Annotated in this window: 441 protein-coding genes, 9 tRNA genes, 1 other RNA gene, 5 pseudogenes and 2 riboswitches (2 of these 458 cut by a window edge); of the genes and pseudogenes, 184 read left to right on the top strand and 272 right to left on the bottom strand. The window is 70.5% G+C overall.

From position 1 onward, the window contains the following. Positions 1-268, bottom strand: the start of a protein-coding gene (locus tag F4562_RS18725) for a metallophosphoesterase family protein (RefSeq protein WP_184542967.1). Its footprint begins 1,235 nt before the window's first position; only the first 268 of its 1,503 coding nucleotides appear in the window; the start codon lies at positions 266-268; its stop codon lies beyond the left edge, outside the window. Positions 269-301: 33 nt separating this feature from the next. Between F4562_RS18725 and F4562_RS18720 the strand changes: the two genes are divergently transcribed. Together F4562_RS18720 and F4562_RS18715 are read left to right on the top strand one after the other, a co-directional pair. Further along, positions 302-652, top strand: a complete 351-nt coding sequence (locus F4562_RS18720) for a metallopeptidase family protein (protein WP_221207257.1) — start codon at positions 302-304, stop codon at positions 650-652. A 221-nt stretch (positions 653-873) separates the two neighbouring features. Then, the gene (locus F4562_RS18715) at positions 874-2,175 is read left to right on the top strand and encodes an MFS transporter (protein WP_184542971.1); all 1,302 of its coding nucleotides are present in this window, start codon (positions 874-876) and stop codon (positions 2,173-2,175) included. 1 nt (position 2,176) lies between these two features. On the opposite strand, the gene F4562_RS18710 is transcribed toward F4562_RS18715, so the two are convergent. Next, the gene (locus F4562_RS18710; protein WP_221207258.1) at positions 2,177-2,680 is read right to left on the bottom strand and encodes a PspC domain-containing protein; all 504 of its coding nucleotides are present in this window, start codon (positions 2,678-2,680) and stop codon (positions 2,177-2,179) included. A gap of 119 nt (positions 2,681-2,799) precedes the next feature. Here F4562_RS18710 and F4562_RS18705 point away from each other — a divergent pair, with 119 nt between their 5' ends. Beyond that, the gene (locus F4562_RS18705; protein WP_184542973.1) at positions 2,800-3,957 is read left to right on the top strand and encodes an acyl-CoA dehydrogenase family protein; all 1,158 of its coding nucleotides are present in this window, start codon (positions 2,800-2,802) and stop codon (positions 3,955-3,957) included. Between the two features lie 142 nt (positions 3,958-4,099). Here F4562_RS18705 and F4562_RS18700 read toward each other — a convergent pair whose 3' ends face one another. Next, the gene (locus F4562_RS18700) at positions 4,100-4,768 is read right to left on the bottom strand and encodes a 3'-5' exonuclease (protein ID WP_184542975.1); all 669 of its coding nucleotides are present in this window, start codon (positions 4,766-4,768) and stop codon (positions 4,100-4,102) included. Positions 4,769-4,884: 116 nt separating this feature from the next. Here F4562_RS18700 and F4562_RS18695 point away from each other — a divergent pair. Further along, positions 4,885-4,960: transfer RNA gene (locus tag F4562_RS18695), tRNA-Lys, on the top strand. Positions 4,961-5,182: 222 nt separating this feature from the next. On the opposite strand, the gene F4562_RS18690 is transcribed toward F4562_RS18695, so the two are convergent. Continuing rightward, positions 5,183-5,464, bottom strand: coding sequence for an integrase core domain-containing protein (locus F4562_RS18690; RefSeq protein ID WP_184542977.1), 282 nt, complete (start codon positions 5,462-5,464; stop codon positions 5,183-5,185). 252 nt (positions 5,465-5,716) lie between these two features. Between F4562_RS18690 and F4562_RS18685 the strand changes: the two are divergent. The 3 genes and pseudogenes from F4562_RS18685 to F4562_RS18675 form a co-directional block, all read left to right on the top strand. After that, positions 5,717-6,016, top strand: a pseudogene (locus F4562_RS18685) (type II toxin-antitoxin system RelE/ParE family toxin); the annotation flags it as partial. Continuing rightward, on the top strand, positions 6,016-6,348 hold the full coding sequence (locus tag F4562_RS18680) for a helix-turn-helix domain-containing protein (RefSeq protein ID WP_184542979.1): 333 nt from the start codon (positions 6,016-6,018) through the stop codon (positions 6,346-6,348). The pseudogene F4562_RS18685 and the gene F4562_RS18680, both read left to right, overlap by 1 nt. A 106-nt stretch (positions 6,349-6,454) precedes the next feature. Next, positions 6,455-6,563: transfer RNA gene (locus F4562_RS18675), tRNA-OTHER, on the top strand. A gap of 264 nt (positions 6,564-6,827) precedes the next feature. Here F4562_RS18675 and F4562_RS18670 read toward each other — a convergent pair. Further along, entirely contained in the window at positions 6,828-7,715 is an 888-nt protein-coding gene (locus F4562_RS18670) for an NAD-dependent epimerase/dehydratase family protein (protein WP_184542981.1), read from the bottom strand. A 169-nt stretch (positions 7,716-7,884) separates the two neighbouring features. Between F4562_RS18670 and F4562_RS18665 the strand changes: the two genes are divergently transcribed. Both F4562_RS18665 and F4562_RS18660 read left to right on the top strand, forming a co-directional pair. Continuing rightward, positions 7,885-8,739, top strand: a complete 855-nt coding sequence (locus F4562_RS18665) for a helix-turn-helix transcriptional regulator (RefSeq protein WP_184542983.1) — start codon at positions 7,885-7,887, stop codon at positions 8,737-8,739. A 173-nt stretch (positions 8,740-8,912) separates the two neighbouring features. Continuing rightward, positions 8,913-9,362 carry a helix-turn-helix transcriptional regulator gene (locus tag F4562_RS18660; RefSeq protein WP_184542985.1) on the top strand — a complete coding sequence of 150 codons (450 nt, stop codon included), beginning with the start codon at positions 8,913-8,915 and terminating at the stop codon, positions 9,360-9,362. Here the strand turns inward: F4562_RS18660 and F4562_RS18655 are convergent. Beyond that, positions 9,319-9,606, bottom strand: coding sequence for a hypothetical protein (locus F4562_RS18655; protein ID WP_184542987.1), 288 nt, complete (start codon positions 9,604-9,606; stop codon positions 9,319-9,321). The genes F4562_RS18660 and F4562_RS18655 overlap by 44 nt on opposite strands. Positions 9,607-9,706: 100 nt before the next feature. Here F4562_RS18655 and F4562_RS18650 point away from each other — a divergent pair, with 100 nt between their 5' ends. Next, positions 9,707-12,097 carry an ATP-binding cassette domain-containing protein gene (locus F4562_RS18650; protein WP_184542989.1) on the top strand — a complete coding sequence of 797 codons (2,391 nt, stop codon included), beginning with the start codon at positions 9,707-9,709 and terminating at the stop codon, positions 12,095-12,097. A 312-nt stretch (positions 12,098-12,409) separates the two neighbouring features. On the opposite strand, the gene F4562_RS18645 is transcribed toward F4562_RS18650, so the two are convergent. Beyond that, complete coding sequence (locus F4562_RS18645; RefSeq protein WP_184542991.1) at positions 12,410-13,018, bottom strand: DUF6879 family protein; 609 nt, start codon at positions 13,016-13,018, stop codon at positions 12,410-12,412. Positions 13,019-13,339: 321 nt separating this feature from the next. Continuing rightward, complete coding sequence (locus F4562_RS18640; protein ID WP_184542993.1) at positions 13,340-15,217, bottom strand: serine hydrolase domain-containing protein; 1,878 nt, start codon at positions 15,215-15,217, stop codon at positions 13,340-13,342. Between the two features lie 328 nt (positions 15,218-15,545). Here F4562_RS18640 and F4562_RS18635 point away from each other — a divergent pair, with 328 nt between their 5' ends. The 3 genes from F4562_RS18635 to F4562_RS18625 all read left to right on the top strand — a co-directional run bounded on the left by F4562_RS18635 (position 15,546) and on the right by F4562_RS18625 (position 19,070). Beyond that, the gene (locus F4562_RS18635; protein ID WP_184542995.1) at positions 15,546-16,748 is read left to right on the top strand and encodes a sensor histidine kinase; all 1,203 of its coding nucleotides are present in this window, start codon (positions 15,546-15,548) and stop codon (positions 16,746-16,748) included. Beyond that, positions 16,745-17,395 (top strand): response regulator, encoded by a 651-nt coding sequence (locus F4562_RS18630; protein ID WP_184542997.1) that lies wholly within the window; start codon positions 16,745-16,747, stop codon positions 17,393-17,395. The genes F4562_RS18635 and F4562_RS18630 overlap by 4 nt, the downstream gene beginning before the upstream one ends. 184 nt (positions 17,396-17,579) lie before the next feature. After that, positions 17,580-19,070, top strand: a complete 1,491-nt coding sequence (locus F4562_RS18625; protein ID WP_246473472.1) for a flavin monoamine oxidase family protein — start codon at positions 17,580-17,582, stop codon at positions 19,068-19,070. Positions 19,071-19,303: 233 nt separating this feature from the next. Here F4562_RS18625 and F4562_RS18620 read toward each other — a convergent pair whose 3' ends face one another. The 4 genes from F4562_RS18620 to F4562_RS18605 form a co-directional block, all read right to left on the bottom strand. Further along, positions 19,304-19,555 (bottom strand): hypothetical protein, encoded by a 252-nt coding sequence (locus tag F4562_RS18620; protein ID WP_184542999.1) that lies wholly within the window; start codon positions 19,553-19,555, stop codon positions 19,304-19,306. A gap of 49 nt (positions 19,556-19,604) precedes the next feature. After that, the gene (locus F4562_RS18615) at positions 19,605-21,788 is read right to left on the bottom strand and encodes an alpha/beta hydrolase family protein (RefSeq protein ID WP_184543001.1); all 2,184 of its coding nucleotides are present in this window, start codon (positions 21,786-21,788) and stop codon (positions 19,605-19,607) included. 62 nt (positions 21,789-21,850) lie between these two features. Next, positions 21,851-23,446, bottom strand: a complete 1,596-nt coding sequence (locus tag F4562_RS18610; RefSeq protein ID WP_184543003.1) for a peroxidase family protein — start codon at positions 23,444-23,446, stop codon at positions 21,851-21,853. Between the two features lie 2 nt (positions 23,447-23,448). Beyond that, positions 23,449-24,810, bottom strand: coding sequence for a cytochrome P450 (locus F4562_RS18605; RefSeq protein WP_184543005.1), 1,362 nt, complete (start codon positions 24,808-24,810; stop codon positions 23,449-23,451). 394 nt (positions 24,811-25,204) lie between these two features. On the opposite strand from F4562_RS18605, the gene F4562_RS18600 reads away from it, so the two are divergent. Then, the gene (locus tag F4562_RS18600; RefSeq protein ID WP_184543007.1) at positions 25,205-25,807 is read left to right on the top strand and encodes a hypothetical protein; all 603 of its coding nucleotides are present in this window, start codon (positions 25,205-25,207) and stop codon (positions 25,805-25,807) included. 150 nt (positions 25,808-25,957) lie between these two features. On the opposite strand, the gene F4562_RS18595 is transcribed toward F4562_RS18600, so the two are convergent. From F4562_RS18595 to F4562_RS18575, 5 genes are all read right to left on the bottom strand, one after another. After that, the gene (locus tag F4562_RS18595; protein WP_311734054.1) at positions 25,958-26,437 is read right to left on the bottom strand and encodes a flavin reductase family protein; all 480 of its coding nucleotides are present in this window, start codon (positions 26,435-26,437) and stop codon (positions 25,958-25,960) included. A gap of 188 nt (positions 26,438-26,625) precedes the next feature. Further along, complete coding sequence (locus tag F4562_RS18590; protein ID WP_184543009.1) at positions 26,626-27,150, bottom strand: NADPH-dependent FMN reductase; 525 nt, start codon at positions 27,148-27,150, stop codon at positions 26,626-26,628. Continuing rightward, complete coding sequence (locus F4562_RS18585; RefSeq protein ID WP_221207261.1) at positions 27,147-27,545, bottom strand: type 2 periplasmic-binding domain-containing protein; 399 nt, start codon at positions 27,543-27,545, stop codon at positions 27,147-27,149. Before F4562_RS18585 ends, F4562_RS18590 begins: the two co-directional genes overlap by 4 nt. 517 nt (positions 27,546-28,062) lie before the next feature. Beyond that, entirely contained in the window at positions 28,063-28,380 is a 318-nt protein-coding gene (locus F4562_RS18580) for a DUF3817 domain-containing protein (RefSeq protein WP_184543011.1), read from the bottom strand. Positions 28,381-28,384: 4 nt separating this feature from the next. Next, positions 28,385-29,038, bottom strand: coding sequence for a protease (locus F4562_RS18575; RefSeq protein ID WP_184543013.1), 654 nt, complete (start codon positions 29,036-29,038; stop codon positions 28,385-28,387). Between the two features lie 443 nt (positions 29,039-29,481). Between F4562_RS18575 and F4562_RS18570 the strand changes: the two genes are divergently transcribed. Further along, positions 29,482-30,420, top strand: coding sequence for a GlxA family transcriptional regulator (locus F4562_RS18570; RefSeq protein WP_184543015.1), 939 nt, complete (start codon positions 29,482-29,484; stop codon positions 30,418-30,420). Positions 30,421-30,468: 48 nt separating this feature from the next. Here the strand turns inward: F4562_RS18570 and F4562_RS18565 are convergent, their stop codons facing one another. Beyond that, a complete protein-coding gene (locus F4562_RS18565) occupies positions 30,469-30,714 on the bottom strand; it encodes a cell division protein SepF (RefSeq protein ID WP_184543017.1) in 246 nt (81 codons plus the stop codon). Between the two features lie 166 nt (positions 30,715-30,880). Between F4562_RS18565 and recD2 the strand changes: the two genes are divergently transcribed. After that, positions 30,881-33,046 (top strand): SF1B family DNA helicase RecD2, encoded by a 2,166-nt coding sequence (gene recD2, locus F4562_RS18560; protein WP_184543019.1) that lies wholly within the window; start codon positions 30,881-30,883, stop codon positions 33,044-33,046. A gap of 117 nt (positions 33,047-33,163) precedes the next feature. Here recD2 and F4562_RS18555 read toward each other — a convergent pair whose 3' ends face one another. Continuing rightward, positions 33,164-33,973 carry an SAM-dependent methyltransferase gene (locus F4562_RS18555; protein WP_184543021.1) on the bottom strand — a complete coding sequence of 270 codons (810 nt, stop codon included), beginning with the start codon at positions 33,971-33,973 and terminating at the stop codon, positions 33,164-33,166. 236 nt (positions 33,974-34,209) lie between these two features. On the opposite strand from F4562_RS18555, the gene F4562_RS18550 reads away from it, so the two are divergent. Together F4562_RS18550 and F4562_RS18545 are read left to right on the top strand one after the other, a co-directional pair. After that, positions 34,210-35,529 (top strand): endonuclease Q family protein, encoded by a 1,320-nt coding sequence (locus tag F4562_RS18550; protein ID WP_246473470.1) that lies wholly within the window; start codon positions 34,210-34,212, stop codon positions 35,527-35,529. Positions 35,530-35,624: 95 nt separating this feature from the next. Further along, positions 35,625-35,960 (top strand): ArsR/SmtB family transcription factor, encoded by a 336-nt coding sequence (locus tag F4562_RS18545; protein ID WP_184543023.1) that lies wholly within the window; start codon positions 35,625-35,627, stop codon positions 35,958-35,960. A 45-nt stretch (positions 35,961-36,005) separates the two neighbouring features. On the opposite strand, the gene F4562_RS18540 is transcribed toward F4562_RS18545, so the two are convergent. Together F4562_RS18540 and F4562_RS18535 are read right to left on the bottom strand one after the other, a co-directional pair. Then, positions 36,006-36,341, bottom strand: coding sequence for an ArsR/SmtB family transcription factor (locus F4562_RS18540; RefSeq protein WP_184543025.1), 336 nt, complete (start codon positions 36,339-36,341; stop codon positions 36,006-36,008). Between the two features lie 2 nt (positions 36,342-36,343). Then, on the bottom strand, positions 36,344-36,538 hold the full coding sequence (locus tag F4562_RS18535) for a hypothetical protein (RefSeq protein ID WP_184543027.1): 195 nt from the start codon (positions 36,536-36,538) through the stop codon (positions 36,344-36,346). Between the two features lie 297 nt (positions 36,539-36,835). Between F4562_RS18535 and F4562_RS18530 the strand changes: the two genes are divergently transcribed. Next, positions 36,836-37,003, top strand: a complete 168-nt coding sequence (locus tag F4562_RS18530; protein ID WP_184543029.1) for a DUF3073 domain-containing protein — start codon at positions 36,836-36,838, stop codon at positions 37,001-37,003. Positions 37,004-37,218: 215 nt separating this feature from the next. Here F4562_RS18530 and F4562_RS18525 read toward each other — a convergent pair whose 3' ends face one another. From F4562_RS18525 to F4562_RS18505, 5 genes are all read right to left on the bottom strand, one after another. Beyond that, positions 37,219-37,824, bottom strand: a complete 606-nt coding sequence (locus F4562_RS18525; protein WP_184543031.1) for a hypothetical protein — start codon at positions 37,822-37,824, stop codon at positions 37,219-37,221. 73 nt (positions 37,825-37,897) lie between these two features. After that, positions 37,898-38,503: a DUF5709 domain-containing protein gene (locus tag F4562_RS18520; RefSeq protein ID WP_184543033.1), complete on the bottom strand. Its 606-nt coding sequence runs from the start codon at positions 38,501-38,503 to the stop codon at positions 37,898-37,900. A gap of 97 nt (positions 38,504-38,600) precedes the next feature. Beyond that, entirely contained in the window at positions 38,601-39,416 is an 816-nt protein-coding gene (locus tag F4562_RS18515; protein WP_184543035.1) for an SDR family oxidoreductase, read from the bottom strand. Between the two features lie 214 nt (positions 39,417-39,630). Further along, entirely contained in the window at positions 39,631-41,439 is a 1,809-nt protein-coding gene (locus tag F4562_RS18510) for a thiamine pyrophosphate-requiring protein (protein WP_184543037.1), read from the bottom strand. A gap of 196 nt (positions 41,440-41,635) precedes the next feature. Then, on the bottom strand, positions 41,636-42,838 hold the full coding sequence (locus tag F4562_RS18505) for a carboxylate-amine ligase (RefSeq protein ID WP_184543039.1): 1,203 nt from the start codon (positions 42,836-42,838) through the stop codon (positions 41,636-41,638). 350 nt (positions 42,839-43,188) lie between these two features. Here F4562_RS18505 and F4562_RS18500 point away from each other — a divergent pair, with 350 nt between their 5' ends. Then, positions 43,189-43,464 carry a hypothetical protein gene (locus F4562_RS18500; RefSeq protein ID WP_184543041.1) on the top strand — a complete coding sequence of 92 codons (276 nt, stop codon included), beginning with the start codon at positions 43,189-43,191 and terminating at the stop codon, positions 43,462-43,464. A gap of 67 nt (positions 43,465-43,531) precedes the next feature. On the opposite strand, the gene F4562_RS18495 is transcribed toward F4562_RS18500, so the two are convergent. The 5 genes from F4562_RS18495 to F4562_RS18475 form a co-directional block, all read right to left on the bottom strand. Beyond that, positions 43,532-44,218 carry a nucleoside/nucleotide kinase family protein gene (locus F4562_RS18495; RefSeq protein ID WP_184543043.1) on the bottom strand — a complete coding sequence of 229 codons (687 nt, stop codon included), beginning with the start codon at positions 44,216-44,218 and terminating at the stop codon, positions 43,532-43,534. Beyond that, positions 44,215-45,096: a sugar phosphate isomerase/epimerase family protein gene (locus tag F4562_RS18490; RefSeq protein WP_184543045.1), complete on the bottom strand. Its 882-nt coding sequence runs from the start codon at positions 45,094-45,096 to the stop codon at positions 44,215-44,217. Before F4562_RS18490 ends, F4562_RS18495 begins: the two co-directional genes overlap by 4 nt. Before the next feature lie 187 nt (positions 45,097-45,283). Beyond that, on the bottom strand, positions 45,284-46,072 hold the full coding sequence (locus tag F4562_RS18485) for an ATP-binding cassette domain-containing protein (RefSeq protein WP_184543047.1): 789 nt from the start codon (positions 46,070-46,072) through the stop codon (positions 45,284-45,286). Then, complete coding sequence (locus F4562_RS18480) at positions 46,069-47,043, bottom strand: ABC transporter permease (RefSeq protein ID WP_184543049.1); 975 nt, start codon at positions 47,041-47,043, stop codon at positions 46,069-46,071. The genes F4562_RS18485 and F4562_RS18480 overlap by 4 nt, the downstream gene beginning before the upstream one ends. Positions 47,044-47,133: 90 nt before the next feature. Then, positions 47,134-48,201 (bottom strand): substrate-binding domain-containing protein, encoded by a 1,068-nt coding sequence (locus F4562_RS18475; RefSeq protein ID WP_184543051.1) that lies wholly within the window; start codon positions 48,199-48,201, stop codon positions 47,134-47,136. Between the two features lie 472 nt (positions 48,202-48,673). Between F4562_RS18475 and F4562_RS18470 the strand changes: the two genes are divergently transcribed. From F4562_RS18470 to F4562_RS18450, 5 genes are all read left to right on the top strand, one after another. Next, positions 48,674-49,174 carry a SigE family RNA polymerase sigma factor gene (locus tag F4562_RS18470; RefSeq protein WP_184543053.1) on the top strand — a complete coding sequence of 167 codons (501 nt, stop codon included), beginning with the start codon at positions 48,674-48,676 and terminating at the stop codon, positions 49,172-49,174. Next, positions 49,171-50,400: a TolB family protein gene (locus F4562_RS18465; RefSeq protein WP_184543055.1), complete on the top strand. Its 1,230-nt coding sequence runs from the start codon at positions 49,171-49,173 to the stop codon at positions 50,398-50,400. The genes F4562_RS18470 and F4562_RS18465 overlap by 4 nt, the downstream gene beginning before the upstream one ends. 286 nt (positions 50,401-50,686) lie before the next feature. Continuing rightward, positions 50,687-51,115, top strand: a complete 429-nt coding sequence (locus F4562_RS18460) for an RrF2 family transcriptional regulator (RefSeq protein WP_184543057.1) — start codon at positions 50,687-50,689, stop codon at positions 51,113-51,115. Between the two features lie 64 nt (positions 51,116-51,179). Further along, on the top strand, positions 51,180-52,358 hold the full coding sequence (locus tag F4562_RS18455) for a globin domain-containing protein (protein WP_184543059.1): 1,179 nt from the start codon (positions 51,180-51,182) through the stop codon (positions 52,356-52,358). A 49-nt stretch (positions 52,359-52,407) separates the two neighbouring features. Beyond that, entirely contained in the window at positions 52,408-53,271 is an 864-nt protein-coding gene (locus tag F4562_RS18450) for an alpha/beta fold hydrolase (RefSeq protein ID WP_184543061.1), read from the top strand. A 47-nt stretch (positions 53,272-53,318) separates the two neighbouring features. On the opposite strand, the gene F4562_RS18445 is transcribed toward F4562_RS18450, so the two are convergent. Next, positions 53,319-53,942 carry a TetR/AcrR family transcriptional regulator gene (locus F4562_RS18445; protein WP_184543063.1) on the bottom strand — a complete coding sequence of 208 codons (624 nt, stop codon included), beginning with the start codon at positions 53,940-53,942 and terminating at the stop codon, positions 53,319-53,321. Positions 53,943-54,047: 105 nt separating this feature from the next. Here F4562_RS18445 and F4562_RS18440 point away from each other — a divergent pair, with 105 nt between their 5' ends. Together F4562_RS18440 and F4562_RS18435 are read left to right on the top strand one after the other, a co-directional pair. Next, positions 54,048-55,247 carry a cytochrome P450 gene (locus tag F4562_RS18440; RefSeq protein ID WP_184543065.1) on the top strand — a complete coding sequence of 400 codons (1,200 nt, stop codon included), beginning with the start codon at positions 54,048-54,050 and terminating at the stop codon, positions 55,245-55,247. A gap of 8 nt (positions 55,248-55,255) precedes the next feature. After that, on the top strand, positions 55,256-55,471 hold the full coding sequence (locus F4562_RS18435; RefSeq protein WP_184543067.1) for a ferredoxin: 216 nt from the start codon (positions 55,256-55,258) through the stop codon (positions 55,469-55,471). A 226-nt stretch (positions 55,472-55,697) separates the two neighbouring features. Here the strand turns inward: F4562_RS18435 and F4562_RS18430 are convergent, their stop codons facing one another. Then, positions 55,698-56,570 (bottom strand): SDR family NAD(P)-dependent oxidoreductase, encoded by an 873-nt coding sequence (locus F4562_RS18430; RefSeq protein WP_311734055.1) that lies wholly within the window; start codon positions 56,568-56,570, stop codon positions 55,698-55,700. Continuing rightward, the gene (locus F4562_RS18425) at positions 56,567-57,802 is read right to left on the bottom strand and encodes an acyl-CoA dehydrogenase family protein (protein ID WP_184543069.1); all 1,236 of its coding nucleotides are present in this window, start codon (positions 57,800-57,802) and stop codon (positions 56,567-56,569) included. Before F4562_RS18425 ends, F4562_RS18430 begins: the two co-directional genes overlap by 4 nt. Positions 57,803-57,986: 184 nt before the next feature. Between F4562_RS18425 and F4562_RS18420 the strand changes: the two genes are divergently transcribed. Next, positions 57,987-58,691, top strand: coding sequence for a TetR/AcrR family transcriptional regulator (locus tag F4562_RS18420; protein WP_184543071.1), 705 nt, complete (start codon positions 57,987-57,989; stop codon positions 58,689-58,691). Between the two features lie 284 nt (positions 58,692-58,975). Here F4562_RS18420 and F4562_RS18410 read toward each other — a convergent pair whose 3' ends face one another. The 6 genes from F4562_RS18410 to F4562_RS18385 form a co-directional block, all read right to left on the bottom strand. Beyond that, complete coding sequence (locus F4562_RS18410; protein ID WP_184543073.1) at positions 58,976-59,584, bottom strand: GTP-binding protein; 609 nt, start codon at positions 59,582-59,584, stop codon at positions 58,976-58,978. Continuing rightward, positions 59,565-59,915: a DUF742 domain-containing protein gene (locus F4562_RS18405; protein WP_221207263.1), complete on the bottom strand. Its 351-nt coding sequence runs from the start codon at positions 59,913-59,915 to the stop codon at positions 59,565-59,567. Before F4562_RS18405 ends, F4562_RS18410 begins: the two co-directional genes overlap by 20 nt. Beyond that, positions 59,912-60,337: a roadblock/LC7 domain-containing protein gene (locus F4562_RS18400; protein WP_184543076.1), complete on the bottom strand. Its 426-nt coding sequence runs from the start codon at positions 60,335-60,337 to the stop codon at positions 59,912-59,914. Before F4562_RS18400 ends, F4562_RS18405 begins: the two co-directional genes overlap by 4 nt. Then, complete coding sequence (locus F4562_RS18395; protein ID WP_184543078.1) at positions 60,318-62,783, bottom strand: sensor histidine kinase; 2,466 nt, start codon at positions 62,781-62,783, stop codon at positions 60,318-60,320. The genes F4562_RS18400 and F4562_RS18395 overlap by 20 nt, the downstream gene beginning before the upstream one ends. 171 nt (positions 62,784-62,954) lie before the next feature. After that, the gene (locus F4562_RS18390; protein WP_184543080.1) at positions 62,955-63,851 is read right to left on the bottom strand and encodes a YihY/virulence factor BrkB family protein; all 897 of its coding nucleotides are present in this window, start codon (positions 63,849-63,851) and stop codon (positions 62,955-62,957) included. A 74-nt stretch (positions 63,852-63,925) separates the two neighbouring features. Continuing rightward, positions 63,926-64,732 (bottom strand): class I SAM-dependent methyltransferase, encoded by an 807-nt coding sequence (locus tag F4562_RS18385; RefSeq protein ID WP_184543082.1) that lies wholly within the window; start codon positions 64,730-64,732, stop codon positions 63,926-63,928. Positions 64,733-64,937: 205 nt separating this feature from the next. On the opposite strand from F4562_RS18385, the gene F4562_RS18380 reads away from it, so the two are divergent. Continuing rightward, positions 64,938-65,978 carry a DUF2293 domain-containing protein gene (locus F4562_RS18380; protein ID WP_311734056.1) on the top strand — a complete coding sequence of 347 codons (1,041 nt, stop codon included), beginning with the start codon at positions 64,938-64,940 and terminating at the stop codon, positions 65,976-65,978. Here F4562_RS18380 and F4562_RS18375 read toward each other — a convergent pair whose 3' ends face one another. Further along, positions 65,979-66,758, bottom strand: coding sequence for a hypothetical protein (locus F4562_RS18375; RefSeq protein ID WP_184543086.1), 780 nt, complete (start codon positions 66,756-66,758; stop codon positions 65,979-65,981). Between the two features lie 447 nt (positions 66,759-67,205). Here F4562_RS18375 and F4562_RS18370 point away from each other — a divergent pair, with 447 nt between their 5' ends. After that, positions 67,206-67,943: a hypothetical protein gene (locus F4562_RS18370; RefSeq protein ID WP_184543088.1), complete on the top strand. Its 738-nt coding sequence runs from the start codon at positions 67,206-67,208 to the stop codon at positions 67,941-67,943. 216 nt (positions 67,944-68,159) lie between these two features. Here the strand turns inward: F4562_RS18370 and kynU are convergent, their stop codons facing one another. Further along, positions 68,160-69,392 carry a kynureninase gene (gene kynU, locus F4562_RS18365; protein WP_184543090.1) on the bottom strand — a complete coding sequence of 411 codons (1,233 nt, stop codon included), beginning with the start codon at positions 69,390-69,392 and terminating at the stop codon, positions 68,160-68,162. A 246-nt stretch (positions 69,393-69,638) separates the two neighbouring features. On the opposite strand from kynU, the gene F4562_RS18360 reads away from it, so the two are divergent. The 4 genes from F4562_RS18360 to F4562_RS18345 all read left to right on the top strand — a co-directional run bounded on the left by F4562_RS18360 (position 69,639) and on the right by F4562_RS18345 (position 72,380). Beyond that, positions 69,639-70,349 (top strand): dienelactone hydrolase family protein, encoded by a 711-nt coding sequence (locus F4562_RS18360; RefSeq protein ID WP_311734057.1) that lies wholly within the window; start codon positions 69,639-69,641, stop codon positions 70,347-70,349. 183 nt (positions 70,350-70,532) lie between these two features. Then, positions 70,533-71,075, top strand: a complete 543-nt coding sequence (locus F4562_RS18355; RefSeq protein WP_184543094.1) for a VanZ family protein — start codon at positions 70,533-70,535, stop codon at positions 71,073-71,075. Positions 71,076-71,225: 150 nt separating this feature from the next. After that, entirely contained in the window at positions 71,226-71,978 is a 753-nt protein-coding gene (locus tag F4562_RS18350; RefSeq protein WP_184543096.1) for a GntR family transcriptional regulator, read from the top strand. Positions 71,979-72,101: 123 nt separating this feature from the next. Next, entirely contained in the window at positions 72,102-72,380 is a 279-nt protein-coding gene (locus tag F4562_RS18345; RefSeq protein ID WP_246473469.1) for a hypothetical protein, read from the top strand. Between the two features lie 198 nt (positions 72,381-72,578). On the opposite strand, the gene F4562_RS18340 is transcribed toward F4562_RS18345, so the two are convergent. Beyond that, positions 72,579-73,742: a DivIVA domain-containing protein gene (locus tag F4562_RS18340; protein ID WP_246473468.1), complete on the bottom strand. Its 1,164-nt coding sequence runs from the start codon at positions 73,740-73,742 to the stop codon at positions 72,579-72,581. Between the two features lie 173 nt (positions 73,743-73,915). Here F4562_RS18340 and F4562_RS18335 point away from each other — a divergent pair, with 173 nt between their 5' ends. The 3 genes from F4562_RS18335 (at position 73,916) to F4562_RS18325 (ending at position 76,510) form a co-directional block, all read left to right on the top strand. Beyond that, positions 73,916-74,476, top strand: a complete 561-nt coding sequence (locus F4562_RS18335) for a gamma carbonic anhydrase family protein (protein ID WP_184543100.1) — start codon at positions 73,916-73,918, stop codon at positions 74,474-74,476. Positions 74,477-74,760: 284 nt separating this feature from the next. Further along, positions 74,761-76,113, top strand: a complete 1,353-nt coding sequence (locus F4562_RS18330) for a hypothetical protein (protein WP_184543102.1) — start codon at positions 74,761-74,763, stop codon at positions 76,111-76,113. Between the two features lie 208 nt (positions 76,114-76,321). Then, positions 76,322-76,510 carry a hypothetical protein gene (locus F4562_RS18325; protein ID WP_184543577.1) on the top strand — a complete coding sequence of 63 codons (189 nt, stop codon included), beginning with the start codon at positions 76,322-76,324 and terminating at the stop codon, positions 76,508-76,510. A gap of 87 nt (positions 76,511-76,597) precedes the next feature. Here the strand turns inward: F4562_RS18325 and F4562_RS18320 are convergent, their stop codons facing one another. The 6 genes from F4562_RS18320 to F4562_RS18295 form a co-directional block, all read right to left on the bottom strand. Beyond that, complete coding sequence (locus F4562_RS18320) at positions 76,598-76,879, bottom strand: metal-sensitive transcriptional regulator (RefSeq protein ID WP_184543104.1); 282 nt, start codon at positions 76,877-76,879, stop codon at positions 76,598-76,600. 18 nt (positions 76,880-76,897) lie between these two features. Beyond that, positions 76,898-77,974, bottom strand: coding sequence for a glycosyltransferase (locus F4562_RS18315; protein WP_184543106.1), 1,077 nt, complete (start codon positions 77,972-77,974; stop codon positions 76,898-76,900). Further along, on the bottom strand, positions 77,971-78,762 hold the full coding sequence (locus F4562_RS18310; RefSeq protein ID WP_184543108.1) for a hypothetical protein: 792 nt from the start codon (positions 78,760-78,762) through the stop codon (positions 77,971-77,973). Before F4562_RS18310 ends, F4562_RS18315 begins: the two co-directional genes overlap by 4 nt. A 168-nt stretch (positions 78,763-78,930) precedes the next feature. Continuing rightward, positions 78,931-81,081, bottom strand: a complete 2,151-nt coding sequence (locus F4562_RS18305) for a (Fe-S)-binding protein (protein ID WP_184543110.1) — start codon at positions 81,079-81,081, stop codon at positions 78,931-78,933. A 420-nt stretch (positions 81,082-81,501) separates the two neighbouring features. Next, positions 81,502-82,302, bottom strand: a complete 801-nt coding sequence (locus F4562_RS18300) for a TetR/AcrR family transcriptional regulator (protein WP_221207265.1) — start codon at positions 82,300-82,302, stop codon at positions 81,502-81,504. Next, positions 82,299-83,108: a sugar phosphate isomerase/epimerase family protein gene (locus F4562_RS18295; RefSeq protein WP_184543112.1), complete on the bottom strand. Its 810-nt coding sequence runs from the start codon at positions 83,106-83,108 to the stop codon at positions 82,299-82,301. Before F4562_RS18295 ends, F4562_RS18300 begins: the two co-directional genes overlap by 4 nt. Positions 83,109-83,278: 170 nt before the next feature. Between F4562_RS18295 and F4562_RS18290 the strand changes: the two genes are divergently transcribed. From F4562_RS18290 to disA, 5 genes are all read left to right on the top strand, one after another. After that, positions 83,279-83,977 carry a class I SAM-dependent methyltransferase gene (locus F4562_RS18290; protein WP_184543114.1) on the top strand — a complete coding sequence of 233 codons (699 nt, stop codon included), beginning with the start codon at positions 83,279-83,281 and terminating at the stop codon, positions 83,975-83,977. Positions 83,978-84,142: 165 nt separating this feature from the next. Continuing rightward, positions 84,143-84,523 (top strand): MerR family transcriptional regulator, encoded by a 381-nt coding sequence (locus tag F4562_RS18285; protein WP_184543116.1) that lies wholly within the window; start codon positions 84,143-84,145, stop codon positions 84,521-84,523. After that, positions 84,520-84,834, top strand: a complete 315-nt coding sequence (trxA, locus tag F4562_RS18280) for a thioredoxin (RefSeq protein WP_184543118.1) — start codon at positions 84,520-84,522, stop codon at positions 84,832-84,834. The genes F4562_RS18285 and trxA (F4562_RS18280) overlap by 4 nt, the downstream gene beginning before the upstream one ends. A gap of 130 nt (positions 84,835-84,964) precedes the next feature. Further along, a complete protein-coding gene (gene radA / locus F4562_RS18275) occupies positions 84,965-86,368 on the top strand; it encodes a DNA repair protein RadA (protein WP_184543120.1) in 1,404 nt (467 codons plus the stop codon). Between the two features lie 121 nt (positions 86,369-86,489). Continuing rightward, positions 86,490-87,575, top strand: a complete 1,086-nt coding sequence (gene disA / locus F4562_RS18270) for a DNA integrity scanning diadenylate cyclase DisA (RefSeq protein WP_184543122.1) — start codon at positions 86,490-86,492, stop codon at positions 87,573-87,575. A gap of 63 nt (positions 87,576-87,638) precedes the next feature. On the opposite strand, the gene F4562_RS18265 is transcribed toward disA, so the two are convergent. Beyond that, positions 87,639-88,325: a hypothetical protein gene (locus tag F4562_RS18265; protein ID WP_184543124.1), complete on the bottom strand. Its 687-nt coding sequence runs from the start codon at positions 88,323-88,325 to the stop codon at positions 87,639-87,641. A 132-nt stretch (positions 88,326-88,457) separates the two neighbouring features. On the opposite strand from F4562_RS18265, the gene F4562_RS18260 reads away from it, so the two are divergent. Beyond that, the gene (locus F4562_RS18260; protein ID WP_184543126.1) at positions 88,458-89,333 is read left to right on the top strand and encodes an HhH-GPD family protein; all 876 of its coding nucleotides are present in this window, start codon (positions 88,458-88,460) and stop codon (positions 89,331-89,333) included. A gap of 163 nt (positions 89,334-89,496) precedes the next feature. Here the strand turns inward: F4562_RS18260 and F4562_RS18255 are convergent, their stop codons facing one another. The 5 genes from F4562_RS18255 to F4562_RS18235 all read right to left on the bottom strand — a co-directional run bounded on the left by F4562_RS18255 (position 89,497) and on the right by F4562_RS18235 (position 97,162). Then, on the bottom strand, positions 89,497-90,447 hold the full coding sequence (locus F4562_RS18255; RefSeq protein WP_184543128.1) for a TIM barrel protein: 951 nt from the start codon (positions 90,445-90,447) through the stop codon (positions 89,497-89,499). Between the two features lie 398 nt (positions 90,448-90,845). Beyond that, positions 90,846-93,347, bottom strand: coding sequence for an ATP-dependent Clp protease ATP-binding subunit (locus tag F4562_RS18250; protein ID WP_184543129.1), 2,502 nt, complete (start codon positions 93,345-93,347; stop codon positions 90,846-90,848). Between the two features lie 279 nt (positions 93,348-93,626). Then, positions 93,627-93,959: a histone-like nucleoid-structuring protein Lsr2 gene (locus F4562_RS18245; protein ID WP_184543131.1), complete on the bottom strand. Its 333-nt coding sequence runs from the start codon at positions 93,957-93,959 to the stop codon at positions 93,627-93,629. A gap of 1,266 nt (positions 93,960-95,225) precedes the next feature. Next, positions 95,226-96,410 (bottom strand): RDD family protein, encoded by a 1,185-nt coding sequence (locus F4562_RS36395; protein WP_184543133.1) that lies wholly within the window; start codon positions 96,408-96,410, stop codon positions 95,226-95,228. Positions 96,411-96,496: 86 nt separating this feature from the next. Then, positions 96,497-97,162 (bottom strand): amino-acid N-acetyltransferase, encoded by a 666-nt coding sequence (locus F4562_RS18235; protein WP_246473467.1) that lies wholly within the window; start codon positions 97,160-97,162, stop codon positions 96,497-96,499. A 338-nt stretch (positions 97,163-97,500) separates the two neighbouring features. Then, positions 97,501-97,659: riboswitch (cyclic di-AMP (ydaO/yuaA leader) on the top strand. 8 nt (positions 97,660-97,667) lie between these two features. Here F4562_RS18235 and F4562_RS18230 point away from each other — a divergent pair. Continuing rightward, positions 97,668-98,717 carry a C40 family peptidase gene (locus F4562_RS18230; protein ID WP_311734058.1) on the top strand — a complete coding sequence of 350 codons (1,050 nt, stop codon included), beginning with the start codon at positions 97,668-97,670 and terminating at the stop codon, positions 98,715-98,717. Between the two features lie 303 nt (positions 98,718-99,020). Here F4562_RS18230 and F4562_RS18225 read toward each other — a convergent pair whose 3' ends face one another. The 6 genes from F4562_RS18225 to F4562_RS18200 all read right to left on the bottom strand — a co-directional run bounded on the left by F4562_RS18225 (position 99,021) and on the right by F4562_RS18200 (position 107,236). Then, entirely contained in the window at positions 99,021-99,254 is a 234-nt protein-coding gene (locus F4562_RS18225; RefSeq protein ID WP_311734059.1) for a helix-turn-helix domain-containing protein, read from the bottom strand. A 1,005-nt stretch (positions 99,255-100,259) separates the two neighbouring features. Continuing rightward, positions 100,260-101,762: a bifunctional lysylphosphatidylglycerol synthetase/lysine--tRNA ligase LysX gene (gene lysX, locus F4562_RS18220; RefSeq protein ID WP_184543137.1), complete on the bottom strand. Its 1,503-nt coding sequence runs from the start codon at positions 101,760-101,762 to the stop codon at positions 100,260-100,262. Positions 101,763-101,828: 66 nt separating this feature from the next. Further along, a complete protein-coding gene (locus tag F4562_RS18215) occupies positions 101,829-102,611 on the bottom strand; it encodes a type III pantothenate kinase (RefSeq protein WP_184543140.1) in 783 nt (260 codons plus the stop codon). Then, the gene (locus F4562_RS18210) at positions 102,611-105,166 is read right to left on the bottom strand and encodes an L-aspartate oxidase (protein WP_184543142.1); all 2,556 of its coding nucleotides are present in this window, start codon (positions 105,164-105,166) and stop codon (positions 102,611-102,613) included. Before F4562_RS18210 ends, F4562_RS18215 begins: the two co-directional genes overlap by 1 nt. Positions 105,167-105,509: 343 nt before the next feature. Then, positions 105,510-106,355 carry a pantoate--beta-alanine ligase gene (gene panC / locus F4562_RS18205; protein WP_184543144.1) on the bottom strand — a complete coding sequence of 282 codons (846 nt, stop codon included), beginning with the start codon at positions 106,353-106,355 and terminating at the stop codon, positions 105,510-105,512. Further along, on the bottom strand, positions 106,346-107,236 hold the full coding sequence (locus tag F4562_RS18200; RefSeq protein ID WP_184543146.1) for a Rossmann-like and DUF2520 domain-containing protein: 891 nt from the start codon (positions 107,234-107,236) through the stop codon (positions 106,346-106,348). Before F4562_RS18200 ends, panC begins: the two co-directional genes overlap by 10 nt. Before the next feature lie 229 nt (positions 107,237-107,465). On the opposite strand from F4562_RS18200, the gene F4562_RS18195 reads away from it, so the two are divergent. Further along, positions 107,466-108,437, top strand: coding sequence for an SAM-dependent methyltransferase (locus F4562_RS18195; protein WP_311734060.1), 972 nt, complete (start codon positions 107,466-107,468; stop codon positions 108,435-108,437). A gap of 87 nt (positions 108,438-108,524) precedes the next feature. Here F4562_RS18195 and F4562_RS18190 read toward each other — a convergent pair whose 3' ends face one another. Next, entirely contained in the window at positions 108,525-109,724 is a 1,200-nt protein-coding gene (locus tag F4562_RS18190; protein ID WP_184543150.1) for a cytochrome P450, read from the bottom strand. Positions 109,725-109,917: 193 nt separating this feature from the next. After that, complete coding sequence (locus tag F4562_RS18185) at positions 109,918-110,694, bottom strand: TerC family protein (RefSeq protein WP_184543152.1); 777 nt, start codon at positions 110,692-110,694, stop codon at positions 109,918-109,920. Positions 110,695-110,841: 147 nt separating this feature from the next. Further along, positions 110,842-110,957: riboswitch (SAM riboswitch) on the top strand. Positions 110,958-111,009: 52 nt separating this feature from the next. Here F4562_RS18185 and F4562_RS18180 point away from each other — a divergent pair. Genes F4562_RS18180 through F4562_RS18170 form a run of 3 tightly spaced genes read left to right on the top strand, consistent with a single transcriptional unit; the run spans position 111,010 to position 114,779 of the window. After that, positions 111,010-112,332, top strand: a complete 1,323-nt coding sequence (locus F4562_RS18180) for an aminotransferase class V-fold PLP-dependent enzyme (protein ID WP_184543154.1) — start codon at positions 111,010-111,012, stop codon at positions 112,330-112,332. Between the two features lie 17 nt (positions 112,333-112,349). Next, a complete protein-coding gene (locus F4562_RS18175) occupies positions 112,350-113,546 on the top strand; it encodes an NADH-quinone oxidoreductase subunit D (protein ID WP_184543156.1) in 1,197 nt (398 codons plus the stop codon). A 54-nt stretch (positions 113,547-113,600) separates the two neighbouring features. Beyond that, positions 113,601-114,779 carry an acyltransferase family protein gene (locus tag F4562_RS18170; RefSeq protein ID WP_184543158.1) on the top strand — a complete coding sequence of 393 codons (1,179 nt, stop codon included), beginning with the start codon at positions 113,601-113,603 and terminating at the stop codon, positions 114,777-114,779. A 32-nt stretch (positions 114,780-114,811) separates the two neighbouring features. Here F4562_RS18170 and F4562_RS18165 read toward each other — a convergent pair whose 3' ends face one another. The 11 genes from F4562_RS18165 to dacB all read right to left on the bottom strand — a co-directional run bounded on the left by F4562_RS18165 (position 114,812) and on the right by dacB (position 125,382). Next, entirely contained in the window at positions 114,812-115,273 is a 462-nt protein-coding gene (locus F4562_RS18165; protein WP_184543160.1) for a DUF3180 domain-containing protein, read from the bottom strand. Then, the gene (gene folK / locus F4562_RS18160; protein WP_184543162.1) at positions 115,270-115,767 is read right to left on the bottom strand and encodes a 2-amino-4-hydroxy-6-hydroxymethyldihydropteridine diphosphokinase; all 498 of its coding nucleotides are present in this window, start codon (positions 115,765-115,767) and stop codon (positions 115,270-115,272) included. The genes F4562_RS18165 and folK overlap by 4 nt, the downstream gene beginning before the upstream one ends. After that, positions 115,764-116,126: a dihydroneopterin aldolase gene (gene folB / locus F4562_RS18155; protein WP_184543529.1), complete on the bottom strand. Its 363-nt coding sequence runs from the start codon at positions 116,124-116,126 to the stop codon at positions 115,764-115,766. Before folB ends, folK begins: the two co-directional genes overlap by 4 nt. Before the next feature lie 494 nt (positions 116,127-116,620). Continuing rightward, positions 116,621-117,058, bottom strand: coding sequence for a nuclear transport factor 2 family protein (locus F4562_RS18150; protein ID WP_184543164.1), 438 nt, complete (start codon positions 117,056-117,058; stop codon positions 116,621-116,623). Beyond that, positions 117,055-117,906, bottom strand: coding sequence for a dihydropteroate synthase (gene folP / locus F4562_RS18145; protein WP_184543166.1), 852 nt, complete (start codon positions 117,904-117,906; stop codon positions 117,055-117,057). The genes F4562_RS18150 and folP overlap by 4 nt, the downstream gene beginning before the upstream one ends. Positions 117,907-118,236: 330 nt before the next feature. Then, the gene (gene folE, locus F4562_RS18140; protein ID WP_184543169.1) at positions 118,237-118,818 is read right to left on the bottom strand and encodes a GTP cyclohydrolase I FolE; all 582 of its coding nucleotides are present in this window, start codon (positions 118,816-118,818) and stop codon (positions 118,237-118,239) included. Between the two features lie 2 nt (positions 118,819-118,820). Continuing rightward, positions 118,821-120,818, bottom strand: coding sequence for an ATP-dependent zinc metalloprotease FtsH (ftsH, locus tag F4562_RS18135; protein WP_184543171.1), 1,998 nt, complete (start codon positions 120,816-120,818; stop codon positions 118,821-118,823). Between the two features lie 280 nt (positions 120,819-121,098). Beyond that, complete coding sequence (gene hpt / locus F4562_RS18130; protein WP_311734061.1) at positions 121,099-121,656, bottom strand: hypoxanthine phosphoribosyltransferase; 558 nt, start codon at positions 121,654-121,656, stop codon at positions 121,099-121,101. An 11-nt stretch (positions 121,657-121,667) separates the two neighbouring features. Further along, complete coding sequence (gene tilS / locus F4562_RS18125; RefSeq protein ID WP_446459027.1) at positions 121,668-122,717, bottom strand: tRNA lysidine(34) synthetase TilS; 1,050 nt, start codon at positions 122,715-122,717, stop codon at positions 121,668-121,670. A gap of 154 nt (positions 122,718-122,871) precedes the next feature. Further along, the gene (locus F4562_RS18120; protein WP_184543175.1) at positions 122,872-123,966 is read right to left on the bottom strand and encodes an Rv3626c family coenzyme F420 biosynthesis-associated protein; all 1,095 of its coding nucleotides are present in this window, start codon (positions 123,964-123,966) and stop codon (positions 122,872-122,874) included. Positions 123,967-124,017: 51 nt separating this feature from the next. Then, positions 124,018-125,382 (bottom strand): D-alanyl-D-alanine carboxypeptidase/D-alanyl-D-alanine endopeptidase, encoded by a 1,365-nt coding sequence (dacB, locus tag F4562_RS18115; protein WP_311734087.1) that lies wholly within the window; start codon positions 125,380-125,382, stop codon positions 124,018-124,020. Between the two features lie 120 nt (positions 125,383-125,502). Here dacB and F4562_RS18110 point away from each other — a divergent pair, with 120 nt between their 5' ends. Next, positions 125,503-126,000 (top strand): inorganic diphosphatase, encoded by a 498-nt coding sequence (locus tag F4562_RS18110; RefSeq protein ID WP_184543179.1) that lies wholly within the window; start codon positions 125,503-125,505, stop codon positions 125,998-126,000. 80 nt (positions 126,001-126,080) lie between these two features. On the opposite strand, the gene F4562_RS18105 is transcribed toward F4562_RS18110, so the two are convergent. The 4 genes from F4562_RS18105 to F4562_RS18090 form a co-directional block, all read right to left on the bottom strand. Continuing rightward, complete coding sequence (locus F4562_RS18105) at positions 126,081-127,334, bottom strand: C40 family peptidase (RefSeq protein WP_184543181.1); 1,254 nt, start codon at positions 127,332-127,334, stop codon at positions 126,081-126,083. A 361-nt stretch (positions 127,335-127,695) separates the two neighbouring features. Continuing rightward, a complete protein-coding gene (locus F4562_RS18100) occupies positions 127,696-129,552 on the bottom strand; it encodes a sigma-70 family RNA polymerase sigma factor (protein WP_184543183.1) in 1,857 nt (618 codons plus the stop codon). Positions 129,553-129,800: 248 nt separating this feature from the next. Next, positions 129,801-130,631 carry a hypothetical protein gene (locus tag F4562_RS18095; protein ID WP_311734062.1) on the bottom strand — a complete coding sequence of 277 codons (831 nt, stop codon included), beginning with the start codon at positions 130,629-130,631 and terminating at the stop codon, positions 129,801-129,803. 150 nt (positions 130,632-130,781) lie between these two features. Further along, on the bottom strand, positions 130,782-132,392 hold the full coding sequence (locus F4562_RS18090) for an ABC-F family ATP-binding cassette domain-containing protein (protein ID WP_184543185.1): 1,611 nt from the start codon (positions 132,390-132,392) through the stop codon (positions 130,782-130,784). Between the two features lie 156 nt (positions 132,393-132,548). On the opposite strand from F4562_RS18090, the gene F4562_RS18085 reads away from it, so the two are divergent. Further along, the gene (locus F4562_RS18085; RefSeq protein WP_184543187.1) at positions 132,549-133,676 is read left to right on the top strand and encodes a sensor histidine kinase; all 1,128 of its coding nucleotides are present in this window, start codon (positions 132,549-132,551) and stop codon (positions 133,674-133,676) included. Continuing rightward, positions 133,667-134,299, top strand: a complete 633-nt coding sequence (locus F4562_RS18080; RefSeq protein ID WP_184543189.1) for a response regulator transcription factor — start codon at positions 133,667-133,669, stop codon at positions 134,297-134,299. Before F4562_RS18085 ends, F4562_RS18080 begins: the two co-directional genes overlap by 10 nt. Here the strand turns inward: F4562_RS18080 and F4562_RS18075 are convergent. The 3 genes from F4562_RS18075 to F4562_RS18065 form a co-directional block, all read right to left on the bottom strand. Then, the gene (locus F4562_RS18075) at positions 134,238-135,848 is read right to left on the bottom strand and encodes a serine hydrolase domain-containing protein (protein WP_184543191.1); all 1,611 of its coding nucleotides are present in this window, start codon (positions 135,846-135,848) and stop codon (positions 134,238-134,240) included. The genes F4562_RS18080 and F4562_RS18075 overlap by 62 nt on opposite strands. Before the next feature lie 844 nt (positions 135,849-136,692). Then, complete coding sequence (locus tag F4562_RS18070; protein WP_311734063.1) at positions 136,693-138,333, bottom strand: serine hydrolase; 1,641 nt, start codon at positions 138,331-138,333, stop codon at positions 136,693-136,695. A gap of 268 nt (positions 138,334-138,601) precedes the next feature. Continuing rightward, entirely contained in the window at positions 138,602-138,898 is a 297-nt protein-coding gene (locus F4562_RS18065) for a hypothetical protein (RefSeq protein WP_184543192.1), read from the bottom strand. A gap of 795 nt (positions 138,899-139,693) precedes the next feature. Here F4562_RS18065 and F4562_RS18060 point away from each other — a divergent pair. After that, positions 139,694-140,206: an NUDIX domain-containing protein gene (locus F4562_RS18060; protein WP_221207268.1), complete on the top strand. Its 513-nt coding sequence runs from the start codon at positions 139,694-139,696 to the stop codon at positions 140,204-140,206. On the opposite strand, the gene F4562_RS36675 is transcribed toward F4562_RS18060, so the two are convergent. Together F4562_RS36675 and F4562_RS18050 are read right to left on the bottom strand one after the other, a co-directional pair. Next, the gene (locus F4562_RS36675; RefSeq protein WP_184543194.1) at positions 140,203-140,406 is read right to left on the bottom strand and encodes a DUF2992 family protein; all 204 of its coding nucleotides are present in this window, start codon (positions 140,404-140,406) and stop codon (positions 140,203-140,205) included. The genes F4562_RS18060 and F4562_RS36675 overlap by 4 nt on opposite strands. 253 nt (positions 140,407-140,659) lie before the next feature. After that, positions 140,660-141,424: an SDR family oxidoreductase gene (locus F4562_RS18050; RefSeq protein WP_184543196.1), complete on the bottom strand. Its 765-nt coding sequence runs from the start codon at positions 141,422-141,424 to the stop codon at positions 140,660-140,662. 111 nt (positions 141,425-141,535) lie between these two features. Between F4562_RS18050 and F4562_RS18045 the strand changes: the two genes are divergently transcribed. The 4 genes and pseudogenes from F4562_RS18045 (at position 141,536) to F4562_RS18030 (ending at position 143,465) form a co-directional block, all read left to right on the top strand. Continuing rightward, entirely contained in the window at positions 141,536-142,390 is an 855-nt protein-coding gene (locus F4562_RS18045) for a helix-turn-helix transcriptional regulator (protein ID WP_184543198.1), read from the top strand. A 97-nt stretch (positions 142,391-142,487) separates the two neighbouring features. Then, positions 142,488-142,580: pseudogene (locus F4562_RS18040) on the top strand (IS5/IS1182 family transposase); the annotation flags it as partial. A gap of 62 nt (positions 142,581-142,642) precedes the next feature. Next, on the top strand, positions 142,643-142,855 hold the full coding sequence (locus tag F4562_RS18035; protein WP_184543200.1) for a hypothetical protein: 213 nt from the start codon (positions 142,643-142,645) through the stop codon (positions 142,853-142,855). 31 nt (positions 142,856-142,886) lie between these two features. Continuing rightward, a complete protein-coding gene (locus tag F4562_RS18030) occupies positions 142,887-143,465 on the top strand; it encodes a hypothetical protein (RefSeq protein ID WP_184543202.1) in 579 nt (192 codons plus the stop codon). 337 nt (positions 143,466-143,802) lie between these two features. Here F4562_RS18030 and F4562_RS18025 read toward each other — a convergent pair whose 3' ends face one another. The 3 genes from F4562_RS18025 to F4562_RS18015 form a co-directional block, all read right to left on the bottom strand. After that, complete coding sequence (locus F4562_RS18025; protein WP_184543204.1) at positions 143,803-144,543, bottom strand: hypothetical protein; 741 nt, start codon at positions 144,541-144,543, stop codon at positions 143,803-143,805. 316 nt (positions 144,544-144,859) lie between these two features. After that, positions 144,860-145,360 (bottom strand): hypothetical protein, encoded by a 501-nt coding sequence (locus tag F4562_RS18020; RefSeq protein ID WP_184543205.1) that lies wholly within the window; start codon positions 145,358-145,360, stop codon positions 144,860-144,862. Then, the gene (locus tag F4562_RS18015) at positions 145,360-145,686 is read right to left on the bottom strand and encodes a PadR family transcriptional regulator (protein ID WP_184543207.1); all 327 of its coding nucleotides are present in this window, start codon (positions 145,684-145,686) and stop codon (positions 145,360-145,362) included. Before F4562_RS18015 ends, F4562_RS18020 begins: the two co-directional genes overlap by 1 nt. A 283-nt stretch (positions 145,687-145,969) precedes the next feature. Between F4562_RS18015 and F4562_RS18010 the strand changes: the two genes are divergently transcribed. Together F4562_RS18010 and F4562_RS18005 are read left to right on the top strand one after the other, a co-directional pair. Beyond that, complete coding sequence (locus tag F4562_RS18010; RefSeq protein WP_184543209.1) at positions 145,970-146,416, top strand: hypothetical protein; 447 nt, start codon at positions 145,970-145,972, stop codon at positions 146,414-146,416. Between the two features lie 45 nt (positions 146,417-146,461). Then, positions 146,462-147,034, top strand: coding sequence for a DUF6461 domain-containing protein (locus F4562_RS18005; protein WP_184543211.1), 573 nt, complete (start codon positions 146,462-146,464; stop codon positions 147,032-147,034). 73 nt (positions 147,035-147,107) lie between these two features. Here the strand turns inward: F4562_RS18005 and F4562_RS18000 are convergent, their stop codons facing one another. From F4562_RS18000 to F4562_RS17990, 3 genes are all read right to left on the bottom strand, one after another. Beyond that, a complete protein-coding gene (locus F4562_RS18000) occupies positions 147,108-147,620 on the bottom strand; it encodes a DUF6461 domain-containing protein (protein WP_184543213.1) in 513 nt (170 codons plus the stop codon). Positions 147,621-147,895: 275 nt separating this feature from the next. Continuing rightward, positions 147,896-148,303 carry a hypothetical protein gene (locus F4562_RS17995; RefSeq protein ID WP_184543215.1) on the bottom strand — a complete coding sequence of 136 codons (408 nt, stop codon included), beginning with the start codon at positions 148,301-148,303 and terminating at the stop codon, positions 147,896-147,898. A 29-nt stretch (positions 148,304-148,332) separates the two neighbouring features. Beyond that, positions 148,333-149,001, bottom strand: a complete 669-nt coding sequence (locus F4562_RS17990) for a hypothetical protein (RefSeq protein WP_311734064.1) — start codon at positions 148,999-149,001, stop codon at positions 148,333-148,335. A gap of 418 nt (positions 149,002-149,419) precedes the next feature. Between F4562_RS17990 and F4562_RS17985 the strand changes: the two genes are divergently transcribed. Beyond that, positions 149,420-150,667, top strand: coding sequence for a hypothetical protein (locus tag F4562_RS17985; RefSeq protein ID WP_184543219.1), 1,248 nt, complete (start codon positions 149,420-149,422; stop codon positions 150,665-150,667). Between the two features lie 503 nt (positions 150,668-151,170). Then, a complete protein-coding gene (locus F4562_RS36390) occupies positions 151,171-151,695 on the top strand; it encodes a tyrosine-type recombinase/integrase (protein WP_311734065.1) in 525 nt (174 codons plus the stop codon). 66 nt (positions 151,696-151,761) lie between these two features. Here the strand turns inward: F4562_RS36390 and F4562_RS17975 are convergent. Then, positions 151,762-153,002: pseudogene (locus tag F4562_RS17975) on the bottom strand (IS256 family transposase). A 401-nt stretch (positions 153,003-153,403) separates the two neighbouring features. On the opposite strand from F4562_RS17975, the gene F4562_RS17970 reads away from it, so the two are divergent. Next, positions 153,404-154,003 (top strand): hypothetical protein, encoded by a 600-nt coding sequence (locus tag F4562_RS17970; RefSeq protein ID WP_184543223.1) that lies wholly within the window; start codon positions 153,404-153,406, stop codon positions 154,001-154,003. 138 nt (positions 154,004-154,141) lie between these two features. Here F4562_RS17970 and F4562_RS17965 read toward each other — a convergent pair. The 8 genes from F4562_RS17965 to topA all read right to left on the bottom strand — a co-directional run bounded on the left by F4562_RS17965 (position 154,142) and on the right by topA (position 165,668). Beyond that, a tRNA-Thr gene (locus F4562_RS17965) sits at positions 154,142-154,218 on the bottom strand. 64 nt (positions 154,219-154,282) lie between these two features. Then, positions 154,283-155,797: an alpha/beta hydrolase gene (locus F4562_RS17960; protein ID WP_184543226.1), complete on the bottom strand. Its 1,515-nt coding sequence runs from the start codon at positions 155,795-155,797 to the stop codon at positions 154,283-154,285. 133 nt (positions 155,798-155,930) lie between these two features. Further along, positions 155,931-156,773 (bottom strand): PSP1 domain-containing protein, encoded by an 843-nt coding sequence (locus F4562_RS17955; RefSeq protein WP_375782476.1) that lies wholly within the window; start codon positions 156,771-156,773, stop codon positions 155,931-155,933. 244 nt (positions 156,774-157,017) lie between these two features. Further along, positions 157,018-158,172 (bottom strand): glycosyltransferase family 4 protein, encoded by a 1,155-nt coding sequence (locus tag F4562_RS36385; RefSeq protein WP_184543227.1) that lies wholly within the window; start codon positions 158,170-158,172, stop codon positions 157,018-157,020. Continuing rightward, entirely contained in the window at positions 158,169-158,924 is a 756-nt protein-coding gene (locus F4562_RS17945) for a hypothetical protein (protein ID WP_184543229.1), read from the bottom strand. Before F4562_RS17945 ends, F4562_RS36385 begins: the two co-directional genes overlap by 4 nt. A gap of 483 nt (positions 158,925-159,407) precedes the next feature. Beyond that, the gene (locus F4562_RS17940) at positions 159,408-160,589 is read right to left on the bottom strand and encodes a DNA polymerase III subunit delta' (protein WP_184543231.1); all 1,182 of its coding nucleotides are present in this window, start codon (positions 160,587-160,589) and stop codon (positions 159,408-159,410) included. Positions 160,590-160,611: 22 nt separating this feature from the next. Continuing rightward, positions 160,612-162,678: a dTMP kinase gene (gene tmk / locus F4562_RS17935; RefSeq protein ID WP_184543232.1), complete on the bottom strand. Its 2,067-nt coding sequence runs from the start codon at positions 162,676-162,678 to the stop codon at positions 160,612-160,614. Between the two features lie 335 nt (positions 162,679-163,013). Next, complete coding sequence (gene topA / locus F4562_RS17930) at positions 163,014-165,668, bottom strand: type I DNA topoisomerase (protein ID WP_184543234.1); 2,655 nt, start codon at positions 165,666-165,668, stop codon at positions 163,014-163,016. Between the two features lie 157 nt (positions 165,669-165,825). On the opposite strand from topA, the gene F4562_RS17925 reads away from it, so the two are divergent. Continuing rightward, positions 165,826-166,011 (top strand): DUF5703 family protein, encoded by a 186-nt coding sequence (locus F4562_RS17925; protein ID WP_184543236.1) that lies wholly within the window; start codon positions 165,826-165,828, stop codon positions 166,009-166,011. Between the two features lie 185 nt (positions 166,012-166,196). Here F4562_RS17925 and F4562_RS17920 read toward each other — a convergent pair whose 3' ends face one another. From F4562_RS17920 to F4562_RS17910, 3 genes are all read right to left on the bottom strand, one after another. Next, positions 166,197-168,032, bottom strand: coding sequence for a chaplin family protein (locus F4562_RS17920; RefSeq protein WP_184543238.1), 1,836 nt, complete (start codon positions 168,030-168,032; stop codon positions 166,197-166,199). Positions 168,033-168,356: 324 nt separating this feature from the next. Then, complete coding sequence (locus F4562_RS17915) at positions 168,357-168,923, bottom strand: hypothetical protein (protein WP_311734066.1); 567 nt, start codon at positions 168,921-168,923, stop codon at positions 168,357-168,359. A gap of 165 nt (positions 168,924-169,088) precedes the next feature. After that, positions 169,089-170,396, bottom strand: a complete 1,308-nt coding sequence (locus tag F4562_RS17910) for a M20/M25/M40 family metallo-hydrolase (RefSeq protein WP_184543242.1) — start codon at positions 170,394-170,396, stop codon at positions 169,089-169,091. 165 nt (positions 170,397-170,561) lie between these two features. On the opposite strand from F4562_RS17910, the gene F4562_RS17905 reads away from it, so the two are divergent. After that, positions 170,562-170,647: transfer RNA gene (locus F4562_RS17905), tRNA-Leu, on the top strand. A gap of 233 nt (positions 170,648-170,880) precedes the next feature. Here the strand turns inward: F4562_RS17905 and F4562_RS17900 are convergent. The 3 genes from F4562_RS17900 to F4562_RS17890 all read right to left on the bottom strand — a co-directional run bounded on the left by F4562_RS17900 (position 170,881) and on the right by F4562_RS17890 (position 173,323). After that, positions 170,881-171,639, bottom strand: coding sequence for a class I SAM-dependent DNA methyltransferase (locus F4562_RS17900; RefSeq protein WP_184543244.1), 759 nt, complete (start codon positions 171,637-171,639; stop codon positions 170,881-170,883). Positions 171,640-171,825: 186 nt separating this feature from the next. Continuing rightward, positions 171,826-172,680 carry an MBL fold metallo-hydrolase gene (locus tag F4562_RS17895; protein ID WP_184543246.1) on the bottom strand — a complete coding sequence of 285 codons (855 nt, stop codon included), beginning with the start codon at positions 172,678-172,680 and terminating at the stop codon, positions 171,826-171,828. 367 nt (positions 172,681-173,047) lie between these two features. Further along, complete coding sequence (locus tag F4562_RS17890) at positions 173,048-173,323, bottom strand: hypothetical protein (RefSeq protein WP_184543248.1); 276 nt, start codon at positions 173,321-173,323, stop codon at positions 173,048-173,050. 830 nt (positions 173,324-174,153) lie between these two features. Here F4562_RS17890 and F4562_RS17885 point away from each other — a divergent pair. From F4562_RS17885 to F4562_RS17855, 7 genes are all read left to right on the top strand, one after another. Next, positions 174,154-175,392 (top strand): DUF8094 domain-containing protein, encoded by a 1,239-nt coding sequence (locus F4562_RS17885; protein WP_184543250.1) that lies wholly within the window; start codon positions 174,154-174,156, stop codon positions 175,390-175,392. 64 nt (positions 175,393-175,456) lie between these two features. Continuing rightward, entirely contained in the window at positions 175,457-177,373 is a 1,917-nt protein-coding gene (locus F4562_RS17880) for a hypothetical protein (RefSeq protein ID WP_184543252.1), read from the top strand. Next, positions 177,370-179,850, top strand: a complete 2,481-nt coding sequence (locus tag F4562_RS17875) for a hypothetical protein (RefSeq protein WP_184854780.1) — start codon at positions 177,370-177,372, stop codon at positions 179,848-179,850. Before F4562_RS17880 ends, F4562_RS17875 begins: the two co-directional genes overlap by 4 nt. A 45-nt stretch (positions 179,851-179,895) precedes the next feature. Next, on the top strand, positions 179,896-180,888 hold the full coding sequence (locus F4562_RS17870) for a MinD/ParA family ATP-binding protein (RefSeq protein ID WP_184543258.1): 993 nt from the start codon (positions 179,896-179,898) through the stop codon (positions 180,886-180,888). Next, positions 180,888-181,646: a hypothetical protein gene (locus F4562_RS17865; RefSeq protein WP_184543259.1), complete on the top strand. Its 759-nt coding sequence runs from the start codon at positions 180,888-180,890 to the stop codon at positions 181,644-181,646. Before F4562_RS17870 ends, F4562_RS17865 begins: the two co-directional genes overlap by 1 nt. Before the next feature lie 19 nt (positions 181,647-181,665). After that, on the top strand, positions 181,666-183,267 hold the full coding sequence (locus F4562_RS17860) for a PT domain-containing protein (RefSeq protein ID WP_184543261.1): 1,602 nt from the start codon (positions 181,666-181,668) through the stop codon (positions 183,265-183,267). After that, on the top strand, positions 183,264-184,052 hold the full coding sequence (locus F4562_RS17855; RefSeq protein WP_184543263.1) for a glycoside hydrolase family 16 protein: 789 nt from the start codon (positions 183,264-183,266) through the stop codon (positions 184,050-184,052). Before F4562_RS17860 ends, F4562_RS17855 begins: the two co-directional genes overlap by 4 nt. 276 nt (positions 184,053-184,328) lie before the next feature. On the opposite strand, the gene F4562_RS17850 is transcribed toward F4562_RS17855, so the two are convergent. The 3 genes from F4562_RS17850 to F4562_RS17840 all read right to left on the bottom strand — a co-directional run bounded on the left by F4562_RS17850 (position 184,329) and on the right by F4562_RS17840 (position 187,448). Next, the gene (locus F4562_RS17850) at positions 184,329-186,080 is read right to left on the bottom strand and encodes an ABC transporter ATP-binding protein (protein ID WP_311734067.1); all 1,752 of its coding nucleotides are present in this window, start codon (positions 186,078-186,080) and stop codon (positions 184,329-184,331) included. A gap of 102 nt (positions 186,081-186,182) precedes the next feature. Continuing rightward, positions 186,183-186,878, bottom strand: coding sequence for an NADPH-dependent FMN reductase (locus tag F4562_RS17845; RefSeq protein WP_184543267.1), 696 nt, complete (start codon positions 186,876-186,878; stop codon positions 186,183-186,185). A 42-nt stretch (positions 186,879-186,920) separates the two neighbouring features. Further along, positions 186,921-187,448 carry a GNAT family N-acetyltransferase gene (locus tag F4562_RS17840; RefSeq protein ID WP_184543269.1) on the bottom strand — a complete coding sequence of 176 codons (528 nt, stop codon included), beginning with the start codon at positions 187,446-187,448 and terminating at the stop codon, positions 186,921-186,923. A gap of 192 nt (positions 187,449-187,640) precedes the next feature. Between F4562_RS17840 and F4562_RS17835 the strand changes: the two genes are divergently transcribed. Beyond that, a complete protein-coding gene (locus tag F4562_RS17835) occupies positions 187,641-189,014 on the top strand; it encodes a sensor histidine kinase (RefSeq protein WP_311734068.1) in 1,374 nt (457 codons plus the stop codon). 222 nt (positions 189,015-189,236) lie between these two features. On the opposite strand, the gene F4562_RS17830 is transcribed toward F4562_RS17835, so the two are convergent. The 3 genes from F4562_RS17830 to F4562_RS17820 form a co-directional block, all read right to left on the bottom strand. Continuing rightward, positions 189,237-190,586, bottom strand: coding sequence for an ABC transporter substrate-binding protein (locus F4562_RS17830; protein WP_184543271.1), 1,350 nt, complete (start codon positions 190,584-190,586; stop codon positions 189,237-189,239). 449 nt (positions 190,587-191,035) lie between these two features. Next, positions 191,036-191,416 (bottom strand): ArsR/SmtB family transcription factor, encoded by a 381-nt coding sequence (locus F4562_RS17825; RefSeq protein ID WP_184543273.1) that lies wholly within the window; start codon positions 191,414-191,416, stop codon positions 191,036-191,038. Positions 191,417-191,590: 174 nt separating this feature from the next. Next, on the bottom strand, positions 191,591-192,949 hold the full coding sequence (locus tag F4562_RS17820; protein WP_246473465.1) for an MFS transporter: 1,359 nt from the start codon (positions 192,947-192,949) through the stop codon (positions 191,591-191,593). Positions 192,950-193,360: 411 nt separating this feature from the next. Between F4562_RS17820 and F4562_RS17815 the strand changes: the two genes are divergently transcribed. Genes F4562_RS17815 through F4562_RS17795 form a run of 5 tightly spaced genes read left to right on the top strand, consistent with a single transcriptional unit; the run spans position 193,361 to position 198,785 of the window. Next, positions 193,361-194,320 (top strand): 3-oxoacyl-ACP synthase III family protein, encoded by a 960-nt coding sequence (locus tag F4562_RS17815; protein WP_184543277.1) that lies wholly within the window; start codon positions 193,361-193,363, stop codon positions 194,318-194,320. Then, positions 194,320-195,051, top strand: a complete 732-nt coding sequence (locus tag F4562_RS17810) for a glycosyltransferase family 2 protein (protein ID WP_184543279.1) — start codon at positions 194,320-194,322, stop codon at positions 195,049-195,051. Before F4562_RS17815 ends, F4562_RS17810 begins: the two co-directional genes overlap by 1 nt. Beyond that, a complete protein-coding gene (locus tag F4562_RS17805) occupies positions 195,048-196,178 on the top strand; it encodes a cytochrome P450 (RefSeq protein ID WP_184543281.1) in 1,131 nt (376 codons plus the stop codon). The genes F4562_RS17810 and F4562_RS17805 overlap by 4 nt, the downstream gene beginning before the upstream one ends. Next, a complete protein-coding gene (locus F4562_RS17800; RefSeq protein ID WP_184543284.1) occupies positions 196,175-197,851 on the top strand; it encodes a class I adenylate-forming enzyme family protein in 1,677 nt (558 codons plus the stop codon). The genes F4562_RS17805 and F4562_RS17800 overlap by 4 nt, the downstream gene beginning before the upstream one ends. Beyond that, a complete protein-coding gene (locus F4562_RS17795) occupies positions 197,844-198,785 on the top strand; it encodes an NAD-dependent epimerase/dehydratase family protein (protein ID WP_311734069.1) in 942 nt (313 codons plus the stop codon). The genes F4562_RS17800 and F4562_RS17795 overlap by 8 nt, the downstream gene beginning before the upstream one ends. On the opposite strand, the gene F4562_RS17790 is transcribed toward F4562_RS17795, so the two are convergent. Then, positions 198,715-199,653, bottom strand: a complete 939-nt coding sequence (locus F4562_RS17790; RefSeq protein ID WP_184543286.1) for a hypothetical protein — start codon at positions 199,651-199,653, stop codon at positions 198,715-198,717. The two genes, F4562_RS17795 and F4562_RS17790, sit on opposite strands and share 71 nt — an antisense overlap. 286 nt (positions 199,654-199,939) lie before the next feature. Between F4562_RS17790 and F4562_RS17785 the strand changes: the two genes are divergently transcribed. Then, complete coding sequence (locus F4562_RS17785) at positions 199,940-201,310, top strand: LCP family protein (protein ID WP_246473464.1); 1,371 nt, start codon at positions 199,940-199,942, stop codon at positions 201,308-201,310. Here F4562_RS17785 and F4562_RS17780 read toward each other — a convergent pair. Together F4562_RS17780 and F4562_RS17775 are read right to left on the bottom strand one after the other, a co-directional pair. Next, positions 201,285-202,691: a DUF7927 domain-containing protein gene (locus tag F4562_RS17780; protein ID WP_184543290.1), complete on the bottom strand. Its 1,407-nt coding sequence runs from the start codon at positions 202,689-202,691 to the stop codon at positions 201,285-201,287. The genes F4562_RS17785 and F4562_RS17780 overlap by 26 nt on opposite strands. Before the next feature lie 617 nt (positions 202,692-203,308). Continuing rightward, entirely contained in the window at positions 203,309-203,671 is a 363-nt protein-coding gene (locus F4562_RS17775) for a DUF2867 domain-containing protein (RefSeq protein WP_184543292.1), read from the bottom strand. A 54-nt stretch (positions 203,672-203,725) separates the two neighbouring features. On the opposite strand from F4562_RS17775, the gene F4562_RS17770 reads away from it, so the two are divergent. Together F4562_RS17770 and F4562_RS17765 are read left to right on the top strand one after the other, a co-directional pair. Further along, positions 203,726-204,691 carry an ATP-binding protein gene (locus F4562_RS17770; protein ID WP_184543293.1) on the top strand — a complete coding sequence of 322 codons (966 nt, stop codon included), beginning with the start codon at positions 203,726-203,728 and terminating at the stop codon, positions 204,689-204,691. A 63-nt stretch (positions 204,692-204,754) separates the two neighbouring features. Further along, positions 204,755-205,141: an SCO5389 family protein gene (locus F4562_RS17765; protein ID WP_184543295.1), complete on the top strand. Its 387-nt coding sequence runs from the start codon at positions 204,755-204,757 to the stop codon at positions 205,139-205,141. Positions 205,142-205,213: 72 nt separating this feature from the next. Here the strand turns inward: F4562_RS17765 and F4562_RS17760 are convergent, their stop codons facing one another. Together F4562_RS17760 and rnhB are read right to left on the bottom strand one after the other, a co-directional pair. Then, positions 205,214-206,203: an LLM class flavin-dependent oxidoreductase gene (locus F4562_RS17760; protein ID WP_184543297.1), complete on the bottom strand. Its 990-nt coding sequence runs from the start codon at positions 206,201-206,203 to the stop codon at positions 205,214-205,216. Positions 206,204-206,410: 207 nt separating this feature from the next. Then, positions 206,411-207,079, bottom strand: coding sequence for a ribonuclease HII (gene rnhB / locus F4562_RS17755; RefSeq protein ID WP_184543300.1), 669 nt, complete (start codon positions 207,077-207,079; stop codon positions 206,411-206,413). 314 nt (positions 207,080-207,393) lie between these two features. On the opposite strand from rnhB, the gene F4562_RS17750 reads away from it, so the two are divergent. Both F4562_RS17750 and F4562_RS17745 read left to right on the top strand, forming a co-directional pair. Beyond that, positions 207,394-208,038, top strand: coding sequence for a GNAT family N-acetyltransferase (locus F4562_RS17750; protein WP_184543302.1), 645 nt, complete (start codon positions 207,394-207,396; stop codon positions 208,036-208,038). A gap of 268 nt (positions 208,039-208,306) precedes the next feature. Next, positions 208,307-211,390 (top strand): AfsR/SARP family transcriptional regulator, encoded by a 3,084-nt coding sequence (locus tag F4562_RS17745; RefSeq protein WP_184543304.1) that lies wholly within the window; start codon positions 208,307-208,309, stop codon positions 211,388-211,390. Between the two features lie 330 nt (positions 211,391-211,720). Here F4562_RS17745 and F4562_RS17740 read toward each other — a convergent pair whose 3' ends face one another. The 3 genes from F4562_RS17740 to F4562_RS35875 form a co-directional block, all read right to left on the bottom strand. After that, complete coding sequence (locus F4562_RS17740; protein WP_184543305.1) at positions 211,721-213,172, bottom strand: DUF7059 domain-containing protein; 1,452 nt, start codon at positions 213,170-213,172, stop codon at positions 211,721-211,723. Between the two features lie 127 nt (positions 213,173-213,299). Further along, positions 213,300-213,896: a TetR/AcrR family transcriptional regulator gene (locus F4562_RS17735; protein ID WP_184543307.1), complete on the bottom strand. Its 597-nt coding sequence runs from the start codon at positions 213,894-213,896 to the stop codon at positions 213,300-213,302. 330 nt (positions 213,897-214,226) lie between these two features. After that, complete coding sequence (locus tag F4562_RS35875; protein WP_311734070.1) at positions 214,227-214,718, bottom strand: GNAT family N-acetyltransferase; 492 nt, start codon at positions 214,716-214,718, stop codon at positions 214,227-214,229. A gap of 207 nt (positions 214,719-214,925) precedes the next feature. Here F4562_RS35875 and F4562_RS17725 point away from each other — a divergent pair, with 207 nt between their 5' ends. After that, on the top strand, positions 214,926-215,495 hold the full coding sequence (locus F4562_RS17725; protein WP_246473463.1) for a winged helix-turn-helix transcriptional regulator: 570 nt from the start codon (positions 214,926-214,928) through the stop codon (positions 215,493-215,495). On the opposite strand, the gene F4562_RS17720 is transcribed toward F4562_RS17725, so the two are convergent. After that, positions 215,446-216,096 (bottom strand): VC0807 family protein, encoded by a 651-nt coding sequence (locus F4562_RS17720; protein ID WP_184543311.1) that lies wholly within the window; start codon positions 216,094-216,096, stop codon positions 215,446-215,448. The genes F4562_RS17725 and F4562_RS17720 overlap by 50 nt on opposite strands. A gap of 170 nt (positions 216,097-216,266) precedes the next feature. Between F4562_RS17720 and F4562_RS17715 the strand changes: the two genes are divergently transcribed. After that, complete coding sequence (locus F4562_RS17715) at positions 216,267-217,283, top strand: SURF1 family cytochrome oxidase biogenesis protein (protein WP_311734071.1); 1,017 nt, start codon at positions 216,267-216,269, stop codon at positions 217,281-217,283. An 18-nt stretch (positions 217,284-217,301) separates the two neighbouring features. Here the strand turns inward: F4562_RS17715 and F4562_RS17710 are convergent, their stop codons facing one another. Then, positions 217,302-217,991, bottom strand: coding sequence for a hypothetical protein (locus tag F4562_RS17710; RefSeq protein WP_184543313.1), 690 nt, complete (start codon positions 217,989-217,991; stop codon positions 217,302-217,304). A gap of 50 nt (positions 217,992-218,041) precedes the next feature. On the opposite strand from F4562_RS17710, the gene F4562_RS17705 reads away from it, so the two are divergent. Beyond that, a complete protein-coding gene (locus tag F4562_RS17705) occupies positions 218,042-218,779 on the top strand; it encodes a tyrosine-protein phosphatase (protein ID WP_221207347.1) in 738 nt (245 codons plus the stop codon). Positions 218,780-218,967: 188 nt separating this feature from the next. After that, positions 218,968-220,164 (top strand): amidohydrolase family protein, encoded by a 1,197-nt coding sequence (locus tag F4562_RS17700; RefSeq protein ID WP_184543317.1) that lies wholly within the window; start codon positions 218,968-218,970, stop codon positions 220,162-220,164. Here F4562_RS17700 and F4562_RS17695 read toward each other — a convergent pair. The 3 genes from F4562_RS17695 to F4562_RS17685 form a co-directional block, all read right to left on the bottom strand. Continuing rightward, the gene (locus tag F4562_RS17695) at positions 220,145-220,483 is read right to left on the bottom strand and encodes a YkvA family protein (protein WP_184543319.1); all 339 of its coding nucleotides are present in this window, start codon (positions 220,481-220,483) and stop codon (positions 220,145-220,147) included. The two genes, F4562_RS17700 and F4562_RS17695, sit on opposite strands and share 20 nt — an antisense overlap. Before the next feature lie 349 nt (positions 220,484-220,832). Continuing rightward, positions 220,833-222,257 (bottom strand): amidase, encoded by a 1,425-nt coding sequence (locus F4562_RS17690; protein ID WP_221207273.1) that lies wholly within the window; start codon positions 222,255-222,257, stop codon positions 220,833-220,835. Between the two features lie 6 nt (positions 222,258-222,263). Continuing rightward, the gene (locus F4562_RS17685) at positions 222,264-223,232 is read right to left on the bottom strand and encodes an LLM class F420-dependent oxidoreductase (protein ID WP_184543321.1); all 969 of its coding nucleotides are present in this window, start codon (positions 223,230-223,232) and stop codon (positions 222,264-222,266) included. Positions 223,233-224,294: 1,062 nt separating this feature from the next. On the opposite strand from F4562_RS17685, the gene F4562_RS17680 reads away from it, so the two are divergent. Beyond that, positions 224,295-224,459 carry a hypothetical protein gene (locus tag F4562_RS17680; RefSeq protein WP_184543323.1) on the top strand — a complete coding sequence of 55 codons (165 nt, stop codon included), beginning with the start codon at positions 224,295-224,297 and terminating at the stop codon, positions 224,457-224,459. A 125-nt stretch (positions 224,460-224,584) separates the two neighbouring features. On the opposite strand, the gene F4562_RS17675 is transcribed toward F4562_RS17680, so the two are convergent. Beyond that, positions 224,585-225,343, bottom strand: coding sequence for a bestrophin-like domain (locus tag F4562_RS17675; protein WP_184543325.1), 759 nt, complete (start codon positions 225,341-225,343; stop codon positions 224,585-224,587). 90 nt (positions 225,344-225,433) lie between these two features. After that, positions 225,434-226,108, bottom strand: a complete 675-nt coding sequence (locus F4562_RS36380; RefSeq protein WP_311734072.1) for a TetR family transcriptional regulator — start codon at positions 226,106-226,108, stop codon at positions 225,434-225,436. A gap of 975 nt (positions 226,109-227,083) precedes the next feature. Between F4562_RS36380 and F4562_RS17665 the strand changes: the two genes are divergently transcribed. Beyond that, a complete protein-coding gene (locus F4562_RS17665; protein WP_184543329.1) occupies positions 227,084-227,479 on the top strand; it encodes a hypothetical protein in 396 nt (131 codons plus the stop codon). Between the two features lie 142 nt (positions 227,480-227,621). On the opposite strand, the gene F4562_RS17660 is transcribed toward F4562_RS17665, so the two are convergent. The 5 genes from F4562_RS17660 to F4562_RS17640 all read right to left on the bottom strand — a co-directional run bounded on the left by F4562_RS17660 (position 227,622) and on the right by F4562_RS17640 (position 231,534). Beyond that, positions 227,622-228,689, bottom strand: coding sequence for an aspartate-semialdehyde dehydrogenase (locus F4562_RS17660; protein WP_184543338.1), 1,068 nt, complete (start codon positions 228,687-228,689; stop codon positions 227,622-227,624). Beyond that, positions 228,686-229,960 carry an aspartate kinase gene (locus F4562_RS17655; protein WP_184543340.1) on the bottom strand — a complete coding sequence of 425 codons (1,275 nt, stop codon included), beginning with the start codon at positions 229,958-229,960 and terminating at the stop codon, positions 228,686-228,688. The genes F4562_RS17660 and F4562_RS17655 overlap by 4 nt, the downstream gene beginning before the upstream one ends. A 91-nt stretch (positions 229,961-230,051) precedes the next feature. Continuing rightward, positions 230,052-230,585: a DUF5063 domain-containing protein gene (locus tag F4562_RS17650; protein ID WP_184543342.1), complete on the bottom strand. Its 534-nt coding sequence runs from the start codon at positions 230,583-230,585 to the stop codon at positions 230,052-230,054. Continuing rightward, the gene (gene recR, locus F4562_RS17645; protein WP_184543344.1) at positions 230,578-231,177 is read right to left on the bottom strand and encodes a recombination mediator RecR; all 600 of its coding nucleotides are present in this window, start codon (positions 231,175-231,177) and stop codon (positions 230,578-230,580) included. Before recR ends, F4562_RS17650 begins: the two co-directional genes overlap by 8 nt. A 3-nt stretch (positions 231,178-231,180) precedes the next feature. After that, positions 231,181-231,534: a YbaB/EbfC family nucleoid-associated protein gene (locus F4562_RS17640; protein ID WP_184543346.1), complete on the bottom strand. Its 354-nt coding sequence runs from the start codon at positions 231,532-231,534 to the stop codon at positions 231,181-231,183. 445 nt (positions 231,535-231,979) lie between these two features. Between F4562_RS17640 and F4562_RS17635 the strand changes: the two genes are divergently transcribed. Next, entirely contained in the window at positions 231,980-233,377 is a 1,398-nt protein-coding gene (locus F4562_RS17635) for a helix-turn-helix domain-containing protein (RefSeq protein WP_184543348.1), read from the top strand. Positions 233,378-233,404: 27 nt separating this feature from the next. Here the strand turns inward: F4562_RS17635 and F4562_RS17630 are convergent, their stop codons facing one another. Together F4562_RS17630 and ffs are read right to left on the bottom strand one after the other, a co-directional pair. After that, positions 233,405-235,672, bottom strand: a complete 2,268-nt coding sequence (locus F4562_RS17630; protein ID WP_184543350.1) for a DNA polymerase III subunit gamma and tau — start codon at positions 235,670-235,672, stop codon at positions 233,405-233,407. 31 nt (positions 235,673-235,703) lie between these two features. Then, positions 235,704-235,799: signal recognition particle sRNA small type (gene ffs / locus F4562_RS17625), an RNA gene on the bottom strand. A gap of 83 nt (positions 235,800-235,882) precedes the next feature. Here ffs and F4562_RS17620 point away from each other — a divergent pair. Beyond that, a tRNA-Ser gene (locus F4562_RS17620) sits at positions 235,883-235,968 on the top strand. A gap of 137 nt (positions 235,969-236,105) precedes the next feature. Here F4562_RS17620 and F4562_RS17615 read toward each other — a convergent pair. Beyond that, entirely contained in the window at positions 236,106-236,429 is a 324-nt protein-coding gene (locus tag F4562_RS17615; protein WP_184543352.1) for a hypothetical protein, read from the bottom strand. A gap of 270 nt (positions 236,430-236,699) precedes the next feature. On the opposite strand from F4562_RS17615, the gene ypfJ reads away from it, so the two are divergent. The 7 genes from ypfJ to F4562_RS17585 all read left to right on the top strand — a co-directional run bounded on the left by ypfJ (position 236,700) and on the right by F4562_RS17585 (position 242,797). Further along, positions 236,700-237,557: a KPN_02809 family neutral zinc metallopeptidase gene (ypfJ, locus tag F4562_RS17610; RefSeq protein ID WP_184543354.1), complete on the top strand. Its 858-nt coding sequence runs from the start codon at positions 236,700-236,702 to the stop codon at positions 237,555-237,557. A gap of 70 nt (positions 237,558-237,627) precedes the next feature. Continuing rightward, positions 237,628-237,930 (top strand): type II toxin-antitoxin system VapB family antitoxin, encoded by a 303-nt coding sequence (locus F4562_RS17605; RefSeq protein WP_184543355.1) that lies wholly within the window; start codon positions 237,628-237,630, stop codon positions 237,928-237,930. A 538-nt stretch (positions 237,931-238,468) separates the two neighbouring features. After that, positions 238,469-238,885: a TIGR03668 family PPOX class F420-dependent oxidoreductase gene (locus tag F4562_RS17600; protein WP_184543356.1), complete on the top strand. Its 417-nt coding sequence runs from the start codon at positions 238,469-238,471 to the stop codon at positions 238,883-238,885. A 276-nt stretch (positions 238,886-239,161) separates the two neighbouring features. Continuing rightward, on the top strand, positions 239,162-240,397 hold the full coding sequence (locus F4562_RS17595; RefSeq protein WP_184543357.1) for a glycosyltransferase: 1,236 nt from the start codon (positions 239,162-239,164) through the stop codon (positions 240,395-240,397). Between the two features lie 1,050 nt (positions 240,398-241,447). Continuing rightward, on the top strand, positions 241,448-241,930 hold the full coding sequence (locus tag F4562_RS17590; protein ID WP_184543358.1) for a UTRA domain-containing protein: 483 nt from the start codon (positions 241,448-241,450) through the stop codon (positions 241,928-241,930). Next, positions 241,870-242,046, top strand: a complete 177-nt coding sequence (locus F4562_RS36670; RefSeq protein WP_375782477.1) for a GntR family transcriptional regulator — start codon at positions 241,870-241,872, stop codon at positions 242,044-242,046. The genes F4562_RS17590 and F4562_RS36670 overlap by 61 nt, the downstream gene beginning before the upstream one ends. 337 nt (positions 242,047-242,383) lie before the next feature. Further along, the gene (locus tag F4562_RS17585; protein ID WP_184543359.1) at positions 242,384-242,797 is read left to right on the top strand and encodes a hypothetical protein; all 414 of its coding nucleotides are present in this window, start codon (positions 242,384-242,386) and stop codon (positions 242,795-242,797) included. 177 nt (positions 242,798-242,974) lie between these two features. Here F4562_RS17585 and F4562_RS36375 read toward each other — a convergent pair whose 3' ends face one another. From F4562_RS36375 to F4562_RS17560, 5 genes are all read right to left on the bottom strand, one after another. After that, positions 242,975-243,985, bottom strand: coding sequence for a tyrosine-type recombinase/integrase (locus F4562_RS36375; protein ID WP_184543360.1), 1,011 nt, complete (start codon positions 243,983-243,985; stop codon positions 242,975-242,977). A 412-nt stretch (positions 243,986-244,397) separates the two neighbouring features. Next, positions 244,398-244,487, bottom strand: a tRNA-Ser gene (locus F4562_RS17575). A gap of 24 nt (positions 244,488-244,511) precedes the next feature. Next, entirely contained in the window at positions 244,512-244,955 is a 444-nt protein-coding gene (tadA, locus tag F4562_RS17570) for a tRNA adenosine(34) deaminase TadA (RefSeq protein ID WP_184543551.1), read from the bottom strand. A 17-nt stretch (positions 244,956-244,972) separates the two neighbouring features. Further along, positions 244,973-245,461 carry a tRNA adenosine deaminase-associated protein gene (locus tag F4562_RS17565; protein ID WP_184543361.1) on the bottom strand — a complete coding sequence of 163 codons (489 nt, stop codon included), beginning with the start codon at positions 245,459-245,461 and terminating at the stop codon, positions 244,973-244,975. A gap of 16 nt (positions 245,462-245,477) precedes the next feature. Beyond that, the gene (locus F4562_RS17560) at positions 245,478-245,987 is read right to left on the bottom strand and encodes a tRNA adenosine deaminase-associated protein (RefSeq protein WP_184543362.1); all 510 of its coding nucleotides are present in this window, start codon (positions 245,985-245,987) and stop codon (positions 245,478-245,480) included. Between the two features lie 167 nt (positions 245,988-246,154). Between F4562_RS17560 and upp the strand changes: the two genes are divergently transcribed. The 5 genes from upp (at position 246,155) to F4562_RS17535 (ending at position 250,627) form a co-directional block, all read left to right on the top strand. Then, positions 246,155-246,793, top strand: a complete 639-nt coding sequence (gene upp / locus F4562_RS17555; protein ID WP_184543363.1) for a uracil phosphoribosyltransferase — start codon at positions 246,155-246,157, stop codon at positions 246,791-246,793. A gap of 449 nt (positions 246,794-247,242) precedes the next feature. Further along, positions 247,243-247,473 carry a hypothetical protein gene (locus F4562_RS17550; protein ID WP_184543364.1) on the top strand — a complete coding sequence of 77 codons (231 nt, stop codon included), beginning with the start codon at positions 247,243-247,245 and terminating at the stop codon, positions 247,471-247,473. Positions 247,474-247,800: 327 nt separating this feature from the next. Next, positions 247,801-248,325 carry a PH domain-containing protein gene (locus F4562_RS17545; protein ID WP_184543365.1) on the top strand — a complete coding sequence of 175 codons (525 nt, stop codon included), beginning with the start codon at positions 247,801-247,803 and terminating at the stop codon, positions 248,323-248,325. Positions 248,326-248,455: 130 nt separating this feature from the next. Next, positions 248,456-249,817, top strand: a complete 1,362-nt coding sequence (locus tag F4562_RS17540) for a helix-turn-helix domain-containing protein (protein WP_184543366.1) — start codon at positions 248,456-248,458, stop codon at positions 249,815-249,817. Between the two features lie 108 nt (positions 249,818-249,925). Further along, positions 249,926-250,627, top strand: a complete 702-nt coding sequence (locus tag F4562_RS17535; protein ID WP_184543367.1) for a FadR/GntR family transcriptional regulator — start codon at positions 249,926-249,928, stop codon at positions 250,625-250,627. Between the two features lie 188 nt (positions 250,628-250,815). Here the strand turns inward: F4562_RS17535 and dnaN (F4562_RS17530) are convergent, their stop codons facing one another. The 3 genes from dnaN (F4562_RS17530) to F4562_RS17520 form a co-directional block, all read right to left on the bottom strand. Further along, a complete protein-coding gene (gene dnaN, locus F4562_RS17530; protein WP_184543368.1) occupies positions 250,816-251,913 on the bottom strand; it encodes a DNA polymerase III subunit beta in 1,098 nt (365 codons plus the stop codon). Positions 251,914-252,316: 403 nt separating this feature from the next. Then, the gene (locus F4562_RS17525) at positions 252,317-252,970 is read right to left on the bottom strand and encodes a LuxR C-terminal-related transcriptional regulator (RefSeq protein WP_184543553.1); all 654 of its coding nucleotides are present in this window, start codon (positions 252,968-252,970) and stop codon (positions 252,317-252,319) included. Positions 252,971-252,972: 2 nt separating this feature from the next. Beyond that, positions 252,973-254,481 (bottom strand): sensor histidine kinase, encoded by a 1,509-nt coding sequence (locus F4562_RS17520; RefSeq protein ID WP_311734073.1) that lies wholly within the window; start codon positions 254,479-254,481, stop codon positions 252,973-252,975. A 171-nt stretch (positions 254,482-254,652) separates the two neighbouring features. Between F4562_RS17520 and F4562_RS17515 the strand changes: the two genes are divergently transcribed. Together F4562_RS17515 and F4562_RS17510 are read left to right on the top strand one after the other, a co-directional pair. Next, the gene (locus F4562_RS17515) at positions 254,653-255,552 is read left to right on the top strand and encodes an ABC transporter ATP-binding protein (RefSeq protein ID WP_184543371.1); all 900 of its coding nucleotides are present in this window, start codon (positions 254,653-254,655) and stop codon (positions 255,550-255,552) included. A gap of 49 nt (positions 255,553-255,601) precedes the next feature. Next, positions 255,602-256,336: an ABC transporter permease gene (locus tag F4562_RS17510; RefSeq protein WP_184543373.1), complete on the top strand. Its 735-nt coding sequence runs from the start codon at positions 255,602-255,604 to the stop codon at positions 256,334-256,336. Here F4562_RS17510 and F4562_RS17505 read toward each other — a convergent pair. Next, positions 256,296-257,102, bottom strand: coding sequence for an HAD family hydrolase (locus tag F4562_RS17505; RefSeq protein WP_184543375.1), 807 nt, complete (start codon positions 257,100-257,102; stop codon positions 256,296-256,298). The two genes, F4562_RS17510 and F4562_RS17505, sit on opposite strands and share 41 nt — an antisense overlap. 232 nt (positions 257,103-257,334) lie before the next feature. Next, positions 257,335-258,690 carry a replicative DNA helicase gene (gene dnaB, locus F4562_RS17500; RefSeq protein WP_184543377.1) on the bottom strand — a complete coding sequence of 452 codons (1,356 nt, stop codon included), beginning with the start codon at positions 258,688-258,690 and terminating at the stop codon, positions 257,335-257,337. A 339-nt stretch (positions 258,691-259,029) separates the two neighbouring features. Between dnaB and F4562_RS17495 the strand changes: the two genes are divergently transcribed. Next, on the top strand, positions 259,030-260,340 hold the full coding sequence (locus F4562_RS17495) for an MATE family efflux transporter (RefSeq protein ID WP_311734074.1): 1,311 nt from the start codon (positions 259,030-259,032) through the stop codon (positions 260,338-260,340). A gap of 428 nt (positions 260,341-260,768) precedes the next feature. Further along, the gene (locus F4562_RS17490; RefSeq protein WP_246473461.1) at positions 260,769-262,409 is read left to right on the top strand and encodes an APC family permease; all 1,641 of its coding nucleotides are present in this window, start codon (positions 260,769-260,771) and stop codon (positions 262,407-262,409) included. A gap of 65 nt (positions 262,410-262,474) precedes the next feature. On the opposite strand, the gene F4562_RS17485 is transcribed toward F4562_RS17490, so the two are convergent. From F4562_RS17485 to rpsF, 7 genes are all read right to left on the bottom strand, one after another. Then, positions 262,475-263,218 (bottom strand): amino acid ABC transporter ATP-binding protein, encoded by a 744-nt coding sequence (locus F4562_RS17485; RefSeq protein WP_184543380.1) that lies wholly within the window; start codon positions 263,216-263,218, stop codon positions 262,475-262,477. After that, positions 263,215-264,042 (bottom strand): amino acid ABC transporter permease, encoded by an 828-nt coding sequence (locus tag F4562_RS17480; RefSeq protein ID WP_311734075.1) that lies wholly within the window; start codon positions 264,040-264,042, stop codon positions 263,215-263,217. Before F4562_RS17480 ends, F4562_RS17485 begins: the two co-directional genes overlap by 4 nt. Positions 264,043-264,101: 59 nt before the next feature. After that, entirely contained in the window at positions 264,102-264,980 is an 879-nt protein-coding gene (locus F4562_RS17475; RefSeq protein ID WP_184543382.1) for an ABC transporter substrate-binding protein, read from the bottom strand. 170 nt (positions 264,981-265,150) lie between these two features. Further along, positions 265,151-265,597: a 50S ribosomal protein L9 gene (gene rplI / locus F4562_RS17470; RefSeq protein ID WP_184543384.1), complete on the bottom strand. Its 447-nt coding sequence runs from the start codon at positions 265,595-265,597 to the stop codon at positions 265,151-265,153. 13 nt (positions 265,598-265,610) lie between these two features. Then, positions 265,611-265,847, bottom strand: a complete 237-nt coding sequence (gene rpsR, locus F4562_RS17465; protein ID WP_012895699.1) for a 30S ribosomal protein S18 — start codon at positions 265,845-265,847, stop codon at positions 265,611-265,613. 100 nt (positions 265,848-265,947) lie between these two features. Beyond that, positions 265,948-266,493 carry a single-stranded DNA-binding protein gene (locus F4562_RS17460; protein WP_184543385.1) on the bottom strand — a complete coding sequence of 182 codons (546 nt, stop codon included), beginning with the start codon at positions 266,491-266,493 and terminating at the stop codon, positions 265,948-265,950. Positions 266,494-266,569: 76 nt separating this feature from the next. Next, on the bottom strand, positions 266,570-266,860 hold the full coding sequence (gene rpsF / locus F4562_RS17455; protein WP_184543387.1) for a 30S ribosomal protein S6: 291 nt from the start codon (positions 266,858-266,860) through the stop codon (positions 266,570-266,572). 224 nt (positions 266,861-267,084) lie between these two features. Between rpsF and F4562_RS17450 the strand changes: the two genes are divergently transcribed. Further along, entirely contained in the window at positions 267,085-267,396 is a 312-nt protein-coding gene (locus F4562_RS17450; RefSeq protein ID WP_184543557.1) for a hypothetical protein, read from the top strand. Between the two features lie 84 nt (positions 267,397-267,480). Here the strand turns inward: F4562_RS17450 and F4562_RS17445 are convergent, their stop codons facing one another. Continuing rightward, the gene (locus tag F4562_RS17445; RefSeq protein WP_184543389.1) at positions 267,481-267,663 is read right to left on the bottom strand and encodes a hypothetical protein; all 183 of its coding nucleotides are present in this window, start codon (positions 267,661-267,663) and stop codon (positions 267,481-267,483) included. 158 nt (positions 267,664-267,821) lie between these two features. Here F4562_RS17445 and F4562_RS17440 point away from each other — a divergent pair, with 158 nt between their 5' ends. Further along, positions 267,822-268,586: a deoxyribonuclease IV gene (locus F4562_RS17440; protein WP_184543390.1), complete on the top strand. Its 765-nt coding sequence runs from the start codon at positions 267,822-267,824 to the stop codon at positions 268,584-268,586. Between the two features lie 101 nt (positions 268,587-268,687). Here F4562_RS17440 and F4562_RS17435 read toward each other — a convergent pair whose 3' ends face one another. The 3 genes from F4562_RS17435 to F4562_RS17425 are packed head-to-tail and all read right to left on the bottom strand — an operon-like array spanning position 268,688 to position 273,937. Beyond that, positions 268,688-269,908 carry a mannosyltransferase family protein gene (locus F4562_RS17435; protein ID WP_311734076.1) on the bottom strand — a complete coding sequence of 407 codons (1,221 nt, stop codon included), beginning with the start codon at positions 269,906-269,908 and terminating at the stop codon, positions 268,688-268,690. A gap of 13 nt (positions 269,909-269,921) precedes the next feature. Then, the gene (locus F4562_RS17430; protein WP_184543392.1) at positions 269,922-271,229 is read right to left on the bottom strand and encodes a glycosyltransferase family 87 protein; all 1,308 of its coding nucleotides are present in this window, start codon (positions 271,227-271,229) and stop codon (positions 269,922-269,924) included. Then, positions 271,229-273,937, bottom strand: a complete 2,709-nt coding sequence (locus tag F4562_RS17425; protein ID WP_184543394.1) for a transglycosylase domain-containing protein — start codon at positions 273,935-273,937, stop codon at positions 271,229-271,231. The genes F4562_RS17430 and F4562_RS17425 overlap by 1 nt, the downstream gene beginning before the upstream one ends. Positions 273,938-274,544: 607 nt before the next feature. On the opposite strand from F4562_RS17425, the gene F4562_RS17420 reads away from it, so the two are divergent. Further along, entirely contained in the window at positions 274,545-275,228 is a 684-nt protein-coding gene (locus tag F4562_RS17420) for a PadR family transcriptional regulator (protein WP_184543396.1), read from the top strand. A 31-nt stretch (positions 275,229-275,259) separates the two neighbouring features. After that, positions 275,260-276,339, top strand: a complete 1,080-nt coding sequence (locus F4562_RS17415) for an inositol-3-phosphate synthase (RefSeq protein WP_184543398.1) — start codon at positions 275,260-275,262, stop codon at positions 276,337-276,339. A 210-nt stretch (positions 276,340-276,549) separates the two neighbouring features. Here the strand turns inward: F4562_RS17415 and idi are convergent, their stop codons facing one another. Continuing rightward, positions 276,550-277,131 carry an isopentenyl-diphosphate Delta-isomerase gene (gene idi / locus F4562_RS17410; RefSeq protein WP_311734077.1) on the bottom strand — a complete coding sequence of 194 codons (582 nt, stop codon included), beginning with the start codon at positions 277,129-277,131 and terminating at the stop codon, positions 276,550-276,552. A gap of 134 nt (positions 277,132-277,265) precedes the next feature. On the opposite strand from idi, the gene F4562_RS17405 reads away from it, so the two are divergent. Beyond that, positions 277,266-278,555: an MFS transporter gene (locus tag F4562_RS17405; RefSeq protein WP_184543401.1), complete on the top strand. Its 1,290-nt coding sequence runs from the start codon at positions 277,266-277,268 to the stop codon at positions 278,553-278,555. A 148-nt stretch (positions 278,556-278,703) separates the two neighbouring features. Here F4562_RS17405 and F4562_RS17400 read toward each other — a convergent pair whose 3' ends face one another. Continuing rightward, a complete protein-coding gene (locus F4562_RS17400; protein WP_184543560.1) occupies positions 278,704-280,113 on the bottom strand; it encodes a CCA tRNA nucleotidyltransferase in 1,410 nt (469 codons plus the stop codon). Positions 280,114-280,272: 159 nt separating this feature from the next. Between F4562_RS17400 and F4562_RS17395 the strand changes: the two genes are divergently transcribed. From F4562_RS17395 to trxA (F4562_RS17360), 8 genes are all read left to right on the top strand, one after another. After that, positions 280,273-280,794: an aminoacyl-tRNA deacylase gene (locus F4562_RS17395; RefSeq protein WP_184543403.1), complete on the top strand. Its 522-nt coding sequence runs from the start codon at positions 280,273-280,275 to the stop codon at positions 280,792-280,794. A 46-nt stretch (positions 280,795-280,840) separates the two neighbouring features. After that, entirely contained in the window at positions 280,841-282,982 is a 2,142-nt protein-coding gene (locus F4562_RS17390) for a DUF6049 family protein (RefSeq protein WP_184543404.1), read from the top strand. A gap of 34 nt (positions 282,983-283,016) precedes the next feature. Beyond that, complete coding sequence (murJ, locus tag F4562_RS17385) at positions 283,017-284,621, top strand: murein biosynthesis integral membrane protein MurJ (RefSeq protein ID WP_184543405.1); 1,605 nt, start codon at positions 283,017-283,019, stop codon at positions 284,619-284,621. Between the two features lie 195 nt (positions 284,622-284,816). After that, positions 284,817-286,343 (top strand): protein kinase family protein, encoded by a 1,527-nt coding sequence (locus tag F4562_RS17380; RefSeq protein WP_184543406.1) that lies wholly within the window; start codon positions 284,817-284,819, stop codon positions 286,341-286,343. A gap of 112 nt (positions 286,344-286,455) precedes the next feature. Beyond that, positions 286,456-287,103, top strand: a complete 648-nt coding sequence (sigM, locus tag F4562_RS17375) for an RNA polymerase sigma factor SigM (protein WP_184543407.1) — start codon at positions 286,456-286,458, stop codon at positions 287,101-287,103. Next, positions 287,093-287,995, top strand: a complete 903-nt coding sequence (locus F4562_RS17370; protein ID WP_184543408.1) for a zf-HC2 domain-containing protein — start codon at positions 287,093-287,095, stop codon at positions 287,993-287,995. Before sigM ends, F4562_RS17370 begins: the two co-directional genes overlap by 11 nt. Positions 287,996-288,263: 268 nt before the next feature. Next, positions 288,264-289,199 carry a thioredoxin-disulfide reductase gene (gene trxB / locus F4562_RS17365; RefSeq protein ID WP_184543409.1) on the top strand — a complete coding sequence of 312 codons (936 nt, stop codon included), beginning with the start codon at positions 288,264-288,266 and terminating at the stop codon, positions 289,197-289,199. A 29-nt stretch (positions 289,200-289,228) separates the two neighbouring features. Then, entirely contained in the window at positions 289,229-289,552 is a 324-nt protein-coding gene (gene trxA / locus F4562_RS17360; protein WP_184543410.1) for a thioredoxin, read from the top strand. A gap of 382 nt (positions 289,553-289,934) precedes the next feature. Here trxA (F4562_RS17360) and F4562_RS17355 read toward each other — a convergent pair whose 3' ends face one another. Then, positions 289,935-290,555 carry a GNAT family N-acetyltransferase gene (locus tag F4562_RS17355; protein WP_184543412.1) on the bottom strand — a complete coding sequence of 207 codons (621 nt, stop codon included), beginning with the start codon at positions 290,553-290,555 and terminating at the stop codon, positions 289,935-289,937. A gap of 294 nt (positions 290,556-290,849) precedes the next feature. On the opposite strand from F4562_RS17355, the gene F4562_RS17350 reads away from it, so the two are divergent. From F4562_RS17350 to F4562_RS17340, 3 genes are all read left to right on the top strand, one after another. Next, positions 290,850-292,082: an aminotransferase-like domain-containing protein gene (locus F4562_RS17350; RefSeq protein ID WP_221207277.1), complete on the top strand. Its 1,233-nt coding sequence runs from the start codon at positions 290,850-290,852 to the stop codon at positions 292,080-292,082. Positions 292,083-292,489: 407 nt separating this feature from the next. Further along, positions 292,490-293,443 carry a D-alanine--D-alanine ligase family protein gene (locus tag F4562_RS17345; RefSeq protein WP_184543416.1) on the top strand — a complete coding sequence of 318 codons (954 nt, stop codon included), beginning with the start codon at positions 292,490-292,492 and terminating at the stop codon, positions 293,441-293,443. A 375-nt stretch (positions 293,444-293,818) separates the two neighbouring features. Further along, positions 293,819-294,877: a threonine aldolase family protein gene (locus F4562_RS17340; RefSeq protein WP_184543418.1), complete on the top strand. Its 1,059-nt coding sequence runs from the start codon at positions 293,819-293,821 to the stop codon at positions 294,875-294,877. Positions 294,878-295,121: 244 nt separating this feature from the next. Here the strand turns inward: F4562_RS17340 and F4562_RS17335 are convergent, their stop codons facing one another. The 8 genes from F4562_RS17335 to rpmH form a co-directional block, all read right to left on the bottom strand. Further along, complete coding sequence (locus F4562_RS17335; protein WP_184543420.1) at positions 295,122-296,093, bottom strand: ParB/RepB/Spo0J family partition protein; 972 nt, start codon at positions 296,091-296,093, stop codon at positions 295,122-295,124. 74 nt (positions 296,094-296,167) lie between these two features. After that, positions 296,168-297,034 carry a ParA family protein gene (locus F4562_RS17330; RefSeq protein WP_311734078.1) on the bottom strand — a complete coding sequence of 289 codons (867 nt, stop codon included), beginning with the start codon at positions 297,032-297,034 and terminating at the stop codon, positions 296,168-296,170. Between the two features lie 243 nt (positions 297,035-297,277). Next, the gene (rsmG, locus tag F4562_RS17325) at positions 297,278-297,988 is read right to left on the bottom strand and encodes a 16S rRNA (guanine(527)-N(7))-methyltransferase RsmG (protein ID WP_184543422.1); all 711 of its coding nucleotides are present in this window, start codon (positions 297,986-297,988) and stop codon (positions 297,278-297,280) included. Between the two features lie 319 nt (positions 297,989-298,307). Continuing rightward, complete coding sequence (locus F4562_RS17320) at positions 298,308-298,805, bottom strand: Jag family protein (RefSeq protein ID WP_184543424.1); 498 nt, start codon at positions 298,803-298,805, stop codon at positions 298,308-298,310. A 34-nt stretch (positions 298,806-298,839) separates the two neighbouring features. Continuing rightward, complete coding sequence (gene yidC, locus F4562_RS17315) at positions 298,840-299,808, bottom strand: membrane protein insertase YidC (protein WP_184543426.1); 969 nt, start codon at positions 299,806-299,808, stop codon at positions 298,840-298,842. Positions 299,809-299,812: 4 nt separating this feature from the next. Beyond that, complete coding sequence (gene yidD / locus F4562_RS17310) at positions 299,813-300,091, bottom strand: membrane protein insertion efficiency factor YidD (RefSeq protein WP_184543564.1); 279 nt, start codon at positions 300,089-300,091, stop codon at positions 299,813-299,815. Further along, the gene (rnpA, locus tag F4562_RS17305; RefSeq protein WP_184543428.1) at positions 300,091-300,465 is read right to left on the bottom strand and encodes a ribonuclease P protein component; all 375 of its coding nucleotides are present in this window, start codon (positions 300,463-300,465) and stop codon (positions 300,091-300,093) included. Before rnpA ends, yidD begins: the two co-directional genes overlap by 1 nt. Before the next feature lie 109 nt (positions 300,466-300,574). Next, positions 300,575-300,712 (bottom strand): 50S ribosomal protein L34, encoded by a 138-nt coding sequence (gene rpmH, locus F4562_RS17300; RefSeq protein WP_184543430.1) that lies wholly within the window; start codon positions 300,710-300,712, stop codon positions 300,575-300,577. Between the two features lie 537 nt (positions 300,713-301,249). Between rpmH and dnaA the strand changes: the two genes are divergently transcribed. The 10 genes from dnaA to F4562_RS17250 all read left to right on the top strand — a co-directional run bounded on the left by dnaA (position 301,250) and on the right by F4562_RS17250 (position 314,058). Continuing rightward, positions 301,250-303,004, top strand: a complete 1,755-nt coding sequence (gene dnaA, locus F4562_RS17295) for a chromosomal replication initiator protein DnaA (protein ID WP_184543432.1) — start codon at positions 301,250-301,252, stop codon at positions 303,002-303,004. A 559-nt stretch (positions 303,005-303,563) separates the two neighbouring features. After that, positions 303,564-304,703: a DNA polymerase III subunit beta gene (gene dnaN / locus F4562_RS17290; protein ID WP_184543434.1), complete on the top strand. Its 1,140-nt coding sequence runs from the start codon at positions 303,564-303,566 to the stop codon at positions 304,701-304,703. Further along, positions 304,703-305,536 carry a 3-keto-5-aminohexanoate cleavage protein gene (locus tag F4562_RS17285; protein WP_184543436.1) on the top strand — a complete coding sequence of 278 codons (834 nt, stop codon included), beginning with the start codon at positions 304,703-304,705 and terminating at the stop codon, positions 305,534-305,536. Before dnaN (F4562_RS17290) ends, F4562_RS17285 begins: the two co-directional genes overlap by 1 nt. A 32-nt stretch (positions 305,537-305,568) precedes the next feature. Further along, on the top strand, positions 305,569-306,510 hold the full coding sequence (gene gnd, locus F4562_RS17280) for a phosphogluconate dehydrogenase (NAD(+)-dependent, decarboxylating) (protein ID WP_184543438.1): 942 nt from the start codon (positions 305,569-305,571) through the stop codon (positions 306,508-306,510). A gap of 66 nt (positions 306,511-306,576) precedes the next feature. Further along, the gene (gene recF, locus F4562_RS17275; RefSeq protein ID WP_184543440.1) at positions 306,577-307,752 is read left to right on the top strand and encodes a DNA replication/repair protein RecF; all 1,176 of its coding nucleotides are present in this window, start codon (positions 306,577-306,579) and stop codon (positions 307,750-307,752) included. Then, positions 307,742-308,299 (top strand): DciA family protein, encoded by a 558-nt coding sequence (locus F4562_RS17270; protein WP_311734079.1) that lies wholly within the window; start codon positions 307,742-307,744, stop codon positions 308,297-308,299. The genes recF and F4562_RS17270 overlap by 11 nt, the downstream gene beginning before the upstream one ends. A gap of 318 nt (positions 308,300-308,617) precedes the next feature. Beyond that, positions 308,618-310,561 carry a DNA topoisomerase (ATP-hydrolyzing) subunit B gene (gene gyrB / locus F4562_RS17265; RefSeq protein ID WP_184543442.1) on the top strand — a complete coding sequence of 648 codons (1,944 nt, stop codon included), beginning with the start codon at positions 308,618-308,620 and terminating at the stop codon, positions 310,559-310,561. Between the two features lie 20 nt (positions 310,562-310,581). Further along, positions 310,582-313,068 (top strand): DNA gyrase subunit A, encoded by a 2,487-nt coding sequence (gyrA, locus tag F4562_RS17260; RefSeq protein WP_184543444.1) that lies wholly within the window; start codon positions 310,582-310,584, stop codon positions 313,066-313,068. A gap of 189 nt (positions 313,069-313,257) precedes the next feature. Then, positions 313,258-313,848 carry a DUF3566 domain-containing protein gene (locus F4562_RS17255; protein WP_312872139.1) on the top strand — a complete coding sequence of 197 codons (591 nt, stop codon included), beginning with the start codon at positions 313,258-313,260 and terminating at the stop codon, positions 313,846-313,848. Between the two features lie 136 nt (positions 313,849-313,984). Continuing rightward, positions 313,985-314,058 (top strand) — tRNA-Ile (locus F4562_RS17250). 6 nt (positions 314,059-314,064) lie between these two features. Here the strand turns inward: F4562_RS17250 and F4562_RS34260 are convergent. Next, positions 314,065-314,631 carry a tyrosine-type recombinase/integrase gene (locus F4562_RS34260; protein ID WP_311734081.1) on the bottom strand — a complete coding sequence of 189 codons (567 nt, stop codon included), beginning with the start codon at positions 314,629-314,631 and terminating at the stop codon, positions 314,065-314,067. 569 nt (positions 314,632-315,200) lie between these two features. On the opposite strand from F4562_RS34260, the gene F4562_RS17240 reads away from it, so the two are divergent. Together F4562_RS17240 and F4562_RS17235 are read left to right on the top strand one after the other, a co-directional pair. Further along, positions 315,201-315,656 carry a hypothetical protein gene (locus tag F4562_RS17240; RefSeq protein ID WP_184543448.1) on the top strand — a complete coding sequence of 152 codons (456 nt, stop codon included), beginning with the start codon at positions 315,201-315,203 and terminating at the stop codon, positions 315,654-315,656. Between the two features lie 388 nt (positions 315,657-316,044). Continuing rightward, a complete protein-coding gene (locus F4562_RS17235) occupies positions 316,045-316,479 on the top strand; it encodes an NUDIX hydrolase (RefSeq protein WP_184543568.1) in 435 nt (144 codons plus the stop codon). A gap of 29 nt (positions 316,480-316,508) precedes the next feature. On the opposite strand, the gene F4562_RS17230 is transcribed toward F4562_RS17235, so the two are convergent. The 5 genes from F4562_RS17230 to F4562_RS17210 all read right to left on the bottom strand — a co-directional run bounded on the left by F4562_RS17230 (position 316,509) and on the right by F4562_RS17210 (position 321,588). Further along, a complete protein-coding gene (locus F4562_RS17230; RefSeq protein WP_184543450.1) occupies positions 316,509-317,126 on the bottom strand; it encodes a DUF6461 domain-containing protein in 618 nt (205 codons plus the stop codon). Positions 317,127-318,287: 1,161 nt separating this feature from the next. Beyond that, positions 318,288-318,854: a DJ-1/PfpI family protein gene (locus tag F4562_RS17225; RefSeq protein WP_184543452.1), complete on the bottom strand. Its 567-nt coding sequence runs from the start codon at positions 318,852-318,854 to the stop codon at positions 318,288-318,290. An 86-nt stretch (positions 318,855-318,940) separates the two neighbouring features. Continuing rightward, a complete protein-coding gene (locus tag F4562_RS17220) occupies positions 318,941-319,345 on the bottom strand; it encodes a RidA family protein (protein WP_184543454.1) in 405 nt (134 codons plus the stop codon). 184 nt (positions 319,346-319,529) lie between these two features. Further along, positions 319,530-320,525 carry a PDR/VanB family oxidoreductase gene (locus F4562_RS17215; RefSeq protein ID WP_184543456.1) on the bottom strand — a complete coding sequence of 332 codons (996 nt, stop codon included), beginning with the start codon at positions 320,523-320,525 and terminating at the stop codon, positions 319,530-319,532. A 46-nt stretch (positions 320,526-320,571) separates the two neighbouring features. Next, entirely contained in the window at positions 320,572-321,588 is a 1,017-nt protein-coding gene (locus F4562_RS17210; RefSeq protein WP_184543458.1) for an aromatic ring-hydroxylating oxygenase subunit alpha, read from the bottom strand. 175 nt (positions 321,589-321,763) lie between these two features. Here F4562_RS17210 and F4562_RS17205 point away from each other — a divergent pair, with 175 nt between their 5' ends. Then, complete coding sequence (locus F4562_RS17205; RefSeq protein WP_184543460.1) at positions 321,764-322,417, top strand: TetR/AcrR family transcriptional regulator; 654 nt, start codon at positions 321,764-321,766, stop codon at positions 322,415-322,417. Positions 322,418-322,477: 60 nt separating this feature from the next. Here the strand turns inward: F4562_RS17205 and F4562_RS17200 are convergent, their stop codons facing one another. Together F4562_RS17200 and F4562_RS17195 are read right to left on the bottom strand one after the other, a co-directional pair. Continuing rightward, positions 322,478-323,731 (bottom strand): ArgE/DapE family deacylase, encoded by a 1,254-nt coding sequence (locus tag F4562_RS17200; RefSeq protein ID WP_311734082.1) that lies wholly within the window; start codon positions 323,729-323,731, stop codon positions 322,478-322,480. Positions 323,732-323,733: 2 nt separating this feature from the next. Then, complete coding sequence (locus F4562_RS17195; protein WP_184543462.1) at positions 323,734-324,678, bottom strand: methionyl-tRNA formyltransferase; 945 nt, start codon at positions 324,676-324,678, stop codon at positions 323,734-323,736. A 169-nt stretch (positions 324,679-324,847) separates the two neighbouring features. Between F4562_RS17195 and F4562_RS17190 the strand changes: the two genes are divergently transcribed. Further along, a complete protein-coding gene (locus F4562_RS17190; protein ID WP_184543464.1) occupies positions 324,848-326,161 on the top strand; it encodes a lysine N(6)-hydroxylase/L-ornithine N(5)-oxygenase family protein in 1,314 nt (437 codons plus the stop codon). A gap of 181 nt (positions 326,162-326,342) precedes the next feature. Here the strand turns inward: F4562_RS17190 and F4562_RS17185 are convergent, their stop codons facing one another. After that, positions 326,343-327,410: a FecCD family ABC transporter permease gene (locus tag F4562_RS17185; protein ID WP_184543465.1), complete on the bottom strand. Its 1,068-nt coding sequence runs from the start codon at positions 327,408-327,410 to the stop codon at positions 326,343-326,345. A gap of 2 nt (positions 327,411-327,412) precedes the next feature. Further along, complete coding sequence (locus tag F4562_RS17180) at positions 327,413-328,507, bottom strand: FecCD family ABC transporter permease (RefSeq protein ID WP_311734083.1); 1,095 nt, start codon at positions 328,505-328,507, stop codon at positions 327,413-327,415. A gap of 265 nt (positions 328,508-328,772) precedes the next feature. On the opposite strand from F4562_RS17180, the gene F4562_RS17175 reads away from it, so the two are divergent. Genes F4562_RS17175 through F4562_RS17165 form a run of 3 tightly spaced genes read left to right on the top strand, consistent with a single transcriptional unit; the run spans position 328,773 to position 346,094 of the window. Continuing rightward, positions 328,773-329,786 (top strand): iron-siderophore ABC transporter substrate-binding protein, encoded by a 1,014-nt coding sequence (locus F4562_RS17175; RefSeq protein WP_221207281.1) that lies wholly within the window; start codon positions 328,773-328,775, stop codon positions 329,784-329,786. 43 nt (positions 329,787-329,829) lie between these two features. Then, positions 329,830-345,873, top strand: a complete 16,044-nt coding sequence (locus F4562_RS17170; protein WP_221207282.1) for a non-ribosomal peptide synthetase — start codon at positions 329,830-329,832, stop codon at positions 345,871-345,873. After that, positions 345,870-346,094: an MbtH family protein gene (locus F4562_RS17165; RefSeq protein ID WP_184543469.1), complete on the top strand. Its 225-nt coding sequence runs from the start codon at positions 345,870-345,872 to the stop codon at positions 346,092-346,094. The genes F4562_RS17170 and F4562_RS17165 overlap by 4 nt, the downstream gene beginning before the upstream one ends. Before the next feature lie 52 nt (positions 346,095-346,146). Here F4562_RS17165 and F4562_RS17160 read toward each other — a convergent pair whose 3' ends face one another. From F4562_RS17160 to F4562_RS17145, 4 genes are all read right to left on the bottom strand, one after another. Beyond that, positions 346,147-348,009: an ABC transporter ATP-binding protein gene (locus tag F4562_RS17160; protein WP_184543471.1), complete on the bottom strand. Its 1,863-nt coding sequence runs from the start codon at positions 348,007-348,009 to the stop codon at positions 346,147-346,149. 45 nt (positions 348,010-348,054) lie between these two features. Beyond that, entirely contained in the window at positions 348,055-349,824 is a 1,770-nt protein-coding gene (locus F4562_RS17155; protein ID WP_311734084.1) for an ABC transporter ATP-binding protein, read from the bottom strand. Then, positions 349,764-350,462 carry a hypothetical protein gene (locus F4562_RS17150; RefSeq protein WP_184854779.1) on the bottom strand — a complete coding sequence of 233 codons (699 nt, stop codon included), beginning with the start codon at positions 350,460-350,462 and terminating at the stop codon, positions 349,764-349,766. Before F4562_RS17150 ends, F4562_RS17155 begins: the two co-directional genes overlap by 61 nt. A 410-nt stretch (positions 350,463-350,872) precedes the next feature. Then, the gene (locus tag F4562_RS17145) at positions 350,873-352,120 is read right to left on the bottom strand and encodes a sensor histidine kinase (RefSeq protein ID WP_184854778.1); all 1,248 of its coding nucleotides are present in this window, start codon (positions 352,118-352,120) and stop codon (positions 350,873-350,875) included. Positions 352,121-352,402: 282 nt separating this feature from the next. Between F4562_RS17145 and F4562_RS17140 the strand changes: the two genes are divergently transcribed. The 7 genes from F4562_RS17140 to F4562_RS17110 all read left to right on the top strand — a co-directional run bounded on the left by F4562_RS17140 (position 352,403) and on the right by F4562_RS17110 (position 362,858). After that, positions 352,403-353,581: a LacI family DNA-binding transcriptional regulator gene (locus F4562_RS17140; RefSeq protein ID WP_184547391.1), complete on the top strand. Its 1,179-nt coding sequence runs from the start codon at positions 352,403-352,405 to the stop codon at positions 353,579-353,581. Positions 353,582-353,583: 2 nt separating this feature from the next. After that, on the top strand, positions 353,584-355,617 hold the full coding sequence (locus F4562_RS17135) for a beta-galactosidase (RefSeq protein WP_184547393.1): 2,034 nt from the start codon (positions 353,584-353,586) through the stop codon (positions 355,615-355,617). Between the two features lie 164 nt (positions 355,618-355,781). Further along, positions 355,782-357,107 (top strand): ABC transporter substrate-binding protein, encoded by a 1,326-nt coding sequence (locus F4562_RS17130; protein ID WP_184547395.1) that lies wholly within the window; start codon positions 355,782-355,784, stop codon positions 357,105-357,107. 46 nt (positions 357,108-357,153) lie between these two features. Beyond that, positions 357,154-358,092 carry a carbohydrate ABC transporter permease gene (locus F4562_RS17125; RefSeq protein WP_184547397.1) on the top strand — a complete coding sequence of 313 codons (939 nt, stop codon included), beginning with the start codon at positions 357,154-357,156 and terminating at the stop codon, positions 358,090-358,092. Then, a complete protein-coding gene (locus F4562_RS17120) occupies positions 358,089-359,006 on the top strand; it encodes a carbohydrate ABC transporter permease (protein WP_184547399.1) in 918 nt (305 codons plus the stop codon). The genes F4562_RS17125 and F4562_RS17120 overlap by 4 nt, the downstream gene beginning before the upstream one ends. A 61-nt stretch (positions 359,007-359,067) precedes the next feature. Further along, positions 359,068-361,404 (top strand): alpha-xylosidase, encoded by a 2,337-nt coding sequence (gene yicI / locus F4562_RS17115; RefSeq protein ID WP_184547401.1) that lies wholly within the window; start codon positions 359,068-359,070, stop codon positions 361,402-361,404. A gap of 5 nt (positions 361,405-361,409) precedes the next feature. Then, on the top strand, positions 361,410-362,858 hold the full coding sequence (locus F4562_RS17110; RefSeq protein WP_184547403.1) for a GH1 family beta-glucosidase: 1,449 nt from the start codon (positions 361,410-361,412) through the stop codon (positions 362,856-362,858). Between the two features lie 19 nt (positions 362,859-362,877). Here the strand turns inward: F4562_RS17110 and F4562_RS17105 are convergent, their stop codons facing one another. Then, positions 362,878-363,513: a LysE family translocator gene (locus F4562_RS17105; RefSeq protein WP_184547405.1), complete on the bottom strand. Its 636-nt coding sequence runs from the start codon at positions 363,511-363,513 to the stop codon at positions 362,878-362,880. Between the two features lie 70 nt (positions 363,514-363,583). Next, complete coding sequence (locus F4562_RS17100; protein ID WP_184547407.1) at positions 363,584-364,138, bottom strand: DinB family protein; 555 nt, start codon at positions 364,136-364,138, stop codon at positions 363,584-363,586. Positions 364,139-364,463: 325 nt separating this feature from the next. Here F4562_RS17100 and F4562_RS17095 point away from each other — a divergent pair, with 325 nt between their 5' ends. The 12 genes from F4562_RS17095 (at position 364,464) to F4562_RS17035 (ending at position 378,067) form a co-directional block, all read left to right on the top strand. Next, positions 364,464-365,714, top strand: coding sequence for an ATP-grasp domain-containing protein (locus F4562_RS17095; protein WP_184547409.1), 1,251 nt, complete (start codon positions 364,464-364,466; stop codon positions 365,712-365,714). Continuing rightward, entirely contained in the window at positions 365,711-366,526 is an 816-nt protein-coding gene (locus tag F4562_RS17090; RefSeq protein WP_184547411.1) for a Rossmann-like domain-containing protein, read from the top strand. The genes F4562_RS17095 and F4562_RS17090 overlap by 4 nt, the downstream gene beginning before the upstream one ends. Then, positions 366,523-367,578: a PLP-dependent cysteine synthase family protein gene (locus F4562_RS17085; protein WP_184547413.1), complete on the top strand. Its 1,056-nt coding sequence runs from the start codon at positions 366,523-366,525 to the stop codon at positions 367,576-367,578. The genes F4562_RS17090 and F4562_RS17085 overlap by 4 nt, the downstream gene beginning before the upstream one ends. Beyond that, positions 367,575-368,681: a dipeptide epimerase gene (locus tag F4562_RS17080; protein ID WP_184547415.1), complete on the top strand. Its 1,107-nt coding sequence runs from the start codon at positions 367,575-367,577 to the stop codon at positions 368,679-368,681. Before F4562_RS17085 ends, F4562_RS17080 begins: the two co-directional genes overlap by 4 nt. Further along, positions 368,678-369,844, top strand: coding sequence for an MFS transporter (locus tag F4562_RS17075; protein WP_184547417.1), 1,167 nt, complete (start codon positions 368,678-368,680; stop codon positions 369,842-369,844). Before F4562_RS17080 ends, F4562_RS17075 begins: the two co-directional genes overlap by 4 nt. Next, positions 369,841-370,773 carry a class I SAM-dependent methyltransferase gene (locus F4562_RS17065; RefSeq protein ID WP_221207823.1) on the top strand — a complete coding sequence of 311 codons (933 nt, stop codon included), beginning with the start codon at positions 369,841-369,843 and terminating at the stop codon, positions 370,771-370,773. The genes F4562_RS17075 and F4562_RS17065 overlap by 4 nt, the downstream gene beginning before the upstream one ends. After that, on the top strand, positions 370,761-372,302 hold the full coding sequence (locus F4562_RS17060) for an ABC transporter substrate-binding protein (protein ID WP_184547418.1): 1,542 nt from the start codon (positions 370,761-370,763) through the stop codon (positions 372,300-372,302). The genes F4562_RS17065 and F4562_RS17060 overlap by 13 nt, the downstream gene beginning before the upstream one ends. A gap of 211 nt (positions 372,303-372,513) precedes the next feature. Further along, on the top strand, positions 372,514-373,464 hold the full coding sequence (locus F4562_RS17055; RefSeq protein WP_184547420.1) for an ABC transporter permease: 951 nt from the start codon (positions 372,514-372,516) through the stop codon (positions 373,462-373,464). A 32-nt stretch (positions 373,465-373,496) separates the two neighbouring features. Then, the gene (locus F4562_RS17050) at positions 373,497-374,402 is read left to right on the top strand and encodes an ABC transporter permease (protein ID WP_246473460.1); all 906 of its coding nucleotides are present in this window, start codon (positions 373,497-373,499) and stop codon (positions 374,400-374,402) included. Next, positions 374,399-376,012: an ABC transporter ATP-binding protein gene (locus F4562_RS17045; protein WP_184547422.1), complete on the top strand. Its 1,614-nt coding sequence runs from the start codon at positions 374,399-374,401 to the stop codon at positions 376,010-376,012. The genes F4562_RS17050 and F4562_RS17045 overlap by 4 nt, the downstream gene beginning before the upstream one ends. Then, on the top strand, positions 376,009-376,584 hold the full coding sequence (locus F4562_RS17040; protein WP_184547424.1) for a GNAT family N-acetyltransferase: 576 nt from the start codon (positions 376,009-376,011) through the stop codon (positions 376,582-376,584). Before F4562_RS17045 ends, F4562_RS17040 begins: the two co-directional genes overlap by 4 nt. A gap of 160 nt (positions 376,585-376,744) precedes the next feature. After that, on the top strand, positions 376,745-378,067 hold the full coding sequence (locus F4562_RS17035) for an MFS transporter (protein ID WP_311734263.1): 1,323 nt from the start codon (positions 376,745-376,747) through the stop codon (positions 378,065-378,067). Positions 378,068-378,318: 251 nt separating this feature from the next. On the opposite strand, the pseudogene F4562_RS36665 reads toward F4562_RS17035, so the two are convergent. Then, positions 378,319-378,537: pseudogene (locus F4562_RS36665) on the bottom strand (ATP-binding protein); the annotation flags it as partial. A 359-nt stretch (positions 378,538-378,896) separates the two neighbouring features. Next, positions 378,897-379,259 (bottom strand): STAS domain-containing protein, encoded by a 363-nt coding sequence (locus tag F4562_RS36370; protein ID WP_184547426.1) that lies wholly within the window; start codon positions 379,257-379,259, stop codon positions 378,897-378,899. Between the two features lie 555 nt (positions 379,260-379,814). Between F4562_RS36370 and F4562_RS17020 the strand changes: the two genes are divergently transcribed. The 4 genes from F4562_RS17020 (at position 379,815) to F4562_RS17010 (ending at position 381,682) form a co-directional block, all read left to right on the top strand. Next, the gene (locus tag F4562_RS17020) at positions 379,815-380,099 is read left to right on the top strand and encodes a GNAT family N-acetyltransferase (protein WP_184547430.1); all 285 of its coding nucleotides are present in this window, start codon (positions 379,815-379,817) and stop codon (positions 380,097-380,099) included. Positions 380,100-380,496: 397 nt separating this feature from the next. After that, positions 380,497-380,616 carry a DLW-39 family protein gene (locus F4562_RS35020; RefSeq protein ID WP_208802288.1) on the top strand — a complete coding sequence of 40 codons (120 nt, stop codon included), beginning with the start codon at positions 380,497-380,499 and terminating at the stop codon, positions 380,614-380,616. A 29-nt stretch (positions 380,617-380,645) separates the two neighbouring features. Next, positions 380,646-381,383: an HAD family hydrolase gene (locus F4562_RS17015; protein WP_184547432.1), complete on the top strand. Its 738-nt coding sequence runs from the start codon at positions 380,646-380,648 to the stop codon at positions 381,381-381,383. Positions 381,384-381,606: 223 nt separating this feature from the next. After that, positions 381,607-381,682, top strand: a tRNA-Ala gene (locus F4562_RS17010). A gap of 56 nt (positions 381,683-381,738) precedes the next feature. On the opposite strand, the gene F4562_RS17005 is transcribed toward F4562_RS17010, so the two are convergent. The 10 genes from F4562_RS17005 to F4562_RS16960 form a co-directional block, all read right to left on the bottom strand. Further along, positions 381,739-382,917, bottom strand: a complete 1,179-nt coding sequence (locus tag F4562_RS17005) for a site-specific integrase (RefSeq protein ID WP_184547434.1) — start codon at positions 382,915-382,917, stop codon at positions 381,739-381,741. Continuing rightward, positions 382,917-383,171 carry a helix-turn-helix domain-containing protein gene (locus tag F4562_RS17000; protein ID WP_184547435.1) on the bottom strand — a complete coding sequence of 85 codons (255 nt, stop codon included), beginning with the start codon at positions 383,169-383,171 and terminating at the stop codon, positions 382,917-382,919. Before F4562_RS17000 ends, F4562_RS17005 begins: the two co-directional genes overlap by 1 nt. Next, on the bottom strand, positions 383,168-384,844 hold the full coding sequence (locus F4562_RS16995; protein ID WP_184547437.1) for a replication initiator: 1,677 nt from the start codon (positions 384,842-384,844) through the stop codon (positions 383,168-383,170). The genes F4562_RS17000 and F4562_RS16995 overlap by 4 nt, the downstream gene beginning before the upstream one ends. Beyond that, complete coding sequence (locus tag F4562_RS16990; protein WP_184547440.1) at positions 384,841-385,044, bottom strand: hypothetical protein; 204 nt, start codon at positions 385,042-385,044, stop codon at positions 384,841-384,843. Before F4562_RS16990 ends, F4562_RS16995 begins: the two co-directional genes overlap by 4 nt. Next, the gene (locus F4562_RS16985; protein ID WP_184547442.1) at positions 385,041-386,453 is read right to left on the bottom strand and encodes an FtsK/SpoIIIE domain-containing protein; all 1,413 of its coding nucleotides are present in this window, start codon (positions 386,451-386,453) and stop codon (positions 385,041-385,043) included. The genes F4562_RS16990 and F4562_RS16985 overlap by 4 nt, the downstream gene beginning before the upstream one ends. Before the next feature lie 90 nt (positions 386,454-386,543). Next, positions 386,544-386,861 (bottom strand): hypothetical protein, encoded by a 318-nt coding sequence (locus tag F4562_RS16980; protein WP_184547444.1) that lies wholly within the window; start codon positions 386,859-386,861, stop codon positions 386,544-386,546. After that, positions 386,858-387,292 (bottom strand): plasmid replication, integration and excision activator, encoded by a 435-nt coding sequence (locus F4562_RS16975; protein WP_184547446.1) that lies wholly within the window; start codon positions 387,290-387,292, stop codon positions 386,858-386,860. Before F4562_RS16975 ends, F4562_RS16980 begins: the two co-directional genes overlap by 4 nt. Positions 387,293-387,413: 121 nt before the next feature. Beyond that, positions 387,414-388,130, bottom strand: coding sequence for a GntR family transcriptional regulator (locus F4562_RS16970; protein ID WP_184547448.1), 717 nt, complete (start codon positions 388,128-388,130; stop codon positions 387,414-387,416). A gap of 119 nt (positions 388,131-388,249) precedes the next feature. After that, positions 388,250-388,552, bottom strand: a complete 303-nt coding sequence (locus F4562_RS16965) for a hypothetical protein (RefSeq protein ID WP_184854777.1) — start codon at positions 388,550-388,552, stop codon at positions 388,250-388,252. Next, on the bottom strand, positions 388,549-388,959 hold the full coding sequence (locus F4562_RS16960; protein WP_246473458.1) for a hypothetical protein: 411 nt from the start codon (positions 388,957-388,959) through the stop codon (positions 388,549-388,551). Before F4562_RS16960 ends, F4562_RS16965 begins: the two co-directional genes overlap by 4 nt. A 120-nt stretch (positions 388,960-389,079) precedes the next feature. On the opposite strand from F4562_RS16960, the gene F4562_RS16955 reads away from it, so the two are divergent. Next, positions 389,080-390,294, top strand: coding sequence for a helix-turn-helix domain-containing protein (locus tag F4562_RS16955; RefSeq protein WP_184547452.1), 1,215 nt, complete (start codon positions 389,080-389,082; stop codon positions 390,292-390,294). Here the strand turns inward: F4562_RS16955 and F4562_RS16950 are convergent. Next, positions 390,275-390,835 (bottom strand): NUDIX hydrolase, encoded by a 561-nt coding sequence (locus F4562_RS16950; RefSeq protein WP_184547454.1) that lies wholly within the window; start codon positions 390,833-390,835, stop codon positions 390,275-390,277. The two genes, F4562_RS16955 and F4562_RS16950, sit on opposite strands and share 20 nt — an antisense overlap. Positions 390,836-391,171: 336 nt before the next feature. On the opposite strand from F4562_RS16950, the gene F4562_RS16945 reads away from it, so the two are divergent. Next, positions 391,172-391,999 (top strand): DUF4231 domain-containing protein, encoded by an 828-nt coding sequence (locus tag F4562_RS16945; RefSeq protein WP_221207826.1) that lies wholly within the window; start codon positions 391,172-391,174, stop codon positions 391,997-391,999. Between the two features lie 459 nt (positions 392,000-392,458). Here F4562_RS16945 and F4562_RS16940 read toward each other — a convergent pair whose 3' ends face one another. From F4562_RS16940 to F4562_RS16930, 3 genes are all read right to left on the bottom strand, one after another. After that, positions 392,459-392,845 carry a hypothetical protein gene (locus F4562_RS16940; RefSeq protein ID WP_184547456.1) on the bottom strand — a complete coding sequence of 129 codons (387 nt, stop codon included), beginning with the start codon at positions 392,843-392,845 and terminating at the stop codon, positions 392,459-392,461. A 525-nt stretch (positions 392,846-393,370) separates the two neighbouring features. Beyond that, on the bottom strand, positions 393,371-394,579 hold the full coding sequence (locus F4562_RS16935) for a site-specific integrase (RefSeq protein WP_184547457.1): 1,209 nt from the start codon (positions 394,577-394,579) through the stop codon (positions 393,371-393,373). Further along, positions 394,579-394,833: an excisionase family DNA-binding protein gene (locus F4562_RS16930; RefSeq protein WP_246473457.1), complete on the bottom strand. Its 255-nt coding sequence runs from the start codon at positions 394,831-394,833 to the stop codon at positions 394,579-394,581. The genes F4562_RS16935 and F4562_RS16930 overlap by 1 nt, the downstream gene beginning before the upstream one ends. 94 nt (positions 394,834-394,927) lie before the next feature. Between F4562_RS16930 and F4562_RS16925 the strand changes: the two genes are divergently transcribed. Then, positions 394,928-395,122: a helix-turn-helix domain-containing protein gene (locus F4562_RS16925; RefSeq protein ID WP_184547459.1), complete on the top strand. Its 195-nt coding sequence runs from the start codon at positions 394,928-394,930 to the stop codon at positions 395,120-395,122. Between the two features lie 205 nt (positions 395,123-395,327). Continuing rightward, complete coding sequence (locus tag F4562_RS16920) at positions 395,328-396,329, top strand: tyrosine-type recombinase/integrase (protein ID WP_184547461.1); 1,002 nt, start codon at positions 395,328-395,330, stop codon at positions 396,327-396,329. 61 nt (positions 396,330-396,390) lie between these two features. Here F4562_RS16920 and F4562_RS16915 read toward each other — a convergent pair. Next, positions 396,391-396,463 (bottom strand) — tRNA-Arg (locus F4562_RS16915). Between the two features lie 259 nt (positions 396,464-396,722). Then, a complete protein-coding gene (locus F4562_RS16910; RefSeq protein WP_221207828.1) occupies positions 396,723-397,385 on the bottom strand; it encodes a hypothetical protein in 663 nt (220 codons plus the stop codon). 131 nt (positions 397,386-397,516) lie between these two features. Between F4562_RS16910 and F4562_RS16905 the strand changes: the two genes are divergently transcribed. Both F4562_RS16905 and F4562_RS16900 read left to right on the top strand, forming a co-directional pair. After that, positions 397,517-398,662, top strand: coding sequence for a sensor histidine kinase (locus tag F4562_RS16905; RefSeq protein WP_246473456.1), 1,146 nt, complete (start codon positions 397,517-397,519; stop codon positions 398,660-398,662). Continuing rightward, a complete protein-coding gene (locus tag F4562_RS16900) occupies positions 398,659-399,312 on the top strand; it encodes a response regulator (protein ID WP_184547465.1) in 654 nt (217 codons plus the stop codon). Before F4562_RS16905 ends, F4562_RS16900 begins: the two co-directional genes overlap by 4 nt. A 141-nt stretch (positions 399,313-399,453) precedes the next feature. On the opposite strand, the gene F4562_RS16895 is transcribed toward F4562_RS16900, so the two are convergent. Beyond that, entirely contained in the window at positions 399,454-399,918 is a 465-nt protein-coding gene (locus tag F4562_RS16895; RefSeq protein ID WP_184547467.1) for a MaoC family dehydratase, read from the bottom strand. A 238-nt stretch (positions 399,919-400,156) separates the two neighbouring features. Here F4562_RS16895 and F4562_RS16890 point away from each other — a divergent pair, with 238 nt between their 5' ends. Together F4562_RS16890 and F4562_RS16885 are read left to right on the top strand one after the other, a co-directional pair. Further along, entirely contained in the window at positions 400,157-401,407 is a 1,251-nt protein-coding gene (locus F4562_RS16890; RefSeq protein WP_221207829.1) for an esterase-like activity of phytase family protein, read from the top strand. 546 nt (positions 401,408-401,953) lie between these two features. After that, positions 401,954-402,454 (top strand): hypothetical protein, encoded by a 501-nt coding sequence (locus F4562_RS16885; protein ID WP_184547469.1) that lies wholly within the window; start codon positions 401,954-401,956, stop codon positions 402,452-402,454. A gap of 656 nt (positions 402,455-403,110) precedes the next feature. Here the strand turns inward: F4562_RS16885 and F4562_RS16880 are convergent. Next, positions 403,111-403,521, bottom strand: coding sequence for an NUDIX hydrolase (locus F4562_RS16880; RefSeq protein ID WP_221207830.1), 411 nt, complete (start codon positions 403,519-403,521; stop codon positions 403,111-403,113). 1,005 nt (positions 403,522-404,526) lie between these two features. On the opposite strand from F4562_RS16880, the gene F4562_RS16875 reads away from it, so the two are divergent. The 11 genes from F4562_RS16875 to F4562_RS16825 all read left to right on the top strand — a co-directional run bounded on the left by F4562_RS16875 (position 404,527) and on the right by F4562_RS16825 (position 412,756). Continuing rightward, positions 404,527-404,916: a hypothetical protein gene (locus F4562_RS16875; protein WP_184547473.1), complete on the top strand. Its 390-nt coding sequence runs from the start codon at positions 404,527-404,529 to the stop codon at positions 404,914-404,916. A 411-nt stretch (positions 404,917-405,327) separates the two neighbouring features. Further along, complete coding sequence (locus tag F4562_RS16870) at positions 405,328-405,972, top strand: HAD family hydrolase (RefSeq protein ID WP_311734264.1); 645 nt, start codon at positions 405,328-405,330, stop codon at positions 405,970-405,972. 12 nt (positions 405,973-405,984) lie between these two features. Then, positions 405,985-407,163, top strand: a complete 1,179-nt coding sequence (locus F4562_RS16865; RefSeq protein WP_184547477.1) for a helix-turn-helix domain-containing protein — start codon at positions 405,985-405,987, stop codon at positions 407,161-407,163. Between the two features lie 181 nt (positions 407,164-407,344). Beyond that, positions 407,345-408,277, top strand: a complete 933-nt coding sequence (locus F4562_RS35015) for a hypothetical protein (RefSeq protein WP_246473455.1) — start codon at positions 407,345-407,347, stop codon at positions 408,275-408,277. Next, positions 408,274-408,720 carry a hypothetical protein gene (locus F4562_RS16855; protein ID WP_184547479.1) on the top strand — a complete coding sequence of 149 codons (447 nt, stop codon included), beginning with the start codon at positions 408,274-408,276 and terminating at the stop codon, positions 408,718-408,720. Before F4562_RS35015 ends, F4562_RS16855 begins: the two co-directional genes overlap by 4 nt. Then, entirely contained in the window at positions 408,717-409,379 is a 663-nt protein-coding gene (locus F4562_RS16850; protein WP_184547481.1) for a hypothetical protein, read from the top strand. Before F4562_RS16855 ends, F4562_RS16850 begins: the two co-directional genes overlap by 4 nt. 200 nt (positions 409,380-409,579) lie before the next feature. Beyond that, positions 409,580-409,756 carry a hypothetical protein gene (locus tag F4562_RS16845; RefSeq protein ID WP_184547483.1) on the top strand — a complete coding sequence of 59 codons (177 nt, stop codon included), beginning with the start codon at positions 409,580-409,582 and terminating at the stop codon, positions 409,754-409,756. A 201-nt stretch (positions 409,757-409,957) separates the two neighbouring features. Next, positions 409,958-411,094 (top strand): cyclophane-forming radical SAM peptide maturase AmcB, encoded by a 1,137-nt coding sequence (gene amcB / locus F4562_RS16840; RefSeq protein WP_184547485.1) that lies wholly within the window; start codon positions 409,958-409,960, stop codon positions 411,092-411,094. Further along, the gene (locus F4562_RS16835; protein WP_184547718.1) at positions 411,091-411,285 is read left to right on the top strand and encodes a hypothetical protein; all 195 of its coding nucleotides are present in this window, start codon (positions 411,091-411,093) and stop codon (positions 411,283-411,285) included. The genes amcB and F4562_RS16835 overlap by 4 nt, the downstream gene beginning before the upstream one ends. Positions 411,286-411,351: 66 nt before the next feature. After that, positions 411,352-412,014: a pentapeptide repeat-containing protein gene (locus F4562_RS16830; protein WP_184547487.1), complete on the top strand. Its 663-nt coding sequence runs from the start codon at positions 411,352-411,354 to the stop codon at positions 412,012-412,014. Positions 412,015-412,045: 31 nt separating this feature from the next. Then, positions 412,046-412,756, top strand: a complete 711-nt coding sequence (locus tag F4562_RS16825; protein ID WP_184547489.1) for a hypothetical protein — start codon at positions 412,046-412,048, stop codon at positions 412,754-412,756. 62 nt (positions 412,757-412,818) lie between these two features. Here the strand turns inward: F4562_RS16825 and F4562_RS16820 are convergent, their stop codons facing one another. The 25 genes from F4562_RS16820 to F4562_RS36660 all read right to left on the bottom strand — a co-directional run bounded on the left by F4562_RS16820 (position 412,819) and on the right by F4562_RS36660 (position 430,635). After that, positions 412,819-412,992, bottom strand: coding sequence for a hypothetical protein (locus F4562_RS16820; RefSeq protein WP_221207831.1), 174 nt, complete (start codon positions 412,990-412,992; stop codon positions 412,819-412,821). Positions 412,993-413,058: 66 nt separating this feature from the next. Further along, a complete protein-coding gene (locus F4562_RS16815; RefSeq protein ID WP_184547491.1) occupies positions 413,059-414,051 on the bottom strand; it encodes a peptidoglycan recognition protein family protein in 993 nt (330 codons plus the stop codon). Positions 414,052-414,063: 12 nt separating this feature from the next. Continuing rightward, entirely contained in the window at positions 414,064-414,531 is a 468-nt protein-coding gene (locus tag F4562_RS16810; protein WP_184547493.1) for a hypothetical protein, read from the bottom strand. Between the two features lie 15 nt (positions 414,532-414,546). Beyond that, the gene (locus F4562_RS16805) at positions 414,547-414,870 is read right to left on the bottom strand and encodes a hypothetical protein (RefSeq protein ID WP_184547495.1); all 324 of its coding nucleotides are present in this window, start codon (positions 414,868-414,870) and stop codon (positions 414,547-414,549) included. Next, a complete protein-coding gene (locus F4562_RS16800; RefSeq protein ID WP_184547497.1) occupies positions 414,867-415,295 on the bottom strand; it encodes a hypothetical protein in 429 nt (142 codons plus the stop codon). Before F4562_RS16800 ends, F4562_RS16805 begins: the two co-directional genes overlap by 4 nt. 68 nt (positions 415,296-415,363) lie before the next feature. Continuing rightward, a complete protein-coding gene (locus F4562_RS16795) occupies positions 415,364-415,879 on the bottom strand; it encodes a hypothetical protein (RefSeq protein ID WP_184547499.1) in 516 nt (171 codons plus the stop codon). Between the two features lie 15 nt (positions 415,880-415,894). Then, positions 415,895-417,181: a hypothetical protein gene (locus F4562_RS16790; protein ID WP_184547501.1), complete on the bottom strand. Its 1,287-nt coding sequence runs from the start codon at positions 417,179-417,181 to the stop codon at positions 415,895-415,897. Continuing rightward, positions 417,178-420,093, bottom strand: a complete 2,916-nt coding sequence (locus F4562_RS35010) for an NlpC/P60 family protein (RefSeq protein ID WP_184547503.1) — start codon at positions 420,091-420,093, stop codon at positions 417,178-417,180. Before F4562_RS35010 ends, F4562_RS16790 begins: the two co-directional genes overlap by 4 nt. After that, positions 420,077-420,289 (bottom strand): phage tail assembly protein T, encoded by a 213-nt coding sequence (locus F4562_RS16780; RefSeq protein WP_446697323.1) that lies wholly within the window; start codon positions 420,287-420,289, stop codon positions 420,077-420,079. The genes F4562_RS35010 and F4562_RS16780 overlap by 17 nt, the downstream gene beginning before the upstream one ends. Positions 420,290-420,345: 56 nt before the next feature. Next, positions 420,346-420,825 (bottom strand): hypothetical protein, encoded by a 480-nt coding sequence (locus F4562_RS16775; protein ID WP_311734265.1) that lies wholly within the window; start codon positions 420,823-420,825, stop codon positions 420,346-420,348. Then, the gene (locus F4562_RS16770) at positions 420,826-421,308 is read right to left on the bottom strand and encodes a phage tail tube protein (RefSeq protein WP_184547507.1); all 483 of its coding nucleotides are present in this window, start codon (positions 421,306-421,308) and stop codon (positions 420,826-420,828) included. After that, positions 421,309-421,590 carry a hypothetical protein gene (locus F4562_RS16765; RefSeq protein ID WP_184547509.1) on the bottom strand — a complete coding sequence of 94 codons (282 nt, stop codon included), beginning with the start codon at positions 421,588-421,590 and terminating at the stop codon, positions 421,309-421,311. 9 nt (positions 421,591-421,599) lie between these two features. After that, the gene (locus F4562_RS16760; RefSeq protein WP_184547511.1) at positions 421,600-422,097 is read right to left on the bottom strand and encodes a hypothetical protein; all 498 of its coding nucleotides are present in this window, start codon (positions 422,095-422,097) and stop codon (positions 421,600-421,602) included. A gap of 12 nt (positions 422,098-422,109) precedes the next feature. Then, on the bottom strand, positions 422,110-422,547 hold the full coding sequence (locus F4562_RS16755; protein WP_184547513.1) for an HK97 gp10 family phage protein: 438 nt from the start codon (positions 422,545-422,547) through the stop codon (positions 422,110-422,112). Next, positions 422,547-422,984: a hypothetical protein gene (locus F4562_RS16750; protein ID WP_184547515.1), complete on the bottom strand. Its 438-nt coding sequence runs from the start codon at positions 422,982-422,984 to the stop codon at positions 422,547-422,549. The genes F4562_RS16755 and F4562_RS16750 overlap by 1 nt, the downstream gene beginning before the upstream one ends. 107 nt (positions 422,985-423,091) lie before the next feature. Then, positions 423,092-423,883, bottom strand: coding sequence for a head-tail connector protein (locus tag F4562_RS16745; RefSeq protein WP_184547517.1), 792 nt, complete (start codon positions 423,881-423,883; stop codon positions 423,092-423,094). Positions 423,884-423,886: 3 nt separating this feature from the next. Next, positions 423,887-424,174: a hypothetical protein gene (locus F4562_RS16740; RefSeq protein WP_184547519.1), complete on the bottom strand. Its 288-nt coding sequence runs from the start codon at positions 424,172-424,174 to the stop codon at positions 423,887-423,889. 3 nt (positions 424,175-424,177) lie between these two features. Then, positions 424,178-424,600 (bottom strand): hypothetical protein, encoded by a 423-nt coding sequence (locus F4562_RS16735; RefSeq protein WP_184547521.1) that lies wholly within the window; start codon positions 424,598-424,600, stop codon positions 424,178-424,180. 76 nt (positions 424,601-424,676) lie between these two features. Further along, complete coding sequence (locus F4562_RS16730) at positions 424,677-426,062, bottom strand: phage major capsid protein (protein ID WP_221207832.1); 1,386 nt, start codon at positions 426,060-426,062, stop codon at positions 424,677-424,679. Positions 426,063-426,187: 125 nt separating this feature from the next. Next, a complete protein-coding gene (locus tag F4562_RS16725) occupies positions 426,188-426,880 on the bottom strand; it encodes an HK97 family phage prohead protease (RefSeq protein WP_184547523.1) in 693 nt (230 codons plus the stop codon). Beyond that, positions 426,881-428,077: a phage portal protein gene (locus F4562_RS16720; protein WP_184547525.1), complete on the bottom strand. Its 1,197-nt coding sequence runs from the start codon at positions 428,075-428,077 to the stop codon at positions 426,881-426,883. After that, on the bottom strand, positions 428,074-428,286 hold the full coding sequence (locus F4562_RS16715; RefSeq protein WP_184547527.1) for a hypothetical protein: 213 nt from the start codon (positions 428,284-428,286) through the stop codon (positions 428,074-428,076). Before F4562_RS16715 ends, F4562_RS16720 begins: the two co-directional genes overlap by 4 nt. 8 nt (positions 428,287-428,294) lie before the next feature. Continuing rightward, positions 428,295-429,722: a terminase large subunit domain-containing protein gene (locus F4562_RS16710; RefSeq protein ID WP_184547529.1), complete on the bottom strand. Its 1,428-nt coding sequence runs from the start codon at positions 429,720-429,722 to the stop codon at positions 428,295-428,297. Positions 429,723-429,813: 91 nt separating this feature from the next. Continuing rightward, on the bottom strand, positions 429,814-430,242 hold the full coding sequence (locus F4562_RS16705; RefSeq protein WP_221207833.1) for a terminase small subunit: 429 nt from the start codon (positions 430,240-430,242) through the stop codon (positions 429,814-429,816). 117 nt (positions 430,243-430,359) lie between these two features. Next, a complete protein-coding gene (locus tag F4562_RS36660; RefSeq protein WP_184547530.1) occupies positions 430,360-430,635 on the bottom strand; it encodes an HNH endonuclease in 276 nt (91 codons plus the stop codon). A gap of 214 nt (positions 430,636-430,849) precedes the next feature. On the opposite strand from F4562_RS36660, the gene F4562_RS16695 reads away from it, so the two are divergent. Then, a complete protein-coding gene (locus F4562_RS16695; RefSeq protein ID WP_184547532.1) occupies positions 430,850-431,038 on the top strand; it encodes a hypothetical protein in 189 nt (62 codons plus the stop codon). Positions 431,039-431,329: 291 nt separating this feature from the next. Here F4562_RS16695 and F4562_RS16690 read toward each other — a convergent pair whose 3' ends face one another. From F4562_RS16690 to F4562_RS16650, 9 genes are all read right to left on the bottom strand, one after another. Then, positions 431,330-431,587, bottom strand: a complete 258-nt coding sequence (locus F4562_RS16690; RefSeq protein WP_184547535.1) for a hypothetical protein — start codon at positions 431,585-431,587, stop codon at positions 431,330-431,332. A 21-nt stretch (positions 431,588-431,608) separates the two neighbouring features. Next, positions 431,609-432,433, bottom strand: a complete 825-nt coding sequence (locus F4562_RS16685; RefSeq protein ID WP_184547537.1) for a hypothetical protein — start codon at positions 432,431-432,433, stop codon at positions 431,609-431,611. Positions 432,434-432,765: 332 nt separating this feature from the next. Continuing rightward, complete coding sequence (locus F4562_RS16680) at positions 432,766-433,095, bottom strand: hypothetical protein (protein WP_221207834.1); 330 nt, start codon at positions 433,093-433,095, stop codon at positions 432,766-432,768. Continuing rightward, positions 433,092-433,778, bottom strand: coding sequence for a hypothetical protein (locus F4562_RS16675; RefSeq protein ID WP_184547539.1), 687 nt, complete (start codon positions 433,776-433,778; stop codon positions 433,092-433,094). The genes F4562_RS16680 and F4562_RS16675 overlap by 4 nt, the downstream gene beginning before the upstream one ends. Further along, positions 433,775-434,017: a hypothetical protein gene (locus F4562_RS16670; RefSeq protein ID WP_184547541.1), complete on the bottom strand. Its 243-nt coding sequence runs from the start codon at positions 434,015-434,017 to the stop codon at positions 433,775-433,777. Before F4562_RS16670 ends, F4562_RS16675 begins: the two co-directional genes overlap by 4 nt. A gap of 85 nt (positions 434,018-434,102) precedes the next feature. Beyond that, entirely contained in the window at positions 434,103-434,327 is a 225-nt protein-coding gene (locus F4562_RS16665) for a hypothetical protein (RefSeq protein ID WP_184547543.1), read from the bottom strand. Between the two features lie 11 nt (positions 434,328-434,338). Next, the gene (locus F4562_RS16660) at positions 434,339-434,518 is read right to left on the bottom strand and encodes a hypothetical protein (protein ID WP_184547545.1); all 180 of its coding nucleotides are present in this window, start codon (positions 434,516-434,518) and stop codon (positions 434,339-434,341) included. 67 nt (positions 434,519-434,585) lie between these two features. Beyond that, positions 434,586-435,839, bottom strand: a complete 1,254-nt coding sequence (locus tag F4562_RS16655; protein ID WP_184547547.1) for a TIGR03299 family phage/plasmid-derived protein — start codon at positions 435,837-435,839, stop codon at positions 434,586-434,588. A gap of 58 nt (positions 435,840-435,897) precedes the next feature. Further along, positions 435,898-436,431, bottom strand: coding sequence for a WYL domain-containing protein (locus tag F4562_RS16650; RefSeq protein WP_184547549.1), 534 nt, complete (start codon positions 436,429-436,431; stop codon positions 435,898-435,900). A gap of 159 nt (positions 436,432-436,590) precedes the next feature. On the opposite strand from F4562_RS16650, the gene F4562_RS16645 reads away from it, so the two are divergent. Beyond that, positions 436,591-437,070: a hypothetical protein gene (locus tag F4562_RS16645; RefSeq protein WP_184547551.1), complete on the top strand. Its 480-nt coding sequence runs from the start codon at positions 436,591-436,593 to the stop codon at positions 437,068-437,070. A 260-nt stretch (positions 437,071-437,330) separates the two neighbouring features. Here F4562_RS16645 and F4562_RS16640 read toward each other — a convergent pair whose 3' ends face one another. Beyond that, the gene (locus F4562_RS16640) at positions 437,331-438,689 is read right to left on the bottom strand and encodes a pentapeptide repeat-containing protein (protein ID WP_184547553.1); all 1,359 of its coding nucleotides are present in this window, start codon (positions 438,687-438,689) and stop codon (positions 437,331-437,333) included. Positions 438,690-438,841: 152 nt separating this feature from the next. Then, positions 438,842-439,474 carry a hypothetical protein gene (locus F4562_RS16635; protein ID WP_184547555.1) on the bottom strand — a complete coding sequence of 211 codons (633 nt, stop codon included), beginning with the start codon at positions 439,472-439,474 and terminating at the stop codon, positions 438,842-438,844. Positions 439,475-440,203: 729 nt separating this feature from the next. On the opposite strand from F4562_RS16635, the gene F4562_RS16630 reads away from it, so the two are divergent. Together F4562_RS16630 and F4562_RS16625 are read left to right on the top strand one after the other, a co-directional pair. Then, entirely contained in the window at positions 440,204-440,617 is a 414-nt protein-coding gene (locus F4562_RS16630; RefSeq protein WP_184547557.1) for a hypothetical protein, read from the top strand. Between the two features lie 96 nt (positions 440,618-440,713). Further along, on the top strand, positions 440,714-441,265 hold the full coding sequence (locus F4562_RS16625) for a VanZ family protein (protein WP_184547559.1): 552 nt from the start codon (positions 440,714-440,716) through the stop codon (positions 441,263-441,265). A 364-nt stretch (positions 441,266-441,629) separates the two neighbouring features. On the opposite strand, the gene F4562_RS16620 is transcribed toward F4562_RS16625, so the two are convergent. The 35 genes and pseudogenes from F4562_RS16620 to F4562_RS16450 all read right to left on the bottom strand — a co-directional run. After that, entirely contained in the window at positions 441,630-442,097 is a 468-nt protein-coding gene (locus tag F4562_RS16620) for a lamin tail domain-containing protein (RefSeq protein WP_184547561.1), read from the bottom strand. Positions 442,098-442,144: 47 nt separating this feature from the next. After that, on the bottom strand, positions 442,145-442,696 hold the full coding sequence (locus tag F4562_RS16615) for a hypothetical protein (protein WP_184547563.1): 552 nt from the start codon (positions 442,694-442,696) through the stop codon (positions 442,145-442,147). Further along, positions 442,693-442,857, bottom strand: a complete 165-nt coding sequence (locus F4562_RS16610) for a hypothetical protein (RefSeq protein WP_184547565.1) — start codon at positions 442,855-442,857, stop codon at positions 442,693-442,695. The genes F4562_RS16615 and F4562_RS16610 overlap by 4 nt, the downstream gene beginning before the upstream one ends. Further along, the gene (locus F4562_RS16605; protein WP_184547567.1) at positions 442,850-443,047 is read right to left on the bottom strand and encodes a hypothetical protein; all 198 of its coding nucleotides are present in this window, start codon (positions 443,045-443,047) and stop codon (positions 442,850-442,852) included. The genes F4562_RS16610 and F4562_RS16605 overlap by 8 nt, the downstream gene beginning before the upstream one ends. Next, a complete protein-coding gene (locus tag F4562_RS16600; protein WP_184547569.1) occupies positions 443,044-443,232 on the bottom strand; it encodes a hypothetical protein in 189 nt (62 codons plus the stop codon). Before F4562_RS16600 ends, F4562_RS16605 begins: the two co-directional genes overlap by 4 nt. After that, positions 443,229-443,441: a hypothetical protein gene (locus F4562_RS16595; protein WP_184547571.1), complete on the bottom strand. Its 213-nt coding sequence runs from the start codon at positions 443,439-443,441 to the stop codon at positions 443,229-443,231. The genes F4562_RS16600 and F4562_RS16595 overlap by 4 nt, the downstream gene beginning before the upstream one ends. Further along, a complete protein-coding gene (locus F4562_RS16590; RefSeq protein WP_184547573.1) occupies positions 443,434-443,664 on the bottom strand; it encodes a helix-turn-helix domain-containing protein in 231 nt (76 codons plus the stop codon). Before F4562_RS16590 ends, F4562_RS16595 begins: the two co-directional genes overlap by 8 nt. After that, positions 443,654-443,863 (bottom strand): hypothetical protein, encoded by a 210-nt coding sequence (locus F4562_RS16585; protein WP_184547575.1) that lies wholly within the window; start codon positions 443,861-443,863, stop codon positions 443,654-443,656. The genes F4562_RS16590 and F4562_RS16585 overlap by 11 nt, the downstream gene beginning before the upstream one ends. 160 nt (positions 443,864-444,023) lie before the next feature. Continuing rightward, positions 444,024-444,347: pseudogene (locus F4562_RS36365) on the bottom strand (winged helix-turn-helix domain-containing protein); the annotation flags it as partial. Beyond that, positions 444,304-444,678, bottom strand: coding sequence for a hypothetical protein (locus F4562_RS16575; protein WP_184547577.1), 375 nt, complete (start codon positions 444,676-444,678; stop codon positions 444,304-444,306). The pseudogene F4562_RS36365 and the gene F4562_RS16575, both read right to left, overlap by 44 nt. After that, positions 444,671-444,985: a hypothetical protein gene (locus F4562_RS16570; protein WP_184547579.1), complete on the bottom strand. Its 315-nt coding sequence runs from the start codon at positions 444,983-444,985 to the stop codon at positions 444,671-444,673. Before F4562_RS16570 ends, F4562_RS16575 begins: the two co-directional genes overlap by 8 nt. Further along, complete coding sequence (locus tag F4562_RS16565) at positions 444,982-445,218, bottom strand: hypothetical protein (protein WP_184547581.1); 237 nt, start codon at positions 445,216-445,218, stop codon at positions 444,982-444,984. The genes F4562_RS16570 and F4562_RS16565 overlap by 4 nt, the downstream gene beginning before the upstream one ends. Next, positions 445,215-445,721, bottom strand: coding sequence for a hypothetical protein (locus F4562_RS16560; RefSeq protein ID WP_184547583.1), 507 nt, complete (start codon positions 445,719-445,721; stop codon positions 445,215-445,217). Before F4562_RS16560 ends, F4562_RS16565 begins: the two co-directional genes overlap by 4 nt. Continuing rightward, complete coding sequence (locus F4562_RS35005) at positions 445,718-446,338, bottom strand: WhiB family transcriptional regulator (RefSeq protein ID WP_246473453.1); 621 nt, start codon at positions 446,336-446,338, stop codon at positions 445,718-445,720. Before F4562_RS35005 ends, F4562_RS16560 begins: the two co-directional genes overlap by 4 nt. After that, on the bottom strand, positions 446,335-446,823 hold the full coding sequence (locus F4562_RS16550) for a RusA family crossover junction endodeoxyribonuclease (protein ID WP_184547585.1): 489 nt from the start codon (positions 446,821-446,823) through the stop codon (positions 446,335-446,337). The genes F4562_RS35005 and F4562_RS16550 overlap by 4 nt, the downstream gene beginning before the upstream one ends. Beyond that, positions 446,820-447,329 (bottom strand): hypothetical protein, encoded by a 510-nt coding sequence (locus tag F4562_RS16545; protein ID WP_184547587.1) that lies wholly within the window; start codon positions 447,327-447,329, stop codon positions 446,820-446,822. The genes F4562_RS16550 and F4562_RS16545 overlap by 4 nt, the downstream gene beginning before the upstream one ends. Then, positions 447,326-448,129 carry a hypothetical protein gene (locus F4562_RS16540; RefSeq protein WP_184547589.1) on the bottom strand — a complete coding sequence of 268 codons (804 nt, stop codon included), beginning with the start codon at positions 448,127-448,129 and terminating at the stop codon, positions 447,326-447,328. The genes F4562_RS16545 and F4562_RS16540 overlap by 4 nt, the downstream gene beginning before the upstream one ends. Continuing rightward, positions 448,126-448,341, bottom strand: coding sequence for a hypothetical protein (locus F4562_RS16535; protein ID WP_184547591.1), 216 nt, complete (start codon positions 448,339-448,341; stop codon positions 448,126-448,128). Before F4562_RS16535 ends, F4562_RS16540 begins: the two co-directional genes overlap by 4 nt. Beyond that, a complete protein-coding gene (locus F4562_RS16530) occupies positions 448,341-448,691 on the bottom strand; it encodes a hypothetical protein (protein WP_184547593.1) in 351 nt (116 codons plus the stop codon). Before F4562_RS16530 ends, F4562_RS16535 begins: the two co-directional genes overlap by 1 nt. After that, positions 448,691-449,665: a hypothetical protein gene (locus tag F4562_RS16525; RefSeq protein WP_184547595.1), complete on the bottom strand. Its 975-nt coding sequence runs from the start codon at positions 449,663-449,665 to the stop codon at positions 448,691-448,693. Before F4562_RS16525 ends, F4562_RS16530 begins: the two co-directional genes overlap by 1 nt. Then, positions 449,665-450,207 (bottom strand): hypothetical protein, encoded by a 543-nt coding sequence (locus F4562_RS16520; protein ID WP_184547597.1) that lies wholly within the window; start codon positions 450,205-450,207, stop codon positions 449,665-449,667. The genes F4562_RS16525 and F4562_RS16520 overlap by 1 nt, the downstream gene beginning before the upstream one ends. Continuing rightward, positions 450,204-451,079, bottom strand: a complete 876-nt coding sequence (locus F4562_RS16515) for a ParB N-terminal domain-containing protein (RefSeq protein ID WP_184547599.1) — start codon at positions 451,077-451,079, stop codon at positions 450,204-450,206. The genes F4562_RS16520 and F4562_RS16515 overlap by 4 nt, the downstream gene beginning before the upstream one ends. After that, entirely contained in the window at positions 451,076-451,537 is a 462-nt protein-coding gene (locus F4562_RS16510) for a WhiB family transcriptional regulator (RefSeq protein WP_184547601.1), read from the bottom strand. Before F4562_RS16510 ends, F4562_RS16515 begins: the two co-directional genes overlap by 4 nt. A gap of 316 nt (positions 451,538-451,853) precedes the next feature. Next, complete coding sequence (locus F4562_RS16505; RefSeq protein ID WP_184547603.1) at positions 451,854-452,228, bottom strand: helix-turn-helix domain-containing protein; 375 nt, start codon at positions 452,226-452,228, stop codon at positions 451,854-451,856. Continuing rightward, entirely contained in the window at positions 452,225-452,470 is a 246-nt protein-coding gene (locus F4562_RS16500; protein ID WP_184547605.1) for a hypothetical protein, read from the bottom strand. The genes F4562_RS16505 and F4562_RS16500 overlap by 4 nt, the downstream gene beginning before the upstream one ends. 5 nt (positions 452,471-452,475) lie before the next feature. After that, positions 452,476-453,411 carry a recombinase RecT gene (locus F4562_RS16495; RefSeq protein ID WP_184547607.1) on the bottom strand — a complete coding sequence of 312 codons (936 nt, stop codon included), beginning with the start codon at positions 453,409-453,411 and terminating at the stop codon, positions 452,476-452,478. Further along, positions 453,408-454,517 (bottom strand): YqaJ viral recombinase family nuclease, encoded by a 1,110-nt coding sequence (locus tag F4562_RS16490; protein WP_184547609.1) that lies wholly within the window; start codon positions 454,515-454,517, stop codon positions 453,408-453,410. Before F4562_RS16490 ends, F4562_RS16495 begins: the two co-directional genes overlap by 4 nt. Further along, a complete protein-coding gene (locus F4562_RS16485) occupies positions 454,514-454,816 on the bottom strand; it encodes a hypothetical protein (RefSeq protein ID WP_184547611.1) in 303 nt (100 codons plus the stop codon). Before F4562_RS16485 ends, F4562_RS16490 begins: the two co-directional genes overlap by 4 nt. Beyond that, entirely contained in the window at positions 454,816-455,031 is a 216-nt protein-coding gene (locus F4562_RS16480; protein ID WP_184547613.1) for a hypothetical protein, read from the bottom strand. The genes F4562_RS16485 and F4562_RS16480 overlap by 1 nt, the downstream gene beginning before the upstream one ends. Beyond that, the gene (locus F4562_RS16475) at positions 455,031-455,441 is read right to left on the bottom strand and encodes a hypothetical protein (protein WP_184547615.1); all 411 of its coding nucleotides are present in this window, start codon (positions 455,439-455,441) and stop codon (positions 455,031-455,033) included. Before F4562_RS16475 ends, F4562_RS16480 begins: the two co-directional genes overlap by 1 nt. Then, on the bottom strand, positions 455,441-455,884 hold the full coding sequence (locus F4562_RS16470; protein WP_184547617.1) for a hypothetical protein: 444 nt from the start codon (positions 455,882-455,884) through the stop codon (positions 455,441-455,443). Before F4562_RS16470 ends, F4562_RS16475 begins: the two co-directional genes overlap by 1 nt. Further along, a complete protein-coding gene (locus F4562_RS16465) occupies positions 455,884-456,492 on the bottom strand; it encodes a hypothetical protein (RefSeq protein ID WP_184547618.1) in 609 nt (202 codons plus the stop codon). The genes F4562_RS16470 and F4562_RS16465 overlap by 1 nt, the downstream gene beginning before the upstream one ends. Positions 456,493-456,544: 52 nt before the next feature. Next, entirely contained in the window at positions 456,545-456,808 is a 264-nt protein-coding gene (locus F4562_RS16460; protein WP_184547619.1) for a hypothetical protein, read from the bottom strand. Further along, complete coding sequence (locus tag F4562_RS16455; RefSeq protein ID WP_246473452.1) at positions 456,808-457,053, bottom strand: BldC family transcriptional regulator; 246 nt, start codon at positions 457,051-457,053, stop codon at positions 456,808-456,810. Before F4562_RS16455 ends, F4562_RS16460 begins: the two co-directional genes overlap by 1 nt. Positions 457,054-457,100: 47 nt before the next feature. After that, a protein-coding gene (locus tag F4562_RS16450; protein WP_184547621.1) for a helix-turn-helix domain-containing protein crosses the window boundary here: on the bottom strand, positions 457,101-457,215 show its final stretch. The gene runs 143 nt beyond the window's last position; only the last 115 of its 258 coding nucleotides appear in the window; the start codon falls outside the window, past its right edge — the gene reads right to left on this strand; the stop codon is at positions 457,101-457,103.

Genomic DNA, 457,215 nt, shown 5'->3' with positions numbered 1-457,215 from the left:
TCTCCAGGGTCACCCGCAGGCCGACGGGGGCGTCATGGGTGTCGAACAGAAGCGTGCCGAAAGGGTGAGCGTCGACGACGGTCTCACCCGTCCAGGAGGGCTCGGCCGCCATGCCCAGCTCGACCGGGCCGACCGTGCTGCGGATGGAGCCGCCCAGCACGATGCCGAGCCAGGCCCCGGCGATGGCGACGGCGACGACCGCCACGCCGCGCGCGATCCGCCCCGTGGCGAAGCGCCGGGCCCCCTTGGTCCACCTGCCGATGTTCATGCGCCTCCACTCCTACCCGGAACACGGGGCAGAATGACGGGTGTGATCGAGGTCTCGCGGGAGAAGTTCGAAGAGCTCGTGGCCGAAGCGCTGGACACGATCCCTCCCGAGCTGACGAAAGTCATGGACAACGTGGTCGTGGTGGTCGTCGACGACCCACCCGAGCCAGATCTCCTCGGTCTTTACACGGGCATTCCGCTCACCGAACGGGGTGAGTGGTACGCAGGAGTGTTACCCGACCGGATCGAGATCTACCGCAACCCCATCTGCTCGATCTGCGAGACCGAGGAGGACGTCGTCGAGGAGGTGCAGATAACCGTCGTGCACGAAATCGCCCACCATTTCGGCATAGACGACGATCGTCTGCACGAGCTTGGCTGGTGACCGGCCGCTCCGGCTCCGGCTTGCTCCCGAGCTTGGCTGGTGACCGGTCGCTCGGCTCGGGCTTGCTGCGCCATGACTTTTCCTGGCCGAAATATCGCCACATACCGCTACAGCTTGCAGCCGTTTGATTGCTTCGGGTTGCACGCGGGGCTCCCAGCGGGCACCGTAGGTTACACATCGAACACCTACAGTCAATGTGCCTGCGAACTCAGCGGAGTCCTATGGCGGCCACCAAGTCCGGCCGGCTACCCGGGCGGCACCGCCGCCCTGCCGAACGCCAAGCAACCTACGGCGAGGTCATCGCCCTCGGGGAGTTTCGCGCGCTCTGGCTCGGCCAAGGGCTTTCCCTCCTCGGCGACCAACTCTCCCGGGTGGCGTTGTCCGTCCTGGTATTCGAACGGACGGACTCCCCCCTGGCCACGGCGTCGGTCTACGCGCTGACCTACCTGCCACCGATCATCGGCGGACCGCTGCTGGCCGGTCTCGCCGACCGCTACGCGCGGCGGCGGATCATGATCGCCTGTGATCTGCTCCGCGCTCTCCTGGTCGCGCTCATGGCGATCCCCGGCACGTCGTTCCCCGTGCTGTGCGCGCTGGTCTTCTGCGTGGTGCTGCTCAGCGCGCCGTTCTCGGCGGCCCGGGCCGCCCTGCTTCCGGAGCTCCTGGAAGGAGACCGCTACGTCGCGGGATCCGCCCTGCAGAACATGACCAACCAGGGCGCCCAGATGCTGGGCTTCGCCGCCGGTGGAGCACTGATCATGGCGATGGGCCCGTACCGCGCGTTGGCCCTGGACGCGGTGACCTTCCTGCTCTCGGCCCTCATCATCGTCTTCGGGGTGCGCCGGCGTCCCGCGCCGGCTCAGGCCGACGGCGGACGGCCGTCGATGTGGATGATGACCCGCGCCGGCGCCCGGCTGGTCTTCGGCGACCGGCGGCTGCGGACCCTGGTGCTCATCGCCTGGCTGTGCGGCTTCTACGTGCTTCCCGAGGGGATCGCCACCCCCTACGCCGCCGCGCTGACCGGTGGTGACGACGCGCAGCGGATCTCGCTCGTCACCGGTCTGCTGATGGGGGCGATGCCGACCGGAACCGTTGTCGGCGCCTTCCTGTTCAGCCGTTACGTCAGCCCGTCGGGCCGGCTGCGGATGATGGGCTGGATGGCGATGCTGACCTGTGCGCCGCTGGTGCTGTGCGCGCTGCGGCCACCGCTCACCGTGGTGCTGGTGCTGTGGTTCCTCTCCGGCGTCGGAGGGGCCTACCAGCTCGCGGCCAACGCCGCGTTCGTGCAGTGCGTCCCCGCCGAGCAACGGGGACAGGCCTTCGGTCTCGTGCAGTCGGGCCTGCTCGCCTCCCAGGGGCTCGGGATCCTCGTCGGAGGGGCCGCGGCCGACCACCTCGGCCCCGAGCTCGTGGTGGCGCTGGCCGGCGCGGCCGGGCTCACCGTGGCGGCCGCGCTGGCCGCGCTCTGGAGACGGTGCCGCCGGGAGGTCATCGAGAGGGTCCGCGCGGAGGCGCCCCTCTGACTCACGCCCGGGAGCGGTGGTCGTCGTCGCCCACGGCCGTGTCGTACGGCGCCGCGGGAGCGGGGTGCTGCGAACCCGGAGCGGAGTAGTACGAGCCGGTGGCGGGGTTCTGCGGGAACGGCTCCTGGTGGGTCGGGTAGTTCGGGGCCTGGTTGGCCGGGTGGTTCGGGGCCTGCGGGTGCGAGGCGCGGTACTGGCTGGTGGCCTTGGCCCAGCCCTGCTCCGCCTTGGCCTTGGCGTCCAGCCAGACCGGGTTGTCCTTGTTCTTGTCGATCAGGTCCTGGAGCAGTGACCGGTTCTTGTCCTCCTCGGGCAGGACCAGCCAGCCGATGGCGTAGATCGCCACGCCGAGCCCCCCGAAGAAGGTGGCGATGGCGAGGACCGCCCGGATGACGTTGGGGTCGACGCCGACGTAGCGGCCGAGGCCCGCGGCGACACCCGCGATGACCCGTCCGTCCCTGGTCCTGCGGAGCTGCTTGATGCCGGAGAAGTCGTTTTCGTTCATGTCTTCAGCCTGCCCGAACGGCGCTTTCCATCACATCGGGATTCCCCCTGGCACGACCCTGACATGCACCCCGTGCAGCCCGGCAATACCCTGACAGGGCCGACGAGAGAGGAACACCCATGGACGACCTCCTGCGCATCGACGACACGCTCTCCGAGGAGCAGCGCCTCATCCGTGACACCGTCCGGGGCTTCGTCTCCGACCGGGTCCTCCCCCACGTCGGCGACTGGTTCGAGGAGGCGGTCTTCCCCGCCCGCGAGCTCGGCCCGGCGCTCGGCTCGCTCGGCGTGCTGGGCATGCACCTGGACGGGTACGACTGCGCGGGCCTGGACGCCGTCTCGTACGGCGTCGCCTGCCGGGAACTGGAGGCGGGAGACTCCGGGCTGCGGTCGTTCGTGTCCGTGCAGGGGTCGCTGGCGATGTTCCCCATCTGGAAGTACGGCTCCACCGAGCAGAAGCAGGAGTGGCTGCCCCGGATGGCCGCGGGCGAGGCGATCGGCTGCTTCGGCCTGACCGAACCCGACCACGGCTCCGACCCGGCGGGCATGCGCACCCACGCCAAGCAGGACCCGTCGGGCGACTGGATCCTCAACGGCGCCAAAATGTGGATCACCAACGGCTCGATCGCCGACGTCGCCGTGGTCTGGGCACAGACCGAGGAGGGCATCCGCGGCTTCGTGGTCCCCACCGACACCCCGGGTTTCTCCGCCCCGGAGATCCACAAGAAGATGTCCCTGCGCGCCTCGGTGACCTCCTCCCTGTACTTCGATGACGTCCGCCTGCCCGCCTCGGCCGTGCTGCCCGGGGTGCGTGGCCTGAAGGGCCCCCTGTCGTGCCTCACGGAGGCCCGCTTCGGCATCCTGTGGGGCGTCGTGGGCGCCGCCCGCGCCTGCCTGGAGTCGGCCGTCGACTACGCCAAGACCCGCGTCCAGTTCGGCAGGCCCATCGGCGCGTTCCAGCTGACCCAGGAGAAGCTCGCCTGGATGTACGTCGCCCTGGGGCAGTCCCAGCTCACCGCGCTCCACCTGGGCCGGTTGAAGGACGCCGGCACCCTCACCCCGCGCCAGGTCAGCTTCGGCAAGCTCGCCAACGTCCGCGCTGCCCTCGACATCGCCCGCCAGGCGCGGTCCGTCCTGGGCGGCAACGGCATCACGCTGGAGTACCCGGTGATCCGGCACATGAACAACCTGGAGAGCGTCCTGACGTACGAGGGGACGCAGGAGATCCACACGCTGGTGCTGGGCGAGGCCCTGACCGGCATCGCCGCCTACCGCTGACGACGGGACCGCGGCGGCCCGCTGATTTCTCCCGTGTCGCCGTGGCCCGGCGGTTTCCCCGGCGCTCCCGCGGCCCGGCGGGCTCCCGACCTTCCCCCGGCCCGGCAGGCCTCCCAACGCTCCGGCGGCCCAGCGGGCTCCTCTACCGCCGTCGGTGGGCGGGCCGCTGCGGCAGCCCCGAGGGACGCCACTCGGGGGCCTGGGCCGCCCTGCGGAGCTCGTCGTCCCAACAGGCACCCGCCCTCAGGTAGAAACGGAACAGCTCGGCGGTGGCCCGGGCGTCCTCCAGCGCGGCGTGGGCATCGACGAGCGGGATGCCCGCCCGCTCGCAGCAGGCGGCCAGGGTCACCTTCTCGCCGGGGACGAAGTCCGAGGCGAGCCGCCGGGTGCACAAGGTCTCGGTCACCCAGTGGCTGCCCGGGAGATCACGCAGGAACCGCAGGTCGAAGGGGGCGTTGTGCGCCACCAGGACCCGTCCGGCGACCCGCTGCCACACCTCGTCCAGCACCTCCTCGATCACCGGGGCGTCCCGGACCATCGCGTCGGTGATGCCGTGGACCTCCACCGCTCCGGTACCGCGCCGGGGGTTGACCAACGAGTGCCACTCGTCGACGGTCTCACCGCGGGCGTCCAGCGAGACGAGAGCGATCTCACAGATCCGGTGCCCCCTCGACGGGGAGAAGCCCGTGGTCTCCACGTCGACCACGACGTATCCTCCTCCGGCGGACTCCCCCGGCTCCCGCGCGGGCGGCTGAGAACCGTGGACGGACACCTGGAGAGCATGTGCGGACTCAAGCCCCGAGCTCGTCATGCCTGCCACTCTATGAGCCGTCCGCCCCCTCCATTCGCCGTTCCGCGAACAGATGACCATCGATGGATATGGCGGCGGACGCCGGTGGACACTATCCTCGGTACGCTGTCACCTGCGGGGCGTTAGCTCAATGGTTAGAGCTGCGGACTTTTAATCCGTAGGTTCTGGGTTCGAGTCCCAGGCGCCCTACCACTCATACCCCGTCTGACCTGCGCTTTCTCGGGCCAGGCGGGGTCTTCACGTTGAGCAGGCCGCCGATGTTTGCTCGCGAGCACGGGCCGGGCACACGGAAGATCGTTCAGGGTCGCTTCTTCAGGTCAGGCCCGGAGACGATCACCGGAAGGCCAAGACCGAAGACCTGTACTGCTTCAACACTCATCGCATAGCTCTTGAACTGGGAGTTCTCTGGAGCCGCTATGCGGCTCGGTGGTATTCGTTGATCAGCCCGCTGAGCACCTTCCAGCGTTCGATCCGGCCTTCCAGCGGTATGGCGGCCTGCTCATCGTGATCGGGTGGCCGCTGCGCGCGGGACTGGTGCGGCCGGTGGCCGTTGTAGTGATCGGCGTACTCGGCCAGCACCGAACGCAGGTGCCGTTCGCCGTGGATCAGCATGCGGTCGGTAGGACCGGTGCGGCCGATGACCGGTGCAGCGGTCGGCATACCCGACCAGGCCGAGGGCAGATCTGGCCCGCTCATGACCGAGCACACACGCCGAGCATGGAGCCGGGATGACCTCCTGACATTGGGGAGTCGTCGACGGTCAGACCGTCGCGCTGGCGGGCAGGCCGTCCGGCGGCCACGGACAGGGCCTCGCCTCCATGAAAGTTCCCGCAACAGCACTGAAACTATATAAGGATCCGTTATATTGGCTGTATGGCCTGGGAGATCACACTGCACACCGAAGTGAACGCCTGATTCCTCGACGTCTGCAAGAACGACCCGGCCACCGCGGAGAAGATCGAGGAAGCGCTGGACGAGCTCGCCCTGCAGGGTCCGAAGCTCGGCCGTCCGCTGGTCGACCGGATCCACCACTCCCGCGTCCTGCACAACCTCAAGGAACTGCGGCCCCGGGTGCCGGGCGGCGCGGAGATCCGCCTACTGTTCGTCTTCGATCCCACCCGGGAGGCCATCGTGCTGGTCGCCGGCGACAAAGCAGGGGAATGGAACCGGTGGTACCGCACGGCGATCCCCTTGGCGGAGGAACGCTACGCCGCATACCGCGTCGAGCAGGAGAAGGAGGAGCGCTGATGAGCGAGTTCGTGAAGTGGTCCGACACCAAGTCCAAGATCCGTGAGATCGACCCCGAGTGGGACTCCCCCGAGCGCGTCGCCGCCCGAGAGGCCAGCCGTGAGCAGCTCCGGGCGGAACTGCGCGGCACCCAGCTCGCCGAGATGCGCAAACGCCTGGGCATCTCCCAGAAGCTCCTGGCCGAACGCATGGGCGTCTCCCAGGCGCGCGTGTCCCAGATCGAGCACGGCCAGATCGGCGGCCTGGACGCCCTGCGTTCCTACGTCACCGCTCTGGGCGGCACGCTGGACGTGGTGGCCGACTTCGGCGACCACACCGTCAAGGTCGCCTGAACCATCCCTGCAGGTAGGCGATGGTCAAGGGCCCATGTTTGCTCGGTGGTCGCTCGTCTGTCGCGGTACGGCCCGGCACGCGGTGGCATCATCCGACAGACCGGCGGGGACGCTGGCGGACAGAATGGTACGAGATGACAGGTCACGGCATCGGACGGCAGTGAACCCGTCGGCTTTTAATCCGTAGGTTCTGGGTTCGATTCCCAGGCGCCCTACTAGCGGCCTCCTTGACCAGGGGGTTCTTGCTTTTCCGGGGCTTCTTGGAATCCATAGGGGTCATGTTGATCTTCGGGAAGATCGAAGGGAGACCGCCGGTTCCGGGTTCCTCCCAAGCCGCGGTGCCAGGCCGGCAGGGTGCCAGGCGTCACCAGCCGGTGAGCCCGCAGCCTGGGCGACAGGAACCGTGCCAGGGCGGCCAGGATCGCTCGGCCGGCGGCGAAAACCAGCGTCCCGGCGGCTCGGGCCGGCCCGAGCCCGGTTCAGGTGGAGGCCTGGACGTAGGAACCGGAGGTCAGCTCGTCGAGCAGGTTCGGCGACGTGGGGTTCCAGCCGAACAGCCGCCGTGCCTTGGCGGAGTCCAGCGGCGACGAACGGGTGAGCAGGGCGGCGACCGGTCCCATCGTCTCGGCCGCCTGCTCGGGGGTGACGGACACGGCACGAGCTCCGGCCGCCGCGGCGACGGCCTCGACGATCCCGCGCATGGGGGTCCGCTCGGCCCCGGCGGCGTTCACGACCGTCCTAGGCGAACGACGCGCCAGCACGGCCGTGTACAGCGCGGCGAGGTCGTCGACGTGGACCGACGACCACTCGTTGGTTCCCTCGCCGATGTAGGCGACCATGCCCTGCTGCCGGGCGGAGGCCAGCAGGCCCTGCAACAGCCCCGACCCGGCCCGGCCGTAGACGAGCCCCGCCCGGATCACCGTGCCCGCGACGTGACCGGCGCCCAAGACCTGCCGTTCACCGAGGATCTTGAAGGGCTGCGGACCGTGCGGGTCGACCGGGTGCTCCTCGTCCACCGTGACGCCCTGGGTGTCCGGGTAGACCAGAGCGGTGCTGGTGTAGAGGAACGCAGCCCCCTCCTTCAGCCCGTCCAGCATCGAGTGCAGAGCGTCACGCTCGATGTCCCCCATGCCGGCGTCGAAGTAGTCCACCGCGGTGTGCACGACGGCGTCGACGTCGGCGGCTCCCGCGCGCAGGACGTCCAGGTCCCGCAACCCGCCGGGCACCGCCTTGGCGCCCAGCGCCTCGACCCGTTCGCGGGCCCGGTCCGACCGGGCCAGGGCGACCACCTCGTGGCCGGCCCGGACCAGGTGCTCGGTGACGACGCCACCGACATAGCCGCTCGCTCCGGTGATGAAGATACGCATGCTTCACGCTGCCTTTCCGCAGTGAGTTGTCCGACGGACGGGCGGACGTCTCCGGGACCGGCCCGGGTGCCCACCGTCCGGCGACCTCACTGTCGCCCGGACCGGTCCCGCGCAGCCAGGGACCGGGAGTCCATGGCTGAGGTCCCGCGCGGGACATAGCGTGGGGCATATGGACAGACGAGCCTTGGCGGATTTCCTGCGCAACAAGCGGGCACAGGTCAGTCCGGCGGACGTGGGCCTGCCCCAGGGGCACCGCCGGCGCACCCCGGGCCTGCGGCGCGAGGAGGTCGCCCAGCTCGCCTACATCTCGGTCGACCACTACACGCGACTGGAGCAGGCACGCGGCCGGCACCCGTCACGGCGCGTCCTCGGCGGCATCACCCGCGCGCTGCGCCTCACCGACCAGGAGCGTGCCCGCCTGTTCCAGCTCGCCGGAGAGAGGGAGGAGAACGAGGCGGCCGGACCGGTACGCGAGGTGCAGCCGAGCACGCTGAACCTGATCGACCGGCTGACCGACACCGCCGCGATCGTCGTCGATCCCACCTGCCGCGTCCTGGCCTGGAATCCGCTGGCCGCGGCCCTGCTGGAGGACTTCTCCGCCCTGGCTCCCGGCCAGGAGCGCAACCTCATCCGGCGCTACTTCCTGCACCCGGACCCGGAGTTGCGGCACTACGGCATGGGCGCCTCCGATCGATTCGCCGTCACGGCGGTCAGCTACCTGCGCATGGCGGCCACCCGTTACCCCGACAGCTCGGAACTGAAGAACCTGGTGGCGGAACTGGTGGCCGGCAGCGAGGACTTCGCCCGCCTGTGGGAATCCCACCAGTTCCGCATCGACCGTCACCTGCGGCAGACCGTGCGGCATTCACAGGTCGGAGTGATCGAGCTGGACTTCGACGTCCTCACCGTGCCCGACCAGGAGCAGCAGGTGGTCATCTTCACCGCCGACCCCGAATCCCCCGCCTACCGGTCCCTGCAGTTGCTGAAGGTCATCGGCACCCAGCGCATGACCGTCGAGAGCTGACCGCCCAGCGGGTGCCCGACCGGCGCCTTCGCCCCTTGCCCCTTGCCCCTGCACGGCCGCGTACGTGGTGCACCGCTGTACCGTGTCAAAACCCAGCGTATGGATGCCGATCTTCCGCAGGGTCCGGTACGCCGGCGGCGCCGGGAGCTCCGGCGCGACGTACGATCTGGCATGTGACCAGCAGACCCGCCTCGGCGCAGCACCTGAGCGACCTCGCGCGGCTGCGCCGTGTCCGTGACCGGATCGACCGGGAGTACGCGCAGCCGCTGGACGTCGAGGCGCTCGCCCGCGGCGCGCACATGTCGGCCGGGCACCTCAGCCGCCGGTTCCGGCTGGCCTACGGCGAGTCGCCGTACGCCTATCTGATGACGCGGCGCATCGAGCGCGCGATGGCGCTGCTGCGCCGCGGCGACCTCAGCGTCACCGAGGTCTGCTTCGCGGTCGGCTGCTCGTCGCTGGGCACCTTCAGCACCCGCTTCACCGAGCTGGTCGGCATGTCGCCCAGCGCCTACCGGCGTCAGGCGGCGCGTGCGACGGAGGGGATGCCGTCGTGCGTGGCGAAGCAGGTGACCAGACCGATCAGGAATCGAGAAGCGCCGGTCGCCGAGCCGCACCTAGCCTGATGGCTATGGACCTCGCCATCCCCACACGATCTTCCTCCCGCACGACGACCCGGACGCCTTCCTGGCCTTCCGTGATCCCGCGGGCGACCTGATCCGGATCCAGGAGCTTCGCTGAACCGTCCGGTGACGCGGCCACGAGCCGCACCGGCGGCACCGTGACCGCCGCCATCAACTGCACCGGCGGCACCGTGACCGCAACCACGACCTGCCCGAACGGCACCGTGATCGCCGCCATCAGCCGCACCGGCGGCACCGTGAAGGAACCCGCGTACGACGGACAGCCCGCGCCGGGGTGACACCGGCGGAGACCGCGAAGGCTGCCCCGCCCCACAGATGGAGACCCGATGAGCAAGGCCACGAGGACGGACACGCAGTCCCCCGTGCCGTACGCCGCCGAAAGCCACGACCTGATCCGCGTGCACGGTGCGCGTGTGAACAACCTCAGGGACGTCAGCGTCGAGATCCCGAAACGCCGGCTGACGGTGTTCACCGGCGTCTCCGGCTCGGGCAAGAGCTCGCTGGTGTTCGGCACGATCGCCGCGGAGTCGCAGCGGCTGATCAATGAGACCTACAGCGCCTTCGTGCAGGGCTTCATGCCGACGCCGGCGCGGCCGGAGGTCGACGTCCTCGAAGGGCTGACGACCGCGATCATCGTCGACCAGCAGCGGATGGGTGCCGACCCCCGCTCCACGGTCGGCACCGCCACCGACGCCAACGCGATGCTGCGCATCCTCTTCAGCCGGCTCGGGCAGCCGCACATCGGTTCGCCCCAGGCGTTCTCCTTCAACGTCCCCACGGTCCGGGCGAGCGGTGCGATCACGGTCGAACGCGGTGCCCGCAAGACCGAGAGGGCGACCTTCACCCGCGTCGGCGGCATGTGCACGCGCTGCGAGGGCCGGGGCACGGTCTCCGACATCGACCTCTCCCAGCTCTACGACGACTCCAAGTCGCTCGCCGAGGGTGCGTTCACCATCCCCGGCTGGAAGTCGGACAGCTTCTGGACGGTGCGGGTCTACGCCGAGTCGGGCTTCGTCGACCCGGACAAGCCCATCCGCGACTACACCGAGAAGGAGCTCCGCGACTTCCTCTACGGGGAGCCGGTCAAGGTGAAGGTCGACGGCGTCAACCTCACCTACGAGGGGCTCATCCCGAAGATCCAGAAGTCGTTCCTCTCCAAGGACCGGGAGGCGATGCAGCCGCACATCCGGGCCTTCGTGGACCGGGCGGTCACCTTCACCACCTGCCCCGGATGCGACGGCACCCGGCTCAGTGAGGAGGCCCGTTCCTCACGGATCAAGGGCGTCAACATCGCCGACGCCTGCGCGATGCAGATCAGCGAACTGGCCGGATGGGTCCGCGGTCTCGACGAGCCGTCGGTGGCGCCGCTGCTCGCCACGCTGCTGCGCACCCTCGACTCGTTCGTGGAGATCGGGCTGGGCTACCTCTCACTCGACCGGCCGGCGGGCACGCTGTCGGGCGGCGAGGCGCAGCGCACCAAGATGATCCGTCACCTCGGCTCCCCGCTCACCGACACCACCTACGTCTTCGACGAGCCCACCGTCGGCCTGCACCCCCATGACATCCAGCGGATGAACGAGCTGCTGCTGCGGCTGCGGGACAAGGGGAACACGGTGCTCGTCGTCGAGCACAAGCCGGAGATGATCGCGATCGCCGACCACGTCGTCGACCTCGGTCCCGGCGCCGGTACGGCGGGCGGCACCGTCTGCTACGAGGGGACCGTCGAGGGCCTGCGGGCCTCCGGCACCGTCACCGGCCGCCACCTCGACGACCGGGCCACCCTCAAGGAAACGGTCCGCGTCCCCAAGGGCACTCTGGAGATCCGCGGCGCCACCCGCCACAACCTCCGGAACGTCGACGTCGACATCCCGCTCGGCGTGCTCTGTGTCGTCACGGGCGTCGCCGGCTCCGGGAAGAGCTCTCTCGTGCACGGCTCCATCCCCGCCTCCGCGGGGGTCGTGTCGGTCGACCAGGCGCCCATCCGCGGCTCGCGACGGAGCAACCCGGCGACCTACACCGGGTTGCTCGACCCGATCCGCAAGGCGTTCGCGAAGGCCAACGGCGTGAAGCCGGGGCTGTTCAGCTCCAACTCCGAGGGGGCCTGCCCCGACTGCAACGGCGCCGGCGTCGTCTACACCGACCTGGCGATGATGGCCGGTGTCGCCACCACCTGCGAGGAGTGCGAGGGGAAGCGGTTCCAGGCGTCGGTGCTGGACCATCGCCTCGGCGGTCGTGACATCAGCGAGGTGCTCGCGATGTCGGTGACCGAGGCCGGGGAGTTCTTCGGCGCCGGTGAGGCGCGGATCCCCGCCGCGCACGCGATCCTGACCCGGCTCGCCGACGTCGGGCTCGGCTACCTCAGCCTCGGCCAGCCGCTCACCACGCTGTCCGGCGGCGAGCGGCAGCGGCTCAAGCTGGCCGTCCACATGGCCGGGAAGGGCGGCGTCTACGTCCTCGACGAGCCGACCGCCGGCCTGCACCTCGCCGACGTCGAACAGTTGCTCGGCCTGCTCGACCGGCTCGTCGACTCCGGTACGTCGGTCATCGTCGTCGAGCACCACCAGGCGGTCATGGCGCACGCCGACTGGATCATCGACCTCGGCCCCGGTGCCGGCCACGACGGCGGCCGGATCGTCTTCGAGGGCACGCCCGCCGATCTCGTCGCCGCCCGCTCCACCCTCACCGGTGAGCACTTGGCGGCCTACGTCGGCGCCTGATCGAGGCCCTCGTGGCCCCCTCCGCCACGGGGACCGGGTCGGGCCATACGGCATGGACTCGCGAGGGTGACCCGCTTGGTACTCGACGCTCCACACGTCCACCGAAACGCGCACGTCGCTCTCACTGCGCGTGTCGACGACGGCGAGTCGCAGGACGCGATCCGCCCGGGAGAAGATCATGGACGCGGTGACCGTGGCGGCGCCACCACGCGGTGGCCCACATCATTTCGACCGCGGCCACGAGACCGAGCCGACCGATGATTCACCCGTTCCCGTCCCGGCGAGTTCCGAAAGCGTGGAACCCGACTGCGCTCAAGGCACGAGCCGGGGAGGGGGCAGCGGCGTGACGACGCGATCGAAGTACTCCACGAGATCTTCAGCCCGCTCGTACAGCGACGCGAATACGGGAAGGCAGGGCTCGATCACGTCCGGCTCGGTGATGCGACGCCCGCCGGTATGGACGCCCTCGCGATCGTAGAGCACCTCATACATGAGCGACGGGCCGAACGCCACGAGTTCCGGCACGGGATGACCGGTCTCGAAGTCGGTCACGGCCGACGCCGGAACGACCCTGCCGCGCTCACCCTCCTGCGCGCGGACCCTGAGAACGGCGAGCTCCCAGTGAACATAGGGCGATATCGGTTCCTCGACCACGCGTATCCGGCGGAATTCGATGCGTTCCGGGTGGTCGGCGGCGAATTCCTGACGCATGTCCTCCATCAGGGCGAGGGAACGATCCCAGTCGCCACGGGCGAACGCCTCCCAGCTCGGCAGACCCCTCTCGTCGAAGTGCTGCGCGCGCTCCAGCTTCCAGACGACTCCAGTCTTCGCCTCGAATTCGGTGACGAAATCAGCACGATATTCCTTGGCGGACATGACCACACCCGGAGCTTTCCTGACGCGATCGAACACATTTTTCATCAAAAATCCCTCATACCATGCGAGGATGTCCGGACAGGATGACCGACGTTCCTGGACAGGATTTCAAAGGCTGATTCTTTTCCGCCGCCTCCACTGTGACGTCACGGGCACTTCCCCCTGTCTTGACACGGGGATTCTCCAGGCGACAGGGAGCGTACTCCGGATTTCTCCGGTGGCGTGGAGAGGGGAACGGCGTGGCCTCGGCGGGTCGCGGATGATGATCGTGTGTGACCGTGATGCTCGCCACGCCGGCCCTGACCGGCCCCATCAGGTTCTGCCCGGATCACCCGCCACCCGCGTCACGGGGGCATCTCCCGGTGGTCAGAACCGCCAGCCGATGAGGTTCCACTGCCACAGGAACCAGGTCAGCGCCATCAGGCCGGCGAACACGACCACCTGGTGGACACGCGCGGCCCGGCCGGCGCCCGGGTCCCGCCAGCCCCTGACGGTGCACACCGCCGCCGCGGCCGTCGTCGCGAGCATCACGAGGGGCCCGGCGAGCAGGACCCGCATGCCCGATGGCACACCGTAGAGGAAGTCCCCGGTGTCGCCGAGGAGCAGGGCCGCCAGCAGTACCAGGAAGCCGAGTCCCACCGCGGTGGCCCCGCAGGCCAACGCGCGTGCCGCCCGCCAGGTGGCCGCGGCGGCGGCGGGCCGGCGGAGCACGCGGCGCCGCGCCGCCGCCAGGGGTACGGCGAGCGTGCTGAGCGCGACGACGGCGAAGGCGGCCAGGACCGACAGGTTGAGCAGGGGGCCTTCCGTGACGGTCATCAACCGGTAGGCGGGGCCGTCGGTCGCCGCGTAGTGCTGCCCGTCCCCGCCTTCGAGGAACACCAGGCGGTCCGTGTCACCCGCCCGGGCGTACAGGCCGTCGCCCCGGGGTGCCCAGTCCTCGCCCTTGAACCTGACGGTGCCGTCGCCGCCCACCGTCAGCCGGGCCGGTTCGAGCAGGACCAGGATCTTCTCGATCGTCGACTCGTTGTGCCGTGCCGGGGTGTAGAAGCCCGCCCGGGGGGTGGTCCCGGCCGCCGCGGACGCCGGCGCCGGTACGGGGCCGGGTGCCGCCCGGGGTGGGGCGAACCGGTCGAGGAACGCGCGCGTCAGTTCGCTCGCCGCCCGGATGCCGCCGGTGCCGTTGAGCGACAGGAACATCCCGAGGTCGCACTCGGGCACCATGAGCAGGACGCTCCGGAAGCCCTCCCAGCTGCCGTCGTGCATCAGGACGCGGCGGCCGCCCACGGTGCGGTCCATGAACCCGTGCGCGTACCCGCCCAGGCGGGGGTCGGCGGCGAAGGAGCGGCGGTGCATCCGTGTCACGGTCGCCGGGCTGAGGATGGCGTCGTCGCCGGACCGCCCGCCGTTCAGGTGAGTGATCATGAAGCGGGCCATGTCGCCGGCCGTGGCGCTGATCGACCCGTCGGGGGGCATCGTGTCGAAGGTGAAGGGGACGGCCTGCGGAGGGGCGGTGTCGGAGTCGTAGCTGCGGGCGAGGTCGGCCGCGAGCGGCGCGGGCACCGGCTCGGTGGCGGTGCTGCGTGTCATGCCGAGCGGTGCGAGCAGGTGACGCCGGACGTAGACGTCGTAGGGTTCGCCGGTGACCTGGCTGACGATGTGGCCGGCGAGTGCGGCACCGTGGTTGGAGTAGGCGGAGACCTCCCCCGGTGGTCGTATCCGGGCCGGCATGTGGCGCGCGAGGTGGTCGCCGAGCGGCGGCACGTCCGCGGCGGTACGCGCTCCGATGCCGATCACCCGATCCTCGAAACCTGCGGTGTGGTTCATCAGGTGCCGCAGGGTCACCGGCTCCGGATAGGCGGGCGGGACCTTGAACGTCTTCAGGTAGCGGTTCACGTCGGCGTCCAGGTCCAGGCGGCCGGCTTCGACCTGCTGCATCACGGCCGTCCAGGTGAACAGTTTGGTGATCGAGCCGATCCGGACCAGCGATCGGGCGGGGTCGAACGCGACGCCCCGCCGGGTGTCGGCCAGGCCGTAGCCGCCGGTGAACGCCGTTCTGCCGTCCGCGACCACCGACACCACCGCGCCGGGCACCCGGTCACGGGTGAGCCGGTCCGGCACCGCGCCGTCGAAGAAGCCTGCCAGCGCCTCCGTGGTGGGGGCGGGACAGGCAACGGGGGCGGACCAGGCCGGGTTCGCCGCCGGGTCGATGACGGGCAGGGCGACGCAGGCCGCGAGGACACCCACGACGGCTCCACGGGTCATACGGGTCATACGGGTCACATGGATGGCACCGCTGATGCGGGACAGAGGGCTGGGCACGGACGGCTCCTGTCGGTGCTGCTCGGGCGGGGACACGGTCAGGCCCCCGGTATGGGGACACGGTCAGGCACCGCGGTGCGGAGGCGCGGCCGGGCACCGCGGTGCGGGGACGCCGTCAAGCGTCGCGGTGCGGGGACACGGCCCGCATCGCCCCACGGGCGAGATCGGGCTCGACGAAAGTCGGAGCCGGACGGCCTGTCTCGGCGACGAAAGGCGGATGGGCGCGGCGCCGTCCCGCTTCTAGGCTGCGGGCATGAAGGTGATGAGTCGCCTGCGGGCTCGCCTCGCCGACCAGCGGGTCGCGGACGCGGCCCTGGTGCTGGGGTGCCTGGTCCTCACCGCTCTCGCAGCGAAGGCACACTGGTCGGTGCTGCCCCGGCCGGTGATCGTCATGGCGGGCACGGCGGGCAGCCTGACGCAGATGTGGCGCAGGCGGCTGCCGCAACCGGCGGCCGTGGCCGGAGCGGCGGCGTACGCCTTGTCGGGCAACCCGGGCCCGCTGCTCGTCGGTCTGTACTCGGGCGCCTCGTATGCCCCGCGCCGGCAGGTGTGGGCGCTCGCGGTCGCCGGATGGGCGGGCTTCGCCGGATGGTCGTGGATCGACGTGGGCCGGTTGACGGCGGACGACGCGGTCTCGGCGGCCGTCGCGGCGGCGGCGGTCACGGTCCTGGGGCTGCACACGGCCACCCGGCGGGCGCTGGCCGCGTCCCTGCGCGAGCGGGCCGAGAGCGCCGAGGCCGGGCAACGGCTCCGCGACGAGCGGGCCCGCTCCGCCGAACGCACCCGGATCGCGCGGGAGATGCATGACGTACTGGCCCACAAGGTGTCGCTCATCACCCTGCACGCCGGCGCGTTGGAACTCGCCGCGAGCGGCGGCTCCGCCCGTGTCGAGCAGGGGGCGGCGTTGATCCGCGTCACCGCCCGTGAGGCGCTGCAGGAGCTGCGCTACGTGCTCGGCGTGCTGCGGGCCGAGCCGGGCGTGCCGGACCTCGGCGCGTCTCCGGACGGGGGCGAGCCGTTCACCGATCCGGCGTCGCTGGTCCGGGCCGCGGGCCGAGCCGGGCAGCGCGTCGAGCTGCGCGACCACGCCGGCTCGTTGCCACCGGCCATGGCCCGCGTCGTCTACCGCGTCATCCAGGAAGGGCTGACCAACGCCCGCAAGCACGCGCCGGACGCGCCGGTCACCGTCGCGGTCGACCGCGATGCCGGCGACGCCGTGACCGTCACCGTGGACAACGCGCCGGGGAGCGGCGCACCGGCGGATCTGCCCGGGTCGGGCTCCGGGCTGGTCGGACTGGCCGAACGGGTCCGGCTGGTCGGCGGGGCCCTGAGCAGCGGTCCGCTCTCTCCCTCGGAGGGCGGCGGCTGGCGGTTGCGCGCCGTCGTCCCCTGGCTCGGCCACGGTGCCGGTGAACGGGCCACGGCCGGCGGGACACCGGCGGAGCACACGTCGTGATCTCGGTTCTGCTCGTGGACGACGAGGCCCTCGTGCGCGTCGGATTGCGCATGATCCTCGAAACGGCCGACGACCTGGCCGTCGTCGGCGACGCCGCCGACGGGAGGGCCGCGATCGACGCGGTCGCCCGCGACCGGCCGGACGTGGTGCTCATGGACATCCGCATGCCCGGCCTCGACGGGCTGGCCGCCACCGCGGCGATCCGTGCGCGCCCGCGTCCGCCGGCGGTGATCGTCCTGACCACGTTCGACGCCGACGACGTCGTCTTCCGGGCGTTGGAAGCCGGTGCGACGGGGTTCCTGCTCAAGGACACTCCGCCGCGGGACCTGCTGCATGCCGTACGACTCGCCGCGGCGGGCGACTCGATGCTTTCGCCCGGCGCCACCCGGCAGCTCATCGACCGTCTCACCGCCGAAGACCGCACACGCCGCCGTCACGCCCTCGACCGGCTCCGGGTCCTGACCGAGCGGGAACGCCAGGTGCTGGTCGAGATCGGCCTCGGTCATGCCAACGCCGACATCGCCGCCCGTCTGCACATGAGCGAGGCGACCGTGAAAAGCCACGTCACACGCCTGTTCGACAAGCTGTCCGTCACCAACCGCGTGCAGCTGGCCATCGCCGCGTTCCGGGCGGGCATCGTCGAGTAGTCCGGTCCGTGTCTCTCCGGCCCGCGCGTCCCGAGACATGGTGGCCATGCGGCTCCATGCCGGGCGGCGGCCTCCTACCGGACACCGACCGTCTCCCTCTTGGCAAAACTGCTTACTTAAAGTAAACATACGAATGCTTTAGGTGACGGCGAAGGAGTGTGACGTTCTGAACGAGAGACAGTCGATGCCGGCGACACTCGGTTCGGCCATGCCCGAGGAGCTGGCGGCCACGGGAGCACCCCGGCCGAGCCACGACCTCAGGGTGCCCGCGGACCTGGTCGCGACGGCCGAGCGCGGACTGGGCCACGGCGGCCGGCCGCGCAAGCGCGTGCTGATCATCGGAGGCGGGATGGCCGGCCTGGTCGCCGCCTACGAGCTGATGCGTCAGGGGCACGAGCCCGTCGTCCTGGAGGCCCAGCAGCGGGTCGGCGGACGCGTGCTGACCCTGCGCGACTTCGCGCCGGGCCTGTACGCCGAAGCGGGCGCGATGCGGATTCCGCGCGTGCACGACCTCACGCTGGCCTACTGCGAGCGGTTCGGGCTGACCCTACGCCCGTTCGTCATGGGCAACCCCGACACCCTGGCGTACATCCAGGGCGTCAGGACCACGATGGGCGAGCTGAACGGTGACCCCGGGATCGTCGACTTCGACCTGGCCCGGCACGAGCGCGGCCGCACCTACGAGGACCTGTGGCGCACCGCCACGCAGGAGATCCACGACCTGTACGAGCAGGAGGGCGAGAACGCGCTCGACCGCATCTGCGCCGAGTACGACCGCTACTCCATCCGCAGTTTCCTGCGCGAGCGCGGCTTCTCCGAGGGTGCCATCGAGCTCTACGGTGTCATGAGCTTCCGGGAGGCCAACCTCAACGCGGCGGTCATCGAGCAGTTCCGCGAGATCGTCGGGCGGGCGTTCGAGGACATGCAGGAGATCGAGGGCGGCACCGACCGGTTGCCGACCGCCTTCTACCGGGAGCTCAAGAACCACATCTGGTTCGGCCACGAGGTCACCGCCATCGAGCAGGACGACCACTCGGTCACCCTGCACCTCCGGACGGGCTCGGGCAGGACGACGATCACCGGTGACTACGCCATCTGCACGATCCCGTTCTCGGTGCTGCGCGACATCGAGACCAGGCCCGCCTTCTCCCGGCGCAAGCAGCGCGCCATCCGCGAGCTGAACTACAACGCCTCCACCAAGATCCTCTTCCAGGTGCGACGGGCGTTCTGGGAGCAGACCGACGGCATCGTCGGCGGCACCACGGTCACCGACCTGCCGATCCGGCGCATCTGCTACCCCTCGCACCCCGCCCCCGACGAGGAGCGTTCGATCCTGCTGGCCAGCTACACCTGGGGTCAGGACGCGCTGCGGTGGGGTGCGATGTCCCCGCAGAAGCGGGTCGACCAGGCGCTCGAGGACGTGGCCAAGATCCACCCGCAGATCCACGACCACTTCGAGTTCGGCGTCACGCACGCCTGGTACAACGACCCCTACGCGGCCGGTGCCTTCGCCCTGTTCGAGCCGCACCAGCAGAGCAACCTGCATGACGCGATCGTCGCGCCGGAGGGCCGCGTGCACTTCGCCGGCGAGCACTGCTCACTGTGGCACGCGTGGATCGAGGGTGCGCTGGAGTCGGGGCTCGGCGCGGCGCGTGCCGTGCACGAGGCTGCCTGAGCGGCTCAGGCGTCTCAGGTCCCCGGAGCTTCCCGCGTACGTTTCCTCTTGCAGGTGCATGAGACTCGCAGGTGCACGAGGTGGATTGGGTGTCTCAGGGGTGCGTCCGCCCGGCGTGGTGACTCAGCCGCCTCGGGCGTACGCACCCTCGGGGACGTTCCCTTCCGGTGTGACGGCTCAGGTGTCTCAGGCGTACACACCCCCCGGAGGGCGTACCCGTCCGGTGTGACGGCTCAGATGTCTCGGCGGCACGTGCGTCCGGCGTAGTGGCTCAGGTGCGCGGCGGCCGCGTCGAGATCGGCGGCGGCCGTCACGCAGGCGGTGAGGTGGGTGTTCACCGACTCGCGCAGCCACTGCGGCGCGACGCCGGCGGCCTCCAGGCCGGCCCCGATCTCACGCAGGCGTTCGGCGCATTCGGCGAGCACGCGGGCGTCGGACCGCAGGACCGCGGCGTGGGCGGCGATCGCCGGGAGCTCTGGCGACATCAATCCTCCAGTCAGGGGGGTGGGAGCTCTGGCGGCATCGATCCTCCGGTCAGGTGGGCGGCACCGCGACGGCGGCGCCCTGGAGTGCTCGGCGGGTGACGGCCGACAGGCACAGCAGCGGGCGGGCGCCGTCGAGACCTAGCTCGCGGAGCAGGCGGGCCAGCGGGTGGGCCGACCGCGGCTCGACGGCCAGCCGTACCCGTGGTGCGGGATGCAACCGGCCCAGACCGCGGGTCCGTACGCACGAGCGCAGCATGGTGCCCGCCGGTCCCCGCGCGTAGCCGACCAGGTCGCGGTCGCTCACCGGCAGCCCGGGGCCGAGGAACCCGCGTAGCACGAGGAGCCGGTCGTCCGGAGGGCCGACGGCGACGCGCGCGGCCCCGGCGGTGAGCCCGAACTCCATGGGCGCCGGATACGCCTCACGGCCCCACAGCAGCGGCGCCAGGGCCGAGACGGCGGCGGTGTCGACGACGGACCCGGCCAGGAGAGTGCCCGAGCGCCGCCGGTCGGCGCCGCGCGGCAGGTCGGCCCAGACGCGCGGGGACCGCGGCCGCCACGGGTCGGGCACGACGACGCCGACGTGTATCTCGCGGTAGCCGCCCACACTGGTACGCCGGTTCCAGGAAGCGTGCACGGCGACGAGGGCACGCCCCGCGATCCGCACGGCGGGGCCGGACCCGGTCTCCTCCAGCAGGCCGGCCGCCGCGACCGGATCCGCGGCGAAGTAGGCCGTGATGGCGCTGCCGTCCTGGCACCTGACCGGCAGTTCGATCGTTCCCCCCGGGCCGTCCACCGGGTAGGTGGGCACCGTGAGGAAGGGGAAGCCCTCCGGGCCGGGTGCGCGGTCGAACAGCAGGTACGCCTGCGAGCGCACGACCGGGCCCCGGTACGGTGTGAGCCGCTCGTCGATCCGTTCGCGGGCCTCGACCAGGTCGTCGGCGAGGTTGGCGATGTAGTGCTCGACGCCGTGGCAGAGCGGGAACAGGTGGGTGGGGTCGTGGTAGTCGACCACGTACCAGCCGGGGTGCAGGTCGAAGCAGTTCCCGGCGCCCTGCCCGTCGAGCGTGGGGATGATGTCGTGCTGGTTGGTGACGCCGGCGACCCAGGTGCGTGGGTCGGCGGGTCTCTTGAAGTCGACGGGCGAGCCGACGGCGACGACGTGGGTGACGGTGTGGCGGTCGCAGAACCGCGGGTCCTGCGCCAGGTTCATCACGGCCGCGCCGCCCGCGCTGTGCCCGACGAGAGCCAGCTCGGCGCCCGGCGGCAGGCCGTAGTCGTCGATCGCCCTGGCCAGCGCGCGGCTGTAGGGGCTGCTCGCCAGCACGGCGCTGCTGAAGGCGCCGAGCAGGTCCTGGGGTGAGTCGCCGTCGGGCCGTCCCGCCCGCATGCCGGGCGCCTGGACGACGTGGCGCACCACCCCGTCGGGGCCCTCGACGCTCTGGATGAGGATCCGCCCCGTCGTGCCGACCACGCTGATGTTGCGCAGGAAGCCGAGCAGCGACCCCCGCAGGCTCAGCCGAGCGGACTCGGCGGCGACCAGGTCGACCCGGTGCGCGGCTCCCTCCCCCGTGTCGAGGGCGGCGACGGCCCGGTTGCTGATGCCGGTGACCGGGTCGGCGGTGGCGTAGCCCTTCCCCGTCGCGATCAGCCAGGCCGCGGCGTCGTTGAGCGGGTTCTCGTCCAGCAGGGCCCGCAGGGCGAGGACCTCACCGAAGATCGGGGCGAGCTGGCTGAGCGCGCGCACCGCGCCACGGTCCTTGAGCAGGGCTCGCAGCGCGCGGACGGCCTCCAGGTCACGGTCGGCGGCGGCCGCCGCGATGAGCCGGCCGAGCATGGGGTCGCCGGTCAGCTCGGGGTGGTCGACGGCCACGGCGGCGATCCGCAGCCGCAGCGAGACGGCCAGCACGCGTACGGCCAGACTCTCCGCGCCCGCCATGGCGCCGAGCTTGGCCGCCAGGGTGCCCAACCTGCCGCCGACGAGCGCGTATCCGAGGCCCTCCCGGTTCGTGACCGCGCGGAGGAGCGCGCGGTAGGCCGGGTGACCAGCCACGGGGGCGTGCGGCAGGGCACGGAGCAGGGCGCCGTCGGTGAGCGCGGCCGTGGCGTGGGCCGCCGCCTCCTGGATGGCGACCCCGATGTCGGCCAGCTCACGGGCCGCGGCGCGCAGCGGCCCGGCGGCGGATCCGGCCGTCCCGCTCACGGCTCCGCCCGCCGGGTCGTTCTGCCCGCTCACAGTTCCACCCGCCGGGTCGTTCTGTCCGCTCACGGCTCCGCCCGCCGGGTCGTTCTGCCCGCTCACGGCTCCGCCCGCCGGGTCATGCTGACGAAACGGTGACGCGGATCCTCCGGGGTGTTGCGGTGCAGCACGTCCGAGAGCGTCCGCGTGGTCGCGATGATCCGCATGCCGTGCGGAGAGAAGGTCGCGGCGTTGAACACCCGCGGGGCCAGCAGCGGGTTGGTCAGCGCCTGGGAGAAGGCGTCGATGGCGATGATCTTCGTCAGGAGCGGCGGCAGTATCGCGCCGGGGGCTCCGGGTTCCTCGGCGAACAGGCCGACGTACAGGTCGAGGTCGTCGACGCCGCGGTAGAGCTCGCGCAGCGCGCCGCTGACCCGCTCGTCGCCGGTGACCTGCTCGAAGGCGCGCACCCGGGGAAAACGGCAGTGCTCGCGGTAGTCGTTGTAGGAGGCCAGGCCGAGGGTGCGCGAGTCGGTGATGCCGGCCACGTCGACCTCCCGCAGGAGGGGGTCGGTGTTGAACAGGCCGATGCGGCCGGCGCGCTGGCGGGAGGCGTCCTCGAAGAGCCGGCCGAGGCCGGGGCCGGGGATCAGCACACCGCCGATCAGGGTCTGCGCCATCGGCAGGTCCCGCCCGCCCACCGACAGACGGGAGGGGATCAGGCTGTGCCAGCGGTAGACGAGGTTGAACTCCACCGACGCCCAGTTCTCCCGGTGCCACGGCGCGCGGGCCAGCATCGCCGGCAGCCGCGGGTCGAGGGTGAAGCGGAAGTGGTAGGGGGTGATGTGGTTGATGTACTCCTCGACCACCAGCTTGATCAGCAGCACGATGAGGATGTTGCGCGTCGTCTGGAACAGCCGCTCGTCGTCCCAGCGCGGGTGGTGCCGGGCGAGCAGGCGGGCCACCCTGTTGTGCTCGCGCAGGAACAGCACCGTGAGCATGGTGAAGCCGATCTGGATGTTGCCCCGGTCGCTGCCAGTCGCGAACAGGGTGTCGCGTTGCGCGTCGGTGAGCTCGGCGAAACGGACGACGCTCAGCGGGGCGAACTCCGGTTTGATCTTTCCGTTTTCGCACAGATGGGGTGGGAACTCCCCGCCGTCGATGGACTGGCTCTTGAGCAGCCCACCGTCGAACGCGCGCAGCGCGGCTGTCGCCTCCTCACGGAGGCCGTAGACCTGGTTCAGGTCGATGTGGTGGTTGGAGCTGTTCTTGCGGGGGTCTCGTGGGACACCGGTGTCGCCGCGCAGGAAACCGTCGGTGAACCACTGGGCGAAGTAGGCGAACAGCACCGTGGAACGGGGACAGGGGATCATGCTCTCGCCGCGGGTGAACAGGTCGGCGGCGCGCTCGGGGGTGGGCCGGCTCCCCTCGGCGTACGTGGCCGGGGCGACCGGGGGCATGTGCCTGCCGCTGTAGGTGCGGTCGGTCAGCGAGGCCCATGAGGTGTAGTCGGCCATCGTGCTCAGCGGCTCCGGCCGCGGAGGCATCTCGCGGATCGCGTGGTCGATCAGCGAGGCGTTGAGGCGGCGCCGCACCGGCCGGATGGCCTGCGCGAGGTCCCAGAACGGCCGGCCGCCGGTCAGAGCCAGGAATCTGAGCCGGTTGACGGCACCGTCGGTGGCGATGCTCCGCGCCTTCACTCTGCCCGTCGCCATCGTCATCCTTCCCGGCCCTCGGAGCCGGACCCGGGAACTTCCCGGCCCTCGGAGCCGGCCCCGAGGACTTCCCGGCCCTCGGAGTCGAGCCCGAGGACGAACCGGTCGGGGAAGATCCCGCCGGCGCGGACGACCTGTCCTTCCGGTCGCGGGAGCAGGCGCACGCCGGGACGCAGCAGCAGGCGGCGTACTGCTTCGCAGACGACGACCCTGGCGATGTGCACGCCGAGGCAGGCGTGATGGCCGTGACCGAAGAACAGCCGGTGGTGGTCCGGCCGGTCGAGGCGGAACTCGTCGGGCTCCGCCACCACGTCCGCGTCGAACATGGCCGAGGCGGGTGCGGCGAGCACGAGCGTGCCCGCGGGGATCACCGTGCCGCGCGGGGTTCCCGCGGCGAGGACGTGGTCGCGCTCGCACATCCGGGGAAGCAGCTTGAAGAACGGGTTGAACCGCAGCGCCTCCCAGACGTAACGGTCGAAGCGCTCGGGGTCGGCGGCCGCCTCGACTGCCTGGGCCAGCACCCGGGGACGCAGCAGGAGCTGCTCGACCGCCTCGACCATGGCCCCGGGTGCGCTCTCCACGAACCCCAGGGGCAGACCGGCCATGTTGACCAGGATGCGCTCGTCGTCCACGCCGATCCCGGCGGGCAGGACGGTGCCGGCGAGGCGGCCGAAGACGTCGTCGGGCAGGTCCCGCCCCGCCCGCAGCGCGGTCCGGTACTCGGCGAGCCGGCCGCGGAGGTATCCCATCATCTCCGAACCCGCGCGGACCGACGCGGCCCGAACCTCCGGATCACCCTGGAAGTTGGCGAACCCGTCGGTGACGACGGCCCGCGTCCAGCGCGACAGGGTCTGCGGGTCGGGGCCGGGGAAGCCGAAGTACTCCGCGCACACGCCCAGGGCGACAGGGCGGAACAGCGCGTGGACCGCTTCGACGCGGCCGTGCGGCCGTGCGGCGTCGAGCATCTCGTCGGCGATGCGTCCCGCCGTCTCCCGCACGCCGGCCGCGTCGCGCGGGTCCAGCATGACCTGCATCAGCCCCCTGTCGCGCCAGTTCATCGGGGTGGCGTCCCGGCCCAGCATGAACGGCGCACCCAGTGCGGCGTCGAGGCGCGGACCGAAGGCACGGACCGAGAAGACCTCCTCGCGGGAGAGCACCTCGACGACGTCGGCGAAGCGGGTCACGACCGTGAAGGCGGGCGTGACGAAGACGGGACGCCGCTCGCGGAGCTCGGCGAACAGAGCGCGCCAGTCGGTGCGCATCCACTCCCGGACGAGGCCGAACGCGGACATCGGGTCGCGGGCCAGGGCCTCGTCGTATCTCTCCAGATAACCGCCCGTGGTCGCCTGATCGACAGCACCCATGCCGTGGCCCCTTCCGTCGGGAAGCGTGGTGAACGAAGCGTGGTGAACGGGGATCGCCGCGTGGCACGGCGACGGCCCGGGTGCCGGGCACATTACCTCTTCATGGCTACCGTATGGAGTCTATTGACTGCTTTGAGTGATGGATTCGTCACTTCGACGCCACCGCCGGGGATCGGGGCACGGCCCTTGGATGAGGGGCCGTATGCCCTCGTGGACGAGGAGCCGCATGCCCTCACCGATCGCAGCGGGACCGCTCGCCGAACGTGTGGTGGGTGGCGATGCCGACGCTCGGTGAGGGCCGGCACAACCGGCACCACAGCTGTCCGGTGCCCGCCCAAGTTCGGATCAACCGACCACAAGTGATCTTCAAGTAAGGGCCGGTAGCTTCCGGGACGTGCGAAAACGATCTTTTCTGCCGGCCGTGTTGTCCGCCGCCGTCCTGACCGCTCCCGCCACCGCCTCGGCCGCCGCGGGGGTGCCGGTGGCCGGGATCTCGTCGGACTCGGAGGCCGCGTCCACGACGGGCACCAGGATCCTCTCCTTTCGAGGGATGAACCTGCGGATCCCGCCCACGTGGAAAGCGCACCATTTCGGGGACACGATCCAGGTGGTGACCGGCAGCCCGTGCACCGACCCCTCGTCCGTCGTCGAACCCTGCAGAGGGTTCTGGTTGATCGGTCCCAAGAACATCGCCCAGTGGGATTACGACGGAGAGTTTCCCTACATTCCCGGATACGCCCAGCCGGGATGCCCCTTCAGGAACAGCACTTCCACGAATTTCAGCAGGAAGGCCTCCTTCAGAGGACTGCGGCAGGTCGGGCCCGGCCACAAGGCGCACCACATCACCTGGCCCGCCTTCTGCGAGGCCCAGGGCAGCTTGAAGAAGATCAACTTCACCTGGCGGGAATGGTTCCTGCCCGCCTCGAAGATCCTGGTGGTTGACATGTGGAACACCAAGGCACTGCCCAGCGTGCTCAGTCGCGCCACCTGGAGCTGACCGCGGAAGGCGTGCCGGACCACGCACCCGGCACGCCTGACCCGACCGGTGCTTTCCGTCGTCCCGGCGGCGCCCGCACGGCATGACCACCTGCGGAGCGGTGCGCGCCGGCCGGCCGGAGACCCGCGACCCGGCGGCCGGCACACCCGGTCAGGGGTGGGCGATGAACCGGCCGAAGCGACCCTGGTGGTACAGGAGAGGACGGCCGGCGCTGTGCACGTCCGTCTCGGCGACCAGGCCCACCACGAGGATATGGTCACCCACGTCCACCGTCTGGTGCGGCAGGCAGATCAGATGCGCCGAGACGTCCTGCAGCAGCGGCGCCCCGAGCGGTCCGGGACGCCACCGGGTGGGTTCGGCGAACCGGTCGACGTCCTTGCGGGCGAACCGCGACGCCAGCTCCGCCTGGTCACTGGCCAGGATGTTGACCGCGAAGTGGTCGGCCGAGCGCAGCCGGGGCCAGGTGGTGGAGGAGCGGTCCACGTAGAAGGAGACCAGGGGCGGGTCCAGGCTGACCGAGGAGAACGAGGTGGCGGTCAGCCCGACGGGGACCCCCTCGAGCTGCGCGGTGATCACGACGACGCCCGCGGCGTGCACGGCGAGGGCCCGCCGGAACGCCTCACGGTCCACGGACCGGCCCAGCCGGGCCCCGGGCCGTGTTCCCGACGGAGCTCCGGACGAAGTTCCGGGTCGTGTTCCCGACGGAGCTCCGGACGAAGTTCCGGACAGGATCTCGGCCGTGTTCCCGGCCGGGATCTGCGCCGTGTTCTTCGCCGTACCCTCGGTCAGGGTCTCCGCGCCTTTCGTCAGGGTCTCCGTCATGTCCGTGCTCCTTGTCTGAGTGCCGCGACCACCTGAGGCGCGACCTTGCCGGCCCAGCGTGCGAGGGGCGGATCGAGATCGGCGATCTCGGCTTCCAGCAGCGCCAGGCCGGGTGTGGGCACGAGAGCGCCCAGTTCGACCAGTACGGGCCGCAGGTGGATCTCGACGGCCAGGGCGTGCCGGGGGTCGCCCATGACCAGCAGCGGCAGCGCCACGGTTCCGGCCAGCGCACCGCCGGGGAGCCGGTCGAGGAACGCCTTGAGCAGTCCGGTGTAGGTGGCCTTGTAGGTGGGGCTGGCCACCACGAGCACACTCGCTCCGGCGACCAGTTCCAGCGCCACCTCCACGCTGGAGGAGGGCCGCGACGTGAGCAGATGCGGTCCGAGCGCCGCCAGGTCCACGATCTCGGGCGGCTCGTCGTGACCGATCCGCCGCCCGAGCGCTTCGGCCGCCGCCACGGCAGCGGTCCGCGTCCTGGAGCCCTCGCGCGGGTTGCCGACCAGTGCCACGACGGCGCTCATGACGCCACCGCCGCTTCGAACCGCTCGCCGGCCGCGCACCGCGCGTAACGGGAGGCGGGACGCGCCGGCCCGTGGTAGCCGACCACGTCCTTGATCGGGGCACCGGCCGCGACGAGCTTGGTGATCGCGCCATTGAAAGCGCCGCCGAAGTCGGTCTGGCCGGTCGCGGCCGATTGGATGTCCTGCGGGCCGGAGATGGTGTTGCCGACCCACTTGAGCTTGAGCGGTGCGAGGTAGCCGAGATGCTCGGCCGGTTCGGGGAAGGTGACGGCGCCGGCGCTTCCCTGGTGGCGCAGCTCGGTCACCTCCGCCCCACCTGGCCCGGCCGCGGAACCGCAGCCGACGGGGGACGTCAACAGCGCGGTGGAGATGAGGGCATGTCTGGTTCTGATCACGGAAGTGGTCCTCAGAGAGGAAGGGCATGCTCGCGCGACGCCTTACCGCGGATGAGGCATGCCGGTGGGAACGGTTCACGGGAGGGGGCGTGGACGCCATCGGCCACGCGACGAATGTGAGGGTTCGGAGGCGGCGAGACTCCAGCCGCCCGCCCTCACCGGGTGGGCAGGTGCCCGCGATCCGCGATCAACGACACTGCGCGCTGGCGACGTGACCGAAGTCCACGTGCGGGCGTCGCCTCAGATAAAGCCCTTGGCTCATGCCTCGAACCTACGATCCCCGACGAGAGAAGTCAACATTTCCTACTTGATTTACATGAAATTAGATGCGGCTGCCCCGGTTCCCGAAGCCGGTGCTCACACACTCCGGATGCGTCCTGACGTACGGGATCGCCCAGGAGATCCACACGCCTGGCCCGGAACCGGACCCTCACGCGGAGAGGGGCCCCGAGGATCGCTCGGGGTCCCTCGATGTGCCACCGTCTCCCGGGCGACTCCCCCGGGCACGAGGAGCACGTCAGTCGGCGGGCCTCACACCGGCGGCTGATGCGTTCCCGGCACCGCCGGCGGGCACGGCGGGTGCGTTCCCGGCACCGGCGAGCCTGCGCAGGGCCAGGAGACCGCCCGCACCGGGGACGAGGGCGAGTGCCTTCGCCACGCCGTCCGCCCCCGGCTGACGGAGGACGGCGGCGACGACGAAGATGTAGGCGCAGCCGTGCAGGGGTCCCATCAGGGACGTGATCTGCTGGATGTGGACGGTGGCCACGTTCAGCAGCAGGACGACGAGGGTGACGGCTTCGACGCGCGCGGCGATCCGGAGCGGATGTGGGGGCACGAGGTCAGACTCCCGTGGTGGATCCGGGCCGGACGATCATCAGGACGGTGACGACCGCCCAGAGGAGGTTGAAGACGCCGGTGTACATGGCCAGCCGGGCTCCGGCCCGCTCTCCGGTCTGCTCTCCGGTCTGTTCTCCGGCGGAGAGCGCGGCCGAGGTCCCACCGGCCGGGCCCGCGGCGGTGAGCATGTCCGGGGCGCCGCCGGTCGGATTCGCGGCGGCGGGCGTCTCCGCGTTTCCACCGGCTGAGGTCCCGTCGGCCGCGGTCCCACCGGCCGGGCCCGCGGCGGTGTGTGGGGCCGTGGTGTCGTCCGCCGGGCTCGCGGCGGCGAGCAGCCGTTCCTGGCGCGGCAGGACCGCGAAGGCCAGGACGGCGGCGGCCGCGGCGGTCAGCATGATCGATGTGATCAGCCAGGCGTCGCCCAGCACTCCGAGACTGCTCGCGGTGGCGAGGCCGAAGACCGGGACGGCGATGCCGACCCCGGCGTAGACGCGGCAGACCCGGTGCAGGGTCCGCAGGGAGGCGAGAGCGGCCGGGTCCCCGGGAGCGGCGTGCACGCGGCGCAGGGCGGGCGGGAACATGCTGGCGGCCACCGCGACCGGTCCCACGGCCAGGATGGCCACCAGCACGTGCAGCGAAAGAAGGATCTTCGTCATGGTGTCGCCACGACCTCCGCGCGCACCGTGGGACGTCGCCGCGCATGCCCGGACGAACGCTCTCCGGCGGACCCGGAACGTGGCCGGGTACGGAACTCGGACGGGGTGCGGCCGTTCGGCGGTGGGGACATGGGTGCTTTCCGTTCACGTAGGTCGAGGAATCCGCGGCGCGTTCATGTAGATCGAGGAGTCCATGGCGCGTTCACGGAAGCCGAGGAGTCCATGGCGCGTTCGCGGAGGCCGAGGAGCCCGCGGTGCGCGGTCGTACACGACGACGCTAATGATCAGGGGTCCGTATCGACCAGTGGCGTTAACGCCTGAGTTCCACGGAATATCGCCATCCGCCGGTGAAGCGATGAAGTGCTCCGAGCGGGATGCGGACGGGGCGAGCAGGGCCAGGTCACACTGTTGGCGGCAACCGGCCGATCACATAGGTTGCCGCCATGCACACCGTGGCCGTCCTCGCCCTGGACAACGTCATCCCCTTCGACCTGGCCACCCCGCTGGAGGTCTTCGGTCGCACCCGGTTGCCCGGCGAGCGTCCCGGCTACCGGGTGCGCGTCTGCGCTCCCACGCCGCAGGTCGAGGCCGGGCTCTTCACCGTGCAGGCTCGCCTGGGTTTGGAGGCCCTAGCCGACGCCGACACCGTCATCGTGGCCGGCACCACCACCCCCCTGGAGCCCGTGCCCGATCCGGTGCTGGACGCACTGCGCGTCGCGGGTGCCGCGGGCACGCGGGTGGCCTCCATCTGCACGGGCGCCTTCGTCCTGGCCCAGGCCGGGCTGCTCGACGGGCTCCGCGCCACCACCCACTGGTTCGCCGCCCCCGATCTCGCCCGGATGTACCCCCGCGTCGAGGTCGACGCCGACGTCCTCTACGTCGACAACGGCCGGATCCTCACCTCCGCCGGCGCAGCCGCCGGACTCGACCTGTGCCTGCACATGATCCGCCGTGACTACGGGTCGGTGGTCGCCGCCGACGCCGCGCGCCTGGCCGTCGTGCCTCTGGAGCGGGAAGGCGGGCAGGCCCAGTTCATCGTTCACCGGCAGCCGCCCGTGCCCCGGGGATCCACCCTGGAACCCCTGCTGCACTGGCTGGAGGACAACGCCGACCGCGACCTCACCCTCGACGAGATCGCCCGGCACGCCCGTATGAGCCCCCGGACCCTGCTGCGCCGCTTCCGCGAGCAGACGGGCACCACCCCCCTGCAGTGGCTGCACCGTGTCAGGATCCGTCAGGCCCAGCATCTGCTGGAGACCACCGGGCACTCCGTCGAACGCATCGCCGCCCAGGTCGGGTTCGGCTCCCCCACCGCCTTCCGCGATCGCTTCAAACGGATCACCGGCGTCACCCCCCGGTCCTACCGCCACGCCTTCCAGTAGAGGGTGGCCGGTCGTTCACCGCCCGCAGGAGGGTGAGAGCCGTTCCCGTCACACCTCGCCGGCGGCCGGCGACGGGGCGGCCATGCCGCGAGGCATCAGCAGGAACACCTTGGGCGACAGCCGGTTCATGTCCCCTCCCCTGCCGAACACCAGGCCGGCGGCGAAGTCGACGAACTGCCTGGCCTCGCCGTCGGGCAGCCCGGTGAGGTCCATCACCACCGGCGTGCCGGTACGGAAGAAATGCCCCACGTGGAGTGCCTCGTTGTAATCCCGGGGGCACAGTGTTTTGATCACCGCATCAGTCTCCATCGCCCGTGATGGCCGTCAAGTCCTTTCCCCCGATGGTGCGGCGGCATGTCACCCCGGGCCCCGCGGCGGGTCTCCGGCACGGCGCGAACTGTCGCAACCGCCCGCTAGTGTCCTGCGATGAGGTGCCGCTCATGATGCCGGGGGGCGTACGGTGACCGTGCTCGCGCAGCCGGGTCCGGCGGAGGTGGAGGCCTCCGTCGAGCAGCTGGTGTACGTCCGTGAGGACGAGTACACCGTCGCGCGCATGAGCGCCGAAGGACTGCCCGGCTTCGTCGCCTCGGGCCGGGCGCTGGCCGGGGCACAGCCCGGCGAGACGTTGCGGCTCGTCGGAGAGTGGGACGACCACCCGCGTCACGGCAGCCGCCTGATGGTCGGGAAGTGCGAGCGGGTGGTTCCCTCCACCGTGCGCGCCATCGCGCTGTACCTCGGCTCGGGTCTGATCCGCGGCATCGGACCGCGGCTCGCCCATGCCATCGTCAGCCACTTCGGCGAGCGGACTCTCACGGTCATCGACACCGAACCCGAGCGCCTCACAGAGGTGATCAACATCGGTGCCGTACGGCAGGCGCAGATCGTCGAGGCGTGGGCGGAGCAGAAGGCGGTCGCCGAGCTGATGGTCACCCTGCAGGGCTTCGGGATCAGCCCGCTGCTCGCGTCCAAGATCTATCACGTGTTCGGGAACGACTCCCCCGGCGTCCTCGCCTCCGACCCGTACCGGTTGATCGGCCAGGTCAGGGGCATCGCCTTCCACACCGCCGACCGGATCGCGCTGCGCTCGGGGGTGCCGGAGCACAGCCCGCAGCGGATCAAGGCGGCGGTCCTCGACCGGCTGGAGGTGGCGTCCGCCCGTGACGGGCACTGTTTCCTTCCGCTGCCCGCCCTCGTCGCCGCGGCGGCGGCCCTGGTCGAGCAGGAGGACGACCTGGTCCGCCAGGCGGTCGACGCGCTGACCGCCGAGCGCCGGGTCGTCGTGGAGGCGGCGCCGGCCGATCCGGGCCGGACGGTGGTGTACGCCAAGGAGCAGCACAGCCGCGAGGCCGCGCTGACGGCGAACCTCGACCGGCTGTGGCGGGCCCGCTCGACGCTGCCGCTGCGCGCGTTCGCGGAGGACGAGAGCCTGCACGAAGACCAGCGGATAGCGGTGAACCTGGCGCTGACCAGCACCGTTTCCGTGCTGACCGGCGGCCCCGGCTGCGGCAAGAGCCACACGGTGAAGGTGATCGCGCAGACCGTGCGGGCGATGGGCGGCACGGTGACCCTGACCGCGCCGACGGGCAAGGCGGCCAAACGCCTGTCGGAGCTCACCGGCCTGCCCGCCATGACCGTGCACCGGATGCTCGCCCAGCAGCCCGACCAGGAGGAGGGCACGCTGTTCCAGCGGTCCCCCGCGGCGGCCGACCTGGTCGTGGTGGACGAGGCGTCGATGCTGGACCTGCAGCTGGCCACCCGGCTGACGGCCGCGATCCCGGCGGGCGGTCACCTGCTGCTGGTCGGCGACGGCGACCAGTTGCCCAGCATCGGACCCGGCAACGTGCTGGCCGACCTGTTGCGCGTACGGGAGATCCCGCGCGTCCGGCTGACCCACGTCTTCCGGCAGGCTCAGGACAGCGGGATCGTCCGGGCCGCCCACCGGATCCGGGCCGGCGAGCTGCCCGCGCTGCCCGGCCGGGGCGGCTTCTGGTTCGAGGAGCTCGACGACCCGGACCAGGTGGCCGAACGGGTGGTGCACCTGGCGACGGAGGCCATCCCCCGCAAGCAGAACATCGGCGCCGACCAGGTGCAGGTGCTGTGCCCGATGCGCAGGGGCGCCACGGGAACCGCGGAGCTCGGCCGCAGGTTGCAGGAGCGGCTGAACCCGGCGCGCGAGGGTGTGGCCGAGCACTGGTCGGGCCCGGCCGTCTTCAGGGTGGGCGACCGCGTCATGCCGATCCGCAACAACTACGACAAGGGTGTGTTCAACGGCGAGACCGCCACGGTCACCGCGGTGAGCCCGCCCGATCGGCTGGTCGAGATCCGCACCGACGACGGGGAGGTCGCGCAGTACACCTTCGACGAGCTGGACGAGCTGACCCACGCCTACGCGATCAGCGTGCACCGTTCCCAGGGCAGCGAGTACCCGTTCGTGGTGGCGCCGATCGTGGCCGAGGCCGGGGGCGTGATGCTGCGCCGCGGACTGCTGTACACGCTGGTCACCCGGGCCAGGTCGTGGGTCGTGCTCGTCGGCCGGCGCGAGGCGCTGGAGCTGGCGGTGCACCGCGTCGGCCACCGCAGGAACACCGGCCTGGCCCACCGGCTGGCAGTGAGCCTGGGAGGCTGACGGCGGCCTCGGCCGCCCACCGGCCGACCGCCCACCCCGCCGGCGGGGATCCCGGCGGCCCGGTCGTCCCTCGACCGCCGGGAGCCTGGCGGCGGCCCCGGCCGGAGCGGGGGACGGTCAGCGGCGGCCGACGACGCAGAGGATGGCGGGCTTGGTCAGGTCGACGACGACGTCCTCGTCATGCTCGGGCCGCCACGCCTCGACCGGGACGATCCCCGGCTCCAGGACCTCCATCCCCTCCACCAGCTCGGCGAGCCGTGCCGGGCCGCGCGAGGTGAGCGACCCCGCGGTGGTCGAGCGGTAGACCCGCTGCCCGGCCTCGTGCACCTCGGCGCTGACGTCGCCCTCGTAGGCGTGCGTGATGACCAGGTGGCTGCCCGGCGCGAGCCGTGCGCGGATGGCGGCCGTGATGCGGGAGACCAGGTCCTCGTCCGGGATGAAGTGCAGCATCGAGACCAGCAGCACGGCGACGGGCCGGGTGAAGTCGATGACGCCCTCGACCTCCGGGTGCGCCAGCAGTTCCTCGGGCTCCCGCATGTCGGCCTGGACGACCGAGGTGGCGGGGTTGTCCTCCAGGAGCGCGCGGCCGTGCACCAGGACGATGGGGTCGTTGTCGACGTAGACGACCCGGGTCTCAGGCGCGACGCGCTGGGCGACCTGGTGGACGTTGTCCTGGGTCGGCAGCCCCGACCCGATGTCGAGGAACTGCCGCACGCCCTGACGGGTGAGGAGCTCGACGACCTTGGCCAGGAACTCGCGGTTCGCCCGTGCCATCTCCCGGATGCCGGGAAGCACCTGGATGAACTGTTCCGCCGCGGCGCGGTCGGAGGCGAAGTTGTCCTTGCCGCCCAGGTAGTAGTCGTACATCCGGGCGACACTCGGAGTGTTCGGATCGATGCCTGGCGGAACAGCCTGGTGCTCGGTCATTCCCTCGCCTTCCTCGTCTTCGGGGAATGATACGAGGAACACTCGCAATTGTGGATCTTTATGGATAAATCATGATTATCGGGTGAAAGGCATGACTACGCATGGTCCGCTCAGTTCGGTGGGAGCGGTCACCGCCCACCGACCGACCACGCGACCCCACACGGCGACGAGAGCGGCCCGGGGGAGAATTCCCGCGGCACAGGGCTAACCCCCGCCCGGCCGGGAAGGTTCCGCGGATGCGCTTCCATGCCGATCTGCACATCCACTCCAAGTACGCCAGGGCCTGCAGCAAGGACAGCGACCTGGAACATCTGACCTGGTGGGCACGGCGCAAGGGCGTGACACTGATGGGCACCGGCGACTTCACCCATCCGGCGTGGTTCGCCCATCTGCGGGAGAACCTGGTGCCCGCGGAGCCCGGACTGTTCCGGTTGCGCGAGGAGAAGGACCGGGAGGTCTCCCGCACGCTGCCGCCCGGGATCGCCTCCGCCCCGGTGCGGTTCATGCTGTCCGCGGAGATCGCCACGATCTACCGGCACGACGGGCACACCCGAAAGATCCACCACCTGGTGTACATGCCGGACTTCGACACGGCGGCGGCGTTCAACCGCCGGCTCGGGCGGATCGGCGACCTGAGCACCGACGGCCGGCCCGCCCTCGGCATGGACTCCCGGGACCTGCTGGAGATCACCCTGGGCAGCGGTGACGGCGCCTACCTGGTGCCCGCACACGTCTGGACCCCGTGGTTCGGCGTGTTCGGTTCCAAAGCCGGGTTCGACACGGTCGAGGAGTGCTACGGCGATCTCTCCGGCCACATCTTCGCGCTGGAGACCGGGCTGTCCAGCGACCCCGCGATGAACTGGCGGGTCGCCGGCCTCGACCGTTACCGGATGGTCAGTTACTCCGACGCGCACTCACCGCCCAGGGTCGGCCGCGAGACCACGGTGTTCGACACCGGCCTGGACTACTTCGCGGTCCTGGACTCCCTGCGGACCGGCACGGGATACGAGGGGACGGTCGAGTTCTTCCCCGAGGAGGGCAGGTACCACCTGGACGGGCACCGCAAGTGCGGCGTCCGGATGAGCCCGGAGGAGACGCGCGCGCACGGCGGGATCTGCCCGGTCTGCGGCAGGCGGCTCACGGTCGGTGTGCTGAGCCGGGTGGAGGACCTGGCCGTCCGGCCGGAAGGCGCCCGGCCGGACGGCGCCGCCGGGTTCCTCAACCTGGTCCCGCTGCCGGAGGTCGTCGGCGAGATCCTCGGCGTGGGGCCGGACAGCAAGAAGGTCCGCGGGGAGGTCGACAGGCTCACCACCGCCCTGGGGCCCGAACTGGCGATCCTCACGGACGTGCCGGTCGGTGACATCGCCGCCCACTCACCACCGCTCGCGGAGGCCGTCGACCGGCTCCGCCGCGGCGCGGTGATCCGGGAGGCCGGCTACGACGGCACGTACGGGGTGATCCGTCTTTTCGCCCCCGGCGAAACGGAGAAGACGGATGCGACCGCCGAGCCGACGCCGCCGACGCTTTTCGACCTGGAGGACGAAGCCGCCGGTTGAGACCTCGGAGAGTTGAAGGATTATGCAATTTGTTACATCATATGAGTGATCCGGCCACGTCGCCGACCTCCGCCGGTCCGCCACGGGAGGGGAGAATGCCGGTTCCGCTGTATCAGGCCAAGGCCGAACTCTTCCGTACCCTCGGACATCCCGTGCGCATCCGCGTGCTCGAACTGCTGCAGGACGGACCGCTGCCGGTGCGCGACCTGCTGGCCACGATCGACATCGAGGCGTCCAGCCTGTCGCAGCAGCTGGCGGTGCTGCGCCGGACCGGGATCGTGACCGCCACCCGCGAGGGGTCGACCGTGGTCTACGCGCTGAGCAGCGCGGACGTGGCCGGTTTGTTGCGGGCGGCACGCCGGATACTGACCGACGTGCTCGCCGAGCAGGGAGAATTGCTGGCCGAGCTGCGCGGAGCGGAGGCGAAGTGATCGGCGCAGACGCCCCGGAACAGGCACCCGAATACGCGGCCGCGTTCATCCTCGCGCCTGGGCACGGAGCTCCGCCAGCAGCTCCCCCTGACCCGCCAGCAGCTCGGCCAGGATTCCGCGAGCGGTGGCCATCAGGTCGGCCACGTCGGCGGTGGACAGCGCGTAGACGACCGTGGGACCTTCCCGGGTGGCGGTCACGATCCCGGTCCGGCGCAGCACCGCCAGCTGCTGCGACAGGCTGGACGCCTCGATGTCGATCGTGGCCAGCAGGTCGCGCACCGGCAGCGGTCCGTCCTGCAGCAGTTCGAGCACGCGGATGCGCACGGGATGTCCGAGGGTACGGAAGAGTTCGGCCTTGGCCTGATACAGCGGCACAGACATGATCATGCCGTTCCGGCCGCCGGAGCCTCGACCGCACGCCCCAGGTCGATGCCGTGCCGCTCGGCGATGCGCAGCAGGTTCTCCAGCCGTCCGGACAGAACTTCGACCGCGTGGTCGTCCTCGGCCTGCCGCAGAAGCCGCAGCTGGGAGTCGACCTCGTCCACGCGCATCCGCAGTTCCGTCTCGAACTCGCTCATACCCCTGCTTTCGTGGTCGAATTCCGCCCCCCGCCGCCCTACCGGCGAGCACGCGGCCTTATGATGTGGCAAATTGCATAATTATTCAAATCGTAAGGGTTATCGGTAAGATGGCCGCAGCGGCCCGTCCCCGGGCGTCACCTCAGGCCGGCTCGTGTCCCCTGGATCGAGCCGGGACGGAGCGGGATGCCACCGGGTACGGCTGCCGGCGGGCGCGGAGGAGCAGGTCGCGCCGCGCCGGTCGGCGATGCGAGATCGATAATAGGCCGAACACGGCCTGTATGAGGGAGTACAGAGATGGGGCGGGGTCGGGCCAAGGCGAAGCAGACAAAGGTCGCTCGTCAGCTCAAGTACAGCATCCACGACATCGACCTTGAGCGGTTGCGCGCGGAGCTCCGCGCCACCGGCGAGCGCGTGCCGGAGAGCAGAGTGGAGGTTCCGGCCGACGAGCCGGCCGAGAAGTGACCTCGGCCGCCGGACGCGCTGCCAGGTGCCCACGGCGACCAGGCGCGTCCGGCGGACCGGGACCCTCCGGCGCGGACTCGGGTTGACCGGCGGCCCATGCCCTCGCGGTATGACCCCGGGATGACCGTCGGCCCGGAACTCCCCGGTACGAACCCCGTGTGTCCGACGGCCCGGAACCCTTCGGTACGAACCCCGGGCGACCGGCGGCCCGCTACTCAGATGATCGGGCGGCCCGTGCCCTCGCCGGGCAGGTAACCGCCGTCGTCCTCCTCCGTCCGGCCGGATCCGCCGTCGGGGTCGTCCTCGTCGGAGGAGACCCAGTCCAGGTCCGCGCTCACGTGTCCGCCCGTGGGCGGGGCCGTCCGGCCCGGCCGCGGCCCGTCGTCGTCGGAGCCGTCCTCCACGGGGCCTCTCGCCCGGGCGTCGGCGTCGGGGTTGTCACGGGGGCCCTCGATGTCCTCGGGCACCGCCCGGGGGCTGACTCCCGCCGTCTCGACGCGGTCGTCGACCTCGTCGGTCCGCGCTCCCACCGCCTTCTCGTCCGAGCCCGCCGTCGCCGGCCACTCGTCGTCGCGTCCGGCGACGTACCCCGTGGACGTCGACCAGCCGCTCCTGGGCTCGGCCTCGTCGTCCGGACGGGCTCCGGGACTGCGGTTGGAGCCCCGGATCGACGCCGGGCCGATGTCGCCGCCCATGTCGTGCAGCTCGGGGTCGAAGGTGGTCCCCTTGTACATCTCCCTGGCCTTCTCCCGCTCGGCCTCCCTGTCGCGCTCCTCCTGGTCCATCGCTTCCCCTCCCCCTGGCTTCGCCTGCTCGCTCATCGCTCTCCCCGTCCCACTCCCGGCCGGCGCGTCCCTGTGCCGCACCGGCCGGGGCTCCGCCCGTCCGTCGTCCTCACTCCGGCTCCACCCGCATGGCGGCCTCCTCCGCCGTGTAACCACCCGCGTCCGGCCCGACCTCCTCGGCGACCAGATCGGCCTCGGTGTCCGGACGCGCTCCCTCGTCGGGGTCGACCAGGCGGCCCGCCCGGCGGGGCTCGTCCCACACGGCGCCGGAGGGCTCCTCCGGCTGCGCGGACCAGTCCGCGTCCACGTCGTCGTCCGGCTGGTAGTCCGTGTCGAGGTCGGACCCCACTCCCAGGCCGCTCTCGGCGTCCACCCGCGGGTCGAGCCCGCCCGGGATCTCCGGGTCGAGGTCCCGCTCCTCACCCGCACCGGCGTCGGACCCGGTGGCGGGCCCGGCGGTGCCGTCGGCGTCGGCGCCGAACACCGGCTGTTCCTCGGGAATCTCACGGCTCAGGCGGCCCTCCAGGGACTCCCCCTGGATCTGCTCGTCGACCGTGGTGCCGAAGTCGTCCATCGCGACGGGACGGTCGGCGGGCAGCGGCGCCTCCTGCGGGTCGACCGCCCACTGCTGCTGCGGGGTGCCGTCCTGCAGGTCCGGGATCCCCTCGTCCTCGAACCGCGAGTGCGGGTCGTGCCTCGGCGTGTGCTCTCTCATCGTCGCCCCCTGCTGTCCGGCTCTTCTGCCTCCCGATGCCCGGTGGATTCCCGTTGTAACGGCCGGCCCCCTCCCGGCCGGGCCGCCCGGCGGCCGGTCACCCCTGCCGCCAGTCGCCGGCGGGAAGGGCACCGGCCGCCTGCGGCCCCATGAGCGTCAGGCCGCCGTCCACGAAGAGCGACGCCCCCGTGATGTACGACGCGGAGTGCCCGGCGAGGAAGGCGACGGCGCCGGCCACCTCCCGGGCGTCGCCGGGGCGGTCGATCGGGTATCCGGGCCGGCTGCCGGGCTGGGGACGCTCGTCCTCCTGGCCGGTCATCGGGGTGGCGATCTCCCCCGGCGCGACGGTGTTCACCGTGATCCCGTAGGGCGACAGTTCCAGGGCGAGCACCCGGCTCAGCATCCGCAGGCCGCCCTTGGCCGCGCAGTACGGCCCGGCTCCCACCCGCGGGTACTCCTCGTGGACGCTGGTGACGTTGACGATACGTCCGCCGCGGCCGGCGGCGATCATGTGGCGGGCGGCCCGCTGAGCGCACAGGAACGGGCCGTCGAGGTCGACCGCGAGGACCGACCGCCACCGGTCGAAGCCCATTTCCAGCAGCGGCTCGGAGCTGCCGGTGCCGGCGTTGTTGACCAGGACACCGAGCCCGCCGAGCTCTGCGGCCAGCTCGTCCACCACGGCGGCGGCCTTCTCCGGGTCGGTCAGATCGTGCCGGCGTACGGCCGCCGCACGGCCGTGGCCGCGGACCTCTCGCGCGGTCTCCTCCGCCCCCCGCTGGTCGGAGTGGAAGGTGATCCCCACATTGAAACCGTGCTCGGCCAGGGCCACGGCCGTCGCCCGGCCGATGCCGGAATCCGCTCCGGTGACGATCGCGATCCGGTCGTAGCCGGAGGACGACGGTGCGCTGCTCATGAGTGCTCCTTCCACATGCTCGTGTTCCGGGCCCGCGGACCGCGGACCCGTCTCCCGGGTGCCCGCGAGCCACGGCCCCCGTCTCCCGGACGCCTGCGGACCCGTCCCCCAGGTGCCCGCGGACCGCGGCCCCGCCTCCCCACGGACCGCGGGCCCCCTCCCCGGTGCCCGCGGCCCATCTTCCGGGTGCCCGCGGACGCCTTCGTGGTGCGCGTCAGTCCCTCGGCGGGCCGCCCGCCCCGGTGATCCGCTCCTCGTGCTCCTGTTGGCGGAACAGCATCCGCCGGGCCGCCCGTCCGGCCTCCCCCTCCTGGGCGAGCCCGGCGTAGAAGTTCCTGGCCTGTTCGATCGGCTGGTGCGGGGGCAGGAGCGGCACCGCGGGGTCGGTGCGGACCTGGAGCAGGGCCGGACGGCGGGCGGCCAGGACCTCGTCCCACGCCGCACCCAGCATGTCCGGCTTGTCCACCTCGACCCCGTGGAAGCCCAGCATCCTGGCGTACTCGGCGTACGGCACGTCGGGCAGGTCCTGCGAGGCGGGGAAGCGCGGATCGCCCTCCTTCTCCCGCTGCTCCCAGGTGACCTCGTTGAGGTCGTTGTTGTGCAGGACGAGGATGACGAACCTCGGGTCGGGCCAGTCCCGCCAGTACCTCGCCAAGGTGATCATCTCCGCCATGCCGAGCATCTGCATCGCGCCGTCCCCGGCCAGGGCGATCACGGGCCGGTCCGGGCGGGCGAGCTTCGCGGCGATGCCGTAGGGGACGGCGCAGCCCATGCACGCCAGGGTGCTGGACAACGACGCCTGCATGCCGGGACGCAGGAACAGGTCGCGGGCGTACCAGTAGGTGACCGAGCCGACGTCCACGGCCAGCATGACGTCGTCCGGAAGCCGCCGGTCGAGCTCGGTGAAGACCGCCTGCGGGTTGACCGGGTCGGCCGGTTCGGCGGCCCGGCTCCGCAGCAGTTCCCGCCACTCGGTCCCGTACCGGACCACCCGGTCCCGCCACGAGCGGTCGCGCCGCTCGGTCAGCAGCGGCAGCAGCGCGCGGAGCGTCTCCCCCGCGTCGCCGAGCAGGTTGACCTCCGTGGGGTAACGGGATCCGAGGTTGCGGCCGTCGATGTCGATCTGCACGGCGCGGGCCTGCCCCGGGGCGGGCAGGAACTCGGTCCACGGCTCACCGGTGCCGACCATGAGGAGCGTGTCGCAGCCCGTCATCAGCTCGTAGCTGGCCGTCGAGCCCAGGTGCCCGGTCGGCCCGGTGACGAACGGCAGCGTGTTGTCGATCACCGGCTTGCCGAGCAGCGCGTAGGCGACTCCGGCGCCCAGCAGCTCCGCGGCCCGCACCACCTCGGCCGCGGCGTCGCGCGCTCCCTGGCCGACGAGGATCGCCGGCCGGCTTCCCGCGTTGAGCACGTCGGCGGCGGCCTGGAGATCCTGCCGGGCGGGGGCGACGCGGTCGGCGTGGCGCACCGCGCTGGTGGCGATCACCCCGTGCTCGTGCGGGAGCTCCCCGGCCGCCGGGGCCTGCTGGACGTCGTGCGGGAAGATCAGGCAGGCCGGGCTCCGGGTGGCGAGCGCGTGCCGGACGGCGCGGTCCACCAGCATCGGGACCTGCTCCGGGGTCTCGATCGTCTGGCAGAACTCCGCGGCCACCCCCTGGAAGAGCACCTTCAGGTCGATCTCCTGCTGGTAGGCGCTGCCCAGTACGGACCGGGACTGCTGGCCGACGATGGCGAGCACGGGTGTGTGGTCCAGTTTGGCGTCGTAGAGGCCGTTGAGCAGGTTCACCGCTCCCGGCCCCTGGGTGGACGCGCACACGGCGAGCCCGCCGGTGTACTTGGCGTGGGCCGTCGCCATGAACGCCGCCGCCTGTTCGTGGCGGGCCTGGACGAACCGGGGCTCTCCCCCGGCCCGCCGCAGGGCCGCCAGAAGACCGTTGATCCCGTCTCCCGAGTAGCCGAACACGCGGCGGACATCCCATCGGCGCAGCCGTTCGACGACGACGTCGGCCACAGTCCTGTCCATGTCCCCTCCCTCCGGACTCCGGCGCGTCCGCCGGTGGATCGGGGACCCGCTCCGTCCTGTCACGTCTGGTCGGGTTCGCGTACCCGCCTTTCCCCGTCCTATCCACCCGCCGGACGCCCCGGGCCGGCAGCCGCCCGGGGATCTGCGGGGAGCATCCGGGAGGGTGTGCGGGCGGCCCGGGTTGTCGCGCGGACGGTCACACGGGGTGGGGGGCGGTCTGGAGGCTGAGCGCCAGGCCCACGTCCCGCAGGCTGTGGCGTCTGGCGTACGCCGCCCGCTGACGCGCCGCCCCCGATCCCACCCGGCGCAGCCAGGCGAGCCGGTCGAGGACGGTCTCCAGGTCTCCCGCCTCCGCCAGCGCGGGGCGGATGCGGTCGACGAGCCGGTCGACCAGGTCCCAGGCGGGGAGCAGGGCACCGGAGACGGGCTCCACGCCCTTGCCCTCCAGGCCGTCGCGGGCGGCCCGCCAGTAGGCGGCGTGCAGCAGCGTGTCGGCCGGGCGTGGCGCGGGCACACCGGCCCGGATGTCGCGCAGCGCCGTCATCACCAGCCCGCGGACGACGGCGGCGAGCAGGACGGCCTCGCCGACGGTGGCGCACACGTCCGCCGCGCGGATCTCGACCGTGGGCAGGTGGTGGGACGGACGCACCAGCCAGTAGATCATCCCTTGGTCGAGGATGACCCCGGAGTGGAGCAGGGAGTCGACGACGGCGGCGTAGTCGGCGGCCGACTCGAAGAAGGGCGGCATCCCGGCGCTGGGCCACCGCGAGAACGCCATCGCCCGCCAGCTCCCGTACCCGCTGTCGGTACCGCCGGTGAACGGGGAGTTGGCGGTGAGCGCCTGCAGCACCGGGAGCCAGGGCCGCAGGTGGTTGCAGACCTGGACGGCCTCCTCCCGGTCGGGCACCTCGACGTGGACGTGGCAGCCGCAGCAGTTCTCACCGCGTGCCACCGCCCCGTACTCGTGGGCTATCCGCCGGTAGCGCGGGTCGTCCGTCAGGACCCCCTCGCCCGCGGGCTGTTCCAGCAGGGCGGATCCGGAGGCGACGAGCTCGCAGCCCATGCTCCGCGCCACGTCGGACAGCCCGCCCCGCAGTTCCTCCAGCTCCCGGCACAGCGACCGCAGGTCGACGTGCGGAGACGAGGCGACCTCGACCTGCGAGGTCGAGAACTCCTTCTGGACGAGCCCCGCGAACCGGGACTCGACCTCGGTGAGGACCGCCGCGGCTCGCGGGGCCGCTCTCCCGGTCTCCAGGTCGATCAGGAAGAACTCCTCCTCCACGCCCACCTGCGGAGGCTCGGCGAGCTGGAAGGACCGTTCCACCGGTTTCGACGAGACGCCGGGGTCGTGGATGCCTGCGACCGCTCCGCAGGAGGGGTCGACGCGCGTGGGAACCATTTCACCCCTTCACATATCGGCAGGCGAGTCCGACCGGTCCGTCCGGAATCCGGTGGTTCGCCGGGACGCTCCGCTGCCCTGCCGCAGGTGGCTTACACCTTTGCCAGGAGCTCGCCAATCTCTCCGATATGTACCCCTTAACCCAGATTTTGCCCTTCTCGTCTCCGGGGAGGGACGCGGGCGTGGATCAATCGTTCGCAAAGCGTGCTGAGCAGATCTTCAACAAACCGGGCGGGACCCTCCGGAGTGGCACTCCGGCGACCGGGCAGGCCATCCCGGGGGAGCGACGCCGGAGCGTGACCGTCGCCTCCCGCAACCGGTCCGCCGATCGCCGAGCAGAGGAGAAGCCGATGGCTCCGCAGCCCAGCCAGCCCGTCACCGACGACAGCATCGTGGTGCGCCAGCTCAGCCACTACCAGTTCAGCTGGGTGGCCGGCGAGCCCGGCCGCCCGGGCACCTACACCCTGCAGCTCGTCCTGGACCAGGGCGCCTGGGAGGAGGTGCTGACGCTGGACCCCGACGACGCCGACAACCTTCAGGACCTGCTGTCCACCGCGGGCACCGTCTTCTACGACGTCCGCCGGCGGACTCTCATGTTCGGCACCACCCCCGTCGGCAGGAGCTGAGGGAACAGGCGGGATCCCGGCCGCGGGCCGTGGCCGGGGCGTCCCGGTGCCCGCCCCGGCACGCCCGTCACATACCCGCGCGGAAACGGCCGCCGATGGAGCGCATGACGGCGTCGGGGACGACGAGGTCGGCCCGCGACCGGGTGGTGGCGATGAGGTCGGCGTTGCGCTGGTCGGTGCCCAGCACCCAGGCCACGGCCGCGTCGCGGTCCTTGCCGAAACGCTCGTGGCGGGCGACGAGACGGCGTACCCGCTCGTCGGAGGCGAGTTCGCAGTACCAGACCTCGTGGAGCGCAGCCCGCACGCGGGTCCAGTCGCCCCGGTCGAGCAGCAGGTAGTTGCCCTCGGTGATGACGAGCCGGGCGGCGCGCGGGACCGGGATGCTGCCGGCGATCGGCTGTTCCAGGTCCCGCTCGAACGCGGGCGCGTAGACCACGTCGTCCTCGTCCTCGCGCAGGCGGCGGAGCAGAGCCGCGTAGCCGGCGGCGTCGAAGGTGTCCGGGGCTCCCTTGCGGTCGCGCCGGCCGAGCCGGTCGAGTTCGACGTCGGCGAGGTGGAACCCGTCCATCGGCACGTGCGTCACCCACTCCAGCGGCGGCAGGCCGAAGGGAGGGTCCTGCCCGAGCAGGCGCACCAGCGTCTGGGCGAGCGTGGTCTTGCCCGCACCCGGTCCCCCGGCGATGCCCAGCAGCGCGCGGCGTCCGTCGCGGACGAGATCGCGGGCCCGGCGCGCCAGGTCGTCGAGGGTCGTCATCGGGACCGGTTCGTGTGGAGCCGGTCGCCGATGAAGGCGCGGGCGTGGCGCGCCAGGTCCTCGCCGTCGGACCAGAGGTTGCGCCAGATGGCCAGGTCGTTGGAGAGGCCCTCCATCACGACCGCCGAGGAGAAGGACTCGAAGGTGATCGGTCCCCGATAGCCGATGTCTCCCAGCGCGTGGAAGAACGACGTGAAGTCCAGGTGCCCGGAGCCGAGGTAACCGCGGTGGTTCTCACCTATGTGAACGTAGCCCAGGCGGTCTCCGACCTCGTGGACGGGTCGTACGAGGTCGTCCTCCTCGATGTTCATGTGGTAGGTGTCGAGGTGGATGAGCACGTTGTCCTCGCCGATGTCGTCGGCCAGGACGAGCGCGTCGTGCGCGGTGTTGACGACGTTGGTCTCGTAGCGGTTGCAGATCTCCAGGCCGAGTGTCATGCCGTGCCGCGCGGCCTCCCGGGCGAGCCGGCGCAGCACCGCCACCACGTTGCGGCGCCCGGTCTCGGTGAGCGGGCGGCCGTACTTGCCCAGAGCACTGTAGAGCGCGCCGGTGAAGTGGGTGCCGCCCAGCGCTCGAGTGGCGGCGAGGGAGTCGTTCAGCAGCTTCTCCCCGCGCTCCACCACAGCCGGGTCGTCGCTGGAGACGTCGGCGTCGAAGGCGAGCCCGCGCGAGCAGGCCACGCCCAGCCCGGCCTCACGCAGGGCGTCGCGCGCGGCGGCGACGTCGAGGTTGGCGGAGTCGTGCAGGGAGATCTCAAGCAGGTCGAACCCGGTGGCCTTGGTCTTGGCGACCGCGTACTCGATCGAGGACGGCCTGGTGTCGCCGACCCAGACGAGGGCGTGCACGCCGATCGGGTTGCTCGTGGTGTCAGTGGTCATGAGACGGGTGCTTTCTCGTGGTTCACGGAACGTGCTGCCACCGGCCGGCTGGGCCGGTGCGGGACGGGTCGTCGGCCGGCGGGGCCGGTCGCACGGGTTCGTCGAGCCGGCGGGGCCGGTGCGGGACGGGTCGTCGGCCGGCGACCTCGACGGGCGGAGCCGCCGGCCCGCGCGCCGGTGGGGCGGGTCATCGGTCGGCGGCGCCGGTGACGAGGCTCACGATCTCCTCGCCGGTCGTCCCGGCGGTGCGCCGGCCGCCGACGCAGCGGCCGGCGCGCATCACCCACACCTGGTCGCTGAGCCGTATGACCTGCGCGAAGTTGTGACTGATGAGCAGGACGGAGTGCCCCTCGTCGCGCAGCCGCAGGATGAGCTCCTCCACCCGAGCCGTCTCCTGGACGCCGAGGGCCGCGGTGGGCTCGTCCATGATGACGAGCTTGGAGCTGAAACCCGCCGCGCGGCAGATGGCGACGGCCTGGCGCTGACCGCCGGAGAGCCGCCGGACCCGTGACCGCACCGCGGGCACGTTGACCGCGAGCGTGGAGACCATCTCCTTCGCGCGGGCCTGCATGGCGCGCCGGTCGAGCACGGCGACCGGGCCCATCCGGCGGACGATCTCGCGGTTGAGGAAGAGGTTCTGCCACACGGTGAGGTCCTCGACGAGCGCGAGGTTCTGGTGGACGGTCTCGATGCCGGCCTCGCGAGCGTCCTCGGGCGAGTGGAAGGCGATCTCGTCGCCGTCGAAGAAGATGCGTCCGCTCTGCGGCCGGTGGATCCCGGAGACGCAGCGTACGAGCGTGGACTTGCCGGCGCCGTTGTCGCCGACCAGGGCGGTGATCTCGCCGCGGCGCAGCGTGAGCGAGACGTCGACGAGGGCTCGCACATTGCCGAACGACAGCGACACGTTCTCGCACCTCAGCAGCGTGTCGTCCCCGGCGCCGCCGGGGACGCCGGGCGTGGGCCGGGTGGTGGTCATTTCTGGAACCTCGTCAGGAGCGCGGCCAGCACCACGACGATGCCGACGGCCAGGGGCTGGTAGAACTGCGAGACGCCGAGCAGGGTGAGCCCGTTGACCAGGGCGACCAGCAGCAGGGCACCGATGAACGGGCCGATGATCGTTCCGCGTCCGCCGAAGAGGCTGACCCCGCCCAGCACGACCGCCGCGACGGAGTTGAGCAGGAAGGAGGTGTTGGACGCGGGTTCGGCGGCGCCGATGCGGGCGATCAACAGGATCGCGCTCAGCCCGGCGAGCGTGCCGCTGATCGTGTAGACGGCGATCTTGACGCGCTGGGTGCTGATGCCCATGGCGGTCGCGGACTCCGGGGCCCCGCCGGTGGCCAGCACGTGAGTGCCGAACCGGGTGTGGAAGAGCACCACGTGTGCGATCACCGCGACGGCCACCGCGATGAGGAACGACCAGCCGAAGATTCCGATGCCGCCGGTGGACAGGCTCAGCAGGGCGGGGTCGATGATCGTCACGGGCTTGCCGTCGGCCAGGATCAGCGCCAGGCCGGAGGCGGCCGAGAGGGTGCCGAGTGTGACGATGAAGTCCGTGATCCGCCCCCGGGCGATGATCACCCCGTTGACCACGCCGACCAGCGCCGCGGCGACCACCCCGAGCAGGCAGGACACGAGCAGTCCCCACCCGGCCGCGTACGCCTGACCGAAGGCGGCGGCCCCCAGGGTCATGGTGGAGGCGACCGACAGGTCGATGCCCGCGGTGGCGATGACGAAGGTCTGACCCACCGACAGGATGATGAGGATGGCCGCGGCGACCAGCATCGACGCGATGTTCCCCGGGCTCAGGAACGTCGGGTTCAGCGCCTGGAAGACGACCACGAGGACGACCAGCCCGACCAGGGCCGCCCATTCGGCCCAGAAGCCGACGTCCTTCAGCTTCGTTGACCATGCCTCGCGTTCGGGCGACACGAGCGTTGCGTTTGCCATGAGTTTTCCCCTCGCCACGGTGGGTCCGCACCGCCCGGTGCGGCGTGCGCGCCGGGCGTGTCCCGCGGCTCACCGTGACGGTTCCGGCTGCTACTGGATGAGGGTCTTGAACGGGTCGTCGTAGGTGCCGAACGGCTTGGGCGTGGTGGCCAGCGCCTGGTCGGCGTTCTCCTTGGTGACCATCTCGACCGGGGCCTTGACGTTGGCCGGCAGGGACCTGCCGGCCGCGGCGGCCTGGCACGCCTCGATGCCCATCAGGCCGATCGCGTACGGGTACTGGGCGACGGTGCCGTCCAGGGTGCCGGCCTTGACCGCCTCCAGCGCGTCCTTGATGCCGTCGACGCTGATGACCTTGACCTGGCCCGCCTTGCCGGCGTTGGCGACGGCCCGCGCCACGCCCAGCCCCATGTCGTCGTTGGCCACGAAGAAGCCCGACAGGTTCGGGTTGGCCCGCATGACGTCGGTCGCGGCGGTGAGCGCGGTCTGGCGCTCCCAGTTGGCGGCGACGGTCTGCACGACCTTGAGCTTGGCACCGACGCCCTGCTGGAACCCCTCGACGCGGGCGCCGCTGGTCACGTCCCCGGCGATGCCGCCGACGACCGCGACGTCACCGCCGCCGGGCAGCAACTCGGCCATCCGTTGTCCGGCCATCCGGCCGGCCTCGACGTTGTCGGTGCCGATGTAGGTGGCCAGCTTGACGTTGGCGCTCCTGGCCGCCGCGACGTCGACCGGGCTGTCGATGTTGACGATGGTCTTGTTCATCGCCGAAAGCCTGGCGAGGCCCTGGATGAGGTTGGTGCCGGAGATCGGGTTGACGACGTAGCAGGAGAAGTCCTGCCCGGCCAGGCCGTTGAGCTTGTCCGCCTGGCCGGTGGTGTCGGTGATGGAGTTGGCGGCCTGGACGGTCACCGGAACCCCGGCGGCCTTGGCCTGGTCGTCCATGCCCTGCTTCATCGTCTGGAAGAACGGGTTGTCCAGTCCCTTGATCACGGCCGCGATGTTCGGCTGGACGGCGGCCGTGTCGCCCACGGGGATCGTGTCGGCCGTGGTCGCCGAACCGGTGGACCCGCCGGAGCCGCAGGCTCCCAGCACGAGTGCGCCCGCGGTCACGACCGCGCCGACTGCCGCCGCACGGCGGCCTCTGCTGTTGACGTGCATCGGTTGCCCCTTTCGGCGTTTATGGGACGACCGTAATCACCGCTTACGGAGTAAGAAAAGGCTGGTTTTGCCCTTTTACGACGAAACATTCTTGACTTATGACTAATCCCGCCCATCGATAAAGTGGTCGGACGCCGGCATCGAGTGCCGTAACCACACGAATGGAGTAAGCGAGACCGAGATCCTCGGCCTGTTCCGCCCCGGCCCACCCGCTCCGGACCCGCCTCACCTGACCGGTGCGGCGTCGACCTCCCCGACCGGCTCGCACGCCATCGACCTTCCGGCGAGCCGCGCGCCGGCGGACGATCCGGGAGATCAGGGCCGGGATCATGCGGGCCGCGGCGGCAGATCGCCTCCTCGGAGCACGCCTCGCGCGACGGACGCCATCGCTTCCGGCCCCCTGCTGTCCCGGCGCATGCAACGTTTTCACCCCCTTCGCCGTCTAGGTCGGGACAACCGAGAAGGGCGACAATTGGACGACGAACCGGGGTTCGACGACTTCGTGGCCGAGCAGGCGGACGCCCTGCTCCGCTACGGGTACGTCCTGAGCGGCAACCCCCACGACGCCGCCGACCTGACCCAGGAGGCGCTGGCGCGGCTGCGCGGCGCCTGGTCCCGGGTACGGCGCAAAGCCGACGCTCGCAGTTACGCGCGGACCACCATGGCCCGGCTGCACACCAGCATCTGGCGGCGGCGACGCCGCGAGCATCTCACCGGGGAGCCGCCGGAGCGGGCTTCGGATGCGTTCTTCCCCTCCGACGCCGAGGAAGGGCTCTGGCGGGCACTGGCCGCGCTGCCTCGCAAACAGCGCGCCGTGCTGGTGCTGCGTTACTACGAGCAGCTGAGCGACACCGAGATCGCCGAAGTGCTCGGTATCTCCACCGGGACCGTGCGCAGCCAGGCCTCCCGCGGGCTGGACAAGCTGCGGTCCTCCCTTTCACTGACGAAGGCCGACCACGGGAGCAGGCGATGAACGACATCGAAGACAGGCTGAGCCGCCTCCTGGACGGGGCCGCGGACCGGGCGCCGCAGGTGACGCCCGGGCTGCTCGCCGGGATCACCGAACGCCACCGCCGGCGGCGCGCGCGCAACGCGGCGGTGTCCGCGGCCGTGGCCGTGGTCATGGTGGCCGGCGGCGCGGGCACGGCGGTGCGAGCGCTCGGCGAGCAGGACGCGCGGAAGCCCGCGACGAATGTCACCGGCACGCCGAGCCCCGCAAAGGAACGGGAAGGGGAGGAGAGGCCGCAGCACATCGAGAAGGTGTGGCCGGAGGCCGTGCACAGGATCCCGGCGAAGCTGCCCGACGGCCGCGCACACTATCCGCAACTGCTCCTCGACGACCGCACCCTGCTGGTCATGACGGGGGTGAATGACGGCCCCAGGCAGTTCCTGTGGACCTACGACCTCAAGAGCGGCACTCCTCGGCGGATCGCGGAGATCCCCCCGATGAAGGGGGCGGTGGCCTTCGCCGACGACATCGCCGCAGGAGGCGGGAACATCGTCTGGTGGACGTCGTACAAGGAGCCCGGCAAGCAGCGGGTCGCCCGGATCTGGACGGTGCCCGCCGGCGGCGGCCGGCCACGCACGGTGGCCGACATCCCGCTGGAGAACGTCAAGAAGAAGGGCCACATCGGGGAGATGGCCGTGGCGGGCACGGATGTGGTCTTCTCCCACGAGAGCGGCGGCGTCTACCGGGTCCCGCTGCGCGGGGGCAGACCGGAGGCCGTGCCGGGCACCGAGGGATACCGCCTCCTGCAGTGGCCGTGGGCGAGCCGCCACAGCAGGCAGGCCGTCCACCACGAACTGCTCGACGTCCAGACGGGGCAGCGACGGGACGCCGTGGTCAAGCCTGGCGAGAGCCGGCTCGTGTGCGGCGTCCAGCGGTGCATCGGCGCGGTCATGCGGGCGGACGGGGCCGCGCGGAGCGGTTTCGTCCGCGACCGCGACGGCTCCCGGGAGAGTGAGCTGCCGAGTCGCGCCTACTTCCTGGCGGAGATGTTCCGCCTGGAGCGGTTCGTCATGAGGGTCCTCCCGGAGGGCGTCGTCCTGCATGACGTGAACACCGGCACCTCCGCCGATCTCGGCCTGCGGCCGCGCAAGGGCGGAGGGATGGCGATCCCCGACGGCGGCTTCGACCGGCTGATGACCTACGCGGTCGGGAAGACGATGTACGTCGTGGACCTGGCCGCGATCAAGTAGCGGACGCGGCGGGCGGGTTCCGATCCCCGCCCGTGTCTCCGCGGACCGGACGGTGGACGGCCGCGCGCGAGCGGGCCGTACGGGGGCCGGCCGGTCCGCGGAGAGACAGGCGGGGCCGACGGGCGACCGTGTGCGCGCGGACCGGCCGTGCACGAGCGGGCCCGCAGCACCGGGCCGGCGGGCGAGCCCGGCTCCGGCGCCACCCCGGCTCGGGTCATCCATCCCTTCCAGGTCTTCCGCCGACCCTAAATTGGTAAGGGATATTCATATTTGTTATGGTCTTCCTGTGCGCCTGACAAAGTTCACGGACCTGGCACTCCGGGTGACCATGCGGCTGGCGGTCGCGGAGCCCGGCGCGGTCCTGACGACCAGGGAGGTGGCCGAGGTCATGGCCATCCCCTACACGCACACGGCCAAGGTCATCTCCCGCCTGCAACACCTGGGCGTGGTCGAGGCCCGCCGGGGACGCGGCGGCGGGCTGGAGCTGACCGGCTTCGGCCGGGGCGCCTCGCTGGGATGGCTGGTCCGCGAGCTGGAAGGTGAGGAGGAGGTGGTCAACTGCGAGGGCGACTCCCCCTGTCCACTGCGGGCGGCCTGCCGGCTGCGCAGCGCGCTACGCCGGGCCCAGCAGGCGTTCTACGCGACGCTCGACCCGCTCACCGTCGACGACCTGGTCTCATCCCCGGCCGGGCCGGTGTTGATCAATCTTTCCTGAGTCCCACACCACCCCATACTTCACGCTCTTAAATACGAAGATCATCTACCAATTTGGAGAAGACATGCTCTCCCCCGAGTCCGCGAAGATCGTCCAGGCCACCCTGCCCGCCGTCGGCCAGGCGCTGGACGAGATCACGACGCGCTTCTACGGGACGATGTTCGCCGACAACCCCGACCTGCTGAGGAACCTCTTCAACCGCAGCAACCAGGCCAACGGAGAACAGCGGCAGGCGCTGGCCGGCTCGATCGCCGCCTTCGCCTCGATGCTCATCAACCGGCCGGACGAGCGCCCCGACGCCCTGCTCTCCCGGATCGCGCACAAGCACGCCTCGCTCGGGGTCACCCCGGACCAGTACACCATCGTGCACAAGTACCTCCTCGCCGCGGTCGCCGACGTGCTCGGCGACGCGGTCACCCCCGAGGTCGCGGCGGCCTGGGATGAGGTCTACTGGCTGATGGCCGGCGCGCTGATCGCCATGGAGGCGCGGCTGATGCCGGACGAGGACGACCCGTGGCTGCGGGCGACCGTGGTGGAGCGGCGGTCCGAGACGCCGGACACCATCTCCCTGATCCTCAAGCCGCCGGCCCCGCTGCCCTTCGCCCCCGGGCAGTACATCAGCGTCGGGGTCGAGTTGCCCGACGGAGCGCGGCAGATCCGGCAGTACAGCCTGTCGTCCGCCCCCGGACGCGGCGACTGGCGGATCACCGTCAAGCGGGTCCGTGGCGCGGGGCCCGACGGCGAGGTGTCCGGGTGGCTGCACGCCAACGTCAAGGCCGGGGACGAACTGACGGTGTCGAGGCCGTACGGCGACCTGGCCCTGGCCGAAGGCGACACCCCGCTGCTGCTCGCCTCCGCGGGGATCGGCGGCACCCCGATGCTGTCGATGCTCGACCACCTGGTGGCCACCGGCTCCACCCGCCAGGTGATCGTCGTCCACGCCGACCGGAGTCCCGCCGACCACGCGCACCGCAAGGAGCTCGTGAACCTGGTGGACGCCCTTCCCGGCGCGACCCTGTACCGCTGGTACGAGGAGGCGGGCGACTGCTCGTGCGACCCGGCTCCCCTGCTCGGTCACGCCGACCTGTCCGGGATCGAGCTGCCGCCGGGCCTGGTGGCCTACCTGTGCGGCCCGCTGCCGTTCATGCGGGGCGTGCGCACGGAACTGCTCCGCCGCGGCGTACCCGCCCGCGCCGTGCACTACGAGGTTTTCGGCCCCGACCTCTGGCTGGGCCAGGACTGACCGTTTTAATCAATGGCCTCTTACTCGGGTCCACGCATACCTTCCAGGTATGAAGTACGGAATCACTGAAGCGGATCGGATCGGGCAGACGGAGCTGCCCGACGGGCGAAGGCTCGGGTGGGCCGAGTGGGGTCCCGAGGACGGTGTCCCGGTGCTGTTCCTCTCCGGCGCGGCGATGGGCCGGTCCCTGGGGTTCGGCGGCGACGTGGTCGCCGGACGGGGGATCCGGCTGGTCTCCCTGGAGCGGCCGGGCCTCGGCGCCTCGGACCCCGACCCGGGACGCACCCTGGACGGATGGGCCGCCGACGTCGAGGCGTTCCTCTCGGCCCGGGGCCTGGGCCGGGTGCCGGTGGTGGGCTTCTCCCAGGGGGCTCCGTTCGCCCTGGCCTGCGCGGCGGCCGGAGTCGTCCGGTCGGTGGCGGTGGTCGCCGGGCAGGACGAACTGACCCACCCCGACCTCTCCGGCCTGCTCGACCCGCACCTGGCGGGCATGATGGCGGCGATCGGCGCCGACCCCGAGGGGTTCGCGGCCTCCTTCGCGGAGAAGGCCGACGCCGAGGGGATGTGGCAGCTCATCGTCTCGATGAGCTCCGACCTGGACCGGGCGGTCTACACCGACCCGGCGTTCGAGGGGCACTACCGGCGGGCACTGGCCGAGGGCTTCGCCCAGGGTGCCGCGGGCTACACCCGCGACCTGGTGCTCGCCATGTCCCGGTGGCCCTTCGACGTCGCGGGCATCACCGTCCCGGTCGACCTCTGGTACGGGGGGCACGACACCAGCACCGTCCACTCGCCCGACCACGGGGCCACCCTCGCCCGGCGCATCCCCGGCGCGCGGCGGCACCTGCTGCCTGAGGCGGGGGGATCGGTGCTGTGGACGCACGCCGAGGAGATCCTCACGGCCCTCGTCTGACGACGCGCGCCGGAGGAGATCCGCACGACCCGGACCCGGCGGGGGTGTCAGCGCACCGCCGGGAGGCCGGCCCGCAGGCCCGCGAGAACGAACTCGGTGGCCCGCCGGCCGGCCCGCAGTGTCTCCTCCGCGGAGGCGCCGGCGTTCATGCTGGTGAGGGCGGCGAGCTTGCCCCCGCCGACGACGGCGCCGACGGCCGCCGCCGCCTCGACGAGGTCCAGCTCACCGGGACACGCCCGGTGCAGGGCCTCGGCGAGCTCCCGCTGACTGTCGAACAGCATCAGCAGAGCGCGGGCCCGTAGCGAGGGGACGGTCATGACGAGGTGGTTGATCGGCGTCATCTCGCGCCTGAGGTCCTCGTCGACGGCCAGCAACGCGAAGCCCGCGTCGATGGCGCGCTCCAGCAGGTCGACCGCCCGGTCGCCGGGCCCGTGGCCGGCGATCACCGCCAGCGCGCGGTCGAGGCCGGCCCGCGAGTTGTGGAAGACCACGTCCTCCTTGCTGGCGAAGTAGCTGAAGAAGGTGCGCGTCGAGACGTCGGCCGCCGTGGCGATCTCCGAGATCGTCGTCTCCTCGTACCCCTTCTCGGTGAAGAGCCGCAGCGCCGCCGCGATGAGGGCGTGCCGGGTGCGGAGCTTCTTGCGCTCACGCAGCCCCAGGACCTCACTCATGCGCGTAGCTTAATGCATGACACCATACTTTGCACCTGTTGTAACTTTGCATTTAATGTAGTTTTCTGAGTGGAGACGAAGCGCCTCGATGCATAGGAGCATGAGATGGCAGAGTCCCACCCGGAGGCGATCACCTTCCCTTCCGGCCGTCCCGGGCCCTTCGACCCGCCCGCCTCCCTCGGCGCGCTGCGCGAGGAGTGTCCCGTCACGCCGATGGTCTACCCGGACGGCCGGACGGGCTGGCTGGTGACCGGCTACGCGGCCGTGCGGTCAGTGCTCGCCGACCCCCGCTTCAGCGCCCGGCGCGAGTTGCTGAGCGTCCCGGTCCCCTCCCCCCTGGCGCAGGAGATGCGCCGCCCGGCCGAGCCCGGCATGTTCATCCGGATGGACCCGCCCGACCACACCCGTTACCGCAGGCTGCTCACCGCCCAGTTCACGGTGCGGCGGATGAGGCAGCTCGAACCGAGGGTCCGGGAGATCACCGCAGAGTGCCTGGCCGCGATGGAGAAGGCCGGTCCGCCGCAGGACCTGGTGCGGGAGTTCGCCCTGCCCATCCCCTCCCTGGTGATCTGCGAACTGCTGGGCGTCCCCTACGCAGACCGGGAGGAGTTCCAGCGGGCCACGGCGGTGCTGGTCAACCTGGAGGCCACCGCCGACGACCTCCACGCGGCGATCGCCCGCGTCGGCGTCTTCTTCACCGAGCTCATCGCCCGCAAGCGGGCCGAGCCCGCCGACGACCTGCTCGGCGGGCTGGTCGAGAGCGGCGAGCTGACCGATGAGGAACTGGCGAACATCGGGTTCCTGCTGCTCGCCGCCGGGCACGAGACGACCGCGAACATGCTCGGGCTCGGCACGTTCGCCCTGCTCCAGAACCCCGAACAGCTCGCCGCGCTGCGCGCGGACCCCGCGCTGGCCGACAACGCGGTCGAGGAACTGCTGCGCTACCTGAGCATCATCCACATCGGCCCGGTGCGGGCGGCCCTTGCGGACGTCGAGCTGGAGGGACGGCTCATCAGGGCCGGTGACGTGGTGACGGTCTCCGTCCCGGCCGCCAACCGCGACCCCGCGCGCTTCACCGACCCCGAACGGCTGGACGTCACCAGGGATGCCACCGGGCACGTGACCTTCGGGCACGGGGTGCACCAGTGCCTCGGGCAGCAGCTCGCCCGCGTCGAGATGCGCATCGCCCTCCCGATGCTGTTCGACCGGTTCCCGGGGCTGCGGCTCGCCGTGCCCGCGGCGGAGGTGCCCATGCGTGACACCATGTCCATCTACGGCGTACGGGCGCTGCCGATCAGCTGGTAGGAGGAACGATGAAGGTCACCGTGGACGCCTCGGTGTGCATCGGAGCGGGCATGTGCGCGCTCACCGCACCCGCGGTGTTCGACCAGGACGAGGATGACGGCACCGTCGTCCTCCTCGACGGGACGCCGCCGCCCGGACTGCACGCCGCCGTCCGCCAGGCCGGGCGGCTGTGCCCCTCGGGCGCCATCACGGTGCTGGACACCGGCGACCCGGGCGACCGGTGAGGTAGGGCGGACGGTGGCCCGGCCCGCCGTCCGCCCCGGCCGAAGACCCCGCGGCCCGGCGGCCCGGCGGCGTCCCTGCGGCGGGCCCGCCGCCTGACGTCCGCCCGCCGGGTCCGCCGTCCGACGTCTCGCGCCGTGACACCGCCCACCCGTCCGGGGCGTCCCACCCACCGGCCACCCGCCGGGACTTCTCCCCCGTCCGGGCGTCTGACCCGCGCGGGGCGTCTCACCCGCGCGGCCCCGGGGCCCGCCGGAAGGCGAAGGGCTCGATCTCACGGCCCGGGATCACGAACCAGCACTCGCCGGTGCCGTCGCTGTCGAGCAACCGGAAGAACGCGTCGACGACGGTCCGGACGTCGAGGATCGGGAAGCCGATCTGCTCCAGCAGCTCCTTGCCCTCCCCCAGGATCGCGGTGTCGGCGAACGATGGGCACAGCCCCTGCACCCTGATCCCCCGCGCCTGGAGGTCCTCACCGAGCGAGCGGACCAGCCCGACCACCGCGTGCTTGTTGGCGGCGTAGATGGGGTCGGACGGGATCCCGACGATGCCGGCCATGCTGGCGGTCGCCACGATCGTTCCGCCGCCGGTCGCCAGCAGCGCCGGGATCGCCGCGTGCACGCCGAAGACGACACCGTCGAGGTTGACGCCCATCGCCAGCCGGTAACGGCGCAGGTCGAAGTCCTCGCCCAGGCCGCAGCCGGAGGCGATGCCCGCGTTGAGGAAGGCCAGGTCGAGCCTGCCGTACCGCTCGACCGCGGTGGCCACGGCCGCCTCGTTGTCCTCCAGGCGGGAGACGTCGCAGTGGACGAACGTCGCGTCGAGCTCGTCGGCGAGCGCCTTGCCCGCGTCGTCGTCGATGTCGGCGAGGACGATCCCGGCACCGCGCTCGGCCAGCCGCCGGGCCACTCCGGCTCCGATGCCGTTGCTCCCGCCGGTGACCAGGGCGACCCTGCCCTCCAGCCGGTCGCCGCGGACCACGTTGAACGTCTCCGCCGGGCCCTGTGCCACCATCCCGCCGAGCAGTCCGCCGCCGCCGGCGAACCCCCCGGTCGCAGCGCCCGTCCCGCCCTGCCCCGGGGCACCCGCCTGCGCGCTCACAGCGGCAGCCCGCCCGTGGCCGCGGCGGTGGAGCCGGTGCTCCGGTACGCGGCGATCGTGCGCTCGGCGATGCGCATCTGGTGGATCTCGTCGGCGCCGTCGGCGAAGCGGGCCCAGCGGGCGTGCTGGAGCATCTTGGCCAGCGGGGTGTCGGTGGAGTAGCCGAGCGCCCCGTGCACCTGGACCGCCCGGTCGACGATCCGGTTGAGGCTGTTGGCCACGAAGTGCTTGGCCATCGAGACCTCGGTACGGAAGTCCTCCCCCTTGTCGATCTTCGATGCGGCGTGCAGGACCATGAGCTTGCACTGGTAGAGCTCCATGGCCGAGTCGGCGATCATCCACTGGATCCCCTGTTTCTCGGCCAGCAGGGATCCGTGGCTGTAGCGGTTGAGCGCCCGGTCGACCATCATGTCGAGCGCCGTCTCGGCCTGCGAGATCCAGCGCATGCAGTGCGCCAGCCGGGCCGGGCCCAGGCGGTACTGGCCGAGCCGGTGGCCGTTGCCCCGGCCGCCGAGAATCTGGTCGTCGTGCACCCGCAGGTCGGTGATGACGATCTCACTGTGACCGGTGGAGCCGTGCATCGTCTCGATCTCGCGGACGTCGCGCCACCCCTGCTGGGGAAGGTCGACGATGAACGCGGTGTTGGCCCCGCGCGACCCCTCGGGGACGTCGGGCTCGGTCCTGGCGATGAGGATGGCGAAGCTCGCGCGGCGGGCGTTGGAGATGAACCACTTGTGGCCGTTGACGACCCACTCGTCGCCGTCCCTGACGGCGTGCGTACGGATGAGGGTGGGGTCGGAACCGGCCACCTCCGGCTCCGTCATCGCGAAGCACGACATCATCCGGCCGTCGAGCAGCGGCCGCAGATACTTCTCCTTCTGCTCGGCGGTGCCCCAGTGGAGCAGCGTGTGCATGTTGCCCTCGTCCGGCGCCGCGCAGTTGAGGATCCACGGCCCGAGGCGGGTCTTGGCGGCCTCCGACTGGACCATGGCCAGCTCGACGTGGCCGAGGCCCATGCCGCCCCACTCCTTCGGCATGTGCGGCAGCCAGAGCCCCTCGGCTCGGGCCTTCTCGCGGAGGCCGAAGATGACGCGGAGATACTCGTCGCGGCTGGTGACCTTCTCCTCGTCGTCGAAGTCCTTGACGGCCGGGGTGACGGTCTCCTGGATGAAGGTCCGCACGCGCCGGCGGATCTCCTCGTGCTCGGGGGCGAGGGTGAAGTCGATGGCCATGGGTTCTTCCCTTACCGGTGGTCTGCGGGGGCGGTCTACCAGGTCGAGAGAGCCGTCGGGCGCGGGCGGCTTCTATCCTTTGCCGTGTCCCGCCACCCTTGATGCGAACGCTTGATGATTTCAAGCAACTGCATTATTACCCTAGCGAGTGGTACATCCACCAGCAAGAGCCAGGAGAACGCCCATGCCCCCCAGACCGGAGACCACGGGGAAGCTGCTGGTGGCCGCGGCCGAGCGGCTGTTCGCCGAGCGGGGCATCGACGGCGTGTCGCTGCGCGAGATCAACGCCGCCGCCGGTCAGCGCAACGCGACCGCGTTGCAGTACCACTTCGGTGACCGCGCGGGGCTGCTGTCCGCGGTGCTCGCCAAGCACCACCCCGAGATCGAGGCCCGCCGCCACCAACTGCTCGACGAGTACGAATCACGCGGCGGACTGCCCGAGGCCGAGGCCCGGCGCGCTCTCGCCGCCGCGCTGGTACGGCCGATGGCCGCGAAACTGGCCGATCCCGACGGGGGCCGCCCCTACCTGCGGATCATGGAGCAGCTCGTCCAGCGCGGCGACCCGGTCGCGCTGCGTTCCGGGCAGGACGACCCCGGCCAGAGCATCAACCGGTGGCGCGAACTCGTCGCCCCGCTGCTCCCCGAGGTCGCCGTGCGCCGGCTGCACCAGCGCTTCATGGCCATCCGGGTGACGTACGTGGAGCTCGCCCGGCGCGCCGCCGGGCCGGAGGGCAAGGACGACCGGCTCTTCACCAGCCACCTGATCGACGTCGTGTCCGCCGTCCTCGCCACCGAGGTGTCCGAGGAGACCGCGCGCCTGCTCGGCGAGCGCGACAGGAGGCCCGGCGGTGAGCACGGCGGTCCCGGTGACGACCGCGACCGGCGGTGACCGGACTCTCCCGGCGGTGGACGCGACCGTCTCGCCGGTGACCGCGACCGTCTCGCCGGTGACCGCGACCGGCCCGGCTGTGGTGACCGCGACCGGCCCGGCTGTGGTGACCGCGACCGGCCCGGCTGTGGTGACCGCGACCGGCCCGGCTGTGGTGACCGCGACCGGCCCGGCTGTGGTGACCGCGACCGGCCCGGCTGTGGTGACCGCGACCGGCCCGGCTGTGGTGACCGCAGCCGGCCCGCCGACGGCCCGGACCGCCCGGACGTGGGTGGCCGCGGCCGTCAGGCCCCCGCGTGGGCGTCCTGGAAAGCGTCACCCACCGCGTAGGTGACCAGCGTGGTCAACACCTCCTTGACCGACTCCCGCCTGCGCGCGTCACACAGGACGATCGGGGCGACGCCCTCCAGACCCAGCGCCTTGCGCACCTTCACCGGGTCGTGCCGCCGGGCGCCGTCGAAGCAGTTGACCGCCACCACGAAGGGCAGCTCGCGCTGCTCGAAGTAGTCCACCGCGGGGAAGCAATCCTGCAGGCGCCGGGTGTCGGCCAGCACGACCGCACCCAGCGCGCCGAGCGAGAGCTCGTCCCACATGAACCAGAACCGGTCCTGGCCCGGGGTGCCGAACAGGTAGAGCCAGAGCCCGTCCCGGATGGTGATCCGGCCGAAGTCCAGCGCCACGGTAGTGGTGATCTTGGATTCCACACCCGCCAGGTCGTCCACGCCGACGCTGCGCTCGCTGAGCAGCTCCTCGGTGTGCAGCGGCCTGATCTCGCTGATCGAACCCACCAGGGTGGTCTTGCCCACCCCGAAACCACCGGCGACGAGGATCTTGATGGCCATCGGCGGCGCGGTGACCGCGGTCCGGCCCGGCTCAGAGGCCGCGTATTCCATGCAGCACTTCCCTGTAGATGCGTTCGTCGATCGTCTGCGCCGCGGGCCGGGGCCGGTCGATGGTGACCAGCCCCTCACGCCGCAGGTCGCCAAGGAGCACCCGGGTGATGTTGAGCGGCAGCCTCAGGTGCGACGCCGCGTCCGCCACCGGGGTGGGGCGGCGGCACAGCGACAGCAGTTCGAGATGCTCGGGCATCAGCCCGAGCGGCTCGGACGGTATGTCGACGGTCGTCACGATGGCCACCAGGTCGAAGCTCTCCCCGGGTGGGCGTGCGCGGCCGCCGGTCAGCCCGAAGAGCCTGACCAGCGGCCCGGGATCGTCGCCGATCACGGCCGGGCACCGTTCCAGGCGGGTGCCGGGGCGGCACTCCTCGGCTGCGCGGACAGGTGTTCGCCGACGCGCTTGACCATCAACGCCATCTCGTAGGTGACCATGCCCAGTTCGGCGTCGGCGGCGGCCAGCACGGCCAGCCGGGCACCCTGCCCGGCCGCGGTGACGAACAGGAAGCCGCCCTCCATCTCGATGATGGTCTGCCGCACCCCGCCGAGGCCGAAGTGGCGTCCCGCCCCCAGCGCGAGGCTGTGGCTGCCGGCGGAGATGGCCGACAGGTGCTCGGCGTCCTCCCGGGTCAGCTCGCGGGAGCCGCCCATGGCCAGCCCGTCGGCCGACAGCACGATGGCGTGCCGGACTCCGGGGACGCGCTGCGTCAGGTCGTCGAGCAGCCAGCTCAGTTCAGATCTCGGGTCGGCCATCGGTGTGGCCCTCCTTTCCGTTCCGCACGTCCTGGTCCTGCCCGGCCTGGCCGCGTCCCCGCTGCCAGCCCTGCTGCATGGACGACATGAGGGTGAAGAGCTCCTCCGGGGATCGGACGGAGACGTCTCGCTGTTCCCGGGCGGGCGCCCGGCGTAGCTGGGGGGCGAGGCTGGCCTGGCGTACCCGCACCGGGAGCCCGTCGAGGTCGTCGTCGGCGACCTGTGCGGCGGGGCGGACGGGTCCGGGGGACGGAGGGTCCGCACGCCCGGGGCGGGTCTCGAACCGGCCGCCGTGTTCCGGGCCGGGGACCCGGCCCGGGGCGGCGCCGCGGTCCGGTGACGCGGCGCCGACCGGCGCGGGTCGCTCCCGGGCGGGAAGCTCCGGGATGGAGCGCTCCGAAGTCACGCGCTCCGAGGCGTCCGGGGCGGCGGCCACCAGGCGGTCCCGGGACTCCGGGCCGGACCGGCGCGGCGTCGGCGCCGCGCTCAACGCCCGGACCGGCCTGCGCGGGCGGGGAGTGGTGACCGGGACGTCCCGGGACGGTCCGGCCACCGTCACCGGTGACTCCGGAGCGGCGAGCAGGGCGGGCGGGAGCATGACGATCGCGGTGGTCCCGTCGTAGGGCGACGGCCGCAGCACGACCTTGATCCCGTGCCGGGCGGCGAGCCGGGCCACCACGAACAGACCGAGCCGGTCGCTGTCGGCCAGGTCGAACTCCGGCGGCTCGGCGAGCTTGGCGTTCAGCTCGTCGAGTGTGGCCTCGTTCAGTCCGAGGCCGCGGTCCTCGATCTCCAGCGCGAACCCGTTGGCCGCCGTCATGCCCCGGATGTGCACCCCGGTGTTCGGCGGTGAGAAGACGGTCGCGTTCTCCGCCAGTTCGGCGATCAGGTGGATCACGTCGGTGACCGCGGCACCCACCAGGAGAGGGGCCTGGGGCATGGGAAGCACCGTCAGGCGGGTGTAGTCCTCGACCTCCAGCACGGCGCTGCGCACCACGTCGAAGACGGGCACCGGGTCGCGCCACCGGCGGGCGGGGGCCGCGTCGGAGAGGATGATGAGGTTCTCGGCGTGCCGCCGCATGCGGGTGGTCAGGTGGTCGATCTTGAACAGGTCCTCGAGGATGTCCGGTTCCTCGACCCGGCGTTCCATCGCGTCCAGCAGCGTGAGCTGGCGGTGGAGCAGGGCCTGGTTACGCCGGGCCAGGTTGAGGAAGACCTGGCCGACGCCCCGGCGGAGCGTCGCCTGACCGACCGCGGCCTCCACCGCGGTACGCCGCACGGCGGAGAAGGCGTGCACGACCCGGTCGACCTCGGCGGTGTCGGCGGGGTCCAGCTCGGGGGCCTCGGCCGCGGGATCCACGTCGTCGCCCCTGCGCAGCCGCTGGACCAGCCGCGGCAACCGCTCCTCGGCCAGTTCGGCGGCCGAGGTCTGGAGCCGCCTCAGCTCATTGATCATGGACCGGCCGAACCGGTAGGAGACCGTGATGGAGACGATCACCGCGAGCAGGCCCAGCCCCACGACCAGCGCGACCCGCAGGAACGCGTCGGCCTTGATCTCGTCGCCCCTGGCCCCGGCGCGGAGCAGTTCCTGCCGCACCTGCCGGTCGACGGTGTCCAGGACGCGTTCGGCGTCGGCCTTCCACGCGGCGGCCTCCACCGGTGGCTTCCCGGTGAGGTCCCATGCGAAGATCTTGTCCTCGGCGGCCTGGAACCGCCGGTACGCCTCGTCGCCGAGCAACTCCCGGTAGTGCGCGCGCAGGTCGGGGCCCATGTCCCGCTCGGCGGCGGCCAGGTGGTTGCGCCGGCTGGTCATCGCCGCGACGAAGGCGGCGTGCTCGGCCGGCGTCATCTTGTCCTGCTCCAGCACGACGGTGAGCACGGCGTGCTCCCTGCCGATGTACTCGGCGGTGTTGCTGTAGGACCCCATGCCGCGGACGACCCGGAAGGAGGAGACGTCGACGAGCGCCTCCGAGTCGCCGAACTGCCGGTTGGCGACCGTGATGAACGCGTTGTAGGCGTCGATCACCTGGAGCGGGGTGATCACGCCGCTGTCGGCCGAGGCGCGCAGCCGGATGAGATCGTCCATCGCGGTCTCCAGGGCCCGCACGTCGGTCGGCGCGTTACCGGGCTCGTAGCCCTCGGCGGACGCGATCGCCTGACGCACCAGGTCCACCTTGCCGTTGGTGACCCGCCGCTGGTCGGAGAGCGCCTTGTTCTCGGCCGTACCGCCGGCCGCCTCGGCGGAGAGCTGGCGTTCCCGCTGGATCTCGTCGATCAGTTGCCGGATCGGCTCCCCGATCACCTGCCAGCGGCTCTGGGTCTGGGAGATGCCGGCGACCTGGGAGAGGGACGAGTAGGCGACGAAACCCCACAGGGCGATCAGCGACACCAGGGGGAGGGCGAGAATCCTGAGGATCTTGGAGCGGATCGGCGGGGGAGAACTCATGCATCCTGTCCAATCCGCGGGTTCCTGCTCGTCGCCGGCAGCCGCGGACACGGGTGAGTTCCACGATCCGCACCGCGACTGAGGCGAGGTGATTCGACACACTATGCCCATCGGGCAGATCGCGCTTCAAGCCACCGAAGCGAAAATTGGATATCAATGTTGCACAGATCGTCACATGACGCGAGGACGGGAGGCCGCCAGGTCGACGATGCCGTCCCCGGTGCCCGTGGCGGTGAGGGCGGCGCCGAAGAGGATCAGCTGGTTGAGGATCTTGAGGAAGAGGAGCATCCCGACCGCACCCGCGACCACCTGGTAGGCCGGATTGCCGGTGGTCATCTCCAGGTAGACCTGACCGACGCTCTTGAGGATCTCCAGGCCGACTGTGATGACCAGCGCGGGCCCCAGCACCCGGCGCGGCGGCAGACGCAGCCGCGGCGGCCCGCTCAGCAGCGCGACCGCCAGCAGGGTGTTGACCCCCAGCCCGAGCATGAACGCGGCGGCCGACAGCAGCCACCGCGACACCGCGTCGTCGACGCCCACGGTGTGCAGGAGCAGCCAGTTCAGCACCGTCTCGGCGGCGAAGGCCACCGCCAGCGAGGCGGACAGCAGCAACCCCAGCCCGGCCATCACCCCCAGGTCGATGAGCTGGCGCACCAGGAAACGGCCCGGATACTCCTCGATCCGCCAGATCGCCCTGATCGCCGAGCGCAGGGTGTCCATCCAGAACAGGCCGGTGATCGGCAGACCGACGAACGCGATCGCCCCCGCGGCCCCGCTGGCGTCCTGCAGCGCCTGCACGTCCAACCGGGGGAAGTTCTCGGTCAGGTACGCCTGCACCGTGATCAGCACCTCGGGGACGTGGAGGAACTGCCCGATGATGGCGAAACCCAGCAGACCCAGCGCGAAGACCGCGAAGAACGAGTAGTAGGTGAGCGCGGCCGACAGTCGTCCCGCGTCCACCTCGTCGTAACGTGTGACGGCACGCCCCAGGTGGTTCAGCCAGCCGTGGCGGTGGCACGCCCGCTCCCACGCCCCGGCGATCCGCCCGGTGAAGTCCGTGACCGTCATGCACCGGCCTCTACCCCGGGCACGCCGCCTGCCACCTCGCCCGGGGCACGGAACCGTACCGGTTTCCAGGCCTTTCAGCCCTCCGCCGGCCTGCGGGCGAGGATCGAGTGGATCGCGAAGGAAGGAGCGGTGAAACCGGGGTCCGTCATGACCTCGCGGACCTCGTGGAGCTGGCCGACGGTCATACCCGCCTCCAGCAGGCGGTCCTCCAGGTGGTGGCTGTTGCTGACCAGCAGGCCGATCCCGGCGGAGCCGTGTTCCCACGTCTCGGTCCAGCACACCGGGTCGACGTCGGTGAATCCGGCCTCGGCGATGTCCCCGGCGGCGGCGCCGCCCCAGGTCGGGTCGGCGCCCGCGGCACCCAGCACCCGGGCCATGGCCGCGGTGTAGACGCCGTACACGCTCGTGGAGGGTGAGCCGGGCGGAGCCATCCAGCGGGTGACGTCGATCTCGTCGATCTGGAGCCACCCGCCCGGCCGTAGCGCGGTGCGCAGGCGCTCCAGGACACGGCGCCGGCCGGGCAGGTGGCTCAGCACCAGCCGGGCGTGGACCAGGTCGAACTCCCCCGCCGGCAGCGGGTCGTGCACCACGTCGTGACGGGCCACGGTCAGGCCCGGACGGGACGGGATCAGCCCCGGTTTGATGTCGGTGGCCAGCACCCGCCCGGCCGGCGCCACCTGCCCTGCCAGCCACAGGGCTACGCTGCCGCCGCCCGCCCCGACCTCCAGGCAGCTCCAGCCCGCGGTGACGCCGGTCTGCGCGAGGCGCCCGAACGTCAACGGGTCGAGGAGCTCGGCCAGGTAACGGTGCTGGTCGGCCGAGTGGTCACCGTCGTTGTCGAACACGTAGCCGGACGCGTCCGCGCAGTTCTGCCTGGTCATCTGACGTTTCCCCCAAGAATCACCGATCTCGCTCGCATGCTAGGCGGTTCACCTCGAGGAACGGATGACCTTCGGCGGAGCCGGGGCCGCCACCGGGGGAGTATGTCCTCCGCTCTCTGGAGTGCCCGGGTAAATCACCCGGGCACTCCAGAGAGCGGAGGACGACCCGGGCTTCGGGGCCGGCCGGATGCGGCAAGCTTGTCCGGTGAGCAAACTCGAACGCCGGATCGCCGAGGCCGCCGAGGCCGCGCTCGCGCAGCGCAAGTACGTCACCGCCATCGACGTGCTGACCGGGCTCCGCTGGTTGCACGCGCAGCACGTCGACACCTGGCGGCAGGGCCGGGCGACGACGCTGGAGCAGCTCGCGGCCGTCGACGGGGCCAGGATGACGGAGGCGGTGGCCGCCCTGCGCCGCTGGGCACTGGCGCGGGGGCTCACGCCCAGCCCGACGCCGTACGTCTCCGGTGCCCGCGACCGCGGCGAGCTGCGCTTCGTGGCGGACGGCGACGACAGCGCCTTCCGGGTCCACTGGATCTCACCGGACATGAGCGAGGCCAGGCGGCGGCAGCTCGCCGAGCGGCAGAGCAAGGCCCCCGATCTGACGGTGGTGGAACCGGAGAAACCCTGGGAGTGCGCGGGCTGCGCCGGCACCGGGCCGTACCTGATCATGGAAAGCGCCGGGTCCTACTGCCTGACCTGTGCGGATCTGGACCACCTGGTCCTGCTGCCCGCGGGCGACGCCGCGCTCAGCAGGCGGGCCAAGAAGGAGAGCGGGCTGGCCGCCGTGGTGGTCCGGTTCAACCGCCGGCGTAAGCGCTATGAGCGGCTGGGCATCCTCGTGGAGGAGGCCGCGCTGGCACGGGCCGAGGAGCAGTGCCTGGCCGATGAGGAGGTCCGGCTGCGCCGCAGGGAGCGCGACCGGGTCCGGCGGGCCGGCGAGGACCTGGAGTTTCAGGCCGCCATGGCCGAGGAGATCGTCCGGCTGTTCCCCGGCTGCCCGCCCGAGCGGGCCGCGGAGATCTCCGCGCACGCCGCGCAGCGCGGCAGCGGCCGGGTCGGCCGGACCGCCGCCGCGAAGGTGTTCGACGAGAACGCGATCACGCTGGCCGTGATCGCCTCCGTGCGCCACCTCGACACCGACTACGACCGGCTGCTGATGTCGGGGGTGCCCCGCGCCGAGGCCCGGGACCGGATCCGCCCGGGTGTCGACCGGGTGCTGACCGGCTGGCGCGGCGCGGCCGTCTGATCAGTCGCCCGATCCGCCACCCGAGTCGCTCGACCCGCCGCCCGAGTCGCCCGAGTCGCCCGATCCACCGTCCGAGTCGCTCGACCAGCCGGAATCGTCCGAGTCATCGGAGTAGTCCGAGTCATCGGATCGGCCGGAGCCCCCCGGCCTCTTGGGACGCATTCTCCGGCGCCGCCGCTCGCCCATCACGCTGAGGACGACCGTCATCAGCGCGATCCAGCCCCCGCTGATCCAGGTGGCCGTCTCCATGACGCCCTGACTCGCGGGCGGGCGCGGTTCGACCACTCCGAGGGGGTCCACCAGCATCTCGACCGTCTCTCCGACCTCCAACGGGTCGCCGGAGGTCGTGTGGTCGTCCACCAGCGGCCGTCCGTCCGGGTCGTGCAGGACGTACCGGTAGTGGTCGTCCCTGCGCTTGCGGCCCTCCACCCACTCCCGATCCACCACGGTCGCCGTCACCTGCTCGCCGAACGTGCGCAGGTAGTGGTCACCCGGCAGGGCGATGGCCGTACCCCCCAACGCCACGAGGAACGGCAGCAGCGCCCAGAGTGCCCAGGGGACGTCCTCGGAGATCTTCATCATCGCGAAGACGGGACCGAACATCAGCGTGACGAAGAGGACCCCGCCCACCACGAACTCCACCCACGAGGGGATGTCGACGGCGACCACGACACCGAGGAGCAGCCAGAGGACGGCCACCGCCGCCAGGAACGACGTGCCCCTGACGACGACCAGCCCCCAGCCCGCCCGCAGTTCCGCCTCCTGCAGCGTCTTGTCCATGGCACCGAATTCTGACCAGCCGGACACGGCCTGGCGTCACTCCAGCGGATGACATCGGACGCCGCCGCGGATGACATCCGGCACGGCGGATCCGGGAGAACGGACGCGGGAAGCGGGCCCGGAGAACGCCCCGGAAAGCAGGCGCGGAAGGCTGGAGAAGAGACGCGGAAAGCGGGATCGGCCCCGGCGTCACGGCCTGCCGGAAGCGTGACCGGCGGGCCGACGACCAATCAGCATAGACACGCCTTCACCTGCGCTTTCCTTATTTAGTGGACTCCGTGTCGGCGTGGCGACACAGGTCGATCGGTAGCGACTGTGAGTATTTTCCCCATCACGCTGAGTCGCTCAACGTATATGCATGGGCCGTATCCAGGCCAGCGGATCGACCGCGGCCACAGGCCGCGCCTCGAAAGGAACGGTGTCTCTATGTCCACGTCCAATCCTCCGATGAACGCCGGAGCGGCACGCCACCGGCCCAAGGGACGCGGGCCGATGAAGGGGCTGGCGGCGTTGACCATGGCCGGCTCTCTCTCCCTGGCCCTCGCCACGTCTCCGTCCGCCGCCGTCTCCCTGAACAACACTCCGCCGCCGGACGACGACGGCTCGTCCACGTCGAGCACCTCCATCTCGTCCACGACGTCAAACCACGACGACCACGACGACCACCACGACCGGTCCCTGATCGCCGAGGAGGCCGACAGGAAGTGCCTGCCGAGGGAGTTCTTCCGGTTCCGTGACTTCCACCCGAGGAACTTCTACCTTCCGCGCACCCGCTTCATCGACGGCCCCGGCGGCACGATGACGGCGACGGTCAGGCGGCAGCACCGCGTCTACGCCGAGATCGAGATCGAGCGGATCAAGGGATCCTCGATCGAGCGGCCGAACATCGACCGGGCGACCCTGGTCCGCTCGCTGGCCAACAACGTGAACCCTCTGCTCGCCGAGGAGTTCGTCGTCGAGGCCGGGCACGACTACACCCGGGAGATCAGCAAGGGCATGTACGGCAACCTGTGGTACCGCGTCTTCGGGTACCGGGTGGGCTTCACCGCCTGGCGGCAGGTCCGCAACTGCACCGTACGCCCGGTCGCCACCGGAATCGCCAACATCCCCGCGCGAGTGGAGGGCTGGCGGTACTGGGAGACCAAGCACCCGATGTACAAGGGACGCCGGCTGAGCCCGCGCTGACGCCCTCGGGCAGGTGTCCCACCTGACGACACCCGCATCGGTGACCGCCATGTGATCCGGCGCGTGACGGTCTTTCGCCCGTGTGCTCCTTCGGCGGCGCCTTGCCGCCGAAGGAGCACGGCGCGCACCGGAGACGGAATCTCCGGTGCGTCCCCGGCCGGGCTGCCCGAACGCCCCGGGCCGCGGACGCACCGGTTCCGAGGCGGAACGCCGGGGTCAGGTGACGGCCAGGCGCCGCCGGTAACGCTCGTCGCGCCAGTGTTCCTCACGCAGCACCTCGGCGAGGGCCACGGCCGCGTCGTAGACGTCCACGTGGCGGATGTAGAGCGGCGCGAAACCGAACCTGAGCACGTCGGGTGCGCGGAAGTCACCGTGGACGCCGCGGTCGATCAGAGCACGCATGACGGGGTAACCGTCGGGATGGCGGAAGCTGACCTGGCTGCCCCGGCGCTCCGGGTCGCGGGGCGACAGGAGCGCGAGGTCGTACGGCGCGCAGAACTCCTCGACCAGCTCGATGAAGAGCGAGGTCAACGCCACGCTCTTGGCCCGCAGCTCGGCCAGGTCGACCCGCTCCCAGATGTCGAGCGAGGCGTTGAGCGGGGCGTAGGAGAGCACGTGCGGAGTGCTCACGGTGAAACGCCGGATCCCCTCGGCCGGGCGGAAACCCGGCTCGAACGCGAACGGCTCCGCGTGGCCGTGCCAGCCGGTCAGCATGTGCTCCGCCCCGGCCTGGTGACGCGGGTGCACGTAGATGTAGGCCGGAGACCCCGGCCCGGCGTTGAGGTACTTGTAGGTGCAGCCGATCGCGAAGTCGGCGACCGACATGTCGACCTGGAAGGCCCCGGCGCTGTGGCACAGGTCCCAGATCATCAACGCTCCCGCGGCCTGGACCGCCGCGGTCACCTCGGCCGTGTCGTGACGCGCGCCGGTGCGGTAGTCCACCTCCGACATCAGCACGCACGCGACGTCGTCCGCGAGCACGCCCGCGAGGTCGCCGAGCCCGGCGATATCACGAATCTCGTAGCCGTCCAGCGCCTTGACCAGCCCCTGGACCATGTAGTGGTCGGTCGGGAAGTTGGCCCGGTCGGAAACGATCACACGTCGTCCCGGACGCAGGCTCAGCGCGGCGGTGACGGCCTTGACGATCGCGATCGAGGTGCTCTCGCCCACCGCCACCTGGCCGGGACCCACGCCGATGAGCGGGGCGATCCGGTCGCCGGTGGTCAGGGGCAGGTCGTACCAGCCGGAGGCGTTCCACCCGCCGACCAGCCGGCCGCCCCACTCCTCCTCCACCGTCCGGGTGACCGCCGCCACGGCGGCTTTCGGCGGGGCGCCGAGGGAATTGCCGACCAGATAGATCGTCCCGTCGGGCAGGCTGAACTCGTCCCTGAGGTGTTTGAGGGGGTCACTGGCGTCGAGAGCGACGCACTCGGCACGGGTGATGGTCACGAATCATCTCCGAGTTGGTGGCTGGCAACCCTCCCAATCATGCGTCACCGGTGCGGGCGACCACACACCGGGGGAGAATCAGCCCGCGGTCCGAAGACGCGTCGCCTCACACCGGCCCGTCTCCCGGGGAGACGTCGCCTCACACCGGCCCGCGGTCCGGAGACGGGACACGCCGCCGCATCCACCCGCGATCGGCGGGTATGCGTTCCACCGATCGCCGCCCCGTCAGTTTCACCGGAGGAGCACGTGGAAGCCCGCACCGAGAAGATCACCGTCGCCGACGGCACGTTCGACCTGCATCTGTGGCTGCCGGAGAGCGGCCGGGGCCCGGCGGTGCTGCTGGTCCAGGAGATCTTCGGGGTCGGGCCGTACATCAGGAAGGTCGCCGAGGACCTGGCCGCGCTCGGGTACGTCGTCGGGGCACCGGACCTCTTCTGGCGGCTGCGGCCCAACTGGGTGGCGGACCACGACGAGGCCGGTGTGACGGCCTCGCTGGAGCTCTCCTCCAGGTTCGACGTCCCGCAGGGGGTGGCCGACGCCGCGGTCGCCCTGGCGTACCTCGGCGGGCTGCCCGAGGCCCACGGCGGGTCGGCGGCGGTCGGTTTCTGCCTGGGCGGCTCGATCGCCTATCTCCTGGCCGCCACGGTCGAGGTGGACGCGGTCGTCTCGTTCTATGGTTCCGCCGTCCCGGACGCCACGGGCATGCTGGAGAAGATCACCTGCCCGCTGCTGCTCGTCTTCGGCGGTTCGGACCCGTACATCCCGCGTGAGCGGGTCGCCGGGGTGGAGGCCGCCGCGGCGCGGTGGCCGAACGTCGAGACGCACGTCGCCGAGGAGGCCGGGCACGCCTTCCTCAACGAGGCCCCGCGATTCCACCACCCCGAGGCCGCGCGGGTCGCCTGGGAACGCGCGGTGGAGTTCCTCGGCCGTCATGTCCCGGCGGTCCCGCGAACCTGACGCCGTGGCCCGCGGCGTCCTCCGGCCCCGCGCCGCCCCCGACCCGACCCGGCAGCCCGCCGTGTCCTCCCACCACGCTCCTGGACCCGGCGCGGGGCATCCGGGCGACGCCCTTGCCCGAAAGGCACCTTCCCGTACCGCTGCGGTGGCCGTGAAGGCTCTTGCTCCCTGCATCATTGCCTGATGAGTCAGACGTGGCACTTATGGGGTGACATCGTGGTGGCGGCCTTCCTGGGAGTCCCGCCGGCGGCTCTCGCGGTATGGTTGCTGGCCGCCCGGCGCACCCGGGCGGGCCACCCCCTCCCCGTCCGGACGGCCCTGGCCGACGTGGTCGCCGTGGCCGGGACCGTCCCCTGGATCTGGATGATCCTCACCCCCGGGGTGGGCGTCTCAGGGGTGAGCCTCGTTCCCTTCACCGACCTGACGGCCGTTCTGGAGGCAGGCGTCCCGACGGCGTTCGTACAGGTGGGGGGTAATCTGCTGGTTTTCGCCGCGGCCGGCGCGGCCCTGCCGGTACGGTCGGCGCGGTTCGCCTCGCCCGCCGCCATGGCAGGCGCGGCGGCGACCGCCTCCTGCGCGGTGGAGCTCCTGCAGTACGTCCTGGATCTGGGCCGGGTGAGCTCCGTCGACGATGTGATCGTCAACACGGCCGGTGCCGTCCTGGCCTCGACCGTCACGCGCCGATGGTGGGCCTCCCGGATAGCGGGCGAAACCATTTCTCGGTAACGGACCGGAAAAACATCTTAAGATCGCCACACGGGCACGGTTCTCCCAAAAGAAGCACGATACCCACCCCTGTATCCGTGCGAGCGGGGACAAGGCGGGGCAAGTTCTCTGTAGACGCCAAACCCGGTTGGTGACAGAGGGTGATCGAACGTGCAGCAGTCCCCGGTACCTCCCGAATCCCCGATCTATCGGCGCATCGCCGACAGGCTTCGCGCAGCGATCCTGTCCGGTGATCTCCAAGACGGGGACCGGCTCCCGGGCGAGAACGCCCTGATGGCACAGCACGGCATAGCGCGTGCGACCGCCAGGCAGGCCTTGTCGGTGCTCATCAACGAAGGACTGGCCGTACCAAAGCGCGGGTCGGGGGTGTACGTCCGGCTGTTCCGGCCCATCAGGCGGCACGGTGCCGGCCGGCTCTCCCGGGAGCGGTGGGGAGGCGGCCAGGCGATCTGGGACTCCGACACCGGAGACCGCCGCTACACGGTCGACGAGATCGAGATCGATCGGGAGACCGCCGACGACGTCGTCGCCCGGGTGCTGGGCGGCTCCGACGTGTGGGTCCGCAGACGCCGCTACTCGGTGGACGGGCGATCGGTGCAGCTGTCCGTCTCCCACTTCCCGGCCCACCTGGTGGAGGACACCGCGGTCACGCGGCGGGACACCGGGCCCGGGGGCGTCTACGCGCGCCTGGCAGAGCTGGGCCACGCTCCGGCGCACTTCACGGAGGAGATCCGCGCTCGCATGCCCCATCCCCACGAGACCGTCCAGCTCGACCTGCCGGCGGGCACCCCGGTCATCGTGATCGCCAGGACCGCGTACACCTCCGCCGGTGTCCCCGTCGAGGTCAACGAGATGATCCTCGACGCCGCCTCCTACGTACTCCAGTACGACTTCGATGCATAGATCAAGGCACCCTGTCAACCGGTAGGTTGACCTGTCCCCCGCGATCATTGATTTCTCTAGAGAAGTGCTTCACCGTCAGAGGTGGAACGTCACGGCAGGCCTGGGCGCGGGGAAGGTGCACAGATGTCTCTCGACCGACATCTCGCAGAGATCGCCCGGGAGTTTCCCGCCTGGACGATCTGGCGGAGCGACGCGGGCAGGTGGTGGGCCACCCGCCACCACCCGCTGACCTCCGCCCAGCGGGACCTCGGCTGCGCGATGACCGTCGACGCGGACGATCCCGAAGGGCTGCGTGAGCAGCTACGTGACCAGCAGGACCGCTCCGCCGTCCCGCCTCCCGCGGGCACGGGCCGCACGGGCACCCCTCGGGGCGGCCCGTGCGGCGGCGGCGCGGCGACCTGACAGGACCGCCCGGTACCGGGGTCGGCAGATCGCATGCGGCCCCGGCGCCGGGCCCCCAATCGCGGAAGCCCCCGACCCTATCGGGGGGCGGGGGCTTCCGCCTCGCCCGCGCATCGGCCTGAGCTCCCCCACGCCTCCGATCGGAGGGAGCCTCGCCGCGTCCCCGGCATGCTCACCGTGCTGCCCGGTGTTCCGCCCTCACCTGCGGCGGGCGGTGTACTTCCCGTCCTCGCGCCTGGCCGCCGACGGACGGCCCCCGGCGTCGCGCGTCTCGCCACGCTCACCGGCCGCGGAGTCGGCGTCGTCGTCCACGATCACGCGGACGGAGTCGATGTCCGGCGAGGCGTCGTCGGAGTCGGCGTCCCGTCCTGCCTCGGCGGGCCGGTCGGGGTCCGGTTCGACGGTGACGAGCTCGACGGAACCGTCCACGTCCGGGGAGGCGTCCCGCACGGACGCGTGGGCCGGAACGGCGGGGGGCTCACCCGGACCCGGCGCGGGGGCGGCCAGGGCGGGCTGGACCCGGGCCGGAGGCAGCACCGCGGTCTCGTCGACCAGCGGCCCCGCGACGCTCTCGCGGTGCAGCAGGTCGCCGAGCACGGCACCCATCTCCTGCAGGCGGCGCATGACCTCGTGGTGGGTGTCGGTGAGGTACGCGACCCGGCGGCCCGTCGTCTCGTCCAGGACCGCGGCGCGCTGCTGGGCGGCGGACAGCGTGGCGCGCGCCTCGGCGTTGGCCGCGGTGACGGTGGCCTGCGCCTCGGTGTGGGCGCCGTTCAGCGTCGCGTCGGCCTCGGCGCGGGCGTCCGCGACCGTCCGCTCGGCTTCGCTCCTCGCGGAGGTGACCATGCGGTCGGCTTCGGTGCGGGCGCCGCGCAACGTCTCGTCGGCCTCGGCACGCGCCGCGTTGAGCGTCTCCTCGGCGTCGTTGCCGGCCTGGGAGAGCAGCTGCTCGGCGGCGGAGGTCGCCTCGGTGATCCGGCGCTCGGCCTCCTGCTGCGCGGCGTTCAGGATGCTCTCGGCACGCTCCCGCGCGGAGGTGACCAGGCGCTCGGCCTCCTGGGCGGCGTCGTCGCGGAGCTTGGTGGCCTCGGCCTCGGCGACCTGCCGCTTGGCGGCGGCCTCCTCCTCGCCCAGCTTCAGGATCTGGCTGAGCCGCTGGCCGAGCTCGTCGTAGTCTTGCGGGGCGTCGGAGAGCCTCCGGCGCGCCTCGGCCAACTCCATGCGGCTCTGCTCGATCTGGTCGATCGCGCGGGCGAGCCTCTCCTCCAGATCACGGATCTGGTGGCGGGTGCGGTCCATGTAGTCGTGAACCTGACGACGGCTGTAGCCACGCATGACGACCTCGAAGGAGTCGTCGTGCATCAGGTTGGGAAAGCTATCGTACTGGTTTGTCATTGCACTGCCTGTGGAGGTCGGGTGGCGGGAAAGGAGACGTCAGGAGACGACTTTCCTGCCTACTGCCCGACAGTGCAACCGGAACGCCCGACCTACTTGCCGAAATACCGGACAAGCTCACTCCCCGTAACATCGTTCCCATGAACGCCACGCCGTACGTCGCCTCCCTGGACGGTGACGCGATCCCTCGCATCCACCCGGACGCCTACGTCGCCCCCGGCGCGGTGGTCGTCGGCAGGGTACGACTGGGCCGTGCCGCGAGCGTCTGGTACGGCTCGGTGCTCCGCGGCGACGACGAGATCATCGAGGTCGGTGAGGAGTGCAACGTCCAGGACCTGTGCTGCCTGCACGCCGACCCCGGCCAGCCCGCGATCCTGGAGCCCAGGGCGAGTCTGGGGCACAAGGCCATGGTGCACGGGGCCCACGTGGAGACCGGCGCGCTCGTCGGCATCGGCGCGATCGTGCTCGGCGGGGCCCGGATCGGCGCCGGTTCCCTGGTCGCGGCGGGAGCCCTGGTACCGCCCGGCAAGAGGATCCCGGCCGGGGTGCTCGTCGCCGGGGTCCCCGGCAGGATCGTGCGCGAGCTCACGGACGACGACCGCGCCTCCTTCGCCCGGACCCCGGACAACTACGTCGCCAAGGCCGCCCGCCACCGCGCCGCCACCGCCGCCGCCTTCCCGGACTCCGGCTCCCCGGCCTGAACGGGTCTCCCCGGCTCGGCCGCCCCGCCCCCTGACCCCTGCCCCCTGACCGCCCCGCCTCCTGAGCGCCGCGTCCCGGCCCCGGCCGCCCGGCCTGGACCCGGCCTCCCCCCCGGAGGCGGTCTCCTCTCGAACGCGACCTCCCCCTCGGAGGCGGCGGGTGGAGCCTTACCATCGGTGCAAGGCCCGCCCGGGGGTCCCGGAACCGGGCACGAGCTGACCGAAGGGAGGCAGGGGCCCGCCGCCCCTGGCTGACGTCAGGGTCGCGCACCCCCGGAATGCCGATGACCGGCGTGTGGCAGTGGGACGGGTTCGACAGCATCGAGAACGACGTGCGCACCATGGTCACCGACCCCCGGTGGGCGACCACCCCGCCGCTCGCGCGGGCCCAGGCCATCGCGCTGCGCACCCTGGTCACCCCCGACGGCGGGCGCTGGCTGTTCGGCGCCCACGCCCGCTGGTACCGCCAGGATCCCGCGGACGGTCGCTGGTACCTGACCGCGCCGCCCGCCGACCGGAACTTCCGCGCGGCGGCGTACACCGTGCCGGCCACTTCGATGATCACGCCCCACATGGTCCCCACCGGACCCGACTTCGTCGCCGACCGCGGGTCGGTTCAGGGGTTCATCGGCCCCGACGTCCCGTACGAGATCGTCGAGCGGGTCCGCGAGCTGGTCGTCCGCCAGCGCGGTCGCCGCAGGGAGGACTTCCCGATCACCGGGCCGTTCGCGGAGCTCTTCGCCGAGGAGGTGGCCAGCCCGGTCGCCGCCATCTGGGGCACGCTCATGTGGTGCGCCTACGCACCCGCCTTCGACGGCAACGAGGTGCTGCTGTCGATGTTCGGGGAGTTCCTGGCCCGGCCGCTCCCCGGTGACGAGTGGGTCCGCTGGCTGCCGCCCACCTCGCTGGACGACCTGGTCTCGTTGTACGGCGAGCGGGTCAGGGCCGGTCACCCGGAGGCGGGCCTGCGGCTGGTGGCCCTGATGGCCGACACGGCGGTCATCGTGCGCGGCGACGCCAGGTTCCGGCCCCGGGCCGACGCGTTGCTGGCCATCCTCGACCCGCTGCTCCGCCGGACCTGCCACGACCCGTCCGTCGCCCATCACGGCGACGAGCCGCTGCGGGACGCCTGGCTCTCGCGGTGCCCGCCCCATGTGACGCTTCCCGACACCTCACCCGGGGACCACTTCCAGCACACGCTCTACGACCTGGTCCAGTCGCTGGGCTTCCTCGCCGCCAAGGGCGCCGATCCGCGGGCGGTGGCCGCCTCCCTGCTGGCCGCCGACCTGGCGGACTGCGCGCCGCGGGCCGCGGACGGCGTCTACCGGTGGCTGGACCCCGAGCTCCGTCACATCCTGCACGTCGTGCTCATCGACCCGGCCCACCCGCTGCGGGGGTGCTGGCCGCGCTCCGGCGAGCTGCCCTCGGCGCTGCACCCGGCGGACCGGGGCTCGGCCGCCGCGCTGCTGGGAGCGGCGTACGCCACCGGGCTCGCCTGGTGCCGCCTCACGGGAACGGCCGTCCCCGAGCGGGGGTTCGCGACGGCCTCGGCGCTGGTGCACCGGTTGACACACGAACGGGATGATCCACTTCCGGACGTACCAGGAGCATCAGGAACCTATCCCCGACACTTCTGACATAGATCAACACACTTAAACCACAGATTTAGTTATTTTTTCCTTACTCTCCCTATATCCTCCTATCTCCCGATGTATCAGACAATTGGCTGAATTGTGATCTCGGAAACCGGGAAATGACCCTCTTGGGGTCGCGGTGGCTGCGCCGGGAATGGTCACGATGGGCCATGGGCACCGCCTGACCGCCCGCCGTAACCTCGAAGTGGGTGTGGGCTGCGGAAGGAAGGACGACGCGGTGGGGCACGATGAGCTGGACTCCAGGGTCCACGACCGTGTCGCGTTGGACGAGATCGCGCTCTACGCCGAGGTGCTTACCGCCGTCGCTGTCAGCGAACGGCCGCTCACCTTGGTGGAGCTCGACAACGCGCTCGGATTGAGCGCTTCGGCGACCTGCTGAAGCCACTGAGAGAACCGTATCGACGACCCTGTCCCGGACTCCTCCTCGGGAGTCCGGGACGTGGTCAGCCGATAGCCCGGTGACTAGTCACGACCGGACAAGCCGGGCGATGGCCGCCGACGCCTCCTTGACCTTCTCCTGGGCCTGCGGCCCGCCGGTGCTGACGGCGTCGGCCACGCAGTGCCCGATGTGGTCCTCCAGCAGTCCGAGCGCCACGGCCTGGAGCGCCCGGGTGGCCGCCGAAACCTGGGTCAGCACGTCGATGCAGTAGGCATCCTCTTCGACCATCCGCTGCAGGCCCCGGATCTGCCCCTCGATACGCCGCAACCGGGTCAGATAAGCCTGCTTGTCACCGCTGTACCCATGCATGTCCCAACGGTACCCGGGTCAGGCCCCGCGGGACGTCCCGGTGATCAGTTCCTCCCACCGCGCGGCCACCGCGGGCGCCCCGTACACCGCCGCGGCCCCCAGGGCGCCCGCGGCGAGCTCCCGGCGGCGCCGCTCGTCGTCGATGAGCGCGAGCAGCGCGGAGGCGTACGCCTCGATCTCGCCCTCCCCCTCGGGGACCAGCACCCCGCTGCGTCCGTGGGTCACGAACTCGCCGGGCCCGCGCGGGCTGTCGAACGCGATCACCGGCACCCCGCTGGCCATCGCCTCGATCACGGTCATCCCGAGCTCCTCCGTCCTGGAGGCCGTCGCCACGATCGACGCCTTGGCGAACTCTCCGGCGAGGTCGGGGGTGGTGCCCATGAAGTAGACGTGGTTGTGCAGGCCGAGGGAGGCGACCAGGTCGCGCAGGCGCTTCTCCTCGGGGCCTCCGCCGTACAGGCGCAGCCGCCAGCCGGGACACTTGCCGGCGACGATGGCGAACGCCCGGATCAGCCGGTCGTGGGCCTTGGCCGCGACCAGGCGCCCGCCCGCGGCGACGATGCGGTTGTCCATCCGCGAGCGCGGCCACGGCCCGGCGGGAAGCGCGTCCGGGATCAGGCTGACCGGCGTCCTGCCGTCCAGGAGGCGGACCCACTCCTGTCGGCTCGCCTCGGTGGCGGTGACGACCCCGTCCAGCCGGGGATAGAACTTCCTGATCGGGCCCGGCACCGGAGGGCGGCCCCATTCGCGGGCGATCCGCAGCATCTCGCGCGGCGCGTGCCGGGCGGCCTGGACACCGAGGGCCGGCCGGGTGGTGATGAGGACGTCGGCCCTGAGCGTGCGCAGCCGCCGCCAGAGCGCGACCTCGGTGCTCATCTGGCCCCGGGGGAACAGGCGGCGCACTCCCGGACGCGCGTCGACCACCCAGGACAGGTTCACCGCGGGCTCGATGGGGAAGAACGGCTTCTCCCGGTGGCGGCGGACGCTGAGAATCTCGACGTCGTGGCGTTCTGCGAGCTCTCCCGCGAGGTTGACGACCGAGCGGACGTCACCCCGCATGCCGTAGGCGGAGGGAACGAGCAGGCAGATCCTCACCCGCCGACCTCGATCCGGAGTTCGTCGTCCGCGGTGTAGCAGGGCCGGATCGGCACCCCGTCGATCTGCGCGGCCGGGTAGTGCAGCCGGCGGCGCTTGCCGTCCACGTCGTCCAGCTTGGAACCCAGGCGCAGCGGCGTGGCCACCCCGTCCACCCGCAGCGACGGCTCCCAGGTACCGGACTCGCCGGCGGCGGCGACCACGTCGCACAGGGACAGCGCGGCGTGGAAGCGCACTCCCTGGACGGTGGCCGCCGCCGTCAGCTCCGCGTCGGGGCGACTGCGGCGCAGGGCCAGCCTCGCCTCGTGCCGGGACTCGTCGTCGTCCAGACCGGTGAAGGTCAGCAGCCCGGTGACCTCGAAGCGGCCCTCCCGGAACCAGACGGAGCGGACCTCGGCCGCCGGCCGGGCATTGTCGATCTTCAGGGCCAGGAAGCCGTTGCGGGTCCGGTAGGCGCGGTAGGCCAGCGTCCGGCGGCTCAGCGCGTAGGCGTCCAGGTGATCGAGCGAGAAGCCCGGGTCGACGCTGCGCAGCCGCGTGCGGCTCTCCTCATGCCTGAGGTAGGCGTCCCAGCGGCCGGGACCGAGCTCCAGCGGCGCGAGCGAGACCGCGAGGGTCGCCTCGCGCACCCGGGCCCCCGGCGTGCCGAGCCGCACCCGGCTCTCGGCGGCGGTGGCCCGGTTGCGCAGGACCAGCTCGGTGCCGTCGGCCAGCGGCTCGTCCATGGCCAGCCGGAGCGAGAGAACGTCGGCCAGGGTAACCTCGGCATCGCTGACGACGACACGCATCGTCGAGCCCCCTCCCCGTCGAATGAGCTACGCGACGTTGAGGCTACCGTGATTTTCCCGTTATGTGGAGAAAGGTTTTCAGGCCCGATTCCTCTTTCTCGGGAACTTGACTGCATGTCAGACGCGAGATGAGAGAACATCTCGCGTCTGACGCGGCCCCCCTCCGGGTCAGGGCGTCCCGACGGGCCGGCCCTTGATCGACTTGATCAGAAGCTGGGAGACGTCCACGACTTCGAGGGTCTCCTTGGCCTCGCCCGCATTCTTCTTCTCGTTGATCGAGTCGCCGAGCATGACCAGGCAGAACGGGCACGCGGTGGAGATGGTGTCCGGATCGGTGGTGAGGGCCTCGTCCACGCGCTCGGTGTTGATGCGCTTGCCGATGCGCTCCTCCATCCACATCCGGGCCCCGCCGGCGCCGCAGCAGAAGCCCCGGTCCTTGTGGCGGTGCATCTCCTGGGTCCGCACCCCGGGCACCTTGGCCATGATGTCGCGGGGCTGGGAGTACACCTTGTTGTGGCGGCCGAGGAAGCAGGGGTCGTGGTAGGTGATCTTCTCGTCGATCGGCGTGACCGGGATCAACTTGCCCTCGTCCACGAGCTTGGCCAGCAGCTGGGTGTGGTGCACCACCTCAAAGGTGCCTCCCAGCTGCGGATACTCGTTGGCCAGGGTGTTGAAGCAGTGCGGGCAGGTCGCGACGATCTTCTTGACCCCGGCCTCGTTGAGCGTCTCGATGTTCTGCTTGGCGAGCATGTCGAAGAGATACTCCATGCCCAGGCGGCGGGCCGGGTCACCGGAGCACGCCTCCATCGGGCCGAGCACCGCGAACTTGACCCCCGCGACGTGCAGCAGCTCCGCGACCGCCTTGGTGGTCTTCTTGGCCCGGTCCTCCAGGGCTCCGGCGCAGCCGACCCAGAAGAGGTACTCGGTGTCCTCGGGCATCTTCTCGTCGACGAGCTGGATCTCGATCGGGTCGTCCTCGCGCTCGGCGAGCTCCTCGATCCAGTCGGCCCGCTTCATCTCGGACATCCCCCACGGGTTGCCCTTGTTCTCCAGGTTCTTCACCATGACACCCGCCTCGGACGGGAAGTTCGACTCCACCATCGCCTGGTAGCGGCGCATGTCGAGGATGTGGTCGATGTGCTCGATGTCCACGGGGCACTGCTCGACGCACGCGCCGCAGTTGGTGCAGGACCAGAGCACGTCGGGGTGGATGACGCCCTCCTCGCCGACCAGCGGCTTGTCCAGCAGGGCGAGCACGTCCTCGGGGAAGCCGTCCCGCTGCTCCTGGGTCGCCGACAGATACGGAGCGATCTTGAAGGCGTGGTCGCGCTGGTCCAGGATCAGCATCTTCGGCGACAGCGGCTTGTCGGTGTTCCATGCCGGGCACTGCGACTGGCAGCGCCCGCACTCGGTGCAGGTGTAGAAGTCGAGGAAACCCTTCCAGGTGGTGTCCTGGACCTTGCCCCGGCCGAGCCGGTCGCCGTCCAGGTCCTCGTCCTCGAAGTCGACGACCTTGCCGTCGATCCGCAGCGGCTGGGCCGGCCCGTTGCCGTCGGGACGGCGGGAGAAGGCCACGTTGAGCGGGGCGGTGAAGATGTGCAGGTGCTTGGAGTTCACCACGATCACGAGGAACACCAGCATGACGCCGATGTGCAGCAGCAGCCCGACGTGCTCCAGGACCTCGTTGGCCCCCGGGCCGAGCGGCCTCAGCAGGGCCGCCGTGGCGTCGGAGGCGAACGCACCCGACGCGTAGGGCAGGTTGCCGGTGTTGGCCGCCGCGCCGCGGAAGAGGAACATCGTCCAGATCACGTTGAAGATCATGAAAAGGACGAGCCAGGCACCGCCGAGGTGCGACCCGGAGAAGCGGGACCTGCGGCCCATCTTCTTCGGCGAGTTCTTGACCCGGATGACCGCGAAGGCGATCAGGCCGAGCAGGGCGGCGACCGCGATGAAGTCCTGCAGAAAGCCCAGGACGGCCCATCGCCCGATGATCGGGATGTGGAAGTCGGGGGTGCCGGTGATCGCCCCCTGGATGAGCGCGCCGTACGCCTCGAGGTAGACCGTCGCCAGGATGAAGAAGGCCCACATGACGAAGAAGTGGGCCACCCCGGACGGTGTCCACTTCAGCAGCTTCCGCTGCCCGAAGACCTCGACCAGCTGAGCCTTGATCTCCTCGCCGAGATGGCTCCTGGCGTATTCGACGCGCTCGGGCGCGGGGGGCCCGACGGTGGCGAGCTTGTAGAGGAACAGCACACGGCGCGCGGCAAGCGCGACCGCGACGGCTGTCATGACCAGCCCGATGATCGCTACCCAGAGCACGGGTCCTCCCACAGACGGCGTTGGCTGCCAGCGTACGACCGCCGGTCATCCACGGTGACAACGGGTCCCCACAGATCCTACCCACGAGTAACTTTCGATCGGCGTACGACCCGTGATGATCCCGGCAACCCTATGGTCAACCCACTCCCCAGAACAATGCTCTACACACTTCACGCCGCGCGGGAGGCCGAGACCACGTAAACGATCGCACACGTTCACCGGGCCGACGGTGCGGCGGGTGCGGCGTCGTGCCGGGCCGACGGTGCGGTAGTGCGGCGTCGTGCCGGGCCGGCGCCACTGGCACCGGACCGGTCTCCCGGTCATGACGGGAGCGTCGCTGGCACCGGACCGGTCTCCTGGTCGCGACAGGAGCGCCGCGGGCACCGACACCGGCCCGGTCGCCGGGTCACGGCGGCGACGCTAGGCGGACCCGTCCACGTACCGCTGGATGGTGGGGCCGAGCAGCTCGACCAGTTCCTCCACCTCGGCCGAGGCCATCGGCTCCAGCTCGAAGACGTAACGCACCAGGACCACGCCGAACAGCTGGGCGAAGGCGGCCTCCATCCGGACCGGCGGAACCCCCAGGCTCTCCGCCACCCGGTGCAGGAGGGCGTGCGTCATGAACTCCCTGATCGTGACGACCATCCGGTCGTTGGTCATCGCGGTCCTGACCAGCGCCAGCAGCGGCTGGCGGGCGCCGGGGTCGGAGGTGATCGTCAGGATGAGCCGGGCGAGCCGTTCACCGGCCTCCGCGCGCGGGCCGGCCAGGATGACGGGGATGACCTTCTCCGGATTGACCGGCAGCTCCATCGCCGCGACGAACACGCCCTCCTTGCCGTCGAAGTAGTGGTGGACCAGCGCCGGGTCCACCCCCGCCTGCCGGGCGATGCCCCGGACGGTCGCCTTGTCGAACCCCTTCTCGGCGAAGATCTCACGCGCCGCCGCGAGGATCTGCCCTCGGGTGTCCGCCGAACCCGGCCTGCGGCCGGAACGCCGCCTGGCGGCCGTCCGCGGCACCGGCTCACCCGTGTTCACCGCGGTCACCGGCTCCGCCTCCGGCCCCGTCGCCGCCGCCGCCCCTGCCACCGCCTCCGGCCTCGTCGCCGCCGCTGCCACCGCCTCCGGCCCGGTCACGGACACCGCCTCCGGCCCGGCCACCTGCTCCGGCCCGGTCGTGGCGGCCCGGCCGGCGGAGGATCCGTTCGAGGACGGCGCGCTCATGCGGTGGCGGAGGCGGCCAGATGCGACCGGGCGAAGGCCAGCGCCTCGGTGAGGTCGTCGATCCGCTCGGTCCGGCTCGCGGCCTTGCGCGTGTTGATCTCAAGCACGACCAGCCCGGAGAAGCCGTTGCCCGCCATGCGCTCCAGGATCGGCCCGCACGGCTGGTTGCCCCTGCCCGGCACCAGGTGCTCGTCCTTGTTCGGCACCCCCACACCGTCGGCCAGATGCAGGTGGGCCAGCCGGTCACCGAGCTTGGTGAACATCTCCATGGCGTCGGTCCCGGAGACCGCCGTGTGGGACAGATCCAGGGTGACCTGGGGGAAGTCGTAGTCGAGCGGGTTCCAGTCGGGAGAGTACGGCACGACCTCGTTGTTCCTGGCCCGCAGCGGGAACATGTTCTCCACCGCGAAGACGACGTCGGTCTCCTCGCGCATCCTGGCCAGGCCGGTCTCGAAGTCGCGCGCGTAGTCGCGCTGCCACCGGAACGGCGGGTGCACCACGACCGTTCTCGCGCCGACCCGCTCGGCGGCCCGCTGGGCTCGCTGGAGCTTGGCCCACGGATCCTTGCCCCACACCCGCTGGGTCACCAGCAGGCAGGGGGCGTGAATGGCCAGGATCGGCAGCTGGTAGTGGTCGGACAGCCGCTCCAGGACGTCGACGTCCTGGCTCACGGGGTCGGCGCCCACCATGATCTCCACACCGTCGTATCCGAGACGCGCTGCCAGCTCGAAGGCGTCGGGGGTCCGCTCGGGATACACCGACGCGGTGGACAGCGCGATCTTCGCGCTGGGTACTCGGACGCTCATACCGCTTCCTTGTCTCCGGCTCGGAGCACACGCTCGCGAACACCGCTGTGCCTACCGGCCCGCTCGCTTATGTCGCCCACGATTGCCAGCCTAAGCGGGCGCGGAGAGAGGTGCTGTCCTGCACCGCCGATGCAGCCGATATCACACTGTTACACCGTTACGGTAAGAACATGCCGAGGGTCATGAAGGGCGCCGTCCCCAGCCCCAACATCTGGAACACGCCGCAGGTCTACGAGCTGGAGAACCGGGCGGTCGACCCGGACGGGCGGGCCGACGCCGCGATGTCCGCCGTCAGGCCCCGGACCGGGGCGACCGTCGTCGACATCGGTTGCGGGACGGGCTACCACCTGCCGTCCATGTCGGCCACGGCTGCCCGAGTGATCGGGGTCGAGCCGCACGACGACCTCGTCCAGCTGGCCAGGCGTCGCTGCCGTGCCCTGCCCAACGTCGAGGTCCGCGTGGGCACCGCCCAGTCGTTGCCGGTGCCCGACGCCTGCGTGGACGTGGCCGTCGCGCGCTGGGCCTACTTCTTCGGCCCTGGCTGCGAACCCGGGCTGGCCGAGCTCTCCCGGGTGATGCGGCGCGGTGGCGCGGCCTTCGTGATCGATCTCGATGCCACGCGCGGCGCCTTCGGTCGCTGGTTCAGCCGCTCCGTCCCGGCGTACTCGGCCCGGTCCGTCGAGGCGTTCTGGGAGCGCCAGGGCTGGCGAAGCGAGCCTCTCGACCTGCGCATGGTCTTCGAGCGCCGCGCGGACCTGGAGGCCGTGCTCCGCATCGAGTTCACCCCGGCGGTCGCCGAACAGGCCATCGCCGAGACCACCGGCCTGGAGATCGCCTACCCCAACGTGCTGCGCTGGAAGCGGTTCTGAGCCCGTCCCCCGTGCCCGCTCGGCGGGCCCTCCCGGCTCCGGGCCCTCCCGTCCCCGCCGCCCCGCGCGACGGGAGGGCCGGGAACAACGGAGCACGGGCTTGACCTTGACGTTGACGTCAACGTTTATCGTCGTGCCGTGGGAGGGCCGTAGTGGGAGGGCCGTATGCGGATCGGTGAGCTGGCGCGGCGGGCCGGGGTCAGCACCCGGGCGTTGCGCTACTACGAACAGCAGGGGCTGATCACGGCCCGGCGCTCGGCCAACGGTTACCGGGAGTACGGCGAGACGGACCTGCGGCTCGTCTCGGAGATCCGGTCGCTGCTCGCCGTCGGCTTCACTCTGGACGACGCCCGGCCGTTCGTGGCCTGCCTGCGGGCGGGGCACGAGTCCGGCGGCGCGTGCCCGGAATCCGTGGCCGTCTACCAGCGCAAGCTGGCGGAGATCGACGACGAGATCCGCGCGCTGCTCTCCCGCAGAGCGGAGGTGGCCGCCCAGCTGGCCACGACCTGCCCCGGCTGCACACTGAGGAGAGTGGGAGAACAATGATCACGCTGACCGCCGAGAACTTCGCCGAGCAGGTGCTCCAGAGCGACAAGCCCGTCCTGGTCGACTTCTGGGCCGAATGGTGCGGGCCGTGCAAGATGATCGCGCCGGTGCTGGAGCAGATCGAGGCGGAGCTCGGCGAGCGCCTCACGATCGCCAAGCTCAACGCCGACGACTACCCCGAGATCTCCAGCCGGTACGGCGTTCTCGGCCTGCCCACGCTCAACCTCTACAAGAACGGGGAGGTCGTGCAGCAGATCAGGGGTGCCAAGCCCAAGCGCCTGCTCCTGGCCGACCTCGAAGGTCACATCTGACGGCCCCGTCGCGCTCGCCCCGCCCCCGCCCCGCGTCCGCCGGCGGGGAGGGGCGCCTGGCCGCCGGCGGACGCGACACGGTGTGCCGTACCGGGTGAAAGTTGTCGGTGCGGGCCGGTAACGTGCGGCCATGGCGAAGAAGGCTGCTGGCTACCGCTGTGCCGAGTGCGGGTGGCAGACCGCGAAATGGGTCGGGCGCTGCGGCGAGTGCCAGTCCTGGGGCACGGTCGAGGAGGAGACCGCCCGCGCGGGCGTGAACGTGGCCTCGGCGGGCGCGGTGACGGCCCCGGCCGTCCCGATCGGTCAGGTCAAGGCCGAGGTGGCGCACGCGCGGCGCACCGGCGTCGGCGAGCTCGACCGGGTTCTCGGCGGCGGCCTGGTGCCCGGCGCCGTCGTGCTCCTGGCGGGTGAGCCCGGCATCGGCAAGTCCACCCTCCTGCTCGACGCCGCAGCCAAGATCGCTCGCCGGCAGACCGTGCTGTACGTCACGGGCGAGGAGTCGGCCTCCCAGGTGCGGGTCAGGGCCGACCGCATCGGCGCGATCCAGGAGCGCCTCTACCTCGCGGCCGAGACCGACCTGAGCGCGTTGGTCGCCCACGTCGAGAAGGTCCAGCCTGATCTGCTCATCGTCGACTCGGTGCAGACGATCGGCTCCGCCCAGGCGACCGGCGTGCCCGGCGGGGTGACCCAGGTCAGAGAGGTCGCCGGCAACATGGTGCGGCTGGCCAAGGAGCGTGGCATGTCCACCGTGCTGGTCGGCCACGTCACCAAGGAGGGTTCGATCGCCGGCCCGCGCACCCTGGAGCACCTGGTCGACGTCGTCCTCCACTTCGAGGGCGATCGGCACTCCCGGCTCCGCCTGGTCCGCGCGATCAAAAACCGGTACGGCCCGGTCGACGAGGTCGGCTGCTTCGACCTGCACGAGGGCGGCATCGAGGGCATCGCCGACGCCAGCGGCCTTTTCGTCTCCCACCGCACCGAACCCGTGCCCGGCACCTGCGTCACCGTCACCCTGGAGGGCACCCGGCCGCTGCCCGCCGAGGTCCAGGCCCTGGTCGCCCGCACCGAGGCCCAGCAGCCGCGCCGCTCCTCCTCCGGGCTCGACACCTACCGGGTCACCATGGTGCTGGCCGTGCTGGAGCGGCGGCTCAACGCCAAACTCGGCGGGTGCGACGTGTTCACCGCCACGGTCGGCGGCATCAAGCTCAACGACCCCGCGGTCGACCTCTCGGTGATGCTCGCGGTGGCCAGCGCCGCCGGCGACAAGGCGCTCCCGGCCGGGCTGGTCGTGCTGGGCGAGGTGGGCCTGGCCGGGGAGCTCCGCCCGGTGCGTGACGTACGCCGCCGGTTGTCGGAGGCCGCACGGCTGGGCTTCACCCGCGCGCTGGTCCCCGCCGGGTCCCTCGAGACGGGCAAGAAGCGCGACGGCCACCAGGCGCTGGTCCCCGTCGCCGGACACTCCTCCAGTTTCGGGCCCGGCTTCGACGTGGTCGAGGCGGCCAACGTCTGGGACGCGCTCACCCATGTCACCTGAGGTGTTCCGGCCTCCCGCGGATCGGAGCGCCGGGCCCTCGGCGGACGCTCGTGCGACGATTCCGGACCGCGCGGGCCCTTCCCCGGTAAGCTGGGCGTGATACGCAGACCACGGGGGTCATGTGGCAGCAACGTACAAAGGGCTCGACGAACGCCGCAGGGGTGTCCTCGCCGCGGTGGCGCCGGGAACCCCGTTACGCGACGGTTTGGAGCGCATTCTCCGCGGCCACACGGGCGGCCTGATCGTGCTGGGGTACGACCGGACGGTCGAGGAGATCTGCAGCGGCGGCTTCGAGCTGGACGTCGAGTTCTCCGCGACGCGCCTGCGCGAGCTGGCCAAGATGGACGGCGCCATCGTCCTGAACGCGGACGACCTCAGGATCGTCCGCGCGGCGGTGCACCTGATGCCCGACCCGTCCATTCCGACCGACGAGTCCGGCACCCGCCACCGCACCGCCCAGCGCGTGGCGCTGCAGACGTCGTTCCCCGTCATCTCCCTCAGCAAGTCCATGCGGATCATCGCCCTCTACCTCGACGGCATCCGCTACGTGCTGGAGGAGTCGGCGGTGATCCTGTCCAAGGCCAACCAGGCCCTGGCCACGCTGGAGCGCTACAAGCTCCGCCTGGACGAGGTCTCCGGCACCCTCTCGGCGCTGGAGATCGAGGATCTGGTGACGGTCCGCGACGTCGCGGTCGTCGTGCAGCGGCTGGAGATGGTCAGGCGCATCTCCGAGGAGATCGCCGGCTACGTGGTGGAGCTGGGCACCGACGGCCGGCTGCTCTCCCTGCAGCTGAACGAGCTCGTGGCCGGCACCGAGAGTGACCGCGAGCTGATCGTGCGCGACTACCTCCCCGCGGCGGGCCGACGCCCCCGCAAGTTCGCCGACGCGCTGCACGAGCTCGACCAGCTCACCTCCGACGAGCTGCTCGACATCTCCGCCGTCGCCCAGATCCTCGGCCACTCCGGCAACGACGCCCTGGAGACGGCGGTGAGTCCGCGGGGTTACCGGCTGCTGGCCAAGGTTCCCCGTCTGCCGAGCACGGTGGTCGACCGCCTGGTCGACCAGTTCGCCAGCCTGCAGAAGCTGCTGGCCGCCAGCACCGGCGACCTTCAGGAGGTGGGGGGCGTCGGTGAGGCCCGGGCCCGGCACATCCGCGAGGGCCTGTCCCGGCTGGCCGAGTCGTCCATCCTCGAACGCTACGTCTAGCGGCGGGCGGCGCGGCACCCGGCGCTCCCGCCTTCGCCCCGGCACATCCGGGGCGCCGGAGGGCTAGCGGAGGTGGAAGACGGTCTTGCTGCTGCTCACCCCCGGGAGGCGCACCACGGCGACGTACGTGCCGGGACGGGCGGGCACACCTTCGGTCCGGCAGTCCGCGCTGGAGCGGCGACGGTCCCACACCAGTTCCCGAACGTATGGAATGCCCCGGTCGAGTCGGCGGATGTCGTCGACCTCACCGCTGACGCAGTCGGCGGACGACCAGACCCGGTCGTCGCCGGAGGTGATGCGGACCTCCATCGTGCGCGGCCCGACATCGGCGGTGCACATCACCTTGCCGGTGTTGACCAGGGTGACGATGAACCGCGGCCGGGCCCCGGCCGGGTAGACGGTGCCCCGGCCCTCCATGTTGAGCACGAGCTGCGGCGCCTCACAGGCGTCTCCCGGCCGTTTGACCCGCGAGGCCGCCTTCACGGCGTGTGGAACGGGGGTCGGGGCCGGGCTCGGGCTCCCCGCCGGTCCGGAGGCAGCCGTCGGTGAGGGCAAAACGACCGGCGCGGAAGCCGACGCGGCCGGTCGGGTGGCGGAGGCGTCCTTCGGCGAGGTGTCATCCGGTCCGCTTGTGGCCGAGCAGGCCCATGCCACCAGGGCGACCACCACGAGCACGCCGACGAGAGCGGCCATCCGGCGCCGCCAGTAGACGTCGACCTCGATATCACTACGGAAGGTGTCCGGATCCATACGCACAGTATGGAGAGTCCTTGTGGGACACGAGGAACGACCCGCCGCTGCCCGTGCCCTTTCGCGCACCCGCGGGGATCAAGGCGACGCGCGCCTTCTCAAGGACATCCGATCCGGCACTATCGTCGAAAGGTGGCCGAGCCCAACCATCTCCTCGAACCTGTTCTCGACTGGTACGCCGAGAACGCCCGGGACCTCCCCTGGCGCGAGCCCGGCGCCTCACCATGGTCGATCCTGGTGAGCGAGATCATGCTGCAGCAGACACCGGTGGTCAGGGTGCTGCCCGTCTGGACCGAGTGGATGGAGCGCTGGCCGACGCCCGCCGCCCTCGCTCAGGAACCGCCCGGCGAGGCCGTACGTCACTGGGGACGTCTCGGTTATCCCCGGCGGGCCCTGAACCTGCACGCCTGTGCCCGCGCGGTCACCGACCGGCACGGCGGCGAGGTCCCCTCCGACCACGCCACGCTGCTGACGCTTCCCGGCGTCGGCGAGTACACCGCCGCGGCGGTCGCCAGCTTCGCCTTCAGGGGCCGCCACGCCGTCCTCGACACCAATGTGCGGCGGGTGCTGGCCCGCGCCGTACAGGGCGAGGAGTATCCCCCCAAGGCCACCACGCCCGCCGAGCGCAGGCTCGCCGCCCGGCTGCTGCCGGACGCCGAGCGGGCCCCTGTCTGGGCCGTCGCCGTCATGGAGCTGGGCGCCCTGGTGTGCACGGCCCGCGCGGCGCGCTGCGCCGACTGCCCGATCAGCGACCTGTGCGCCTGGCGGCTGGCCGGCAAACCCGCCTACGACGGCCCCGCCCGCAAGGGGCAGACCTACGCGGGCACGGACCGCCAGTGCCGGGGCAGGCTGCTCGCGGTGTTGCGCCAGGCCCACGGCCCGGTTCCCAAGGACACCCTGGACGTGGTCTGGGACGACGCCGCGCAGCGGGAACGTGCCCTCGACGGGCTGGTCGCCGACGGCCTGGCCGAGGTTCTGGACGACGGCACCTACCGCCTGCCGGGCTGAGAACCGGCCGGGCGTGAGCCGACCAGGTCAGGCCGATCGGCGGCCGGGCCGGTCGGCCTCACACCGGTCGGCGGCGAGCGCGGGCCGACCGGGTTCCAACCGGCCGACAGCCGGGCCGACCGGGTTCCAACCGGCCGGCGGCCGGTCAGGCGGCGTGGGCCGGTCAGGCGGCCAGGCGCAGTCCCAGGGCGGTGAGGTTGGTACGGGCCCAGTCGAGCTCTTCGGCGATCATGTTGACCAGCGCGCCGGGCCCCTTGGTCCGTAGGGGAACGGCCAGGTCGTGGGTCTCCACCTCGATGTGGGCGGTGCCGTTGACGGCGCCGGACAGCATCGCGGTGAGGGTGTCCTCCAGGATCGGACGGGTGCTGGGCAGTTCCTGGCAGGCGGCGGCCATGTGGTTGTGCACGTGACCGAGCTTGACCACGGGGGCCCCGGCCGCGGCCAGGCCGCGCAGGGCGGCCCCGGGCTCCTCGGCGCCTCCCGCGAGGTGGCAGGCGTCCAAGCACACCCCCAGGTGTTCGGAGTCGATGCCGCACACCCTGTCGAGGGCCTGCTCGGTCGTCTCCAGCACACAGCCGGGCCAGGGCTCGAAACCGACCCTGATCGTCTTGCCCGTGACGCTGTAGAGGCCGCGCAGCTCACGCGCGAGGCGCTCCAGCCGGCGCGAGGCGATCATGTGCAGGTCGGCGGGCCAGTCGCGGCGCCAGCCGATGGGGATGGTGGAGATGCTTCCGAACCGGACGTCCTGCGGGAGCAGGAAGGCCAGGATCCTGGCCAGCGCCATCGTGTAGCGGTAACGCTCGGGCTTGGCCCAGTCGGGACCGGGGGACTCCTGGTTCCTGCCGCCGGTGCCGTTGAGGCTGACCACCTCCAGACCGCGCTCCTCAAGGGAGCGGCGCAGCCGTACCAGCTCGATCCGGTCGGCGACGAGGTGGTCCGCCACACTCGGGGAAAGCCACAGGCCGATGCCCATCCGCTCCACCCCCAGGCGCTTGCGCACCGGCACCGCGTACCTGGTCAGGTGGGCGATGAGGTTCTCCAGGTCCTCGGCGGGGTGCACGCCCGCGTTGTAGGCCAGGTGAACGAGCGTCCCGTCCTCGTGCCGCAAGCGCATCCAGTGCCTCCAAGGCATACCGTGTGAGCGACCCCGGCGCCCTGCGCCGTCGAGGCCACGAGCCGGGAGCTCTCCCTGCCGGGGACTCGGCCCGGTCCGTTGAAGAATCCCTGACGCGCACCGGCCCCGCGCCATGCTCGGAGCTGATTCACCGGTACGTCGCCGGGCTGATCTCGATACCGGCCTCACCGCGGTCAGAGCGACGCAGGCGTCACCGAATGAGGCGCACCGAGTTCACTCTACAGAGTGTAGTACTACCTTTCGTGGTGAGATACCTCCTTAGATAACAAATGAGCAGACCCCGCCGTGAATCCCTTCACGACGGGGTCTGCTCTGTTCGCCCGGGGCGGCGCCGCTCGGGCACCGCCCCGGAATCCCGCCCACCGGGCGGGCAGGACCTACTGCTGGATCGGCGCGGCGATGGCGGCGGCCGAGTCGGGGACCCGGTCCGCCAGCTCACCGGCGAAGACGAACTTGGCGTTCTCTCCCTCGCCCTCGATCGAGACCTTCACCACCTGGCCGGGACGGAGCTCGCCGTACAGGATCTTCTCCGAGAGGATGTCCTCCAGCTCGCGCTGGATCGTCCGGCGGAGCGGACGGGCACCCATCACCGGGTCGTAACCACGGTCGGCCAGCAGCTGCTTGGCCTCCGGCGAGACCTCCAGACCCATGTCGCGGTCCTTCAGACGCAGGCTCACCTGGGCCAGCATCAGGTCGACGATCTGGATGATCTCCTTCGGCGTGAGCTGGTGGAAGACCACGATGTCGTCGACGCGGTTGAGGAACTCGGGCCGGAAGTGCTGCTTCAGCTCCTCCTGGACCTTCGCCTTCATCCGGTCGTAGTTCGACTCGGTGTCGTTGGACCTCGCGAAGCCGACACCCTGCCCCTTGGAGATGTCCCGGGTGCCGAGGTTCGTCGTCATGATGATGACGGTGTTCTTGAAGTCGACCACCCGGCCCTGGGCGTCGGTCAGACGACCGTCTTCCAGGATCTGCAGCAGCGAGTTGAAGATGTCGGGGTGAGCCTTCTCGATCTCGTCGAACAGGACGACCGAGAACGGCTTGCGCCGCACCTTCTCCGTCAGCTGACCACCCTCCTCGTATCCGACGTAGCCGGGAGGCGAGCCGAACAGCCGGGAGACGGTGTGCTTCTCCATGAACTCCGACATGTCCAGCATGATCAGCGTGTCCTCGTCCCCGAACAGGAACTCGGCGAGCGCCTTGGACAGCTCGGTCTTACCGACACCGGACGGACCGGCGAAGATGAAGGAGCCACCCGGACGGCGCGGGTCCTTCAGACCGGCGCGCGTGCGGCGGATCGAACGGGACAGACCCTTGATGGCGTCGTCCTGGCCGATGATCCGCTTGTGCAGCTCGTCCTCCATGCGGAGCAGCCGCTGGGACTCCTCCTCGGTGAGCTTGAAGACCGGGATGCCCGTCGCGGTCGCCAGGACCTCGGCGATGAGCTCCTCGGTGACCTCGGCGACGACATCCATGTCGCCGGCCTTCCACTCCTTCTCGCGGCGCTCGCGCTTGAGCTGGAGCTGCTTCTCCTGGTCGCGCAGCGCGGCGGCCTTCTCGAAGTCCTGCGCGTCGATCGCGGACTCCTTGTCGCGCCGGACGTTGGCGATCTTCTCGTCGTACTCGCGCAGGTCCGGCGGCGCGGTCATGCGGCGGATGCGCATGCGCGAGCCGGCCTCGTCGATGAGGTCGATCGCCTTGTCGGGCAGGAACCGGTCGCTGATGTAGCGGTCGGCCAGCTGCGCGGCGGCCACCAGGGCGCCGTCGGTGATGGAGACGCGGTGGTGCGCCTCGTAACGGTCGCGCAGCCCCTTGAGGATCTCGATCGTGTGGCTGAGGCTGGGCTCGGCCACCTGGATCGGCTGGAAGCGCCGCTCCAGCGCCGCGTCCTTCTCCAGGTGCTTGCGGTACTCGTCGAGGGTGGTGGCGCCGATGGTCTGCAGCTCACCGCGGGCCAGCATCGGCTTGAGGATGCTGGCGGCGTCGATCGCCCCCTCGGCGGCACCCGCGCCGACGAGCGTGTGCAGCTCGTCGATGAACAGGATGATGTCGCCGCGGGTGCGGATCTCCTTGAGGACCTTCTTCAGGCGCTCCTCGAAGTCGCCGCGGTAGCGCGAACCGGCCACCAGGGCACCCAGATCCAGGGTGTAGAGCTGCTTGTCCTTGAGCGTCTCGGGGACCTCGCCCTTGACGATCTTCTGCGACAGGCCCTCCACCACGGCGGTCTTGCCGACGCCGGGCTCGCCCACCAGGACCGGGTTGTTCTTGGTCCTGCGGGACAGGACCTGCATGACCCGCTCGATCTCCTTGTCGCGGCCGATGACCGGGTCGAGCTTGCCCTCGCGGGCGGCCTGGGTCAGGTTGCGGCCGAACTGGTCCAGCACAAGGGAGGTCGACGGCGCGGCCTCGGTCGGACCGCCCGCGGCGGCCGGCTCCTTGCCCTGGTAACCGTGGAGCAACTGGATGACCTGCTGCCGCACCCGGTTGAGGTCGGCACCCAGCTTCACCAGCACCTGGGCGGCCACACCCTCGCCCTCACGGATGAGGCCGAGCAGGATGTGCTCGGTGCCGATGTAGTTGTGACCCAGTTGCAAGGCCTCACGGAGCGACAGCTCAAGGACCTTCTTGGCGCGCGGGGTGAACGGAATGTGCCCCGACGGCGCAGACTGCCCTTGGCCGATGATCTCCTCGACCTGCTGACGCACACCTTCAAGACTGATGCCGAGGCTCTCCAGAGCCTTGGCGGCAACGCCTTCACCTTCATGGATCAAGCCAAGAAGAATGTGCTCCGTACCGATGTAGTTGTGGTTGAGCATCCGGGCCTCTTCTTGGGCCAGGACGACAACCCGCCGTGCGCGGTCGGTGAACCTCTCGAACATCTCGTCGCTCCTCACAGAGCGGTCAGGCAGGTCCGGGATATCCGGGCCCTGTCATCCCGCATGGTAGCCCCGACCCGGCGACCGCTCTACGCAGAAGACGTTCCCCGAGAGCAGGGCGTTCACCCTCCATCCAACTACCTACGGGGGGTGCGATGTTCCCGCTACGCCGCAAGCGAACGACGTTTATCCGTCCCTCAAACGCTTCATGCGGTCATGGCCGCCACCGGACCCCACCGTGACCGCCATAACCGCATGATTCACGCGATCTACGAACCGACTCTAGTGAGCGGCCTCGTACTGCTCGACGATCTTGGAGGCGATTCGGCCGCGCTCGCTGACATTAAGGCCGTGGGACTTGGCCCACGCCCGGATGTCGGCGCTCTTCTCTCGCGTGAGTGCCCGGCTTCCGCCCGCACGGCGGCGGCGGGGCGCCAGGGCGCCGGAACGACGGGCGCTCTGCACGAAAGGCGACAGGGAGTCGCGGAGCTTCTTCGCGTTAACGTCACTCAGGTCAATCTCATAGCTGGTGCCGTCAATCGCGAAGGCGACCGTCTCATTGGCCTCGCCCCCATCGAGGTCGTCGATGAGAATCTCCTGGATCTGCTTGGCCATCTACGCAATCCTTTCGCGGAGTATTGTTTGATTCACAGCTAAACATATACCCGCAATCGAGGGGCGGCAATTCCGCCGACCGGCGATTCCCGGGGAACCGTGCCCCGGAGGGATCAGCCCTTCTGCGGCCCGGCCGCGTCGGGCTGTTTTCCCGACCGCCGGGCGGCCGCTTCACCCCGAAGTAGCTTGACCACTCCGAAGATGAAGGCCCCTCCGACGACCGCGGGGGGTATCAACGCGGACAATACGTCGTACATTCGTCCTCGCTCCGCACCGTAGGTGGCTTTGTGGGGGACCATGGAAATGTGGTGGCGACTCCCGGGCCACACGGGTCGCGTGCCCGACGGGACCGGTCACGCCCACCACGACCATAGCGCCACCGGGTGGCGGCGCGCGGCACAGGGGCGACCATGTCTGCCACTGTCTAGCTTAATGCTTCTCTCCAGCCGCCTTACCGGTTGCAGTACGTAAAGCCGCGGGGAAAAAACCGACAGGGTGATCGAGTGATCATCATCGTCTCCCGAAAACCAATGACGCCTCAGGTCCGGGCCCGTGCCGTCACCGGCGCTCCGGCCGCGAAAGCCCTGGTGAAGGGGCTTGCGACCGGACTGCACGGTTCTCGGTCACGAGTCTGGAGATCTATGCTGACAGGTTCATCACGACAATGCCCACCGCCTGCTTTGAACGCCCGGGTAGAGACCGGCCCGCTTCATCGCGCCGACAGACGCGATGGGGCGGGTCCGTGGAACAAGACGGATCTTCAACGCTTTCTCGCCAAGAGTACGACCCTCTCCGGCGTCGAGTACATAGTCGTAGCCCTTATAACCACCAAAGGCGATGAGCACTTCCGGACAACCTCGGCAACACCACGGCCCTCGCACCGGATCGCTAAGAAGAACTTCACCACCCGTCCGGAAGGAGCCGGAGAAGCCGGGGAAGGCTTAGAAGAATCCTCCGGGAGAGGCGCGAAGATGACGCCGCGGACGATGCGGCCGGCCGGTGGCGAGCCCATTCGACGGCCGGCCCTTGAAGTCCCGGCGGTGGCCGATCCGGCATTGACATCTCATAGCGCGGGTCCGCCGCGTGTGAGACCGGCGATGATTCTCGGCCGGAGCCCCGCGGCCTTCCGGCGGGCCGGGAATGGGTTTGCACCCGTCCCGGGGCACGGGACCGGCGCCGTTACCCGGCCGCCTGCGGGCACCCAATTCCCCCCGACGCACGAAAACGGGGCCGGCGGTCGCACCGCCGGCCCCGTTATTCGCGGGACTACTTGACCTTGACGACCACCGTCTCGGCCACCTTGTCGTGCAACGCCTGCTGCAGGGGCTTGTCCCACAGCAGCCACAGAATGTTGACCAACATGAAGATGCTGGCGGCCCAGCCCAGGAACGGCACCCAGTTCACGGCCTGCGGGCCCCAGAGCACGCCGGCGCGCTTCAGCGCGACGTCGGAGGACAGACCGCCCGGCGGCAGGACACCGCCGACGGGCACGACCTTGATCCCCATGACCATCTTGCCGACCGTCTGGCCGCCCCGGGAGAGCATGAAGAACTCGTAGGCGAAGAAGATGGCCGCGATGATCAGTGTGCTGACGAGACTGGCGGCGAACGCCCCGCTCGCCTCGACGGAGTCGCCGGTCTTGTAGTTGTAGCTGGGCGCCGTGACGAGGATCAGGCCTATGACGATGGTGACGACCACCGCCGGGATCGCAAGGATGATGCCGTCGATGAACCGCGCCACCAGACGCTGCCACCACTCCGCGAGGGGGGCGGGGGCTCCGGGGGGACCGCTGTAGGCCTGCTGGCCGTAAGAGGGCGTCTGGGCGTAGGAGGGCTGCTGGCCGTACCCGGGTTGAGCCTGTTGGCCGTAGCCGGGCTGCTGGCCGTAGGAGGGCTGGGCCTGCTGACCGTAGTCAGACTGCTGACCGTAACCAGGCTGAGCCTGCTGACCGTAAGAGGGCTGCTGGCCGTAACCGGGCTGAGCCTGTTGGCCGTAGCCGGGCTGCTGGCCGTAGGAGGGCTGGGCCTGCTGACCATAGCCGGGCTGCTGACCGTAACCAGGCTGAGCCTGCTGACCGTAGGAGGGTTGGGCCTGCTGACCGTAGTCAGACTGCTGACCGTAACCCTGCTGCTGGCCGTAACCAGGCTGGGCCTGCTGACCATAGCCGGGCTGCTGGCCGTAACCAGGCTGAGCCTGCTGACCGTAGGAGGGTTGGGCCTGCTGACCGTAACCCTGTTGCCCGTACCCGGGCTGCTGGCCGTAGCCGGGCTGGGTCTGTCCTGGACCGGTGTTCGGCTGCGCGCCCTCCGACCGGTATCCCACAACTGTCACATCGGGGTCGTGCCCGCCGGGGGCTCGGCCCACATTGTGCTGCCCGTAATCCGGCTGTCCCGAGGGGTTGCGATCACGCTCGGGATCATCCTGTGGATACGGCGGCTGTCCGGTGCTCACCGCGTCACCTCACTTAGACTGCGCATGCGGCGTATGTAGACTCACATGCTTGCTGCTGCACAAGGTATCGATATAGGTATCAACAGTCACCTTTCCACTGAGTCAGCCCCGCCGTCATGAAAGTCCGGCTCGCGTGTCAGATGAAGCAGCATGCGGGTGTTGCCCAAGGTATTCGGCTTGACGTGCTCCAGGTCGAGGAACTCGGCGACGCCTTCGTCGTACGAGGCGAGGAGCTCGGCGTACACCTCCGGGGAGACGGGCGTGCCCTGGATCTCCCGGAACCCGTGGCGGGCGAAGAAATCGACCTCGAAGGTCAGGCAGAAGACCCGGCGCAGGCCGAGTTCCACGGCGGTGCGGATGAGCGCCGAGACGATCCGGTGGCCGATCCCCATCCCCCGGCAGTCGGGGTCGACCGCGACGGTGCGGATTTCGGCGAGGTCCTCCCAGAGCACGTGGAGCGCTCCGCAGCCGACGACCCGGCCCGCCCCGTCGGTGGCCACCCAGAACTCCTGGATGTCCTCGTAGAGGGTGACGGTGGCCTTCTCCAGCAGCCGCGGCCCGGCCCCGCCGTAGGTGTCGACGAGCCTGCGGATGGCGCGGACGTCGGGGGTGCGGGCACGGCGGACGACGACCTCGGTGGCACCGGGGCCGGCCGGGTCCCGCTCCGTCTTCTCGCCCCCCGATCGGGAGGGCCGTCCCCCGGCGACGGCGCCCGGGGCCGTGACGGGGGAATGCTCCGCAACCTGGTCCATGACTGATCAGCGTACGTCCTCGGCGGACCCTAATTACGGCTCATCCATAACACTCCCGCTCCGGCTCCGAGATGGCCGCCGACCGGCGAATTGCCGCGCCGCCTCCGGCGAGACCACGCAATGTGGCCGATCTCATCTTCGGTACGCCCGCGGACCTGGGGAGACCGGGGGCCACAGGCGTCACGGGAACGATAAAGGCAGCGTAATGGGCATGTGGATCTTGAAGCGATGTGATGCTCCCGTGACATTTCAGTTGCGCAAGCTCTACGAAGTTCACAGTTCTGGTTGAGCAGGAACCTCCGTTGCACTAATGTCCGTGCTCGATGTCAGAGACGTGAAAGCCTGACCCGCCGAATCCCCCACCCCCGGGGGAGCCGGGGACCCACACTTCTCCATGAAGTCCCCGGGGTGAATCCGAGTGCCACCGGCGCACCCGGTAGGGCTGCCTCCGGCCCGAACCCGTCAGCTAACCCGGTAGGCGGCCGAGGAGAAGAGGAGCCTTCTGGTGAAGCGCACGCGCGACCGCGGACGAGAGCACGCGGGCAGCGATGCCCGCGGTCGAGAACGCACATCGCGCAGGCTCCGCCGCCGTATCGCGATCATCGGGACGGCCTTCGCGCTCCTGACCCTCGGTACCCCGTTCATCGCGGCCACCGCCGACCCCCGGCCCAGCCTCCAGGAGCTGGCCGACCAGGCCGAGAAACTCCACGACGAGATCGGCACGCTCACCGAGCAGTACAACGGGGGGCGGGTCAAGCTCAAGCAGGCGCAGCGCGCCGCCGAAAGCGCCAAGAAGACCCTCGCCACCAGCGAGTCGGAGCTGAAGATCAAGCGCGACAAGGCCGCGCTCCTGGCGCAGAGCAGCTACATGGCGGGCGAGCTGACCTCCGGGCTCGCCTTCAGCCAGTCCGCCGATCCCGACTCCTTCCTCGACCAGGCCACCACCGCCTACGCCCTCCAGCAGCAGCAGAGCGAGGAGGTCGCCCAGCTGAGCCGGGCGATCGAGGACGCCAGGCAGGCGCAGGCCACCGCCAAGGCCAGGACCGAGGAGGTCCAGGAGCTCCTGTCCGACATCGGGAAGAAGCGCAGCAAGATCGAGCGGCTGGTCGCGCGGGTCGAGAGCGACCTGTTCAGCGAGGTGCGCACCCGGGCCGCCAGCAACCGGGGAGCCCGGGTGAAGGTCGAGGTGCCCATCCCCGGAAGCGGCAAGGCCGCCGAGGCCGCCCGCTGGGCACTCACCCAGCAGCTCAAGCCGTACATCTGGGGTGCGGAGGGGCCCAACGGCTTCGACTGCTCCGGGCTGGTCATGTGGGCCTACCAGAAGGTCGGCATCAGCCTGCCGCACTACACCGGCGACCAGTGGGCCGCCGGCACCCACATCTCCAAGGACCAGCTGCGTCCGGGTGACCTGGTGTTCTTCTACAGCGACCTGCACCACGTGGGGATCTACCTCGGCGGCGGCCTGATGGTCCACGCGCCGCGCACCGGGGACGTCATCCACATCGCCAGCATCGAGAACCGGCCCTTCGCCGGCGGCGTCCGCATCGCCGACTGATCCGGCCTGCCCGCCAGCGGGCAGGCCATCCGCCGGCGGGGTGTGCCTTCCGGCGCCCGGGTCCCGGGCCGGGACCGGGCCGCGGCCGGGGGCGAGTTCCCGGGAAAGCGGCATGACCGGGCGCGGCCGACCGCCGCCGCCGCTGCGGCAGGAGACCTCCGACGCCGTGGGTGCGGACGGCGCCGCGGCGCGGCGGGGAACGCCGGTCGGGTCGGGCCCGGGGACGCCCCGACCCCCCCTGTACGGCCCTGTGGTGGCGCGTACGACCACGGGCGCGATGCCCGGAGGAAAAGGGTGAGGGCCCTAGATGAGACGGCGGCGGGCCGCCCAGGCCACGGCCTCGATGGCCGTGGCGACGCCGATGCGGTCGCAGATGCCCCTGAGCCTGCGCCTGACGGTCCGGCCGCTGATGTCGAGGCGGCGGCCCACCCTGTCGACGGTGACACCCTTGGCGAGCTCCGCCAGAAGCACGAGATCGTCATCACTGAGATCGATGTCGCCCGGGCCCACGGGGCTGTCGCCATGGCGCGAATCCACTTCCGGATATGCCATCTGGAGTCACTCCCCCCGCTCAGGAATCCGGACGTGAAGACGCCGGGAATCAATACCGCCCGTCAGGAACGGTAAACGCCATGTTCAAAGGTCGTCAAGTTCCGCTCTTCACGACACGCGGCCACTATTGACATAGTACGTACAACATGGAGTACTGATGATATGTCGCCGCCTTTGGCACTAAGTCCCGACAAGGCCGAGGCACAGGCCCGGCCGTCGTCGGCGCGCGGCAGCAACGACCCTCACAGAACAATCTTTCGCCATGCCGCACGCGCGGAGATCCTCGCAGGTCCACGGCCTGGACCGGGTCCCGTTTTCCGGAAGAAACGATCCGTCGGCGGTAGTGCGCGGCCTGCGGTCACGGCCTTGACGCCCCCCGGGAAAACGCCCCGCAATGGGAAGACCGCACGCTGCCTTTGCGGCATTCGATGATTATCATTTGGCGCCGCCCGGATACCCCGCGGTATGCGGCACCGGCGGAATATGGTTCCCATGTCGTTCGGCGACCCGACGGTAATTAGGGGAACGACCACGCCCGCGACGGACACATCGGGCCGACCGGGACCCGGCCCGCCTGCCCCGGCCCGCGCCGACCCGGCGTACGCGCGCCGCCGAAGGTCACGAGGACGGGATCCGCTCTGTTTCGGACAGCCGGAAAGCACGGCCGGCCACCGGGCACGGTCTCGCACACCGAACGACCGAAATACCCGACCGACCCACCGGCCGCCTCCGCGCACCGCGGTCGCTGAGTCGTCGCCGGCGCCACTGAGGCGCCGCTGAGTCACTACTGGGCCGCCATCGCGCGCTCCGCGGGCGGCGCCGCTTCCATCCCGGACGCGGCGCCGGATCGGTCGTCGACCGATCCGGCGCCGCCGTGCGCACGGGAGCCTCACACACCGCGGCGCACCGGCCGGTGCGCGAGGTGCGGCGCCGCCGCGCGGGGGCCTCACCCCGCCGGGGCCGGCACTCCTGCCCGATCGTCCGCTCGGCTCAGCCCGCCGGCTTGACCAGCGGGAACAGGATGGTCTCGCGGATGTTCTTACCGGTGAAGGCCATGACGAGCCGGTCGATGCCCAGCCCCATACCGCCGGTGGGCGGCATGCCGTACTCCAGCGCGGTGAGGAAGTCCTCGTCGAGCTGCATGGCCTCCGGGTCACCGCCCGCAGCGAGCAGGGACTGCTCGGTGAGGCGGCGACGCTGCTCGATCGGGTCGACCAGCTCCGAGTAGGCGGTCGCGAGCTCGGTGCCGAACCCGATCAGGTCCCACTTCTCGGTGAGGAGCGGGTTGTCACGGTGCTGACGGGTCAGCGGGGAGGTCTCCAGCGGGTAGTCCATGACGAACGTGGGCTGGACGAGCGTGTGCTCGACGAGAGCCTCGAAGATCTCCTGGACGAGCTTGCCCTGGCCCCACTTCGGCTCCCAGTGGACCCCCCGCGTGTCCGCGAGCTTGCGGACCTGCTCCAGGGGGGTCTCGGTCGTGATCTCCTCGCCCAGCGCCTCGGAGACCGACCCGTACAGGGTGATCCGCGGCCACTTCTCCAGGCCCAGGTCGATCTCCCGGCCGTCGTACTCGACCACCGAGTGCCCCAGGGCGGCCACGACCGCCTTCTGGATCATCCGCTGGGTCAGGTCGGCCATGTCGTTGTAGTCGAGATACGCCCCGTACGCCTCGAGCATGGTGAACTCGGGGTTGTGGGTGGCGTCCGCACCCTCGTTGCGGAAGTTGCGGTTGATCTCGAAGACCTTCTCGATGCCGCCGACCACGAGCCGCTTGAGGTAGAGCTCGATCGCGATGCGAAGGTAGAGCTCCATGTCGTAGGCGTTGATGTGGGTCTTGAACGGCCGCGCCGCGGCGCCGCCGTGGATGGGCTGGAGCATCGGGGTCTCGACCTCCAGGTAGCCCTCCTCCGCCCAGAAGTCGCGCACGGCCCGCACCACGGCGCTACGGGTGTAGGCCATCTTCCTGGCCTCTTCGTTGACGATGAGGTCGACGTAGCGCAGGCGGACGCGTGCCTCGGGGTCGGTGAGGCCCGCGTGCTTCTCCGGCAGGGGACGCAGGCACTTGGAGGTGATGGCCCAGCGGTCGGCGAGGATGGACAGCTCCCCGCGGCGCGAGGTGATGACCTCGCCCTCGATGCCCACGTGGTCGCCGAGGTCGACGTCGCGCTTCCACGCCGCCAGGGACTCCTCGCCCACCTTGTCCAGGGAGATCATGATCTGGAGGTCGGCGGAGCCGTCGCGGATGGTCGCGAAGCAGAGCTTGCCACCGGTCCTGGACAGCATCACGCGTCCGGTGACGCCCACTTTGTCGCCGGTCGCGGTGTCAGCGGAGAGATCGGCGTATTTCTCGCGGATCTCGGCGTTGGTCGCGGTGCGCGGGAAGTTCACCGGGTAGGGGTCGACGCCTTCCGAGCGAAGTCGGTCGAGCTTGTCCCGGCGGACGCGCATCTGCTCCGGCAGATCCTCGGCGGGGTTCGTCACTTCATCGGTCACAGTTCCAAAGGGTACCGATGTGGCGAACCCCGCGAGGTCGCCGCGTCCGCGATGCGGGAGGACTTCTCAGGCCGTGTTGCGGTGGTAGATCAGCCGCAGGCCGATCAGCGTGAGCCACGGCTCATGGATGTCGATCGAGCGTGCCTCGTCGACCACGAGCGACGCGGCGCTGCCGGTGGCGACCACGGTGACGTCATCGGGGTCGGTGGCCAGCTCGGCCGCCATCCGCTCGACGATCCCGTCGACCTGACCGGCGAACCCGTAGATGATGCCCGCCTGGAGCGCCTCGACCGTGTTCTTGGCGATCACGGAGCGGGGGCGGATCAGCTCCACCTTGTGGAGTTGCGCGCCCGCCGCAGCCAGCGCGTCCACGGAGATCTCGATCCCGGGGGCGGTCACCGCGCCGACGTACTCACCCTTGGCGGAGACCGCGTCGAAGGAGGTCGCGGTGCCGAAGTCGACGATGATGCACGGCCCCCCGTAGAGCTGGATGGCGGCCAGCGCGTTGACGATGCGGTCGCTGCCGACCTCCTTGGGGTTGTCCATCCGCACCGGCACACCGGTGCGGACGCCCGGCTCGACGATCACCGCGGTCACGTCGCCGTAGTAGCGGCGGCACATCTCGCGCATCTCGTTGAGCACCGAGGGAACGGTGGAGCAGATCGCGATGCCGTTGACGTCCGCCCCCTTGAGCAGGGGCGACTGCCCGAGCAGCCCCTGGAGCACGACGGCGATCTCGTCGGCCGTGCGCCGGGCGTCGGTGGCGATCCGCCAGTGCTCGATGACCTCGTCCCCTTCGAAGAGACCGAGGACGGTGTGGGTGTTGCCGACGTCGATGGCAAGCAGCATCAGTTCCCCCGAAGGTCCAAGGCGATGTCCAGCGCCGGTGCCGAATGCGTGAGCGCGCCCACGGCAAGGTAGTCAACGCCTGTTTCAGCTACATCACGGGCCACCTGGAGGGTCAAGCCCCCGCTGGCCTCCAACCGTGCCCGGCCGGCCACGAGCCGCACGGCCTCCGCCAGCTGGCCGACGGTGAAGTTGTCCAGCAGGATCTCCTCCGCCCCTTCGGCCAGCACCGCCTCGACCTGGTCGATCCGGTCGACCTCCACCTCGATCGGCAGGTCCGGGTAGGCGTCCCGGACCGCTCGGAACGCCTCGGCCACCCCGCCGGCGGCCACCACGTGATTGTCCTTGATCAGAGCGGCGTCGGAAAGCGACATGCGGTGGTTGACGCCGCCGCCGCACCGCACCGCGTACTTCTGCAGCGCGCGCAGCCCGGGGAGGGTCTTGCGGCTGTCGCGGACGGCGGCCCCGGTGCCCTCCACGGCGCTGACCCAGCGGGCGGTCAGGGTCGCGATGCCGGACAGGTGGGTGAGGAGGTTGAGCGCGGTCCGCTCGGCGGTCAGCAGGTCGCGGGTGGGGCCGGTGACGGTCATCAGCACATCGCCCCGCCGGACGTGCTCACCGTCCTTGACCTCACGCTCGACGGTCAGCCGCCCCCCGCTCAGGTGGGAGAACGCCCCCTCGGCGACGGCCAGCCCGGCGACCACGCCGTCGGCGCGGGCCACCACGTCGGCGGTGTCGACCTGGTCGGCCGGGATGGTGGCCAGGCTGGTGACGTCACCCGCCTCCTGGAGGTCCTCCGCGGCGGCGGCCTCCAGAACCGCCGTCACCGCGACCAGGTCTAGGCCCGCCTCGGCCAGGTCCGCCTCGACCTGCGGCGGCAGCGTGGTCGCGCGCTGCCCGTGCGGCACGTACGTCATGGTCGTTCCCTCCGCTGTCAGTGTCACGTCGAGGTGGCCCAGCCACCGGACATCGTCTCGCTCGGAGAAGTCCTCGCGCCAGTGCGACCCCCGGGTCTCCCGGCGGCTGCGCGCCGCCGCCACGAGCGCGGAGGCGACCGTGAGCAGGTTGGTGGTCTCCCACGACTCGGTGCACGGCTCGACCGCCACCGGGGTCCACCGGACGTTCACCAGGGCCCTGGCGACCTCGCTCAGCGACTCGTCGCTGCGCAGCACGCTCGCCCCGCGGCTCATGTGCCCCTGGATCCTGGCCCTGGCCCTGGGATCGACCAGCCCGGCCGGGCGGTCGTCGGCGACCGGCTCGCCGGGCCGCGCGCCGCCCACGCCGGGTGAGGACCGCCGGGTCCGGTGAATGTCGGCGGCGATCCGCCCGGCGAAGACCAGACCCTCCAGCAGGGAGTTGGAGGCCAGCCGGTTGGCGCCGTGCACACCGGTGCACGCCACCTCGCCGCACGCGTACAGGCCGGGCACGCTGGTGCGGCCGTGCAGGTCGGTACGGACCCCGCCGCTGGCGTAGTGGGCGGCGGGGGCGACCGGGATGAGGTCGGTGACCGGGTCGATGCCGTGTTCCAGGCAGACCGCGTGGATCGTGGGGAAGCGGGTGCGCCACTTCTCCGCGCCGAAGTGGCGGGCGTCGAGGTGGACGTGGTCGGTACCGGCCTCGCGCATCCGCCGCATGATCGCCTTGGCCACGACGTCGCGCGGCGCGAGGTCGGCGAGCTCGTGGACGTCCTTCATGAACCGGGTGCCGTCGGAGTCGACCAGCACCGCGCCTTCACCCCTGACCGCCTCCGAGATGAGCGGCTGCTGGCCGGTGGATTCCTCGCCGAGCCACAGGACGGTCGGGTGGAACTGGACGAACTCCAGGTCCCTGACCACGGCGCCCGCCCGCAGCGCGAGCGCCACGCCGTCGCCGGTGGAGACGACGGGGTTGGTGGTGGCGGCGTAGACCTGGCCCATACCGCCGGTGGCCAGCACCACGGCCCCGGCGGCGACCGCCCCCACGCCGTCGCGTTCGCCCTCGCCCATGACGTGCAGGGTGACACCGGCGGTACGGCCGTCCGCGTCCTTGAGCAGGTCGAGGACGAGAGCGTGCTCGATCACCTCGATCGCGGAGTCGCGGACGGCCTGGACGAGTGCCCGTTGCACCTCCGCGCCGGTGGCGTCGCCGCCCGCGTGCACGATGCGGTTGCGCCGGTGACCGCCCTCCCTGGTGAGCTGGAGCTCCCCGGAGTCGTCGGTGTCGAAGCGGGCTCCGGCCGCGATGAGGCCGCGCAACGCACCGGGCCCCTCGGTGACCAGGGTCCGGACCGCCTCCTCGTCGCACAGGCCCACACCCGCGATGAGCGTGTCGGACAGGTGCTCCGCGGGGGTGTCGCCCGGGTCGAGGACGGCGGCGATGCCGCCCTGGGCCCAGCGGGTGGACCCGGCCGACAGGACGTCCTTGGTGACGACCAGGACCTTCGCCTCAGGGTCGAGGCCGGCGTAGCGGAGCGCCAGGGTGAGCCCCGCGATGCCGGAGCCGACCACGACCACGTCCGCCCGGACCGTCCAGCCCGGGGCGGGCGCGGTCAACCTCTGGGGGATGGCCGGGATGCTCATGTGCCGCCTCCTCGCGGGGATCATAGAGGCCTTAATTTCGTCAACGTGACGATAACGCGGCTCCCGCGACGGCTGTTCCCCGGGGTGGCCTCCGGGCCCCGGCGACCGGTGGGACGGCCGGGCGGCCGCGGCCGCGCGAGGCGGAGGACGGGACCGACCCGCCCGCGTCCCTCCGACGTGGGGCGGCCGCGGCCGCGCGGGGCGGAGACCACGAGGTCATGGAGTCATGGGAACCGCGGTCGGCGGAACCGGGAGGACGGCGGGGCCCGGTGGGACCGGGGCCGCGCGGAGGCGGGGTCCCGGGGGAAGGAGGCTCGGGCGGCGGAGGCCCGGGGCGGAGGGGTCAGAAGGTGACCGTGACGTTGTCGATCAACCTGGTGGAGCCCACCTTCGCGGCCACCGCGAGGATCGCCTCACCCGAGTGGTCGTCGCGCACCTCCTCGAAGGTCGCCGGGTGGACCAGGACCAGGTAGTCGACGGCCACCGCCGGCTCGGCCTCCAGGACGGCCCCGGCGGCCCGGCGGGCCTCCTGCGGCGTCCGCCGCCCGGCCCCGGCGGCGAGAGCGCGCGACAGGGCGAGGGCGGCCACCCGGTCGTGCGGCGACAGGTAGCGGTTGCGGCTGGACATCGCCAGCCCGTCGGGCTCGCGGACCGTGGGCGCCCCGACGACGGAGACCGGCACGTCGAGGTCGGCGACCATCCGGCGGATCAGGGCCAGCTGCTGGGCGTCCTTCTGCCCGAACACCGCCACGTCCGGCCGGACCAGGTTGAACAACTTCAGCACCACGGTCAGCACACCGTCGAAGTGCCCGGGGCGGAAGCCTCCCTCGACGACCGAGCCCATCGCCCCCGCGGAGACGCCGACCTGGCGGTCAGGCAGATACATGTCCGCCGCGGACGGGGCGAACACCAGGCCCACCCCCTCCTCCGCGCACACCTCCAGATCGGCGTCCAGCGTGCGGGGGTAGCGGGAGTAGTCTTCAGCGGGGCCGAACTGGAGCGGGTTCACGAAGATGCTCACCGCCACGCGGTCGGCCCTCTCGTGGGCCAGCCGGATGAGCGAGCGGTGGCCCTCGTGCAACGCCCCCATGGTCGGCACCAGCGCCAGTGTGGCCCCGCCCGCGCCGATCCCGAGGGTCTTGCGCGCCTTGACCAGCCCGGCGCGGTCGCGCGTCACGATCACGTCCATATGTTGCCTCCCAGCGCGTCCAGGAGGCGCTCGGCGGCCTCGGGCTTGAGCAGCCCGGCCGCCAGCGCCCGGTCCGCCGTGAGCCTAGCGAGCGCCACGTAGGCGTCCGCGGCCTCGGGGGCGGCGAGGATGAGCGCGTCGACGTGCTTGCGGACGGTGCCGGCGTCGCCGCGCACCACCGGGCCGGTCAGCCCGGCGATGCCGAGCCTCAGCACATTGTCCAGGGCCGCGCCGAGCAGGGGGCCGAGCATCCGGCCCGGCTGCTCCACGCCGATCCTCCCCAGCAGCTCCGACGACTCCGCGACGAGCGTGACCATGTGGTTGGCCGCGCCCGCCAGCGCCGCGTGGTAGAGCGCCCGGTCGGCGTCGGCGATCCAGACCGGCTCGCCCTCCATCTCGATGACCAGCGCCTCCGCCACCGGGCGGAGCGGCTCGGGGGAGGTCACCCCGTAGGAGATGCCCGTCAGGCGGCGCAGGTCGTCGTCACGGCCGGTGAACGTCATCACCGGGTGGAGCGCGAGCGGCAACGCCCCGGCCGCGGTCGCCGGGTCGAGCACCGACAGGCCGTACGCCCCGCTGGTGTGCACCACCAGCTTGCCGCGCAGGTCGGCGCCGGCCCCCACCAGGCCGGAGACCAGGCCGGGCAGGACGTCGTCGGGAACCGTCAGCAGGACGAGGTCGGCGTGGGCCACCACGTCCTCGGGGCTGGTCGGGACGAGGCCGAGCCGCTCGACCGCCCGGTCTCTGGAGGCGTCGGAGACGCCGCTCGCCGCGACGACCCGGTGACCGGCCCTGGCGAGGGCGGCACCGAGCGCCGAACCGACCTTTCCCGCTCCGACGACCCCGACGGCCAGACGTGCCGGGCGATCCGCTGCGTCCATGACGTCCCGTCCTTCGACCATGTGGGGCTCCATGCCTGGTTGACCAGCGTAACGGGCGGGGTCGCCGCGGCCACGCCAGGGCACGCGCGCCACGGCCGGTTCGGGCCCTGGGACGGGAATGGCCCCACGAGGGGAGGACCGCGGCGGCCGGTGACAGGATTCGGTCATGAGCTCATCCGAGGCGTCGGCGCAAGCCGATCCCGTCCCGCTCCCGCGACGGGTAGCGTCTGTGGACGTGTGGCTCACCTGGCGTGCCGCGACGGAGCAGGCGCTCTACGGCGAGAGCGGTTTCTACCTCCGGGAACGTCCCTCCGGGCATTTCCGTACCTCGGTCGGCGCGTCTCCCGTCTTCGCCGAGGCCATGCTGCGCGAGCTGGCGGCGGTGGACGAGGCGCTCGGCCGCCCCGCCGCGCTCGATCTGGTCGACATGGGCGCCGGCGAGGGCGTGCTGGCCGCCGGTGTGCTGGCCGCCGCCCCACCCGGCCTGCGGTCGCGGCTCCGGGTGACCGCCGTCGATCTGTCTCCCCGGCCGGCGCGGCTGCCCGCGGAGGTCGTCTGGGCACGAGCCATGCCGGAGGGAGTCCGCGGGCTGGTGGTCGCCAACGAGTGGCTGGACAACATCCCCGTCGACCTCGCCGAGCAGACCGCCGACGGGCCCCGGCTGGTGCTGGTCGACCCCGCCGACGGCGGGGAACGGCTGGGCGACAGACCGGCCGAGGCGGATCTGGCCTGGCTGGACCGCTGGTGGCCGATACGGACCGCGGGCGAGCGGGCCGAGATCGGCAGACCGCGCGACGAGGCGTGGGCCGCGGTGATCGGCCGGCTCGCGCGCGGCTGGGCGATCGCGATCGACTACGCCCACTCCCGCGGCGATCGCCCGCCCTACGGCACGCTGACCGGATACCGCGACGGCGCGACGGTCACGCCCGTGCCCGACGGCTCGTGCGACATCACCGCCCATGTGGCTCTGGACGCCTGCGCGGACGCCGGGGAGCGGGTGGGAGCCGTCACCACGGCCCTGACCACCCAGCGCGAGGCGCTGCGCGCGCTGGGCGTCACCGGTGGCCGTCCGCCCGTCGAGCGCGCCCGTGACGACCCGCGCGGCTACCTGCAGGCCCTGGCCCGCGCCTCCGAGGAGGCGGAGCTGATCGCCGCCGAGGGGTTCGGCGGGTTCGGCTGGCTGGTCCAGACCCGTTCCTGATCCGGTGACGACCACCCGGCGGCGGTCACCCGGTGACGACCGCCCGGTGACACCCCGGCGGCGGTCACTCGCGAGACGTCAGACGTGTCAGACGGTCACGTCCAGGGAGCGCAGCCCGCGGATGACGTAGCCGGGACCCCAGGACGGTTCGGCGACGAGCTCCATCTTCGGTGCCCTGCGCAGCAGGGCACCGAACGACTCGGCCAGCTCGATCCTGGCCAGCGGGGCGCCCAGGCAGAAGTGGATGCCTGCGCCGAAGGAGATGTGCGGGTTGTCGGCCCGGCTCACGTCCAGGCGGTCGGGGTCGGCGAAGACCTCGGGGTCGCGGTTGGCGGAGCCGAACAGCAGCGCGACCTCGGTGCCGCGCGGGATGTCCACCCCGCCCACCGAGATGTCCTCGAGCACCCAGCGTTCGAACATCTGCAGCGGCGTGTCCCAGCGCATCAGCTCCTCGATCGCGGTGGGCAGCAGACCGTGGTCCGCGCGCAGCCGCTCCAGTTCGGCGGGGTTGCGGAACAGCGACCACCAGCCGTTGCCGGTGACGTTGACGGTGGCCTCGTGCCCGGCGTTGAGCAGCAGCACGCAGGTGCCGACCAGCTCTTCCTCGGTGAGCCTGTCCCCCTCGTCGGCGACCAGGGCGAGCGCGCTGATGAGGTCGTCGCCGGGGTCGGCGCGACGGGATCGGGCCAGCCCGACCAGGTAGTCCGAGAACTCCTGGGCGGCGCGGACCGCGGTGTGCTGGGCCTCGACGGAGGGGTTGAGCTCGTACATGCCGCAGATGTCGGCGGACCACGGCCGGAGCAGGTGGCGGTCGGCCTCGGGCACGCCGAGCATCTCGGCGATCACGGTCACCGGGAGCGGCTCGGCGACCTCGGCGATCAGGTCTCCGCCGCCGCGCTCGACGAACGCCTCCACCAGCTCGCCGGCGATCCGGGCGACCTTGGGACGGAGCGCCTCGACCATCCGCGGGGTGAACGCCTTGGAGACCAGCCGCCGCAGACGGGTGTGGACGGGCGGCTCGACGTCGAGCATGCCCGCCCTGACCACCCGCCAGAACGGATCCTGGAACTCGGGGTCGTCCGGCCTGCCGAACTCCTGGTGGGTGGCGACGTGCAGGTAGGACCGGCCGAGCCTGCGGTCGCGCAGCAGCGCGTTGACGTCGGCGTGCCGGGCGATCAGCCACTGGCCGGTCGGCTCGAAGAAGCTGACCGGCCGTTCCCGTCTCAGCTCGTCGTAGGCGTCGTACGGGTGGGCGATGAATTCCGGATTCCAAGGATCAAAACGCACTCATGCATCGTAATCGCCAGCTCAGCGACCTCCCAGCCGAGAGGTACGGCGGCCCGGCGGCCCCACGTGAGGGCCGCCGGGTGTGGCGACCGGCACGCGGGATCCGTCTGCGGCGACCGGCCCTCGCGAACCGGCCCGCGGCTGCCCGCACACGGGAGCTGGCGTACGGCGACCGGTCCGCGAGGGCCGGCGCTCAGGAGTCGGCGCGTCCGCCCGCCTGCTCCTCGGGCTCGTAGCGGCGGTGCAGTTCCACCGGTTCGTCCCTGCCCGCCTTGGAACGCAGCCGGATGTTGAACAGTTCCACCACCAGCGAGAACGCCATCGCGAAGTAGATGTACCCCTTGGAGATGTGCTGCTCGAAGCCCTCGGCGATCAGCACGACGCCGATCAGGATCAGGAAGGACAGCGCGAGCATCTTGATGCTCGGGTGCCGGTCCACGAAGTGACTGATCGGCCCGGAGGCGACCAGCATCACGGCGACGGCGACGATGACGGCAGCGATCATGACGCCGACCTCGTCGACCATGCCGACCGCGGTGATCACCGAGTCGAGCGAGAAGACGATGTCGAGGATCATGATCTGGACGATCACGGCACCGAAGGACGCGGCCACCTTGCTCCCGGCGTGGCCGGACTTGCCCTCCAGGCTGTCGTGCACCTCGAAGACGCTCTTGCCCAGCAGGAACAGCCCGCCGATTATCAGGATCAGGTCACGCCCCGATATCCCCTGCCCGAAGACCTCGAAGAGCGGGTTGGTGAGGCGTATCACCCACGACAGCGCCAGCAGCAGCGCCAGCCGGCTGACCAGGGCGACCATGAGGCCGATCTTGCGTGCCCGGTCGCGTTGCGCCTCGGGGAGCTTCCCGACCAGGATCGAAATGAAGATGATGTTGTCGATGCCCAGGACGATCTCCAGGGCGACAAGGGTGAAGAACCCTATCCATATCTCCGGGTTGGTCACCCAGTCCATCGCTTCCTCCTCTGTCGGTCCCTGTCGGGTTCCGTCGGCTGACTGCCAGGACGACCGACGGGCACCGGAAGTTCCTGCCCACGTATCGGCCTGATTACATTTCGGACTTGCGAGAGGCGGCCCGGGGTCGGTTATAGTTCCGGCGTAGGTCATGAGTGCCAGTGACAAGCCCCGGCTCGCTGGCCGGCAACCCTCGCGTCCGCGGCGGGGTGCCCCGGGTGAAGACCTGGTCCGGCGCGCAGCGTGCCGGGCAAGCGCGGGCTCCACGCACCAACGCCACGGCTTGGGGTCCGACGACCTCGAAGGAGCGCCGGCGTGTCCACTCTGACGATCTTCACCACTGCCGCCGCCGACACCGCGTCCCCGGACGCCGCCGCGGCTCCGCGAACCCTCGCGGCCCGCCCGTCCGGCGACCGGCCGATCCCCGCGGTGCTCGGCTCGGACCTGGAGGTCCCGGTCCGGGGCGGCCGGATCGTCCGCTACGCCAACCTCGACTACGCCGCCAGCGCCCCCTGTCTGGAGCCGGTGAGCGCCGCCGTCGCCGCCGCGCTCCCGGCCTACTCCAGCGTCCACCGCGGCGCCGGGTACGCGTCCCAGCTCACCACGGCCCGCTACGAGCAGGCCCGGCACACCGTCCGCGCCTTCGTCGGAGCCCGCCCCGACGACTCGGTGATCTTCACCCGCAACACCACCGACGCGACCAACCTGCTGGCCCGCAGCCTGCCGGCGGGGACCACCGCCGTGGTCTTCGACACCGAGCACCACGCCTCCCTGCTGCCCTGGGGCGACGCCGTGCGGCTGGCGCCGCCGGCCTTCCCCGGCGAGGCCGTCCGTGCCGCCGACGAGGCCCTGGCCGCGCTCGACGGCCCCAAGCTGCTGGTGGTGACCGCCGCCTCCAACGTCACCGGTGAGCTGTGGCCGATCGCCGCCCTGGCCCACATCGCCCACCGGCACGGCGCCCGCATCCTCGTCGACGCCGCCCAGCTCGTCCCGCACCGCCGCCTCAACCTGACCGCGCTCGACCTCGACTACGTGGTCTTCTCCGGCCACAAGCTGTACGCCCCGTTCGGCACCGGTGCGCTGATCGGCCGTTCCGACTGGCTGGCGCGGGCGGAACCGTACCTGCGGGGCGGCGGCGCGGTCAGGGCCGTGGGCGACGGCGAGGCCGACTGGCACGACGACCCGGAGAGCCGGCACGAGGCCGGCACCCCGAACGTCCTGGGCGCCGTCGCGCTGGCCGCCGCCTGCGACGCCCTGAGCGCCACCGGGTGGAGCGTGCTGGTCCGCGAGGAGGAACGCCTCCTGCACCGCCTGCGCGCGGGGCTGGCGACCGTCCCGGGTGTCAGGGAGCTGTCGCTGTGGGGCCCGGACCACCCCCGCGTCGGCATCGTCTCCTTCGTGGTCGAGGGCTTCACCGCCCGCGAGGTCGCCGAGGCGCTCTCCGCCGACTACGGGATCGGCGTCCGCGACGGCAAGTTCTGCGCTCACCCCTTCGTCCGCCACCTCCTGGGCACCGCGGACGGCGGCTGCGAGGACGGCACCGCCTCCGCCGTCCGCGCCTCCATCGGCATCGGCACCACCGCCGAACACGTCGACCGCCTCGTCACCGCCCTGCGGGATCTTGTCTCTCGCGGTTGACGTGACAGCATGGGGTTATGACTGAGCCTCGTGCCGAAGGCGCACCCCGGAGCCTGGACGTGGGGATCGGTGCGGGAGCCGGCGCCGTGCAGGAAGCGCACGGCAAGGAGCTCGCCACCGAGGACATGGTCCTCAACATCGGGCCGCAGCACCCGTCCACGCACGGCGTGCTGCGGCTGCGGCTCACCCTGGACGGCGAGCGGATCAGCGCGGCCGAGCCGATCGTCGGCTACATGCACCGCGGCGCGGAGAAGTTGTTCGAGGTCCGCGACTACCGGCAGATCATCGTGCTCGCCAACCGGCACGACTGGCTGTCGGCGTTCGCCAACGAGCTGGGCGTCGTGCTGGCGGTGGAACGCATGCTCGGCATGGAGACGCCGGTCAGGGCGGTGTGGACCCGCACCCTGATGGCCGAGCTCAACCGGGTGCTCAGCCATCTGATGTTCCTCGGCTCCTATCCCCTGGAACTCGGCGCGATCACCTCGATCTTCTACGCGTTCCGGGAGCGCGAGACCCTCCAGGCGGTGATGGAGGAGATCTCCGGCGGACGCATGCACTACATGTTCAACCGGGTCGGCGGCCTGAAGGAGGAGTTGCCCGAGGGGTGGCTGGGCCGGGTCTCCCGGGCGGTGGCCGACGTGCGGCGCCGACTGCCCGACATCGAGAACCTGATCTCCGGAAACGAGATCTTCCTGGCCCGCACGCGCGGCGTGGGCGTCCTGGACCGCGAGACGATCATGCAGTACGGCGTGAGCGGCCCGATCGCCCGCGCCTCCGGCGTCGACGTCGACCTGCGCAGGGACGAACCCTACCTGGCCTACGGCGAGCTGCCGGTGAAGGTCGTCACCCGGTCGGCCGGAGACTGCCTGGCCCGCTTCGAGGTGCTGCTGGAGCAGCTCAAGGTCTCCCTGGACCTGGCCGACGCCTGCGTGGAACGCATCCGCGAACTGCCGCCGGGGCCGATCAACCAGCGCCTGCCCAAGGTGCTGAAGGTGCCGGAGGGCCACACCTACGCCTGGACGGAGAACCCGCTGGGCCTCAACGGCTACTACCTGGTCTCGCGCGGGGAGAAGACACCGTGGCGGCTGAAGCTCCGCTCGGCCTCCTTCAACAACGTCCAGGTGCTGCGCGAGATGCTTCCCGGTCATCTCGTCTCCGACATGGTCGCCATCCTCGGCTCACTGTTCTTCGTCGTGGGCGACATCGACAAGTGACCGCGGACGGCACCGGCAGGCAGGGGTGCGAGCAGTGAGGCATGGTACGACCGCATGAGCGAACACGACGGCGTGGCGACTCCCCCGGCGGCCACCGGGCCGCGGCGCGACAAGTATGTCGACTGGCTGCGGGCGTTCAGCCTGCTCGTCGTGGTCCTGTGGCACTGGGCGTTCACGATGCTGGCCTGGGGACCGGACGGCCCGTCGCCGACCAGCCCGCTGGGCTTCACCTCGGGGTTGTGGATCCTGACGTGGCTGCTCCAGGTGATGCCGCTCTTCTTCTACGTGGGCGGCCACGTCCACCTGCTGTCGTGGCACCGGGCGTGCGAACGCGGCGTCGGCATCGGCACCTTCGTGTGGCGGCGCATCCGCAGCCTGGCGATCCCCGCGCTGGCGCTCGCGGGCACCTGGGTCGTGCTGGGCGTGATCGTGACGCAGGCGTTCGGGATCCGGTGGATGGACAAGGTCGTCCTGCTCGTCATCAGCCCGCTGTGGTTCATCGGCGTCTACCTGACGCTGGTCGCCCTGCTTCCCGTCTCGCTCTGGCTGCACCGGCACTTCGACGTGCTGGCCCTGATCTGGCTCGGTGGCGCGGCGCTCGTGGTCGACGTGCTGCGGCTGCGCTACGGGTACGAGGCGGTGGGCTGGCTGAACATGGTCATCGTCTGGGGGCTGGCGCACCAGGCGGGCTTCTTCTACGACAGGGTGGTGAGGCTGCCGCGCCGTTTCGACGCCGCGCTCCTGTGGACCGGGCTGTTCGCCCTGTTCGGCCTGGTCTACTCCGGCATCTACCCGGGCTCGATGGTGGGCGTGCCCGGCGACCGGCTCTCCAACATGGCACCGCCGACCTTCGTCATCGTGGCCCTGCTGACCTTCCAGGTCGGCCTGGTGGAGATGGTGCGGCCGTTCATGGAACGCCTGCTGGAACGCCCGGGATGGCAGCGCGTGAACGAGACGGTCAACAGGTTCGCGCTGCCGCTGTTCCTGTTCCACACGACCGGTATGGCGATCTGGGTGGCGCTGACCTGGGGGCTGCTCGGCGGCGCCCCCGCCGCGAGCGTCGCCCCGCCGGACGTGTTCTGGTGGCTGGAGCGGCCCCTGGCCGTCGGTGGAGCGCTGGTGTGCACGCTGCCGGTCATCATGCTGTTCGGCCGCAGGTGGACCGGTTCCTCACGACGGCGGGAGGCACCGAACCCGGAGGTCCCGAACCCGGAGGCCGCCGACCCCGCGTAGCGGGCGCCGGCGATGACCCCCGGCGGGACCGCTCAGCGTCCGGCCTCGCCGGAGTCCTTCGGCACCTTGCAGCAGTACTCCAGGTACAGCGCGGAGCAGACCAGGAGCACGCAGGCCAGGAACGAGCCACCGGCGATGTAGAAGTCGCGCCAGGGCACCCCCTGGTCGAACCGGCCGAGCAGGCCGGCGGTGTAGAGGGTGAACCCGGCGAAGAGGCCGGCGAAGGCCGCGCCGCCGTACGCGGACGCCTTGGCCAGGGCGGCCAGCCGGGCCACCGCCAGCGGCTCGACCGGCTTGGTGCCTGGCCTGCGGTGGATCCTGGCCCGGGTCATCCACCCGCTGTAGAACTCACCCAGCGCGAGCAGGAACACCGTCGGGATGGCGGTCCAGGGCAGGCCGGGCAGGGACGCGTAGAGCGGCTTCAGAGCCCCCCAGGCGAGGATCGCGAACACGACGGCGATCCCGGCGAGCACGCCGGGACGGGTAGGCCTCACGCCGGCCCCAGGAGGGCGAGATCGTCGCGGGGCCGCACATAGTCCCGGTCGAGCCCGGCCAGCAGGTCGGCCACCCTGCGGCCGGACAGGACGGCGTCGGGGTCGGCCGCGGCCCACGGCACCAGCACGAACGCGCGCTCGTGAGCCCGGGGGTGCGGGAGCGTCAGGTCGGGGTCGTCCATGACGACCCCTCCCACGGTGATCAGGTCGACGTCCAGGGTGCGCGGGCCCCAGCGCTCGACGCGGACCCGGCCGAAGGTGTTCTCCACACTCTGAGCACGATCGAGAAGCGCCCGGGGTTCCAGCCCGGTCTCGGCGATCACCACCGCGTTGAGGTACGGCCCCTGGTCGGGACCGCCCACCGGGTCGGTCTCGAAGACCGGCGACACCGCGACGAACGCGAGCCCCGGGATGCCGAAGAGCGCGTCGACCGCGCCTTGCAGGGTGGCCATCCGGTCGCCCAGGTTGCTCCCGAGCGCGATCACGGCCCTCATGAACGGCTCCGGGTGATCGTCACGACCACGTCGTCGAAGGGCAGCGGGATCGGCGCGGCGGGCTTGTGGACGCTGACCTCCACCGACCAGACCTGCTCGCGGGCCAGGCAGACGTCCGCCAGGCGCTGGGCCAGGGTTTCGATCAGGTCGACCGGCTCACCCGCCACGACCCGCGCCAGATCCTCGGCGAGCTCGCCGTAGTGGACGGTCAGGGTCAGGTCGTCGCCGGCCGCCGCGGGCGCCGTGTCGAGGAAGAGGACGACGTCGACGACGAACTCCTGGCCGAGCTCCCGCTCGGCGGGAAGCACACCGTGCCGGCCCCGTACCCGCAACCCCTTGAGGCTGATCCGGTCGGGCACCCGCCAGGGACCCGCCCCCCGCTGCCCCCGCTCGGACGGGCCCGGCAGCAGGGACCTCTCCCGGTCGCCGAACGGATCCTCCTCCCGGCCGATGACCGGGTCACCGGGCGGCTGCCGGAGCGGATCATGCACCGGGCCGCCGATCAGGTCACCGATCCCGTCGTGGATGGGAACGGCCGGCCGGCCGGGGGCCGGATTCCGGGCCGGATCGTGACCCATGTGGCCCACGCGGCCCGTGTGGTCCGGATCGCGGCCTGTGTGGTCCGGATCGTGCTCCGCGCGGTCCGCGCGGTCCTCCGTATCGCGGCCCACGCGGGCCGTGTGGTCCGGACCGCGGCCCACGTGATCCGAACCGTGCTCCGCGCGGGCCGTGTGGTCCTCCGCACGGGCCGTGTGGTCCGGACCGCGGCCCGCGCGGTCCGGATCCGGATGCGGACCGGGGCCCGCGGCGGGACGGGGGTCGCCCTCGCCGGGTCGCTCGCCGGTGCGGTCGGTCACGCGGCTTCCTCTTCCTCGTCGTCGTCCCCCTGCAACACGGGCGAACCGTGGTGCAGCCAGAGCCGCCACCCCGCCGACGTCCTGATGAAGGTGTTGCTCGCCACCACCTTGCCCGCCGCGAAGCTGGCCTCACCTTCGTCACCAGCGGTGAGGATGTTCTCCTCACAGGTGAGGACGGCGACGTCGCCCAGGACCATGACCCGCACGTCGGTGAGCACGAACTGGATGTAGGGCGTGTTGGCCATGATGAGCGCCCACGAACGCAGCACCTCCTGGCGCCCGCTCACGATCGGCCACCCGGGATGCACGCAGCTGACCTGCTCACCGTCGGCGTCGTCGGCCCAGATCTCGGTCATCCGGTCGAGATCGGCGTTCTCGATGGCGGTGTAGAACTCCTGGTTGACCGTTTCGACGGCGGTGGTGTCGACGCTCATGCTCTCGCTCCCTGGACTGCGGCGGCCACCCGGACGGCATCCGCGTTCGGGCGCACGTCGTGCACGCGCACACACCACGCGCCCGCGTACGCGGCGAGCGCGGTCACGGCGAGCGTGGCGTCGTCACTGCGGTTGAAAGGACGCGGGGTGCCGTCCGGACCGGCGAGCAGCCGGCCCAGGAAACGCTTCCGCGAGGCCCCGATGAGGAGCGGATGACCCAACTCGGCGAGCTGGTCGACACCCGCGAGCAGGGCCCAGTTGTGCTCGGGGTTCTTGGAGAAGCCCAGCCCGGGGTCGAGGACGATCTGCTCCTCGGCCACCCCCTCGGACAGCACGGAGGCGACCCGCTTGGCGAGCTCCTCACGCACCTCCGTCACCACGTCGCCGTACACGGCCCGGCGTTCCATGGTGTGGCTGTGGCCGCGCCAGTGCATCACCACGTACGGCACTCCGGAGGCGGCCACCACCCTGGGCATCTCCGGATCGGCCAGCCCGCCGCTGACGTCGTTGACCAGCCGGGCCCCGGCCGCCACGGCCGCCTCGGCCACCTCGGCCCGCATGGTGTCGACGCTCACCGTCACGCCTTCGCGGCTCAGCCGGCGGATGACCGGCTCGACCCTGGCCAGCTCCTCCTCGAGGGTGACCCGGGCCGCCCCGGGCCTGGTCGACTCGCCGCCCACGTCGACGATGTCGGCCCCCTGCTCGACCAGCTCCAGGCCGTGCCGCACGGCCGCGTCCGGGTCGAACCACCGGCCGCCGTCGGAGAAGGAGTCGGGAGTCACGTTGACCACGCCCATCACAAGGCACCGGCCCGGATCGGGCAGCCCCGGAACACGCCACGTAGTCATGCCGACAAGCCTAGGCGCTACCTGTCGTCCCCCCGTCTCGCGGGTCGGGCTTGCGGGATAACGAATCGGAACGCCCATCCTTCCGGCGGGGCGGGGCGGAACGCCCGTCACGGGGCGGGCGGGCGCCGGTCGGCACGGCGCTGGGAGGCGCTGGCTGCCATGTCTTCTCCTCCATCCGCCTCCGCCCGCCCGGCGGTGACGATCACGCCGTGCCGGTCGCGACCTCTCGGAACCTCCGGAGTGACCATTCACCCGGCGTACCGAACACACTACTGCGCGTCGATACATGCCGCAGCAAAACCATCCGGTTCGGGACACGCACCCCGGAGGTCAGCGAATGATCAGGGCCATGGCTTCGGCCCTGGTCTTGTCGCTGCTGCGGAAGTCTCCGCGCACCGCCGAGGTGATGGTCTTCGCGCCGGGTTTGCGAACCCCCCGCATGGTCATGCAGAGGTGCTCGCACTCGACCACGACGATGACCCCGCGCGGCTCCAGCACGCGCATGAGCGCGTCGGCGATCTGCGAGGTCATCCGTTCCTGCACCTGGGGACGCCGGGCGAACACGTCGACGAGGCGGGCGAGCTTGGACAGGCCGGTGACCTGCCCTTTCTCGTTCGGGATGTAACCGACGTGGGCGACCCCGTGGAACGGGACGAGGTGGTGCTCGCACGTCGAGTAGACCTCGATGTCGCGGACGAGCACCATCTCGTCGTGGTCGACGTCGAAGACCGTGGTCAGGACGTCCTCCGGGGTCTGCCCGAGACCCGCGAACTGCTCGGCGTAGGCACGGGCGACACGGGCCGGGGTCTCCTGGAGACCGTCGCGGTCCGGATCCTCACCGATGGCGATGAGGATCTCGCGGACCGCTTTCTCCAGCCGGGCCGTGTCGACCTGGAGCGGCTTGGCACTCACCGTCAGTTGCCGTCTTTGGGAGCGGAGTCGGGGTGGGCCGCGCCTCTCGGCAGCGCGCCGTTGCCGGCGCCCGAGGGGATCGAGCCGTTTCCGGACTGCTCCTTCGGCGTCAGGATCGGCGGCCGGTTGGAGGGCAGCCGCTTGCCGTAACCCGAGTAGGAGGGACGCTTCTCCCGGACGACCACCGGAGCGAAGATCTGGAGCACCTGGTCACGGGAGAGGGTCTCCTTCTCCATGAGCTCCAGCACCAGGTTGTCGAGCACGTCGCGGTACTCCACGAGGATCTCCCACGCCTGGTCGTGCGCGCTCTCGATGAGGCGGCGGACCTCCTCGTCGATCGTGGAGGCGATCTTCTCGGAGTAGTCGCGCTCGTGGCCCATCTCACGGCCGAGGAAGACCTCACCGTTGCCGGTGCCGAACTTGCGGGCGCCGAGCTGCTCGCTCATGCCGTACTCGGTGACCATGCGGCGGGCGATGGAGGTGGCCTTCTCGATGTCGTTGGAGGCGCCGGTGGTGGGCTCGTGGAAGACGAGCTCCTCCGCCGTGCGGCCGCCGAGCAGCATCGCGAGCTGGTCCGTCATCTCCGAGCGGGTCGCGAGGAACTTGTCCTCCATCGGCAGCGTCATCGTGTAGCCGAGAGCGCGGCCGCGGGACAGGATCGTGATCTTGTGGACCGGGTCGGAGTTGGGCAGCGCGTGCGCGACCAGGGCGTGACCGCCCTCGTGGTACGCGATGATCTTCTTCTCCTGGTCCGACATGACCCGGGTCTTGCGCTCGGGACCGGCCATCACCCGGTCGATGGACTCCTCCAGGGTCTCCATCGTGATCAGCTTCTGGTCGGCGCGGGCGGTGAGCAGCGCCGCCTCGTTGATGACGTTGGCCAGGTCGGCACCGGTGAAGCCGGGGGTGCGGCGGGCGATGACGTCGAGGTCGACGCTCTCGTCGAACGGCTTGCCGCGACCGTGCACCCGGAGGATGCCCTTGCGACCCTCCAGGTCGGGGCGGTCGACGGTGACCTGGCGGTCGAAGCGGCCGGGACGGAGCAACGCCGGGTCGAGGATGTCGGGCCGGTTGGTCGCGGCGATCAGGATCACGCCGCCCTTGACGTCGAAGCCGTCCATCTCGACCAGCAGCTGGTTCAGCGTCTGCTCGCGCTCGTCGTGACCGCCGCCGAGCCCGGCGCCGCGGTGGCGGCCCACCGCGTCTATCTCGTCGATGAAGATGATCGCCGGGGCGTTCGCCTTCGCCTGCTCGAACAGGTCGCGGACACGCGAGGCGCCGACACCCACGAACATCTCGACGAAGTCGGAACCGGAGATCGAGTAGAACGGCACCCCGGCCTCACCGGCGACGGCCCTGGCGAGCAGGGTCTTACCGGTTCCGGGCGGGCCGTACAGCAGGACGCCCTTGGGGATCTTGGCGCCGATCGCCTGGAACTTGGCCGGGGCCTGGAGGAACTCCTTGATCTCCTGGAGCTCCTCGATGGCCTCATCGGCACCCGCGACGTCGGCGAAGGTGGTCTTGGGGGTGTCCTTGGTGATGAGCTTGGCCTTCGACTTGCCGAAGTTCATCACCCGCGAGCCGCCGCCCTGCATCTGGTTCATGATGAACAGGAAGATCAGCACGATGATGACGATCGGCAGGAAGCTCACCAGGAGGCTGAGGAGGAAGTTCTCCTTCGGCACGTCGACGGTGTAGCCCTGCGCGAGCTTGCCACCCTTGGCTGCGGTCTCCAGGCGGTCGGTGAGCTGGACGCCCTGCCCCGACACCCATGAGGAGTAGTAGCGCTTCTTGTCGGTCAGGGTGACCTCGATGCGCTGATCCTTGTCGATGATCTTGGCGTTGGAGACCTTGCCCTCATCGATCCAAGTGATGATCTTTGAGGTGTCGGTCTTCTCGAAGTTGCCCTCGCTGCCCCACATCGTCGTGACGAGCAGGAGAAGCACGACGATGCCCAGGATCCACAGCAGTGGCCCACGTGTAAATCGCTTGAGATCCATCCGATGCGGAACCCCGGCGGGCCCGTCCCTTCCTGACCATGGCCTGCAACCCCGGGTCGCCCCGGGGCTCGCGGTATCCCTAACCGCTCCAACTGACTACCCAGAGACGGCGGGGGGCCACCTCTTCGGTCGTCCGAAGGTACACCGGCGTGGCGCGCAGGGTAACTGCTCCGACAGCACCGGCTCTGCCCTACCAACGTACGTCAAGTAGGTCCGTGTTCCCCGCCACTGCCGACAATGTCGCCTCCGGGAATGGCCCGCTTCGCCCAGGGCGTACTTTTCAGCCTGCTCCGTACACGTGCGGCGCGAGAGTTCCGATGAAGGGAAGATTGCGGTACTGCTCGGCGTAGTCGAGCCCGTAACCGATCACAAACTCGTTGGGAATGTCAAAACCGACGTACTTCACATCGATCGGGACTTTGATCGCGTCGGGCTTGCGCAGCGCGGTGCAGATCTCCACCGAGGCCGGGTTGCGCGACTTCAGGTTGTGCACCAGCCACGACAGGGTCAGGCCGGAGTCGATGATGTCCTCGACGACCAGCACGTGGCGGCCGGCGATGTCGGTGTCGAGATCCTTCAGCACCCGGACGACACCGGACGACCTGGTGCCGGCGCCGTAGGACGACACGGCCATCCAGTCCATCTGGACCGGCACGTGCAGTGCCCTCGCCAGGTCCGCCATGACCATGACCGCACCCTTCAGCACGCCCACGATCAGCAGTTCCTTGCCCGCGTAGTCTTCGTCTATCCGGCTCGCGAGCTCCTTGATCTTGGCCTGGAGCTCTTCCTCGGGGATGAGGACCTTCGCGAGATCCTTGCCCATGTCGGCTGCGTCCACCTGGGATTTCCTTACGAGACGGGGCTTGCTGGCTGTCTGGCGAATATCAGGGTGCCATATCGCCGGACCACGCCGACCCCCCCGGTCACCTCGATCCGCCGCTGCCCCCGCCACTCGGTGACCAGGCGGTCGACCTGGAGGACGTGCGCCGCCGACAGGGTGCCCGGTGGAGCCCCCGCCTCGACCGCGGCCCTGCGCAGCACCCGCCGCCGCACGGCGGCGGGTAGATCCACGAGCCCCTCCACGGCCACGCGCACCACCACGGCGTCGGGATCGATATCGCTAAGAGCGCAATCCGGCGCGTCCACCCCGGTCAGGACCGCGCGGGCGTAGGCCGCGCCGGCCCAGGAGTCGAGCGCGTCGGCGTCGTCCCGGCACAGGTCGGCGGTCCTGGCCAGAGCCTCGGCGACACCGGGGCCGAGCTCACGCTCCAGGGCCGGCAGCAGACGCTCCCGGACCCGGACCCGGGTGTAGCGGGGGTCGAGGTTGTGCGGATCGTCCCACGGCGTCAGCCCGAGCGCCGCGCAGGCCGCCACGGTCGTCGCCCGGCCGAGCCCCAGCAACGGCCGCCGGTAGACCCCGTTCCGGGCGGGCATCCCGGCCAGCGACCTGGTGCCGCTCCCCCTGGCCAGCCGGAGCAGCACGGTCTCCGCCTGGTCGTCCCTGGTGTGCCCGAGGAGCACCGCCGCCGCCCCGAGCCGTTCCGCCGCCCGCGACAGCGCCGCGTACCTGGCCCGCCGGGCCGCGTCCTCGGGCCCGCCGCCGGCGCCGACGGAGACGGTCAGCGCCTCGGCGAGGCCGAGCGCCAGCGCGGGCGCCAACCGCACGACCTCGGCGGCCCGGCCGGCGGAGCCCTCCTGGAGACCGTGGTCGACGGTCAGCAGGCCGGCGCGCAACCCCGCCCGGGACGCGTGGAAACCCAGCGCGGCGGCCAGGGCCAGGGAGTCGGCGCCGCCACTGCACGCGACCAGCACGAGATCACCCGGCCGCAGGTCGCCCAGCGCGTGCCGCACCGCGCGGCGGACGTCGGCGACGGCGGGATGCGGGCCCATGCCCGCCATTCTCCGGCCTCGGCCGGAGCGCCGGAACCGCGACCGGCCGGTGACGCCACCACTTCGCCGGCGGCGTCACCCTTCGGGCTGTGGCGCCACTCCGGTCAACCGGCGAAGCTCCCGCCGGCCGGTGGCGCCGCCCCGGCAGTCGGCGGCGTCACCGTCAGCCGGTGGCGCCGTTCGCTCCCGGGAGGGCCGGAGCGCCGTCGATCCTGGCGATCCAGCGTTCGGGCCGGCTGATCTCCTCCTGCGTGGGGAGGTTCTGCGGCGAGGCCCAAACCCTGTTGAAACCGTCGATGCCCGACCGTTCGACGACCGTGCGGACGAAGGCCGACCCCTCGGCGTACTGGCGCATCTTCAGGTCGAGGCCGAGCAGCCTGCGGATCGTGCGGTCGAGACGGGAGCCGCCCTCGCGGCGGTGGTGGAACTTGGCGCGGATGTCGGCCACCGAGGGGACCACCGACGGGCCGACGGCGTCCATCACGTAGTCGCCGTGGCCCTCGACCAGGGTCATCACCGCGGTGAGCCGGTCGAGGATCTCCTTCTGCTCAGGCGTCTGGATCGCGTCGATGAGGTTGCCCTCACCGCCCCTGACCACCTCGGCGACCGTGTCGGCGGCCGAGCGGAGACGGTTGAGCAGTGCGGGCAGGTCGATGTCGGAGGCGAGCAGGAACTCGGTCATCTGCGAGCGGATGTACTCGCGCAGCCAGGGCACCCCGGTGAACTGCACGCGGTGGGTCTCCTCGTGCAGGCAGACCCACAGGCGGAAGTCACGGGGGTGGACGTTGAGCTCCTGCTCCGCGTTGACGATGTTGGGCGCGACCAGCGTGAGGCGGCCCGCGGGCGCCTGACCCGTCGGGTCGGGCGGCAGGAACAGCTCGTACTGCCCGAGGACGCGAGAGGCGAGGAAGGCCAGCACCGCGCCGACCTCGACCCCGGTGACACGCGAGCCGACGGCGCTCACGATCGCCGGCGTCTGGTCGCGCCGGGCGGCCATCCGCTCGGTCAGCGGCTCCAGCACCACCCGGAAACCGTCGACGTTGGCCCTGATCCAGCCCGGCCTGTCGACGATCGTCGCCGGCTGCGGCGCGGTCTCGGTGTCGATCCGGGTGAACTCGCGGACGTGCCCCTCGGCCTCGCGCGAGAGCCGCCGCAGATCGGCGACGGCCTGCCGTGCCTCCTCTCGGCTCACTTGCGGCCCGGGGCGCACCAGGCGCGTTCCGGTCGCTACGGCAAGATCCCAGTCGATCACCTGCATACCGTCCACCGTACGTGCTCTCCCCCCGGGTCGCGCACCCCAACCGGATGATCAGCCGGCGGCCACCAGCGCGGCGAGCCGGTCGAGCGCCGCCTCGGCCTGCGGGCCGGACGGGACGTCGTCCGCCATGAAGGCGAAGGTCACCAGCCGGCCGCCCCTGGTGGTGGTCGTTCCGGCCAGCGCGCTGACCCCGTCCAGCGTGCCCGTCTTGGCGCGGACCAGTCCGTAGGCGGAGTGGCTTCTGCCGAAGCGGTGCCCCAGGGTGCCGGTGAAACCGGCGACGGGCATGCCGCTGATCGCCGGATGCAGCCGCGGGTTGGCCGGGGAGGCCGCCACCGCGACCAGATGGGCCAGGGCCTGGGGGGTGATGCGGTTCTTCGGCGACAGCCCGCTGCCGTCGTGGACCGTGATCCCGGAGGCGGCACCGAGCCGGGAGAGGACCTTGCCGACGGCCGCCGCACCGCCGTCGAAGGACGCGGGCTCGCCCTCCTTGAGCGCCACCTGCCTGGCCAGGGCCTCCGACAGGTCGTTGTCGCTGAGCGTCAGAGCCCGCTCGACCAGGGCGTAGACCGGCGCGGAGTCGACCCGGGCGATCTCCTGAGCACCGGCCGGGGCCTTGGCCCGCGCGGCGGACCCGGAGACCGAGATCCCGTACTTCCGCAGCAGTGACACGAACGCCACGTACGCCGTGCGGGAGGGGTCGGAGACCCGGCTGTGGCCGCCCGGGGAGACCTTGCCCGAGTTGATCATCAGCGCCGTGACGGGTGCCACGCTGCCCTCGGGCACGTAACCCGGCTTCCACGTGGAGGCGGTGCGCGGACCGGTGTAGAGGGTGTCGTCGTAGGCCGCGGTCACCTTGGTGAGCCCCGCCGCCTTCAGCGCCTTGGCCGTGCGGGAGGCCAGGACGGTCAGCGAGGCGGGCCTGGGGTAGACCTGGTCCGTCCGGGCCCCGGGGCCCGCCAGGGTGGGATCGCCGCCCCCGACCAGGATGATCGAGCCGGGCGACGCGCCACGCACCACGCGGGTGCTCAGCCTGGCGTCGGGGCCCAGCGAGGCCAGCGCGGCGACCGAGGTCACGACCTTGGTGGTGGAGGCGGGCGTGATGGCCGTCGCGGCGCCGCCGTCGAACAACGTGGCACCCGTCTCGGCGTCGAGAACCACGCCCCCGACGCTGTCGCCCAGCGCCGGGTCACCCAGCGCCGCGGTCAACCGCCCGGCCAAAGTACCCTTGGCAGGGAGAGGTCCGTTCCCCCCCGCGGCCAGCACCGGACCCGCGGTGACGACCGGGACGGGGGGCGGTCCGGCCGACGCGACCGGCTCAGGCTTCTTCTTCTCGTCCAGCAGGTTGCTGGTGAGCAGGTGGGCGCCGGCCGCGACGACGAACATCTGCAGCAAGACGAGAGTGACCAAGGCCACCCACCGCTCGTGCCGCATGACGTCGCCGACCTCTCATCATCGGTATCCAGAAGGCATCAACGCCTACGAGACATTAACGCCCAACCGGGGGTGCCCGGGGGCCTGAGCGGAGGAACCGCGGTGGAGTTCGACGTTCTCGTTGAGATTCCCAAGGGGCAACGGAACAAGTACGAGGTGGACCACGAGACGGGCCGCATCCGGCTCGACCGGATGCTCTTCACCTCCACGCAGTACCCCGCCGACTACGGCTTCATCGAAGACACCCTCGGCGAGGACGGCGACCCCCTCGACGCCCTGGTGCTGCTGCAGGAGCCGACCTTCCCCGGCTGCCTGATCAAGTGCCGCGCGGTCGGCATGTTCCGCATGACGGACGAGAAGGGCGGCGACGACAAGGTCCTGTGCGTCCCGGCCACCGACCCCCGGATGGAGCACATCCGCGACATCCACCACGTGCCGGAGTTCGACCGCCTGGAGATCCAGCACTTCTTCGAGGTCTACAAGGACCTTGAGCCCGGCAAGTCCGTCGAGGGCGCCAACTGGGTCGGCCGGGTCGAGGCCGAGGAGGAGATCGCGCGGTCCGTCAAGCGCGCCGAGGAGCAGGGGCACGGCAAGCACTGAGCCCCGGCCCGCCGGCCCGGTGCGGAAGTCCGGCCGGAACCCGGGAAGCCGGGTCCCGGCCGGGCGGCCGGTGCCGGGCATCAGGCGGGGCGGGTCGCGCCGACGAGGTCTCTGCGCCAGATCGGTGCGACCCGGACCACGTCCCCCGTCTGCGGGGCGTGCACCATCAGCCCCTCGCCGATGTAGATCCCCACGTGATGGATGTCACCGGGATTGCCGGTGATCTCGCCGAAGAACAGCAGGTCGCCCCGGCGCAGCTCGCTCAGCCGCACGTGCGGGCCCGCGGTCCACTGGGTGCCGGTCCAGTGGTCCAGGCCGACCCCGACCTGCTCCCAGGCCCGCATGGTCAGACCGGAGCAGTCGTAGGCGCCGGGCCCGGCCGCCGCCCACACGTACGGCTTGTCGAGCTGGGTGAGCGCCCAGTCCGCCGCGATGTCGCCCCGAGACGCGCGCGCCGTCGCGTTGAGCGCCCAGCGTGAGACGGACGCCCCCTGCGCCACGCGCATCCGCGCCGTGTCGCGCCGCAGCGCGACCGCCTGCAACCCGCGGTACCGGGTGCTCTCCTCGGCGGCCCTGGCCTTCTCCAGCGCCTCCTCCCGCTGCCTGGCGAGCCGCTCGGCGGTGTCGCGGGCCGCGTCGGCCAGCTTCTCCAGCCGCGCCTGCTCCTCCTGGACCCGCCGGGTCTCGGCGACCTGCGCGGCCACGGCCTCCTCGGCGGCCCTTTTGGCCTCGGCCGCGCGCTCCTGCGCCTCCCGCTGCTCGGCGTAGGCGTCCTCGGCCTGGCCGCTCAGGATGGTGAGCACCTCCTGGGAGTCGCGCAGCCGGTTGAGCGTCTCGGCCTGCCCGCCGCCCATGTGCGCCAGGACGCTGGCCCGGTGGAGGTAGCCCTGGGCACCGCCGCCGTCGGCCGCGATGGCCATCATCGGCTGGGTCATGTCTAGGCTGCCGTAGCTCTGCGTGGCGAGCGCGACCACCGACTGGCGGGCCAGGTCGACCTCGGCCCGCGCCGTCTCGGCCCTCAGGTTCGCCTGCTCGTACGCCTCCTTGGCACGGGCGGTCCTGACCACCTCCCCGTTGTACGCCTCGACGAGCTTCTCGGCCTCGGCGGCCAGTTCCGACAGCCTGGCCTGCGCCTCGGCGGCCATGACCGTGACCTCGCCGAGCCGTCTGTCACGCTCACGCGCCTCGGACCTGGCCTCGGCGACCTCGTCGGCGGACGGGCCTGGAGCCCCCGGTACGGCGCCGGCGGGTGCCCCCGCGCCGGCGACGAGACAACAGGCCAGGCCCGCCATCACCGCGGCGACGCCCCGGCGTCCCCTGACAAGCGAATGCATGCATTTCCCTCCGAGTGACCCCGTACTGCCGCATAGCGCTGCGCGTCACCGCGCATGGCAGCGTCCCGCTGCGCGGTCGCGGCTTCCCCCGGAATTCCCTCCCGTCACTCCCCGCACACACGAACCACAGGAAACATGACTATCCGCAGCCACAAGTCCGGTGGAGGGAATGCCAAGGCGAAAGAACAGCCGTCTACGAAGACCGGCCCGGGGCAGCCCCGTCGGCGTCAGAAGGCAGTCGGGGGCAGCGGAGGGCACCCGGGACGGCCAGAGGCAGCAGAAGGCACCTGGGGGCGGTCAGAAGGGAGCAGAGGACACCCGGGGATCCGGGAACCCGGACGCGTGGAGCGGTCCTCAGGGGTCAGGGGACGGACGGTCCTTCCGTGAGGCCGGAATCGGACTGGAGCGGCTCCGGCTCTCCGTACGACGCTCCCGGACTCGCGGACGGCCCTCCCGGACTCGCATATGACGCCCTTGGAACCGCGGATGACGCTCCCGGACTCACGGACGGCCCCCCCGGGACGCCTTCCCGGCCGCCCCGGGAGGACCGGTAGTGCTCACGCGTCCTCCAGCCCTCACGCGGCCCCGAAGCCGTGTACGGCGGCCTCCGGACGCCGTTCTGCCCACTCCAGGAAGGCGGGCGGTATCCGTACCGCGGCCCCGGACCGGTGTACCGGGGCCACGGAGTGCCGCCCCGGTCGTCCTCGGAGGGCCTGGAGTGCGTGTGCGGTGGACGAGGCAGGAGCGGCCGGGGAGCCGTCCGGCAGGGGCGGTCGGACGGACGCCGCCAGCGACGGTCGTGGTGCGGAGGATGGGGCCGGTCCGGCCTGCCGACCCGTGGGGGGCCCGGTGGCACCGGACGGGAGGGCGGGTCGGCGGGGGACGGCCGGGCGGGGGGTGCCGCCGGATCTTCCGGCCGGGGGGAGGGGCCCTCTCCCGGTTCGTCCGTGGCCCCGCCGCGCGAGCCGCCGTCCGAACCGCCCAGCCTGTCGTCGGCGGGCGGGCGGGACGGGCCGCCACCCGGGCGGTCGGCCGGCCCCGGGGGGATCGGACCGATCCGGAAGCCGGGCTCACCGGGCTCGGTGGCGCTGACCTGCTCCGTGGAGCCGAGGGAGCCCACCGGCCCAGCGGGCGGCTCGTCGATGGGCCCCCGTGTCATGGGCTTGTCGGCGGGGCCGGGCTCGGGCTCCTGCGGCAGCCAGGCACCCGGCGGCTCCACCTGCGCAGGGAGGCGCTCCACGGCGGCACCGGCCCGCCGGTCACCCGGCTCCGCCGCGACCTGCACGAAGATCAACACGAGGGCGGCGGACGCAGCGACCGCAACCGCCGCACCGGCCATCGCACGAGACCTGCCACGACTCCGGCGAACCCCCGGCACGGGAAACCCCGCGCCGTCCAGGAGACCGACCCTTCCGGCGACATGACGCCGGTAGGGGACGAGCTCGGGGTCGGTGAAGCAGCTCATCACCCGCACCCGCAACGTCGGCGGCACGTCGGTCAGGGGCAGCAGGTCGAAGACCTTCGCCGCCGAGATCTGCCTGACCCGGTGCGGAGCACAGATGTCGCAGCGGCCCACGTGACGGACGACCCGCTCGCGTGTCTCACGGGTGAACTCGCCGGAGAAGCCGGCCGCCAGCCGGGCCCGTCCCGCGCAGTCGTGCGGCCCCCTCCGGACGAGGACCTCCGCGGTCACCACGTCGCGCAGCCGCTCACGCGCCGATTCGTACAGCGCGCCGGCGGTCTTGACGCCGACGCCGAGCACCGCGGCGAGGTCGGCGGGGCCCAGCCCGTGCCGACAGCTCAGCTCCAGGATCTCGCGGTCGCCGGGCGACATGCTCCGGACCGCGTGCCAGGCCACCACCCGCAGGTCGGCGTCACCGTCCGGGGCCGCGACCGGCGCGGACTGCCACGGGTCGCAGACGGGCGGCGCCTCGGAAGCGGACGACCTCGGGTCGGCGTCCGCGGCGGGGCCGCGGCGTACGCACTCCCTCCGAGCGAGTGCGTACAGCCACGCCTCCAGCCGCCGAGAGTCGGCGAGCGCGTGAATGTGGGCTTCGGCGGCGATGAAGGTGTCACGCAGCGCCACCTGCGCGCAGTCGGGGGCACCGAGCATCGCGCAGCAGTATCGGTAGACGCTCTCGGCGTAGCAGTCGTAGAGGGCGGCCAGGGCCCTCGGATCGCGAGCACGCAAGGCTTCGACCAGGACACCATCATTCATGTAACTGAAGGTAATGGCTACATCACAGAACGTTCCAGCCGTTTCCACATCGTGACGGCGATTGTCCGCACCAGGTCAACGGCGAGGCGGGAAAGCGCCTCCCCGCCTCCTGTTCGCATCCCCCGCAGGTCCTCACAGGGCCGCCGCAGGGCCCCGCGAGGCCACCGGACCGGTACCGGTGGTGGTCGCCGGGCACGCGGACGTGACGCGGAGCCCGTGAGGAGCCCGGGAGAGGATCCGCTCGGGCGTCACTGCCGGTTCTCACCGGTGAGCGGCAGCGGCGCCCCGCGGTCCCTGGCGAACGGCGGCGTGGTCGGTTTGGCGGTGTTCATCGGCGCGAGGCCTCCGAACGCGAGTTGCTCGTACGGGCGGCTGCTGGAACCCCAGGTACGCGCGGTCACCTCGGCCGTGGCGATCTTCCTGGTGTCCTCGACGCTCTTGACCTGCAGGATGAACCGGCGCTTCTCCCCCGCCTCGACGTCGTCGACGAACGTGCTGCCGCCGCCGAGCAGCCTGCCCTCCTTGTCGCGGAGCAACGCGGTGACGGCCAGGCTGCGGACCGGCAGCGCGTACGGCGAGCCCACGTAGCCGGTGACGAGGTAGGAGCCGTCGTCCTTGCGGTCGGTCAGCACGCCGGAGACCGGGAAGGGCCTGAAGGCGGAGACGATCCGACCGGCCTGGTGCCAGCGGGCCGGACGATACTGGATGCTCACGGCAGAGGGTTCGTCCTCGACGGCGACCTGCCCGGTGAACGGGAGCGTCCCCGCAGGGGGTACGGCGTCCAGTGGCTGCTCCACCCGGATGACCTCGTTGCCCCGGGCGTCCTTGGCCACCACGGTGGCCACCACGTGCTCACCGAAGTGCCAGGGGTTCGCGTTGACGAGCACCCCCGCCCAGTTGACCACGTACCCGTCGTCGCCCTTGAGGACCGACGAGGTCTGCTCCTTGACCGTGAGGGGCCGGAGCTCGGCGACCTGCTGCCGCCGCTGCTCGGCACCGGAGCATCCGGCGGCGAGCAGAAGGGCCATGGCGCCGACGAGCAGGGTGCCGTGCGTCACGGTTCGGGTGCTGTACGTCACCTAGTGGTGATAACCCGGGACGGTGCCGCCGTCACCCCCGACACGCCAACGGCGGACCCGGGGCGGACCCATTCTTTGCCCGGCGCGGACCCGGCGCCTCATAGACCTGCGCGGACCCGGCGCCTGACCAGCCTGCGCGGACCGGACGCCTCACCTCTGGCGGACCACCCGGGTCTCGTCCCAGACCGGTTCCGGCGACTCGTAGACCCTGCCGTCGGAGCCGAAGACGAGATAGCGGTCGAAGTCGTCGGCGAACCAGCGGTCGTGGGTGACGGCCACCACGGTGCCGTCGAAGGCGTTCAGGCCCTCCTGGAGCGCCTCGGCACTGGCCAGGTCGAGGTTGTCGGTCGGCTCGTCCAGCAGTAGCAGCGTGGTGCCCGACAGCTCCAGCAGCAGGATCTGCAGGCGTGCCTGCTGGCCGCCCGAAAGCGTCTCGAAACGCTGTTCGGCGATCGTCCCGGCCAGCTCGTAGCGGGCCAGGATCTTCATCGCCTCGTTCTTCAGCCGGGCGTGCTCGGTCATGACGATCTCGCAGGGCGTGCGGCCGAGGAGCTCCGGGTGGGAGTGGGTCTGGGCGAAGTGCCCCGGCACCACCCGGGCACCGAGCCTGGCCACGCCGGTGTGGCGGACCTCCCCGCCGGCGAGCAGGCGCAGGAAATGTGACTTGCCGGAGCCGTTGGACCCCAGCACCGCGACCCGCTCGCCGTACCAGATCTCCAGGTCGAACGGCTTCATCAGGCCGGTGAGCTCCAGCCCCTCGCAGATCACCGCCCGTTTGGCGGTCCGGCCGCCCTTGAGCCGCATGTTGATGAACTGGTCCCTGGGGGCGGCCTCCGGCGGGCCCGCCTCCTCGAACTTGCGCAGGCGGGTCTGCGCCGCGTGGTAGGCGGCGGCCATGCCGTCGTTGTACTTGGCCTTGTTCTTCAGCATGTTGACCAGGCGCTTGAGCTTGACGTGCTCCTCGTCCCAGCGCCGCTTCAGCTCCTCCAGCCGCTCGTTGCGCTCCTTGCGCGCCTGAGCGTAGGTGCGGAAGCCGCCACCGTGGACCCAGACGTTGCCGGCCTCCACGGTGATGATCCGGTCGGCCGAGTTGGCCAGGAGCTGCCGGTCGTGGCTGACCAGCAGCACCGTCTTGGGCGTCTCGCGCAGCGCCTGCTCCAGCCAGAGCTTGCCCGGCACATCCAGGTAGTTGTCCGGCTCGTCCAGCAGCAGGGTCTGGTCCGGCCCGCGCAGCAGCGCCTCCAGCACCAGCCGTTTCTGCTCGCCACCCGACAGGGTGTTGACCTCGCGATACTTGCAGCCGTCGTACGGGATGCCGAGCGCGGCCATGGTGCACGTGTCCCAGAGCACCTCGATGTCGTAGCCGCCGGCGTCGGTGTAGTCCGTGATGGCCTGCGCGTAGCGCATCTGGACCTTCTCGTCGTCGGACTCCATCATCGCCAGCTCGGCGGCCTCCAGCTTCGCCGCCGCCGTGCGCACCCGCTCGGGGGCGACGCTGACCAGCAGGTCGTGCACGGACCGCCCGTCGCGGATGTTGCCGATGAACTGCCGCATGACCCCCAGGCCGCCGGAGCTGACGACGTTGCCCTCGATCGGTTGCAGGTCACCCGCGATCAGCCGCATCAGGGTCGTCTTGCCCGCCCCGTTGGGGCCGACGAGCGCCGCCTTGACGCCCTCGCCGACCCTGAAGGACACGTCGTCCAGCAACGGCCGGCCGTCCGGTAGGACGTACGTCAAATGACCGATCTCGACATGTCCCACTTCACGCCTCCCCTGATCGAAGGCAGGGTACTCAGAGACCACCGGTACGCGCATCCGAGTTTCCGCCGTGCCCGGCCGGGTGGCCGGGGACCGGCGAGACGCCCGCCATGTGCCGGTTCCTGTCGCCCGGCCCCCACGCCGCCTAGACTCCAGGTCATGCACCCAGCGGTCACCGTGCCCTTCCGGCGTGCCGTCGGACTGCTCGCGGGGATGCCGACGGGCCTGGCCGGGCTGGGGTGGAGCTGCGTCGCCTGGCCGGTCGCCCGGTCGGTCGGCGGCGGCCGCGCACGCAGGGTGACGGCCGCGCTGGTCGAGCTGGAGCGCACCCGGCTGGCCACCTGGTACGACCACCACTGCGCCGGTGACCGCGGCGGGAACGCCTACCTCGCCCTGCGCGGCGCGCTCGGGCTGCTGGGCGGTTACCTCGCCGCCGCCGGGCTGTTCGTGGCCGTCCTCCTGCTGCACGGTGGGGCCGGGAAACTCCTCTCCGGCGACCCCGGCCTGATCCCGCTGGAGTTCCCCGGGGTGCGGCTGACGGGCAGCAGCTGGGCGTACGGCCTCGCCCTCGGGCTGGCCGCGCTGGCGCTGTCCGTCGCGTGGGGCGCCGCGCTGGTCACCATGGACTGCCGGCTCGCCGACCGGTTCGCCGGGCCGCACCCGGACCGGGCCGCGGAGCGCCGGATCGCCGAGCTGACCGCCTCCCGCTCCGGCATCGTGCGGGCCGTCGACGACGAACGCCGTCGGATCGAGCGTGACCTGCACGACGGGGTGCAGCAGCGGGGCGTGGCGCTGGCGATGCTGCTGGGACGGGCCCGGCGGACGGCGGATCCCGCCCTGATCGACGAGGCGTACGCGGAGTCCCGGCTGCTCCTCGACGAGTTGCGCGACGTGGCGTGGCGGATCTACCCCACCGAGCTCGACGCGTCCGGGCTGGGGGCCGCGCTGGAGGAGGTGGCGGACCGCTCCGCCGTACCGGTGACCTTCCGCCACGCGCTGCCCGCGCGCCTCGCGCCGGAGATCGAGACCGCCGCCTACTTCATGGTCAGGGAGGCCATCACCAACGCCAACAAGCACGCCGGGGCCAGCGCGATCACGGTCGGGCTGCGCCGGGAGGGGGACGAGGCGGTGGTGACGGTCTCCGACGACGGCCGGGGCGGCGCCGACGGGAACGGCGGCGGGCTGTCCGGCCTCGCCCGGCGGGTGCGGGCACTCGACGGGACGTTCGCGGTGGACAGCCCGCCCGGTGGCCCGACGACGGTGACCGCGAGGCTGCCGTGCGCCTGATACTCGCCGACGATTCCGTCCTGCTCCGCGAAGGACTGGCCCGGCTGCTCCGGGACGCCGGTCACGAGGTGACGGCGGCGGTCGGCGACGCCGGCGCGCTCCTGGACGCCGTGGCCGGAGGGCCGCCGGACGTGGTGATCGTGGACGTGCGCATGCCGCCGTCGCACACCGACGAGGGGCTGCGGGCGGCGCTGAAGATCCGCGACCGGTGGCCGGGCGTCGGCGTGCTCGTCCTGTCGCAGTACGTCGAGCGGACCTCCGCCGCCAGGTTGCTCGCCGGACCCTCCGAGGGCCTCGGTTACCTGCTCAAGGACCGGGTGTCGGAGGTGACCGAGTTCCTCGGCTCCCTGGAGAGGGTCGGCGCCGGGGGCACGGTGTTCGACCCCGAGGTGGTCAGGCGGCTGCTCGCCCACGCCCCGCTGAGCACGCTGACCGCCCGGGAGCGGGACGTCCTGGAGCACCTGGCCCAGGGCATGGTCAACACCGCGATCGCCGAGCGGCTGCACGTGTCGCAGAGCACGGTGGAGAAGCACGTCAACGCCGTCTTCGACAAGCTGGGCCTCACTCACGTCCCGGGGTACAGCCGTCGGGTGCTGGCGATCCTCCGCTACCTCGGCGAGTGAGCCGGGCGACCACCAGCACCGTGCCCGCGGCTGCGGCCGTCACCAGCCAGATCATGAAGGTCGGGTACAGATAGACCACCTGGATCCACATGATGTCGCGTCCCCGGGCCAGAAACCGGAAGATCGGTGCGATCTCCACGCATAGTGCGAGCGGCAGCAGATACGGCAGCAGGCGGAGCAGCGACCACCGGCGCCGGCCCCTTCTGCGGGCGGCCCACCGGCCGGAGCGGGCCACCCCGCGCGCCGTGAGTCCGGCGGTCGTCAGGGTCGCCAGCGCGAACGCGACGTCGATGAGGAGGTGGGGCGAGGAGGGGACCTCCGGCCGCTCTCCCTCGATCATCGCGACCAGACCGTCCATGAGAGCGCCGCTGTCGGCGAAGGCCATGCCGGTGTTCGCCATGACCGCGACGCCGTAACCGGACCCGGGCATCAGCAGCTGTTCGGCGGTGGAGGTGAACAGGTCGCCGCCGTGCCGTACGACGGGGGTCCCGCGTTCGGTCTCGCCGAGCACCCACCCGAGGGCGTACCGCCTGTTCTGCGCGGAGGGGGTGCGCATCTCCGTGACGCTCCCGGCGGGGATGACACCGTCGCCGTCCCGCGTGACGTCGCTTCGCGTGGGATGGTTCCGCGCGGTGTCATCTCGGGCGGCGTCATTTCGCGTGGCATCGTTCTGCGTGGTGTCATTTCGCGTGGCATCGTTCTGCGTGGTGTCACCTCGTGCGCTGTCACCTCGTGCGCTGTCACCTCGTGCGGCGTCGTTCTGTGCGATCAACCAGCGTGCCATGTCGTTCGCGCTGCTGATCACTCCGCCGGAGCCGTTGCCGAATCCGGGAGGCTCGGGCACGGCGACCGCTCCGCCGAGGATGCGGAGATGGCCGCGAGCGCTGGCGGGCAGGTCCCGCTCGGTGTCGATCGTGCCGCTGTCACGCATGCCGAGGGGTGCGAAGACATGCGCGTCGAGGTAGTCCGCGAACGATTCGCCGCTCACCACCTCGACGAGTCGTGCGGCGACCTGGTAGTTCGTGTTGTGGTAGCTGAACACGGTTCCCGGGGCCGCGGCCAGCCTCGCGTTCTCCAGGCGCTTCACGGCGCCTTCGAGGGAGTCCGGTTGGGGCAGGCTCTTCTCCGGGAAGGCCGAGTCGGCCATGCCCGACGTCTGGTTCAGCAGCTGACGCACCGTGATCTCCGCCGCCCGGGGGTCCGCCATCCGGAACTCGGGCAGGTGGCCGCGTACCGGCCCGTCGAGCTCGATCCTGCCTTCGGCCACCAGTTGCATGACGGCGAGGGAGGTGAACGACTTGCTGACCGACGCGACGGCCATCCGGGTGTCCGCCGTCACGGGGTCGCCCGAGGCGGTCTCACCGTACCCCGCGACGTGGACGACCTCCGTCCCCCTGGTGATCGCCACCGCGGCCCCGGGCAGCCCCGTCGCCTCGCGGTACTCCGTGACGAACGCGTCGACGGCCGCGGGGGTGGGGCCGCCGGAGGGGACGCCACCGGGCTGAGGGAGCAGGGCGAGACAGAGCGCGGCGAAGGTGTTCACAAGCACCCATCGAAGCTAGTCACGCCGTCCGGACCGGGACCATTGCGAGATCCCTCCGTGTTCCCGGTGGAAAACCCCCAGTCGCCGGAGGAAACGTCGGCCCGTACGCGGGTACGCGGGTACGCGGGTACGCGGGTACGCAGGGAGGCAGGTACGCGGGTACGCAGGGAGGCGGGGGCAGGCGGGGAGGCATGCGTGCACGGGCGGGTGGCGGCCGGCGCGCAGACGCACAGTGCGGACTTTTCTGCGCGGACCGTTCGACATGGGCCGTTCTATATGAACCGTTCTACGCAGGTCGTTCTACGCGGGCCGTTCGACATGGAGACGCACCGTATGGGCAGGGAGGCCGGTGACGGTGTGCCTCGTACGGGGGAGGCGCGGTGCGGAGAGGAGAGCGGCGATGGCGGGACGCGGTGAGCCCTCGGTCGCGGCTTCGAGTGAACGACTGGACGAGGACGGGGTCCGGATGCCGGCGGGTGAGGTGCACGCCTGGTGGCCGGGAACGAACCAGACGCTCTGCGGCCTGGCACTGAGCCGGTCCCGGTTGCGCCGGTTCCACCACGTGTCGTGGCCGGACACGTTCCCGGAGTCGGGCGGGGCGGCCGAGGAAGTGCGGCGGGTGTGTCCCAGATGCCGGGCCGCGGCCGGCGGCGGAACAGGCCGAGGCTGGAGCAAAGGCTGGAGCAAGACCTCCCCTCGGCCCTGACAAGCCCCTCCCCTCGGCCCTGACAAGCCCCTCCCCAGGGAGATCGCCGTGGTCCGGCGGGTTTCCCACGTCCTCCGCGTCCCCTGTCCTCCTCTCCGGGCTCTCCGGGCTCTCGGGGACCCGGCGCCGGTCCGGTCGAGAGCGTCAGCGGCGGGTGAAGACCCCCAGGCCGGTCCGGTCGAGGGCTTCCAGTCTGACCCGGGTGGCGGTGCCCCCGGCGCCGACGGTGAACGTCACGCCGGACAGGCCGACGGCGTTCTCACCCGAGGTCCGGTAACCGAAGGTGTCACCGTCGTAGTGCCGCAGCGGGAACCGGTCGCCTCGCGGACCGAGCCGCATCACCAGGGTGCCGTTCGCGACGTCGACCGTGAGCGGCCCGTAGTAGTCGTTGGCGTACGTGCCGGTGTACGCGGTGCCGGACCTGGGCGGAGCCGCGTCCGCCGGTGGCCTGGTGTAGTCGGTCTTCGACCTGTCCGCCTTCTCCTCCTCGGCGAAGATCCCGCCGAACAGGCCGAGCCAGTCGACGGTGACCTCACCGTGCTCCGCGACGTCGAAGAAGGACGCGGCCACCGCCTCGGCGGCGCCTACCGGAGCGGCGTTGGTGAGGACGACGACGCCCAGGTCCTCGGTCGGCAGGAGCGTCACGGTGGTCGCGGCCCCGAGGTCGAAGGCACCCGAGTGATTGAGCCGGAGCCGGCCCCGGTCGTCGTAGTCGACGTTCCAGCCGAGTCCGTAGAAGCCCGGCACGCCGCCCGGCGCCCGGGGCGGGCTGGAGACGATGTGCGGTACGTGGGTCCGTTGCAGCGCCGCGGCGTCGACGACCTGCCTGCCGCCGAACCTGCCCTCGTCCATCTGCAGGCGCATCCACCGGGTCATGTCCCGGGCCGTGGAGCTCGCCCCGCCCGCCGGTGACTGCGCCTGCGGGTCGCGCACGTACCTGGGCTCCCATCGGCCGCCCACTCTGACATGGGTGAACGCCCGTTCTGCGGCCTCGGCGTAGTCGGCGAAGCGCGAACTGGTCGACGTCATGCCCAGCGGCCGGTACAGCGTCTCCGACGACAGGGCCGCCCAGGTCGTCCCCCTCGCCTTCGCCACCGCCACCGCCGCCTCGGTGAAGCCGAAATTGGTGTACGCGTAGTGAGCGCGGAAGGGTGCCAGGGGTTCCGCACGAAGATGGTCGAGGATGTACCGGCGGCCGTAACCAAGGTCCTCCAGCAGGTCCCCGGCGTGGTCGGGCAGGCCGCTACGGTGGGAGAACAGGTCGGCGATGGTGACGTGCCGGGTCACCCAGGGATTCTTGAGCGCGAATCCCGGGTCGTGCCCGGCCACCGGGTCGTCCCACGAGACCGCCTTCCGCCCGGCCTTCCCTCCGACGACTCCGGCGACCACGGTGGAGGCCAGTGGTTTGGAGAGGGAGGCGAGCTGGAAGACCGTGTCCGGGCCGACCGTGCCGGGCGTGCCCACGCGCCGGACGCCGAAGCCCTTGAGGTAGACGTTCCGGTCCCCGTGGACGACGGCGACCGCCATGCCGGGGATGCCCGTCCTCGCCATGGTGGCCCGTACGAGACCGTCGAGCCTGGCCACGGCGTTGTCGACGGCTGCCCGGGTGAGCGAGGGCGGCGCCTGCGCGGGCGGAGCCGGGGCGAGCGGGACCGGACCGGGTGACGACGGGGTCGGGACGGGTGACGGCCGGACCGGGACGAACGACGACCAGACCGGGACGGACGACGACTGGCCTGGTACGGACGACGACCAGACCCGGACGGATGGCGAGTGGATCGGCACGGACGACGACCGACCCGCACCTGACGTGCCGTCCCCGGGACCCACCGCGCCGGAGCCGGCAGCCCCACAGGAGCCCGTCACCGCACAAGAGCCCGTCACCCCGCAGGAGGCGACGGCCATGAGCCCTGTGACCAGCACCACCGGGGTCAGAACCGTCAGTGCACCGCGCGTTCCCCGCCCCTGCCGACGCCGTGCCCTCGTCACCCGCATCCGCACTCCCGCTCCGCCCACATGCCGGTGACGAAGAGAGGTCCCGGTGCCCGGACCGTCAAAGGTCCTCGTCCCGGACCACGTCGAGGTCCATGAACCGGAGCGGGCCGTCGCAGATCTCCCGCATGCGCCGGGCCAGCTTGTCGGTCTGCGGCAGCTTGCTGTTTCGCATGGCCTCCTCGTAGGAGGGGAAGCGGACGATCGCCACATAGTGCTCGGGACGTGCGCGGTCACGGGTGAGAGTGGTACGCGTGGCCGTGCGCTCGTCCGCGGTGGTATCGCGCCACTCGTCCATCAGTCGGCGGATGTCCTCTTCACGGGTGCTCTCGAACTCGATGACCTGTATGAAGCTCATGAGACCCTCCCGTTCCTCGCCTTCTGCCGACAACTCCACGCCCGTCGGCGAGCGGGGACAAGGAGACTTGGGTCAAAACGCCTCCGTCTTTCCGTAACCCCATCCGTCGCCTTTTCACCGTGTATATGGCCGGAAGCGGTCTCTCATCGGAATCTTGGCGATCTTCCGCCGGGATACTCCGAGCACGACAGGAGGAGATCATGGATCATGCGGAGCAGGTGGTGATGGTGCCGGCCGCCCGTCCTCGGATGACCGGTAGTCGCGACGGCGTCCGGCCGTGCGATCCGGCGGGCAGGCGGGCAGGCGGGCAGGCGGGCAGGCGAGAGAACGGCCCGACGGGCGGGCGGGAAAGAGACCGGAAGGGCGGGCGGAAAAGGGCCGGGACCCGTTTTCCGTCGCGGAGCAGGCACCGGATCGAAACTCATACCCGCCGTGGGGAAATCAGCGGTGATTCGCCAGCCACGCACTCCCCATAGGCCAACAAAAAGGCATATGACATCATCCGTAGATGATCTCGGTGAAGGCGAGCAGCCTTTCGACGGACAATCGCTTACCCCCTCGCCGCCCTGGTCACCGCCACGCACCTGTCCTGGCCGTGGCGCGTCATCCCCGTCGGCATGCTCTTGTTCCACCTTCTCGCCACCCTGCTCCCACGGTTCTCAGGGTGAGGCCACTCACAGGGTTCAGGGCGAGGCCACTCACAGGGGTCAGGGTGAGACCGCTCGCAGGATGAGGTCCGCGGACGGCCTCGCCGTCACGTATCGGCCCACCACGACGACTTCTATGATCATTGGCATGCCCGAAGTGATCACCCGGCCGTCCGCGCGGATTCTGCTGGTCGACGATCAGGACCGGCTCCTGCTCTACCGCGGGCTGGGGTTGATGAAGAACTCCGACCACGCCTGGTTCACTCCGGGGGGCGGCGTCAACGACGGCGAGCTCCTGAAACACGCCGCGGCTCGTGAGCTCCGCGAGGAGACCGGCCACTCGATTCCGCCCGAGGAGCTCGGACACGTCGTCGCCACCAGTTCGGGCCACTGGCGTCGGGCCGACGGCCAGTGGTTCCTCTCCGTCGACTCCTTCTTCTTTCTCCGCGGCGGGGAGCTGAAGGTCGACGTCTCCGGCATGGAGGATCTCGAACGGTCGCTGATCGACCGTTTCCACTGGTGGTCTCTGCCCGAACTCCGGAGCACCGATGAGCGGATCATCCCGCTCGGCCTGACCGGGCTGCTGGAGCGCCTGCTCGACGACGACATCCCCAGCGAACCCGTCATCTTCCCCTGGCACCACCCGGACCCCTTCAGCTAGGAACCCGCACGCGCGGTAGACCTGGGGACGGCGGGATTGGCATGCGCGCGTTCCAGCAGGGTCGTTCCGCGACGCAGCGGAAACTGACACAGCTCGGCGTCGGTGGGCTCGCCACCGAATGCGTACCGCGTCGCGTGGATCTCACCTGCCTCGATGATCCCAAGGACTCCACCCCAGAACGGAGCATCGAAGCAGGCCATCGACCTCACTGAGGTGGTCGCGAATCTCTCCAGGTCATGCCGACCACCGGCCTGACGAGGCCGGATTCCGGCACACCGGACATCCCTGGAGAGGGCGGATACAGGCTGCCACGTGGTGACAGCGTCCGGGCTATCAACCGGACCGCGATTCGTGCACCCGCGCATCTCCCCCTGACGCCCAAGGAGATGATCTTTTCCGGCCACCGGCGAGTCGCGAGACCTCCGGCGCTCGGCCGCCCGGCGGGGAGTCCGGCTATCTGCCGTGCGGGTCGGACGCGTTGAGCGTCTCGACGACCTGGTCGTAGTCACCGCGAGCCTCGCCGTAGCGCAGGAACTTCACGCGCTCGACCTGGATCTCCCTGGCGTCGGGCTGCGCCTCGATCAGCGCGACGACCTCCGTCACGAACTCCTCCAGCGGCATCGCGAACTCGCTGTCCTCCTGGCCGGGCAACAGTGAGGTGCGAACGGACGGCGGCTCGAGTTCCACCACCTTCACGGTCGTGTCGGCCAGTTGCAGCCGGATCGACTCGCTGAGCATGTGGATCGCGGCCTTGGAGGCGTTGTAGCTCGGGGTGGCCTTGAGCGGTGCGAACGCCAGGCCCGAGGAGACGGTGACGATGGTGGCGTCCGGCTGCGCCTGCAGGTGCCGGACGAACGCGGCGATGAGGCGGATCGGGCCGAGCACGTTGGTCGTCACCACCGCCTCGGCCGAGGCGAGGAACGATTCGGGCTCGTGCCAGTCCTCGACGCGCATGATGCCGGCCATCGTGACCAGGACGTTGAGATCCGGGTGCTTGGCCAGCACCTCCTTCGCGGCGGAGTCGATGCTCGCGGGATCGGCCGTGTCGATCCGCACGGTGTCGATGCCGGGGTGCTCCGCGGCGATCCGTTCGAGCAGTTCGGCGCGCCGGCCGCCGACGATGACCGTGTTCCCCCTGGCTCGCAGTTCGATCGCGAGGGCCAGGCCGATGCCGCTCGTGGAGCCCGGGATGAAGACGGTGTTGCCTGAGATTCGCATGCTTCCAGCCTGACCGACGGAGCGCAGCGGGTGCAGAGAGCGCTCATCGGGGGATCGGCGATCCCTGGTTCGTGCCCGCCGGCCCTCGTGCACGGGGCGGATACTGAACCCATGGACCGCAGCACACTCGCCGACTTCCTGCGCCGCCGCCGCGAAGCACTGCGTCCGGAGGACGTCGGTCTCCCCTCCGGCGCGCGCCGCCGGGCCGCGGGCCTGCGACGCGAGGAGGTGGCGGCCCTCGCCGCGATGTCGACCGACTACTACACGCGGCTTGAGCAGCAGCGCGGCCCGCGGCCCAGCGAGCAGATGCTCACCTCGCTCGCCCGCGCGCTGCGGCTGACGGATGACGAGCGCGACTACCTGTTCCAGGTGGCGGGGCACAACCCACCGGCGCCGGCGACGGCCGCGACACACGTCGCCCCCGCGCTGCTACGGGTGCTCGACCGCCTCGACGACACCCCGGCGCTCATCCTGTCCAACCTGGGCGAGACGCTGGTGCAGAACCGGATGGCCGACGCCCTGTTCGGTGACAGGTCCGGCTACACGGGCCTCGCCCGCAGCGAGATCTACCGCTGGTTCACCGACCTCTCCGAGCGGCTGCGCTACCCCGAGGACGACCGCGACAGGCAGAGCCGCGCGCAGGTCGCGAACCTGCGCGCCGCCTACGGATCGATGGGCCCCCGGTCCCGGGCCGGCGAACTCGTCCGGGCACTGCAGAAGGCGAGCGCGGAGTTCGCCGAGCTGTGGGACCGGCACGAGGTCGCCAAGCGCTTCGAGGACCACAAGACGCTCATCCATCCCGAACTCGGCCCGATCGAACTGGACTGCCAGGTGCTGTTCACCGAGGACCAGTCCCAGGCCCTGCTCGTGCTCACCGCTCCCCCGCGCACCGAGGGCCACGAGAAGCTGCGACTGCTCGCCGTCCTGGGACAGGAGCACTTCGCTCCGTCCCGAGGAGACCGTTGACGCCCACGGACGCCGGGTGCCTCACCTGACACCGCAGGCCAGGTCGCTGTACTCGATCGCGAATGTCCCACCGGCAGCGATCCGCGATCACGACCGCCGCAGTCACCGCCGCCGGCTGCGGAGACGTGAGATCACTCCGGTCATCGCCCGCCGCGGCACCCCGCACGGCTCCGGGCTGGGCGTCATCCGATGATGTCGGGTCAGGTCCGAGGCTGAGCGTCCCGTACCCGGTCGCGTCCTGGAGAGGGCGAAGTGATCGTGCACTTTGCCGAAGAACACTTCCCGGTGTGGGCATCCGGCCTGGTCGAGAGCGAGCAACCGGTCAGCCGCCCTACGCCCGAGGCGGTGCTCTTCGGCGAACTCCACGGCCCGGACGCGAAACGCCTCGTCCAGGTTCACGAACGTGTTGTCCAGATCGAAGAGCGCGAGGCGTTGCCCGGCCACCATCCTGCGGACAGACTGTGACCACGGTGAAGATCGACATCAGGATGGCGTCATGATCGAGAACCCGCCCGGGTGGCGTTTCCTCACCGCGGTGACGATCGCGGCGTTCATCAGCCTGTGGTGGTCCAGCGTGCCCTTCCCGTACTTCGAGGGACTGATCTTCGGGTTCTTCGTCTGGGTGCCGCTGAGCTTCTACTGGATCATCCGACTGTGTGCGGCCTTCTGGAACGGCCGGCGGAGACTGTCGATGAAGCCGCTCCTGCGCTGGCTGCCTGCTCCCCTCATCGTGCTCGCCGTGTGGGGCGTCATCCACCTGGACGGCTCCTTCCGGGTGCGCTTCACGCTCTCGCAGTCCAGCATGGAGCAGTACGCCAGATCGATCATCGGCGGTGGCGGGCACGCCGATCCCGGCTGCCGATGGACGGGTGCGTATCACGTCTGCGGACGTTACGTGGGCGAGGACGAGGGTGTTCCTCCCACCGCGCAGCTCGATGTGAGCGACTGGCCCTTGGCTCCGTCACGATGCTTCGCCTGGACGCCCGACGGCCGGCTTCGTGCCGAGGATTACGAGTACGGGCTCAGGCATCTCACCGGCTCATGGTGGGGATGCAGGGAATGGGACGGATGGTGAGGATATAGGGGATACGGACTGGTGGATCGCCCGTGAAGGCGGTGGTGCTGTACGGCGCTCCGCGCAACACGCTGCGGCCCTGTTGTCATCCGGCTCGCCGGAAAGGTTCCGGGACCGGATCAAGCACCCCTGGCCACGGCCTGCCGTCGCCGTACGGGCTCATCACCTCAGTCCGGACTGCACGGCCGGCGCGAGCAGGCCGTGCTTCATCGAGGCGGCGAGGTGTTCCGTGGCCAGGCTCCATGTCGGCCGTTTCGGCCTGCTGATCGTCATGGTCTGTGCGGTCGGCGGGCGACGACTTGACGGGGCAGCCGCGAGCCCACGCCATCAGCCCCTGCTATTCGTCAGGCAACAGGTACCGCCAGGAGAGCACGAAAAGTGCCCCCGAACCGGTCTTGAAGAGTGACCGGCCGTACTGCTGTCCAGCAGGCACCGCCTTGGTGATCGCACTCACCGCCGCCCCCTCGACGTCCTTCTGCCAGATCGGCTCCACCGTGCCCGAAGGCTCCGGGACCCCTGCGGGCCACGGCGCCGGCTTGCCCTCCGCCGAGGTGACCCCTTCGGCGACCACGCGGACGCGGGTGGCGACGTAATCGGTGCCCGCGGTGGCGGCCCGGGTCGCCAAGCCGTCCATCAGCTTCTTCGCCTCCGAGAGCTCCTTCGGGTAGAAGTCCGCGACCTGGTCCAGAGCCGGGGCACGGACCTCCAGCATCTTTCCGTCCTTCCCCCGTACCCCGAGGACGGTGGTCGGCACGTCCGTCACGGCCGGCGCACCCGGCTTGGGCTCCGCGGTCGGCGGCTGCCCGGTCAGATACGTCTCCATCGACGCAACCGTCTCGCCCGTCTCGGCATCGGTGAGCTTCAGTTGCTTGCTCGCGTCAACGATCGCCAGGCCGTCGCTGTACAGCACCACCTTCGGCGGACGCAGCGCGTTCATGGTCACGGTCACGAACCCGCCTTCGGCACCCCACAACGCAACCCGCTTCGCCGGCCCGTCATCAACCGGGGTCGCCGATGTATCCGATTCCGCTCCTCCGCAGGCCGCCGTCAGGGACAACAGCGCCACGAGCATGGTCATTCTTAGTCTCATGCCCCACAAACGTACGTTTCCCTCAGGTGGTTCACCCGACTTCCTCAGGTGGTTCAACCGACGTCGTTCAAGGTCAGGCGGATCCACCGGCAAGGGCGACCACCGGCCCGGCGAGATCGTCGCGGTCGCCTCCCGCCCCAGCACCTTCCGGTCGAGCACCACCGGCGAGCAGCGAAACATCACGGACGAATGTACAGCTGTGTCTCTGGATCACATCCATGTCGTCGCAGGCAGACCCGTTGGCGACGACTGGGCCGCCGTCCCGGGTCGCCTGGATGGGACGGCCGCGTCAGACCGCCTCAGGTCATGAGGCGTCGATACGCTCAAGCCCGTACCAGTCACGTGCCCGACGTCTGGTCGCGCTCGCGCTCCGGGCGGCGAGCCCGAACGCCACGGGGATCGGCCAGTTCAGCAGATCCACACCGTGAGCATGCAGGAACTCCTCAACACCGAGGAACTCGTTGATGCCAGTGAGCAGCGGAATGATCAGCATGAACCGCAGGAACGGGGTGTGGAAGAAGTACAGCGTGCTGTGGAGGTCGTCGCGGACCCACATCCGGTACTGGTCGGGCACGAGCCTGCCGAACAGCCGGTAGCCGATCCACTGCCCCGCAGGGGGGCGGTCCCCGATCCGGGTGAGCAGCCCGCCCCGGACGATGTCGAGGCTGTCGCGCAGGGTGGGTCGCGTCTGCCCGGGTGCGGCGAGGTCCAGCAGGGTGCCCAGCAGCTCCTGGCCCCGGTGCTCGCGGAAGCGCGGCGAGTAGGCGCGCATCAGCAGGCGGCAGCGCCGCTCGTAGGCGTCCATCACCCTCCCGTCCCGGGCTGGAGGCGGAGTCGGCGCTGCGCGGTGGCGGCCAGGCGGGCGAGCCGGACGGTCTCCTCGGCCAGGACTTCCCGCCCGTGCCCGGTCAGGTCGTAGTAGCGGCGGTGGCGGCCGTCGACGACCTCTTCCCCGACCACGGCGACCAGGCCGTCCCCGGCCAGCCGGTCCAGGGCGCCGTACAGGGTGCCCGCCCCCAACCGGACGCGGCCCTCCGACAGCTCCTGGACGGCTTTGATCACCCCGTAGCCGTGGAGCGGGCCGTCGGAGAGCGCCAGGAGCACGAGGTAGCTCTGCTCACGTAGTGCCATAGCCGATATATATCGCCAGGCGAACTATTGAGCAAGGTCAGTTTCCGGTTCCGCGAGCCACAGAACACACCCCCGTGTCAGCTCAGTCCCATGTCGGGACCGCCCACTTCCCAGGCGGGGCGATCGACCCGGTCGGGTGTCGAACGCCATGGCCGGAGGGCGGTGGACGGTGGCCGGGATGAGTCCGTGTGCGGTGGTCGAAACGAGCCCGTGTGCGGGGACGTCGCTGTCAGCGCTCCGCCGCGGACTGCAGAGGCCGCTTCGGTCATAGGATCATGTGCTCATGTCAGTGACCGAGTTCACCGACGTGACCACGGACAAAGATCGTGGCGTCACTCCCAGGACAGGGCTGTACGAGTTCTGGACCGACGAGGGCGCCCACGTCTACCTCCACGACACCGACTTCAGTTACCTGACCTATCAGCCCGGCAGGCCGCCGATGCTGGAGCTGGAGTTCGTCCATGACCCATGGTGGGCTCCGCCCGAGCTGGCGACGATGCCTGTCGTGGTCTTCCGGTTCGAGGATGTCCGAATCATCGAGTGGTGCGAGAATCAGGAAGGCCATGACTGCGTGACCGCCCGGCCCGACGCCCCACCTGGTCAGGTCGACTGCTTCGACTGGGACGGCAACGACCTGCCCGTATTGGACATCTTCACGTTGCGCTTGACCTTTCGCGCGTCGCGAGTAGCAGTGGCAGTGCGCACGAAGCAGAACGAGGAACCCAGCTGACGACCGGGTTCTGTGCCTGTCGGTGGCGGCTGGCAGCATGACGAAATGATCATGCAGCCCCCCGGCGTCTCCTGGCTCCGCGGCGAATACGCCGAGGAGTGCTACAGCTTCATCTACATCCGTGCCACGCCCGAACAGGTGGTCGCCCGCCTCGGCGGTCGATGGGAGGACCTCACGCCGGGCCCCTTCCCCGACGACCCGGATCACTACCCATGCTCTGGGGAGCCTCTCGGCGTCACCTCCATCGGCGATTGGACGTTCGTTTTCGACCCTGACTGGCTCGGCACCTGTGAAGACGTGATCACTGAACTCTCCGAGGGCACCCGCCTCGTCTCCCAGGCCGCACTGGCCATCAAGGGCCTGGACTACTTCTACTGGTGCGAGGACGGCGAGATCCGATTCACCTGGGGAGTCGATGATGAACATCTGAGGGAGACCCCGGACGAACTCGTGGACACGATGGCGGAGATCGACAGGCTCTACCCGTGGTTTCACCAGCTTTACGAGGGGCCGGCTTTCCTGCTCGTCGAGCGCCTGACCGGGATCAAGGTGACGGAGCAACTGCTGAAGGGCTCAACGTTCATGTGGGGCGTCGTCCCAGGACCAACCAAGTCGTAACGCTGGCCGACAGTGAGCCTTTCTCATCTGGTGCCGCGGGTCATCGCCGGTCAGGGCAGGCAATCGAGCACCATCAGTACTCAACGAAGCCGTGAGCGGTCACGATGCGGCTGGAAGCGTTCGGCCGTACTCCAGTGATGCGCTCGGCCAGCTGCCGTGCCGCGGCGAGCCCGCCCTCTGAGTTGCCGTGGACCAGGCCGAGTTCGATCCGGTCGGACAGGTAGTCCGCCTGGGCGTCATCCGTGGGATGAGGGATCAGCGGGTCGAACGACAGGACCTTACGGCCGTCCGCGTAGTGAACGAAGTCCGCGACCCTGTTGACGTTGACGAAGACGCTCGCCGTGACCGTTCCGACCGACAGGGGCCGCAGGACCTCGTCCAGCGTGCCGGCGAAGCCGTTGAGCTCGCTCAGAACGGTGCCGCCTTCGGCTGGATGCGCACAGATGAGGCCCTCATCGATCTCGCCTTCCTCGTCGTCACCGTCGACCACCTCGATGCCGAGACGTGCCAACGCCTCGTGCGGGGTGAGGCCACGGACGTGCGTTGCGCAGAACGCATCGTCATCAAGCCAGCTGTAGACGCTCACGGGAATCCTGCTCTCTGTGGGGCCAGATCACGGGAATCCTGCCATGCGGACCCGACGAAAATCGTGTGCGGCCTCAGGAGACAACATCGGCACACTCCAGTGCCGGACCGTGGCTTGCCGCCGGGTGCGAGCAGAGTGTGCCGACCCGCGATGTCCGCAGTCCAGGGCAGCTATGAGCCGGAGTTGTACCGCACCTCTGACACCATGCGCCTGCTCCAGGTGAACCGCAGCGTCATCTACGAGCAGCTGCGCACGGGCCGCCTGCGCTCGGTCCGTCAGAGCCGTGCCCGGCGCATCCCGCGATCCACGGCTACGAGGACGGGCTTGCCTTCGCTCCAGCCGGCTACACCGTCGAGCACGCCGTGGGTGACTGGCTCACCTACGAGCCGGGCAGGCGAGACAGGTTTCCGATGGAAACCGGCACCATCCTGAGCCGAATCCACGTCATCCCGGCCCTGGGCACCCGTAAGCTCCGCGACGTCAGCACGAACGACGTGTTCGAGCCCGAACAGCGCGTAGGCGTCGACGACCTCGGCCGGTCCCGTCCGGTCGAGAGCGATGAGCCCGTCAACCGCTTCGCGCCCGAGACCGTACCCGTCGGCGAACTCCGCGGTCCGCACCTGGAAAGCCTCGTCCAGGCTCACGAGCGTGTTGTCCAAGTCGAAGAGCGCGAGCCGTTGCACGATCACCACCCTACGGGCAGACCGTCTTCTCAACCGGCGACGGATGGATACCGAGCCGCCGCGAGGTCGTCGGTGAGGTCCTTCATGGTGAGGTCGGCGTTCAGCGCGGTGACCACCCCCTGCGTCAGCGGGCGGAGGGCGTAGACGTGCCGCACCGCCTCCAGGTCCACCGGGACCTCGTAGTAGTCCTCGGCGAACCGCCGGAACGCCTCCGCGGACGGATCGACGAGCCGCGCGAACAGGTATGCCGCCCCATCAGGATCGCTCACGCCGTCCGGGTAGTCGATCTCCCCCACCCGCCAGCGGTCGTCACCGGTCTCCCGCCACAGGCAGGCGGTCACGGCCATGATGCCGTCCTCGTTGCAGAACGCGGGCTCGGCCACGCAGTGGCGGAAGACCTCGGGGACCGAATCGAGCATCCCCGGCCACGGCCTGCCGGTGCCGTACGGGCTCATCACCGACTCGTGGTCGAACCCGCGGATGTAGGCACCCACCGCCGAGAAGACGATGGAGTACTCATCTCCGGAGCCGTCGCGCATCGAGGCCATCTCCTCCCCGGGCCCCCATTCCGCGTCGAAGGAGTGGTAGCGGCTGGACCACTCCGGGCTGAGAATGGCTTCCAGCACCGCCATGGACCGGCACAGGTCACGGAGCACCGGAATATCCGGCAGCAGCCGGGCCACGTCATGAGCAGACACGCGCCTCATCCAACCGGATGCCGGTGACATCCTCCCGGCGCGTTCTCCTCTTGGGCATAGGGGACTACCGGCACTTCAGCAAGGGCGACGGCTGAAACCTGGGCCGACATCATGGGATACTGCCTGACCCGCGGTTCAGCTTCTCACCGGTTCTCGGTATTCCTGGCCGCCTCACACCCTCATGTGCCCTCGTTGTGCCCTGCCCTTGTGGGTATGGGTTTCCTGCGACACCACATCTGACGACCTGGGAAACACCGACTGTATAGCGATGATCGGGCGTTTTACCTTCTTCCGTCTCATCGACCGATCCTGCGAAGGGTGCTTCGCCGCCCTCCGCGGGAACGCACATGCTCGCCCACTCGTTATCGTCCCGCGACTGGAAGGGGTTAAATTTTCCCTCAACATCGGACAGGGAGGCATGAGTAACCTGATGGCGGACATCGGAATGAACGGCGACATTCATGGAGAGCCGGGCAGAGCCGGGCCGGATTCCGGTGTAGAGCGACGCGCCACCCGGCACCGGCCCGGTCGACACACTGCAGTCGTTCTCCTCATCTTCGGCTTATTGGGTTCGGGATTCCTCTATCTGAACCGTGACGACAGCCCTCAGGCGGCACCGGACTGGAAACCCGGACCGTTTGATCCGCCAGTGCAGTATGCATTCACTCGGGAGGACCCGAATTGCCACAGCCGGCCCAGAGAAGAAGAGGACGATGCCGCGCCGGAAGTGATTACATGCAGCGAATGGACACTGCGCGTAAATTACAAAAGAGGCAAAGGAAGGCAAGATCTGGATATCACCTACGGCGCAAGCTGCGGGGGATTCGAGGCTGGGTCCGGTGCCGACGATGATGAATGCTCAAGCGACATCCCCCTTCTTGACGCGGTAAGCCAAGCCCAGATAGAAGACTCTCACTTTGAAGGTGTACCGCTCCGCATCACAGCCGCCGGTCATCATCTTGCATACTTCAGCAAGCAGCGGATGCAGTTTGTCGGATGGAACCTGCCCACCGCGCGACTCAAACCCATCTCACCACGACTGGATGCAGAGGCGCTCGGTGACGTTCACAGCCTGGAGATATCGCCCGACGGCCGGTTCTTCGCCCTTGCATTCTCCGGCGATCAGCCTCGACTACTGATCACCGAATTCGCCACAGGACGGACTTCCACTTTTCCCGGTTTCTGCCATGTACTCGGCTTGAGCCATAACGCTGCTGTCATCGCAGCAAAACGAGCATGTCCGGGACTCGGGGAGGATGATCCCGAAAGCAGCACCGTAACCATACTCAACCACAGAGGGATGGTCACCAGCGAATGGAAGGGAGGGGATTTCATAAACAACCTCTCCCCGGACGGGCGCCTGATGGTGAAGGTGCTCCCCACCTTCGGCGAGGACGACGAGGAGAGCCTTGCCGTCTACAATGCAAAAACGGGGAAGATCGTAAAGAAGTTCAACCTCCGGCTTCTGTCCGAACCGAGCGATGCGATCGGATACGACTGGCTCGACACCAATGAATACATCATCGAGGCCGAGCCTCCCGAGCCTGGCGGATCTTTCGGCTATTACAAGGTCAATGTTCAGACCGGAAAGTCACAAAGGATCAGGGATATCGGGTTGGATCCGGGCGCCACAGTGTCCTTAGGTAAAGTGCATATCGGTAACTGAAGGGACACGTTTCCCGTATACTCCTTCGCCTTCTGATGATCCCGCTCGTCGTCCCCCCGACGGAGCAACGGGGCTGGGACGGAGAGTCAGACTCGACTTGGACGCACCTGTGCCCGGCGTCCCTCCTCCCGCGCCGGTTACCCCACTTCGCATGGTCGGGCTTGAACTGAAGAAACCAGTCTGCTGGAGCTACGCCTGGATGACGGCAGATGAGACGATCAGAACCTCGGCTCGCACTTGGCTGGTCTCTTCAGGGACGGCAGCCACCGACGCCGCTCCGAAAGAGGCCAAAGGCACTGCGTAACCAGAAGAGCCGATGGCGGGATGGCCGGCGACGGCGAGAGCACGAGATATCCGGTGGCAAACCGACCCGTACCGCAGGGCCGTCAAGGCCCGAGGGGCGGAAGCGGTGCGGCAGCCTTCAGCGGAATCATTACGACTACCGAGGGACTTTCCCGGCTCCCCTGATCGCTTGGTGGGCCTGGCGGGTGGGCGGCGCGGCCGTGGCCGGCCGAAGAGCCGCAGCGCGACCGGCCACGGCCGACGCGGGGTGGGGTGAGCTGCTGAACCCGCGGTGGCCTGACGTCGACCTCGACGGTCGGCAGATCACCATCAAGGGCTCGACGGGCGTGGTGACCATACTCCGGGAACAGCAGAAGGCCCAGGAAGCGGAGAAGGCTCGCGTGGGTGACTCCTGGAAGGGGGCGGACAGCGGTCACGTCTTCACGACCGCCTGGGGCGGCCCCATCTACCCGACCACCGTGACGGCGCTCCCGGGCAAGCTCATCAAGGCGTACAACGAACCGGAGGGCAAGGACCAAGCTCCCGCTGAACCGCTCCCTTACGCCCGCCTGCACGATCTCCGGCACATCCACGCCACCACGCTGCTTCTGGCCGGCGTCCCCGGCCACGTGGTCGCGGCCAGGCTCGGTCACGCCGATCCGGCCATCACCCTGCGCGTGTACGCTCACGTGATCCATTCGGCGGAGACCGCCGCCGCTGACGTCTTCGCCAAGGCTCTCGAATAAGAGACAGCGGTCACGTCCAGCGAAGTGGTGTATGAGCCGGCCTTCGCGTGATCCTGTTTCTGCAGGTTAAGCGGTAAGTGTCTGCGGCAGCGGATTCTGCCCCGGTGTGTCGCCGCAGATCAGCCGCAGCCGGATCTTGGCCAGCACGTCCAGTCCCATGTAGCGGCGGGCCTCGGTCTACTTGTCGGTCTGCTCGGCCAAAACCGCACCGACCAGACGGACGATCGCGGCCCGGTCGGGGAAGATGCCGACCACGTCCGTGCGGCGGCGGATCTCCTTGTTCAACCGTTCTTGTGGATTGTTCGACCAGACCTGCCGCCAAACCTCCCGAGGAAAGGCGGCGAAGGCCAGCAGCTCCTCCCGGGCGGCCCCCAGATGCGTCGCGGCAGCCGGATACTTCGCCTCCAGGGCGTCGACGACCCAGGTGTGCTGGGCCCGGACGGCCTCAGCGGCGGGCTGGTCGAAGATGGTCCGCACCAGGGTGGCCACCCACGGCTGCACCGACTTCGGCACGGTCGTCAGCAAATTGCGCAGGTAGTGAGTGCGGCACCGCTGCCAGCAGGCGCCCGCCAACGTCGCACCGATGGCCTCGACCAGCCCCCGGTGGGCGTCAGAGACGACCAACTGCACCCCCGACAGGCCCCGGGCCACCAGAGTGCGCAGGAAGCCCAGCCAGCCCGCGCCGTCCTCGGCCGAGGTCACCTCCGCCCGAGGATCTCCCGGCGGCCGTCGGCGTTGACCACGGTGGCGACCAGCACGTGCACGTTCACCGTCCGCCCGTCCTCGCGGACCTTCTGCGTCAGCGCGTCCAGCCACACGAACGCATACGGGCCGCCGTCCAACGGCCGGGTCCGAAACGCCTCCACCTGCCCGTCCAGCATCTTGGCCATCTCCGAGACCTGGCTTTTCAAGATGTGCTGCACCCCGAGCTGCTCGATCAGCTTGTCGACCCGCCGGGTGGAGACGCCCAGCAGGTAGCTGGTGGCCACCACGCTGATCAGGGCCTGTTCGGCCCGGCGGCGGCGCTGCAGCAGCCAATCCCGGAAGTAGGTGCCCGAGCGCAGCTTGGGGATGGCCAGCTCGACGGTGCCGGCGCGGGTGTCCCAGTCCCGGGATCGGTAGCCGTTGCGCCGGTTGGCCCGCTGGGTGCTGCGCTCACCGTACGCGGCGCCACAGAGGCTGTCGGCCTCGGCCGACATCAACGTCTCAGCCATGGTCTTCACCATGGAGCGCAACAGATTGGGGTCACTGGCCTGAATCTGCTCCGCCAGCCACGCCATCGGGTCCACACTGTTGGGCACGGCCATCGCTTTCTTCCTTCGATCTTGATGTCGCAATCACGAAGGAACACGCGATGGCCGTTCTCATGTCCGGCGCCACGCTTGCTAGCTGGGGAAACTCTTACACCACTTCCATGGACGCAACCGAGACAGCTTCCTCGGATTCTTGAAGTCCCTGATCCTGCCCGGTGCAGGTTCAGGGACTTTCACGTTGAAGTCTGCGGCCGTCGGGTGGGTAACGGACAGCGAGTGTACGTTCAGGTGTGCACATACGAACTGACCGTTCGCTCTCGCCTCGCCTCCGTGCCTTTCTTGACGCGAACGCACGTTGGCATGAGCCGACACCGGCCGACTGGATCAAACGGACCGCCCGTGCCGTTGATCATGCCGGGAACGAGATCGAGGCTCCCGCTGAAGCCGTTGAGGCGATGATCGCCTTCGAGCGGCGATACGGCGGGCTGTGGTGCCCGGCTTCAGGGCCCAACAGGGTGGAGTACGGGCTGGATGGCGATACGAGGGTCTACTGGACGGCCCAGGGATGGGCGTTTTACGGGATCGTGGACGACGACTGGACATGGGGCGTGGAGGTTCTACTGGACGGCCGTGCCGGGATGACCCTCGCCGACAAGCCGCTCAGGATTCTCAACCGGAGTGTCGACCAGCGGCTTGAGGCGCACGCGCTGTTCCTGACCGTCCGCCACTGGCCGCATCTGATGCTGGAGCTGGCCATCCCGTCGGGAATGATCCCGGTCCTGGCGGGCGCGGACCTTCCGCCACCGGTCGATGAGGCCTCAGGACCGGCGGACCTGTGGTGGTTCGACGGAACGTCCGCTGTGCACCTTCACCTCAACAACTGGTGGGCAAAGGATCATGAGATCTGGGTCGCCCGTTGCTTCAGCCAAGACGCCACGGCTCTGGACCGGATCAAGGCATCGTTGCTCAACGAGATGACCGAACTGCTGCAGCTGGGAGAGGTTTGGTGCTCACTGTGCGGACGGCATGCCACCTCGGGCAGGCCATGTTCCTGAACACCGTAGTCCTCGGGTGTTGAAGGCTGGCCTTCCCGAACACTCACCCTGCCGCAGGAGAAGCCACCGCGTCCATGCCGCTGTTAGCAAGGGTGTTAGCAAAAGGCCCCCACCGGTGTCCGGTGGGGGCCTCTGACCTGGAGCCGCCTAAGGGAATCGAACCCTTGACCCCTTCATTACGAGTGAAGTGCTCTGGCCGACTGAGCTAAGGCGGCGTGCCGCGTGTTTCACGCGACCTACCGAAGTGTACAGGCTTCCGTGGAGTTTCCGCGCCTCGGTTCAGCCGGTCTTCGGGCAGCGGGTTCCGTCCTTCGGGACGGTCAGGTTGATCAGGTAGTCGTCGACCAGGCGGTCCACGCAGGAAGTGCCACCCCGGTAGGCGGTGTGGCCGTCACCGTCGAAGCCCACGAGGACACCGGAGGAGAGCTGGGAGGCGAGGGCTTCAGCCCAGACGTAGGGCGTGGCGGGGTCGCGCTGGGTGCCGACGACCACGATGGGCGGAGCGCCGGGTGCGTCGATCTTCTCTTCGGGGCCCGCCTTGACCGGCCAGTACGCGCAGGGCAGCGAGCTCCACATGATGTACTCCCCGAACAGCGGAGACTCCTTCGCCGCCTTCGCCGCGGCCGTGGCGAAGGCGGCGGAGTCGGCGGGGTAGGCCGAGTCCACGCAGTTCACCGCCAGACCGGCCTCGGTCTGGTTGGCGTACTCACCGTTCTCCTTGCGGTCGATGAGCAGGTCGGCCAGCCCCAGGAGCGTGGTCCCGTCGCCCTTCAGCGCATCGGCGAGCGCCTGGCGCAGCGTCGGCCAGGACCGCTGGTCGTAGAGCGGGGTGATCAGGCCGAGGACCGTCCAGGCCTCGGTCACGGTGCGGCCGTCGCCCGTGGTGTTGCCGAGGGGGGTGGCGTCCGTGCGCTGGAGCAGCCGGGTGATCTCCTCACGGGCGGAGGCGACGGATCCCCGGAAGGGGCAGTCGGCGGCTTTGAGACAGTCTTCGAGGAAGGCGTCCAGGGCGATCTCGAAACCGCGCGCCTGGGTGGCGTTCAGTTCCACCGAGGTGAGTGTGGGGTCGACGGCCCCGTCCAGGACGAGGGCTCGGACCTTGCCGGGGAAGAGGTCGGCGTAGACGGCGCCGAGCTGCGTGCCGTAGGAGAAGCCGAGATAGGTGAGCTTGGAGTCGCCGACGGCGGCGCGCAGCAGGTCCATGTCCCGGGCGGCGTCGGCGGTGCCGACGTGCGGCAGGAGCTTGCCCGAGCGGGCCTGGCATCCGGCGCTCAACCGTCGAGCCCCCTCCTCCAGGGCGGTGATCTCCTCCGGGGAGTCGGGGGAGCCGTCGAGGCCGGTGAACTCGTCCAGTTCCTTCGACGACAGACACCGTACGGGTGCGGACTCGCCGACCCCGCGCGGGTCGAACCCCACGATGTCGAAGCGCTCGCGCAGGGCGGGGCTCATCACGTCACGGGCGTACCGGGCGTACTCGACCCCGGAGGATCCGGGCCCGCCGGGGTTGAACAGGAGTGAGCCGATCTTCTTCCCCGAGGCGGGCAGCCGGATGACGCTGATCGGGATCCGCTCGCCACCCGGTTCGTCGTGGTCCAGGGGGACCTGGAGTTTCGCGCACTCGAAGCCGTCGCCGCAGTCCGCCCAGGCGAGCGTCGCACCGGCCACGGCCGCGTCGGCACCGGCGGTGGGAACGGATGAGGAGGCCGCGTTGGAAGGAGAGGCGGCGCCGTTACCGGTGCAGGCGGCGGCGAGGAGGGCCACCGCCGCCAGCGCGGCGGCCGTACGGGATCTCACGCCTGATCCACTCCGTCGATCGGGTCGCCCGCCGGCGCAGGCGGGAGCCGTGGCTCGGAAGTGGACGACTGCTCACATACCAAGCGCATCCTATGTCGATACCGCTACAAACCAGCGGAATATCCCAAAGCCATCACGAAGAGTCCCCGCTCGTGCCGCCGTACACCGCGTCGTGCTGCTTGCGCGGGGAGCACACCGAGGCCGAAGGACACGCGCAGCGGCGGCCCCCCTCCTCCAGGCGGACCACCACGGAGTCGGACGGCACGTTGCGGCCCACGACGGTTCCCGGCCCCTCGGGGGTGTCGACTTTCAGCCCGACGCGGGGCATCCTGCTGTGGGCGTCGAGATAGAGCGGGTGTTCATACTTCAGGCAGCACATCAGCCGCCCGCACGCCCCCGCGATGCGCAGCGGGTTGACCGGCAGGTCCTGGTCCTTGGCCATGCGGACGGAGACCGGCTCGAAGTCCTTCAGGAAGGTGGCGCAGCACAGGTCGCGACCGCAGGGACCGATACCGCCCTGGAGGCGGGCCTCGTCGCGGGGGCCTATCTGGCGCAGCTCCACCCGGGCCCGCAGGTTGCGGGCCAGGTCGCGGACGAGAGCGCGGAAGTCGACCCGCTGGGGAGCCGAGAAGTAGACCGTGTAGACGTTGTCGGTGTCCAGGTAGTCGACGCCGACGACCTTCATGGGCAGGTCGTGCCGCTTGATCAGACGCTTGGAGACGCTGCGCGCCTCGGCCCGCCGCCGTTTGTTGGCCTCGTCCCGGGCCAGGTGTTCCTCGCCCGCGATGCCCGCGCAGACCGGCAGGCCGCCGATGTCCTCGCTCGTCCATTGCGGCGCCCAGACGCACTCGGCCACCTCGGGGCCGGCATCGGTGGGGACGAGGACCTTGTCTCCGACCTTGGGGCGGTGTTCGCCCGGATCGAGGTAGTACAGCCTGCCGTAGCGGGTGAAGCTCACCGCCATGATCATGCTCATGAGGCTCCAAAGCTGGGGGACGGCCTGGGTTCAGCCTATGCGTCCTCCCGGCGGGAGCGGGGCGCCCTACGTTTACGGGGCCCCGCTCCGGACCACCGGCCGATCCGGACCACCAACCGCTCCCGGCCGTCGACCACTCCGGACCGTCTGCCACTCCCAGCCACCGGCCACTCCTGGCCGTCGACCGCTTCGGGCCGTCAGCCGCCCCGGGGCGTCGACCGCTTCCGGCCGTCGGCCGCTCCGGTCAGCGCTGGAGTTCGGCGAACGACCTTTCCCAGCGGCCGACGATCGTGGAGATGTCGTAGTTTCCGGCGGTCCTGAGGGCGTTCTCCGCCATCCGGCGGCGGCCCTCCTCGTCGTCGATCATCTGGAGCAGCCCGGCCGCGAGGGCGTCCACGTCGTCGGGGGGGACGAGCAGCCCGTCGTGCCCCGGGGTGATGATCTCGCGGGGGCCGCGGGGGCAGTCGAAGCTGACCACGGGCACCCCGCAGGCGAAAGCCTCGATGATGGTCATCCCGAAGCCCTCGAAGCGGGAGCTGACCGCGTGGATCGAGGCCTTGGCGAGTTCGCCCTCGATGTCGCCGGTGGGGCCCATGAAGGTGACGTTGTTGTGCAGCCGCAACTTGACGGAGAGCTTGATCAGTTTGTCGCTGACCCGTCCCTCACCGTAGATCCGGAGTTTCCAGTCGGGGCGTTCCTTCGTCACCTGGGCGAACGCCCTGAGCAGCCGGTCGTACCCCTTGACCGGCACCAGTCTGCCCGCGGCGAGCACGATCCGGTTCTCCTGCCGCGACCGGGGACGTGGCCCCTTGGGCAGCCCGTTGCCGATGGTGAACACGCGGGTCGGCGCCTGGCCGAGCATCGTGCGGTAGTCGTGTTCGTCGGCCTCGGTGAGGGTGACGACCGCGTCCAGCTTCGGGTACCAGGTCCGGATCTCCTCGAAGATCCCGGGCTGGTGGGCCGCGAAGTGCAGGTGTTCCTGGCCTATCGTGAGGACCCGCTTACGTGCGAACCGCGCCGCCATGATGTTCAGTCCGGCGCGTGTGGTGATCAGCACGTCGGTGCGGAGCCGGCGCAGTTCCCGGACGAGCACCTCGTCGCTCCACGCGCTGAAGGAGGAGTACGCCCGCTCCTCGGGGTGGATCAGCGTGCTCGGCTGCGTGCTCAGCCGTTCGGCCTTCCTCCGGTACAGCCAGTGGACCCTGGCCCCCTCCCGGAGGTCCACCAGCGAGCGCAGCCGGACCTTGGAGCCCAGTGGCAGGAAGGGCCGGTCGGTGTGCTGGAAGACGCTGATGACCTCGACGTCGTGTCGTTCGGCCATCGTGGTGGCGAGGTCGAAGGTGGCGCGGATCGTGCCGCCCATGCCGTAGGCGTTGAGGATCAGAAAGGAGATCTTCACTGTCCGTCCCCCTCCTCGACGGTGAGCGCCACCGCGAGGCTGTCGGTCTCGGTGTAGTACGGGCGGACCCTCACCTGCCCCACCCGTTGCGCGGGAAAGCGCACCTTGGTCTTCTTGTCGGTGATGTCATCGAGGCGGGTGGCCAGCGGCAGTCGCGCTCCGGCGATCTCCGCGTAGAGGTCCCAGAAGACTCTGCGCCGCACCTGGGTCTCCGCCAGCGGCGCGATCTCGACGGCCCCCTCGAACCATCGCCCCTGGAAGTCCGCCGGGCCGCTGACGGGATCCGGTCCCCGCCTGGCCACGGCCACCAGCCGGGCCGCCCCCCGGATCGGCTCGCCGTAGGCGATCACCCCTTCGACCTGGACGACGCCGTCGTCGGAGGTCACCCGGACCACCTCGACGTACGGCTCGACCTCACGGACCCGGACGCCCAGGATGCCGGCGGGCGTGCGGAACGCCCTGACCTCCCGGCGACGGCGGGTCTCGGCGTAGGAGTGCAGGCCGTCGAGCGAGAACCCCGGATCGTCGGTGGCCAGGGGCTCGCCTCCGCAGTAGGCCGTCCAGACCCCCGCCGGCAGGGCCGAGAGGTCGGTTCCCACGTGTTCCTCGCCCGTCTCCACGTGCCTCAGGACGATCTTCGCGTCGTCCGGCGCCGGCCATTCGATCCGCAGCGTGTCGCCGTCGTCCACGCGGCTGGTCACGGCCCGTCTGCCCGCAGGTGGAACCGCCCCGTGACGGGCGTCGATGCTCACCAAGGTTCCCCCGGTCTTCTCTGCTCTCCCCGTGAGCAGGACAGTCAATTATTTTATAACAAATATTACTTTTTGTACTGCGAATCTTAACGATCCACACCTTCACTTTGAGGGGAGATAGCGGTAAATGGTTCCATCCAATTACAAATCTGGGGATAGCCACGTAGGGCCGGCTCTCTCACCAGCGGATATTCGTCAGCCCGGTCCCGGAAGGGCTTTATGACGTCCGGTACCGGCCACGCCGCACCGCGGGGGCCGCCGGACCCTGGGACACGGTGGCCGTCCGTCACCCCGGACGAGCGGGGAATCCGCGGACCGCGGAGGGAACACCGCAAGAGCCCGGGGCCGCGGAACACCGCAAGACCACGTGAACCGTGGAAAGAGCCCGAGAAGCGGGGAAAGAGCCTGGGAACCGCAGGCGAGGAATGCGAGGATCGGGCGGCGGAAACTCAGGGACGGAGACGAGGATCGGGCGGCGGAAACTCAGGGACGGGGCCGCCGCAGCGAGAGGGTCATCGCCTCGACCGCCATCTGCGGATTGACGTTGGCCGCCAGCCGCTCCCGGCAGAGCATGATCGCGTCGATCCTCAGCAGGGTCTCCTCCGGCGTAGAGGAACGGGCCAGGGCGTCCAGGTCCGCCCGGCGATCTTCACCGGCCAGCGCCACGGAGGCGCCGAACTGCACCGCCAGCACGTCACGGTAGAACGCCACCAGGTCGAGCAGAGCCGTGTCGATGACATCGCGCTTGGTCCTGGTCGCCCGCGACTTCTGACGGTCTTCCAGCTCCTTCAACGCCCCGGCCCCGCCCCGGATGAGGCCCTTGTTGAGCCCCTTGCCCGACGACCCCTCACCGTAGATCTTGCGCAGCTCGGCGGTCTCCGCCTCGTTCAGCGTCGCGGTGACCGCGGCGGCCTCCTCGTCCGCGGTCTTCACCAGCCGCTCGGCCGCCGTCACGCACTCCCCCACACCGGTCAGCGACCCCGGGATGGACAGCACCGCGTCGCGGCGCCTGCGCGCCTCCTCGTCCAGGGCGAGCCTGCGGGCCCGCTCGATGTGCCCCTGGGCGGCCCTGGCGGCGAACTCCGCCACCGCCGGCGGCACGTTCTCGCGGGTGACCAGCACGTGCGCGACCGCCGGGACGGGTGGGGTGACGAGCGTGACCAGCCGGCACCGGGACCGGATAGTGATCATCATGTCGTCCGGGGCGGGTGCGCAGAGCAACCAGACCGTCCGCGGCGGTGGCTCCTCGATCGCCTTCAGCAACGCGTTGGACGCCCCCTCCGTGGCCCGGTCGGCGTCCTCGAACAGCACGACGCGCCAGCGGCCCAGCGTCGGTGCCCCGGCCGCGCGGAGGATGAGACGGCGGGTCTCCTTGACCCCGTACGACAGCCCCTGCGGCCGGACGATCTCCAGGTCGGGGTGGGAACCGATCTCCACCTGGTGGCACATCTCACAGTGCCCGCACCCCTGGTCCGGACAGAACAGCGAGGCGGCGAACGCCCGCGCGGCCTCCTCACGGCCGGAACCGGGCGGCCCGGTGAACAGCCACGCGTGGGTCATCCCCGCGCCACGCCCGCCCGTGAGCAGGTCGGCCGCCGCCGCGGCGGCCCGGCGGAGCGTCACGACGGCGCGTTCCTGCCCCACAAGGTCATCGAAGACTGCCACGGTCCCCAACCTACCGCCGGTGTCAGTCGCGCACGGCGGGGATGGTCCCGGTGACGTCCTCCGCCTCCTGCGGCACCGGGTCGGGCAGCATCTCCCGCACCCGGTCCTGGATGAGCCGGGAGATCTCCTCCTCCGACAGCGTGCCGTCGATGACCGCGTACCGCGCGGGCTCGGCGGCGGCCAGCGAGCGGAACTCGCGGCGCACCCGCTCGTGGAACTCCAGCGGCTCCGCCTCGATCCGGTCGGCGGCGCCGCCCAGCCGGGTCAGCCCGACCGAGGGCGGGGTGTCGATGAGCACCGTCAGGTCGGGGACGAGCCCGCCGGTGGCCCAGCTGTTGATCCTCGTCACGTCCCCGGGGTCGAGGGCCCGGCCCGCACCCTGGTAGGCCAGCGAGGAGTCGACGTAGCGGTCGGAGATCACCATCGAGCCCCGGTGCAGAGCCGGGCGGATGACCTTCTCGACGTGCTCGGCCCGGTCGGCCGCGTACAGCAGCGCCTCCGACCGCGCCGACAGTCCCTGGTGCACCGCGTCCAGCAGGATCGCGCGCAACCGCATGCCCACCTTGGTCGAGCCCGGCTCGCGGGTCTGCACGACGTCGTACCCCTGGTCGCGCAGCCAGATCGCCAGCAGACGGGACTGGGTGGTCTTCCCCGAGCCCTCCCCGCCCTCGAACGCGATGAACATCCCGCGCGTCGCCTGCTCGGCGGCCTCAGGCGCGAACCGCTCCCCGCGCACGGCGGCGACCAGGTCGGCGACGATGGAGACGCCCTTGCGGTCGTCCATCTGCCGCAGCGCGACGATCCCGACGATCGCCGCGAGCAGCCCGCCGACCACCAGCACCAGGTTGGACCCGTCGAACCGGTAGACGGTCTCCTGCCCGAACTTGAGCTCACGCTCGCCGAACAGGCCCGCCACGGTCGGCGCGACCGCGACCACCAGCAGCAGCGTCACCCGGGCCAGTGACTGCAGGAAGGCGAACGTGCGACCCCGCAGGCCGTCGTCGACCTCCAGGCCGATCATGGTGTAGCCGATGATCCAGGCGATGCCCGCGCACGCACCCAGCAGCACGGTCAGCATGACGACGATCACCAGGTTGTGGATGAGCGCGATCGCGGTCAGGACCAGGCCCGCGACGATGATCGACAAGGCGAACAGCCGCCGCCGCGACAGCTCGCGCATCAACCTGGGACCGAAGAACATGCCGGAGGCCATGCCGAGGAAGACCGCCCCGAAGACCACACCGTACGCCGCGTCACCACCGCCCAGCGCGTTGACATAGATCTTGGCGACCCCGACCACCGCGCCGCCCGCGGCGAAGGCGCCCAGCATGCCGAGGATCAGACCGCGGATCAGCCGGTTGCCGCCCACGAACCGCCAGCCCTCGAAGATCTGCCGCAGCACCGACGGAGAGGAGGTCGCGACCGCCACACCGGCCTTCGGGATCTCCTTCAGCGAGAGGATGATGACCGCGGAGACGAGGTACGCCAGCGCGTTGATGAACAGTGCCAGGTACGTCTCGCGGATCGCCAGGAACGGCAGCAGGCGCCCCAGCATGTCGTTGGCCACCGACAGCACCGCGAACAGCAGCGCCGCGACCGGCGCGGTGCCGTAGGTGACCAGGAGGTTGAGCTGGTTGGCCTCCTCCAGCCGCTCCTTGGGCACCAGGTTCGGCACCGTGGCGTCCTTGGCCGGGACCCAGAAGAGGTTGACGCACTCGACCAGGAACGTGGCGACGAGCACCCACTGGTAGCTGCCCACCAGCGGGATCGACAGCACCAGCCCGAACCGCAGCAGGTCGCAGAAGAACATCGTCAGCCGCCGGTCGAACCGGTCGGCGAACGCTCCCGCGAGCGGGCCCAGCACGATGGCCGGGAGCATCTTCGCGACGAAGACACCGCCGATGGCCAGGCTCTGCACCTGGTAGCCCCTGTCCATGGTGAGGTTGCCCGCGAGCGCCGTCAGGGCCAGCAGGTTGAGCCAGTCTCCGAGACTGCACACCGACATGGCCGTCCACAGCTTGCGGAACGGGGCGTAGGCCAGCACGTTGGGAGCCTTGCGTCGTGCGGTGTTCCGGCCAGGCGTGGTCATGATGTCAGCGTATCCAGGTGCTCGCTGGGCTGGGGAGGACGCGGACGAGACGTGGACGCCCGGCTGCCCGCCGCACGAGGGTAGTACGTCCGTCCGGGCCCGCGCAGGTCACAGCGGCGAAAAGAGGCGACCGGCACCGTCGTCCCCGGAGTTTCTCATTTCGGGGTTCCGGAAGGGTGGTTTTGGGTGCAGCCCTTACCCTACCCCGCCCCCTCGGCCGGCGCCGGGCGGCCGAGGCCGGCCGAGGGGGCGGGGTACGGACGGACCGGGGCCGAGGCCGGGCGGCCGGGGTACGGGCTCCGTCCCCGCGGACGCGGATCGCGGAGCCCGTACGGTCAGGCCTTGGCCTTCGCCCGGGTGGTGCGGGGACGCTTGGGCGCCGGGCCGCGGGCACGACGGTCGGCGAGCAGTTCGGCGGCACGCTCGGTGGTGATGTGCTCGACCTCGTCACCCTTGCGCAGGGAGGCGTTCGTCTCACCGTCGGTCACGTACGGCCCGAACCGGCCCTCCTTGACCACGATCGGCTTCTTGGAGACGGGGTCGGCACCCAGCTCACGCAGCGGCGGCGCGGCGGCGGCGCGACGACCCCGCGTCTTGGGCTGGGCGAACAGCTCCTTGGCCTGCTCCAGCGTGACCGTGAACATCTCCTCTTCGGAGGCCAGCGAGCGCGAGTCGGTGCCCTTCTTGACGTAGGGACCGAACCTGCCGTTCTGGGCCGTGACCTCCTGGCCGTCGAGCTCCCCGAGCAGCCGGGGCAACGACAGCAACTTCAGCGCGTCGTCCAGGGTGACGGTGTCGAGGGACATCGACTTCAGCAGCGACGCGGTGCGCGGCTTGGGGGCGTCGGCCTTGCGGGTCTTCTTCTTCGCGCCGTCGGACGGCGGCGCCTCCTCCGGCAGGATCTCCGTCACGTACGGGCCGTAACGGCCGTCCCTCGCCACGATCACGTTACCGGTGACCGGGTCCTTGCCCAGCTCACGGTCACCCGTCGGGCGGGAGAACAGCTCCTCCGCCATCTCCGCGGTGAGCTCGTCGGGGGCCAGGTCGTCGGGGACGTTCACCCGGGCGCCGTCGCGGTCCAGATACGGGCCGTAACGCCCCACCCGGATCATGATGTCGGTACCCCGGATCGGGAAGGAACTGATCTCCTTCGCGTCGATCTCCCCGAGGTCGGTGACCATCTCCTTCAGGCCCTCGTCACCGTTGTCACCGAAGTAGAACCGGCGCAGCTCCGGCACCCGCTCCGCCCGGTCGTTCGCGATGTCGTCGAGGACCTTCTCCATCCCCGCGGTGAAGGCGTAGTCGACGAGGTGGCCGAAGTGCTGCTCCAGCAGGTTGACCACCGCGAACGCCAGGAAGGACGGCACCAGGGCCGTGCCCTTCTTGAAGACGTAACCCCGGTCGAGGATCGTCCCGATGATCGACGCGTACGTCGACGGACGGCCGATCTCCCGGTCTTCCAGCTCCTTGACCAGCGACGCCTCGGTGTAACGCGCAGGGGGCTTGGTCGCGTGAGCCAGCACGTTCAGGGCCGACGCGGTCAGCGGGTCGTTCTCGGCCAGGTCGGGCAGGCGCTTCTCGGAGTCGTCACGGTCGGTGGCCGGGTCGTCCGCACCCTCGACGTACGCCTTCAGGAACCCGTGGAAGGTGATGGTCCGCCCGGAGGCGCTGAACTCGACCCGCTCACCGGAGGCGGACGTCCCCGCCACCTTCACGATGACCGACTCGCCGACCGCGTCCTTCATCTGCGAGGCCACGGTGCGCTGCCAGATCAGCTCGTACAGCCGGAACATGTCACCGGTCAGGCCGGTCTCACCCGGGGTGCGGAACTCCTCGCCCGACGGGCGGATCGCCTCGTGCGCCTCCTGCGCGTTCTTCACCTTGCTGGTGTAGACACGCGGCTTGTCGGTCACGTACGCCGCGCCGTACAGCTTGATCGCCTGGCTGCGGGCGGCCGACACGGCGGTCTCCGACAGCGTGGTGCTGTCGGTTCGCATGTAGGTGATGAAGCCGTTCTCGTACAGGCGCTGGGCGACCTGCATGGTCGACTTCGCGGAGAAGCCCAGCTTGCGGCTGGCCTCCTGCTGCAGCGTCGTCGTCCGGAACGGCGCGTACGGCTTGCGGGTGTACGGCCTCCGCTCGACCGACGTGACCCGGTAACGGGCACCGTCGAGACGGGCGGCCAGAGCCTGGGCTGCCTGCTCGTCGAGGTGGAGCACGTCGGCACCCTTGAGCGTGCCGTTGCTGGCGAAGTCGCGGCCCTGGGCGACGCGCTTACCGTCGACGCCGGTCAGCATGGCGGTGAACTCGTGCGGGGTCTCGTCCCGGCCGGTGTCGAACAGCGCCTGCAGATCCCAGTAGCTCGCGCTGGTGAACGCCAGGCGCTCGCGCTCGCGCTCCACGACCAGCCGGGTCGCCACCGACTGCACCCGCCCGGCCGACAGGCGGGGCTTGACCTTCTTCCACAGGACCGGGCTGACCTCGTAGCCGTAGAGGCGGTCGAGGATGCGCCGGGTCTCCTGGGCGTCGACCAGCCGCAGGTTCAGCGTACGCGGGTTCGCCACCGCGTCCTGGATCGCACGCGGCGTGATCTCGTGGAACACCATGCGGTGGACCGGAACCTTGGGGTTGAGCACCTCGCGGAGGTGCCAGGCGATGGCCTCCCCCTCCCGGTCTTCGTCGGTGGCGAGGTAGAGCTCGTCGGCGTCCTTGAGCAGCTGCTTGAGCTTGCTCACCTGAGCCTTCTTGTCGTGGTTGACGACGTAGAGCGGCTCGAAGTCGTGATCGACGTTGACACCCAGGCGTGCCCAGGGTTCTCCCCGGTACTTGTCCGGGATGTCGTCGGCCTTCTCGGGGAGATCACGAATATGCCCGATGCTGGACTCCACGACATAGCCGCGGCCGAGGTACCCAGCGATGGTCTTCGCCTTGGAAGGCGACTCGACGATCACCAGGCGGGTTCCGCCGGCGTTGCCCTTCTTGGCTGGCACGCTGCTTCCTACCTCGCTGTTCGCATTCGATCCCCGTTCACTTCCACTCGGGTTACCCGATCTCAGTCGGGGGCACTCCCGAGGAAAGCCGCAAGGACGCAGAATAAAGCCCTATGAGTGTCGACGTCCCCCGGCCCACCCTCGGAGACTAATCGCTGTGCTCGACTACTCCTACTTGGTTCTCCACCTTCCACGCGGCACCACCCGGGACGTCGCCCGGCAGATACTGACCGAACACGCAGAATACGGCGGCTGGGAGCTCGATCGCCTGCGACTGTATCCCGACGGCCGCCGCGACGTCCGGTTGCGCCGGAAGATCATACGCGTGACCAGGACGATGTGATCCAGAACATGGCTTTGCCCGCCCCGGGCCGCGCCCCCGGAACGGGCAAAGCGTTCATGTCTCGCCGGGCGAGACGAAGGGCCGCACCCTGGCGGGGTGCGGCCGTCCTGACGTCACCGCCTGCGAGGCGCCTGAGGGCCTCCCCGGTCACCCCGGGGAAAGTTGCCCTTCAGGTGAGTTGTTCCTTACTTCTTCGCGAAGCGAATGCGGCGCCCGGCGGCGAAGAGGGTCGCCGCGGCGGCGGCCAGCCCACCGATCAGGAGCGCGGCGAGAGCGCCGACGTTCATGCCCGTCACCCCGGCGGGCTGGGCGGCGCTCATCAGGCCGATCTCACCGACCGGAGTCGAGGAGAGCGTGTCGGTGACGGGAGCCAGCGGCGAGCCGTTCCGGGACCCGCGGGACCGCTCGCTCGCCGAACCGCCGGGCAGCTCGGGAAGCTCGGGCAGGGTCGCGGCCTCGCCGACCTGGGCGGCGGCGGGCAGACCGGACCGGGCGCCGCGGACCTCGGCGGAGTGGGGCAGCGGGGGCAGCTCGGAGGTGGGCGCCTGCCGCCCGGCCGTCACCCCGCGGGCCTGCGGGACCTCGGGCAGCACCGGCAGCAGGCCGCTGGTCTTGCCCCTGCCGGGCTTGTCACCCCAGTGGCCGCCGCCGTGGCCACCCTGACCACCGTGACCGCCCTGACCACCGTGACCACTGGACGGCCCGCCGGCCCGGGAGCCGCCGAGGCAGCCCGCCGCCGCGTCGCCCAGGACGGCGACGGCGTTGCCGCAGACATTGATCGGCGCGGTGATCGGCGCCACGATCTGGTTGCCGCCGAGGACGCTGTGCGCGCCGTCGGTGCGGTTGCCCCCGGCGCCGCCGCCCCTCCCGTTCGGTGAGACCGCGGCGCCACCGCGGCACCCGGAGCCGGCCTTGCCGAGCACGGCGACGGAGTTGCCGCAGACGTTGACCGGCGCGGTGATCGGCGCCACCACCTGGTTACCGCCGAGCACCGAAGACCGGCCCGAAGTGGTGTTGCCCCCCGCACCGGCACCCCTGGCGCCGTTCTTGACGGACGCGCCACCCCGGCAGCCGGCGAAGGCGTCACCGAGGAGCGCCACGGAGTTGCCGCAGACATTGATCGGCGCGGTGATCGGCGCCACCACCTGGTTACCGCCGAGCACCGAAGACCGGCCCGAGGTGCGGTTGCCGCCCGCCCCGGCCCCGCCCCGGCCGTTCCCGGGGGACACGCCGCCCTCGCAGTCCGCCCGGCCGTCGCCGACCGCGTTGCCGCAGACGTTGACCGGCGCGGTGATCGGCGCCACGATCTGGTTGCCGCCACCGATGCCGAAGCGCCCGTCGGTGTCGTTCCCGGGACGGCCGAGGCCCGAACCGGGCCGCGACCCGTGCCCCTCGTGCCCGCCGTACCCCGGCTTGCCCTGGTGACCGGGGTGCCCCGGCCGGCCGGGGCGGTCGACGGTGGCCTCGGCACCACCGCGGCAGCCGGAGAACGCCCCACCGACGACGGCGACCGCGTTGCCGCAGACGTTGACCGGCGCGGTGATGGGGGCGTCGACCTGGTTGCCGCCCAGGACGCTGTGCGCGCCGCTGGTCCGGTTGCCTCCCGCACCGCCGCCCCTGCCGGGGTTGCGGACCGAGGCGCCGCCCTCGCAGCCCGCCTTCGCGCCGCCGAGCACCGCCACCCCGTTCCCGCAGGCGTTGACCGGCGCGGTGATGGGGGCGTCGACCTGGTTGCCGCCCAGGATGCTGCCCCGCCCGGACGTGCGGCCCGGGATCCCGCCGCTGCCGCCGTCGCCGTTCTCGACGGAGGCGCCTCCCCGGGAGGACGCGGCCGACTCGCCCAGCACCCCGACGGCGTTGCCGCTGATGTCGATCGGCAGGGAGACGGGCAGGTTGACCTGGTTGCCACCGCCGATCGAATGGTCACCGTCGGTGTCGGCGAAGGCCGTACCGCTGCCCAGGGCCATGACGCCCAGGGCGAGCAGTGCTGCGGGGGCCGAGCCCTTAACCCACGTACGCATGATTGACGCTCCTACACGGTTCTCGGGGGGGTACCTGACATCTCGTGACGGCGCGCGAGACCGCGCGAGGCCCGGTCGGGTCCGCACAGCGGAGGCCCCGGCGGCCGTCACGAAGGAGAGGAACTGCCTGCTGATCTACTCGTCGTCCTGTTTCGTCGCTCACCGTCGGAGCGGCTCCCGGTCGTGCGGGGATCACACGTGCGCACGGGATCCGGCCGCACTCCGTGACCGGCGTGCCCGGGAAGGGCCTGACCGGCGAAGAGCCCGGGGAGGACACGGCCGTGGTGAGCCCCGGGAAGGGCATGACCGGCCGGCGAGACGAGGTCAGTCAGGGGAGAAGGAAGGATCGTCCGCCGCTGTGCGGACGACTGGGGGGAGCACGAGCGCCGGCGGAAGACGCCGGGCCATGAGCCGCGGGTCGTAGACGAACCGCGGGATGTCTCCCAGACCCGGCCCGAAAAGGCCGGACCCACCACTGGTCTGGGGCACGAATCCATTGGCGCCAGAACCGTGGTCGTCGGTGGCGGGGGCCGGGAAGCCCGGCGTGAACTGGCTGGTCAGCCCGTCCACACCCCGCCCTGCCATGGCTGCGGCGTTGTCTGAGGCCGACAGCCCACCGCTGCCCGTGGGGAATCCATCGACCCGAACGGCCGATCCGGAAGCGGCTACGCCAAGAGGGCCGGAGCCGGCGGCTCCCGTCTCCGCGGTGGTTTCCGCGGCAGCGGGAGTGGCACTGAGGAGTCCGAAGACGACTGCGAGCAGCCACCCGGCGGCCAGGAGGCCGCCGATGCTGAAGGCCCGCCCGACGACCCGCCGAACGCCGGCCGCGAGCCGCGCCATCCGGTCATCCCGGGCGTGGACCGTGTCGTCGGTGAAAGCAGTCGTGGGCACGCACTGAACAGCGGGCGATGACGCCCCCCGCTGCTCTCGCGGCATGCGTGCCACACGACCTCCCCAAAGCTCCGGGCAGGCTCGCACGAATCACGAGCCACCCCCTCAACGGAGAGTCACGCTAGCACTACCTACAGTCAGAGGCATGGTTTTCCGGGGAACGCGTCAACACGCGTCCAAGAAGCGGTCAAGAACCCGAACCCCGAACCGCAGCGAATCCACCGGAACCCGTTCGTCGATCCCGTGGAACATGCCGGAGAAGTCCAGGTCGGCGGGGAGCTTCAGCGGCGCGAACCCGAACCCGCGGATGCCCAGCCTGCTGAACGCCTTCAGGTCCGTACCCCCCGAGAGCGTGTACGGCACGGCCAGCGCGCCCGGGTCCTCGGCGAGGAGCGAGTCGGTCATCGCCCGCACCAGCGACCCCTCGAACCCCGTCTCGACCGCGATGTCGTGGTAGACGAACTCCCTGGTCACGTTGGGGCCGAGCAACTCGTCGATCGTCGCGAAGAACTCCTCCTCGTACCCCGGTAGGAAACGCCCGTCCACGTGCGCGGTCGCGGTCTGCGGGATCACGTTGGCCTTGTAGCCGCTCTGCAGCATCGTGGGGTTGGCGGTGTTGCGCAGCGTGGCGCCGATCATCCGCGCCAGCGGGCCGAGCTTGGCCACGGTCTTCTCGGCGTCCTCCGGGTCGAACTCGATCTCCAGTGCCCTGGAGGTCTCCTCCAGGAACGTCCTGACCGTCCGCGTCAGCCGCACCGGCCACTCGTGACGCCCGATGCGGCCGACCGCCTCGGCCAGCTCCGTCACCGCGTTCTCACTGTTGAGCATCGAGCCGTGCCCTGCCCGGCCGGTCGCGGTCAGGCGCATCCAGGCGATGCCCTTCTCCGCCGCCTCGATCAGGTAGAGCCTGCGCGCCTCGTCGACGGAGACGCTGAACCCGCCGACCTCGCCGATGGCCTCGGTGCACCCCTCGAACAGGTCCCCGTGCTTGTCGGCCAGCCACTGCGCGCCGTACTCGCCCCCGGCCTCCTCGTCGGCGGTGAACGCCAGCACCACGTCCCGCGGTGGCCTGCGTCCCTGGCTGAGCCGCTGCCGCACGACCGCGAGGATCATCGCGTCCATGTCCTTCATGTCGACCGCACCGCGTCCCCAGACGCACCCGTCGGCGACCTCTCCGCTGAGCGGGTGCCGGGTCCAGTCGCCGGCGTCGAAGGGGACGACGTCCAGATGCCCGTGGAGCAGCAGCGCGCCGCGTGAGGGGTCCTCACCCTCGATCCGGGCGATCACGTTCGCCCTGCGGCTGTCCGACTCCAGGATCTTCGGCTCCAGCCCGACCTCGGCCAGCTTCCCGGCCACGTACTCTGCCGCGGCCCGCTCCCCGGGCCCCGAGTTGTCGCCGGCGTTGGTCGAGTCGATCCGGATCAGGTCACGGCACAGCCCGACGACCTCGTCCTCACCGTTGAGCACGGTCATGTGGGACTCCTTGGGTTCGGTACGACTTGCCCCTCCATCCTGCCGCCGCGCCCCTCCCACCGGCACCCCGGCCGTGCCCGCGTACTTACCGATATGACGCACGCTCAAGAGTTTGCTAACCTGGGTCCGCCGACGAGGGATGACGGTCCCCCGTGCAGGCACCAAGTCCGGGTGGCGGAATAGGCAGACGCGCTAGCTTGAGGTGCTAGTGCCCTTTGCGGGGCATGGGGGTTCAAGTCCCCCCTCGGACACACTCGATTCACCAGTGAGGTGCTGGTCAGCCAGAGAGCTGACCAGCACTTTTCTTTTACCCGGGCGATGGGTCGGCGTGAGGATCGGACGGGCGTGGATCCGCGCTGCGGCGATCGGCCGGCGGCATCAGGGTGGCCGGGTGCCGCCGCCCATGCGGCACCCGGCGGCCGGGCGTGCACACAGCGCCACCGGTTCCTCCCCACATGAGGGTGCGCCGCCGGCGGTCCGGGGGTCAGAGCCGGTAGACCGACACGTGTGTGCGGCTGTCGTCGGTGAACGGGGTGCCCGTCCAGTCGGACCAGCGGTGTTCACGCTCCAGACCGGCCAGGCGGGCCATCAGGTCGAGTTCGGCCGGCCAGGCGTAGCGGTGGTTGGCGGGCAGCAGGCGCAGTCCGCCGGCGGTCATTCTGATCTTGGTGGTGTACATCATCTGGTCGGCCGTGGACAGCCGGGCCGCCTCGGCGAGGACCGTGTCCTCGCTCAGCGACAGCAGGCGCAGCGCCGACCCGTTCCGGAACGCCGCCGGGTCGGGTACCCACGCCTCGACGACGAACCGGCCGCCGGGGCGGAGGTGGGCCGCCGCGTTGCGGAAGCAGTTCACCTGGGCGTCCTGTGAGGGGAGTGCGAAGATCGTGTTGAGCGCCAGGACGACCAGGGCGAACTCGCCTTCGACCCGGGTGGCGGCGAAGTCGCCCACGGTCACCGGTATCCGGTCGCCGCCCGGCTTGGAGCGCAGCACCTCGACCATCTCCGCCGAGCCGTCGACTCCGGCGACGGCCAGGCCCCGGGCCGCCAGGGGAAGGGCCAGCCGGCCGGTGCCGATGCCGAACTCCAGGACGGGCCCGCCGTCCGCCAGTTCGTGGAGCCGGTCCACGGCGGCGTCCGTGGGGAGTTGCTCCACCGTCGTGTCGTAGACGTCGGCGATCTTCCGTCCGTACGCGGAGGGGTCGAATTCCCGTCCGTGCGCCGAGGAGCCGGACTCGTGCGTCATGTGTCCCCCGTCCGGCAGCCTCGCCGGGCTGCCCCGCTCGTTCCCGGACCGCCGTGGACTCCGTCCCGGACCGCGGTGGAAACCGTGGACCCGGGCCGAGGGGAGGGACCGGGTCGCCTCCCAGGAGGGCCTACCCAGCGTCGAGCACGCCTACGTCCAGCCCTGCCCGGGTCACCGGGTCGTCTCCTAGGAGGGCCTACCCATCTCCGGCGTCCGGAAGATGTCCGCCCCGTGGCGTGTCGGCAGGTGGAGGCTTTCGCCTCGGGCGACGTACCGCACGCGGTCGGCCCAGCCGACGCGCTCGACGTGGCGCCGGAAGTCGTCGAGGGACGAGGTGAAGACGGTGTAGTCGTCGTAGTGCACCGGCATGACGGTCCGCGGGTTGATGAGGTTGACCCAGCGAGCACCCTGCTCGCCGTCCATGGTGACCAGCATGCCGAGGATCCTGGTGCCGCCCAGGTGCACGATGCCCAGGTCGATGTCGGGGAAGCGCCGGGGGATGCCCGACAGGCACCGGTGGTCCATCAGGGTGTCTCCGCTGAGGTGTATGCGCAGGTCCACTCGGCCGTCGGCGCCGCAGAACTCCAGCATGCTGCCCATGACCGGCGGTAGCAGCGCCTGCGCGCCACCGGGTGCGTGCCGGGCGGGCAATGATGTGATCTTGACCGTGCGGCCGTCCCGGTACAGCTCGTGGTCATGCCAGGTACGCAGGCCGACGGCCGCGCCGAACCCCTGGTGCCGGAGGCGGCGGGCCGCGTGGGGCGTGGTGATGATCGGCGTGTCCTTGTTCAGCCCCTTCCGCGCCACCCGGTCCCAGTGGTCTCCGTGCATGTGGGACAGCACCACGGCGTCCAGCGGTGGGAGTTCCTCCACCCCGATCGCCGGGTCGGTGCGCCGCCGGGAGTTCAGGCCGTAGCCGAGGTGGGCACGCTGGCCCCGGTGCAGGAAGTTCGGGTCGGTGAGGAGGGTGAAACCGTTGTAGCGGATCAGCGTGGTGGCGTTCCCCACGAAGAACACGCTCGCGTCTTCCGGAAGGGACATCGGGCGATCCTTTCGTCTCGGGACTTACGAATCCGCCGCCGACCGGGACACCGCGCCTGCGGGAACGCGCAGGCGGCGGCGTCCGTCCACGCCCGGGGATCGGTGACCCGACGACGGAGGCCCGATGTGGGCACGGCGGACGACGGCCGCGGACGACGGCCCGGTCCGTGCGGACGCCGCGGTGTGAGTTTGCGAGGTTTCTGCGGCAAACCCGGCCATCAGTACGCTTTTAGTTGATTAATCTCCCTACCCCGCTGAACAGGCTCGAATCCCGTTCGTCCTATTGCGGGCTTCGAATCCCCTCGCGGGCGAAGTGTCCGGAGACTGCCGCGGGAGACCGGAGCCGGGGACCGGAGGTCCGTTCCGCTCAGAGGTCCACGTCGCGGGAGGCGATCACCCTGACCCCGGCCGGGTCGTGGCCCGCCGGGGTGACCACGACGCGCCTGCCCGGTTCCTCGTAGCCGTGCTCGGTCAGCCACATCAGGGTGTACGGGTCGAGTTCGCTGAAGGAGATCGGGGAGGCGGGCGAGAAGAGGTCCGTGCCGGAAGCGGCACCGGACACGGCGCCGGAGGTGGTGCCGGAAGCGGTGTCGGAGGCGGCACCGGCGTCGCCTTCGACGATCGACAGGATGTAGGTGGTCATGACGGTCCCCCGTGCTGCGGTTGTCCCTGGTGAGGTCCATACCCCGATCGCGGGTCGCCGTCCGGCGGCCGACGGCTCCCGGTCCGCCTTCGGGTCCCGGTCCGCGCCGACCCGGGGTTCCAGCCCCGCTCCGACTCGGGGTCCGAGTCCGTCCCGCCTTGGGGGCTCGGCCAGCCCCGCCCCGAGATCCCGGCCCGTCCCGGCCCGGCGGTTCCAGCCCCGCCCCGGCACGGTGATGATAGGGGACAGGAAAAGGAGATCTCCAATTCACCCGGTCATGCCCGGCCTTGATTACCAATCAGGACGAAACACATCCATATCAACTTGATATGACGAGCCACACCAATCCCGGAGCCAAAAGAACTTTCCGATCTTCGCCCGCCGCCGGCCGTACGGGCGGACGACGGAAACTCCAACAGAGAGCAAACGACGGGCTCATCCGCGAAAAACGGCGGCCCCTCAAAAAACCTGACGGGACGCCCGAAACCCCGAGATGTCTTGACATCTCTAGAGAACGGGGAACACGACCCCTCGGAAGCATGCCAGCAGGTAGCACCACACGAGTTTCGGGCCAACACTATCAATGATTAGGTATTATTTTTAAATCCATAACCTATAAGTACCAATTACTCTGCCCTTTACCTTCACAATAGATCACCGTCAGTCTAATATTTGGACCTATGTCATGGCGTGCATCAGATTTCCCAGATGGGCAGGCTGGGTCCTCTGGCCGCGGCGGCGGTTCCGCCAGACATGATTCCGAGCACTCATCCGACTGGCATCCCGAACGCCTCCTGTCATTCGACTGGCGGAAGGTCATTCTGTTCGCGGTGGTTCTGGTGATCATCGCCGCTTCCGTGATCTGGCTCGTGACCCGGACACCCTCCGGGCCGTCCCTGGCGTCGAATCCCACCGCCAACCCCTCCGGTGACGACTGGGGGGAGGCCGGCTCGTCCCCGTCGGCGATGCCCGACGCCTCCGGAGGCGCACAACGACCCGGATCCACCCCGAAGCCGAGTGGAAAGAGCAGTGGGGAGCCTTCTCCCGGCACCGCCGACGCGACGGAGGCGACGAACGAAAGCACCAGGAAAGCGGCGGAGAACTCCACCGGCGACCCCGCGGGCCCCGGCGAGCGGCCCCGGGCGACGACCACCCCGCCGTCCGACGGCTCACCGCCCGCCGAATCACCGGCGCGGGCGAGCGCGCCGCAGCTCACCCAGAAGGAGGCGTACGGCATTCACGGCCGCTACCAACGAGCACTGTCGGCGGCCCAGGCGCACAAGGACCAGGACGCCGTGCGGAAACTGGAGCACGGGCTCGCCCTGGAGATGACACGGGCGGGCTTCAGGACCGCCGAGATGCAGGGCACGTCACTGGCGTCGGGGATCTGGCCCAACCCGCAGATCTGGATCCCGCGCCGCGTGGCGGGCGAGGCCGACTGGTTCGTGGCCGTCTCGTACGAACCCGGGGTGGCCCGGGTCGCCGACGTGATGAGCTCGGCGCCGGGCGGGTGGCGGCTGGTGGCGTCGGCCGCCGACACACGGGCCACCCCCGCGCGCTTCCCGAAGATCGCCACCGATGCCGAGGGCTACGCCACGAGCCTGCCGGAGAACGCTCCGGGGCTGATCGCCACCCCGCGCCAGATCGCCCGCGCCCACCTGGCGAGCCTGGAGCGGGCCGAGAACGACCCACGCTTCGAAGAGGGGCCGTGGACCAGCGACACCGTGCTCTTCTGGCAGCGGGAACGCACCCGGCTGGAGCAGGCCGACTGGGGGCTCACCCTGTCGTACCGGCTTGAGGGACCGGTACGCACGCTCAGGACCAGCGACGGGGGCGCCCTGATCTGGTACGGCGCCCGTTCCACCGAGGTTCGCACGGCGAAGCAGCCGGGCGCGACGGTCAGGCTGAAGGGTTCGGCAGCCGTGCGCACCCGGAACAAGTCCTTCGCCACGTCGGTGAGCGCCACCTACGGACGCATGTATGTGACCCACGTTCCCCCCGCCGGCTCGAACGAGCCCGCTCGCGTCCTGGGCGAGTGGAGCGACGTCCTGGAGAGCCACGGCGACTGACGTCTCCATCAGAAGAAAAGGAACATGCATGATGACACCCTCACGTAAGCCATCGCGCGCGACGGTGATCACTGCGAGTGTCGCGATCGGCGTGTTCGGTGCCGGTGCCGGACTGGGAACCGTCATCGCCACCCGCGCCACCCCCCTCGAAGAGCAGACGATGCGTCTGGCCGCGGGTACGTATCTTCTGGACGACCAGGCGGGGGCGTGGGCGTCACAGGGGCCCGGAGGCGACCAGCCCCTCCCCCTCTCCGGCTCGGACGCGGGCAGCACCGTCACCGACGGCGCGAAGGAACCGCGGGTCTGTCTGTCGGCCACCGTCGACGGGCGCGCGGTCGGCGCCGTCGCGGAGGGTTGCACCGGCCTGCCCGTGCTGGCCTCCGCCGGAGCCGCCCTGGCTCCGCTGCGGCCCGGGAACCCCAAGAGCACCCCGGACGCGCCGCCGCCCAGGAAGAGCGCCGAGCCCAGGCCGTCGAGCAGTGCCAAGCCACCGGCGAAGACCTCCGCCCCGCGTGACAACGGCCGCCCGCAGGGGTCGGCCCAGCCCGCCCCCGACCCCGGACGTCAGGGACCGGCGCAACCGCCCCCACCGGTGAACAATCCCCAACCCGCCCCGCCGCCCGCTCCGACACCGACGAAGAAGATCAGCGGCAACATCACCGAGAGCGAGAACGACAACGGCAGCGTCATCGAACGCCCGGTGGAGAAGAAGGTGGACGTGGTGTCACCGCCCACGTCGGGGCCCGGCACGGGCCGGACGAGGGCTCCGGGTGACACCGGACCCGGCAGGCCCCGGCAGACGGGTGACACCGGACCGGGAGGGCCGCGGCCGACGGACGGCGGCAGCCGCGGGACGCCTCAGCCTCCTGTCACCGTCCAGCCGCCGCAGCCCGGAGGCGGCACCCCGCGGGCGTCGCAGCCCGGAAACCCACCACGACCGCCGCAGCCCGCAGGCACCCCGCGGGCGACGGGCGGTATGCGGCCGTCGCAGCCTCCCGTCACCGCCCGGCCGCCGCAGCCCGGCGACGACGCCTCCCGGCCGACGCGGCCGGTGGGCACCCTGCGTCCGGCGGTCCCCAGGAGCGGCGCCGGGCCGATCGTGCCCTCGGCCGGGACCGGGCCGGCGGACGGGCCCGCCACCACCGTGACCGTGAAGCCGACGGCTCCGCGCAGGACGGCGGCCCCCACGCCCTCACCGCGGCCCGGGGACACGCGTCCGACCGGGCCGGACTCCGGCCCGCAGCCGGTTCCTCCGGCGGAGAACGGGCCCTCGCAGCCCGGCGGGCCGGACGGCGCGCAGTCTCCCGACGGGACCGTGCTACGCCCCGCCACGCCGCAGACCTCCGACGGCGCGCAGAACGCCGCGGACGTGCTGCCGGTCTTCAAGGACCCGGAGCTGATGCGCCGGGCCTACGAGGCCCTCGGTCTGGACAAGGACATGCGCTACACGGACGAGAACGGCGTGTGGGACCTCAACATCGCCCCACCCGGTACCCCGCCGTGCCGTGACTACACCGCCGAGGAGCTCCGGGCGCTGGACGCGTCGCAGGACGGGCGGGGCCAGAGCCAGGACCGGGCGATCCCGCGTGACTCGTGCCTGTGGCCGGCGTTCATCCGCTGGCTGTACGCGGAGCCGGCCCCCGGCGAGGTCAGCAACTGGACCAAGTTCACCGGTCTCCCCTACCGGAACCTGGAACTGGTGCTGATGGACCCCGCCCAGTCGCCGCCCGCTCAGCGGACCCCCGGTGACGGCGCCCCCGGTGACGGCGCCCCTGTACGGCCCGGCCAGAACCAGCCGGAGTCGCAGTGGGGACACGAGCCGGCCCGGCCCGGCCCCGGCGACGATCCGGCCCGGCCCGACCAGGGGCAGCCGGACCCGGCCCGGACTGACTCCGGCGGGAGCGCGCCGGACCGGACCGCCCCCGTCCAGCCCGGCCCCGGCCAGGTCGAGCCGGACCCGGACCCGCAGACCGGCCCATGAGCGAATCCACCGGCGCCGGGAGCGCGGTGCCCGGATCCGGCCGGGGAGCGGCCTGGGTGCGCGAACACGGCGCGCACCTGATGGACTACGCCGCCTCCCACCTCGACGCCGACCGGGCCCGTGCGGCGGTCGTCACCGCGCTGGCCACGGGCCGGTCCGTGCCCGATGCCGAGGGCACCACGGTCCGGGGACGGCTGCTGGCCGCGCTGCGCCGCGACTGCCGTGCCGCTCCCGGGTTCCGGGAACGGTACGTGCCGGGTTCGGGTCCCGGACTGCCCGATGTGCTGCTGCTCGAGCAGGCGTGGACGATCGTCGATCCCCTGGGCACGGAGACGCTCAGGCTGATGTACCGCCACGGCCTCGCCCTGGAGGACGTCTGTCATGTGCTCGCGATGCCCCAGGACGAGGTGAGCAGGCTCGCCATCCGCACCCAGGACCTGATCGAGACGCTGGTGAGCGCGCTGGACGCGCTCGCCTGCGGGCGACGGGTCTGCCCGGATCTGGCCCCGCTGGTGGCGGCGGCGTTCCCGGCGGAGCAGCGGGCACGTCCCCCGGCCGACCCACAGGACGCACGTTCGGACCTGCTCTCCCACATGATCAGGTGCCCGGTGTGCACGCGGCCGATCAACATCCGCTACACGGTGCCGCAGATGATCTCCCACCCGCCGGTCGCGCCACTCTCCGCGGAGGAGCGGCGGCGACTGGCCGATGCCCTGTCCCCGGAACCGGCGGCGGGCCGTGCAGGCGCGGACGCACCGGCCCGGACGCCGGGACATCCCGGGCATGGGCCCGTATCGGGACGTTCCGCATCACCACCGCCCGGCCCGTCTGTGCCGCCCACACCGGGTTCTCCGGGCCGGCCGGAATCCGGCGCGCCGGTGACGCGGGGCTCCGGCCTGCGGTCGCCGTCCGGTCCACCGGTCACGTCCGGTTCCCCGGTGCCCCCTCCGGCCGGTGCCTCCGGGCGGTCACCGTCCGGTCCACCTGTCCTGCCCGCGCCACCGGCCGTGGCACCCCCCGCCCCCAGGCTCGGCATGACTCCCTACCCGCCGGTGGGCCCCCGGCCGAGCAGATCACGACCGGCCGCCGCGACGTCGGGAGGCGTACGGGCCTCGAAGGGGTCGCACGATCCGGAAGGCGGAAGCGGCACGGCGGGCACGGAGAGGGCGACCGGCACGGCCGGCCCGACGGGCACAGGAAGCACGACCGGCACAGGAAGCACGACCGGCACGGCCGGCCCAGCGGGCACAGGAAGCAGAGTCGGCACGGGAAGCACGACCGGCACGGGAAGCACGGCGAGCGTGCGGACCGAGATCAGCCCGGGAGGCGGAGCGGGTGCGGAGGGCGGGACCGGCGCGGGCGGCTCCACCGCACCGTCCAGGCCATCCGGATCATCGGGGCCGTCCGGATCGTCCGGACCGTCCGCATCCTCCGGGCCGTCCGGATCGTCCGGACTCTCCGGACCGCCCGGATCGTCCGGTCCGCCCCCGTTGCCCTCGTTGCCGTCTCTCCCGTCCCGGCGCACCCGCGCGCGACCGCCTGCGGCACCGCCCGTGACGGGGCACGACACGCCGCTCTACGACGCCCTGCTCACCCAGGTGTGGGCACGCGAGGTCCTCGCCCAGAGTGAGGAGGTCACCGCCACCGTCCCGCGGCCGGCTTCCGTCCCCGTGCCGGAGCCTGCCACCGGGATCGAACCGGCCACCGGAACCCAACCCGGCACCGAGGCCGAGCCGGGCACCGGCACCAGTACCGGCACCGGGGTCGAGCCGTTCACCGGCGCCGGACCGGCCACCGGAACCGGCCCGGCCGGCAGAGCCGAACGGGTCACCAGGGTTCGGTCCGCCTCCGCCGGACTCCGTGACGACGCGCAGCTCCCACCGCTGAGCAGCATCTACGCCGAACCCGACGACCGCCCCGACGACATGGCCGACGGGGCGGGGGTCCGGGTACTGGAGGCGCTCAGCTGGGCGGGTGCCCGGATCAGGAACACGACGATCAAGGTCGCGATCATCGTCGTGGCGGGCGCGGCGGGCACTCTGACCGGGATGAACCTGCTCGGCCCGGCGATCGAGGCGGAGGAGCCGGACAGCTCCCTGCAGTCCGCCACCACCCAGGCCGGTCCACCCCGGGCCGGTGCCCCCGCCGAACCTCGGGACGACGGACCCACCGAACCGCGAGACGGCGGACTCGCCGCGCGACTACGGATCCCGCCCGTGGTGACGCTGGACGAGTTCGGCCAGGGAAGCATGATCATCACCGTCTCCGGGGAGCCGCTGAAGTGGCGGATATCGGCTCCCGGCCTGGCCGCGAGCCCTTCCGACGGCACGCTGCGGCAAGGACAGACGCAGGTGGTGTCCCTGCGCGCACACCGGGTCCGCAACTGGTGCGGCAACCCCGCCTCCGCGACCGCGCCGCTGACCGTCCACGGCCCCGACGACTCGATCACCACGACGGTGCGCTGGCGGACCTGCTGACAACCCCGTCCCTTCCCACGAGAGCCCTTTCGAAAGGACCTGGCAATGACGGACACCTCTCCCCGTATCCAGGCGTCACCGGCCAACCCCGCCGAGCAGTTCCACGAAACGGTGCCGCTCACCGCGGAGCACCTGCTCACCAACCGCCGTTCCGAACCCGCCGGGGGATGGCGCCGCCTCATCTGGCGGCTCTCCGGCGGGCGGATCGTCCCGGCGGAGTCCGCGTCCGAGGTGGAGCGCCGCACGCTGATCGCGCAGGCGCAGACCCCCGTCGCGAGCGGACACCACCGGATCGCGGTCATGAGCCTCAAGGGCGGGGTCGGCAAGACGACGACGACCGTCGCCCTCGGCAACACGCTGGCCTCCCTGCGGGGCGACCGGGTGATCGCGATCGACGCCAACCCCGACCGGGGAACCCTCGGGCTCAAGGTCAAGTCCGAGACGGCCGCGACCATCCGCACTCTGCTCGCCGAGGCACCGCACATCCTCCGGTACGCCGACGCCCGGGCCTTCACCTCCCAGTCGCCCGCCCGCCTGGAGGTCCTCGCCTCCGACACCGACCCGGCGGTGAGCGAGGCGTTCAACGCCGACGACTACCGCACGGTCGCCGGGCTCATCGAGCGTTACTACTCCATCTGCATCACCGACTGCGGAACCGGCCTGCTCCACGGGGCCATGGGTGCGACGCTGGAGATGGCCGACCAGATCGTCCTGGTCAGCCTGGTGGCGGTGGACGGGGCCAGCTCGGCCGCGGCGACCCTCGACTGGCTGACCGCCCACGGCCACGCCGACCTGGTCAGGAACGCCATCGTGGTGCTGAACGCCGTGGAACCCAAGTCCGACGTGGACCTGGACCTGCTGGAGCGCCACTTCAACTCGCGCTGCCGCGCCGTGATACGCGTCCCGTACGACCCGCACCTCAAGGAGGGCGCCGAGGTCGACCTGGTGCGTCTGCGGCCCACGACCCGGGGAGCGTACCTGCGCCTGGCGGCGGCGGCCGGGCAGGCCTTCGGTCAGCGTCCCGATCGGAGTCACTAGTGCGGCCGGTAGCCGAGGATCCCGGGCTGAACTGGGACCTGGGGCCGCCGCCGCGTGCCCGGCGACGGATGCTCATTGTGGTCGCCTCGATCGTGGGGGCGATCCTCGTGGTGGCCGGGGTGTGGCAGATCCTGCGCCCGAAAGCGTCCCCCGCGGCCGTGTCGGGTTCCACCACCGCCGGTGACACCGTTCTGCTCGCCCCGCCCTCCGGCTATGAGGGGGCGGCCGGCTACCCGGTGGGGTTCCCGCGTACGGAGCTGGGTGCGGCCTCGGCGGCGGCGGCGGCGCTGGAGGCGGCGTGGACCCTGGACGTCGAGCAGGCCGAGCAGGCCGCGGTGCTGTACGCGCCGCCGGACCAGCACGACGCGGCGCGCGCGGGTGCGCGTGAGGCCGTCACCGGGTGGCGGGAGATCCTCGGGCTGCCCCGCGAGGGAGCCCTTCCCGAGGGTGCCGCCATGCGGACGCGGACGATCGGCATCCAGTGGCGTCCCCGCGGCCAGGACCAGGTCCAGGTGTCGGTCCTGGTCCAGGTGACGGCCACCAAGGGCGCCCAGGACACCGGCCCCACCTACTCAAGCCCTTACGCCATGAGTCTGCTGATGGCGTGGCAGCCCGGCATGCGCGGGGCGAACCAGGGCGACTGGGTCAACATCCCCGATCCGCTCGCCACCTCCGTACCACGCGTCGCCCTGCCGGGCACCCCCGAGTTCACCGCCGCCGGCTGGAAGCCGATCTCCGGCCCGGCGCCCGCCCAATAGATCCAGGAAGAGCCCTCGAATGCCTCCACGCAGCTCGTCCCGGCGCATCACCCTGTTATCCGGTCTCCTGCTGGCCGCCGTCTCCGCCACGACCAGCGCGGTCATCGCCCAGCCGTGGTCCGCCCTGGCCGACCCCGGATCGTCCTCCGACTCGCCGATGTTGCCGGAAACGGCTCCCGCCCCTCCTGCGGCCGAGCCGCCGCCGCAGGACACCTCCTCCCGGGAGGCACCCCCGGCCGACACCCCCTCCTCCCAGCCGTCCGCTCCCTCCGGTTCGGACGGCGACCGGCCGGCCGGGACGCCGGACGGATCCGCACCCGCCGAAGCGGAACCCCGGGCACCCGCGGAGAACGACTCGCCCGACACCTCGAAGGCGGACGACACCTCACCCGATCCCGGCGCCGACGACTCCTCTGCGCGCAAGCCCTCCGACCGGGACGCACCGCAACGCCGGCCGGCGCCCCGGGACGGGGGCACCCGCGCGGAGCGGCGGCCCGAGGCGCCGCACCGGCGGGCACCCGCACCGAAATACACCACGGCACCACCTCGCACGGCCGAGCCCACACCGGCGCCGAAGAGCACCACGGCTCCCCCCGCGCCGAAGAGCACCACCGCTCCGTCCCGGACCGCCGAGCCCACACCGGCGCCGAAGAGCACCACCGCTCCTCCCCGCACGGCTGAGCCCACCGTGACCTCCAGCCGTGCCCCGGCTCCCCGCGACACCCTCGATCCGTCCCCGACCTCGTCCGGCGGAGGGGGCACCGAGCCCACGGCGTCCCCATCCGGAACGGCGACGGAGCCCGCGCCGAGCCCGACCGCCACAGCCACGGCGACCGGCAGGCCCACGGACAAGCCGACCGTCAGGCCCACGGGGAAGCCGACCGTCAGACCCACCATCAGGCCCACTTTCCTGCCCACTTTCCTGCCGACCTTCAGGCCCACTCTCCTGCCGACCATCAAGCCCACTCTCCGGCCCACCGTCAGGCCTACTCTCCGGCCCTCGGAGAAGCCCACCGTCAAACCCACGGACAAGCCCACTGACAGGCCCACCGACAGGCCCACGGACAAGCCGACCGATCCCAGGCCGAGCCCGCACCGGGGGACGCCGAGGCCGACCATGACGGTGCTGCCGACCGCTGTGCCCTCACCCACGGCCCGGCGGTCGGCACCGTCGTCTCCCAGTGGGCCGCCGACCTGGCTGGAGAGCACTCCGCAGCCCGGCCGGACCCCGATCGCCGCCGGTCCCGCCCGCCCCTCCGAGCAGCCGCAGACGGCGCCGACCGCGGTGGCCTTCCCTGCCCCCTCGGCACCGGCCAGGACGGTCGTCCCCCTACCGCCGCTGAGGCGTCCGGCTGCGGAATCCTGCACGCCCGGCGACCTGATCACGTGCTGGGGCCTGGCACCGTGGCGGAGCCGCACCGCGGAGTCGCCCGGAGTCCAGCTGATCGCCACTGATCGGTCGGCGGCACCTCAGGCACCGCGCTGGGTGTTCGCACCTCCCGCCGCTCCCGCCGAACCGGTACCGAGTCCCGTCGTCTCCTGGGCTCCCAGCCCGACGAGCACCGGCTGCTGGAGCTTCAGTCCCTCCACACGCTGCGCCAGATCCTGGGAGGACCGATGAAGATCGACAGATCTCACGTACGGGTGGCCGTCCTCACCATGGTGGCGGCGCTGGCGGTGAGCACCCTCAGCGCGGCCCAGGGTGAGGTGGTCTCCGGGGCTCCGTGTGCCCCGGGCACGGCGGGGGAGGTCAGCGCGGCCCAGCTCCACGACTGGGGTGCGCCGGCCTGGTGCGCGGAGTTCGACGAGGAGCAGCTCGACCAGGCCGACTGGATGTTCTACGACTCGCCGGGACACGCGGGCAACGGCCGCCGTTCCTCGCAACAGCTCTATCTCGGCAACGGCGCGCTCTACCTGTACGGCCGCGCCGACGGCACCACCGCGGGGCTCGCCGCCCGTCACAGCCAGGCCTACGGACGGTGGGAGACTCGCATCCGCCTGTATCCGGGGGCGGGTTCGTACCACCCCGTCGCCCTGCTCTGGCCCGAGGACGGCGGTGGCAGCGTACGCAGCTCCACCGGTGAGGAGGTCGACTTCCTGGAGGTCATCGACGACCCGGAGCGGCAGCGGCCGAACTTCTTCCTCCACACCCCGCAAGGGCAGGAGCAGGCCCACGCCGACATCGACATGACCACCTGGCACACCTACGCGGTGGAGATCGGTCCGGGCGGCGTCGTCGGCTACATCGACGGGCGGGAGTGGTTCCGCTCGGCCAACGCCACGCGGAGCCCGATGTCGGTCTGCCTGCAGCTCGACTGGTTCCCCGGTCAGGGCAGCGACGGGGAGGCGTGGATGGAGGTGGACTGGCTGCGCATCTATCCGCCGGCGGTGAAGACAGCGGGCTGAGCCGGACCGGTCACCGGGAGGGTGCGGGACCGACGTCCCGCACCCTCCTCACGTTCCGGGCCGTGCCCCGGCCATGCCCCACCAGCCTGCCCCGGGTGCGGTCCTCTGCCTCGCGTTCCGGGCCCATGCCCCCCGCCGTGTCCCTGCCGTACCCCCCCGCTGCGCTCCGGGCATGCCTCGGGTGCTGCCTCACCCGCCGGTCCGTGTTCCGGCTCGGCCCTGTGGGCTCGTCCCGTGTTCCGGCTCGGCCCTGTGGGCTCGTCCCGTGCTCCGGGCTCAGGCGAGCTGGGCGCTCTGCAGGCCCGCATAGACACCGCGCATCCGCATGAGCTCCTCGTGCGTGCCCACCTCCTCGATCCCGCCGTCGCGCATGACCACGATGCGGTCGGCACCGCGGATGGTCGACAGCCGGTGGGCCACGACGAAGACCGTACGCCCGGTCACCAGCCTGGCCAGCGCCTGCTGGATGAGCGCCTCCGACCGGGAGTCCAGGGCGGAGGTGGCCTCGTCCAGGATGAGCACGCGCGGGTCCCGGATCAGCGCTCGGGCGATGGCCAGGCGCTGGCGCTGGCCGCCCGACAGGCGGGCGCCCCGCTCCCCGACGACGGTGTCGAGCCCGGTGGGGAGGCGGTCGACGAACTCCAGCGCGTTGGCGTCCCGGAGGGCCTGCCGGACCCGTTCCTCGGAGACTCCGGCCATGCCGTAGGTGATGTTCTCCCTGATGCTGCCCTCGAACAGGATCGACTCCTGCGGCACGACGGACAGGAACCTGCGGTAGGTCCTCAGGTCCAGCGTCTCCATGTCGCGCCCGTCCAGCAGGATCCGGCCCGCGGTGGGCCGCAGGAAACCGATGACGAGGTTCAGCACGGTCGACTTCCCCGCGCCCGACGGCCCGACCAGGGCGATGGTCTCGCCGGGGGCCACCTTGAGGGTGAAACCGGTGATCGCGGGACCGTCTCCGTAGGAGAACCCGACGTCGCGGAACTCGACCTCACCGCGGACCTCGGTGACCTTCTCCTTGCCTCCGTTGTGCTCCAGGTCCGGCGCCTGGAGCACCTCGCCGATCGACCGCACCGACGCCAGCCCCTTGTTGATCACCGGGGTGAGGCTGAGCAGCGAGGTCACCGCGGAGGTGAGGGTCGCGAAGAAGGTGGTGAGCATGACGACGTCGCCCTCGGTGAGAGGGATGACCCGGTAGTGGGCGATGAGCGCCGAACCTGCCAGGAAGGCGACGCCGAGCGTGTTGAGCAGGATCCACGCCATCGCCCCGAAGCTGCCGTTGAGCAGGTCGAGCCGGAGCCCCTTGCGCAGCACCTTGGTCAGGGTGCCGTCGACGCGGTGCAGGGCGTCCTGTTCCAGGCCGTGCGCGCGGGTGATCGGGATGAGCGTGGTCATCTCACCGACCCGGGCGGACAGCCGTTCGACCTCGCGGCGGAAACTCTCGTTGTCCTCGCGCAACCGGGTGCGCATGTGCATCACGAGCAGTGCGGCGACCGGCACGACCACCAGGAAGACCGGTATCGCGGCGGGCACCCGCAGGGCGATCGCCGCCAGCCCGCCAACCAGTGTGGTGAGGGCGGACAGGCCCGTGTCCGCGGTCTGCTGGGTGGTCTGCTCCACGCTCTCGACGTCCCTGATGACCTTGGTCTGCAGTACGGCGGCGCTGACCCGCGAGTGGTATCCGATGGAGAGCTGCTGCATGCGGCGGCAGAGCGCGGAGCGCAGCCCGGTGCCCATCCGGCGGATGGCGCCGTGCAGGCAGCGCACGTAGACCAGGTGCAGGGGATAGTTGAGGAGCAGCAGGACGAGCAGCACACCCGTGTTGATCCACAGCTGCGAGACCGGACGGCGACCGGCCACGACGTCGACGATGTTGGCGGTCACCAGTGGCAGCAGCCAGACGGGGCTGTGCTTGAGCAGGAAGGCGACGACCGCCACGACCAGCTTGAGACGGTCTTCCCGGAAGAGGTAGGCGAGCGTACGGACGGGATGCTCACCGCGGTAGCGGTGATCGAGCGCGCTGACCACAAATCCCCCAGATATCGGAAATCTGCCTCCCATCCTCCCGGTTTGAAGATTTCGTACGTATGACGGCTCGGGAGAGAACTGCGGGGGCCACCGGGCGGCAGGTCAGACGCGGTAGGGCCGAGCCGCGCGGGCCTCGCGCAGGGTGGTGCCCCACCAGACGAGCTGGTCCAGCATGACCTTGACCGCGGCCGAGGGGCCGGAGGGATCCGTCAGGTCACCGTTCTCGTCGAACCGGCCCTGCGTCCCGTGGAAGCTCACGGTGTCGCGCAGGGTGACGGTGTGCAGTTCGGCGAAGACGAGCCGGAGCTGCTCCACGGCACGCAGGCCACCGGACATCCCGCCGTAGGAGATGAAACAGACCGGTTTGGCGGCCCACTCCCAGCGGACGGCGTCGATGGCCAGCTTCAGGGCGGCGGGGTAGCCGTGGTTGTACTCCGGAGTGATCACCACGAAACCGTCGGCGGCACCGATCCTGGCGGCGAGCGCGCGGGCCGCCCCGCCCGCGTCATCCGTGCCATTCGCCCCGCTGCTCTCGCCCGCGCCGTCCGCGCCGTCCGCCCCGTCCGCCCCGCCCGCGCCGCCGATCTCGTCCGTGCCGCCCGCGCCGCCGATCCCGCCGGTGTCACTGGTGCCGCCCGCGTGCGCGGGCTGGAGCGGGGGCAGCGGGGTACGGCTCAGGTCGATCACGTCCAGGCCCAGGTCACCGCGGCGACCCGCCTCGGCCAGGAACCACCGGCCCACCGCCGTCCCGAATCGTCCCTCGCGAGTGCTTGCGATGATCACTGCGATGTCGAGCACGGCGGTCTCCCCTGGTCGGTCTGCACCGACCAGAATGCAACCTCAAGCCTGGTTGAGGTCAACCGGCACCGAAGGAAGCCGCATCTGGAGGACCTGGCCGGGCCAGTCGCCGACGTGGAAGGTCTCGGCCCTGGTGAAGCCCTGGCTCTCGTAGTACCTGACCAGTCGCCCGTCGTCACCGGCGTAGCAGTCGACCCGGAGCAGCCCGACCCCTCGCTCCGCGGCCTCGGTCCGGGCCCGGGTCAGCAGGGCGGCGCCGACCCCTCGGCCCGGGAACCGCCGGTCGACGACGAGGCTCTGGACGTACAGTTCGGGCTCGGGCGCCGGGGCCACGTACACCACCGGCGGCCCAACGACCACGGACCCGGCGGGCCTGCCGTCGACTTCGGCGATGCGCATCCCCCCGGACGCCGCCCACAGGGTGACCCGCTCGACCCGGGCCGGGTCGGCGGAGAACGGCTCGCTGCCCCACTGGCCGGTGCGTCCCCGGGCGGTCAGCCACGCCACCGCGCTGTCGAACATCGCCAGAACGGCGGGGACGTCGCCGAGGTGCCCCTCTCGGATAACCATCGGCGGATGGTAACAGTCCGGCGAGGAGGCGGGGCCACCGGACGGCTCCGAACATCACCTTCTATAGAGCCGCAAACCATTGCCTTTCTCAACTAAAAAGCAGGAAGCGCCTTTACTCCGAGATTGGTATCGATCACCTATACATGTACGAATGGCGACCTTCCAGGACAAAGGCGCCTTTCAGGGGGAAACGTGATCAAGCTGCGACGTCCGCGCTCGATAAGAGGGCGGGTGACGCTCACCGCGCTCGTCGCCTTCGCACTGGTCCTGGGAACGGGCGCGTTGGTGACGTTGCAGGGGATACGGGCCAAGGCACTGGACGACCTCACCGACCAGGTGGCCACGGCAGCCAGGAAGGCGTCCGTCATCGCCGACGACGGGCCGAGGATCGACACCATCCCGCCGACGAACCGGATCATCCGGCTCCAGATCGTCGACCGCGCCGGGGCGGTGATCGCCGCCAGCCCGGCGATGCGGGGGCAGCCCCCGATGACCGCGGCGCGCCCGTCGGGCGGTGACAGCCGGGTGGACACGACCTCTTGCACCTCCACCTCCGAGGGGGCCCGGACGTGCTTCGCCATCGTGGGGGTCAGGAACAGGGTCTCCGCCTACGGGGACGTGATGGTCTACGCGGCGGGCATCTACCCCCCGCTGCTCAGCACCTCCGTCCTGGGGGTCAGTCTGACGTTCTTCTGCCTCGCGCTCCTCGGGCTGCTCGGCTGGGTGACCTGGCACATGATCGGCCGGACTCTGGAACCGGTCGCGCGGATCCGCGCCGAGCTGGCCGAGATCAACGCCTCCGACCTCAGTCGCCGGATGTCCGTCTCCGAGCCCCGCGACGAGGTGGCGGAGCTCACCGAGGCCGTGAACGCGACCCTCGGCAGGCTGGAGCGGGCCGTGGAGAACCAGCGTCGCTTCGCCTCCGACGCCTCCCACGAGCTGCGCACCCCGCTGACCGGGCTGCGCACCAAGCTGGAGCTGGCGCTCGCCGACCCCGAGGCCGAAGACCCCCGGGCGACGATACGGTCGGCCCTGGGTGACGCCGAGCGGCTGCAGGCCATCGTCGACGATCTGCTGCTGCTGGCCCGCCTCGACGCCGGGGTGCACGCGTCTCCGGAGGAGATCGACCTCGCCGCGCTCGTCACCATGGAGGTGGAGCAGCGGCCGTGCCGGCATCGGATGATCCTGGATCTCCAGCCCGACGTGACCGTGCGGGGCAATCGGCTCCAACTGGCCCGGCTGCTGACCAACCTGCTGGCCAACGCCGACCGGCACGCGATGAGCGAGGTGCAGGTCCACGTGTGCACGGCGGACGGCGAGGCGGTGCTGGAGGTCACCGACGACGGGCTCGGCATCCCGCCGGAGGAACGCGAGCGGGTCTTCCAGCGCTTCACCCGCCTGGACTCGGCGCGCAGCCGCGACGCCGGAGGGACCGGCCTGGGCCTGCCCATCGCCAGGGACATCGCGGCCGCCCACCGGGGCAGGCTGTACGCCGCCGACAGCGCCAACGGGCGGGGTGCCCGGTTGATCCTCCGGCTGCCGCTGACGACGAGCGTCACCGTCTGACACCGGGCCGACGCCGCCGGAGCCGAAACCGGAACCGGAACCGGGACCGGCGGGACCGAGGTCAGGGCCGGGACCGGGACCGGCGGGACCGGTGGAGCCGGTCACCGCCGGAATGTGATCCGCCGCCGGAATGTGATCCGCCGCCGGAGTGTGATCCGCCGCCGGACACGATCCGCAGCGGGAAGTCGCAGGGAAGCCTCCACCGCCGGTACGGAAGCCCGGTCACTTGCCGTCGTACCGGCCGCCGGCCCACTCCTTGTCCAGTTTGCTCGCCGCGTTCTTCGGGGTGATCCGGCCCCGGACGAGATCACCGATGACCTCGCCCTCCACCCGGCTGAGGAACGCCTCGGGCGAGTGGTACGCCGGGCCGCCGGTGCCGACGAGTTCACGGATCTTCGCGTAGCCCTCCTTGGCGGGCTCGCCGACGAGCACCGCGGAGTCCATCTCGAAGTCCTTGAGAGCGGGGATCAGCGTCATGTCCGCCGCCCATTCCGGGACACCGTCTCCCAGCGCCAGGAATTCCACCAGCCTGGCCGCCTCCTTCGTGTGCTTGGAGGACTTGGGCACCGCGAGCCCCGTCCCGGCCAGGCCACGGGCGACGGGCTTGCCGCCGGGCAGGACGACGGGGAAGGCTCCCGCGGCGACGTCACCGACGGCGATCCCCTCGGTCCTGCGGTACGAGGCGGACAGCAGGCGAGCCTGAGCGGAGTCGTCCACCAGGAAAAGGGCCTTGCCCTGGCCGAACAGCTCCGCCGGACGGTCGCCCTTGAGGTTCAGCGCGGACTTGTCGAGCACCCCCCGCTCGAAGAGCGAACCGTAGGCGGTCAGCGCCGCGACCAGGTCGGGGGCGTTCCACGGCCTGCGGCCGGCGAGTACGTCAGCGGCGAGCGACGGGTCGGACTGACCGGAGACGGTGAACAGGATCTCCTCCAGGCGGCGCGGTTCACCGGAGAAGACGACCGGCCGGACGTCGGGGAGCTCCTTCTTGACCCTCGTGACGATGGATTCCAGGTCCGCGGCCGTCTCCGGGAAGTCCTCACCGAGCTCGGACAGCAGGGACGCGTTGGCATACATGATCGCGCCGCCGGCGGACCCCATCGGGACGGAGTACAGCTTGCCGTCCCCGGCCGCCTTGCCCGCCTGTTCGATCACCCGCTCGTCCAGCCTGGACCGCCAACCGTCCGGCAGTGCACTCTCCCACTCGGAGACCGGACGGAGGCGGTCCTTGACCGTGTCGGTCATCTCCTGGATCGGCAGGCCGACGACGTCGATCTCCTCGCCGTCCTCCAGAGCCTCGGGCAGCCGCTTGCGGAGTTCGTCCCCGTCGAGCACATCCAGCTCGATCTCGATGCCGGGGTTCGTCCTCTCGAACTCGGCGAGCGTCTCCGTGAGGGTGGCCTCGGCCGGGAACGAGGTCCAGTACTTCAGGGTGACGGTCTTGCGGTCCTGCGGGGTGCGGGCCTGGTCGACCGGCGGCTCACCGGCCGATCCGCTGCCGCCCGAGCAGGCGGCGACCAGGCCGAGAGTGAGAGCGGCGGCTGCCGTCGCGAGCGCACGAGCCGTACCACGCATGCATAACCTCCATCGAAATGACCATCGGGTGACAACGCCCGGCTCGGCGACGGGCACGGATACTGCGGCACACGGTCGCCGAGCCGACGCGAGCCGCCCGGTGATCAGGTGATCAAGGAGAACCCCCCTGCCCGGCACCGCGGGCATGACACCACCTCCGGCGATCACCGCGTGTCCGGCCGAAGAACCGCCTGGGGACCGGCGACGCCTTCACGGGTCGCCGGCCGCTCGGCGGGCCGGTCCGGGCAGGAGGGTGCGAGCCGCCCGTACGGCACCGCCGAGCATGGTCAACGATCTTATGAGTCACGGGCCGGTGGCGGGAACACGCGGGGGCATGCGGGGGCATGCGGGGGCATGCGGGAACACGCGGGGACACGCGGGGATATCGGAAAGGCCGGGACGGCAGGGACGGCGGTGCCCCGCGGGCCCCGGGGGCACCGCTCCGCGGGTCACCCCTTGACGATCTCGTGGCGCAGATGCTCGCGGCTGAGGTCGAGAAGCATGCGGACGTGGGCGTCGGCGAGGCGGTAGTAGATCATCCGCCCGGCCCGACGGCTCGCCACGATGCCCGCCGTCCGCAACAACCGCAGCGCGTGCGACACCGCGGTGTCGCTGACCTCGACCGTCTCGGTGAGGTCGCAGACGCACAACTCTCCGGCCTCCAGCAGCGCGTACAGCAGGCGGGCCCGAGTCGGGTCGCCGAGCAGCCGGAACAGTTCGGCCAGCCGGGTGGCCTCCTCCGACGTGACGAGCCGGTCGCGGGTCGCCGCCACCCTGGCCTCGTCGGGCTCGACCGTCGTGCACGTGTCCAGGCGGGTGGCGGCTTTCATGGGCATACTCCTGAACAACTGCTCAATGATAATCACTATCGTACCAAGCCACCCGTCCCGCCCCCGGCTCCCGCACTCGCACCGCGGCACCGGAGGCGTCCCGGCCCGGGTGTGGGCCACGACGCCACCGGACCGGGACGTCTTGCGGAGGGCCGCACCCAGCGGAGGCGACACTCAGCGGGAGACGGCGCTCAGCGGTTCGGCGATGTCCTCCAGTCCCTTGCCCTCTGCCTTGACGCCCAGGAAGACCTCCACCAGCCCTGCCGCGATCATGAGGACCGCCCCGATGCAGAAGGCCAGCGCGGTGTCACCATGCCTGCCGCTCTCCACCAGACCGGCGAAGACCAGCGGACCGGCGACACCTCCGATGAAGGTGCCGACCGCGTAGAAGAACGCGATGGCCATCGCCCGCGTCTCCATCGGGAAGATCTCGCTGACGGTCAGGTAGGCGGCGCTCGCTCCGGCGGAGGCGAAGAAGAGCACCACGCACCAGCAGGCGGTCAGCGTGACGGCGGTCAGCACGCCCTGGTTGAACAGCCAGGCCGTACCGAGGAGCAGCACACCGGACCCGATGTAGGTGCCGGAGATCATGGGAACGCGGCCGACCGTGTCGAACAGCCGCCCGAGCAGCAGCGGGCCGAGGAAGTTGCCGATCGCGATGACCGCGAAGAAGTAGCCGGTGTCGGTGTCGATGCCGAAGAAGGTCGACAGGATCTGCGCGTACCCGAAGGTGATGGCGTTGTACAGGAACGCCTGGCCGATGAAGAGCGACAGTCCGAGGATCGTGCGCTTAGGGTAACGGGCGACCATCGTGTGCGCGATCTGGCCGAATCCGATGGCCTTGCGCTGGTGGATGGTCATCGACTGCTCGGGTTCCTCCAGCCGCACGCCCTTCTCGCACTCGACCCGCTCCTCGGCCTCCTCGACGAGTCGTTCGGCCTCCTCGCCCTTCCCGTGGATGAACAGCCAGCGCGGGCTCTCCGGCACGTGCCTGCGCACCAGCAGGATGGCCAGGCCGAGGAACACCCCCAGGCCGAACGCGACCCGCCAGCCGATGTTCAGCGGGAGGTCGTTGAGCAGCGGCACGGTCAACAGCGCGCCACCGGCGGCACCGAGCCAGTAGCTGCCGTTGATGACGACGTCGATCCGGCCCCGGTGGCGGCTCGGGATGAGCTCATCGATGGCCGAGTTGATGGCGGCGTACTCACCGCCGATGCCGAACCCGGTCAGGAAACGGAACAGGAAGAACCACCACGCGGAGAACGAGAACGCGGTCGCGGCGGTGGCGACCAGGTAGACCGCCATGGTGATGATGAACATCTTCTTGCGGCCGAACCGGTCGGTGAGCCACCCGAAGAACAACGCCCCGAGACACGCCCCGGCCACGTAGAGGGCGGCGGCCGTGCCCGCCACCTGGGCCTGGGTGATCGCCAGGCCGCTGCCCTCCTTGGCGAGCTGCGCGGAGAGGTTCCCGATGATGGTCACTTCGAGGCCGTCGAGGATCCAGACGGTACCGAGACCGATGATGATCATCCAGTGCCATCGTGACCATGGCAACCGGTCCAACCGCGCGGGGACCTTCGTGGTCACCGTCCCCAACCGAACGTCGCTCATGGCGGCACCGGCTACCCATGAAAGATCTACTCATTCCCGGCACAAACGGGAGCCTTCCCGGCACAAACGGGAGCCGCCGCCCTGTGGCGCATCCCCGCCCTCCCGGCCACCGCCCGCGGCCCTCTCCAGCCGCCCCCGCCCGGCCGTTCCCCAACCCCGCCTGACCGCTCCCCACCCTCGCCCGGCCGTTCCCGATCCCCGCCTGACCGCCTCCGGGTCAGCGGCTGTCACGCGCATGAGTCGGATCTCGCTCTCGTGACCAGGACAAATGCCAGCCTTTTCGATACATTGCGCGGGCATGTGAAGATTTGACGCTACCAAGGGAGATCGATGAAAGCCCGGATCACGGGCGTCGCGACCTGTCTGCCGGAACAGACCTTGTCCAGTGCGGACGTGGAACGGCGGATCGAGGGCTACGCCCCCCACGGAGGCGTCATCGAGCGGTTGACGGGGATCCGCACGCGCCATGTGGCCCGCGACGGCGAGCAGGCGTCGGACCTGGCCGTCGGTGCCGCGCGCGGGCTCGACCACGCGGACGTCGACCTGCTCATCTTCGCGTCGGCGTCGCAGGACATGGTCGAGCCGGCGACCGCGCACATCGTGGCGGCCAAGCTCGGGCTCTCGTGCCCGGTGTTCGACGTCAAGAACGCCTGCAACAGCATGCTCAACGGGATCCAGGTGGCCGAGGCCCTGATCCTGTCCGGCGCGCACCGCAAGGTGCTGGTCTGCTCGGGCGAGGTCCCGTCGCGGGCCGTCCGCTGGCAGGTCAGGGACCGCGCTCAGTTCGTCGACTCCTTCGCCGGTTACACGCTGTCGGACTCCGGGGCCGCGGTGCTGGTCGAGGCCGACCCGGCACGCGGCATCTTCTACCGCGACTTCGCGGCCGACTCCACGGCGTGGGCGGTCGGCACGCTGCCGGGTGGCGGTTCGGCGCACCCGCGTGACCCGGAGTACTCCTACTTCCGGGGCGACGGACGCAGGCTCAAGGAGGCGTTCGAGCTGGCCGGCCCGGACATCTTCCTCAACGCGCTCAAGCGCACCGGCCTGACCTGGGACGACTTCGCCATCGTGGCAGTGCACCAGGTGGCGTTGCCCTACCTGCGCTTCCTGGCCCGGGTGCTGGAGATCCCCGAGGACAAACTCGTGGTCAGCCTGCCCGAACACGGCAACTGCGCCTCGACCTCGCTGCCGCTCCAGCTCGCGCTCGGCGGCTGGCGGCCGGGCGACCGGGTGGCGCTCCTCGGTCTCGGCGGCGGAATCAGCACCGGCGTGATGCTGGCGGAGATGTGATGAACCTGTGGGTGATCGTCCCCGCCTACAACGAGGCGGCGGGGATCGAGGCGACGCTGAAGGCGCTGGCCGAGCAGGACGACCGCGACTTCACCCTGCTCGTGGTGGACAACGCGAGCACCGACGGCACCGCCGAGATCGCGCGGCGGCACGGCGTCGAGGTGATCGTCGAGACCAGGAAGGGCACGGGTGCGGCCTCCGACACCGGCATGCGCCACGCCATCGAGCACGGCGCGACCCACCTGGCCAGGACCGACGCCGACTGCCTGCCCCGGCCCGACTGGGTGCGCAACATCCGGCGGGCGTTCGGCGACGGGCTGGAGATGGTCGGCGGGCGACTGCGGCCCCGGACCGACGAGTTCCCGCTGAAGCTCTGGGAGCGCCGCCTCATCCCGTTCGTGATCGAGGTGGCCGCGACGTTCGGGCGTTTCCGGCCGGGCAACCGGGACCCGCGCTACCGGGGTCCGTACGTGATGATGCCCGGCTGCTCCCTCGCCATCACCGCGGACCTCTACCAGCGGGCGGGCGGCTTCCCCCGGACCGCCATCGAGGAGGTGCACGAGGACCGAGCCCTGGTCAACCGGGTCCGCCTGCTCACCTCCGCGTACGCCTCGCGCCGCGACGTGGTGGTCTTCGGCTCGGTGCGCAGGCTCCGCGCGTACGGGCTGGTGGGCACCCTCGCCTGGTACGCCGACCACCGCCACCGTCCCGCAGTGATCGACATCCGGTGAACCACGAGACACGGCTCCACCTGGCCGCCCACCCCGTGGCCTATCCGCTCATCCGGACGCTGGCCCGCCTGGGTCCCGTGGTCCGGGTGCCGGGGCTGGGGGTGGTGGTCAACGACGCCGCCACCGCGCGCGCGGTGCTGACGGACGAGCGTTTCCGCAAGGACGGCCCCGGATCGCCCGGTGACCTGTGGACGCCGGTGCTGGGCCCCTCCGTGCTGCTCAACATGGAGGGACCCGCGCACCTGGCGCTGCGCAGGAAGCTGATGCCGCTGTTCACCACCTCCTACGTCTCCGCGCAGGTGGACGACGTGCTGAACCGCCCGCTCGCGGACCTGTCGGCGCGGCTGGACCGGGGCGAGACCGTGGACCTGGTGGACGCCATGCGGGTGATGGCCGGTGCGGTGATCTGCCGGGTGATCGGGCTGGGCGAGGTGTCCGAGGCGCGGGCCCGCGAACTGTTCGCCGACGGTGAGCGCGTCGTCTCCATGGTCTCGCTGCGCTCGCGGCGGCTCTCGGAGCCGCAGGTGGCGATCGCCCGGCGGGTGCTGGACCGGATCGGCGACATCGCACAGGCCGCCTACGAGGCCGGAGACGAGTCGACGGTCATGGGCCGGATGCGGGCCCAGGGGTTGTCGGCCGCCGAGGCCAGGGGGGCGGCCGGGGCGTTCTTCCTGACGGGCACCGAGACGGTCGCCACCTTCGTCCCCCGGCTCATCGCCCTCCTGCACGACCACGGCGTCCCGGCGGACGCCGTGGACGACCTGGACCGGGTGATCGAGGAGGCCATGCGGGTCACCACGCCGACCCCGGTGATGCTGCGCTCGGTGAGCGCGGTCGCGCGCGTCGGCCGGGTGACCGTGCGACCGGGTGACCGGGTGCTGATCGTCACCCACAACTGCGCCAGGGCGTACGGGCCGTTCGATCCCTCCCGTGGGCACCCGCCCGAGCTGCGGCGGATCTGGTTCGGCGCCGGGCCGCACTTCTGCATCGGTTACCCCCTGGCCCTGGCGGAGATCCGCGCGGTGGCCTCGGTCCTGCTCACCCGCCGGGTGCGCGTCGTACGGCGACGCGCGGCCAGGCGGGTGCTCATCCCCACCTACGAGCACCTGTGGATCAGCGCCGCATGAACGACATCATCAGCGGGATCATGTCCGCCGCCGGGCACGAACCCGGCCGCACCGCCCTCGTCGACGGCCGGGGGCGTGAGATCACCTACGGCGAACTGGCCCGCCGGGTGACCTCGGTCCGCGAGGCGATGTCCGGCGGCCGTCCCGCCCGCTCCCGACGAACCGTTTCCCACCCAGGCTCCCACCCGGGCGGTGGGGCGTTGCAGCCGGGAGACGGCGTGCTGTTCGCGGTGCGGCCCGGGGTGGACGCGGTGGTGCTGGCACTGGGGTCGGTGGCCGCGGGCGGGACACTCGTGCTGGCCGACCCCGGCCTGGCCCCTGACGTGCTCGCCGCCCGGATGGCGGCCACCCGGCCGGCCTGGGTGGTCGCCGAGTCACTGCTGTACACGCTGAGCGGGCCGCTCAAGGGTCTGGCCCGCCGTCGGGGCCTGCTCCTGCCCAACCTGCGTGACCCGCTGCCGGGCACGCCCGTCCGGCACCTCCACACGGGCCCGTGGCTGCCGGGCGTGCCCCGCGGCGCGCTGCGGCTCTCCCGGATCCTGCGCGCCGGCCTCACCCCCCGGAACGGAGCGGACACGGCGGATCGGGCGGCGGGCCGTGCCATGACGGACCGTACCGTGACGGACCGTGCCGTGACGGAGCAGGCGGTGGATCGGCCGGCGGACGCGACAGCGGACCGGACCGCGACGGACCAGGCGGCGGGCCGGACCATGGCCGACCAGGCCGCGGCGGTGATCTTCACGTCGGGGACCACCGCGCGTCCCCGGGGCGTGGTGCACACCCGGGGATCACTGGCGGCCGGGCTGGAGCTGTTCCGCAGCGCCTTCCCCCTGGGTCCGGGCGACGTGGTGCACACCGACCAGCTGATGCTCGGCCTGCCGGCGTTGATGGCCGGGGCGACCTGGTCGCTGCCCGGCGGCGGCGACCTCGCCGTGGAGCTGGCCGAGCGGCGGGCCACCCACACCTTCGCCGTCCCCGTGCACCTGGACAGGCTCCTGCGCCGGACCCCGCGGCTGCCGCAGACGCTCCGCTACCTGCTGCTCGGCGCGGCCCCGGCCCCGCCGGGCGTCCTGCGCCGGGCCGTCGAGGCCGGGCCCGAGGTGCTGTCGGTCTACGCGATGACCGAGGCGCTGCCGATCGCCGTCGCCTCGGCGCGGGAGAAACTGGCCCACGCCGAGGGTGACCTGCTCGGGACGCCCCTGCCCGGGGTCGGCGTCCGGGTCGCCGACGACGGGGAGCTGTTCGTCTCCGGGCCGCATCTCGCCCGGCGCTACCTCGGTGAGGAGCCGCTCCGGGAGGTCGCCACCGGCGACCTGGTCCGCCTCGACGGGGACCGGCTGGTGCTGCTGGGCAGGAAGAAGGACATGATCCTCCGCGACGGGGTCAACATCTATCCCGGCCTGTACGAGTCCGGCATCGCCGCGCTGCCCGGGGTCGCGGAGGCCGCGATCGTGGGACTCGCCGACCCGGAGACCGGGGACGAGGAGGTCGTCCTGGCCGTCATCCCCACCGGTGACTACGACGAGGGCCTGCTGCGCGGGGCGTTGCCCCGGATCGTGGACGCCGCCGCGCTGCCCGACCGGATCGAGGCCCTCGACGCCTTCCCCCGCTCCGGCCGGGCCGACAAGCTCGACCGGGCCGCGCTGCGCGCCATGGTGGCCCGCCGTGACTGAACCGGGCCGGCCGGGGTTGCGGGTCGCGGTGACGGGCGCCTCCGGGTTCGTGGGCGGGGCGGTCTGCCGGGCGGCCGTCGCGGAGGGCTGGACCGTGTCGGCCTTCGGCAGGCGGACCTCGGTCGACCGCGCTCACGTCGGCGGGGCGCCGTACACGTCCTGGGACCTGCTCGGGGAACGGCCGGAGCCCGTCGAGGTGGACGCGGTGATCCACTGCGCCGGGAGCGTCACGGACTGGGGGCCGCCGCGCGCCATCTGGGCCGCCAACGTGGACGGCACGCGCAACGCCGCCGCGGCGTTCCCCGGCGCCAGGTTCGTGCACGTGAGCACGGCCAGCGTGTACGACCCGTTCCGTCCGACCGTGCTGGCCGCCGAGGACGAGGCCCCGGTCGGGCGGTACGCCAACGCCTACGGCGCCTCCAAGGCCGCCGCGGAGCGGTGCCTGGACCGGGCGGTCGTGCTGCGTCCGCACGCCGTCTACGGCAGGGGTGACACCACCCTGCTGCCCCGGGTGCTCGGCGCGGTCCGGGGCGGGCGGCTGCTCGCGGTGGGCGACGGGCGCCAGCGGATCAGCCTGACCTCGGTGGACAACCTCGCGCGTGCCTGCCTGCTCGCCGCCGCGGGCCCGGTCGAGCGCGGCGTCTTCAACGTGACCGACGCCGAGCCCGTCGTCCTGGACGACGCCCTGCGCGCGATCCTGCGGGAGCGCGGGATCGACGCCGAACCGGCCTACCTTCCGCGGTCCCTGGCCGACCCCGCCGCGCTGGTCGCGGAGACCGCGTTCCGGCTGCTGCGCCGGCCGCGTCCGCCCCGGCTGACCCGCTACGCCGTCGGGCACCTGGCCGTCGAGCGGACCCTCGACATCACGGCCGCCCGCGACCGGCTCGGCTATCGGCCCACGACGACGTCCTTCGCGGGTGCTGCGGACTGGTGAGTGAGGGCACCCGTGGCGGGTCGGGGAGCCGGCGGCCCGCCGCGCGGACCCTGGCGGCGAAGACCGCCCCCGCCGTGAGCAGTCCGGCGGTGAAGAACATGCGCAGCCCGGCCCGGAGGGGCCCGGTCACCGCGTCGAAGAGGGCGACCGCGGCGGCGGCGGGCAGCGCGTGACTGGGGGAGTCGGGCAGGTAGACGTTGCGAGCCAGGGACAGGGCGACGGCCAGCAGCATCATGCCTCCGGCCAGGCCGAGGCCCGCGCCGACGATCGCGGCCCCGCGGTCACGGGCCAGCAGCACCCCCGCCACGATCAGCCCCGACGACATGAGGGGCAGGGCCCACCTCAGCGAGTCCAGCCGGTGGTAGGCGGCGTCCAGCCTGATCAGGTCGGCGGAGGAGACCAGCCGGATCGTGGGGTGCATCTCGGGAAGTCGGGCGGCGGCACCGAGCCCGGCGTCCAGCAGTCTCCCCCTGACCAGCTCGCACACCGGGTTGAGGTCGAGGAAGACGGTGTCGCTGCGCAGGGAGGGGTCGCGGGTGCCCTCGCCGCGCAGGATCGTCAGGAACCGGCGATGCGCGCTGTCGTTCATCTCCTCCCACGCCGCGGGGAAGTACTTGCCGGAGACCTCGGTGCGCACCGAGACACGAACGAGGTCACCGGCGGCTGAGACGCCCAGCCCGCGCAGGCGCTGGGTCATCACACCGGTGACGCGGTCGGCGACGACGTCCTGGATGTCCGGGTCACCGGCCAGCGGCGCCACGCTTGCGAGGAAGTCCTCGGACGAGGTGAGGTCTTCCGCCACCCAGTGGCCGAGCAGGGAGATCGGGGCGAGCACGCAACCGAGCGCGATCAGAAGCGCACTGATCATTTTACGCACCGGTTGTCCCCCTTCACCGCCCTAACGGAAAATCCCCGACTTTGCGGAGCAAAACCAGTTAAGTGTTGGTTTTGACGGGAACTTGGATTTCTCATCGTCCGGCAGAATTCGATCACCGAACATTGACCGCCCCGCGCCAGCGCGTCGTACGGTCACATGGCCATTCATCCGAAAAGCGTTACTAACCTGTGATGCAGGGGGGCGACGGACGGGAGATGGTAGAAAGATGGCAGCTAGTGGGGGCCGTGCGAGTGTCGGGTCAAGCCTGGCGTTGACGATGGGATCGGCCTTCGTGTGGGGCCTCGCCCACATCTGGGTGGGTCGCCGTCTGTCGGGCCTCCTCCTGCTGGGGATCGAGCTGATCCTCGCCGCGGGCGTCGCGACCGCCGCGCTGACCGCCGGGCCGGCACTGCTCGCCCTCGCCGTGCAACCCGTCTGGCTGTGGGCCTTCGCGCTGGCGACACTGCTGCTGGCGACCGCCACGGTGGCCGTGGTCATCCGCTCCTACCTGCTCGTCCGGCCGGAGTCGCTCTCCGCCCCGGCCAGACTGCTGTCGGCCGTCGCGATCGGCGTGCTGTGCGTGCTGGTGGTCGCCCCCATGGCGTACGCGGCCCGGCTGGCCTACATCTCCCAGACCGTGGTGACCTCGGTGTTCGCCAGAAGTGTCACGCCCATCCCGGTGAGCGACCCGTGGAACGGCCGCGAGCGGATCAACATCCTGCTCATCGGCGCGGACGCGGCGGCCAACCGCATCGGCATCCGCACCGACAGCATGACCGTCGCCAGCGTGGACACCCGCACCGGCGACACCGTGTTGTTCGGTCTGCCGCGGAACCTGGAGGACGTCCCGATGCCCCCCGGCCCGGCCCGTGAGCGCTTTCCCGACGGCTTCCAGGGTGAGCCCCCGTACAGCCCCGGCCTGCTCAACGAGGTCTACCAGTACGCTGAGGACCACCCCGAGACGGTGCCCAGAGCCTCCAAGGGCCACCGCGGGCCGACGCTGCTGAAGAAGACCGTCAGCGGCATCCTCGGCATCGAGGTCACCAACTACGCGATGGTCGACATGTGGGGTTTCGTGGAGATCATCGATGCGATGGGCGGTGTGCGGGTCCACATCAGGGAGCCCATCGTGTACGGCAGGCAGAACGAGGGGCTGATCGAGGCGGGCAGGCGCAGACTGTCGGGCGAGGAGGCGCTGTGGTACGGGAGATCCCGCACCTTCAGCGACGACTACGTCCGGATGGGCCGTCAGAAGTGCCTGATGAACGCCGTGGCCAAGCAGGCCGATCCGGTGACGGTCCTGCGCAGCTTCGAGCGGCTGGCCGACGCGGCGGTCAACGCGGTCTCCACCGACATCCCCCGCGAGCTGCTGCCGGACCTGGTGGAGCTGGCGGGAAAGGTGAAGGACGCCGAGATCAGAAGCCTGCAGTTCGTCCCGCCGCTGATCAACACCGGCTATCCGGACTACGACCTGATCAGGCGTGAGGTCACCGCCGCCCTGACGAGGCCGCCCACGCGTCCCTCCCCCTCCGCACCGCTCGTCGCCCGCCCGTCCGGTCGCCCCGACAAGGAAACGAAGGTCACGGGAGGAGTCGCCGGGGCACGCGCCGGCGTGAGCGCCGTCACGCTCGACGCCGCCTGCGGCTGACGGAGCGCCTCCACACGCCTCGGCGGGCACCGAGCCGGACGGCCAGGCCGAGGACGAGGAGCAGCAGCCCCGCGCTGGCGGGACCGAGCGGCGGGCCGGTGAACGGCAGCCGCGACGCCGTCCCCTCGCCGGTCGGCCCGGCCGGCCCGACCGGCGAGGGGAACGGGAACGGCCGGTCCTGGATCATCCCCGCCGGAGGCACCCGGGGAGCCGGCTCGGACTCGGGAACGCACTCGAACTCGAGGGTACACACCGGCTCGGGGAGGTGCGCCTGGTCGTGGTCATGCGCCGAGCCGGTGACGTCCGCCTGCGCGGGCACCCGGCCGGGCGGCGGCACCGGAGCGGGGTGCCGCGCCGTCTCCCGGACGATCGTGTTCGGACCCCCGGCGCAGTCCGGGTCGGCGGAGCCCATCGGGCAGTCGGAGTCCGGCGCGACACCCACGTCCCGGCCCTCCGGCTTGCGGATCGTCACACCTTCCACGGCGATCCGCTGGGAACAGCCGGGGTCGGCGCCCGGGACCGGGCCCGCGATCCTGGCCGACCACGGCACCGGGTCCGGGCAGTTCGTCCCGCCACCGTGCGCCTGAACCCCGCTGTCCAGCAACCGGTCCCCGGTGTCCGGGTCGTCCGCGGTCACGCTGTAGGTGATCTCCACCGTCGCACCCACCGGGACGTCGCCCTCCCAGACCAGTCTCGTTCCCTCCAGCGAGACGTCACCGGAGGTGGCCCGGGCGTCACCGTTGTAGCGGGCGTCGTCGAGCGTCCGGGAGAGGTCACCGGTGAGCCGGGCTCCCGGGTAGGCGGCGGCACCGAGGTTGGTGGCCGTGATCGTGTACGAGACCGTCCCGCCGGGTCTGACCGTCTCCCGGTCCGCGGTCATCAGCACGTACAACAGCGGCAGCCCGGGGGCGTCGAGATTGCCGCACGCGGGGTCGGCCGATCCCGTTTCGCAGTTGGAGCCCTCGGGACCGACCAGCAGGCCGGCGAGCCTGCGGTTCCCGGCCGGCGGGTCACCGGCCGTGACGCTGTAGGTGATCGTCACCGTCTGACCCGCGGCCACGTCGCCGGTCCAGGCCACCCTCGGCGCGCTGAAGGACACCGATCCCGACGAGGCCGAGGCGTCGTCGTTGAACACCGCGTCGTCCAGCACCCCGGCCAGGTCGTCCACCACCGTGGCACCCGGGTGGACGGCGGTGCCGGGGTTAGTGACCGTGATCGTGTAGGTCACGGCCCTGCCGGGCCGGGGCACGGCGGGGCTGAACGACTTCTCGATCCGCAGCTCGGCGCCTCCGGTGTGCCGCGCGGAGGGGACGCCGTCGGGTCGCGGGGAGGGCCGCGCGGACGCCTTCGGAAGCGATCCGGCGGAGGATCGGCCGGACACCCTCGGGGACGAACCGGCAGGGAATCGGCCGGACACCCTCGGGGACGAACCGGCAGGGAATCGGCCGGACACCTCCGGAGACGAACCGGTGAGAGGCCGACCGGACGGACCGGTGGAAGGCCGAATGGGCAAGCCTGCGGAGGATCGATCGGGCAGCCCTGGGGAGGATCGATCGGACGCCTCCACGGTGTCGCGCGGTGCCCGGTCCGGTTCCCGACCGGGAACCGCCGCCACCGCGCCGACCACCGCCGCCTGTCCCACCGGTGGCGCAATGGAGGGAGCCGGCACCGTGGACAGCGCCATGACCACGGACAGGGTGATTCCGCCAAGCACCACCAGAGCCTCCTGACGACCCGCGTTCTCCCGGATGACCGGCCCCGTACCGAGCTTCAAGATCAGCCGACGCGGAGGGGGGATACCCGGGTCCCTCGGACCTCAGCGGCACCGTTGGTAAACATTCGTCATGGCAGTGGTAAAAACAACCGCCGAATCATTCCTGGAGATGACAAAAAGGTTAACGCGGACCTTTGTTCGCCTGTCCTGAATTGACGCTTGCTTTTCCCGTGCTCCGCGCCGGCCCGATGTTCATTCGTCATCAGCCGCCCTTCACCGGCTTCTCACCGCCGTGGCCCTCTGATCGCGGCCCTGGCCATGCCGAGCACCACGAGATGATGAAAAGGCCGGATCGCGGTGAAATACACCGAACCGGTCCAGCGGTGGTGCCTGGCGACCGTGACGACGTGGAAGTGACCCGGTTCGGTCATCACCGCCAGGGTGGCGGTGCGGTGTGACTCGGTGACGCTCGCGGCCGGGCAGCGATCCTCCTCTCCGTCGACGACGGTGAGGAGCGCCGACCTGTCGCCGGGCGTGAAGGAGATGTCCCCCGGCCCGATGCCCGCCCCCTCCCGCACCCCCGGTTCCGGAAGGGTCGGCCGTTTCTCCTGGTGATAGACGTCACACCCGCCCCGGAGCCGTGGCATGATGATCCCCCGAAGGGATTGCAATGGTTTTCATAACCAGATTGGAACGTCGTCGTGAGGGTGGCATTCGTCGGTAAGGGCGGCAGCGGCAAGACGACTCTGTCCGCGCTGTTCGCCAGATACACAGCGAGCCGGGGCGCCTCCGTCGTCGCCGTCGACGCCGACATCAACCAGCACCTGGGCATGGCCCTGGGGCTGGACGAAGGCGCGCTGCCGCGCCCGATGGGCTCGCACCTGACCGAGATCAAGGAATACCTGCGGGGCGACAACCCCCGCATCTCCTCGGCCTCCGCCATGGTCAAGACCACCCCGCCCGGACGGGGCTCACGACTGCTCCGCCTCGACGCGCAGGACGACCCGATCCACACCGGCTTCTCGGTCGCCACGCCCGAGGGGCCCCGGCTGATGGTGACCGGCCCCTTCAGCGAGGACGACCTGGGTGTGGCCTGTTACCACTCCAAGGTCGGCGCCGTGGAGCTGTATCTCAACCACCTGGTCGACGGAGCGGGCGAGTACGTCGTGGTCGACATGACCGCCGGAGCCGACTCCTTCGCCTCGGGGCTGTTCACCCGTTTCGACCTGACCTTCCTGGTCGCCGAACCGACCCGGCAGGGCGTGAGCGTCTACCGGCAGTACCGCGACTACGCCGCCGACTACGACGTGCCGATCGCGGTGGTCGGCAACAAGGTGCACGGTCCCGACGACGTGGCGTTCCTCCGCGACCAGGTCGGTGACGACCTGCTGGTCTGCCTGGAGCACTCCGCGGCGATCCGCGCGATGGAGCAGGGCCGCCCGTTCACCCTCGGCGACCTCGAACCCGCCAACGCCGCGGCGCTGGCGACGATCCTGGGGCGTCTCGACGCCCAGGAGAAAGACTGGGACCGCTTCGGCCGCCAGGCCGTGCTCTTCCACCTCCGCAACGCCGAGGCGTGGGCGAACAGGGCGACCGGGGAGGATCTCGCCGCGCAGGTCGACCCGGGTTTCGTGTTCGGGCCCACACGAGTGTCGCTCTCTCGTTAGGTGGTGGTGCCCACCACACCCACCTAGTGTCTGATTGATCCCCCTCTGAGAGGAGAAGGCAGTATGTCGCTGACCGTTTCGAACGATCTTCTTGACCAGGCCAAGGCCGGTGAGGTGGACGACGCGGCGTTCGTCGCCTGCGTCCGTGACTCGTTGCCCTACGCCTGGTCGCTGATCAGCGATCTGGTCAGGCAGCGCGAGCACACCGGTGCCGAGTTCGCCGACAACACCGTTCCCCCGCCGGACGAGGAAGCCCGCGGCCAGCTGCTGCGCGCTCTCGCCAGCGACGCCATGCGCGGCGCGCTGGAGCGTCACTTCGGAGTGAGACTCGCCTTCCAGAACTGCCACCGGGTCGCGGTCTTCGACCCGTCGGCCACCGCCGCACACGCGGAGTTCGTCACCGCCAGGTCGCAGATCCTCAACCAAAGCCCCGAGCTCGTCGACTGCTGACGGAGACGGGGCAGCCGAACGCCTCCCGGCGGGGTCTGCCCCACCTGCCGGCCGACCCCGCGGCCGCGCGGTCTACCCGCGGACCCGGGGCAGCACCTCGGCCCCGAGCCGCCTGATGTTGTCGAGGGTGCGGGTGTGCTCTCCCGCACCCTCGACCATGAGGATCAGGTGCCCCAGACCGGTGGCCTCCGCGGTCCGCAGGATCATCTCGACGCACCGGTCGGGTGAGCCGACCGGATGCGTCTCGCACAGGAAGTCCACGTATCCCGGGACATCGCGTGGCGGACGCACTCGCCCGTCCACCGGCACGTAACCCGCAAGCCCCGGTTCGAGCCAGCGCGGCATGGCCTCCCTGAGCTCCCGCACCGCCTGTTCCGTCGTGTCCGCGACATGGCCCACGGCGGCCGCGATGTGACCGGGCGGAGACGGCGGGCCCCCGGCCGACACCGCGTAGTCACGCAGTACGGCGGCCTTGTCCGCGTCGCCGATGTGCATGCCGAGCAGCATCGGCAGGCCGCGTGCGGCGGCGATCGCCACGGTCTCCGGCGAGGTGCACGCGACGATCGGCCGGAGCCGGGCGGCCGGGACGATGGGCACCGTCCTGAAGGAGAAGAACTCCCCGGCCGCGGAGACCGTGTCCCGCGTGAGCGCGTCGCACAGCAGGTCGAGCGATTCGCGGAAGCCGCGCTCGAACCTGTCCAGTCCCGTGCCGAACACCTCCAGGTCCACCCACGGCCCGCCCCTGCCCACGCCCAGCGTGAAGCGTCCCCCGGAGGCGTGGTCAAGGATCGCCGCCTGCTCGGCCAGGTCGACCGGGTGGCGGGTGGAGAGCACGCTCACCGCGGTGCCGACCCGGATCCTGGCCGTGCGGCCCAGCGCCACCCCGGCCAGTGTCACCGCCGACGGGCACACGCCGTACGACATGAAGTGGTGCTCGGCGATCCAGGCGTCGTCGAACCCCGCCTCCTCCGCGACGACGACCGCCTCCACGGTGTCGCGCAGCACCTGACCCGGTTCCCTACCGGGGAAACCCGCCGCCACCAGAAAGACCCCTATGCGCACTTTCCGATGATGCCGGACACGACCGTGATCGAACCCGTGCAAGCCGCACACCGTCCGGCGCGGGGCGGCCGGATCCGTGCGCACACCGTCCGGCGCGACCGGGACCGGCCCCTTACCGTCCGGCGCGACCGGGACCGGTCCTGTGCGAGCCGCGCACCGTCCGGCGGCGAGGCGGCCGGCGGGATGGGTACGGGCCCCCGGCGTCCTTCAGGCGAAGAGCCCGAGCTGGCCCTCACCGGCACGCGGGTCGCGGTGTCTCTTCAGGTGGCGCCAGCGGGGCAGGTCGTCCAGGTAGGACCAGGACAGGCGGTGGTGCTCCGTAGGGCCGAGCGCGGCCAGGGCCGCCTGGTGGACCGGGGAGGGATAGCCCGCGTTGTCCGCGAAGCCGTACTCCTCGCATCCCAGCGACGCCATGTGGGTGTCGCGGCGAACCTTGGCGACCACGGAGGCCGCCGCCACGGAGACGGACGACAGGTCGGCCTTGATCTCACACCGCACCGGCCACGGCGCTCCCAGATAGTCGTGCTTGCCGTCGAGGATCACCACGTCGGGCCGGACCGGCAGCGCGCCGAGCGCCCGGCGGGCGGCTCGGCGCAGGGCGCCGGTCATGCCGAGCTCGTCGATCTCCTCGTGTGAGGCCTCGCCGTACCCGATCCCGGCGGCCCAGGCGGTGATCTCGGGGATCAGGGCAGCGCGGCGGGCGGGGCTGAGCAGCTTGGAGTCGGTCAGCCCGGCGGGCGGTTCCGACAGGTCGGTGATGACCGCGCAGACCGCGACCGGCCCGGCCCAGGCACCCCGGCCGACCTCGTCGATCCCGGCGACCAGCTTCGACCCGCCGTCGTTCAGCAGGCGTTCGAGCGCGTAGGAGGGAGGCACGTGCCGACGTTACCCGGAGGCGGGCCGCACCGCCTCCCGGGCGTATCCGGTCGCCCCTTCCGGACTGTGGTCCCCGGTGTCTCCCCCGCCCCCCGGACGACGCTTCGGGCGGCACTCCGGGCGGCACTCCGGGCGGCGTGAGCGAGGCCGGTGTTCGCTCCGTGCGGCACCGCACCCATGTGGGGCGAAGACACCCCTCTGAGCTGCTCTTTCACCTCGAAGGATGCCAACGGTCCCACACTCCCCTCAATGCTCGGCAAGATGTCCCGTATCGTTTGGCACCAGACGTGGGATTGAGCCCCCATCATGTGCTCATGCCCGCTTTTGTCACCCTGTCCGGGCGCCTCGTGCGCCTGGAACCGCTCAGCTTCGCGGTCGTCGACGACCTCGTTGCCGCGGCGAGTGAGGACCGCTCCACCTACGCCTTCACTCGTGTCCCCAACGGCCGGGACGAGGTGGCCTCCTACGTGGAGGCCGCCCTGGCTGAGCAGGCGGAGGGCCGCACGTTGCCCTTCGCCATCCGGTGGCTCCACACCGACCGTGTGGTCGGTGCCACCCGTCTCATGAACCTGGAGTACTGGCAGGGCCCGTTGCCCTGGCCACCGGGCGCACGTGGGGCGGTGGGCGATGTCCCGTCCGTGGCGGACATCGGTTACACCTGGCTGGCCGCTTCGGCCCAGGGCACGGGTGTCAACCGGGAGAGCAAGTACCTCATGCTCTCGCTCGCCTTCGAGACCTGGCAGGTCCACCGCATCACCATCAAGGCCGACGTACGCAACACGCGATCCCGGACCGCCATCGAGGCCCTCGGCGCACACCTTGACGGTGTGCGGCGGGCGGAGAGCCGAGGCGCCGACGACACGGTCCGAGATACCGCGTACTACTCGATCCTGAGGGCGGAATGGCCGCTCGTCCGAGAACGACTCCATAACCGGATGGGCATGGTCGAAGCAGCTTAATTCCGAAAAACATCACTTAAATCACAAAAGGGAACAAAGGCCCGCCCGAGAATCGGACGGGCCTGATGTTCCCCTCATCTTTTCCCGGGCACAGCCGCCCCCGTACGGGGCCATGCCCGACATGTCCGATCATCAGGGTCATGACTCAATGCCCGATTAACGCCCGATCAACGCTCCAGCCGACGAGCAGCCCTCTACCCGCGCGGTAAGCGGCAAAGGATCTATCATTTTGGCCATAAAACTCAGCGGTAGGGCGGAGCATCGAGAAATGGCTGTTCAGGGCAGCGAAGACGGGTTGCGCTTCGCCGTACTCGGCCCTGTCCAAGCATGGCGCGACGGCATCGAGCTCGATCTCGGCACCCCGTTGCAACGCTCCATCCTCACGATGCTCCTGCTGCGGGAAGGCCGGGCGGTGACGCCCGCCGAGATGATCGACTCGATCTGGGGCGACGACGCCCCGCCCCGGGCGCTCGGCGCGCTGCGCACCTACGTCTCGCGGTTACGCGCGGTGCTGGAGCCCGACAGGTCACCGCGGGCACGCCCCCAGCTGCTGACCTCCGTGGGCCGGGGCTACGCGCTGCGGCTGGACGGCGATGCGCTCGACCTGGTCCGGTTCGAACGGGGCGTGCGGGAGAGCGAGGCCGCCCGGCGCGAGGGCGATCCGGCACGAGCCGCCGAGAGCCTGCGCGCGAGTCTCCGGCTGTGGAGGGGCGATCCCCTGGCCGGAGCCGTCGGCCCCTACACGGAGCACCAGCGCGGCCGGCTCGCCGAGCGCAGGATGAGCGTGGTGGAGGTCCTGATGGACCTGGACCTGGAGCTGGGCAGGCACGCCGACGTGCTGTCGGAGCTGATCGCGCTGAGCGCCGAGCACCCGCTTCGCGAGCGGTTGCGTGCCCAGCTGATGCTGGCCTACTACCGGTGCGGCCGCAAGGCGGAGGCGCTCGCCGCCTTCGCCGACACCCGCGCCACCCTGGTCGAGGAACTCGGCATCGAACCCGGGCCCGACCTGACGAGTCTGCACCGGCGCATCCTCACCGGTGACCCGTCCCTCACGCCCGCGGCGCTCCCGGCACGGTCCGTGCCCGCACGTGCCCCGGTGCCCGTCCGGGCCGCGACCGGCCGGGCCACCGGACCGGGCACGGCAGGGGGTGCCGGGGTACGCGCGACCGCGGAGGGCACCGGCACGTCCGCGGCCTCCGGGGGGACCACGCCGCCCGAACTGCCCCGCCCCGCCCAGCTCCCGGCCGCGGTGAACGACTTCACCGGCCGCCGCCGGATCGTCACGCGGTTGCGCACCCTGCTGTCCGGCGGCGACGGCACCGAGGGCGTGCCGGTGGCCGCCATATCCGGTATCGGCGGCGTGGGGAAGACCGCCCTGGCGGTCCACGTCGCGCACGCCATGCAGGACTCCTTCCCCGACGGTCAGCTCTACGCCGACCTGCGCGGCTACGGCGCGGAGCCGGCCGCCCCCGAGTCGGTGCTGGCCGCCTTCCTGCGGGGGCTGGGCCTGCCCGCCGACGCCGTCCCGGACGGCCTGGCCGAACGGTCGGCGCTGTTCCGCTCGCTGCTGGCCGACCGGCGCATGCTCGTACTGCTCGACAACGCCCGCGACGCCGCCCAGGTCGGCCATCTGCTGCCCGGCTCGACCGGGTGCGCGGCCGTCGTGACCAGCCGGGGCAAGCTGGCCGATCTGGCCGCGGCCCGGCTGTTCGACCTCGACGTCATGGAGCCGGACGAGGCTCTGGCCCTGTTCGGCACGGTGGCCGGGAACGAGCGGGTGTCCGCGGAGCGCCCCGCCGCCATGGACGCGGTCGCCGCCTGCGGCTTCCTGCCGCTCGCGGTGCGTATCGTGGCCGCGAGGCTGGCCGCGCGGCCGTCGTGGACGGTCGCCTCGCTGGTGCTCCGGCTGGCCGACGAGCGCCGCCGCCTGGACGAGCTGCGGGTGGGCGACCTCGCGGTGGAGGCGACCTTCGCCCTCGGGTACGGGCAGCTCGGCCCGGCACAGGCCCGTGCGTTCCGCCTGCTGTCGTTGCCGGACGGCCCGGACATCTCGGTCGAGGCCGCCGCCGCGTTGCTCGCGCTGGACCCGGTGGAGACCGAGGACGTCCTGGAGTCACTGGTGGACGCCAGCCTGCTGGAGGCCCCGGCTCCCGGCCGCTACCGCTTCCACGACCTGCTCAGGCTCTTCGCCCGCCGCACCGCGGAACGCGCCGAGAACACCGCCGCGGCCGGTGGTGAGGGGGCCGCGGCGTCGCGCCGGTTGCTCGACTTCTACCTGGCGTCCGCGCGTTCGGCGCACCGGCTGGCCTACGAGGGCAGCACGATCGCCGACCGGATCGAGACCACCGCCACCGGCCGCGCCTTCACCTCCGCCGACGAGGCCATGGCCTGGCTGTCGGTGGAGGCCGAGTCGCTGTTCGCCTCCGTCTTCCGGGCGACCTCGGCCGGTGATCCCGGCTGGCTGCTGCCCGGGGCCGATCTGCTGCTCGCCATGGAGCCGCTGCTGGAGTCGGGCAGCCACGTCCGCGAGTTCGAGAGCCGGACCCGCGAGATGCTGGCCGCGGCCCGGCGGCTCGGCTCCGTCTCCGGCGAACTGCGCTGCCGCTACGTGCTGGGCCGGGTGCTGTTCGGCGCCAACCGGCTGGCCGAGGCCGAGGACGAGTTCCGGACCGCGCTGGAGTTGTCCTCGCTCGGTGACCGCGTCGTCGCCGGCGAGTTGCTCAACGCGCTGGCCGTCGTGTCCGGCCGCAGACGCCGTCATGCAGAGGCCCTGGCCTGGTTCGAGGCGGCGCGCGAGGCGTTCCGGGAGACCGGGGCACAGGGCGGCGAGGCGCTGACGCTCAGTTACTCCGCTCGCGACCACCTCTTCCTCGGGCAGGCCGAGGAGGCCATCGCCGCCGCCGAGCAGGGACTGGCCCTGTTCATCGAGATGGGCTCCAGCGCGGGCACCGCCCGTGCCCGCTACCACCTGGGGATGATCCTGTCGCGGGTCGGCCGGCTCAACGAGGCCGTCCACCACCACGCCGAGTGCCTGGCCTTCTTCCGGGCCGGTAACCAGCGGGTGTGGGAGCAGCGGGTCTGCTCCCGGCTGGCCGAGACGTTCATCCACGCGGGCCGCTTCCCTGATGCCACCCGTCACGCGGAGGAGGCGCTGGCCGTGAGCCGTGAGATCGGTCACCCGTACGGCGAGGCGCAGGCGCTGGCGGTGCTAGGCAGGGCGCTCGCCGGTCTCGGCAGCGCCGGGCGTAGCCGGGTCTGCCTGGAACGGGCCCACGGCATCTTCCGCGCGCTCGGGGCCCCCGAGGCCGACGATCTGCGTGCCCTGCTCGACCGGGACCAGACCGGCGACTGATCCCAGCCCGTCGTACAGGTCCTCGTCGAGACGTGTCATCCAAACATGGTTGATCAACCGGATCCCCGTCTCCGCCGGTCCGCGACCCGGCCGGCCGGAAGCTGAAGGTGGACGTGGGCGCCCGGCCGGCCGCCTGACCCCGGGTGACGTGTAGGGGGCCCGGTCATCCGGTACGTCACCCGACGGTCGGCCGCCTCACAACGGCGGTCGGCCGGACTCGGCACGGTGCCCTTCACCCCCCGGGACCGTGCCCCACCCTCGAAGCTTCCCCCCGCTCGCTTGACATCGGATTGCCAAGCGATAGCGGCAGTATCCACAGCCTGTGGACAATCACCCTGTGGATATGTGGAAAAACCCTTCGGCGATCAGTGGACGAAGCGCCTGCGGTGCCCTTTCCCGCAGGTCAGAAGGGTCTTCCCCGGTGAGCTCCGCGATCGCGTCGAGGAGCGGGCCCAGTGGATAGTCGCCGTCGCAGACCCCCGCCAGGGCGGCCTCCACGGTCCCGACCCGCACGCTGCGGCGCAGACCCCTCGTCTGCCGCAGCACGATCCGCGCCGGATCCTCGGCGCCGGGCGGGCCGATCCGCTCCTCCAGCACTCCCGCCGCGAGCACCGGCCGGGACGCCAGCAGCGCCGCGTCGGACATCCGGTGCGCCACGGCGACCGCGCCGAGCACCTCGTCCACGTACTCGCCGACCGGGAGCTCCACCTGGCCGCCGTACTCCTCCACCCGCACGACGGGGTCGAGGCTCCCGGAGTCGTGCAGGGTGATCCAGCCGAAACCGACGCCGGTGACGCCCTCCGCCTCGAACCAGCCCAGCCATTCGTCGTAGAGCCCGCGGTAGCGCGGGGTGCCCTGCTCGGCGGCGTCCCGCAGCCAGAGCTCGACGTACTGGGCCGGGTCCTGGACGTCGCGCTGGACCACCCAGCCGTCGCACCCGGTGCCGGTCAGCCACCCGCCGACCCGGTCACGCCAGTCTTCTCCGCGGACGTGCAGCCAGTTGGCCAGCAGGTGGCAGGTGCCGCCGGAGGACAGGTGACGGGGTGCCAGGCGGACGAGGTCGCGGCAGAAGCCGTCCGCGGAGAAGCCGGACTCCCGGTAGGTGAAACGGCCCGCGGGGGAGATCACGAACGGTGGGTTGGAGACGATGAGGTCGAACCGCTCGCCCTCGACGGGTTCGAACAGCGAGCCCTCGCGCGCGTCGATCCCCTCGATCCCGGACAACGCCCAGCCGATGCGGGCCAGTTCCAGCGCGCGGGGGTTCACGTCGGTGGCCGTGATCTCCGCCGCCCGCCCGGCCAGGTGCAGAACCTGGACCCCGCACCCGGTGCCCAGGTCGAGGGCCCGTCCGACCGGACGGCGCGAGGCGAGCTGAGCCAGGTTCGCCGAGGCCCCGCCCGCGCCGACGACGTGGTCCGGACGCAGCGCCGGGTCGCCGGGCCTGACCTTGCGGTCGGACACCACGTAACCGCCGCTCTCCCAGGGTTGCAGGTGGACCGCGGCGGTGACCAGGTCGTCCTCGACGGCCACCAGGCCCGCCGCGGCCAGCTCCGCCACCGGCAGGCCGACGGGCGCCGCGCGCGCCGGCACGGGCGCGCCGAGCCACCACAGGCGGATCAGCAGGCCGAGCGGATCGTCCCCGGCGGTGGCGCGCAGGGCGGGCACCGTCTCCTCGCGGGAGAGCGCCGCGGCGGCGACGGCGCCGAGACGCTCACGTACGCCGTCGATGGTGTAACCGGTGTCGAGCAGGATTCCCCTGAGCCGGTCCAGCAGATCGTTCACCGGGCAATCCTCGCACCGGGACCCGCCCGCCCGGCCGCGCCTCACGCACCGGGACCCGCCCGCCCGGCCGCCGGGAGCGCCTCACGCCGGGAGACGCCCGCCGGGAGGGCGGGGTGCCCCCTTCCGGTCAGGGATTCTGCTGGCGCAGGCTGTGCCAGGCCGCCTCACAGAGGCCGGTGATCTCCTCGGTGGTGGGCTGGTGTGCCCCGGCGAACCACAGGCGGCACATCTCGTTGGCCGGGCCGAGCCAGAGCACGTAGCACATCGTGGGATGGACGGGCTGGAGCAGGCCGTTCTTCATGTGGGGCCGCCACCAGTCGGAGACCTGCCGGAAGAACGCCCTGCGAGATTCGGAGACCTCGGTGCCGCCCGGTTCGTCGCGCCGCGGCGGCCGCTCGCTGATGAGCAGGTGGGCCCGCTCCCGGTGCTCGCCGCACCAGGACATGTGCAGGGCGACGATGGCCTCGATGCCCTCTCTCGCCCCCTCGTGGCGCCGCAGCTCGGCGAGGAACGCCTCCTGGTACATGTGCAGGGTCTCGGCGTAGAGCACGCCGAAGACGTGTTCCTTGCTGGCGAAGTGGTGGTAGAAACTGCCGACGCTGACGCCGCTCTCCTGGCGGAGACTGGCCAGCGTGGTGGCCGACACACCGTCTTGACTGAATCGGCGCAGGGCACCCTCGACGATCCGGGTGCGGCCGTCGCGTCCGTTCTTGGCGGTCTTCACCCTCTCATGGTGAAGCACCAGAACCTTGTTCCGCAAACCGTGGCGCAAATGACTCGGGGCGCGTCAATCGTACCGTCTTGATCGTCACTCCGCATCCCGGCCCCCACCCCCGTGCACCACCCCGATCGCGGCTCCGCGTCCCACCCCGCGCACCACCTCGATCGCGGCTCCGCGTCCCGCGTTCCCACGCCCCCGCACACCGCCGCCGGGAGCCGCGCACACCCCTCGGCCCTCCCGTGGCCCTCCCGCGGGGCGGGGGATCCCGGCGGGGCCCGGCCGCCGGAAGGGCCGGCGGGCACGGGGCGGCCCGCGGCGAACACGTCCGGGACCTCAGCGGATGATGGCCGCGGTCACCTCGACCGCACCCGACGAGGCCCGCATGACCGCGTCCGGCCACATCCGGCGCACTATCGCCAGCACCCTGCGGTTGTCCCCCAGCACGTCCATCTGCACGGTCGCGGCGCCTCGAGCCGCCGCCCGGCGCATCAGCGTGCGGACGAGCCGGGAGCCGATCCCCATGGCCTGCCATTCGTCGTCCACCACCACGGCGATCTCGATGGCGGCCCCCTGCCCCCGATGGCTCATCGCGTGCCCCACGACCAGTTCCCCGCGTACGGCGAGCAGCGCGTCACGGTGCTCGTCGACCGCGAGGAGGCTGCGGACCAGGCGCGTACCCGGGTCGCCGACCTCGGTGAAGAAGCGCTGCGCCCGGGTGCGCGGGGACAGGCCGCCGAGGAAGCACCGGACCCGCTCTCCGTCGTCCGCCCGCGCCGGGCGGACCCGCACCGTGTCCGCCGGAACCCCGAGGACGCCCGCAGGCACCCCGGGGACGTCCGCCGCAACCCGCGGAAGGCTCACCGGCGGCCGGGGGGCGTCCGCCGTCTCGGGCACAGCCGCCGGGACCGGACGGCGGTACGACCGCGCCGTCTGAGTTCGCATCATGGACTCAGAGTCTCGCGGGAGGTCTGAGTATGTCAATTAGACTCAGATGACGTTGGAGGTGATGTCATGGCCACCTACGATGCGCATATGAGTGAGGCGCCCCGCGGCAACCTGCCCTTCCGGGTGGACAACTGCTCCATCGAGCGTGCACTGGGCGTCGTCGGTGAGAAATGGACGTTCCTGGTCCTGCGCGAGGCGTTCGCCGGGGTGCGCCGCTTCGCCGACATGCAGGCGGCCACCGGGGCGCCCCGCCAGGTGCTCAGCGCCCGCCTGACCCGGCTGGTGGACGAGGGCCTGCTGCGCAAGGTCCCCTACCGTGAGCCCGGCCAGCGGCAGCGCGACGAGTATCGCCTGACCCAGATGGGCGTCGACCTCTATCCGGCCCTGGTCGCCCTGATGCACTGGGGCGACCGGTATCTCAGCGACCGCGAGGGCCCGCCGGTGCACCTCACCCACCGGGGTTGCGGCGCCCTGATCGAGCAGCGTTTCCGCTGCGCCGCCGGACACGAGGTCGCCGGGCCCCGCGAGGTCACCCCGGTCGCCGGGCCCGGAGCACCCGCCGCCCGCGGCGCCGCGGGCACCGGCCGCCCGGCCGTTCCGGCGGCCGTCAGCCCGCCGCCGGAACGCGCAGCCGGCGCAGGCACCGCCGGAAGCTGAGCACCGAGACCAGCGCGGCCCCGCCGAGCAGCACCGCGACGGCCGAGGTCCGCACGAGAAGGAAGGTCTCCAGGGTCTGGGTGAACAGCAGCCAGATGCTCAGCCCCGCGTTCAGCAACTGCGCGCACCCCCACAGCACCGACTGCCACCGGAAGAAGCGGCGCATCCGCGGGTGCTCCTGCACGTGGCCGGGGAGCGGCACGAGGTCGGTCGCCACCCGCTGCGCCAGCGGCCGCCGCAGCGGCGCGGTGAGCAGGAACCCCATGCTCGCGCAGAACACCCCGAGGCAGGGCTGGAGGAAGAAGAGGATCGGATTCCCCGTCACCACGACCAGCGCGACCCTGACGGTGGCCATCACCGCCGCCAGGATCATCGTGCCGGGCACCTCCCTGCGGCGGACCAGCCGCCAGGCGACACCGGCGTAGACCCACGCCAGCGTCACGAACACCGCGCCGACCTCGCCGGTGAAGAGAAGTGCGACGTAGAAGACGGCGACCGGCAGGAACATGCCCTCCAGCACCCGGGGGGCGGCATGGCGCAGCATCGCCTTGAGAGGAGGGAGTTCGACCGGAGCCGGAGAGGTGGACGTGAGGACAGTCATCAGGTGCGGGCTCCGGAGGCAGTGGAACATTCCGGGGGTGACCCCATCAGACCGTACGTGATGTCCGGAGTGTCCGGGAGACCTTTCACGACTTCGGCACCGGTGTTTGAGGAGTCCCAGGCACCTTACTACCCCCGAAGCGGTACTCGGCGGACAGGGCGGTGCCCGCGGTGCCTACCCTGGAGTACGTGTACCGGTTCCTGCTGACTCCCCGATGGCTGGCCCTCCACGTGGTGGTGCTGCTGGTCATCCCCGCTTTCGTGCTGCTCGGACAGTGGCAGTTCGGGCGGTACGAGGAGCGGTCCACCAGCAGTCACCAGATCACCGCCAACCTGGCCGCCGCCCCCGTCCCCGCACAGACCCTCACCTCGCCCGGCGGAACCATCCGCGACCAGGACAAATACCGCATCGTCACGGTGACCGGCACGTTCGACTCGGGTGCCCAACTCCTGGTCCGCCGCCGGACCCAGGACCGGGCGGTCGGCTTCTACGTGCTCACCCCGCTGAAGACGGCGGACGGCACCGGCGTGCTGGTCAACCGGGGGTGGGTCAGGGCGGGTGCGACGGCCGACGCCCTCCCCGAGGTCCCGCCGCCGACTTCGGGTGAGGTGAGTGTCACCGGAAGGCTACGTGCCAGCGAGACCGAGGAGACCTCGGGCATCCGTGACCGGGCGGGCCTGCCCGCGGGCCAGGTCCTGCTGATCAACACCGAGGCCATCGGGCGGACCCTGCCGTACAGGCTCCTCGGCGGTTACGTGGAACTGACCTCCCAGTCGCCCGAGGCCGCCGCCGTGCCCGCCCCCGTCCCCGCCCCGGACGTCGGCGGCGGCGGGGGACTCAACCTGGCGTACGGCGTGCAGTGGTGGCTGTTCATCGGGATCGCGATCGGCGGCTGGTTCCTGCTGATCCGCCGCGAGGCCGCCGACCGCAGGGCCGCGGCCGAGGCAGGGCCCGTCCGGCCGCCCGTCGCGAAGGACGCCGCGAAGGACGACGCGGGCACCCCGAAGGACGCCGCGGAGGACGACGCGGGCACCCCGGAGGACACCGCGAAGGACGCCCCCGGGGACGCCTCGGAAGACACCGCGGACGCCGTCCCGGCGCGAGAGGCCGGTGCTCCGGCGCGAGGATCCGAGGTCCCGGTACGGGCCGAGGTTCCGGCGCGCGACACCGAGCAGGCCGGAACCTGACCCCGGGACGCTCCGGAGTCAGGCGCTGACCATCGCCATGCCGAAGAGAACCGCCACCGCGATCGCGAACCCCCGGGTGCCGTCCAACCTGTCCGGGACGGGCAGAAGCGCCTCGTGCGGCCCGCGCCACAGCGGGCGGGGCTCCAGCAGCACGTACACCAGCGAGCCACCGGTGAGGAACATCCAGAACCACGCCCAGCGGGTGCCGTAGCGGGGGTCGGGCCGGGAGAGCATCAGCAGCCACGCCAGCACCTCGGCGGCCATCGCCACCGGGGCGAACGGCTCCCACCACCGCGCGTAGGCCGGCGAGCCCACCATCCCCCGGAACCCCTCGGAGCGCACGATCTCCACCGACGGGTCGGCGGCGGCCCGCACCTGGGACATGAACGCCTCCTGGCGGCGTTCCAGGGCCTCGGGGACCAGCCGGGTGGTCTCCGGGTCCCAGACGTCGTCGGGCTGGTCGAAGCGGGCCTGGCTCCACGAGAGCGGCCCGTGGGACCACGTCAGGGTGCCGTAGGCAGGCCAGTTACGGTCGTAGACGACCTCGGTCACGCCGCCCGCCCTCAGGTCCGACAGGAGGTCCTCGGCGGGACGCAGCTCCGGGTTCTGGTTGAAGTGGACGATCACGGTGGACAGCGCGAGCACGAACAGCAGCGTCAGGCGGACCCAGAACGGGACGTCCGCCTTCGCGGGAACCGCAACTCGCATCCGTAGCCCCCATCACGCGAGATCCGTCGCTGGATAGGTTAGAGGGCGTGATGCGGCATATCGAGTTCGCCCGGCTGCACAACTTCCGTGACGTGGGCGGGTACCGCACCGACGACGGCAGGCGGGTGCGGTGGCGGCGGCTCTACCGCTCCGACTCGTTGCACCGGCTCGCCGACGACGACCTCGACCGCTACCACGCGCTCGGCATCCGGACGGTCATCGACCTGCGCCACCCCGACGAGGTCGAGTTCAGGGGCCGGGCACCGCACGGGCCCGGCTACCACAACCTGCCGCTCGAGCACCGGCGCTGGAACGTCAGGGACGACTACCGACCCGACGCCGGGATCGCCCGGTTCTTCGCCGACCGCTACCGCGAGGTGTCCCAGGACGGCCGGGCCGAGATCAGGAGCGCGCTGGAGGTGATCGCCGACGCCGGGAACGCGCCCGTGGTGATCCACTGCGCGGCGGGCAAGGACCGCACGGGGGTGCTCACCGCGCTGGTCCTGCGGCTGCTCGGAGTGGCCGAGGAGGACGTGATCGCCGACTACGCCCTGACCGGTCGGGCGACACCGCGGTTTCTCGCCTACTGGGAGCAGGAGCACCCCGGCGAGCCGCCGCCGTGGCCGGGTTTCGGCCGGGCGCCCGCCGAGGCGATGCGGCTGTTCCTGGCTGAGCTCGGGCCGGTGCGCGACTACTGCCTGCGGACCATCGGGCTCGACCGGCTCGCCATAAGCGCCTTGCGGGAACACCTTTTGGAAAACCCCGATATTCACCAGATCTCCGGGTAAAGCGCGCTGTCAGGACCCGTTTTCCGGCGATGCCCTTCCCCGTGGGTCGTCCCGGGCCGCGTTTCCCCCTCGCGTGGCCCCGGGGCCCGGTTATGGGAAAGACCCGGGCAGGTACACATGGGACACAGATACCAAGCGGAGACCTTGCGGCTTGATGAGCGTTATTCCAGCGTCATACCGTTGACCGCGTGACTACGCCGCTGCTCCCCGACCCCGAGCCCAGGCGGCGGGACTATGTGATCATTTCGGTTGACGATCATCTCATCGAGCCGCCCGACATGTTCGAGGACCGGCTCCCCGAGAAGTACGCCGACCTCGCCCCCAAGGTCGTCGAAACCGACTCGGGTCACCAGGTGTGGCGCTACAACGGGGCCACCTACCCGTGTGCCGGGCTCGACGTGGGTGCCGGCCTGCCCCGCGAGCAGTGGACTCTCGACCCGGTGCGGTTCGAGCACATGCGTCCCGGATGCCACGACGTCGAAGCCCGCGTCGACGACATGGACCGCGCCGGGATCTGGGCGGCACTGTGCTTCCCCGGCATGCTGGCCGGCCAGTCGGGCATGGTCTTCGCCAAGACCCGGGACCAGGAACTCGGCCTGGCGGTGCTGCGCGCCTGGAACGACTGGCACGTCGACGTCTGGGCCGGCACCTACCCGGAGCGGATCATCGCCCTCCAGCTCCCCTGGCTGACGGACCCCGAGATCGCCGCAAAGGAGATCCGCGACAACGCGGCCCGCGGTTTCAAGGCGGTGCTCTTCCCGGAGTTCCCCACCCGGCTGCGCCTGCCGTCCGTCCACAGCGACCACTGGGACCCGTTCTTCCAGGCCTGCGAGGAGACCGGCACCGTCGTCTGCCTGCACACCGGCGCCGGATCCTGGACCCCGGTCCCGTCGCCGGACACGCCGATCGAGGCGATCACCACGTTGATGCCCGCGAGCGCCATGTTCGCGTGCGCCGACTGGCTCTGGTCCGGTGTCCCGCTGCGCTTCCCCGCGCTGCGGATCCTGATCGTGGAGGGGGGCGTCGGCTGGCTGCCGATGCTGGCCGAGCGGGCCGACTACGCGCTCGACCACCCGGTCGCCGGTGAGGCGTCCTGGGAAGGCGGTCTGAAGCCCAGCGAGGTGCTGCGCCGCAACTTCTTCTTCGGCACGCTCAACGACCACGCCCTGTCGGGGGTGCGCCTGGCCGTCGGGCTGGACCACGTGCTGCTGGAGAGCGGCTACCCGCACTCCGACTCCACGTGGCCCGACACCCAGCTCGCCGTCGCGACGAACCTGGGCAACCTGCCGCCCGCCGACATCGCGCGGGTGGCCTACGGCAACGCCGCCCGGCTGTTCGGCCACCCGCTGCCTTCACGTGCCTGGCTCAGGATGGAACAGCTCTGATCCGCTTGCGCTCCCACTCGACGTAACGACCGCTCTCGCCGAGCAGGGAACCGGTCAGCCAGAGGAAGACTCCGAAGTCGTCGGCCACCCCGATGAGCGCCAGGAAGTCGGGGACGACGTCCACCGGTGACAGGATGTAGAGCACTCCCAGGCCGAGCATGGCCAGCCGGCCTCTGCCCATTCCGGGATACTGGCCGCTCATCGCCCCGCCGACCATCCGGGGGAGCGCACGCACCCGGGCGCCGAGGCCGGGCGAGCCCGGCTTCGTCACGTCCCGGTACGTCCGCCACGCCTGAGCCGCACGCGCCGCCTTCGCCATGGGGGATCCTCCTTGGGAGCACGTTCGCCTGACGGCGTACTACCCCGCCGTCTCACGATATAACGCGTCATTTCTCCTTCCGGTTCCCCGCCCGGGGCCGGGTTCCCCGTCCGGTGCCGAACCGGTTCCCGTCCGCCGCCTGACCGGTTCCCGATCGGCGCGGGATGCTCCGATCGGCGCGGGGTGGCCCGGATCGGCGCAGGGTGGCCCGGATCGGCGTGGGGTGCTCCGGATCGGCCACAGGTGCGGCCCGACTCCTGGACTTCCCGATCCTCTCCCGGACATCCCGGCCGGCCCCTCGATGTTCCGGCCGCCCCCTGGAGATCCCACCCGGCCCCCGGCGTCTCGCTCAGCGCGTCGCCGGATGCGTGAACGGACGCTCGGCCTCGATCTGGGCGGCCACCCGGACGAGAAGATCCTCTCGCCCGGCGGCGGCCACCAGTTGCACCCCCACCGGCATGCCGCCCGCCGTCCGGTGCAACGGCAGGGAGATCGCGGGCTGGCCGGTGGCGTTGACGGGAGAGGTGAACGACACCGCCCGGTCGGTACGCCCCCGGGAGAGGCTGACGTCGTCGGGGGGCAGCCAGCCGAGACGGAACGGCGCGACGCCCAGGGACGGCGTCAGAAGCAGGTCGTGGGAGTCCCACCAGGCGGCCATCCGCCGCCGGAAACCGTCGATCCAGGTACGCGAGGCGAGGTAGCCGACCGCGTCCAGCCGGCGGCCCGCCGTCGCCAGGATGCGGTTGCGCGGCTCGACCTCCTCGGGCTCCACCGGCCTGCCACGCCAGCGGCCGATCTCATCGAGATCGGCGGCCACATGGGCCGCCACGACCGTGCCGAAGTGCCGGGCGAAGTCGTCCTCGGCGAGCGCGGCCGGACCACCCGGCTCGACGTCGTGCCCCAGTGCCTCCAGCAGCGTGGCGGCCACCGTGACGGCCGCCACCAGGTCCGGGTCCGCCGGGAACCTGCCGGTCGGGTGCCCGGTGAGGAACCCGATCCGCAGCCGTCCCGGGTCGGCGCCGACCTGCCGGGCCAGCGGGCGCTCCCACGCGGGTGCCCCGTACGGGTCGCCCGGCATCGTCCCGGCGACCGCGTCGAGGGTGGCGGCGGCGTCCCTGACCGTGCGGCAGAGCAGACCGGAGGCTGAGAACCCCGCCCAGGGCTCGCCCGAGGACGGCCCCGAGCTGACCCTTCCCCTGCTCGGTTTCAGCCCCACCAGCCCGCACATGCTCGCCGGGATGCGGATCGACCCGCCGCCGTCGCTGGCCGTCGCCACCGCGACCATCCCCGCCGCCACCGCCGCCGCGGACCCTCCGCTCGACCCGCCGCTGCTGAAATCGAGGTCGTGCGGGTTGCGGGTCGGGCCGGACGCCACCGGCTCGGTGGTGATCGCGGTGCCGAACTCCGAGGTGTTGGTCCGGCCCAAGATCGTGAACCCCGCCCGGCGCAGCTTGGTCACGGCGTAGCCGTCCCGCTCGGCGAACATCCCGTCGAGCGCGCGCGACCCCGCCCGGTACGGTTCCCCGGCCATGGCCCAGCCCAGGTCCTTCAACAGCGTCGGCACACCCGCGAAGGGCGCCTCCGGCGAAACGCCGTCGGGCTCCGCGAGCTCGGCCAGCGCCCGTTCGAACCTGCGGTGGACGACCGCGTTGATCTCCCCGTCGCACGCCTCGATCCGCGCGATCGCCGCCTCGGCGAGCTCCCTCGGGGAGACCTCGCCCTTCCGCACTGCCCGCGCCTGCCCGAGCGCGTCCAGCCTCAGCAGATCGTCCAACGGTGACTACTCCTCGACGGGGGCCAGATCCCGAACGGCCTGGGTGATCGTCGTCTCGCCCCCGGGGATGGGTGCGAGGACCGGGGTGTCCAGTCCGTTGCTCACATACTCCCGGATCCTGGCCCGGCAGGTCGCGGCGTCACCGTGCACGATCAGGTCGTCCACGACCTCGTCGGGGATGGCCTTGAGCGCCGCCCGCCGGTCACCGGCCGCCCACGCCTCGTGCATCGGGCGCAGCACCTCGCCGCGTCCCAGCCAGTCGTGGAAGGCCGCGTAGACGGGGACGGTCAGGTAGCCCGCGAGCATCCTTCTGCCGAGTTCCCGTACCCTCTCCGCGTCCTCGCTGACGCACACGAAGAGCCTGGCGATCAGCTCGGTCTCCGGGCCGATCTCCGCCCTGACCGCGCGGACGTCCTGGGGTGAGAGCCAGTTGGTGATCGCGCCGTCGGCCTCCTCTGCGGCCAGGCGCAGCATGCGGGGACGGAGGGCGGCGAGCACGATCTTCGGAGGGGTGCGCGGGGCCCGCTCCAGCTTGAAACCCCCCACCTCGAACGTCTCGTACTTCTCGGTGACCTTCTCCCCCGCGAGGGCCTTGCGCAGGAAACGCAGGGTGTCCCTGGTCCTGGCGAACGGCTTGACGAACTCACCGGCGTTCCAGCGCTCGACGATGGCCGGCGAGGAGGCACCGATGCCCAGGACGAAACGCCCGGGGGCGAGGTCGGCGAGCGTCGCGGCGGACATGGCCAGCAGGCCGGGGCCGCGGGTGGACACCGGGACGATCGCACTGCCGAGCCGGAGCCCGGACGCCCATCCGGCGGTCAGCGCCAGCGGCGTGAAACCGTCGACGCCGTTGACCTCGGCGGACCAGGCATCGGTGTAGCCGAGCGCGGGAAGCTCGGCGATCAGCTCCTGGGAATCGGCCAGTGAGCGGTCGTAGAAGGGGATCGTCATCCCCCAGCGTGGGGTCGTGGCCATCGTGTCGCCTCCGTGTCGGTGGTCGCCGCCCGGAATCTCTTACTAGAACGACGTTCTGATGAAGCTTGCCGCACCCCCTCCGGGAGCCGTCAAGAGATCAACCATACCAACCGGGCGGTATGTTTACAGACAAGGATCTACGACACTGTGCCGCTTACCATCCCATCACCATGCGTACAGTGTTAGAAACTTTACGTGACGATGAATCGGTGGAGGAACAGACGACGGGGCATGCTGGGCACCGCGGCCCTCGCGACGTGTCTGGCGACGTCCGTGCCGGTCGTGGCGCACGCCCTCATGGCCTCAGGGGCCGGGCCGACCACCATACGCACCGCGCAGCACGCCAGGAAGCCGGTCCCGTCCCCCGGGGCGGAGCACGGCAGGATCCCGGACACAGCCGACGACCTGGTGGACGGCCCGATCGACGGCCCTGTCCCGGGCGGGAGACCGGAGCACGAACCGACGCCGGACGGGAGCCGGGCACCAGGCACGGAACCGACGCCGGGCGGGGAACCGATTCCGGGGCGGAGACCGATGCCGAAGGGAGCAGACCTCACGTCGGTCCGGGACCCGGTTTCGACTCTCGAACCGACCCGTGTGCCGGACCAGAAGCCGACCTGGAAACCCGAACCGGACGCGACCCGGAACCCGCATCCCGACCCGACATGGAAATTCGAGCCGAGCCCGACCCGGCAACCACACCCTGACCCGACGCGGAACCCGCGTCCCGACCCAAGCTGGAAACCCGACCCAAGCTGGAAACCCGGACCGAGCCCGACCTGGAAACCCGACCCAAGCTGGAAACCCGGACCGAGCCCGACCTGGAAACCCGACCCAAGCTGGAAACCCGGACCGAGCCCGACCTGGAAACCCGAGCCGAGCCTGGAGCCGGAACGGCCGTCACCGTCTCCCACCTCGGCACGCCCGACCGCGGCACCCCCCGCGCCCAGGCCGAGACCCGTCCCCCCGCCTCCGTCGCCCACCCGGTTCGGTCGCACTCCCGAGACCGTCGTCCCACCGACGCCCATCCCCTCCCGCATCCGCACTCCGCATCCGAAACCGGTGCTCCCCTCCGCGTCGGTCTCACCGCTGCGCCGGAGTCTGGTGCTCGACCGCTACGCCGACCGACGTCGCGGGACCGATCGCAGACTGGTCCTGGTCGTGCTGTTCACCGGTGTCATCTCGGTGACCGCATTCTCCGCGCTGAGCGGCAGGACCCGCCGGTAACGGGCCGGAGCGCGGAGGGCACGCGGCAACCGGCGGCACGAACGGGCGCGAAAGGCCCGCCGGGGATCCGGCGGGCCGGGGACGGGGGCGGGGGCGGGTCGCCTGGGACGGGCTGGAGCGGCCGGTTACGGCTGCGCGGGGAACTGGCCGTCGATCTGGTCGTACTGCTGCTGCGCGGCCTTGAACGCATCCGGCTGGATCGCGCCGATCCCGTCGAAGGGGTGACTGATCAGCATGATGAAGCACACCCCGATCAGGACCACCCCCACCCTGACCATGTCGGCGATGATCGACGAACGGGTGGGCCTGACTCCGAGCGTCCAGGGAAGCATGATCACTACCAGACCGGATATGATCATCGAGATGATGAAGATGCTCTCCAGTCCGGCGCGCGCGTCATCGGCGCGGACGGCGCGCGCGTGAGAGATCTCGGCGACCCGGGCGAGAGCGTCCTGCTGGAGGCTCTTGCCCTGCTCGTCGGCCGGACGAAGCCGGATCACCGCGGCTCTCATGTCTTCCAGGGTGTGCGCGGGGACCTGTGACATGGCGCTTTCGGACATCAGCGGCCAGTCGAGGGAGACGCTCTGCGCGGTGTACTGCCGGATCTGCGCGCGGACCGGGGCCGCCTCCGGGATCGGCGCCACCGCCCAGTACATCTCGGTGAGACTCTCCGCCTCCGCCTGGACGTCCGTCTCCGCGACCGAGAGGCCGTCGCGGCACAGCACCGCGGCGTAGGCCAGGACGAGCAGGTAGACGGCGAGGGCGAGGTTGACCGAGAAGTCGACCGACGACGAACCATGCCCCTCGTCGTCACGCCCCCGCCTCCTGAGCACCCGGAACGCGATCAGAAGGATCGCGACGGACAGCATCACCAGTATGGTCACCCAGCCCATGAGACTCCCTTGAATCCGTCATCGAATCAACTACTCAGGGTAATCGTTCCGATACGTTGAATTCCGGAGTTCGTCATGGATTCACTCGCGAAGTTCGTGGATCCCCGCGATGAAGTCACGGGCGACGCCGCGCAGCCCGGGGAGGTGGGAGAGCCCGACCAGGCGGTCCACCAGCGGCACGGTCAGCTCGATGAGGCGGTAGGTCCGCTGACACCCCTCCGACGTGTCGTGCACCCAGAACAGGACCACGCCCATCGACATCAGCCACAGCAACTCGGGCAGCTCAGCCTTGAGCTCGGCGTCGATGTGGTCGGTGGATCCCTCCACCACCCGCCGGTAGAGCTCGATCGCCGCGTCCCGCGCGGGCGACGACTCGGCGCTGAACGGGCTGAGCGGGTTGCTCGGCTCGGCGGCGTGCTTGAAGAACTTGACCGCGAACCCGTGGTACGGCTCGGATACCCGCACCCATTCCCGCAGCACCCCGCCCAGCCGCACCGCGAACCGGCGCTCGGTGTCCAGCAGTTTCCCGCACGCGGCCTCGTGCTCCGCCTGGGCACGGTCGTAGTACGCCTGCACCAGGATCTCCTTGGAGGAGAAGTAGTAGTAGGCGTTGCCCACCGACACGCCGGCCTCGGCCGCGATGGCGCGCATCGTGGTCGCCTCGTACCCCCGCTCCCGGAACAACCGCAGGGCGGTCTCCACGATGACCTCACGGGTCTTGTCTGATCCACGGGTTCTCGGGGTCGGCTCGGCCACGTTGGTCACTGTACGGCGCCTGCCCCTGTTAGGTCATCGAGCCGCACGATGATCACCAGTACGGGGCAAAATCCACGCTTAAGTAGGGATCATCCGGGTTCCGGCGTGGGATTGATCCATCTGCGGAAGGGCTCCCGCGACAAGGGATACAAGATGGGGACACGTCCCTGTAGATGGCGGGCTGCCCGGTTCACCACCGGAGCGCTGCTCGTTCTGCAGATATCTTTCATCGCATCGACCACGCACGGCACCGCGGTCGCCGCGTCCGGCGGGAGCCGAAGCGCGGTGCGGACCGGCGAAACGGTGAACCGCCCGGCGGCGAGGCCGGCACCGGCCCGACGCCCGGCACTCATCCCGGCCTGGTCGCACGGCTCCATGCGCATCCGCGAGAACGGTGCGGGCCTCGGCTCCGTACGTGCTCGGGGCGCCGCGCTCGCCGGGCGGAACACGGACGGACGAGCCGTGGCGCGTCCGCACGACATCACGCCCGTCCGGCGGACTCCCCGGCGGTTCGCACCGGCCGAGGGGCCCGTGGCCGCCCCCCGGACCGCACAGACCGCCGGAACCGGCCAGGCCGCCCAGCCCCGGCAGGTCCCGTATGCCCAGAGCTCCGTACGGACCGGCGAAACGGCGCAGGCCGCCGGGCCCGACCACGCCGCCGGAACCGCACCGGCTTCCCAGGCCGCACCGCCCGCCGGAACCGCACCGGCCCCCGGGACGACACAGGTCACCGGAACCGTGCGGGTTCCCGAAACGGAGCGGGCACCCGCGACCGCGCAGGCCGCCGGGCCCGCGCGTGCCCTGTCACCACGGCGGAGCGCGCCAGGGCTCGACGCCGCGGCCGGAGCCCGGCAACTGCCGGGAACACCGGCCGAGGTGACACCCCAGAAGTCGCGGGAAACAGCGGTGACACAGGAAACGCAGAAAGTACAGAAAACGCAGAAAACCAGAAAGGCGCATACGACCGCGAGCGGCATGCCCGCCCGGCTTCAGCACACCGATGCGGCGCTACGACTGCGGAAGGCGGGCCTGCGCTGGACCTCGTCCGGCGGCTGTGCCGACCGCCACATACGGACCTGCACCTCGCTGGAGGCTGTGCGAAGCACCACCGTCGCCAGTGTCATCGCGTTGAGACGCCGGAGCGACTGCCCGATCGTCGTCACCGGCGGGACCGAGGTGGGCCACGCGCCGGGAACCTACAGCCACTACGCGGGCTACAAACTGGATATCAAGCCCAACCGATGCATCAATCGCTACATCCGGCGGAACAACTCGCTACAGGGCGTACGCGGTGACGGAGCCCGTCTGTACGGCTCCTCCGGAACCGTCTACGCCCGCGAACCGGACCACTGGGACATCCTCTTCCACTGAGGCCCCGTTCCCCGGCCCGCCCTCCGCTGGAGAGCGGGTCCGGCCCGCCCACCGGAAGGGCCCGTACGACGGCGTGGGAGGCCGCCGTACGGGCGAGGCCGGCACGGGTCCCGCGCGAGACGCGCGGCCCGTCGCCGTGCGGCTACACGAACTCGGCCGCGACCAGCTCGGCGATCTCCGCCGCGTTCAGGGCGGCACCCTTGCGCAGGTTGTCGCCGCAGACGAACAGGTCGAGGGTGTTCGGGAAGTCGAGCGCCTGGCGGATCCGGCCCACGTAGGTCGGGTCGGTGCCCACGACGTCGGCCGGGGTGGGGAAGACGCCGTTGGCCGGGTCGTCCATGACGACCACGGTCGGAGCGGCCTCCAGGATCCGGTGGGCGTCGGCGACGGTGATCTCCCGCTCGAAGGTCGCGTGCACGGCCAGCGAGTGAGTGGTGATCACCGGCACCCGCACGCAGGTCGCCGAGACCTTCAGGTCGTCGATCCCGAGGATCTTCCGCGACTCGTTGCGGAGCTTGATCTCCTCCGAGGCCCAGCCGCCGTCCTTGAGCGAACCCGCCCACGGCACGACGTTGAACGCCACCGGCGCCGGGAAGGGCGACTCCCCGTCTCCGAGCTTGTTCTGCAGGGCCTTGCGCACGTCACCGGCGGTCTGCCCGACCGTCCGGTCACCGGCCAGGGCCTCGACCTCGTCGTACAGGCGGGCCGAACCGGCCACACCCGCACCGGAGACCGCCTGGTAGGAGGCGACCACCAGTTCGCGCAGGCCGTACTCCTCGTGCAGGGCTCCCATCGCGGCCATCATCGACAGGGTGGTGCAGTTGGGGGTGGAGATGATGCCCAGCGGCCGGTCGCGCGCGGCCTCGGGGTTGACCTCCGGAACGACCAGCGGGACCTCGGGGTTCATCCGGAAGGTGCCCGACTTGTCGATGACGACCGCGCCGCGCTCGGCGGCGATCGGCACCCAGGTCGCGGAGACCTCGTCCGGCACGTCGAAGATCGCGATGTCGACGCCGTCGAAGACCTCGGGGGTCAACTCCTGGACGACCACGTCCTCGCCGCGGACCTGCAGGACCTTGCCCGCGGAACGGGCGGAGGCGACGAGCTTGATGTCGCCGTAGACGTTCTCCCGGGTGGAGATGATGTCGCGCATGACGGTGCCGACGGCACCGGTCGCGCCGATCAGAGCAAGGGTGGGTCGGCGGCTCATCGCCCGGTACCTCCGTAGATCACGGCTTCAACCTGGTCGGCGTCGAGGTCGAACGCGCGGTGGGCGGCGCTGACCGCCGTGTCCACCTCGTCCTGCCCGACGATCACCGAGATGCGGATCTCCGAGGTGGAGATCATCTCGATGTTCACCCCCGCGTCGGCGAGGGCGGCGAAGAACGTCGCGGTGACGCCGGGGTGCGAGCGCATGCCCGCACCGATCAGCGAGACCTTGCCGATCTGGTCGTCGAAGAGCAGCGACTCGAAGCCGATGCGCTCCTGGATCTTCTTCAGCGCGGTGAGTGCCGTGGAGCCGTCGCTCGTGGGCAGCGTGAAGGAGATGTCCGTCCGGCCGGTCGTCGCCGCCGACACGTTCTGCACGATCATGTCGATGTTGATTTCGGCGTCGGCCAGCGTTTTGAAGATCGTCGCAGCCTCGCCGACCTTGTCGGGGACCCCGACAACGGTGATCTTGGCCTCGCTCCGGTCGTGCGCGACGCCGGAGATGATCGGCTGCTCCATCTCTGTTCCTTCACTGTCGGGGTCGGAGACGACCCACGTGCCTTCCTTGGTACTGAACGAGCTTCTGACGTGGATCGGCAGGTTGAAGCGGCGAGCGTACTCGACGCACCGCAGGTGCAGGATCTTCGCACCGCACGCCGCCATCTCCATCATCTCGTCGTACGAGATCCTGGGGATCTTGCGGGCGGCCGGGACGATGCGGGGGTCGGCGGTGAAGACGCCGTCCACGTCGGTGTAGATCTCGCACACGTCGGCGTCCAGCGCGGCGGCGAGCGCCACGGCCGTCGTGTCGGAACCACCCCGGCCGAGCGTGGTGATGTCCTTGGTGTCCTGGGAGACGCCCTGGAAACCGGCCACGATCGCGATCTGGCCGCCGTCGAGGGCCTCGCGGATCCGGCCGGGCGTCACATCGATGATGCGGGCGCGGCCGTGCGTGGAGTCGGTGATCACGCCGGCCTGGGAACCGGTGAACGAACGCGCCTCCTGCCCCAGATTGGCGATCGCCATCGCCAGCAGCGCCATCGAGATGCGCTCACCCGAGGTGAGCAGCATGTCGAGCTCGCGGCCCGGCGGGAGCGGCGAGACCTGCTTGGCCAGGTCCAGCAGCTCGTCGGTGGTGTCGCCCATCGCCGAGACGATCACCACGACGTCGTTGCCGGCTTTTTTCGTCGCGACGATCCGCTGCGCGACCCGCTTGATGCAGGACGCGTCGGCGACGGACGAACCACCATACTTCTGAACAACGAGCGCCACGAGATGTCTCCGAAGCAATCTAGGGCTGTGGAGCTCTCAGTCTACTGGCGCCCTAGCTGGGCTCTTCTGCTTTCGCCCAGCATGTGGACAATCACACGGTTGTGCGCTCTTCAGCCACGTCAAGACGCGTATGGGCGACAAGCGCCTGAAGTGCCCTCAGCGCCGCCCCGGCGTGGTTGCCCCAGGTGTTGAAGTAGGAGTACTGCCACCACCACAGCGCCTCCAGCGGACGGCCCGCCTTGTAGTGCCGCAGGCCGTGCAACAGGTCGGCCGCCACCGCCGTCAGGTCGTCCGACAGCCGGTAGGGCGTCACGCCGGTGTCCTTGTACGGGTCGAACACCTCCGCGTAGTCGTCGACCGGCTTCAACCGCTCGGCGAGGGCCGTGCGGACGACGTCGACGTCGGGGTCCTCGCCCAGATGCGGCTCCCAGTTGCCCGACAGGATCACGTCCCGGCTGGCGCCCAGCTGCGCGCCGGCGGAGCTGACCTGCGCCACCTCCACCAGCAACAGCGGCAGGATGGCGTCACCGCCCTCGCCGCCCGCCAGACGGGTCAGGCCGTCGATGTAGTTCTCGGCGTGCTCCGCCACCCGCTGTGCTAGGGCGCCCCAGGCGTCGTCAGACATCGAGGAGCCTCCTTCCTTCGAACGCGCGGCCCAGGGTGACCTCGTCGGCGTATTCGAGGTCACCGCCTACCGGCAGACCGCTGGCCAGTCGTGTGACTTTCAGACCCATCGGCTTCACCAGACGGGCGAGATAGGTCGCCGTCGCCTCCCCCTCCAGGTTGGGGTCGGTCGCGAGGATCAGCTCGGTCACCCGGCCGTCCGCCAGGCGGGTCATGAGCTCGCGGATGCGCAGGTCGTCGGGGCCGACGCCGTCGATCGGACTGATCGCTCCGCCGAGCACGTGATACCGGCCGCGGAACTCCCGGGTCTTCTCGATGGCGACGACGTCCTTCGGCTCCTCGACCACACAGATCACGTGGGGATCGCGCCGGGTGTCACGGCAGATCCGGCACTCCTCCTCGGCGGCCACGTTGCCGCACACCCGGCAGAAGCGGACCCGCTCCTTGACCTCCAGAAGAGCGTGCGCCAGCCGTTTCACGTCACCCGGATCCGCGGCCAGCAGGTGGAACGCGATGCGCTGCGCGCTCTTGGGACCGACGCCCGGGAGCATGCCCAGCTCGTCGATCAGGTTCTGGACGACCCCTTCGTACATGGCCTAGAACCCGGGCAGCTGGCCGAGCCCGCCCCCGCCGCCCAGCCCCTGGGCGAGCGGCCCGAGTTTCTCCTGCTGGAGGTCCGAAGCCGCGCGCACGGCGTCACGGATGGCCGCGATGACCAGATCCGCGATGGTGTCGGCTGTTTCCTGGGGGTCACCGGGATCGATGGCCTCAGGACTGATCTTGAGTTCGAGCAGCTCGCCGCCGCCGTTGACCGTGGCCACCACGAGGCCGCCGCCCGCGGACCCCTGGACTTCCGCGTCGTTCAACTCTTGCTGGGCGCTGACAAGCTGCTGCTGCATGAGCTGTGCCTGCTCCAGCAGCTGCTGCAGGTTGACATCCCCTGGGTTCACCGTCGTGTGCTCCTCGTCCGTGACGTCAGTCGTCACGAGCCTACGGGGTCCGAGCCGGGTGTTGCACTGAGCGGACATGTGTTCCCCGGGGACGAGGATTAAACCTCGTCGGGTCCCGGCCCCCCTCCAGACGCCCGGGACCCGACAGGACACGCACCGGAGCGGCCGCACACGGTGCCGTGTGATCGAAAAGTAGCCCACCATACGTTGCACACACGTTGCGATGATTCACTCACCCTTCGCACACCCTCTTTGGGCGAACGGGTTGCGGGCACGGACCGTGACCCCGGATGCTTCGGCCATCGGCTCGTTTTCGGGGGGGTATGTGGGCAACGGTCACCTGAGCGGCCTCGCGCTCCCCGATCTGGAGGCCTACTCGGTGCGGCTACACCACCTGCACGAAGGCCACGAGAGCCACGAGAGCACGGTCACCGGGGAGTGTCGGGTGGGTGATGTCCCGCGGGGTCTCATCTCCGCCTCATGGCGGCGTTCGCTGGACGCCGGCATCGACCCCGAGACCGGCTCCGCCCCTCCCGCCCCCGGGGCCGAGGACATCCGTGAGATCCGCGCGGCCCATCCGATGGGCGCGTTGCTGCCCCTCATCACCGGGACACTCCTGGAGACCGTGAGCCGCAGCGACCAGATCCTCCTGGTCGCCGACGCCCGGGGCAGGGTGCTGTGGCGCGACGGCGCCCCCCGGACGATGGAACGGGCCGACCAGGTCGGGCTGGCCGACGGCTTCCTGTGGAGCGAGGAGGCCATCGGGACCAACGGCATGGGCACCGCGCTCGCGACCCGCCGCCCAGTGCACGTCTTCTCCGCCGAACACCTGGTCAAGGCGCTGCGCGTCTGGTCCTGCTCCGCGGCACCCGTCGTCGATCCCGACAGCGGTGACCTGCTGGGCTGCGTCGACATCAGCGGCACCTCCGACACCCTGCACCCGGCGACCGTCGCCCTCGTCGCGACCACCGCCCGCCTGGCCGAGAGCCACCTCACACTGCGTATGCTCGAACGCGACGAGCGGCTCAGGAGCCGCCACGAGAGCCGGCTGCGCGCGCTGCGCGGCGAGCCCGGGGTGCTGGTCACGCCCACCGGCCGGATCATCGCCGGCGACGTGCCCCGGCTGGGGCGCCGTGTCCGCCTGCCGGACAGCGGCGACCGGGTGACCCTGCCCGACGGGCGCACCGCCTTCCTGGACGCGCTGGGCGACGGCTTCCTGCTCCGGCTCCCCAGGCCGGCGTCCGGTCCGCCCTCTCCCGGGGAACGCACCCCCGTGCTCTCACTGTCCTTCCTCGGCGCCGAACACCCCTCCATCGACCTCGACGGGATGCGCCTGGCGCTCTCCCTCCGCCACGCCGAGATCCTCACGCTGCTGGCCCTCATCCCCCAGGGGATGACCGCCGACCAGCTCTCCTTCCACCTCTACGGGGACGCGGGCAACCCGGTGACCGTCCGCGCCGAGATCCACCGTCTTCGCACCCGGCTGGGCCGCACCGTCGCCGCCAAGCCGTATCGCCTGGCCTGCACGGTGAAAGCCGACTTCCTGGAGCTCAAGCGGTTACTCGCCGGCGACGAGGTCGCGCCGCTCGCCCGTGCCTACGGCGGCCCCCTGCTGCCCCGCTCCGAGGCTCCGACGTTGCGCCGCGAACGCGAGGAACTGGAGGGGCAGGTCCGGGCCCGGCTCCTGCTCCAGGGCGGACCGGACGACCTGTGGACCTACGCCGAGACCGAGCACGGCAGGGACGACATCCAGATCCTGGAGCGCCTGGTCGCCACCCTGCCCCGCCACGACCACCGTGCCGTGGCGGCCCGGGTCCGTCTCGCCGGAATCGGTCTTTCATAGACCGGGCCGCCCGCCACCGACCGGCCGTCAGGTGTGGTCGATCTCACCGATGATCTGACCGCCCAGCTCCCGCTGGATGAGGGCCATGCCGGTGAGCGCGTCGACGTCGGCGTCCGCGTCGTTCAGCGGGTCGACCTCGTCCGCGTCGGGTACGGCGCCGCGGCCGGGCACCGCGTCGGGCCAGGCTGCCTTGGCGCCGATCTTGACCGCGGCCCTGGGCCCCGTCTGGGCCGCCGCCCTGGCGGCCGAGCGGGCAGCGGCCAGGCCGGGGCTGGGTGAGGGAGGCACCCCCGGGTCGTCCGGCAGCGGGGCGTCCGGCCAGGATTCGTCCGTGGCGGGAGGAGCCGTGCGGGCAGGGGTGGGGGCGGACTCGGGCTGACGCTGCGGCGCGGCGACCGGACTCTGAGGTGCGGCGGCCTGGCCCTGAGGCGCGGCCTGGTGCTGAGGGGCCGGCGGTCGCGCGGGCACGGCCGGGGCACGGCCGCCGCCCGACGGGGCGGGGCCGTTGCCGACGACGGCCTCGACCTTCCAGGTGCCGCCCAGGACGTCCTGGAGCACCGCCGCCACCACCACCTCCTTGCCGCCGCCGGTGAAGTTCTTCATCGCGCCTGGCTGGGTGAAGCCGAGGGTGACGATGTTGCCCTCGACTCCGACGACCTGCGCGTTGGTGTTGACGGTGGCCCACACGAACATGCTGCGTTGCTTCAGCGTGGCGAGCACCTGCGGCCATGCCTGCCGTACGAGCGCGATCGCCGTCCCGGGGGGGCTCTCGCCGCCCGGCCCCGAGGCGGCCGGGGAGGAGTCCGCGGACGGAGTCTGCCCCGCGGGCGCCGGGGGCTGCGGTGGCGCGGTCCGCGCGCCGAGCCTGGCCGGGGTGGGCCAGTCGTCGTCTCCGGCGGGGGCCGCACCGGCCCCGGACGCCGCGGCGGGCCCGGCCGGGGGCTGCGGTGCCGCGTGAGCCGTCGGCACGACGGGCGGCGCGGGGACAGCCGGAGAGGCGGCGGCCGACGCGGCGGTGGGGGCCCCGTGGACGCCGGTGCCGTGCACCGGCGAGGAGACCGAAAGGACAGGCACGGGGTGGGTCGCCGGAGCGGGCACGAGGTGGGCCGTCGGAGCCGCCGCCATGGGGACCGTCGCGGGGCCGCTCCGCTCCAGCCGCTCCAAACGAGTCAGCAGGGCCGTCTCACCCTGGGCGGCGCCCGGCAGGAGGATCCTGGCGCACATCAGCTCCAGCAACAGCCGGGGCGAGGCCGCACCGCGCATCTCGGTGAGACCCGCGTTGAGGATCTCCGCGGTGCGGGTCAGCTCCGCCGGGCCCATCGAGGCGGCCTGGGCCTGCAGCCGCTCCAGCTCGTCACCCGGCCGGTCGAGCAGCCCACTGGTGGCCGCCTCCGGCACGTTGGCGAGGATCACCAGGTCACGGAAGCGCTCCAGCAGGTCCATCGCGAACCGGCGGGGGTCGTGGCCGCCCTCCACGACCCGGTTCACCGCCTCGAACACCCGCGCGCCGTCACGGCCCGCGAAAGCGGAGACCATCTCGTCGATCAGGTCGCCGTCGGTGTAACCGAGCAGGGAGACCGCGCGGGCGTATGTGATCCCCGCCTCGTCGGAACCGGCGAACAGCTGGTCGAGGATCGACAGGGAGTCGCGGGCCGAACCCGCGCCCGCCCGGACCACCAATGGGAGCGCGGCGGGCTCGAACGGGACGTTCTCGGAGGTGAGGATCTCCTCCATGAGGGTGCGCAGCGCGGCGGGCGGGATCAGCCTGAAGGGGTAGTGGTGGGTGCGGGACTTGATCGTCCCGATGACCTTCTCGGGCTCGGTGGTCGCGAAGACGAACTTCAGGTGCGGCGGCGGTTCTTCGACGAGCTTGAGCAGCGCATTGAAACCCTCGCGGGTCACCATGTGCGCCTCGTCGATGATGTAGATCTTGAAGCGTGACGACACAGGAGCGAAGAAGGCCCGCTCCCGCAGGTCGCGGGCGTCGTCCACGCCACCGTGCGAGGCCGCGTCGATCTCGATGACATCGAGGTGGCCGGGGCCGGTGGGGGCCAGCGCCACGCACGACTCGCACTCCCCGCACGGGTCGGGGGTCGGGCCCTTCTCACAGTTCAGCGAGCGGGCGAGGATCCGGGCGCTGGAGGTCTTGCCGCATCCCCGGGGGCCGCTGAAGAGGTAGGCGTGGTTGATGCGCCCGCTGCGGAGCGCCTGACGCAGCGGCTCGGTGACGTGCTCCTGCCCCTTGACCTCGGCGAAGGTCCCGGGCCGGTACTTGCGGTACAGCGCAAGACTCATGCGACGATCCCACCTGCGAGGGGTCCTGAAACGAGGAGACCCCTCGCACACCCGCCAGAGCCTGCTTATCCTTGCTGCCTTCCGGCCCTGGGGAGGTTCACAGGATGACGCCGCGCGAGGGGTCCGCCCACAGTCTAGCCCCACATCCGAGTGAGCGGGGCCGCGAATTGATGGTTCGTGCACCCCGGAAAGTTCGGTAAGCTTCTCCACGGAGGATTCGCCTAGTTGGCCTAGGGCGCACGCTTGGAAAGCGTGTTGGGGGCAACCCCTCAGGAGTTCGAATCTCCTATCCTCCGCGCCTGGTTGAGGCAGTAAACGAAAAGGGGCCGGTCCCATCCAAACCGGCCCCTTTTTCGTGTTCTCGTCGCCCCCTCGTCCGCTCCGGGCCGCAGGCACCCGGCGGAGTGACACGACGACCCGGAGGCCGGGAGCATCAGCCGCAGGGGCTCATGATGACGTCGAAGCCCCTGAGCAGGCCGACCACGCCGAGAACAAGTCCGAGGACCGCCACGGCCAGGGTGGCCCCCTTGTGCAACTGAGGCTTGTAGGCGATGAGACCGGTGGCGACGTCCCTGCCGGCTCCGAGGGCGAGCAGCACCGCGAGACCACCCAGCCCCATCCCCGCGAAGTCGACGTGGCTGCAGGAGGCGACCTCCCCGATCCACTCCGTCTTGATCACATTGACGCGTACGAAGAGGGAGAGCAGCCCGACGACGAGAGCGGCCCATGACTGGGACGACACCATTCGAAGATTCACAGCGCGAACCTATTCACCCCCCTTTGATCATGACTTGTCGTTGACTTGCAGACAGCTGGGCCGCGGCACCCGACCCGGTACCCCTCCGCCCCGGGCCGGCGGCTTCCCGCCCCGAGGGGGTGTCGCCCCGTACCCGCCGCACGAAGCGAGCGGTCCCGGCGGCTTCCCGCCTCGTGACGGCCGATGACCCGAATGTGGAAAGGCCCCGGGCATGCCGGGCCCTTCCCGGGGAAGGGGAAGCCCCCTGAACGGATCGAAGGGGCGTCGGCGATGGATTTCAAGGACGATGTCCAGCTGGACAGCTCGCAGGTCGAGAGCCGCGGCAGGGGGAGGATCCCGGGCGGCGGCCTCGCGGTCGGTGGCGGTGCCGCCGGGATCATCGCGCTCATCGTGGCGCTGATATTCGGGATCAACCCCGGAGAAGTCACCGGCGGCGGTGACCCGGCCCCGGTGGGCCCGAGCTCCGACCTGTCCGCACAGTGCAGGACCGGGCAGGACGCCGACCAGAACGAGGAGTGCCGCGTGGTCGGCGTGGTCAACAGCATCCAGGAGTACTGGCCGAAGGTCGTGCGGGGCTACGAACCGGCCCGGACGGTCCTGTTCCAGCAGCAGGTGAACACCGCGTGCGGTGCGGCCGACTCCTCCGTCGGCCCCTTCTACTGCCCGGCCGACAGCAAGGTCTACCTGGACCTGAGCTTCTTCAAGGAGCTGGAGAGCAGGTTCGGGGCCAAGGGCGGTCCGTTCGCCCAGGCGTACGTCATCGGGCACGAGTACGGCCACCACGTGCAGAACCTGCTCGGCACCAACGCCAGGGCCGAGGGTGACCGGCAGGGCCCGCAGAGCGGGTCGGTCCGGCTTGAGTTGCAGGCCGACTGCTACGCGGGTGCGTGGGCCAAGAACGCCTACGAGACCGGCCTGTTCGAGAAGCGGTTCACCACGGCGGAGATCGAGGAGGCGCTGAGCGCCGCCGCCGCGGTGGGCGACGACCGGATCCAGGAACGCACCCAAGGCCGGGTGAACCCCGAGGGCTTCACCCACGGCACGTCCGCGCAGCGGGTGAAGTGGTTCACCACCGGTTATGAGAGCGGCGACCCCAACCGGTGCGACACGTTCTCCGGAACTCTCTGAAAACCCCCACGACCTGGTGAAACGGAGGCCGACCAAGCAGGGGTTCGAGTTCTCTCCTAAACTACGTACTGTGATCTTCAAGTCGATCGGTGATGGGCGGCCCTACCCCGAGCACGGCCTCTCACATCGTGAGTGGGCACAGATACCGCCGAGGCAGGTCCGGCTCGACTCGCTGATCACCACGAAAGCGGTGCTCGACCTGCACTCCCTGCTCGCCAAGGACTCCACGTTCTACGGCGATCTCTTCCCCCACGTGGTCCAGTGGCGCGGCGACCTCTACCTGGAGGACGGCCTGCACCGGGCGCTGCGCTCGGCCCTGCACCAGCGATCCGTCCTGCATGCGCGGGTGCTGGACCTGCCGCCGGAGCGCTGACCGGCCACGCGCGGACCGGGAGCCGCGAGGAGTCGCCGCTGCCGCCGGCTGAACTCCGGACCGAGGAACACGCTCGACCGGGCGGACGGGCCCGGGAGGTTCCGAGGCGGCCTCGCGCACCTGCGGGGCCTGCCCGGCGGCTACCGGCTCTGGCACGCACGGGTGCGGCCGTCCCGCGGAGAAGCAGACCCCGATCGGCTCCGCGATGTGGGGGAGGTCCGACCGCCGCAGGACCGCGTTCCTCGACCATGCCGGGTGCCGTGGAAAGGACGGGCGACTCCCGCCCACGCCGTATCGCGTCGCGCGCTTCAACGCGACCGGGCGACGATTCAGCGCGCCTCACCGACTTGGAAGAATGAAGGGTTTGTACGTGGCCGTGCAGGCAAGGGAGAGGACGTACGCGGAAACCAACCGTTCGCCGTCAAGGTCGCCGACCGCAGGCGGACTCCCTGGCCACGGCCGGACCAAGGGTGGCCGGATTCATGAGCTGTCATACCGCCCGACTGCGCGGTGAGAACGGGACGACCGACTCCGATCGATGAACGAGGCCACTGCCCGCGAGAAGTTCGCGACCGCGCGGAGCGCGAAGCTCGCCACAGCCGACAGGGCCGGTGTCCCACACATAGTGCCGATCGTGTTCGCCCTGGACGGGAATGTGATCACCTTCGCCGTCGATCACAAACCGAAGAGCACCATGAACCTTCGACGGCTGCGTAACATCGGCGAGAACGATCGTGTCTGCCTGCTGGTGGATCTCTACGACGACGACTGGTCCCGGCTGTGGTGGGCACGTGCGGACGGCAAGGCGGAGATCACGACTGACCCCGCCACCCGTGCCCGCGCAATCACGCGGTTGAGCGCGCGCTACGACCAGTACCGGGATCACCCGCCCGAAGGCCCCGTTGTCACCGTGACAGTCGAGTCGTGGAGCGGCTGGTCCTACGGCTCGTCCTGAGACGAAACTCGCCCTGAGACGAAACTCGTCCTGAGACGAACGGAGTGTCGGGCGGAAAGCATCGGTCGGGCCCTGCGCTCAGAAACGCTCCACTCTCCTCGCCACTTTCAACGTACAGCGGGGAGGGGGACTTGCGGCAAGACCCCGGTGCTGATCCACAATCGGGGGCCGTGCGCCGAACCGGCCTGGGAAAACACCGGGCGGATGCGTACGCAGGCCCGCATTCACCATGCGGTCCCTCGGGCCGGGGCCAAGACCGTCACAGGGGGAATTCACATGCGTGTGCTGCTGTCCACCATCGGGTCGCGTGGCGACGTCCAGCCGTTGGTGGCGCTGGCCCTGGAATTGCGGAATCTCGGACAGGAAGTCCATCTGTGCGTACCCCCCGACTTCCGTGACTGGATCGACAGTCTCGCGATCCCCGTCACACCCATCGGACCCGAGCTGCGCCAGACCGCTGCCGCCGACCCGCCGGCGACGCCGGCTCCGCCGTCGCCCGAGCACCTGCGTCAGCTCGCGCAGGCTACGGTCACCGCCCAGTTCGAGGCGGTCGCGGCGGCGGCCGAAGGCTGCGACGTCATCGTGGCCGCGACCGCCCTGCAGGTAGCCGCCCACTCGGTGGCGGAGCTGATGGCGATTCCCTACGTCTTCGCCGCCTACTGCCCGGCGGTTCTGCCATCGCCGCGTCACGCGCCGCCTTCCTCGCCCATGACGGTGTCCGCGACGGCTGACAACCGTGAGCTGTGGGCTCGGGACAGGGCACGCTTCAACGACATGTTCGGCGCCGTGCTCAACTCCCATCGGACGTCAGTCGGCCTGGCCCCGGTCGGTGACGTACGCAGCCACATCCTCACCGACCGGCCCTGGCTGGCCGCCGACCCGACGTTGGCTCCCTGGCCCGAACCCGCGAACGGCGGCGTCGTGCAGACGGGCGCCTGGATCCTGCCGGATCGGCGTCCGTTACCGCCCGAGCTGGTGGCGTTCCTCCAGGCCGGCGAACCACCCGTCTACTTCGGCCTCGGCAGTATGCGTGCTCCGCGGGGACTCTCCCAGGCGATGATCGGATCGGCCCGCGCGCTCGGGCGCCGCGCGATCGTGTCCCGCGGGTGGGCCGGCCTGTCACCGGTGGACGACGCCCCCGACTGCCTGTCCATCGGTGAGGTCAACCACCAGGAGCTCTTCGAACAGGTCGCGGCCGTCGTCCACCACGGCGGGGCGGGCACCACGACCGCAGCCGCGCGAGCTGGAGCACCGCAGGTCGTCATTCCCCAGGTCTACGATCAGTACTACTGGGCACAACGCGTTGACCGGCTCGGGAACGGAACCGCACATCCGCCCGTCGAGCCGACCGCCGACTCGCTGGCCACGGCTCTCGGACGAGTCCTCCGGCCTGACGTGGCGGCCCGTGCCCAGGTCATCGCCGACGCGGTGCGTACCGACGGCGCCAGGGTCACCGCACAGCGCCTGATGACCTCAGTTCTCCAGAAATCATTCCGAGACGGGTTGTCATGATCCGTGCTTCGGAGGTGAGAACGGCACCCCCCCGATAGGCGCGTTCAGCCGGAAGGAGCTTGCGCGGCAGATCACAAGCCCGTTCGATCCGGTGCGCTTCTCGGTCGGTGTCACGTCCGCCTTGCGTTTCCCGGAAGGTGAACACCGCCGTCACCGTGGGCCGCATTTCAGGATCACGGAGAGGACTGTTCCCCCACGATCTTGAAACGCGAAGAGCCTCTGACTGCTCAGGCAGGTCAGAGGCCCTTCCGGTGGCGGTGGAGGTGAGATTTGAACCCACCCGCTCACCAAGTCTGATCTGTTAGAACTCGAATTTTAGCCGGTCGGACCAGACCAGGACAGACCCTGCCGGATGACTCCGGACGCGATTGGACGCGAGAGTCCCCCAAATGGGGGAACCGACGATCTTTGTGGGTCATAAAACGAAACGGCACCTCCGAATTGGAGTGCCGTCTTCATGAAGACCTCTGCGGTCCGACGTATTCAGCTCGCCTCGAGTGCCGCCTCCGTTGGAGGACTCGGCTCCGTGAGCCCGAGCGCCTCCCGTATGGCCGGTAGTTCCTCCTTCGGCCGGTGCCGGCTCGCATGGCTCATGACGACCTTCCGGTCGTAGCCGGGAGACATCACGATGACCACCTGGTGGCCATGGCGACGGATGGAGTACTCGTAAAGCTCGGGGAGCGGGTGCCCGCAGACGGCGCACCCCATCGGAAGCGGTGGCCGTTCCACAGAGAAGCACGGACCATAGACAGGTTCGCCTTCGGGATCCGGAGGTCTAATGTGTGTCACGGGTCAGGACCTCGATTCCTGATCAAGGGCCCGGTATGGCGTTGCGAGCGCCTGCCGGGCTCGTCTTATGCCTGGTTGGCATCGACGCCGGACATCGTTCTCATTGAGCTCGATGATTCATGGTTCATCATTGACCATACTGCGATTCCCGAAAGGCGGTAAGGAGCCTAGATCCCTCAAAGGACATCCCGAGATCAATCAAGCACGCCCCCAGCCGGTACCGTGGCCGCTAAATGACCCTTCGCGACCAGGGAAGAGCGCGTGACCGACAAGCCCTGGACCAGCGTTTCCACGCCCTACATCAAGCCACGCCAGCCGGGAGAGCCGGATGCCTGGGCCGAGGAGGCAAGCCAGCGAGGCCACGCCGGAACTCATCAGCTTCGCGGCGTGGAGGAAGTCCGGCCCCCAGAGGAGATCGCCCAAGCCCTCGGCCTGGGCCCCGAAGACACCGTCATCGTCCGCCGCCGCCTGGTTCTTCTGGACGAACAACCCGTAGAGCTCGCAGACTCCTACTACCCGGCATCGATCATTCGTGGCAGTCTCCTGGCCGAGAATCGTAAGGTCCCCGGGGAAGCCGTCGCCATGCTCGCCCAGCTCGGACACAGGCCACGAAGCGCGGAGGCGCCCCTCAAGCCTTGGCCGACCTCGGGTTCCCTCAGCAATATTTCAAGGATCGGATTTCCGTGCGGCAGCCCACAACACATGAGGTGGAAGAACTGGACCTACCGATCGAGGTTCCGGTAATGCGACAGTTTCGCGTGATATACAGCAACAACCAACGGCCGGTAGAGGTATCTATTTTGATTAAGGGTGGCCATATTTACGAGTTGTCGTACCAGCAGGCAGCACAAGAACAATAAGGCACAGCCTACGACGTGATTGAAGTCTCGCCCCAGCGGACGAAGCAGAGAAGCTCGACCACCCAGAGGACGTGCTGATTCCAGCAGGGTCCCCGTAATACTCGCGGAAAACTGGGCAGATATAGCCCTGGCCTGGAGTTGGAGGCTGCAGCCTTGTGGACGTTTTCCGTGTCACAAGGACAGGTCTTCCTCACCATCAAGTAATATTACTCTCTGCACTCACATCACTACTCTCAGTGATGGCTCACGAGGTGTGGAGACACCATCGGTCACAACGACCACAAATCCACACTCGTGCGCTGCTTGCTCCGTATCCCCATCCGGAAAGTGAGGCAGCATGACCTTCCCCACCTCCAAGAAGACCGCGGCCCTGGCCGCCGCCGCCCTGGCCTTCACCGGCGCCGGCTTGGTCGGCGTGTTCGCCCTCCCCGCGCTGGCCGACCTCGGCGGCGCCTCCGCCCCCCACATCCGCGCCGCCGCCATCGTCAACAGCGACGGCTCGGTGGTGCGGTCCAAAGGCGTCACCGGCGTCCGCAAGATCGCCACCGGCCAGTACTGCGTCCGCCTCGACTCCGACATCAACGCCCGCGCCACCGTCCCGGTCGCCACCTCCCAGTGGACCAGCGCGCCCTGGGACTCCAGCATCTTCGTCCGCCACGATGACAACTGCAACGACCACCGCGACATCTTCGTCGGCACCGGCACCGCCGCAGGAGCACGCGACACCGGCTTTCACGTCATCGTCCCCTGACAACCCCGGCTGCCCTCGCACCTGTATGACACCGGTGCCCTGACCAGGAGCCTCGGCGGGTGCGCGCACGCAGCGGTGGCTGCGTGCGCGCACTCGCCTCCCATTCACGAAGATCGCGATACCCACCACGCGCTACATGGAACGAGAGCTGCGAGCACCGGAGAATGGCACTGAGACTCAGGCCGAGGCGCTTCGCCTACCGCTCATCACCTGGTCGACGACATCGGCGGCGCGCTGATCAGCTTCCGGCGACAAGTGGCTGTACAGGTCGCTGGTGACCACGATCGACTCGTGGCCGAGGCGCTTGGACACCGTGTCCAGCGACACGTTCGCGGCGAGCAGTTCGACGGCGTGCGCGTGGCGCATCTTGTGCACGGTCGCCCGGGTCGTGATGTCCCGTTCTGTGGCCTTGACGGTGACCTTGGACCAGTGGGTCTGGTGCCAGCCGGAGGAGTTGAGGATGCCGCCGCGGGCGCCCGAGAAGAGCAGAGTCTTCTTCGGCAGGCCCTTCATGCGCCGCTTGAGCATGAGCACGACGGATTCGGGGATGCGGATCGTCCGCATGGCCGCCTCGGACTTGCCGTACGGCGCGAGGTAGTTGCGCCGCTGGGGGTCCTCCTTGACGACCTGGGCAACGGTGAGGAGCCGCCGCTTCAGGTCGATGTCCCTCGGCCGCAGGGCGATGATCTCGCCCCACCGCAGCCCGGTGCCCATGGCCAGGGTGACGATGTCGCCGGCGAGCTGGCTTACCTCATACGCGATCGTGATCCAGTCGGCGATCTTCAGGCCGGTCGGCACCTGCTCCAGGGGCACCGGCCGTCCTGGCCGGTCCGGCAGGATGACGCCGACGCAGGGGTTGGTGTCGATCGGCACGCCCTTCTGTCGCGCCGCCCAGGACAGCGCCGGGCTGATGACACCGCCGTGCACGTTGGCGATCGTCTTCGGGCTGTAGGCGACCAGCTCGCCCTTGCGCTTGTACTTGCGGGTGCCCATCCAGGTGATCCACGCCTGCACGAGGTCGGTGCTGATCTCGGTCACCGGGAGCCCGCCGAGCGGGCCGATGCGCGTACCGTCCGCCAGGGCGAGGATCGCGCCGCGCACGTGCCGGTCGTAGAGCCGACGGTAGCCCTCGATCTGGCGCGGCTCGGCCTTGCCCGTGGTGGTGAGCCAGGCGAGGTAGGCATACACAACTGCGGTGAGGGCGGGCCCGGCCTCCTGTGGCTCCGTCTCCGGCTCTGCAGGGGCCAGAGAGAGGCCTCGGCAGCGCTTCGGGTAGCCCTTCGGGACGACGCTCACCGGCAGCCTCTACGAGGGCCTTGAAGCGCTTGGCGATGGTCCGAGTGTCGCAGGTTTCACTGTCGCGACCACCGCCACGGGCGCCGCCGATGACCCAGGAGACGCGATAGGTCGTGCGTCCGCCTGTGCCGGTTCTCTTTTCGGTCGATGCCATGTCTACCTTCCCGCTTCGGAAGGTGAGCACCACCGCCACCAGGGACCACGTTTCGAGATCGGGAACAGGGGCGTTCCCCCACTGTTCCCCCACGATCTTGAAACGCGAAGGGCCTCTGACCTGTTTGCACAGGTCAGAGGCCCTTTTCAGTGGCGGTGGAGGTGGGATTTGAACCCACGGATAGGTTGCCCCATCACACGCTTTCGAGGCGTGCGCCCTCGGCCACTAGGCGACTCCACCGCGGAGCAGCTTACCGGATAAGCGCTACTGCTCGCGCATCCGGCGAGCGGCGAAGAAATCGGTGAGAACCGCCGCGCACTCGTCGGCGAGCACTCCTGGGAGAACCTCGGGCCGGTGGTTGAGCCGGCGGTCCCGGACGACGTCCCAGAGGGAGCCCACGGCGCCGCCCTTGGCGTCGATCGCGCCGTAGACGACGCGCTCGACCCTGGCCAGGACCGCGGCTCCCGCACACATCGTGCAGGGTTCCAGCGTGACCACGAGCGTGCAGCCGGTCAGCCGCCACTCGCCGCGTGCCCGCGCCGCCTCCCGCAGGGCGAGCACCTCGGCGTGCGCGGTGGGGTCGACCGCGGCTTCCCTGTCGTTTCCGGCCCGTGCCAGGACCGCCCCGTCCGGGCCGAGCACGACCGCGCCCACCGGCACCTCACCACGCGCGGACGCGGACGCGGCCTCCCGCAGGGCGAGCCGCATCTCCCGGACGTAGTCCGTCACCGCAACCGGTCGAGCTCGTCCGCGAACGCCAGCCGCTCCGCGATCACCGAGAGCGTGTCTCCCGGGAGGGCGCCTTCCTCCATGCTGAGTTCGACGAGTTCCTCCGGGCTCAGGCCGAGGTCGCTCAGCAGCTCGAAGTCACCGGCCGGCCGTACACCGAGATCGGGGGTCTCCTTGTCGACCGCGACCCCGGCGAGTTCGGTGAAGAGCTCACCCAGCTCATCGGACACTCCCGCCTGGGCGTCGGACAGGAACGCGCGCGGCTCCAGATCACCCTGGTAGCGGACGATCGCGAACCATTCGTCCTCCACCTCCACGCACAGCAGGGCGAGCTCGTCGCCGCCGAGCCCGAGGTGCTCCTGGACGGCGTCGCCGAGGTCGTCGACGATCTCGGCCTCGCTGAGATCGACCTCCGCACCGTTCCAACCGTCCGCGGTACGGACGAAGGCGGCGGAGAACACGTTGCCTGATGGTCTGGAGGGCATGGCCGATCTCCCGAGGTCAGCCGAACACGGAGTCGATGGCGCGCTCGAACGGCTCGGAGAACCCCAGCCGCGCCGCGATACTGGACAGCACGTCCTCGGGCAGGAGGTCGATGTCGCCGGAGAGGATGCCGAGCTCCATCTCGTCGAGACCCAGGTCCGCGAAGATCGACAGGTTCCCCGCGGGGAGGGCCGTCTCCTCGTCCTGGAGGATCGCCTCGAGCTCGTCCTCGTCGGGAATCGGCACGTCCAGGTATTCCAGCGCCTGCTGGGCGAGCGGGAAGTCCCAGGACGCGGCGATGTCAGAGAGGAACACCTCGACCCTCTCGCCGAACACGCGTAGCGCCACGAAGAACTCATCCCCCACCGCGACCAGGCCAATCGTGCCGTTGATACTCGGCTGCTGGCGGAGGGCGTGGATGAGGCCCTCGAGATCGGATGTGAGTGCCACGGGGAGCATCTCCGCTTCCCAGCGGTCGTCCTCGCGGTAGATCACGATGGCAAAGTCCAGCGAGTCTTCGTCTGACATGGCCATCCCCACCGAATGCTTTCTCTACGGAGGTCAATGTTTTCAGAAGCGAGGGCCCGACGTGGGCCTCTCCGACCAAATTGTGATCAAATCCCAGTGAGCGGAGGGCACCGAACAGATGACGTCCGTTATCTCCCCGGTGACCGTACCGGATACCTTTGGGCGTCATGGAGACCCTGGTCGTCGACCACCCGCTGGTGGCGCACAAGCTGACCGTCCTGCGGGATGTGAACACGGACTCGCCCACCTTCAGGCGACTCGCCGACGAGTTGGTGACCCTGCTCGCCTACGAGGCCACCCGGCATGTCCGCGTCACCGAGCTGACGGTGGAGACCCCCGTCGCCCCGGCCAGAGGCGTGCGGCTGGCCCAGCCGTACCCGCTGGTGGTCCCGATCCTGCGGGCCGGGCTGGGCATGCTGGACGGCATGACCCGGCTGCTGCCCACGGCCGAGGTCGGCTTCCTGGGGATGGTCCGCAACGAGTCGACCCTGATGGCCGAGACGTACGCCACCCGGCTGCCGGAGGACCTGTCGGGCCGTCAGGTCTATGTGGTCGACCCGATGCTGGCCACCGGCGGCACGCTGGCCGCGGCGATCCAGTTCCTCTTCGACCGGGGAGCCGACGACGTGACCGCGCTGTGCCTGCTCGCCGCACCTGAGGGCATCGCGTACATGGACAAGGTCTTCAGCGGCAGTGACAAGCCGATCCGGCTGGTGACCGCGGCCCTCGACGAGCGCCTGAACGAGCACGGTTACATCGTGCCCGGCCTGGGTGACGCGGGAGACCGCCTCTACGGCGTCGTCTGACCTCTCCGTCCCGCGGCGGCAGGCCCTCTGCCGGCGCCGGTGGGCCCCTCCGCTCCCCGGCCGCGCGCGGACGGCCGATGTCGCGGTCGTTCCCCGGCCGCGGGCGCCCTGGTCGTTTCCCGGCTTCGGGCGCCGTGGCCGCGGTCGTTCCCCGGTCTCGGGCATCGGTACTGGTGCCGCCGGTCGCCGCGGAAGGGCCGACGGTGTCCTCACCGTTCCCATCGCGTTCCCATCGCGTTCTCACCAGGACGGCGCGCCGCCCCAGCGGGATGTCCCGGGACACCTTGGTACGTACCCCGGAGCGGCGCGTGCCTTCCTTTTTGCCGAAAAGGGGGTTCTCCCGCCGGTTCTCGGTTACATAATGTGCTTGCGTGGGTACGAAGAGTTGCGAAGGCATCTCTTCTGTGTTCCCGATCCGCCGTAACGGCGGGCGCACACCAGGGAGAACCATGAGCGAGCGAATCACTCCGGACACGGAGCCGGACCCTTACGCGGACTTCAGCGCCGTGCTCAGGGACGAATTCTCCGATGTCCATCCGGCGGCCACGGTGACCCGCTGCATCGAGGCGGCGCACTACGGCGCGCTGGAGGTCACCGGCCACGCCCACCCGGCGCTGGTCGAGCGGATCGCCCGCAAGCATCTGGAAGTCCTCGCGCTGGTCGCGAGCGAACGCGGGTGACGGGATCGACGGGTGACGAGAGGCGCGACGGCCGGGACACGCCCCCCGCGAGATCTTCGGAAAAGGTCTCGCGGGGGGCGTAAGACCAAGCGGGTCGATGCGCTTTACCTCGGCATGGGCCTGGGTAATGTATACGGCGGGTGCAGTGGGTGAGCGGTAGTAGGAGGCCAAAGTGCAGGTCAAGAAGGTTCTTACGTACAGCGGTATCGGTTTCGTTGCGTTCTTCCTGTTCACTCGACCAGGTGACGCCGCCAACGCCGTGAGGGGTGCTATGGATACGGTTTACACAGCGGCCGATTCTCTGGCCCAGTTCGTTTCACATCTGTCATGAGACTGGTGACCCACGGGGACTCCGCTCCCTCGTCGGTCAACCGCTACCTTCTCCCCCACGAACACCAGGTCATCATGGTGCGGCGTCACCCGGCCGTGCTTCTCCGTCCCGTCGCCGAAGTTCTCGGCGGCCTGATTCTCGCCGGACTTCTCAGCACGTGGTTCGGCAACCAGGGCGGGGGTGGCCTGCTCGTCGTCGTCTGGTGGGCATGGCTCCTGCTCCTGATCCGCTTCGTCTGGAAGGTCGCGGAGTGGTCGGTCGACTACTTCGTGGTGACTTCCAAGCGCATGCTGCTCACCACCGGGCTGATCACCCGCAAGGTCGACATGATGCCGCTCGGCAAGGTCACGGACATGCGCTTCGAGCGCTCGCTCCTGGGACGCATGCTTGGGTTCGGCGAGTTCGTCCTGGAGTCGGCAGGTCAGGACCAGGCCCTGTCGAGGGTCAACTACATCCCCTACCCGGAGACTCTCTATCTGGAAGTCTGTCAGATGCTCTTCCCCGGCGGGGACGACGATTAGTCCCCTATGTCCTTTTGGCATAGGGGACTTAACACTTCTCGGTGAGGATTCCTCACATGGGGTTACCGGATTCGACCGCTTCGTGCCATCATGGCGAGAACATTGACCATCCCCCGCCCTGAGAGATCAGATGCCGAGTCAGGGAACCATCGGTGACCGCGTCCGCGGACTGCGGTTGAGTAGGCGTATGTCTCAGGCCCAGTTGGCCGGGCCTGACCTCTCCGACAGTTATGTCTCGCTCATCGAGTCCGGCAAGCGCACGCCGACCCCCGTGGTCGCGCGTCTCCTTGCCGAGCGCCTGGGCTGTACCACCGAGTTCCTGCTGCGCGGGATCGAGCCTCGCCAGCGCATCGACACCGAGCTCGGTCTGCGCCACGCGGAGCTGGAGCTGCTCCACGGCAGCCCCTCGGCCGCCGCGGAGCGGTTCGGGGAGATCGTCAAGGCGGTCGGCGAGGAGAACGTCATGCTGGCCGCACATGCTCGGCTCGGCCGGGCCCGTGCGCTGGAGGCCGAGGGCAGGATCGGGCCGGCGGTGGAGGCGTTCGAGCGGCTCCGCCGCGAGGCGGCCGCCCACCCGGAGCGCCTGGCCGACCTGCCGCTGACAGTGGCCCTGAGCCGCTGCTATCAGGTGGCCGGAGACACCCGGCGCGCACGCGATCTGGCCGCCCAGGCATTCTCCCAGGTAGACCGGCTCGTCCTGACCCAGGGGGAGATCGCCGTCGACCTTGCCGCCGCTCTGCTGCAGACCGGCGCCGCCCAGGAGCCGGGTTCGCCGAACACGGCCTACATCCGCACCGTCCTGGCGGTCAACGGGGTCCCGGCCGTGGTCGACCGCACCGCAGAGATCCACGCGCTGTGGCAGGCCAGCCTCACCGCCGCCGGCGACGAGGACTCCGCGCTGGCCGTCCACCTCGCCGACGAGGCGATCGTCACCGGCCGTCCGGCCCGAATGGCGTGTCGGCTCGCCTTCATCGCGATGGAGTGGGCGTCCGTGGCCGTCTCACTGGGCCAGGAGTCACTCGACGAGGCCGTGGACCTGGCGACCTCCGCGAGCAGGGTCTTCGCCGCCTTCCCCGAGCACGCCCAGGAACATGCCAGGAGCCTCGTGGCACTCGCGCGTGTCCACCTCGGCGTCGGCGACCTGGACGGCGCGGCCGACCGGGCCCGGGCCGCGCTGGCCGCGTTGAGCGGACAGGGGTCCGTCATCGCGGCGACCGCCCAGCTGGTTCTCACCCAGGTGGAGTTCGCCCGCGGGCAGGAAGGCGTCCCGGAGCCGCTGACCGCCGCCGGGGAACTGCTGCTGAGCGCCGCGGGCAGTGCACCCTCCAGCCCTGATCGGGAGGTCGCACGGGTCTGGCGTGATCTCGGCGACCTTTACGGCAGGGTCGGCGCGGGCGAGGAACAGGCCGCCGCGTATCGTAGAGCACTCGAAGCTGCCGGAGTGCGCGATGCGATGGTGGGCGTGACGGTCGATTCCGCTCTCGTGCGTTAAAGACGGCCCACTGCTGGGGTTCCAGATTTGTTTTTGTGCCTCCGGAATAATTAGGGTCTACCAGTCATTGATTCATAGGATGATTGGTTTCTCTGGAGGAGGCGGACGGTGAGTCTGCGTACGGCGCAGCGAGCATCCCTCGTCGACCAAGTGATCGACCAGCTCAAGGAGCAGATCACTTCTCACTCCTGGCAGATGCACGCGAAGATTCCTACAGAGACCGTGCTCGCCGAGCAGCTCGGCGTCGGCCGCAACACCGTACGCGAGGCGGTGCGGGCGCTCACCCATGCGGGCCTGCTGGAGTGCCGCCAAGGCGACGGAACGTACGTCCGGGCCACGAGCGAGCTGTCCGGAGCCATGCTGCGACGGCTACGCACCGCCGAGCAGTTGGAGATCCTGGAGGTGCGCAGAGCGCTGGAGGTGGAGGCGGCCCGGCTGGCCGCCACCAGGCGCACCGACCGCGACATCGCCCTGATCGAGGCCGCCCTGGCAGAGCGCGAGCACGCGTGGGGACGTGGTGAGCCCGAGGCCTTCGTCGAAGCCGACCTCGCCTTCCACATGGCGGTCGTCCACGCCACGCACAACCAGGTGCTGATCGACCTCTACGAGGACTTCTCCACCGCGCTGCGCGCCAGCATCACCGCCGCCGGAACCTCACTGCACAGCACCCTGAACAGCACGTACATCCCGCACGAGGCCATCGCCCGTGCCATTGCGGCCGGTGACGCCGCCGCCGCCGAGCGCGCCGGTCACGCGTGCATGGAGCACATCCTGATCGCCCTGACGGAAGAGCAGGAACTCTCTGTCTGACTCTCGCCGTACCGCGCACAGGAGGCCCCGTTCCCGGGTGGGATCGGGGCCTCCTGTCGCCTTTCCAGGCGGGAGAACCCCCTGCCGTCTCCCGGAGCGTGGGTTATCGCTGTCTTCCTGAACCAGCAGGGCCCGTCGGTCCCCGGCGCGTTCGAGGGGCCCTGCCGTCGCGGCGTCGGCGGACGCGGTCAGCCGAGACGCAGGGACATCACCAAGTAGCGGAAAGCGGGATCGGCGTCACCGGGAACCTCCGTGATGAGGGCCGGTCGGCTCGGCGACTCCATGTTGAGCCGGACGAAATCGGTCTCGACACCGCTGAGGCCGTCGAGGAGGAACTGAGCCTGGAAGGCGATCTGGATGTCACCGCCGGACAACTCGGCGTCGACGACCTCGGCACCGCGGCCGATGTCACCGCCGCCAGCCTGGATGAGGACGTGCCCCTGACTGAAGGAGAGCCGGATCGCGGTGTTGCGCTCGGCGACCAGGGCGACGCGCTTGATCGCGTCGACGAAGGGGGTCACCCGCACGTCGGCCCGGATGGACCAGTCGCCGGCCAGCCGCGACCGGTAGTCGATGAACTGCTCATCGAGGAGCCGCACCGTGGTGCTGCGGCCGACGCTCTCGAAGCCGGCGATGCCGTCGCCCAGCGACACCGACACTTCACCGCCGCGCAGTGACTTGGCCACGTCGACGAGCACTCGCGCGGGCACCATGGCGGCGGCCGCGACGTCGGGCCGCTCGGGACGCCAGTCGAACTCCCTGGCCGCGATGCGGTAACGGTCGGTGGTGGCCATGGTGACGTTCTCGCCGGAGATGTCGACCCGGATGCCGGTCAGCATGGGGAGCGTCTCGTCGCGGCTGGCCGCCGGGGCGACCTGGCCGACGGCGGCCGCGAAGACCCCGCCGCCGATCGCGCCGACCTTCGGCGGCATCTCGGGCAGCGAAGGGAAGTCTTCCACCGGCATGGTGAGCAGGCCGAACTCCGCGCTACCGCAGGTGAGCACCGCTTCGGAACTCTCGGTGGCGAACTCGACGACCTCGCCGGGCAGGCTGCGGGTGATCTCAGCGAGGATCCGGCCCGGGATCAGCGCCCGGCCGGGCTCGGCCACATCCGCCTCGATCGAGACGCGGGCGGAGACGTCGTAGTCGAAGACCGACAGCACGAGGTCGTCACCGGCCTCCACGAGGAGGCCGGACAGGACGGGAACAGCCGGCCGGTTCGGCAGCGCCCGGGCCACCCAGGCCACGGCGTCGGCCAGGACATCACGGTTAACCCGGAACTTCACCTGAGCATCCCTTCGCCCGACGGCACCGCCCCGCCGCGGGAGCCGTACTTCCACAGCACGTTATCCGCTCACACCGACAGAACGTCAGGGCGTTGCGACGGGAGTAAGGGACACCGCACGGAACCGGGTGGGGCCCGGCGCATCGCACCAGGAGGGCCGTCGCTGCGTGCCTGGGAAGCCTGGCGCATCGCACCAGGGGGGCCGTCGTGTCATGCCCGGGAAAGCCGCTGCGTCACTCCCGGGAAAGCCCGTCGCGGCGCGCCGAAGGGCTCGATCACGTCATACCTGGGGAACCTGCCGCACCGATCCCGGAAGGATGCCGTACCAGGGAGAACGCCGCATCGTACCAGGGAGAACGCCGCATCGTGCCTGGGAGGCCCGTCGCGGCGCGTGCCCGGTGGGCTCACCCGCGGGCGGCGTCGAGGTACGCGAGAACCGCGAGCACGCGGCGATTGTCGTCGTCGGAAGGGGTGAGACCGAGCTTGGCGAAGATGTTGGCCGTGTGCTTGCCGACCGCGCTCTCGCTGAGGAACAGACGCTGGGAGATGGCCGAGTTGGACCGGCCCCCGGCCATCAGCTCCAGAACCTCGCGCTCGCGCGGGGTCAGCGTGGCGAGCGGCTGGTGACGGGCGGTGCTCGCCAGGAGCTTGGCGATCACCTCGGGGTCCATCGCGGTGCCGCCCGCCGCGACCCGGCGGACCGCGTCGACGAACTGATCGGCGTTGAAGACCCGGTCCTTGAGGAGGTACCCGACCGCTCCGGAGCCGTCGGCCAGGAGTTCACGCGCGTAGAGCTGCTCGACGTGCTGCGACAGGACGAGCACCGGCAGGCCGGGGACGGCCCGACGCGCCGCCAGCGCGGCCTGGAGCCCTTCGTCGGTGAACGTGGGCGGGAGCCGGACGTCGACCACCGCCACATCGGGCCGCAGCTCGATCAGCGCCGTCAGCAGCTCCGGCCCGGATTCGACGGCCGCCGCCACCTGCAGACCGTGGGCCTGCAGCAGATGCACCAGGCCGTCCCTGAGCAGGTACAGGTCCTCGGCGATGACGACGCGCAGGCTCACCGGCCCAACCATAGGCGGGTCGGGGCGGCCTCCGCCATCCACCGATGGCGGGAGTGGTGGATCGGAATGAATATGGCCGCGGTGTACAACGAGACACCCAGGACGATGTTGAAGACGATCAGCGGCCACTGCCACGGCTCGGGCAGATAGAGCGCGAGGAACCAGCTGAAGCGGTCGGTGCCGGCGAGCTTCAGGATCATCGCGATCAGGCCCTGCGGAAAGAGCGGGAGCCAGCCGAGCCCCCAACCGATCGCGACGACGGCCGTCTTCCAGCGGGGCATCACGGTACAGTCCGGAACCTTCCGGTCCAGCGCGCCGGGCAGGTCGATCGTGGCGGTGGTCGGGCCGCCCGGCGGGCTGCTGACCGCGAGCACCCCGTCGAAGGCCGCCAGCCTGCGCTCGATGCCGCGCAGTCCGCTGCCCCGAGAGGGGTCGGCACCGCCGGAACCGTCGTCGGTGACGGTCACACGCAGCGCGCCGTCGTGAGCGCTGATGTCGATCCACACACGCTCCGCCCCACCGTGGCGGGCCGCGTTGGTCAGCAGCTCACTGATCGAGAAGTACGCGGCGGACTCGACGGGCGGCTCGGGGCGCGTCCCGAGATCGACGGTGACCCTGGCCTTCAGCGGGCTGTCCAGCGCGAGAGCGCGCACGGCGTCGCCGAGCCCGCGCTCGGCCAGGACCGGCGGGTGAATCCCCCTGACCAGATCCCTCAGCTCGGTGAGCGCCGCGGAGGACGCCTCCCTGACCTTGCCCAGCAGGGCCTTGGCCGCCGCCGGATCCTTGTCCATCAGCTCCTCGACCGCGCCGAGGGTCATGCCCATCGCGACGAGCCTGGCCTGTGCTCCGTCGTGCAGGTCGCGCTCGATCCGCCGCAGCTCGGCCGCCTGGGAGTCGACCGTCTCCAGGCGCGCCTGGTCGAGCCGCTGGAGCTGTCCGGCCAGGATGGACGTGGCCGTGGGGGACAGCAGCAGCCGGTTCCACCACGCGTACCCGCGGAGCAGCCAGGGCAGTGCGGCGAGCAGCGCGACGGCGACACCGGCCGCGGGGAGCGTGGCCGGTGAGACCGGGTGCCAGGGGGTCGCCAGGAGGCGGGCGAGCACGGCGAACGGCAGCAGGAACACCCCGGCGACCAGCGGATTCAGGAGCATCCAGAGCCCGTCCCGCCAGGTGGCCGGGTCGCCGAACATCCACTTCCAGCGGTTGTTCCAGTCGGGCCAGCGCGGCGTCTTGTAGAGCTGACGCTGGTAGCGGTACCAGCCGTCGGGCTGGGGCCGGGTGGGCGGCGGCGGGGGGAGGTAGGGGGCCCGCACCCGTGTCTCCAGCCACGCACCGTTCAGTTTCCTCGCCAGGCGCGTACGCCACCTGACGACCCGGACGACCGGGGGGAACATGAAGATCATCCCAAGCCCGAACATCGGCACGGCCGCGACCAGGATCAGCACCGCCAGGACGAGGTCCGCCACGGCCAGCGCCCCGAAGGCCAGGGCCCGCCCGATAACCACCGCGTATGTCCTCACGAGCCAAGTCTCGGCCATCGACACCCGCGTGCCCAGTGGTGGCGAACGCCGCCGGAAGGTGAAGGTAGCCCCACCCCCGCCGGGGGCCCAGGGCCATCCGTACCAGGTGCCCAGGCGGCTTCTGCGGCGGCGGCGCGGTTCGTAGCGTCGATGGGCATGAAGGTCATCGAGGTCAGCAACCTCCGTAAGCAGTACCGTGACCGGCTCGCGGTGGACGACGTCTCGTTCTCCGTCGAGGAGGGCGAGATCTTCGGCGTTCTCGGTCCCAACGGTGCGGGCAAGACGACGACCGTCGAATGCGTCGCCGGCCTGCGTGCCCCCGACTCCGGCACCGTCAGCGTGCTCGGCGGTCTCACCGGCACCGCGTTGAAGGAGTGCCTCGGCGTCCAGCTGCAGAGTTCGGCGCTGCCGGAGAAGATCAAGGTCTGGGAGGCGCTCGACCTGTACGCCTCCTTCTACCGGGCGCCCGCGGACCGGACGGCGCTGCTGGAGCGCGTCGGTCTCGCCGACAAGCGCGACGCGCACTACGGCAGGCTCTCCGGCGGCCAACAGCAGCGGCTGTCCATCGCGCTGGCCCTGATCGGCGGCCCTCGGGTGGCGATCCTGGACGAGCTGACCACCGGCCTGGACCCTCAGGCTCGCCGGGACACCTGGGAGCTCATCGAGCGGGTCCGGGAGGACGGGGTGACGATCCTGCTGGTCACCCACTTCATGGAGGAGGCGGAACGGCTCTGTGACCGGCTCGCGCTGATCGACTCCGGCCGGGTGGTCGCCGTGGACAGCCCGGAGGGACTGATCGCCAGGATCGGCAGCCGGCAGACCGTCAGGTTCCGGCCGACCCGGCCGGTCGACGACGCGGTGTTCGGCGACCTCCCCGAGGTCACCGAGGTGCGGCGCAGTGGCGGGCAGCTGGCGGTCACCGGCACCGGTGACCTGCTCCTGGCGGTCACCGTCGCCCTCGCCACCGCCGGTGTCACCCCGGCCGACCTGCGCGTGGAGCGGCCCTCTCTCGACGACGCCTTCCTCGCCCTCACCGGAAAGAAGATCTCCTCTTGACTCCCTCACCCGCGCCGGAGACCGGCGTCCTTCGCCCTGGAGACGTTCGATGAAGAAGATGATCCTGACCGAGGCCAAGCTCTTCCTCCGCGATCCGGCGGGAACGATCTTCGCCGTGCTGCTTCCCCTGGCACTGCTGCTCGGGCTGGGCAGCATCCCCGGCTTCCAGAAGGCCGACCCCGCCCTGGGCGGGGAACGGATCGTCGACACCCAGCTCCCGGGGATGATGGTGATCCTGTCGGTGGTGACGATGGCGTTGACCGTGCTGCCCGGCACCCTGGTGGGCTATCGGGAGAAGGGCGTGCTGCGCCGGATGTCCACCACCCCGGTCAGCCCGGCCCGGCTGCTGGCCGCCCAGGTCGTCAACAACCTCGTGGTGGCGGTCGTGTCCACCGCCCTGCTCGTCGGCCTGGGATTCCTGGTGCTGGGCTCGGTCCCGCCGAGGAGCCCCCTGGCCTTCGCGGGGGTGTTCGTGCTGGGCACCGCCTCGATGTTCGGCCTGGGGCTGCTGGTCGCCGCCGTCACCTCCCGCGCGCAGACCGCGCAGGGCGTCGGCTCGCTGCTGATGTTCCCGCTGCTCTTCATGGCCGGGATGTGGATCCCCCGGGAGATCATGCCCGAGGTGGTGCGGCGGATCGGCGATTTCCTCCCCATGGCGCCCTTCGCCGACGCGCTCCGCGCCACCTGGGCGGGGAACGCGCCCCAGACGCTCCACCTGGTGGTCATGGCGGTGACCGTGCTGGTCACCGGGGTGCTGGCGGCACGGCTGTTCCGGTGGGAGTGACCCGGCCGCCCTCCGCCTCTGCCCGGCCGGTCGTTCCCGAGGCGCCGGAGGTTCCGTTCAGGTCGGTCACCAGTTCCTCCAGCGATCGGATCACCGTGATCCCCTTCGCTGGCGCGATCCCGGAGATCGCCCTGTCGAGCCAGTACGAGTGGAGGCCGGCCTCTCGGGCGCCCAGAGCGTCGATCTCGTACTTGTCGCCGACGTACGCGACCTGGTGCGCGGGCAGACCGAGCGTCGCGCATCCCGCCAGGAAGATGCTCGGATCCGGCTTGGGGGCACCATGCTCGGCGGAACAGACGATCGAGTCGCCGAAATGGTGCAGAAGGCCGATCGTGCGCAGTTTGTTCCGCTGGTGCGCCAGTGACGAGTTGGAGACGACGCCGAGTCGGAATCGCGGAGCGAGCGTCCTGAGCACGGCTCCTGCATCCGGGAAGGCGGACCACGCGGCGATCCGGAACTCGTTGTACCTGGTGAACCAGACAGATGCCTCATGGTCGGAGATGCCGTCGGCCGGAAGGCTCCCGGCCCGCGCCAGGAACCGTCTGGTCCGTACGAGCTGCTGACCGGTGAACGTCAACTCGCCGGCGAGAAACCGCGCGTACTCCTCCTCCATGACCTCCCGCCAGACCGCCACCGCGTCGGCGGGCGACGGGAACAGCTCCAGCAGCCCTTCGACGTCCAGATGTTTCAGCAGACCGATCTGTTCCGAAGTCGAGTAGTCGAAGAGCGTGTCGTCGATGTCGAACAACACCCCACGGATCGTCATACGCCCACCCTGCCAGGAAGAAAGTGAGGCCGCAGCAGCCTGGGACTCCGGTCCGCCTCCTGTCGAACTGTGGCCGCCTCTGCCCGCAGGGACACCCGCCCGCCAGGAGCGGCACAGCCGGAGTTCCCGTCCGGCTGGAATGCTCATCCGGGGGATGCCACCCGGCCGGAATCCTTGTCCGGCAGGAGTGCCCGCCCGGCAGGAGTGGCCACCCGGCAGCAGTGACCCGAACTCAGTGGGTGGCCATGTCGACGAAGCGGCTGTAGTGGCCCTGGAACGCCACGGTCACCGTGGCAGTGGGGCCGTTACGGTGTTTGGCGACGATCAGGTCGGCCTCGCCGGCCCTGGGCGACTCGCGCTCGTAGGCGTCTTCCCGGTGGAGCAGGATGACCATGTCCGCATCCTGCTCAATGCTGCCGGATTCGCGAAGGTCGCTGACCATGGGGCGTTTGTCGGTTCGCTGCTCGGGGCCACGGTTGAGCTGGGAGATCGCGATGACCGGGACCTCCAGCTCCTTGGCGAGGAGCTTGATCGAGCGGGAGATCTCGGAGACCTCGTTCTGACGGCTCTCGGTCTTCTTGGGCGAGGACATCAGCTGCAGGTAGTCGATGATGACGAACCGCAGATCGTTGCGCTGCTTGAGCCGGCGGCACTTGGCCCGGATCTCCATCATCGACATGTTGGGCGAGTCGTCGATGAACAACGGCGCCTCGGCCACTTCGCCCATCCGGCGGGCCAGCTTGGCCCAGTCGTCATCGGTCATCGTGCCCGAGCGCATGGCGTGGAGCGCCACCCTGGCCTCGGCCGAAAGCAGACGCATGGTGATCTCGTTGCGGGACATCTCCAGCGAGAACACCACAGTGGTCATGCCATGCTTTATGGCGGCGGACCTGGCGAAATCCAGCCCCAGAGTGGATTTGCCGATGGCCGGTCGGGCGGCCACGACGATCATCTGGCCGGGGTGCAGGCCGTTGGTGAGGGCGTCGAGATCCTGGAAGCCGGTGGGGACGCCGACCATCTGACCGCTCCGGCCGCCGATGGCCTCCAGCTCGTCGAGCGCGCCCGGCATGATCTCGGACAGCGGCACGTAGTCTTCGGAGGTGCGGCGTTCGGTGACCTTGTAGATCTCGGCCTGGGCACGGTCGACGAGGTCGTCGACCTCCTCGTCCTGCCCGCCGTAGCCGAAGGAGACGATGCGGGTACCGGCCTCGATGAGGCGCCGCAGGATGGCCTGCTCACGGACGATCCGCGCGTAGTAGCCGGCGTTGGCCGCGGTGGGCACGACGGCGGTCAGCGTGTGCAGGTAGGCCCCGCCGCCGACCCGGGCGACCTCGCCCCGTTTCTGGAGCTCGTCGAAGACGGTGACGGCGTCGGCGGGGTCACCACGCCCGTAGAGGTCGGTGATGATGTCGTAGATGATCTGGTGGGCCGGACGGTAGAAGTCGTCGGCACGGATGATCTCGACGACGTCGGCGATGGCGTCCTTGGACAGGAGCATGCCGCCCAGGACGGACTGCTCGGCCTCGATGTTGTTCGGTGGGGTGCGCTCGAAACCCGGCTCGAAGACCGGCGGCTCCGCGATGCTCACTCCCCACCTCCTCTTTCGAACACAGTTACGCTATCCCCATTTGTAGCCGACCGGGCTGACAAGTTTCCCGGCTTCACGGGGCGGGTGGCAACGCGACCTGTCGACAGGGCTGTGGATAAGTTGTGCAGTTCTTCCCCAGGCCTGTGGGAACCCTGGGGACAGTCCTGTGGATAACTCTCGTCCACAGTCGGGGAAAACGCTCTGACCAGCGGAAACTTCATCCACCGCCTGTGGAGAAAAGAAAGTTGGGATGACACGCCGACAAGTGCCCCGCATGGCATGGCCCGACCGGTTCATCCCACCGAAGATCTACCCAAGCGTAATGGGCACAATGGAGAGGTGCCTCTTACCTCTCGCTCAGGCCGTGGCTATGACGGGCAGATCCTGCGGCTGGCGGTCCCGGCCTTCGGCGCCCTGATCGCCGAGCCCCTCTTCCTGCTGACCGACACTGTGGTGGTCAGCCGCCTGCCCGCCCCCGCGCTCGGTGCCCTGGGGGTGGCGAGCACGGTGCTGAGCACCGCGGTGGGGTTGTGCGTGTTCCTGGCGTACGGGACGACGGCGGCGGTGGCCCGGCGGATCGGGGCGGGCGACACCGGGCAGGCGCTCCGGCAGGCGGTGGACGGTCTCTGGCTGGCCGCCGGGGTCGGGCTGGTGATCGTCGTGGTGCTCTGGCCGCTCGCCCCCTCCCTCGCCGGGCTGATCGGCGCCGAGGGGGAGCTCGCCCGGCAGGCGGTGACCTACCTGCGGATCAGTCTGCTCGGCGTCCCGGCCATGCTGCTGGTGCTCGCGGGCACCGGCGTGCTGCGCGGCATGCAGGACACCACGACCCCGCTGGTGGTGTCGGTGGGCGCCTTCACGCTCAACGCGGTGCTCAACGTGACGTTCGTCCTGGGCCTGGGCTGGGGGATCGCGGGCTCGGCCTGGGGGACGGTCCTGGCCCAGTCCGCCGCCGCCGCCGTCTACCTTCTACTGATCTTCATCCGGCACGGCGCGCCGTTCCGGCCCGATCTGGCGGGTGTCCGGGCCGCGGGATCGGCCGGGATCGCCCTGGTCGTCCGGACGGCCTGCCTGCAGTTGGTGCTGGGCGTCGCGACCGCCGTCGCCACCCGGATGGGGGAGAACCAGATCGAGGCGCACACCGTCGCCCTCAGGGTCTGGACCCTCCTGGCGTTCGCCCTGGACGCGATCGCCATCGCCGGGCAGGCCATCACCGGCCGTGCCCTGGGCGCCGGCGATGTGGCTGAGGTTCGCGGGGCCACCCGCCGGATGGTGGTGTGGGGCATCGGCTCGGGTGTGGTGCTCGGCCTTCTGGTGATCGTGGCCAGGCCGTTCACCCCCGCGCTGTTCGACGCGGGCCCGGCCGTGGCGGGGGAGCTGCTCGACGCGTTGTGGGTGGTGGCGGCACTGCAGCCGGTCGCCGGTGTGGTCTTCGTTCTGGACGGGGTGCTGATCGGCGCGGGTGACCAGCGCTACCTGGCCTGGGCGGGGGTGTGGACGACGCTCGCCTACCTGCCCGCCGCGCTCCTCGTGGTCACCGCCGGCGGCGGGTTGGTCGCGCTGTGGCTGGCGCTCGGGGTGTGGATGGCGGCGCGGCTGGTCACGCTGGCCGTACGGGCACGGGGCACGTCCTGGCTCGTTGTCGGCGTATGACCGGCGGTCCACCATGCGACCGGCGGCCCGCCGTGTGACCGGCGGTCCGTCATGACCGATCGCCGGTTTGTGAAGCGCGGCACGTCCCGGCTCGTTGCCGGTGTGCGGTGGGTGGTCCGTCACGGTCGACAGCCGGTGCGGCGGTCGGGACGTCACGGCCGATCGCCGGTGTGTGACGCGCGGCACGTCCCGGCTGGGCGTAGACGTGCGTCGGCGGCACATCGTTGCTGGTCGACGGCGTGTGACGAGCGTCACCCGGTGAGCGGGTGATCCTTGCGTGATCGGGTGGTGTCCACCACGTGACCGGTTACCCCTTGTCGGGTGGAACCTGACTACGGCACTGTGAGGAGTCCGGCAATACGGGTCATTCCTCCACCATGATTGGTCACGTCGTGCCCGAAGGTCTCCCCTCGTCGATCATGCGCCGCATGCCCCCGAGCCAGGCCACCGGCCGGTGGACCGGAGCGCGTCATGGTCTGCCCACCGCCTACGGCCCCGCGGCCCTCATCGTGCTCGGCCTCGGCGTGATGATCGGCGCAGGCATCTTCAGCGTCGCCGGTCGCCAGGCCGCGACCATGGCCGGTCCGGGCGTGATCCTCTCCTTCATGATCGCCGGTATCACCAGTCTGCTCGTGGCCTTCTGCTTCGCAGAGCTGTCGTCCGCCATGCCGGCGTCCGGGAGCGCCTACACCTTCACCTACGTCATCTTCGGCGAAGTCTGGGCCTGGATCGTCGGCTGGGCGTTGGTGATGGAGCTCCTGCTGGCCACGGCGGTGGTGGCGCGCGTCTGGTCGCTGTACGCCGCCCAGATGCTCGGCGACCTCGGTGTGCGCCTCCCTGAGGCGATCGCGGGGGTCGTCGGCCAAGGCACCGGCTTCGATCTCTTCACGCTCCTCATCCTGCTGCTCCTGACCGGGGTGGTCGCGCTCGGCGCCAGGGTCGGCCTGCGTGCCCTGTGGATCATCGTGGTGGCCAAACTGGTGGCCGTCGGCGCGGTCATCGTGGTCGGGGCCCTCCACTTCGACCGGCGCAACCTCGCCGCCATCCCGGTGCCCGCCGCACCCGCCAAGGAGGCGGCGGACACCCTGCACTCCCCGCTGCTGGGCATCCTGTTCGGTCAGACCGGGGCCTTCGGCTGGTTCGGCATCTTCGCCGCCTCAGCGGCCATCACGTTCGCGTACATCGGCTTCGACGTCGTCGCCACCGCCGCCGAGGAGGCGGAGGACGCCCCGCGCTCGATCCCGAAGGGCATCATCCGCGGCCTGGTGATCACCACGGTCATCTACATCGCGGTCGGCGTGGTGATGGTCGGCATGACCCCGTACGACAGAATCGACACCGACGCACCGCTCGCCAACGCCTTCCGGGAAGCCGGAGAGGGTTTCATGGTGCACGTCATCAACATCGGGGCGGTGCTCGGCCTCACCACGGTCATCCTGGTGCTGCTGGTGGGCCTGACCCGGGTGATGTTCTCCATGGCCCGCGACGGGTTGATCCCGCGGCCGCTCGCCAAGATCAATCGCAGCTACCACAGCCCGACGAGGGTGACCCTGCTGATCGGTGTCCTGGCGATCGTGCTGGCCGAGTTCGTCCCGGTGCTGACGCTCGAACCGCTGGTGGTGATCGGCACCCTGTTCGTATTCGTCGCGGTGGCCTACGGGGTGATCAGGATGCGCCGGACGATGCCCGACCTGCCGAGAGGCTTCCGCGTCCCGCTCTCCCCGGGCGTGCCGATCGCCTCGATCGTCGCCTCCCTGTGGCTCATGGTGAACCTGCAGCTGGTGACGTGGCTGTACTTCATCGTCTGGATGGCCGTGGGCGTGCTGGTCTACCTGGTGTACGGCAGGCGCAACAGCGTGCTCGCCGGCATGCTCCAGTCGCTGCCCGAGCCCGTCCCGCCCTTCGTCCGGCGTCCCGGCGGGTCCGTGTCCGGCCTCACGCCGGGGTACGGTCCGGAACACGGTGCCGGTCCCGGGCCGGGTGCGGGTCCCCGGTACGGGTCCGGCCGCAGGCCCGTCGATCCCGGTGACACCGGGGGGCCGAGCCCGCGCGGCCGGCACCGCCGCTGAGGCCCGCCGCCTCCGGCGCCACCGCTGATGTCCCCCGCCCCGCGGTGCCGGGGAAGGGGGACTTGTCACAGGCGCCGGGCGTCGATCACACTCTGCAGGAACTCCCTGGTACGCGGCTCGCGGGGATCGGTGAAGATCTGCTCGGGGGTGCCGCGCTCCAGCAGCACACCGCCGTCGAGGAAGCAGACCGTGTCCGCGATCTCCCGGCAGAAGCCCATCTCGTGGGTGGTCAGGATCATGGTCATCCCGCCCTCCTTGAGCTCCCTGATGATCCCTAGCACCTCTTTGACCAGCGCCGGGTCGAGCGCCGAGGTGACCTCGTCCAGCAACATCAGCCGGGGCCGGGTGGCCAGCGCCCGGATGATGGCCGCGCGCTGCTGCTGGCCACCGGAGAGCTGGTCGGGATAGGCCGTCGCCTTGTCCGCCAGGCCGAACCTGGCCAGCAGGTCGCGTGCCTGCCGCTCGGCCTCCCCGCGACCGACCCCGTGCGCCTTGCGCGGGGCCAGCGTGATGTTGTCGAGCACGGTCATGTGCGGGAAGAGATTGAACGACTGGAACACGATGCCCATGCGCTTGCGGACGGTGTCGGGGTCCGTACGGACGTCGGTGATCTCCTCGCCGTCCAGGTGGATCGTGCCGTCGTCGACGGTCTCCAGCAGGTTCACACAGCGCAACAGCGTGGACTTGCCCGAACCCGACGCACCGATCAGGCAGACCACCTCGTGCGGTTCGACCACCAGGTCGATCCCGCGCAGCACGCTGTGACCGCGGTAGTTCTTCCACAGCCCGTCGATGGTGAGCAGGCTCACTGGCCTCGCCGCCTCTGCGATCGGGCCGCCAGGTAGTCGGTGAAGCGGGCCATGGGGATGGTGAGCAGGATGAACAGCAGCGCCGCCACCAGGTAGGGGGTGTAGTTGAAGGTGCTCGCGACATGGATCTGCGCCTGCCGCAGCGCCTCCAGCGGGCCGATCGTGGCGACGAGCGCGGTGTCCTTCTGCAGCGAGACGAAGTCGTTGAGCAGCGGCGGCACCACCCGGCGCACGGCCTGGGGCATCACCACGTAACGCATCGTCTGGCCGTGGCTCAGGCCGAGGGAGCGGGCCGCGGCCCGCTGGCTGGGGTGAACCGAGTCGATACCCGCCCGGAAGACCTCCGCCACGTACGCGCCGTAGGAGAGCGTGAGGGCGATGACGCCCAGCGTCGTCAGGTCCGTCGGGGTGCCCTGCAGGCCGAGCGCGGGCAGGCCGAAGCCGACCAGGTAGATGACCAGGATCGTCGGCACACCGCGGAAGACGTCGGTGTAGGCCACCGCCAGCGCGCGCAGCGGGAAGAACACCGGCGCGGTGAGGGTGCGGGTCAGTGCGACGAGCAGTCCGACGACCAGGATCAGCGGTTCGGCGATCAGGAAGATCTTGATGTTGAGCAGGAACCCGTCCAGCACGTCCGGCAGCGCACCGGTGAACTGTTCGAAGTCGAAGAACGTCTCCCGGACGCGGGGCCAGCCCGGCGAGTTGGTGAACACCCAGGCGAGCAGGACGATCACCAGGATCGTCGAGGCCGTCGCGATCGACCCCGAGCGGATCGCCGACCTTCTGCGGAGCCGCTCACGCTCGGTCTGACGTTCGCTCTTCACCCACTCCGAGGCGGCCTGCGGGCGATCGTCGCTCCCCGGTGGCCGCGACGGCGGCGAGATCACTTCAGCTCCGGCGCGCCCGCCGCCGAGCCCAGCCACTTGGACTCGATCTTCGCCAGCTCACCCGAGGCGGTCAGCTCGTCGAGTGCCTTGTTGACACAGCCCACCAGCGGGCTGCCCTTCTCGAAGACCGCGCCGAAGACCTCCGGCTCGCCGGAGGCGGTGCCGAACTGGCCGACGATCTTGGCGTTCTCGATCTGGGCGGCGGTCACGTAGAAGGCGGTGGGCAGGTCGACCACGATCGCGTCGACCTGCTTGTTCTTCAGCGCGTTGACCGCGTCGATCTGCTCGTTGTAGACGTTGGGTCCGGCGGGGGGCTTGATGACGTCCTTGACCGCCTGCAACGAGGTGGTGCCCACCTGCACACCGATCTTGGCGTCCTTCAGGCCCGCCAGGTCGGTCGCGGAGGCGATGTTGGACCCCTCCAGCGCCACCACGGCCTGCTTGACCGTGTAGTAGCCCTTGCTGAAGTCGACGACCTTGGCCCGATCCGGGGTGACCGAGACCTGGTTGAGGTCGAAGTCGAACTGCTTGGCGCCGGGGGCGAACGCGGAGTCGAACTTCACCGTGGCCCAGGTGACGTCGCCGGGGGCGAAGCCGAGCCGACCGGCGACGGCGTAGACCACCGCGCTCTCGAAGCCCTCACCGTTGGCCGGGTTGTCGTCCTTGAACCACGGTTCGTAGGCGGGCTTGTCGGTGCCGACGGTCAGCTTGCCCGGCGTCTTCAGCGTGAGGCTGTCCTTGGCGCAGGTGTCGGCGGAGCCCGAGGCTCCCGGGGCCGCGGGGCTCGCCTGGGTCGTCGTCTCCGAGGCGGGAGCGCAGGCCACCGCGGCGGCCGTGAGGGCACCGAGGGCGAGCAGCGTCGAAGAACGAACCATGAAGACCTCCAGGGCGAAACGGTGATCGCCGAATCTGAACAGGCGACGAGGCGAATTGTACGTATTGGAGGTCACTGAACGTCACGGCGACCACCATATGGATGATCTTCCGGGGAAAAGGCAAGGGCCCCGCTCCGGATGGAGAGGGACCCTTGTCGCATGGGCCTGGCTCAGGCCGCGACGACCTCGATGTCGAGGGACGCGGACACCTCCGGGTGCAGCTTGACGCTGACCCGGTGGGAGCCGACGCTCTTGATCGCGGAGGCGATCTCGATGCGGCGGCGGTCGAGAACCGGACCGCCGGCGGCCTGGACGGCCTCGGCGACGTCACCCGTGGTGATGGAACCGAAGAGGCGGCCGGACTCGCCGGCCTTGGTCTTCAGGACCACCTTCAGAACCCGCAGCTGAGCGGCGACTTCCTTGGCGGTGCCGAGGTCGCGGATCTCGCGGGCGTCGCGGGCCTTCTTGATCGAGGCGATCTGCTTCTCGCCGCCGCGCGTCCACAGGATCGCGAAGCCGCGGGGAAGCAGGTAGTTACGGCCGTAGCCGCTCTTGACCTCGACGATGTCGCCGGGGGCGCCGAGGCCGGTGACCTCACTGGTGAGAATGAGCTTCATTTGCCTGACCTCCTTAGCGCGCGGTGCTCATGTAGGGCAGGAGCGCCATCTCACGAGCGTTCTTGATAGCGGTCGCCACGTCACGCTGGTGCTGGGTGCAGTTGCCCGTCACCCGGCGGGCACGGATCTTGCCGCGGTCGGAGATGAACTTCCGAAGCAGCGCCGTGTCCTTGTAGTCGACGTAGGAGATCTTGTCATGGCAGAACAGGCAAACCTTCTTCTTCGGCTTGCGCAGTGCCGGCTTGGCCATCGTGGTGCTCCTTTCAGAGCCCCGCCGTCAGGCGGGAATGGTCGCTGCGGATATGGACTGGATGTGGAAGACGTGGTCGCGGCCGTCTTCGGCGAACCCCTTAGAAGGGGGGCTCGTCGCTGAAGTCGCCACCGCCGAAACCGCCGCCCTGGTTGCCGCCGCCGTAGCCGCCGCCACCCTGGTTACCGCCGTAACCGCCGCCCTGAGGCGGGGCGGGAGCGGCGGAGGCCCACGGGTCGTTGGCGGGGCCGCCGAAGCCGCCGCCGCCACCGCCCTGGCGGGAGGTCTTGTTGACCTTGGCGGTCGCGTTCCTCAGGGAGGGGCCGACCTCGTCGACCTCAACCTCGTAGACGGTGCGCTTCTCGCCTTCCTTGGTCTCGTAGGACCGCTGGCGAAGACGTCCCTGAACGATGACCCGCATGCCGCGCTGGAGGCTCTCGGCGACGTTCTCCGCCGCCTGCCGCCAGACGTTGCAGGTCAGGAACAGGCCTTCGCCGTCTTTCCACTCGTTGGTCGTCTTGTCGAGGAACCTCGGAGTGGACGCGATGCGGAACCGGGCCACCGCTTGCCCCGTCGGGGTGAAGCGCAGCTCGGGATCGTCGACGAGGTTGCCGACGATGGTGATCGTGGTGTCGCCTGCTGCCATGGCTAGCGTTGCCCTTCCTGCGGCCTTCGCTGGTTATCGGCTCAGAGTACGGCTGACGCCCGACAAATTCGGGGAGTTAGTGCACGTCCGGACGCAGGACCTTGGTGCGCAGGATGCCCTCGTTGAGGTTCATCTGCCGGTCGAGCTCCTTGACCGTGGCGGGCTCCGCACTCAGGTCGATGACCGCGTAGATGCCCTCGGGCTTCTTGGCGATGTCGTAGGCGAGCCGGCGACGACCCCACACGTCGACCTTCTCCACGGTGCCGCCGTCGTTGCGGACGACCGTGAGGAACTGGTCGAGGGAAGGAGCCACCGTACGCTCATCGAGCGAAGGGTCGAGAATGACCATCACTTCGTAACGGCGCATGCTGGTTTCCAACCTCCTCTGGACTGTTGCGGTCACGACACCGTGCCGTGACAGGAGGACGCTGACGTTCTTCACCATGGGCGCCCATTTCGGCGCTCGTGGTGGGGTGGGCGATGACACACCCATTCGACGCAGCCGTGACAGCTTACCAGTCCGCCGAGGGTTGAGCCGCCGGACCGGCGGGAACCCCACCACAAAGGACGTGGAAAGAGGGGGCGGTGAAGATGCCGCACGCGCTGGGACCCGCTCGACGCCGGCCGTTCCGGTTCACGCTGAACGACGACGGGCAGCCCCACCCCGTCGAGAACATCATGAGCGTCGCGACGCTCGCCTGCGGGCTGATCGCCTTCGTCACCGGTCTCATCCCGGACGCGCACGTGATCGCGTCGTGGGCGGGGGCGGTGGGCTTCGCCGGGGGGTTCCTGTCGCAGTACGTCTCCGCGACGACACCGGAACGCTCGCTGAACATCGTCGGCATGGTGGGCTCGTTCGTCGGTGTGGCCCTCGGCATCTACCACGGAGGCTTCCTCCCGTAGGCCGGGGCCGGGGGCCGGGGGCCCGAGCACCGGGGACCACACCGCGTGGGGAGGCGGGAAGGCGGGGAAAGGCCGCGAAGACGGTCAGCCGCCCAGGTGGAGATCCACGCCCAGCAGGACGAGGACCCACAGGACGACCGCCAGGAGCGCCTCGGCGACGTCCCTGAGCAGCCCGGGGGTGATGTAGTCGTAGACCCAGGCGACATACAGGCCGACCAGGAGGTAGACGAGGCCGAAGACGCCGATGCCTCTGCGGTGGTAAGCCACTTCGACTCCTTGGGGGGTTCGGCCCGCCGCGGGGCGGGCGTCGGGGAGCGCACCTCGCGACTGCCCCCGGGCCGGTCCTCGAAACGGCCCGGGGCCACTGCGGCCGGGCCGGTCCTCGAAACGGCCCGGACGGGGCCCGGAGGGCTACCCTCGGAGGCATGCCGCTTATCGGAGCCCATGTCGACCAGGACGACCCGCTGGCCCACGCCAGGGCGCTCGGCGCCGAGGTCGTGCAGTTCTTCCTCGGTGACCCGCAGGGCTGGAAGGGCCCGGTCATCGGGGAGAAGACCCGGGAGATCAAAGACTCGGGGGTGGAGGTGTACGTCCACGCCCCATACGTGATCAACGTGGCGACCGGCAACAACCGGATCCGCATCCCCAGTCGCAAACTGCTGAGCGCGCACCTGGCGGCGGCGGCCGAGCTGGGGGCCAGGGGGCTGATCGTGCACGGCGGGCACGTCGGCGCCGGAGACGACCCGCAGCTCGGCTTCGACAACTGGCGCAAGGTGTTCGAGCGCCTCGACCTCGGCGGGCACGGCGTCCCGGTGCTGATCGAGAACACCGCGGGCGGCGGCAACGCCATGGCCCGCAAGCTCGAGCGCATCGCCCGGCTCTGGGACGCGCTCGACGGCTTCGACGTGGGCTTCTGCCTCGACACGTGCCACGCCCACGCGGGCGGGGAGGACCTGGCCGACGTGGTCGAGCGGGTCATGGCCGTCACCGGCAGGATCGACCTGGTCCACTGCAACGATTCGCGGGACGCCTTCGACTCCGGCGCCGACCGGCACGCGAGCCTCGGCGCGGGCCGGATCGACCCCGAACTGATCGTCGGCGTGTGCCGGAGCGCGGGCGCGCCGATCGTGCTCGAGACGCCGCCCGCCGGCCAGGCCGACGACATCGCCTTCCTCCGCAAGGCTCTCTAGGGCCGGCAGGGGGCCAGGGGTCCACCTCGGCCCCCGTGTTCCACAGCCTGTGGATAACTTCCTGGGATTACTTTCCGCCAGGAGTGGGTAAGGGCCCCGGCTCATCCCACCCAGGCGCCGTCGACGAAGGTCAGCGTGTTGAGGGCCATCAACGGGGCGGCCAGCAGGGCGTAGACCACGATGACGTACCGACGTCCCGGTCGGGGCCCGGTCGACGCCTTGGCGATCAGCAGGAAGAGCGGCCACCACAGCAGCGCCGAACGCGGGACCGACAGATAGTAGGCCGAGCAGAGCAGCGCGCCGACCTGGAGACCCACGTAGAGGAACTCGCTCCACCTGCGCAGATAGAGCAGCACGAGCACGAGTACGACGCCGACGACCGCACCGGCGATCTCCATCCGGAACGCCCAGGCGTTCCGGTCGTCGCCCATGGCCGCGTTCCACGTCGTGATGAGCGACTCCCACGGCCACACCAGGTGCCGGCCCCACCCCGCCTCCTGGGCGTGCTTCCACGCCAGCCAGTCACCGGTGCGGGAGTATTGGTAGGCGGAGTAGAGCACCAGCGGCACGAACGGCGGCAGCAGCCACACCGCATGCCGGACGGGCGACCGCCGGGTGAAGAACTCCACGATCAGCGCCAGCGCCAGGAACAGGCCGGTGATCCTCACGCAGGAGGCGCCCGCCGCGAGGACCGCGGCGAGCGGCCAGCGTCCCTGACGCGCCGCGAGCCAGGCCGGGATGGCGAAGGCCAGGAACAGCGACTCGCTGTAGCCCGCGAACAGGAACACCGACATCGGCCAGAGCAGCAGCGCCAGCACCGCGCGCCATCCGGCCCCCGGCGGGCCCTCGAACTCCGCCAGCCTGGCCAGCGCCACCATGGCGACGGCCCCGGCCACCATGGAGATCAGCAACCCGGCGAGAGTCCAGTCGCCCAGCAGGAGGTGCACCGCGCGGAGCATCAGCGGCATCCCGGGGAAGAAGGCGGGCAGTCCCTTGTCGGGCTCGGCGCGGGCGGGGTCGCCGTCGTAGCCGTGCTCGGCGATGACGGCCAGGAGGTTGGCGTCCCAGTGTCTCCAGCGCTGCAGGAACGGCGGCGCAACGGCGTTTCCCTCCATCATGGCCTGGGCGCCGACGACGGCCAGGATGATGATCCCGAGCCGGGAGCTCATCCAGAGCAGCAGCGCGTCCAGGACCGTGTCGGCGACCGGCTCGGCCGGGGTGGGCTCGGATCCCTCCCGGCCCGCACCGGCCGGGCCGTCGTCTCCGGCGTCCGGCGCGTCCCGGTCGCCGGCAGGGTGAGGGGGCCCGCTGAACGAACGCACTCTGCCTCCGGTGCTAGGGCAGCGGGATCCGGAACCGGTCCGGCGCCCCGTCGAAGACGCCTCCCGCCTGGTCGTCGACGCCGCCCTGCCGGACCACGTCCTTGTCGGGCCGCAGGATGTCCCGGACGACGAACGCCATCATGATCAGGACGGTGATGGCCCGGGCCCAGACGGCGGTGAAGTACGTGTCGCCGCTGATGCCCAGTTCCGCCTTGCCCGGCTGCAGGCCGACCAGGTAGAGCCAGATCGCGAAGAAGTACCAGCACTCGGCGACCTGCCAGAGCGCGATCGGCTTCCAGTTCGGGCGGGCCAGCACCGCGAAGGGGATCAGCCAGAGCACGTACTGCGGCGACCACACCTTGTTGGTCAGCATGAACGCGGCCAGGGTGAGGAAGCACAGCTGCATCAGCCGGGGGCGGGTCTTCGCCGTCAGGGTCAGCGCCGCGATCGCCACGCAGAACACCAGGAGCGAGACGACGCCCAGGGTGTCGACGCGCTCGGCGTCGCCGAGGAAGGGCCACTGCTTCTGGTTGAAGAAGTACCAGATCGAACCCCAGTCGATCCCGCGTTCCCGGCTGAAGACGTAGAACTCCTTCCAGCCGTCGAAGGCGAAGTACATGACCGGCAGGTTGACGGCGAGCCAGGCGCCGGCCGCGCCGCCGATCATCTTCAGGAACTCCGGCCACCGGCCGGTGCGCAGCGTCAGCAGGAACAACGGGCCGAGGAACATCAGCGGGTAGAACTTGGTGGCGATGGCCAGCCCGAGCAGGACGCCCGCCGGCCACTGCCTCCGCTGGGCCCAGGCCAGCAGCCCGGCCAGGGAGAGGACACCCGCGGCCAGGTCCCAGTTGATGTAGGCGTTGAGGATCGTCGCGGGGGCCAGGGCGTACCAGAGCGCGTCCCAGCGGCGGGTGGGGCCGGCCAGCGCGGCCATCAGCACCACCCCGACGATCAGGCAGATCGCCATCAGCGCGACGGTGAGGTCGTAGAAGACGACCTGCGGGTCACCCGTCGGGGTGGCGATCCGGCGGAACACCTCCATGATCGCGCCGATGCCGACGGGATACTCGACCGGGTAGTCGAAGTAGGGGATCAGCCCGTCGCTGAGCCTCTCCTTGAACCACAGCGGGGGGATGTCGCTGTAGCAGAAGTTGGTGAACTGGAGCGTCCCGTCGTGCCACGCGCCGCCGACCCGGCACGGCCATCTCCAGAACCAGGCCAGCACCGCCCCCAGCCCCGCGAACAGGGCCAGGGGCGTGTACGGGACCACCCGGACGCCGATCTCGGGCAGCGAGCTCCGTAGCGACTGGAGGCTCTTCATCACCGGCGCCGGCCGGTCGGTGTGGGTGTCGGCTGGATCGCCGCGCCGAACGCGCCGTTCTCGGTGACGTCGCCGTTCGGCGGCTCGTCCTCGGAGCCGTCGCCGTCCGGGTTGCACGAGCCATCCCAGGGCAGGCACTCGCGGCCGTCGGGGTCGTCCGTCTCGCCGCCCTCGCCGTTGTTCTCGTCGTTGGGCCAGCCGCCGTCGTCCGGCCAGCCGCCCTCGTCGCCGCCGTCGTCGAAGGTGGGGGTCGGCGTCGCGGTGGGCGTCGGCTTGGGGGTGGCCAGGTTGTGGACGGTCCCGACGTTGGCCCGCGGCGGGAACTGCACGACCTCGTGCTTGGCCGTCGCCGCGGCCATGAACTCACGCCAGATCTGGGTCGGAGTGCCGCCGCCGCCGATGAAGTCGGGCATGGACTCCTCCTTCCACAGGATCTTGTTGTCCGGGATCTCCCGGTTCGGCAGGCCGTACTTGTCGACCTTGAGCTTGCGGGTCCCGGCCCGGTTGTACGGAACGTCCTTGGACATGCCGACCGCGGTGACGAGCTGCGGGGTGTAGCCGACGAACCAGGCGTCCTTGTAGCCGTTGTTCGTGCCGGTCTTGCCTGCCACCGGCCGCACGCCGAGGTTGGCGGCCGAGCCGGTGCCGCTCTTGACCACGGCCTGGAGCGCGACGGTCGCGTCGGCCGCCGACTCGGGGCTGATGACCTGCTGCTCGGCGGCCTGCTCCTTGAGCACCACGATGCCGTTGTAGTTGGTCACCTTGGTGACCGTGTGCCAGTCGATGTGCTTGCCCTCGTTGGCGAAGATCGAGTAGCCGGCGGCCTGCTCGACCGCGGTCACCGAGGCGCTGCCGATGGTCACCTGGTGCTTCTGCTGCTCGACCGCGTAGTCGACCGCGTTCTTCTTGTTGTAGAAGGCGCTGCCCTCGGTCCGCTTGCCGACCCCGGCCGCCTTGGCGATCCGCGCCACCTCCTCGAGCCCGACCTCCTCGCCCATCTGGACGAAGGCCGTGTTCACCGAGCTGGCCATGGCCTTGATCATGTTGATCGGGCCGTAGTTGACGAAGCCGGAGTTGCTGATCGGGGTGACGCCCGGCATCTTGATCGTGGCCCTGCCGTCGACGTAGCTGTCGAGCGACTTGCCGCTCTCCAGCCAGGCCGCGAGCACGTAGGGCTTGAAGGCCGAGGCCGCCTGCTTGATGGAGTCGAAGGCGCGGTTGTTGAAGTCCTCGGAGTACTCGTCGCCGCTGTAGAAGGCGAGCACCTGGCCGGTCTTCGGGTCGACCGTGGCCAGCCGGGCGTGGATGGTCGGGTCGAGGTTGCCGGTGTGCTTGCGCACCGCCTCCTGGGCCTGCTTCATCATCTTCTCGTCGAAGGTGGTGTAGACCTTGAGGCCGTCGGTCTTGATGTCCTCCTCGGTGATGCCCCGGCTCGCGAGCTCACGGAAGACGATGTTGAGCATGTAGCCGCGCAGGCCGTAGAAGGTGCGGTCGATCTTGGGCTGCTTGACGAACTTCTTCTTCAGGTCGTCGAAGGAGCTGTCGGCGTACTTGCCGTACGCGCCGGGGTTCATCTCCGCCATGTTCTTCAGCGCGGCGTGGAAGCGCTCCTTGGTGGCGGCGTAGTTGCCGGCCTTCTCCTTGATGTCGAAGGCGTCCGGGTTCTGGATGCGACCGGCCAGGTAGGCGCCCTGTTGCGGGGTCAGGTCCTCGACGTCCTCGTTGAAGAACGCCTTGCCGGCGGCCTGGATGCCGTACGCGCCGCGGCCGAAGTAGATGGTGTTGAGGTAGCGCTCGAGGATCTCGTCCTTCGACAGCGTCTCGTTGATCTTGACGGAGACGAAGATCTCCTTGATCTTGCGCTGGATCGACACCTCCTGGCTGAGGCCGTCGTAGTAGTTGCGGGCCATCTGCTGGGTGATGGTCGAGGCGCCCTGGAGCTGGGCACCGCTGACCGTGCTCCACACCGAACGGGCCATGCCGACCAGGTCGATGCCGGGGTCGGTGCGGAAGGTCTTGTTCTCCAGCGCGATCACCGCGTCCTCGACGTGGTCGGGGACCTGCGAGATCTTCACCGGGGTGCGCTTGATGCCGTAGCGGGCGATCGGGGTCTTGCCGTCGCGGTAGAAGATGACGCTGCCGCGGTCGTCGACGCTGGCCTGCGCGGTCGTGGGCACCGGCGTGTTGGCGTAGGCGACCGCGATCATGCCGAAGACGCCCGCGGTGAGCACCACGAGGCTGGCCATGACGATCTTCCAGCTGGGCAGGAAGCGCTTCCAGCCGGTGCGCCGCGGCTTGCCTCGGCCATCGCCATCGCCGTCGTCACCGGGGCCGCGACCGGAGGGGCCACGCGGACCCTCGGGCCCGCCGGGACCACCGGGAGCGGAGCCGCCGGGGCCGCGTCCGGCGCGACGCCTGGAGCGTCCGCCTCCCTCGCCCGGCGGCGGGGCCGGGTCCGGACGGCCGGGCCGCCCGTCGGCGGCCTGGGCGGCGAGCATGGCCTGGGTGTCCTCGAAGGCGGCCTCGGGACGACGGCCGCCGGGACCGGTGTCACGACCGCGGGCACCGGCACCCCGCGGGTCGGCGTCGTGGCGGGGTGCGCCGCCTCCCGCAGGCGCCTGGCCTGTCCGGGCGCCGTCGTATCGAGGCGCGGCGCCGCCGTAGGGCGGCACCCCGCCCCCCTGGGGGGCGGCACCCGGGTACTGCATCACGACGGTGTGGGAGTCTCCCGCCGGCGGCTGCGGCCGTCCCGGGGGCGAGCCCCAGTCGGCGCCGTCGGTTTGGCCACCCTGAGACGGGGGAACGGCACGGGGAGCGGCTCCTGGGCTTGAGCGACGGCGCCTCCCCTGGCGAGCCGACCCGTCGGCGCCCTGCTGGCGCCCGCTCGGCTCCGGGTCATTGCTGTGGCTGTAACTCACGCGTCCTCGTTCGGTCATCAGGGTCTACGACGGCGTGCAGGCGGGCGAGATTACCCCCTGATCGTAAGTGATCCCGTCGCCTTGGCTCACTGGTAGCCGTCCTATTCGGTTGGATCTCCGTTACCGAGGACGAACGAGATCGCCAGGTGGTTCTGCAAACAACCTTGACAGACCTCTCCCGGATGGACGCGGGATTCCCCGTAATGGAAATGCGGCCGAGCCGCGCGAGGGTCATGCCCCACCTCCGCGCACCGTGACCACATAGGCGTCACACTACGGCTTTTTGCCGTTTGCCCCCAACCTCTTGGGAAAGTCGTTGATTGCGGTCTTATGTTGGTCAGACGTATCCTGTGGATGTATCGGCTCGATACATCGACGCGAGAGGTGGTGGTTTCCAGTGGCCGGTGGACGTGGCGGGGTGCTGGAGCTCGCCGTGCTCGGGTCGCTGCACGAGACCCCGCTACACGGCTACGAGCTGCGTAAACGCCTCAATGCTCTACTCGGCATGTTCCGCGCGTTCTCCTACGGCTCGCTCTACCCGTGCCTGCGTCAGCTGCTGGCCGACGGCCTCATCGTCGAAGACGGCGGGGCGGAGACGACCGGTACCGCCGCGGAGAGCCCCCTCCCGATCCCCGGCCGCCGGTCGAAGATCGTCTACAAGCTGACGGCGGAGGGCAAGGAGCGCCTGCAGACGCTCCTCACCCAGGCCGGTCCGTCCGCGTGGGAGGACGAGAGCTTCGGGGTGCATTTCGCCTTCTTCCGGCACACCGAGGCCGAGGTGCGCCTGCGCATCCTCGAAGGACGCCGCAGCCGGCTGGAGGAGCGGCTCGACGCCGTGCGCACCGCGCTCGCCCGCACCAGGGAGCGGCTGGACAGCTACACCCTGGAGCTCCAGCGGCACGGCCTGGAGTCGGTCGAACGCGAGGTGCGCTGGCTGAACGAGCTGATCGCCACCGAACGGCGGGCGGCCCCGGCGGGCGAGGAGCAGGAGGCCGGGCAGGCAGGGCGAGAAGGAACGTCCCGGGCGCCCGCGCCCGGAGCGGATGACCCGGGGCGGCATACCGCCTCGGATGACAACTGACGACCAGTCACAACAAAGGGGAGCGAGTGCCATGGGTTCGGTGCGCGTAGCCATTGTCGGTGTCGGCAACTGCGCCGCGTCGCTCGTGCAGGGCGTGCACTACTACAGGGACGCCGACCCCGGCACCCGGGTGCCGGGCCTGATGCACGTCAAGTTCGGCGATTACCACGTGGGTGACGTCGAATTCGTCGCCGCGTTCGACGTTGACGCCAAAAAGGTGGGGCGTGACCTGTCCGAAGCGATCGTGGCCTCGGAGAACAACACCATTAAGATTTGCGACGTGCCGCCGCTGGGTGTCACCGTGCAGCGCGGTCACACCCTGGACGGGCTCGGCGAGTACTACCGGGAGATGGTCGAGGAGTCCGACGACGCCCCGGTCGACGTCGTCCAGGTCCTCAAGGACGCCGAGGTCGACGTGCTCGTCTCCTACCTCCCGGTGGGTTCGGAGGAGGCCGACCGCTTCTACGCCCAGTGCGCTCTCGACGCCAAGGTCGCCTTCGTCAACGCGCTGCCGGTGTTCATCGCCTCGGACCCGGAGTGGGCTCAGAAGTTCGTCGACGCCGGTGTGCCGATCGTCGGCGACGACATCAAGTCGCAGGTCGGGGCGACCATCACGCACCGCGTGATGGCCAAGCTGTTCGAGGACCGCGGGGTCGAACTGCTCCGCACCTACCAGCTGAACTTCGGCGGCAACATGGACTTCATGAACATGCTGGAGCGCAAGCGCCTGCAGTCCAAGAAGATCTCCAAGACGCAGTCGGTCACCTCCCAGATCCCGCACGAGATGCGCAAGGCCGACGTGCACATCGGCCCCTCCGACCACGTGCCGTGGCTGGACGACCGCAAGTGGGCCTACGTGCGCCTGGAGGGCAGGTCCTTCGGCGACACCCCGCTCAACCTGGAATACAAGCTGGAGGTGTGGGACTCCCCCAACTCCGCCGGTGTCATCATCGACGCGGTCCGTGCCGCGAAGATCGCCCTTGACCGGGGCATCGCGGGCCCGATCCTGTCGGCCTCCTCGTACTTCATGAAGTCTCCGCCGGAGCAGTACTCCGACGAGGAGGCCCACGAGTACGTGGAGAAGTTCATCCGCGGCGAGGTCGAGCGCTGAGCCTGCCGTGAGCGGGTCCTGAACCGGCACCGATCCTCCTGAACCGGCACCGATCCGGCAGCGGTTCTGTGCCGGATCGGGTACCGGTCCGGCGTCCGCTTCGGCGCCGGCGAGGACCACTGACCGACGAAAGGCTCTCCACCCGCGGGTGGAGAGCCTTTCGTCGGCTTGGGACGACCGGCGCGGGCCGGGCGGCGCCGGACCACCCCGTCAGCGCGCGGCGGGCGGCAGCTCGGCGGGGTCGGCGGGGCTCCAGGCGAGCGGGTCGGCGCCCAGCTCGGTGAGCTGCGGCACCTGCTCCCGGCACCAGGGGGAGATCGCCAGGCGGTCGTCGAGGACCTCCTCGGCGAACTCCTTCCACGGCATCCAGCGGACGTCGTCGACCTCGTCGGGGTTGGGCACCGCGTCGGCGTCGACGACCGCCCGGTAGACCGGGCACAGCTCCCGCTCGACGATGCCGTTGTCCATGACGGCACGGTAGGAGAAGCGCGGCAACACCAGGTCGACCCGGGCGGCCCGCAGGCCGAGCTCGTGGGCGAGCCGGCGGGTCACCGCGCCGGGCAGCGGCTCGCCGGGCAGCGGGTGGCCGCAGCAACTGTTGGTCCACACCCCCGGCCAGGTGACCTTGTGCGATGCCCGGCGGGACAGGAGCACCCGGCCCCGCTCGTCGAACACGTAGCTGGAGAAGGCCAGGTGGAGAGGCGTGTCGGTGCCGTGCACCGTGGCCTTGGCCGCCGTACCGATCGCGTTGCCGTCGGCGTCGACGAGCACGACGTGTTCTTCAGGTGTCACTCGATCGAGAGTACGTGACCGGCCCTGCCCCCCGCGCCGCATCGCCGATACCCATGGTAAAGACCGGCGGTCCGGGCCCGTATCGGGGATGTTCCCGATGCCGTGCCCCGGGATGTCACGCGTAGGCTGAGCGCGTGTCATTCGTATCCGATCTACGCGTGGTCCTGGAAGGTCGGGACTTCCGGCGGCTGTACGGGACCCGTCTGGTCTCGCAGTTCTCCGATGGGATCTTCCAGTTCGCGGTGGCCGGATTCGCGTTCTTCAGCCCGGAGAAAAGCACGAGCGCCGTGCAGATCGCCGCGGGTCTGGCCGTCCTGTTCCTGCCGTACTCGATCCTGGGCCCCTTCGTCGGGGTGTTCATCGACCGCTGGTCGCGCCGGCAGATCCTGGTCATCGCGCCGCTGGTCCGCGGGGCGCTGCTGCTGACGACGGCGGTGCTCGTCGCCGCGGAGGCGCCCGACGCGGTCTTCTACGCCGCGGCGCTCGGCGTGCTCGGGGTGAACCGGTTCTTCCTGGCCGCGCTGGGGGCGTCGCTCCCACACGTCGTCCCGGCGGAGCGGCTGATGGTGGCCAACGCGGTCACCCCCACCTCCGGCACCGTGCTGACCTTCGTCGGGATCGGCGTGGGCTACCTGCTCCGGATGATCTTCGGGACCGACCACCGCGGCACCGCGGTGCTGCTGGCCGTCTCCGGTCTCGTCTTCGGGCTGAGCGCCCTCATCGCCCGGACGATGGGCAGGCAGCTGCTCGGCCCCGCCTTCGACCCCGACCGGCCGCAGGCCCGTGAGGCGGTGCGCCACGTGCTGAGCGGCCTGCTCGACGGAGCGCGACACATCGTCCACCACCGGGCCGCCGCGGCGGCGATGGGGGCGATGGCCACCCACCGGTTCATGTACGGCATGTGCACCGCGATGCTGGTCATGCTGTCGCGTTACTACTTCGCGGAGAACGCCGAGGACGCGCTGAACGCGGCCACCCTGGTGGTCGCCACCTCGGGGGTCGGCTACTTCCTGGCCATCCTCGTCACGCCGTGGGCGACCGAGCGCTTCACGATCGAGCGGTGGGTGCCGGCCATGCTCGTGACGGCCGGGGTGCTGACCCTGGTGCTGGGCCTGCCCTTCCGCCAGTGGGGCTTCGCGGTCGCCGGCCTCGTGCTCGGCGTCGCCGGGCAGAGCATCAAGATCTGCGCCGACACCGCCGTCCAGCGCGACGTCGAGGACGCCTACCTCGGCAGGGCGTTCTCGATCTACGACATGCTCTTCAACGGCACCTACGTACTGGCCGCGGCCGTGGCCGCGATGCTGCTGCCGGCGGACGGCAAGTCGACGGTCGTGCTGGCCGTCATCACCGCCGGATACCTGGCGGGTGCCCTGGTCTACCGTGCCGTCACGCCCGCCCGGACGCGCGAGCCGCTGTCGTCGTGACCCCGCCCGGGGCGTCGCCCCGGACCGCCGTCGTCGTGCCCCTCTCCGGGGCGTCGCCCCGGGGGTCGCCGCCGTCGCGGCTCTTCCCGGGACGCTCTCCCCGGGAGAGCCGGGCAGCGCCGGGTGGACGGCCGCCCGGCCCCGGGTGTCAGGCGGGGCGCTCGGCCGCCACCCCGTTCTCCTCCGCCCAGTCGAGCAGGGCCCGGGTGGCGGCCTCCTTGCCGACGACGCCGCGGTCGAGGCGCATCTCCAGCAGGAACTTGTAGGCGCGTCCCACGATCGGGCCCGGCGGGATGCCGAGGAGCTCCTGGATCTCGTTGCCGTCGAGCTCGGGACGGATCTTGCCGAGCTCCTCCTCCTCCGCCAGCCGGGCGATGCGCTCCTCCAGCTGGTCGTAGGTCTGCGACAGCAGCTGGGCCTTGCGCCTGTTGCGGGTGGTGCAGTCGGCGCGGGTCAGTTTGTGCAGCTGCTCCAGCAGGTGCCCCGCGTCGCGGACGTAGCGGCGTACGGCCGAGTCGGTCCACTCGCCCGTGCCGTACCCGTGGAAGCGCAGGTGCAGCTCCACCAGGCGGGACACGTCGGCCACCACGTCCTTGGGGAACCTCAGCTCCGTCAGGCGCTTCCTGGTCAGCTGGGCGCCGACCACCTCGTGGTGGTGGAAGGAGACCCGGCCGCCGGGCTCGTGGCGGCGGGTCTTGGGCTTGCCCACGTCGTGCAGGAGGGCGGCCCAGCGCAGGATCCGGTCGGGACCGTTCTCCTCCAGGTCGATCGCCTGCTCCAGGACGATCAGCGTGTGCTCGTAGACGTCCTTGTGCCGGTGGTGCTCGTCGATCTCCAGCCGCAGCTTGGGCAGCTCGGGCAGGACGTGTCCGGCGAGCCCCGAGTCGACGAGCAGCCTCAGCCCCTGGCGGGGGTGGTCGCCGCCGATGAGCTTGTCCAGCTCGTCGCGGATCCGCTCGGCGGAGACGATGTCGATGCGGTCGGCCATCGCGGTCATCGCGGCGAGGGCCGCCGGGTCGACGGTGAAGCCGAGCTGGCTGGCGAACCGGGCGGCGCGGAGCATCCGCAGCGGGTCGTCGTCGAAGGACCGCTCCGGAGGGCCGGGGGTGCGCAGCACCTTGGCGTGCAGGTCGTCGAGGCCGCCGTGGGGGTCGACGAACTCGCGCGACGCCAGGCGCAGCGCCATGGCGTTGACGGCGAAGTCACGCCGGGCCAGGTCGCCCTCCAGGGTGTCGCCGTAGGCGACCTCGGGCTTGCGCGAGGCCGGGTCGTAGGACTCACTGCGGTAGGTGGTGATCTCCAGCATCCACCCGCCCTTGCGGGCCCCGACCGTGCCGAAGTCGATGCCGATCGTCCAGACGGAGTCGGCCCAGTCGCGGACGAGCTCCAGGACCGCCTCGGGACGCGCGTCGGTGGTCAGGTCGAGGTCGTTGCCGATCCTGCCCAGGAGAACGTCGCGGACGGAGCCGCCCACGAGGGCGATCTGGTAGCCCTTGGCGGCGAAGAGCTCGCCGAGTTCGTCGGCGACGGGTGCGATCTTCCGGAACAGCTCGGCCATGCCGTCGCGCTGGGTCTGGGTCAGATTTGAAAGGGACAAGCCGGGTAGGTCCTTCGGTTACGGAACATGTTCCCCTACGGGGATACACCTGAAGCGATCACCAGGTTACGGTCAGTCAGGGAACCTCGGGGGCCGTGCGTCGAGGCAAGGAGCAGATACATGAAGGACGCCCTCGCGATCCACCGCTGGCTCCTCGCACACCAGGTCCATCATGAGATCGTACGCCTTCCGCGCGCGATGACGTGTGTCGACGAGCTGCCGGAGGTGCTGTCGGTGAGCCCGGCGGTCTGTGTGGGCGTGACGGTCTACGAGGTCACGACCCGGATCGGTCAGGAGCCTGTGGCGGTCGTCACCTCGGTCGGCTCCCCTCCTCTCCTCGATGTGGTCGGCGGCGTCCTGGGTGCCCGCCGGATCCGGCACGCCCCCGACTACACCGTCAACGCCGCCACCGACTACGCCGCGGGACTGGTCTGCCCGCTGCTGCTGCCCGACGAGCTGACGGTGCTGGTGGACGAGCGGCTCACCGGCACCGCCGTGCCCGTTTACACCCCCATCGGGGAGCGTCGCACGGCGCTCCTGATCCGCGCCGACCACCTGCTCGCGCTGGTTCCGGGGAAGATCGTCGACCTGACCCGGCCCGGCCCCCGAAGGGAGCCGATGACCTTTCCTCTGGCCGGATAGGCCATAGCATTGCGGGCGTGCGCCGTACTCGACCCATGGCCGGCACGTGATCCCCATCCACAAGGCCGCGCTGCTCACCGTACTCACCACCACGCTGTTCATGCCGGCGGCGGTGGTCGTCCCGGATGCGGCGAGCGCCCGGACGACCACGGTCAGCCGTCTGAACGCCCAGCTCGTGCTGGAGGAGATCGGACCGGACGCCCCCCGTGAGCCGACCACCGAGATCAAGGTGGCCGGTTCCCTGGTCAACGCGGGCACCGAGACCCTGGCCGGTCTGCGCATCCAGATGCGTTACGCGCAGCAGCCCTTCACGCAGCGGGCCGAGCTGGACGCCTACCTGAGCGGGCAGGGCCTGCAGCCGGGCGCCTGGCGTGACCAGCGTTACATCCAGGCACCGCTCGCCCCCTCGGCCAAGACGCCGTGGGAGTTCACCTTCACCCCGCAACTGCTGAGCCTGACCCGCTTCGGCGTCTACCCGATCATGATCGAGGTGCTCGACTCCTACGGGCAGCAGATCGCCACCCAGCGCACCGTGGTGACCTACATGCCCCGGGGCACCAAGGTGGCGCGCACCAAGCTCGCCATGGTGCTGCCGATCATCGACCAGCCGCGCAGGAGCGACGACGCCACCTTCGTCGACGAGGGCCTGCCCGCCGCCATGGCGTCCGGCCAGCGGCTCGGCGACCTGCTCAAGATCGCCCAGGACACCGCCTCCGCCAAGGGCCTCACCTGGGTGGTCGACCCCGCGCTGCTCGACGACGCGAGGGCGATGGGCAGGTCGCACACGGTCAGGGTCAAGGACCGTGCCCAGCAGCGCCCCGCCAGCACCGAGGCCACCACCTGGCTCGACGACCTGCGCACGGCCCTGGCCGACCACCCCGTCGTGGCGACCCCGTACGCCGACCCCGATGTGACCGCGCTGGCCCACAACGGCGTCGACGACGTCACCGGGAGCGGTATCGAGGCGGCCAGGACCGTCGCGCAGGAGACCCTCGGGCGCGAGGTGATCACCAACGTGAACTGGCCGGTCAGCGGGATGGTCGACTACGACGCGCTGGACCTGCTGGCCACCAGCGGTGTCGACACCGTACTGCTGAACGTGCTCAACCTGCCGCCGTCGCCGCCTCCCGTCACCACCCCCGACGCCACCGCGGCGCTGGAGAGCGTCAACGGCACGGTCACCGCCCTGGTCGCCGACGCGGCGCTGAGCGAGACCGTCGGCGCCGACACCTCGGTGCCCGGGGCGGCGCTGGCGAACCGCCAGCGCTTCATCGCGGAGACCGCCATGATCAGCGCGGAGCCGGTCACCGGCCCGCGGACCGTGGTCGCCGCCCCGCACCGCCGCTGGGCCCCCGACCCGAAGTACGTCACCGACCTCGTCGAGACGGCCTCCTCCCTGCCGTGGCTGGCCCCCGCCACCATCGACACGGTCAAGCGCCGCAAGGGCGCCGTGACCCCGCGGGCGGGCCTCACCTACACCGACGACGACCGGCGCCGCGAGCTCGGCAAGCAGTACATGACGAGTGTCCGGAAGGTCGGCGCCCGCGCCGACCTGACCTCCGCGATCACCAGTGCCCCGGACGTGGACGTCTTCGACCTGGCCATGCTGCGGCTCGCCTCCTCGGCCTGGCGGGGCAAGACCGACGCCGCGGCGCCGTACGTCCAGCAGGTCGGCACGGCCGTCGACGGCCGGATCGGCAAGGTCTCCATCACCGGTACCGAGCAGTCGCGGCTGCGTACCCTGGCCGGCACCAACGGCGACGTGCCGATCAGCGTCCGCAACGACCTGGAGGGCCCGCGCAGCCAGGTCCTGGTCCGGCTGAGGGTGACCTCCGACAAGCCTGACCTGCTGCGGATCGAGCCGTACGAGGCCGACAGCGAACCGATCCTGATCGAGGGCGGCCAGAACCGGATCATCCCGGTGCAGATGACGGCGGCGGCCAGCGGGCAGACCACCGTGACGGTCCAGCTCACCACCGCCGACGGCCGCAAGTACGGCGCGCCGGTCGAGCTGACCGTGCGGACCACCGGCTACACCGGGATCGCCCTGGTGATCGTGGGAGCGGCCCTCGCGGTGATGCTGGCCGCCGTGGTCCTGCGCGTGCTGCGCCAGCGCCGGGGCCGGCGCGGTCCCGCGTCCCGGACGCAGGGCCGGCGGGCGCCCGAGCCGGCCACCACCGAGTCCTGAGCCCCGGCTTCGAGCATCCAGCGGAGGAATACGCATGAGCAAGGTCCTGCGTGCGAGCGCGATCATGGCGGCGGGGACGATGGTCTCCCGCGTCACCGGTTTCGTCCGCACCGCGGTGCTCGCGGCGGCCATCGGGACCTACGCGCTCGGCGACGCCTACAACGTCGCGTACACGATCCCGCTCATCCTGTTCGACCTGCTCATCGGCGGGGTCCTGAGCAGCGTCGTGGTGCCGATGATCATCCGGCGGCAGAAGGCCGACCCCGACGGGGGCCGCGCCTACGAGCAGCGGCTGATGACGCTCGGCACCGTCGCGCTGGTGGTGGTCGCGGCGGTCGCGGTGGCGCTGGCCGGGCCGCTGATCGGCCTCTACAGCACCGGCTGGGACGCCCGGCGGACCGAGGTCGCGGTCACCCTCGCGCGGTACATCCTGCCGATGATCGCCTTCTTCGGGATCGGCGCGATCGCCGGCGCGATCCTCAACACCCACGACAGGTACGCCGCCCCGATGTGGGCACCGGTGCTGAACAACATCGTGATGATCTGTGTCGCGGTCGTCTACTACGTGGTCGCCGGCGAGGCGGGGTCGGAGATCGCCACGGTGACGGACGCCGACCTGTTCCTGCTGGGCGTCGGCACCACCGCCGGGATCGTGGCCCAGTGCCTGGTGCTCGTCGCCGCCCTGCGCCGGGTGGGCTTCCGGTTCCGGCCCCGGTTCGGCCTGCGTGACGCCGGGCTCGGCGAGATGGGCCGGACCGCCGTGTGGACCTTCGCCTACGTCGGGATCAGCCAGCTCGGCTTCCTGATCACCACCAGGCTCGCCACCGGCGCGGGCGAACAGGTACCCGGCGCGGGCAACTCGGCCTACTCCTACGCCTACCAGTTCTTCCAGCTCCCGTACGGGATCATCGCGGTCTCGGTGATCACCGCGATGCTGCCCAGGATGACCCGGGCGGTCAACGACGGGCGGCTCGACACGGTCGGCGAGGAGTTCGCCTCGGGGGTGCGGCTGGTGTCGGTGCTGCTGGTGCCCGCCGGGCTGCTGCTGATGGTGCTGGGGCCCGCGGTGACCGTGCTGATCTTCTCGTGGGGCAACATGACCGTCGACTCGGCGGTCTACATCGGCAACGTGCTCCAAGTCTTCGGGCTGGCGCTGGTGCCGTTCTCGGTCTTCCAGCTGCTGCTGCGCGTCTTCTACGCCTTCGGCGACACCCGCACCCCGGTCCTCCTCGCCGCCGGCAACGTGGCGGTGAACGCGGCGCTCAGCACCGCGGCCTACTTCCTCCTCCCGGCCCGCTACATCGTGATGGGCCTGGCGCTGGCCTTCACCGTCGCGTACGTGACGGGCACCGCGGTCGCCTGGGTCATGGCCTCCCGCCGGGTGCACGGCCTGGGCGGACGCGCGGTCGCCGCCGGGCTGTCGCGCATGTATCTGGCGGCGCTGCCGGCCGCGGCGGTCGCGCTGGGCGTACTGTGGCTGACGCAGGAGCTGACCGCGCTGAACGCGCTGAGCGCGGCCGTCATGCTGGCGGCGGGCGGAGGAGTCGGTATGGTTCTTTACTTGGCGATCGCCCACCGGATGCGCATCCCCGAGGTGAGTTCGATCGTTGGAATGGTGGCAGGACGGGTAGGCCGGTAAGCCAAAGACTTGTCCCAAGCGTCTGACAAGGCGAACACGGGCGTAACCGGCGCGGGACTACCATGGTGCGACGCGTGTGGTGACATGCGGCTAATGGAAGCAGGAGGGCGTGGGCGGATCCACCCGGCATCATGTGATGTGTCGTGACATGCCGACCTGGCAGGGTGCTGTCGTGTTCACCGGCGCGGGGCGTCCATGAGCTCCCCCTCCGTCGAGCCCGGCACCAAGCTGGCCGAGCGTTTCAGGCTGGAAGACCGCGTCCACGAGTCGGGCGGGGCCACGCTGTGGAAGGCGATCGACGAGGTGCTCGCCCGTCCCGTCGCGGTCCACACCTTCGACGCCGGCTTCCCCCGCCTCGACGAGGTGGTGACGGCCGCCCGCACGGCCAGCAGGCTGACCGACCCCCGGCTCACCCAGGTCTTCGACGCCACCGAGGACGACGGCCGCGTCTACGTCGTCAGCGAGTGGGTGAGCGGCGAGAGCTTCGGCGACATGATCGCCGGTGGCCCGCTCGACCCGGAACGGGCCGCGGCGATGGTCGCCGAGGCCGCCGAGGCGATGGCCCACGCGCACGAGGCGGGCATCGCGCACCTGTGCCTGAGCCCCGACCACCTGGTGTGGACGGCGGGAAACACGGTCAAACTGCTCGGCCTGGGCGTCGACGCCGTCCTCGACGACGTCACCAGCGACGACCCGGCCCGTACCGACGCCGAGGGCCTCGGCCGTCTGTTGTACGCCGGGCTGACCGGTCACTGGCCCGGAGACGAGCGCTACAGCGGCGGGTTGCCCATCGCCCCCGTGGACGACGACCACTTCTGCACACCGCGACAGGTCACCGCGGGCGTCCCCGGCTACCTCGACACCATCACCTGCCGGACGATCCTGCCCGAGACCAAGCGCGCGCTGGAGCCGCTGGTCACGCCCGCCGAGGTCGCCGAGGCGCTGTCGTCGGTGGCGCGGCCCACCCCGCTGCCCATGCCGGCGCCGATGCCCATGACCTCGCTGCCGGTGGCGGCCTCCCCCTCGGAGGGCATCGGCACCGCGGCGCCCCAGCGGCCCGCCCCCGCCCAGCCGCCCTACCAGCCGCAGCAACAACCGCAGCGGCCCGCTCCCGCCCGCGGGGGAACGGCCAACAAGGTCGTCATGACGGTCGTCGTGCTGGTGATGATGGTGGTCGTGGGCCTGGGAGCCTGGGCTCTGGGCCGCAGCATCGGCAACGCCGGCACCCCGGACGCCGACCAGACCACCGCCGCCCCCAAGCCCACCGTGAGCGTCGCCACCCGCGAGGTGAAGCCCGACTCCGCCACCGGCTTCGACCCGCTGGGCGACGGGGAGGAGGGCAACAGGTGGGTCTCCGGCGCGATCGACGGCAAGAAGTCCACCGACTGGCACTCCGAGACGTACGACTCCGCCGACTTCGGAAATCTCAAGAAGGGCGTCGGCCTGCTGCTGGACATGGGCGAGAGCGTGCCGATCAAGGAGGTCTCGATCGACTTCGGCGGCACCTCGGGCGGCGCCGTGGAGCTCAGGCTGGGTGACAAGGCGGCGCTCGGCGACCTGGACGTGGCCCACAAGTTCGGCGGCGCGTCGGGCGAGAAGACCTACACGGCGGAGACCCCGAAGAAGAGCCGCTACGTCCTCGTCTGGTTCACCAAGATGCCCAACTACCAGGGCAGGTTCCGCGGCCAGGTGATGGAGGCGAAGATTCTCACGGTCAAGTGAGCCAGTATGGTTTGATCTGCTTTATGAGTCTTCTTGCCGATCATCGGAGAATTCATGGCACCATCTATCCCGTAGTGGTGTTCCCCCGGACCGGTATAGCAGGACTCTCCTTGTGAATTCCCCACCCGAGACCCCGCCGTCGGCGGCGCAGCAACAGGCGAAGGCCCCCGTGCCCGACGCCGAGTTGCTGACCCGCCACCTCGCCGGGGATCCGCACGCTTTCAGTGAGATAGTCAGGCGGCATCGAGACCGCATGTGGGCGGTCGCCCTGCGCACGCTGGGCGACCCCGACGAGGCGGCCGACGCCGTCCAGGACGCCTTCGTCTCGGCCTATCGCAAGGCCGCGAGCTTCCGCGGTGAGGCTGCCGTCACCACGTGGCTGCACCGCATCGTGGTCAACGCATGCCTCGACCGCATGCGCAGGAAATCCGTCCGCCCGGTGGCCGACGACGAGCTCGTCCAGGCCGCGGAGCGCGACACCCCCGTGCTCGACCAGACATCCGAGCGCGAGGTCTCCATGGAGGTGTCGGCGGCGCTGAAGCTGCTGCCGGCCGACCAGCGGGCCGCGCTCGTGCTCGTCGACATGATGGGGTACTCCATCGAGGACGCGGCACAGGTGCTCGAAGTGCCGAGCGGCACGGTGAAAAGCCGATGCGCGCGCGGCCGGGCGAAACTCGCCCCGATTCTTTCTCATCTACGGAACCGTTCCAACCTGTCTCGCGTCTCATCCGCGAAGGGAGCAGAACTTCGTGACGGGTGATACGCACTACGACCTGGAGATCCTGGCCGAACTGGCCGAGGGTCTCCTCGACACCGCCACGGCCATGCAGGTGCGCGAACATCTCGCGATCTGTGATCCCTGTGGCGAAAGCCTCGCCGACCTCGCGGCGGTCCGAGAGATGCTCGCGGCCACGCCCACCCCGGCGATGCCGATGGGGGTCGCGCTCAGGATCGACCGTGCGCTGGCGGCCGAGGCCGATAGCTTCCGTGGAGGTGGAGTTGGGCTGGTGGAAGCACCGGCCTGGGACGACATAATGCGCGACGCGCCATGGGAGACGGCGGCGCGCCAGGAGTCCGCGCCGTGGGAGAGCGTGCCTCTTCCCGAGCCGGAGCCCGAGCGTGAGCCCGAGCCGGTCGTGCGGCTGGGGGTCGTCGGCGACGACGGCACCATCGTGCCCGCCAAGCGGCGCAAGGCGACCCGGCGGCGCCGGTGGGCGATGCCCGCCGCCGCGGCGGGCATGGCCGCGGCGGTGATCGGGGCGACGGTCCTGGCGAACGGAACGCTCACCGCGTCCGGCCCGACCCGGGTGCCCTCGATCGCCGAGGCTGCGCCGGCGGAGACGATCCAGTACGCGCTGACCGACAGCAACTGGAACTACACCGACGCCGAGCTACGCGGGTCGCTGCTCGACTACATCGGGCCGGTGGCGATCAGCAGCTCCGCCGAGACGCCCGCCATCGACCAGTGCGTCCGCCAGGTCTCGGCGAAGGTCGGCAAGTCCCCGTTCGCCGTCGACCAGGGTTACTACAACGGGCAGGAGGCCAACATCCTGCTCTTCTGGCACAACCAGGCCAAGAACACGGTGCGGGTCCACGTCGTGGGACCGCAGTGCGACGACGTGCGCAAGCCCGGCTTCGCACACTGGAAGTGACCGGCACGCGACCACCCGCCAGGTGAGCTTCCGGGGCCTTCCGGCTCCGGTGGTCCCCACCCGGTGTGAAAGAGCCCGGCACGGAGAGATCCGTGCCGGGCCTTTCCGTTTCTCCCCGACGGGCCTTTCCGTTTCCCCCGATCCGACCGCTCCCGGCTGGGCATACACGGCCCTGCGGCGAGGCGGAACGCCGCCGGGCCCGGTGGGAATCAGGGACGCCTAGGATCTGTTGACGCGGTTGGCATCGACACCAGGGAAAGGCACAGCAGTGGCAGACGTCCGGAATGTAATCATCATCGGGTCGGGTCCCGCCGGTTACACAGCGGCGGTGTACTCTGCGCGCGCCGACCTCAAGCCGCTGGTCTTCGAGGGCTCGGTCACCGCGGGCGGCGCTCTCATGAACACCACCGAGGTGGAGAACTACCCGGGCTTCTCCGACGGCATCATGGGGCCCGACCTCATGGACGCGATGCGCAAGCAGGCGGAACGGTTCGGCGCCGACCTGGTCGCCGACGACGTGGTCGAGGTCGACCTGACCGTGACGCCCAAGGTCGTCAAGACCGCCACCGACACCTACCTCGCCAAGTCCGTCATCCTGGCCACCGGCTCCGGTTACCGCGAGCTGGGCGTGCCCAACGAGAAGCGCCTGTCGGGCCACGGCGTGTCGTGGTGTGCAACGTGTGACGGCTTCTTCTTCCGCGGCCAGGACATCGTGGTCGTCGGCGGCGGTGACACCGCCATGGAGGAGGCCATCTTCCTGACCCGGTTCGCCGGATCGGTGACCGTCGTGCACCGCCGCGACGAACTGCGCGCCAGCAAGATCATGCAGGACCGCGCGTTCGCCAACGAGAAGATCCGCTTCGTCTGGGACAGCGAGGTCGTCGACGTGCTGGGCGACGCCAAGGTGAGCGGCGTGCGCGTGCGCAACCTCAAGACCGGCGAGGAGAGCGAGATCGCGGCCACCGGCCTGTTCATCGCGATCGGGCACGACCCGCGCAACGAGCTGTTCAAGGGCCAGATCGAGCTCGACGACGAGGGTTACGTCAAGGTCGAGGCCCCCTCCACCCGGACGAACCTGGACGGCGTCTTCGCCGCGGGCGACGTCGTCGACCACACCTACCGCCAGGCGATCACCGCTGCGGGCACCGGCTGCGCCGCGTCCCTCGACGCCGAGCGCTGGCTGACCGAGTACCACGACAACTGACGCCGACCGACACAGGGAGAGCAGGAACCTTGGGCAGCATCAAGAACGTGACGGAGGCCAGCTTCGCCGCCGACGTCCTCAAGAGCGACAAGCCCGTGATCGTCGACTTCTGGGCCGAGTGGTGCGGCCCGTGCCGCCAGGTCGCGCCGATCCTGGAGGAGATCGCCGGCGAGCAGGCCGACAAGCTGACCATCGTCAAGCTGAACGTCGACGAGAATCCGGCCATCGCCACCGAATACGGCGTACTCCAGATTCCCACCCTGAACGTCTACAAGAACGGAGAGGTCGTGAAGCAGATCATCGGCGCCAAGCCGAAGGCCATGCTGCTTCGCGAGCTCGAGGGCATCATCTAGCCCCCTGCGGCTGTCGCACCCCACGGCGCCACGCCGTACCACCGCTTCCGAGCGGCAACCCACCCACGGGAAGAGCCCCCGCCGGACGGCGGGGGCTCTTCCACGCTCGGAACACCTTCGTCCGAGGGAGCGCCGGGGGAACCCCTCCACCGCGGGAAAGCGAAGTCGAGACGGAGATGGCGCCGGGACAGGGCCCGGACGGAGAACGAAGCCGAACCGGCGCCGAACTGGAGGACCGGGCCGGAGCCGAGTGGAAGACGGGCCGGGCGGGAGCCAGGCCGAGCGGGAGGCAGACCGACGCCGGGCCGGAGGCGGGCCGGTGAGGAGGGCGGGCCGAGGACGGGCCGAGGACGGGCGCCTTCCCGGGAGGGCCCAGGTCGTCTCAGACCGGCCGCAGGGCCCGTTCCGGGGTCATGGACCCGAGAAGCCTCTCCAGTGCCACCTCGACGTCCTCACGCCATGAGATGGCGTTCTTGAGCTCCAGCCGGAGCCGCGGGAATCGCAGATGGGGTCGTACCGTCTTGAATCCCACCGAGAGCAGGTAGTCGGCGGGCATGAGGCACGCACCCGGCTGCTCCCACTTCAGGTCGCCGAACGCCTCGATCGCCCGCACCCCGCGCCGCGTCAGATCCTTGGCCACGCCCTGGACGAGCATCCGGCCCAGGCCGCCGCCGGAGAACTCGGGGATGATGTGCGCGGTCATCAGCAGCACCGCGTCGGCGCTGACCGGGGAGGTCGGGAACGCCACCGAACGCGGAACATAGTGCGGCGGCGCGTAGAGCACGAACCCGGCCGCCACACCGTCGACATAGACGATCTTGCCGCAGCTGCCCCACTCCAGGAGGGTGGAGGAGATCCACGCCTCCTTCTCCAAGCCGGGATCACCCACCTCCATCGCCCGGTTCCCGTTGACGGGATCGAGCTCCCAGAAGACGCACCGCCGGCAGCGGTGCGGCAGGTCGTCGAGATTGTCGAGGGTGACGTTTGCCAGCCGACGCGACACCTGTTGGCCCCAATCCTGGCGAGACGAGTGCAAGCCATGGCGAAAAACGCGCGAAAACGGCGTCTCCAGCTGGCATCGTAGCTCAGAGGGGGGCGTGGTTTCAGGGTGTCCCGTCCCCACACGCAGGCGACCACCACCACTGACGTACCCTGGTTTCTCTGGTATGAGCATTCGTGCTCCACATGATCTAGGAGGTGGACCGTGCCCCAAGACTCAGATCACGGTCAGACCATCGCGGCTCACGGGTCGCGTATCGACCCCCACGTCGATCGGTACGCAGCACGAGCTGCCGGGATGGTCGCCTCCGAGGTTCGAGCTCTTTTCTCCGTCGCGTCGCGGCCCGAGGTGGTCTCGCTCGCCGGCGGCATGCCCTACGTCACCGCCCTCCCGCTCGACGTGGTGGGCGACCTGGTCTCCGACCTGGTGGCCCGGCGCGGGCCCGTCGCGTTGCAGTACGGCTCCGGCCAGGGCGATCCGCACCTTCGTGAGCAGATCTGCGACGTCATGCGCATGGAGGGGATCGAGGCCAACGCCGACGACGTCGTCGTGACCGTCGGCTCCCAGCAGGCGCTCGACCTCGTCACCCGGATCTTCATCGACCCGGGTGACGTGATCCTCGCCGAAGGCCCCTCCTACGTCGGAGCGCTGGGCACCTTCTCCGCGTACCAGGCCAAGGTCATCCACATCGCCATGGACGACGAGGGGATCGTTCCCGAGTCGCTGGCCCAGACCATCTACGCGCTGCGGAGCGCGGGCAACCGCATCAAGTTCCTCTACACGATCCCCACCTTCCAGAACCCCGCCGGGGTGACGCTCAACGCGGTGCGCAGGCAGCAGGTTCTGGAGATCTGCCAGCGGGCGGGCGTGCTGATCGTCGAGGACAACCCCTACGGCATGCTCGGCTTCGACGGCGAGCCCATGCGGGCACTGCGCGCCGACAGCGCCGACGGAGTCGTCTATCTCGGCTCGTTCTCCAAGACCCTGGCCCCGGGCTTCCGGGTCGGCTGGGCACTGGCGCCGCACGCCGTCCGCGACAAGCTGGTGCTGGCGATGGAATCGGCGGTGCTGTCGCACTCCACCTTCACCCAGCTCGCCGTCGGGCAGTATCTCGCCACCCAGCCGTGGCGTGAGCAGATCAAGAACTTCCGGGAGCTCTACCGCGAGCGCCGCGACACCATGCTGTCCTCCCTGGAAGCCCTGATGCCCGCCGGAGTCACCTGGACCCGCCCCGGTGGCGGCTTCTTCGTCTGGGCGACCCTTCCGGAAGGGCTCGACTCCAAGGCGCTGCTGCCGCGCGCGGTGGCCGAGCGGGTGGCCTTCGTGCCGGGCACCGGTTTCTTCGCCGACGGCGGCGGCGCGCGCCAGATACGCCTGTCGTACTGCTACCCGGAGCCCGAGCGCATCCGTGAAGGTGTCCGGCGCCTGGCCGGTGTGATCGAGCAGGAGCTTCGCCTGCGCGACACGTTCGGCACCGGATCGCCGCCGGAGCACATCGGGGTCGACACGCCGGGCCCCGATCTCGCCTGACCGTTCCCGGTTTCGGTGACTGTCCCGGCTTCCCGGCTCGGGTGACCGGCAGCGGTTTCGGGGACTGTCCCGGTTTCCGCTCTATCGGCAACGGCTTCGGGTGGCCGGCGACGGCCCGGAGGGCCGTGAGCCGCCGCTGCCGGAATCGCGATCTGAACCGGGGCCGCCGGAGCCGGGAGGTGACGTCATCGGGCTGAACGGCCTCCGCAGCCGGGGCGTCCGTCAACACGGGTGCCCTCGGCGTGGCCCTCATCCCTCCGGTGCCGTACGGTGACTTCCTGCGGTGGCGTACGGAGACTTCCCGTGCCGGTGCGCGGCGGGCGACTTGGTCCGCGGCCGGGGCCGGGCGGCGCGCCGCCCGGCAACCGGACAGGCTCGGAGCGGGCCATAGCGAGAGGTAACTTCGGATGAGTGATCTGGGCCACGTGCTCGTCCTGGCGGGCGGGCTCTCCTACGAGCGTGAGGTCTCCCTGCGCTCGGGGCGCCGGGTGAGCGAGGTGCTCCAGGCGGCGGGCATATCCGTGGAGACCCGTGACACCGACGCGTCGCTGGTCCCCTCGGTGCTCGCCGACCCGCCGGACGCGGTCTTCGTCACCCTGCACGGAGGCGCGGGCGAAGACGGGGCCATCCGCTCGGTCCTGGAGCTGCTGTCGGTCCCTTACGTCGGCGCCGATCCCGACGCTTGCCGGGTCGCCTACGACAAGCCCACCGCGAAGGCGGTCGTCCGCTCCGTGGGGCTGCGCACCCCCGAATCCGTGACCCTCCCCAAGGAGACCTTCCACGACCTCGGCGCCACCGCGGTGCTCGCCCGCATCGTGGAGCGCCTGGGCCTGCCGCTGTTCGTCAAGCCGGCTCGCGGCGGTTCGGCGCTGGGCGCCTCGGTCGTCCGCGAAGCCGCGGATCTCCCCGCGGCCATGGTCGGCTGCTTCGCCTATGGCGACACCGCGCTGATCGAACGCTGCGTCGAGGGCGTCGAGGTCGCCGTCTCCGTGGTCGACCTCGGTGACGGGCCGGTCGCCCTGCCCCCGGTGGAGATCGTGCCCGACGCGGGCGTCTACGACTACGCCGCCCGCTACACCGCCGGGCACACCGAGTTCTTCGCCCCCGCCCGCCTCTCGCCCGAGGTCATGGAGGCGTGTGCCCGGATGGCCGTGACCGCGCACACGGCTCTCGGCCTGCGCGACATCTCGCGTACCGACATCATCGTCGACGGCGCCGGGCTGCCCCACTTCCTCGAAGTGAACGTCGCCCCGGGCATGACCGAGACCTCCCTCCTCCCCATGGCCGCCGAGGCCGCGGGCGACGACCTCGGCACTCTCTGCCGCGTCCTCCTCGAACGGGCCGCGGCCCGCGGCGCCTGAGCGTCACACCGGTCCGGGGTCGGGCCCGGCGTTCGGCCCTGTATCCGGGGACGGCGCCGGGGGCCGGAGATCAGCCCCGCCGAGACGCCCTCGCCGGAGACAGCCCTGTCGAAACGCCTTCGCCGGAGCCGACCCCGCCGAGACGATCTCTCCCGGAGCCGGGCCTGGCGGGACCTCTCGTCGGAGGCGTCCCGCCGAGGCCGGCTCCGCCGTGGACAGGGCGGAGGGACAGCACGTGGGGACCGGCCGGGTGACGCCCCTCGCCGTCTCCCGGCCGTTCTTCGCACCTCCGGTGGACACTCCGGGGCGGAGAGGGAGGGCGGGGGCGTGACGGCTCCCTCCTTACGCTGATCCTGTTCCCCTTACGCTGATCCTGTGCCGACATCCACTCTCTTCCCCAAGAGCTTCGCCAGCGACAACCACACGGGTGTACACCCGGCGATCCTCGCCGCCATCCTCGACGCCAACACCGGTGACGCCCCCGCGTACGGGGATGACCCGTGGACGGAGGCGATGCGGAACGCCTTCCGCGAGGAGTTCGGTGCCCAGGCGACGGCCTACCCGATGTTCAACGGCACCGGCGCCAACGTCGTCGGGCTCGGGCTCGCCCTACGCCCCTATGACGCGGTGCTCTGCCCGGAGAGCGCGCACATCAATACCAGCGAGTGCGGTGCGGCCGAGCGCGTGCTCGGAACCAAGCTGATCCCCCTGCCCACAGCGGACGGGAAGATCGGCGTCGACGATGTCCGCGGGCGGCTCGGCGCGGTGGGCAACGTGCAGCACTCCCAGCCCCGGGTGATCTCCATCTCCCAGGTGACCGAGTGCGGTACCTGCTACACCGCCGAGGAAATCACCGAGCTCGCGGACTTCGCCCACGCGCACGGCCTCTTCCTCCACATGGACGGCTCCCGGCTGGCGAACGCCGCCGCCGAGCTGGGATGCTCGATGCGATCCCTCACCACCGACGCGGGGGTGGATCTGCTCAGCTTCGGCGGCACCAAGAACGGCGCCATGGGGGCCGAAGCACTCGTCGTGCTCCGCCCCGAACTGGACGGCCCGGCCCTGTTCCTCCGCAAGCAGGGCATGCAGCTCGCTTCCAAGATGCGTTACGTCTCCGCCCAGCTGACCGCCCTCCTTCGCGACGGTCTGTGGCGGGAGAACGCCGCCCACGCCAACGCCATGGCCCACCGTCTGGCCGACGGCGTCACCGGGCTTCCCGGCGTCTCGCTGCGTTACCCCGTCCAGTCGAACGCCGTCTTCCCCGTCCTGCCCGAGAAGGCCATCGCGGAGCTTCAGCGGCGTTACCTGTTCCACGTCTGGGACGCGGCCGAGAACGTGGTCCGTTGGGTCACCTCTTTCGACACCACTCCCGAACACGTCGACGCCTTCCTCGCCGACATCCGGCTCGTGGTCCACGAGGTGACCGGCGATTGATCGACCGTTGTTTCACGTGAAACGAACGCCTTCCAACGAGCACCGTTTCACGTGAAACACGGGTGCGTGATCCTCCGCGTCTCGACCTATCGGGCGTGCCGGCCTACTCGGCGGGCCGGCTCTCCCCGGAGCGACCGGCCGATCACCACGCAGGCACGCACAGCCGGTGACACGCGGACGGGCTTCGCTGTTTCACGTGAAACAGCGAAGCCCGTCCGCAGCGGAGAGGCCGTGAGCCGGCGGTCTACCCTTCCGGTTCCTGCATCGTCCCGGGGGCCATCGTGCTGAGGATCCGCTCCAGGTCGTCGATGGTCGCGAACTCCACCACGATGCGTCCCTTACGCCGGCCGAAGTCGACCTTCACCCGGGTCTCGAAACGGTCGGAGAGGCGGTCGGCCAGGTGCCGGAGAGCGGGCTCCTCGGCGGGTTTCTCCCGGGGAGCCCTCGGAGCGGGCGCCGCCGCGGCCTTGGCGTCGCCCAGCGCGACGATCTCCTCGACCTCGCGCACCGACAGGAGTTCGGCCGCGATCCGGTCGGCCAGATGTTCCTGGGCCGCGGGGTCGTCCAGACGGAGCAGTGCCCGCGCGTGACCCGCGCTGATCGTGCCCGCCGCGACGCGGCGCTGCACCCGCGCAGGCAGCTTCAGCAGCCGGAGCGTGTTGGTGACGTGAGACCTGGAGCGGCCGATGCGGGTGGCGAGCTGCTCGTGGGTCGCACCGAAGTCGTCAAGGAGCTGCTCGTAGGCCGCCGCCTCCTCCAGGGCGTTGAGCTGCTCGCGCTGGAGGTTCTCGATGAGCGCGTCCAGCAGGAGCTTGTCCTCCTGGGTGCTCCGTACGATCGCGGGAATGTCGGAGAGCCCGGCGAGCTGCGCGGCACGCCAACGGCGCTCCCCCATGATCAGCTCGTAGCGTCCCTCGTCCACCGGACGGACCACGACCGGCTGGAGCAGGCCGACCTCGCGGATCGAGGCGGCCAGTTCGTCCAGGGCCTCGTTGTCGAAGATCTCCCGGGGCTGACGCGGGTTGGGTGCGATGTCCTTGACCGGGATCTCCAGGAAGTAGGCACCCGCGACCGGCTTGAGGCCGGGCGGTTCCGCCGACTCCGTGACGACCATCGTCGCGGTCGCCGCCGGCGCCGCGCCGCGCACCACGGGCGGCCCCGTGGGGATGAGGGCCGCCAGGCCCTTGCCGCCCATCCCTCTCGGCTGCTTACTCACTGCCTCTCCTCCGGCTCAATGTTCTCCGCCATCAGTGGCTTCCCGGGCCGATGACGCCGCGAATCCCCCGGCGCTCACACGGCCGCGCCACGGTACGCCATCTCGCGTGCGGCGTCCATGTAGGCCATCGCACCACTGGATCCCGGGTCGTACGTCACGACCGACTGCCCGTAGCTGGGAGCCTCCGAGACGCGGACGCTCCGCGGGATCAGCGTACTCAGCACCGAGCCGCCGAAGTGGGAACGCACCTCCTCGGCGACCTGGGAGGCGAGCCGGGTGCGTCCGTCGTACATCGTCAGCAGGATGGTGGACAGATCCAGCGACGGGTTCAGATGGGCACGGACCAGATCGACGTTCCTCAGCAGCTGGCCGAGCCCTTCCAGGGCGTAGTACTCGCACTGGATGGGAACCAGCAGCTCGGTCGCGGCCATCAGCGCGTTGACGGTCAGCAGACCGAGCGAGGGCGGGCAGTCGATGAAGACGTAGTCGAGCTCGGTCTCCTTGTAGGCGGCCAGCGCGCGCTGCAGGCGGGCCTCGCGCGCCACCATGGAGACCAGTTCGATCTCGGCACCGGCCAGGTCGATCGTCGCGGGGGCACAGTAGAGGTTCGGCATGTCTGGAACCGGCTTGACGGCCTCCACCAGCGGCAGGTCCTCCACGAGCACCTTGTACATGTCCGGCACGTCACCGCGGTGTTCGATGGACAGCGCCGTCGAGGCGTTGCCCTGCGGGTCGAGGTCGACCACCAGGACCCGCTGGCCGTGCATGGAAAGGGCGGCGGCCAGGTTCACCGAGGTCGTGGTCTTCCCCACCCCGCCTTTCTGGTTGGCGACGGTGAAGATGCGGGTCTTCGGCGGACGGGGCCAGTCGTCGCCGCGGGCTCCGAGGGAGCCGCCGGGAGTGACCTGGTTCTGCTGGGCCGGTGTTTCACGTGAAACCACTGAGCTGAGTGCCTCTCGTACCAGCGGCGAGTCGCCGGGGTTAAGGGGGGTCGGGGTCACGGTCGTCGTCCTTTCAACCGGCGTGGTCGAGGCACCGGGGGGCGATGCCGGCCAGCCCAGACCGGAAGGGCGTTCACGGGGTGCGGCGACGGGAGGGGCGGGCCAGCCGAGGCCACCCGTCGTTCCGACGATCGCACCTACACGGTCATCCACTGGCCTCGTACTCGCTTCGCTCGGTTCAACCTACTGGCCTCGCGTCTGCCTGCCTCGCGAGGGGCGATCCTTCCGGCGAGAGGTCTTCCGGGGTCCCTCGGGAACCCGACCGGCGACCACTCGGATGAGAGTTGCGGGCGGCTCGACCTTACCGTGCCCGACCGAGACAAGCTCGGCGGTTCGCACACCACTCGACCGCAATTGTCCCTCGGCGTCCGCCAGTTCCTCCGCCGCCCGTTCACCCTTCATCGCGAGCAGTTCGCCGCCTTCACGCAGGAGCGGCAGAGCCCATTTCAGCAGACGGTCGAGCGGCGCCACCGCACGGGCCGACGCGACGTCGAACTCTCTCCTGCCCGCGAACTCCTCGGCCCGGCCGCGCAGCACCTCGACGTTGCCGAGCTTCAGCGACTCCACGCACTCCTCCAGGAAGACCGTCCGGCGCAGGAGCGGTTCCAGGAGGGTGACGGTGATGTCGGGCCGGACGATCGCCAGAACCAGGCCCGGAAGGCCGGCACCCGAGCCGATGTCGACCAGTCGGACGTCCCGGGGGACCGCCTCGGCGACCACTGCGCAGTTGAGCAGATGGCGGTCCCAGACGCGCGGTACCTCACGCGGGCCGAGCAGCCCGCGCACCACTCCCGGACCGGCCAGCAGCTCCGCGAACGCCTCCGCTCGGGACCACGCCTCACCGGTGAACACCTCGCGCGCGACCTCGGGCGGATCGGGGATCTGGTCACTCACTCGACGCTCACTCTTCCTTGAAACTGTCGGGGTCGGGCGGTCTCAAGGCTAACGGCCCACCTCGGCAGCGACGTACAGCGGCAAGCGATGACTCCTCCGTTCTCGGAAAGGAGCGACTTCTTGTCAGACCGCTCACACGGCACGGAACCGAAAACCGACTCACACGGCACGGAACCGAAAGGAGCGGCTTCTCGCCAGGCCGCTCACGCGCCACGGAAAAGGCCGCCGCCCCGGAGACCCGGGAGCGGCGGCCTTTCCAGCCCGTCGCGGCGGGCGGAGTCGTTCTTCTCATGTCCGGGCGAGCACCCGCCCGGCGGCGTCAGGCGGGGAGGACGACCACGAAGCGGCGGGGTTCCTCACCCTCGGACTCGCTCCGCAGACCGGCCGCGGCGACCGCGTCGTGCACGATCTTGCGCTCGAACGGGGTCATCGGCTGCAGCGACTTGGGCTCCCCGTTCCGCTTGACGTCCGCGGCGACCTTGGCGCCGAGCTCGCTCAGCTCGGTGCGGCGGCGGTCGCGGTAGCCGCCGATGTCGAGCATGAGACGGGAGCGCTCACCGGTCTGGCGGTGGACCGCGAGGCGGGTCAGCTCCTGGATGGCCTCCAGCACCTCGCCGTTGGGCCCCACCAGGTCGACGCCCTTGACGTCGACGACCGACACCACGGCGCGATCGCCCTCGACGTCCATGTCGATGTCACCGTCGATGTCGGCGATGTCGAGCAGACCCTCGACGTAGTCCGCCGCGATCTCACCTTCCTGCTCCAGGGCGGCGAGATCGGGAACCGCCTTCGCGGGCTCCTTCTCGGTCTCGGTCACGTCCGGCCACTCCTTCGTGCTTCGTGATGGGTCGTCAGGGCTTCTTGCTGCCGGTCCGCTTGCTACGGGGCTGGCGGGTGGGCTGCCGGCGGGTCACCTTGGGCTCCGGAGCGGACGGCGCCTCGGGCTCGGGTGCGTTCTTCCTGACCTTACCGAGCAGCCCCGGCTTGGCCTCGGAGACCGCGGTGCCGCCCTTGGGACCGCCCTTGACGTCGGCCTTGGCGTCGGCCGTGTGCGGGTTGCGGCTGTAGAACCAGTGCTGCTGGCCCAGGGTCCACAGGTTGGTGGTCACCCAGTACAGGATCAGGCCCAGGGGGAAGTTCAGCGAGAAGACGGCGAACAGCGGCGAGATGTACATCAGGATCTTCTGCTGCTGCGCCATCGGGTTGTCCGGCATCTGCGCGATCGAGCGCGTCACGCTCTGCCGGACGGTGAGGAACGTCGTCAGCGAGCTGATCGCGACGAAGATGACGAGCACGATCTTGGTGACGACCGGGTCGGCGTCCAGCTTGATGATGTCGGCCGAGCTCGTGAAGAACGTCGCCGGGATGGGCGCGCCGAAGATGTGGGCGGCCCGGGCGCTGTCGACGAGCTCCTGCGTCATGCCGAACTTGGCCTGGCCCGCGGCCATGGCCTGCAGCACGGTGAACATCGAGATGAAGATCGGGAACTGCGCCAGGATCGGCAGGCAGCCACCCAACGGGTTGGCACCCTGCCCCTGGTACAGCGCCATGACCTCCTGGTTCATCCGCTGCTTGTCGTGCTGGTAGCGCTTGCGGATCTCCTGGACCTTGGGCGCCAGCTCCTGCATCTTCTTCGACGAGCGCATCTGCTTGAGGAAGAGCGGGAAGATCAGCAGCCGCATCAGCACGGTCAGCGTGACGATGGTCAGCGCCCAGTTGAGCCCGCTGTCCTTCGGCAGGAATGTGCTGTAGCCCTGGTGGATCCAGGTGATTACTTGGGCGACGGCCGTGTACAGCCAGTTCAGCCAGGACAGCTCCACCGAGCTAGCTCCCTTGCGTGTTGTCGGACCGGCCCGGGCGTGGGGGCACCGGGTCAAAGCCTCCGGGATGGAATGGGTGGCAACGCCCGATTCTCCGGATCGTCAACCATGTGCCGCGCAGCGCGCCGTGAACGGCCACGGCCTCCAGGCCGTAGGCACTGCACGAGGGGTGGAAACGGCAACGGGGGCCCAGCAGCGGGCTCACGAAGGCCCGGTAGAACCGGATCGGAGCCATCAGGATCCTGGCGGCCGGGGAGGCCCCGGTGATCTGCTGCGCCGTCATCATCGCCCATCCGTGCGAGCCTTCGAGGGCTCTCGCCGCCTGAGTAAACGATCCAGCGCGACGTCGAGTTCGGCGGCAAGGCGCTCGCTTCGCGCGGACGCGGCCGGTGGATTGGCGCGTACAACCAGCAGGCTACCTCGTGGGAGCCGGTCGAGGCGGTCTCGCATGAGGTGTCTCAGCCGGCGTTTGACCCGGTTCCGGACGACCGCGCCTCCTACGGCGCGGCTCACCACGAATCCCACCAGGGGCGGCTCGTCGTTCTTTTCGCGCATGCCGAAATGCGCGACCAGGGTGGGACGGCCTGCTCGGCTTCCCTTTCTGACCGCGCCGGCGAACTCCTCGCCCCGGCGCATGCGGGACCCGGACGGCAACACCAGAGACCTTGACGACCCAGGGCAGATACGGCTATCGCCCGCCGGGATCCGACCGGCGGGCGACCAGGCGCTACTGCCTCGGCCCGGCGGACCGGGCTCGGCGGACGCGTCAGACGGTGATCTCGGCGCGGCCCTTGCGGCGGCGGGCGGCCAGGATGGCGCGGCCGGCGCGGGTGCGCATGCGGAGCCGGAAGCCGTGGGTCTTCGCGCGGCGGCGGTTGTTCGGCTGGAAAGTACGCTTGCTCACGAGTGGGCTCCAGGCTAAAAGGCCATCCCCAGCACATGGGGACGAGCACATGGGGACGCTCGACAACGGCTGGCCTATCTGGTTGCGGGGCATGCGAAATAGCCGCCGCGTGATAAGCCGACCGTCGTACGTTACGGGTCAGGCGTGCCCCAGGTCAAACCGGAGAGCACGCGGCTATAGGTTATCCGCGTTTCCACAGGCACCTCGTCACCGGTGCCCCGCCGTCCACAGCAGGTGCACTCTGTCCCCTCCGCACTGCCACTAGGCTGTGGACAACGTCTTGTACACAGGCTGTGGACAGGGCTGCCGCCGGCCCTTCCAAACCCTCCCTCCACTGCGAGGACGCGTCGGGCCGCGGGTGGAAGGGCTGTGCACACCCTGTGGATTCGATGTGGATTTCACACGGCCCCGAAGGGGCCACGGGAACGCCGGCATGTGGACAACGGTGGGATCCGGGGCGCCCGGTGGCTGCCGGTGCGGACGAAACGGATCGCGGTGAGCTCAGACGGAGACCGCGGGGAGGAGGAGGGCCGGACCATGGACGGAACGGACCTCAGCGCGGTGTGGGCAAGGGCACTGGAGAACTCCCTGAACGCGAGCGTTCCGTCCCAGCAGCGCGTCTGGCTCGGCCTGACCAGGCCCTTCGGCTACATGAACGACACCGTGGTGCTCGCCGCGCCGAGTGACTTCGCCAGGGACGTGCTGGAGGACAAGCTCCTCCCGCTCATCAGCCACGCGCTCTCCCAGGAGTTCGGCCGGCCGATGCGCGTGGCGGTCATGGTCGACCCCAGCGCGGCGGGCCAGGAGCCGGGGCTCGCCTCCCGGAAGGACCCCTACCCCGCCTCTCCCCCGCCGGGATATCCCCAGGCGGGTGGTTCCTCCCAGGATTACGCGCAGCCCGCGGCGTCCCAGCACCCCGGCGGTGCGGGGTCCGCGGCCCCCTACTCCGGCTCGGGCCAGGCGGGGGCGTCGTCCGACGGCTACCCGCAGCGCGGGCCGCAGGAGCGGCAGTTCTCCTATCCCTTCCAGCAGGCCGACAAGCCCGCGCAGCCGTACCTGCCGGGGGAGCCGGCGGCCGGCTCCCCGCAGGGGGAGCCGGACCGGGGGTTCGGCCGCGGCGGCTACTCCCCACAGGCGTCCCCGCCTCGCCCGGAGGGCGACGACGGCTTCACCCGCGGCACACCACCCGCGGCACCGGGCCAGGGCGGCGCGCAGAACAGATGGGACGGCCGCGCCGGGCGTGCCCAGGGCGAACCGGCCAGGCTGAATCCGAAGTACACCTTCGAGACCTTCGTCATCGGTTCCAGCAACCGCTTCGCCCACGCGGCGGCGGTAGCGGTGGCCGAGGCGCCCGCCAAGGCGTACAACCCGCTGTTCATCTACGGCGACTCCGGCCTGGGCAAGACCCACCTGCTGCACGCGATCGGCCACTACGCGCAGAGTCTCTACGACGGCGCGCGGGTGCGGTACGTGAGCTCCGAGGAGTTCACCAACGACTTCATCAACTCCATCCGCGACCACAAGGCCGACAACTTCCGCAGCCGTTACCGGGCCGTGGACATCCTGCTCGTGGACGACATCCAGTTCCTGGAGGGCAAGGAGCAGACACAGGAGGAGTTCTTCCACACGTTCAACACCCTGCACAACTCCAACAAGCAGATCGTCATCTCCAGCGACCGGGCGCCCAAGCAGCTGGTCACCCTGGAGGACCGGTTGCGCAACCGGTTCGAGTGGGGGCTGATCACCGACGTCCAGCCGCCCGAGCTGGAGACCCGCATCGCGATCCTCCGCAAGAAGGCGATCCAGGAGGGGCTCGCCGCGCCGGGTGACGTGCTGGAGTACATCGCCAGCCGGATCTCCACCAACATCCGCGAACTGGAGGGCGCCCTCATCCGGGTGACCGCCTTCGCCAGCCTCAACCGGCAGTCGGTCGACCTGCAGCTCACCGAGGTCGTGCTCAAGGACCTGATCACCGAGGACGCGGGTTCGGAGATCACCGTCGCCACGATCATGGCGTCCACGGCCACTTATTTCGGCCTGTCGATCGACGACCTGTGCGGCGGCTCGCGCTCGCGGGTGCTGGTGACCGCGCGGCAGATCGCCATGTATCTGTGCCGGGAGCTCACCGACATGTCGCTGCCGAAGATCGGCCAGCAGTTCGGCGGTCGTGACCACACCACGGTGATGCACGCCGACCGCAAGATCCGCTCATTGATGGCCGAGCGCCGCTCGATCTACAACCAGGTCAACGAGCTCACCACGAGGATCAAGCAGCAGTCGCGAAACGGGTGAGTTGCTCATTTCGTGATACACAGGCTGTGGAAAACCTTGTGGATCAGCCCTCCCCGGCGGCCGGGGGCAGCCAACCATGATCATCTGAGAACGCACTGGTCCGAACCCTGTTCGGCACCTGGGGATAACCCTGGGGAGAACCTGGGGATAAGTTGGGGACAACCTGTGGATAGTCTGTGGACGCCCTGTGGGAAGAGTTTTCCACAGGGACAAAACGACTTCTTACCCCGTGGACAACCTGGGGAAACCTTGTGGATAACCAGTGGATAGACGACCCATGATCTGGGGACGGCCTGTGGGAAACCAGCGCTCCTCCACAGGCCGCCGAGTTGTCCACACCGTCCACCCACAGGGTCGGTGGACAAAAACAGGGCACCTGAGCTGCGGAAACAACGGTTTTCCACAGTATCCACCGCCCCTAATACGATGACCACTTCTCTCTCTAACAGGGAAACCGAAAACCCATAGAGGGGTCCCGGGGAGCGCATGTGCGGGACAGTGAACACTTCAACCCCAGGCACCGAGCGGACGGCGCTCGATACACAGGAGGCAGATCCACGTGATGTTCCGGGTCGAACGAGACGTGCTCGCCGAGGCGGTGGCATGGACGGCGCGCAGCCTGCCGGCGCGTCCCTCCGTGCCGGTGCTCGCCGGCATGCGCCTTGAGGTCACGGAGAGCGGCCAGCTCAAACTCTCGGGCTTCGACTACGAGGTCTCCGCGGAGGTGACCCTCGAGCTGCAGACGGGCGAGCCGGGTGTCGTGCTCGTCTCCGGCAAGCTCCTGGCGGAGATCACCCGGGCGCTCCCCGCGCAGCCGGTGGACTTCGTCGTGGAAGGCGCCAAGGCCGTCGTCACCTGTGGCAGCGCGCGCTTCACACTGCTGACCATGCCTGTGGAGGACTACCCCTCCCTGCCGGTCATGCCCCCGGCGGCCGGCCGGGTGGGCAGCGACGTGTTCGCCTCGGCCGTCGGCCAGGTCGCCGTCGCCGCGGGCAAGGACGACACCCTGCCGATGCTCACCGGCGTGCGCGTGGAGATCGAGGGCGACACCGTCACCCTCGCCGCGACCGACCGCTACCGGCTGGCCGTGCGCGAGCTGAAGTGGCAGCCGGGCCAGCCCGACTTCTCGGCGATCGCGATGATCCCCGGCAAGACCCTCGCCGACACGGCCAAGGCCCTGGGCGGTACCGGGGCCGAGGTCGAGATCGCGATGAGCTCCGTCGGCGGCACCGGTGAGGGGATGATCGGCTTCTCCAGCGCGGGCCGGCGCACCACCACCCGCCTGCTGGACCCGGAGTTCCCCAAGTACCGCTCCCTGCTGCCGACCGAGTTCTCCGCCCGCGCCGACCTGCCGACGGGTGCCTTCGTCGAGGCCGTCAAGCGCGTGGCCCTGGTCGCCGAGCGCAACACCCCGGTCCGGATGGCCTTCCGCGGCGACGAGGTCGTGCTGGAGGCCGGGACCGGCGACGAGGCGCAGGCGGTCGAGGTGCTGCCCGTGGACTTCGAGGGCGACGACATCAACATCGCTTTCAACCACCAGTTCCTGCTGGAGGGCCTGGGCGCCATCGACTCCGACGTGGCGCGCCTGCAGATGACCACGTCCACCAAGCCGGCCATCCTCACCGGTGGCAAGCCCGTGGAGGACGGCCACGTCCCCGACTACCGTTACCTGATCATGCCCATCCGCCTGTCCAGCTGATGCCGGCCGAGCGCACGCCCGCCCCGGGGCCGGGCGACCGGGCCCGTCCACAGGGTGTGGACGGGCCGCGGTCCGCGGCGGCCCCGGGGCCCGGCGGACGCCGGACATGGCTCAAGGCGGCGCTCAACGGCGCCAGGAGGCCCGGTGAGCACCCGGCCCTGCCCCTGAGCCCCCCACAGCTCGCCGAGGCGGCGCGTGAGGCCCGTGAGGCGGGTGCGGACGCCGTGCACCTGCACGCGCGTGACGAGGCCGGGAGCGAGTCGCTCAGCGCCGTCCACATCGGGGCGGCGGTACACGCCGTCCGGCGGGCGTGCCCGGGGCTCCCGGTGGGGGTGAGCACCGGGCTGTGGATGACCGGCGGGGACGTGACGGCGCGACGGGAGGCCGTCCTGGGGTGGGCGGCGCTGCCGCCCGCCGCGCTGCCGGACTTCGCCTCCGTCAACCTCTCCGAACCCGGCTTCACGGACATGTGGCATGATCTGCGACGGCTCGGAGTGGGTGTGGAGGCCGGGGTGTGGTCCGTGGACGACGCCGACGCACTCGCCGCGACCGGGCTGGAGTGCACGCGGGTTCTCGTCGAGATCATCGACGGCGCCGCCGACACCGCCGTCCCCCGGGCGCACGCGGTCCTCGACCGCCTCACCGAACGGGACGTCCGCGGTCCGCGGCTCCTCCACGGAGAGGAGGGGCCGGCATGGATTCTCCTGGACGAGGCGGGGAAGCTTGGACTGGCCACGCGCATCGGCCTGGAGGACGTCCTCCACAGCCCTGTGGGTGACCCGGTCGGGGGAAACGCCGACCTGGTACGGCTAGCGCGGGCACGCCTGGCATAGGTGGATGATGGAACCCTGAAGGGGGTGCTCGTATGCAGATCGGCATGGTCGGGCTGGGCAAGATGGGCGGCAACATGGCCGAGCGCCTGCGCCGCGGCGGCCACGAGGTCGTCGGTTACGACCGCGATCCGGGGGTCAGCGACGTCGCGAGCCTGAAGGACCTCGTCGAGCGGCTGGAGGCGCCGCGGGCCGTGTGGGTCATGGTCCCGGCCGGTGACCCGACCCACGCGACGATCCGGGAGCTCGGCAACCTGCTGTCGGCCGGCGACATCGTGATCGACGGCGGCAACTCGCATTACGTGGACGACCAGCGGCACGGCGCCGAGCTCGGCGGCCGGGGCATCGGGTTCGTCGACTGCGGGGTGAGCGGCGGCGTCTGGGGCCTGCAGAACGGCTACGCCCTGATGGTCGGCGGCGAGAAGGGCGACATCGAGCGGCTGATGCCGATCTTCGAGACGCTCAAGCCCGAGCAGGACGGCTTCGTGCACGCCGGCGCGGTCGGCGCGGGCCACTTCGCCAAGATGGTCCACAACGGCATCGAGTACGGCATGATGCAGGCATTCGCCGAGGGCTGGGAACTGCTGGAGGCGTCCGACGTCGTGACCGACGTCCCCGGTGCCTTCAAGAGCTGGCGCAACGGCACGGTCATCCGCTCCTGGCTGCTCGACCTGCTGGTCCGCGCACTGGACGAGGACCCGGCGCTGGCGGAGCTGCGGGGCTACGCGCAAGACTCCGGCGAGGGCCGCTGGACGGTCCAGGCGGCCGTCGACCACGCGGTCCCGCTGCCGGTGATCACCGCCGCCCTGTACGCCCGGTTCGCCTCCCGCCAGGACGACTCGCCGGCGATGAAGGTCGTCGCGGCCCTGCGCAACCAGTTCGGCGGCCACGCGGTCTCCGCGAAGGAGGGCCAGGTCGGCAAGGGGGCGGACGCCCCCGGCGCCGACGTCGAGCCGCCCGCCGAGGCGACCGGCTGACCGCGCCGTGTCCCGGGCGCGCGGTCCTCGTGCGCGCCCGCGACACGGCCGACTAGTCTTCCTGGGGTGCATGTCGCCCATCTCTCCCTGACCGACTTCCGGTCCTACGAAACCGTCGACCTGGCCATGGAGCCGGGGGTCACGGCGTTCGTGGGTCCCAACGGGGTGGGCAAGACCAACCTGGTCGAGGCCCTGGGCTACGTGGCCACGCAGTCGAGCCACCGGGTCGCCAACGACGGGCCGCTGGTCCGGCAGGGTGCGAGCCGGGCGATCGTCCGTTCGGTGGTGGTGCGCGACGACCGGCGGGCCCTGATCGAGCTGGAGATCAACCCCGGCCGGGCCAACCGGGCCAGGCTGAACCGCTCGCCGGTGCCCCGCCCGCGCGACGTGGCCGGGATGCTCCGCACGGTGCTGTTCGCCCCCGAGGACCTCGCCATGGTCAAGGGCGACCCCGCCGAGCGCCGCCGTTTCCTCGACGACCTCCTGGTGGTCAGGACGCCCCGGTTCGCCGGGGTCCGCGCCGACTACGAGCGGGTGCTCAAGCAGCGCGGGGCCCTGCTCCGCACCGCGGCGCAGGCCAGGCGGGGCGGCGGCCGGAGCCCGCGCCGCGCCGAGAGTGACTCCGCCTTCGCCGCGGCCGGCGCCGGAGACCCGCTGAGCACCCTGGAGGTGTGGGACGCCCACCTGGCCCGGCACGGCGCCGAACTGCTCGCCGCCAGGCTCGACCTGGTCGAGGCGCTGCGTCCGCTGGTCGCCGCCTCGTACGCCGCCCTGGCGCCCGGGTCCGACGCCGCCTGCCTGGAGTACCGGGGCACGCTGCCCGCGGGTGAGGGCACCGACCGGGCGGCGCTCGCCGAGGCGCTGCGCGCGGCTCTGCTGGAGGTGCGCGCCGCCGAGTTGGAGCGCGGCGTCACGCTGGTCGGCCCGCACCGCGACGACCTGTTCCTGGGCCTGGGAGACCTGCCCGCGCGCGGTTACGCCAGCCACGGCGAGTCGTGGTCGTTCGCGCTGGCGCTCAGGCTGGCCGCCTACGACCTGCTCCGCGCCGACGGCGGCGACCCGGTGCTGGTCCTGGACGACGTCTTCGCCGAACTCGACAGCAGGCGCCGGCGCAGCCTGGCCGAGATGGTCGCCCCGGCAGAGCAGGTGCTGATCACCGCCGCGGTTCCCGACGACGTCCCGGCCGAGCTGGTCGGGTCCCGGTTCGACGTGACGGAGGGAGGCGTGTCCCGTGTCCGATGAGATGACCGGAACGTCCGAGGCCGCCGCGGCGGCCCCGGACGGCGGGGTGGGGACACCGGCGAGCGTCGCGACCCGGGGGGCGGCCGCCGCCCGGGAGAAGCTGGCCCAGGCCAAGGCCGACGCCGCCAGACGGGGACAGCTGCCGCGCAGCGAGCCCCGGCGCAGGGCCCGCGGGCCACGACGCGACGCGGGCGACCCCCAGCTCCTCGGCCGGGCCATCACCGACCTGCTGGCCGCCCGCGGCTGGGAGCAGCCCGTCGCGGTGGGCGGGGTCTTCGGCCGCTGGCACCAGATCGTCGGTCCCGACATGGCGGCCCACACCAGGCCCGAGTCGTTCGCCGACGGCGAGGTCGTGGTGGTCGCCGACTCCACGGCCTGGGCGACGCAGGTGCGCCTGCTGGCGAAAACCCTCGTCAGGCGGCTGAACGAGGAGCTCGGAGACGGAACGGTACGGCTGGTCAAGGTGCGCGGGCCGCAGAACGGCCCCCGTCCAGGGGGCGGGCTGAGGGTGACCGGGAGTCGCGGCCCGGGTGACACGTACGGCTGATCCGTCACCGCGAGTAGGGGCGGCTCATCACTCAGAAACGGATCAGCGGCTCCTCTGGGGCCATGACCCTCCTCCCTGTGGGGGGATGCCCAAGAACATGATCGTCGCGCGACAGGCCGTTCCAGGGGCCGTCAATGCCACATGATGTGTTCTGACCCGCTAGAATGAAATCGAATTCCGGACACGTCCGTTTGCGTGTCACCCCGGCGTCCGTGCCGACTCCCCCGGGTGAACGCATCGGGGCATTCACGACGGTGACGGGCACGGCGGGGCAATGCGTTGTACTCGCCGCGTGTCCGCGGCAGGAGGATTTCGCACTTGTCCTACGACGCTAGCTCAATCACCGTCCTCGAAGGACTTGAGGCGGTCCGCAAGCGCCCTGGTATGTACATCGGCTCAACCGGTGAACGTGGTCTCCACCACCTCGTCTACGAGGTCGTGGACAACTCCGTCGACGAGGCCCTGGCCGGTCACGCCGACCGGATCGAGATCACCCTGCTCGCCGACAACGGCGTACGGGTCATCGACAACGGCCGCGGCATCCCCGTCGGCATCGTGGAGGCCGAAGGCCGCCCGGCCGTCGAGGTCGTCCTGACCGTGCTGCACGCCGGCGGCAAGTTCGACAGCAAGTCCTACGCGGTCTCCGGCGGCCTGCACGGCGTCGGCGTCTCCGTGGTGAACGCGCTGTCCACCAAGCTCGAGGTGGAGATCCGCCGCGACGGGCACCACTGGCGGCAGAGCTACTCCGAGTCCAAGCCGACCGGACCGTTGGTCAAGGGCGAGGAGACCGACGAGACCGGCACCTCGATCACCTTCTGGGCGGACGGCTCCATCTTCGAGACCACCACCTGGAACTTCGAGACCCTCTCGCGCCGCTTCCAGGAGATGGCCTTCCTGAACAAGGGCCTGACGATCTCCCTGCGGGACGAGCGGCCCGACCACATCAACGGCGAGCCCAAAGAGGTCACCTACCACTACGAGGGCGGCCTGTCCGACTTCGTCACGCACCTCAACTCCAAGAAGGAGCCGGCCCACCTGTCGGTCATCGACTTCGAGGAGCAGGGCGAGGGCATCGCGGTCGAGATCGCCATGCAGTGGAACAGCTCCTACACGGAGTCGGTCTACACCTTCGCCAACACGATCAACACGGCCGAGGGCGGCACCCACGAGGAGGGCTTCCGCGCGGCGCTGACGTCCATCGTCAACCGCTACGCGCGCGAGCAGAGGTTCCTCAAGGAGGGCAAGGACGACAACCTCGCCGGTGAGGACATCCGCGAGGGCCTGACCGCGATCATCTCGGTGAAGCTGGCCGACCCGCAGTTCGAGGGCCAGACCAAGACCAAGCTCGGCAACACCGAGGCCAAGTCGTTCGTCCAGAAGGCCTGCAACGACCACCTGCGTGACTGGTTCGAGCGCAACCCGGGCGAGGCCAAGGAGATCATCAGCAAGTCCCTGCAGGCCGCCCGTGCCCGGCTCGCGGCCCGCCAGGCCCGCGACCTGACCCGGCGCAAGTCGCTGCTGGAGTCGGGTTCCGGCCTGCCCGGCAAGCTGGCCGACTGCCAGTGGAGCGATCCGGAGAAGTGCGAGCTGTTCATCGTCGAGGGCGACTCGGCGGGCGGCTCGGCCAAGGGCGGTCGTGACTCGCGCTTCCAGGCCATCCTGCCGATCCGCGGCAAGATCCTGAACGTCGAGAAGGCCCGCATCGACAAGGTCCTCAAGAACAACGAGGTCCAGGCGCTGATCACGGCCATGGGCACCGGCGTCCACGACGAGTTCGACCTGGCCAAGCTGCGTTACCACAAGCTGATCCTGATGGCCGACGCCGACGTCGACGGCCAGCACATCACGACGCTGCTGCTGACGCTGCTGTTCCGCTTCATGCGTCCGCTGATCGAGGCCGGGCACGTCTACCTGTCCTGCCCGCCGCTCTACAAGATCAAGTGGGACCGCAAGGGCGACGACGCGTCCTACGCCTACTCCGACGCCGAGCGCGACGTGATCATCGCCGACGGCGTCGGCCGGGGCAAGCGCGACCCCCGCTCGCACGACGGCATCCAGCGGTTCAAGGGTCTGGGCGAGATGAACGCCGCCCAGCTGTGGGAGACCACGATGAACCCCGACACCAGGCTGCTGCGCCAGGTCACCCTGGATGACGCGGCCCAGGCCGACGACCTGTTCAGCGTGCTGATGGGCGAGGACGTCGAGGCGCGCCGGTCCTTCATCATCCGCAACGCGCGCGACGTGCGCTTCCTCGACGTGTAAGAGAAAAGGACCTTTCACCTGTGACGGAAGTGAACACTCCGCCCGTCGATCGCATCGAGCCGGTCGACATCCAGTCCGAGATGCAGCGCAGCTACATGGACTACGCGATGTCGGTCATCGTGTCCCGCGCGCTGCCGGACGTACGCGACGGCCTCAAGCCGGTGCACCGCCGCGTCCTCTACGCGATGTACGACGGCGGCTACCGTCCCGACCGCGGCTACTTCAAGTGCGCCCGCATCGTCGGCGACGTGATGGGCACCTACCACCCGCACGGCGACAGTTCGATCTACGACGCCGTCGTGCGCCTGGCACAGCCCTGGTCGCTGCGCTACCCGCTGGTCGACGGCCAGGGCAACTTCGGCTCGCCGGGCAACGACCCGGCGGCCGCCATGCGATACACCGAGTGCAAGCTCGCGCCCATCGCCATGGAGATGCTCCGCGACATCGACAAGGAAACCGTCGACTTCAGCCCCAACTACGACGGCAAGTCGCAGGAGCCGGACGTCCTGCCGTCCCGCTTCCCCAACCTGCTGGTCAACGGCTCGGCGGGCATCGCGGTCGGCATGGCCACCAACATCCCGCCGCACAACCTGCGCGAGGTCGGCGCCGGTGTGAAGTGGGCGTTGGAGAACCCCGACGCGACCGACGAGGAGCTCCTCGAAGCGCTGATCGCCCGGGTCAAGGGTCCCGACTTCCCGACCGGCGCGCTCATCGTGGGCCGTCGCGGCATCGACGACGCCTACCGCACCGGCCGCGGCTCGATCACCATGCGGGCCGTCGTCGAGGTCGAGGAGGACAACAAGGGCCGGCAGTGCCTGGTCGTCACCGAGCTGCCCTACCAGGTCAACCCGGACAATCTCGCGCTGACCATCGCCGAGCTGGTCAAGGACGGCCGGATCAGCGGCATCGCCGACGTCCGTGACGAGAGCTCCGCCCGCATCGGCCGCCGCCTGGTCATCGTGCTCAAGCGCGACGCCGTGGCCAAGGTCGTGCTGAACAACCTCTACAAGCACACCCAGCTGCAGACGACGTTCGGCGCCAACATGCTGGCCCTGGTCGACGGCGTGCCGCGGACGCTCCGGCTCGACCAGTTCGTCCGGCACTACATCCACCACCAGGTCGAGGTCATCGTCCGCCGGACCCGCTACCTGCTGCGCAAGGCCGAGGAGCGGGCGCACATCCTGCGCGCGCTGCTCAAGGCGCTCGACCGGCTCGACGACGTGATCGCCCTCATCCGGCGCTCGCCCTCGGCCGCCGAGGCCCAGGTCGGCCTCATGTCGCTGCTGGAGATCGACCAGATCCAGGCCCAGGCCATCCTGGACATGCAGCTGCGCAAGCTGGCCGCCCTGGAGCGGCAGCAGATCACCGACGAGCACGACGCGCTGACCGCCCAGATCGCCGACTACAACGACATCCTCGCGTCGCCGGAGCGGCAGCGCTCCATCATCGCCGACGAACTGGCCGAGATCACGACGCGGTACGGCGACGACCGCCGGACCGAGATCATCGCCTACGAGGGCGACATGTCCATCGAAGACCTCATCGCCGAGGAGGACATGGTCGTCACGATCACCCGGGGCGGTTACGCCAAGCGCACCAACATGGACCTCTACCGCTCCCAGAAGCGCGGCGGCAAGGGTGTCCGGGGAGCGCAGCTGCGCCAGGACGACATCGTCGACCACTTCTTCGTCACCACGACCCACCACTGGCTGCTGTTCTTCACGAACAAGGGCCGGGTCTACCGGGTCAAGGCCTACGAGCTGCCCGACTCCGGGCGTGACGCCCGCGGCCAGCACCTGGCGAACCTGCTGGCCATGCAGCCGGACGAGATCGTCATGGAGGTCCTCGACCTGCGCGACTACGAGGTCGCCCCGTACCTCGTGCTGGCCACCCGCAGCGGCCTGGTGAAGAAGACCCGTCTGTCCGAGTACGACTCGCCGCGCACGGGCGGCCTCATCGCGATCAACCTGCGTGAGGACGACGAAGTGATCGCGGCCAGGCTCGTGTCGGAGGACGACGACCTCCTCCTGGTCTCCCGCGGGGCCCAGGCCATCCGTTTCACCGCCTCCGACGAGGCACTGCGTCCGATGGGCCGCGCCACCAGCGGTGTGATCGGCATGCGTTTCCTGGACGGCGACGAGCTCCTGGCCATGAACCGGATCGCCGACGGCGACGACGTCCTGGTCGCCACCGAGGGCGGATACGCCAAACGGACCCCCGCTGATCAGTACCCTGTGCAAGGAAGAGGCGGGAAGGGCGTTTTGACCGCCAAGATTGTCAGTGCTCGTGGCAAGCTGGTGGGTGCCGTCATGGTCAGGCCGGAGGACGAGGTCTTCGCGATCACGTCCGCCGGGGGGGTTATCCGGACGAGTGCTGGGGAGATCAAGCAGTCCGGCCGCCAGACGATGGGGGTTCGACTGATGAATCTCGCGGATGGAGACAGTGTCGTGGCTCTCGCCCGGAACGCGGAGGCGTTGGAGAACGAGGGAAACGGGGAAGGGGAGTAGCCGGTGAATGCTCAGGGCAAACCCGGCTCCCAACCCGCCTCCTCGTCGACACGTGACAAGGTGACGGAGAAAATGGACAAGGCCCCTAAGAACAGGGATGTAAAGGTGGCCCCGTCACCGGTGAACGGTAGCGTGCCCGCGCCGGAAGCCGCTGGTTCGGTATCCGACGACTCCAAGGGCAGGAAGAACGTGACAGCGGACGACAAGCAAGCCGAAACCACGGTGCGGGTCCACCCGGGATCCTCACCCCAGCCGACCTCGCCTCCGTCGGCTTCGCCGCGTTCCGCGCAGGCGCCGGCCACGGAGCAGAACCGTGCTCCGTGGTCGCCCGGCAGCCTGTCGTCACCCCAGCCCTCGCCGGACGCCTCCGGTGACAAGAAGGGCTCCGGTCCCGCTCCCCGGTCGCCGCGCAAGGCGCACCTGGTGCTGCGCAGGATCGAGCCCTGGTCGGCCATGAAGTTCAGCTTCGTGGTGGCGCTGGTCTGCTTCGTGGTGCTGTTCGTCGCGGTCGCGGCGCTCTACATGGTGCTGTCCAGCCTCGGGGTGTTCGACAACATCATCCAGACGGTCAACCAGCTCACGATGGCCGACGGCAAGCCCACCAGCGACATCGACATCGCCTCCTGGTTCGAGCCGGTCCGCATCCTGGGCTACACCGCCCTGATCGGCGCGGTGAACGTCGTCCTGATCACCGCCCTCGCGACCCTCGGTGCGGTGATCTACAACATCTCCTCCGACCTGGTCGGCGGCATCGAGGTCACCTTCAGCGAGGCCGAGTAGCCGACGCCGCGCCATGTCCCAGTCTTCCGGGCGGGGACATGGCGCGAGCAGGTGCCGGAACAGGGTAAGCTTTTCCCAGTTCGAGCGAACGGGTTCGCCTCCGGAAGGCGGGGACGAAGCCGTTCGTGCGTGCTGAGGGGCTATAGCTCAGTCGGTTAGAGCGCTTCCCTGATAAGGAAGAGGTCAGAGGTTCAAGTCCTCTTAGCCCCACCCAGTTCAGAGGCCATTTCCTGTTAGAGGAAGTGGCCTTTTCGATCTTCTGGGTGACTGTGCTTCCGCGCTCTCGTTCGGGGAGATCGGATTCATTGTCCCGGCTCCTTCGGGCAGTACGGAGCGGAGCTGCTTCCGGTAGACCTGCTCGGTCACCACGGTCCCCTTGCGGCCGACCAGGCAGGAGATGTTCTCCGGCGCGACGCCGGAGTCCGACAGCAGTGAGACGAAGCTGTGCCGCATCTCACGGGGCGTCCACTCGTCAGGGTCCAGGTCGGTCCTCTTGAGGATCACCCGGAAGGCCCGGCGGACGTCGGCCGCGTCCAGCTCGGTTCCTTGCCTGCCGGCGAAGACGAGGTCGTTCTCCTGCCACAGGTCCCCCGCCTTCTTCCGGGTAAGCGCCTGCCGCTCCCGGTGCCCACGCAGGGCGTCCACACACAGCCTGGGGAGAGCGAGCGTCCGCCGGGACTTCTCCGTCTTGGTGTCTCCCCCGACCCGCACCGAACGCCACACCATGATCGACGGTGGGAGCGGGGGATCGGCGTCCGGCCGGCCAAGTCGACGTGTGACCACGTGAGCGCCCGTAACTCCTCGGTCCTGGCCCCGATGAGCAGCGACACCACGACGTAGGCGCACAGGTTCGCCCCCTCGGCCGCCTTGAGCACCGACGCCGCCTGGTCGAGCGTCAGCGACTTTCAAGGCGGCCTGCCGGTGGCGGGCCGCTGGCGTTCGCGGGCCGGGCTGCGGCTCTCCGGCCGGTCCCGGCCCGCGACGCCACGAACCGGGCGGGCGGTTGCCGAAAGAACAGAGCCGTTCATCGACGAGGACCAGGAGCAGGCCGACGCCGTTGCCAGTACTTCGCGGCGCCGAGCTGGTCGACGCGGTTGCCGAAAGAACCGCGGGCTCAGTCCTCCGCTGGACCGAGGCCGTTGTCCGCAGGTTCCTCAACCACGTCGCAGTGACATGCCCTGGTGCGCAGCTACGGCCCCGAATCCCTGGTTCGACCTGTTAACGCTCAGTCATACGCTTCCCAGTGGGTCGCAAGTCCAGGCCCGTAACGTGCCGCCATGAGTTCGAATTCACAGGTGGAGTCCGCCGGTGTCTTTTTCCTCCTGGGGGTTCTAGCCGTTGCAGTCGCTCTGGTGGGTGCCGCTTGGAACTACGTGTTCCTCGATCAGCCGGTCGTGCTGACCGGGGTGGCGGCACTCCTGATCGCCAGGGCCTGGCGGCTCCGTTTCGGCAGAGGGTGCGGGCTCACCGCCGTACTCGCGATGGTGTGGGTGGCTGTGTCAGCGGGTGCTCTCCTGTCTTCTCGCGGCACCGATGGGGTGATCCCCGGCCCGGCCGGCACAGGCCTGACCATGCGGGTCGAGTACGAGAACTGGGACTGGTTCTCAGAGTGGATCCTCGTGGTCCGCAAGGACGCCGGGTTGCTGACACGTGAGTGGGACGTGGGGTGCAGCGGGCGGCGTTGGGCCGACATCCCCGAAGTGACCTGGACCGATCCCGCGCGCCCGCGCCTGAATGACCGGGTGCTCGTCCTGGACCCCGAGACCGGCCGGCCGCGCGGGTCGGCCAGCTCTTTCGATTTCTGCTGATGTCGTACCGCGATCACTGCCGAATTGTTCTTATGGGTTATCAAGGCGGCAGCGCTCCGCGCCGCCGCACGGCGGGACATGCCCCGCCGTCCCGGCACGGCCAGCGGGCCGGGCATGCGGCCTGGGGGCTGGGCATGCGGCCTGGGGGCCGGTCCTGGCCCGCGCCAGCCGGGCGTAAGCCCGCCGCACCGAGCCCCCGCCGCACCGGACGAACCCACCGCCCCGGGGACGCGCTGCCGCCGCTCCGCCACCGGCCCCAACCGCTACGCGGTCCCTTCGGGATGCCCCGCATTGGCCCTGCGCTCCGTGGGTTCACCAGGCATGCCTGATCAGCGGGAAGGACAGGGCTGCCGCCCCGCTTCCGGTGCTCTGGTTATGACGGCTTGAGCTGGCCCCACCCGGCCTGGTTGTGGGGGTGTCCGCCGTGGTTGTCGACGACCGGGGCCGCATCCTGCTGCAACGGCGGGTCGACAACGGGCTGTGGGCGCTGTCCGGCGACAGGATGGACCTCACCGAGTCGGTGCCGCAGGCCGCCGTACGGGAGGTGAGGGAGGAGACCGGCTATGACGTCGCGGTGACCGGCCTGGTCGGTCTCTACACCGACGCCCGGCACATCATCGCCTACAGCGACGGAGAGGTCCGCCGCCAGTTCAACGTCTGCCTCACCGCCCGGCTCGTCGGCGGATCACTCGCGGTCAGCGACGAGTCGACCGACGTCCGCTGGGTCGACCGGAAGGAGATCAAGTCACTGCCGATGCACGACACGCAACGCCTTCGGATCGATCATTTTCTCCGAGGGGTGTCGGCACCTTACGTCGGGTGAGGCAAACAGCCTGAGAGCCGTTCCCGTAATCACGGTCGATCACTGTCGATCGCGGCACCCAGAAACGTCATGTCCAGCACGTTCCTGGAGAAGTTGACGCCGGTGATGATGCTCGCCAGAGCGAACGCGCCTGCGATGTGATCACCAGGTATGGGATCTTCGAACGTACGTCTGCCGAGCCCGACGTCACGCATCTGGTCGGCCCACCGATCGGGATCGGTACCTGAGCGGAGATGCGGCACCAAGGGATCGAAGCGCGTGATCACATCGCCGTCGATCGCATGAATGAAGCGGTCCGAGGCGTAGTCGTGCCGGTTGACCGAGACGACTTCGGTCCCTCGTGAGACACGCTCCAGCACACCGGGTTCGGCGGCTACTCTCCAGCCGGAAGGCTCGACGAGTATGGTCCAGCCGTCTACTTTTACGGCGCCGACGTGCTCCGCTTCGCCGCCGGGTACCGCCAGGCACTCGTCTACGTACTCGTCCAGCTCGTCGAAGGTCATCTCCTCAATCGTGTCCGGGTTCACGCCCAGACGGGTGAGCACTTCCCGGGGTGAGAGGTCCCGGATGAACGACACCCCGTAGATGTCGCCCAACCGGCCGTCACTCCTGGAGAGCCAGCCGAAGCTCTTGAGGATGTCTGGCACTGTGACTCCCTTGATCGGTTGGGGGGCATCATGGCAGTCCTCTCCGACAAATCGATCATGCTCGATGAGTGACGAACTGAGTGACAACCGCCCTGGACAAGGCCGGACGACGGTGGGCCACCGTGGAACGTATACGCAGGTGGGAGCGGTTATAACCCATGACCCCGCCCCCTCCCGCCTTCCTTGACAAGGAAGAGGTCTCAGGTTCAAGTCCTCTTAGCCCGCCCAGTTCACAGGCCATTTCCCGTAGTGGGAAGTGGCCTTTTTGATCCTCTGGGTGACTGTGCCCTCTTGGCCTCGCCGGGGAAGATCGGATCCATCGCTTCGGCCCCTTCCAGAAAGGGCGCGCTGGACCTCGTCACCACGGTCCCCTCGTGACCGACCAGGCGGGAGATGTTCTCCGGCGCGACACCGGAGTCCGACAGCAGTGAGACGAAGCTGTGCCGCATCCCAAGGGACGTCCACTCGGCAGGGTCCAGGTCGGTCCTCTTGAGGATCACCCGGATGGCCGCATCGCCGCAGCGGCTTCAGAAGCGACGCCGGACCACCCCGCGCGGGAATGCCGCGGGTCCATCACCACCAGGGTGTCACCGGACAGGGTGATCGACAGTGATTCGGCCGTCGTGAACACGCAGCAGGCGGCGATGGGAACATGCGTCCGCCCGGTAAGGGACGCGGGTCGGCGACGTGTGTCCCTTACCGGGCCTGTGACGTGGTGCGGCTGTCGTCGCCATTCCTCACCGTGCACCGGTGCCACCGCGGACGGGGTGCCCGCGTCGCGCCGGAACAGCAGGCCGTCGCCGATGCGCAGCTCTCCTGCGGGTCGCACGGACCACGTTGGCGTCCACGGGAGCGGGGCACGGGTTCGATCTGGTCGCAGGCGGCGTCGTGAGGTGGTGATGGCCGTCGCGCGATTCTTCGAGTGGTGAACAGCCGTATTCCGTGCGGGTTCTGGAGTTGCCCGTTTCCCACAGCCAGGACCGCGTCAGCGAGGACGTCAGCGGTGGAGCCTGCCTCGCTCCGACCGCGTGCCTGGCCTGGGTGCCCCTGCACCGCCCCTGCGTGGGCTCATACTCCGTCATCACGATGCCGATTCCTGCCGCGGTCTTCCCGCCCGAGGACCATCCGGCCCGAACGATCCGCTTGGAGTCGCCACCGAGGTCACGTGGTCAGCGGTGCCTGCTCGCGGAGAAGGGTGACGACCTTGCGCATCCACGCGGGGTGGGCGGGCCACGCCAGGCCGGAGACGAGGTTGTCGTCGATCACCACCTCGTCGTCGGAGTAGTGGGCGCCGGCCGCTTCCAGATCGGCGGCGATGGTGGGCCATCCGGCGGTGCGGCGGCCCTTGAGGGCTCCGGTGGCCGCGAGGATCAGCGGGCCGTGGCACTGGACCGCGATCAGCTTCCCCTCGGTGACGAAGTGGTCGACGATGCGCCGCACGTGCGTGTCGTAGCGGAGGTACTCCGGGGACCGCCCGCCGGGGATGACCAAGGCGACGTAGTCCTCGGGCCGCACGTCGGAGAAGGCGATGTCGGCATCCCACAGATATCCGGGCTTCTCGGTGTAGGTGTCGAAGCCCTCCACGAAGTCGTGCACGACCAACTGGATCTTCTTCTTGGAGGGGGCGGCGAGGTGGACCTCGTACCCCTCCTCCAGCAGCCGCTGGTGCGGGTAGACGGTTTCCAGCGCCTCGGAGGCGTCGCCGGCGATGATGAGTACGCGTGCCATGGGTTCTCTCCTGTGGGGTGTGGTGGGCTTGGGGAGGGGGACGGGGGTTCGACCGTGGATTCGCCGCCCGACGGCGGTCGGGAGGCCTACCGCCTGACGGCGGTCGCGGTGATCTCCACCAGTTGGCCGGGGTGCAGCAGTCGTTGCACCTGCACCCAGGTCGCCGTCGGGGCGGACGCGCCGAAGTAGGCGCGGAACAGGTCGGCATGTCCGGCGAGCCCGTCGATGTCGGTGGTGTGGACCGTCACCGCCACCACGTCGGTCAGCCGGGCACCGACCTCTTCGAGGGAGTGCTTGAGGACGTCCAGCTCGAACTCCGTCTGACCGCGCAGGTCACCGGGGCATACGAGTTCCAGCGCGTCGGCCTCGCCGCGTAGAGGGGTCATTCCGGACAGGTAGATCGTGTCGCCGGTGATCACGGTCTGGGTGAAGGCGAAGGTGTCGAACACCGATGTGCCGAGGTAGCCGGGAGCGGGCAGGTGACTGGTCATGTGTGTTCCTTGGCCGGTCTGTCGTGGTGTGGGCGGATGAACGCGTGGTCGTTCGCGGTCCGTGCGCGGGAAGGGGGTGATCGGGACGCGCGGGGAGCGGGCGGGACGCGCACGTGGAAATGGGTCAGGGTGCTGTGACGTGGTCGGGGGTTGCCGTTCGGAGAGGCGCCAAAGGGCTGGCCGGTCAGAGGTCGAGCACCAGTCGGGACGACGCGCAGCGGGAGACGCAGAGCATCATGCTGGTCCCGGAGGCGCGTTCGGCGGCCGAGAGCACGGAGTCGCGGTGGTCGGGCCGGCCCGCGAGCACCTTCGTCTCGCAGGAGCCGCATGTTCCCTGGTAGCAGCTGCCGACGTCCGCCAGTCCGGCGCGCTCGACGGCGTCGAGGATCGACGTCCCCGCCGGCACGTGCAGCGTCACCCCGGATCGGGCGAGCTCGACGTCGAACGCGGTGTCGGGGGCCGGGTCCGTCAGCGCCGCCGGGGTGAAGCGTTCCGCGTGGAACGTTCCCGTCGGCCAGGTCCGGCAGTGTTGTTCGACGGCGGCGATGAGCCCGGGAGGTCCGCAGCAGTACACGGCCGTTCCCCTCGCCGGGCCGTCCCGCCCGGTCACCGCGCCGCCCGGGCCGGTCGCCACGCGGTCCAGTTCGGCGGCCATGCCGTCCAGTTCGGCCGCCGGGTCGAGTCGGCCGTACTCGTCCTCCGGGCGGATCCTGACCCGGTCGCCGTACTCGCCGAGTTCGTCCAGGAAGGCCATGGACGACCTGCGGCGGCCGCCGTAGACGAGGGTCCACGGCACGCCGGACCGTTCGGCCTGGTCGATCATGGGACGCAACGGGGTGACGCCGATCCCTCCGCCGACGAACAGGTAGCGTGCCGCCGGGACGAGGGGGAAGGCGTTCCGCGGCGTCCCGGCGGCGACGAGGTCGCCGACCCGGAGCGTGTCGTGGACCCACTGCGATCCTCCTCGCCCGCCGGGTTCCCGGTACACCGCCACGCGCCACTCGTCGTGGCGGCGCGGGTCTCCGCAGAGCGAGTACTGGCGGACCCCGGCGGGCGTGCGCAGGTCCACGTGGGCGCCCGGCTCCCACGAGGGCAACTGTGTGCCGCAGGGGGCGGCCAGGGTGACGGAGACGACGTCGTCGGCTTCCCACCGCAGTTGCCGGACACGCAGTTCGATCATCGTGTTCCTCCGGGTCGAGGCCGGGGGCGAAGGCCGGTTGACGGGGTCAGTTGATGAAGTCGCTGGACGGGTGCGTCCGGGGGAAGTCGCGGACGTACTGCAGGAACCTGTTGAGCGCCTTGTCGCTGCGGGTCGTGGTGCCGGGCCGGAAGTGGATGGTGTTGAGCACTGGGCGGTCGTCGGCGACGATGCTCTCCTCCAGGGCCTGTACGGAGTCGAGGAACGCCTCCGTGTCGCCGTCCCGGGCGTCCTCCTCGCGGGCCGCCAGCACCATGTACGAGGAGATGGTGCCGGGCTTGGGGATGCCGAAGGGCATGATGAACCCGAACCACCGGCCGTTGACCGAGCCCGACTGGTAGAAGATGTTGGTGCCGGTGATGCCGATCTCGTAGGAGATGAGGTCACCGGAGGGCAGCCGCCCTTCGAAGCCGTACCGGAACGAGTGGTCGGTCCAGGTGAACTGGTCGGGGTCGGGGTCTCCGTGGTCGAAGGTGATGCCGTGCAGCGCCTTGATGTGCTGAACGTCCGGCGTGTTCGCGCAGAAGACCCACGGGTCGACGGGGAAGACCTCGTCCAGTTCCAGGGTCCTGAGGGCGAGGTCGCCGTCGGGGAACGGGAAGTCGGGGAGGTCGAAGGTGGGGGTGTCGCCGTTGAAGGCCCACACCAGTCCGTACCGTTCCTGAACGGGGAAGGCGAAGAGTTGTGCCCGCGGCGGGGCCGGGTCTCCGCAGCCGGTGCCCACGCAGGCGCCGGAGACGTCGAAGCGCCAGTGGTGGAACGCGCAGCGGAGCTGTCCCTCGTGGACGTCGCCCACGGAGAGATCGGCCCCGAGGTGGGGGCAGTAGGCGGTCAGCACCCTGGCCGACCCGTCGGGTCCCCGGTACACGACGACCCGGCCGTCGAGGAAGTCGCGGCCCACGACCTTCCCGTCGGGCACGTCGGAGGACAGGCAGATGGGGAACCACGACTGGGAGAATCCGCCTTCTCCCTCGGGCGGGATCGGCGGTGCCAGGACACGCCGGCGCGCCGGAGGTGCGGACTGCTCGAAAGAGGTTGCGGACATGAGAGCTCCCTACCCCGCGTGATCAGCGGTTGCGGATGCCCGGGAGAACGGCTCCCGGCAGGAGGGTTAGAGTTAATGCTCTAACTGCTTTCTAGAGTATTAACTCTAGGAATGGTGGTGTCAACGATGGTGAGCGCACTCCTCCCACGGCACGGGGCCGCAGGATGAGAGCCGGATGAGCGGAGGTCGGGGCGACATGGCGGGCACGAAGGACCGGATCCTCGACGGGAGCCTGGAGCTGTTCAACAGCAGGGGCGTCCAGGCGGTGACGACCAACCACATCGCGGACCACCTGAGCATGAGCCCGGGGAACCTCTACTACCACTTCCGAAGCAAGGAGCACATCATCCGCTCCCTGTTCGAGCGGATCGACGTCGCGGCCCGCGAGGTCATGGGCCCTCTGCCGACGCCGGTGAGCCCTCAGCAGTGGGCCGAGGTCTTCCTGCACGGCCTGGGCACGGTCTGGCGGTACCGCTTCTTCTTCGCCAACATCGTGGAGATCGCCGGACGGGACGAGCTGCTCGCCTCCCGGCTGCGGGCCCTGACCGAATGGATCATCGACTGGACCACCGCCGCGATCGACGCCCTGATCGAGCAGGGCTCGATGACGGACCTGCCCTCCGATGACCGGCGGCGCCTGGCGGAGAACATCTTCATCATCATCTGGAACTGGACGAGCTTCGCCGTCGCGTTCCGCGGAAACGCGCAGTTGCGCGAGATGGACGCGCGTGAGGGCGTGCTCCACTCGATGCTGTTGCTCACGCCGCACTTCGAGCCCGAGTTCGCCGCGCGGGTCCGGGCGGCGGTCGACCAGGTCACGACCGGGTGATCGGGTGGCCCGCCTGACGGCGTCAGGCGGGCGGGTCCGCGGTGTCCGGCCGTCGTGACCTCACGCGCAGTGGGCCAGGGCGAGCGCGGCCAGGGTCCGGGCGGCCGTCACGACCTCCGCGACGGGCACGAACTCGTCGGGGCCGTGTGCGCGGCCGATGTCGCCCGGTCCGTACTGCACGGTCGGGACGCCCCCGAGCCCGGACATCAGCCGCAGGTCGCTGCCGTACGGGGCACCCCAGGTGCCGGGCGGGGCACCGGTCACCAGGGTGTGGGCACCGGTCAGCCGTTCCAGCAGGCCGCCGTCGTCCGGGGGCAGGCGGCCCGCGGCGTACTGGCCGCCCCACCACTCGACCTCGGCGGGGTGGCCGATGAGCCAGTCGTCGCCGGCGCACGCCTGCCCGACCGCCTCCTCCAGGGCGGCGCGGGCATCCCGCGGCGACTCGTCGAGCGCGACCCCGAGCCGTCCCTCGGCCACCAGCTCGCCGGGGACCGAAGAGGACCAGTCTCCGGCGTGCACGGTGCCGATCTCGATCGCGTACGGGAGGTTCCAGCGCCGCATCAGCGGGTCCACGGTGGTGTTGCGTCGGGCTTCGAGCTCGCGGAGCGCCGCGAAGACCGGCCAGAACTTCTCCACCGCGCTGACCCCGGCGTCGCGGCGGGCGGCGTGCGCGGCACGCCCGGTGATCCTCAGCCGGAACGTCAGCGCGCCGGCGTTGGCCGGCACCACGTCCAGGCCGGTGGGTTCCGGGATCACGCAGGCGTCGGCCCGCCATCCGCGTCGCAGCAGGGCGTAGGAGCCCATCCCGCCGTCCTCCTCGCCGGGGACGCAGGCGACGAGCACGTCACCGCGGAGTCGTGCCCGGCGCATGGCGCGTACGGCGAACAGCGCCGCGACGAGGCCGCCCTTCATGTCGCAGGCGCCGCGGCCGTACAGCAGGCCGTCGGTGACCACGCCGCCGTACGGCTCGACGCTCCAGGCGGTGAGGTCGCCGGGCGGCACCACGTCGACGTGCCCGTTGAACATCAGCGAACGGCCGCCGCCGGTGCCGGGCAACCGTCCCACCAGCCCCCACGCTTGGGGCCGCGGCACCTCCATGCCCGGGAAGCCGGGCTCGGCGCTCAGCGCGTCCACCTGGACGGGCCAGAGGTCGACCTCCAGGCCCTCGGCGCGCATCCACTCCGCCAGCCGGTGCTGGATCTCGCCCTCGGCGGGGGATCCGCCGGTGCTCGGGACGCGGACCAGCTCGGCGAGCAGCCTCGTCATGGCGGCCGCCTCGTCCCCGAGCGCGGCGATCACCTCGGTGGCCCGCACGGTCAGGCCGTCCGGGTGAGGTACCCGCCCATGGTGCGGAAGAACTCAGTGGCGGGCAGGTCGGTGCCGTCCTCGGTGCGGACGCGCTCGACGACCAGCCCGTGGCTGCGTCCGCGCCGGGCGTCGGCGCCCGCGACGATGACCACGCCGTCGCCCTCGCGGATGAAGACGCGGCCGGGGGTGCCGCCGTAGACGCCCTTGGAGACCGACGCCTTCAGCACGCGGACGCGCTCGCCGCGGTAGTGGGTGAAGGCGTTCGGGTACGGATCCGACTGTGCCCGGACCAGGCGCTCGATGTCCTCGGCGGGCCAGGTCCAGTCGATGTTGCCGTCCTCGACGGACCGCTTGTGGAAGAAGCTCGCCTTCGACCGGTCCTGCGGGGTCCAGTCGGTCCGCCCGGAGGCGATGAGCGCGAGCGCCTCCCGGACGACGGGGCCGATGAGGTCGACGGTGCGGTGGAACAGGTCGGTGGCCGTGTCCGCGGGCCCGACGGGGACGGCGCGTTGCAGCACGATGTCACCGGCGTCCAGTTCCTCGTCCATCATGTGCGCGGTGACCCCGACCTCCTTCTCCCCGTTGATCAGCGCCCAGATCAGCGGGGAGAACCCCGCGTAGGCGGGCAGCAGCGAGTCGTGCACGTTGAGGGTGCCGCAGCGGGGGAGGGAGAAGACCTCCGGCGGGATCCAGGTCCGCCAGTTGTTGGCGACGATGAGGTCCGGAGCCGCCTCCTTGAGCCGGAGTGTCAGCTCGTCGTCGGGCCGGTTGCACAGCAGCACCGGGACGCCGTGCTCCTGCGCCAGTTCGGCCACCGAGTCGTCCCAGATCTTCTCGTAGGCGTGATCGCTCTTGGGGTGCGTCACCACGAGGACGACCTCGTGCTCGGAGTCCAGGAGCGCCTGAAGTGTGCGGTGCCCCCAGGTCTGGTAGCCGAACATCGCGATCCGCATGGGGTCTCCTTGTCAGAAGGATCAAGGCGGGTTAGGCTTTTTATTAGGTGAGGCTAACCTAATCCAAATATTGGATCATTGGAAGCCGTCGAACGCACGTTTCCGGTCATCCGGGACATGTCATACGGCTTCCGCCCACCCCCTGAGTCAGCTCCCGGAAAGGCGCCACATGTCTCCTTCGGAGAAGCACGTCCACGACCTTGTCGGCATCGGTTTCGGACCGTCCAACCTCGCGCTGGCGATCGCGCTGCGGGAGCACGGCACACAGACGGGCGACGCGATCGACGCGGTGTTCTTCGAGAAGCAGGCGGCCTTCGGATGGCACCGGGGAATGCTCCTGCAGGAGGCGACCATGCAGGTGTCGTTCCTGAAGGACCTGGTCACCATGCGCAACCCGACGAGCGAGTTCAGCTTCCTGAGCTACCTGCGCGACAGGGACCGGTTGATCGACTTCATCAACCACAAGACGATGTTCCCCTCGCGGATGGAGTTCCACGACTACCTGGAGTGGGCCGCCGCCCGCTTCTGTGACCAGGTGGAGTACGGGTCGGAGGTCGTCGCGGTCACCCCGGTCACCGTCGACGGGACGGTCGAGTACTTCGACGTGGTGGTCCGGCAGGGCGGCGACGGCGACGAGCTGACGACCCGGCGGACCCGCAACCTGGTGATCGCCACCGGCCTGGAGCCGGTCCTGCCCGAGGGGGTGGTGAGCGGCGAGCGCGTCTGGCACACCGAGGAACTGCTCACCCGGGTGCCCACGCTGCGCGACCCGCGACGGATGATCGTGGTCGGGGCCGGGCAGAGCGCGGCCGAGGCGACCGACTACCTGCACGGCTCCTTCCCCGAGGCGGAGGTGTGCGCCGTCTTCACCAAGTACGGCTACACCCCCGCCGACGACAGCTCCTTCGCCAACCGCATCTTCGACCCTGCGGCGGTCGACCACTTCTACGCCGCACCCGAGGACGTCAAGGAGACGCTGCGGCGCTACCACGCCTCGACCAACTACTCGGTGGTCGACCTCGACCTCATCGACGAGCTCTACCGGCGCCACTACCAGGAGAAGGTCCGCGGCGTCGAGCGGCTGCGCATCTTCAACGCCTCCCGGCTCGTGGACGTGACGGAGGGGGAGGCCGGTCTGCGGGCCACGGTGGAGTTCCTGCCGACCGGGGAGCGCACCGTGCTGGACGCCGACCTCCTCGTCTACGCCACCGGATACCGGTCCGGCGACCCCCTGACCCTGCTCGGCGAGGCGGGGGAGCACTGCCTGCGCCTGCCCGGGGGCGGGCTGCGCGTCGAGCGTGACTACCGGGTCGCCACCACGGACGAGGTGCGCTGCGGCATCTACGTGCAGGGTGCCACCGAGCACACCCACGGCATCACCTCGACCCTGCTGTCCAACACCGCCGTCCGGGTCGGGGAGATCGTCCGCTCGATCGCCGGGCGGCGGGAGAACGACCGCTCCCCCTACGCGCTCCAGCACTGATACCTCCCGGCTGGGACCTCCCGGCGCCCCGGACGCGCGAGCGCGCTCCGGGGCGTCCGGCCTCCGGACCTCACGGGTCCGGGACGGCACGCTCCGGGGCTCGCGGACCCCGGGCATCGCCCTGTGCTCGCCGGGCACCGGCGGCCGGGGTCCGTGATCCCCCGGAGCCGGCCTTCGGACCTCAGGCACCGGGCCGGCCGGTGCGGGCGAGCTGCCAGAGCAGGAAAGGCGCGCCGAGCACTCCGGTCACCACGCCGACCGGCAGGACCATGTCGGCCAGGAGCCGCTGGCCGATCAGGTCGCTCACCAGCACGATCACCGAACCGGTGAGGGCGGCGGAGACGACCGGCGGAGCCGGGGAGCGGGCCAGCCGCCGGGCGATCTGCGGCGCGGCCAGCGCGACGAACAGGACCGGCCCGGCCGCGGCGGTGGCGAACGCGGCGAGGGCGGCCCCGCACAACAGCAGGGCCATGCGGACACGCTGCACCGGGGTGCCCAGCCCTGTGGCCACCTCGTCACCCAGGTGCAGTGCTCGCTGCAACCGGCCGAGCAGCAGCACCGGCGGCACCAGCACCACCAGGGCCAGGGCCAGCGGCTGCGCGTGGGCCCAGCCCCGGTCGTTGAGGTTGCCCACGAGCCAGCCCAGCATCTTCTGCGCCTGGTACGGCTCGGCCCGGCTCAGCAGGTAGGTCGTGACGCTGACGCACATCCAGCTGATCCCGATGCCCACCAGGACGATCCGGTAGCCCGTGGTGCCCCGGTTCCAGGCCAGCAGGTAGATCAGCAGACCGGCGCCGACGGCGCCCGCCAGGCCCAGCGTCTGCGTGCCCAGGCCGGTTCCGGCGCCGAGGACGACCCCGGCGGCCACGGCGGCGCCGGCCCCCTGGGTGATGCCGAGCATGTCGGGGCTGGCGAGCGGGTTACGGGTGACGGCCTGGAAGATCGCACCGGACATGCCGAGCGCGGCACCGCCGAGCAGGGCCACCGCCGCCCGCGGCAGCCGCAGTTCCCGGACCACGAACACGTCGGCCGGGGCGCCCGTGCCGCGCAGCGCGGGCACGATCCCGCCGGGCGGGACGGTGTAGTCGCCGCTGCCGGCGCCGACCGTCAGGCCGAAGACCCCGGCGGCGGCGACCGCCAGGACCAGCCAGGTCAGCAGGAGCCGTGGACGCAGGACCCCGGAGATGCGGGGCCGGGTCACGCGGAAGACGACGCGGCCGGGGGAACGGACCAGTTCGAGACCGGGCATTCCTACAGCTCCGCGAGCCGTCGGCGGCGGACCAGGGCGATGAAGAACGGCGCTCCGAGGAACGCGGCGACCAGGCTCACGTCGATCTCCTGAGGGCGTGCCACGACACGCCCGATGATGTCGGCCGCCAGCAGCAGGCACGGGGCGACGAGCATCGCACCCGGCAGCAGCCAGCGGTGGTCGGGGCCGGTGATCATCCGGACGAGGTGGGGCACCACCAGGCCGACGAACACGATCGGCCCGGTGACCGCCACCGTCGCGCCGGTCAGCAGCGTGACCGCCAGCGCGGTGCCCAGGCGGATCAGGCCCAGCCGGTGTCCCAGCGCGACGGCGACGTCGTCGCCGAGGGAGAGGCTGTTGAGCGCCGGCGCGGTGCTCAGTGCGACAAGCGCGCCGGCGGCGAGGAACGGCGCGACGCCCAGCAGCGTGTCGCCGTCGTGCCCGGTCAGCGAGCCCGACGACCAGTAGCGGTAGCGGTCCAGCGCCTCGGGGTCGGTCAGTGCGACACCGCTGGTCAGCGAGTCCAGCAGGTAGGTGACGGCGACTCCGGCGAGGGCCAGCTTGACCGGGGAGGCGCCGCCGGTGCCCCGGCTGCCCAGCAGGTAGACCGCACAGGAGGCGATCGCGGCACCCGCGAGGGCGAACCAGACGGAGGCCGTCAGCGTGGCGACACCGAGCACGCCGGTGGCCGTGACGGTGCCGAAGGCCGCCCCCGCGCTGACCCCCAGCAGGCCGGGGTCGGCCAGCGGGTTGCGGGTCAGTCCCTGCATGACGGCGCCGGCCAGACCCAGCGCCGCTCCAGCGAGCACGGCGACCAGGGTGCGGATCAGCCGGGTGCCCCTGACGATGGCCACGACCTCGGCGTCGAGCCCGGAGTGGTCCGGATCCAGGAGGGAGCGCGTCACCTGGTCGAGGGGGATGGCCCGGCTCCCCACCGCCAGTGAGAGCAGGCACAGCCCGGCCAGGACGCCGGTCGCCGTGATGATCAGCCGTACCCTCCGGGCCGGTCGCGTCACCGGCGTGCCGGCCGCCACCGCCTCGTGGGGGCCGTCCGTCGGTGACGCCCCGTGCGGAGGCGATGGTGCGTGGGGTGTCACGAAGATCCCCTCTGCGGTTTTAGGTAAGGCATACCTCAGTGGTGATCAGTATGCAAGTCATGATCAGGCATTGAATATAGGTAAGCCTAACCTTAGTATCACTTTGTTGATGTTGTTCGCCGGTGCGGCGCGCCTTCCGGCAGGTGGCCCCAGTGGGCCGTCAGAACCCCGCGAGAACGGTCCCGCACGCCGACCCCAGCTCGAAGAGGAAACGATGGCCCATCCCCCCACGTCCTTCATGGGTGCCCGCCTTGCCAGAAGCCTGATGACGGCTCTCACCGTGCTGGCTCTGACCGCGGTGGCCGCCGCCTGCGGCGGTGCGGGTGAGCCCGGCGAACGGGCCGCCGCGGCCTCGCCGAGTGCGGGCACGGGTACGGCGGCCCCCGGCTCCGGGGGTGCCTTCCCGGTCCGGGTCGAGCACCTGTACGGCACGACGGAGATCAAGAAGAAGCCGGAGCGGATCGTCACGATCGGCCTGAGCGACCACGAGCCGGTGCTGGCGCTCGGCCACAAGCCGGTCGGCGTGGTCGACTGGTTCCAGCGCAGCCCGTTCACCGACTGGCCGTGGGCGAAGCAGGCGTGGGGAGGCGCCGAGCCCACTGTTCTCGGCCTGCGCGAGGACGGCGTCAAGTTCGAGAAGCTGGTCACGCTCAAGCCCGACCTGATCTTCGCCATGTACTCGGGCATCCAGCAGGAGCACTACGACCAGCTCTCGAAGATCGCTCCGGTGGTCGCCCAGCCCAAGGGATACGACCCCTACGCCGCCCCGTGGCAGGACATCACCCGGCTGGCCGGTCGCGCGCTCGGCGAGGAGGCCAAGGCCGAGCAGCTCATCACCGGGATCGGCGAGAAGTTCGCCCAGGTCCGCAAGGAGAACCCGCAGTGGGCCGGCAAGACGGCGGTCGCCGCCGACAGCTTCAAGCCCGGCCAGTACTCGGCCTTCCAGAAGGGTGACCCCAAGTCGGCCTTCCTGGCCGAACTGGGCTTCACCATCCCCGAGGAGATCACCAAGCAGGCGGGCACGTCCAACGTCGCGGAATTCGGCTCCGAGGGCCTGAACATCCTGGAGGTCGACCGGCTGGTGTGGCTCACCACCGGCAAGGAGCCCTGGGAGCGCATCAAGAACGACAAGGTCTACAAGGAACTGAAGGTCGCCAAGGAGGGCCGGGACCTCTTCCTGACCTACCAGGACCCGCCCATCGGCGCGGCGCTGTCCTTCAACACGGTGCTCAGCATCCCCTACGCCGTCGACCAGGTCGTGCCGCTGCTCAAGAAGTGATCCCTCAGGTCGACGACATCCACCGCGGCAGGGTACGGAAGGCATGAAGACGATGTTCGGTGACGGGTTCGCGCTGCCTCTGACCGGAGCGCAGACCGGAATATGGCTGGCCCAGCAGATCGAGCCGGACAGCCCGGCCTACAACATCGGCTGCTACGTCGAGTTCCCCGGGCGGGTGGGAGACGCCTCCGCCTCCGGGGCGTCCGGAGTGCCCGAGGTTCCCGGAGTGCCTGAGGTTCCCGGAGCGTCGAGGGTTTCCGGAGTGCCCGAGGTTCCCGGAGCGTCGAGGGTTTCCGGGGTGCATGAGATGCCCGGAGAGCCCGGCGTGCTCGGGGTGCGTAAGGCACCCGGAACACCTGAGATACCTGGCATGCCTGATGTGTCACGGCTGGCCGCAGCGGTGGGCCGCGCCGTACGGGAGGCCGAGCCCTTGCACGCGGTCTTCGCCGAGGAGCGGGGGAAGCCCGTCCAGGTGCTCCGCTCCCCCGGCGACTGGTCGCCCGCGGTGCTGGATCTGACCGCGGAGCCCGACCCGGAGGCGGCGGCCCGCGCCTGGATGGACGCGGACATGGCCCGCGCCGCGGACCTCGCCCGCGGCCCCCTGTTCACGCACGCGCTGCTGGTGCTGGGTGAGCGCGGCCTGTGGTGGTACCAGCGCTACCACCACCTGCTCACCGACGGCTACGGGATCCTGCGGCTCATCCACCGGGCCGCCGAACTGTACAGCGCGGCGCCGGGGGACGGCACCGCACCCGGAACCGGCACCGAACCCGGAACCGGCACCGAGCCCGGAACCGGCACCGAGCCCGGAGCGGGCACCGCGTCCGCGCCCGAGTGGACCCTGAGCCGCCTGGTGGCCGCCGACGCGGACTACCGTGGATCGGCGCTGTACACGCAGGACCGCGACTTCTGGCACGACCGGCTCACCGGTCTGCCCGAGGAACCCGCCCGCCTGATCGAGTGCCCGCCCGCGCAGGCGACCCGGACCCTGCGGCGCACCGTGGAACTGCCCGCCGAGCGCGCGGAGCGGCTCCACGAGGCCGCCGCCTCCGCCGGGACCCGCCTGTCACGCCTGGCCGTCGCCGCCGTGGCGGCCTACTTGCACCGGGTCACCGGCGAGCAGGACGTGGTGCTCGGCCTGCCGGTGACCGCCCGGCCGGACGCCGAGCTGCGGAACACCACCGGCCTGATGTCCAACGTCCTGCCGCTGCGGCTCACGGTGCGGCCTGGCACGACCGCCGCCGGACTCGTCCGGGACGTCGCCGAGCGGATCCGCGAACTGACCGCGCACGCGCGCTACCGCGGCGAGGACCTGGCCAGGGAGCTGGGACGCGCCGAGGGTCTGCGCGCTCTCATCGGCCCCACCGTCAACGTCATGCCGTTCCACGAGGAGATGCGGTTCGGCGACCTGCCCGGCACCGTCCACTACCTGTCCCTCGGCCCGGTCGGTGACCTGTCCGTCGCCGTCTACGACCGGCCCGCGGGGCAGGGCCTGCGGATCGACCTCGACGCGGACGCGGACGTCTGCGACCCCGACGAGCTCGCCCGGCACGAACAGCGCCTCCTGGCGGTGCTGGAGGCGATGGCCGCCCACCCGGACCGGCCGCTGGGCTCCGTCGACCTGGCCACCGACGATGAACGCCGGCTGGTGCTCACCCGGTTCGCCGGCACCCTGCCCCCGGTCCAGGAACTGTCCTGGACCGAGGCGTTCGAGCGGCAGGTGGCCCGCACGCCGGACGCGACCGCCCTGGTCTGCGAGTCGCAGCGGTTGTCGTACGCGGAGCTCAACGGCCGCGCCAACCGCCTCGCGCGGTCGCTGCGCCGCCGCGGCGTGACCACCGAGGACGTCGTCGCGGTCGCCGTGCCGCGTTCGGCCGACATGGTCGTCGCACTGCTCGCCGTGATGAAGGCGGGCGCCGCCTACCTCCCCCTCGACCCGGACCACCCGCAGGACCGGGTGAGGTTCATGGTCGAGGACGCGCGGGCACGTGCCGTCGTCTCCGTGACCGCTCTCCTCGGTGACCTCCCCGACCTCTCCGGTCTTCCCGTGCCGCCCCTGCTCCTGGACGACCCCGCCGTCACCGCGGAACTCGCCGCGCTGGACGGCGCGGACCTCACCGAGGTCGCCGGGACGGGGCTGGACCGGGCGGCCTATGTCATCTACACCTCGGGATCGACCGGGCGTCCCAAGGGGGTCGTGGTATCCCACGACGGCATCGGCAGCCTCATCGCCACCGCCGTCGAACGGCTCGGGGTGGACGCCGGCAGCAGGGTCGTGCAGTTCGCCTCGGTCGGTTTCGACGTCGCCGTCTGGGACCTCGTCATGTCGCTGTGCGTGGGCGGCACCGCCGTCGTCGTACCGGCCGAGCGGCGCGTCGCCGGCCACGAGCTGACCGGCTACCTCACCGAGCACCGCGCCACCCACATGATCCTGCCGCCGTCGCTGGTGGCCGCGCTGCCCGCCGAGTGCGAGCTGCCCGCCGGAGGGGTGCTCGTGGTGGGCACCGAGGCCGTCCCGGCCGAGCTGATCGCCCGCTGGGGGCGGCGGATGCGGGTGGTGGTGGCGTACGGCCTGACCGAGGCGACCGTCAACTCCACGCTCTGGCTCGCCGACCCCGACCTGCCCGGCCCGGTCCCGATCGGCGTTCCGGACCCGGGTACCCGCTGCTACGTGCTCGACTCCGCGCTGCGGCCCGTGCCGCCCGGCGCCGTGGGCGAGTTGTACGTCTCCGGACGTGGCCTGGCCCGCGGCTACCTCGGCAGGCCGGGTCTGACCTCGGAACGCTTCGTCCCCGACCCGTTCGGAGCGCCGGGCACGCGCATGTACCGCACCGGCGACCGGGCCCGCTGGCGCGCCGACGGGAACATCGACTTCCTCGGCCGCCAGGACGGCCAGCTCAAGATCCGGGGCCACCGCATCGAGCCGGGCGAGGTCGAGAGCGCGCTGATGGCGCACCCGTCCGTCGCGCAGGCGGCGGTCGTCGCCCGGGAGGACCACCGCGGCGTCAGACGGCTCGTCGCCTACGTCACCGCGGGGACCTCCGGGACCGGGGCCCGCGGCGTCGACGTGGCGGGGCTGCGGAAACTGGCGGCGGACACGCTCCCGGACCACATGGTGCCCGGCACGATCGTGGTGCTGGACGGGGTGCTGCCGCTCACCCCCAACGGCAAGCTCGACAAGCGGGCCCTGCCGGAACCCGACTGGACCGCGCGGACCGGCGACGCCGTCCCCGCCACGCCCGCCGAGCGTCTCCTCGCCGGCCTGTTCGCCGAGGTGCTCGGGCTGCCCGCGGTGGGCGTGCACGACGGCTTCTTCGAGCTCGGCGGCGACAGCATCGTGGCGATCCAGTTGGTGAACCGGGCCCGGCGCGCCGGGCTGGACATCACCCCCCGTGACGTCTTCCGGCACCGGACCGTCGCCGCGCTCGCCCGCGAGCGGGGCGGTGAGGCTCCGGTGCCGGCGACGCACGACCCCGGTGTCGGCACCGTGCCGGCGACGCCGATCATCCACCGGCTGCGGGAGAGCGGCGGTCCCGTCGACGGCTTCCACCAGTCGGTGGAGCTGCGGGTCCCGGCGGACCTCACCCCCGACCTGCTCGCCGCCGCCCTGCAGGCGGTGCTCGACCACCACGGCATGCTGCGTGCCCGGCTGCTGCGCGACGGCGAGTGGACGCTTCAGGTGCCGCCGCCCGGCACGGTCCGGGCCGCCGACCTCATCACCCGGGTCGAGACCGGCACCCCCTCGCGCGAGACGGTCGCCGCGCAACGCGAGCGGGCCGTGGCACGCCTGGCCCCCGAATCCGGCCGGATGCTCCAGGCGGTCTGGCTCGACGCCGGCCGGGACACCCCCGGGCGGCTGCTCCTGGTCGCCCATCACTTGGTCGTCGACGGTGTGTCGTGGCGCATCCTGATCTCCGACCTCGCCCAGGCCGCCCGTGCTCTCGCCGAGGGCTCCCCCGCCGACCTGCCGCCGGTCGGCACCTCGTTCCCCGGATGGGCCCGGCTGCTGACCGAGGACGCCCGGACCGCCTCCCGCCGGGCCGAGCTGGACGCCTGGCGGGACATGCTGCGCGAACCCGCCCCGGCGCTCGGCCGGCGTCCCCTCGACCCGGCGACCGACACGGCGGAGCGCGAGCGCTCACTGACCGTGTCGCTGCCCGGCGAGACGACCGCCCCGCTGCTCACCGGCCTCCCGGCCGCCTACCACGCCACCGTCAACGACGTCCTGCTGACGGCCCTCGCCGTGGCCGTCGCCCGCTTCCGGCGGGAAAGGGGGCCGGCCGGCGCCGGGCGAGGGCTTCTGCTGGAGCTGGAAGGCCACGGGCGTGAGCCGGACGACCTCGGCGGCGAGGCCGCGCGGGCCGACCTGACCCGCGCCGTGGGCTGGTTCACCAGCGTCTTCCCGGTCCGGCTCGACCCGGGCGACCTCGACTGGGACGAGTTCCGGGCCGGCGGGCCCGCCGCCGGACGCGTGCTCAAGCGGATCAAGGAGCAGCTGCGTGCCGTGCCCGGATCCGGTCTCGGGTACGGCCTGCTGCGGCACCTGGACGCGGAGACGGCCGCCGCGCTGACCGGCGGCCCCGCGCCGCAGCTGCTCTTCAACTACCTGGGCCGCTTCCGGGCGGACGGGGACGGGGACTGGCAGTCCCCGGCCGACACGGAGCCGCTGACGGCCGGACGGCACCCGGGAACGCCGCTGGCCCACCCCCTGGAGGTCAACGCCGTCGTCCGCGACGGCGCCTCGGGGCCGGAGCTGAGCGCGACCTGGTCGTGGCCGGAGGAGGTCCTCGACCCCGCCGACGCGGACGCGCTGGCCGGGGCCTGGATCGAGGCGCTGCGGGGCCTGGCCGCGCACGCGGCCGAGCCTGGCGCCGGGGGACGCACCCCGTCGGACTTCCCGCTGGTGGAGGTGGACCAGGAGGAGATCGACGAGCTGGAAGCGGCCTGGGGCCCGGTGGACGTCCTGCCGGTCACACCGTTGCAGCAGGGCCTGTTCTTCCACGCGCTCTTCGACGCCGGCGCCCCGGACGTGTACACCGTCCAGCAGGTCGTCGAGCTGACCGGCGCCGTCGACGGTGCCGCCCTGCGCGAGGCGGTGCGGGGCCTGCTGGAACGGCACCCGCTGCTGCGCGCGGGGTTCCGGCAGCGTCCGGACGGCCGCGTCGTACAGTTCGTCCCCGGCGAGGTGACGGTGCCGTGGCAGGAGGTCGACGCGCCGGACGACGACGAGGCGGCGCGTACCGCCCGCGCCGTCGCCGAGCGGGAGCGCGCGCACCGCTTCGACCTCGCCGCCCCGCCGTTGCTGCGCGGCGCCCTGGTTCGCGGCACCGGCCGCCACTGGCTCGTCCTCACCCTGCACCACCTGGTCGCCGACGGCTGGTCGGTGCCGATCATGCTGCGTGACCTGCTGGCGGGCCGCCCGGCCGGGAACGGCGGGGACGGTGCCGGCGGGGACGGTGCCGCGCTCCGCCGCTGCCGGGAGTACTTCTCCTGGCTGCGCTCACGCGACCACCGGGCGGCGCGTGACGCCTGGCGGCGGGCACTGCACGGGCTGGAGGAGCCCACCCTCCTGGCGGGCATCGGCACCGGCACCGGCACCGGCACCGGCACCGGCACCAGCACGGCAGCCGGCACCGGCACCAGCACGGCAGCCGGCACCGTTCCGGGACCGGCCGGGCAGGTCCGCCGGGAGCTCACCGAGGAGACGACCGCCGCACTGACCGGGTGGGCACGGGTGCGCGGGCTGACGCTGGGCACCGTCGTCCAGGGTGCGTGGGGGCTGCTGGCCGGCCGCCTCACCGGCCGCCGCGACGTCGTGTTCGGCACCACCGTCTCCGGCCGCCAGGCCGACGTCGAAGGCGTCGAGTCGATGGCGGGCCTGCTGGTCAACACGGTGCCGGTGCGGGTGACGTGGCAGCCCGGCGAGCGGCCGGCGGACCTGCTGGCCCGGCTGCAGGACGCGCAGGCGGACCTGCTCGACCACCAGCACCTCGGCCTGGCGGAGATCCAGCGGCTCGCCGGCTTCACCGGCCCGGACACGCGGGGGCTGTTCGACACGCTCGTCGTGGTCGAGAACTATCCCGCCCCGGGTGACCTGCGTGCCCCGGACGGCACCGTCGAGATCACCGGGGTCGACGTCCGGGACGCCTCCCACTACCCGCTGTCCCTCACCGTCGTGCCCGGATCGCGGCTGGACCTGCGGCTGGACTACGACACCGGACGCTTCGACGCCGAGACTGCCCGGCAGCTGGCGGCGGGGCTGGCGCAGCTGATCGAGGCGATGGTCGCCGACCCCGACCGGCCGGTCGGGCGGCTGGACGTGCTGCCCGCGGCGGAGCGGGAGCGGGCGCCACTCGCCGGGAAGGTCGTGCCGGTCCCGGAGACGACGCTGGTGGAGACCTTCGCCGCGCGGGTCGCCGACTCGCCCGACGCCACGGCGGTGATCGCCGACGGGGAGGTCTCCTACGCCGAGCTGGACCGCCGGGCGGAGGACCTCGCCCGGCGGCTGGCCGCCCGCGGGACCGGTCCGGGTGACTTCGTGGCGGTGGCGGTCCCGCGCTCCGCCGACCTGGTCGTCGCGCTGCTCGGCGTGCTGAAGTCGGGGGCGGCGTACGTGCCGCTGGACGTCGAGTATCCCGCCGACCGGCTGGCGTTCATGCTCGCCGACTGCGGCGCCCGCGCGGTCGTCACCACCGCCGGGGCGGCCGCCGCCCTCCCCGGGACGGAGGGGGTGGAGCGCATCCTCATCGACGCCGCCGGAAGCGGGCACGCCACCGGGGGCGACGTCACCGGGGGCGACGCCGTCGAAAGCGATGCCGCCGGGAGTGAACGTGCCGTCGGAAGCGACGTGGCCGGAAGTGACACCGCCGGAAGCGGGCACGCCACCGGGGGCGACACCGCCGGGCCCGTCCCGGCGGGGGTCGTGCTCCCGCGTCCTGCGGGGCCCGATGATCCCGCCTACCTCATCTACACCTCAGGGTCGACCGGCCGGCCCAAGGGTGTCGTGGTCACGCACCGGGCGATCACCGCTCACCTCGCGTGGGCACAGGGCGAGTTCCGGATGGGGGCCGGAGACCGCATGCTCCAGCAGGCGTCGGCGAGTTTCGACGCCTCGGTCTGGCAGCTGTTCTGGCCGCTGTGCTCGGGCGGCGCCGTCGTGCTGGCCGAGCCCGGCGGGCACGTCGACCCGGTGTACCTGGCCGGTCTCATCGGGGATCGGCGCGTCACCGTCCTGGACATAGTCCCCTCGATGCTCCAGGCGTTCCTGGACACCGACGAGGTGACGGCGGACCCGTCCTGGGCGGGAAGCCTGCGCAAGGTCTTCGGCGGCGCCGAGGCGCTGGCCGCGGGCCCGGCCCGCCGGTGGCGGGAGCTGACCGGCGTGCCGGTCGACAACTGCTACGGGCCCACCGAGGCCACCGTCCAGGTCACCTGGTGGGACGGGGACGAGCCGTCCGGGGGCGACGGCGTCCCGATCGGCGGGCCGGTGTGGAACACCCGGCTGTACGTCCTGGACTGCTGCCTGCGGCACGTCCCGGTGGGCGTGCCGGGAGAGCTCTACATCGCCGGCGACCAGCTCGCCCTCGGCTACCACGGCCGCGCCGGGCTCACCGGCGAGCGTTTCGTCGCCGACCCGTACGGCCCGCCGGGCACGCGCATGTACCGCACCGGCGACCTGGTGCGGCGGCGCGCGGACGGCGCGCTGGAGTACGCGGGGCGGAGCGACCACCAGGTGAAGATCCGCGGCAACCGCGTCGAACTCGGCGAGGTCGAGGCGGCGCTCGCCGCCCAGCCCGGCGTGGCCCGCGCGGTGGTCGTCGCGCACGGGGCGGGGACCGCGGCGCGCCTGGCCGGCTACGCGGTGCCGGCCGCCGGAGCCCGGCTCGACGGCGCCGCGCTGCGGGCCGCGCTGACCGCGGCGCTGCCGGCGCCGATGGTCCCCGGCGCGGTCGTCGTGCTCGACGGCCTGCCGCTGACGCCCAACGGCAAGGTGGACCGCGCGGCCCTTCCCGTGCCGGACGCCGCGGCTGCGGAGATCCGGCCCGGCGGCCGGGCGCCGCGTCCCGGCCGGGAGGCGCTGCTGTGTGAGATCTTCACCGACGTCCTCGGCGTCGGCGCCGGGCCGGACGACGACTTCTTCGTGCTCGGCGGCGACAGCATCGCCTCCATCGCCGTCTCCGGCCGTGCCCGCAGGGCGGGGTTGCCGCTCAGCCCCCGCGACGTCTTCGCGCACCGCACCCCCGCCGCGCTGGCGGCGGCGCTGCCCGCGGCGGACCGCGCGGTGGGTCCCGGCGGCGTGGCCGGCACCGGCCGGCCGGAGGAGGCAGGGTTGCTCCGGCTCACCCCGCAGGAGGCCGAGCGGGTGCGGCGGACCAGTCCCGTCCCGGTCGAGGAGATCTGGCCGCTCTCCCCGCTCCAGGAGGGGATCTTCTTCCACTCCAGCTACGACACCGGCGCGGTCGACGTCTACACCTCCCAGGACGTCTTCGAGTTCGCCGGACGGATCGACGCCGACCGGCTCCGCGCCGCCTGCTCCGCCCTGCTGGCGCGCAACCCGAGCCTGCGCGCCGGTTTCACCGCCGAAGGGCTGCCCCGGACGGCGCAGTTCGTCGGCACCGTCCTGACGCCGCCGCTGCGTGAGATCGACCTGTCCCACCTGGGCACCGCCGAGCAGGACGAGCAGGTGGCCGAACTGCTGGCCGAGGACCGCACCCGCAGGTTCGACCTGTCGAGCCCGCCGCTGATGCGGCTGCTGCTGATCCGGCTCGGCGAGCGCGACCGGCTAGTCGTCAGCCACCACCTCATCCTGTGGGACGGCTGGTCGGCGTGGCTGTTCCTGGAGCAGCTGTTCACGCTCTACGACCGGTCCGGCGACGACCGGGGTCTGCCCGTCCCCGGCTCCTACCGCGACTACCTCGCCTGGCTCGCCGCGCAGCCCGCCGGAGAGGCGCTCGCGGCCTGGCGCGGTGCCCTCGCCGGGCTGGCCGAGCCGACGCTCGTGCGGCCCGCCGACGACGGCCTGCACCCGGTGATCCCGGTGAACCTCGACACCGTGCTGCCCGCGCGGCTCGGCGACCGGCTCCGCGCCACGGCCCGCGAGCACGGCCTGACCCTCAACACCGTGCTCAACGCCGCCTGGGGACTCGTGCTGGCCGCCACCGTCGGCCGCGACGACGTGGTCTTCGGCGCCGCGGTGGCGGGCAGGCCGGTGGCGGTCCCCGACGTGGAGAACATCATCGGGATGTTCCTCAACACGGTCCCGGTACGGGTCACCCTCGACCCGCGCGAGCCCGTGCTCGGCCTGCTCAGGCGGTTGCAGGACGAGCGCGTGGCGCTGATGCCGTACGAGTACGCCGGCCTGGGCGAGATCCAGCGCGAGAGCGGGCACCGCCGGCTCTTCGACACGCTCTTCGTGCTGCGCGACGCCGGCGGCGAGGAGCGGATGACCGCGTTCACCGGCCGCAACGGCATCGTGGACGTGGCCGGTGTGGACGCCACCCACTACCCGCTCACCCTCATCGTGACCCAGGGGAGCCGGTTGCGCGTGACGCTGTCCTACCGGCCCGACGCCTACCGGCCGGACGACGCCGCCGCGCTGCTGGAGCGCTTCACCGCGCTCCTCGGCCGGCTGCTGGACGGCCTGCCCGGCCCGGTCGGCGGGCTCGACCTGCTGCTGCCGGCCGAGCGGCGCGACCTGGACGCGGAGTGGCACGCGGCGAGGCGGCCGCTGCCCGCGCTGACCGTCGCCGAGCTCCTCACCGAGCAGGCGGCGCGCACCCCCGGCGAGGTGGCCCTGGTCTTCGGCGCCGAGCGGCTGACCTACGCCGACCTCGACGCCCGTGTCAACCGTCTGGCCCGCCTGCTGCTGGCCCGCGGCGCGGCACCGGAACGGGTGGTCGCGCTGGCCCTGCCCCGCTCGGCCGACATGGTGGCGGCGCTGTTCGCCGTCCTCCAGACGGGAGCGGCCTACCTGCCGCTGGACCTGGAGTACCCGGCGGAACGTCTGGGGTTCATGCTGGCCGACACCGCACCGGCGTGCGTGGTGACCACCGCGGAGGTCGCCGCGACGCTCCCCCGCTCCGGGGTGGAGCAGGTCCTGCTGGACGACCCGGACACGGTGGCGGCGCTGGCGGCGCTGCCCGGCGACGCCCTGGACGACGCCGAGCGGCCCGCCTTCGCCCGCGACCTGCCGCACCGGCTGGAACACCCCGCCTACGTGATCTACACCTCGGGGTCGACCGGCCGCCCCAAGGGGGTCGTCACCCCCTACCGCGGCCTGACGAACATGCAGTTCAACCACCGCGAGGCCATCTTCGAGCCGGCCATCGCGGCGGCCGGGGGGCGGCGGCTGCGCATCGCCCACACGGTCTCCTTCGCCTTCGACATGTCGTGGGAGGAACTGCTCTGGCTGGTCGAGGGGCACGAGGTCCACGTCTGCGACGAGAACCTGCGCCGTGACGCCGAGGCCCTGGTGGCCTACTGCGACCGGGAACGCGTCGACGTCGTCAACGTGACGCCGACCTACGCCCACCACCTCATCGACGAGGGCCTGCTCGACGGGCACCGGCCCCCGCTGGTGCTGCTCGGTGGTGAGGCGGTGTCCGACACCGTTTGGGCCACCCTGCGCGACACCCCGGGGACCTTCGGCTACAACCTGTACGGGCCGACCGAGTACACGATCAACACGCTCGGCGCGTCCACCGGCGACAGCCCCACACCCACCGTGGGGCGGCCGATCTGGAACACCCGCGCCTACGTGCTGGACTCGGGCCTGCGTCCCGTCCCGCCGGGAACGCCGGGTGAGCTGTACATCGGCGGTGTCGGCCTGGCCCGCGGCTACCATCGCCGGCCCGGCCTGACCGCCGCGAGTTTCGTCGCCGACCCGTTCAGCGGTGAGCCCGGCGCCCGTATGTACCGCACCGGCGACCTGGTACGCCGTCGCCCCGACGGCAACCTCGACTTCCTCGGCCGCACCGACGACCAGGTGAAGATCCGCGGTTACCGGGTGGAACCCGCCGAGATCGCCGCGGCCCTGGAGGAGCACCCGCTGGTCGCGCACGCGGCCGTCGTCGCCGACGGCTCCGGCCCGGGCGGCGCCAAGCGGCTGGTCGGCTACGTGGTGCCCGCGGACGGGCCCACGGGCGGGATCACCGGCGAGTCCACGGGCGGGCCCGCGGGCCGGTTCATGGACGGGCCCGCGGACGCCGGGGAGCTCGCCGCGCTGCTGCGGGAGGCCCTGAAGGCCAGGCTGCCCGGATACATGGTCCCGGCCGCGCTCATGGCGGTGGAGCGGCTGCCGCTCACCGTGAACGGCAAGCTGGACGTGCGGGCGTTGCCCCGGCCGGAGGTCACCGCCGGCACCCGCGGCCGCCCGCCCCGCTCGCGGCACGAGCGGGTCCTGTGCGGGCTGTTCGCCGAGCTGCTCGGCGTGGAGGGCGTCGGCGTCGACGACGACTTCTTCGACCTGGGCGGGCACTCCCTGCTGGCCACCCGGCTGGTCAGCAGTGCCCGCACCGCGCTCGGCGCCGAGCTGGCGATCCGCGACCTGTTCGAGGCGCCGACCGTCGCCGAGCTGGCTGCCCGGGTCGCCGGTTCGCAGGCGGCGGGTGCCGTGGGGCGCCCGGCGCTGGTCGCCGCCGGGAGCCGCCCGGACGAGCCGCCCCTGTCGTTCGCCCAGCAGCGCCTGTGGGTGATCGAGCAGTTGGAGGGCCCGTCGGCGCTCTACAACTTCCCCCTGGTGATGCGGCTCCGCGGCGAACTCGACGTCGAGGCGCTGCGCGCCGCGCTGGCCGACGTGACGGACCGGCACGAGACGCTGCGCACCCGCATCGCCGAGCGGGAGGGCCGCCCGTTCCAGGACGTCCTGCCGGCCGGGGAGGCCCACCCGGCCGTCGAGGTGGTCGACGCGGACGAGGACCGGCTGGGCGGCCTGCTGTCGGAGGTCGTCACCCGCCCGTTCGACCTCGCCGCCGAACCGCCGGTGCGCGCCACGGTCGTGCGGCTCGGTCCGCGGGAGCACGTGGTGGTGGTGCTGCTGCACCACATCACCACCGACGAGTGGTCGGACGGCCCGTTCCTGCGGGACCTGTCGGCCGCCTACGCCGCCCGCCGCAGCGGGCGGGCCCCCGGCTGGGAGCCTCTGCCGGTCCAGTACGTCGACTACACCCTGTGGCAGCGGCGGCTGCTCGGCGAGCGGTCCGACCCCGGCAGCCTGGCCGCGCGTCAGCTCGCCCACTGGGCCGAGATCTTGCGCGGCGCACCCGAGCGGCTGGAGCTGCCCACCGACCGGCCCCACCCGGCGCGGCCGAGCCCGGCCGGCGGGGAACTGGCGGTCGAGCTGGACCCGGCGGACTGCGAGCGCCTGCGGCGGATCGCCCAGCGGGCCGGGGCGAGCATGTTCATGACGTGCCACGCGGCGGTCGCCGCGCTGCTGCACCGCCTCGGCGCCGGTGACGACATCCCGCTCGGCGCGCCGATCTCCGGCCGCACCGACGGCGCGCTGGACGAACTGGTCGGCTTCTTCGTCAACACCCTGGTGCTGCGCACCGACCTGTCGGGCGACCCGACCTTCGCCGACGTGGTGGGACGGGTCCGGGAGAGCGCGCTGGCGGCCTTCTCCAACCAGGACGTGCCGTTCGAGGCCGTCGTGGAGGAGCTCAACCCGGTGCGCTCGCCCGACCGCAACCCGCTGTTCCAGGTGATGGTCGGCTACCGCAACCGCACCGGCGACGACTTCGCGCTGGACGGGCTGGAGGTGCTGCCGCAGCCGGTCGAGGTGCGCACGGCCAAGTTCGACCTGGTCTTCGCCTTCACCGAGGACTCCGGAACCGGCCGGATCACCTGCCTGATCGAGTACCGCTCCGACCTGTTCGACCCCGGGACGGTCGCGGTGCTCGGCGACCGGCTGGCCGCGCTCGTCACAGCGGTGGCCGCCGACCCCGGCCTTCCGGTCAGCCGGATCGACGTGCTCACCGATGACGAGCGCGAGCGGGTCGTGACCGGTTTCAACCGGACCGACCGGGTGGTGCCCGAGGAGACCTTCGTCGGGATGTTCCGGCGGTGCGTACGCGAGCGTCCGGCTGCCGCCGCGGTGGTGGACGGGCCGCGCACGGTCACCTACGCGGAGCTGGACGCCCTGTCGGACCGGATGGCCCGGCTGCTCACCCGGTACGGGGTGCGGGCCGAGAGCGTGGTCGGGGTGGCGGTGCCGCGTTCGGTGGAGATGGTCGCGGCGATGCTCGGCGCGAACAAGCTCGGCGCCGCCTTCCTGCCGCTGGACCTGGCCCACCCCGCCGACCGGCTGGCGTACATGCTCGGCGACGCGCGGGCGGAGGTGGTCGTCGCCACCCAGCAGGTCGCGGGCAAGATCCCCGAGGTGGACGGGGTGCGGGTGCTGCCGCTCGACGACCCCGAGGTGGCCGCCCGGCTCGCCGAACCGGGGGAGGACGGACCACCGGCGCCCGTCACCCTGCACCATGCCTCCTACGTCATCTACACCTCGGGATCGACCGGCCGCCCCAAGGGCGTCCTCGTCCCGCACGAGGGGATCGCCAGCCTGGTGGCGACGGCCGTCGACCGGATGGGCCTCACCCCGGACAGCAGGGTGCTGCAGTTCGCCTCCATCGGGTTCGACGTGACGATCTTCGAGCTGTCCATGGCACTGTGCCACGGCGGCTGCCTGGTGCTCGTCCCCGACGAGGCACGGGTGCCCGGCCGGGAGCTGACCGACTTCATGAACGGGCAGCGGATCACCCACGCGATCCTGCCGCCCTCTCTGGTCGCGGCCCTTCCGGCCGACTGCGACCTGCCGGAGGGGTCCACCGTGCTGGTGGGCACCGAGACCGTGCCACCGGCCGTGATCGCCCGGTGGGCCGGGCGGCTGCGGCTGCTGGCGGCGTACGGGCTGACCGAGGCGACGGTGAACTCGACGCTGTGGCCCGCCGAACCGGGCTGGACGGGGGCGGTGCCGATCGGCGTCCCCGACCCCAACACCCGCGCGTACGTGCTGGACGAGCGACTGCGGCCGGTGCCGCCCGGTGTCGCCGGGGAGCTGTACGTCTCCGGCCGCGGGCTCGCCCGCGGCTACCTGGGACGGCCCGACCTGACCTCGGAACGGTTCGTGGCCTGCCCGTTCGGCCCGCCCGGGACGCGGATGTACCGGACCGGCGACCGGGCGCGCTGGCGCCCCGACGGCAACCTCGACTTCCTCGGCCGGGCGGACGACCAGGTGAAGATCCGCGGTTTCCGGATCGAGCCCGGCGAGATCGCGGGAGCGATGACCCGGCACCCGGGGGTCGCCCAGGCGGCCGTCGTGGTCGACCGCGGCGCGACCGAGCCGCGGCTGGTCGGCTACGCCGTCCCCGCCCGGGACCAGGACGGTCCGCCGCCCGACCCGGCCGAGGTGCGCACCCACGTGGCGAGGCTGCTGCCCGACTACATGGTCCCGGCCGCGGTCGTGGTGCTCGACGGGCCGTTGCCGCTCACTCCCAACGGCAAGCTGGACCGCCGGGCGCTCCCGGCGCCCGACTGGTCGGCGCTGACCGGCGACGCCCGCCCGACGACCGGGCGGCAGCAGGCGCTGGCGCAGCTCTTCACCGAGGTGCTCGAACTGCCCGGGGTCGGCGTCCACGACAACTTCTTCACCCTGGGCGGCCACTCCATGTCCGCGATGCGGCTGCTCGGCCGTGTCCGCACGCTGCTGGACGCCGACCTCGCCCTGCGGGACGTCTTCGAGGCGCCCACGGTCGCGGCGCTGGCCGAACGGCTGGACGGCGCGCGCGGCGGGCGGCCGCGGCTGGCGCCGTCGCGTGCGGCCGACGGGCCGCGGATCCCGGCGGTCGCCCCGCCCCAGGAGTGGCAGTGGACCCGGCACCGGGACGGGGGGCCGTACGACATGGCCTTCGCGCTGCGCTCACCCGGCGGCGGCCTGCACGCCGGAGCGCTGGCCGAGGCGCTCGCCGACGTCGCCGCCCGCCACGAACCGCTGCGCACGGCCTTCGCCGAACGCGACGGCCGGCCGGTCCAGGAGCCCGCCGGGTTGGGGCTGGAATCCGTCCGGGTCGACGACCTCGACGACCGGCTGCGTGCCTTGGCGGCCGAGCGGCCGGACCTGACCGGCCGCCCGCCGCTGCGTGCCCGGCTGCTCACCGACGGATCCGGTGCCCAGGCGCTCCTGCTGACGATGCACTACATCGGCGTCGACGAGTGGTCGGTCGTGCCGCTGGTGCGCGACGTCTCCGTCGCCTACGCGGCCCGCGTCCGGGGTGCAGCGCCGGTGTGGGACCCGCTGCCGGTGACGTACGCGGACTACACGTCCTGGGCTCACGGGACGCTCGCCGGCCTGGCCGACCGGCAGCTGGACTACTGGCGGCGGACCCTGCGCGGGCTGCCGCTCGACCCGGCCCTGCCGTACGACCGGCCGCGCGGACAGGCACCCGGCGGCGGGGACCACGTGCCCTTCGTCCTCGACCCGGACCTGCACCGCGACGTCGACGACCTGGCCGTCCGGACGGGCACGAGCATGTTCATGGTGCTCCAGGCGGCGCTGGCCGCCCTGCTGACCCGGCACGGCGCCGGAACGGACCTGCCGATCGCCTCGCTCGTCGCCGGCCGCACCGAGGAGGCGCTCACCGACCTGGTCGGGTGCTTCTTCAACACCGTCGTGCTGCGCACGGACACCGGTGGCGACCCCACCTTCCGCGAGCTGCTCGCGCGGGTTCGGGAGACCGACCTGGCGGCTCTCGACCGGCAGGACGTCCCGTTCGACCGGGTCGCCCGGGAGCTCGGCCTGCCGGCGCCGAGGGTGATGCTCGTCCACCACGAGCAGGCGCGGATGTCGCGGATCGAGGACCTCGACGCCGCGTTCGAACCGGTCCCGACAGGAGCGCTCAACGCCGACCTGGCGCTCAGCTTCTTCGAACCGCACGGTGACGGGCCGGTGGACTGCCTGCTGGAGTACGACACCGGCCTGTTCGACCGGAACACGGTCCGGCGGCTCGCGGACGACCTGGTCCGCATCCTGAAGACGGCGGTGGCCGATCCCGACCGGCCGCTCGCCCACGACGACCCGAGGAGGAACGACTCATGAGCACCAACCCGTTCGAGGACCCCGAGGGCCGCTACCTGGTGCTGGTCAACGACGAGGGCCAGCACTCGCTCTGGCCGGCCTTCGCCGGGATCCCGGCGGGCTGGGAGCGGGTCTTCGGCGAGGACTCCCGCGACGCCTGCCTGCGGTATGTGGAGGAGAACTGGACGGACCTGCGTCCCCGCAGCCTGGCGCGGGCCATGGGCGAGGCCACGCGGGACTGACCGCCGGTCACGCGGACGAGGGCTCCGCCCCGGGAGATCCGGGGCGGAGCCCTCACCCTTGCCGGGGCAGGCCCACCGGTCCTCCCGGTCGTGGTTCCCGGTCGTCCGACCACGCCTCCCACAGGGCCGCGTAGCCGCCGCCTGCGCGGATCAGCTCGGCGTGCGTGCCGATCTCGGCCACCCTCCCGCCGTCGAGCACCACGACGCGGTCGGCCGCCGCGGCCTGGGTGAGCCGGTGCGCCACGACGAGCGCGGTCCGGCCGGCGACCGCGGCGGCGGCCGACGCCTCAAGGAGTCGCGCACCGGCGCTGCCGGCCTCCGCGGTGGCCTCGTCGAGCACGGCCACCGGGGGGTCGGCCAGGACGAGCCGGGCGAGCGCCAGTTGCTGCGCCTGGGCGGGGGTGAGCCGGTGGCCGTTCTCCCCGACCACCGTGTCCAGTCCTTCGGGGAGCGCCCGAGCCCACTCCAGTGCCCCCACCAGTTCCAGGGCGGACCGCAGTTCGTCGTCGTCCGCCTCCGGCCGGGCCAGCCGGAGGTCGTCGGCGAGCGGGCCGGAGAAGACGTGGACCTCCTGGGTGACCAGGGCGACGGACCGTCCGGTCGTCGCCGGGTCCGGTCCGCACACCTCCACCCCGTCCACGGTGACCGAGCCGGCAGCGGGCCGGTGGACGCCCGCGACGATCCTGGCCAGTGTGGTCTTCCCCGCGCCGCTCGTGCCGACCAGGGCGACCCGTTCTCCGGGGGCGATGTCGAGGTCCACGCTGTGCAGCACCGGGTGACCGGGCCGGTAGGCGTACTCGACACCGCGGACACGGACCGCCGGCGCGGTGGGAAGGGCCGGGGCCGGGACCGGGGTGGAGGCCGGGGCTGGGGGAAGGGCCGCGGGCGGGGCCGGGAGCGGCGGGGCGGCGGCGCCGGCCACCCCGACCAGCCGCGCGAGGCCCGAGACGGCGGCCTGCGCGTCGTCGGCGAGGCCGAGCGCGATGTTGATCGGCGTGAACAGGCTGTGGAAGTACAGCGCGGCGGCTCCGGCCACCCCGACGCTGGCGTCGCCGCCGCGCACCAGCAGGAAACCGGTCACCAGCACCGCCGACAGGCCCGCGAACTCGGCGAGGTTGAGGCGGGAGTAGAACCGCGTCACCAGCCGGACCCCGCGCAGGGCCAGGTCCACCGCGGCCCGTGACCGGGTGCCGACGAGGTGGACGTGCTCGTCGGCGAGCCGGAACGCCCGGACGGTGGACGCCCCGCCGACCGTGTCCAGCAGTTGTTGCTGCTGGGCGCCGACGGCGACGCGCTGCGCGGTGTACAGGGGGACCGCCCGGCGGGCGTACCAGCGCACCGTGTGCGCCTGGATGGGGACGGCCACGAGCGCCACGAGCAGGAACCGCCAGTCCAGGATCGCCAGTCCCACCAGGGTCAGCGCGATCGTCAGCAGCGAACGGGCCAAGGCCGGCATCGCGTCACGGACCGCGTTCGTGATCACCGAGACGTCGTTGGTGACGCGTGAGGTCAGGTCTCCGGACCCGGCCCGCTCGACCCGTTCCAGGGGGAGCCGCAGCGCCCGCTCCACGAAACGCTCCCGCAGCGTGGCCAGCATGCCCTCGCCGAGCCGGGCGATGAGGGAGACGCCGACCGCCGCGGTAACCCCCTGCACGACCGCGATCGCCGCCAGCCAGGCGACCGGGACGGTGATCGCGTCGGCGGGCCGCCCTCCGGCGACCAGGTCGATGATGTGGCCGAGGATCGGGGCGGTGAGCAACCCCACCCCGGTCGAGACGGTGAGAACCGCGAAGCCGCCCAGGGCCGCCGGGCGGTGGGGGCGGGCCAGCTCGCGCACGGCCGCGCGGGTCTGCGCGGGGGTCGCGGTGGGCAGCAGCTCCCGCTCTCCGGCGTGCGGTGCCGTGGTCGTCGTCATCTGTGTGCTCTCCTCCACCGGATCCTGCACCGGACCCTCGCGCTGTCAGGCCAGGACCGTCGTCCGGTAGGCCTCGTCCCCGTGGACGAGCTCGGCGTGCGTGCCCTCCGCGGTCGAGGCCCCGCCGTCCACGAAGACCACTCGGTCGGCCGCCGCGAGCAGCGCCGGGCTGGTGACCACCATGATCGTTGTTCTCCCGGATCTGACCTTTCGGATCCCGTCCGCGATCCGGGCCTCGGTGACCGCGTCGACCGCGGTGGTCGGATCGTGCAGGACCAGGACGGGGGCGCCGGTGGCCAGGGCACGGGCGAGGGCCACCCGCTGACGCTGCCCGCCCGACAGCGACCGGCCCCGCTCGGTGAGCGCGGTGGCGGCGCCGTGCGGCAGGACCCGGGCGATCTCGTCGGCCGCCGCGGCCGCCATCGCCGCCTCGACCGTGTCCGGGGCCGCGTCCGGGGGCACGGCGGCGGTCACGTTGCCGAGCAGGGTTCCCTCGAACAGGTCGGCGTCGTGCTCGGCGACGACGACGGCGCGGCGTACCTCGGCGGGATCGAGACCGGACAGCGGTACGCCGTCCAGTTCCACCACGCCGGAGGAGGGGTCGGCGGTGCGGTTCAGCACCCGCAGCAGCGAGGCCGCGACCGCGGGGTCCGCCGTCACGACGCCCACCAGCTCACCCGGTGCCACGTCGAGGCTCAGCCCGCGCAGCGCGTCGTGCGTGACCTCGCGCAACCGGATCCGGCCCCGGACGTCCTGCGGCAGGGTGCCGTCACCTCCGGTCACCGCGGGCGGCGCGGCCAGCACGGAGGCGACCCGGGCGGCCGACGCGCGTCCCTGGGCGAGTTCACCGTTGGCCCAGGAGAGGATGGACAGCGGGGAGAGCAGGAACTGGGCGAGCCCGACCGCCGCCACCAGCTGGCCGACGCTGATCTCACCCTGCGCGGCGAGCCGGCCTCCGACCAGGGCCACGACGGCGATGAAGACACCGGTCAGGATGAGCATGCCGCCGTCATGCCATGCCTGGGCCCGCGCCGCCCGCAAGGTGGCGGCCAGCGAGTCGCGGCTGGTGCGCCGGTAACGGCCGACCGCCGCGGCCTCGGCGCCGATGCCCTTGAGCACCCGCAACCCGGCGATCAGGTCGGCGGCCACGCCCGAGGCGTGCGCGGCGCGCTCCTGCTCGTCACCGCTGCGCCGCTCCAGCGGCCTGCCCAGCAGGTGCGCCAGCAGCAACAGGGGAGGGGTTCCCAGCAGGACGAGCAGGCCCAGCGGTACGGAGACGCGCAGCAGCGCCACGCCCCCGGCGAGCAGCCCGGCCAGCGCCGATATCGCGGAGGCGACGGCCACGTTCACGGCGCCGACCCGTTTGGCGTCCTGCGTGGCGACCGCGACCAGCTCACCCGGCAGCCGCCCGGTCTCCGCGCCGCCCCTGGCCCGCAGGACCCGGCCCGCCAACTCGGTCCGCAGATCGTGCGCGGCCAGTTCGGACGCGCGCTCGGCCAGGCGGAAGCTGAAACGGTAGCTGAGGGACAGCACGGCGAAGACCACGGCCAGGGCCGCGATCCAGCGGGCGACCTCCCCGGCGTCACCGGTCGCGATGGCCCTGTCGATGACCAGCCCGACCATCACGGGCACCAGGGCCTCACACGCCTGGTGGCCGGCGGCCAGGACGGACCCGCCGGCCGTGTGCCGCCACTGCCCGGTGATCGCACGACGCAGGACGTCGCGGCCCTCGACCGGCACTCCCGCTCCTCCGGTCATCCGCGGCGAACCGCGCAGCAGGTGGAGCAGGCGTCGCGTCCGGGGAGCGTCACCCACAGGCAGCAGGTGCGCCGGCGCATCGAAGGCGTCTCCAGCAGTCCGGTCACCGGGCCTCCGGTCGAGCGCAGCAGGGTCGCCGCCGCGTCGGCGGGATCGTCGAGCAGGTCCCGGGCGTAGGAGACGAGGGGGTGGGCGAACGCCTCGGCCGTCGAACCCCACAGTCCGCGCCGCCCGGTCCGGGTGAGCGCGTGCAGCGCCTCGACGATCGGGGCGTGCAGGTCCTCCAGCAACGTCTCGCGGATGATCGCACCGAGCTCGGCGGCCCCGCCGGTGGCCGCGAGCGGTTCGCCGAGTCCGACCCGCAGGCGGGGCTCCCCGGGCGACGAGTGCAGAACGGTGTTCTCCGCGGTCATGAGGGGGACGTGCCGGTTGATCGCCCATCCCATGACGACCGGAAACGTGGTCCAGTAGGCGAAACCCTTCCACCACAGGGCGGCGGCCACGTGGAGCGGCGCCTCCTGCTCGCGCCGGATCTCCTCGACCAGTTCGCTCAGCCGGTGGTACGTCGGAGCCGCCAGCTCCGACGCCGCGTACCAGCCCGGCCCTTCGGCACGGAGCCCGGGGGCGAGGGCGGGGGAGAGCCCGGCCTCGGCGGCGGCGCGCAGGCGCGCGGCCAACGGCTCCAGCGGTCCCAATGGCCCCGCCGGCTCCAGCAGCTCTGGGGGCCTCGGCGATCCCGGCGGCGCTAGCGATTCTGGTGGCTCTGGTGTTCTCGGCGGCTCCAGTGGTCCCGGTGCCGTCTCGGTGAGCCGCTCGTCGGCCAGCAGCGCGGATCCGGTCGTGTCCACGGCCCCTCCGATCATGTAAATGAGGTAAGGCTAACCTAAAAACAGCGGACGGGGGAGCCCCGAGGACGACAGATCGTCCAGGACTCCCCCGTTCGGCTGGCAGGCCGTCATCCTCACCGGAGCGCGGTCATCGGTATCCCCGCCGGGGTGCGGTCACCCGCGTTCTCACCGGAGTGCGGTCGCCCCCGCTCCTGCCGGAGTGCGGTCGCCCCCGCTCCTGCCGGGGCATGGTCACCCGCGCTCTCACCGGGGCATGGTCACCCGCACGGAACCTCCGCCACGATGACCGTCGGCCCGCCGACGGGTGAATCGACCGTCAGCTCGCCGTCCACCGCCCTGAGGCGGTCGGCCAGACCGGACAGACCATGTCCCTTGGCGACATGGGCGCCGCCGACCCCATCATCCCCGACGGTGAGCATCAGCGTGTCACCGGTCCGGCTCAGCGTGACGGTGCAGACCGTGGCGCGGCTGTGCTTGGCGGCGTTGGCCAGCGACTCGGCGGTGACGAAGTAGACGGTGTTCTCGATCGCGGCGGTGAAGCGCCCGGTGACCTGCACGTCCAGCTCGACCGGGATGGGCGAGCGGCCGGCCAGGGCGGCCAGCGCCGGGGTCAGCCCGCGGTCGCTGAGGATGGGCGGGGCGATGCCGCGCGACAGGGCACGCAGCTCGTCGAGGGTCTCGCGGGTGGAGGTGATGGCCTGGTCGAGCATCTCCTGCACCGCCTGCGGGTCGCGCTTGAGCTGGCGCTGGGCCCGGGAGAGGTCCATGGCCAGGGAGACCAGGCGCTGCTGGGGGCCGTCGTGGATGTCGCGCTCCAGCCTGCGCAGCGCGTTGGCCTCGGCGGAGACCGCCGCGGCCCGGCCCTCGGCCAGGTCGTCGATGCGCTCGTGCAGCTCGGCGACGCCGGTGAGCATGGCCCGGCCGAGCCCGGCCTGGAGCAGCGCGGCGCTGCGCACGACCACCGGCAGGGTCAGGGCGAACAGCACCCCGATGACGGTGTTGATCACGACGTCGACCGCGGTGTTGTCACCGAACCCGAGCAGGTGGGCCAGCCCCTGGTTACCGGGGATCGAGGCGGTGAACCAGCCGTAGAGCGGGGAGGTGAGGCCGAGGATCGTCCCGGCCCACCAGGCCACCGTGAACGTGAAGGTCACGGCGGCGATCGGGAGGGCCACGATGCCGTGGAGCAGGTCCAGCCATGACTGGCCGTTGGTCAGCGGGTTGGCCATCCTGCGGAACCAGCCGGCCCCCTCGGGCGCCGGCCGGTAGCGCGGCCGGGCGACCGGGCGGTCCAGCACCTCGGTGAGCATCCTCCGCTCGACGTCGGCGAACCCCCTGGCCAGCATCAACGTCATCGCCAGGACCGGCACGCCCACCCACACGACCACCGTCCCGATTCCGGCGGCGAAACCGACCACCGTCAGGGCGAAGGCGATCACGGCCAGCGGGAAACCGAGGAGCAGGTAGCGCGTGTCGGCGCCGAGGCGATGCACGAGGGATCTCATGGGGTCAACGCTATGAGTCACCGGGCCGCCACTCGATCCTGCCCACAGGCATCCCGGGGTGGGGATTTCCCTACCCCTCCGGTCCGCGGCCGGTGGGGGATCGCGGGTCTCAGGTGGGGGCGGGTGCACCTCGGCCGGCCTTCACCGTTGTCCGCCGGACATGTTCAGGACGCTCTTTGTAACGCCATTGACATCTCCACAAACCCGACTCTACGGTTTGCGAAACGTTTCGACAACCGCCTCGGCAGCTTCCGGCGCCGGGCAGCCCAAGGTCGGAGTGGCATGACTTCGTTACGTGACGTGGCCAAGCGGGCACAGGTCGCGGTCAGCACCGTCTCCGCCGCGCTGAACGGCACCCGGCCGGTGGCGGCGGAGACCAAGACCCGGATCGAGCGGGCCGCGGCCGAGCTGGGTTACCGCCCCAACCTGCTGGCCCGGGGGCTGGTGAGCAAGCGGACCCGCATCCTGGCGTTGCTGTTCCCCGCGCCGCACAGCGGCTTCGGGCTCACCGAGATGCAGTTCGCCACCGGTGCCGCCGAGGCGGCCGGTGAGCTGGGTTACCACCTGATGCTCTCCCCGGAGAACACCGACCCGGTCAAGGAGCTGCGCTACCTCACCGGGCTGGGCCTGATCGACGGCGTGCTGCTGATGGAGGTGCGCCTCGACGACGAGCGGACGGCGTTCCTGACGGAGGCGGGGGTGCCGTTCAGCATGATAGGGCGTACCCGCGATCCCGGCTCGACCAGCTACGCCGACATCGACTTCGCGCGCACCGCCCAGGACGCCGTCGCACACGTGGCGGGGCTGGGGCACCGAACGCTGGCCTTCCTCAACCACTCCTCGAACGCGTACTCCCCGCAGTACGGCCCGACCATCCGCACCGGTGAGGAGTTCGCCGCGGCGGCGCGGCGGGCGGGGATCGACTACGTCGGCGGCCTCCACGCCGACTCGGCACAGGAGGGCCGACGGGCGTTCGACCGGCTGGTCGACGAGCGTCCCGACGTGACCGCGCTGGCCGTGATGAACGACCACGCCGCGGTCGGCGTGCTCGCCGCCGTCGCCGCACGGGGCTGGCGGATCCCGCAGGACCTGACCCTGATGCTGGTGCTGTCCTCCGCGAGGGTCGCGGAGATGTTCCATCCCCGGCTCACCACGCTGGAGCCGCCCAGCTCGGAGCTGGGCCGACTCGGGGTGCGGATGCTGATCGACCGGTTGCAGAGCGGCGACGACACCCCCCACCAGCGGCTGGTGCCCTGCCGGCTGGTGGTCGGGGACAGCTCCGGCCCGCCACCCGCGACGCCGGGCGAACGCGGCGGCCGGGCCGGTGGCCCCGCCGGAGCGACGGCCGGTGACCGGACCGGCGATCGCGACGAGCGGACCGGTGACCTCGCCCGTGACCGCACCGGCGACCGTGCCGGCCACCCCGCCCGTGACCGCACCGGCGACGAGACAGGAGCATGAGGATGGCGGGACGACCGACGACGGCTCCCGGGACGCCGCGACCGGGCATGCACACCCTCACCGCCGGACGCGGGCTGCTCTTCGGCGGCGACTACAACCCCGAGCAGTGGCCCGAGCACGTGTGGGACGAAGACGTCGAGCTGATGAAGGCCGCCGGGGTCAACCTGGTCACCGTCGGCGTGTTCAGCTGGGGGCGGATCGAGCCGGAGCCCGGCGCGCGGGACTTCACCTGGCTGGACCGGGTGCTCGACCTGCTCGGCTCGGCCGGGATCGCGGTCGACCTGGCCACCCCCACCGCCTCGCCGCCCCCGTGGATGGGGCACCGCTGGCCGCGGACCCTTCCCGTCGACGAGTCGGGGCACCGGCTCTGGTACGGCGCCCGCAACCAGTTCTGCCCGTCGTCCCCGGTCTACCGGGAGCGGGCACTGGCCATCGTGACCGACCTCGCCGACCGCTACGCCGGGCACCCGGCGCTGGCGCTGTGGCACGTGGGCAACGAGTACGGCCAGATCTGCCACTGCGACGACTCGGCGGCGGCGTTCCGGGCCTGGCTGCGTGAGCGCTACGGCGACCTGGACACGCTGAACGAGGCGTGGGGCACCACCTTCTGGAGCCAGCACTACAGCGACTGGGACGAGATCGTCACCCCGCGGCGCGCGCCTTACATCGTGAACCCCACCCAGCGGCTGGACTTCGCACGGTTCAGCTCGGACGCGCTGCTCGCGCACTACCGCGCCGAGCGCGACATCCTGCGGGAACGCACCCCGGACACGCCGGTCACCACGAACTTCATGGGCCTGTTCAAGCCGGTCGACTACTGGTCGTGGGCGCCGGAGGAGGACATCGTCTCCAACGACTGGTACCCCGACCCCGCCGACCCGCTCTCCCCCGCGCGCACGGCGCTCACCCACGACCTGATCCGCTCGCTGGGCGGGGGACGGCCCTGGCTGCTGATGGAGCAGTCCCCGTCGGCGGTCAACTGGCGTCCGCACAACCTGCCCAAGCCGGCCGGGCAGCTGCGGCTGGAGTCGCTGCAGGCGGTGGCCCGCGGCGCGGACGGGCTGTGCTACTTCCAGTGGCGGGCCTCCGCGTTCGGGTCGGAGCGGTTCCACGCGGCGATGCTGCCGCACGCCGGGCCGGACACCCGGATCCACGCCGAGGTCCGCGCGCACGGCGCCGAGCTGCGCCGGCTGGACCCCGTGGTCGGCACGCCGGTGCCGGCGAAGGTGGCGATGCTGCACGACTGGCCCAGCTGGTGGGCGTTGGAGGAGCGCGGCCGGCCTAGTGACCGGCTCGACCTGCCCGACCAGCTGCTGCGCTTCTACCGGCCGCTGTGGGAGCGCGGGGTGACCGTGGACCTGGCGCGGCCGTCGGCCGACCTGACCGGCTACGCGCTGGTCGTGGTGCCGAACCTCTACCTGATCGACGACCGGGACGCCGCGGCGCTGACCGAGTACGTCCGCGGCGGCGGCGTGCTCGTCGTCGGGCCCTTCTCCGGGGTGACGGATCCCCGGGGGCACGTCCGCACCGGCCGGTTCCCGGCGCCGCTGCGGGAGGTGCTGGGCGCCTCCGGCGAGGAGTGGATGCCGGCGCCGGAGGACCGGCCGGTGCGCTGCCGGTGGGCCGACGGCACCGGTTTCACCGCGCGGACCTGGACCGAGCTGGTGCGCGCCGAGGGGGCCGGGACGGTGGCGACCTTCACCGAGGGGGACCTCGCCGACCGGCCGGCGGTGCTGCGGCACGAGACCGGCGAGGGGGTCGCGTGGTACGTGGCGACGATTCCCGAGCCGGAGGGGCTGGGCGAGCTGACCGTGCGGGCGCTGGCCGACGCGGGCGTGACCGGTGTCCTGCCCGAGCTGCCGCCCGGCGTCGAGGCGGTCCGCCGCGGGCCCGTGCTGTTCCTGCTCAACCACGGTGCCGGCACGGTGGAGGTGCCGCTTCCCCAGCCTTCCGAGGATCTGCTGACCGGATCCCCCGTCCACGACCGGGTGACGCTGGCGCCGCGCGCCGTCGTCGCGCTGAGCCCCCTTCCCTGACCTCCGGCGGGCGGCGGCCCGGCCCCCGTCCCCGCCCCCGTCTCGTCCGGTCCCCGTTCCCGTCCTCCGGCCGGCGGCCCGCCAGGCCCTCATCCCACCTTCGGACACTTGCGCTACCAGGCCGTACCCGCTGGGCCCGGCCGCACCCCCAGCTAGGAGACACCATGCGCAGAAGAACGTTCCTCCTCTCGTCGGCGGCGACACTGCTCCTGTCCGCCTGCGGCGGCAACGCCTCCGACTCCGGTGAGGCCGACCCGGCCCAGGCCGCCCCCATCGAGGGTGACGAGAACGCCGCGGCCACGCTCACCTTCTGGGCGTGGGCGGAGAACATCCAGCGGGTGGTCGACCTGTGGAATGAGAAGAACCCCACCCAGAAGGTCACCCTCAGCGGCCAGGCGGCCGGCGACGAGCTGGTCGCCAAGTTCCTCACCGCGGTCAAGGCGGGCAACGCACCTGACATCCTGCAGGTGGAGTACCAGTCGCTGCCGACTCTCATCACCAACAACGCCCTGCAGGACCTGACCAGCGTGATCGGCCCGGTCAGGTCGGCCTTCCCGGAGGGCACCTGGAACCTGACCTCCTTCGGCGGCGCCACCTACGCGGTGCCGCAGGACGTCGGGCCGATGATGCTCTTCTACCGGGAGGACATCTTCGAGGAGATGGGCCTCGCGGTTCCCGCCACCTGGGAGGAGTTCGGCGCGCTCGCCGGGACTGTCCGCGAGAAGGACTCCAAACGCTACCTGACCACGTTCTCGCCGGGTGACGCCGGCTGGCTGGCCGGTTTCGCCCAGCAGGCGGGGGCGAACTGGTGGGCCGACGAGAACGGCGCCTGGAAGGTGACCGTCGACGACCCCGCGACCCGCAAGATGCTCTCCTTCTGGGGCGGGCTGGTCAACTCGGGTGCGATCCTGGGCGACCCGATGTACACACCGCAGTGGAACAGCCAGATGAGCGACGGCACCATCATCGCCTGGCCCAGCGCGGTCTGGGGTGCCGGTGTGCTCGCGGGCGTCGCCGCGTCCAGCAAGGGCAAGTGGCGGATGGCCCCGCTGCCGCAGTGGAACGCCGGGGAGCGGTTCACCGGGTTCTGGGGCGGCTCGTCCACCGCGGTCAGCGCCTCCTCCAAGCAGAAGGCCCAGGCCGCGAAGTTCGCCAAGTGGATGAACACCGATCCCGAGGCCCTGAAGCTGCTCGTCGAGATCGGCCTCTACCCGTCGGCCAGCGCCGGCCAGACCTCCGAGCAGCTGGGGGCGGCGCCGGAGTTCATGGTGAGCCAGAAGGACTACTACGACTCGGCCGCCGAGATCGCGAAGACCGCGCGGGGCTTCAGCAGCTGGGGGCCGAACACCAACGTCACCTACGGCGCGTTCGAGGACCTGATGCCGACGGCGGTGCGCGGCAAGTCGGACCTCGCGGCCGTCGCCGCCCAGGTGCAGCAGATGAGCGTCGCGGACCTCAAGAAGCAGGGTTACCAGGTCGTCGGCGGCTGACACGGCCTCCGCCGGCCGGCGGGGCCGCGAGAACGGATATGAACCCATGACCTCTGTCAGAGAGAACACGCCCGGACCCGGCCGGTCGGGCCGGCGCGGGCCGGCCGTCGCGCCTTACCTGATGACGGCCCCCGCCGTCGCGCTGTTCGTCGTCTTCATCCTGGTCCCGATCGGCTACGCGATCTGGTTGAGCCTGCACGCCATGCGGGTGCGGGGCACCGGGCTCGGCATCCGCAGCGAGGTCTTCATCGGCCTGGAGAACTACCTCGACGCGGTGCGGGACACCGCGTTCTACGAGGCGATGCAACGCATGCTCGGCTACGGCCTGATCATGGTGCCCGCCACCATGGGCCTGGCCCTGCTCTTCGCTCTGCTGCTCGACGCCCCCCGGGTCGGCGGCAAACGCTACTCGCGCATCACGATCTTCCTGCCCTACGCGGTGCCCGGGGTCATCGCCAGCCTGCTCTGGGGCTTCATCTACCTGCCGGCGGTCAGCCCGATCACCGCCGCGCTGGAGGCGCTCGGGCTGCCCGCCGCCGACTTCTTCGGCGACGTGTCGATCTTCTTCTCGGTCGCCAACATCGCGGTCTGGGGGTCCGTCGGGTTCAACATGGTGGTGCTCTACACCACCCTGCGGGCGATCCCCAAGGAGTTGTACGACGCCGCCCGCCTGGACGGCTGCGCCGAGTGGCAGATCGCCCTCAAGATCAAGATTCCGTTGCTGCGTCCGGCCCTCATCATGACCTCGGTCTTCACCCTCATCGGGATGCTCCAGGTCTTCAGTGAACCGGCCACGCTGCGGCCGATGACCAACACCGTCACCCAGGACTGGGTGCCGCTGATGCGGGTCTACCAGCAGGCGTTCGTGGAGAACGACATCCACCTGGGTGCGGCCACCTCGGTGATGCTGGCCGGTGCGACCGTGCTGCTGTCGCTCGCCGCGCTCGCCGTCCTCCGGGTCCGCAACGCGAGGAGCGACCGATGAGCGTCCAGCAGGTCCCGCCCGCCGCCGCGACCGCCCCGGCGGACGGCTCCCCGGCACCGTCCCGGGCGGCCGTCCGCCCGGCGCGGACGAAGATCGTGCCCACGGTCGTCCTGGCGCTCGGCGGCGTGTACGCCGTGCTGCCCCTGCTCTGGGTGGTGATCGCGGCCACCAAGACCCCCGAGGAACTGTTCAGCACCTTCTCCGGCTGGCCCAGCTTCAACGGCGGCTTCACCGGCAACATCGCCGCCCTCGACGACTACGGCGACGGCCGGTTCTGGCTGTGGATGCTCAACAGCCTCATCTACGCCGGCGGAGGCGCGTTCCTGACCGTCGTGGTGTCCGCGGCGGCCGGCTACGCCCTGGCCAAGTACCGCTTCGCCGGTCAGCGGCTGATCTTCGGGGCGTTGCTGGCCGGGGTGCTCGTACCGCAGATCACCCTCGCCGTCCCGCAGTACCTGCTGCTGTCGGAGATGGGCCTGGTCGGCACCTCCTGGTCGGTCATCCTGCCCAGCGTGATCAGCCCGTACAGCATCTACCTGTGCCGGATCTACGCCGCCGCCGCCGTCCCCGACGAGATCCTGGAGGCCGGCCGGGTCGACGGGTCCGGCGAGTTCCGGCTGCTGTGGTCGGTGGCGGTACCGATCATGACGCCGGGCCTGGTCACGGTCTTCCTGCTCCAGTTCATCTCAATCTGGAACAACTTCCTGCTGCCGTACATCATGCTGGCCGACGACGACCTGTTCCCGCTCACCGTCGGCCTCTATTCGCTGCTCAACCGGGGCGCCTCCCAGCCCGCCCTGTACAGCCTGGTGATCAGCGGATCACTGCTGTCGATCATCCCGATCGTCGCGCTGTTCCTCTTCCTGCAGCGCTTCTGGCGTCTCGACCTCGTGGCCGGCGGGCTCAAGGGGTGACCCCGCTTTCGGAGGCCCACCCGGCCCCGCGACCACTTCCACCACTCACGGAACGGAAAGCATGAAGTTCAAAGACGGTTACTGGCGGGTGCGTCCGGGTGTGCGGGGCGAGTACGCCACCGCCGCCTTCGACGTGACCGCGGACGCCCGCGCGGTACGGGTGCTCGCCCCCACCAGGCCGATCACCCGTCGCGGCAATACCATCGACGGCCCGGTGCTGCGGGTCGACGTGTCGTCCCCGATGCCGGACGTGATCCGCGTGCGGGCGGTGCACTTCGCCGGGTCGGTGCCGGACGCACCCGCGTTCACGGTGCACGAGGACCCGGACGTCCCGGTGGCGATCGACGTCGACGCCGGGGAGGTGAGCCTGACCAGCGGCGCGCTGCGGGTCGGGCTGCGCCGGGACGCACCCTGGGACATGGTCTTCAGCGCGGGCGGGCGGGAACTCACCCGCAGCGGCGCCAAGTGCCTGGGCATCGTGCACGACGCCGACGACCGGCATTTCATGGTCGAACAGCTGCACCTGAGCGCCGGGGAGCTCGTCTACGGCCTGGGCGAGCGGTTCGGCGCGCTGGTGCGCAACGGCCAGACCGTCGACATCTGGAACGAGGACGGCGGCACCAGCAGTGAGATGGCGTACAAGAACATCCCGTTCTACCTCACCAACCGCGGTTACGGGGTGTTCGTCAACCATCCGGGCCGGGTGTCGTTCGAGGTCGGCTCGGAGACGGTGTCGCGGGTCCAGTTCAGCGCCGAGGGACACGACCTGGAGTACCTCGTCATCCACGGCCCGACGCCGGCGGAGATCCTGCGCCGCTACACCGCGCTGACCGGCCGCCCGGCGCTCCCGCCGGCCTGGTCGTTCGGCCTGTGGCTGTCCACCTCCTTCACCACCGACTACGACGAGGCGACCGTGACGTCCTTCGTCGACGGCATGGCCGAGCGGGACCTGCCGTTGAGCGTGTTCCACTTCGACTGCTTCTGGATGCGGCAGTTCCGCTGGTGCGACTTCGAGTGGGACCCCGACGTGTTCCCCGACCCGGCCGGCATGCTCGGCCGGCTCAAGGAGCGCGGCCTGCGGATCTGCGTCTGGATCAACCCGTACATCGCGCAGGCGTCGGCGTTGTTCGAGGAGGGTGCGGCGGCGGGCTACCTGCTGCGCCGCCCGGACGGCCGCGTCTGGCAGGACGACCACTGGCAGGCCGGTCGGGCGTTGGTGGACTTCACCGCACCCAGGGCCCGCGAGTGGTACGCCGGCAAGCTGCGCGGGCTGCTCGACATGGGCGTGGACTCCTTCAAGACCGACTTCGGCGAGCGGATCCCCACCGACGTGGCGTGGGCCGACGGGTCCGACCCGGAGCGGATGCACAACTACTACAGCCTGCTCTACAACGAGACCGTCCACGAGGTGCTGGCCGGGCACCGGGGGGCGGGCGAGGCCGTGCTGTTCGCCCGCGCGGCCACCGTCGGCGGCCAGCGGCTCCCGGTGCACTGGGGCGGCGACTGCGAGTCGTCCTTCGAGGCGATGGCCGAGAGCCTGCGCGGCGGGCTCTCCCTGGGCATGGCCGGTTTCGGCTTCTGGAGCCACGACATCGGCGGGTTCGAGGGGCTCCCGGACCCGGCGGTCTTCAAACGCTGGATCGCCTTCGGGCTGCTGTCGTCGCACAGCCGGCTGCACGGCAGCCGCTCCTACCGGGTCCCGTGGCTCTTCGACGAGGAGTCCGTCGACGTGCTGCGCTCCTTCACCCGGCTCAAGGCCCGCCTGATGCCCTACCTGTACGCCGTCGCGGTCCAGGCCACCCGGGAGGGCATGCCGACGATGCGGGCGATGCAGCTGGAGTTCCCCGGCGACCGCGGCTGCGACTACCTCGACGCCCAGTACATGCTCGGCCCGGACCTGCTGGTGGCCCCGGTGCTGTCCGCCGACGGCGAGGTCTCCTACTACGTGCCGGCCGGCGCCTGGACCCGGCTGCTGGACGGCACCCCCGTGGAGGGGCCCGGCTGGCGCACCGAGCGGCACGGGTTCGACAGCCTGCCGTTGCTGGTGCGGCCCGGCGCGGTGCTGCCGACGGGCGCCCGCTCCGACCGGCCCGACTACGACTACGCCGACGGCGTCACCCTGAACGTCTACCGCTTCGCCGACGGCGCCCGCCGCACGGTGACCGTTCCCACGGCCGACGGTGGCGTCGGAGCCGTGTTCGAGGTGTCCCGCTCCGGCGACCGGCTCCGCGCCGACCTGGTGGAGGGCACCCCGGAGAGCTGGAACCTGCTGCTCGCCGGGGAGACCGGCGCCGGTCACGTCAGCGGCGGCCGGTCCGAGACCACCCCCGCCGGCGTGCGGGTCGCCGCGGATCCCGGCACCGGCCACATCGAGATCGTCCTCAGTCCCAAGGAGTGACCCCCATGTCATCATCGCCCTTCCCGGGCCGGACCTTCCCCGAGAACTTCGTCTGGGGCACCGCCACCGCCGCCTACCAGGTCGAGGGCGCCGCCGCCGAGGACGGCCGCGGGCCGTCGATCTGGGACACCTTCTCCCACACCCCCGGCCTGGTCGACAACGGCGACACCGGAGACATCGCCTGCGACCACTACCACCGGATGGGGGAGGACCTGGACATCCTGTCCGGGCTGGGCGTCGGCGCCTACCGGTTCTCCATCTCCTGGTCGCGGGTGCTGCCCGGCGGCGGCGACCGGCTCAACCAGCGCGGCCTCGACTTCTACTCGGCGCTGGTCGACGGGCTGCGGGCCAGGGGCATCGCGCCGGTGGCGACGCTCTACCACTGGGACCTGCCGCAGGAGCTGGAGGACGCCGGCGGCTGGCCGCACCGGGACACCGCACTGCGGTTCGCCGAGTACGCGCGGCGGATGGGCGAGGCCCTCGGCGACCGGGTCGACACCTGGATCACCCTCAACGAGCCGTGGTGCTCGGCCTACCTGGGGTACGCCTCCGGCGTGCACGCCCCGGGCCGGACCGACCCGGCCGCGGCGCTGGCGGCGCTGCACCACCTGAATCTCGGGCACGGGCTCGCCGCACGGGCGCTGCGTTCCGTGGTCGACCCGGCCGCCCGGATCGCGGTCACCCTCAACCTGCACCACGTGCGGGGGGTGTCCGACGCGGACGCCGACGCGGTACGGCGCGTCGACGCGCTCGCCAACCGGGCCTTCCTCGGCCCGATGCTCGACGGGGCCTATCCCCGCGACCTGATCGACGACACCGCCGCCGTCACCGACTGGTCCTTCGTCCACGACGGCGACGAGGCGACCGCGTGCGCACCCGTCGACCTGCTCGGCGTCAACTACTACAACCCGGTCCTGGTCCGCCGGTGGGACGGGTCGGGCCCGCGGGTGACGGCCGACGGGCACGCCGACGGCGCCGCCTCCCCCTGGATCGCGTGCGACGACGTCGAGTTCGTCCAGCAGCCCGGCCCCTACACGGAGATGGGCTGGAACATCGACGAGACCGGTCTGACGGAGCTGCTCGTGCGGCTGCGCGACGAGTACCCCGGCACGCCGATGATGATCACTGAGAACGGGGCCGCCTTCGCCGACGTCCCCGACGGCGACGGCCGTGTCCGCGACGAGCGGCGGATCGACTACCTGCACCGTCACCTGACCGCGGTGGCCGACGCGATCGACGCGGGCGTGGACGTGCGCGGCTACTTCGTCTGGTCGTTGATGGACAACTTCGAGTGGGCACGCGGCTACGCCAAGCGGTTCGGGATCGTGTACGTCGACCGGGACACGCTGCGGCGCACCTGGAAGGACAGCGCTCACTGGTACCGGGAGGTGGTCACCGCCGGCGCGCTGCCGGCCGGCCCGGGGGGCGAACGGGCGGGCACGCCCGCCTCCTAGGCGTACTCCGGATGGCGGCCTACGACTGCTGGGCCGCCATCCGGAGGCCGAAGCCGACCACGACGAGACCCGTGAGCCGGTCCAGGCCGCGCCGGACCGAGGGCCTGCGCAGCCAGCCGCGGACCAGGCCGGCGAACCCGATGAGCAAGGCGCTCCACAGCAGGCCCTCGCCGACGTGGACACCCGCCAGCAGCAGGCCCATCACGACGTGGGGCACGTCGTCCGGCATGAACTGGGGAAGCATCGCGATGTAGAAGACGCCGACCTTCGGGTTGAGCAGGTTGGTCAGCAGGCCGCGGCGGAACGCTGACCACCGGCTGTCGCCGCTCGGCTGGTCGGGCGTCGCGGCCTCGTCCGGCCCGCTCCTGCGGCTGTGCCAGAGCATCTGGACACCCATCCACACGAGGTAGACGGCGCCCGCCCAGCGCAGGATGTCGTAGGCGAGCTGCGAGGCCGCGAGGAGCGCGGAGAGGCCGGCCGCGGTCAGGGCGCCCCACGACAGTGTCCCGGCCTGGATGCCGAGCACCACGGCCCAGGCCGACGCCCTGCCGGAGAGCAGCGACGTGCGCAGGATGAGCGCGGTGTCCAGACCGGGGGTGAGGGTCAGCAGACCGACGACGGCGGCGAATGAGACAAGCGAGGTGTAGACGTCCACTGGCAGGACGATATCCGGCCCATACCGGTGTCACCGGTGCCGCCCCGGGTGCGTCGCCCTCCCGACCGGGTCAGTGGCCGGTGGCGCCGTCGATCCGCTCGCGGAGCAGGTCGGCGTGCCCGTTGTGCCGGGCGTACTCGGCGATCATCTTCACCATGATCACGCGCAGCGAGATCGGCTCACCGTCGGATGCCCGGGTACCGGTCAGGTCGAGGGAGGGCGCCGCGGCGACGATCTCGCGGGAACGCCGGCACTCCGCCCGCCACACGGCGAACGCCTCCAGGACGTCGCCGTCGAGGGTTTCGAAATCCTGGTCGGGATCGTCGTCCGAGTAGTAGAGGAGCGGCACCTCCTCGCCGGCGAACTGCCGGCGGAACCACCACCGCTCGACCGCGGCCAGGTGACGGACCAGGCCGTGCAGGCTCATCGTGGACGGCGGGACGCCCCGGTCGGAGAGCCGCTCCGCCGGGACACCGGAGCATTTGAGCTCGAAGGTGTGCCGGTGCCAGTCGAGGTAGGCGGTCAGGACCGCCCGTTCGTCGCCGATGAGGGGAAGGGGCCGGCGGGCGCCGGCGGCCCAGTCGGGCGAGTAGTGGTTGACGTCGCCTGTGGTGTTCTCGGTCACGCGGAGAGCCTGCCAGGCGCCTGCGACGGTTTCCGGCGGCGTCGCGACACCCCGTCACGGTGGTGAGCCACTTGGTCCACAGCCGCGAGTCCCCCACCTGGCCCGCCGTTGTGACCTCCCCTTGGTCCGGAGCCGTGAGCCTCCCCCTGGCCCGCCGCTGTGAGCCTCCCTCTGGTCCGCAACCGCGAGTCCCCCACCTGGGCCGGAGGCCGTGACGGAGGCGGCAGCCCCTGTCCTGCCGAAGATGCGGCTTTTGTCAAGGGTTGCGGCGGCATTGAAAACCATTATCATTTCTTGCATCCGACGTTCGGGCCGAGGAGGCGTCTTGGGGCACCTGTTGATGGTCGAGAGCTGGGTGGGGGCGATGAGCACCCTTCTCCCGCGGGCGATCCTGGAGGCGGGCCACCGGTTCACCTTCCTGACCCGCGACCTGCACCACTACCTGCGTGCCCCGGCCGGTGCCGTCCCGCATCCCCTGCTCGCCGCCGACAACGTGGTCACCGAGGAGACCAACGACGTCCCGGCCCTGCTCGACCGCGTCGAGCGGCTGCACGAGGTGTTCGGCTTCGACGGGGTGATCTCCTCCTGCGACTACTACCTCGGCACGGTCGCCCGGATCGGCGCCCATCTGGGGCTGCCCGGCGCCAAGCCCGAGGCGGTGGAGCGGGCCTACCGCAAAGACCTGACCCGCGAGGCGCTGCGTGGCGCAGGGCTGGCCGGGCCGGCGTTCGCCGTCACGAGCGGGTGGGCGGAGACCTCGGCACGCGCCGAGGAGATCGGCTACCCCCTGGTGATCAAGCCGGTCGACCTGTGCGCCGGGATGTACGTGCGCAAGGTCGGCGACCGGGAACAACTTCGCGACGCCTACCTGGCCCTGGAGGGCTTCCCCGTCAACGCGCGCCGGCAGACGCGGACCCCCCTCGTCCTGCTGGAGGAGCTCCTGACCGGCCCCGAGATCAGCGTGGAGACGGTCGCCTTCGAAGGCGAGACCACCGTCATCGGCGTGACCGACAAGAGCGTCACCGGCGAGCCGTGGTTCGTGGAGAGCGGCCACATGTTCCCCGCCGCGCTCGACCCCGACGTGACGCGGGCGGCCGGTGAGACGGCGCTCGCCGCACTGGCCGCGGTCGGCCTGGACCACGGGGTGGCGCACACCGAGCTCAAACTGACCCCGGACGGTCCGAAGGTGGTGGAGATCAACCCCCGCCCGGCCGGGAACCAGATCACCGAGCTGGTCCGCCGGGTCACCGGCGTCGACATCCCGATGGCCTACGCCCAGCTCGCCCTGGGGGAGCGTCCCCGGCTCACCCCGGCCGAGACCGGGGTGCGCAGCGCGGCCATCGCCTTCCTCATCCCTCCGCGGCCGGGGACGCTCTCGGCGGTCCACGGCACCGGGCGGCTCGCCGAGGCCGGCGACGTCGTCGAGTGGCGGGTGAAGGACCCGGGCTTCCGCGCCGGCGAGGGGACGAGCAACAACGACTACCTCGGCCACGTGATGGTCGCGGACACCTCGGGGCCGGGAGCCCGGTCCCGGGCCGAGGAGCTGGTGGCCGCCCTCACCGTGGAGTACGCATGAAGCCGGCGACCGCGGGCACCCTCGACGACCTGGTGACGGACGTCCTGGCCGGCCGGATGGGCGACGACCCCGCCCGGCACCGGATCAGCGTCGGATTCGTCACCAGGCAGGGAGCGCACCACGCCACACGCGGGCGCGGCTACCGCAACCACGTGATCAGCCTCAGACTCGGCGCCGCGGTGGGATCCTGCGCCGTCGAGCCGGACGAGATCCCCGACGACGCGGTGTACGAATGCGTGGGCCGCGACGTGGCGACGCTGCTGGCGCACCCGCTGCCCGCGGTGCGGGTGGCCGCCCTGGACGCGTACCTGATGCACGAGCACCCCCACGACCCCGCCGCCGCCGTGACCGTGCCCGCGGGATCGTCCCTGGACAAGTCGCTGGCCAGGGCCACGGCGGTGGTCGACCTCCTCCCGGCCGGGCCCGGCCGGCGGGTGCTGGTGATCGGCGTGGTCAACTCGCTCCTGCACCGCCTGCGGGAGCGCGGGGCCCGCTACGTGCCGTGCGACCTCAAGGGCGGCGAGACCGAGTGGGGCGAGCCCCACGTGACCGACGCCGTGGCCGCGCTGGACGACTGCGACGCCGTGCTGGCCTCGGGCATGACGCTCGGCAACGGGACGTTCGACCCCCTGCTGCGGCACGCGCGGGAGACCGGCAAACCTTTGGTGTTCTTCGCCCAGACCGGCAGCGCCGTGCTCCGCCGGTTCGTCGGCGCCGGGGTCACCGCCGTCTCGGCGGAACCGTACCCCTTCTTCTGGCTCGACGGCGGCCCGACCGTCATCTACCGCTACCGCGGGGAGAACACCCGATGACCTCCGCACCCGACCTGCTCGCCCTGGTGGGCAACACCCCCGTCACCCGGATCACGGCCCCGCTGCCCCACCCGCACCCCGGCTTCTGGGCGAAGCTCGAAGGTCTCGGCGCGGGCGGCATGAAGGCGAGGGCCGCGGTTTCCATGCTCCTCGGCGCCCGCGCCAGGAACGAGCTCCGGCCCGGGGCGCCCGTGGTGGAGTCCACCAGCGGCACCCTCGGCATCGGCCTGGCCTTCGCCGGTCAGGCGCTCGGACACCCCGTGGTCCTCGTCGTCGACGCCGAGCTGGAACCGAGCATGCGGGCCCTGCTGACCGCGTACGGCGTCCGCCTGGAGACGGTCGAGCGACCGCACCCGGTGGGCGGCTGGCAGCAGGCCCGGCTCGACCGGCTCCGGCAGCTCATGGACCGGCTCCCCGGCGCGTACTGGCCGGACCAGTACCGCAACCCCGACAACCGTGCCGGCTACGCCTCCCTGGCGCTTGAGCTGGTCGAACAGCTCGGCAGAGCCGACGTGCTGGTGTGCAGCGTCGGGACGGGCGGGCACAGCGCGGGCGTCATCACGGAGCTCCGCCGCCACTGGCCGGGGATACGGCTCGTCGGCGTCGACACCGTCGGCTCGACGATCTTCGGCCAGCCGGCGCGTCCGCGCCTCATGCGGGGGCTCGGCAGCAGCATCCACCCGCGCAACGTCGCCTACGACGAGTTCGACGAGGTGCACTGGGTCGGGCCCGCGGAGGCCGCAGACGCCTGCCGCCGCCTCGCCCGGCACGCCTTCGTCACCGGGGGCTGGAGCACCGGGGCGGTCGCGCTCGTCGCCGCCTGGGCCGCGCGGGTGGAGGCCGGGGCCCGGGTGGCGACCGTGTTCCCCGACGGCCCGCACCGCTACCTGGACTCGATCTTCAACGACGACTACCGCCGCAGCCGCGGGCTGACCGGGCATCCGGCGACCCGTCCCCTGGAGATCACCGATCCGGGCGCCGTCGAGGTGACCGGCTGGGCCCGCTGCCGCCGGGTCGTCGACCCGCTGCGCGCGGTGGGGGTCCCGGCGTGAAGCTCACCTGGTCGGTCGTCCCGCTCCCCCTGCGCGAACCCTTCCGGATCTCCCGCTCGGTGATGTCCACCCGCGATGCCGTCCAGCTCGTCCTCCACCACGACGGGGTGAGCGGGTACGGCGAGATCGTGACCAGCGCCTACTACGGGCTGGACGTCCCCGGTATCGTCGCGGCCCTGACCGGGCTGCCGGCGTGCCCCGACCCGGAGACGCTCCTGGCGGAGCTGCCGGACCTGCCGTACCCGCCCGGGGTGCTCGCCGGTCTCGACGCCGCCGCGTTCGACCTGATGGGGAAACGCGACGGGCTGCCGGTCCACCGGCTCGCCGGACACCCCGAGTGGCGCCCCGTGCCCACGGCGTACACGATCGGGATCTGTGACCCCTCGCGGGCGGGGGAGACCGCCCGTGACCTGGGCGAGCGCGGGTTCACCGTGCTGAAGGTCAAGCTGGGCTCGCCCGATGAGGACGACGACGTCGCCCGGGTCGCCGCGGTCCGGGCCGCCGTCCCCGGCGCGCGGCTACTGCTCGACCCGAACGGCGCGTGGACCGCCGAGCAGGCCGTCCGGATCCTGGAACGGATGCCCTACGCGGACGCCGTCGAACAGCCCGTCCCGCCGGGCCGCCCCGACCTGCTGGCCTGGGTGAGCGAGCGCTCCCCGACGCCGGTGATCGCCGACGAGGACGCCGTCGACGCGGCCGACGTGGAACGGCTGGCCGGTGCCGTGGCCGGCGTCAACGTCAAGGTGGCCAAGTGTGGCGGGGTGCGGGCCGCGCTCCGGGTCATCGACGCCGCGCGCGGGCACGGCATGAACGTCATGCTGGGCTGCCTGGTGGCCAGCTCGCTCGGCGTCGCCCCCGCCGCCCACCTGGCCGGCCACGCCCGGTGGACCGACCTCGACGGGCACCTGCTGCTGGCCCGCGACCCCTGGACCGGCATCGGCGGCGAGGACGGCGTGCTGCGGCTCTCCGGCCGCCCCGGGCTCGGCGTCCGGCGGGCGGAGGAGACCGGCGGCGAGGAGAACGAGACCGGTGGCGAGGAGGGGGCACCGTGGCACCCCGGTCCTCCCGGGCCCGGCGTCCGGCGGGCGGACGAGGCGGGATGAAGACGTTCCGGTCCTTCCCGCTGTCCATACGGCTTCTGCTGGTGAACCAGATGGGCGTCAACACCGGCTTCTACATGCTCATCCCCTACCTCGCCGGCTACCTCGGAGGCACCCTGGGGCTGTCGGCCGCGGTCGTCGGGGTGGTGCTCGGCGTCCGCAACCTCAGCCAGCAGGGCCTGTTCCTGATCGGGGGAACCGCCTCCGACCGGCTCGGCGCACGGACGGTCATCATCGCCGGGTGCGCGCTGCGCGCCGTCGGCTTCGGCCTCTTCGCGCTGGACGGCTCGCTGCCCGTGCTGATCGCGGCCTCGGTCCTGTCGGGGCTGGCCGGGGCGTTGTTCAACCCGGCGGTACGCGCCTACGTGGCGGCCGAGGCCGGTGACCGCCGCGCGGAGGCGTTCTCCCTGTTCAACGTGTTCGCCAACACCGGGGCGTTGCTCGGCCCGCTGCTGGGCAGCGCGCTGCTGCTGGCCGACTTCCGGGTGGCGGCGACGGTCGCCGCACTGATCTTCGCGGGGCTGACGGTGGCGCAGGCGCTGACGCTGCCGGCGCGGCCCGTCCCGCCCGGCGAGGGGTCGGTGCTCGCCGACTGGCGGGAGTGCCTGGCCAACCGCGGGTTCGTCGCCTTCACGCTGGCGCTGAGCGGGATGTTCGCGCTGCAGAACCAGCTCTACCTGATCCTGCCGATGCGGGCGGAACAGGCCACCGGATCGGCCTCCTCGGTGGCGGCGCTGTTTTTGGTGTCCACCATCGCCACGCTGCTGCTCCAGGTGCGGATCACCCGGTGGCTGAAGGACCGCCTCAGCCGGCGCGGCGCCATCGCGCTCGGCATGGCGGTGATGGGCGCCGCCTTCCTGACGCCGCTGCTGCCCGGTCTGGTCCCGGTGCTGGTGGCGGCCTTCGGCCTCGCCCTGGGCGTGATGATCGCGCAGCCGTTCGTCCTGGAGCTGATCCCCGCCTTCGGCAAGGAGAACGTCACCGGCACCTACTTCGGGATGTTCTACCTCGCCTCGGGCGTGGTCGCCGCGGCGGGCAACGTCGTCATCGGCTGGGCGGGTGACACGGCCGACCGGCTCGCCTGGATCCTCTGCGCGGCACTCGGACTGGCGTCCGCGGTCGCCGCGCTCCGCGTCCGCATCCCGGAAAGGACGGCACTGCCGTGAACCTCCTCACCGACAACCCGGAGCTGTACGAGCTCCAGTTCCCCGACCCCGACCACCGGGCCGGCCGCTTCGCCGACGACCTCGTACGCCGCTTCGGCGGCGGACCCCGGGCGGGCAACCGGGGCGACGGGGAAAAGGGCCGGGGCGACGAAAAGGGCCGGGGCGACGGCGAAGGGAAGCGGGGCGACAGGGAAGGGAACCGAGGCGACGGCGAGAGGGGCCGGCGGACGCGGCTCCTCGACGTCGGCTGCGGCACCGGCCGCGACGCCGGACACCTCGCCCGCGCCGGTTACACCGTCACCGGCCTGGACGTCTCGGAACCGATGCTGGCCCACGCGCGCCGCCACCACCCGGACGTCGAGTTCGTCGCCGCCGACATGCGCTCGTTCGACCTCGGCCGCCGGTTCGACGTGATCACCTGCCTGGACAGTGCCCTGCTCTACTGCCACGAGAACGCCGACCTGACCGCGTTCCTGGCCCGCTGCCGCGAACACCTGGAGCCCGGCGGGCTGCTCGTCGCCGAGATGCGCAACGGCGCCTTCTTCCTCGGCAACACCGAACTGCTCGACGGGACGAGCACCCGGTCCGTGGTCTGGGACGGCGTGCCCTACACCTCCCACACCCGGCTGTGGATCGACCACGCCGCGCAGCTGCTGCGCCGCCACCGGACCTGGGAGTGGCCGGGACGCGCCGAGCCGCTGCACCAGCGCTCGGCCTGGCGGCTGCTCTTCCCCCGGGAACTGGAGTACTTCCTCGACACCGCCGGGTTCGAGGTGCTCGCCCTGTTCGACGGGCCAGGCCCGCGCACCCGGCCCCCGTGGGCCCCTGACGCCCCGCTGTCGACCGGCCTGTCCGGCGACCGGCTCCACGTCGTGGCACGGCTACGGCACTCCACCCCGGAAAGGACCCTTCCCCCATGCACTCCCTGAACCGCCGCGCCTTCCTCGGCGCCACCGCCGGGCTGTCCGCCGCCCTGCTCACCGGGTGCGGCAGCGGCCCCGCGACCGGGACCGCCGCGACGGGCGGACCACGCAAGGGAGGCCGGCTGCGCGTCGCGTTCGCCGGGGGCGGGGCCCAGGAGACCCTGGACCCGCACCTGTCCAACCTGTTCGTCGAGGCGTCCCGGTCCAAGGCGATGTTCGACAAGCTCGCCGACTACGGCCCCGACCTGTCCGTCCGGCCCCGGCTCGCCGAACGGTGGGAGGCCGACGCCGGCCTCACCACGTGGCGGGTCACCCTCCGCCAGGCCGGCTTCCACAACGGAAAGCCCGTCCGGGCCGCCGACGTCCTGTCCAGCTATGCCCGGATCGCCGATCCCGCCCGCGCCTTCCGCGCCAAGACCACCCTGGCGGTGATCGACCTCAAGCGCAGCCGGGCGGTGGACGACCGCACCGTCGAGTTCGCGCTCAAGCAGCCGTTCGCCGAGTTCCCCAACGTGCTGGCCGCCTTCGGCGTGTTCATCGTCCCCGAGGGCACCGAGGACTTCACCCGGCCGGTCGGGTCCGGTCCGTTCAGCTTCGTGTCCTTCGAACCGGGCCGCTCCCTGCTGCTCAAGCGCAACGCCGACTACTGGGAAGGCGCTCCTCACGTCGACGAGCTGCAGTACCTGATCAGCAATGAGGAGTCGGCCCGCGTCAACGCGTTGCTCGGCGGCCAGGTCGACTATGCCCACGACATCACCGCCACCACGGCCCGCACCTACCAGGGCAACGACCGGCTGGCCGTCACCCGGCTCACCAACAGCGGCATGCAGGCCTTCGCCATGAAACTGGACCGCGCACCCTTCAACGACCCCGGCCTGCGGGAGGCCATGTTCCTGCTGGCCGACCGCGGGCAACTGGTCGACACCGTGCTGGCCGGAGCCGGGCAGGTCGGCAACGACCTGTTCGGCAGGGGCTACCAGTACTACGCCGAGGAGATTCCGCAGCGCACCCGGGACCTGGAGAAGGCGAAGTGGCTGGTGGAGAAGGCCGGGGCGAAGGGGATGAAGATCCAGCTCGACACCTCGGCCGCGGCGAGCGGCTTCGTGGAGTCCGCGAGCGTCTTCGCCGACCAGATGCGGCAGGCCGGGCTCGACGTCAACGTCGCCATGGGCAACAAGGACACCTACTGGAAGGACATCCTCGACAAGGGAAGCCTGTGCTGCTTCCGTTCCGGCGCGATGCCCATCGAGACGCACTTCGCACAGCGCCTGCTCTCCACGTCCACCGTCAACGTCACCAAGTGGAAGCGCCCGGAGTTCGACGCGCTCTACACCAAGGCCGTCTCCCTCGCCGACGAGAAGGCACGCCGCGACGTGTACGCCGAGATGCAGCGCATGCAGCACGCCGAAGGCGGCTACCTCGTCTGGGGCTTCGCCGACTGGCTCGTCGCGACCTCACCGCGGGTGGGCGGCATCGCCGACGCCCCGGCCAACACCCTCGACTGGGCCCGGTTCGACAAGGTCTGGCTTGCCTGACGTCCTCCCGCACCCCCAGGACCCACGCCCCGCGCACCCGGCCCCCGGACGGCCGGGTGCCCGATGAGCCTCCCTGGGTGCACGTGCCGCCTGGGAGCGTCGGGTCCGCACCGTGTACATGGAAGGGCGGGTGCCCGATGAGCCTCCCGGGGTACGCGTGCCGCCCGGCGGCATCGGGTCCGTGCCGCGCATACGGACGGGCGGGTGCCCGGTGAGCCTCCCCCGGTACGCCGCGCGGCGCCTGCTGCTCGGCTTGGCGCAGATCCTCGCGGTCACGGCGCTGGTGTTCGTCCTCACCGAGGCACTGCCCGGCGACGCCGCCGTGGTGCTGGCCGGTGACACGCCCGATCCGGAGCGGATCGAACGGATCCGCCGGGAACTGGGGCTCGACCGGCCCGCGCCGGTGCGCTACGCCGACTGGCTGCTCGGCCTTCTCCGGGGCGACCTCGGGTCGTCCCTGACGGCCGGGCGCCCCGTCACCGGTTTCCTCGCCGACGCCGGCGGGCCGACCGTCCAGCTCGCTGCGATCACCCTGCTGCTGTTGGTGCCGCTGGCCGTGGCCGTCGGAGTCGTCGCCGCGGTCCGCGAGGGCCGGCTGCTCGACCGGGCGCTCACCTCGGTCGGCATCGGCCTGTACTCGGTCCCGGAGTTCGCCCTCGCCGTCATGCTGGTCGCGCTGTTCGCGCTCCGGCTCGGCTGGTTCCCTCCCACCGCGGTCGGCGTCGGCCCGAACCTGCTCGCCCAACCGGCCGTGCTGGTGCTGCCGCTCCTCGTCCTGCTCGCCCGGCCGATCTGCTCCATCAGCAGGCTGGTCCGGGCCGGGATGATCGACGCCCTGCGTTCCGACTACGTACGCCACGCCCTGCGGCTCGGCCTGTCGGTCCGGAGGGTACGGCTGGCGCACGCGCTGCCCAACGCGGTGGCGCCGGCCGTGCAGCAGCTCGCCCGGACCACGGACTGGCTCCTCGGCGGGGTGATCGCCGTCGAGGCCGTTTTCGTCATCCCCGGCCTCGGCACCTCGTTGGTCAGCGCGGTCTCCGCCCGGGACATCCCGGTGATCCAGGGGTTGGCCCTGGTCTTCGCGGCCACCACGGTGACCGTGAACCTCGTCGCCGACGTCGTCGCGTTCCGGCTGGCTCCGCGCGCCGGAGGCGCGACATGAACCCGGAACGCGGCATGAACCCGGAGCAGGACATGAGCCCGGAGTCTGGCACGGTCCCCGGGCGGGACATGAGGGCGGCGTGGAAGGACGTGGAGCCGGAGCGGGACGTGAACCCGGAGCGGGGTGGCGGGAAGCCGGAGCGTCGTGTGCGACCGGTGCTCCGGTGGGTGTCGATCGGAGTGCTGCTGGGCGTGCCCACGGTGCTCGCCCTCGCCGGCCCGCTGCTGGCGGGGGAGCCGAGCCCCCGCGGCGTCCCGTTCGGCTCCGGCTCCCTCCTGGGAACGGACTTCGTCGGACGCGACGTGGGGGAGCAGGTGCTCGCCGGGGGCAGGACCGTCGTGACGGTCGCGCTGGCCGCCACCGCCCTGGCCTACCTCGTCGGCACGCCACTGGGGATGCTGGCCGCGATGACCCGGCGCCGCTGGCTCGACGAGTTGCTGATGCGGCCCCTGGACCTGCTGCTGGCGATCCCCTCGCTGCTGTTGCTCATCCTGCTGGCCGCGACCGCGCCACCCGGACCGCTCACCCTGATCGTCATCGTCGCCGTGATCAGCATGCCGGAGGTGGCCCGCGTGTCCCGCGCGGCGGCCCTGGAGGTCGCCACCAGGCCCGCCATGGAGGCGATGCTGCTCCAGGGTGAGACGTGGTGGCGGCGGGCCGTCGGTTATGTGGGCCGGTCGATGCTCCGTACGCTCCTGGCCGACCTGGGCGTCCGCGTCGTCGGCGCGCTCTATCTCGTCGCGACGGCGAGTTTCCTCGGCGTCGGCGTGCCCCCGGACGCCACCGACTGGGCGGTGATGGTCGACCGGAACCGCACCGGCATGTTCCTCCAGCCCTGGGCGGTGGTCGTACCGGCCCTGCTCCTCGTCATGTTGTCGGTCGGGCTGAACCTGTTGTTCGACGGGGTGCAGCGGCGCCGCGAGGAGGAGGTCACGTGATCCGCGTCGCGGAGCTCCGCGCCGAGGCGGGCGGCAGCACGCTGGTCGACGGCGTCTCCTTCGAACTCGGCCCCGGCCAGGTGCTCGCCCTGGTCGGCGCCTCGGGCAGCGGCAAGACCACGATCGGCAGGGCGTTGCTCGGCGAGCACGCCCCCGGAGTGGTCGTGTCCGGGACGGTCGAGGTGACCGGCACCGTGGGCTACCTGCCCCAGCATCCCGCATCGGTGCTCAACCCGGTCCGCCGCATCGGCGCGGTCCTGCGTGAGATCGCCAGGAGGCACGGGGAGGGCGAGACAGCGCGGCGGCACGAGGCGGAACGGATCTCGTCCGCCCTCCGCCGGGCGGAGCTGCCCGCGGGCGAGGACCTGCTCCGCCGCTACCCGCACCAGCTCTCCGGCGGACAGCAGCAGCGCCTGGTGCTCGCCCAGACCCTCCTGGTGGCACCATCGGCGATCGTGGCGGACGAGCCCACCACCGGTCAGGACGCCATCACCAAGCGGGAGGTCATCGACGAGCTGAAGGGTCTCGCCCGCGCGGGCCTCGCCGTGGTGCTGCTCAGCCACGACCTGGACGTGGTGGCCGCGCTCGCCGACCACGTCGTCGTTCTGTCCGGCGGCCGGGCGGTGGAGAGCGGCCCGGCCCGGGAGGTGCTCACCCGGCCCCGGCACGACTACACCCGGCGGCTGCTCGCCGCGCGGCTCCCGGTGAGCCCGCCTCCCGGCCCGGCGTCTCCTCCCGACGCGGGCCCCTCTCCCATCCCGAGCCCTTCTCCCACCCCGGACCCCTCTCCCGGTCCTGGATCTCCTCCCGGCCCCGGGTCTCCCCCCGGTCCTGGGCCTTCTCGCGGTCCGGCCCGGCTGGCGGTGGAGGGGCTGACCGCAGGACACCGCTCGGCCACCGTGCTGCACGAGGTGTCACTGCGGGTGGCCACCGGGCGGTGCCTGGCGCTGGTCGGGCGCTCGGGCAGCGGCAAGACCACCCTGGCGCGCTGCATCGCGGGGTTGCACGAACCTGCGGCGGGAGAAGTCCTGCTGGACGGGAGGCCACTCGGCCGGTCGCTGTCGCGCCGGCGTCGCGAGGACATCGCCCGCGTGCAGTACGTCTTCCAGGACGCGCACGCCTCCTTCGACCACAACCGGACGGTGGTCGGCCAGGTGAGCCGGACCGCGGTGCGGTTGCGCGGCCTGAGCCCGCAGGAGGCGCGGGACGCGGCACTGGAGATGCTCCGGCGGGTCGGGCTCGACGCGGAATCGGCGGCCCGCCGGCCCGGGCAGCTGTCCGGTGGGGAGCTCCAGCGCGCGGCGCTCGCCCGCGCGCTGCTCGCCTCCCCCGACGTCCTCGTCTGCGACGAGATCACCTCCGGCCTGGACATGGTCACCCAGGCCGGTGTCCTCGACCTGCTCGACGAGCTCCGCCGCGCGTTCGGTCTGACCCTCGTACTGATCAGCCATGACATGGGTGTCGTCGCCCGGCTCGCGGACCATGTCGTGATCCTCTCAGAGGGCCGGGTCGCGGAGGAGGGTGCCGCCGCGCACGTCCTCGACCGGCCCCGTCACCCGCTGACCCGCAACCTCCTTGATCCACACGTCTACCAGGAGAACAGAGCATGAGCCCCTACGACGTCCACCCGGCCGAGGCCGAGCACCTCGAAGGCGCGCGCAGCGTCATGCTGGACACCTTCTACCGGGAGTTCGGCCACGGCTACCACCCGGTGTGGCACCGGGACGTCATCGACCTCGACGGCACCTACCTGCGTCCGGCCAGGCACGCCCTCTTCGTGGCGACCAAGGGGGGCGAGGTCGTCGCAACCACCGCGGTCCGGGCAGGAGGTCCCTCGTGCCCGCCGCACCCCCGCTTCCTCGCCGACCGCTACCCGGCGGAGACCACCGCCCAGCTCTTCCGCGTCTACGTACGGCCCGAGCACCGCCGTCAGGGACTGGCCGGGGCCATGGTCCGGCTCGCCTGCCGCTTCGTGGCCGACACCGCCGGGTACGAGGCCCTCTACCTGCACACCGACACCCGGGTGGAGGGGGCGGAGGCGTTCTGGAGGTCGATGGCCACGGAGGTCCACGACGCCCGCGACGGCGACCACGAGCACTTCCAGACCATCCACTTCGAGATCCCGCTGGACGGGTTCCGGGACACCGCCGACACGTCCGGAGCACTCCAGGCGCGCTCGTAACCCCCGTCGGGCACCCGGCTGGTCGTTCATGTGCGCGTGTCGGGTGTCCGGCTGGTTGTTCATGTGCGCGTGTCGGGTGTCCGGCCGGATATTCATTCGACGCCATGACGGTGCGACGGCACCATGGGTCTTTCGGGAGAATCCAGTGAGGAGCCGGCAGGTGCACGACTATCGCCGCGATCTCGACATGTTCCGGGATCGCCGTTTCACCCTGCTGCTCGCCGCGCGGACCATCTCGATGCTGGGCAGTTCCTTCGCCCCGGTCGCGCTGGCTTTCGGCATCCTCGGCCTCCCTGGGGCGACGCCCACGACGCTGTCGATCGTGCTCACCGCCGAGGCGCTGCCGATGGTGGTGTTCATGCTCGTGGGCGGTGTGATCGCCGACAGGTTGCCTCGGCACCGGGTCATGATGGCCGGTGAGGTGCTCAACGCGGCGGCGTTCTCCTCCCTGGCCGCGATGATGCTCACCGGGTGGACCCCGCTGCCCGCGTTGGCGGTGGCGGCGGCGCTGACCGGCGTGGGCATGGCGGTCCTGTATCCCGCGCTGACCGGCATCATCCCCGACGTCGTCCCGGCCGAGCGGTTGCAGACCGCCAACGCGCTGCTCGGGCTGGGCGGCAACAGCGCGCGTGTCGCGGGGCTCGTGCTGAGCGGAGGCGCGGTGGTCGCGCTCGGCGGGGGCTGGTCGCTCGCCGTCAGCGGCGCCATGTTCGCGACGGCGGCCGTGCTCGTCGCCGGGATCCGCCTCACCCCGGCGGAACGCTCCGCCAGTGAAAGCCACTCGGTCCTGGCCGACCTGCGGGGCGGCTGGCGGGAGTTCGTCTCCAGGCAGTGGCTCTGGGTGGTCGTCGCGCAGTTCTCCGTGCTGGTGATGGCGGTGCAGGCCGCGCACGGCGTGCTCGGACCGCTGGTCGCCACCGAGAGCCTGGGCGGGGCGGGCGCCTGGGCGGCGGTCCTGGCGGGGGAGGCGGTCGGCATGATCGGCGGTGTCTTCGTCGCGCTGCGACTGCGTCCCCGCCGCCCCATCCTGTTCGCCACGATCCTCACCGTGCCCACGGCCCTTCCGTACGTGCTGCTCGGTTCAGGGGCCCCGCTGTGGGCGATCGTCCTCGGGGCGGTCGTGATGGGCGTCTGCTTCGACGTCTTCGGTGTGTTGTGGAGCACCACCATGCAGCGGGAGATCCCGCCGGAGTCCCTGTCGCGGGTCAGTTCCTACGACGCCCTGGGGTCGTTGATGCTCGGCCCGGTCGGTCTGATGGTGGCCGGGCCGCTGGCGATCGCGGTCGGACCGGAGCCCGCGCTCCTGGGGTGCGCCGCGCTCGTCGTCCTCTCCTCCCTGGCCGCGCTGCTCTCTCCGGGGGTCCGTAACCTGCGTGCCCCGGAAACGGTCCTCGACGGCACTGAGGACGCCCCTTCGGAACCCGTCCCGGCCGACGCCCCGAGCGTCGTTCCGGAGGCCGCCCCCAAGGCCGTGCCGTCCTGAGAGCCGCCGGCGCGGTCACCGTCCCGGCTCGGGGCCTCCGGTGCAGAGCCGTCCGCGTGCGGAGTGTTCTCCCAAGGGCCGGTCGTCATGTGCGGGGCACCGGCGCGGTCACCGTCCCGGCTCGGGGCCTCCGGTGTGGAGCCGTCCGCGTGCGGGGTGACTTCCCGGGGTGCCGGCGAGGACAGGAGCATGCGCAACCGAACGCGTGACCCCTTCTCCGCCTGCTGGATGGTGAACTCGTCGCACAACTGGCTCATCAGCCACAGTCCGAACCCCCGGACGGTGCCCGTCGGCCTCTCCCGCGGGATCCGCTCGGCGGCCAGACGGCCGACGGTGTCGGTGATATCGACGATCAGGGAGGTGGCGGTCCGCCGGATGCTCAGGGTTCCCTTGCCGCCACCGTGCTCCAGGACGTTGATGACCGCCTCGTTGGCGGCCAGGAGCAGGTCGTCCAGGCGCTCGCCCCGCATGCCGGCCTGAGCCGCGTAGCGCTGGAGACGTTCTCGCAGTGCGGTGAGATCATCGTCGATCGGCCACTGTCGGCCGTGGTCGGCGCTCACGACACCCTCCTTGGCACCCCTGCCCGGCCGTCGTCGGGAAGCGGGCCGACTGACTCCGGGACCAGGGCGTTGCTGATGAGTTACACGATGCAGGACACCTGCCCGCTCCTTGCTAACTTACGACTCTGCAGGCTCATGAGATGTTCGCTTGCCCGTTTTCGCGGTGTTATCAGGGCCCGTGAGCTGGGCGTGAGTTCCGCGAAACCCCGAAGCCGACATTTCATGATCATGTTGATTCGATGATCGAGGCGGAGAGGGGGTCGCCCGACTCAGGTGGCGTGCAGGGCCTCGGCAGCCTCGGCGAGAGTGGGACGCACCTCGAATGCCTGGATCAGCCCGGTCAGATGCAGGAGTCTGGCCACGCGGGAGTGCGGGTTGACCAGGATGAGCCGTCCGCCGCGGTCGTGCACGGCTCTGCGGACCTTCAGGAGGATCTGCATCCCGGTCGAGTCACAGAAGCTGAGGTCCGTAAGGTCGATCACCACGTCGCCGTGGTGCTCGGCGATCGCCTCGTGTGTGTCGTGGTCGAATCGTGTGGCGTTGTCATAGTCGAGCTCGCCGGCCAGAGCCAGGAGAACGGTGTTCTCCACAACAGGCTCGAGAACGCGGGTCACATGGACGGCAGTGCTCACGGGTGCACCTCTGCGGGGAGTCGGAGGACGGAAGGGCCGGGGACGGTGGGCGGCAAGCACGACCGGGGCCGTCGCCGGGGTCCGGCGAGAGGACCGGTGAGAAGCGACCCGATCACGTCCTTCCGTTCGGAAGCCCGCACACGGGTGCGGACCGCCGCCCTCGCCATCACTGTCAGCATTTGGTCGCCGAATTACTCCAGATACCTTCTCAAGGTACAACTTAGGAGTAATCACTCGCTCTTTCCGGTCGCACGTCTCCGCGCACCCTACGGGCCGCATGCGCCACAGTGGGAAGGACCGGGGACCGTCCGGCCGTCCGCGGACCGCGCCGGGCCCCGTTCCGGGACGTGAACCAGCCCCGGACCGGGAGGCGAACCGATCCCGTTCCGGGACGTGAACCAGCCCTGGAGCGGGAGGCGAACCGATCCCGTTCCGGGAGGCGAACCGACTCCGGAGCGGGAGGCGAACCAATCTCGGACCGGGAGGCGAACCGGCCCCGGACCGCAACGGCTGACCCGGATGCCGCCGTAGGGCGGCCCGGCAAAGGAGAAACCCATGCAGGTGGATGTCAAGCTCTCCCCCGATGGTGATCGTTATGTGGCGGAGGTGGACGGCAGGCAGATAGGGCTGCTGGAACTCGTCCGGCGGGACGGTGTCATCATCTATCCGCACACCGAGGTCCACCCGGAGTACGAGGGCAACGGAGTGGGTGCCGCGCTCGCCCGCGCGGCGCTCGACGCGGCCCGCGCGGAAGGCGTGAAGGTGGTACCGCGCTGCTGGTTCGTGAAGGGCTGGATCGCCCGCCACCCCGACTACTCGGACCTGGTCGCGGACGCCTGAAAACTCCGATTCGTCATCCATACCGATCGAGTCAGGTGATATCCGGCACCACCCCGCCCGAGCGGCAGGACGGATCCGCTGGTCAGAGCGGATCAGCCGAACCGGGTGGCCTCCGGTGCGGGCATCTGGCCGTCGTCTGACGCGTGAGTCGGTCATTACGCGAGCTATCGTGAGAACGGGACCGGTCCTGTGGCCGGTTCCACGGCGGATCGTGATCGTCGGACCACGAGCCGTACGGGATGATAATGAAGAATTACCTGGTAAGCGTAGATCGGCCGGTTCAGCCGTTCGAGCTGACCGGATCAGTGTCCGATCCCTTGCTAGGCTGCAAGGCACCATTGGAACCGGGCGTTGTCTCACCCCGGCAGGTGAGACTGTCGAGAAGTGGGGTCACACCGTGAAGAAGTTGCTCGTTCTGGCGCTCGTCGCCGTCGGGGGGCTGTTGGTCTGGCGCAAGGTGCAGGCCGACCGAGCCGAGCTCGACCTGTGGACTGAGGCCACCGGCAGCGAGAACTGATCGACGCGGCTACCGATTCGGGTGCTTTCATGGTCCTTGCCCAAGATGGAGTAACGCCCATCAGGCTTGCCTGTCTGGATCTGGCAGGCACCACGATCGGTGATATCGCCATGATCGAACGGGCGTTCGCCGAGGCGATCGCCACGCAGGGCATCGTGCCCGGGACCGGTGCGTACGCGCGTGCCATGGTGCACGTGCACCGGTCCCGGGGCTGCCCCAAGATCGATATATTCCGGGGCATCTTCCCGGACAACGAGGCTCAGGCGCAGGCGGCCAACCTGACCTTCGAGCGTTCCTTCGAAGGGGCCGTCGAGCGCTCGGGTCTGGTCCCGCTGCCCGGTACCGTCGAGGCGCTCGACAAGCTCCGCGGCGCGGGTGTCAAGATCTGCCTCATCACCGGGTTCAGCCGGGCCACACTCGGCCGCGTGCTGTCCGCTCTGAGCTGGTCCGACAAGGTCGATCTCGCCCTCTGCCCCGAAGACGCCGGGCGTGGGCGCCCCATGCCCGACATGGTCCTCAGTGCGGTCCTGCGTCTCGGCATCGCGGACGTCCGCCAGGTCGCGGTCGCCGGCGGCTCCGAGAGCGACATGCTCTGCGGGCGGCGGGCAGGCGCATCGGTGATCGCCGGTCTCCTCACCGGAGCACACAGCAGAGAGCGTCTCCTGAAGGGCGGCGCCACCCACATCCTCGACTCCGTCGCCGGCCTCCCCGAGCTCGTCCTCGGCGGCGTACCGGCCGGGACCCCCGTAGGCGCCTCCACCCACTGAGGCCCCGGCCTACCTCGGTCCGAGAGCTGCGAGAGATCTGCTTCACCCGCGTGCACAGCGGATCCCCTCACGCGGATCCCCTCACCCCGCCGGTGAACCCGCCCGATCCGATACGACCCGTCGCCCCGAGGTTTCCGAGTGGCGTCGAAGCGGGTCCTGTTGCTACGGTGTACGACTGAAGCAAGCCGTGCGGGGATATCCCTCACTCGCAGGCTTGGATTCGGGGGCCTTAGCTCAGTTGGCAGAGCGCCTGCTTTGCAAGCAGGATGTCAGGAGTTCGAATCTCCTAGGCTCCACCAGCCAAAACGCCCCACATCCGATTTCGATGTGAGGCGTCCGGGCCATCAGCGGGCCATTAGCCGACGATCCCACCAGCGCCGCCGTCCTGCTGCTTCCGTGTCTTCTTCGCCTTGCGCTGCTCCGCCTTGACGCGAGCGCTCAGCGCGTCGGCGATCCGCTGGTCCGCGTCGCGGGTGGCGTGCTGGTAGATCAGCGCCGCCCGGTCGCTGTCGTGTCCCATCCGCGCCTTGAGGTCGGCGAGGCTCGCCCCTGACTGCGCGGCGAGGGTGTTGCCCGTGTGCCGCAGGTCGTGGAAGTGCAGGCCGGTGACGCCCATCTCCTTGAGCGCGTCCGCCCACCTGGCCTCACGCCGGAAGTTGTTGCCCCGCAGGAACCCGCCGCGTTTGCCGAGGAACATGAAGGCGTCCGGCGCGTCGGCGACGAACTCCGCCAGGTGATCGGCGAGCGCCGGGACGATCACCGAGGGGATGCCGACGATCCGCCGGCCCGCCCGCGACTTGGGAGGGCTGAGCACCATCTCTCCCCCTTCCAGTTCGAGGAGCTGTTCCCGGACCCGAACCGTCCGAGCGGCGAGGTCGACGTCCGAGCGGCGCAGCGCGGTGACCTCACCCCAGCGCAGGCTGGCGAAGGTGGCCAGCAGGACCAGCGCCCGGAACCGCCGGTCGGCCATCCGGTCGGACAGCTCGAAGACCTGTGCCACGGTGAGGACCGGCCGCTCCGGCGTCTGCTCGTTGTCGGCGCCCTTGATCCGGCACGGGTTCCGCGCGAGCATCTTGTCCTCCTCCACCGCCGTCGTGAGGACCGCCCGAAGCAGCCGGTACACCTTGGCCGCGACGGAGACCGACACGCCGTCCGCCAGGAGGTCAGCCCGCCAGGCACGGACCATCTGCGGAGTGAGCTTGCCGACCGGAACCCCACCCAGGCCCGGCACGATGTGGCGCTTCCGCAGCCAGGTGTAGCCCTCAACCGTCTTGGGCCGCAGGTTCGGCCGCTCCCTGATCCACGCCTCCGAGTAGTCGGCGAGCAGGACCTTGCCGCGGTCGGGGTCCGTCCACTCTCCCGAGATGATCTGCGCCTCGATCAGTGTCAGAGCGCGGTCCGCTTCGGTCTTGGTCGCGTAGGTCGTGGCACCGGTCCTCATGCTCCCGTCCGGGCCGGGATAGCGGATCTGGAACCGTCCTGACTCCCTCTTGCGGATACTGCCGAAACGGCGACGACCTTCCTTGTTGGCCATCAGGCGACCCGTCCCTTTCTGAGCGTGGCGGAGGTGATCGGCTCGACGACCCCGGCGGCGATGAAGGCGTCCAGAGCTGCTTCCGGTATGCGGACGTTGCGTCCGACGTGGACGAAGGTGATGCGTCGCTCCGCGATCAGACGGCGTGGGAAGCGGACCGAGGTGTTCAGCCGTTCGGCCGCCTGCTCGACGGTGAGAAGCCGTCCTTGCGCCAGTTCGGGGAGGACCGGGGTCTGCGTGATCTTCCTGGTCATGCGGCCCTCCCCGTTGCCGAAAGATCGTGTCCGGTGGCTTTCTCCTGTAGGGCGAGGAGGGTCGCTCGCCAGCGTTGGCGGTCGGCGACCATGCGCAGCAGCCGCAGGGCCAGTGAGGGGACGTCGCCGTCGCCGGCCGGGACGGGTTTCCAGAGGTAGCGGTGCGGGTCGTTGGCGGTGGGGTCGTCGGTCAGGCCGAGGGCGTGCAGGACCCAGGCGCGCCGGTCGCGCTTGTGCTCGGCCAGGGTCTTGTTCGACCACTTACGCGAGACCAGCACCCGGCGGCCGGCGTAGCCGAGGTGGTCGGGCTTGTGGGCCTTGCCCTTGCACCGGCCCGGGACAATCCCGGGTTTGGCGCCCTTGGGCTGGATGCCGTAGCGCAGCCAGTTCGGGCAGGCCGGCGAGCAGGGTTCGTAGCGGAGGGCTTCGACGAGGCGGGCGGCGTGGTCGCGGCGGGCGGGGTCGTCGGTGTCGAGGCTCTCGCCGAGGGATTTGGTCAGGTACTTGGACAGGTAGCGGATGCACTGGTCGGCGTCCGGGGTGCCGGCGAGCACGCCTTGGACGTCGATCTGGTCGCCGAAGCGGAGCACGTGCAGCGGTTCGGCGTCGGCGTCGGCGTCGAGGTGGTCGAGGGCTTGGTCCCAGGTGGGCAGGATCTCGCCCGTGGCCGGGTCGAGGTAGTCGCCGTCTTGGCCGTCCGGATAGGCCGTGCCGTCGGGCAGGTCGGCCCGCGGTGCCCAGACCGGCAGGTGTTCGCCCTCGAACTTCACCTCGTCGACGGCGGGCCACCACACCTGGTGATAGGTGGCCGCGGCAATGGCCTTGATCTCGGCGCGCGGGAGGGTGCCGCGCACCGCCATGTGCAGGTGCGGGGCGAGGCGTTTCTGTGGTTCGACGGTGGCGAAGTACTGCACGTCGTAGCCCGCGACGCGGCGGAGGTTCTGCACGAACCGGTCGACCAGCTTGGCGAAGTGCAGCGCGTCGCGGGCGGCCCGCCGGTAGTCGTAGGTGGCCGGGTCGACCGGCACGCCTTGGCCGGCCCGGATGCGTCCGTAGGAGGGCAGGGTGAGGGTGAGGAACATCGACGGCCGGTAGACCTTCCCGTCGGTGCCGGGGAAGGCCCGCCCCAGGGTGGTGGGGCTCATGGCCCGCCTGGGCAGATCCGGAGCGTCCTGACGGCGCCGGGTCGAACGCGAGCGCCGGGACGCCGTGCGGCCGGACAGGGTGCCACGCATGCCGGCCGCGGTGATCTCGGCGTCGATCGCCGCGATGGCCGCGTCCCAGTCGGCGACCTCCTCGGGTGTGCCGTCGCGGTCGGCCGCATCCCGCTTGGCCTGCACGTCGGCGCGAAACTCGATCAGCCACCGCTGTTCATCGGTGGAGGGGTCCGGTTCGGTGACGGGCTCGTGGTCGAGGTGCCAGCCTTCGCGGCACTGAGCCATGCGCAGGTAGCGGTTGCGCTTGGCGCAGGAGGGGCATTTGGTCTCCCGGGTGGCGCCGCACGGGACGTTGACGTCCTCGCTGCGCCCGGTGCGGACGTCCAGGCGGCGCAGCACGATCGGGCGGACGCACACCCCGTTGTGCTTGGCGATCTCCACCGCGACGTCCAGGGCGACCGGCATCTTCTGCCGTTCGGCCCGCGGCCGGTGGCGGTCGGTCGTCGTGGTGTTCATTCGCCTCCCTCCTCGCGGTGCACTTCGGTCAGGTCGGCGGTCAGCCGGTAGAGGGTGCCGTAGGGGTCGGTGGTGATGGAGACGTCGGACAGTTCGAAGGCCACCACGCGTTGTGTGCGGCGCGGTCCGAGCAGGGCCAGGACGGGCCGCTCGCAGATGCGGGTGATCTCTTCGTCGGTGCCGTGGAAGCAGACCCTCACGCGGTCACCGCCTCGGCCATGGCGCGGATGTCGGCGTCGGACACGTAGGCCGCGCGCACCCGGATCGGATCCGGGGAGGTTTCCAGCCGCACATAGGCCACGCCGGCGCCTTGGGCGGGGATGGGGGAGATGTGGTCGGCCAGCGCGCCCCGGTCCCGGGCGCCGTCGCCGAGCACCATGTCCACCTGCTCGGACTCATCGAGGCGCAGGGCGATCTTGTCGGGGAACAGGTTGCGGATGCTGAGCACGTCCTTGCGCGGGTCCTGGAGGGCGGCCAGCACGCCGACGCCGACCGCGCGGCCCTGGGTGGTGAGGGTGGCCAGCGCGGCGGAGATGCGGAGCTTCAGACCTTTGTCGGACTGGTAGGCGGTCAGGAACGCGACCTCGTCGACGACGACCAGGACGAACGGGTCCTCGGTGGTGGGGGTGTGGGTGCGCTGGAGGCCGGCGAAGCGGTCGGCCCGCTCCTGCATGACCGCCACTGCGGCCTCCAGCAGGTCCGCGCAGGCGTCCGGGGTGGCCGCGTACCGGTCGCCGAACAGGGTCCGGCCGAAGGACAGTTCCATCCGTTTCGGGTCCAGGGCCCAGATCTGGACTAGGCCCGCGCGGACGGCAGGGAGGAGACCGCGGATGGTCGACCAGATGATGGAGCCCTTGCCCGCGCCGGTGGCGCCGGCCACCAGGACGTGGGTGCCGTGGACCTTGAGCTTCCATGGTGTGCCGTCCTCGCAGCGGCCGATCTCCACCGGCCCGACCGTCGCCTCGTCCGGGATCGGGACGGCCGGTAAGGGGGTGGCCAGCGGGTCATGGCGGGGGATGATGAGCAGCAGCCATCCGGCCCGCGCGATGGACACCCGGCAGGAGGTGGCGCCGAAGCCGTGCGCGAGGTGGTCGACGCGGTCGGCCCAGTCCTTGACGCACTGGCCGGTGAGCATCCGCACGGTGACCAGGTCGGCCCACGAGGTGCAGGTGACGTGGACCAGGCGGGGCAGGTAGTCGCGGCCGTGGATGCGCCGCCCGAGGCCGGAGACGATCATGACGGGTTGCCAGTGCCGCCGGTACACCCAGATCCGGCGCCAGAAGGCCAGCAGCCGCCAGCCCACCCAGCGCAGGAACGAGGCGCGCGCGAGAAAGAACCAGGCGGTGAGGCCGACGAGGACCAGGGCGACCAGGCCCAGGCCCCATGGCCAGCCGTACAGGGCCCAGGTCACCACGGGCACGGCGACGACGATCGCGGCGATGGGGTGGCGCCAGATGACCCGGATCAGCCCGGCCAGCAGTCGCCAGGTGAAGATGAGGACGGTGATGATGGCCGGGGTGTGCAGCACGGCCGGGCGGAACACCACGGCGGTGTCGGGGGTGGTGGTGACGAGGTGCTGCGCCTCGTCCCCGGGCAGCTTCTTGAACATTAGGCTGGTGCCTTCTTCCTTGGATTCGCGTGCGAGGGAGAGTGGAGGGGCCGCCGGAAGTTGCCGCTTCTGGCGGCCCCGCTTACGTGGTCAGGCCGCGGCCTCGCCGGGCCGGGCGACCGAGGTGACCGACTGGTCGGCGTGCAGGCGCTCGCACACCGCCAGATAGCGGGCGGCGGCGTCGGCGAGCTGCCGGGCGAGCGTGAGGTCCTGGTCGGTGACCGGGCCGCCGCCGGTGGTGGAGATCGACACCCGCGCCTGGAGGCCGGAGATGTCCAGGGTCGGCCGGTGCCGGTCGGCGCCCAGCACGCTGACCGCCAGGTCGGAGGTGCGAAAGGAGATGCCGAGCCGGGTGCCGGCCTCGTCGATCGACGCGGTGACGAACGTATAGGGGACGGGCTCGGTCACGCCGCGGCCTCCTTGACCGCGCCGTTCTGCTTGGCCGGTCCCGCCGTGCCGGTGGTGCGGGGAGCGCGCAGGGCGGTGGCGCGGATGGAGTAGGCCAGGCGGCCGGTGTTCTGCGCGACGTAGGGGGTGACGGTCATGCCGTCGAACTCGACCGGCACGAACGGCAGCCCCGGCAGCGCCGGCGGGACGACCGGCTGCACCGCCGACAGGAGCTTGACCGAGACGGTCTTCTGCCCGGCCTTGACACCGGGGTCGGCGTCCATCACGGCGACCTGCCAGATGAGTTCGCCGGTGGTCTTGTCCTTGGCGAACACGGTGCGCCCGCCGGAGGAGGCGTCGAAGTCCTTGACCTGCTCGACCTCGCCGACGATGTAGCAGCCGTGCGGGAAGACCTGCTCGAAGGTGACGGGGATGGGGCCGTGGATGGCCATGGCAGTAGTTCCTTTCACAAGGACGCCCGACATCCGGACGTCCACTTGTCCGATTGAGTTGAGAGTAGCTGAACCCCACTCGTCCGCACAAGTGAATGAGCGGGGCGAGTGGGAGGACAGCTCAGCTCACCGGATACACATCCTGAAGCTCATGCAGGTCACCGGGCAGCGCCGCCTCCACCACCAGCAGCACCGTGCCGGCTGCGTCATGCACCGTCGAGACCACCCCGAGCACCGGCTTGGCCGAGCCGAGCAGGTCGGTCTCCTCCTCAGAGGGGGCACGCGCGGTCAGCCGCTCGGTGACGTGATCGAAGCGCAGATGCTTGACCGCTTGGAGATGCTGGCGCACCCCGTACCGGAGCGGGTCGGGCCTGTCGAGGTCGGTGCCGAGGGCGACCTCCAACGGGAACCACAGGGTTTCCACCGCCGCCACCCGGTCCCCTTGGCGGGCCACCCGCTGGCGGGCGAGCACCGGAGTACGCTCTGCCACACCCAGCAACCGGGCGATGTGCCGCGGCGCCGCCAGGCGATGCACCTCAATCGCCTGCTCAGCGCTCTCGGCCTGTTCGGCCACGCCCAGCCCCGGCCGAACCCGATCCGGGGAACTCTCCGGCCGGCCTTTGACGAACGAGCCGCGCCCGTGCTCGCGCTCGATCCAGCCCTGCATGGCCAAGGTCTGCAACGCGCGCACCACCGTGGTGCGGCCCACCCCGAACTCCCGCACCAACTGGGTCTCGGACGGCAGCATGTCTCCCGGCGCGTACTCGCCGGCCTGGATCCGTTGCTGGATCGCCGTCATCACCTGGGCATACTTCGGCGGAGCGAAGTCCATGCTCATGTCAACCGCCCGATCACTCTTGCACTCGTCTGCACAAGCACAGTACTGGCTGAGAAGGCACCTGTCAGGGCTCTGCCCTCAGGCCCATAAGCCGGACTGCCTACTGGCGAACCGACTGGTTACCGGGCGGTCCCGGACAGCAGGGCGCCCCATACGGCCTCGGCCTCCCGGCACCGCCACGCCTCGCTCTGCGCCACCAGCGCCTTGCCCTTGCCGGTGCTGGTGCGCCGGATGAAGGCCAGCCCGCCGGCCTGGCACAGCTCATAGAACGTCACCCGGTGCTCATGGCAGGTCCAGGCCACCACCCGCACCCGCTCGAAGCGGCGCAGCGCCGACCACGTCAGCGGCACATGCGCCGGTTGCGGTGGCGCCAGGTGCGGAGCCGAGCACGACGCGCCCTGAATCCCGGCCTGCCTGCTCACGAGGCGACCCGTTCGAAGCGCACCGATCCGGCCGGATCCACCGTCGCCTTGAAGATCACCCGCCGGGACCAGTCGTCGGGGACGGTGCCGAAGTCGTAGAGCCGATGCGTGATCCGTCCCCACGCTCCCGTGTTCGCGGCCAGACGGCGCAGGGCCATCCTGAGGTCATCCATCGACGCGGCCTGACTCGAACTGGTCCCGCACGGCCCGAGCTGGTCGGTGCCGTTCGCGGAGAGGAAGACCTCCCACTCGAACATCTCGATAACCTGTTCCGCGCCATCGCAGTACAGGCAGTCCTCACGGGAGGACGTCTCCATGCGCAGGACCGTGGCCGCCACGCACCCCCGGCGAGTGACGATCTTCCAGCCGCGCCCGTCGCATTCCTCGCACTTAACCGGCGTTGTCATGCCGGAAAGAATGTCTGCGTGAACTCACCGCTCCTATACCACGCGGATATATCACCGGGGGATATAGGATCCCAACCCACAGCGACGCGTCATCTCGGGGGCTGATCACCGGAGGACGGGATGCCAAAAAGCGCTTTCGATCCGATCCGAATTCCGGAACAGGTTTGGGACCGTGAAGAAAACAGGGCAATTCTCAAGAGTCGCAACATATCCGAGCTTTTCAAGATCGCCGCCAAGTACGGCGCCAGCCAGACACGCCTCAGCACGGCGACCGGGATCACCCAGGGCCGCATCAGCCTGATCATCCGCGGGCAACGCCAGGTCACCGACCTGGAGGTATTCGAGCGTATCGCCGCTGGCCTCGGCCTTCCCGACCACGCCCGCATGCTGTTCGGCCTGGCCCCGCTCGACACCGCCTCCCCCACCGGAAATCGCGACGGCGTCCACCAGGAGCAAGCCGAGGAACTGGCAGCCCGGATCGAAGAGGCGACCGTCGTCGACTCCACCATGGTCATGATCCTCACCACCGACACCAATAATCTGCGCCTGATGGACCGCCGGGCGGGTGCTGCGGCAATCGCCGACAAAATGCGTGCCCAAATCACCCAGATCGAACGCTTCCACCGGCACGCCATACGCCCCGGAATCCGCGCTCAACTCGCACGCATCATGTCGGAAACGGCAGCTCTCGCCGGATGGCAGGCCATCGACACCTGCGCTCTGTCCGACGCGTGGGACCACCACGAGCGCGCCATATCAGCCGCCCGCGAAGCCGAAGACCCAGCCCTGATCGCCTACGCCCGTGGCCAGCAGGCATACGTCCTGGTCGACCTCGGGCGGCCGGCCGAGGCCACCGAACTACTCCAGCACATCCGAACCACCTACGACCGGCACGTCCCCGATCACCTCCGGACCTGGCTCGCCGCCGCTGAAGCCGAAGCCGCCGCCATCCTCGGCGACGAGACCACCTGCCGCACCGCTCTAGACCAAGCCGCCGCCCTCCTGCCCCAAGGAGGCGCCGACCCGACCCTGCCGTATGTCTTTCTCGACAAGCACCACCTGGCCCGCTGGCGCGGCAACTGCCTGGTCCGCTTCGGCGACCCCGACACCATCGAAGATCTCCAGTCCGCCCTGGCGGGCATGGACGGCACCTACAACCGCGCCGAAGCCGGTCTCCGATGCGATCTCGCCCACGCGTTCCTGGCCATGGGAGAGGCGGACGCCGCCCACCCGCATCTCCACCGAGCCCAGCAACTCGTCACACTGACCGGCTCCCGCCGGCACGGACGACGCGTCAAGGAACTCACCCGAGCGGCTACCCGCGCGCTGCGTTGAGCCGCTCTCGCGCGTACAGCAACCCGACCAGCACCCCGGAGTTCCACACATCCCCGCGGGCGATCATGTCGGGAATCTCGGCCATCGGGATCCACTCCAGCCGATCGGCCTCAACCTCCCCGACCGGTTCCCCCACCAGTTCGGCCCCTCTGCCGAGAAACACGAGGTGCTCGGAGTCAACCATGCCCACCATCGGCTGGAAGGTGATCAGGTGCTCCATCTCCCTGGGGCGGTACCCGGTCTCCTCCTCCACCTCACGAGCGGCGGTGTCCTTCGGATCCTCACCCACCTCGACCAGCCCACCGGGCAACTCCCAGCCCCACCGGTCGAACAGGAACCGGTGCCGCCACATCATCAGCACCCGGTTCTCATCATCGACCAGCACCGTCATGGCCGCCCGCCCCAGATGAACCGCGTGGTGCTCGAACCGCTCCCCGTCCGGGATCTCCACGTCCACGAGCCCGAGCCGGATCCACTCGTTGTCGTAGATCAGCCGCTCACCGTGCACGATCCAACGCGTCTGCTCCTCATTGGTAGCCACACAGCGAAGTTACAGGCCAACATCCCCGACGTACACGGGCATCCAGTAGAACTATCGCGGCCCAGGCGTAAGCGATCCACGTCGGTTGCGTACGCGCCGACCCTCACCGCATGTATGAGCAGGGCTGAAGGCTTAACAACGGCTGCTCCCAGAGATTCGGTGTACGGGTTTCACCTGGCCATAAGGCATGGCGCCGTGAAATGAAGATGGCTCCTGTGAGGTTAGGTTGGCCATTTTCGGTCAGAACAAACTGCTGGAAACGAATAAAGTTCTGTGTATGATCAGATCTTGGGAGAAGGTGCGCGATAATGCTAAATAGGTTGAAGGCGGTGAAACTTGTCCGAGATTGCGAACATCGGAGCAGGTCCACAAGCTCAGCTATTGGCCCACAACGCGAAAATTCTCGCCCTGCAAGAGGCAATACGGGTTCGAAAAATCCAGAAAAGATCCCTTTTCTTTTCGGCTGCAATAGTGTCGGTTGGAAGTGTGGCTATCTTTATTGCCACAGTATCAACCTGGGACATTTTCGATATGGGTCCAATCAATCGCGTAGCAATCCCCTTAACCGTTTTATCTGGCGCTCTATTTCTGAGGCTCGCTTACCTGGAGTCAGAGAGAACCGGAAACGAGAGTAAAACGGTACGCAGACTTCAGCTCGACCTTGAGTTAGCCGAAGAGGCGCGCCGGCTCTCGGCGTCGCACCTTGGATTGCCTGTTTATCAACGACAGTACGCGTATAAGGAAGATATACCGCGCGAGTTGACGCAACTGCGCGATGAGGCAAAGTATTATCGTCGCATTCATAACATCTTTCAGGCGATTATCATAGTTGGTTCGCTAGGAACCACAACGGCTGCAAGCCTTGCCGACACTCCCGCTCCCTATAAGTGGATAACGGTCGCACTCAGCTTTGCAGTGGGAGTCTCGGCCGGGTTTACGGGATATTTCAAATATCGAGAACGCAGCTTCTATCTGCAGCAGACGGCGGACGCCATCGAACAAAATATGGCTGCATTTGAGTTGGGGATTCCTCCCTATGAGGATCCCAATGAAAGCAAAAATCTTTACAAGCTTTCTAAGGAAATTGAGCTATTGCGGGTCGAGCAACGCAAGCGTCAGCAACAGCTCGACCAGCCTCACGAAGGTAAAGAAGGGACCGTGTAACTCCTGTATGAGGGTGCTCCAAACGACGCCTGTCTGACGAGGAGATGACCGCTCGGTCCAGGATGACGATCGCTCACTTTGGTGCTTGCCGTCTCTAGCTGGGGCGATCGACGTTGAGGACTCCTTCGGGCCCCAGCACTGGGTGACTATAACTGGGGTGACAACAATGTCCCTACACGCCGACGCCTCCATGCCACTGGCGGCACACGCTTGACCAAGGCATCGATCAGCCGAACAGGATGATTGCTCCGCCTGAAAAGGGGATAGTCGGCTTGTCATGTTGCCAAGCAGTTGCCGAATTAATCTCATGGGTATCAAGGGCGGCGCTGCGCGCCGCTCTGCGGCCCGCGCACGCCTGCACGCTGCGCGTGCGGCCTGGGGGCCGTTCTCGCGCGCGACGCGCACGGGCCGCAGAGCGCGTAGAGCACCCAGTTCATGCACAGACCATCAGACAACGCCTCAGGCGTTACGCTCGGACCACTCGGCCACGGTCTGCATCGACCCCAGCAGCCTTCGAGCGATCCGTGTCTTCGTCTCGCGGTCCAGGCTCTCAGCCAGCCGATCAAAAGCGGCCGGCAGGACATCCAGCATCGAGAAAACTTCCTGACCGTCCCGCAGAGTCAGCAGCAGCATGCAGCGCCAATGCGGCGAGTGCTCCGGCCGATGGTTCAGGCGATGAACCAACGCCGGCCACAAGTAGTGAGTCGCCTCTGGATCGGCATGCTCGGCCAGCCACCCGGCTCCATGCTGACGATTGAGCTCGCACGCCCTCGCCTCCTCATCGAGGTAAATGAGCTGGGCCGTACTGACGGCCTTGACGGTGCGCGGAATCTCCGAGGATGCCATGCCACAAGTATCCGTAGATCAGGTTCACAGGGAATGCCTCCGGCGGGGGCGCTCCGGCTCCGGGATGATCGCGGGCTTCTTCGCGCGGTCCGTAGGTGGCTGAGGTAGGGGCCTGATCATCCCGTCTGCCATCGACCCGGGACAAGCCGAGCAGACCGGGGTCGCGGGGCCAAGGTCGTTCGTCCGGTGGGGCGCTCCACCTTGGCCCCGCGACCCCGGCCCGCTTCCCCTTCGGGCGGGTCGACGGCAGACGGGATGATCAGGCGGGCGGGGTGTGCGCGCCGCGTGGGGAAGACCAGGTCATGGGGCTGATCGTCGGGCCATTAGCGGGCCATTAAGGGCGGTCAACAGGGGTCAGTCACGGTCCCTCGCGGGGAGCCCGCTGCCCAGCTCAGGCCCCGTACAGCCCAAGATCAGACCGATTTGCAAGCAGGATGTCAGGAGTTCGAATCTCCTAGGCTCCACCGCCCTCACGACATAGAAAAGCCCAGGTCAGGCATGGTCGCCTCACCTGGGCTTCGATCTTTATTCGGCCTCGTCCGGCTTCCGTGCCCGTTGCGTGCCCGATCGCCTCCCGAGTGCCCCACGGGCGAGGCCGTCGAGCTTCCTCGCCACCTCCCGCTGCCGCTCGTGGGTGGAGTGCTGATAGATCATCGCCGCCCGCGTACTGGAGTGGCCCATGCGCTCCATCAGTTCCCGGATCGACGCCCCGGCGTTCGCGGCGAGGGTGTTCCCGGTGTGCCGCAGGTCGTGAAAGTGGATCTTCGGGAGGTCGGCGTCCCTGAGTGCCTGAGCCCAGACGCGCCGGTTGAAGTTGGTGTTGCGCAGCGGTCCGTCATCCGGTCCCGCGAAGATCAGCCCCTTGTCCCCGTCCTGGGTGAAGTCCTTCACGTGCGCCCGCAGATCTTCGACGATCAGATCGGGGATCACCACCGTCCGCTTGCCCGCCGCGGACTTGGGTTCGGTGAAGACAAGCCCCTGACCGGTGATCTGCATCAACTGACGTTCCACCCGCACGGTCCCGGCGCCCAGGTCGACGTCCCGGCGCTGGAGGCCGGCCAGCTCACCCCAGCGCAGACCGCCGAACGTCGCCAGGAGCACCAGCGCCCGGTAGCGCGGCTCGATCGCGTCGGCGAGCCGGTAGACCTCGGCGACCGTGAGCACCGGCCGTTCCGGCGACCTCTCCTGACCGGCACCCTTGATCCGGCACGGGTTCCGCTTGATGAGCTGGTCATCCACGGCCGTGGTCAGGACCGCCTTCAACAACCGGTACGCCTTGGCCACGGTGACCTCACTGACCCCCGCGTCCAGAAGCTTCTTGCGCCACCGCCGGACCTGCGGATCCTTGATCTCGCTCAGCGCCTTCTCGCCGAAGGTGGAGACGAGGTGAGCGCGGAGCAGGTAGCCGTACAGTTCGACCGTGCGGGGCCGGAGGTTCGGCCGTTCCTCGATCCAGGCCCGCCCGTACTCACCAAGCGTGATCTTCCCGGCGTCCGGATCGATCCACTCGTCATCGAGGATCTCCGCCTCCTTCCTGGTCAGCCAGACCTCGGCGTCCGTCTTGGTGGCGAAGGTCTCCGGGGCCGGGCGGTCCACACCGTCCGGGCCGGTGTACCGGGCCTGCCACCGGCCGGAGGGCAGTTGCCGAACGCGACCGAAGCGCCTCTTGGCAGGCTTCCTCTTACGCGAGCGCCGAGGCCCTTCCTCGGACGCGGCAAGGGCGGCCTCGGCCATCACGCGGCCCTCCTACCTCGGTTGATGGTGATCGGTTCGACGAGTCCCGCTGCGATGAACGCCTCAAGTGCCGCTTCGGGGGTGCGGACGTTGCGCCCGATGCGAACGAAGGCGATCCGGCGTTCCTCGATCAGGCGGCGGGGGAAACGGGTCGTGGTGTTCAACCGCTCCGCGACTTCTTCGACGGTCAGCAGCCGACCGCGGGCAATCTCAGGAAGTAGCGGGGCGGGTTCTTTCCCGGTCATCTTGGTCATGCAGCCGCTCCCAGAGATGAAGTCGCCGAAGGATCCCGTCCGGTCGCTTTCTCCTGTAGGGCGAGGAGGGTCGCTCGCCAGCGTTGGCGGCCGCATGACCGGTGACCTCGATCCCTTGCTTCTCCGGCCCGAGAAGGCGGCCGAGTTGCTCGGCATTGGCCGAACAAAGGTCTATGCGCTCATGAGGTCGGGTGCTCTCCGTTCGGTTCGCGTCGGTGGTCTCCGCAGGATTCCCCGGACCGCGCTCGTCGAGTTCGTCACCCATTTGGAAGAGGAGAACGCGGCATGAGCACGAAAAGGCGCGGCCAGAACGAAGACTCCATCTACAAGGACGGCGACCGGTGGCGCGGGGCCATCTCCCTCGGGTACGGGCCCAACGGGGAACGCGTCCGCAAGAAGGTCTCCGGCAAGACGCGGGCCGAGGTCGTCGAGAAGATCCGGAAGCTCCGCGAGGGCATCACCAAAGGCTGCCGGTCCCCGACGACAAGATCACCGTGGGGGCGTTCCTCGACCGGTGGCTGTCCACGCTCCCCGGGCACGTCGCCGACTCGACCTTGGACGACTACGAAGACACGGTGCGGCTGCACCTCAAGCCGGGGCTCGGGCGGCACAAACTCACCGCGCTGACCGTGGCCCACGTCGACGCGCTCTGGCAGGCCAAGCGGGCGACGTACAAGCCCAACAGCGTCCGGATCATGCGGGCGGTGCTCCGCAAGGCGCTGGGGCAGGCCGAGCGTGAGGGCCTGGTGGCGCGCAACGTCGCGGCGCTGTCGATGCCTCCCCGGATCAACACCGACGAGGGCCGCACGCTCACCGTCGACCAGTCCCGGCAGCTCCTCGACGCGGTCGCCGAGCACCGGATGGGGGCGCTCGTCCTGCTCTCCCTGGTCTTCGGGCTTCGCCGCGGTGAGGCGCTCGGGCTGATGTGGAGCGCCTTCGATCCCGACGCCCGCACCCTGCGCGTGACGCATGCGGTGAAGCGGGTCAAGAACCGCGACGTCGACGCCGGCCGCAGGACCAAGCTCGTCATCTCCGAGCTGAAGACCCGCAAGTCACGCCGGACGCTGTGCCTGACGTCCGAGCTGGTCGACGCGCTTCGGCGGCACCGGGCCCTGCACAACGCCGAGCGTCTCCAGGCCGGACAGGAGTGGGCCGAGCACGGGCTGATCTTCCCCACGTCTTCCGGCAATCCGTCCGACCCCGACACCTTCTCGCACCTGTTCTCCAAGCTGGCGCAGAGGGCCGGCCTCGGCCACTGGCACCCGCACGAGCTCCGCCACTCCGGCGCCTCGCTCATGCTCGCCCAGGGCACGCCGCTGCACGTGGTCTCCGACGTCCTCGGGCACGCGAGCATCTCGATCACCAAGGACGTCTACGGGCACCTGATGGAGGGCGACAAGCGCGCCGCGACGGCGGCGATCTCGGGAGCTCTGCTGGGACGACAGAAGCCCGTGGCTCCCAGGATGGCTCCCAAAGGCGGGGAAGAGACCGGTTGAGTACCAAAAGCAAGAAGGCCCTGAACGGCGTATCGCCTGTTCAAGGGCCTTCTTACATCTGCGCGGCCGAGAGGACTCGAACCCCTAACCTTCTGATCCGTAGTCAGATGCTCTATCCATTGAGCTACGGCCGCTCGCTTGTCGCCCCTGGCCTGCTGGCTCGTGGCGACAGGTGAAACTCTACCAGTCGTACACGGGTGCTGAAGCCAATAACCGGCTCCCCTGGACGGCCCGTCGGGTAGCCGTGACCCATGACCTCGGAGAACCTGACCGGGGCCGAAACCAAGTGGTCCAGCTCACCCGGCACCCACCGTACCGGCCGGGCCCGTCCCGCCGCCACCGTCTCCGACGAGCACCCGCGACGCCCGCTGGAGGTGCTCACCGGCTCAGCCTTCACCGGCCCGGCGCCCGCCAACTCGCGTCCGGTGAACCGGTCCCTGCCGGTGAACCGCCCTGTGACGAACCGGTTCCGGTTCCGGCCGGAGGCGAACCGGCCTCCGCCGCAGACGGGCCTTCCGCCTGATTGGGATCCTTCTTCGGGAACAAGGTGTAGCTCAACGGCCAGAGCACCGCGATCATCGGGATCTTGAGCATGCCGTTCATGAACTCGACGAGCGCCGTCGTCCGCGAGGGGTCGTCGACCATGTGGATCAGGCCGAACAGCAGGGCACAGGTGATGCCGTACGCGACGACGATCCGGAGCCAGATGCCCCACTCGTACCGGGCCCTGGCCATGCCGCCGGCCGGGGGACGCCAGGGTTCGGGGCCCCCGGCGAAACGGTGGGCGAACCTGGCGTCGGCCCATTTCACCGTCCGATGGCCGAACATGATCGAGTAGCCGAGGTATGCGGCGGCCAGGCCGTGGTGCCAGTGGGCCTGCGCGCCACCGCGCATGTCGATGATCGAGGCGACGAGCAGGATGACGTCGAGCAGCGGGACCGCCAGGAGCAGGACACTGCTGAGCCGGCGCATGCCCCACAGGTAGCGTACGGCGAGCCCGAGCCCCAGCAGGATCCAGAAGCCGATCTCACAACCGATGATGACCGCCAGAATCATGGTTCCACGATCACCTGGTTCTGCGGCGCGGGCATCGTCGGTGCTGATGAACCGTCCTACATCCTTGTATGTACGGCGAACCCGTCCGGCGCCGGACCGGCGGCCCCTATCCGGGTGGTGAGATGAGAGGCATGAGACGGGACGACGCGTTGTGGGCCGCGGTGTCCCTGGCCGCGGGCCTCCTGCTGCTCGTGGTGGAGGCCTACCAACCCCGCGAACTGCCCGTCCAAGTGTCCGTCGGCCTGCTGTTCATCGGCCCGCTGGTGGTCGCGTGCGTGGGTGTCTCCGTGCGCCGGACCAGGCCGATGCTCTCGCTGTGGTGCGGGGTGGCGGCCTTCTGCGGTGACCTCGCCCTGGGTCCGTCGCTCGGCACCATGTTGATCGTCACGGACAACTTCTACGCGGCGGTCAGGTACGGTCCGCGCACACTGGGCAAGCGGATGCTGGGTGTCACCTCGGTCTTCGCGGTCGTCGTGGGGGTGGCCGCCGGGATTCTCCTCAGGCATGTGGGGCTCGCGGTGATCTTCCTGGTCCAGGCGGCCCTCATCGGGGTGACCCCGGTGTCCACCGGAATGATCATGAAGCAGTTGGAGGACCAGGCGGCGGCCGAACGTGCCAAGGCCGAGCAGGTGGCGCGGCTGGCGGAGCTGGACCGGGCGGCGGCGGTGCAGGCCGAGCGGAGCCGGATGGCCCGGGAACTGCACGACATGATCGCCAACCACTTCAGCGCGATCGCCATCCAGTCGACCGCCGTGCTCTCCCGCAAGGATCTGGACGCGCGATCCGTGCGGACGGTGCTGGAGTCCATCCGGGAGAACAGCGTCGCGGGCATGGGCGAGATGCGCGCCATGATCGGCCTGCTCCGGCAGGACGGCGAGGAGCCCGAGGCGATCCGGCGGCGGGTCGCCGAGGCCGGCGAGCTGGCCGAGCGGGCACGGGAGGCGGGTCTGGACGTACGGCTGCGCGTGGAGGGCGAGGCCCGGGAACTGCCCGCCCCGGTGGACCTCGCGGGTTACCGGATCGTCCAGGAGTCGCTGACCAACGCGCTCAAACACGGCGGCAAAGCCGCCGACATCGTGATCGGCTACCGTCCGGAGCTGGTCACATTGACCGTGGACAACCCGGTCGACGGTGCCCAGCGGGGGCTTCCCGGCGCGGGAACGGGGATCATCGGCATGCGGGAACGGGCCACGCTGGTCGGCGGTGTCCTGGACGCCGGACCCCACGACGACGGCTGGCGCGTCCGCGCCGAACTGCCCACCCGGGAGATCACATGACCATCCGAGTCCTCGTCGCCGACGACCACGCGGCGGTCCGCGCGGGGATCGTCCTCATCCTCGACGGTCACCACGACATCGAAGTGGTCGGCCAGGCCGCGGACGGGGACCAGGCCGTCGCGCTGGCCCTCGAGCTGCGACCCGACGTGGTGCTGATGGACATCAGGATGCCCAAGCTCGACGGGCTCTCCGCGACGCGCAGGCTGAGCGGGGTCGCGGACGTACTGATCCTGACCACGTTCGACATCGACGAGTACGTCTTCGGCGCACTGCGGGCCGGAGCCGCCGGTTTCCTGCTCAAGAACACCGAGGCCGACGCCCTGGCGGACGCGGTGCGCGTGGTGGCCCGGGGTGACGGCCTCATCGCGCCGGCGGTCACCCGGCGGCTGATCTCGGCTTTCGGCGCGGCGGTCCCGGAGCGCAGGCCCCGGGAGGTCGAGGGGCTGACCCAGCGCGAGCGTGAGGTGCTGGCCTGCATCGGGCGGGGGATGTCGAACGCGGAGATATCCGCCGAGCTGAACATGGCGGAGGCGACCACGAAGACCCATGTCAGCCGCCTGCTGAGCAAGCTGGGTCTCCGTAGCCGCGTCCAGGCCGCGATCCTGGCTCAGGAACTCTCGGGGGGATGCGACCGGCGAACCGGCGAATGACAGGGGACCCATCGGTGGCCGGTGAGCCCCTGAGGGAGGGCGAGCCCCGGCGGTGACCGGTGAGCCCCTGAGGGAGGGCGAGCCCTGGCGGTGGCCGGTGGACCGGCGAGTGGCGGGGGACCCACCAGTGACCGGCCGGGGTTACGGGTGCCCCGCCGGGATGTACAGGGAGAGGGTCTCCGCGACGCACGCGGGCTTGGTCTGGCCCTCGATCTCCACGGTCATGCGTATGTTCGCCAGGTAACCCGAGGAGGTCTCCTTGAGGTCGACGAGTTCGGCCCCGGCCCGGACCCGCGAGCCGACCAGGACGGGTGCGGGGAAGCGGACCTTGTCGAGCCCGTAGTTGATGCCCATGGCCAGCCCGCCGACCTTGAGGAGCTCCCCCATGAAGGAAGGGAGGAGTGACAGGCTCAAATAACCGTGGGCGACGGTTGTGCCGAACGGTCCTTGCTTCGCCTTCTCGACGTCCACGTGGATCCACTGGTGGTCACCGGTCGCGTGGGCGAACAAGTTGACCTGTTCCTGGGTGACCTCGCGCCAGTCGGTGGGGCCGAAACGCTCTCCGACGGCGGCCTTGAGCTCGGTGATATCAGCGAAAATCCTCATGATTGGAACTTTATTCGGCAGAGGGTGCGGCGAGAAGACATGTGATCAGGATTGTGCGCCTTCTCGCCTCCCGCACCTCCGGATCGAGCTCTCCGCGTCCGCGGCCGAGTTCCCCGCATGAACCCACTCCCATTCCGAACGACCTATTACCACTTTTCAGACAGCCTGTATCTTCTTTTCGCTGTACGGCCCGCAGCACAACACCGGACGTTCACACCGGTTACCTAGCCTGCCCGCCATGAGACGACGCACGACGATCACCATTGGCGCGGCCGTACTGGCGCTGGCGGTGTCCTCCGCACCGGCGATGGCCGACCCCGCCCCCGCCCCCGCCACCCTCGGCTCCGGATCCCCCGCCGCTTCCGGTTTCCACTCCGGTTCCGGGCGGGGCGACTTCGGACGTGCCGTGTTGACCGGGTTCGCCTCCCTGCCGGCGCTGACGTTCGTGCCGGGCAGCGAGCCGTCGGGCTCCCAGCTCGGCACGGCACCGGTCAACGGGGTGACGCCGCCGTTCACCGGGCAACCGGTGCAGGGCTTCAGCGGCATCGTGCGGCGGCATGACGGCACCTTCGACGTGCTGTCCGACAACGGTTACGGCGCCAAGAACAACAGCGCCGACTTCCTGCTGCGGGTGCACCGGATCAAGCCCGACTTCCGGCGCGGTGAGGTCGCGGTGCTGGACGGCTTCGACCTGAGCGACCCCGAAGGGCACGTGACCTGGCCGCTCACCCGCCCCGACCGGAAGCTGACCGGCGCCGACTTCGACGTGGAGTCGATCGTGCGGGCCTTCGACGGCACCTACTGGATCGGTGACGAGTTCGGCCCGTTCCTGCTGCACTTCTCCGCGTCGGGCGAGCTGCTGGAGGCGCCCGTCCCCCTGCCCGGGGTGAAGGCGCCGGAGAACCCGCTCCTCGACGGCGAGCAGCCGAACCTGGGCAGGAGCAAGGGGTTCGAGGGCATGGCGCGCTCGGTGGACGGCCGCACGCTGTACCCGCTGCTGGAGGGCACCGTGACGGGCGACCCCGCGGGGACGCTGCGGATCAACGAGTTCAACCTGCGCCGCGGGACCTACACCGGCAGGCGGTGGACGTACCGGCTGGAGAGCCCGGACAACGCGATCGGCGACATGATCGCTGTTGACCGGCACCGTTTCCTCGTCATCGAACGCGACAACCTCCAGGGTGACGCGGCGAAGACCAAGCATGTCTACCTGGTGGACATCCGCCACAAGGACCTGCGCAAGACCCTCGTCGCCGACCTGCTCGACCTGGCCAACCCCCGCCGCCTCGGCGGGTTCGGAGAGACCTTCCGCTTCCCGTTCCAGACGATCGAGGACATCGTGATCCTCGACGACCGGACGCTGGGCATCCTGGACGACAACAACTTCCCGTTCTCCTCGGGCCGTACTGCGGGCAAGCCCGACGACAACGAGTTCATCACGGTACGGCTGTCGCACCCGCTGCAGGCCGACCCCCGCGTCCACCGGTGACGTGGATCGCGACGGCATGACGCGCCCCGAGCCTCCTGCCGGCTGACCGGGGCCGCCCGCCCGGCCCGAGGGATCCCTCTGAGCTTGTCCCGGGGCCGGGCGGTTACCCGTACGGCGGGGACGGCGTCTGCCCGGTGAGCGCCAGAACACGACGTGTGGGCCCTCGACCACCGGCTGCCCGCGACCGCCGACTACCCACCCTCGGCCACCACCGGCTACCGGCTACCGGCTACCGGGGGAAATGACGACCAAAGACATCAAATTCTGCCTTTCTCTACAAAGTAAGCGATACCGAAAAATGCGGATATAACACTTAAAATATAAATACTCCCTAGGTGCTATTTGTTTGCCGTGCATCAACGGTTTCAATGCACTGCATCCGCGATAGGAGGGGTATCTCCCATCCGCTACCTCTTTTCAGGTAGTGAGAGATATCCGACACCTTCGAATCACAGTGAGATGGGGAGTAAAGTGCTTTCTCACAGAAGCAGCTGGGTACCGAGCCAAACCATCACAAGGCGTACGGGCGCCCTGGTCGTCGCAACCATGGTCAGCGTCCTCGCGATGTCGTCGAACCAGACACCGGCCGGTGCCGCCGTCCAGCGGAACAAAGCGCTCGGCTCGATCTCGCAGTCGCACGCCGTCGGCACGGTCACCGGCGAGTTGCTCTCCCGCGATCGCGACCGCGACAGGCCCGGTGCACGGCCTTCCCGCAGGTCCCAGCGGAACTTCTTCCGCTGGGGCAGTGCGCAGTGGGAGGCTCCCGCCCGACGTCACCACCGCGGAGACGGCCAGGAGCAGGAGCAGGAGCAGGAGCAGGGACGCGACCGCGGCTGGCGGTCCGACCACGTCGCGATGAACTCTCACGGCGCCTCCGGACGTCGCGGCCCCGGCAGACACCAGCGACTCGACAGATCCGCCAGGTCCGACAGGTCCGACAGATTCGACAGGTCCGGTAGACCAGACGGACCGCGCTGGGCCGGCGAACCCATCACGGTGGACAGGCCCGACGGATCTCAGCGCATCATCAGGGACCTCATCTTCTAGGCCGCCCGGCACCACGGCTTCCGGCGACCGGCCACACAGGGCACCCTGCGCGGGCGCCGCACCCGACGCGGATCGGGTGCGGCGCTCCCGCTCCGCACGCACGGTCCCGCCCTCCCTCGAAAACAGACCCCCGCGTCCCTCGCATACCCATGTGAAGGCGTGCGCCGAGACGGTCAAGGAACCCCTCCCGCCGTGTTGGAGCAATGTGGCGACACGGCAGACGAGGGACGACGCGCAGGAGGGGGTCAACGGGTACGTCGTGATCGGCGCTGCGAAGGGGTTGCCGCGCCGGAGCACAGTGGCTTCGCCAGAGGTGCCGCAGGCCTGTCAGAAGGTGTCGGCCGAGAACCGTAGACGCGCTGCCGGACGGCGGCGGCGTGCTCCATAACGTGGTCTACGGCTGCCGGCAGGAGGGACAGCCGGAGGCGCAGAAGTGCTCGGTCACAATCCGGCTCACGACCGTGGAAAAGTTCAGCGGCGGTCCACGGTGCCCAGCCCACCGTCGCGACGCTCCTCATCGAGGAGGGGGTAAGCACCCGGATCATCCAGTATGTGCTCGGCCACACGCGGGTCACCACGACCGAACGGCATGCCCGCGTGTCCATACCGCTTATGCGCGACGTCGGCGTCGATTCCGACTCGATCGTGGCTCTGGCTCACATTCCGTGATCGTCGAGAACGAGAGCTCCTGCCCGGACGAGCAGGGGAAGCACCTGGTTGCGAACCGCTGGGGCCAGGCGAGATTCATAGCTGTCACGCCCGTCGGTCCATCCGAGAGCGGCAAGCTCGGCGGCGGGCCGTGGGCGTCCGGCCAGTCTGACCGTGAAAACCGTCATGCGCATCGGCACCCCCTCAAGCACTGCCATGTCCTCGACCTGGCCGAGCAGGCCCATATCGCGCGGCGCGACGCCGAGCTCCTCGTTCAGCTCCCGGACCAGGGTCTCCTGCGGGTTCTCCCCTGTCTCCGGCTTGCCCCCGGGAAGGTAGAACACGTCCGGCGCCACCTTCTTGCTCACGACGAGCAGGCGTCCCTGATCGATAACAGCCGCCGCCACCACATTCAGCACACCGTCACTAAACACGCCTACCAGCATTCCAGATCAAACAAACCTGGTTACACCAGAGAGCACCCACGGGCCTTCAGCCCATCGACGGAGCCCTCAATCCCTTCGAGGCCAGTTCATGACGATCACGGAATATGAGCCAGAGCCAGTCTTCAGCCGGAACCGACAGTCGGCGAACGGTTCGTCTCGACGCTGCGGGGTGGTGCTCTTGAGAATCGTCCTTGCACCGGTGGAACGACCTTTCATGGTCGCCCCGCGGTGTGAGGATGGACGCACAGCCGTTCACGACCCCACGCTTGCAGAAGCCCGCGCCGACGGGTTCAGCCACAGGATCCCTCCAGAGGAGGTTGTACGAAATGGCCACCGAGACAGGCCGCTGTTACGGGTGCAGGCGCGTGTTCACCTTCGACCCGGCAGAGGTCACGACGTTCCTGGTCGACCCGGAAACCGGTCGCCCGCCGGGCATCACCGCCCTGGGGTCGCTGCGGCCCGCCACGCCGGATGCCGTGGCGAGATCGGTTGACGAGCCCGTGTGCCCGGACTGCGTGGAGAGGGCGGAGCGGTGGAGGGAGACCGGAAATCCGCTTCACCGTGGTTGGTGAACGGGTGAGGCTCCTCAACTGCCGATGACCGAGGCAGGTCCGGGTGCGACAGAGGTGAACCGGAAGTCCGGGCCGCGGACACCTCCCGAGCTCCTGCCGTGCCCTCGTTGTGTCAAAAGCCCTCAGAGATCAAAAAGGCCCTCTCCCCGTATCTCGGGAGAGGGCCTCTGACCTGCGGAGGCTCGGGGATTTGAACCCCGGATGGGCGGTAAACCCAAACCGCATTAGCAGTCTTCTAAAGCCATCCGTTGGCTGTTTACGGCTGTGTTGGCACCCGTTGGTTATGCAGCTCAACGGCCACATGAAGTGTTTGTAGCCGTTGACTGTCGTTGGCAGTCAACGGCGCCGTTGTGCTCACTTCGTGCTCACCGAATCAGCCCGACGCGCCACCTCCGAGAGGACTCTCATGCACCCCGGACCCCGCACCAAACGGGTCACCGAGCCTGCCGAACTGGCGGCCAACCTCGCCCGGTTCTTCCGCCGGATGGAGGACCACGCCGCCGACGACCCCGCGAACCTTGTCCTCATCGAGGAACTGGCCGAGGCGCTCCGTCAGACCAAGCTCCGCGCCATCGCCCGCGCGGCCTCGGCCGCCAGGGAGGGCGGCGACTACTCCATCAACCACATCGCCGGGATCCTCGGGATCAAGAAGCAGTCGCTCCACGAGCTGATGCGCAAGGGCGCCGCGCTCCTGGACGCCCAGCGCGCTCGGCTCGGCGTCGTCAACCTGCGCGAGCGGCGCCGGGCTCGCCTGGCTGAGGCCGGCGTTCCGGAGCGGCGTACGGCCGTCGGATGAACAGGTGAGCGCCCGCCTCACGAGGAGGCGGGCGCTCATATGTTCAGGTGCATATTCACAGAACGCCCTCTCCAAAATGGCCCCAGGGTGACAAAAATGTCCTATAGCGCAATACCAGTACAGGAGATATGTTCACCTTTCCCGGCATCGCGACCCGCGATCGCGGCGAGGGCACGGGCTGCCGCACGGCTGGACAGCTTCCCAGGCGGTTCCAGCCGTGCGGCGCCTACGACTCGTCGGCGGCAATGCGGCTCTGCCGTCAAGACGGACATACGGAACGCCTCTATAACCTCCCCAGCTCCAAGATCCTCAATGGTGACTGAGCACGACCACAAGACCCCGTCAGCGCTCCTATGGGTAGTTGCCGTACCCGCGCTACGAACGGCAGCGAACTGGCCTACCCTCCCATGTGTGGTTAAGACCGTGGTATTTGACATAGGCGAGACGCTGGTTCGTGATGACCGGTACTGGGGATCATGGGCGGATTGGCTTAACATTCCCCGCCACACCTTGTCTGCTCTGGTAGGGGCAGTGACAGCCCTAGGCATGGACAACGCAGAGGCGATACGCCTCCTCCGGCCGGACATCGACCCGCGTGCGCTGCGCCAAGCTCGCGAGGAGGCCGGCCAGGGCGAGTACCTCGATGAGACCGACCTGTACCCCGACGTCCGGACCGGGTTGCAAGCTCTTCGTGACACAGGTTTTCGCGTCTGCGTCGCCGGGAACCAGACCCGCAAAGCCGGTGATCTTCTGCGCGGACTGTCGATCCCTGCCGACGTGATCGTCACATCGGAGGAATGGGGCGTCGCGAAACCCGACCCAGAATTCTTCGGCAAAGTTCTACAGCTCGCGAAGACGCCTGCTCATGAAACAGTCTACGTAGGCGACCACCCCGCGAACGACATCCTGCCCGCAAAACTCTATGGTCTGCGCACCTGCATAATCCGGCGAGGCCCCTGGGGGCACCTATGGGGAAACGATGCAGCCACTCTCAGTTCAGTGGATTGGCGCATTGACAGCATCACGGAGCTACCTTCTCTCCTGTCAGAAAGTTAATTTGGAGGCGGCATGCCCCGTGAAGCTCTCAGGAACGGCCTCGGAGGTCGCATCGCCGCGATTCGCGGTACACGCCGCATGAAGCAGGACGACCTTGCCCAGGCGGCCAACGTCTCCCTCAGCATGCTCCGAAAGATCGAGCAGGGTACGCGTGTGCCCAGCGACCACGTCCTGGACGCCATTGCCGCTGCCCTGGGCGTCGACCCGTCCCGCCTCCTGGGGAACTCCGGCCGCCTCGACAGCCGCGTCCACGACGCGATCCCTGCACTGCGCGAGGTCATCGCCGCCTACGACGTCCCCGACGAGGGACCGGTGCGCCCTGTGCCCGCGCTTCGAGCATCCGTTGCCAGCGTGGTTCAAAAGCGCCTGAGCGCCCAGTACATACGGTTAGCGCAAACTCTGCCTGGCCTACTCGGCGAACTCATCCGCGGGGTTCACTCGACGGCCAACCCTGACGACATCGCGGCGTTACTCGTGGCCACCTACCGTGCAGCCGATGCGGTCGCCTACAAATATGGCTACCTGGATCTGTCAGCTCGATTGATCGAATTGATGCGCCAGACCTCGGCCACCACCGAGGATCCTCTTCTCAGCGCATCGACGGCGTATGTGCGAACCGAAGTATTCTTTGCCGCGCACGCATACCACGCAGGTCTACGCGCAATCGAAGCTGCGATCGACCGCCTACCGGAAAAAGCAGGGCGCTCGCGTCTGGGCGTCCTGGGGTCTCTGCATATGAGAGCAGCCGTCATCGCAGCACGAGCGGCCAACGCCGACGCCGCTATGTCCCATCTGAGCGAGGCTCGGCGACTCGGTGACTTAGTCCCTGAAGATATTTACTACGGGACCGCGTTCGGCCCATGCTCTGTCCGCGTCCATGAAGTATCCGTCGCCCTCGGTCTCGGAGACTGCCACCTCCAACTCGCCCTCGCCCTGGGTGAGAGCTGGTCACCGCCTCTTGAGATGCCAGCCGAACGCAGGTCTGGCTTCTTCATCGACCTAGCCAGGGCACAACTGTGGGCCGGTCTGAAAGACGCCGCTTTCGAGTCGCTGAAGACAGCTCGCCGAATCGCGCCACAGCACACACGAGAGCACCCGTGGGTCCGCGAAGACGCCGAGACCCTGCTGCGCTTGTACCGCGCCAACAGTGAAAGCCTGATCAGCTTCGCCGAATGGGCTGGCGTGGTCTGACGCCCCCTCTGGAGTGACACAGTCTGTGTCACTTCCCCGATGCTCCGCGAAGCACCATGGGACCGCCCGAACCATAGTAGCGTAGGCGAACGGTGACGATCCGCTTCGCTACGCAAAGGTCGGGATCCGCAGGCGCTGTCACGCCGTACGGATCCCTTGATCAGGAAGGTCCTCCTGACCCATGACGAACCTTAGCGCCCCGGTTCTCGACCGGACTATGGCGCTCGGAGACGGCTGCGGCTGCTTCGCCGACGCGTCACCGATGCCGATGGGCTGCGCCGTCTGCGGGCACGCCCCCTACGCGCACGGCTGCCCCGGCCAGCCCACCGATCACGACTACGTCCAGCCGGACGGCGCGCTGATGAACGCGCGCCTGGAGGCCCGGCACCGCGGCGGCCCACAGGTCCTCCCCCGCGTCGAGCCGCCCGCCGATGTCGCGCCGGTCGAGGTGATCCCGCTGGTGCCCGCGCAGCGCCGCCCCGAGCCGCCCGTCCAGCAGACCCCCGCGCCCGTTCCCGCCGCGGACCCGCCCGCCGTACCGCAGCAGGCCCCGCTTCCGGCCGCGCCCGCCGTACCGCCGCCGCTGCCCAGGCGGACGCCCCGGCCCTTCCTCCGGCCCGGGTCACGCCCCGCCGCCACCAGGCCGGCCCGGCGCGGCGACCGCCCGCGCCCCGCGCCCGGCCGCATTACGAGCGTCCGCAGCGCCGGGCAGGCGAAAGCCACTCCACCGACGCACCGCCCGCCCGTACCGGACGGCGCGCTCCAGGCACTTCTTCCCCACCACATAAGGCGGACCCGCCTGTCGCCGTACACGACAGAACGGGTCCTTGATCGGATGGAGGTCCGATCCATGGAAGATGCTAGGTCCACAACACCCGCCCCCGCGATCCCCACGATTCCCGGCTGGCGACTGATCATCAGCGACAAGGGCCGCTTCTGGGCCATCCGCCGCACGCGGTTCCCCCGGGGCGCGCTGCGCGCCGGAGCCGAGCCCACCGTGGACGCCGACACCTTCGACGAGGTACAGGCCGAGGTCACCCGGCAGGAAGAGATCGCCAAGCGGGTGGCCGAGACCACCCCGCAGGAAGAGACCGCTGAGCGGGTGGTCTCATGATCGGGCGCTCCCGCACACCCGGACGGCACCGCGCGGGCCTGGCCCCGGCCGCCGTGCACCGCCGTCTGTGGGACGGCCCGGCCCGCGCCGAGGCCGAGCGGCTGACCGCTGCATGGCCGGGCTGGGGCGTGCTCTACAGCCTGGGCAGCCGCCGCTTCTACGCCATCGCGGCCTGGCCGGTGCCCGAGCCGTTGATGGTCGAATCCGACACCCCCGAGGAGCTGGAGGAGCGGATGCGCGAGGCGGAGACCTCCTTCGCTTGGCCCGCGCTCCCCGTCCCTCCCCAGAGCAGGCACGGCGGCACCGCACTTTCCCAGGCGCACGCCGCCGTGCCGCAGGTAACGCACAACGCAGCGCGGCGCGGTGTCGGCGTTGTGCGGGACGCGGGCGGGCGGAGTCCTTACCCGGCCCGCCCGCGTCGTCCACGCCGGAGCGCACGATGACGACGCCCGACGTCCGTGCCGCGGGGGAGATCCACCTCGGCGCCGTCGTGACTGCCTCGCCGCGCAAGCCGTACGTCACCCCGTACGCCGAGGAGGTCGCCTCCCTGCCGCTCATCTTCGAGCGGCAGGGAGGCGTGCCCCGGCTGGCCTACACCGATGCCACCGTTCAGGACTGGATGTTCGGGATGTTGTGGGCCCGGTGCGGCATCGGGCGCGGCACGAAGGTGCTGTGGCCCATGATCCACACGCTGCGTCAGCGCAGGTGCATGCTCAAGCGGCTGTGCCGGGTCTGCGGCCGGAGCGCCAAAGACCCCGGCGAGCCCAATCGGACGTGGTGGATCATCCCTGCCGCCCCTGATGACTTGCCAGCCACCTGGCCCACGGCTGGCCCGCCCACGTGCAGGGCCCACATCGCCGAGGCGCTGGCCGCCTGCCCGCATCTGCGGAAGGGGTCGCCGGTCGTTTGCACGGTGGGCGACTACCGCCCGATCGGCGTGCTAGGCAACCTGTACGCCCAAGACGGCGACGGCCGGGTGGTCGAGACTCGGCACCAGATCAGTGTCGGCCTGGACGAGCCGCACCTGTTCGGCCGGACGCTGGCCACTCAGCTCATCGTCGAACTGCATGACCTACGGCCGGCCGACGTGCCGGTCCCATAAGCCGGCGCGGCGGCCCGGACGCCCCTATGCCGTGCCGCCGCGCCACCCCATCCCGTGAGCGGCTCTCATCCCCGGTGCCGCTCACGGGGCCAGACGCGACCGCACCCTTTCAGGCGGAGGGGCATGCGGTCGCCGCGGCGGTGCCCTCGTCAGGGGTGGCGAGGGCACCGCTCCTACCCCATTCGCTGAGCGGAGACACGGTGAACCTCAAACACGTTGGAAATGTGATCTTCATCGTCGGCACCCTGGCCCTCGCCGGCTGGGTGGTGACTTCACCGGACTCGGTGCCGACGCCTGTTCTCGCAGTGATGATCGCGCTGTGCGTGGCGGCCCTGGTCGCGACGTTCGTCCCCCTCCTGCGCAGGCGATCCCGGTAACCAGAGCACTTCTCCGAACTCGAACTCTGGCGGGCCTCACTCATCCCCGCCGGTCGGCCCACGCCCAACGTCACCGGCGAGGCCCGCCAGGCACGACCCCGTGGCCACGAGACGAACCGCCCTCCATCCCTGCGGAGAGCGACAACCCTCTCGTGGCCACGGGCACCACGACTCCTTCCCCCTACGAAAGGAACGCCCGAGATGGAAGGGCGATCAGAGTTCGATCGGTGGTTCGGCCGGGCCAGGACCCTGGTACTCCAGCCGACCACGCTGTGCAACCTCGACTGCCGCTACTGCTATCTGCCGCACCGGCGCCTCCGCAGCGAGATGTCCCCCGAGGTCGCCCAGGCCGTCGCCGACTCGGCGGCGGAGCTGGCCGATCCTGGTAACCCGCTGGACATCGTGTGGCACGGCGGGGAGCCTCTCGCCCTGGGCCGGAGCAAGTTCACCGCGCTGCTCGCGCCGTTCGAGGGCCTGCGTCAGGCGGGACGGATTCAGCACAGCGTGCAGACCAACGCCACCCTCATCGACGACGAGTGGTGCGATCTGCTCGCCCGCTACCAGGTCCGTGTCGGCGTCAGCATCGACGGCCCGGCGGCACTGAACGCCCGGCGGGTTGATCTGCGCGGCCAGCCCGCCTTCGCCCGGATCGTGCGCGGCATCCGCCGCCTGCGTGACCGCGGCATCCGCTTCAGCGTGATCGCCGTCGTGGGGACCGAGGGCATGGAGTGGCCCGAAGCCCTCCTGGACTTCCTCGCGGACCTGGGGCCGCACACCGTCGGCCTGAACGTGGAGGAGATGGAAGGCGTCAACGATCGACAGTGCGGGATCACCCGGGACCAGGCCGAGCGGTTCTGGCAACGGGTCCTGGACTGGCGCAGGACCCATAGCGGAGGGCCCGCACTGCGGGAGCTTGAACGGGTCACCGACTATCTGCACCTCGCCCGCAGCGGGCAGCGCGACGAGTGGTGCAGACACGGCCTCGACCCGATTCCGACAGTGTCGGTCGACGGGGACGTGGTGCTGATGTCACCCGAGCTGGCGGGCATCAGCGACGACGCCTACGGCGACTTCCTCGCCGGGAACGTCCGCCATCAGACCATCGCCAGCATGTTGGCTCAGGCGCATCGGCTGCGCTACGTCGCCGAGTTCATGACCGGCCTGTCTCGCTGCCAGGCCGAATGCGAGTTCTTCGCCTTCTGCCGCGGCGCCCAGGCGGGCAACCGCTACTTCGAGCACGGCACCTTCACGGCCACGGAGACCGACTACTGCCGGCTCACCCGTCAAGCCCTCATCACCGCTCTGTACACCACAACCAAAAAGGAGATCGCGGCATGACCATGCTGGAGTACCTGACCACCACGGATGCGAAGGTGGTCGACGAGCTGATCGGTACCAGCACCCTTGAGAACCCCACTCCGATGCGAGCCGCCAAGTTCGACAACAAGCCGAGCTGGGACAACATGAAGAAGGGGGATTCGACAACAGGCCGAGCTGGGACAACTGGGGCAAGAAGAAGTAGCAGATGATCGCCGTGGGCGCGGTCTCCTCGCGCCCACGGCGGACCACGTATCTCCTCTATGGAAAGCAGGACGATGGACACACGCACCGTACGCCGGACGAGCGTCACGCTGCCCGACCTGGACGACGCCTACCTGGACGAGGTCGATTCGCTGGAGGACGAGCACGGCAAGCTGCGCGAGTTCAGATACGCCGATGCCCGACTGCGCGAGCTTTCCCTGTCGGAGACCCAGCTCATGGACGGGCGCGTCACCGGCCTCACCACCCAGCGTGCCCACCTGGACGAGCTGCGCCTGCACTCGGTCGAGTTCTCCGGCTGCGACCTGTCCGGCCTCCGCTGGGCGGACAGCAAGCTCTCCCGCGTCGTCTTCACCGACTGCCGGATGCTCGGCGCGGTGTGGGAGGAGACCACGTTCGATGACGTGGTCTTCGAGCGGTGCAAGTTCGATCTCGCCGCCTTCACTCGCGTACGCGCCACCGGGCCGGTCATCTTCTCCTCCTGCTCCCTGCGTGAAGCGAGGTTCTCCGCGGCCGACCTGAGCGGCGTGGCGTTCGACGAGTGCGACCTGCACCTGACCGAGTTCGACGGCGGCACCTATCGTGGCTGCGACCTGCGCGGCAACGACCTGTCCGGCCTTCGCGGAGTGAGCGCGCTCAAGAAGGTCATCGTCGATCGGCCGCAGCTCCAGGGCCTCGCCGAGGCGTTCGCGGCCGAGCTGGAGATCACCTTCGAGTAGGACCCCAGCCAGCTGCACGGGAGGCGAAGACATGGGCGTACGGCTGCTGTTCGACCGGTTCGACGACATCCAGGGGCGTATCGACATCGGGGACGTCCGGCAGGCAGGCGACACGCCGGGCTACGACGACGGCGCCGCCGTCGTCCCCCAGGAGAACTGGACAGCCCTCGGCGAGGAAGAGGCCGAACGACTCCGGCCCGACGCCGAAACGCCGCCCGGCATGACACTCGAACTGGTCAGCCAGGATCTGCCGGTCTTCGCCTCCGACGATCTGCAAGGCCGTGTGGACGCCGCAGCCGCTCTCGACCCGCTGAACGGCCGCTGGCCACGCAGACGACACGTCTACACGCGCAGCCCGGCCGGGCTGCTCACCTCCACCGAGGACACGGCGGTCGGCAGAAGGATCGGACTGCACGTGGACAACTGGGACCGGCTGCCGTATCCGGCCCGGCAGCACAGCCGCCGACGGCTGTGCATCAACTTCGGCCCGGGGATCCGCTACCTCCTGGTCGGTGACCGGGACGTCATGGAAATCTGCCGCGTCCTGGGCCGTGACCGGGAGCAGCACTGCCCGCACACCGATGACGTGCGCCGATACGTCGCCGACGGGCACCCTTTACGGTGCCTGCGCATCCGCCTGGAGCCCGGCCAGGGATACATCGCGCCGACCGAACTCGCGCCGCACGACGGCTCCACAAGTGGGGCCCAGAAGTGGTCACTCGCTGCCTTCTGGCTGGGGTGAAAAGGAAACAGGCCCCGGTCCTCTCAAGAGGACCGGGGCCGCAGGCGCGAACTGTGCGGTGACTACCGGCGCGGGTCTGAGCGCTCGGCGTTCGGCACGACATAGGTGACGCCAAGGGCGCCAAGCACGAACAAGCCGACCGTGACCCACTCCCCGGTCACGATGACGTTGTCGTCCATGGCGGTCACCAGTGCCCCCAGGCCGGCCGAGCCGGCAGCCACGATGGCCTTGGCCATGCTTCCTATTTTGATCATGTAACCCTCCTCAGAGGCAGGCCGCCCTCAAGCCGGGCGGAAATCCGGTCAGGCGTAGCGGTGCAGGATGCCCTTGAAAGCGGAGGCGGTCTCCAGCGTGACCGTGCCCGCGCTGGCGTGCCGGATGGTCACCCGGCCGCGGGTGGTCGCCGACAGCTTGAAGTGGCCGTTGATACTCGCCTCCGCTCGGCCGTCGGCGTCGGCGTAGACGGCCATGAGTCGGCCGTTCGGCCAGGCGTAGTCCACCAGGGAGCCGTCGGCCGCGTGCCGGGTGAAGCCGACCTCGACCTTCTCCCCAGGTGCCAGGCCGCGCAGCGCGATGAACGCCACCAGGTCGGCCCACACGTCCGTATCCGGCGCGATCGACTGGCCGCCGGCCGGATGCCAGCCCGCGGTGTCCCGGTACTCCCCGGTCCACCAGGGCTGATGGGTGATGTTCGGCTTGACGGTGGCCTCGGCGCTCAGGCCGAGCGAGACGACTTCGGGCACTTCTTCCTCCTCTGTGGGTGGTTCGGCGGGCGGGGTGGTCGTGGACGGGCGAGGCGCTCCGGCGCGGACCCAGGCGTACAGCGCATCGCCGGGGCAGCTCGTCGCGTAGCCGTCGCAGTGACCCTTGATCTCGGCCCCCGCATCGCCTTCGTCACGCAGCCACTCGATGGCGTCGCGGATGCCGTGCAGCATCGCCTCCGGCGGGGCGACGACGCCGGAGGTGCCGACCAGGCCGAGCACGGCGTAATGGCCGCCGTTCAGGCCGGGGCCATTCGCGGCCGGGACGCGGTGCAGGCCGCGGCCGATGAAGACCTTCCGGTGCCCGCAGACGACGGCCGAGTAGCCGATGTCCATCCAGCCGTTGCCGTCCATGTGACCGTTCTGGATGCCGCGCACCGCAGCCACGCACCGGTTGTGGTCGGTCAGGGTCGCCGGGTCCACGTGGCCCCCGGTGTAGTGGACCTTCACACCTCGGGTCGCGGCGAGCGCGGTGTAGGAGCCGCTCGGCGCGCGAGCACCCCACGCGGCACGGCTGATGAGGTCGATAGGCATGAGAGCCTCCTCTCAGATGCGGTAGGCCAGCTTGAACTCAGCAAGGGTGAGCTTCACCGGCTTGAGAGAGTTGTGCCGGACCATCAGACCGAGCGGCACGCCCGGGTGGACGAACATCCCCCAGGACTTCGCGATGAACTGGCCGCCCGGCGTGACCGGCCGGTCCTCGGTGCAGGTGGAATCCGGGACGTCGGCGAGGCCGAGCGGGTCACGGACGAACCGATCCCGCAGCTCCGTGTAGTCCCCGTCCTCCCAGTACAGGAGCGCGTACAGATCCGCCCACGCATCGTGCTGCGGCCAGATCAGGCCCGAGCGCGGATCGGGGTAGGCGGAGGTGACGTCGTCCGGCTGCACGGTGGCGTGCATACCGTGCGCGTCGTAGGACTCGGTGCCGTACGGGAACCGCACCAGGTAGTAGTCCGGGCCCGGCGGCACCGCCTGGGCGACGTCGACCTTCAGCGAGCACACGACATCAGGCACGCGGTCCTCCCTCGGTCAGCCGCCTTGCAGGCGGACGATCTCCGCTTTGGCGACGGCCAGGTCCGCGCGTAGCGTGGACACCTGCTCGGCGAGCGCCTGGATCTGCCGCTGTTGGTCGGCGACAGCCGAGCGCAGTTCCTTGTTCTCGGCCTTGGTCGCGTCCAGCTCGGTGCGGAGCATGCCGACGACGCTGCTGGCCGCTTCGACCGCGACGCTGTCGGATTGGCGGTCGAGCTGCCGCAACTCAGCGCGTCGCCGGGTGAAGGCGATAACGGCCTGCACGATGCCGCCCCCTACGGCGACCTGCGCGATCGCCACCAGTACGGCGGTCCAGTTCACGAGCCATCCGGGCGCGGGCGCAGGCGGGCGGCCATCCGGGCGCTGCGCATGATGTTCCTCGCTTTGAGCAGGCAGCCGATCGTCAGCGCCGCGGAGATGGTGCCGGCGGCCAGGCCATGCACGCCTAGGCCGACGGTCACGGTGATCGAGTAGAAGGCGTAGCCGCCGGTGAGCATCCACAGCCCGGGGATCTCGACCTCCGACCGATGCCGGTACAGGCCGACCAGCTTCAAGACGCCGCCGGCGGCGAACGCGCCACCCCACAGGTGCGCGACGATGTCAGCGCTGCCGCGCAGGCTGTTGGTCATGCCCTGGGAGACGTCGGCACCGAGGACCAGGCCCAGACCGCCGAGGACGACTGCGGCGCCGGCGGCCGTCGTGCCGAATGGGTTGTGCCGCATCTGGTTGCGCCAGTCGAGAGTCATCACGCCCTCCAGTTGAAGGTCGACCCGCCATGGAATGCGGGCACCTTGGCTAACCCGCCGGATCAGCGCTACGGGACCAGCTTGGTGATGCGCAGTAGCGACCCGGCCCTCATCCGGGTCGCCGTGGCGTTGGCCGTGGCCTGTGCCCAGCGCACGCGCAGCACGCCGCCGGAGCCCGCGGTGGTCAGCACGCCGCGCAGCGGGATCGCGATGTTGCTGCCGACTCCGATCATGCCGATGCTGGGAAGGTTCGTCAGACCTTGGGCGGTACGGCTGACCGCGTCGACACCGGTCGTGGCCGCGACCGCCAACCCGTCGGAGACCCAGTCGAAGGCGCAGCCAGCCGGACCGGTCCAGCCGAGCTGGAGGTCACCTCCGGTGGCGCCGTCGGCGATCAGGAAGGCGTCCACCCAGTATCGGCTGTTGGCCTCGACGGTCAGCATCAGTTCGGAGTCGAGGACCGGGGTGGCGGAGTTAGTGACCGACTGGTCGGAGGTCTTGACCACCCAGTCCTGCTGCATCATGTACCGGTCGAGGTCGGCAGCGGTGAGCACCGCGCCGGGCACCCAGTCCTTGAAGGCCACGGTCATCCTTCCGGGTCAGTAGGCAAGAGCGTTGGCGTCGAGCTGGCCGAGAGATGGATGGTCGAGCGTCACGAAGCTGCTGACCTTGGTCGCGCTCTGGAGCGTCCACGTGGTCCGCCAGCGCGCCTGTTTGATCTCGTGGACGATGCCGCGGATGAAGCAGTCGCGTACCACCGGATCGCCGCCGCCGGGCGGGCGCCGGATCACCGTGATGCGGTCGCCGATCTCTCTGCCGAGTACCTGGGGGAACAGCTCGGTCGGATTTCGCATCGGGTTGATCGTGATCTGCGCGAACCGCAGCTCCGGCTCGCGGGAGATGTGCAGGATCCAGGCGGCGTAGTCGCGGGCCTCGGCGTCGGTCTCCAGCAGCAGGTCGTCTCGCTCGAACGTGCGGGTGAAGAACTCCTCGCGGCTGGAGGTGTCCTCGGTCACCTGGACCGTGCCGCCCGCCCGGCCGATCCTGACTAGGTTGTAGAGCTGGGTCTTGTCGTTGCCCGCCTGCGGATCCTGGTACGGCAGCTCCCCGGCGGCCCGGTCGTCACCGAACGTCGCCTGACTGGTGTTGCTCCGACTGTCGGTCAGTAGCGCCCGCCGGTTGCGGAAGACCACCCGGCCGGCACCGTCCACGTACAGCTCGCCCAGCTCGGAGTCGGCGACGCGCTGAAGTTCGGCCAGGGCCTCACCTTCCAGGGTGGTGGCCTGCACGGTGGAGTCGCCCATGCTGATGAGCCGGTGGATCGGCGACCAGCCCGCCGAGTCGAGGATGCGGTGAATGCGCTGGCCGGTCGTCTCCCCGGCGCCGACCGCGGCCACGGCCGCGCGGCTGTTGTTGGCCAGGGCCTCGAAGGCGTCGAAGCACGGCACCGTCGTGACGCTCATGGTCGGGTGGTCCCAGGAGGGTTGCCAGTCGTCGGCGTACCCCCGGTACAGGTCGTAGGTGACCCCGGCCCAGGTGGCGCGGATCCGGATCGGTCGCATCGGCATGAGCTGCGTGCGCCCGGCCGCGACGTACGGGCCGCCGAGGTGGGTGGGGTCGAAGCGGCGGTCACGGTTGTCCAGCTCGATCGTGGCGGTGCCAGCCTCGTACTTGATCAGCGGGGACTCGACCCGGTTGGAGCCGCGGGTGATGGTCACCTCGCGGGTCCACCCGGCGTCCGACAGGTCCTCCCAGTTCTCGTCACCGGCCAGGGTGCCGGTATCGAGCAGGCCGAGCACGGCGTCGTCCAGGTGCAGCAGCGTGCCCGGCGGGTCGGTGACAGTGAACCCGGCCTCGACGACGACCTTGGGGAAGGCGTAGGTCACGGCTTCCTCCACGAGGCACCGCTGCCGCGCTCGAACTCCTTGATGGCGGCGACGATCTCCCGGCCGATCTCGGCACGGTTGGCGGTCGCGGCCACCCGCACGTTGATCGTGTAATGGTTGCCGCCGATGGCACGCATCTGCCGCTGGGTGAAGACGTACTCCGGGCGCCGGGTGCCGTTGTAGACCGGTGTCATCCCGGGCGGCAGTACGCCGCCGTCGTCGAACTGCCACGGAGGCATGCCCCACCACGCCGACCGCATCCCGGTCTCACGCACCCGGGCGCCGGTGTACGGCGCCTCCACGATCGTGCCGCGTTCAGTGGCCATGAACACGTGCCCCGAGTGCGGGAACCCGAGCGCGCCCGGCACCGGCTTGGGCACGCGCTTCACCCACGGGATCTGCGCGTACGTCGTCCGCGGGATGACCCGGCCCGTCGCCTTGTGCCAGGCGTACTGCATCAGCGACGAGCAGTCGAAGCCGCGGATCCCGGCGCCCTGCGCGAACCCGTAGCCGGGTCCGCCTGGACCGCCGCCGCCCCACGAGTACGGCACGCCGATCTGCGAGCGCGCCGCCGCGACCGCGCGCCGGCCCGGCCCGCCGATCTGCCCTTGGACCGGCACAAACGCCTTCAGGGCGCCACCCACCAGCGACCGGACCACGCCGGTCATCAACTGCCCGATGCCGGTCCCGCCGACCGCACTGGCCGTACCGGTGATCAACGGGTTGAGGGCGGCGCGGGCGGCGTTCATGAATCCCTCGACGAACCAGTTCTTCGCCTTGGCGAAGAACCCGCCGATCGCACCGACGATGCCGCCCCGCTCGAACCCCGGGATGCCGAGCCCGCCCGGGTCACCGGCGATGCCGAGTTCCTTGGCCACCGCCTTCGGCCCGCCGCGCCGGGCGGCGGCGTTGCCCCGGTGGATGAAATCGGCCCCCAGCGCACGGACGAACTCCGGCACCAAGATGCCCTCACCGCTGCGGGCCATGATGAGCCGGTCGTCGCGGCTGGAGTAACCGGGCAGGATGCCGCCAGCCGCGAAGCCCTTGATCTCGTCGAGCTGACCGAGGCCGACCTTGGAGGCCACCCAGTTCCACACCCGGCGGATTCCCTGGTTGTACACGGTGTTGACCACGAACGCGACCGGCTTGCGCGCGACCTCTTGGATCTTGCCCCAGAACCTGCCGATCGCTGCGACCCCGGCCTTGAAGGCGTTCGGCACGGTCACGGTGATGACCCGCGCCAACGTCGAGAAGATCGGTTGCAGCACGGTGTTCCACATCCACCGCCCGGCTGCGGCGACCGCGCGCAGCGCACCATCGACGATCGCCCGGAACGTGCTGCTCTTCTTGTAGGCCAGCACCAGGGCCGCGCCGATGGCGGTCAGCAGCGTGATGACGATCCCGATCGGGTTGGCGCGCATCGCCGCGTTGACCAGCCGGGTCGCCATCGCCAGAGCGCGGGAGGCGACGGCCGCTGCCTTCTGCGCCACGGTCATGGCCACCGTGCGCGTGGTGGCGATGGCGGCCTGGGCGGCGACCTTGCCCTTCTCCCACGCCAGCGCCGACAGGTTGGTCACCATGCTCGCGCTGGTCATGACGCCCCGGGAGACGGCGCCGCCAAAGGAGCGCACCGCGGCGCCGGCGCGGGCGGCGGCCGAGGCGTTCTCCCCCAGCGCCGCCCCGCCCCGAATCAAGCCGGATCCGAACTTGACCATCGCGCCACCAGCCGCGATGGCACCCGTGGACACGGTCGTGATCGTCTTGAACAGGAAGCTGAGCTTGCCGCCCAAGGCCACGGCGACGACGGAGAAGGCGAGGAGCTGCACGGCCACGCCGCGCACCGGGCCCGGCAACGCGGTCATGATCTTCAGGACGGCACCCAGCGGCCCGAGGAAGATGGGCAGCACTCCGACCACCGCACGCAGGATCTCCAGCAGCAGCCGGAACGCCTCGGTCATCCGGGCCTGGCCGCCGACTGACTGGGAGAAGGCCGCCATACGGGCGGTGATCTGCTCGATGGTGGTCAGGACGCCGTCACCGGAGCCCTTGGCGCTCTTGAATATCCCGCCGAGGAACCCAGCGAGGTTCTTACCGATGCGGCCGAGCTGAGCGAGGGTGTTGCCAGCTTTCGTGGCCCAGCCCGCCATCTGGGCCGCGCCCTCCTTGGACTTCAGGAACGCCGCCCCGGCCTTGGCGCCGCTGACCGCCCACTCGGCCATCCGCTTGACCAGTGGCATTCCTGCGGTGGCGAGCTTCAACACGATCGTCAGCAGCGGGCCGACCGCGCCGGTCAGCGTCTTGACGATGCCGGTGGTGCCTGTGAAGACCTTGCCGAGGTCCTTCTTGAACATCGGTGACTTGGCTGTCTTCAGGGCTTCCTTGGCCATGCCGTTCAGGGCGCCGGATACGCCGAGCATGCCCTTGCGCACGGTCGGCAGCAGACCGCGGCCGACCTTGCCCATGGGTGCGGCCAGTCCCTCGAACAACCTGTTCTGTACGGCCTGCTGGACGGGGTCGAACGCCTTCTTCAGGCCACCCGTCTCCTTGACGAAGGCGCGGGCGTTCGGCGACAACTTCTTCATCGCCTCGGCCAGCTTCTTGGCATCCCCCTCGGCCACGGCGCTCATAGCGTCACCCATGCCGACCAAGCCGACCTTGGCCACCCCGGTGGCGACCTTGACAGCGGCCAGCGCTGCGGGCAGGGCCACCACGGCGGCCGTCGCCGGGGCCAGGGCGACGCCGAGGGAGGTCGCCGCGCCGGCCAGGGACGCCAGGCCGGCGCCCTTGGCCGCCAGGCCGCTCACCCCGACGAGCCGCTTCTCGAACCGTGCGACCGCCCGTTCGGCCTTCTTGATGCCGCGCTCGGAAAAGTCGACCCCGAGCCGGATGAGGAGGTTACGAATCGTCGCCATCGTCGCCTCCCCCTTGCTCCCACTCGATCCGCTGTGTGTCCCAGCGCGGCATGAAGTCGGCGGCCTCGGGCGGCTCGCCCTTGGTCTCGGTGAGGCAGTTGGTGATGCGCTCGGCGATCAGCGCGGCGGCGGCGTCGATCCGCTCGCGCAGGTCGATCGGGCCGGTCAGCCGCTCGAACACCTGCCAGGCCGCCAGCTCACGTGCGCTGATCCGCGCGAGCAGTTCGGCGACGGTGCAGCCGAGGGCGAGCGCTAGTCGGTGGTGGGCGAGGCGCTCGGGCCGTCGTCGAAATCCTCGGTCAGCTCCTTGAGGTCGTCGTCGGTCAGGCCGTTGAGACGCTGGGCGACGTTGGCCAGGCGCTGGAGGGCGACGGCGCTCTTGCTGCTGAGCTTGAGCAGGTCCTTCGGCTCGAACAGCGGGCTGCCGTCCTCGTTGACGGCGCACCGGGAGACGAGTTTGGCCGTGGCATTGCGAAGGTTCGTCTTCTGCTGACCGTTGGAGGTCTGCACCACCAGGGACGCCTGGTACTCGTCCAGCTCGGCACCAGTCAGGCCCCGCAGACGGACCTCCCCGCCCCACTCAGGGACGGGCACGTCCTCCACGGGCAAGTCGTCGGCGGCAAGAATCTGTTCACGGCCGAGCAGCATGTCGATGTAGTCCTCTCTCGCGGATTCCAGGTGAGCGGCTAGACGCCGCAGATCGGCCCAGACGAGCCGCAGCAGCTCGCGCACTTAAGCGGGGACAGTGACGTCTTCGGCGGGTTCGGATGTGATGGCGAACTGGAACTGGATCACCGGCACGGCGTCCATTTCGAAGGGCTTGCTGACCGCGCCGACCTCGACCGGGAAGACATCCATCTTCCGGCCCGGGATGTCACCACCGCCGAAGCGCACGATGTTGCCCGTGCTGCCGCGCGGCATGAGCGTGCGGGCGTCGCTGCCGGACGGATCGGCGTACATCGTCAGACTGGAGTCCTCGGCCTCGATGTCGGCCGCCACCTTGGAGACGAAGCGGCTGTTGACGTCGGGCGCGTTCTCGAAGTTGGAGCTGGTGGTCCAGCCGTCATAGCCGGCGACCTCACCGGACAGATCGACCCCGGCGTTCAACTCCGCCCGAGTGGGCGCGTTGATGTTGGCGATGGTGGGCACCCAGTACCACTTGAGCTTGCCCTTCGGCCAGTACCGGGTGACCTTCGCGATCGGCGTGGCGGCCATCTACTCGCCCTCCTTCGTGCTTGCGCGCCGACGCCGCGGCGACTCGGTGGTGGCGTGCGAAAGCCCCGGGGTCTCCGGGGCTTCGGTGTCCTGCTCGGGTGCGGCCTGGCCGTCGGGCGGCGGATCGGCCGAGGCCGCAGTCGGCGGCTCTTCAACGGACTCGACGGCCGACTCCCAGCCGGAACGCTGGTAGTGGCTCAGCGCCGAGGCAGGGACCTCGATCACCCGGCCGCCGCCGTCAATCCGCGGGTTGCGGATGCGGATCATCTCCAGCTCTGCCATGCCCGCCTCCTACGACGCCGCGCCGATGATGACCACGTCATAGGTGGCCGCCGTCGCGCCGCTGTTGACCATGTCGAGCAGGTCGCCCGTACCGGCCGTCACCGGCACGCCAGCCGCGCTCGGGTCGAACCACAGGAAGACGCCGCCGGGCTTGACCGGTAGATAGGCGGCGGCACTCAACAACGGCACGGCGTTGCTGGCGGGCCGGGTGACGCGCACCTCTGTGACGTTCGCCAGCGCGGCGGCCACCAGCACCGCCTTGATCCGGGCGAAGGTCAGGGCGGCCCCGAACGGGTCGGTCAGGCTGCCGGCCAAGTCGATGCTGTCGGTCGCCGACGGCCCGACGGTGCGGGTGTCGGACCAGAGCCGGTTCGCCTGGCCCGCCCCGGCGCCGTCGGTGAGGTTGAGCTGCCGGGCGAACGACAGTGGCGCCGACACCGTGGTTAGGTCCAGCGAGTTGGTCAGGTTGGCGGCGAGCTGGACCAGCAGCCGCGAGTCAAGGGGCATAGGGTCGTCCTCTCATCGGAAGCCGTGCCGCCGGGCGGCGGCATCCACGGCGGCGGCCACGTCGCGGTCGATCTGCTGCCACTCGGCCGCGGCGGCGGGGAAGAAGAAGGGGCGGGCACGCTGCGTCACCCAGCGCTTGCGGTCGCCGAACATCGGGTGACGGAAGCTGCCGGGCTTGCCGAGGTTCTCCAGCGGCCTTGCGTGCGGCGCCAGGTTCTTGTTGACCGACAGGGCCACGCCGGGCCGTCGCTTGGCGAATGAGACCTGGAGCCGGATCGCCCGCGGGATGCGCCGTGACCAGGAGGCGTTGCCCTGCGCCCGGGTACGCGCCCGGGTGCCGGCCCGGCGCAGCGCGGGCCGCAGTTCCTTGCGCACCGCGTCAGGCAGCTTGCCCAGATCACGGATCAGCCCGCGCAGATCGTCGGCGCCGGTCGGCTGCTGCTTCGCCATCAGTACGTCCAGGCGTCCACGCTGATCACGAACCGGACGATGGCCTGGGCGCCTTGCTTCGTCTGCTCTTGGGCCAGGTCCTCGGTGGTGAGCTGCGTTCGCCCGCACACCCCGCCGAGGGTCGGGTCGGTGGCCAGCTCGCTGGCCAGAGCGCTGACCATCTCGTAGACCCGCGCCCGTACGGCGGCGGCGTCGGTCTCGCCGCGCAGTACGGCGGCCAGGCAGGTGATCTCGTAGGACTCGCGGTCAGGGTCCAGCGTCACCTGTTCGCGGGTGCGGATGTTCTCCACGGACGTCTCGCCGGGCTCCCCGGTGAAGCCGACGCAGACGATCTCCTGCTCGGCCGCCAGCGGCTGGCCGTCGACCACCTGCACACCGGGCAGTACCCGGCGGGCCGCGGCCACCAAGGCGTCCAGGACGGCCGGGATGGTGCTCACGCTCTGCGGCATAGCGCGGATTCCCCCACTCGTTCCGGGGTCAGGTTGAACCTGACCTCTGGCCGGTCAGGTTCAGCCTGACCTCGAAATCCCTCACGGGCCTGGCCTCATGCGATGCCAGGCACCTGCTCGCCCAGCAGCTCCAGCGCCCGGCGTGGCACGGCGAACCCCGCCCGCGGATCCCATACCTCGTCATCACTGCCGAGCCGCGGGGCCACGGTTCCGCGCTGGGTCTCCCACAGGTGAGCGATGATGATGAGCGCGGCCAGGCGGACGTTCGCCGACACCGACGTACGGCCCGCGGTATAGGTCACCCGCACCGGCCCGGAGATCCACCTGCCGTCGAGGCGCCGGACCACGCCGGTCGCGCGGGCGTCGGCCAGCTCGTCCACCGCTTGGTCCAGCACGCCCGGTCGCGCCCCTGTGATCGCGGTGACGGCCAGCACCGGGGTGTGCTGGAGCACGAGACCGTAGCCGTCCGGGTGGTCCTCGGTGTAGGTCTGGCGGGTCACCGCCCCGGCGTGACGTTCGATGACGGGCGTCACCGCGCGAATCACCTCGGCCAGCTCTCCGTCGTCGGCCGAAGTGGTGATGTTCAGGTGCTTCTTCGCCTCGGCCAGGGAGACGATCCCGGCATCCCACATCGGCGCGACGTCGAACGGTTCCTCGGTCGCACCCGCCGGGCCGGTGGTGGTCCACCGGGCGATGTGCCGCCCGGCCTGAGATGAGACGTAGTCGTAGTGGTAGAGCCCCACACCGTCCGCGGGCGGGGTCAGCGGACCGGCGGTCGTGCCGTCCGGCAGCCGGATCGTCAGCTCGACCGAGGCCGGGGTGACGAGCTGGCCGCCGGAGCGGATCTCCGTGGTCAGCCGGACCGGCGCCCCGAAGGCGTACGTCATCGCCTACTCGCGGCGACCGCGCCGGGCGGCGCGCTGGAGCGGCCGGGACTCGGCTGCGTTCTCCGGCTCCGGAGCGCGCGGAGTCTCCCGCTGCTCCTGCCCCTCCTCGATGTCCGCGCCCAGGCGCCGCAGCTCGGCGGCCACCTGCTCGGCCCGGTCGCCCAGGCCGCGCGCCAGGTAGCCGGCGTGCTCCCGGCGCAGGGCCGCGACCTGGGCCTCCTCGGGCGTGGGCACCTCGATGTAGTCGGTGCCGCCGGTCCGCACCGAGCGGACCGGCACCTGCTCCGGCATGCCCTACTCCTTCTTGGCGTCCGCGGGCTTGGTGGCCCGGGTCCGGCGAGCTGCGGGCTTGGTCTGCTCACCGTCGCCCTCGGCCGCCTCGTCGGCCTTCTCCTCGGTCTTCTCTTCGATCCACTCGGTCAGGTGCTCCTCGGCCTGCTCGGTGGTCGTGCCGTCGTAGGTCTCCGCCCGCTCGACGGCCTTGTCCCGCTCGGCCTGCACGTCCGGCCCCGGGGTCGCCAGCGGAGCACCGTGGACGATGCTGCCCGCCGCCGCCCGGTCGGCCGCCGCCCTGCGGTTGTCTTCGAGCTGCTGCACGCTCTGCGGGGTGCCGTCGGGGTGGACGTAGCCCTCCTCGCCCGGCTTCGGCCACGAGCTGTCGGCCTGCTGCTCCTCGGCCTTCTCCGGGGTCGGCTGCACGCCGTCGATCTCAGCCATGAGTGATGCCTCCAAACAGATGGATGTGCGGGATCGGCCGAGCGGAGCACGCGGCCCCGCCCGGTCCGGTGGCCTACTAGAACGTCGGGGTAACCAAACCCGTACCGCTGATCACGCTGATCGACTTCGCGTAGCGTTCGCTGTGCAGCGCCACGTAGTTGTAGAAGCGCAGCAGCACGGACAGCTCGGCAGCCTTCGTCTCCCGGAAGGTCTCGCTGCGCGGGGTGCCCTCGAACAGGATCACGTCGGAACTGCGCGCGACGATGATCCGGTCCTCGTTGGTCGCGGCACCGAGGTTGATCGGGATGTTCGGGTCCACGAAGACGGGCAGACCCTGCATCGACCCGACGAACCCCTCCGAGTTGATCGTGCCGACGGCGGCGATCACGTTCTGCGGCGCATTGGCTGCCGGAGTCACCAGCGGCCGGCCCGCGGAGTCCAGCGCGCTCAGCAACATGGCCCAGCGGCGCGGGTGCATGAAGATCACATCCGGCGGCATGAACCGGCCGGTGTGGATCTGCTGGATCGCGTCGGCGACCTTGGCGTACAGCTCGCCCGCCGTGGGGCTCGCGTCCGTGTAGGTGACGGCGTTGGCGCCGGACACGTTGAGCAGGCCGCGCTTCCCGGCGGCGTTGTTCGTGAGAACGAAGACGTCGGCCTTGATGGCGTAGTCCGCGGCCAGGTCCGCCAGGAGGACATCGTCCATGTTGATCGGGCTCTGCTCGATGAGCTGGAGCGAGACGACCTGCTGACCGGCGATCGTGGCCACCGCGGCTGTCACGGCGTTGGTCGTGGCGTCGGTGTTCTGGATCGCGGTGTTCTGCGTCGCCTGCTCGGCGACCGCCGTACCGGTCGCCAGGCGCGGCAGGTTGATGGAGTCGGTACCCGCCGGCAGGGGCATCGACCGCAGCCGGTTGGCCACCACCCGCGAGGCGCGGGCCAGGCCCACCCACTCGTCCATCATCCATGCCGGTGGGACGAACTCGCCGCCAGCGCCATCGGTGGTGCTGAGCGCCCTCTTCTCCAGCTCGGCCTTCACCTCGCGGTCGTTGCGGGCCAGCCGCTCGATCGCGTCGCGGGAGCCGTGGAGCTGGGCGCGCACCAGGTCCCGGAAGTAGGAGGCCGTGCCGCCGCGGCGGTAGGTCTCCGGCTCGGCGGTGACCTGCACGCCGGAGGCGCGCTCCCGGGCTTCGCCGGTCTGGCCGTACTGGGCGGTCAGTTCGGCGGCGCGGGCCTCGCGACGCTCGTCCTCCTCCAGCTCGGCGATGCGCTCGCGGCGCTGCTCGATCTCGTCGTCCTTGGCCTTGATCGCGTCGCGCTTCTGCTCGAACGCGGCGGCCTCTTCGTCGTTGAGGTCGCGCTGCTCAGCCCGGGGAGCCGTCAGGACGGCGTCCAGCTCGGTCTTCAGCGCGGCCCTCTCCTCCAGCAGCTTCGCGAGCTGCTGGCGCAGGAACTCCAGCACGGAGCCCTCCTTCGGTGAGATGGGTCGTGCCGTCGTCCGTCCGGGTGGTGGCCAGGTGGTGGCGACCTGCGGGCATGCCGCAGGACGCTCCGGCGTGGCTCCGGCGCGTCAGGGGTCAGGCGGGATCAGCCGAGGACTGCGGCCTCGGCCTCGAACAGCGACAGCGGGTTGCGTCGCTGGGTCTCAGGTACGGGGGGAGCGACCGGGGCAGGCGGGGCGGGAGGCGCGAGCCGCTGGCCAAGCCGCTCATACAGGGCGCGGGCCTGCTCGTCGCCCATCCGGTCGAGGTCCAGGCCGCGCAGCGCCACCGACGTGGCCGGGTTGGCGCCGAAGTTGACCACCGAGACGTCGCCGCGGTGCAGGCTGTACTCGATGATGTCGCGCTGCATGTAGTCCGGGCTCCACTGCTGGCGGGTCACCCGGAACGCGAACGACATCTCATCGACGTTGCCGTCCTCGATGGCCAGCACCATGTCCCGGATGTCGCCGCGGGCGGTGTTGACGTCGGCCGCCAGGTGCAGGCCCTGCGGTTCCTCGGCCAGGCGCAGCGTCCCGGCGCGGGTGTAGGCCATGCTCAGTCCACCGTGGTTGAGCAGGAGCTGCGTCTGTGGGTTCTCGCTGAGGGTCTTGGTACCGGCGCCCTCGCGGACCACCTCGTCATAGGCGCCGAAGGGGTCCCACATCTCGTAGGTCTGCTCGTACACCGTGGCGTAGCCGGTGATCTCCACGAGCGCTCCGGCCTTGCCGCGGACTTCGAGCTGGACGGGGTAGGCGCGACGCTCGCGCCCGCCGGTCTTCGCGCGTTCAGCGAGGTTCATCTACTCCTCCTGGCTGGTGCTGTCCGACGCACCCGAGCCGCCGACCGGCGGGAGCGTGGTGAACTGGGTGATCTGCTCAGGGGTGAGGGGCGGCCGGTCCTCCAGCTCCCTCGCTTCGTCAGGCGTGCCGAACCGGTTGCGAATCGCGATCTGGTAGGCGCGGTAGCGGGTGAGCAGGTCCGTGCGCAGCAGGGCGTTTCTGTTGATCTTCACGTACTGGGGTCGCGGCAGCAGCTCAGTCAGCACCCGCTCCAGCCGGGTCAGCCACGGGTCGAGGGCGTAGATCAGCAGGTGCAGCGATCGGGATTCCACGTTGGAGTAGGTCATGCTCCCGCCGGACTCGTAACCCAGGACTTCGGCCAGGCCCGGCCCGAAGATCCGGGCGCACTCCGCTGAGGTGAACTGATTGGTCTCCAGGAACTGCGACTCACCGGGCGCGATCTGGATGGCCTTGTACTGCCATCCCGCCCCCAGTACGACGGGCTCGCGCTTGCCACGGATTGCCGCGATGAACCGCTGCTTGGCGGTCGTCGCCTGCTCCTGGTCCAGGTTCTTGTCACTCGACAAGATGGCGCTCGGGTGCGCGCCTTCCTCGAACCAGGAGGCTCCGAAGCGCAGCGCTGCGATGCCCACGCCGATGGTCAGCGCGTGATGCTCGATCGGGCTCAGGCCCTTCAGCCGACCGGGCACCGGGTAGACGCGCTTGTGCCACACCTGGTCCTTTGGGACCTCCTTGCCGTCGATCCGGTACCGGGGCTTGCCCTCCTGGTCCTTCCAGGCCGCGACCTCGTCCGGGTGCTGCAAGAGAATCTGCGTCGCGGTGCCCATCCGCGGGTCACGTTCACCGATCAGCCCGATGCCGTTGCCACGCAGCAGCCAGGAATACATGAGCTGCCAGATCCAGTCCTCCAGGCCAGTGCCGTCCCCGGCCGGGTCGTTCATCCACCGAGGCTTGGGCCGCTCGCGCTTGTCCGGTCCGGTGCCCGAGTAGACGTCGATCGGCAGCATGGACGCGGTGCCGGCCAGCAGGGTGACGGAACTCCAGACCGCGACCTTCTGAAGCGAGGCTTCAGTGCGGTGCAGGTCCACCCGTGCGTAGCTGGTGCTCAACGCACTGTTCGGCGGGATCGGCGGGTCGGACGACTCCCGGCGCTCGATCGGCGCCGCGCGCCGGGCCGTCCCGAACAGCAGACTCACGGCTCGCTCCGATCGGTGCGGATCTGCTCCCACGCCCGGTCGACCAGCAGCAGCCCGCCAGCCGTCATCCATCCGGCCGGCGGCCAGGCCAGCCACGCGCCGTAAGCCATCAGCGCCAGACCGGCCAGGCCAGGCAGCACCGTGGCCAGCCAGCGCAGCGCCGTACCGGCCGCGCCCGCCAGATCCGCCGTGAGTGAGGAGCGCGCCATCGTCCTCCTCACCAGATGTTGTTCATGGGGTCGGTGTCGTCGAGCAGGTGCGCCCGGGTCGCGTGTCCCCAGCGGGCCAGCGTCACCGCGACCAACGGGGAGATGTCCACGCTGGCGCCACGGCGGGTCCAGGCCCACAGGTCCGCCAGGTCCCGCTTCACCGCTCCGGCCAGCGCCGCGTTCAGTGGCGCCTGGTCGAGGTGGCGCAACGTCGATGTCCAGTCCTCCGCGGCGTTCGCGGGCGGCACCACCGCGTCATAGAAGGACCCGCACGCCTGGGCGTATTCGCGCGCCGAGGGCTTGACCACCTCCATCCCCGCGGCCTCCAACGGTGCGATCAGGCTTCCGGCCGGGCCGGCGCCGTCGACCACCACCGCGCACGGCCGCCAGCGCCGCACGAGCTCCAGCGTGCGGGCGACCATCCACCCCGTGCCGGGGTGGTGTTCGACGACCTCGACGTGGTCCAGGCCGTCGGCCCGCCGTCCGGCCACGCCGATCGCGCCCATGCTCCGGTCCGGGGTCGCGTCCAGGGCGAAGGCCACCGGGTCGGCCAGCTTCGAGGCCGGATCGGCGACCGCGCTCCAGGCGTCCTGGGGAATCACCGACCAGTCCGGGATCAGCGACTCGACCCGCTGACACAGCACCTCGGTTCGGAAGATCGCCTCCGGGTCCGTCGCCAGCGCGGACGCGATGGCCTCCTCGCTGATCGTGTAGCCCAACGACGGGTTGGCCTGCGCCCAGGCGGCACGATCCTGGAGACGGCACGCCGCGGTGTGCTTGCCGCTCGGCCGTCCGCAGGTGCATTTCACCTCGTCCGGGGCCGACCACTCGAACAGGCCCATCGTTGGGTCGAGGGCAGGGTCGTCGGCGATCAGACGGGCCGCGTCCAGCAGCTCGTTCAGGACAACGCTCTTGTCGTCACCCGCGTTGGTGTAGGCCCACACCTGTGGGTTCGGCCGGGCCATCGTGGTCTTGGTGACCGCGCCCCAGGAGTCCCACGTCTGGTGCTCGCGCAGCTCGTCGAGGTTGACGTCGTCGGCCGACAGGCTACGGCCGCCGCGGCGGGAGGCGGCGGCGACCTTCCATCGGGAGCCGTTGGCCAGCCGCAGAGCCTTCTTGCCATTCGTCTGATCGACGTGCTCGATCTCAGCGGCGAGTTCCGGTGTTCCCTTGACGATCTCGACCGCGTTGTTCCACGACTCCTCGGAGTACTCCAGCTTCTGCGCGGTACCGAGCACCAGCGGAACCTGGAGCACGAACATCTTCCACAGGTTCTTGACCTCGACGATCGTGGTCTTGCCGTTCTGCCGCGCGACCAGGACGAGCACCGTGCGGAACCGGAACCGGCCGTCGGGCCGCAGCTCCAGCGCGTGGATCAGCAGCCAGCGCTGCCACGGGATCGGCCGGACACCGATGACGTCCTGGCCGAAGTTCACCGCAGAGAATCCGCGCGAGGTCGCCGGTGTCAGGGCGCATCCGCATCCGCATGGCCCTGGCGGACCGGTCACCAGCGGCGGCGTCCAGATCCTAGGAGTCGTGCTCCCCAGCAGCGTCGGCGCGTAGCTGAGCAAGACGCCCCCCGATCGGCTTGTCACCCTTCATCGCCTTGCGGGCCGCCGGAGTTCCACCGAGGTCACGCAACACGCCTTGGAGCTGAGGACCGAGCCACCCGACGGTCTTCGTCACCTCGCACATCGACTCCAGCGCCCGCAGCCGCCGCAGCGCGCCCTCGTCCCCGGCCAGGTCCCGGCGCAGCTCGGCCAGCTCCTCGGCGCGGTCGACCGCCTTCTCGATCTCCTCGGCCTGCCGCAGCGCGAGCGCCTTCATCGCCTGGTCGGAGTCGGCGAGCCAGTCCATCGCGTCCACTGCGGCGCGCACGGCATCGCGCAGGTCCGGCGCCCGCTCCCGCGTGGGCGGTTCAGGCGCCGCGGCGAGCTGACGACGGCGAGGGGGCATGGTCACCTCCGACCGGGCACCCCCGAGGCCGGGGGGAGAAAAAGGGAGACTGGGGCGCGGGTCGACCAATGATCACAGCCAAAAACGGACATACCAACGTTTTCGTAGGTCAGAGCCTTACCAGCGTCGCGAGGTAGTCGGCTTGGGTCCGCGCAGCCTGTTGCCGCGTCCGCTGTTGCATCCATAGTGAGCGGATCGCGCGTTGGTCGGGTCGAGTGGGTCACCACCCTTGGACAGTGGCACGAGGTGATCGAGAGACCAGCTCAGCGGGTGACGAGGCGGCAAGGCGAGGTCGATGGCGTGGCCGCAGATCCAGCAGACACGGGAGGCGGCACGGACCTGGTCACGGAGACGACGGTAGGGGCGGCCGGAGCGTCCCTTGCTGCGTGGCATCCCACCTCCCGCGTCGAGAACGCGGTGCCATGGCCGTGGCGTACCATGTTGATCACTGCTCGGAAGTTACTGAACGAGCAGTTGTGATGGAGCACGGTGAGGTCCGGTGCTGCAACACATTCGATCGCAGCCCTTTGTTCACATGCGGTCGAGTCGTGTTCGGGACACCTTGCCTGCTCGACTCGGCCATCCTCACCGGAAGCGAGTCGAGTGCATGACCCCCCTCAAGGCCCTGCTGGTCCTCGTGGCCATCCTCATCGGGATCATCGTTGCCCAGTTCGCCGGGTTCTCTGCGCGGCTAAGTGGAGCCGAGTCCCACACCGCGATCACCAGAGGCGGCGTAGCCTTCGCTGGCGCGGTGACGCTCATCCTGCTGATTGTTGGGAGTCTGGGCCTGCTCTGACCTCGTACATGCGAAAGCCCGGCTCACCGGCCGGGCTTTGGACATGCGGAACTTGCTCGAATTATGCGGCTTCAATTCGTCCAAGGTCAACTCGGGCGCGCATCACAGCAGCGTGGGCGTGTTGCAGGACGGTCGGGTCGTAGGTCGGGGCCGGACGTCCGCGGCGTCCGGTCCGGCGGGAGCCGCACGGCTGGAGGTGTAGGAGGTCGATCATCTCCCGCACCTCCGCCGCGGTGAGCGGCGGATGGAGCAGGGCGACGGCGTCCTCGATCGTCCACCGTTCGACAGACATCAGTACAGCCCGATATAGCGGTAAACACGCTCACCGTGGTCGTTAACGAAGTCGGTGTAGGCATACGTCGGATAGCGCTGCACCTCGGCCACCGGGGACGAGTCGAATGAGGTAAACCGGACAGGTGCCACCGCCCCGGGCATTCTCCAACGCGGCGGCCAGGTCCGGTCGCGAACGGTGCACCGTTCGCCGTCGTGATATCCGCCCACGAGCCGGATCACGAGCGGGACTGCGTCGTACAGGTCGGCGAGGTTCACGCCTCCATGATGCCCCAGAGGTCAGGAACGAGGCCGGGTCATGGCCTCGATCACCTTGGCGAAGCCCATATAGATGTGCGCGAAAACCAACATGACCTCCATGAAGGTAATGCGGTACAACCCTTCAAGGATCGGATCATCGGCGACCTCTGCGAGCTCGTCCCGCTTCTTACCCCAGTGGATGAGGTCGCCATACTGGTACAACGAGATGAGCTGTTCCGGCGGCAGCTCATAGCCAAACGGCCTGTATTGGCCCCCCATGACACCTTGAGCGATCATCTTCTTACGCACAAGTTGCAGGAGCGAGTGTCCCTGGAGCTTGTTGTGCGCCTCACGCCATTGCGCCACCATGCGCTGCCCTTCCTCACGCACACGAGGCGGCTGCCCGTCGAGGCGCTTGTAGAGCACGTTGTAGACCCTGGAGAAGCACGCAACTTCCTTAGTGGAGTGGAGTTGGCGGAAGGTCACCGTGACACCTCGGCTGACTTCTCGGCTCAGGAACTCCTTCTCAAGGATCTCCTTCACTCCCTCAGCCGTCACGTTGTACGCGAAGCTTTGGCCAACGTTGAGAAGCGAGCTCTCCAGGAGATCATCTACTGATCTCAGGTAGCGATCAATGAGACTTTGATCGTCTTTCGACAGCGGAAGGGTCAGGACCGGCGCACCAGCAGGATCAGAAAGATCGAAGACATAGGTGAGCCACTTCCACCACATCTCGAAGGACTCCGGCTGCGTGGATGTCTCGATGTACGGCGGCGCGAAAGGCAGCGTGATCTTGTCGAGGATGTATGCCTCGACAGTGACGCCCTGAAGGTGCAGTGTGTATGGCTGGAAGTCGCTGACCATGAAATTACCATCCCAGACGGGTCACGGCAGAGCGACCGCTTTATGGATAAAGCATGCGATTGAGGTTTACCACCCACTAATTCTCCCCATCGCAGGTGCAGCAGGGCGGCGTCCTCCACAGTCCAGGCATCCATGACCTCATCATGCCCGGATCTATCTGGCGCCGCCCTCGACCGGCCAGAGGAGCTGGGCGATACGAGAACAGTCTTCGCTGCTCAACGGGGGTGCACTGACCGCTAGGTCATGGATGTACTGCTCGATATCGGCTTCCCTTAGTTCCCGACGCTCCTCTTCGGCGCTTCTGGCCTGTGTCTCGCGGTTGGTCTCGCTGTTCACAATGTCTCCTCTGTTCTGTCCTTGCGGGGCCGGCCACCGCCAGCACCCTGCCCGGGACGTTCCCATCCGAGGATGGTCGCCGGCTTCCAGACCGGGGTCCGGCCAAGCACCTTGTCTTCCTGCGGCAGGCCGCCGGGCTCACCCTTCTGGCCGCGCAGCCGGTAGGTATGGACGCTACGCAGCTTCACGCCGAGGTATTCGGCGATGTCGGCCATGGTCCAGTAATCGGCATCCGGGTCAGGCGCCATCGTCATCTCCTTGTCGCAGCAGATACGACAAGGATTATGGCCGTACCGACCGAAGGTCAGCACGGCCACCCGGTTCACCGCTCTCCTTCCTCTCGGGCACGGCTCACCTCTGTCGCCTTGGCGAGTCCGCGGTTGCAGGCGTCGATCAGCTTGCCGATGCGCTTGCCGACGGCGGCCAGGTCGATGACCCGGCCGCGGCCGGTCGCCTCGCCGAGCTGGTAGTGCAGGGTGACGAGGCCGAGGCGCAGTTGCTCGTACGGCTCCATGACGTCGTTGAGCCGGTCGACGTGGGTCCGGAGTTCGAGGATCGTCCCGGCGTGGGTGTGGCAGTCGCGCCACCGGGTTGCCGCGTCGAGTTCGCGCCGCCGGGCGTCGGCGGTCTGGGCGTGCGCCCCGGCGACGCGCGCCTCAGCCTTGAGGGCGCGTTCACGCCAGTGGCGCATCCAGGTCTCCAGATAGCTGGGGTCCGGCGGTTCCTGGCCGGGCTTGAGGCGGGCGATCTCCTCGACGGGGTGGCAGTCGTGGTCACACGGGACGGGCTGGTTGTCCAGGTAGCCGATGCACATCCCGCAGCCGCCGGCCCGGCAGGCGTCCGACAGGTTCGGCGGGGTGTCGCAACCGCACGCCTCGGCGCGCGGGTCGAGGGCCGGGTCGACGGCGGCGATTAGGTCGGCGCCGAGCCGGCCGCCGGTCGCGTGGCCGAGGGCCAGGCGGCGGCCGTCGAGGGCGATGGTGATGACGAGGTGGCGGGTGGTGGTCACATCCCCTCCCCGAGGTGCGTGCCGCTGTCGGCCGACAGGACGGCGCGGCCGGTGGCCTCGACCTGCGTGCGGTTGGCCATGGCCTCGTGGAAGGGCTCCCCCAGGGTCGCGCGCAGCGGAGGCAGCAGGCAGGCGCAGACCTTCCAGGACTGGTAGACCAGGCCGCCGTCCGGGGTCTCCTCGGTGAGGCTCAGGGTGGCGATGTCGTGGCCGGTGTGGTCGGTGTTCGGGACGTTCATCGGGTTCCCTTCGAGTAGGGGCGGGCCGGAAGCGAGTCGGCGGGTTCGGCGCCCGGTCGCGTGTCCGGCCCGCGAGCGTCAGGGGTCACACGCGGAAGATCCGCGCGGTGTTGCGGCCGAGCGTCCACAGGTAGAAGTGGCTGTGACCGGTCGCCGCCTGGTGCTCGACGTCCCAGGCGTGGACGTCCTCGTGCTCGTCGGTGCGGACCCACGGGCCGTGTTCACCGCAGGCGCGGCAGGTCAGCATGGCGAACGTCACCACGGGCTCGTCGGGGCCGGTGTCCGGTAGTCCTGTGGGAAGGATCTCCATTGGCTACTCCGTCAGGGGTGTGCGTCATGGTCGTCTGCGCCGGTCAGCGCCGGGTTGTACACGTGCAGCCACTCGCCGTCGTACTCGGTGATCGGCTCGCCGCACCCGCACCAGTCCACACGGCCCTGACCGGCGACGATCTCGGCAAGGTCGGTCAGTTCTTCCGGGACGTCGTGCTCCTCGGAGGTCATCGGGTTCTCCCTTCGTTGCTGTGGGCGGGGCGGCCCGGCCCCCGATCGGGCCGCCCCGGGAAGGTGGTCACCGGTGGGTCAGCAGCATGAGCCGCTTGTGCGCCTTGGTCTTGAGGTCGTCGTCGGCGCCCTCCAGCAGGGCCGTGGCGCGGGCGATCTCCTCGGTCATGGACTTGCCGGGACGGCGCGGGGCGACGTGGTCGAGGTAGTCGGTGATCGACCTTTCCGCCGCGTACGCGGTCCGGCCGAGCCGCTCGCCCTCGCTGCGGAACATCGCGTCGAGGTGCTCGGTCCGGCGGGTGGCGATGGTGCGCGTGCGGTCGGCGGCGTCCTCCTCCAACGGCCACAGGTCCGCGATCACCTGGTGGAACGCGTCGATCTCCAGGGCGGTGCGGGCCAGTGCGGTCTCCTCGGCCGCCCACGCCTCGCCGTACTTGAGGGTCAGGCCGAGGCTGCGGCGGGCCTCCTCCAGCCGGTCGAGGGCGCCGGAGGTGTGCCGGATGCCCCACCGGGTCACGGCGTCGCGCACGGCGAACCGCTCGGTGTTCGCGCAGATGGGCCGCCACGGGGTGACCACGGTCTCGGCCTTGCTGCTGCCGTCGTGGCTGTTGATCGCGGCGATGAACAGGGTGACCTCGTCGGCGATGCCGCCCGCGTCGATCACGATGTTCTCCGGGACCTTCATGGACACGAAGACCCGGCGCCCGCCCCGCAGGCTTCCGGCGGACTCCCAGATCACGCCCTGCTCGACGAGGTCCTCCAGGAACTCGAAGATGCGGCGGTTCTGGATCACCTCGTAGCGGTTGCCCACGACGCCGAGGGCCTCGCCCGTGTCCTCTCGAACCGTGACGTGGTGGCCGGGCGCGGTGCGCAGCGTGGGCCGGTCCTCGTCGTCGAGCATGAACGAGTAGCGCACCTCTCGGCGGGCCACCTCCCAGTCGATTCCCCCGAGGCGGAGCACCTCGTCGATGTCGGAGATGCCGCCGGGGATGATCTGGCCGAGGCCGTGCCAGGCGGGGACGGCGGAGTACAGGGCCACGGTGCCGTCCTCGGCGACGTCGAGGCCGTGGTTGGCGACGACTTCGGCGATCTGGCCCAGCAGGTTGCGGCGGACGGTGAAGGTCTCGCCCGCGTCCCAGCCCTGGGTGACGCGGTAGCGGTCGGGGCCGATCTGGGTCATGCGCCCGGCGGCGACCTCGCTCGCGATCCACGCGGCCTTGTCGGTCTCGCGCTGGATCGCGGCGTCGCGGGCGGCCCGGCGCGCGTCGAGCTGGGCGGTCTTCTCGGCCGCGAACGCGGCGTTGACGTCGGTGATGGTCATCGTGGTGATCCCTTCGGGGGTCGAGCCGGGCGGCGGAGTGCCGCCCGGCGGGGAGCGGTCAGAGGGCGGGGACGGGGCAGTCGGGGGTCCAGCGCATGGAGTCGCGGCCGTAGCCGTACGGGTCGATGTCCTCGATCTCGGCGCGGATCCGGGCGAGGGCCGCAGCCTCGCGGTCGGCTTCCGGGCGCTCCAGGTGGAACGAGCCGGGCATGACGTCGAGGGCGATGATGCGGTCAACGCGGAAGGTACGGGGCGCACGCGCGTGGTGGTCCATCGCGCGGACGATCAGGTCTCCGGCGCGGGTCCGGGTCAGCTCGTACGGCTCGATGGTGCGGGTGGTCCAGTCGCCGTCCGCCGCGACGTAGGTGATCATCACCGGCTGCTCCGACGCGATGGCCCGTTCCAGGTCAGGGCCGCAGGCGGTGCCGTCTTCGGCGGGCGTGATGCTGGCGTGCCGGACGTGGTGGAGGCCGTGGACGCCGTCGAGGGTGTAGCGGGTGCCGCCGCAGCAGTGGCGGACGACCTCGAACACCTCACCGTGCAGGTGCTCGATGCTGCCGTGGTAGCGGACCTGCGTCCCGATCCCGTACATCCCGCCTCCTTGAAACCTTGTAGGTTTGACTACTACTAAGTATGCGCTCATCCCCTTTTGACGTCAAGGTGAGTACTACAAAGTTTTTAGGCGGATTGAGATGGATCGGTTCCTGTAGATCGGTTGCGGGACCGTGACGAGATCGCCACGGTGGGTCACATGACCAGACCTCTCCCTCTGCTGCTCGCACTCGCCTTTGCCGGGATCACCGCGACCGCGTGCGGCTCTTCGACGTCCGCCGCCCCCACCGAGCCGCCACCGGCCACCGAAACCACCGAGCCGACTCCGGAGCCGGCGCCCTCTGATCCAGATCGCACGGCCATCGATCCGGCGAGCGTCAAGATCACCGAGTGCGAGTTCCGCAAAGAGGACTACGGCGGGGGCACGATTACCTACGGCGTGGAATCCACCGCCTTCGCCACCAACACGACCAAACTCACGGGCACGCTCTCCCTGCACCTCCAGTACCAGGCAGCCGACGGCACGGCGATCGCTGAGAGCATCGCGGGCGCGAACAACATCAAGCCGGGCCAGCGCGCGAAGATCTCCGACAGTGCGGCGGTCGAGGCCGACGACCTTCCCGGTGGCAAGGTGAAGTGCGTCGTCATAAGCGCTGAGGTCTATCTCGTCAAGGAGTGATCGGCTCCAGTTCCTCGACGACGCGGCCGTCCCCGAGAGAGACGCGGACGTAGCCGGGGTTGATCCACATGACTGTCTTGAGTGGCAGCGCCCCCAGAGAGCCACGACTTTGTGATCCCGGCCGTCTCCAAGGCGTCGGCAAGGAGGAAGCTGGCCTGTAGTCGGTGGCTACGACGCGGAAGGCCGATCCCCATTGGGAGCGGCCGGACTCGACCGTCTCCCCTCACACATCGGGACCAACGACCATGGCGAGGATCTGCTTACTCGTCCTCTGCCACAGCAGGGGGTGGTGACGGTTCGGCGTCGTCTCGCTGGAGCAATCCGGAACCGTCCTTCTGCCGGACAACTATCCAACCAACTGGCCAGCGGTGTTCGTTATCCAGCCGTAACACCCGGACATCATCAAACAAGGCATCCCCTCCAAAGGTCGCCTCACCGAACCATGCGTCCTCCTCAAAGATCACCTTTTCAAAATGGACATTCTCATTGAAAGTCGCGTAGCCAAAATAGGCGTCCCCTTTAAAAGTTACATCGCCAAAATTTATATCCCTCGTGAAGGCCGCCCCGTCGAACCCGACTTCTCCCTTGAAGATCACATCGCCAAAATTCACCTCCCCCGTGAAGGCCGCCCCACCGAACGAGACTCCCTTTTCAAAGGTCGCCTCGCTGAAACCAGTTTCCCCCTCGAAGGTTGCCCTAGTAAACCAGGCATCTTCTACAAAGATCGCCTCCGCGAACCAGACGTCCCTCTCGAAGATCGTTCCACTGAACCTCGCATCTCCCTTAAAGGCCGTCCGCCTGAAGTCTGTTCTCCCCCTGAAAGTCGTCCCTTCGAACCAGGCGTCGACGGTAAGGCAGCCGGCGAAGTCAAGGTCAATAAGGAGAGCGCCGGTCAGGTCAACGCGCATGCCCTCCCAAAAACGGGAATTGGCAAGCGTCGTCGACTGTCCCAGCGTGCGGTCATCGCGTAGGTGCTCGGCCAGGATGCGCTGAGCGGTCAACCGGACCTGGCGCTCTTCATGGGGGTCATGTCCGGCAGCGAGAGCGGAGGCCCCGGCGACAGTAGCGCGCGGAACAGCATGTATCGGATCGTGCCGTGTGCTGTCGGAGGGCAAGGTATATGGCATGCGTAGATAGGCGCAGATCACATTGACGATGGTCTGCCGGTGGTCGGGATTATCCTGGGCGAGGCGTTCCAGGGCGTACAGCCCGCCTAAGCGGACAGCGGCCGTAGTGTGGCCGAGCTGCTCGACGGCCTTGGTGTATAGCTCGGTCACCCGGCGTTCGGTGGCGTCTTGGCGGTTGTGCTCAGCGACCTGCTCGGCCAGACGGGCGTTGCGTTCGGTGAGGTAGGCCGTCACATGTGTGGCATGCTCCTGGTGGCGCTGGCGGCGGAAAGCGAGCATCAAAGTGATCGCTGCACCGATTCCGGCGGCGAGGGCCAGGGCGGTTTGGATCGCGCCTTGGCGAGCCGTGGCCTCCTCTGCGGCTTTTGGTAAGGGCGGCAGGCTGCTCAGCAGCCACCACGCCATCACGGTGGCCGCGCCACCGACCAGCAGCGCCGCCGGAACGATCCACCACGCTGCGGCCCGTGGCGTACGCAACGGCGGCGGCACCATCGGTTCCGCGACAGCTAAGGGAGGATCATGAGCTGCGGGCTCAGCAGAGATGGCGAGGGTAGGGCGGAGCAGGCGGAGTAGTCGCGCGGGCAGGCGCATCCTTCCATCCCAGCCAATCCCGCCCCAACCCGCGCCCGTCCTTCATGTGATCGTTACGATTCTGCTCCGTAGTAGATCACCCGGCCGTCCGCCCAGACGAGCATGGCGTCCCCGTTCAATCGGTTCTTGTCGATCACGGCGGCCGGCGGGCGCCCGTCGCCATCCACGCACCTGCGGTTCGCGCACCTGACCCGCCCCTCCCGCCGGCCGACCCGCAGGCTGAAGGTGCGGCAGTACGGGCAGGCCGGCGGGAGTTGGCCGGCCGGTGCGCGCAGTGGTTCCCATCGCTCGGCCTCGCCGATGTCGCGGACTTCCTCGGCCCGGCGGATCCAGCCGGACAGGATGCGCGCCGTACGGCGGGCGCCGTCCTCGGGCACAGCGTGAACGAGCCGGGCGATCGAGGCCAGGGCCGCCACGGTGTTGGCGTCGGACCCGCCGCGGCGCTCGCCGAGCTGCCCGGCGACCTCGCGCCGCAGGGATGCCTCCAGGCGGCGGGCGCCCTCGTGGATGTCCATCAGGATCGGTCCTGCTTCGGCGTGCCAAGGTGCCGGGGAGCCGGTGACCTTGTGGTGCTGCATGCTGCCACGGGCAGCGTCGGCGACTTGCTCGGGCAGGAGCACGCGAAGTTGGTCAAGCAACGGTCCGAGTTCGGTGACGAGTGCAGAGATCTCCTCGGCAAGAGTCATACATCGAGGGTACGGCGGGCCTGTAAGGCCACTGATCTTTGGCATTTCTATCAGACGCTAAAGGGCGTACACACGACTACCGGCCGTACAGAAATACGGTTCGACAACGTCCGTGCGGTGGAACTCGAAGTCCGATGCGGAGCATCTTCCACCTACCCGAAAGTTGTGATGGGCGGGACGGCCCCGATGTGTATTTAGGTGCCGAAGTTTGCAAAACGGTCCTGACCGTTAATCACTTTTCGGTCTACCTTTTCGGACCACTCATGCCACCCATAAAGTCTGTCCGCATACTACACGCCGTAACGGTACGGCATATTCCCGCCACACTCCATGAAGTGCCACCGCTCGGCCACACCAGCCCCCCTCCACCAGAGCAAAGTACACACGATGATCATGATGCTGGTGAGAGGCATCTCCATTACATTCCGTAAGTGACCGACACTCGCCACGAATAACACTCGGTAATTTCCGTGCAACCAAAAGCGATAAAATTATCGGGTAGCCAGAAGTAATAATTACGGACAACATCATCAAGTGTGATCCACTTCACATTTACTCCTATTCTTGAAAATGATTTCATCTGAATGTCAAGAGAGGCAATCTGGTGAAGTAATACATAAATTCTCCGGACAAGCCAACGGCCGTTGCTGCTTCTCCTGGCGCTCCGCAAAACAGATCCAACGAGCAAAGAGAAAGGCTCACGTGAAAAACGTCACACGAAGCGTATCCGTGCTGCTGACAGCCCTGGTCGCGACCCTCGGCATGGGTGTTCTGTCGCCAGCCGCCAACGCGGCAGTCAACACCTGCGGCAGCTACGTATTTGGCGGAGACGCCTCCGGAGGCATCTCGAACGGTACGCTAAAGGCCGGTTTCTGCATCGGCAGCGGGTCGATTCGTCGTATCAATGTGCTCTACGAGAAGACTGGCGGATCCACGACGAACGTTCGACTGGGCTACCAGGAGACGGATTCTAGCGGCGTGGGAATTTCTCCTCCCGTCTACGCGGCAGCGCAGAACGTGAACTCGGGCCAGACCGCCGAAAGGGCCTTTAGTGTCACTGAACCGATCGGCTGCTACCACGGGGTAATGCTCAACACGCTCACCGGCTACCAGTACGTTACCCGCGTTTGGGGATCTTGCTAGCGGATCCTAGCGGTGCAGGTTGGCAGTGTGCGGCGCCTGGCGTTGCACACTGCCGTATAGTTTTATCTCCTTGATATACAGTGAAGGGGTTTTGCCGTGCATTTACCAGTACCCATAGAGGTGCTTCTTTCAAATCACGACCTCCTCATACCAATAGCATTCTTTCTGGGCATCCTGCTCATCATAACGATACCAGTATCCGGCTGGCTTGCCCGGCGCACGGGATCAGCGCGATGGCTGACCTTCATGTTCCTTCTCGGGGGGGCTGGCGTGCTTGCCATCACCCTCCCCCTTCACGTCAACTACTACGGATTCCTGTCTTGCGTCATCCAGAATCCCCTCCAGGCAGCAAATGTATGGGATTCTCAAAACTATCTAAACGCCGTACTTTACTTTCCAGTGGCACTCTTCGGGCATCTAGTATTCCGCCGAACCTTTGTAACGATAGCGATTCTCGCATCGGGATCCGCAGCCATCGAAACGATCCAGATGTTTTCCGACAGGGTTTGCAGCACGACCGACTTCATCTTCAATTTGATCGGCGGCCTAGCGGGAATCATCACTGCACGGATCCTCGTTATGGCGACACACAAAACCCATGAGCAGCGACTTGGTGATGAGCGGCACACCGATTCCGTCGCTCCTTAAGCCATATAGCCCCCTTTCTTGGTGGGCCCAACCGGCGGGGTCTCCTGCGGCTTCAGTCGCCCCCGCCGGTCCCGGCACATATGGGCAGCACCCCTGCCATAGCGGGAGTGCTGGGCGGCTCGTTCACCGGGACGCCAGATTCCGAGGAGATGCAAGAGGATGGCACCAGTACCGAGGCGCCCGTTCCGCCGATCGCAACGTGTGCCATGTCGAGCTGTCACCGACGCCGTCGACCACCAGGAGCACGGTGGCGACGATCCGCTTACTGTTCTTTCCCATCTGATTCTCTTTTCTCTTTCTTCTGGCCGATCCGTCCTTTCGGAACGTTATTGGAATCGGCCCGTGCCGTGCCGTGAGTTTTACATCATCCGCTGATCAGGTATGCGTCCCACGAGACGTAGTCCGCACCGCTTCCACCGGTCGAGTCCCAGAGCTTCGCCCAGTCGCCGGAGTTGTTCCAGACGTGGAAGGGCAGGTTCCAGAACAGTTTCGTGACGTTGCCGGCGGTCGCGTTCGTCCCGGCCCCGGTGTAGACCTCGACGGCCCCGCCAGCGGGAACGGCCTTCACCGCCGCGTCGGCGAAGGTGTAGGTGTGGCCCCACTTGTCGCGGAGCTTCCAGCCGTCGGTGAGATCCACCGGGTCGGTGGACTTGTTCTCGATCCTGACGACCTCGGCGTTGCGATTGGCCATCGTGTCCGTGCCGACGGCGTTGTAGTTGACCTTGGTGATCCGCATGTCCGGCGTCGTCTCGGCCGTCGCGGAGGCGGTCAGCCCGAGGGCCGCCGCCAGCACGAGGGCCAGGGCGAGCGCCAGCGTCCGGAGCTTGGTCATGAGATTCCTTCTGTCGATCCTTCGCTTCCGTGCCGTGCCATGCCGTGTCAGGTCTTCTCGATCGTCGCCGTGAACCGCCCGTAGCGCGGCCTCCAGTCGCCGAGGCCGACCAGGGCGCCCGCGGTCTGCGCGATGCGCTCCAGCTCGTCCAGGCCGAGGACCGCGGGGTCGAGGAAGCCCGCGGCTTCGGTGTGCCAGGCGCGGAAGATCGGGCGGCATCGGTGGGCGCCGGCCGGGCCGACCCGCACCGACAGCCGGAAGGCGGGATCGGCCCACAGGCCCGCAGCATCCCGCGGGCCGTCGTAGACCAGCGCGTTGACCTCGGTCGTGATGACCAGACCGCCGGTCAGCGCGTCTTCGGCGCCCAGGCGGCGGGCGCCGTCGCGCAGTGCCGCCCACAGGTTGACGGCCGGGAGGTACGGCCCCGCCGCCGGATCCAGGTAGAGCGCCGCGGCGTGCTCGGTGCGGGCGACCTCCTCGGCTCCGGCTGCGCGAGCCCGCTCCAGGGCGCCGGTGGCCGGGTCCAGCGGGTTGGCCTGGCGCCCGTTGTTCATGAGCAACGGCACCGTGCCGTGCAGGACGAGCCGCAACGTGATCATTGGTCGTCCACCTCGTCGAGGTCGTAGGTCGAGCAGCTCGCGGCGGCCAGCTCGTACGGCATGGCGTGCCGGTTGAGCGCGGCGATCACGCCCTCCAGCACGGCCGCCGACGGGGCGCTGGTGCGGAAGGTCAGGGCGATGGTGATGTGCGGGTCACTCACTGAGCAGCTCCTTGTGGGTCTCGACCTCCAGGCGGCGGATGGTGCTGCGCCAGGTGGCCGTCTGGCGGACGACCGCCTCGTCGGCGACGTCGGCCCGCATCGCGGCCTGCACGAACTCACGCAGTTCGCCGAAGGTCATGCCGCCCTTCGGGTCGGCGGCTGACTGGGTGACTCCGGTCCTGATCGTCATGACGGTCTCCGGGTGCCCGCGTCGAGCTGCTGAGCGTCCCACCGGCCGGGCAGGGTCTCCACCTGGTGGCGTCCGCAGCGGGCGCAGCGCTGGAGCACGAGCGTGGCCCCCGGGCCGGTGACGATGAGGGAGGTCGCCACGTGCTGGACCGCGGTGGGCGCGAAACGGCAGCGGTGAAAGATCACGGGAGTACTCCTTCGTCCACCAGCAGGCCACGGACGGCCCGCTGGAAGTCGCGCATGGCGGCCAGGAATGCCACCTGGTCGGCGGGCAGGCCCGCCTCCTCGGCCACCGCGTGCATCCGTTCCACGTCCACGGCCAGCACGACCTGGCGGGTGTAGGCGACCAGCACCGGCAGGGCCTGGCGGAGGTAGACCGCATCGCTGTCAGCCACGCTCGTCTCCTCCCATGTCCAGCCAGCGCAGGACGGTCAGAGCGCTCTCGACGTAGCAGCCCTCCCCGGACTCGATCCGGGAGATCGTCGCTACGGAGACGCCGAGCTGGCCGGCGGCCTTGCTCTGGTTCAGATGGCGGGCGCGGCGGGCCTCGCGCAGCAGCAGCGGCAGCGCGGTGAGCACCTCTGCCAGCTCGGTGTAGGAGGTCGGCTCATCGGTCATCGGTGTCGTCCTCCACCAGGCGCACCTCGGCGATCCGGTACGTCTCGCGATGACCGGTCGAGCGGGCGGTCATCTCCAGGTTGTGCCGCTCGTGGCGGGCGCCGCTGATCTCGCGGTGGATCTCGCCGTGCGGGTTGCAGTCGGGCCAGGCCGCGCCGGGCGGGTACTCCACGACGATGAAACCGAGCGGGTCAGGCACTGGAGGTCACCTCCTCGGTGTGGGCGCGCTCCAGCTCGGCGAGGCGGGCCTGTGCACTGTCGGCCAGCGCTCGCAGCTCGGCCAAGACGGCGCGGGCCAGCGCCAGCGCGTCACCGGCCGAAGCCGGCGACGCCGGATAGCCGACGACCTCCGCCGCCCCGTCGAACCGGAAGCCGATGCCGCGCACGGTCGTGATGTAGGTGGGCCAGGTGGCATCGTCGGAGAGCTTGCGGCGCAGCCACGAGATGTGCATGTCCAAGGTCTTGGAGGGCCGCCAGCCGGTCCCCCACACCTCATGCATGATCTGCTCGCGGGTGACCACGACTCCGGCGTGATCGACCAGCAAGGCGAGCAACCGAAACTCCAGCAGCGTGAGACTCAGTTCCTCTTGCCCCTGCCAGACTCGACAGGCGCGCAGGTCGACACGGAGCGGCGGCGGGTCATCCATCGATCTTCCATTCGTGGTCGGAGCAGGCCGGCCACCAGGCGCGGCAGTCGGTCGCGGCGCCGTGGCTGACCCGAGCCCCATCACCGAAGGCGCACTTCGGGTAGGACTGCGCCCCGCCGTGGACGAGCTTGCGGAATCGGCAGTTGCCGCACCGGCGGCCGGGCGCTCGGTGATCGCCGTACGGCGCCGCCTCGGTGTGCAGGCGCAGCTTCGAGCCGGACACCGTGCCGAGCACCGTGGACAGCGGGTGCAGGCCAGCGGCGAGCATGGCGGCCTGCCGCCGGGTCCGGCGCACCGTCGGTGACTCCTTCGGCGGCTTGGGCTCGGGGGCGTCGGGCACGCCGAACAGCATCAGGTCCTCAGCCATCGCGGCCGTCCACTTGGACGGGCTCGGGCTGAGCGGTCGTGTTGCGGACCAGGCGCAGGCCGGTCGCCAGCTCACCGCCGGAGTCGTACGGCACCCGGTCGACCACGATGACGGGCAGCCGCTGAAGCCACATGCTGCGCACCTCCGCCGCCGTCGGGCCAGCGCCGAGCGTCCGTCGTGCCCGGTCGGCCAGTGCCGCGGCGGCCTCCATCGCCTCGTCGTCACCTACCGGCTCTTCCTCGAGGGCCGTAGTGCCGAGGATCCAGCGCAGGACCTTGTTCCACTCGGTGGCCTCGGTGACGTTCACGGTTCATCTCGCAGATCGGTATGGATGTAGCCGGGGGTGGCGTCGGCTGCTTCCTGGAGCGCCCGGCGGGCGTCGGCCGTGGCCAGCACCTCGTCACTCGGCGGGCCGAAGTGTGCGGCGAGGCTCTCGGCGCAGTGCTCGCAGATCAGCCAGCGCCGGGAAACCACACTGCTGTCGGCCTGCTTGGTCACGATCGTCAGGGCCGCGACTCCGTGGTGGATGTGGCCGATCATGAAGTCCCCTCGGGGGTGTTGTGCAAGAGGGCGGCCAAGCCCTGGGCGACGGTGTCCAGCTCGTGGTGCATCTCGGAGATCGTCAGCGAGGCGTTGCTGTTGACCCGGGCGGCGTAGTCCACCCAGTGGCGCAGGCCGGCGCGCAGCCGGGCCACCTCAACCTCGTGCAGCAGGCCACCGATGTGCTTGAGGGTGCTCTGGGTGAGCTGGAGCTGGCCGTCGTCGTCGAGTGTGCCCGAGGCGGTGCGCTGAAGGTACAGCGCCCGCTGGGCCTCGCGGATGTATCCCTCCTGGTCACGGCCGGGGATCTCACAGTGGGAGATGCGGACCTTCACCGAGGGGTCCTTGTCGGCGTCGGGCGCGGGCTGGGTGCGCTCGATATGCCGGAACTCGATGATGGCCAGGCGCGAGCACCCGGGCTTGTCGTAGATCGGCCGGATGTGCTCCTCCAGCGCGGCCGAGGCGGCGGCGCCCAGCTTGGAATCGAACTTCAGGGTGGTCACGGGTTGCCTTTCTGGGCGATCTCGTGAAGGCAGGGCTTGCACCAGGCCGACAGGCCATCGGCTGCGTGCTGGTTGCGGTACCAGCGGGTCAGTGGCCGGTCGGTGTCACAGCGCGGGCAGTGCTTGACGGGCTCGGGCTCCGGCTCGGGCGCGGGCTCGGGCGCGGGCTCGGGCGCGGGCTCGGGCGCGGGCTCGGGCGCGGGCTCGGGCTCGGGCGCGGGCTCGGGCGCGGGCTCGGGCGCGGGCTCCGGCTCGGGCGCGGGGGCGTCGACCACCACCGAGGGTGCCCGTCGCTCAGGGCGTCGCGGGACCGGGCCCGGCGGGGACTTCGGGATGGAGGTCAAGACGGAGCGTGCCCCGATGCCATGGGTACGACGGTGGGCGTCACGCTGAGCGCGAGTCGTCCCGCCCCAGATGCCGTCCACGTCGTAGGCGATGCCGTACGCGCGGCACGGCTCGACGATCGGGCAGCGTCGGCAGATCTGGAGGGCCGGCCCCGCCGAACCGCCGACCGGGAACCACAGCTCTGGGTCGTACCCCCGGCAGGCCGGGACGGCGGTGCGCATCATGGGATGCGCGACCGTGTCAGCACGGGAGCGACGGACGACGGTGGTCATGTGCCCACCCCCCAGACGCGGATGACGGCGCCGGGCTCGCCCAGCGCGTGCTCGTGGACGTGCGGGAAGGATTTGATCAGGCGGCCGTCGATCACCTGGGAGTCGTCGGCGTAGACCACGCCGGTCAGGGCGTCGCCGATCGCTCGGGCATAGTGGTCCCAGTCCGAGGAGGACCGGGTGATCGGCCACTCGGCGGTCGCGGTTCGCGGCTTGGCCACGGTGGCGACGGTCTCCAGCCGGACCGGGCCGAGCAGCTCGGCGTGCCGCTTGCGGACGACGTCGCATTGCAGGCACGGCGTGGTGCGGCCGAGGCCGACCCATTCGTGGCGGCCGAGGGCGTCGAGGGCGGCCCCGCGGATGCGTTCCCGCCAGTTCCGCAGCTCGCCGCCGTTGGCGTGGTAGCTCTTGCCGTGGGCGCCGGTCTTCAGGTTGCCCTGTCCGGCGGGAGTGCCCTTCACGGTGATGATGAGCAGCGGGGCCGTCATCGAGCCGCCTCCGGCCCCATGTCAGCGGCGGCCAGGATCACGAACCGGCCCATGACATGCGTAGGAGTGCAGCACGGCGATCCGCTGTCGGCGTTCGGGCAGCCGTTGGCGCACCACGCACACCGGCTCGTGTCCGGACAACCACCGTCGAGGGCCGCGGCCGTGCAGGTGGGGCCGCAGGCGCAGCAGACCGGGCGCGTCGCCGAGGCGGGGCACCACGGGTGAGGGTCAGCGCACGCGTGCACTCCGAGGACGGTGACCCCGCCGGGCTGGTAAGCGCCGACAGCGATACCCATGGCGAGTGCCGAGAGCACGCCCGTCGCCGTCTTGCCCGTGCCGAACATCATCTGGTCGGCCTTACCGGCGATCAGGTCGGCGGCGCCCGCGACACGCTCACGTCGTTGCTCGAACGTCGTGCCACGCAGTGCGGCGATGTTCAGTGGCACCAGGGTGGCGAGCGCTTCCCGCAGACTGGCGGAGGTGTCAGCATCCAGGGGCGCTGTCATGCCGTCACCGCCATTGCCTTGCGCACGTTGCCCGCAGCCCGGCGTTCCTCGCGGCAGATCCGGCAGATGATCTGCTGCTTCGGTTTGCCGCCCCGCATCGTGTGCTTGACGTACGACGTCTCCGATGTCCGCTCGTGGCCGGCCGGGCAGTGCGTGGCCGGTTCCGCGCGGCGCCGGTCACGGCCCCACGGCCTGGACGGTGTCTCTCCCTCGTGCCACCACTGCTTGAAGCGGAGTCTTCCGGCGCGGGCGATCACGTGCACGGCGGTCGAGGTCTTGCCGAGCGCCTGTGCGGCGGCGGCCACGCTGCCGTGAACGGCGAGAGCGGCCAGCGCTTCCTGTTGGCCCGCGGTGAGCATGGGCCAGATCTGTTCGAGGGCCAGGCGCTCGACGATGCCGCCCTCCGGGCTGGAGGTGTGCAGTGAGGCGGCGTCCCCCCAGTACTTCCGGAAGGAGCTGCGGGTCGTCCCCTTGTACCGGATCCGGTCACGGCCGTGGTGGCGAGCCTGGTCGGCGTTGGTCTTGGCGATGGCGTTCCAGCCCGCCGAGATGAGGTCGCCGACGGTGGGCCGCTCGGCTGCGGCGTACAGCTCCAGGGCGATGGCCGACCAGGCGATCTCATACCGCTCGGCGGGCTCGAAGGTGTGGAGCCCGACCTGCCGTGACAGGGCCATGCGGGCGATGCGGTCGAGGTCAGCGACCACGTAGCCCCAGCGCAAGCCGTCGCGACAATCGATCACCGGGGTCTCCGGCTCCGGCGTCGGGTCGTCGCGCGGCGGGTAGTACGTGAGCTGGGTCATGCTCCGGCCTCCACTGCCTGCTCCGGGATGGGCTGCTGGTGGCGGTGCCACCTGCGGTGGTCGCCGGCGTCTTTCGCGGCCCGGGTCTTGGTGACGCGCGGTTCGCCCTTCCAGCGCCTGCCCTCCAGGGCGGTACAGCCCTCGGTGCGGCACACGGCCCGAGCACGGCCACCGCTGACCAGCTCGATCGCAACGATGATCCGGGGCGGCATCAGGCGCTCCTCTCAGGGGCCGGGGCAGGGGCGTAGCGGGTACAGCCGGTGGCCGCGCACCCGGTGCGGCGGGTGCCGTCGAGCTGGTGAGCGGTGACGGCCGCTCCGCACACGCAGGGCGGGCGGCTGTCGAGGGCGGCCCGGCGCGCGGCGTACTCGGCGCGGCCGTTACCGTCGCCCAGGGCCGGGGCTGGCGGCTTCAGGGCCTCGACCGGACGCCAGCCGTGACCACGGACGATCGCCACCAGGTCGGCGGCGAGGATGTCCGGGGCGGTGCCCGCGGTCTCGCGCAGCCGCCGGGCGAAGACGCCGACGAGGCGGCGGGCGTCGTGCTCGAGCGGATCGCTCATCACGCCCCCCTGGCCAGCTCGTCGGGGTCGGCGCCCAGGTGAGCCAAGGTGCGTTCCCAGGCGGCCTGGTCCTGCTCGGTCCACGGCCGGTCGTCGGTGGCCGACGCCGCCGGGCAGTCGTCGGGCTCCTGGCCGCAGCAGGGGCAGGCGTCGCCCAGGCGGACGTCCAGCTCCAGACGCCGGAGCGCGGCGCGCAGTTCTGGGATGTGCTGGTGGCCGAGGAAGCGTTCCTCCTCGATGACCATCCGGGCATAGCGGGTCAGCGCCCCGGAGCCGTACCCGGCGCCCAGGGCATCGCGGGCCAGGGCGGCGAGGTGCTTGCGGACCCAGCCGGGCGCGGCCCGGTAGCGCGGGATGGCGCGAATCACCCGGCGAGCGAGGAGGTCTTCCGGTTGCGCCGCAGGCGCCCTCTCGCGCGTGCGCGCGTTACGGCGCGTAAGACCGCCTACGGCGGTAACCGGAGAACCCTGCTTCCTGCCACCTGCTACATGCCCCCTGCTACCTGCCACATAAGAAAGCGCTGACTCGTCGGAGTCCCGCGCGGACTCGTCTGCGCGCGGCGCTGACTCGCCCGCATCCGGCTCGGACAGGTGCGCGCCACCGGGCGGAGGATCCTCGGGACCGGCTATCGCGGGCGGCGGTGCGGGCAGCCGGCTCGGGACCTTGGCCGCTTCGAGCCGCTGGTGGTTGGCCAGCTTCGGCAGGAACAGGTACGGGTCGTCATCGACGACATAGGGCCGGACGCGCCCGGACGCGGCCAGCTCGCCGAGAAGCCTCTCGATCGCCTTCTCGTCAATGTCGTCGTCATACGGCAGGCACGCGCCCTTGATCCACCGCGGATCGCCGAGCACACGGCCGTGCTCGTCGGCCTGGTTCCACAGCGCGATGTACAACAGACGGGCGTCACGGGAGTGCTGCCGAGCGAGCTTGCGGTCCGACCAGAACTCAGGCTTGACACTTCGGATACGCGGCATCAGGCGCTCTCCTCCAGCAGGTAGGTCTCCAGCTCCACGCCGCGCGCCTCCAGCGCCTCGGCGACCGTGGCCGCGCCGGTCTCGTCCAGGAGGGCCACGAGCCGACGGGCCGTCGCGATCGTGATGCGCTCGGAGCCGATCCGGACCTCGGAGCCGTTGATCACATCCAGCAGGTCCTCGCGCGTCATGTCGGGGTAGAACGTCCCCTGCCAGTAGGTCCGGCCGTTGTCGGGATCGCGTCGGCGCAGGGACATGACGGCCGAGCGCTTGACCACCCGTCCGCCGTGGCGGGTGCTCACCACCTGGCGGGCTCGGTCCCATCCTTTGAACCGCCTGTGATGACCCTCGCGGACGTCGGCGTCGAGGACGTAACCGGCCCAGGTCCGATGGGCCTGGACGGCGTCCTGGAGCAGCCTGTGCATCCGCTCCTTGATCTCGTGCGCCGGTCGCTGCTCGCCGTTGTCGTCGTATCCGGCCTCGTGGAGCAGCGCGTCGTACTCGGCGCGTTCTTCCGGCGAGAGCATCCGGTAGATGTCACTCACTTCTCCCCCTTGATCACGCGCAGGCCCGGCCCGCGTCGTTCGCCGACGTCCCGTGTCCACGCCGCCAGGCGGTCGTGCGCCGCGGTGATGGCCGTCCACATGTCCTCGTCGCACAGCTCGGCCACGCGGGCGGCGTCGAGCTTGGGCAGGCCGTCGTTGAGCTGGACGATCAGGCGGAACGTCTCCTTGCGCAGCCGCGCGGCCTGCACGTCGGCCGACCCCTGGACGTACTCGGCCAGGGCTTGGTCCACCTTCCGGGAGGCCGGTTCCACGGCGGCCCCGGTGACCTTCACCTCGCCGAGTGCCTGGCGGGCGACCTCGCGCACCGGCTCGGGAACGGGAACCTCGGTCCTGCCCTGACGGACGACGCCGCGCTCGGCGACATCACGGATCCGGTCCACCTTGTCGAGCGTCGAGCCCGAGTAGCCGGTGCCGATCGCAGCGACCTTGCTCGTCTCGCGTGCCTTTCGGGACGCTTCCCCCAACCTGGGGGAAGCGTTGGGCCTGCCTGGTGCCGTCTGTCCATGCGCCTTGCGCCCTTCCGCCTTCGGCGCCAGCACTCGCGCTCGCCGCTCACGTGCCCGGCTGGCCTCGTACGGCGTGAGCGGCTTGCGGCAGGTGTTCTCGTCGGCCTCCGCCTTCAGCACGTCGGCCGCCGTCGCGAGATCCACGATCGTCACGGGGACCTCGCCCCAGTCGAGTAGGCGCACCGCCGCCAGGCGCCGGCCGCCTGCGACCAGCTCCCGGGCCTCGGTGATGACAACCGGGTGAAGCAGGCCCACGGCGGCGATGGAGTCCGCGAGTTCGTCCAGGTCGCCGAGGTCCGTACGGTCCCGCTCGCCGAGCGTGATGGCGTCCACGGAGACCCTCATTCGCCTCTCCCGTCCGGCGGCGTCGAGTACAGCCGGTGCAATGCGGTGATCAGCCCAGTCAGCAGTTCACCCCTGGTGGGAGGCTTGCGATCCGGGCGCAGACGTTCGGTGGCCAGGTCCCGGCCGCGACGGTCGTACTCGTCCATCCCGCCTCGCTCTGCTGCACGGCCTTCGTGCTCGCGGCGGATCTGCCGGGGGGTCAGCCCTCCCCACATGCCGTACCGCTCGCCTCGTTCGATGGCGTAAGCGCGGCACTGCCTCCAGACCGGGCATCGGGCGCACACCTGCCGAGGCTTGGCGTAGGCGCGTCTTTCAGCTCCCGCGCCACCCCGCATGTCGTCGAAGGCGGGGAAGAAGATGTCGGGATCCTCGACGTACTTGCAGACGGCCCGCTCCCGCCAGGTCTCTCCCCGGGGACTGTCGAGACCCCATGCGCCGAAGCGGTCACGCTGTCTCATCTGGCCTCCCTGGTGTAGGGGGGTTCCGCCACGGCCCCCGAGCCGCGGCGGAACCCCGGCCCGGCCGGGTGGCGTCGCGCACGCCATCCGGCCGGGGGCGTGGGTCCAAGCCCGGGACCCCCCAGCACCCGGGCCTGGACGCATGGGTGCCCGCCTCGCCCCCACCCCCCAGAAAGGGCGAGGCGGGCACGGCCCGGCGGCGGTGGCGCGGTGCCGCCGCCGGGCTTCCCGCCCGGCCGCCCGAGGGTGAGCGGCGGGCGGGTCTCACCACGGCCGGAGCTGGGCTCATACGGCTGCGTGGCGAGTCTGGATCTGGTCATGACCGGGCCTTCTCCGCAGCATCGAGGGCTCGGAGAAGCTGGCCCCATGAAGAGCTGAGCACACTGAGGCGCCCGGTCTCACAGTTGCTCACGGCAGTGCCGCTGAGTCCTGCCAGCTCGCCCAGCTTCTCCTGGGTCAACCCGAGCGCCTGGCGCCGTCGGCGCAGCGCGGCCCCCTTCTTCGGCTGGTGGATCGCTTCGGCGTTGAGCTGCACGTCCACGGCACGGACCTGGATCGGCCGCAGTTCGGGGATGTCCACCCCAACCTGCCCGGCAGTCCAGCGCTCGACGAAGCCGAGCACTTTCTCCACCGACGGCCGGCCGGTGAACTCCCAGGTGACGGTCAGCCGCAGCCCTTCAGGCTCGCTCATGACGGCCGCCGGAAGATGCCGAGCAGGCCGCGCCTGATGGGTGTCTCCTCCTCGGGCTTGGCTTCCGCCGTCCCGGGGACCGGCGCGGGCTGCTCAACGACCGGGTCGGGAGCCGGTGTGGTCCTGGCCTGGTAGCGGTCCACCTCCAGGTCGGCGGCTAGGTGCAGCAACGCCGCTGTGATGTCGGTGGGCTTCTCCCTGGCGATCCGCCGTAGCTGGGCGGCGATGCCATACCGGTTCACGGCGCTCACCTCCCGCCGGTGGTGGGAGGATCCGCACGGTGCTGCGGCTCGGCCGTCTCGCCGGGCGGGGCGTCGGCCGACGTCTCGGTCTCCTCGCTCTCGCCGACGACCTCGCCCTCGAAGTCGAAGTCGGGCAGCTCGCTCTCGCCCGCCTCGTTCTCCCGGGACAGCAGCTCGACCAGCTCGGGCGACTGCGGCACCCAGTCGGCCAGTCTCCGAACTGCCGACTTGCGCCACATGGCGTCGAACTCGGTGTGCCAGGTGCTGGTGTACCAACCACCGTTCGGGTTCTCGGCGAAGCCTTCGGGGTCCTCGCGGCGGTGCTTCTCGGCCAGTGCGTACGCCTTGCTGTACTGGTCGCGGATCTCCTCGGCCTGCCGCCGGTTCAGCGTCACGATCTTCGACCGGCCACCGCCCCTGATCTCGGCGAAGGCGTAGACCAGCACGATCGAGCCGCGATCCTTGGCCGGGGCCAGCAGGTCGGGTTCATGCCAGAACCCGCCGCCGTCGCCGATCCGGTAGCTCCACTCGTCGTTCTCGTGGATGAACTCCGCCGTCACGTTCGTGACCTGGCTGGAGCGGTACATCAGCTCCACCAGGCCCTGCCACTGAGCGATGAACGTGGCCTGCTTGCCGTAGGGCACAACGGCGGCCTGCTTCGTGCCGGGCTCCAGTCCCAGACGCGCCGATTCCAGCAGCGCGGCCAGCAGGCTCTCCGGTGTGCAGTCCAGCAGCTTCGGCGTCTTCTGCACGGCCGTCAGCGCCATGCGCAGGAAGCGGTCCACGGTGACGTGCCGGGGCAGCGCCATCTCGAACTGGGGTCGCATCTGCTGGAAGAGCTGGCGGACGTCGCGGACCTTCGCCTTGACGGCCAGTTCCTTGTTCGCCTGCCGGTTGCCGGTCGCGCGCTGGGCGACCCGGCCTCTGAGGTTGGTGGTCATGATGATCCTCCGGGGGTACGGAGCACGCGGGCGCGGTGCCGCGTGTAGACGTCGGGCTTCTCAGCGGCCAGGCGCTCGCGGTCGATGGCCTTGACGAGGTGGACGTACTCGGCGGCCAGCTCCGGCTCGGCCTCGCGGAACCGGGCGGAGGCGAAGTTGCCGTTGCGGCGCCAGGAGTACAGCTCCCGGCCCGGTGCCAGCGCGACCTCGGCGACCTCGTTGGGGCCGAGCTTGGCCTTCAGCCGGTTCTCGATCCGGCCGAGGTCTCGCTTCAGCTCCTTGCGCTGCTCCTTGATCGCTTCACGCTCGGCAAGGAGGGCGTCGATCTCGGCGACCTCGGCCCCCGCGAAGAACTTCACCGCGTCGGGCTTCACGTCCCACAGATGGGACAGCAGCTCGTCCGTGGCCTCCAGATCGCCGGGGTCGGGCTCGACTCCGGCGAGCACGTGCCGCTCCCAGAACTCGCCGACCAGCGTGACAAGGTGGCCGATCAGCTCCTCGTCACGTGCGATGCGGAACCATGTCAGGTCGTCGTCGATCAGCCCGGCGACGTAGGCCGCCTCGTAACCGGTGACGGCCAGGTACCAGTGCGCTTGGAGGGCCGGGCCGTCCGGCGCCTCCTCGCCCTTCCAGTCCTCCCGGCGGGCGCTTCGCCATGTCCTGCTCTTGCACTCCAGGACGGCCGTGGCGTCGGGATAGCCGGGACCGAGCGGGATATCCGGGTGCGGCTCCGACCAGGCGGCCAGCGCGGACGACTCGACCACCAACCTGTCGCAGTTGGCGAGCATCCACGGCCGGTCGGTGTGCTGGAGCGTTCCCGGCGACTGGAGAACCTCGTGGCCGGACTCTTCGGCGAACAGCTCGGCCACGAGACTTTCTAGCTTGTGGCCGCGCCGGGCGGCCCGGTCCAGGCGCGGATCGCGGCGCTCGGCCAGTTCCCCGCGCTTGGACAGGTAGACGTGCAGCGGTCCCCGGTTGTGGTCCATGCCGAGGATCGCGGCCACATCGGAGCCACCGATGCCGGTCCGGCGAACCTCCAGCCAGTCCTCACGGGACAGGCCGGACGGGGCGAGCAGGCGCGCGGTGGGCGTGATCAGGCCGTTCATCGCGCCCCCACCAGGTGATCCCCGGCCATCAGGCCGATGGTGACGCAGGTAGCGGACTCCAGGTCCACGCCGTCCGGCGCGTCCGCGATCAGGCCGCCGAGGTGCGATGCAGTCCGCAGGGCGATCAGGCCGATCAGCGTGGCCTCGACGTCGGGGAACTCCATGCGCAACTCCTCGCCGATGTACGCGCCGAGGTCCTGCAAGGCGATACGTCTGGTCTCGGAGACTCCGGCGTTGTGCGCGGCCAGCGCCTCGCGGGTCTGGGTGACCCACTCCGGCCACAGCGGGGCGTAGCTCATCACCGACCGCCCTTCACCAGGGCACGGCGCAGGCGCAGCGCCCGGCGGCCGGCGCGCTTGACCAGGAGCAGGCCGCGTTGCGCGAGGGTCTGGCGGATGCGCCGCTCAGTGCGGGTGCCGCCGGTTCGCAACGGTGCCAGCCAGGCGTCGGGGTTCTGCTCTCGCCAGGTCGCGGCCCATTCGTCCAGGTGGCTGTCGTATCGGTGGCGGCCCATCAGCGGGCCCCCCTGCGGCTTCGGCGGTGCGTCTCCGGCGCTTCCATGAAGGCGGTCACCCGGGCGTCCAGTGCGGGGTCGTCCCCGCCCACCGGCTCGGCGGCGGGCGGCTCGGCGGTGGGTGAAGCCGGAATCGGCCCGGTGGTTTCCGGGGCCTGGGCGGTGGCGACCTGCTCGGCGGCCACCAGCTCGCGCTCCAGCTCGGCCAGATCCTTGTCCCAGAAGTCGGCCTGAGCGGCGATGGTCTCCGCCAGCAGCCGGGCCGCCCGGACGCGGGTGAGGTCGCCACGCGGGATCTGTACGCGCAGCGGCCCGATGTCCAGGCTGGACCAGCCGTCGTCCGACAGGGTCTTGCGAACCTGATCCGGTGTGATCTGCGTGTAGAGGTGGACGTTCAGAGGAAGACCCATCACAACTCCTTGGGGGTGTGGATCGGTTCACCGCGTTCGGCCAGGACCTGCTCGATCGCGTTCTTCAGCGACGGCCAGGGGTGGCCGAACTCGATGCCCCGGGCGTAGGTGTCTCGCAGGTAGCCGGTGCTGTGCCGCCGGGCCTCGTCGAGAAGGGCCTCGTCGAGGACATCGGGCTCCCCGGCCGACTGGACGGAGACGCGCTCGGCGGTGCTGCCGGTGAGGTGGTCGGCGATGCGCCGCAGGTCCTGGGCGATGGAGACCATGGCCAGCCGCTCGGCCTGCTCGGCACACGCGACGGCGCGGGCGGGCAGGTTGTAGATGACGGCTTCCATCGGGTCGCGGGTGGTGTGGTCGACCAGCCGTCCGACAGCGGCCACGAGGTTGTTCGCCATCTCCAGGGGGCCGGCCGGGACGTCGACCTTGGAATGGGGCGCGGCCATCACTCGCTCCGGCCGAGCGTCTTGCGGAGCGCGTCAGTCCGGGTGACCTTGTCGCGCGCCTTCTGCTCGTATTCGGCGGCGTACGGCTCGGGTTGGCCGGACCACAGGTTCACCCGCTCCTGCTCGTGCTCGCAGATCTTGTCCAGCTCGGCGAGGACGGTCTTCCGGGTGGCCCATGTCTCATCGAGGACGGGTGTGGTGCCCTCGTACACGCATGAGCTGACGTAGCCGTACACCGTGGTGATCGACAGGTGTGCCTTCCGGTCGTACCAGGCGGCCTTGTAGAAGACTCCGACCCGCCTGCGGCCCAGCTCGTCCACGATGTCGGTGTGCATGGAATGGCCGGTGCCCTGCCGCTTCCATCCCGGCGGGAGGGTCGCCTGCCGGAACAGCGGGTCGGACCGGTCGATCTCGCCGAGCGTGAAGCCGAGTGCGATCAAGTCCGCGTCGGTGCCGCCCAGGATCTCGACGGGGATGACCTCGCAGTCGCCCGCCGCCATCGCCGCCCCACCGGCGGCCTCCTGGGCTTCGATCGCGCCGGGGATGTGGACGCCGTGCACGGCCGGGATCGGGATGATCTCGTCTCGTGTGTTTCGGGGTCGGGTCATCGCGTGCCCTCCTCGCCGGTCGTGCGGTGGTCGGTGTGCGTGGGGGTTCCCATCACTGGGTCCTCCCTCGGGCGCGGATCTTGCGGAGCTGCGCGGGCCGCATCCAGCAGCCCGGCCGCTGGTCGTCCCACCGCACCCAGACCACGCCGGGGTCGGAGCTGTTGAGCAGCAGGTGCGGCGTGGGCCGGACACGGCGGTCGCGGGCGATCGGGTCGCGCAGCGGGCACGGGGTGATCACGCCGGTCGCGCCCGTCCCCCTGTGCTGGACGGCCGTCTGCTCGGGCCAGGTCTGGCGGATGTCGTCGAGGCGGCTCATCACTGGACGCGCTTCTGCTCGCCGAACGCCAGCAGCGACCGGACCTCGGCCTCGCGGTAGCGGCGGTGACCGCCCAGGGTGCGGACGGTGCTGAGCCTGCCCGCCTTCGCCCAGCGGGTCACGGTCTTGGGGTCGACGCGGAACATGGTCGCGACTTCGGCCGGAGTCAGCAGCGGCTCGATGGCGACAGGGTCGGGGGTGATGGTGATGGTGCCATCGGAGGCGATGGTCTTGATGCCCTTCATGGGGGCTCTCCTTCGGGGAGTGGTTCAGGAGTCGTCTCTGGCTGCTCCTATTCGCTGGCCGAGACTTTGTTGATCAGTTCGCGCACGTCACAGCCGAGGATCACGGCGAGGCGCCCCAGCAGTTCGGGGGAGGCGCTGCGCGTGCCGCCCTCCAGCTCGCTC

It is taken from the genome of Streptosporangium becharense (genome assembly GCF_014204985.1).
Taxonomy (GTDB): Bacteria; Actinomycetota; Actinomycetes; order Streptosporangiales; family Streptosporangiaceae; genus Streptosporangium; species Streptosporangium becharense.
This window is presented reverse-complemented; position numbering and strand designations above follow the sequence as displayed.

Bases quoted from the DNA above. Each gene is read 5' to 3' on its own strand.
- gnd (WP_184543438.1), top strand. From the start codon at position 305,569: ATGCAGATCGGCATGGTCGGGCTGGGCAAGATGGGCGGCAACATGGCC.
- F4562_RS18485 (WP_184543047.1), bottom strand. From the start codon at position 46,072: ATGACCACCACCCGGCCCACGCCCGGCGTCCCCGGCGGCGCCGGGGAC.
- F4562_RS17920 (WP_184543238.1), bottom strand. From the start codon at position 168,032: ATGCGTACGTGGGTTAAGGGCTCGGCCCCCGCAGCACTGCTCGCCCTG.
- F4562_RS18410 (WP_184543073.1), bottom strand. From the start codon at position 59,584: ATGGAATACGCGGCCTCTGAGCCGGGCCGGACCGCGGTCACCGCGCCG.
- F4562_RS17285 (WP_184543436.1), top strand. From the start codon at position 304,703: ATGCCGGCCGAGCGCACGCCCGCCCCGGGGCCGGGCGACCGGGCCCGT.
- F4562_RS17825 (WP_184543273.1), bottom strand. From the start codon at position 191,416: ATGAAAGCCGCCACCCGCCTGGACACGTGCACGACGGTCGAGCCCGAC.
- F4562_RS18335 (WP_184543100.1), top strand. From the start codon at position 73,916: ATGAACGCCACGCCGTACGTCGCCTCCCTGGACGGTGACGCGATCCCT.
- F4562_RS17895 (WP_184543246.1), bottom strand. From the start codon at position 172,680: ATGTCCCTTCCGGAAGACGCGAGCGTGTTCTTCGTGGGGAACGCCACC.
- F4562_RS18345 (WP_246473469.1), top strand. From the start codon at position 72,102: ATGTCTCTCGACCGACATCTCGCAGAGATCGCCCGGGAGTTTCCCGCC.
- F4562_RS16995 (WP_184547437.1), bottom strand. From the start codon at position 384,844: ATGAACACCACGACGACCGACCGCCACCGGCCGCGGGCCGAACGGCAG.
- F4562_RS17400 (WP_184543560.1), bottom strand. From the start codon at position 280,113: ATGGCCGAGCTGTTCCGGAAGATCGCACCCGTCGCCGACGAACTCGGC.
- F4562_RS16605 (WP_184547567.1), bottom strand. From the start codon at position 443,047: ATGACGATCAGGACCGGAGTCACCCAGTCAGCCGCCGACCCGAAGGGC.
- F4562_RS17705 (WP_221207347.1), top strand. From the start codon at position 218,042: ATGCGGCATATCGAGTTCGCCCGGCTGCACAACTTCCGTGACGTGGGC.
- F4562_RS17175 (WP_221207281.1), top strand. From the start codon at position 328,773: ATGACGGCTCTCACCGTGCTGGCTCTGACCGCGGTGGCCGCCGCCTGC.
- F4562_RS18540 (WP_184543025.1), bottom strand. From the start codon at position 36,341: ATGTCTGTGCCGCTGTATCAGGCCAAGGCCGAACTCTTCCGTACCCTC.
- F4562_RS17380 (WP_184543406.1), top strand. From the start codon at position 284,817: ATGAGCTCCCCCTCCGTCGAGCCCGGCACCAAGCTGGCCGAGCGTTTC.
- F4562_RS17815 (WP_184543277.1), top strand. From the start codon at position 193,361: ATGAAAGCCCGGATCACGGGCGTCGCGACCTGTCTGCCGGAACAGACC.
- F4562_RS18390 (WP_184543080.1), bottom strand. From the start codon at position 63,851: ATGACGGTCACGGACTTCACCGGGCGGATCGCCGGGGCGTGGGAGCGG.
- F4562_RS16645 (WP_184547551.1), top strand. From the start codon at position 436,591: ATGACCAGACCTCTCCCTCTGCTGCTCGCACTCGCCTTTGCCGGGATC.
- radA (WP_184543120.1), top strand. From the start codon at position 84,965: ATGGCGAAGAAGGCTGCTGGCTACCGCTGTGCCGAGTGCGGGTGGCAG.
- tmk (WP_184543232.1), bottom strand. From the start codon at position 162,678: ATGACCACGCCTGGCCGGAACACCGCACGACGCAAGGCTCCCAACGTG.
- F4562_RS17745 (WP_184543304.1), top strand. From the start codon at position 208,307: ATGGCTGTTCAGGGCAGCGAAGACGGGTTGCGCTTCGCCGTACTCGGC.
- F4562_RS16655 (WP_184547547.1), bottom strand. From the start codon at position 435,839: ATGACCATCACCGACGTCAACGCCGCGTTCGCGGCCGAGAAGACCGCC.
- F4562_RS17215 (WP_184543456.1), bottom strand. From the start codon at position 320,525: ATGATCGAACTGCGTGTCCGGCAACTGCGGTGGGAAGCCGACGACGTC.
- F4562_RS17475 (WP_184543382.1), bottom strand. From the start codon at position 264,980: ATGGTTCGTTCTTCGACGCTGCTCGCCCTCGGTGCCCTCACGGCCGCC.
- F4562_RS18510 (WP_184543037.1), bottom strand. From the start codon at position 41,439: ATGGACAGGACTGTGGCCGACGTCGTCGTCGAACGGCTGCGCCGATGG.
- F4562_RS17515 (WP_184543371.1), top strand. From the start codon at position 254,653: ATGAAGGTCATCGAGGTCAGCAACCTCCGTAAGCAGTACCGTGACCGG.
- F4562_RS16650 (WP_184547549.1), bottom strand. From the start codon at position 436,431: ATGTACGGGATCGGGACGCAGGTCCGCTACCACGGCAGCATCGAGCAC.
- F4562_RS18085 (WP_184543187.1), top strand. From the start codon at position 132,549: ATGCACCCAGCGGTCACCGTGCCCTTCCGGCGTGCCGTCGGACTGCTC.
- F4562_RS16460 (WP_184547619.1), bottom strand. From the start codon at position 456,808: ATGAGCCGCCTCGACGACATCCGCCAGACCTGGCCCGAGCAGACGGCC.
- F4562_RS17560 (WP_184543362.1), bottom strand. From the start codon at position 245,987: ATGTCAGACGAAGACTCGCTGGACTTTGCCATCGTGATCTACCGCGAG.
- F4562_RS16685 (WP_184547537.1), bottom strand. From the start codon at position 432,433: ATGGTCAGCGACTTCCAGCCATACACACTGCACCTTCAGGGCGTCACT.
- F4562_RS18355 (WP_184543094.1), top strand. From the start codon at position 70,533: ATGAGTCAGACGTGGCACTTATGGGGTGACATCGTGGTGGCGGCCTTC.
- F4562_RS18480 (WP_184543049.1), bottom strand. From the start codon at position 47,043: ATGGCAAACGCAACGCTCGTGTCGCCCGAACGCGAGGCATGGTCAACG.
- F4562_RS17210 (WP_184543458.1), bottom strand. From the start codon at position 321,588: ATGTCCGCAACCTCTTTCGAGCAGTCCGCACCTCCGGCGCGCCGGCGT.
- F4562_RS18150 (WP_184543164.1), bottom strand. From the start codon at position 117,058: ATGAGCGTCGACACCACCGCCGTCGAAACGGTCAACCAGGAGTTCTAC.
- F4562_RS17900 (WP_184543244.1), bottom strand. From the start codon at position 171,639: ATGACGCACGAGTCCGGCTCCTCGGCGCACGGACGGGAATTCGACCCC.
- F4562_RS16715 (WP_184547527.1), bottom strand. From the start codon at position 428,286: ATGGCGCGCTCCTCACTCACGGCGGATCTGGCGGGCGCGGCCGGTACG.
- F4562_RS18005 (WP_184543211.1), top strand. From the start codon at position 146,462: ATGATCATGCAGCCCCCCGGCGTCTCCTGGCTCCGCGGCGAATACGCC.
- F4562_RS16590 (WP_184547573.1), bottom strand. From the start codon at position 443,664: ATGACCGATGAGCCGACCTCCTACACCGAGCTGGCAGAGGTGCTCACC.
- F4562_RS18200 (WP_184543146.1), bottom strand. From the start codon at position 107,236: ATGGACGCAGCGGATCGCCCGGCACGTCTGGCCGTCGGGGTCGTCGGA.
- F4562_RS17000 (WP_184547435.1), bottom strand. From the start codon at position 383,171: ATGACCAGGAAGATCACGCAGACCCCGGTCCTCCCCGAACTGGCGCAA.
- F4562_RS18245 (WP_184543131.1), bottom strand. From the start codon at position 93,959: ATGGCCAAGCAGATCCAGGAGATTCTCATCGACGACCTCGATGGGGGC.
- F4562_RS18010 (WP_184543209.1), top strand. From the start codon at position 145,970: ATGTCAGTGACCGAGTTCACCGACGTGACCACGGACAAAGATCGTGGC.
- F4562_RS18495 (WP_184543043.1), bottom strand. From the start codon at position 44,218: ATGACGACCCTCGACGACCTGGCGCGCCGGGCCCGCGATCTCGTCCGC.
- F4562_RS17855 (WP_184543263.1), top strand. From the start codon at position 183,264: ATGAAGATCGACAGATCTCACGTACGGGTGGCCGTCCTCACCATGGTG.
- F4562_RS18455 (WP_184543059.1), top strand. From the start codon at position 51,180: ATGCTCTCCCCCGAGTCCGCGAAGATCGTCCAGGCCACCCTGCCCGCC.
- F4562_RS18255 (WP_184543128.1), bottom strand. From the start codon at position 90,447: ATGCGCTTGCGGCACGAGGACGGGACGCTCGTTCACCTGGCCTACAAC.
- F4562_RS17050 (WP_246473460.1), top strand. From the start codon at position 373,497: ATGAGCCCGGAGTCTGGCACGGTCCCCGGGCGGGACATGAGGGCGGCG.
- F4562_RS18105 (WP_184543181.1), bottom strand. From the start codon at position 127,334: ATGCATTCGCTTGTCAGGGGACGCCGGGGCGTCGCCGCGGTGATGGCG.
- F4562_RS18420 (WP_184543071.1), top strand. From the start codon at position 57,987: ATGCCCCCCAGACCGGAGACCACGGGGAAGCTGCTGGTGGCCGCGGCC.
- F4562_RS16765 (WP_184547509.1), bottom strand. From the start codon at position 421,590: ATGGCAGAGCTGGAGATGATCCGCATCCGCAACCCGCGGATTGACGGC.
- F4562_RS16900 (WP_184547465.1), top strand. From the start codon at position 398,659: ATGACCATCCGAGTCCTCGTCGCCGACGACCACGCGGCGGTCCGCGCG.
- F4562_RS16975 (WP_184547446.1), bottom strand. From the start codon at position 387,292: ATGGCCATCCACGGCCCCATCCCCGTCACCTTCGAGCAGGTCTTCCCG.
- F4562_RS16925 (WP_184547459.1), top strand. From the start codon at position 394,928: ATGACCGGTGACCTCGATCCCTTGCTTCTCCGGCCCGAGAAGGCGGCC.
- F4562_RS17005 (WP_184547434.1), bottom strand. From the start codon at position 382,917: ATGGCCAACAAGGAAGGTCGTCGCCGTTTCGGCAGTATCCGCAAGAGG.
- rplI (WP_184543384.1), bottom strand. From the start codon at position 265,597: ATGAAGCTCATTCTCACCAGTGAGGTCACCGGCCTCGGCGCCCCCGGC.
- F4562_RS18170 (WP_184543158.1), top strand. From the start codon at position 113,601: ATGAGCGAACACGACGGCGTGGCGACTCCCCCGGCGGCCACCGGGCCG.
- F4562_RS16660 (WP_184547545.1), bottom strand. From the start codon at position 434,518: ATGACCTCCGAGGAGCACGACGTCCCGGAAGAACTGACCGACCTTGCC.
- F4562_RS16940 (WP_184547456.1), bottom strand. From the start codon at position 392,845: ATGGCATCCTCGGAGATTCCGCGCACCGTCAAGGCCGTCAGTACGGCC.
- F4562_RS17665 (WP_184543329.1), top strand. From the start codon at position 227,084: ATGCCCGCCCGGCTTCAGCACACCGATGCGGCGCTACGACTGCGGAAG.
- F4562_RS18620 (WP_184542999.1), bottom strand. From the start codon at position 19,555: ATGTCGCCAGAGCTCCCGGCGATCGCCGCCCACGCCGCGGTCCTGCGG.
- F4562_RS16670 (WP_184547541.1), bottom strand. From the start codon at position 434,017: ATGAACGTCCCGAACACCGACCACACCGGCCACGACATCGCCACCCTG.
- F4562_RS17685 (WP_184543321.1), bottom strand. From the start codon at position 223,232: ATGGCCACGACCCCACGCTGGGGGATGACGATCCCCTTCTACGACCGC.
- F4562_RS17970 (WP_184543223.1), top strand. From the start codon at position 153,404: ATGATCGCCTTCGAGCGGCGATACGGCGGGCTGTGGTGCCCGGCTTCA.
- F4562_RS16525 (WP_184547595.1), bottom strand. From the start codon at position 449,665: ATGCCGCGTATCCGAAGTGTCAAGCCTGAGTTCTGGTCGGACCGCAAG.
- F4562_RS17185 (WP_184543465.1), bottom strand. From the start codon at position 327,410: ATGCCCGGTCTCGAACTGGTCCGTTCCCCCGGCCGCGTCGTCTTCCGC.
- F4562_RS17955 (WP_375782476.1), bottom strand. From the start codon at position 156,773: ATGAGCATGATCATGGCGGTGAGCTTCACCCGCTACGGCAGGCTGTAC.
- F4562_RS16910 (WP_221207828.1), bottom strand. From the start codon at position 397,385: ATGATTCTGGCGGTCATCATCGGTTGTGAGATCGGCTTCTGGATCCTG.
- F4562_RS17125 (WP_184547397.1), top strand. From the start codon at position 357,154: ATGACCTCTGTCAGAGAGAACACGCCCGGACCCGGCCGGTCGGGCCGG.
- F4562_RS18210 (WP_184543142.1), bottom strand. From the start codon at position 105,166: ATGAGCATCCCGGCCATCCCCCAGAGGTTGACCGCGCCCGCCCCGGGC.
- F4562_RS16935 (WP_184547457.1), bottom strand. From the start codon at position 394,579: ATGGCCGAGGCCGCCCTTGCCGCGTCCGAGGAAGGGCCTCGGCGCTCG.
- F4562_RS16985 (WP_184547442.1), bottom strand. From the start codon at position 386,453: ATGTTCAAGAAGCTGCCCGGGGACGAGGCGCAGCACCTCGTCACCACC.
- F4562_RS18440 (WP_184543065.1), top strand. From the start codon at position 54,048: ATGGCAGAGTCCCACCCGGAGGCGATCACCTTCCCTTCCGGCCGTCCC.
- trxA (WP_184543118.1), top strand. From the start codon at position 84,520: ATGATCACGCTGACCGCCGAGAACTTCGCCGAGCAGGTGCTCCAGAGC.
- F4562_RS16695 (WP_184547532.1), top strand. From the start codon at position 430,850: ATGACCCCCCTCAAGGCCCTGCTGGTCCTCGTGGCCATCCTCATCGGG.
- F4562_RS17830 (WP_184543271.1), bottom strand. From the start codon at position 190,586: ATGCGTGGTACGGCTCGTGCGCTCGCGACGGCAGCCGCCGCTCTCACT.
- folP (WP_184543166.1), bottom strand. From the start codon at position 117,906: ATGACTACGTGGCGTGTTCCGGGGCTGCCCGATCCGGGCCGGTGCCTT.
- F4562_RS16820 (WP_221207831.1), bottom strand. From the start codon at position 412,992: ATGGCCAAGGCCATCGTGGCTGCCGGCTCGGCCGGCCTGGGGGCACTG.
- F4562_RS17790 (WP_184543286.1), bottom strand. From the start codon at position 199,653: ATGATCAGTGCGCTTCTGATCGCGCTCGGTTGCGTGCTCGCCCCGATC.
- F4562_RS16735 (WP_184547521.1), bottom strand. From the start codon at position 424,600: ATGGCTGAGATCGACGGCGTGCAGCCGACCCCGGAGAAGGCCGAGGAG.
- F4562_RS36675 (WP_184543194.1), bottom strand. From the start codon at position 140,406: ATGGCCTGCTTCGATGCTCCGTTCTGGGGTGGAGTCCTTGGGATCATC.
- F4562_RS18445 (WP_184543063.1), bottom strand. From the start codon at position 53,942: ATGAGTGAGGTCCTGGGGCTGCGTGAGCGCAAGAAGCTCCGCACCCGG.
- F4562_RS17630 (WP_184543350.1), bottom strand. From the start codon at position 235,672: ATGAGTCTTGCGCTGTACCGCAAGTACCGGCCCGGGACCTTCGCCGAG.
- F4562_RS17725 (WP_246473463.1), top strand. From the start codon at position 214,926: ATGAGTGAGGCGCCCCGCGGCAACCTGCCCTTCCGGGTGGACAACTGC.
- F4562_RS17165 (WP_184543469.1), top strand. From the start codon at position 345,870: ATGAGCACCAACCCGTTCGAGGACCCCGAGGGCCGCTACCTGGTGCTG.
- F4562_RS17785 (WP_246473464.1), top strand. From the start codon at position 199,940: ATGGGATCGGCCTTCGTGTGGGGCCTCGCCCACATCTGGGTGGGTCGC.
- F4562_RS16480 (WP_184547613.1), bottom strand. From the start codon at position 455,031: ATGGGCCGCCACCGATACGACAGCCACCTGGACGAATGGGCCGCGACC.
- F4562_RS18530 (WP_184543029.1), top strand. From the start codon at position 36,836: ATGGGGCGGGGTCGGGCCAAGGCGAAGCAGACAAAGGTCGCTCGTCAG.
- F4562_RS17395 (WP_184543403.1), top strand. From the start codon at position 280,273: ATGAAGGACGCCCTCGCGATCCACCGCTGGCTCCTCGCACACCAGGTC.
- F4562_RS18690 (WP_184542977.1), bottom strand. From the start codon at position 5,464: ATGAGCGGGCCAGATCTGCCCTCGGCCTGGTCGGGTATGCCGACCGCT.
- F4562_RS16495 (WP_184547607.1), bottom strand. From the start codon at position 453,411: ATGACCACCAACCTCAGAGGCCGGGTCGCCCAGCGCGCGACCGGCAAC.
- F4562_RS16640 (WP_184547553.1), bottom strand. From the start codon at position 438,689: ATGGTGCCGCCGCCGTTGCGTACGCCACGGGCCGCAGCGTGGTGGATC.
- F4562_RS18395 (WP_184543078.1), bottom strand. From the start codon at position 62,783: ATGAGTTCTCCCCCGCCGATCCGCTCCAAGATCCTCAGGATTCTCGCC.
- F4562_RS17505 (WP_184543375.1), bottom strand. From the start codon at position 257,102: ATGACGATCCGTGGGGTGTTGTTCGACATCGACGACACGCTCTTCGAC.
- F4562_RS16825 (WP_184547489.1), top strand. From the start codon at position 412,046: ATGGGCGTACGGCTGCTGTTCGACCGGTTCGACGACATCCAGGGGCGT.
- F4562_RS18450 (WP_184543061.1), top strand. From the start codon at position 52,408: ATGAAGTACGGAATCACTGAAGCGGATCGGATCGGGCAGACGGAGCTG.
- F4562_RS18310 (WP_184543108.1), bottom strand. From the start codon at position 78,762: ATGCGTGTCGTCGTCAGCGATGCCGAGGTTACCCTGGCCGACGTTCTC.
- F4562_RS18385 (WP_184543082.1), bottom strand. From the start codon at position 64,732: ATGACCAGGCAGAACTGCGCGGACGCGTCCGGCTACGTGTTCGACAAC.
- F4562_RS16755 (WP_184547513.1), bottom strand. From the start codon at position 422,547: ATGGCGAAGCAGCAGCCGACCGGCGCCGACGATCTGCGCGGGCTGATC.
- F4562_RS18500 (WP_184543041.1), top strand. From the start codon at position 43,189: ATGGCTCCGCAGCCCAGCCAGCCCGTCACCGACGACAGCATCGTGGTG.
- F4562_RS17130 (WP_184547395.1), top strand. From the start codon at position 355,782: ATGCGCAGAAGAACGTTCCTCCTCTCGTCGGCGGCGACACTGCTCCTG.
- F4562_RS17545 (WP_184543365.1), top strand. From the start codon at position 247,801: ATGAGACTGGTGACCCACGGGGACTCCGCTCCCTCGTCGGTCAACCGC.
- F4562_RS16960 (WP_246473458.1), bottom strand. From the start codon at position 388,959: ATGACAACGCCGGTTAAGTGCGAGGAATGCGACGGGCGCGGCTGGAAG.
- F4562_RS18555 (WP_184543021.1), bottom strand. From the start codon at position 33,973: ATGACCGAGCACCAGGCTGTTCCGCCAGGCATCGATCCGAACACTCCG.
- F4562_RS18650 (WP_184542989.1), top strand. From the start codon at position 9,707: ATGAGCAAGGCCACGAGGACGGACACGCAGTCCCCCGTGCCGTACGCC.
- F4562_RS17695 (WP_184543319.1), bottom strand. From the start codon at position 220,483: ATGGCGAAGGCGGCGCGTGCGGCTCAGGCGTGGCGGACGTACCGGGAC.
- F4562_RS18320 (WP_184543104.1), bottom strand. From the start codon at position 76,879: ATGCATGGGTACAGCGGTGACAAGCAGGCTTATCTGACCCGGTTGCGG.
- F4562_RS16530 (WP_184547593.1), bottom strand. From the start codon at position 448,691: ATGAGCGATCCGCTCGAGCACGACGCCCGCCGCCTCGTCGGCGTCTTC.
- F4562_RS18030 (WP_184543202.1), top strand. From the start codon at position 142,887: ATGATCGAGAACCCGCCCGGGTGGCGTTTCCTCACCGCGGTGACGATC.
- F4562_RS18710 (WP_221207258.1), bottom strand. From the start codon at position 2,680: ATGAACGAAAACGACTTCTCCGGCATCAAGCAGCTCCGCAGGACCAGG.
- F4562_RS17415 (WP_184543398.1), top strand. From the start codon at position 275,260: ATGGGTTCGGTGCGCGTAGCCATTGTCGGTGTCGGCAACTGCGCCGCG.
- F4562_RS18505 (WP_184543039.1), bottom strand. From the start codon at position 42,838: ATGGTTCCCACGCGCGTCGACCCCTCCTGCGGAGCGGTCGCAGGCATC.
- F4562_RS17875 (WP_184854780.1), top strand. From the start codon at position 177,370: ATGAGCGAATCCACCGGCGCCGGGAGCGCGGTGCCCGGATCCGGCCGG.
- F4562_RS18100 (WP_184543183.1), bottom strand. From the start codon at position 129,552: ATGAATGATGGTGTCCTGGTCGAAGCCTTGCGTGCTCGCGATCCGAGG.
- F4562_RS16905 (WP_246473456.1), top strand. From the start codon at position 397,517: ATGAGACGGGACGACGCGTTGTGGGCCGCGGTGTCCCTGGCCGCGGGC.
- F4562_RS18265 (WP_184543124.1), bottom strand. From the start codon at position 88,325: ATGGATCCGGACACCTTCCGTAGTGATATCGAGGTCGACGTCTACTGG.
- F4562_RS17985 (WP_184543219.1), top strand. From the start codon at position 149,420: ATGAGTAACCTGATGGCGGACATCGGAATGAACGGCGACATTCATGGA.
- F4562_RS16850 (WP_184547481.1), top strand. From the start codon at position 408,717: ATGACGACGCCCGACGTCCGTGCCGCGGGGGAGATCCACCTCGGCGCC.
- F4562_RS18515 (WP_184543035.1), bottom strand. From the start codon at position 39,416: ATGAGCAGCGCACCGTCGTCCTCCGGCTACGACCGGATCGCGATCGTC.
- F4562_RS17140 (WP_184547391.1), top strand. From the start codon at position 352,403: ATGACTTCGTTACGTGACGTGGCCAAGCGGGCACAGGTCGCGGTCAGC.
- F4562_RS18425 (WP_184543069.1), bottom strand. From the start codon at position 57,802: ATGGCCATCGACTTCACCCTCGCCCCCGAGCACGAGGAGATCCGCCGG.
- F4562_RS16550 (WP_184547585.1), bottom strand. From the start codon at position 446,823: ATGACGGCCCCGCTGCTCATCATCACCGTGAAGGGCACTCCCGCCGGA.
- amcB (WP_184547485.1), top strand. From the start codon at position 409,958: ATGGAAGGGCGATCAGAGTTCGATCGGTGGTTCGGCCGGGCCAGGACC.
- F4562_RS18215 (WP_184543140.1), bottom strand. From the start codon at position 102,611: ATGCTGCTTGCCATCGACGTCGGCAACACCCACACCGTCCTCGGTCTC.
- tadA (WP_184543551.1), bottom strand. From the start codon at position 244,955: ATGCGGCTCGCCCTGCGGGAGGCCGCGTCCGCGTCCGCGCGTGGTGAG.
- F4562_RS18720 (WP_221207257.1), top strand. From the start codon at position 302: ATGACGGGTGTGATCGAGGTCTCGCGGGAGAAGTTCGAAGAGCTCGTG.
- F4562_RS18235 (WP_246473467.1), bottom strand. From the start codon at position 97,162: ATGGACCAGGTTGCGGAGCATTCCCCCGTCACGGCCCCGGGCGCCGTC.
- F4562_RS16800 (WP_184547497.1), bottom strand. From the start codon at position 415,295: ATGACTCTCGACTGGCGCAACCAGATGCGGCACAACCCATTCGGCACG.
- F4562_RS18520 (WP_184543033.1), bottom strand. From the start codon at position 38,503: ATGAGAGAGCACACGCCGAGGCACGACCCGCACTCGCGGTTCGAGGAC.
- F4562_RS17585 (WP_184543359.1), top strand. From the start codon at position 242,384: ATGACCTTCCCCACCTCCAAGAAGACCGCGGCCCTGGCCGCCGCCGCC.
- F4562_RS18015 (WP_184543207.1), bottom strand. From the start codon at position 145,686: ATGGCACTACGTGAGCAGAGCTACCTCGTGCTCCTGGCGCTCTCCGAC.
- F4562_RS16465 (WP_184547618.1), bottom strand. From the start codon at position 456,492: ATGACCCGACCCCGAAACACACGAGACGAGATCATCCCGATCCCGGCC.
- F4562_RS17110 (WP_184547403.1), top strand. From the start codon at position 361,410: ATGTCATCATCGCCCTTCCCGGGCCGGACCTTCCCCGAGAACTTCGTC.
- F4562_RS16515 (WP_184547599.1), bottom strand. From the start codon at position 451,079: ATGAGGGTCTCCGTGGACGCCATCACGCTCGGCGAGCGGGACCGTACG.
- F4562_RS16545 (WP_184547587.1), bottom strand. From the start codon at position 447,329: ATGACAGCGCCCCTGGATGCTGACACCTCCGCCAGTCTGCGGGAAGCG.
- F4562_RS17765 (WP_184543295.1), top strand. From the start codon at position 204,755: ATGTCGCTGACCGTTTCGAACGATCTTCTTGACCAGGCCAAGGCCGGT.
- F4562_RS35010 (WP_184547503.1), bottom strand. From the start codon at position 420,093: ATGGCGACGATTCGTAACCTCCTCATCCGGCTCGGGGTCGACTTTTCC.
- F4562_RS17650 (WP_184543342.1), bottom strand. From the start codon at position 230,585: ATGTCTGACGACGCCTGGGGCGCCCTAGCACAGCGGGTGGCGGAGCAC.
- F4562_RS17425 (WP_184543394.1), bottom strand. From the start codon at position 273,937: ATGCAGTACCCGGGTGCCGCCCCCCAGGGGGGCGGGGTGCCGCCCTAC.
- F4562_RS18375 (WP_184543086.1), bottom strand. From the start codon at position 66,758: ATGGACAAGACGCTGCAGGAGGCGGAACTGCGGGCGGGCTGGGGGCTG.
- F4562_RS17820 (WP_246473465.1), bottom strand. From the start codon at position 192,949: ATGATCATCATCGGTCTCGGTACCGTCTGGATCCTCGACGGCCTCGAA.
- F4562_RS18550 (WP_246473470.1), top strand. From the start codon at position 34,210: ATGCGCTTCCATGCCGATCTGCACATCCACTCCAAGTACGCCAGGGCC.
- F4562_RS18590 (WP_184543009.1), bottom strand. From the start codon at position 27,150: ATGAGCGCCGTCGTGGCACTGGTCGGCAACCCGCGCGAGGGCTCCAGG.
- F4562_RS16470 (WP_184547617.1), bottom strand. From the start codon at position 455,884: ATGGCCGCGCCCCATTCCAAGGTCGACGTCCCGGCCGGCCCCCTGGAG.
- F4562_RS17910 (WP_184543242.1), bottom strand. From the start codon at position 170,396: ATGACCGTGCTCAACGGTGAGGACGAGGTCGTCGGGCTGTGCCGTGAC.
- F4562_RS17660 (WP_184543338.1), bottom strand. From the start codon at position 228,689: ATGAGCCGCCGACCCACCCTTGCTCTGATCGGCGCGACCGGTGCCGTC.
- F4562_RS16575 (WP_184547577.1), bottom strand. From the start codon at position 444,678: ATGGCTGAGGACCTGATGCTGTTCGGCGTGCCCGACGCCCCCGAGCCC.
- F4562_RS17600 (WP_184543356.1), top strand. From the start codon at position 238,469: ATGAACGAGGCCACTGCCCGCGAGAAGTTCGCGACCGCGCGGAGCGCG.
- F4562_RS17720 (WP_184543311.1), bottom strand. From the start codon at position 216,096: ATGACTGTCCTCACGTCCACCTCTCCGGCTCCGGTCGAACTCCCTCCT.
- F4562_RS18610 (WP_184543003.1), bottom strand. From the start codon at position 23,446: ATGGCGACGGGCAGAGTGAAGGCGCGGAGCATCGCCACCGACGGTGCC.
- F4562_RS16510 (WP_184547601.1), bottom strand. From the start codon at position 451,537: ATGAGACAGCGTGACCGCTTCGGCGCATGGGGTCTCGACAGTCCCCGG.
- F4562_RS18525 (WP_184543031.1), bottom strand. From the start codon at position 37,824: ATGAGCGAGCAGGCGAAGCCAGGGGGAGGGGAAGCGATGGACCAGGAG.
- F4562_RS18670 (WP_184542981.1), bottom strand. From the start codon at position 7,715: ATGCGTATCTTCATCACCGGAGCGAGCGGCTATGTCGGTGGCGTCGTC.
- F4562_RS16760 (WP_184547511.1), bottom strand. From the start codon at position 422,097: ATGCCCCTTGACTCGCGGCTGCTGGTCCAGCTCGCCGCCAACCTGACC.
- F4562_RS18400 (WP_184543076.1), bottom strand. From the start codon at position 60,337: ATGGCCGACCCGAGATCTGAACTGAGCTGGCTGCTCGACGACCTGACG.
- F4562_RS17870 (WP_184543258.1), top strand. From the start codon at position 179,896: ATGACGGACACCTCTCCCCGTATCCAGGCGTCACCGGCCAACCCCGCC.
- F4562_RS16770 (WP_184547507.1), bottom strand. From the start codon at position 421,308: ATGGCCGCCACGCCGATCGCGAAGGTCACCCGGTACTGGCCGAAGGGC.
- F4562_RS17205 (WP_184543460.1), top strand. From the start codon at position 321,764: ATGAGCGGAGGTCGGGGCGACATGGCGGGCACGAAGGACCGGATCCTC.
- F4562_RS18545 (WP_184543023.1), top strand. From the start codon at position 35,625: ATGCCGGTTCCGCTGTATCAGGCCAAGGCCGAACTCTTCCGTACCCTC.
- F4562_RS17440 (WP_184543390.1), top strand. From the start codon at position 267,822: ATGCCGCTTATCGGAGCCCATGTCGACCAGGACGACCCGCTGGCCCAC.
- F4562_RS17015 (WP_184547432.1), top strand. From the start codon at position 380,646: ATGGTCCTTGCCCAAGATGGAGTAACGCCCATCAGGCTTGCCTGTCTG.
- F4562_RS18645 (WP_184542991.1), bottom strand. From the start codon at position 13,018: ATGAAAAATGTGTTCGATCGCGTCAGGAAAGCTCCGGGTGTGGTCATG.
- F4562_RS17510 (WP_184543373.1), top strand. From the start codon at position 255,602: ATGAAGAAGATGATCCTGACCGAGGCCAAGCTCTTCCTCCGCGATCCG.
- F4562_RS18370 (WP_184543088.1), top strand. From the start codon at position 67,206: ATGAACGCCGGAGCGGCACGCCACCGGCCCAAGGGACGCGGGCCGATG.
- yidD (WP_184543564.1), bottom strand. From the start codon at position 300,091: ATGACGGCGCAGCAGATCACCGGGGCCTCCCCGGCCGCCAGGATCCTG.
- F4562_RS18680 (WP_184542979.1), top strand. From the start codon at position 6,016: ATGAGCGAGTTCGTGAAGTGGTCCGACACCAAGTCCAAGATCCGTGAG.
- F4562_RS16505 (WP_184547603.1), bottom strand. From the start codon at position 452,228: ATGAGCGAGCCTGAAGGGCTGCGGCTGACCGTCACCTGGGAGTTCACC.
- F4562_RS16455 (WP_246473452.1), bottom strand. From the start codon at position 457,053: ATGAAGGGCATCAAGACCATCGCCTCCGATGGCACCATCACCATCACC.
- F4562_RS35005 (WP_246473453.1), bottom strand. From the start codon at position 446,338: ATGACCACCGTCGTCCGTCGCTCCCGTGCTGACACGGTCGCGCATCCC.
- F4562_RS16865 (WP_184547477.1), top strand. From the start codon at position 405,985: ATGCCCCGTGAAGCTCTCAGGAACGGCCTCGGAGGTCGCATCGCCGCG.
- F4562_RS18490 (WP_184543045.1), bottom strand. From the start codon at position 45,096: ATGACCACTGACACCACGAGCAACCCGATCGGCGTGCACGCCCTCGTC.
- F4562_RS17020 (WP_184547430.1), top strand. From the start codon at position 379,815: ATGCAGGTGGATGTCAAGCTCTCCCCCGATGGTGATCGTTATGTGGCG.
- F4562_RS16475 (WP_184547615.1), bottom strand. From the start codon at position 455,441: ATGGGTCTTCCTCTGAACGTCCACCTCTACACGCAGATCACACCGGAT.
- F4562_RS17085 (WP_184547413.1), top strand. From the start codon at position 366,523: ATGACCTCCGCACCCGACCTGCTCGCCCTGGTGGGCAACACCCCCGTC.
- F4562_RS16745 (WP_184547517.1), bottom strand. From the start codon at position 423,883: ATGACGTACGCCTTCGGGGCGCCGGTCCGGCTGACCACGGAGATCCGC.
- F4562_RS16930 (WP_246473457.1), bottom strand. From the start codon at position 394,833: ATGACCAAGATGACCGGGAAAGAACCCGCCCCGCTACTTCCTGAGATT.
- F4562_RS16955 (WP_184547452.1), top strand. From the start codon at position 389,080: ATGCCAAAAAGCGCTTTCGATCCGATCCGAATTCCGGAACAGGTTTGG.
- F4562_RS18045 (WP_184543198.1), top strand. From the start codon at position 141,536: ATGGACCGCAGCACACTCGCCGACTTCCTGCGCCGCCGCCGCGAAGCA.
- F4562_RS18120 (WP_184543175.1), bottom strand. From the start codon at position 123,966: ATGCAGGTGATCGACTGGGATCTTGCCGTAGCGACCGGAACGCGCCTG.
- dnaA (WP_184543432.1), top strand. From the start codon at position 301,250: ATGGACGGAACGGACCTCAGCGCGGTGTGGGCAAGGGCACTGGAGAAC.
- F4562_RS18475 (WP_184543051.1), bottom strand. From the start codon at position 48,201: ATGCACGTCAACAGCAGAGGCCGCCGTGCGGCGGCAGTCGGCGCGGTC.
- F4562_RS18330 (WP_184543102.1), top strand. From the start codon at position 74,761: ATGACCGGCGTGTGGCAGTGGGACGGGTTCGACAGCATCGAGAACGAC.
- F4562_RS17550 (WP_184543364.1), top strand. From the start codon at position 247,243: ATGAGCGAGCGAATCACTCCGGACACGGAGCCGGACCCTTACGCGGAC.
- F4562_RS18065 (WP_184543192.1), bottom strand. From the start codon at position 138,898: ATGAGCTTCATACAGGTCATCGAGTTCGAGAGCACCCGTGAAGAGGAC.
- F4562_RS17060 (WP_184547418.1), top strand. From the start codon at position 370,761: ATGCACTCCCTGAACCGCCGCGCCTTCCTCGGCGCCACCGCCGGGCTG.
- F4562_RS18575 (WP_184543013.1), bottom strand. From the start codon at position 29,038: ATGACGAAGATCCTTCTTTCGCTGCACGTGCTGGTGGCCATCCTGGCC.
- F4562_RS18250 (WP_184543129.1), bottom strand. From the start codon at position 93,347: ATGTTCGAGAGGTTCACCGACCGCGCACGGCGGGTTGTCGTCCTGGCC.
- F4562_RS36660 (WP_184547530.1), bottom strand. From the start codon at position 430,635: ATGCCACGCAGCAAGGGACGCTCCGGCCGCCCCTACCGTCGTCTCCGT.
- F4562_RS16725 (WP_184547523.1), bottom strand. From the start codon at position 426,880: ATGAACCTCGCTGAACGCGCGAAGACCGGCGGGCGCGAGCGTCGCGCC.
- F4562_RS17090 (WP_184547411.1), top strand. From the start codon at position 365,711: ATGAAGCCGGCGACCGCGGGCACCCTCGACGACCTGGTGACGGACGTC.
- recR (WP_184543344.1), bottom strand. From the start codon at position 231,177: ATGTACGAAGGGGTCGTCCAGAACCTGATCGACGAGCTGGGCATGCTC.
- F4562_RS16815 (WP_184547491.1), bottom strand. From the start codon at position 414,051: ATGCCTATCGACCTCATCAGCCGTGCCGCGTGGGGTGCTCGCGCGCCG.
- F4562_RS17540 (WP_184543366.1), top strand. From the start codon at position 248,456: ATGCCGAGTCAGGGAACCATCGGTGACCGCGTCCGCGGACTGCGGTTG.
- F4562_RS16830 (WP_184547487.1), top strand. From the start codon at position 411,352: ATGGACACACGCACCGTACGCCGGACGAGCGTCACGCTGCCCGACCTG.
- F4562_RS18705 (WP_184542973.1), top strand. From the start codon at position 2,800: ATGGACGACCTCCTGCGCATCGACGACACGCTCTCCGAGGAGCAGCGC.
- F4562_RS18535 (WP_184543027.1), bottom strand. From the start codon at position 36,538: ATGAGCGAGTTCGAGACGGAACTGCGGATGCGCGTGGACGAGGTCGAC.
- F4562_RS16855 (WP_184547479.1), top strand. From the start codon at position 408,274: ATGATCGGGCGCTCCCGCACACCCGGACGGCACCGCGCGGGCCTGGCC.
- F4562_RS17800 (WP_184543284.1), top strand. From the start codon at position 196,175: ATGAACGACATCATCAGCGGGATCATGTCCGCCGCCGGGCACGAACCC.
- F4562_RS16540 (WP_184547589.1), bottom strand. From the start codon at position 448,129: ATGACCCAGCTCACGTACTACCCGCCGCGCGACGACCCGACGCCGGAG.
- F4562_RS17120 (WP_184547399.1), top strand. From the start codon at position 358,089: ATGAGCGTCCAGCAGGTCCCGCCCGCCGCCGCGACCGCCCCGGCGGAC.
- F4562_RS17430 (WP_184543392.1), bottom strand. From the start codon at position 271,229: ATGAAGAGCCTCCAGTCGCTACGGAGCTCGCTGCCCGAGATCGGCGTC.
- F4562_RS17190 (WP_184543464.1), top strand. From the start codon at position 324,848: ATGTCTCCTTCGGAGAAGCACGTCCACGACCTTGTCGGCATCGGTTTC.
- F4562_RS16665 (WP_184547543.1), bottom strand. From the start codon at position 434,327: ATGGAGATCCTTCCCACAGGACTACCGGACACCGGCCCCGACGAGCCC.
- F4562_RS18025 (WP_184543204.1), bottom strand. From the start codon at position 144,543: ATGACCATGCTCGTGGCGCTGTTGTCCCTGACGGCGGCCTGCGGAGGA.
- F4562_RS18625 (WP_246473472.1), top strand. From the start codon at position 17,580: ATGCCGGCGACACTCGGTTCGGCCATGCCCGAGGAGCTGGCGGCCACG.
- F4562_RS18665 (WP_184542983.1), top strand. From the start codon at position 7,885: ATGGACAGACGAGCCTTGGCGGATTTCCTGCGCAACAAGCGGGCACAG.
- upp (WP_184543363.1), top strand. From the start codon at position 246,155: ATGGAGACCCTGGTCGTCGACCACCCGCTGGTGGCGCACAAGCTGACC.
- rpsF (WP_184543387.1), bottom strand. From the start codon at position 266,860: ATGCGCCGTTACGAAGTGATGGTCATTCTCGACCCTTCGCTCGATGAG.
- F4562_RS17595 (WP_184543357.1), top strand. From the start codon at position 239,162: ATGCGTGTGCTGCTGTCCACCATCGGGTCGCGTGGCGACGTCCAGCCG.
- F4562_RS17040 (WP_184547424.1), top strand. From the start codon at position 376,009: ATGAGCCCCTACGACGTCCACCCGGCCGAGGCCGAGCACCTCGAAGGC.
- F4562_RS17220 (WP_184543454.1), bottom strand. From the start codon at position 319,345: ATGACCAGTCACCTGCCCGCTCCCGGCTACCTCGGCACATCGGTGTTC.
- F4562_RS18300 (WP_221207265.1), bottom strand. From the start codon at position 82,302: ATGAGCGCGCCGTCCTCGAACGGATCCTCCGCCGGCCGGGCCGCCACG.
- F4562_RS17350 (WP_221207277.1), top strand. From the start codon at position 290,850: ATGGTCGCCTCCGAGGTTCGAGCTCTTTTCTCCGTCGCGTCGCGGCCC.
- F4562_RS16565 (WP_184547581.1), bottom strand. From the start codon at position 445,218: ATGATCGGCCACATCCACCACGGAGTCGCGGCCCTGACGATCGTGACC.
- F4562_RS18465 (WP_184543055.1), top strand. From the start codon at position 49,171: ATGAACGACATCGAAGACAGGCTGAGCCGCCTCCTGGACGGGGCCGCG.
- F4562_RS16705 (WP_221207833.1), bottom strand. From the start codon at position 430,242: ATGCCCCCTCGCCGTCGTCAGCTCGCCGCGGCGCCTGAACCGCCCACG.
- F4562_RS18340 (WP_246473468.1), bottom strand. From the start codon at position 73,742: ATGCACGACGACTCCTTCGAGGTCGTCATGCGTGGCTACAGCCGTCGT.
- F4562_RS16615 (WP_184547563.1), bottom strand. From the start codon at position 442,696: ATGATCACGTTGCGGCTCGTCCTGCACGGCACGGTGCCGTTGCTCATG.
- F4562_RS17195 (WP_184543462.1), bottom strand. From the start codon at position 324,678: ATGCGGATCGCGATGTTCGGCTACCAGACCTGGGGGCACCGCACACTT.
- F4562_RS17450 (WP_184543557.1), top strand. From the start codon at position 267,085: ATGCCGCACGCGCTGGGACCCGCTCGACGCCGGCCGTTCCGGTTCACG.
- F4562_RS16970 (WP_184547448.1), bottom strand. From the start codon at position 388,130: ATGAGCATGGACTTCGCTCCGCCGAAGTATGCCCAGGTGATGACGGCG.
- F4562_RS16835 (WP_184547718.1), top strand. From the start codon at position 411,091: ATGACCATGCTGGAGTACCTGACCACCACGGATGCGAAGGTGGTCGAC.
- F4562_RS18175 (WP_184543156.1), top strand. From the start codon at position 112,350: ATGACTGAGCCTCGTGCCGAAGGCGCACCCCGGAGCCTGGACGTGGGG.
- F4562_RS16895 (WP_184547467.1), bottom strand. From the start codon at position 399,918: ATGAGGATTTTCGCTGATATCACCGAGCTCAAGGCCGCCGTCGGAGAG.
- F4562_RS17225 (WP_184543452.1), bottom strand. From the start codon at position 318,854: ATGGCACGCGTACTCATCATCGCCGGCGACGCCTCCGAGGCGCTGGAA.
- F4562_RS16635 (WP_184547555.1), bottom strand. From the start codon at position 439,474: ATGACTCTTGCCGAGGAGATCTCTGCACTCGTCACCGAACTCGGACCG.
- F4562_RS17775 (WP_184543292.1), bottom strand. From the start codon at position 203,671: ATGCCACGGCTCCGGGGCGGGTGTGACGTCTATCACCAGGAGAAACGG.
- F4562_RS18635 (WP_184542995.1), top strand. From the start codon at position 15,546: ATGAAGGTGATGAGTCGCCTGCGGGCTCGCCTCGCCGACCAGCGGGTC.
- F4562_RS17075 (WP_184547417.1), top strand. From the start codon at position 368,678: ATGAAGACGTTCCGGTCCTTCCCGCTGTCCATACGGCTTCTGCTGGTG.
- F4562_RS17135 (WP_184547393.1), top strand. From the start codon at position 353,584: ATGGCGGGACGACCGACGACGGCTCCCGGGACGCCGCGACCGGGCATG.
- yicI (WP_184547401.1), top strand. From the start codon at position 359,068: ATGAAGTTCAAAGACGGTTACTGGCGGGTGCGTCCGGGTGTGCGGGGC.
- F4562_RS18570 (WP_184543015.1), top strand. From the start codon at position 29,482: ATGCACACCGTGGCCGTCCTCGCCCTGGACAACGTCATCCCCTTCGAC.
- F4562_RS18295 (WP_184543112.1), bottom strand. From the start codon at position 83,108: ATGAGCGTCCGAGTACCCAGCGCGAAGATCGCGCTGTCCACCGCGTCG.
- F4562_RS16490 (WP_184547609.1), bottom strand. From the start codon at position 454,517: ATGAACGGCCTGATCACGCCCACCGCGCGCCTGCTCGCCCCGTCCGGC.
- F4562_RS17160 (WP_184543471.1), bottom strand. From the start codon at position 348,009: ATGACGACGACCACGGCACCGCACGCCGGAGAGCGGGAGCTGCTGCCC.
- F4562_RS16740 (WP_184547519.1), bottom strand. From the start codon at position 424,174: ATGCCGGAGCAGGTGCCGGTCCGCTCGGTGCGGACCGGCGGCACCGAC.
- F4562_RS17750 (WP_184543302.1), top strand. From the start codon at position 207,394: ATGCCCGCTTTTGTCACCCTGTCCGGGCGCCTCGTGCGCCTGGAACCG.
- F4562_RS17145 (WP_184854778.1), bottom strand. From the start codon at position 352,120: ATGAGATCCCTCGTGCATCGCCTCGGCGCCGACACGCGCTACCTGCTC.
- F4562_RS16485 (WP_184547611.1), bottom strand. From the start codon at position 454,816: ATGAGCTACGCCCCGCTGTGGCCGGAGTGGGTCACCCAGACCCGCGAG.
- F4562_RS35015 (WP_246473455.1), top strand. From the start codon at position 407,345: ATGACGAACCTTAGCGCCCCGGTTCTCGACCGGACTATGGCGCTCGGA.
- F4562_RS18290 (WP_184543114.1), top strand. From the start codon at position 83,279: ATGCCGAGGGTCATGAAGGGCGCCGTCCCCAGCCCCAACATCTGGAAC.
- F4562_RS16885 (WP_184547469.1), top strand. From the start codon at position 401,954: ATGGTCAGCGTCCTCGCGATGTCGTCGAACCAGACACCGGCCGGTGCC.
- F4562_RS16535 (WP_184547591.1), bottom strand. From the start codon at position 448,341: ATGCCGCCCCGGATCATCGTTGCGATCGAGCTGGTCAGCGGTGGCCGT.
- F4562_RS17860 (WP_184543261.1), top strand. From the start codon at position 181,666: ATGCCTCCACGCAGCTCGTCCCGGCGCATCACCCTGTTATCCGGTCTC.
- F4562_RS18435 (WP_184543067.1), top strand. From the start codon at position 55,256: ATGAAGGTCACCGTGGACGCCTCGGTGTGCATCGGAGCGGGCATGTGC.
- tilS (WP_446459027.1), bottom strand. From the start codon at position 122,717: ATGGCGGGCATGGGCCCGCATCCCGCCGTCGCCGACGTCCGCCGCGCG.
- F4562_RS18060 (WP_221207268.1), top strand. From the start codon at position 139,694: ATGCCCGAAGTGATCACCCGGCCGTCCGCGCGGATTCTGCTGGTCGAC.
- F4562_RS16620 (WP_184547561.1), bottom strand. From the start codon at position 442,097: ATGACCAAGCTCCGGACGCTGGCGCTCGCCCTGGCCCTCGTGCTGGCG.
- ypfJ (WP_184543354.1), top strand. From the start codon at position 236,700: ATGGATTTCAAGGACGATGTCCAGCTGGACAGCTCGCAGGTCGAGAGC.
- murJ (WP_184543405.1), top strand. From the start codon at position 283,017: ATGAGCAAGGTCCTGCGTGCGAGCGCGATCATGGCGGCGGGGACGATG.
- F4562_RS18285 (WP_184543116.1), top strand. From the start codon at position 84,143: ATGCGGATCGGTGAGCTGGCGCGGCGGGCCGGGGTCAGCACCCGGGCG.
- F4562_RS18050 (WP_184543196.1), bottom strand. From the start codon at position 141,424: ATGCGAATCTCAGGCAACACCGTCTTCATCCCGGGCTCCACGAGCGGC.
- F4562_RS18020 (WP_184543205.1), bottom strand. From the start codon at position 145,360: ATGGACGCCTACGAGCGGCGCTGCCGCCTGCTGATGCGCGCCTACTCG.
- folK (WP_184543162.1), bottom strand. From the start codon at position 115,767: ATGAGGGCCGTGATCGCGCTCGGGAGCAACCTGGGCGACCGGATGGCC.
- ftsH (WP_184543171.1), bottom strand. From the start codon at position 120,818: ATGGATCTCAAGCGATTTACACGTGGGCCACTGCTGTGGATCCTGGGC.
- F4562_RS17460 (WP_184543385.1), bottom strand. From the start codon at position 266,493: ATGGCAGCAGGCGACACCACGATCACCATCGTCGGCAACCTCGTCGAC.
- F4562_RS17345 (WP_184543416.1), top strand. From the start codon at position 292,490: ATGAGTGATCTGGGCCACGTGCTCGTCCTGGCGGGCGGGCTCTCCTAC.
- F4562_RS17810 (WP_184543279.1), top strand. From the start codon at position 194,320: ATGAACCTGTGGGTGATCGTCCCCGCCTACAACGAGGCGGCGGGGATC.
- rpsR (WP_012895699.1), bottom strand. From the start codon at position 265,847: ATGGCCAAGCCGGCACTGCGCAAGCCGAAGAAGAAGGTTTGCCTGTTC.
- F4562_RS18715 (WP_184542971.1), top strand. From the start codon at position 874: ATGGCGGCCACCAAGTCCGGCCGGCTACCCGGGCGGCACCGCCGCCCT.
- F4562_RS17170 (WP_221207282.1), top strand. From the start codon at position 329,830: ATGAAGACGATGTTCGGTGACGGGTTCGCGCTGCCTCTGACCGGAGCG.
- F4562_RS16890 (WP_221207829.1), top strand. From the start codon at position 400,157: ATGAGACGACGCACGACGATCACCATTGGCGCGGCCGTACTGGCGCTG.
- F4562_RS16875 (WP_184547473.1), top strand. From the start codon at position 404,527: ATGCACCCCGGACCCCGCACCAAACGGGTCACCGAGCCTGCCGAACTG.
- F4562_RS17565 (WP_184543361.1), bottom strand. From the start codon at position 245,461: ATGCCCTCCAGACCATCAGGCAACGTGTTCTCCGCCGCCTTCGTCCGT.
- F4562_RS17710 (WP_184543313.1), bottom strand. From the start codon at position 217,991: ATGCGAGTTGCGGTTCCCGCGAAGGCGGACGTCCCGTTCTGGGTCCGC.
- panC (WP_184543144.1), bottom strand. From the start codon at position 106,355: ATGGACGTGATCGTGACGCGCGACCGCGCCGGGCTGGTCAAGGCGCGC.
- F4562_RS17840 (WP_184543269.1), bottom strand. From the start codon at position 187,448: ATGGTTATCCGAGAGGGGCACCTCGGCGACGTCCCCGCCGTTCTGGCG.
- F4562_RS17490 (WP_246473461.1), top strand. From the start codon at position 260,769: ATGCCCCCGAGCCAGGCCACCGGCCGGTGGACCGGAGCGCGTCATGGT.
- F4562_RS17890 (WP_184543248.1), bottom strand. From the start codon at position 173,323: ATGACCACCTACATCCTGTCGATCGTCGAAGGCGACGCCGGTGCCGCC.
- F4562_RS18700 (WP_184542975.1), bottom strand. From the start codon at position 4,768: ATGACGAGCTCGGGGCTTGAGTCCGCACATGCTCTCCAGGTGTCCGTC.
- F4562_RS18185 (WP_184543152.1), bottom strand. From the start codon at position 110,694: ATGGACTGGGTGACCAACCCGGAGATATGGATAGGGTTCTTCACCCTT.
- F4562_RS18605 (WP_184543005.1), bottom strand. From the start codon at position 24,810: ATGGGTGCTGTCGATCAGGCGACCACGGGCGGTTATCTGGAGAGATAC.